This is a genomic window from Megasphaera sp. (assembly GCF_047831605.1).
Taxonomy (GTDB): Bacteria; Bacillota; Negativicutes; order Veillonellales; family Megasphaeraceae; genus Megasphaera; species Megasphaera intestinihominis.
On the sequence record NZ_CP181255.1, the window covers coordinates 630,690 to 1,092,062 of the forward strand.

A 461,373-nucleotide genomic window follows, 5' to 3' on the forward strand; every position below is an offset into this window, starting at 1 on the left:
ATTCTTCGCGGCTCACCGGTTCTTCGGGATGGAAATTCCCATCCTGATAGCCTGCCAGGATACCCTGGGCGGCGACGCTGTTCATGGCATCACCAGCCGTGCCCGACGGCACATCGTGGGCACCGGCCGCTTCCACCGGTGCCAGGGGGATATTGGCTGCCGAATTATAGAGCAGCTGGGCCAGGTCGCCGCGGGTCAGGACCCGGTTTGGCTCAAAGGTATCCCCTGTGATGAAGGTCAGGCACTGCGTATCATAGAGGTAATCGACAGCCGCGCGGTCGGTCAGGCTGCCCAGGTCTGTATAAGGGGCATCGGCCGAAACGGCACTGACGGACAAGATGGCCGCAGCTGCCAGGATGGCAGCGATTTTATTCCGTACCATGGAAATCCTCCTCTGCTGCGATTACTGAATGACGATGCGAAGGGCACTGCCCAGGGCTTTATTGAGGTTGTTCTGTGTTTCTTTGGAAATGGAGCTGACTGTGAGGACGACTTTTTCATTGAGGTAATCCGGTTCCGTCGAAACGGTAGCATTCGTCGCTTCCGTAGCCTTGTAAATTTTTTCGGCCTGGGCCATGAGGTTCTTATAGTCGTCATAGCTGTACGTCGATTTCTGGACATAGACCGATTCGGCCGGGATATCCTTGTCGGCAGCAATGGCATCGGCCAGTTTCTGTTTGTTCTTCGGGTCTTTGACGCCGATGTGGAGCTTGTCGCCCTGCCAGTACATGATGCCGTCAGATGCAAAGGCTTTGATTGAGCCGTAGACGTCTTTGATATCCTTGAAGGCCTTGGATTCCAGGCCGTCCTGGCTCTGCGTCGTTTCCTTGACGCCGGTCAGGATGCGGTAGAGAACGTTGACGGCTTCACCGCGGGTGACATACTGTTTCGGGTTGAACATGTTGTAGTTACCGCCCTTCATGTAACCGGCAGCGGCCAGGGCGTCGACGGCCTGACGGGCCCAGCTGGAAATCTTGGCTTCGTCGGCATAGGGAGCGGCCCCTTCGAGGGTGCTCATGCCCTTATAGGTCATGTAGTTGTAAGCGATGACAGCAAATTCTTCGCGGGTGATCTTCTGTTCCGGTTTGAACGTGCCGTTGCTGTAACCGCTCATGATCTGTTTGTCGACCAGCGAGGCGATGGCCCGTTCGGACCAGCGGCCTTTGACGTCGCTGAAGTTGGTCGTCTTGACTTTGGAATCTTCACCGATCATGTTGTTGATGATGGCAGCTGCGCCTTCACGGGTAATGTCTTCGTTCGGACGGAACTGGCCGTTCGTGCCGCTGATGTAGTGCTGGTTATAAAAATACTGGATAGCGTCTTTGCCCCAATAATTGCTGATATCCGTAATCCCCGTCGATGCGGCAAAAGCCGACGTGCCGAGGGCGGCTGTCAGGGCCGTAAGGACCATCAATTTTTTGTACTTGTTCATGATTCATTCGCTCCTATCTATGTCAGTGTCGTAAAGGATACATGGATTGCATACCTATGTTTCATATCTTATTTATTTTATCACACCCCGCCCTATTAGGGAAGGCATAGAGCCGTGATTTGCAGGCCTCAATAGGCGTCGAAGATGGCCTGTATTTTTTCCCGGTCCGTCGTGTGGGCCAGGGCCAGCTGCAAGAGGATCTTGGCCTTCTGCGGCGTCAGGGAATCGGCTGTGACCGTCCCGTCATAAGCCGGGACCTGGGTGACCATGCCGCCCAGGGCGCGGGCAGCCCGGACGACGACCAGCCCCTGTTCCATCAAGGGCTGCAAGGCCTGCCAGACCAGTTCGGGCATCTTGCCATGACCGAGACCCGTGATGACCAGTCCCGCTTTCCCCTGGGCCAGGCGGCGTACGTCGTCAGCGGTGAGGCCGACATAGGCATAGACGATGGCGACGGCTGGCAGTTCTTTAGGAGCGGCCAGGTCCGACGACCACGTATGCTTGCGCAGGGGCTGCTGGTACAGGCGGGGCCGGCCGTCCTGCATATAGCCCAGGCAGCCCATCTGGCGGCCTTTAAAAGTATCGGCATGGGTCGTATCGGTCTTTTCGACGAAGCGGGCGCTGTGGACGGTGCTGTTCATGACGATGACGACACCGTATTTTCCCAGGTCCGGCCAGGACGCGGCCTGGACCGCTTCCAGGAGGTTCAGCGGACCGTCGGCACTGATGGCCGTCGCCGGCCGCATGGAACCCGTAAGGACGACGGGCTTGATGGTGTGGACCGTGAGGTCGAGGAAATACGCCGTTTCCTCCATCGTATCCGTGCCGTGAGTGATGACGATACCGTCCACGTCTTCCCGGTCGGCTACTTCCTGGACCCGATTGGCCAGGGACAGCCATAAAGCTTCGGTCATATCCGAGCTGTCGATGTTGCAGAACTGTTCGCCCTGCACGTCGGCATAATCAGCCAGCTGGGGCACGGCTTCCAGCAGTTCATCTATCGACGTCTGACCGGCAGCATACCCCGTCAGGTCATCGGCCGACGCGGCCTTGCCGGCAATCGTCCCGCCACAGGCCAGTACATATATCTTCTTTTTTTCCATTCTCATAGCTCCCCTCTGCAATGATGATATGGTTCTACTTTACCACAAATGGGGGGTTAGTGGCTAGTAGGGGCCGTCCTGAAGTCTTTCCAGCCCATCGGGTGCCGACCAACGGAAGGCGCAAGATGGTTGCTGGAACGGACAGCAGAGGCTAGGCGGCCCGCCTTGTGACTAGTGGTTAGGGGCTAGGGGTTAGGGGCTAGCGGTTAGCGGTTAGGGGTTAGGGACTCGTGGCTCGTGGTTCGTGGCCCGCGGCTCGTGGTTCGTGGCCCGGCTCCCCTGCTAGGGGAGCTGTCAGCGCAGCTGACTGAGAGGTTGCTTTTTAACAAGAAGCCTGCGGGCCGCCAGCCACGGCTGTCCGTTCTGGCCCCCTTCCCCTCCCGCTGGTCGGTACCTGGCGGGCTAGCTGGGGAAACCACACCTATCCTGAAACGGGCTGCCCTTTGGGACGGCCCCTACGAAATCGCATGCAGGCGATGGAAATGAGCGCAGGCCGCAGTCCGCAGATGGCAGGCCGCAAAAGACACACGGCCGGCGGCCTTGTGCGTAGGGGACGCCCAAAGGGCGGGCGGCTGGCAGCTGACGGCAAGAAAAAGACCCGGCCAGGGGAGAGGGCGGGTCTTTTTCTGTCGATATATAGAATGCGTCAGTGTTCAATAGTGGAGTGAGCGCCTTCGTGGACCGAAGGTACTCTGGCTGTTTCACCAGCAGCGGCCGCAGGGGCTGCGTTCAGCGTGCCTTTCTGGGCTTTGGTGATGATGCTGTGCTTATAGCCATAGCCGAAGTAGATGACCAGGCCGATGGCCAGCCATACGATGAAGCGGATCTGCGTGACTGTCGGCAGCATGATGACCAGGATACCGCAGAAGAGGATCGACAGGATCGGTACCAGCGGTACGCAGGGGCAGCGGAACGGGCGAACGCGGTCCGGCGCTTTTTTGCGGAGGACGATGACCGATGCCGATACGATGATGAAGGCTGCCAGCGTGCCGATGTTGACCATTTCAGCGACGATGCCGATAGGTACGAGGCCGGCCAGGATGGACGACACGATGGCGACCAACAAGGAGCTGCGGACCGGCGTCTTGGTCGTCTTATTGATGTGACCGAAGAAGCGCGGCAGCAGGCCGTCGCGGGACATGACGAAGAGGATACGGCTCTGGCCGAGGCTCATGACCAGAAGGACCGACGTGAGGCCGCAGATAGCGCCGACGGAGACGGCAGCGGCACCCCAATGATAGCCGACGAGCTGCAGTGCATAGGCAACAGGAGCGGCCGTCGTCTTGAACTGTAAGTACGGGACCATGCCGGTCAGGATGGCCGATACGGCAATGTAGAGAATCGTGCAGATGATGAGCGATAAGATGATGCCCCGAGGCAAATCTTTCTGCGGGTTCTTGACTTCTTCAGCAGCCGTCGAGACGGCGTCGAAGCCGATGTAAGCAAAGAAGATGACCGAAGCGCCTGTGAAGACACCGGACCAGCCATAAGGCATGAACGGCGTCCAGTTGGCCGGTTCGACGTGGCTGATGCCGAGGGCGATGAACAGGCCGACGACAGCCAGCTTGATGACGACGATGATGTCATTGACCAGGGAGCTCTGGGTGATGCCCTTCATGTTGATCAAGGTGATGATCCAGATGATGGCCATAGCCGGCAGATTGATGAGGCCCCCTTCTTCCGGCGCCGTAATGAATTCTTTCGGCAGAGCCAATCCCAGATTGGTCAGGATATTGCCGAAATAGCCGGACCAGCCGATGGACACGGCGCTCAAGGCCAGGGTGTATTCCAAAATCAAATCCCAGCCGATGACCCAGGCCCAAAATTCGCCTAAGGCTACGTAGCCGTACGTATAGGCGCTGCCGGCTACGGGAATCATGGCGGCGAATTCAGAATAGCAAAGTGCAGCACAGCCGCAGGCCAGTGCGGCGATGATGAAGGAAATGACCAGGGCCGGGCCGGAGTAATTGGCGGCGGCAATGCCGGTCAGGACGAAGATCCCTGTGCCGACGATACAGCCGATGCCCAGCATGGTCAGGCCGAAAGTCCCCAGGACGCGGTTCATGCCGCCGTCCTGTTTCGTTTCCGACAGGAACTGGTTGATGCTTTTCGTTCGGAAAATATTCTTTGACATACCTATCCCTCCTGTTATACATCCCCTGATTATAAATGATAACAATAAAAATATAAAAACCGCAACGGTGGAAACGAATCATTTCTATCAGAAAGATTACTGATTCTTACGTTTCCGCGCCCTTGCGGTTTCTGTTTATATATACATTATACTCGTATTTTTAAATTTGTAAAGTGTATGTCGATAATTATTTTAATATTTTCCACAGAAAAAGGTTTTACCTCTTATTATTTTTAAGCAAACCTCAGTTTTTCTTTAATGGAGTTCTGCCTGGAGCCAGTTGACGGCATCGCCCATCATGTTGGTCGTGACGAAATGACCGAGATCATCGTAGACGATGGACTGGGTCTTGACGTCATCGCGCTGGGCCAGTTTTTCCAGATAGAGTTCCTGGGCAGCCCCGTCGACGACATCATCGGCACCGCCGCGGAGGGACAAGAGGGACCGGCCGCTGAGGCGGTCCATATGCGTATAGGGATCCATGGCGGCGAACTGCATCTGTATGAAACGGTAGGCCCGCGGCTTTTCGATGTGCAGGGCTGCCCGGAAGCGGCGGTCCGATTCATCCCACCAACCGGAGCCGTTCATGACGACAGCCGTCTTGAATTCCCTGAAAAGGCTCACAGCCCCTAAGGCCGTGAAGCCGCCCATGGAATGGCCCATGACGGCGATGGGCGTATCAGGCCAGTTTTCCTGTATATATTCCAGCATGACCGGTACTTCCGTCAGGTTCTGGAAGATGGTCTGCCAGAAATCGGGGTATACGACTTTCGATTCATAGTCCAGCGTGCCGCGGTGGCCATGGTTGACAGCGTCGGGAATGACGACGTCGTAGCCATAGGAAGCCAGGATGCGGCCGCGGACGGCCTGGAATTCTATCTGCGACGACCAGCCATGATAGAACAGAACGACGCCTTTCGCTTTTTCACCGGACGTAATGACCAGACCGGGGATACCCTTGATACCTACTTGTTTTTCTTGAATCATTTCCATAAATCCTCTCTATTTTTTAATTAATCGCCGGCGGTAAGCCAGCGGTTCCTGCCATATCTCCGACCAGACGAAGCCGGCGTAGAGCTCCCGCGCCTGCGGCGTCAGCTGGCTCCAGGCCGCGGGCCGGACGCGGTGCGGCACCGATACGGGAGCTATAGCCGGACGGGCCGGCACGGCAGCCGGCACGATGGGCGGCTGTGCCGGAGCTGTCGTTTCCTGTGCGGAAATCTCGTTCCCAGCCGCATCTTCCCCGGTTTCAGCCGGAGCCGGCGCCTTGGCCGGTGCGGGTTTACGCCGCGGCGGCACGGGAATCGGCCCTTTCCGCCTGGGATAGCGGCGGCGACGCCGCAGCAGGTCCGGCAGGATCGCCATGAGAGCGAAGGCCACGATGAGCCATAACATATCCATAAGGCTCACCTACTTTTCACTATGGCCTGCCGGACCGCGGTCGTCGTGGTGGCTGTCCTGCCCCGTCGGGACCGACTGGGTCTTGGGGACGCCGGCCTGGGCAACAGCGGCGCGCATGTCCGTGTCGGCCATGATATTCTTCATATTATAATAGTCCATGACGCCTAACTTGCCTTCGCGCAGGGCCTGGGCCAGAGCCAACGGGACTTCGGCCTGGGCTTCGACGACTTTGGCCTGCATTTCCTGGGTATAGGCCTGCATTTCCTGCTCTTTGGCCACAGCCATGGCCCGCCGTTCTTCGGCCTTGGCCTGGGCGATCTGCTTGTCCGCTTCGGCCTGGTCCGTCTGCAGGCGGGCGCCGATATTGCGGCCTACGTCGACGTCGGCAATATCGATGGACAAGATTTCAAAGGCCGTCCCGGCGTCGAGGCCCTTGCTGAGGACGGTCTTACTGATTTCATCAGGGTTTTCCAGGACCAGCGAATGGTCCCGTGCCGAGCCGACACTGGTGACGATGCCTTCGCCGACGCGGGCGATGACCGTCGCTTCACCGGCACCGCCGACGAGGCGGTCGATGTTGGCGCGGACCGTGACCCGGGCCCGGACTTTCAGTTCGATGCCGTTCTGGGCGACAGCCGAGATGAACGGCGTTTCGATGACCTTGGGATTGACACTCATCTGGACGGCTTCCAGGACGTCGCGGCCAGCCAGGTCGATGGCGCAGGCCCGTTCAAAGGTCAGGGACATCGTCGCCCGATGGGCGGCAATGAGGGCATCGACGACGCGGTCGACGTCGCCGCCGGCCAGGTAATGGGCTTCCAGCTGGTTGACGTTGACATCGAGGCCGGCCTTGTTGGCCTTGACCAGGGGCAGGATGATCTTCGACGGGATGACCCGGCGCAGGCGCATGCCGATGAGGTTGACGATGCCGACGGATACGCCGGCGGCCATGGCCGAAATCCACAAACCGATGGGCACGAAGTGCAGGAACAGGGATACGATGATGACAGCGGCCACGATGATGATGACAGGCACTGCCAAAAAGGATACGATAGACATAAGATACCTCCTTCTCAGTGTTTGGGATGGCGTTCCGGTTCCGGTTCGACGACGACGCGGCTGCCTTCGACTTTGACCACGCGGACGATGACGTCGCGGCCGATGAACGTGCCGTTGGCCGTGGCATCGACGCGCTCTTTGCCGATGCGGATCGTCCCGGACGGACGCAGAATGGTAATGGTCTTGCCCCGTTCATAGAGATATTTGCTGTAATCGGCCTGGGCCGTATATCCCTTTTCTTTCGTCGAACGGTTCTTGAGGGTCAATTTTTCAAAAAGCCGGCTCTTGGGCAAATGCTTGCCGACGATATAGAACAATATGATGGCCAGGACCGTCCCGCCGGCCAGGATGTAGACGGCCTCATACGTGGCTCCCAGCATGAAGAACAGGCTGCCGAACAAGAGGACGACGCCGGCCAGGCCAAAGATGCCGACGCCAGGCGACGCCAGTTCCAGGCCGATGCAGAGCAGACTAACCAGGAAGGCGGCGACGATTTTCAGGCCGTCGGCCAGGGACTCGTTGCCCGACAGGAGCAGCAGGCCGCCGAAGACGAAGGCCGTAGCAATACCGGCGCCGATGCCGGCCATCTTGATTTCTGCCAGCAAGGCGGCGATGATCAGGGCGACGAAGACCGTGCGGACATAGGGATTCTGCAAGATGCCGACGGCGTCATCACGCCAGTCCTTGTCGACATAGGTCAGGCGGGCATCGCCCAAGCTGTACAGGGCCAGGGCTTCGGACAACGTATCGGCCGAGCCGTCGGACACGTTGAGTTCCCTGGCCTGGCCGTCGGATAAGGCCAGTATCTTCCCCGGTTCGGCATAGTCGGGATAGCCCTGGGACTTGTCGACCATGGCTTCGGCGACGCCGGGATTATGGCCATTCTGGGCCGCCGTCGCGCTGAACTCGGCTTTCAGGGCGGCAATGTTCTTCTCCGTATTGGGAATCGGTTCGGCAGCGCCGATGCTGCTGCCCGACGCCATGATGATATGGCGGCACGACAGGGCGATGAGGGCCCCGGCCGACCAGGCCCGCGACGTGACATAGGCAATAGTCGGCACGTCGGATGCCATGAGCATGTCGCGGATCTTCAAGGCGCTGTCGACGCGGCCGCCCAGGGTATTGATGGTAATGACGACGGCCGTATCGCCTTCTTCGGCGGCCTGGCGCAGGCCGCGCTGGATAAAGGCGGCCTGGCTGCCGTCGATGTCACCGGAAATAGGCAGGACGCGGACGGAATCGGCCTGCACGACAGCAGCCGGTGCGGCAGCTGCCAGGGAAAAGAATAAGACAGCAGCTGTTATCATGCGTAATAGAAAGGTCATTCCCTCACCTGCTTTCATTCACTTTTGTTCGGCGCCTCGATACATTGAAAATAACCGGCACGCTGGAGTTTTTCCAACTCTTCCGGCGAAATGTTGCGGGCAGCCTGTTTTTCTAGTTCTTCAATCGGCTTGTCTTCAATCATATGAATCTTGTCGATGACGGCATCATAGACGGCAGGCGGCTTGTTCTCCTTGATCCAGTCCAGCATGTGGTCGAGCCACTTGCGGCACGTCCAGGAATCTTCGCCATGGTTGTGGCCGCGGAGTATCTGGATCTGGGCCTGTTCCGGAATCTTGGCCAGGAACCAGTTCCATCGTTCCCGGGCAATGAGATAATGATAAAGTTCATCGACATCGCGCAGATGCTGTTCCCGAAGTTCCAGCGTATAACGCGACCAAAATAAACTGAGTGTCATATTGACTACCTCCAAGCAACTCTATATAACTAGTTTATCTTAAGATATTCTACACAGAATTGTCAAACTCCTGCTGGCAAAAAGAAAATCTTTTGTATATGTAAAAAAAGGCGCTGTCCCATGAAGACAGCGCCTTTTTCTGTAGGGGCGCCACGTGGGGCGCCCGTTCACGAAATCGGTTTCACAAGTATCTTACATATATCCGGCGGGCTAAAAACTACAAATGCTGAGAAATCAACCTCTCAGACCGCCTTTGGCGGCCAGCTCTCCTATGAGGAGAGCCTTTCGTCAAATATCAAACTATTTTCACGAATCAAATGCGGCTTCCATAGCAGCGGCTTTTTCCCGGACGGCTTCGGCCGCTTCTTCGCCCATGTAGGCTTCGGCCAGGTTGGCGATGTCGTCTTCATGGACGCCCATGTCGGCAATGCGCAGGTCGAGGTGCAGGGCCTTGGCCAGATAGCAAAGGCGGGCTGCACAGTCATCAGATGTAAAGCCGCCCATCGTGCGGGCCAGTTTGCCATAGAGGAAGGGATCCTTCCCTGCTTTAGCATCGATGACGACAGGGACGATAGCTGCCAAGAGCACTTCGTCAGCCGGGAAGGAGGTCTTGGCGACGGCTTGCGCCAGTCCTTTGGCTACCTGACTGCCCGTTTCTGCAGCGACCATGCTGCCGATGACGCCGGCCAGGACGACTTTTTCCCAAGCTCCTTTATCGGCATGATCGGTGCAGACGCCGGCCAGCTTATCGTTCAAGATGTCGATGGCGTAGAGGGCCATGGCATCGGTCAGCGGCTGGGCATCGGCTGCCGTATAGGCACTGATACATTCACTGAGGGCGGCAAAGCCCGAGACGGCCCGTTCTTTCTGGCTCATGCCGGTCATACATTCCGGATCGACGATGACGACTTTGGCCAGCAGTGCCTGGTCTCGGCTGCCGTCGGGCAGGGATGCATCGAAGCAGGCACCGGTATGATAGTTCGTCGGCACGAAGGTCAGCGGCAGGATTGCCTGACCCAGGGTGCTGGCAGCGGCACGGGCAATCATCTTGGCCCCTTCCATGACGGTATTGCCGCCGATGGCGACGATGAAGTCACTGCCGTTCTTCTTGATTTCATCGACGGCTGAATCAGCCGTAATATCCAGGGATTTCCCCGTGACGTGGGCAAAACGGGCCACAGAGATACCGGCATCTTTCAAGCTCTTTTCGACTTCACGGACCAGGTCCCGTCCATTCGTCGCCGAATCGGTGACGACCAGGGCCTTGGTCCCATAGGACTTCAACAGTTCCCCGGCCAGGTGGCGCTTGCCGGCGCCAAAGACGACGGATACCGGCATGGAGAAGGAGAAACTGAGCGGCTGCGATACATAGGTGACAGGCGCATCCGATTCGACATTCTGAAGGGCTGCGGCCATAGCCTGACCGAAAGCCAGGTCGCCCGCTTCTTCGACGGCTTCATTATCCAGGGCCACGTCGATATGGGTAGCGAACTTGCTGCCGTATTTAGCCTTGCAATAGAGGCCGAAGAGGACGCCCAGGATCGACCAGCTGAGAACCATGCCCCATTCCTGCGGAACCAGGGTAGCACCGGAACCAGGGACGACGTACATGACGACCATGAAGCCCGACATGAGGATAGCCAGGGCACCGACGAGTTTATAATGACTGACCTTATAAGGACGAGCCATGTCCGGTGCTTTTTTACGAAGGATGACGAAGGAAATAGCGACCATGCAGTAGGCGACGCAGCAGCCGAAGTTGCCGGCATCGACGACCCAGACCAACATCTTTTTGCCGAAGAACGGCGCGATGATAGACAAGAGGCCGATGAGCAAGAGCGCATTGACAGGCGTCTTATATTTATCGTGCAATTTGGCAAAGACCCGCGGGATCATATACGATTCAGCCATGGAGTACATGGCGCGGCTGCCGCCGATGAGGAAGGAGTTCCAGCTGGTGATGATGCCGCAGAGGCCGCCGATGATGAGGACCTTGGCCATGATGGAGCTGCCAAAAGCGACGGCCATGGCATCAGCCGTGACCAGGCCGCCGACGCTTTTCATGGCGACGGAGATTTCTGCATTATTCATGACATAGCCGACGCCGAAGATGATGAGCGCATAGAAGAGGACGGCCAGTACGATGGACAAGATGAGGATGCGGCCGATTTTCTGCAAGGATACAGAAATTTCTTCCGCTGCCTGCGGGATGACGTCGAAGCCGATGAAATAGAACGGCGTCATGACGGCAACGGCCAGGGTCCCTTTGACCATATCCGTCGTCGTCGCCCCCATGAACAGCTGGCCTTCCAGGTTCGATACCGTACCGGTCAGGGCCGAAGCCGCGATGAGCAGGATACCGACGCCACCGATGATGACCGTCAGGATCGTCTGCAAAATAGCTGCCGTCTTGGTCCCGATGATATTGATGGCCGTAATGAAGACAGAAACCAGAATGGCTACGGCCAGCCAGGAAGCGTAAATATCGAAACCGGCAACGGTATACAGATAGCCTGCCAGGAAATCAGGATAAATATAAGCTACGATGGTCGGCAGGGCGCAGGCTTCGAAACAGACGACGCCGACATACCCTAAAACGATCATCCAGGTACAAACAAAAGAACCAAGCGGCCCCATGGCCTTATAACTGAAGACATGTTCACCGCCGCACTGCGGCATAGCCGACGTCAGTTCGGCATAGGTCAGGCCGACGAAGAAAATCATGACGCCGCCAATGGCAAACCCCAGCATAGCGCCCAAGACGCCGCCTTGCATGATCCAGTCGCCCGTCGATACGACCCAGCCCCAGCCTATCATAGCCCCGAAGGCGATGACCAGGACGTCCCAAGCACTCAGGACTTTATCAAAATCAGACTTTTTTGTCGCCATCTTTCATACCCCCTCAAGTCTCTTCAAAACGCATTTCGACGAAAGATTTGATGAACTTCGCCGTCTTTTCCCAGCCCAGGACGCTGCTGTCGACCAGCAGGTGCCGGTTGTGACGGTCACCGCGATAGGTCCCGGTAATGTATTTATACCGTCTATGGAGAGCATTGTCATAATCACGGATGACTTCTGCCGCGTGGCGTTCGGATAAGTTCATCTTTTCCATGATGGTCTTAATACGTACTTCTGTCGGTGCATAAATGAAGACGTTGACGACATTTTCCTGCCCCTTCAGGATATAGTCGCTGCACCGGCCGATGATGACGCACGATGTCTTTGCCATCTTGCGGATGACGTCGAACTGCGTGTAAATGACTTTGTTGGACAAATTCGCATAGCGCGTTCCCAACGATGTTTCGATGCCATACGGAACGAAATTCTTGTTATCTGCTTCTTCTACGAGATGTTTTTCTACGCCGATTTTTTCCACGACTTTATCTACGAGATCCCGGTCGTAGTATTCGATTCCCAGCGACTTAGCCAGCATCTTGCCGATTTCCGGGCCGCCGCTGCCAAATTCACATCCCACGGTAATGACGAAATGTTTCATTTCGTTCCCCCCTTTTTTTTAGAAAAGGTGCCTGCCAACCCCTCAATTCTGGCAGACACCTTTTCCTACCCCTCAGTAGTGATTACTTATTTTGCCAATTCTTCGACCGATTCCTTGATGATGGCAATGGCCTTGTCGACGTGTTCCTTCTGGAGGATCAGCGGCGGAACCAGGCGCAGGACGTGGTCGCCGATAGCCGTCGACAGCATGTGTTTGTCGAAGCATTTATGCTTCAAGTCGACGCTGTTGATCTTGTCGTCAAATTCAAGCCCCAAGAAGCAGCCCTGGCCGCGGGCTTCCTTCAGATGCGGCAGTTTTTCCCGGGCCTGTTCCAAGAAGTATGCCCCCATCTTCTTGGCATTGCCAGCCAGGTCTTTGTCCAACAGTTCGTTGACTTCGGCCAAGGCTGCGGCGCAGCAGACCGGATGGCCGCCGAAGGTACTGCCGTGGGAACCCATGGTGAAGGCTTTGGAAACGTCTTCGCGGGCGCAGATGGCTGCAATCGGCATGCCGCCGCCAAGGGCTTTTGCCATGGAAACGATATCCGGTTTGATGCCGTAGTTCATGTAGGACATGACAGCACCGGTGCGGCACCAGCCGCTCTGTACTTCGTCCAGGAGGAGGAGCAGGCCTTTTTCATCGCACAGTTTGCGCAGGCCTGTGAGGAATTCTTTCGTTGCCGGATGGACACCGCCTTCACCCTGTACCGGTTCGACCATGATGCCGATGGTGTTTTCCGTGATGGCGTCTTCAAAGGCTTTCAAATTGTTGAATTCAGCATATTTGAAGCCCGGTGTCATGGCGCCGAAACCGATCTGGCAGGCATTGTCCGGCTGGCCCGTAGCACTCATGGAACCAAAGGTACGGCCGTGGAAGGATTCTTTTGCCGTAATGATTTCGTATTTGTTGGGACCAAAGTGTTCGACGCCGTATTTACGGGCCATCTTGATCATGGCTTCGTTGGCTTCTGCACCGGAGTTCTGGAAGAAAATCTTGTCCATGCCGATGGTCGTGCAGATTTTTTCAGCCAGCAGGGCCTGCGGGACCGTGTACGGATAGTTGAAGGTCTGCATGATGTCCATGCACTGGTCGATGACGGCCAGGACGACTTTATCGTTACAGCTGCCGGCACTGTTGACGGCGATACCAGCGTAGAAATCGAGGTACGGCGTGCCATTTTCATCGTAGACGTACATGCCCTTGCCGCGTTCAGCGATCATGTCGAAGCGTTCGTACGTTTCGATCATGTACTTGTCTACTTTGGCTTTGATTTCTTCTTTGGTCAATCCTACATCGCGTAATCTCATTCGTAACTCCCCCTAAACTGATGATTTTATAAAGAAATGATAACTAACAAAGAATTCCCCAAACAAAAACAGAGGCAAGGAAAGCTGATGTTCCATCAGGCTCCCTTGCCTCTTGTCTCCGTTATTTTCTTTGTTGAATATAGTGTAATACTTTACACTTTCTTTGTCAATATGTTATTTGCTTTTATTTTTATAAATTTCATTTCTTATTGACTTTCAAATTTAAGTGGAATCGTTTTACTTGCGGAACAAGCCCATGGCCTTGGCGGCTTTTTCGTAAGTGACGCTGGCCTTTGCGTGTGCCTTGGCAGCGCCCTTGTCGAGGATGGCGTCCAGTTCGGGGTCGCCGACGAGCTGGCGGTAACGCTGCTGGATCGGTTCCAGCGTCGAAATGATGGCATCGGCCACGTCTTTCTTGAAGGCGCCGTAGCCCTTGCCAGCGTAGGCCGCTTCGACCTGTTCGTGGGTCTGGTCGGTCAGGGCCGAGAAGATTTCAATGAGGTTGGAAATGCCCGGCTTGTTTTCCTTATCGTAATGGACGGAGTTTTCACAGTCCGTCTGGGCCCGCTTGATTTTCTTTTCGATGGCTTTCGGTTCGTCCAGGAGGTAAATCGTCGCCGTCGTGTTGTCGTCGGATTTACTCATCTTCTTGGTCGGTTCCTGGAGGCTCATGACGCGCGTGCCGTCCTGGCCGAGATAGATATCGGGAATGGTGAAGACTTCGCCGTAGAGGCGGTTGAAGCGCTGGGCCAGGTTGCGGGTGATTTCCATGTGCTGCTTCTGGTCGTCGCCGACGGGGACGAAGTTGGTCTGGTACAAGAGGATGTCCGCAGCCATGAGGGGCGGATAGGTCAACAGGCCGGCCGGGATGGAATCGCCCCGTTTGGAAGCCTTGTCCTTATACTGGGTCATGCGTTCCAATTCGCCGACATAGGACAAGGTAATCATCATCCAGCCCAGGAGTGCGTGTTCCGGGACTTCCGACTGGACGAAGAGCGTCGATTTTTCCGGATCCAGACCGGAAGCCAGGTAGATGGCAGCCAGTTTCCGCGTACGTTCATGCAAAAGCTGCGGATCCTGAGGGACCGTGATGGCATGCTGGTTGACGACGCAGTAATAACATTCGTTGCCGTCCTGGATCTTCGAGAAATTGCGCAGTGCGCCTAAATAGTTGCCTAAAGTCAAATTGCCGCTCGGCTGAATGCCAGAAAAAATAATAGACATGATGGATTCCTCCCTAGTTCAATAAAAAAATCCTTCCATCCCTCACATTAGGGACGAAAGGAAAGTCATTTCCGCGGTACCACCCTGGTTGGCAAAACTGCCCGGCTCATATGCACACGTAGATGCATTCTTTCCTGGTAACGGTGAAAGTTCCGGCAGGACCTACTCGCGTTCAGCCTGCATCTCCCGGGCCCATTCCCGCTCATGGCCTCTTCGCCGGACTTCCACTGCCACCGGCTCGCTGTCAAGGGTATCATGACGGTACTTGCTCCCGTTCATGGACGTTCTCTATCACTTTTGATGCATCTATCTTATATCGAAGCGAAGGCCTTGTCAAGTTTTTCTTTTTTGCTTGACTTGGAGTTGACTCCATGTCTTATAATGACTTATATCAAAAAAAACAGGAGGAATTCTATGAAAGCCAAATATAAAAAAATCATCGCCTTTTCCCTGGCCGCTGCCGTCATCGCCGCCGTCAGTGCCTATACCTGGCTGCCGGGTACGAAGACCGTCGCCAGACAGGGCGTCAAGGCCACCAAAGCCGCGGCGGCCCACTACCTGTCGACGGATGCCGTCGATGCCTCGAACATCCGCCAGGTCATCACAGCCGACAGCACGACGTCGCGGACCTTCATGTGGCAGTCGGACTACGCCGAAGAGAATCCTGTCGTCGAATACCGCCAAGCCGGCGACGACGATTCCCTCATGCAGCTCCCCGCTTCCAGTGACGCCTTCAGCGACGATGGCGTGACGACGTACATCCACACGGCGGCCGTCAGCGATCTAAAACCGGGTACGGCCTATGAATACCGCGTCGGTGCCGGCGACAAACGCAGTGACTGGCAGTCCTTCCATACGGCCCAGGGCCATGACTTCAAGGCCCTCATCTTCCCGGATTCCCAGTCCAGCGACTACAGCGTCTGGGCCGCCACGGCCCAGCCTGCCTGGCAGCGCAACCAGGACGCCCAGTTCTTCATCAACATGGGCGACCTCGTCGATAACGGCCAGGACCATTACCAGTGGAACGCCTGGTTCGACGTCGTCGGCGACATGATCGCCCGCATCCCCGTCGTCCCCCTCCTGGGCAACCACGAAACGTATGACAAGGACTGGAAAGTCCGCATGCCCGAAGCCTACCTGCACCTCTTCGCCCTGCCTCGTATCGACAGGGAAAAATACCAGAACCAGTTCTACTCCTTCGACTACGGTGACGTCCACTTCGTCGTCCTCAACACGCAGTCCCAGGAACTGGCTGACTTCGAGCCCAGCCTCGACGAAGACGAAGTGGCCTGGTTCAAGGAAGACATGGCCAAGACGACGAAGAAATGGAAAATCGTCCTCATGCACAAGGACCCGCTCCAGTACGGCTTCGCCAACCGGCCCCAGCCCCGGGAAGAAGGCTTCTCGCCCGAAGGCCGGCTGTGGATGCCCCTCTTCGACCAGTACAGCGTCGATGCCGTCCTCTCGGCCCATCTCCACACCTACCGCGACCGGGGCCATATCAGGAACTTCCAGCGCGATGAATCGGGCCCGCTGTACCTCATCACCGGCGTCGCCGGCAACGTCCAGTATCCGGGATTGTGGAAACAGCACAGCCTCGACGAATACGTCGCACCCCAGCCGGAAACGGACAATTACATGACCCTGGAAGCGACGGACGACAGCCTGACCTTCCGCAGCTTCCTGCCCGACGGCCAACTCTTGGAGGAAAAAAGTATTTCCTCGCACAAATGAAAAAAAGTATGATATAATAGATGCAATCCGGAAGTTCCTTCAAAACGGTACGGATACGAATTGACAAGGAGGAATAAAAATAATGGCACAGATTACAAAAGACACGGGTATCATTGAAGCCGTTCAGAAATATCCGCAGATCATTGAAATCTTCCAGCAGTACGGCCTCGGCTGCATTGGCTGCATGGCTGCTCACTTTGAAACCATCGGCCAGGGCGCTGGTGCCCACGGCATCGACGTCGACGCACTCATTGCTGACCTCAATGACTGCATCGCTGCTAGCGGAAAATAAGGGTGGAAAAAAGCGTTGTCCTGACGGACAACGCTTTTTTAGTGGCTCGTGGTTAGTGGTTCGTGGCTCGTGGCTCCCCTCATAGGGGAGCTGGCCGCCGAAAGCGGCCTGAGAGGTTGTTTTTGACCAAGAAAAAGGACCCTCGCATGATGACGAATACCGTCATGCGAGGGTCCTTTTGCGGCCGGCGGACTGCATTATTCATTATAATCCGTGGCGGGCGCCCCACGTGGCGCCCCTACATGCGAACGGCGGCCTGCATTATTCGTCATAATCCGTGGCGCCCTACACGCGGACCGCGGACTGCGAACTGCGGCCTGCGGAACGCCCAAGGGGCGTTCCTACCCTTGATGGCTGACTTCGTGGCCGCCACCCAGGTGTTCCGGATAGCCGCGCTGAGCAAAGTCGGCAGCTGCCGTGAAGAGGATGTCTGTCGACGAGTTGAGGGCCGTTTCGGTCGAGTCCTGGAGGACGCCGATGATGAAGCCGACGCCGACAACCTGCATGGCAATATCATTGGAGATGCCGAAGAGGCTGCAGGCCATGGGGATCAGCAGCAGCGAGCCGCCGGCAACGCCGGAAGCCCCGCAGGCACCGATGGCCGAGAGAACGCTGAGCAGGAGGGCTGTCGGGAAGTCGACGGCAATCCCTAAGGTATGGACAGCGGCCAAGGTCATGATAGAAATGGTGATAGCTGCGCCGGACATGTTGATCGTTGCGCCGAGCGGAATCGTAACGGTATACGTATCGGGATTGACACCGATTTCTTTCGCCAAGGACAGGTTGACCGGGATGTTAGCGGCCGAGCTGCGCGTAAAGAAGGCCGTGACACCGGACGTCTTGATGCATTTCCAGACCAGCGGATAGGGATTGCGGTGAATCTTGGCATAGACGATGATCGGGTTGACGACGAAGGCGAAGAGCAGCATCGTCCCTAACAAGAGGCAGAGCAATTTAGCATAGCCGATGAGGGCACCGATACCATTGGACGAAACGGAGTCAGCGACGAGGCCCATGATGCCAAGCGGAGCCAGGCGGATGATCCACTGGACGCAAGTCGTAACGGCGTCGGCACAGTCATCGAGGACGGCTTTCGACGATTCGGAAACGCGGCGGACGGCGACGCCGAACAGGCAGGCCCAGCCGAGGATCCCGATGTAGTTGCCCGTCATCAGGGCATGAACCGGGTTATCGACGACGTTCTTGAGGAGCGTCGTCAAGACTTCGGCAATGCCTTCAGGCGCCTTATTGCTGGCAGCCGATACGTCGAGCTGCAGCGTCAGCGGGAAGACGAAACTGATCATGACGGCGAAGAAAGCCGCTAAAAAGGTACCGATAAGATACAGGATGACGACATCTTTGATGTTCGATTCGTGATCTTCCTGTTTGCGGCTCAAGGCAGCAGCGACCAGGACAAAGACCAGGACCGGCGCAATCCCTTTCAAGGCACCGACGAAAATGACGCCGAGCAAAGCCAATTCCTTCCCAGCTGCCGGGAAAGCCATGGCCACGGCGATACCGATGATCAAGCCGACGAGGATCTGCTTAATCAGGCTGATGCGGTTCAATGCATTCCATAAACTATGCATAAAGAAAACCTCCTACCCTAAAATATCAATGATTCCATGTTACAAATGTATAATACATGAATACACTTGTTTATTATAAAGCAAAATCCATAAATTTTCAATAAAAAAAAGAAATGTCTTGTAAAGCTTTTTGTTATCACGTAGGTTTTCTTTGCCTTTGATGTATGATGTTTGACGAAAGGCTCTCCTCATAGGAGAGCTGGCCGCCAAAGGCGGTCTGAGAGGTTGATTTCTCAGCATTTGTAGTTTTTAGTGGATAGCGCTAAATTTAAAACCATCCGCTAACTGCTAGCCGCTGACTGTTAAAAAAAGGGGCTGTCGCACGTGCGACAGTCCCTTTTTTCATATATCAAACTTTTATTCACTTAATACGGCAGCGCAGCGGGCGCAGAGGGTCGGATGGTTCGGATCCGAGCCGACAGTGTCGCTGTGGATCCAGCAGCGTTCGCATTTTTCAGCTGTCGACGGAGCGACGACGACTTTCATGTCGCCGTGGTCTTCACCGGCAACGGCTTCAGCCGGGGCTTCGCCTTTGACCAGTTTGGCTTCGCTGACGATGAGCAGCGTGGCCAGCTGATCCTGCCACTGGCTGAGGAAATCGTAGTCTTCGCCATCGGCATAGATGGTGACGGCTGCGTCCAGGGCATGGCCGATCTTGTGTTCCTTACGGGCGCCTTCGAGGACACGCGTCAAATCGCGGCGGTACGACAGGAACTGAGCCCAGCGGGCATCGAGGTCAGCGTCGAGGTATTCTTTGTGAGCCTTGGGCCAATCGGTGAGCAGGACACTTTCTTCCTTGCCTTCGACAGCGGGCATGTTCTGCCATACTTCTTCGGCCGTGAAGGACAGGACCGGTGCGACGATCTTGACCAGCGTATCGAGGATGATGTACATAGCCGACTGGGCGCTGCGGCGGATATGGGAATCAGCCTTTTCCGTGTACAGGCGGTCTTTGATGACATCCAGGTACATGGCGCTCAAATCGACGGTGCAGAAGTTGTGGATAGCGTGGTACATGACGTGGAACTGGTAGTTTTCATAAGCGTCGGTGACTTCTTCGAAGACCTGTTCCAGGCGCAGGAGAGCCCATTTATCGAGGTCCGTCATGTCCTGGTAGGCGATCATATCCTTCGCCGGATCGAAGTCGGCCAGGTTGCCCAGGAGGTAACGGAAGGTGTTGCGGATCTTGCGGTAGACGTCGGAGAGCTGTTTCAAGATCTTCGGCGACAAGCGGATATCACCCTGATAATCAGCCGACGATACCCACAGGCGCAGGACGTCAGCGCCGTATTTTTCGATGACTTCCTGGGGAGCGACGGTATTGCCGACGGATTTACTCATCTTGCGGCCTTCGCCGTCGACCGTGAAGCCGTGGGTCAGGACCGATTTGTACGGAGCATAGCCGTTGACGGCAACCGACGTGAGCAGGGAGCTGTTGAACCAGCCGCGATGCTGGTCCGAGCCTTCCAGGTACATTTCGCAGGGATAATCGAGGTCCGGGTCATTTTTCAGTACGCCCTGATGGGTGCAGCCGCTGTCGAACCAGACGTCCATGATATCCGATTCCTTGCGGAAGTGTGTACCGCCGCAGTGCGGGCATTTATAGCCTTCCGGCATGAGTTCCTTGACGTCGTGCATCCACCACGTATCGGACCCTTCTTTAGCAAACATCTTCTGCAGATGAGCGATGGTTTCGTCGTTGATGATGTGTTCCCCGCAGTCTTCGCAGTAGAAGATAGGAATAGGCACGCCCCAGACACGCTGACGGGAAATGCACCAGTCACCGCGGTCGTGGATCATGTTGTAAATGCGGTCGTGGCCCCAGGACGGAATCCATTTGACCGTATCGATTGCGTCGAGGGCTTTCTGGCGGAAACCGTCAACCGAAGCAAACCACTGTTCCGTAGCGCGGTAGATGATCGGTTCCTTGCAGCGCCAGCAGTGCGGATACTGATGGCGGAACGTGCTCTTGGCAAAGAGGGCGCCCAGTTCAGCCAGTTTCTTGATGACCGGTACGTTCGTATCGAAGACGAACTGGCCTTCAAAGCCGGGAACCTTGTCGGTGTAACGGCCCGTGCCGTCGACTGTGCCCAGCGGCTTGAGGCCCCAGGCAGCATATTTTTTGCAAACATCAAAGTCGTCCTGGCCATGGTCCGGAGCGGTATGGACGAGGCCGGTACCAGCTTCGAGCGTGACGTGGTCGCCGAGGATGATGGGAACCTTGCGGTCGTAGAAGGGATGCTTGAAGACCAAGCCTTCGAGCTGTTTGCCCGTCATGACGTCGGGCAGGACTTCGTAGTCGTCGACTTTGCCGGCTTTCATGGTCGGTTCGACCAGGTCTTTGGCCATGAGCAGGTATTCGTCGCCGATGCGTACCCAGACGTATTCAAAGTTTTCGTTGGCACTGATGGCGACGTTGCAGGGAATGGTCCACGGCGTCGTCGTCCAGATGAGGGCGAAGACTTTGTCCGGATCGGCACCTTTCGGCATATGGCAGCTGAGGTCGACGGACTTGAATTTGACGTAAATGGAGAAGGATTTATCATCCTTGTATTCGATTTCAGCTTCAGCCAGGGCCGTTTCGCAGTGCGGGCACCAGTAAACGGTCTTCAGGCCTTTGTAGATGTAGCCTTTCTTGGCCATTTCCCCGAAGACGCCGATCTGAGCGACTTCGACGGGCTTGCGCAGCGTCAGGTACGGATGGTCCCAGTCACCGAGGACGCCGAGGCGGATGAAGTCTTTCTTCTGTTCTTCCACGCGGGCCAGGGCGTAGTCACGGCATTTGGCACGCAAGTCGAGGGGGGCCATTTCGTGGCGGTTCAGGCCCGTATCTTTGATGACGGCGTGTTCGATAGGCAGGCCGTGCGTATCCCAACCGGGAACGTATTTCGTATAGCAGCCCTGCTGGGTCTTATATTTGAGGATAATGTCTTTTAATACTTTATTCAATGCATGGCCGATGTGGATCTTGCCATTGGCATACGGAGGACCGTCGTGAAGAATGAACTTGGGCGCACCGTCCCGTTTCTTCAAGCGTTTTTCATAAATCTTGTTGTCCTGCCAGAATTTCAAAAAGTCCGGTTCCCGTTTCGGCAAGTTGCCGCGCATGGGGAAATCGGTCTGAGGCAGATGTAAAGTCTTACCGTAATCCATTGTGTTTCCTCCTCTGAATCTGTGAAAAAAAATAACGTCTCCGTCCCAAAAAGGGACGAAGACGTAATCACCGTGGTACCACCCTATTGACTGCCGGAGCAGCCACTTTGACGCGCAATAACGACGCGACCCGGCAGCTGGTTCGCAGCTGCAGCTCCCAAGTGATCCGCCAGCATGCGGCCTTTTCCGGGCTCACACTATCCCCGGTTCGCTGAAAAGGCACAGGCGACACTGGCCGTCTTGTTCATCGCTTTTCATTTTTTATGACAATTACTTGTACATAGACGTATTGTAAAGGCTTCTCCCCCATTTGTCAAGAGGCTTACTTCCAATACTGGACCGTACTTTCATCAATACCGATGGAAGCCGCCTTGAAGACAGGGTTCCTGCCTTCCTTCTTCTGCTGCTGGTAGTCGCGCATGGCCTTGACGGCCGTGTTGCCCAGGATGAAGCAGGCCGGGATGTTGATGAAGCACATGACGGCCATGAGGATATCGGCAATATCCCAGACAGCGGCCATGGACATGCCGGCGCCGACGAAGACGACGAGGACGCAGACAATGCGGAAAGTATTGACGAAGCCGTGGGACGGCGCGCCCTTGTGGATGAAGCGGATGCAGTTATCGACATAGAACAGGTTGCCGATGAGCGTGGAAAAACCGAAGAGCAGCATGCAGATCGTAATCAGGAGCGGACCGAAGCCGCCGAAGACGGCCGTAGCTGCATTCTGGACGTAAGCCGCACCGGCTACTTCCTTAGTGATGGGCACGCCCGAGAAGAGGCCCATGAAAGCCGTGGCACTGCAGACCAGGAGGGTATCGATGAAGACCGACAGCATCTGGACCAGGCCCTGTTTGACCGGATGGCTGACATCGGCTGCGGCTGCTGCATTCGGTGCCGAACCGATACCGGCTTCGTTGGAATAGAGGCCGCGCTTGATACCGTAGACCATGCAGGAGCCGGACACGCCGCCGAGGATGGACTGGAAGTCGAAGGCATCGGCGAAGATCATGGCGAAGACCTGCGGCAGGCTGGTAATGTGGAAGACGATGACGATGAGCGCTGCCAGGATATAGATGCCGCCCATGAGCGGAACCAGGACCGATGTGACCTTGATGATGCGCTGGCCGCCACCGATGAGGCAGTAGGCGACGAGAGCCGCAAAAATGGCGCCGATGATCCACGGCGTCGTCGTCGGGTCGTAGAAGCTGTAGACCAGGAACGTCGACTGCATGTTGAACGAGCAGAGCAGGTTGAAGCCGCCGGCATAAGTCACGATCAGGGAAAAGGCGAAGAGGACGCCGAGCCAGCGCTTGTGCATGGCCGTTTCAATGTAGTAGGCCGGACCGCCGTAGCTGTGGCCCAGGGGATTGCGGCGCTTGTAAATCTGGGCCAGCGTACTTTCAATGAAGGCCGTAGCCCCGCCGATGATGGCCAGAAGCCACATCCAGAAGACGGCACCGGGACCGCCCAGGCAGATTGCCGTCGAGACGCCGATGATATTGCCCGTACCGACACGGGACGCCGTCGAAACCATGAGGGCCTGGAAAGACGATACTTTCCCGGCTTCTGTCGGTTTTTCCATGACGACGCGGATACTTTCCGGGAACAGGCGCAGCTGGACACAGCGCGTCTTCCAGGAAAAAATAAGGCCGGCTGCAATGAGGATGACCATTAAGATAGGATAATAAAGGACATCATCGAGGTAGTTCAGGACAGCCATAATCATAGAATCACATCCTTACCATAAAAATAAAAATATAAATAAAAATTAAAAAAAGTCCTATAAAAAGGATACGGTATGATGTGATAATCTGTCAATAGGCTATGGATGGTTTGTATCAGGCCGTTCCTATCTTCCCGGCCCTGTAGTATAATGAAACAGAAAGGCAGGGATTTACATGACAGCTATTGAACAAGTAATACAGAAGGCCATCGCCTTCGACCACGGCGATGCCCGGCGCATCCATCATTTCCTCAAGGTCTACGCCTATGCCGACACCATCGGCCGCCTGGAAGGACTGCCCGAAGACCAGCAGGACATCCTGCGCACAGCCGCCGTCCTCCACGACATCGGCATCCACGCAGCCGAAGAAAAATACGGCTCCTCGTCGGGCAAATACCAGGAAATCGAAGGCCCCGCCCCGGCCCGGGCCATCCTGGAAGAACTCGGTGCTGACGAAAAGCTCATCGACCGGGTCTGCTTCCTCATCGCCCACCATCACACCTACGACGGTGTCGACGGCCTGGACTACCAGATACTCCTGGAAGCCGATTTCCTGGTCAACGCCTACGAAGACCAGCTGAAACCGGAAGCCATTGCCACCTTCCGTGACAAGGTGTTCCGCACCCCGTCGGGCCTGCAGTTATTGAAAGACACATATAATGTATGAAAGGGGTAATTACGATGACAAATATTGAAAAATTCGTCGACATGGTAAAAAATTCCGATAACATCGTCTTCTTCGGCGGCGCCGGCGTATCGACGGAAAGCGGCATCCCCGATTTCCGCAGCACCGACGGCCTGTACAACCAGCACTATAAATACCCGCCCGAAACGATTCTCAGCCACTCCTTCTTCATGGACAACACGGAAGAATTCTACCGCTTCTACCGCGACAAGATGCTGGCCCTCGACGCCCAGCCCAACATGGCCCACATCAAGCTGGCCGAACTGGAAAAAGCCGGCAAATTGAAAGCCATCGTCACCCAGAACATCGACGGCCTGCACCAGAAAGCGGGCAGTAAGAATGTCCTGGAACTGCACGGCAGCGTCCACCGCAACTTCTGCATGCACTGCAACAAATTCTTCGACGCCGAATACATGAAGAATTCCACAGGCATCCCCAAGTGCGACGCCTGCGGCGGCACCATCAAGCCCGACGTCGTCCTCTATGAAGAAGGCCTGGACAACGACGTCATCGAACAGTCCCTGTACTACATCAGCCACGCCGACATGCTCATCATCGGCGGCACGAGCCTCGTCGTCTACCCCGCTGCCGGCCTGGTCCGTTACTACCGCGGCCATAAACTGGTCCTCATCAACAAGTCGAGCACCGACATGGACAGCGCCGCCGACCTGGTCCTCCACGACCCGATTGGCGAAGTCTTCAGTCACGTAAAATTATAAAGAAAAGGTAAACTTTCTTCTCATTTGACACACAGTCATAACACATCGTAGTATACTAGAGGCAATGTATAATTTTATGCACTTTTCTGCATACGCAAAAAGAATGAGAAGAAAGAAGGTCTTTTATTCGTGAAGAAACAAGTAGTCTGTACCCTGGCAGCCGCTTCTGACGAAGGCAATAATCCCTATGTCGATTTGGCCAAAGTGGACTACAACTTCGGCAGCAAGAACTGGGAACTCAGCGTCGGCCGCAATGACGTCTACCGCATCGGCCGCGACGCCTACGGCCTGCAGTACTTCGATGCCCTCGACGGCGCCGAACTGAGCTATCACAACGACAAGCTGGCCATCACCACAGGCTACGGCAAATTCAAGGACGGCAAGAAACCCGGCGTCGATACGGTGAAGCCGATTTCCGACGCCACCCATTCGGATCACTTCAGTACGGATGGCCTGAAGACGGGCTACGGTGAAATCGACGCCTTCTTCGGCGGCGGCAAGGCCGCCCGTTCCGAAGCCGGTTTCTACTACAACCGCCTTCATCAGTCCAACCACAGTTCGGGTGAAGACTATTTTGCCAAATATATCGCCGGCTACTTCGTCCGCGGCAACCCCTTCACGTGGCGCTTCTCCAGCGACATGGACAACCAGCGCAGCTGGGGCATCGGTGCCGACTACATCGTCGCCAAGAACCTGAAATTCAGCGTCATGCAGTCCTTCGCCAGCCAGGCCAAGACCGGCAGCCCGGACCCCCACGAAATGACCCGCATCCACTTCCAGATGCTGTTCTAGTAGGGGCTTGCACGTGGCAAGCCCGCCCCAGAATATGAGCGATTTTCCAACTCGGGGAGAGCGTTTCCAAATGCCCAGCGGGTCGCCCACGCGGCGACCCCTACCGCACAATCTACTATTCCCCTTTTTCCACTAGTTCTCGTTCATATATTATCCGGTCTTCCTCGGTAAAAACGTTGAAGACGACTTCTATCGGCTCATGTTGCCGCAGCCACTGCGATACGGTGGTTACGACAAGGTGGGCTGCTTCTTTTTTAGGAGATCCAGGAATACTTAGGCCCCGACGACGCTGATGCGCTGATTGATGTGATGGCCCTTTTCGATTTCATCGACCATGGTGATGGCGTAGTCAGCATAGGAAATATTACATGAAAAAAGGAGCTGTCGTACGAAGACAGCTCCTTTTTCTGTAGGGGCGGGCCGCCCACGGGCGTCCCCTACAAACTATAAACTCCGTTCTACAAACTACAAACTCCATACTACAAACTATAAAGTAAGAGGGGTCTTGCATGATGGCAAAAACCTTCGTGCGACAGCCCCCCACTTTCCTTAGAAATAGACCAGGGTGACGCCGGCACCACCGCCTTCTACGTCGTCGAGCTGGTATTTCTTGACGAACGGCTGGTCGTCGAGGAAGGCGTGGATCTGACGGCGCAGGGCACCGCTGCCCTTGCCGTGGATGATCTTGACCGGACTGAAGCCGGCAGCCAGGGCCTGGTCGAGGAAGCGTTCTACTTCCGGCAGGGCTTCGCTGAAGGTCTTGCCGATGATGTTCAATTCCGTGGCCACGCTGGACGTGCGGATAGGCCGGTACGACGAGGCGGCAGCGGCTTTCTTTTCGGCCTGTTGTTCTTTCTTCAATTCGTCCAGGTACGGCGCACTGACGTCTTTGAATTTGACCCGGACCGTCATGCCCCGGACGGAGACGGTCAGCTGTTTGCTGCCGATGTCTTCGACCGTGCCGACGCTGTCCAGGTTGTTGACGAAGACCTGCTGGCCGACTTTCAATTTCGACAGGTCGACAGGGTCGCGCTGGGGCTTTTCCGCTTCAGGCAGGGAAATCTGCTGGATAGCCCGGCGGGCCTTGTCGATGGCCTTGGCCTTTTCCCGGTCCGTCCCCTCCTTGGACTGGGCCTTCAGCTCGCGGATAATCTTTTCGGCTTCGACGCGGAGGTTGCGCTTGAGGTCGACGGCATCGCGGCGGCTGGCGTCGATGATATCCTGCCGCTTCGACGTGACCTTGTCCTTTTCTTTGCGCAAATCGTCTTCCAGTTTCCGCGCTTCGCGCAGGCGGTATTCCAGTTCCGCCTGTTCTTCGTCCATCTTTTTGGCCTGTGCATTGAGCTGGGTCAGGACTTTTTCCATATTCATGTCCTGAGCCTTGCTGCGCAGGTCTTTGGCTTTTTCCAGGATATCCTTGGGCATGCCCAGGCGTTCGCTGATGCTGAAGGCGTGGGAACTGCCGGCCGAGCCGATGCGCAGCTTGTACGTCGGCTTCAGCGTTTCCATATCGAACTCGACGTGGCCGTTTTCGATGCCCGGCGTATTATAGGCATAGTTCTTGAGGTCATTGTAATGGGTCGTGACCATGACATACGAGCCTTTCTGGTAAAAGGCATCGAGGATGGCAATGGCGATGGCACTGCCTTCGGCCGGGTCCGTACCGGAACCGAGTTCGTCTGCCAGGATGAGGTCTTCCGGCCCGCAGTGCTTGAGGATGTAGATGAGCTGCTTCATATGGCTGGAAAAGGTACTCAGGTTCTGGGAAATATCCTGTTCGTCGCCGATGTCGGAAAAGACGTCGCGGAAGACGGGCAGTTCCGACGATTCGCCGACTGGGATGAACAGGCCGGCCTGATGCATGAGGACCAAAAGGCCCAGGGTCTTCATGGAAACGGTCTTGCCACCCGTGTTGGAGCCCGTAATGAGCAGGATGCGGTAATCGCCGCCGATGACGATGGTATTGGGCACGACGTGCTTGGCGTCGATGAGGGGATGGCGGGCCTGGATGAGCCTGATTTCCCGCGTCTTGGAAATAGCCGGACGGCAGGCTTTCATCTTCAAGGCCAACTGGGCCTTGGCAAAGGCGAATTCCAGCTGACCGACACACTTCGTGCTGTCATACAAGTCATTGTACTGCTGCTGCACTTTGGCCGTCAGGCGGCGGAAAATGCGTTCGATTTCCTTCGTTTCGCCAATGCGGGCGGCCTGCAGGTCGTTGTTGGCATTGACGATGGCCAGCGGTTCGACATAGAGCGTCGAACCACTGGCCGACGTATCGTGGACGATGCCGGGAAAGGCATGGCGGTATTCCTGCTTGATGGGGATGACATAGCGGTTGTTGCGCACTGTGACCAGGGCATCCTGGAAATACTTCTGGTATTCCTTGTTCTGCAGGACATTATTGACATAGCGCTTGGTCTGCCGTTCCAGTTCGACGATACGGCTGCGCAGGCGCATCAATTCCGGCGACGCATTGTCGCGGATCTGGCGGTTGTTGTCAAAGACAGTGGCGAAAGAATGAGAAAGCTGGGAAAAATCGCCGATGACCTCTGCCTGTTCGGCCAGCTGGGGATACTCAGCCCCCCGTTCGGCGAAGAACGACCGGATTTCCCCATAATGCTGGAGGTTATTCCAGATATCGATACATTCATGGGAATCGAGGGTCACTTCGCGCTTGGCCTTTTCCAGGGACGGACGGATATCGACGATGCCGCCGAAGGGCGTACTCGTTTCCGTCTGCATGCAGCGGACGGCTTCTTCCGTATCGGTCAGGTTCTTTTCAATGACATCGCCATCGTTCACCGGTCTCAGGCGGCGGGCGATTTCTTTAGACAACCGGGACGGGGCCAGGCGGACCAGCATGTTCTGGACCTGGTAGAATCCCAAAATCCTCATACTTCTTTTATTCATAAATAGCATTACTCCTGTTGTTATAAGATTCCGTGGAAGAAATGACCGCGCGTCACGGTCTGGTCTTCCCTGCCTAAGAGCATCGTTTCCGTACCGTCACAGAGGCGGCGGTACCGGCTGACCTGCTGGCCGATCCACTGCGGCGTGCGGCCGCGGCCTTCGATGCGGATGGCGGCGATGCCGGCGCGGCACAGGTCTTTATAATACGGCGCCATATCCAAATCCCGGCTGTTGAGGATGTGGTTGCGGCAATACTGGTCGGTGACGACAGGGAACGTTTCGTCCCGGCGGTCCCGCAGGGCATAGGCACCGCGGTTGCAGACGCCCGGGCAGCCTTTCTTCTGGCCCTTGCCGGCAAAGGACGAAATGACGCAGGACTCAGTGACCATCATTTCGGCCCGGCCCTGGACGACGGCTTCGATGGGACAGCCGCTCTGGCGGACCATTTCTTTCAGCTGGCGCAGCGTCGCTTCGACAGACGCCGTAATGGCTGTACAGCCCCAGGATGCATAGGCCCGGGCCGCCTGGCTGTTGAAGATATTGAGGGACCAATCGGCCCGGACGGGCACGGTAATATTCAAGTCGGCTATCATGGCAAAGACCGCCATGGCACCGGCATAGATACCATCGACGCCGGCCATGATGGCCCGTTCCAGTTCGTTCTGGACGACCAGCCGGTTCTCTTCGCGGACAATACGCGGCGTACCGGCCCACAGCGCCGCGCCCTGTTCATGAGCGGCCTGGACGGCGGCCTGCCAGGCCTTAGTGCCGAAGGGATGATGATGGTACGATTCGCCGCCAAAGATGATGACGTCGGCACCCTGGTCCGCGGCGGCGACGACGCCGTCGACACTGTCACAGCGGACGACGAGCTGCATGGCTTCCTTGTCCCCAGGCTGCCTGTCCGGAGCCTGCCGCTGCCGGGCCTTTCCGGCTGCCGGCCGCGGGTAATCCGCCAGGATGGCCTCGGTCAAAGCCTGGACGGCCTGACGGCGCAGGCCGTTGAGGACGCTGGCCGGGATCATGCGCGTTTCATCCCAGACGGTCACACTGGCCAGGGCAAAGGGCGTATCGCCCAGGCGGCCGAGCTGGCCCTGGACGTAATCGGCCGTTGCCGGCCGCTGGCGGGCCGGTTCGGGCTGGAAATCGGCTACAGCCGAGGCAGTATGGCCATTTTCATCCCACAAGGTCAGGCGCAGGTTCCCCTGGTCTTCCGTGTCGACGTGGCCATAGATGGAAAGTTTCCGCGTCAATCCGCCGGCCATGTCATCAGCCGTCTGCCGCCCCGATGGATTGCGTTCGGTCAACGTGCGGCGGCTGACGGAATCTCCCAGGAAATCGGCCTGATAACTGCGGTTGAAAGCGCCTTCCAGAAGGGCTTCCGCTTCGCGATGGGCGGCCTTGCGCTGCTGCGGGCTCTGGTAATGGGCATCGATGACCCTGCGGTACGCCGAAACGACGGTCCGGACGTACGTATCGCCCTTCATGCGGCCTTCGATTTTAAAGGACGTGACGCCGGCATCGAGCAAGTCGTCGATATAATCGAGGGATTTCAAATCCTTCAGGCTGAGGACATAGGCCTCGTGTTTCATGACAGGTTGGCCATCGCAGAGCAGCGTATAAGGCTGACGGCAGGGCTGGGCACAGGCACCGCGGTTGCCGCTGCGGCCGCCGAGGAAACTGCTCATCAGGCACTGGCCGGAATAGGCCATGCACGACGCGCCGTGGATGAAGACTTCAATGGGAATGGACGACTGGGAGCAGATGAAGCGGATTTCCTGAGCCGACAATTCGCGGGACAAGACGGCCTGAGTGAAGCCATTGGCCTCAAGGAAACGGACACCGTCCAAGTCGGCCACGGTCATCTGCGTACTGCCGTGGAGCGGCAGATCCGGTGCGACTTTCCGGGCCAGAGCGGCTACGGCCAGGTCCTGGACGATGATTCCATCGACGCCGAATGAGTCGAGGAGCTGCAAATAGGCCGACAAAGCCTCTAATTCCGTGTCTGCCATAAGGATGTTGACCGTAACGTAGACTTTTACGCCAAATAAATGAGCCGTCCGGACAGCCTGTCCGATTTCAGCATCGTCGAGATTATGAGCAAATTTGCGGGCATTGAAGCCTTTCCCGCCAAAATAAACGGCATCGGCACCGGCGTCAATGGCCGTGAGTACGTTTTCTAAAGAGCCTGCCGGGGCTAATAATTCTGCCATGAAAATCCTCCTACTTTTAATAGTTTATAGCATAGAGTTTGTAGTTTGTAGAAATTGGGTTTTAAATTTTTGCCCTCACTACAAACTAAAAACTAAAAACTGCGAACTCAAAAAGCGCTATCGTCATACGGCAATTACGCTTTTACGATTTATGTATCCCAGCCAACTGCTGATAAATACGAGTGAGCAACTCTGCTGTGACTGTGTAGGGTGTCCGCTGGACGCCGCCGGTGGGCAGGGTCATGGTGACGAATTTTTCGATTTCTTCATCACTCAAGTCGACCGTATCGCCCATGAGGTCCTGCATGAGGGCCGTAAAGTCATCGAGTCCGGCCAGGCCCAGGATGGCCCAGACCTTTTCTGCCTTATCGGCCATCGTTTCTTCCATGAGCTTCATGTACGCCGGCAAGAGCAGGCCATTGGCCCGGCCATGGCTGAGCCCCTTATAATAGGTCAGCATATAACCCATGCTGTGGACCATGGTCGTCCCCGTCTGGGCAATGGTGATGCCTGCCAGGGTCGAGCCATAGAGCAGGTCTTCCCGGACGACAGGCGAAACGTCGCCTTTGAGGTCCGTCAAATGGACGCCGAGGAAACGCATGGCTTCTTCCGCCCAGACATCGCTCATGGGCGTCGATGCCGTGGACATATAGCCCTCGATAGCATGGGATAAGGCGTCAACAGCCGTATCAATGGTGACGGCTTCGGGCACACTGTCCGTAAAGGCCGGGTCGGCAAAGGCATAGACCGGGAAAATGAGCGGCGTATTGATGGACTGCTTGGTCCCGGCCTTGGGATTGGTCAGGACACTGACCTTGGTCACTTCACTGCCCGTCCCGGCCGTCGTCGGTACCGCCACGATGGGCAAGGGCTTGCGGTACGGCCCGGTAAACAACTGTTCATCATCCAGCTCATTGGTGCAGACCAGGGCGATGGCCTTGGCCGCATCCATGGGCGAACCGCCGCCGATACCGATGACGAAATCGACGCCCTTTTCCAAGGCCAACGCAGCGGCCTTGCGGATCGTCGCTACAGACGGATTATTTTCGACCTCATCAAAAAGGAACCAGGAAATCCCCAATTCATCCAGCTTTTCCACAACAGCAGCCTGGGACCCATTCACCTTGGCCGAATGACGCCCCGTGACCAGCAGCGCCTTGCGTCCCAGATCAGCCAGCACTTCGCCGGACTGAGCGATACAGCCCTTTCCAAAAAATACCTTCGTCGGCATATAATACGTAAACATGCAGATTCCCCCTTCACACAGCAAACAGCTTATTTCCTATCCATTTTAACATCTTTAGGCCGCTTGGGCTAGTGGCGGGACGGGTTCAAAAAGGGGCTGTCATATGAAGACAGCCTCTTTTATTTTATAGTTTTTAGTACGGAGTTTGTAGTTTGTAGAAAATGGTTTTAAATTTAAAAGCCTTCACTAACAACTACAAACTGCAAACTTGATACTCAAAAAGAGGCTGTCGCACATGCGACAGCCTCTTTTAATGGCATAGGTTTGACGAAAATATCTTGGAAAAATATTAACGTTTCGAGAACTGGGAAGCCTTACGAGCTTTCTTGAGGCCGTATTTACGGCGTTCTTTTTCACGCGGGTCGCGTGTGAGGAAACCAGCTTTTTTGAGAGCCTGACGGAAATCGCCGTCGACTTCCAAAAGGGCACGGCTGATGCCGTGACGGATTGCGCCGGCCTGGCCGGACGGGCCGCCACCCTTAACGTCAGCGATGACGTCGTACTGTTCAGTTACGCCTGTGAGTACGAGCGGCTGTTTAATAACCAATTCCAGTGTTTTACGACCGAAATATTCGTTCAATTCTTTTTTGTTGACTGTGATTTTACCCTGACCCGGAACCAGACGAACTCTAGCAACGGATGTCTTTCTACGGCCAGTGCCGTAGTACTGTGCTACTGCCATGAAATCTTCCTCCCGGTATTAATTAGCGAATGTTTAACTTCAAAACTTCAGGTTTCTGAGCCTGATGCGGATGTTCAGCACCTGCATAAACGTTCAGTTTACGATACATCTGTTCACCCAATTTATTTTTCGGGAGCATACCGCGAACTGCCATTTCAACAACGCGTTCCGGACGTGCTTCGAGCATGTGGCCGGCCTGAGTGAATTTAGCTCCACCGGGATAACCGGAATGATGGAAATAGGTTTTCTGGATTAATTTTTTACCTGTTAATTTAACCTTTGCTGCGTTTACTACGATTACATAATCGCCTGTATCAACATGCGGGGTAAAAGTAGGTTTATGTTTTCCCCGAAGAACTTTAGCTACTTCGGCAGCAAGACGGCCTAATGTCTGGCCTTCAGCATCAACAACAAACCATTTGCGTTCGATGTTGCCTGCATTGGCCATAAATGTAGTTTTCATGCTGTGTGATTCCTCCCTGAATTTAACTAACTGACCAAGCTTTTGGTGCTCTTTCTCCGGGGCTAAGTGGAGTCCAAGTGAAAAGCTTACCTATTCATTTTACAGATTTAGGCATACCTTGTCAAGCTTTTTTTCTGCTAGTTCATCAAGTGGGAATCCGACGGCCCCACCGGCCGCCTTGAGTAACCCTCGGCTCGTGGCAACGGCCGTGGCTCGTTATTCGTGGCTCGTGGCTCGTAAAAACCTACCATTATACTCGAAAAGGCTGTGATGAAATCTCGCAACGGGCCGCACAAGGCTCCCTTTATAGGGGAGCTGGCCGCCAAAGGCGGTCTGAGAGGTTAAAGGTCGGCCCCTACGCACAAGGCCGTGGCCGTGTATTTTTTTTGCAATCTGTGACCTCTTTCTCTCCCATCGCCTGTATGCGATACCGTAGGGGACGCCCAGAGCCTTTCTGGTCCGCCAGGTACCGACTATCGGGAGGTGCAGGGCGGCTGCCAGAACGGACAGCAGTGGCGGGCGTCCCGCCGTGAATCCTATGTATAGTCGGAATGTATGACGGACAGCGCATGGTCGTAATACAATCATACCTATGACAGCGGATTTCGTTGGCAGTCAATTTTTCTTTCAACAGATTCACCATTCTTTTCTTTATTATAATATGAAACAGAACGAGCAGATATATCCATACCTCCATGATACAACAGAAAAAGGACGGTTCTGGAAAACTTAATCCTTTTCTAATCATTTTTGAACCAAATCCAAAATATTTAAGGAACCATTAATGTAGATTGGAGCCTATCGGCCCGCCGGTTGCCGGTCGCCGTTCGCTTCGGGTGACCTTCAGCTCGTAAAGAAAAGCCCCAATCGGGGCTATCGTAGGGGACGCCCCGACCCAGGGCGTCCAGCCACTGCTGTCCGTTTTGGCACCCATCCTGCGCCTCCTCTAGTCGGCACCCGACGGGCCAAAAAGGCCGCCGCGAATCCTGTACACTATATACTATACTATAGTTTTATTTGTTGTCCCAGATTGAAAAGGAAGAAAAGCACTGACTAACACTACAAAAAGTACCAAAATGCCAGTCCGCAAAAGCTGTGAAGCCATATAAGTTGGCAAATACAGCGTGAAAATTTTGGTATTTTAGTCTCTAAGGCCAAAACCGTAAAAAATTCAGCAGACTTAGTTCAGGCCTTGTATCAACTTACTAGGCAACGTAAAGTTCCCCCTAATTATTTTACACCATTCTATTTTTAGGTATTCGCCAATATTCTTCCAAACCCACTCCACCTTTTCACTTTATTCCTCCATTTCATAAACAGCAAGAATTTCACTAAAAAGTTCTATGGGATCTATTTCATAAGCATAGGATAATGTAATAAGCATATTAATACTTGGTAAATTCTTTCCAAGTTCTAAATTAGTCAAATGTCGAATTGATATCCAGTCTTTTCCGCCAAATAATTCTTTACTTCTACTATATATAAATTTTTCTCTTGAGGAATAATTTTTCCCTAATAATTTTCTTTTTTCTAATAGTAATTGACCAATTTTTACTAATCTAAGATCATCTTGTTTTCTTTCTACCATTATTCATCTCCATAAATTAGGCACCATGGATCATTGTTTTATTTTTATATATAATATACAATAATGTTGCAATTAATTCAAGAATTTTAGCCATTAAATTGAAGGGAGTCCTAATTAATGAAAGAAATTATCAATTTTAGAGTAAATATGATTAGAACATTACCTTCTCCTTATCAAAAGAGAGGAGAAACTGGCCAATTTGAAACAATTTATTACTTGTTAGTAAATATGAAAGACCTTCCTAACAATATTCCATTGGATGTAAATCCAAGAAAACCTAAAATGACTACTCATGTTGCCAAAAATTTACTCAATGCGGTAGTCGAACCAGAAACAGACTTTTATATCAATAATCGAGGTATTGTTATTGCTGCAAAGTCACTTGTATTTAATAGTCAAAAATCAGAAGTCACTATTGATCTGGGAGACCAGGAACTTGATGACGATAAATATTCTTATGGCATTTTAGATGGAGGACATACATACACAGCAATCATGAAAAAAAGAAAAGCTATCCCCCCCGATATTGAAAAATATGTCAGATTAGAAGTTATTACTAATGTGCAAAATATTACAAGACTTTCTGATGCAAGAAATACATCTGTACAAGTCTCTGATATTGCATTATTCAATCTTGATGATAACTTTGTAGATGTAAAATCTGCAATTTCAAATGAACTTTATTCCAATAATATTGCCTATAAGGACAATGAAAATAAAGATATCAATGTTTCTGAATTATTACGATTAATGTACGCTTTTGATATTGAAAAATATCCAGATGATTCAACAGCCCCCGTTCAAAGTTATTCTGGCAAAGCACAGGTATTTAAACGTTATAAAGAAGCATTCGAAACCCCCTTCTATAAATCACTTACAAAACAGCTTCCAGTCTTGACAAACTTATACGACTTAATTGAATATGAGCTACCTTCATTTTATAAGGCATACAAAGAAAAAGCAGGCATTAAAAATTCAAGGTTTGGCAGTGTAAAAGGAGTAGAATCCCTGCAAAACGGCAAGACTATAAAAACATCTTTTTTGCACTATGATCAAACTTATAATATCTCAGCAGGATTCATCTATCCGATTTTTGGTGCTTTTCGCTGTCTTCTTCGATTCGATAAAGATAAAGGAACTGTAAATTGGATTTTTAACCCTATCCAAATGTGGAAAAATGTTGGAGAAAGCCTTGCTCAAAATACATTTGAAACTCAATCGAACCCTCAACTTGCAGGCAAAGACAAACAGCTATGGTTATCGAACTATAGAATAGTAGAAACTCAATCTTTAAGAATGTTATTACAAAAGAATAAGACTACACAAACACCTTAACAAAATATAAACACATCATAATTGGGCTAAACTATTCATTCAATCAATGTGCCATATATAATCAGCTTCTCTCACAAAGAATTTCTCAGACCGCCTTGGGTAGCCAGCTCCCTTTCATTGAGCTCCTAGTCTTCTATAGCTTATTTTCTAGAATCTAACCCAGCCATACAGCAAAAGAGCCCGCACATGATAAATGTAACGGGCTCTAAAAATTTATAAACCTCTCCGGCTCTTCGAGCCACCTCTCCTATGAGGAGAGGCATTTATAAGACGTCGACCAGGAGTTTTAGGATCAAATTGGCTTCGTGGCCGGCGCAGATGGCGACTCTGGGGGCCATGAGGCCGCGGCCGGGTTTGGCGTTCCTTGTCTGGTCGCCGCAGATGTAGAAGTGGCTGGTGATTTTTTTTGTTTCAATGGCGTTACTGTCGCCGTAGCCGGCCATACCCGAGGCGGAGACGATGTATTTATCGGGACATTGTTCCAGGATGGTGTGGACGAGCATGGTCTTGGCATCGGGATTGTCGAAGGCTTCGCAGATGACCTGGTCGTCTTTCAGGATGGTCGGCACGTTGTCTTCGGTGAGGCGGACGAAGTCCGTGCGGACGTCGATGAAGGGATTGATGTCGGCAATCTGCCGGGCCAGGGCGTCGGTCTTGCGCTGGCCCAGGTCGCGGACCATGTAGGACTGGCGGTTGAGGTTGCTGGCATCGACGGTATCGAAGTCGATGAGGTGCAGATGGCCGACACCGGTCCGGGCCAGGTAGACGGCGGCATTGGAACCCAGGCCGCCGAGGCCGCAGATGGCGACGCGGCCGGCGCTGACTTTCTGGTGGACTTTCGGCGTATGGCGGGAACACATCATGCCTTCCAGGGCTTCTTTCGGCGGCAGGCGGTCTTTGGGGATGAAATAGATTTCATCGCCCTCTTTCAGGGCTAAGTTCTCTGTCGTGGCAAAGCCGTTGACGATAGTGATTTCCTGACCGCTGCCATAGGCGGCTTTCAGGTCTTCCAGGTGGTCACAGGGACAATTCATTTTCTTTCCATTCAATACTAACTGCATGGTATACACCCCTCGTAACAAAATAAAAACGCACGACGTCTGACACCTTAGGTGGTGTCCCCGTCGTGCGTCTTGTTCTTATATCCTTAGTGTAGCCGTTTTCACAGCCCCTGTCAATCTTTCTTTTCGGCCTGGGCCCCTTCCTTCAAGCGTTTGAGCTGGCGCTGTTCTTCCGGTGGAAGGGATACGCCGCAGCAGCCGCCGCTGGAATTGCTGGCATAGCCTTTAAAGACTTCAGAGACGATATTCTTAACTTTTTTCACCGATTCAACAACCATGAGAAGCCCTCCTTTTTTGAAATTCAAGGCCGTCGAACAAAATCGCCAGCCTGGCAGACCGCAAAGCATTCCATTTATACGGTAACGGATAGCACCACACGTCTGTGGCGGGCGCCCCACGTGGTCGCCCCTACAGTTATTATAGCAGGAAAGGCTTCCATTGTAAATAATATCAACGGATAATTTTTATTAATTATTTGTCATCAGCGGCCGTCGGGCCATACCAGGGTGATCTGGCCGCTGGTTCTTGTCGCTTTGAGGTCGATGACGCGCTGGTTCGAGGAACCGCGGAAGTAGAGGCCCGGGTCTTTCAGGTCGTCGACGAAGGGGCCGTCGACGAGGACGTCACAGACGTCCAAGAGGGCTTTTTTCTGCGGGTCCTGGATGATTTCGTCATAGGTGAAGCCCGAGTAGACCCAGACCGATTTATCGGGCATGGCTTGTTTGACGTTTTGGACGATCTGCGTCAGGCCGTCGGTGTTTTCCATGGGTTCCCCGCCCAGGAGGGTCAGGCCGCTGTTGGTCGGGGCGCTGAGCCAGGACAGGAGCTGTTCCATTTCCTTGTCCGTCCATTCCTGTCCGGCCCTGGGGTCCTGGTATTCCGGGTTGAAACAGTTGAAGCAGTGGCGTGAGCAGCCGGTGACGAAAATCGTCGAGCGGATGCCCGGTCCATTGGCAATGTCATATTGCCGCATCTGTGCATAATGCAAGTCAAGTCACCTCTTAGATATGGAGGACGCGGTTCTTGATTTCCTGCGTCCGCCCTTCGTTCCAGAAATTTTCACCCAAATAGCCGCAGGTCCGGCGGATGACGGTCAATTTGTTGCGGTCTTTGTTGTGGCAGCGCGGGCATTCCCATTCGTTGTCGTCGTTGAGGATGATTTCGCCGTCAAAGCCGCATTCATGGCAGTAGTCCAGTTTGGTATTGAATTCGCCGTACGTGATGTGGTCGTAGATGTACTGGACCATGGTCAGGACGGCCGGGATATTATGAGTCATGTTGGGGATTTCGGCATAGCTGATGCAGCCGCCTGTCGATTTGTCTTCAAAGTCGGCTTCAAAGGAGAACTTGTCGAAGACGTTGATCGGTTCGCGGACGTCGACGTGATAGCTGTTGGTATAGTAGCCTTTGTCGGTGACGTCGGGGATGGAGCCGAAGCGGGCCTTGTCGATCTTGCAGAAGAGGTTGGTCAGGTTTTCTGCCGGCGTGCCGTAGAGGGCGAAGCCGATGTTCGTTTCCTTCCGCCACTTCTTAATGTGGGCGTTGAGGTCGTCCATGATGCGCATGGCGAATTTCCGGCCTTCCGGCGCCGTGTGCGAGCAGTGCTTGGTCAGTACCGTCGCTTCGTAGATGCCGATGTAGCCCAGGGACAAGGTCGCATAGCCGCCGTAGATGAATTTTTCAATGGTTTCACCGGGCTTCAGGCGGGCAATGGCGCCGTACTGCCAGTGGATAGGCGATACGTCGGACGTGATGCGCTTGAGGAGGTCGACGCGCAGGAGCAGGGCTTTTTTGCAGAGTTCCAGGCGCTTGTCGAGGATCTGGAAGAATTTTTCTTCGTCGCCGTCGGCGAGGATGCCGATCTGCGGCAGGTTGATGGAGACGACGCCCATGTTGAAGCGGCCGTCGAACTGGTAGTTGCCCTTTTCATCTTTCCAGGGGCTGAGGAAGGAGCGGCAGCCCATGGGGCTGAAGACGTTGCCTTCATAGGATTCGCGCATCTTCTTGGCCGAAATATAGTCGGGATACATGCGTTTCGCCGTACATTCAGCGGCCAGCTTGGTCAAATAGAAGTACGGGCTGCCTTCGCGGACGTTGTGTTCGTCCAGGACGTAAATGAGTTTCGGGAAGGCCGGCGTGACGTAGACGTTGGCTTCGTTCTTGATGCCCTGGATGCGCTGGCGCAGCAATTCTTCGTCGATGAGGGCCGCTTCCCTGGCGTATTCGTAGTCCGGCTGGAAATACATGAAGAGCGTGACGAACGGCGCCTGGCCGTTGGTCGTCATGAGTGTGTTGATCTGGTACTGGATGGTCTGGATGCCGTCCTTGATTTCCTTCTTCGTCCGCTTCCAGGCGATTTCTTCAGCCTTTTCCATATCCGGTTCGATGCCGTAGACTTCACGCTGTTCTTCGACGACGGCTTTCATGTACTTCTTGAAGGACTTGCGGACGTACGGTGCCAGGATGCGGTCGATGCCGTTGATGGACTGGCCGCCGTACTGGCCGCTGGCGACCTGGGCGATGATCTGCGTCGTCACCGTGCAGGCGACCTGGAAGGATTTCGGCGTATCGATTTTCTTGCCGTTGATGACCGTGCCGTTGGCCAGCATGTCTTCCAGGTTGATGAGACAGCAGTTGAACATGGGCTGAATGATGTAGTCCATGTCGTGGAAATGGATGGCGCCGCTGTCGTGGGCCTGGACGATGTCGGCCGGGATCAGTTTGCGGCGGGCAATGTCCTTGGACACTTCGCCGGCGATGAGGTCGCGCTGCGTCGATACGACGTGGCCGTTCTTATTGGAGTTTTCGTCGAGGACTTCCAGGTTGGTGTTGTTCAGCAGGCCAAAGACATCGTCGTCGGTCGTATTGGTCTGGCGCTTGAAGGCCTGGATGGTCTTGTAGTTTTCGTAAGCCCTGGCCGTGGCCGGATTGTTGTATTTCAACAAACGGTAGTAGACCTGGTCTTCGATGGCGTAAATGGTCAGGTCCTTCTGGATGGAAGCAGCATACGCTTCGATTTCACCGGCAATCTTGGCAGCCTGCCCTTCTTCGTAAATACCGCTGCTGCTGTTCATGGCCTTTTCAATCGCTACGGTGATCTTATCTCGATTGAAGGGCACTCGTTCTCCATTGCGCTTGATTACTTCTAACATATGTCTACCTCCACAGTATATAGTATACAAATTGTACATTTTCCCATACCTGCTACAAGATATATGGTACAGGGTCCGTTTTTCACATGCCCTATGATACTATATATAGTAGCGAATGTCAACGTGTACATACTCCATCATGTTGTGGACAAGTTAAGGTTAGTTTTTATCAAAATGGCTGGCAGGCCTTGAAAGGACAACACAAGAGCTGCGCTTCTATAGACGCAGCCTTTGTGTATAACTAGCAAAAATTTTCTTTTAATCCAGATTCAGGAGGTCGCGCACGACGGCACCGGCCAGGATCATGCCCGCCGTCGACGGGACAAAGGAAATGCTGCCCGGACTGGGGCGCACTTCATCGCTGTCCGAGAAGGGTTTATGCGGGACTTCCGTCGAATAGGCCACCTTGATGCGGCGGATACGGCGCTTCTTCAGTTCCCGGCGCATGATCTTGGCCAGGGGATCGACGCTGGTCTTTTCGATGTAATCGAGCTGGAAATATTCCGGATGGAGCTTATTCCCGGCCCCCATGGAGGACACGACGGGGATGCCGCTGTGATAGGCTTCGTCGATGATGGCGATCTTGGCGCTCATCGTATCGACGGCATCGACGACGTAATCGGCCCCGGAATTAGCGATGAAGCCCTGATGGCTTTCAGGCAGATAGAACGTCGCATGGGTCTCGACGTCGATGTCGGGATTGATGGACAAGAGGCGTTCCTTCATGACTTCAACTTTCGGCCGGCCAATGGTCTGGACCGTCGCCCCGAGCTGGCGGTTGACATTAGACGGGTCGAAGACGTCGGCATCGACCAGGATGAGATGGCCCACACCGGCCCGGCCCAGGGCTTCGACGACAGCCGAGCCGACGCCGCCGACGCCGAAGATGAGGACCTTTTTCGTATCTAATTCGTCCACCTTATCCTGGCCGATGAGGCGGGCTGTCCGCTGGGTATATTCTTTCTTCATGGCCTAGCGCTCCGGAATGATTTCCAGCCAGTAGCCGTCGGGGTCGACGATGAAATAAATGCCCATGGCCGGGTTCTGATAGACGACGCAGCCCATGTCTTTGTGCTTGGCCAGGGCCGCATCCATATCCTTGACAGCAAAGGCCGTGTGGAATTCGTTTTCGCCGAGGTTATACGGTTCCTTGCGGTCTTTGAGACAGGTCAGTTCCAGCTGGAAGTCGGACACGCCGTCGCCGAGATAGACGATGGTGAAATCCGGGTTCTCGATGCGGCTGACTTCGGTCAGGCCCAGGGCTTCTTTGTAGAAGTCCATGCTGCGCTGGAGATTCAAAACGTTGAAATTGGTGTGCTTAAAGGTGAATTGCATAGTACTACCCCCTTTTTATTTATTGGTTCTCTTCCTGCCAGCCCTTGGATACGTCGACCCATTCCCTGGCATGGGAATAGGTTTCCAGTTCGGGCAGTGTCAGTTCGATGGCACTGTTGGCGGTGCCGCAGGCCGGAAAGACGGTCTGGAAGCGCTTGAGTGATTCGTCCAGGAAGACGTCGACGCCTTCGTTAATGGCGAAGGGACAGACGCCGCCGACGGGATGGCCGATGAGCCGTTCCACGTCGGCAGCTTTGATCATGGTCGCCTTCTTGTGGAACCGTTCTTTGAACTTATGATTGTCCACGCGGGCATCACCGGCAAAAAGGACCAGGATCGGATGATCGCCGATGAGGAAAGACATGGACTTGGCAATGCGCCGGCCTTCCGTATGAAGGGCGGCCGCCGCTTCTTCGACAGTCGCACTGGACTGGTCGAGTTCCATGACCCGGTCTTCCATCCCCCACCGGGCAAAATAGTCGCGTACTTTTTGAATAGACACGTTGCTCCCCCTCTCAATTCGTTATAATCGTATTATATACTAATCACGGCGCTCAGGCAAACTCAAAGGACGACGTACTGCCCCGGTCGGTCTTGTGGACGGCCAGGCGGGCGTCGATGCGTTCCTTCAGTTCCGGTACGTGGGAGATGATGCCGACCAGGCGGCCGCCGCTGCGCAGGGACGCCAGGGTCTTCAGGGCATAATCCAGGGTTTCCCCGTCGAGGGTGCCGAAGCCTTCGTCGATGAACATCGTATCCAGGTGGATGCCGCCGGAATACGCCTGGACGACGTCGGCCAGGCCCAGGGCCAGGGAGAGGGACGCCAGGAAGGTTTCGCCGCCGGACAGGGTGTTGGCCGGCCGGGCATAGCCCGTGTAATTGTCGTAGACTTCGATGTCCAGGCCGATTTGTTTGACCCGCTTGTCGTCCCACGAACGGGAGCGCTGCAGGCTGTAGCGCTGGCGGCTCATGCCCTGCAGGCGGCCGTTGGCGGCGGCCAGGACTTCGTCGAGGAGGGCACCGAGGACGTAGCGTTCAAAATTGATGCCCGTCTGCTTACCGGCGATGAGTTCATAGACGGCACCGACGGTCTTATACTCTTCCGTCAGGTCCCGGCCTTCCTGCTGCAGGGCGGCCAGGGCGGCTTTGCTCTGCTGCCAGCGCTGATACTGCGCGGTCAGGCTTCCCTTTTCTTCGACTAAGGCCTGGCTGGCTTTTTCGGCTTCGTCCAAGGCCGTACGGGCTGCTGCCACGTCGGGCCGGGGCTGGCTGCCGATAGCCTTTTCTTCCTGGGCCAACTGGCCCTGTACTTGCTGGACCTGAGTGTCGTACTGGCGGACGGCCGCTTCCAGTTCCGGGATCTGGCCGACTGCAGCCTGCATGGCCCGGCAGGCCTTGACGCTCTCGAAACCGGCTGCCACGACGCGGTCCCGCAGGGCCTGGACACCCTGGCTGAAGCGGTCCCGCAGCACTTCGACCTGGTGCTGCCAGTTCTGCGCTTCCTGCTGCTGCTTGGCAGCCTGGCGTTCGCCGGCGACGACGGCGTCGCGGTACTGCTGCAAGTCCTTTTCGTAGGCTGTAATGGCCTTGCCCAAGGCATCCAGGCGCTGCTGCAGGGCCTTCAAGTCACGATAGGCTTCGGGCAGGTCCGCTTCCAGGCGGGCCTTCGTTTCGGCCGCCTTGGCCGCAAGGGTCCGCGCCTGTTCGGCTGCCGTCCGGGCCGCTTCTTCGTCCTTTTCCCAGCGGCTCAGCCGGGCCTGGCCGGCGGCGACGGCCTTTTTGAGGGCTTCACCGGCCTGTAACTGCTGCTGCAGGTCTTCCATGGCTTTCCGGGCCTGTTCGGCCTTGTCCTGCCAGTCGGCCAGGGTCCCGTCCTGGGGGTACTGGCGGCGCAGGGCGTCGTACTGCTCTTTCAAAGCCTGATGGCGGGTCTCATCGGCTTTGGCCGTCACTTCCCACTGCTGGCGCTTGGCTTCGCTGGCGTCGGCCCGTTTCTGGTGCTGTTCGACGTCGCGCCGTTCCGGCAGGGAATCCGGGCGCACGGCCGGCATGGGATGGGCCGCCGAGCCGCAGACCGGGCAGGGTTTCCCTTCTTCCAGTTCCGACGCCAGGACGGCGGCCTGGGCCTGGAGGAACAGGGCCCGGACACTTTCATAGGCCACGCGTTCGTCCCTTGCCTTGGCGGCGGCTTTTTCCAGGAAGTTCTGACTGTGCTGCCATTGTTTCCCGGCCTCTTTCAGCTGCTCTTCCAGGGAAGCGGCCTGGCCTTCGCGCTGAAGCCGGTCGCTCAGGGCCTGCCAGCGGGCTTTGGCCTGTTCCGCCGCTACGGCCTGTTCGGCCAGGCCGGCGACGGCTTCCCGGGCCTTGTCGAGGGCCTGTTTTTCTGCTTCCTTTTTCTGCCGCACCTGGTTCCAGCGCCGTTCGGCTTCGCCTGCCGCCTTGCGGCACCGTTCTTCTTCCAGGCAGCAGTCCCGGTAGGAGCCGGCTTTTTCCTGCAGGCCTGTCAGCTGGACCCGTTCTTCGCAGGCTGCCTTATAACCGCTCTCACGGGCCGAAAGGACCGCCAGCTGCCGCTGGGCTTCGGCCAGGTCCTTCTCAGCCTTCTCGGCCAGCTTACGGGCTTTTTCAGCCGCCTTAAGGGCCTCTTTACCCTCTTTTTCCAGGTCATCGAGATGACGGCACGGTTCGGCCAGGATTTCCGCCTGGCGCAGGATGGCGATGGTGTCCCGCTTTTCCTGGAACTGGCCGGCCTGGTCCTGGAGCTGCGCCGCTTCCCGGCGCTTCTGGTCCCGCAGGAGCCAGTGATTTTCCAAGGTCTGGGCGGCCTGGAAGGCGGCCTGACAGGTCTTGCGCCGGCCTTCGGCCTCGCGCCACTGTGCATCGACGGCGGCGCTTTTATCCTGCCAGGCCTTCTCTTTATCCGGCAGCTCTTCTTCGCTGGCGATGCCCAGGTCGGCCAGGCACTGTTCCCGCCGCTGGCGTACCTGCTCATACTGGCTGGCCAGGGCGTCGTAGCGGGCTTTGGCCAGTTCCTGGAGCCGCGCGTAGCGCTGGGTATGGAAGAGGGTCTGCATGATCTGCTGGCGTTCACTGGAACCGGCCAGGAGGAGCTTGCGGAAGTCGCCCTGCGGCAGGAGGACGACCTGGCGGAACTGGTCGGCCTGGAAGCCCAGCAGCCTTTCGACGGCCGCCGTCACGTTCTTGGCGGCTACGAGCTGTTCCTGGCCGCCGTCTTCGTCCGTTTCATATAAGGACGCGTGGGCCGCGGCTTTCTTCAGGCCTGTGCCGCGCTTCTTGGCGATTTCCTGTTCCGGGCTGCGGTCGATGCGGTAGTATTTCCGGCCGATGGCAAAGCGGAAGGACACGGCCGTCGCTTCCTGAGGCGGCGCGTATTCGCTGCGCATGTGGGCGCCAGTGCGGCTGTCGCCGCTGGTACTGCCGTAGAGGGCATAGCACATGGCATCGAGGATTGTCGTCTTGCCGGAACCCGTCGGCCCATAGATGAGGAAGAGTTTATGGTCGCCCAGTTCGCGGAAGTCGACGATTTCCTGACCGGCATAGGGGCCAAAGGCCGTCATTTCTAAGTAAATCGGAATCATAACAGGCTGCCTCCCTTTTCTAATTCATCCCACAAGGTGCGGACGCAGTCCTGCTCGGCTTCGGTCAGGGGCTGGTCGGGCCGCATGGCCTGGGCGAAGCTGGTGAACAGTTCCTGTTCCGTCACCTGCTGTACGTCGAAATCGCGCTGTCCTGCGGCCCGGGTATTGCGGTTGGGCATTTCCATCGCCATGGCATTGGGGTATTTGCGCCGCAGGCGGGCCATGCCGTCGAGGATGGGCTGGCTGTCGTCGAGGCGGGCCAGGATGAAGTCGTCCGGCCTGTCGTCATCGGCCGCCATGATGGCCTCGAAGGTTCCGCTGACGATGCGCACGTCGTGGCGCGGCACGAAATCCCGGAAGGCCAGGTCCACTTTCCCGTCGGGCCCGATGTCGGCGATGACGGCGCCTTTATGCTGGCGCGCTTCGCCGAACGAGTATTTGAGCAGGCTGCCGGCATAGCGGATGGTATCGCTCGTGACTTTCTGCGGCCCGTGGAGATGGCCCAGGGCCGTATAGCTGAACGGCGCAAAGAGGCCGCTCGTCACCTGGTCCGTCCCGCCGATGGACAAGGGCCGTTCCGAATCACTGGCTACGCCGCCGGCGACGAAGGCATGGGCGACGCAGACCGTGCGCACGCCGTCCGTGACCTGGCTGCCCTGCCAGCCGAGGAGGGCCTCCATGGCCTGCTGATGGCTACGGACCTCGTCCTGGCCGAGGCACTGGCGGACGACGGCCGGTTCGGCATAGGGAACGGTCAGGAAGGCGACCGAGCCGGCCTCATCTTCCAGGATGACCGGGCCCGTGAGGCGCTCCAGTTCACCGGCCATATAGAGGCCCTGCGGCGCCAGGAGGCGGCTGGCAAAGGACAGGCGGGCCGGGCTGTCGTGGTTGCCGCTGATGACCAGGAAGGGAACGTGCAGGTCCGCCGTGATCCGCGTGGCCACGTCGTCGAAGAGTTCCACCGCTTCGGCCGGCGGCAGGCTGCGGTCATAGACGTCGCCAGCCAGGACAACGGCGTCGATGCCCTCGTCCCGTATCATGGGCAGGAGCTGCTGCTCCAGGACGTAGGCCTGGTCTTCGGTCAGATAGTTCCCATAGAATAATTTTCCTAAATGCCAGTCGGCTGTATGTAAGATACGCATAGAATACCTCCTTACCAAGCTACTGCTGCAGCGACCGCAGCAGGGCGATTTCCCGGGCATAGCCTGCCATATCGTTGGGTGTTTCCAGATAAAAGGGCAGGTCCCGCAGGGCCGGATGATTGACGATGGCCCGGAAGGCTTCGAGGCCGATGTGGCCCTGGCCGATTTTTTCATGCCTGTCCTTGTGGCTGGCCAGCTCGTTCTTGCTATCGTTCACGTGGACGGCTTTCAACCGGTCCAGGCCGATGACCTTATCAAAAGTCGTCAATACGTCGTCCAGATGGTGGACGATATCGTAGCCGCCGTCAAAGACGTGGCACGTATCGAGGCAGACGCCGATTTTATCGTTCATGGCCGCTTTGTCGATGATGGCCGCCAGTTCTTCAAAGGTCCGGCCCACTTCCGTCCCCTTGCCGGCCATGGTTTCCAGGAGGACCGTCGTCTTCTGGCCGGGGAACATACAGGTGTTGAGCATGTCGGCAATGAGGGCGATACCCGTTTCAGCGCCCTGGCCGACGTGGCTGCCGGGATGGAAATTGTAGCGGCAGTTGTCGACGTATTCCAGGCGGCGCAGGTCGTCGGCCATGGCCTGGCGGGCGAAATCCCGCGTCTTGGCCGTCTTCGAGCAGCCGTTCAGGGTATACGGCGCATGGGCCAGGATGGGCGCGAAGTGATGGGCTGCCATGAGCTGGTTCAGGGCCTGTATATCGTCGACGTCCAGTTTGCGGACGCCGCTGCCGCGGGGATTGCGGGAGAAGAACTGGAACGTATCTGCCCCTATAGATAAAGCTTCGTCACCCATGTGCAAAAATCCTTGTGAAACCGATAAATGACATCCAATATGTAACATATTTTTTCTTCCTCCTGGCGACGGATAACAAAAAAAGGCTGCCGCACAAAGCCCGTCCGGCCTCATGCAGCAGCCCCCTGTCCCTAGACTCTATTCAAAATCAAAATCAAATCAAAATCAAAGACTTACGATTTTTCCCGGCAATCCGGGCAAATACCAACGAACGAAATACTGACGCCATTGACGACGAAGCCGCTCTGTTCGGCAGCGGCCTTACGCAGCCCCTCCTGGTCCATGTCGATATCGATGACGCGGTTGCACTTTTCACAACGGATATGGGCATGAGGCGTCGTATTATAATCATAACGATGGGCATCTTCGGCACATTGCAATACCTGGACTACGCCGATCTTGGCAAAGATTTCCATGGTCTTATAGACCGTGGCCAGACTCATGGACGGATAATTGGGCTGCAATATCTCATAAATCGCCTCGGCATTGGGATGCGTCGGATTGTGGTTAATGGCTTCGTACACAGCCAGGCGCTGCGGTGTGACTTTATAGCCGTTTTTTCGCAAAACTTCAGCAATTTCCATTTTTATCCCCCTTTCTTGGAAAACTGTGGTATAATAAGATATTCTAGCTTTATTCTAGCTTTGAATCATATAGAATACTGGAGAGTATCCTGTATTATATTGTAACGGTTATCAAGAAAAATTTCAATGCTTTATGGGAAATTTTTCTTACATAATAAGTAATATTAATTATTCAGTTAGGAAGGAAGGTAATCATGACAGAGGAAACGATGATCGCTGAAATCGCCAGGACCCTGGGTATACAGCCATCCCAAGTCCAATCTGCCCTTTCCCTCTTTGCACAGGGCAATACCATCCCTTTTATCGCCCGCTACCGGAAAGAAGCGACGGGGAGCCTCGATGAAGTCCAACTCCGCTGCATCCAGGAGCAATATGACTATGAACAGGCCCTGGCCAGCCGCAAGAAAACGGTCCGCCAGTCCATCATCGACCAGGGCTGCTGGAACAACGAACTGGCCGAGGAACTGGAAGCGGCCCGACAGCTCCAGGACGTAGAAGACCTATATTTGCCGTATAAGCCGAAAAAACGGACGAAAGCCTCCATGGCCCGCGAAGCCGGCCTGGAACCCCTGGCCGACCTGTTCCTGTCGCAAAAAGCCAACGGCCCGGCGCCGGAAAAAGCCGCTCAGGCCTACCTCACCGACGAGGTGCCTTCCGTCGAAGACGCCATCCAGGGCGCTGCCAATATCCTGGCCGAACGCTTTTCCGAACGGGCCGATTTCCGCCGCATCCTGCGCCGCGACCTGTGGCACCAGGCCCGCCTGACCTGCAGCCTGCAAGTCGAAGAGAGCGAAGCCGGCCCCATGCTGACCTACGCCGATTTCAGCGAACGCATCGCCCGCATCCCGAGCTACCGCATCCTGGCCATCAACCGCGGCGAAAACGAAAAGAAACTGAAAGTCACCTTGAAGGAGCCGGCAGACCGCCACATCGCCATGCTCTGCCAGCTGGTCATCACCAGGCCGTCGCCGTATGATCAGATCCTGCGCGACGCCGCCGCCGACAGTTACAAGCGCCTCATTTCGCCGCAGATGGAACGGGAAATCCGCAACGAACTGACGGCGCAGGCCGAAAAGCAGGCCATCGACGTCTTTGCCGAAAACCTGCGCCACCTCTTGTTGCAGCCGCCCTTTGCCGGCCAGATCATCCTGGGCCTGGACCCGGGCTTCCGGACGGGCTGCAAGGCCGCCGTCATCAGCGCGACGGGACAGGTCCTCGACTACGGCACGTACTACCTGACCCACTCGGAACAGCAGAAACACCAGAGCGCCGTCAGCCTGGCCAACATGATACGCCGCCACGGCGTCACCCTCATTTCCATCGGCAACGGGACGGCCTCGTATGAAACGGAACAATTCGTATCCCATCTCATCGAAGCCTATCACCTGAAATGCCGCTACGTCATCGCCAACGAAGCCGGCGCGTCCGTCTATTCCGCATCGGACCTGGCCCGGGAGGAACTGCCGGACCTGGACGTCACCATCCGCGGCGCCGTTTCCATCGCCCGCCGCATCCAGGACCCTCTGGCCGAATTGGTCAAGATCGACCCGCGGGCCATCGGCGTCGGCCAGTATCAGCACGATGTCAACCAGAAAGCCCTGTCGGCCGCCCTGGACCAGGTCGTCACGTCTGTCGTCAACTACGTCGGCGTCGACCTCAACACGGCATCGCCGGCCCTCTTGCAGCACATCGCCGGCCTGACGGCGGCGACGGCAGGCAATATCGTCGCCTACCGCAACGAGAACGGCCCCTTCCAGAACCGGCAGGACCTGCTCAACGTCCCCCGCCTGGGCCCGGCGACGTTCACCCAGTGCGCCGGTTTCCTGCGCATCAAGGACGGGACGGAGCCCCTGGACAACACGTCGGTCCATCCCGAATCATACGGCCTGGCCGAAAAGATAGCCGGCCACTACGGCCTGAGCCATGACGAGCTCAAGGACCCGGAAAAATTAGCCATCCTGCGCGATAAGATCCAGATGAACGCCGCTCCCAAACTGGCCACCTCTCTCGGCGCCGGTGAGCCGACGATCAAAGACATCCTGGAAGAACTGCGCAAGCCCGGCCGCGACGTCCGCAGCGACTTCCCGAAACCGCTGACGCGCCGCCACGTCCTGTCCCTGTCAGACCTGCAGATTGGCTCCGTCGTCCGCGGCACGGTCCAGAACGTCGTCGACTTCGGCGCCTTCGTCGACTTTGGCCTCAAGACGCCGGGACTGGTCCACCGCTCCCAGCTGAGCCGGCATCCCTTCCGCCATCCGACGGACGTCGTCCACGCCGGCGACATCGTCGAAGCCGAAATCATCAGCGTCGACGCCGCCCGCGGCCGCATCGGCCTGTCCATGAAAAAAGTGAAGAAATGAGTGTGAAAAAGGAGCTGTCGCATTGCGACAGCTCCTTTTTAGGGGTTAGCAGATGGCTTTAAATTTAAAGCTTTTCTGTAGGGGCGACCACGCGGGGCGCCCGCCCCGGGATATGGGTGATTCACCATTCAGCCGTAGGGGCCACGAACATTACAAACTATTCCATTCGTCGTTGAGTTTATCGTAGCGGTTCGATGCGGCCTGGCCCCGCTGGAAGCCTGGGCGGTAGTCCTGTCCGCGCTGGCTGGCGCTGACGCCGTCGTAGAGGCCGCGGACGCGGTCCTGTTCGGCCTGGAAGAGGGCATCGAGCTTATATTTCATGGCCGTATTGTCGATGGACGTATCGTTGTCCAGCTGGCTGCGGGTCTTGGAAATCTGGACGTAGAGCGTATTGGCCCGGCTGGTGAATTCGCGATTGCCCTTGAAGTCCGTGTGGTCATTCAAGTAGGCGTTGATGTCGCCGGCCAATTTGCCGATATCGTCGTTGAACAAGTCCTTGCTGCTGGCATAGGACGCCAGGATCTGCTTATCCGGATTGGCCTTGGCTTCAGGCTGCGGCTTTTCATCGGGCTTGGTCTGGACGCTGACGTATTTTTCCAGGTAGCTGACCAGGTCGTCGCCATCGACGGCAGCTGTGAAATCGGCACCGGGGACCTTGATGGTCCGCGCCGTCTTCTTGGCCTTCTGGACTTCGTCGCGCAGGTCATCCAATTTTTCGCTGATAGCGTCGTCTGACGGATTTTCAGCAATCGTCATGGCCGTGTCATACATGGCCATCTGGTCGCGCATGACTTCGCGGATAGCCTTGTCATCGGCGGCATACTGGTCGGGGATGGTCTTGGGCTGATAATTCTTGGCCATCTTTTCGACGTTCTTGCGGCTCTTGCCCAAATCCTTGACCAGGGAATCGACATCGTCGCCTTTGCTCTTCTGGCTCAGGCGCTTGGCCGTACTGGTGGCGGATTCATTTTCCGACGCCAGCTGCTGCGACAGGGAAACGGCATCCTTCACATAGTCCCCGCTGCTGCGGCTGCCATAGAAGTGAAAGGCCACGGCAGCGGCCAGAGCCAGGACGAGGACGACGATACCGGCGATGATGGCCTTCTGATAGCGCACGTAAAAAGGCTTTTCCTGAAAAGGCGGCGGCGTCGGCCGGCCCGTCATGACCGGTCGTTCCATCGGCTGCGGCGGCCGCTGCGGCTCTTCGTCCCGGACCGGTTCCCGGTGCTTATGGACAAAGGTTTCCGTTCCCGTCGCTTCGTCGATGACCGGTTCGTCATCATCCATTTTCGGCAGTTCGGCACCGCAGAATGGGCAGAATTTCCCATCGACGCTCACCCATTTGCCACATTCCGGACAAATGCGTTTCTTCGGCTCCCCTTCCGGCAGCTGTTCAGCGCCGCAGGCCTGACAAAAGCGGTCGTCATCCTGCAAGGGCGCCCCGCATTGTTGGCATTTCTTCATAAAATACACATCCTTTACTTAGCGTAAGTACATGCTTCTAGTATAAGCCATTTCCCTCAGTCTTGCAAAAAATCGGCCATGCGCCGGTAGGTGTCGCAGATTTCGTCGTAGCATATTTTTTCAAAGTTGAGGTACGAATGGACCATGTTGCCGTAATTATACGTTTCCGCCCGCACGCCCTTTTCAGCCAGGCGACGCACGTAATCGCGGCCTTCGTCGCGGAAGGGGCAGAACTGCGTCGTCAAGACCAGCGTCGCCGGCATATCTGCCGACAATTCGCCAAAGAGGGGTGAGGCATCCCGGCGGTCGTCACCGGGACGGAAACACTGGTTGAAATACCAGGTCATCTTGGCCGGCGTAAAGCCCGTCTGGGTATTGCAGTTCTCCTGGACCGACGGGAAGGAGTGGGTCATATCCAGGCAGGGATAGACCAGGATCTGATGAGTCAGCGGAAGGGATGCATCATGCTGCAGGGCCTGGCTCGTATAAGCTGCCATGCAGCCGCCGGCGCTGTCACCGCACAAGGTCAGGTCCGCCTGGTAGGGGATCTGCAAGGCATCGAGCGCAGGCAGGGCCTTCCGGGCTACGGCCAGGGCATCTTCATAGGCCGCAGGATAAGGATTTTCCGGAGCCAGGCGATATTCCGGAGAAATGACGATATGCTGCGTTGCCTGGGCAATGCGGCGGCAGACCGGGTCATAGACGGCGACCGTGTCGATGGCAAAACCGCCGCCATGATAGTAGATCAGGACCGGCAGGGGCCGGCTCGTATCGGGAATATAGATGCGGACCGGCACGTCGTAGACCTCACAGCCGTCCAATACCGTATCGACGACCGATGCCATCGGCACTTTCGGCAGCTCTTGTTCCCATGCCGTATGCAGCGACGCTTCGCGCATGGTAATCGGCGTCATGACAAAATCCTCACTCGTATGGGCAGCGATAAAAGCTGCCAGTTCCGTTTTAATTGCACTCATCGTAAACCCCTCTTTCCCTCTTCTTATATAGTTTTAAATTGTAACAAAAAATATCCCTTTTGGCACCGTAGGGGTCGCCACGCGGGCGACCTGCTGGATACTGGGCGGCACTCTCCCTAAACGGGAAAATCGCTCATATCCTGGAGCGGGCTTGCCACGTGCAAGCCCCTACTACAGAGGTGCTGCTTATATAGTTTTTAATTGTAGCACAAAACAGCACGCATGAATAGGATGGATACAAAAAAAGAGGCTGTCGCATTAAGACAGCCTCTTTTTTTGAGTTTTAAGTTTGTAGTTTTTAGTTTTCAGCAAATGGTAAAAAATTTAAAGCCACTTCTACAAACTACAAACTCCGTACTACAAACTATAAATAAAAAGGGGCTGCGCACGTGACCTAAGCCTCATGCGACAGTCCCTCTAAAAGTCCTGTGTGGCGGAGAGCGTGGGATTTGAACCCACGATAGAGCGTTCGCCCTATACATGATTTCCAATCATGCTCCTTCAGCCGCTCGGACAGCTCTCCGCGTCTTACATATCTTTCCTGACATCTTCGGGATAAATGCCGATATGTAAAGTATGGTCGGGGCGACAGGATTTGAACCTGCGACCTCTTAGTCCCGAACCAAGCGCGCTACCAAACTGCGCTACGCCCCGTTGACCTGACTTATACATAATACCATATCTACGAAAAAAGTCAAGGAAAAAAATTCAATCATCCCATCAGGCCAGCTTCTTTTCCCGGATGAAATCGATGAGCATGGCCGACGTATCGGCCATGAGGTCGCCGCACGATACGGGACCGCCGTTGGCCGGACTCTTGAGGACGCGGCAGCACGTCGCATGGAAGCGGTCGAGCCAGATTTTCTGGAATTCCCGTACAGGCTGATTGACTTCGGCCTTCGTCTTTTCCTCCGGCGTCGTGCGGCCGACGAGACAGCCCAGGACCAGACAGGCCCCGTTCAAAGCCCCGCAAAGACAGCCCGAACCGGCCACCCCGCCGCCGAGGACGGACACCATGCGCAGCGTTTCCGGCGGCAGCTTCAAATCCAGACAATCATTGCAGACCTTGACCACCGTTTCAGCACAATTATTCCCGGCCTGCTGGTACTGTGCCGCCAATTCTCTTACCTTTTCCATCATAAGACCTCCTTGAAAAACAGCATTTGTAGTACAGAGTTTGTAGTTTGCAGAAAAATGGCTTTAAATTTAAAATCATTCACTAAAAACTATAAGCTGCAAACTTAATGCTCAAAAAGGGGATGCCGCATATGCGACATCCCCTTTTTACATTCTGGCGGAGAGCGTGGGATTTGAACCCACGATAGAGCGTTCGCCCTATACATGATTTCCAATCATGCTCCTTCAGCCACTCGGACAGCTCTCCATGGCTTACACATTGTTTGATTATGCAGTTATTTGATGCCCTCGGGATCGACATCCAATGTGTAAAAATATGGTCGGGGCGACAGGATTTGAACCTGCGACCTCTTAGTCCCGAACCAAGCGCGCTACCAAACTGCGCTACGCCCCGTTACCTGACTTGTATATAATACCATACTGGAAGAAAAAGTCAAGCTTTTTTTCTCGTGTCAGGCGACAACTTCTTTATTTTTATGGATCCGCTTCCAAATGAATCCGCCGGCAATGGTAACGACCAGCAGGATGATTTTCAGTTCTGTCGGATTATTGGCCGCCAGGCTGACGTATTGGGCCAGATAATGGTCTGTCGCCATCATGCCGCCCGAAGCCCAGCCGAGGATGGCGCCGCCGATGTAGATGAGGATGGGAAAGCGGTTCATGACTTTGACGACGATGGTGCTGCCAAAGACGATGATCGGCACGGAAATGAGCATGCCGAACATGAGCAGGCCCCAATGGTTATTGGTGACGCCGACGATGCCCAGGACGTTATCGAGGCTCATGAGGGCGTCGGCCATGATGATGGTCCGCACAGCCGCCCAGAGCGAGTCCTTGGCTTCGACGTGGACGTCTTCTTCCTGGTCGTCGGCGCCGATGAGCTTGATGCCGATGAGGACCAGCATGATGGCTCCGACGGTCTTCAAGAAGGGAATCTGGAAGAGCCAGGACACGATAAAGGCCATGATGAAACGCATACAGATGGCCCCGGCCGTACCATATAAAATAGCCCGCTTCTGCAAATGCTTAGGCAGATTCTTGGCGGCCATGCCGATGACGATGGAATTATCGCCGCCTAAGGCCAAGTCGATAAGCACGACCTGCAAAATCATAGTGATATCAAAGACAAGCGTCGATTCTAACCCTTCCAAGGTAAGTCCCCCTTATACGTTAAGACAAATTTACATCTCCCCCATTATATGATAATTACGGTGGGATAGCAAGAAAAAGGCGCTGTCCCATGAAGACAGCGCCTTTTTCTGTAGGGGCGTCCACGTGGGACGCCCGCTCACACAAATCAAGTTTACAAGTATCCCGCATATCCCCGGCGGGCTCGCCACGTGCGAGCCCCTACAAACACCATATTACGAGCGACAAATGGTTCTTATTTCACGATGACCGATACGCCATCGGGGATGACGGTGATTTTCGGGTCGGTAATGCCTTTTTTCGCCAGGACGTCTTTGGCCATAGCCAGGGCGTCGTCGATGGAGGCAGCGTATTTCATGTGCATGTCTTCGACCATCTGCTGCGGGGCTTCAGTGACCATGATGATGGTGAATTTCAGGAGCATACGCATGAGGATCTGGGCTTCCCACTGGTCGAAGACCGTTTCGTTGCGGCCGCGGGCCAGGATTTCGTCCATGGCTTTCTGGATGGATTCGGCATTCTTCAGGTTGTTGTAGAAATCTTCGCCGCCATGACCGTCAGAGCAGGACGATACGTCGATGATGACGCCGCCTTCTTTGCAGGTCGCTTCGGCAGCGGTCATGCCTTTGACGGACTGGTAAATGTTCTGGTCCAGGGGATAGCCGCCGTTGGTGGTGATGACGATGTCAGCCGGGACGGGTTTGACGCCAGCCAGTTTCATTTCAAAGTCAGCGCCGGCATAGTGAGCTTTTTCGCGGTCGCCGGCAAAGGCAGCGATGACTTTCTTGTCCGCATCGATGACGACGTTGCAGATGAAGGCTAATTTAGCCGCTTTAGCCGCATAGAGCATATCTTCATGGATGGGATTGCCCTGGAGGATACCCGTGCGGGCGTTGGGGCTGTTGATGAATTCCGAGCAGTGGTTGGCCAGGACCGTGACCTTGCTGGCGATACCAGGCAGGACGGATTTACGGCCACCCGACATGCCGGCGAAGAAATGCGGTTCGATGAAGCCTTCGGAAATGAGCAAGTCCGCATTAGCGGCTACTTTGTTGATACGGCAGTCACCACCAGAGGGCAAAGTACCAACGCTGACCATGTCTTCGTCGTTGCGGCTGACATGGATGACGAATTTTTCATGTTCCGCAATTTCTTTGCCATACTTGGCAATTAATTCTTCCTTAGTCGTAGCCCGGTGCATGCCCGTAGCGATGAGGATGGTAATGTCGATATCCGGGTTCCCCTTGCGCAGTTCTGCCAGGAGCTGGGGCATGATGATGTGGCTCGGTACCGGGCGGGTATGGTCACTGGAAATAATGACGCAGTTCTTCTTCCCCTTTGCCAATTCGCTTAATTTCGGGCTGCCAATCGGGTTGGCCAGGGCATCGGCGACGAGTTCCGCTTCCGATTTCGGCGCCTTGTATTCATGGGCGTGGGAGACGAGGACGCCGGCGACCTGTTCTTCTGGCAGTTCGAATTTGATTTTTTCTTTGCCAAAGGGCAAGCTAAATGTATGCATAACTGCACATCCTTTCTTAGTTCATGGCTATATATATGTTTGTGAATAGCCTGTAGTTGCATAAACAATATGTTTTTGGATGTAAAAAAGAAGAAAGGGCAAAGCCTTGCGCCTTGCCCTTTTCCTTTAGTATGTAACTGTGAATTATTCTTCGACAGGGACTTCGTCGTTGATGCTGACAACTTTGCCCGGATTCATGATGTTCTTCGGATCCAGTGCTTTCTTGACAGCTTTCATCATCTTGAGTTCAACCGGGTCGGTGTATTTTTCAAGAAGTGCTTCACGTTTGTAGCCAATGCCGTGTTCACCGGAGAGACGGCCGCCGAGTTTGTAGACGAGAGCGTAGATTTCGCCCTGGATCTTCGGAAGCATTTCTTCCCATTCTTCCTGAGTACGGTCATCTTTCAAGATATCGATATGGACGTTGCCGTCGCCGCAGTGGCCAGCGCAGTGCATAGCGACATTGTATTTTTCGCCGAGGCGGGAAATCTTCTGTACAGCACCCGGGATTTCCGTCATCGGAACGACGATATCTTCCATGGAGAAGACTAAGCTGCGAGCGCGGTCAGCTTCGAGGTATGCTTTACGGGATTTCCAAATAACAGCCGGGTCAGCAACCAGGGAGTCGATAGCGTTGTTGTCTTCAGCGAGTTCAACGATTTTTTCGCACTGATCCATGAGGACGTCTTCGTTGTCGCCAGCGATCTGGATGATGATGTAGTTACCATTTTCAGATTTCGGCAGTTTTTCGTCGAGGAATACTTCGACCTGTTTGATGGAAGCGTTATCCATGAATTCTACGCAGACTGGAGTGATACCAGCGTTCATGACTTTCGGTGTCAAAGCGATAGCATCGTCGAGGTTGTCGAATACAACCAGGAGGTCCTGCTGATATTTCGGAAGAGCAACCAATTTGAGGTAAACTTTGGTGATGATACCGAGGGTACCTTCAGAACCGATGAAGAGGTGCATCAGCATGTAGCCTGTAGCGTTCTTACGGAATTTACCGCCGAGAGTTACGACTTCGCCAGTCGGAGTAACGACTTCCATGCCCATGACCTGGTCACGAGTTACGCCATATTTAACAGCGCGGTTGCCGCCAGCGTTGGTTGCAACGTTACCGCCGATGAAGCAGGAGTCCCCACTGCAGGGGTCGCCGCCGTAGAAGAGGCCTTCCTTCTGGACTGCATCCTGGAGGACAGACGTCGTAACGCCAGCTTCGGAAACACAAACCATGTTGTCTTTATCGATTTCGAGGATTTTGTTCATACGTTCAATGGAGATGATGACGCCGCCGAAAGTAGCAACAGCACCAGCTGCCAAGCCCGTACCAGCTGCACGAGGAACCATTACCGTATCGTTTTCATAGCAGAGCTTAACGACTTTGGAAACTTCTTCAGTAGTAGCCGGAAGAACAACGACCTGCGGTTCTTTCATGTAATGGGGGTCCGTTACTTCGTCATGGGAATACGGTTCGAGTTTATCTTTGTCCGTATAAACATACTTTTCGCCGACGATCTGTTTGAACTGTTCAATCAACTCCGGGGAAACTTTACCTTTTGCCATAATACATACCTCCAAATAGTTTAAATTATAAGCCTAACACTTATTTCTGCATCCAGTCATGAGGACCGGATTTAAGACCGAATATAACGGAAGTATAAACTAATGTATTTCTTTTACCTTCCGTTTATCTCTTACAGGTATTATTATACTCTACTTCCTCATGCATGTAAATTACATTTGCACATTTTACGCATATCATTTTTCGATTGATTCATCGTGTTCTATGACAACTTATCATAAGAACTGTCGATTTTTAAATAATCTAAAACAAAACGTAAAATTTTAAATAGTATTTATTTTTTCTTATTTTTTATATATACATCTTGGTAATACAGTATTATTCCCGTAAGGAAATGTTTCGCATATAGAACATTTCACATCCGATTATATCACATTGTTTATTATAGAAAAAGGTATGCTACATGGATATGTAGCATACCTTTTTATGCATCTCTGCTATATGGCGTTTTCTATTCGCTTAGTTGACTAAGAAGGGAACGACGCTCGGAGCGATGATGGTAATGATACCTGCGATGACCAGCATGAACAGGCAATAACCAACAGTACCGCGCATGACTTCGCCTTCCTTGCCTTCAGCAACAGCACCGACAGCGCCGACGCCAAGAGCGATACTCTGCGGCGAAAGCATCTTGCCGATACAACCACCGAGGGAGCTGGCACCTGCAAGCCACGGCTGGCTCATGCCCAGGCTGGATGCAACGGATGTCTGCAACGGCCCGAAGAGGACGTTGGCGTTCGTGCAGGACCCGGTAATGAATGCGCCAAGACCGCCGACGAACGGAGCAACGATAGGATATGCATTGCCTGTTGCAAATACGAGGGCATCAGCGATTTCCTTGGTCATGCCGGAGTAGGTCATAATCTTAGCGACGACGACGACGGCGATGATGGTCAGGTACGTGAAGCGCAGGCCGACGAAGTTATCTTTGAAGACCTGAGCGATCTTACCGATGGAAGCACCCTGATAGAGGCCGCCGAGGATAGTGGCGATGAAGATCATGACGCCAGGAACAGCGATCCATGTGAAGGTATAAGGTTTGGCACCCGGGCCGGCATAGATAGGAACAGTCGTTTTAATCGAAGCCAGCGGACCGTTGATGAACGGGAACAGTTTCGACGTACCGACGAGGAATACGAAGATAAGGATGAAGATCATAGCTGCTTTGACGCCTTCACCGAAGGAAACAGCTTTCTGATTTGTCGTGTCAATATCGAACTTGTATTCCGGATTGCTTGTCGTCTTGCAAGCGCGGGAATAGAGGACGATGACAGCCATGATGATGATGGATGAAACCATGACCGGCAGTTCAGCGCCGATAGTCATGGAAATGAACAGTTCCGGAATAGCCAGGGCCAGACCGGAGAGCAGGGTTACGATACCGACGCCTTTGATGGCTTTGATACCGCCGCCGATGCAGATGACGATCAGGAACGGAGCGATGAGGTCAGGAATAAAGGATACAATCGAGACTTTCGTAGCCAGGACGCCGGCATCCAAACCGGTGACAGCAGCCATGGTCGTCGTCGGGATACCGATGGACCCGAAGGACGGTGCTACGGCGTTGGAAATCAAGCAGGCGACGATGGTCTTGATCGGCGGATACCCGAGGGCAACCAGCATAGCAGCCGGGATAGCAACAGCAGTACCAAAACCTGCCATGCCTTCCATGAACGTCCCGAAACCCCAAGCGATGAGCAGGAATACGACACGTTTATCTTCACTGACAGTGGTCAGCATCTGTTTGATGACTTCCAGGCTGCCTGTGGCTACAGTCAATTTGTAAGCGAACAGGGCCATGATGATGACCAGCAAGATCGGCCAGCATGCCAGGGCTACGCCTTCGAGGGCTGCCGAAATGGCAATGGGAACTGACATATTATAACAGAATACAGCGACAACAAATGCGATGATAGCCGCGATTGGGCACGCTTTCCAACCGGCCATCTTCAAGAACCCCAATGCTACGATTAGGAATAGGATTGGGAGCAAGGCCAATATAACCATTACATACCACCCTTTCATAATAAAATACTTTTCACGCCTCTAACAGGCGGGGGCTTATTCATGAACGAACCACGAATAACGCCATTTCTCACTTAGATTGCATCCGGATACAAGCTCTATACTGTTATTATATACCTCAATGTCATATTTGTAAATTACATTTAGACATGAGCGTATACCTATTTTCGATATAGCGAACACCAATGTTTACTATTTTGCATATTACTACACTAAAATGTGGAGTTTATAAGCCGTAAATAATCATTTATCATTTTATAAATGATTTTATGTAATTTAACGTTTTATGTATAAATCGCATAACCGTGCAAAAAAAGAGGCTGTCACATTAGGACAGCCTCTTTTTGAGTATTAAGTTTGCAGTTTGTAGTTTTTAGTAAATGTTTTTTTAATTTAAAGCCCTCTTCTACAAACTCCATACTACAAACTATAAACTCTTATTCTTTTCTGCCGACGCGATGACGGCGTTCATGGTGGCAGCGCGGAAGCTGCTTTCTTCCAGGGTCCGGACGGCTTCGATAGTCGTGCCGCCTGGCGAGCAGACGTCATCTTTCAGGGCACCGGGATGGCGGCCTGTTTCCAGGACCATCTTGGCTGCTCCCAATACGGTCTGGGCCGCAAAGGTATAGGCCATCTGGCGGGGCATCCCTTCGCGGACAGCGCCGTCGGCCAGGGCTTCGATGAACATATAGACGTAAGCCGGACCGCTGCCGCTCAGGCCACAGACGGCGTCGATGAGCTTTTCATCGGTCACGACGGCTTTGCCAAAGCTGGAAAAGATGGCGACGACATCGGCCGTTTCGGCTTCAGTCACGTTGACATTGGGCGATACGGAGGCCATGCCTTCGCCGACCATGGCCGGCGTATTGGGCATGACCCGGACGATTTTCGTTTCCGGACCGGTGTAAAAGGCCAGCTTTTCCAAAGAGATGCCGGCGGCGATGGAAATGAGGACGCTATCGGCCGGAAGGGATTCCCGGACGGCTTCCAGTGCCAATTCCATGATGTTCGGCTTGACGGCCATGATCAGGCCCTGGGACTGGCGTGCCAGTTCTTCCGGCGTGTCGACGACGACAGCTCCCGTTTCTTTGGCCAGGGCTTCGGCCTTTTCCTTGTGGATATTATAAAGATAGATATGGTCTGCAGCAATGGCATGGGCAGCTACCAGGCCTTTGACGATGGCCCGGCCCATATTGCCCGTCCCGCAGACACCGATTGTCTGGAACATAGGAAGCCTCCCTTTCCGATACGGACTTACTGTTTAGCGCCGACGGCATCCAAGGTCGCTTTAATCTTGGCAGCCAGGCCGTGGATCTTCTTCTTGGAAACAGAGCAGACAGCCAGGCGGATACCTTTGCCCAAGGGAACGAGGAAGATATTTTCTTTTTCCAGTTCATCGCAGACTTTCTGGGACCCTTCCATAGGGATTGTGATGAAGAAGCCCGAAATGTAACGCAAATATTTCAAGCCACATTCATCGGCTTCTTTCATGAACAAGTCAGCCCGTTCCTGGATGAGGTGGAAATATTTAGCCCGTTCCGCATCGAGTTCAGCGACTTTGGCCGGGTCCTTGCAGATATTGGCCATGACCTTCATGGCAGCGCTGTTGGAGTTCGACCAGGTAGCGCGGCTGGTATACTGATTGATGGCGACGAATTCATCAGCAATATCCTTGTTCGGCGTGACGCAGATCATGGCGCCCATACGCTGGCCATACATGGTGAAGCCTTTACTGCAGGTGTAGGCGACGACGATGAGGACGTTGTCCGGCATGTTGCCGAATTTCTTGAAGAATTTGCGGCATTCATGTTTTTCGCCGCTGTAGTCGAGATAAGCGACGTCGGAGACGAAGATGATGTTCTTATCCTTGCCTTTGACGACATCTTTCAAGAAGGCCAGGACTTCGTCCCATTCCGAATCGGAGAGGCCGTAACCCGTCGGGTTGTTGGCCGGCGAATTCATGATGATAACCGTGTTGTACTGTTTGGCAACCATGTCGCTGACGTTGGCTTTGAAGCTTTCCATATTGAAATGGCCATCGGGCGTGAGCAGTTCAAATTCACGGAGTTTGCGGCCATTATCGTTGCACATGGAACCGTAAGCCCCCCAATGCCAGTCACTGGTCAGGACTTCATCGCCCCATTCGGAATAGTTGTGAATGACGTGATGGAGGACACCGGAACCGCCGGACGTAGCACAGGCGCGGATGTAGCCTTCCGGACGGGATTCACCGAAGCACTGGTCGATAGCAGCTTCCAAATAATCGGGATAGCCCTGGATCGGCGCATAGGCGACAATTTCTTTCGGCGTCAAGGCTTTATAGGCTTTCTGGACGACGTCGAGCATGATGAGATTCCCATCTTCATCGAGCATGGAACCGACTGTCCCATTAATAACTTTATCTGCCCCCAATTTTTCGGTCAAAGCTACGGCACGGTTGTTAGCACCAAAAATCTTATCTTCAGCACTCTTCCCTTTTGCCTGCGGTGCGGCAACACTTTTTACCATATGAATCAACTCCCCTTTCTTATGTACATATACATTTATACCACATTCAAAATCGAAAGACAATAAACATATTGCATATATCTGTCATGTATTCAAAATACAAAAGGAATAACGCCTCTTGGACAATCAAAGTTAATCCCATTTGCTATCTTAGCATAAAACGGTTGAAATTATATCATGACTCTCCTATAATAAAGAGTATATAACATATTTCGTGTTACTTTTATGCATTTTTATTCTATGAAAAGAGGTCTTCCCCATGAATCGTGTATTACGTTTTGTATTAGCCGCTGTGCTGGCCTGCTCGGCCCTCATGCTGACAGCCTGCCAGGGCAGAAACAGAAAAACTCTTTGCCAAACACGGTGTCGACGTCCAGGTCATTGAATTCAGCTCCGCTGCGGACCAGCAAAAAGCCATGGAAGCCGGTGAACTGGACGGCATGATGACCGACATGATCGTCACGGCCTTGCTGAAAAAAGCCGGTACAGACGTCCGCGTCGTCGCCATGGCTCTCGGTGCCGTCCCCCAGGAAGGCCGGTTCCTCGTCGTATCGTCGCCGAACAGCAGCATTACGACGCCGCAGCAGCCAGCCCGATGCCTATCGCGACATGGCTATGAAGAAGGCCAACATCCCGGCCGCCGTCGCCGGTTCGTACCGTACGCCGTCTTATACGGCCCACGCCCTGCCGACAGAAGAAGAAGTCAGCCGTATCATGAACTGGATGGTAGAAAAAGGCCTGTTGCCCAAGGCCTACAGCTATGACGAAATGGTCGCCCATGTCCAGTAATCAGCCTATGGCCGGACCGCTGCTGCGCTTAGACGACGTGGGCCTCGCCTATCACAGCCGCAGGGGCATCCAGGCCATGCTCCAGCACATCTCATTCAGCCTCGCCCAGGGAGAGCACCTGACCGTCTCCGGGCCGTCGGGCTGCGGGAAATCGACACTGCTGCGCCTCATCGCCGGCCTGCAGGCACCGACAGAAGGGCAGATTTATTTTGCAGGCCAAAAAATGACCGCTCCCAGGCCGGACCTGGCCATCGTCTTCCAGGACTATGGCCTTTTCCCGTGGAAGACGGTCGAAGAAAATATTCTCCTTCCAGGCAGGCTCCACGGTTCTCCCCTGGATAAGGACCAGCTGGCCTCCCTCTTGGACACGCTGGGCCTGACAGCCGTCCGCCATCACTATCCGGGGGAACTCTCAGGCGGCCAGAAACAGCGGACCGCCCTGGGCCGGGCCATGGCCATGCAGCCGAAGTTGCTGCTCCTGGATGAACCCTTCTCAGCCCTGGACCCGGACATGCGCCGTCAATGCCATGACCTCTTCCAACAATACATCGTAAAAAGTCAGACCGCGATGATTCTCGTCACCCACAGTCCGGAAGAAGCAGCGGCCCTGGGTGACAAGACCATCGTCTTCGCCAGGACAGGAGGTGTCATCGAAGATGTCCGGAAAAACAAGTGATCCCATCGATATGGCCCATCTCCTGCTGGCCTTTTTCATCATCGGCGCCTTATGGCAGGCGGCCAGCATGGTACTGAACAAGCCCTTGCTGCCGGCACCGTACCGCGTCTGCCAGACCTGGTATGCCCTGATGACGACAGGCGTCCTTTGGCCGCACATCGCATCCAGCCTGTACCGCATGGAAGTCCGCAACTATGAAGAAATGTACGCCGCCATCCTGACCCTGGCCGCCATCGGCATCATCGCCTACATGGCCCTCGATATAGCCGAACGAAAACTCTGCCCGTGGAAGAAGTAGCCGTCAGCTGTTAATGACTATCACCTGTATGCGATATCGTAGGGCTTGCACGTGGCAAGCCCGCTATGACCATGTGAGCATAACGTATGCTGATATATGTGCGTGTTTTCCTGCATCACCTGTCATGTATGATGGATATACCATTATTCCGAACGGGCGCCCCACGTGGGCGCCCCTACCAGCTTAGCAGTCAGTCGTTAGCAGCCGCAGTCCTACGAGCCATCATTCTGAATAGGCTGTGGTCAAATATCACAGCGGGTCGCTCAAGGCTCCCTTTATAGGGGAGCTGACCGCCAAAGGCGGTCTGAGAGGTTGAAGATCGGCCCCTACGATGCGGCCATAAGGCCGCAAAAACGAGCCACGAACCATTAACAACGAACAGCAAAAAAGCACTGGCGGTTGTCCCACCTCTCCTGCCGAATCCAGGGTATCTCTGTCTGACCGCATACTTTCACTCCATCAGGTCACGAGATTCGGCATAAGCGACTCACACGGTTTTGCGCGTCGCAGAGCTCCTTCAAAACCGGTTCCCTGCTTATCCCAGGGAACCCTGGTCGGATAGGAAGCCGCCTCGTCCCACATCGCTTGTCATGTATGATGGGTACCCCCATTATTCCGAACGGGCGCCCCACGTGGGCGCCCTTGCTAGCTGCTAACTGCTGACGGCTAACAACAAAAAAAGCACTAGCCTAAGCTAGTGCTTTTTTTCTTAATCAGCGGCTTCCTATCCTCCCAGGGGGCCTCCCCCCAAGTACTTTCGGCGTTTGCGGGCTTAACTGCTGTGTTCGGCATGGGAACAGGTGGATCCCCGCAGCTATCGCCACTGAATTATGTTATTCAGGCGTCGGACAAGTCCGACGTAAGCGATTCACACAGTTTTGCGTGTCGTCTCCGACTCCTTCAAAACTGGTTCTCTGCTTATCGTATCCTGACAACTGCATAAAAATGTTTCATACATCCAACGAACTATCAAGAATCTTTCCGCTCGTCTCCGAATCGTCGTTCTCTCTGTGTATCTGTTTCCAAATTCACAGCCTCCTGAGATTCGGAGTAAGCGATTCGCACATGTTTGTGCGTCGCCTTTCGGCTCCTTCAAACATGGCTCTCTGCTTAAGTCAAGTCCTCGGTCTATTAGTACCGGTCCGCTCCGTACATCGCTGTACTTCCACTCCCGGCCTATCAACCACATCGTCTTTGTGGGACCTTACTTGTTAAACAATGAGAAACCTCATCTCTAGGCTGGTTTCACGCTTAGATGCTTTCAGCGTTTATCCGTCCCCGACGTAGCTACCCAGCTGCACGGCTGGCGCCATGACTGGTACACCATTGGTCGGCCCACTCCGGTCCTCTCGTACTAGGAGCAGCCCCTTTCAAGTTTCTTACGCCCGCGATGGATAGGGACCGAACTGTCTCACGACGTTCTGAACCCAGCTCGCGTACCACTTTAATGGGCGAACAGCCCAACCCTTGGGACCTACTTCAGCCCCAGGATGTGATGAGCCGACATCGAGGTGCCAAACCTCCCCGTCGATATGGACTCTTGGGAGAGATAAGCCTGTTATCCCCAGGGTAGCTTTTATCCGTTGAGCGATGGCAATTCCACTCTCTACCACCGGATCACTAAGCCCGACTTTCGTCCCTGCTCGACCTGTCCGTCTCGCAGTCAAGCTCCCTTCTGCCTTTGCACTCTTCGCGCGGTTTCCGTCCGCGCTGAGGGAACCTTTGGGCGCCTCCGTTACTCTTTCGGAGGCGACCGCCCCAGTCAAACTGCCCGCCTGAGACTGTCCGCAAGCTCGTTACGCTTCTCGTTAGAATTCCAATAAAACAAGGTTGGTATCCCACCAGCGGCTCCGTGAATACTGGCGTACTCACTTCTCTGCCTCCCAACTATCCTGTACATCTCTTACCGGAATCCAATCTCAGGTTACAGTAAAGCTCCATGGGGTCTTTCTGTCCAGTCGCGGGTAACCTGCATCTTCACAGGTACTTCAATTTCACCGGGTCCCTCGTTGAGACAGTGCCCAAATCGTTACACCTTTCGTGCGGGTCGGAACTTACCCGACAAGGAATTTCGCTACCTTAGGACCGTTATAGTTACGGCCGCCGTTTACTGGGGCTTCAATTCACTGCTTCGCTTGCGCTAACACTTCCTCTTAACCTTCCAGCACCGGGCAGGTGTCAGCATCTATACATCAGCTTTCGCTTTAGCAGACGCCTGTGTTTGTGGTAAACAGTCGCTTGGGCCTCTCTTCTGCCACCCATCTCCGCTCCATGCGCTTCTGCACTTCACGTACGCTGGGTTATCCTTTTCCCGAAGTTACGGATATATTTTGCCGAGTTCCTTAACGAGGGTTTTCCCGCGCACCTTAGAATTCTCATCCTGCCTACCTGTGTCGGTTTCGGTACGGGTGCCTGAGTCCTCACTAGAAGCTTTTCTCGACAGTTTAGTGCCAGCCCCTTCGCTTCTGTCTCCAGAAGCTCCCCATCGCATCTCGGCCTTACGGGAAACGGATTTGCCTGTCTCCCGACCTACCTGCTTGGACGTGCTCTTCCATTCGCACGCGCGCCTTCCTTCCTGTGTCACTCCTTCGCTCAAACGGCCTCAGCCAGTACAGGAATTTCAACCTGTTGTCCATCTCCTACGCGTCTCCGCCTCGGATTAGGTCCCGACTTACCCTGGGACGACGATCGTTGCCCAGGAACCCTTAGGCTTTCGGTGGAAGGGATTCTCACCCTTCTTTTCGCTACTCATACCGGCATTCTCTCTTCCTGCCTGTCCACCTGTCCTTCCGGTCAGGCTTCTCCCATGCAGGAACGCTCCCCTACCCAATTAACTTATGTTAATTGCCAAAGCTTCGGTTCCGTACTTTAGCCCCGGACATCTTCGGCGCAGAGTCTCTCGACCAGTGAGCTATTACGCACTCTTTTAATGGTGGCTGCTTCTGAGCCAACATCCTGGTTGTTTTCGAAATTCCACATCCTTCGCCACTTAGTACGGCATTGGGGACCTTAGCTGTTGGTCTGGGCTGTTTCCCTCTTGACTATGGGCCTTATTACTCACAGTCTGACTCCCATGGATAAGTACAGCCATTCGCAGTTTGATTAGGTTCAGTAGCCGGATAGGCCCCTACCCCGTTCAGTGCTCTACCGCCTGTACTCTCGCCATGAGGCTAGCCCTAAAGCTATTTCGGGGAGAACCAGCTATCTCCACGTTCGATTGGCATTTCACCCCTACCCACATCTCATCCAAAAGCTTTTCAACGCTCACTGGTTCGGTCCTCCACACATTTTTACCTGTGCTTCAACCTGGACATGGGTAGATCACTGTGGTTTCGGGTCTACTCCAACTAACTATACGCCCTGTTCAGACTCGCTTTCGCTGCGGCTCCGCATTTCCTGCTTAACCTCGCTAGCTGAAGTAACTCGCCGGTTCATTCTTCAATAGGCACGCCGTCGCACCTAAAAAGTGCTTCGACTGCTTGTAGACATACGGTTTCAGGTTCTCTTTCATTCCCCTCCCGGGGTTCTTTTCACCTTTCCCTCACGGTACTATGCGCTATCGGTCCATATCAGTGTTTCGCCTTGGAGGGTGGTCCCCCCAGCTTCCCACAGGGTTTCTCGTGTCCCGTGGTACTCCGGATCCTGCTCCATGCACTCGCTTACGCCTACGAGGCTCTCACTCTCTCTGGCTGAGCTTCCCAGCTCATTCTGCTTCACTCATGCATTTGATAGCAGTCCACAACCCCGGATTGGTTTCCCATCCCGGTTTGGGCTCTGCCCCGTTCGCTCGCCGCTACTAGGGGTATCTCTGTTGATTCCTTTTCCTCCGGCTACTTAGATGTTTCAGTTCACCGGGTGCCCTTCCTCATAAGAGGATGACAGCACTACTGCTGCCGGGTTTCCCCATTCGGAGATCTGCGGGTCAAAGGTTACTTGCACCTCACCGCAGCTTATCGCAGCTTATCGCGTCCTTCTTCGGCTGATATGGCCAAGGCATCCGCCGTACGCCCTTACTTACTTGACTATTTTTTCATGTATCACGCCATCCACACGGAATGTCGTGATGAACAAGAATTCAAGGTTCGTTAAGATCTCTTTTTAAAAAGAGGTATTTTCTAACATTTTTATGCAGTTGTCAAGGTACGATTGAGAGGATGGCCTCTCAAAACTGAACAATGAATGAATTGCCTCCGTGCCGACTTCTTAGGTTTTCCCTAGAAAGGAGGTGATCCAGCCGCACCTTCCGATACGGCTACCTTGTTACGACTTCACCCCAATCATCGCCCCCACCTTCGACGGCTGGCTCCTTGCGGTTACCTCACCGGCTTCGGGTGTGAATGACTTTCGTGGTGTGACGGGCGGTGTGTACAAGGCCCGGGAACGTATTCACCGCAGTATGCTGACCTGCGATTACTAGCGATTCCTGCTTCATGCAGGCGGGTTGCAGCCTGCAATCCGAACTGGGACTCTGTTTTTGGGGTTTGCTCCGGATCGCTCCTTCGCTTCCCTCTATTAAGAGCCATTGTAGTACGTGTGTAGCCCAAGCCATAAGGGGCATGATGACTTGACGTCATCCCCGCCTTCCTCCGCATTGTCTGCGGCAGTCTCTCCTGAGTCCCCGACTTAACTCGCTGGTAACAGAAGATAGGGGTTGCGCTCGTTGCGGGACTTAACCCAACATCTCACGACACGAGCTGACGACAGCCGTGCACCACCTGTTTTCTTGTCCTCCGAAGAGGAACAGGGTATCTCTACCCTTAGCAATCAATGTCAAGGCTTGGTAAGGTTCTTCGCGTTGCGTCGAATTAAACCACATACTCCACCGCTTGTGCGGGCCCCCGTCAATTCCTTTGAGTTTCAGCCTTGCGGCCGTACTCCCCAGGCGGGATACTTATTGCGTTAACTCCGGCACAGAAGGGGTCGATACCTCCTACACCTAGTATCCATCGTTTACGGCCAGGACTACCGGGGTATCTAATCCCGTTTGCTCCCCTGGCTTTCGCGCCTCAGCGTCAGTTGTCGTCCAGAAAGCCGCTTTCGCCACTGGTGTTCCTCCTAATATCTACGCATTTCACCGCTACACTAGGAATTCCGCTTTCCTCTCCGATACTCTAGCATCGCAGTTTCGGTCCCCTCACGGGGTTAAGCCCCGCACTTTTAAGACCGACTTACGACGCCGCCTGCGCGCCCTTTACGCCCAATAATTCCGGACAACGCTTGCCACCTACGTATTACCGCGGCTGCTGGCACGTAGTTAGCCGTGGCTTTCTCTTACGGTACCGTCACTTACGACGGGTATTGGCCGTCGTACCATTCGTCCCGTATAACAGAACTTTACAACCCGAAGGCCGTCATCGTTCACGCGGCGTTGCTCCGTCAGACTTTCGTCCATTGCGGAAGATTCCCCACTGCTGCCTCCCGTAGGAGTCTGGGCCGTGTCTCAGTCCCAATGTGGCCGTTCATCCTCTCAGACCGGCTACTGATCGTCGCCTTGGTGGGCCGTTACCCCTCCAACTAGCTAATCAGACGCAAGCCCCTCCTCCAGCGAAAGCTCCGAAGAGCCTCCCTTTCTTCCTTCTGCCATGCGACAGAAAGAACGTATTCGGTATTAGCAGCCGTTTCCAGCTGTTGTCCCCATCTAGAGGGCAGGTTGCTTACGCGTTACTCACCCGTTTGCCACTCGAATCGATAAAAAGCAAGCTTCTCATCTCTTCTCGTTCGACTTGCATGTGTTAAGCACGCCGCCAGCGTTCGTCCTGAGCCAGGATCAAACTCTCCATGATATATGGAAGAGCGTTTGGCTCTTGTTTATTGATTGGTATTACTCATTGTTTGACGTTCTATAAATAGAACCTCGCACGTTGGCGTTCATTCAGTTCATTGTTCAGTTTTCAAAGGTCATCATTGCCATCGCTTCATCGCGACGACTTGTATATCTTACCAAACTCCGAGAAGTCTGTCAAGCCCTGATTTGAACTTTTTTCAACTCAATCAGTGCCGGTCCGCTAAGCGAACTCATACAGACACAACAAAACAAACCTATCGTTTCTTTCGTCCGTCTCAGTACAGCTGGTTTCTATATAATAGCATTTAGCTTGCAAAATGTCAACACTATTTTTCTAACAGGGAAAAATAACGGTGGATATGGCAGGCCAGGAAGACCGTGAACCGCTGTTCCCAGTCAGCCAGATCATAGGGAATGAGTTTCTCCGCCTTGTGGATGCGATAGGCTACGGTATTGCGATGGGTGTAGAGCTGGGCCGCTGTTCCCTTCAGGCTGCCATCGTGGCAGAGATAGGCTTCCAGCGTTTCGTACAAACTGGACCGGTGGCTTTCATCATAAGCCAGCAAGGCTCCCAGGGCCCGGTCGTGTAGGACGCGCAGCACCCGGTCATCGGGCTGAGAAAAGAAGAGGGCATAGGCGCCGAGGGCTCCGAAATAGCACCAGGACTGCTGATGGAGACGGGCCCATACCAAAGCCTGCTGCCCCTGGCGGCAGCTGTCTGGCAGGGTTTTCAAGTCAGGCGCCGTCAGGCCCTGGCCCGTCACCAGGCGGTCATGGCCTTTGAGCCAGGCGACGAGTGCTGCCGGCAGCGTTCCCTGCAGGAGCAGGACGATCGTGTCCTTATAAGGAAATATAAAGTATGGCTGGTCCAGCCCGTTGAGGAAGGATTTGCTGTCAGCCAAAAAATCGGCATCGCCATCGGCGCCGGCCAGGACCAGTGCCGTATACGGCCCCTCTTCCTGCCAGCCCGTCAGAGCCAGTTCAGTCAGGACCGACGACCCCTGGACGCCGAAGAGGAATTCCTTCCACGCCGTAATGGCCCGGTATTCTTCACGGTTGGTCAAAAAGAGGGCCGACAAAAAGGACTGGGTAATGTCGGCCAGGCGCACTTCCCAAGGCATAGTGAATATCGGGAAGGCCGCTTCCTCACAGCGTTCTTTCAAGGCTTCCGTAATATCCGACGGCAAGAGGTACTTTCCCGTATTGACGACCAGGCCGGCCGCATCGGCTGCCAGCAGGGCATCGACGAAGTTTTCCAGCCAATGCGGGTCGCCGGGGCTGGCCAGGCCCGTCGTGAAGATGAAGGCATGAGGCCGCAAAAAAGTGCCATAGTCGGCATCTTCCATGACCTGCACCCAGGCCACGTCGCGGCTCAGTCCCTGCCGTCCGGCCAGGAGGTCCAGTTTATATTTGTTTTCATCCTGCCTGTAAAGTTGAGCGATGGATAGAGACATGGGACTCCCTCCTTTGTGTCGTCAGCACAACATCATATTTTTAACTTTGGTTTCCCAGCTTCTTGTTGTTTTTAATAGTAAAACGTATAATAAGCGTATCATTTAAGATTATCCATGCAAAGTCTTTCATAGAGCACTCACCAAGGCTTTGTATCTTGCATTGATAAGGGGGAGACATTATGTTAAAAGATGAATTACCGAAAATTGTTACCCAGACCGTTCCCGGTCCGAAAGCCGCTGCCGTCCTGGCCCGCCGCCGTCAGGCCATCCCGGATGCCATCGGCACCATCTATCCGACAGTCATCCAGCGCGGCGAAGGCGCCATGTTTGAAGACATAGACGGCAACTATTTCCTCGACTGGGTCGGCGGCGTCGGCGTCCTGAACATCGGCTATTCCCAGCCGGAAGTCGTCAAAGCCGTCCAGGACCAGGCCGGGAAGTATTTCCACGCCATGGCCAACATCGTCACCCATGAAGGCTACGTCGCCCTGGCGGAAAAACTCAACGCCATCGCGCCGGTCAAGGGCGACAAGAAGCGCTCCTTCTTCATCAACAGCGGCGCTGAAGCCGATGAAAATGCCGTCAAAGTCGCCAAGGCCTATACGAAACGGCCGAACATCATCGTCTTCTCCGGCGCCTTCCACGGCCGCACGCTCATGACCATGGCCATGACGGCCAAGAAAGCCTACGCCCGCGGCATGGGCCCCTTCCCGGACGGCGTCTATCGGGCCGAATTCCCTTATCTCTACCGCAAACCGGCTGGCATGAGCGATGACGAAGCCCTGGAATTCTACCTGAATTCCCTGAAAGAAGTCTTCATGTACGCTTCGCCGGCGGAATACGTCGCCGCCATCGTCGTCGAACCGCTCCAGGGCGAAGGCGGCTTCATCCCGGCTCCTATCCCCTGGATCAAGGCCCTGCGCAAAGTCTGCGACGACAACGGCATCCTGCTCATCGCCGACGAAGTCCAGACCGGCTGGTGCCGCACAGGCCGCATGCTGGCGACGGAATACTGGAAAGAAGCCGGCTGCCCGCCGGATATCATCGCCACGGCTAAATCCATCGGCGGCGGCGTGCCCCTCGGTGCCGTCGTAGCCCGCGAAGAAATCATGGAATCCGTCCCGGCCGGCGTCATCGGCGGTACTTTTGGCGGCAACGCCCTGGCCTGCGCTTCGGCCCTGAAAGTCATCGAAATCATGGAACGGGACCATTTGGCCGACCGGGCTTTGGAAATCGGCCAGAAAGTCTGCGCCCGCTATGAACAGTGGAAACAGAAATACGACGTCATCGGCGACTACCGCGGCTTAGGCGCTATGCTCGGCCTGGAATTCGTCCACGACAAAGCCAGCAAGAAGCCCTATCCGGAACTGGTCACAGCCGTCATCAAAGAAGCGGCCCAACACGGCCTGATCATGGAAAACTGCGGCATTTACGACAACGTCATCCGCTTCCTCTGCCCGCTCGTCGTCACCGACGCCCAGCTCGATGCCGGCCTGGACATCCTGGAACAGGCCATCATTACCTGCACGAAATAATCAGTATTTCTCTCCCATGACATCGAGGGCGACCATGGCCATGGCCTTGGCGCCCGTCAATGCCTGCATCTTGCCCAGGTCGCTGCCAGCGGCTTGGGCAAATTCTTTCGTATGGGCATTGATGTCGTAGCCGATGCAGATTTCCGGCTGGCTGACCCGCGTAATTTGGCTGACATTGCCTACGTCCGTCGAGCCTTCGGCATAGTCGTCGTCGCGGACGCCGAATTCTTCGTAGAGCTGGTTGAAGGCGTCGGCAAAGTAAACGTCCATCCTGGGGTCATTGATCATATTCTTATAGAGCGGTTCATAATGGACCATTTCCACTTTCGCTCCGTGTGCGTCGGCGACGTCACGGGCGATTTTTTTTATGTCCGGCAGCATCTTGTCTTCCAGGTATTCCACTTTCAGGGCCCGGATAGTCGCCTTGAGGACAGCCCGGTCAGGCACGATGTTCGGCGCCGTACCGCCTTCGGTGATGATGGCGCCGATGATATGGCGTTCGGTCAAGGTCTTTTCATAGGCCTTCAGGCGGCCATAGAAATCGACGAGGGCATCGAGGGCATTGACGCCGTGGTAGGTCGCATCGGCGACGTGGGCCGCCTTGCCGAGGAAGGTGAACTGCATGGGGTGCGTCGCATAGGACGTGCCGCCGATATAGGTCTTATCCGTGCCGGGATGGACGATGACCGCCGCGTCCAGGCCGTCGAAGACGCCGTGTTCGCTCATATAGACTTTGCTGCCCACCGTTTCTTCGGCCGGACAGCCGTAGACGTGGACCGTCGCCTTGTCGCCGGCCGCTTTGGCAAAGGCCAGGGCCGCGCCGACGCTCATGGCGGCGATGAGGTTATGGCCGCAGCCGTGGCCGATTTCCGGCAGGGCATCGTATTCGGCCAAAAAGCCCATCTGAAAAGGACCGTGGCCGCAGACAGCGTGAAAGGCCGTCGGGAAAGCGTCGGCGACGGGATTGTCGATGGCAAAGCCGCGGTCCTGCAGGATTTTTTTCAGCGTCGCCGATGCGAAGACTTCGTTCATGCCCGTTTCCGGGTGGTCGTGAAGGCTTTCGGCAATGCCGTAGATGACCGGTTTCAGTTCATCTACATAGCGGCAGGCCTGGTCTTTCAAATCTTTATATTCCATGAGAATCTCTCCTATCCAAATTACAGCAGCGTAAAGCGTACGCCGTCCAGGCAGGCTTCGAGACCGGCCATCTGGCCCAGGGGCAGCCAGGCGTTGTCGGCACCGTGGCCGAAGGGCAGGCCCATGACGGCCGGTTTGCCCCACTTGCGGGCATAAGCCTGGAGGACTTCTTTCACCGTCCATTCATAACGGGCGCCTTCGTCAGGGCCGCAGTGGTGGAATTCGCCGAAGGCGATGGCCCGGACGCGGTCGATGAGGCCCGATTCCTCGAACTGGCAGAGCATGCGGTCCAGGGCATAGGCCTCTTCCCCGACTTCTTCCAGGCAGAGGATGGCGCCGTCTGGCGGATCGATGGCATAAGGCGTGCCCATGAGGACCGACAGGAGCATCATATTGCCCCCGGCCAGCGGGCCCGTGACGGCACCGGGGACGAGGGTTTCCGGCTGGCAGCCCGGCGGCAGCGGCAGTTCCCGCGCTTCATAGGGATGCTGCAGGCCGTAGGCGAACTGCTCTTTCGTATATTCCGAGGCATTGCGGCCCAGGGACATGACCATAGTCCCGTGGATGGGACAGAAGCCGCAGCGCTGGAGGAAGGCCGTATGCAGGGCCGTAATATCGCTGAAGCCGACGAACAATTTGGGATGGGCCGCAATGAGCTCATAGTCCAAGAGCGGCAGGATGCGCGTCGCCCCATAGCCGCCACGCAGGCAGACGATGGCCTTGACGGCGTCGTCGGCAAAGGCTTCGTTGATATCCCTTGCCCGCAGCCGGTCGGGGCCGGCCAGATAGCCATCAAAGGCAGATACGGATTTCCCGATTTTCACTTCATAGCCGAGGGACCGCAAGAAGGTGAGGCCCTTGATCACGTCGTCACCGGCCAGGGCTGACGACGGGGCGACGACGGCGATGGTGTCGCCAGCTTGCAACGGTTCTGCATAGGTATACTCCATAAGGCTACTTCCTTTCTGATTCATCGATATAGGCTTTCTTGAAATCGACCAGTCCCAGCGGCGACCAGTGGTAGCCCTTGATATAGGGCTGGGCCACGTAGGGCTGGGTCGTGTAGTACAAGGGGATGATGACGCAGTCGTCGAAGAGCATCTGTTCCGCTTCGTGGAGATAGGCCATGCGCTGTCTTTCGTCGTTGCTGGCCTTGGCTTTGGCAATCAATGCATTATACGCCGGATTGTGGTACTGGGCGTCATTTTCGTCATCGGCAAAGACGTCGAGGAAGGTCATGGGGTCGATGTAATCAGCGATCCACGACGCCCGGGCCAGCTGGTAGTCGCCTTGGGCGCGGGTGGCCATGAAGACTTTCGATTCCTGGTTGGTAATATTGACGTCGACGCCGAGGTTTTCTTTCCACATGGCCTGCAGGGCTTCGGCTACGGCCTTGTGCATTTCATTGGTATTGAAGAGGAGCGTCACTTCCGGCAGCGGGTGCTGGTCATCGTAACCGGCTTCCTTCAGGAGCTGGCGGGCTTTGGCCGGGTCTTCGGCGATGAGGTTCCCCCCTTCCTTACGGAAATCACGGCCTGTGGCCTTGTCCTTCAGTCCCGGCGGGACCCAGGCGTAGGCCGCTTCCTTTTCACCGCGGACGATGTACTTCATCAGTCCCTGGCGCTGGACGGCCAGGGCAAAGGCCTTGCGGACGCGGACGTCGTCAAAGGGCTTCTTCTGGACGTTGAAGACGTAGTAATAGGCGCCGAGATAAGGAGCAATCTCGTAGAGGCCCATCTGTTCCAGCCGTTCCTGGTCGGCCGGCGGCGGTTCGACGGTCATGTTGGCCTGATTGCTTTCGACCAGGGTCAGGCGCGTCGCCTGGGAATCGCTGATGGGGAAATCGAGGTGGTCCAGGATGACCGAACCGGCATCCCAGTAGCGGTCGTTCTTGACGACTTCGATTTCACTGGAATGGTTCCAGGAAACGATTTTATAGGGGCCGCTGCAGACCATGCCGTCCGCATCGGCAGCCCACGTATCGGGCTTGGCTTCGACGAGCTTCCTGGGGACGGGATAATAGCAGTGGAACGCCGTCAGGTTGAGGAAATACGGCGTCGGTTCCTTCAGGCGGACGACCAGGGTCCGGTCATCGACGGCTTTGACGCCGACGGCATCGGCCGAGGCCTTCTTATTGAAATAGTCTTCGGCCTTGTCGATACAAAAGAGCATATAGGCATTTTCCGAAGCTACGTCGGGATCGACGACGCGCTTCCAGGAATATTCGATGTCGCCTGCCGTAATCGGCGTGCCGTCGCTCCATTCGATGCCCGGCCGCAGGTGGAAGGTATACGTCTTGCCATCCGGTGAGATATCCCAGCTTTCGGCCAGGGCCGGCTGGGGTACATCGTCATCGTCGAGGCGGGTCAGGCCTTCAAATATCTGCAGTTCCACATTGCTTTCGACGAGGGCCGTCGTCATGGCCGGGTCCAGCCGCGACGGTTCCGCTTCCAGGACGTAGCTGACCGTATCGGGGTGCTGGATGCCGCAGCCGCTGAAGAGGACGGCCGTCAGCAGGCAGCTCAGGAGTAAGAGTAATTTCTTCATCGTCTGCCTCCTCTCGCATGATGGCAGGCGACGAAGCGGTCGTCTGCGACCTGCCGGAAATGAGGCACGTCGATGCGGCAGACTTCATCGGCGTAGGGACAGCGGGGATGGAAGACGCAGCCCTTGGGCAAGTCGAGGGGGCTCGGCACTTCGCCGCAGACGATGGTCCGGCGCCGGTAGTGCGGGTCCGGCCGGGGCACGGAGGCGATGAGCATCTGCGTATAGGGGTGGAGCGGGTCGTGGAAGACGGCGTCTCCCGGCCCCAATTCGACGAGGCGGCCTAAATACATGACGCCCATGCGGCGGCTCATGTGATGGACCATGGCCAGGTCATGGGCGATGAACAGATAGGACAGGCCCCGTTCCTGCTGCAGGCGCTGCATCATGTTGACAATCTGGACCTGGACGGACACGTCGAGGGCCGAAATAGGTTCATCGCAGAAGACACATTCCGGGTCGACGGCCAGGGCCCGGGCGATGCCGATGCGCTGGCGCTGGCCGCCGCTGAATTCATGGGGATAGCGCTGGGCCGCTTCAGGCCGCATGTCGACCTGTTCCAATAAGGACGCCACGCGCTGGCGCCGCTGGCTGTCGTCCTGACAGAGATGGTAGTTGCGCAAGGGCTCGCTGATGATGTCTTCGACGGTCATGCGCGGGTCCAGCGAGGCATAAGGGTCCTGGAAAATCATCTGGACGTGGCGGCGATAGTCGCGGCCTACAGCGCGGTCGGCAATGTCCCTGCCCTTATAGGTAATGGACCCGCCGGTCTTGGCATATAAGCCCAGCAGGGTCCGGGCAAAAGTCGATTTGCCGCAGCCCGATTCGCCGACGAGGCCGACCGTCTCGCCCTGGCCGATGGTCAGGGACAAGTCGTCGACGGCGGTCAGGGTCTTCTTGGGCCGTCCCAGCCAGTCCCGCTGGACGACGAATTGTTTACTGATATGTTTGGCTTCGATGAGGTTCATGGCAATGCCTCCTTGGCCGCGGCGGCCTGGGCCAGCCAGCACGTGTAATGATGTCCCGGTCCGGCTTCTTCCCGCGGCGGCGCCGCCGTCATGCAGGCCTTCATGGCCTGGGGGCAGCGCGGATAGAAACGGCAGCCCTCGGGCATGTGGAAGAGGTCCGGCGCCTGGCCGGGGATCCCGGTCAGGGCTTTATCCTTCTGGGCCGGGTCCGGCAGTGATGCCAGGAGGCCCTGGGTATAGGGATGGGCCGGGCGGTAGAAAATATCATCGGCCGTCCCCTCTTCGACGATGGCGCCGGCATACATGACGTAAATGCGGCGGCACATCTGGGCGATGACGCCGAGATTATGGGAAATGAGGACGACGGCCATGCCCAATTCCGCCTGGAGGCGCTTGAGGACATCCAGGACCTGGGCTTCTGTCGTCACGTCGAGGGCCGTCGTCGGTTCGTCGGCAAAGAGGAGCCGCGGCGAACAGGACAGGGCCATAGCGATGAGACAGCGCTGGCGCATGCCGCCCGATAATTCATGGGGATATTGATGGAGCCGCTTTTCCGGCGACGTCAGTCCGACGGCTCTGAGCAGTTCCAGGGCCTTGGCTTCACAGGCTTTACGGCCCAGGTGCTGGTGCAGGGCGATGCCCTCGCAGAGCTGGTTGCCGATGGTCAGGACGGGATTGAGCGACGTCATGGGGTCCTGGAAAATCATGGCCATGTCGCGGCCGCGCAGGCGGTTCATCTGCGTTTCCGACAAGGGGATGACATCGCGGCCGTCCCAGAGGATCTGGCCGCCAGTATATTCCGTCGCTTCGGCCGGCAGCAGCTTCATGGCCGCCTGGGACGTGACGGATTTACCGCAGCCCGATTCGCCGACGATGCCGACGGTCTCACCTGGATTGACGGTCAGCGACACGTCGTGGACGGCTTCCAGCAGTCCCCGGTAAGTATGGAAAGAAATGGTCAGATGGCGTACATCTAATAAGGCTTGCATCAGCGTCCCTCCTTCTGGTTCTGCGGGTCCAGGGCGTCGCGCAGGCCGTCGCCGAGGAACATGAAGCCCAGCATGGTGATGCACAGGGCCAGGGCCGGGAAGACGAGCTGGAACGGGAAGGAGCGCATACTATTGATACCTTCTGAAGCCAGGACACCCCAGCTGGCCATAGGCGCCGATACGCCGAGGCCGATGAAACTCAGGAAGGCTTCTGTAAAAATCGCGTCGGGAATGGACAAGGTCAGGGTGACGATAATCGGCCCGACGCAGTTGGGAATCATATGGCGGCAGAGGATATGCCACGTCGACGTCCCGCAGGAGCGGGCAGCCATGACGTATTCCTGCTGTTTCAGGCTGAGGATCTGGCCGCGGACGATGCGGGCCATGTTGAGCCAGTAGGCAATGCCCAGGGCCAGGTAGATGTTGAGCAGGCCCGGCTTGAAGACGACCATGAGCAAAATGACGTAGAGCAGCATGGGAATGGAATAGAGGATGTCGACGATATGCATCATGATCTGGTCCGTCCGGCCGCCGACGAGGCCGGCAATGCCGCCGTAGATGACGCCGATGAAGACGTTGATCAGGCTGGCGACGAGGCCGATGGACAGGGAAATGCGGGCGCCGTAGAGGACGCGGACGAAGAGGTCACGGCCCAGGGAATCCGTACCGAACCAGTGCGCAGCCGACGGCCAGGCATTGGCTGCCGTCAAATCCTGGTCGGCATAAGTATAGGGCGCCAGCCAGGGGCCGGCAATGGCCAGGAGGCTCATGACGACGACGATGGCCAGGCCCCATAAGGCCAGGCGGTTCTTCTTCATCTGCCGCCAGCCCCGGTCGCGCAGGGTCTGGGGCGGTACATAGGGTTCCGTCCGGTCAGCAGCCGTAAGCGGTGTAAAATCCATCATCAGCCCTCCTTCTTTCCATCCATGGTGATCCGCGGGTCCAAGAGCGGATAAATGACATCGATGAGTAAATTCATCATCATGATGAGGAAACTGTAAAAAATCGTAATGCCCAAGATGACCGTATAGTCGCGGTTATAAATGCTGGTGACGAAGTGGCGTCCCAGGCCGGGGATGGCAAAAATCGTCTCGACGATGAAGCTCCCCGTCATGAGGGCCGCCGCCAAAGGGCCGATATAACTGACGACAGGCAGCAGGGCGTTGCGAAGGGCATGGTGGCAGATGAGGGACCGCGTGCCGATGCCCCGCGACCGGGCCGTGCGGATATAGTCCTGCCCCAGGGCATCGAGCAGGCTCGACCGGGTCAGGCGCATGATGAAGGCCGTCGGCTGGGCCGCCAGGGCCAGGGCCGGCAGGACAACGTAAGCCGGCCCCTTCCACAGGGCCGCCGGCAGGATGGGCCAGGTAAAGGCGAAGAGCTGGATGAGGACCGCTGCCAGGATGAAACTGGGCACGGAGACGCCCAGGGTGGCGCCGACCATCATGGTGTAGTCGATCCAGGTATTCTTATACCAGGCCGCGGCCATGCCGGCCAGGACGCCGGCACCGATGGCCAAAAAGAGGCTGATGAGCCCCAGCTGGGCCGATACGGGAAAGGTTTCGGCAATGATATCGTTGACGGTCTTGCCGGGATACTTATAAGAAGGCCCCAAGTCGAGGACCGCTGCATGGCGGACGTAATCGACGTACTGGGACCATAAGGGTTCGTCGAGGTGATATCGGGCTTCGACGGTTGCCATGACGGCCGGCGGCAGTTTCTTTTCCTGCGTAAACGGGCCGCCTGGGATGGCATGCATGAGGCCAAAAGTAATGGTGATGATCGCCCATAAGACGACACAAGCGCCGGCCAGGCGCTTTGCAAGGTACATGGCCAATTCAGGTTCCTTCCTTTCCAACATAGATATTATTCATTATAAGGCTGTGTTCCCATCGTGACAAGTTGTAATCCCCGAAAAGGCGGCGTATAATAAGAAGTTAGTACGTTAACAATCCATACGAGAAAGGTGATCGCCGTGAACTGGAAATTCTGTCTGGCCATTCTGACCTGCAACGTCGTCTTCATGTCTTCAAGCTATACCATGCTCATCCCCTTCCTGCCCATGTACCTGACGCGGGAACTGGGCGTCGATGCGGCCTCGGTCAACATCTGGTCCGGTGTCGTCTTTTCGTCGACCTTCCTCATCAGCGCCATCATGGCGCCTATCTGGGGACGCATGGCCGACCGGCGGGGCAAGCGGCTCATGGCCATCCGCGCCAGCCTGCTCTTATCGATCAGCTATTTTCTCGGCGGCATCGTCACGTCGCCGCTGCAGCTGACGTTCATGCGCATGTTCCAGGGCTTCGCATCGGGCCTGTGGCCGATGGAACTGGCCATCATGACCATCTATGCACCGCCGAAGAAACTGGGCATCTGCCTGGGCATCATGCAGGGCGCCCTGACGGCAGGCGGCATCATCGGCCCCCTCTTCGGCGGCATCCTGGCCGAAGCCTTCGGCATGCGCATGTCCTTCTTCCTGGCAGCCGGCGCCCTGTTCCTCAACTTCGTCGTCCTGGTCTTCTTCATCAAAGAACCGCCGACGGATACAGCCGCAGCGGATACGGCCGCAGCCGGGGCAGAAGGCGAAAAGGTCAGCCTCTGGAAGATTCCCGTCATCCGCCTGATGCTGGTCAGTGCCGCCCTGGTCCAGGTCGTCATCCTCATCGTCCAGCCCATATTGACGACATACATCTCCCACCTGGCCGGCGAGCTGGACAACCTGGTCTTCATTTCCGGCCTCATCTTCTCCATGAGCGGCTTTTCCAGCGCCATTACGGCTCCGCTCTGGGGACGCTTCGGCCAGCATCACGGCTTCGTCAAGGCCCTGCGCCTGTCCCTGGTCCTGGCGGGGATTTTCTTCTTCGTCCAGGCCATCCCGGACACGCTGTACGCCTTTGCGGCCAGCCAGTTCGCCATCGGCCTCTTCTTCTCCGGCATCTATCCGTCGATCAACGCCATCCTGGCCGAAAAGACCAGTGCCAGCATCAAAGGGCGCGTCTTCGGCCTGATGTTCTCAGCCCAGCAGGTCGGGGCCATGGGCGGCCCCATCCTGGGCGGCGTCATCGCCACCTTCCTGGGCATGAAATACGTCTTCCTGGCAGCCGGCGCCCTGCTGCTGTTCATCAGTATCGCTGTCCAGCGCAAAGCCCGCCAGCTCCACGAAGCCTAGCCCCGCGTGCCGCGGTTATGGGTGTAATTGGGCAGGAGCTTCGGCGACAGGATGTCGTCATCGACGCGGGCTTCTGCCCGTTCTTCGTCGAAACGGCGGACGTGGTCCAGCGTCCCTTTCCCAGGATGGGCCGTCCGGCTGTAAGAAGCCGCTTCCGTCCCGGCAATGCGGCCGAAGACGATGATATCCAGGAGGCTGTTGCCCATGAGGCGGTTCGTCCCGTGGATACCGCCGACGTCTTCACCGGCGGCATAGAGGCCGGGTATCTTCGTTTTACTCTTGGCGCCGATACAGATGCCGCCATTCTGGTAATGCAGGGTCGGATAGACCAGGATGGGCTGCTTGCGGATATTGATGCCAAATTTTTCATACATGTGGATCATGGCCGGCAGGCGCTTTTCCATGGTCCCTTCGCCGTTGATGAGGTCGACCATGGGCGTGTCGAGCCAGACAGCCGGTCCGTGGAGGGCATAGACCCCTTTGTCCCGTTCCTGACATTCGCGGATGATGGCCGCTGCGACGACGTCACGCGTTTCCAGGGGATGGAGGAAGGCTTCGCCGTTCTTATTGACCAGCATGGCCCCGAGAGAGCGGACCTTTTCCGTCACCAGGGCGCCGTAGATCTGCGGCGGATAGGCAGCGCCCGTCGGATGGTACTGGATGGCGTCGGCATAGATGAGGGGCACGCCGGCGCGGTAGGCCATGACCAGGCCGTCGGCCGTCGAGCCGTAGTGATTGGACGTTGGGAAGCCCTGGTAGTGGAGGCGGCCGGCACCGCCTGTGGCGATGATGACGCTCTTGGCCCGGACGACGTGGTATTCCCGGGTATCGAAGTCATAGAGGACGGCACCGGCCGCCTTCCCTTCGCCATCGAGGAGGAGTTCCACAGCCGGTGAATATTCGACGACGTCGACGCCGGCATTGCGCACTTCGTCGCGGAGGACGCGCATGATTTCCGCCCCTGTATAGTCGCCGCAGGCGTGCATACGCTTGTGCGACGTGCCGCCGCCATGGGTCGTGACCATGGAGCCGTCGCTGTTCTTGTCGAAGAGGACGCCCAGCGAGCTGAGCCACTGGATGGCTTCCGGCCCGTGGAGGACGAGTTCGGCCAAGAGTTCCGGTTTGTTCTTATAATGGCCGCCGCCGATGGCGTCGAGATAGTGGGCCTCCGGCGAATCGCTTTCCTTGTCGGCTGCCTGGATGCCGCCTTCGGCCATGCCCGTATTGGCATCGCCTATACGCAGTTTCGTCGCCATGAGGACCTTGGCGCCGTGCCGTGCCGCTTCGATGGCAGCCGCCGCACCGGCGCCGCCACCGCCGATGACCAGGACATCCGTTTCGAACTGGATGTGATCCACATCGACGTCAGCCGTGTCCATGCGGCTCTTGCCCTGCAGCAGGGCAGCCAGTTCCTTCGGCACTTTATCGCCTTTATTGGGGCCGACGGTCAGGACGGTAAAGCCTTCTTCATGGTAATCCGGATGATACTGGCGCAGGAGTTCCCCCTTCTCTTCAGCCGTGAAGCGCGGCAGTTCTTCAGACAAACGGATATTCCGCGTAGCTTCGACCCGCGCCTGGGAAGCCCGCATTTCTTCTGTATAAATCATGATCGTCCCCCTATTTCTCAATATCCCGCGATTCATATAAGCGGCGTAATTCATCGTCACCGGCTGCCATCAGATGCTGGACGTCGGCCACGAACTGGCCTTCCCGGATGGCCCGGACGCGCTGGTCCAGGTGCCTGCTCTTCTTGGCGATGTACTTGCCCATGAGGCGCCGTGCCAGGAGGCCGACGGCACCGTGACTGATCTTGGCCGGGCAGCTGGCAGCGCAGATGTTGCAGCAGACACAGCGGAAGGATTCCTTGGCACAGCCGGCATAATCACCGCGCTGGGCCAGGGCGATGTACTTCATGACCTGGATGCCCTGGGGACAGTTCCGCGTACAGGCGTTGCAGTGGATGCAGTTGTAGATTTCCGGATAGAGCTGGCCGACGACGTTGCCGGCTACGGGCAGGTCGTCCATATCGTAAGTCTGTTTCTTGATGGGAAATGATTCCAGGCGGCCGACGCACATGCCGTCTTCGACCTTCGTCTGGCAGGCCAGGGCCGAATGAGTCTCCGTCTGGCCCTGCAGGCGGTAAACGACGGCACAGGCCCCGCAGAACCCGCTGCGGCAGCCGCAGCCGCGGACCAGGCGGAAACCGGAATATTCCATGGCCCGCATGATTGTCAGATCTTCAGGGACCGAAAACTTCTTGCCCAGTAAATAGACCGTTACCATTTTCATAATGATAAAAACTCCTTTGTGAATGAATGGCAAAAGAGGCTGTCGTACTAAGACAGCCTCTTTTTAGTTGACAGTTTGTAGTTTTTAGTTTGCAGTGAATGGCTAAAAATTTACCCCTCATCTACTACAAACTACAAACTTTATACTACATAGCGATTACGCCAGTACTTCCAACAGGCAGTCACCGCTGATGATGGCCTGGCCTTTGGTGGCGTAGATTTCACCGACTGTGCCGTCGATAGGCGACGTGATGGTCGTTTCCATCTTCATGGCTTCGGTAACGACTAAGGGTTCGCCTTTCTTGACTTTCTGGCCCTTGGTGACCAGGACTTTGACGACAGACCCGGACAGGGTTGCGCCGATGTCACCGGCTTTGTCGGGGTCAGCCTTGCGGCGGGTGACGGTCTTCATGTCGACGCTCTTATCCTGGACCTGGATTTCGCGTTCAGCACCGTTGAACATGAAGGTAATCGTGCGGACACCACTGTCATCGGGATCGCTGATGTTGATGAGGGTGATGATGAGGTCCTTCCCTTCTTCGATTTCAACGTGGACTTCTTCGTTCTTCTTCATGCCGAAGAAGAAGGTCGGCGTATCGAGGACGCTGACATCGCCGTATTTCTTGACCGTTTCGTTGAAGTCCTTGAAGACTTTCGGATACTGGCAGTACGCGTTGATGTCTTCGTCTTCGTGTTTATAACCGGCATCGGTCAATTTCTTGCGGATCGCTTCGAAATCGACAGGAGCCAGGCTCTTGCCCGGACGTTCCGTAAGGGGTTTCTTGCCTTTCAGGACGATCTTCTGGAGTTTTTCCGGGAAGCCCTGATAAGGAATACCGATGCGGCCTTCAAAGAATTCGACGACAGACTGCGGGAAGTCGAGGACGTCGCCTTTATCGTAGACATCCTGTTCCGTCAGGTTGTTCTGGACCATGAACAAGGTCATGTCGCCGACTACTTTCGACGACGGCGTAACTTTGATGATGTCGCCGAACATCATGCTGACCGTGTGGTACATCTTCTTGATTTCGTTCCAGCGGTCGCCGAGGCCGACGGCTTTGGCCTGCTGGCGCAGGTTGGAGAACTGGCCGCCCGGCATTTCATGCTGGTAGACTTCCGTGTTCGGATACGCATCGGCTTTGTCGACGCCCTTATAGTACGGACGGACAGTAGCCCAGTAACGGGACATTTCTTCCATGGCATCGACGTCGAGGTCGGGCTGGCGGTCCTTGCCGCTCAAAGCGTAGTACAAGGTGCTCATGCTCGGCTGGCTCGTGCCGCCGGCAAAGGCGGAATAAGCGACGTCGACGATGTCGACACCGGCGTCGATGGCGCGGTCATACGTGCAGATGGCGTTGCCCGAACCGTCGTGCGTATGGAGATGGATAGGCAGGTCGACGGCATCTTTCAGGGCCGATACCAGGCGGTAAGCGGCTTCCGGTTTCAAGAGGCCGGCCATATCCTTGATGGCGATGATATTGGCGCCGGCATTCTGCAATTCCTTGGCCATGTTGACATAGTATTTCAGATCGTATTTATCGCGGGCCGGGTCGAGGATATCGCCAGTGTAGCAGAGGGCGACTTCGGCGAGCTTGTTGTTTTCGCGGACGGCCTGGATCGTGCCATACATGTTGTCCAGGCTGTTGAGGCTGTCGAAGACGCGGAAGACGTCGATGCCGTTCTTGGCCGACAGGTCGATGAAGTTCTTGACGACGTTGTCGGGATAGCTCGTGTAGCCGACGGCATTGGCACCGCGGACGAGCATCTGCAAGAGGATGTTCGGCGCTTTCTTGCGCATCTGGCGCAGGCGGACCCACGGGTCTTCATAGAGGAAGCGGTAGGCTACGTCGAAAGTAGCGCCGCCCCAGCATTCATAGGAGAAGAGGTTCGGCAGTTTCTTGGAAGCTGCTTCCAGGACGCGGAGCATATCGATGGAACGGACGCGTGTCGCAAACAGGGACTGATGGGCGTCACGCATGGTCGTATCGGTAAAGAAAACTTTCTTCTGTTCTTTGATCCACTGGGAGAATTTTTCCGGTCCCATGGCATCGAATTTCTGCTTCGTCCCATCCGGATACGGGCCGGCAACAGGCGTCGGCAGTTCCAGGGCTTCAAATTCCGGTTTGTCCTGATGGCCGGCGTCGGCATAACCGTTGATGGTCGTATTGCCAATGTATTTGAGGAGCTTCGTGCCGCGGTCCTGGACGACGGGCAGGTTGAACAGTTCCGGATGGTCGTCGATGAAGTTGACGTTATACGTACCGGCGATGAATTCCGGACTCTTGAGGACGTTGATCAAGAAGCCGATGTTGGTCTTGACGCCGCGGATACGGAATTCCTTGAGGACGCGGAGCATCTTTTCAGCTGCTTCCTTATGGGTCCGGCCATAAGTCGTCGTCTTGACCAGCAGCGAATCGTAGTACGGCGTGATGATGGCGCCGGTGTAGGCATTGCCGCTGTCGAGGCGGACGCCAAAGCCGCCGCCGCTGCGGTATACCATGATCTTGCCCGAATCAGGCATGAAGTTGTTCATCGGGTCTTCCGTCGTGATACGGCACTGGATGGCGTCGCCCAGGCAGCGGACGTCGTCCTGGGACTTGATGCCGATTTCGTCGCTGTCGAGGGCGTAGCCTTCGGCGACTTTGATCTGGGTCTGGACGATGTCAATGCCCGTGATCATTTCCGTAACGGTATGTTCGACCTGTACGCGCGGGTTGACTTCGATGAAGTAGAATTCGCCGTCCGGCGTAACCAGGAATTCGACCGTCCCGGCGTTGACGTAATGGACGTTCTTCATCAATTTCAGGGCAGCGTTGCAGATTTTCTGACGCAGTTCGACAGGCAGGGCCGAAGCCGGAGCCGTTTCGACGACTTTCTGATGACGGCGCTGGATGGAGCAGTCCCGTTCAAAGAGGTGGATGACGTTGCCGTGTTCGTCGCCCATAATCTGGACTTCGACGTGTTTCGGATTGACGATGCATTTTTCCAAATAAATTTCATCGCTGCCAAAAGCCAGTTTGGCTTCCGATTTGGCGCGGTCATAAGCATCGCGAAGGTCTGCCATACGGTCGACCATGCGCATGCCGCGGCCGCCGCCGCCGTTGACGGCTTTGAGCATGATCGGGAAACCGACCTGCTTGGCGAATTTTTCGACTTCCGCATAGTTCATGACCGGGCCGTCGCTGCCAGGGATGTACTGGATACCGGCCTTTTTCGCCTGGATACGGGCGTTGATCTTATCGCCAAACATGATGAGGTGTTCGACTTTAGGCCCGATGAAGATAATGCCTTCTTCTTCACAGCGTTTGGCCAGGTCCGCATTTTCAGACAAGAAGCCGTAGCCCGGATGAATGGCATCGACGTCGTGTTCGTGAGCAATGCGGATAATATCTTCAATATCTAAATATGCATCTACCGGTTTTTTACCTTCACCGACGAGATACGATTCATCTGCACGGAAACGATGCAGGGACAACGAATCTTCTTTGGAATAAATAGCTACAGTACGGATTCCCAGTTCATTACAAGCCCGGAAAACACGAATGGCAATTTCTCCGCGGTTGGCAACTAAAACCGAACGAATTTTTTTCATGAAAATACCCTCCTGCTTAGAAATATTAAGTCAAGACCGGTAAACGCACAGATGTCCACTCCCATACATTCACCGCTTTCTTCATTATAACAAAATAGGAAAACATTACAAGGGACGGCACACTTTGTCTTTATAAAAATACTGTATACAAGTCATGTTTTTCCGCCCTTTTCGTCGTTTTCCCGGCTTCCCCTGTTTGTCACATTCACGACGATGATTGTCCCTTCATATAAGACAATCATCGGGACGGCAATGCACGTCTGAGTGAAGATATCCGTCGTCGGCGACACGACACCGGCGAAGACGAAAGCCAGGAGGACGAAGACGCGGCGCTTGGCCCTGAGCATGGCCGGCGTCACCAGGCCCAGGCGGGACAGGACCAGGAGGACCAGGGGCAGTTCAAAGCCCAGGGCGAAGGGCAGGAGGAAAGCGATAAAAAAGGATAAATATGCCGACAAAGAAAACATAGGCTGCAACGACACCGTGGCAAAGTCCATGAAGAACCGGACCGCCGCCGGCAGGACAAAGAAAAAGGCAAAGGCCGAACCGCCATAGAACAGGAGCAGTGCCGACGGGATGAACCACAAGGCCGTCGTCACTTCCCCGCCGCGCAGGGCAGGCCGCAGGAAGCGCCAGAACTCGAAGCAGTGGATGGGCAGGGTCCCGATGAAACCGGCAAAGGCGGCGATCTCTATATAAGAAAAAAAGACTTCTGCCGGATTGAGGAAATACAATTTCCCGGCAGGAGCCGAAATGACGGCGATAATATCTTCAGCATATATATAGGAAATAATACTGCCCACCAGCCAGGCCACGAGGCAGACGATGATGCGCCGCCGCAATTCCTCCAGATGGAAAGTAATAGGAGCTCGTTCTTCAGACATGGGATTTTCCTTTCAGGTGTATAAAAGGGCTTGTCGTATGACGACAAGCCCTTTTAAGTTGGTAGTAGTTAGTTGTTAGTGGTTAGCGGATGGCTTTAAATTTAAACCTTTCTCTGCAAACTACAAACTCTGTACTACAAACTAATCATACATAATGTACGCGCGACGGGTCGTAGCGGTCTTCGCGGGGTTTTTCTTCGGCCGTAGCCTGAGGATAGCCCATGGCGACGATGGCGAACGGGGTCAGGCCCTGGGGAACGCCGAGGGACCGGCGGACGAGGACTTCGCGGGCCTTATACGGGGCGACGCCGAGCCATACGGCACCGAGGTCGAGGTGTACTGCTTCGAGCAGGATGTTTTCGACAGCTGCGCTGAGGTCGAGGTTGATGAAAGCCGGAAAACGCATGTTTTCATCGCGGGAACAGACGACGATGGCCAAGGGAGCACCGGCAGCACAGCCGGCATAAGGACTGCAGTGGGACAGGTCCTGGATGACCCGTTTGTCGCGGACGACGTAGAATTCCCAGGGCTGCTGGTTCCCAGCCGAAGGAGCGGCCATAGCGGCGCGCAGTAACTGTTCTATCTTTTCATCTTCTACCATGGTCGGTAAAAATTTACGGATACTCCGTCTGGCAAAGATTTCGTTCATGTGAATCGACTCCCTCCTATAATCATATATCTATCTCATTATAACATATATAGATAGAAAGAAAAAGAAGTTGTATAGGCTTCCATCACGAATGATGAAAAAAAGGCTTGCCGCTATGCGACAAGCCTCTTTGCTTGGTGCCGAGGGAGGGACTTGAACCCTCACGGTGTTACCCGCCTGATTTTGAGTCAGGTGCGTCTGCCATTCCGCCACCCCGGCATATCTCTTGTGCCCGGCACATGGTGTTTCAGTGCTTGGCACAAGAAGAATTATACCATAACTAACGGAATCGTCAAGTATTTTTTTTGAAAATTTTTACGACTTAATGGCCAGCCGGTACTTTTTCTTCCGAATCTTTGGCTACGACCATTTCTTCTTCTTTCAAATGAGCGAAGTATTTCTTCGTTTCGGCTACAACGACGCCAGACAGGCCGATGAGGGCGATGAGGTTCGGGATAGCCATGAGGCCGTTGACGATATCAGCCAGGACCCAGATGACGTCGAGTTTGATGAAAGCGCCGCAGGCGACGAGGGCGATGAAGATGATGCGGTACGGCATGATACCTTTGACGCCGACGAGGTATTCGACGCAGCGTTCACCGTAGTAGTTCCAGCCGAGGATGGTCGTGAAGGCGAACAAGGTCAGGCCGACGCAGAGGATGATGCTGCCGTAGGTCGGGAAAGCCATGGTGAAAGCCGCATTGGTCAGGGCTGCGCCGTTGACATCGCCCATCCAGGCACCGCTGACGACCAGGACCAAACCGGTCAAAGTGCAGATGATGATGGTGTCGATGAAGGTACCGGTCATGGAAATGAGGCCCTGTTCAGCCGGCCATTTCGTTTTGGCAGCAGCAGCTACGATAGGTGCACTGCCCAGGCCCGATTCATTGGAGAAGACGCCGCGGGCAACGCCGTTGCGCATAGCAACCAATACCGTGGCACCGAGGAAGCCGCCAGCTGCAGCCGTCGGTGTGAAGGCGCTGACGATGATCTGTTCGACAGCAGCCGGGATCTGGTCGGCAAAGACGACGAGGAAAGCGACCGTAGAAACGACATAGATGACAGCCATGGCCGGGACGATTTTGGAAGCGACGCGGGCGATGGACTGGAGGCCGCCGATGGTGATGGCAGCGACGAGGATAGTCAATACGATGGCCGTGTATTCGACGGGGATGCTCGTCGTCAGGCGCGTGATTTCAACGATGGAATTGACCTGCGCGAAAGTCCCGATGCCGAAGAAGGCGACGAGGACGCCGAAGAAGGCGAACAAGAAAGCCAAGGGCTTATATTTCTTGCCCAGGCCGTTTTCGATGTAGTACATCGGGCCGCCGGCAATATCGCCGTTCTTGTCGACCGTGCGATATTTGACGGCCAGACAGCCTTCGGCGTATTTCGTGGCCATGCCGACGAAAGCGGCCATCCACATCCAGAAGATAGCGCCCGGGCCGCCGGCATGGACGGCCGTAGCGACACCGACGATGTTGCCTGTCCCGACCGTAGCGGCCAGGGCCGTGCACAGGGCCTTGAAGCTGTCTACGTCGCCTTCGCCCTGGTTCTTGGCCGTGAAGATGAGCTTCAGCGCTCTCGGCAGGCGGAAGACCTGGAGCAAATGGAGGCGGACAGTCAGCATCAGGCCGGTGCCGATGAGCAGCACCAGCAAGGGCGGACCCCAGACAAAACTATCAATGGCATTCAACGTTTCTAACATCTTTCATACTCCCCTTTTGTTATGGTAATTATAATGACATGAAAAAAGACCTATCATCATCACTCTGAAGATAGGTCCTAAGGGTCGCAGAAAAAGAAAGGTCGTTCTGCCAGCTCTGTCCTTTTGCCTGAGAGATTAGGAATCGCTTCCTTGCACCTTCGGCGCCCAAACGGGACTCTCCAGAGTTGTGTCCACACACGGTCCCACCCCTTTGCGGGGGCACCTGAGAGTTTGACTCCGTCGGTAGGCATTGCCTTCTCCCGTGTGTTTCGTTCACGCAATATGTATGATGTGATTGTTATTATAAACCGGCTTCTTAAAAAATGCAAGCCCTTTACGGAAATTTGTCCGTATTCAGCGAACTTTCTTTATAAATCTGTGTCAGAAAAGGCGTACGGCAGGAGCTGATCCATCGTGACGACGCACCATTCCCCTTTCAGGTTGGCCATGATGACCTTGGGGATATGGAATTCGGCCATGACCTGCCGGCAGGCGCCGCAGGGCGAACAGGGGCCGGGCGTATCGGCGACGATGGCAATAGCCGTAAAGTCCCGCTCCCCTTCGGATACGGCCTTGAAGATAGCCGTCCGTTCGGCACAGTTGCCCAGGGGATAACTGGAATTCTCGATATTGCAGCCGCCATAGACCTTCCCCGACGCGGCCAGGACGGCGGCGCCGACGGGAAAATGAGAATACGGGCTGTACGAATGAGCGCGGTAGGCTTTCGCTTTTTCTATGAGTTCTTCATCAGTCATAGTGACAGACATCCTTTTAAGTGGTCCATGACCCGGTCGGCCGTCTGCTGCCATTTGAGCGGCGTCAGGGCGATATGACCCTGGCGGATGCAGGCGACATCGCTGTCGTCGGGAGCCGTCGTCATGTCGATATCGCCGACGATACGATAGCAGACGCTGCCGTCGAGGTCGCGTTTCTCAGCGATGACATTGTGGTAAATCTGGACCGTCTGGGGCACGACGCGGACGTTGTCCAGGCTGACAGCCCCTTCTGGCGGCACGTTGATGTTGGCGATGCCCGGGAAGCGGCCTTTGACGACGAGCTTCTGGACCAGGTCCCAGACGAGGTGGGCCGTCTGAGCGCAGCGTTCATCGGTCATGCCCAGCATGGATACGGCAAAGGCCGGCAGGCCGTAATACGGCCCTTCCATGGCCGCCGACACGGTCCCGGAATAGAGGACGTCGCTGCCCAGGTTATAGCCGTCGTTGATGCCGGAAATGATGAGGTCCGGTTTATCTTCTTTGAGGAAATATTCCATAGCCATCTTGACGCAGTCCACAGGCGTACCAGATACGGCGATTTCCCGGATTCCCTGTACCGTCGATTCGTCGCGGCAGTAGAGGGCCTTGTTGATGGTCATGGAATGAGACGCCGCACTGCGCTGGCCATTGGGCGCAACGACAGTCAGGCGGCAGTCATGAGATGCCAGTTCCCGTTTTAGCGTCTGAAGACCCGGCGCTTTCAATCCGTCATCATTGGTCAACAAAATATGCATAGTCTATCTCCTTACTTCTTATTTTCTTTACGCAATAAGGCCGCGCTTTCATAAGACAGGGCCCGCGTGTGCAGGGTGTGGCTCCATTTCATCTTGTGCCGGTCTTTGAAACCGAGGAAGTTGACAGGGATCCAGCTGTACATGAAAATCGGATAAATAATGAGGTATGCCCATGATTTCGGCGGCACCTTGATCTGCAAGAGGACGATGACCGGAATGAGGTACTGGCCGACGCCGATGATGGTCCAAATCTGGACGGGCACGATGGCATTGAGGATATTCGTATAGAAGGGCAGGTACGAATTAATCGAAGCCAGGACGGCGTAAATGGTCGAAGCCATCATGAAAAATGGCTGGGACAAGGTGACGATGCCGTCGAGCATGCGGATGTTGCCGGTCTTGATACCCCGGGCGAAGAGCTTGGGAATGAAGCGTTCGCCGCAGTCACACTGGCCCTGGGCCCAACGCTTGCGCTGGCGGCAGGACTGCATGAAGCCGACGACCTTTTCGTCGTAAATGATGGCATCATGGGCCCAGCAGGTGCGGACGCCTTCGAGGAGGACTTTCATGGAAAATTCCATGTCTTCCGTCAGGCAGTCACAGCCCCAGCCGTACTTGCGGACGATTTCCGTGGCGATGCACATGCCCGTGCCGCCCAGGGCCGTAGACAAGCCGATGTTGTACTTGGCCAGGTGCCACATGTGGTTGATGAGCCAGAAGGCGATGGAAAAGGTGCCGGCAATCCACGAGTCCGTCGGATTCTTGGAATCCATATAGCCCTGGATGACCTTTTCCCCCTTGCAGAGGTGGTTGTTCATTTCCCGCAGGAATTCCGGATGGACCAGGTTGTCCGCATCGAAGACGACGAAGGCGTCATACTGCTTCTCCTGGGCCAGCATCTGCGAGAACATCCAGTCCAGGGCATAGCCCTTGCCGACCTGTTCCTTGTTGGTCCGCACCTTGACGATGGCCCCGTGCTCGCGGCAGATGTCGGCCGTATGGTCCGTGCAGTTGTCGGCGACGACGTAGATGTCGTACATATCCTTCGGATAGTGGAGCTGTTTCAGATTGTCGATGAGCTGCCAGACGACTTTTTCTTCATTATGCGCGCAAATAACGGCAGCGAAGGTATTCTTAGGCGCTACCGTAATGCGTTCCCGCCGCTTCATGAGGCCGAAGCAGGCGAGGATGAAATAATAGAGGGAATAAAAAACGATGATGACCTGTATGGGTATCATGATGATATCCAAGATGTGTTCCATATGCGACTCTCCCTAAAGACTTAGCGAGCAGCTGCGACGTTCATGGCCGTATTGACTAACCCGAAGACGATATACAGTAAGAAAGGCATGGTGATGATCAGATGGAAGTCGACGAAGACCAGGACCAGAACGCCGAAGATGAGGGAAATGGCCAGGGCCGATTTGTGGAGCACGTCCGGGCTGGCCCCTTTGAAATCGGGGTTATGGACCTTGCTGACCAGATGGTAGCCCAGGAGGACGACGAAGATGGCCAGCAGCCATGCCGGCAGGACGGCGCCGGAAATGACGTACGTCGCAATGAGGCAGCCGCCATTAGGAATCGGCATCCCCTGGAAATAGCCGTGGATGACGCCGGTGTTGAGGTTGAACCGGGCCAGGCGGATACCGCCGAGAGCGGCGTAGATGATGGCCGGGATGGCGCCGATCCAGCCCAGGGACTGGAGTGAATAAGAATAGATCAGGAAAGCCGAAGCGGCCCCAAAGGATACGACGTCGGATAAGGAGTCGAGTTCCTTGCCGAAATCACCGGCGACACCAAGGGCGCGGGCCGAGCGGCCGTCGCAGGCGTCGCAGACCATGGCCAGCAGGATGCAGACACCGGCCCAGGTATAGAGCCCGTGGAGGGTCATAATCATACTCAGGACCCCGAAGCTGAGGTTTCCTGACGTAAACAGACATGGTATTACATTTTTCATTAAACTATCCTCCCTATGACGGATTCACCAGCACGGACCTTCTGGCCCTTCTTGACGGTGATTTCCACATTGTCGCGGACATAGATTTCTGCACACGACCCGAATTTGATCATGCCGTAGAGCTGGCCGTGCTGCAGTTCATCGCCCAAGGTGACCCAGGAGACGATGCGCCGCGCCAGGATGCCGGCAATGATGGTGACCAGGATATCCGTATGGGCTGAATGGATGCCGATGGAATAGCGTTCATTTTCATAGCCGACGCCTTCTTTATAAGCCGGACGGAAGCGGCCGCACGTATACTGCTGGAAATCAATGGTCCCCGGCAGCGGTGCCCGGTTGACATGGGCATCGAAGATGGACAGGAAAATGATGATTTTCCGGCACTTCTGGTTGAGATAGGCATCTTCTTCCACTTCTTCGACGCCGACGACAGTCCCGTCAGCCGGCGACACCAGGAGATGGTCGTCTGTCGGCATGGTCCGGCTGGGGTTGCGGAAGAAATAGGTGAAATACGCAGCCAGCAGCAGCAGCGGAACCACGGCGTAGGCATTGATGAAATAGCCTGCTGCCACAGCCAGTAACAGAGGCACGATAATGAAGGGGTATCCGTCTTCTACGATATAAGGTTTGTTCAAGACATCACTTTTCAACTCATCACCTCATCACTTAGGCCGGCCGCCCAGCTTGACAGCCGCGACGAATTTCGGCAGCGCCAGCATGCGTTTGAACCGCGTCGGCTCCTTCAACAGGCGATAGAGCCATTCCAGGCGGTTGTCCTGCATCCATTTCGGAGCCCGGCCGGCTTTGCCAGCCAGGACGTCGAAGGTCCCGCCGACGCCCATACAGACGCAGGGGCCGAGTTCGTAGAGATGCTCAGATATCCATTTTTCCTGTTTCGGCACGCCGAGGGCGACCAAGAGGATGCGCGTCCCCTTGCTGCGGATATCTTCAATGATACCCTGTTCTTCGTCAGCCGAAAAGAATCCCGAATGAGTCCCGACGATGTTCAGGGACCCCAGTTGCTGCTGCACATTGGCCGCAGCCTGTTCGGCAATGCCCGGGGCACCGCCAAAGAGGTAGACAGCCGTTTGGCGTGCGGCTGCTTCTTGGAGCAGACTGCACGCCAAATCGACACCTGTCACGCGTTCTTTAAATTTCTTGCCCTGCTGTTCTGCAGCCCACAGGACGCCGGCCCCATCGGGAACTACCAGGTCGGCATGCTGGAGGATATGGGCCAGTTCGCGGTCCGTCTGGGCCCGCATGACCATTTCTGCATTGGCCGTCGCAATGGAAGCGGCCCGGCCTTCGTCGATGCACTTAAAGGCCAGGTTCCGGGCTTCTTCCATAGTGACGTTCCATATGGGGATGGACAAGATATCGATTGTACTAATCAACGTATCCCTCCGCCCTGCTTAGTTTACGCTGTAGTTCGGAGCTTCTTTCGTGATGTTGACATCGTGAGGATGGCTTTCACGAAGACCGGCTGCGGTGATCTGGATGAACTGCGTATTTTCAATCATTTCTTTAATGTTGTGGCAGCCACAGTAGCCCATGGATGCGCGGAGACCGCCGACCATCTGGTAAATCGTGTCAGCTGCCGGTCCTTTGTACGGTACACGGCCTTCGATGCCTTCGGGGACGAGCTTCTTGGCATCTTCCTGGAAGTAACGGTCCTTACTGCCACATTCCATAGCGGCCAGGGAACCCATGCCGCGGTATTCTTTGTAGCTGCGGCCCTGATAGATGACCGTTTCGCCCGGGCTTTCTTCCGTGCCGGCCAGGAGGTTGCCCATCATGACGACGTTGCCGCCGGCAGCGATGGCTTTGGCCATATCACCGGAATATTTGATGCCGCCGTCGGCGATGATGGGGATACCATAGCGCTGAGCGACTTTAGCACATTCATAGACGGCCGTGATCTGCGGTACGCCGATACCAGCGACGATACGGGTCGTGCAGATGGAGCCAGGGCCGATGCCGACTTTGACGGCGTCGACGCCGCATTCGATGAGGGCTTCCGTAGCGGCACCCGTAGCGACGTTGCCGGCGATGACCGGGAGATGCGGGTACATCTTCTTGATTTCTTTCAGCGTATTGAGGACGCCCAGGGAATGGCCGTGAGCCGTATCGATGACGACGACGTCGACTTTGGCAGCGACGAGAGCGTCGAGACGGTCGGTCATGTCATGGGTTACGCCGACAGCAGCAGCGACCAGGAGACGGCCGTTGCCATCTTTGGCAGAATTCGGGTATTTTGTAGCCTTTTCGATATCCTTGATGGTGATGAGGCCCTGGAGGTTGCCTTCTTTATCGACAAGGGGTAATTTTTCAATGCGGTGCTTGCGGAGAATTTCTTTGGCTTCTGCCAGGGACGTGCCGACAGGAGCAGTGATCAGGTTTTCTTTGGTCATGATGTCACCGATGCGGCGGCTCATGTCTTCTTCAAAGCGTATATCGCGGTTGGTGATGATGCCGACGAGTTTGCCGTCGACCGTGATAGGTACGCCGGAGATGCGGTATTTGCCCATTAATTCATTGGCATCGGCCAGGAGATTATCGGGATGAAGGAAAATCGGGTCGATGATGATGCCGTGTTCCGACCGCTTTACTTTGTCGACTTCCCGCGCCTGGGCGGCAATGGACATGTTCTTATGAATAACGCCGATGCCGCCTTCGCGGGCTACGGCAATAGCCATAGGAGCTTCTGTAACGGTATCCATACCAGAGCTCATAATAGGAATATTCAGTTTGATATCGCGCGTCAGGTTCGTCGAAACGTCGACTTCCTTCGGGAGTACGTCCGATTTTGCCGGAACCAGGAGAACGTCATCAAATGTCAAACCTCTCATACCAAATTTATCAGATCTCATATTTGCACCTCTGTTTTGAAAAATATAAGAAACTAAGGGGAAATACCCCTAAATAGCTTATCCCTTATTATAACTGAAATCAGCTCTTATGTACATATATTACAGCAAATTTCTATCAGTTATTTAAAAGGCCGGCAAAAGTATGGCCAAAGCGTCTCTTTAATGCCGCTTCTGCTTTCCCCAGGTCTTCGTGGCCCAGCCACCATTGCCGGGCCGCATCGCGGGCCGCCGCCAGGAGAGGTACGTCGTTTATAATATCGGCAGCTTTCAAATCGGGCAGGCCATGCTGCATATAGCCGAAGAGCTGTCCCGAACCGCGCAGGAGCAGGTCTTTTTCAGCCAGCGTGAAGCCGTCGTGTATCTGTTCCATCCATTTCAGGCGCTGCCGCGTCTCATCGCTGCCGCCTTTGGCCATGAGGATGCAATAGGCCTGCATATCGCCGCGGCCGACGCGGCCCCGCAGCTGGTGGAGCTGGGCCAGGCCGAAGCGTTCGGCGCCGTCGATGAACATGACCGTCGCATTGGGGACGTTGACGCCGACTTCGATGACGCTCGTCGCGACCAGGAGCTGGATATCCCCTTTCTGGAAGGCCTCCATGACGGCTTCTTTCTCTTTGCCGGCCATACGGCCGTGGACGAGGCCGCACGTGCGCTTTTTGAAGACGCGGGACCGCAGTTCTTCGTAGAGGTCCGTCGCCGCCTGCAAATCGACGCTTTCCGAGGCCTCGACGAGGGGACAGACGACGTAGCACTGCTGGCCCTGGGCCATGAGCTTGTCCATGAAGATATAGACCCGCCGGCGCAGGGCTTCGCCGACGGCATAGGTCTTGACCCATTTCCGCCCTGGCGGCAGCTCGCGGATGGACGACACGTCGAGGTCGCCGTAGAGGGACAAGGTCAGCGTCCGGGGAATGGGCGTGGCCGTCATGAACAGGGCATGTGGCTCCTTCCCCTTTTGTTCCAGCGCCGACCGCTGGCGGACGCCGAAGCGGTGCTGTTCGTCCGTGACGACCAGGCCCAGGCAGCGGAAGGCCACGTCATCCTGTATCAGGGCGTGAGTCCCGATGAGGATGTCGATGCGCCCCTGGGCCAGTTCTTCCAGGAGCTGCTGCCGTTCCTTAGCCGTCGTCCTGCCCGTCAGCAAGGCGATGCGGACGTCCAGGCCCTGAAAGAGGCGGCAGAATTCTTCATAGTGCTGGGCCGCCAGGATGCCCGTCGGCGCCATGAGGGCCCCTTGATAGCCGTTCTCTACGATCTTGGCCAGGGCCAGGGCGGCGACGACGGTCTTGCCGGAGCCGACATCGCCCTGGACCAGACGCTGCATGGGCACTTCGCTCTCCATATCGGCCTGGATATCGAGGAAGGCCTGGGTCTGGCCTTTCGTCAGGGTAAAGGGCAGGTGGTCATAGAAGGCCTTGAGCAGATGGCCGTTAGGGCCGCATTTGATGCCCTGGCGCTTGCCTTCATGGCGCCGGCGCAGGAGCAGGCCGAGCTGCATGTCGAAGAGCTCTTCAAAGGCCAGCTGGCGCCGGGCCTGTTCCCGTTTCTCCATAGAATCAGGGAAATGTATCTGCTCATAGGCTTCGAGCGTCGACATGGCGGCAAAAGGCGACTGACGGCAGCCGTCCCAGCCGGGCAGGATGTCCGGATGTTCCCTGGCCAGGTCCAGGGCCTGGCGCACGGCCTTGCGGATATCCTGCTGGCGCAGGCCGTCGGTCAGGCCGTAGACGGGGACGAAGCCATCGCCGCCAGCCCGCCCTTCTTCCGTATCGGGCGTATTCATCTGGCGGCGGCCGTAAGCCCATTCCATCTTGCCGAAAGCCGTCAGGGTCAGGCCGACATGGAACTGGCGTTTCTTGAAGGCCTGATTGAACCAGACCAGTTCGGCCGCCCCCGTGCCGTCGCTGACCATGACCTTCAAGATGGAGAGGCCCCGGCGGGGCCGCATTTCCTGGACAGAGGCCACGGTCCCGCAGACCAGGACGGCTTTCCCCGTCCCGCACGGCGCCTGGCCGATGGGCCAGATGTGGCTGCGGTCTTCATAATCGCGGGGCATATATTGTAATAAATCGGACACCGTCGTCAGATGGAGCCGGGCAAACAGGGCTTCTTTGCGCGGTCCGATGCCTTTTAAATCGCGAATGGAAAAATTCATACCAAAAACTCCTTGTCAAATATTCGTTTTTATTGTATCATATTTCGTAGGCTTTTTTAAAAAAATAAAACTTGCTTTGCCTAATAATCTGTGATAAGATTTATATGTTGTACTGTGATGGTGCAGGGAGGTGTAACCAATGGCAAACTTTTGCGAAATCTGTGGTAAAGGAACAATGAGCGGCATGAATGTCAGCCATTCCCACTTGAAAACGAAAAAAACCTGGAAACCGAATATCCAGCGTGTCCGCGCTGTCGTCGACGGCGAAGTAAAACGAGTTAATGTTTGCACTCGTTGCCTTCGTTCCGGTAAAGTCCAGCGTGATGTTTAAGGATGATAAAAAAGAGGCTGTCACATTAAGACAGCCTCTTTTTTAGTTTAAAGTTTGTAGTTTTTAGTTTGCAGTGAATGTTTAAAAATTTAAAGCTGTCATCTGCAAACTACAAACTCCGTACTACAAACTACAAAGAGAAAGGGACCTCGCATGATAGAATAAACCTTCATGCGACAGTCCCTTTTTTCGTGGTTCGTAGCTCGTAGGGGGCGCCACGTGGGCGACCCGTTGGGAATTTGTGTGATTTCCCCAACGAAATGAACGGGGAATCGCACATATCCTGGAGCGGGCTCGCCACGTGCGAGCCCCTACATGCATATGTATTTTGCCAGGCGGGCCGCCCGGTCTTCGATGCCGGCGTTCCGGAGGATGCTCTTGGGGTCGTTGGCCGTTTCGATGAGGGCGAAGTACGGCGGCAGGATGAAGTTCTTGTTGCAGTTCATGGCGTCCAGTATCTGTTCGGCCACGATGTCGCCGCCGCTGTAGCCGGAGACGACCAGGGCGTAAACTTCCTTATTGGCAAAGGCCGCCTCTTCCTTGCGGAACAGGGCCGTCAGCCTGTTGAAGAAGGCCGTGATGTTGGCGCTGACGGCGTCGTTGTAGTTCGGGCAGACCAGGACGATGACGTCGCCCTGGCGCACAGCGGGATAGACTTTTTCGACCATGACGCCGCCGTAGAAGCAGTCCCCTTTTTCGCCGAAGTGGAGGCACGTTTCGTAGCTGCAGCCCCGGCAGTCGACGACGCTGCCGTTGCGCAGGGAAATCTCCGTGACCTTCGCCTTCCCCTGCAGATGGCAGCGGACCATCTCCCAGAGGAGGAGCGTATTCGACGTGCGGCGGCTGCTGGCGTGGATGACGACGATATCTTTGACCTTCCCTGACCCGGACGGGCGAACGAAGGACAGCAGCTTGTTGACCAGGTGGCCGGCACTGACGGCATAGGCCTCTTCATTAGAGAGGCCCTGGATCTTGGCCTGGGTATTAAAATTATAGAGAGAGCCCGTAGCCTCGACGAGAGGCTTCCCGGGAAAGATACAGCCGGCCTGATTGGCAAAGAAAATCAGCTCCCGGCCTATTTTTTTTGTAAAAAATTCCCCCTGCCCGTCGACGAGGACGGCACCGCGGCAGCCGGCCAGGCAGTGACGGTGGCGGACCAGGCAGGATACGAGGTGGACATAGGACAGGCTGACGCCGGCCCTGGGCAGGGCGACGGCAAAGAGGACGGCTGTCCCCTCTTTTTCCGCCGGCGTGCGGACGCACCAGCGCAAAAAGGCCTTTTCCCGTTCGATGACGGTATACGTCCACCCGGCCAGGGCCCGGTCGAGGACGCGCCGGATTCGTTCCGTGTGGCCCGCTTCCTCCCAGCCGACCTTGACGACCAACAACATGGCAAGGCCCCCTTCCTATACGAGGCGGCTCAGTGCCGTATAAGCCCGTTTCCAGCGCGCATAGAGGGCCGGGCAGGCACAGACGTCTTCATAGGTCACGCAGCCGCCGGCGACGCGGTTCTTGACGCCGAAGAAAGCGCCTTTCGATGTATCGCCGAGGTAGACCGACCCGTAATGCCACTGGCCGCGCAGGGTCAGGATGATCGACAAGGCCGCCGACGACAGGGCCGGGGCGATGTAGGGCTTGTAGCCCAGGTCGCGGACGGCGACGTTGGCATGGACGACGAGGTCCGTCAGTTCCCTGGACAGCGCGTCGTCATAGCCGTCGAGGCGGTCGGCGATGACCAGGTCTACCCCGTGGGGTCCAAAGGCGCGGCCTTCTTGCAGATAATGGGCGAAGCGCGGATCCTTTTTCGCATAGTAGCAGGCCCGGGCATGCATGACGCCCAGGCCGTAGCCCTGGATCTGCGACGGATGGAGACCGGAAGCGGTCAAAAAGGCGCGGCACAAGGGGTCGACCGGATCCGATACGATGCAGACCTGGCCGCCGAAGCCGGCCTGGCGGGCCAGGGCCGCATAATGGGCGACGAGACTGCGGTTGGCTTCGAGCTGGGCCATGCGCACGTCGCCGCCGGCGCCGACAGGCGGTACGCCCTTGCTGGCACAGAAAATGAAGACATCGCAGTCGAAGACGTCTTTTTCCGGGACGATGGTCACGGCCGGCAGGACCGGGTCGTCACAGCCATCCAGTCCGGCAAAGGGGTAGCGTATCTGGTTCATCTCCATTTCCAGGCGGGACAGGTTCTCCTCGTTGATATCGCACATGCCGACAGAACCGATGACGTCCTGGCCGGCCAGGAGCAGGCCGATGAGCATGGTCGTGCCCACATCGCCCAAGGCGACGATATGGACGCGGGCCTTCCCGGCCAGCTGCGGTGCCCTGTCGAGGGGCATGGCAGAGGCTCCGATTTCTCCGGGCAGATCATGTATCCATTTATTCAAGTTCTCCATCTCCTTCCCCCCAGCGCAGGCGGATGAGCCGTTCGATATCGTTCTTGATGAAGCGCGTCGGGTCCATGTTCTCATCGAACTTGACGCCGACGTCGATATCGGGGATGCGCGGGTAGGTAATGACTTCGCCGAGCCGCTTCAGGGTCAGACGTTTTTCAAAGGTTTCCTGGTAGACGTCCTGCAATGTCTCCATGATAGATGCGGCATTTTGCAGACACGTCAGGGAGTATAAGTAGTCGGCGTCGCTGTTGCCCTTGCCGATGAAAGCCGGCTTGACATAGGGCAGGACCAGGTTGATCGACGGATTGCGGCCGTAGCCGCTGTAGTTATGGGCATTGTCCAGGCTGTCGCCGCCGATGAAGGGATAGCAGTCCCTTTCGTTGAGCCAGACTTCCAGGCTGGGCAGGAAATAAGCGCTCTCGGCGCGGATGTCCTTTTCTTCCATCATGTCCATGGCCTGACCGGTCATGACGCCGACCAGGACTTCCTTGATTTCGACGCCGTTCTGTTCCAGGTAGGGCGTCAGCATGCGCATGCGGTGGCCTTTGTGCAGGAGGTCGTCGATGAGGATGACCGGCCTGTCGAAGGACTTGATGGTCTTGACCTGATTGTCGACGGACGAATAGTGCTGACATTCGGCGATGGTAAAAGACTTGACCGTGCGGTCGAAATACTTGTCGATGTGCAGGCCCTTGGTCACCGTGTTGGGTACGAGGACATCGCTCAGGGCCTTGCCAAAGGGAACGGTCATGTACGGGCCGCGGCGCTTCTTCTTGTCTTCGACGATGGAAACGCCGTTGATTTCAGCGACTTTCTTGATGATCTTATTATAAAAGGCACTCATGTTGAAAGACAGGATGAGCTGGCCCGGATAAATGTGGTTCATGACCGACAACAGATTGTTGTGGGCCTCGTAGATGGCCCGGCGGACGCGGGGATTCTTGTTGAAGGGGTTCTTGATGGTCGTTTCGACGTCGCGGAAAATGACGATGGGCGATTTCATGTTGACTGCATAAATCGGTGTCTCTTCCGGCGGCGCAATGTTGACGAACCCCTGGCGGCGCAATGCGTCGATGACGGGCTGCTCGCAGCCGGCCGGATCGACGGGATGGTAGACGGCGTAGGCGTAGTCGCGGGCAATGAGCTCTGTCAGGATTTCCGTAATGATGATCTGGCTGACATTGGCAATGCCGGCCATGTCGTCGGCATAGAGAAAGCCGATGCAGGCAACGCCTCCGTCAGCGGCATCGCGGATGTGCGAGGCAATGGCCGAGTCGTGGAACTCGCGCAGCAAATCGCGGGAGCCCACGCGGTGGACGGCGGCGTAAGCGATCATCTTGCGCTCCTGGCTGGCGTCGTCGATGTACAGCGTCCAGACATAGTCCTTTTCGACGTAGCTGTCGACGGTCTCCGTATGGTAGCCTTTATCCCAGAGGGCGCTGCAGATGGGCCACAGGCTTTCGGCGCCGCGCGGCTTGAAAGAGCCGATGCCGATTTCCCGAGCTTCCAGGACGTGCTTGTACGCCGGTTCGCGCAGGTAAAGGTTGTTATCGTAAATGAAGTTCTGTGCCACGGCGTCGATGAGGTTGGAAATATCCCGGTTAAGGTCGATGTTCTCGCGTATCTTCGTCGAGCTGATGTCTTCGTAGAACTTGTCCAGCGTCAGGCGGATGACCTTGGCCTGGATGCCGTAGGTCTTTTCATGCTGGTCCGGTTCGGCATTTTCCCGCGTCTCCCTGGCGAAGGCGATATGGTTGACCGTATGGATCGAATCCGGCGTCGGTACGGCCCGGTAAGCCGACGCATTTTCGATGACGTCCGTGCCGACGGCGATGTACAGGTCCCGGCCGGCAAAGATGTCCTTGAGCTTCTTGATGTCCGCCGGATTGGCGATGTTGATGGGGATATCGTCCGGGAAGGGATACATGTTCTCTTCATCGGCGACGGATATGTTCATGATCTTGCGGCGCATGAGCCGCGGCTGGGTGTGCTTGGACCAGGAAAATTCATCGAGGGCCAGGTAAATGTCGAAGCCCAGGTCGCGTATCTTGCAGGCCACGGCCTTGTGGCCCAGGCTGAAGGGGTCGAAGGTCCCCGGATAGAAGCAGGGCTTGCGGCCTGTTTCAAAGGTAAAGGGCCCTCTGGCGAATTCGTGCTGGCTGATGTAGCGGTAAATATGGTTGAGCACGGCCGAATTACTGTAGAAATCCAGGTTTTCTTCGCTGTTCTCATCGAGGAGGACCAGGAGTTTCTTATAGCAGTGGCTGAAGAGGAAATCTTTCCGTTCGTCCGGCATGAGCGGGCTGTGGAAGATGAATTTCCCTAAATCGCGAAAGGCGTCGCGGCTCAGTTCCTTATTGTAATGGGCATAGGCCTTGATCATGATGTACAGCAGGCGGCGCTGGCGCTTTTCGTTGACCGCCGGGTCTTCTGAGAACTCTTTGGCAAATTCGTCGAATTGTTCCAAAATGATGCCCACTGTCTGGACCATGGACGCTGCCAAGGGGATGTTGACCGTCAGCAGCTGGCCTTCGATGGTCTTGACGAATTCGTCGAACTCCCGCGGCGGCAGCTTGAGGATCATCTTGCCCAAAAATTCCGGCACGTATTTAGAAATCTGCGGGTCGCCGATTTCCAGGCCGTTGAACAGTTCGACCGTCAGTTCGTTGCGCTGGGCATAAGTCATGTTCGAGGCAATCTTGAGCAGGCTGTTGCCGGCGGCGCGGCGGACGAAGATGGATTCGCTGACCTTGAGCAGATTGGTCAGATGGGTCCCGAGATGCATGACGCTGCCGGCATCGCTCTGGCCGTCGATGTAGCGCAGCATGAGTTCCAGGTTGGCCACTTTGACGACCCAATGGGTCCCCATCTTGAGGTCGACCAGGAAGAGGTTGCCTTCCCGTTCAAAGAAGGCGTCCCGCCCTTCAGGCAGGTTCATGACCTTGAGCAGGTCCTTATAGTACAAGTCATCCGTATAGTCGGCAAAGACGTGGCGGGCGCAGTTCAGGGCGGCCACGCGCAGGTTGAAGGATTCACTCTGCTTGGCCCTTTCTATGAAGGGGCCGGCGGCGGCCATAAAGGCTTCGTCCAGATAGTCCCGGTCCATGTCGGCCAGGACCTTCAAGAGGATGATATACTCTTCTTCACTGTAATTGCGCCGTTCATAATACGGCCCCATGACGGCCGTATAGCGGGGACGCTGGGACCGGGCACAGCGGTGCAGGACGGCCGATACAAAGGTGCTCAGGCAGTAGCCGATCCACAGCTTGTGCTGCTCGGTGAAGCGGATATCCGGGCAGATGATGCGGTCCAGGTAGGTCGTGAACAGGGACAGGTTGGTCACGGCCTTGGCCGGCAGGGAGACGCCTTCGGGCAGTTCCTTGGTATACGTATCGTTGAAATTGGCGATGATGCGTCCCATGAGGGCTGCCGCCTGCAGGCGGATGTCGCCTTCGCGGTGGGACAAGAGCTCGTAGAGGAACTTCAGGGTCATGAGCTTCTGATGCTCCGTCATGTACGTCGAATATTCCTCGAAGATGCCGATATACGTGCGGACATTCTTCCACTGCCGCTCGCTGCGGGCCGCTTCGATGAGGTTGCCAAAATCGCTTTCATCACGGAAGATGCTCATGAGGCGGATGTTGTGGTCGATGGCGGCATATTTGAGCTGGGCAATGACGTCATTGCCTTCGAGGAGGACTTTTTCCCGATGGATGGGCTGCGGCGGGTCGGCCGGTTCCCAGGCGAAGTCGGCAGGCAGTTCGGTGACGACGCCGTGTTCTTTCATGAAATCTTCAAAGTCCGCCAATTTAGCATAGACTTTCTGATAGCGCTGGCGCTTGGCGTCGTCGACATTATCCAGCTTCCCCAAGATGACGTCGAAGGCCTGGGCCAGGGAATAGAAATGGACGATTTCCCTTCCCTGGGCATCGCGGCTGCTCTTGACGCGGAAATCGGCATAAATGAGCAACAGCGATTCGACGGACAGGTTTTCCAGTTCCAGGTCCCAGACGGAATGGTTAGCCGCGATGTGGCCGATACCCGGCAGGCCCAGGCGGCGGCAGCACATGCCCGTATAATAATAATGTAAATAAGGGACCCGCTTCTCTTCATTCTTCTTGCAGCCGTACTTGCCGATATCATGGCAGGCAGCGGCGCCGGAAATGAGGGCGACGTCGACGGGGATGCCGTTCCGCGCCAGCTGGCGGGCTGCGTAAACGGCGACGTAGTGGACGCCGCCGACGTGGCCCAGCGTATTGAAAGGCGTAATGTCGACGCCGATGCGCATGAATTCATAAATATAATCGTCGGCAGCCAGTGTACGCAGGCGCAGGTATTCCTTGGTGTAGCCGTGGGCCATGATTTCCTGGACCGATACCAGGGGCATGTCCCGCTTGGGGTCGAAGGGCAGGACCTGGCGTTCATAGCGGTAGAGGCCGCGCAGGACCTGCATGAGGATCAGGCAGCCCCGCCGGTAGATGTCGCCATGACTGCCGCGCCCTGTCAGGGCCATGGACTCCGGGCCCTGGCAGGAACCGGGAAAGAGGCGGGCCAGGACGCGCTGATGGCAGCAGCGCAGCCAGCCGCCGGCCGGTTCGTCCCGGAGGCAGTCCAGATAGGGTTTGGCCGCCGCGACGACAGCAGGCGAAGAAAAGCGCCCTTCCCCGTCGCGGCAGTGCTGTAATTCATCGGCCAGGGACCGCAGGCGGCTGCGGCGTATCCAGGCCGTCATTTCATCTTTTTCCATTCCCAGCGTCGCCAAAAAATGCCGGCTCTCCAGGGCCGCCGACAGGGACGTGAAAATGGCTGTCGTCGAATCTTTCATAGTGCTCCTTCCGAAGTTTGATGTCGTAATGTCAAACCTCACGCAGTGACGCAAAAAGGGCCCTTGCATAATGGTAAGAACCATGATGCAACAAGCCCCCCTCGCCGCCATTGGCTGATTTTATTCTGGATACAGTTCTTTATTGCGTTTGACGATTTCCATGACCAGGTTCGCCGTTTCTTCGATAGCCTTGGACGACACATCGATGATGGGACAATGGAGGCGGCGCATGACACCGCGGGCATATTCCAGTTCTTCATTGATGCGTTCGATATTGGCGTAGCTGGCGTTGGCATCGAGCCCCATGCTGCGCAGCCGTTCCGAACGGATGAAATTCAGCTTGAACGGGTCGATGATGAGGCCGACGATCTTGCGGGCCGGGATCTGGAACAGTTCCGGCGGCAGGCTGACTTCCGGCACCAGCGGCAGGTTGGCCGCTTTGATGCGCTTATGGGCCAGGTACATGGAAAGGGGCGTCTTCGACGTGCGCGAGACGCCGACGATGACGATATCGGCCTTCAAGAAGCCCATGGGGTTCTTGCCGTCGTCGTATTTGACGGCGAATTCGATAGCTTCGACGCGTTTGAAATATTCTTCGTCGAGCTGATGGATCATGCCGGCCTTCAAAGTCGGTTCCGTATCCGTCAGGGTGCCGACGCCGGCCAGCATGGGGCCGATGATATCGACGACGGTGACGTTGGCCGACTTAGTCAGTTCCCACAGTTTCCGGCGCAGGGTCGGCGAAATGATGGTGTAGCAGATCATGGCATTGTGAGCTTCGGCCTTGCAGACCAGCTCCTCGATTTGCTGTTCCGACCGGATGTACGGTACGCGGATGATGTTGAATTCTTGCTTGTCGTACTGGCTGGCTGCTGCCCGGGCGACGCGTTCAGCCGTTTCACCAAGCGAGTCTGAGCAGGCATAAATAATCGGTTTTTCCACAGTTATCTCCTCCCTAACCCACATTCTACAAAGAGACGGGTTATGTTCGTTTTTGATATCCTGCCAAGGATCTTCAATTCCTTCTTGTCGTCTTCATCGGTACTTTCGACCTCGACGACAGGCAGGCAGTCGATTTCATATTCGATCAGGCGCTGAGCGGCGACGATAGCCTTTTCCTCAGGCTGGGCATAGATCACTTTGCTCACTGGCGTCATGACCATGCGCACCGGCAGGGCCCGCAGGTCATTGCTGCCCATAGCCGTTTTCAATAAATCCTTTCGCGATACGACGCCGGCCAGGATATTGTCCGTCCCGACAAAGACGGTCCCCGCATCTTCCGTAAACATGGCGATGATCGCATCGTAAGCACTCGTATGCTCACCGACGATCACAGGCTGCGACAGGCAGGAATCAATGGTGATATCCGTGATGGCCCGCGAGAGCAGGTCTTTTTCTTTATTGCCCGTAAAAAAGTAGCCTAATTTCGGCCGCGCATCGATGAGCCCTAACATGGTCAGGATGGCCAGGTCCGAGCGCAGGGCTGCCCGCGTCACGTGGAGCCGGTTGGCAATATGCTGGCCCGTAATCGGACTGTTTTCCTTTACAATCTGTAAAATCGTTTCCTGACGTTCCGATAACATAGCGTCTTTTCACCCCCTGCATAGCAAGCGTTCTCTTATTCACTTATTATCATAACATATATAAAAACATCCCGCGATATAAGATGTATAATATGCAAATAGTGTATAATACAAGGTCCTAGTATGAGAAAAAGGCGGCCCAAAAGTCTGTTTTTCTTTTGGGACCGCCTTTCTATTACTCATAAATCGGATATGCTATTACCACGTATAATCTTCTGTATCAGCACGGCCCTTGCCTGTCAGCGAATCGAGGAGGATACGCTGTTCGACTTGTGCCACGTGTTTCCGTGTCGATACGACGGCATCGGGGTTGACCGAGATGGAATCGATGCCGCTCTTGACCAGGAATTCAGCGAAGTCCGGATAGACGCTCGGTGCCTGGCCGCAGATGGAAACGGTCTTGCCGTCCTTATGGGCTACGGCAATGAGATGGCGGATAGCCCGTTTGACTGCCAGGTTGCGTTCATCGAAGAGCGGTGCTACCGTATCGTTGTCGCGGTCGCAGCCCATGATGAGCATGGTCAGGTCGTTGGAGCCGATGGAATAGCCATCGACGAACTGGTTGAACTGGTCGGCCAGGATGATATTGGACGGGATTTCAGCCATGAGCCAGACCTTGAAGTCCGGACCGCGGTGGAGGCCTTCCTGAGCCATGAGGTCGACGACTTTCTGCATTTCATCGACGCGGCGGCAGAAGGGGATCATGACGTTGAGGTTCTTGTAGCCGTATTCTTCGCGGACTTTGCGGACAGCTTTCAGTTCCAGTTTGAAGGCTTCGACGTATTTCGGATCATAGTAACGGGAAGCACCGCGCCAGCCGAGGAGGGCGCTGCTTTCCTGGGGTTCGTATTTGTCACCGCCTGTCAGGTTGCGGTATTCACTCGATTTGAAGTCGCTCAGGCGCAGCGTGACCGGACGCGGAGCCAGTGCCTGGCAGACTTTGCGGATACCTTCGGACAACTGATCGACGACGCGGTCAGCCCGGCCCGTTTCGATGAGGTATAACGGGTGTTCATGAATGAATGTCGTCCAGATGAATTCTTCGCGCATGAGGCCGATGCCGTCGCAAGGCAGTTTGCCGTATTTTTCAGCCAAATCCGGGTTGCCCAGGTTCATGTAAATCTTCGTGCCCGTAATCGGAGCGGCTTCGGCAGCGACGACGGTCGTTGCAGTCTGGCCGGCCGGGGCTTCAGCAGCTTCCGGTTTGACGATGTCGGCGACGATGCCTTCATAGACGATGCCGTTCGTCGCATCGACTGTGATTTCTGCGCCATCCTGGATGGTTGTCGTCGCTTCGACGCTGCGGCTCTTCGTGCCGACGATGCAGGGGATGCCCAATTCACGGCTGACGATGGAAGCGTGGCAGGTCATGCCGCCGGCATCGGTGACGATGGCCTTGGCCTTCTTCATGGCCGGTACCCAGTCCGGAGCGGTCATGGTCGTAACCAGGATTTCACCGTCTTTGAATTCAGCGATCTTCGACGGGTCGAGGATGACATGGGCTTTGCCAGCAGCGCTGCCCGGGCTGGCCGGCAGGCCTTTGACGACGACTTTGCGGTCCGTCGTGACAGCGGCCTTTTCGGCAGCGGCTTCTTTCTTTTCTTTATTCTTCTTGGACCATACCGTTTCCGGACGGGCCTGGAGGAGCCATACCTTATTGGTCCGTTCGTCGACGCCCCATTCCATATCCATGTAGCAGCCGTAATGCTTTTCAATAGCTTTGGCGTACGTAGCCAGTTCCTTTACCTGTTCGTCCGTAATGACCTGCTGTTTCTGCAGTTCCGGCGGAACGAGTTTTTCTTCGCAATCGCCGCCCGGTTTGCGGACCAGTTCGATCGGTTTGGTATTGATCATCTTGGAGAGGATGGTCAGGTCATCCTTGCGGACTTTGAAGTTATCCGGCGTAACCGTGCCCTGTACGACATATTCGCCGAGGCCCCAGGCCCCTTCGATGGTAATCGTCGAATCATCGCCCGTGACCAGGTCGACGGTGAACATGACGCCGGCAGCTTTGGAGAAGACCATCATCTGGATAGCGGCGCTCAAAGCGACGGAGAGATGATCGAAGCCCTGTTTCGTGCGGTAGTACGTAGCGCGGTCGGTAAAGGTCGATGCGTAACATTCCTTGACCTTCTGGATGACCATGTCAGCCCCCTGGACGTTGAGGTACGTATCCTGCTGACCGGCAAAGCTGGCGTCCGGCAAGTCTTCAGCGGTTGCACTGGAGCGGACGGCGACGAAAGGATTGGCTTCGCCGACTTTCTTACCCAATTCTTCGTAACTCTTGCGGATATCGGCTGCCAAGTCGGCCGGCATTTCTGCATCACAGATGGCCTTGCGGATCTTTGCCGTCACATCGCGGAGCTGGACAGCGTCTTCGACGTCGGTCAGGCCTTTCAGTAATTCCGGGATCTTGACGTCCATGCCCGTTTCATGCATGAAATGGCGATAGCCTTCGGCTGTCGTCGCGAACCCATAGGGAACGGGAACATCCGTCTGAGACGTCAATTCACCGAGGGAAGACGATTTACCGCCTACGAGAGCTACATCGGCTCTGCGCAGTTCATCGAACCACAATACAAATGCTTTTTCTCTGTCCTTTGCCATAATCCTTACCTCCTGCTATTATAACCAAACGTGTATGCTAAATTGTCTGCTTGTTACGTTTATAGTACGCTATTTCTCTGCGATTGTCAATGGCATTTTTAAAAAAGCTACATGATACTCTTTTAAAGAGTATACTACATATGAAATATTTTCGGATTCCGTGTAGCGTAAAACGATTTAATCGCCAAAAAGACTTTAAATTTTTTCAACCTGTCCCGCCTATATAGGATAATGATGTATGATGTGATATAATAAGAAATTAGTAATGTCTCATTACCTGCTCATCTTGAACGATTACGTCGTCACGTAGGAGGAAAAAATGTATACACCCAGACGCAGAGCAAAAAAAGCCAAAAAAGCCGGTCCCCTTCGCCGCATCCGCCTTTTCATCGCCTTATGCCTTGTCGTTTTCGCAGGCTTAGGGTTTGGCTATATTTTTGCTGCCTATCAAAGTTTGCCTGCTGTAGGCAATAACATGCGGCCTGCCGTTTCATCACAGGTCTTCGATTCCCACGGCCGGCTGATCACGACCCTTCATTCCGATCAGAACCGCTTGCCCATCGACATCAACAAAGTGCCGCAGAATCTGCAGAATGCCTTCATCGCTGCCGAAGACAACCGCTTCTATGAACACATCGGCATCGACCCTATCGGCATCTTCCGCGCCATCTTTGCCAACCTGACCAACCGCGGCATCGCCCAGGGCGGCAGTACCATCACCCAGCAGCTGGCCAAGAACGCCTTCCTGTCCCAGGAACAGACATTGAAGCGTAAGATACAGGAAGCCATGCTGGCCCTGGAAATCGAACACAAATACAGTAAAAAAGAAATCCTGGAAATGTACATGAACCAGATTTACTTCGGCCAGGGTGCCTATGGCATCCAGACAGCGGCCAAGACGTATTTCAACAAAGACGTCAACGAACTGACCCTGACGCAGTGCGCCATGCTGGCCGGCCTGCCTAAGAGCCCGAACTACTACTCGCCCTTCAACAACTTGAACGAAGCCAAGAAGCGCAAGAACGTCGTCCTCGACCAGATGGTCAAATACGGCTACATATCGGCTGCCGAAGCGGAAGACGCCAAGAACCAGGACCTGGGCCTCTCCAAGAGCCATCAGTCCAAAGAAGCCGACGAATATGCATCCTTCATCGACTACGTCTCCCAGCAGGTCGCCAAGAAATACGGCGACGATGCCCTCTATAAGGAAGGCCTCAAGATCTACACGACCATGGACGTCGACAAGCAGCACGCCGCCGTCCGGGCCATGCGCAACCTGCCCAACAACTACACTGACGAAAACGGCCTGACTCAGCCGCAGGCAGCCATCGTCTCCATCGACCCCAAGACGGGCCACATCCTGGCCATGGTCGGCGGCCGCGGACAGGATAGCTTCAACCGCGCCAGCATGGCTGTCCGCCAGCCTGGTTCGGCCTTCAAGCCTTTCGTCTACCTGACGGCGCTGCAGCACGACATGACGCCGGATACGACCATGGACGACCAGCCCGTCACCTACGGCAGCTGGAGCCCGAAGAACGCCGGCGGCTCCTACAGCGGTACCATGACCCTCAGCGATGCCCTGGCCCACTCGGTCAACACCATCGCCGTCCAGCTGGCTGACAAAGTCGGCACGAAGAACATCATCGCCAATGCCAAGAAGATGGGCATTACCACCCTCGACGCCAAAGACGACAACCTGGCCATGGCCCTGGGCGGCCTGACCAAAGGCGTCACGCCGCTGGAAATGGCCAGTGCTTATGGCACCTTTGCCAATAAGGGCGTCCACGTCAAACCGACGGCTATCGTCAAAATCCTCGACCGCGACGGTAACGTCCTGGAAGACGCATCGACGTTAGAAAAAGAAGAAACGAAGACCCGCGTCATGTCCGAACGGGAAGCCTATGAAATGACGACTATGCTCGAAGGCGTCATCGACCACGGCACAGGGACAGCCGCCGCCATCGGCCGTCCGGCCGCCGGCAAGACCGGTACGACAGACGACAACAAAGACGCCTGGTTCGTCGGCTACACGCCGGACATCGTCACAGCCGTATGGATTGGCGACGATACGGGTTCGCACAGCTTAGGCGAAATCTACGGCGGCACGATCCCGGCAGAAATCTGGAAGGATTACATGTCGTCGGCTACGTCCGATGAATCGGGTGGCGACTTCTCCGCCCCGTCAGGCATGGAACGCCGTAAAGAAACGACGTCGTCTTCATCTTCCAGTAACAGCGTCCGCAGCGACGACCGGGAAGAACCGAAGAAAAAATCGGCGACGACCGAAAAAACGACGACCAAAGAAAAATCCAAACAACAGACCCAGCAGCCGGCCAGACAACAAGCCGACCGCAATAATAAGGAATAGTGAAAAAGAGGCTGTCGCATGTGCGACAGCCTCTTTTTGAGTATTGAGTTTGCAGTATTCGTAGGGGCCGTCCCAAAGGGCGGCCCGCCTGAAATAATGATGCCCACATTATACATGACGGGTGATGTATAAAAACATCCCCTACAAGGTTAAACCTCTCCGACCCATTTGGGCCACCTCTCCTAGTAGGAGAGGCTTACGAAGCCTTCGTGCGACCTCCCCTCATCCGCCCATGACGGCGATGGTTTCGGGGACGATGAAGTCTGCTTCCGTGCAGGCCCGGATATCTTCTACGGTATAGCCCGGTGCCAGTTCCCGCAGGACCAGGCCCTGCGGTGTGACTTCAAAGTAGCCGCGTTCGGTTACGATATCGGTGACGCAATGGGCTCCCGTCAGGGGCAGCGTACATTTCTTCAGTATCTTGGAATGGCCGCTCTTTTCGCAATGGTCCGTGGCGACGATGATTTTCTTGACACCGGCACAGAGGTCCATGGCCCCGCCCATACCGGGAGCGAATTTCCCAGGAATGGTCCAGTTGGCGATATTCCCTTCCTGGTCGACTTGCAGCGTTCCCAGGACAGTCGCGTCGATATGACCGCCGCGGATGAAGGCAAAGGACGTTTCGTGGTCATAGACGCTGCCGCCGGTAATGACTGAGGCCGGCTGGCCGCCGGCGTCGATGACGTCGATGTCGACATGGTCCCAATCCGGCGACGGGCCGCTGCCGACCGTGCCTATTTCCGCTTCCAGCCAGAGGTCTACGCCTTCAGGCAGGTAGTTGACGCACATCAGGGGCAGGCCGATTCCTAAATTGACGAAATCCCCATTTTTGAAGAATTGGGCACACCGCCAGGCAATCAAAGCTCTTCCTTTCCGTTCGACCATGACCTCATCCCCTTTCCTGCCGTTCCCGCGCTTTAGCTTCGGCACGGGCCCTGGCCTTTTTCCACATCGGGCAGACATAGCGTTTTTCGCCCTGCCGTTCATAGACCATATCGACGACGGGCGCCGGAATGGCGATTTCTTCCGGCGAAAGCTGTCCGACAGGGACGATTTCTTCGACTTCGGCAGCGACGAAATCAGCAGCATAGGCAATGGTGCTGTTCGTCGCCCGTGAATTCATGCGGAAATAGAGATTGCCTGCCGTATCGGCTTTGGTCGCTTTGACCAGGGCCACGTCGGCATGGAGCGGCAATTCCAGGAGGTATTCTTTCCCGTCGATGACCAGCTTCTGTTTCCCTTCTTCGACACTCGTCCCGACGCCCGTCGGCGTGAGGACGCCGCCCAATCCGGCACCGCCGCAGCGCACCCGTTCGGCCCAGGTCCCTTGGGGAACGAATTCGACGGCCAGTTCACCTGCCAGCATCTGTTTCAGTGCTTCCGGGTTGAGGCCGATATGGGTCGTAATGATGGACGATACGCGATGGGCCACGATGAGTTTGCCTACGCCCTGGCCGGGATAGCCCGCCGATACGGCGATAGCTTTGATATCCTTGACGCCTTTTTCCAGCATGCCGTCGATGATCTCATCGGCTGCAAACTGGCCGTGCCAGTCGCCGAACATGATGGTCTGGCCATCGTGGATATGTTCCAGGATATCTTGGAGAGAAAATACTTTCGATAACACCGTACTCACTCCCTTCACAAAGCAGCCTTACTGGCCGGTAAAATGGGGACGCCGTTTTTCCATGAACGCGCAGACGCCTTCGGCGAAATCCTTGGTCCGGGCACATTCGCGCTGGCACGGGACTTCGATATTTTCCAGGTAGTGCTGGTATTCGGCAAAGGCGGCTGCATAGATCTGGCGCTTGATATTCTTGTAGGAAATGATCGGCCCTGACGCCAATTTCTTGGCAAACTTCATCGTTTCACCGTCGAGGTCCTCGTTGGGCACGATGCGGTAGACGATGCCCAGGTCCTTGGCTTCCTGAGCGCTCACCGGCCGGCCGGTCGCACAGATATCCATGGCCCGTTTCGGCCCCAGCTGTTTGACCAGCAAATACGAACCACCCGTATCGGGGACCAGGCCCAGGTTGACGAAGGCCATGATGAACTTGGCGTTTTCACTGCAAATGATAAAATCTGCCGTCAGTGCCAGGCTGGCACCGGCACCGGCTGCGGCACCGCTGACCGAGGCGATGACCATCTTGCTCATCTTCTTCAGGCCGTCCGTGACCTTGCCTACCTTGCCGATGAGGCCGTCCATATTGACGTCACCGCCGGCCTTGATGAGCTGGTAGAAGTAGCCGATGTCGCCACCAGCCGAAAAAGCACGGGGAGAACCTTTGAAGACGACGACTTTCACCGATTCATCGGCTTCAGCCGCCTGGACGACGTAGAGCAGTTCATCGGCCATTTCTTCATCGATGGCATTGAGATTCTTGGGATAATCGAGCTGAACGACAGCAATACCGTCCTCGACAGTATAGTGCAATTTTTTGAGCTTCATATGAATTCCTCCTCGCAACTATAACAAAACGGAAAGTTAATCTTTCCTTGTATTCATATTATAACATATATTTCGTAAATTGCAAGTTGAAATTGAACACACCTAATCAAGACACGCTGTCAATAGCATAGACTTCATCGAGAAATGCATCGAATAGCTCCGCCGGCGTATGGTAGCCCAAAACACGGCGTGGACGCTGATTCAGCACATCTGCTATGTGCAGGATATCCGCCTCAGAGAATCGCTCCATGGACATGCCCTTGGGGATAAAATCTCTTAACAAGCCATTGTGACGTTCGTTCTGAGGTCGTTCCCATGAGCTGTACGGATGCGTAAAATAAATCTTGGTGCCAAGGCTCTCGAACTTCGACAAGGTCTCAAACTCAGGACCATTGTCTGCCGTCATCGTCTTAAAAATCTGGCTGAAGCGTTCTATACCATAGAAATCCTGCAGCTGTGCAAGGGCTGCTTCAACGCCGGAACTGGTACGTCCTGGGATGCGGATAGCAATGTAGTTACGCGTGACCTTTTCCACAGCGGTAAAGATTACCGCCTCACGGCCTGCGCGCTGACCGACTACCGTATCCACTTCCCAGTGGCCAATCTCCGTACCGTCATTGACGATGGCAGGCCGTTCATCAATGCAGCGGCCTTTTATGCGCTTGTTCTGGCGCACCCATTTGCGGTGACGCTTGTGTCTTAAAGCACGCGGTACTTCGAAGAGTGTCAGCGGAAGCTTGTTAGCCCATAGCATGTTGTAGAGCGTCTTGGTACAGGGGATTTGCTCCGGCGCGAACAGCTGGTTCCGTTTGGCATAGCCAACACAGGCATCCAGTGACCAGCGTTTTTGGCGGACTTGTTCTACCATCCATTGGATGAACAGCTCGCAGTCGTCATGATCGATTTTACAAGGCTTCCTGGAATTCTTGCGATGCTCTGTGTAAGCTTTCTGACCACGCTTGGCTGTGTACTGTGGGGCACGACCACGATTGCCTTTTCGTTCCGGCGTTCCACGCCGAAGCTCGTATAAAACGGTCGTGTGGGCGCAACCTACCTCAGCAGCGATGGCGCGAAGGGAAAGCCCCTGACGATGCAGAGCCTGAATCATACCCCGTTCTTCCAAAGAAAGATGGCGGCCGGGTGTACGTACGTCCTCGATTATGTTAGAATGGTTGTGATCCATAGTGATTGCTCCTTTGTTGATGATTTCTCGCAGAACCATTTTAACATGAAGCGTCACTATGGATTTTTGTTTTTTGATTAACTGTTCAAGTTCATTTTACAACGGACCATAACATATATTTTAGTAAAAAACCTATACTTGAAAGGCATGAAAAAGGCGAAAGGCATGAAAAAGGCGCTGTCTCGCGACAGCGCCTTTTTAGTGGCTCGTGGCTCGTGGCTCGTGGGGCTCGTGGTTCGTGGTTCGTAGCTCGTAGGGGCGACCACGTGGGGCGCCCGCTTCAGATAAATGGGTCACGGGATTCCTGCATATCCCCGCACGTGCGAGCCCCTACGAGGTTAAACCTCTCCGGCCCATTCGGGCCACCTCTCCTAGCAGGAGAGGCTAAATCCTTTCCATCCGCTAGCCCCTAACCGCTAGCTGCTAACAACGTAAAAGAGGCTGTCGCATGAAGACAGCCTCTTTTTGAGTTTTAAGTTTATAGTTTTTAGTTTGCAGCAAATCCCCTTAAATTTAAAACCATCCACTAGCCACTAACCACTAGCTTTTTATTAATCGATGCAATACTGGCAGAAGATGCCGCGGAGGTCGAATCCGCGGTTTTCTTTTTCCTGATGGGCCGTTTCTTTCGGCTGGTCCATGGAAGCGACGAGTTCCTGACCGCGGCAGTAGATGCCTTCGCCGTTGGCGTTGCCGCTGATGGGCAGGGGCATCATGGTATTGATCATATCATCGAAAGTAAAGTGTTTATCCATCTGAAAAGCCTCCTCTTAAGACTTCAATCATTATTATCTTGCTTGAGCATAAGTTTACGCTTTTCAATGCCTTTTTGTCAATGCTAATTACGAATCATTTTTGCATTTCATCAATTCAATATTAGAATCTCTTTATGCTTTATTCAATACCTTATGGACCAAAGCACTGATGACCATGAGGATGACGACGACAGGGACCGTAATGCCCACTGGCGTATCGACGTTGAGCAGAAAGCGGTACAAGATGACGCCCAGGACCCAGAGGACCAGGTTGAGCCAGTTGACGCTGTCTGCCGTGTGGTCCTGCTTGAGGATGAAGAAATCCGACAAGAGGATGGCCGTCATCGGCGCAAAGACCGAACCGATGAGGTAGAGGAAGTCCTGGAACTGGTCCGGCGCGGCGAAGATGGCCAGGATGACGCCCAGGACGGTGGCGATGAGAGCCAGGACCTTATCCGAAACCTTGGGAACCAGGCTCTGGCAGCTGACGCCGGCTGAAAAGGCATCGAGGAAGGTCGTCGTCACTGTCGACAAGAGGACGACGAGGATCCCGGCCACGCCCATGCCGGCCTGGACCATGATGGCCGCAATATCGTCCTGCCCGGTGAACAGGGCGGCGCCCATGCCGATGAGGAACATCCACGAGCTGGCGATGAAATAGGCACTACAGCTGGCCGCCGTAGCCAGGCCCGGCTTTTCAGCCGTCCGCGTGTAGTCCGAAATGATCGGCAGCCACGACAGCGGCATGGCGACGGCCAGTTCGACAGCGCCGCCAAAGGTCAGGTCGCCAGCCGGTACCTGGGGCGTACCGCCTTTGAAGACGACCAGGCTGAGGACGATGGTCAAGATGAACAGCGCCGCCATGACGACGACGTTGACCTTGCTCAGGTTCTTCAGGCCCATGACGATCCACAAGGCAATGAAGGCGCCGATGATGAGGCTCCACCAGGACACGCCAATGGCGGCGATGGTATTGGCTGCCAAGGCGGCACTGGCGACCATGACGGCCGTCCAGCCGACGAGCTGGATGACATTCAGCCCGGCAAAGAGCTTGGCACCCTGAGTGCCGAAAGAAATGCGCACCGTTTCCATGGCGCTGCCGCCGGTCCGCCCGCCGATAAGGCCGGCCAGATACATGACTGTCCCGCCGATGAGGTGGCCCAGGATGATGGCCGCAAAGGCCTTGGCAAAGCCCAGCGGTGCCAGAAGCATGCCCGTCAGGATTTCAGCGATGGAAATGCCGGCGCCGAACCATAACAGGCCGTTAGAAAAGACAGATGTCTTACGTTCATTCACAATATGATACCAACCTTTCTGCATATAAATCATTAGCTCTATTAGTATAGCATATCTGCCGGGAAAACCCTATGCAGGACAGTCACTTTGTCACAATTTCAACTCACTTTACTAAGAAAAAGGGTATTTAGCTTTATTCCTTTTTAGGCTCATGCTATACTTAGCTAACAATATAATAACTATATAGTCTTTTTTTTAAATTTATACGTTTGGAGTGATACCATGAAAATTGGAGTGATACCATGAAAATTGACAAGCGCCTGAAAATCGTCATTGCCGCTGTCATCCTGGCTGCCTGTGCCTTTGGCGGCTATACATATTACCAGTCCCAACAAACGGCGAAGCAGGCCAAGGCCATCGAAACGGCCGACGTCGTCCGCAAAGACCTGCGCTCGACGGTTTCGGCGACGGGGACCATCAGCCCTGTCGATTCCGTAGAAGTCTCACCGAAAATCACGGCCCGCATCCGCCAGGTCCTGGTCAAAGAAAATGACCGGGTCACAGCCGGCCAGACCGTGGCTATCCTCGACGGCAAGGACTATGAAGCCAAGCGCGGCCAGGCTCAATATAAAGTCACGAATACCAAAGTCGAATACGACCGGGCCCAGCAGCTTTATGATCTCGGTGCCGGCACGAAACAGGCTTTGGATACAGCCAAGTTCAATTATGATACGGCCATCAGCACCTTGACAGAAGCCGAATCAGATGTCGCTGAAACGGTCATCACAGCACCTATGGACGGCGTCGTCGTCGGCGAACCGAAGGCGGTCGGCACCATGGCCGTCCAGGGCAACAGCAACCCGACAGTCATCATGCGCATTGCCGACACGTCGACCAAGCAGATTCTGGCCAAAGTCGATGAAACGGATATCGGCAAGATTCAAGTCGGTCAGGATGCTACCTTCACGGTCGACGCCTTTACGGACCGGACTTTCACGGCCCACGTCTCGAAAATCGCCAAGACCGATACGAGCAACACGTGGGACACGAATGGCACGAGTTCGACATCGAGCTCCTCTTCAAGCTCCTCGGCCAGCGTCATCTACTATTACGTCACCCTCGACGTCGATGACCCGGACGACGTCCTGAAACTAGGCATGACAGCCCGCGTCGACATTACGACATCGCAAAAAGACGATGCCCTCGTCGTCCCCATCGCCGCCTTGAAGACCAACGATTCCGGTTCCTATGTCATCCGCGTCGATGCCAACGGCCAGACCGAACAGGTCCCGGTCACGACGGGCATCTACAGCGATGAATACGTGGAAATCCTTTCAGGCCTGACCCAGGGCGACAAGGTTTCCATCACCTATACGGCCTCCAGCAAATCTTCGTCATCGAACAACAACCGGCGCCAGGGACCGCCGCCCATGTAAAGGAAGCATCGCCATGAAGCATGTCATCGAATTGAAAGATATCAAAAAGATATACCACATCGGCGGTGAAGATTTCGCCGCCCTGGCCGGCATTACCTTGAACATAGAAGAAGGCGAATTCGCCGCCCTCATGGGGCCGTCGGGCTCCGGGAAATCGACGCTCATGAACATCCTGGGCTGCCTGGACCGCCCCACGTCGGGCTCGTACAAGCTCGGCGGCAAGGAAGTCGCCCACCTCAGCGACGATGAACTGGCCGTCGTCCGCAACCAGCACATCGGCTTCGTCTTCCAGAACTTCAACCTCTTATCCCGCATTTCCGCCCTGGACAACGTCGCCCTGCCCTTGGTCTACGCCGGCGTCGGCCGCAAGGAACGGGCAGAACGGGCCATGGAAAAGCTGAAATCCGTCGGTCTGGAAACGTGGGCCCACCACAAGCCCAACGAACTGTCCGGCGGTCAGCGCCAGCGCGTCGCCATCGCCCGGGCTCTGGTCAACAACCCGCATATCATCATGGCCGACGAACCGACAGGCAACTTGGACACGAAATCGACGAAAGATATCATGCGCCTCTTCGAGGCACTCCACGAAGAGCACAAGACGATCATCCTGGTCACGCACGAACCGGAAATCGCCGCCTGTGCCAACCGCCAGCTCCTGCTCTCGGACGGCAGGATCACCAAAGACGCCGGAAAGGGGGTCGTCATGGATGTTATTTAGTGAAAGCGTACAGATTGCCGTCACGGCCCTGTTGTCCAACAAACTGCGCTCTATCCTGACCATGCTGGGCATCATCATCGGCGTCGGTGCCGTCATCGCCATGATTTCCATCGGCATGGGCGTCAAGCAGAACGTCACCAACTCCATCGCCAGCCTGGGCAGCAACATGCTCATCGTCATGCCCGGCTCGACCAATCAGGGCGGTGTCCGCTCGGCAGCCGGGTCGAACCAGAAATTAAAATACGACGACGCGACGGCCATCAAGAACAAGATAAAGAACATCGACTACGTATCGCCGACAGTCAACAGTTCCTATCAGATCGTCAACGGCAACCAGAACTGGAATACATCGGTCTACGGCGTCACGCCGGAATACCTGCACATCCGCTCCCTCGTCGTCCAGTCGGGCTCCTTCATCACACAGAGCGACCTCAACTCGCGCAACCGCGTCGCCGTCATCGGACCGACGGTCGCGTCCAACCTCTTCGACGAAGCCAACCCGGTCGGCAAGAACATCCGCATCAACAACCAGCCGTACAAGATCATCGGCGTCCTGGAAAGCAAGGGCCAGTCCTCCATGGGCCAGGACCAGGACGATATCGTCATCGTCCCCTTGACGACGGCCCAGGAACGCCTCATGGGCATTACCTACGTCCGCTCCATCAACATCCAGGTCTCCAGCGCCGATAAAATCGAACAGGTCCAGTCCGAAGTCGAAACGCTGCTGCGCCAGCGCCATCACATCATGAACGGCAAGGAAGACGACTTCAACGTCCGCAACCTGACGAGCCTCATGGAAACCATGACCAGCACGACGACCATGCTGACCCTCTTCCTGGGCAGTATCGCCGCCATTTCGCTCATCGTCGGCGGCATCGGCATCATGAACATCATGATGGTCTCCGTCACTGAACGGACGCGGGAAATCGGCATCCGTAAAGCCCTGGGCGCGACCTTCCAGAACATCATGATGCAGTTCCTCATCGAATCCGTCGTCATCGGCGTCATCGGCGGCCTCCTGGGCATCGCCTGCGGCGTCGGCATCGCCCTGGCTATCGCCAAGTCGGGCCTCTTCCAGACAGTCATCACGGCAGCACCGATCATCATCTCCTTCAGCTTCTCCGTCGGCATCGGCCTCTTCTTCGGCATCTACCCGGCCCGGAAAGCAGCCAAACTCGACCCCATCGAAGCCTTGCGGTATGAATAAAAAAAATGCGCTGTCGCATGAAGACAGCGCATTTTGAGTATTAAGTTTGCAGTTTTTAGTTTGCAGCAAATGGTAAAAAATTTAAACCCACTTCTACAAACTCCGTACTACAAACTATAAAGTAAAAGGTGCCTTGCACGATGGCAAAAATCTTCGTGCGACAGCCCCTTTTTAGTTGTTCGTGATTCGTGGTTCGCAGGGGATGTGCCCAAAGCTTTTTTGGCCCGTCAGGTGCCGACCCTCGGAAGGCACAGGACGGTTGACAGAACGGACAGCTGTAGCGGACGTCCCGGTTCTCCTGCCAGGAGAGCTGTCAGCGCAGCTGACTGAGAGGTTGCTTTTGAATCGTCGTACGGTTCATGGGATTCTTATAGGAGAGTCTGGAAATTCAACCTCTCCGGCCCGTTGGGCCACCTCCCCTATCATGGGAGGCTTGGCGCCCTGCAATCGGCGGGCCGCCCCTACGAACCCCTAGCCACGAGCCACGAACCACGAGCCACTAGCCACTAACCACGAACCCCTAATCTCTCAGCCAGCGGCGGATGTCGTCTTCGGCATCTTCGATGGTCGTACCCAGGAGGGCCAGGCTCTTGCCGAGTTTGGCATCCGGGCAGAGGGCGTGGATGTCTTCCAGGCTGTGGCCGACGCCGCTGCCTTCGTGGGTGCAGAAGGGATAAATCGTCTTGCCGGAAAAGTCATGGTTTTCCAGGAACGTCCACAAGGCCATGGGCATGGTGCCGCACCAGTTGGGGTAGCCCAAAAAGATGACGTCGTAGTCGTCGATGCTGGGGATATCCTTTTCCAGGGCCGGCCGGGCATTGTCGGCCTTTTCTTTCCTGGCGATCTTGACGACTTCCTGATAGTCATTGGGATAGACCGAAGCCGTGCGGATATGGAAGAGGTCGCCGCCCGTGAACAGGCGCAGCATCTGGGCTGCCCGTTCCGTATTGCCCACGGGCAGGTCGACGATCTTGCCGCTGACATAGTTCATGCCGGCGTGAGAAAAATATGCAATGAGGCATTTCTTACCTTGATAATCCATAAGTCAATCAAACCTCCCTGATATGTTTGACCTAAAAAGTCCCGATACAGTTTTCATTATACGGCAAAAATCGCCGCCATTCAATCACTATCATGAATGACGGCGATTTTATTTTATCATGCCTGCCAGCTGCCCTGTATCTTTCCAAGGCCCATATAATGTAGTAAAATAGAGTTTGTCAAAAGATTACTATGCTAAGTAATACAAGGAGGTCCCTTTATGGCTCATGTAAATGAAAACTACTTAAAACTCCCCGGCAACTATCTTTTTGCAACGATTGCAAAAAAAGTTGATGCTTATTCCAAAGCACATCCGGAAGCCAATATCATCCGCCTCGGCATCGGCGACGTCACCCGTCCCCTGGCCCCGGCTATCATCAACGCCATGCACAAAGCCGTCGACGAAATGGGCAAAGCTGAAACCTTCCGCGGCTACGGTCCGGAACAGGGCTATGATTTCCTTCGCCAGGCCATCATCGATGGCGACTACAAGACGCGCGGCATCGACCTCGAATTAGACGAAGTCTTCGTCGGTGACGGCGCCAAGACCGATGTCGCCTGCATCCAGGAAATCTTCGGCGACGACCTCAAATTCGCCGTAGCCGATCCGGTCTACCCGGTCTACCTCGACTCGAACGTCATGTTCGGCCACACAGGCGACTGGAATGCCGAAAAAGGCATCTACGACGGCGTCGTCTATCTCCCGTGCACCCCGGAAAACGGCTTCAAAGCCGAACCGCCGAAGGAAAAAGTCGACATCGTCTACCTCTGCAACCCGTCCAACCCGACTGGCACGGCCATGAGCAAAGAAGAATTGACCAACTGGGTCAAAGCTGCCAAAGAAAACAACTTCATCATCATCTATGATTCGGCTTATGAAACGTACATCACCGAACCGGACGTTCCCCACAGCATCTTTGAAATCGAAGGCGCTAAAGAAGTAGCCATCGAACTCCGCTCCTACTCCAAGTGCGCCGGCTTCACGGGTACGCGCTGCTCCTATGTCGTCGTCCCCCATGCCTGCGTCGCTTACAAGAAAGACGGCACGGCTGTCGAACTCAATCCCTTGTGGAACCGCCGTCAGTGCACCTTCTTCAACGGCACGCCGTACATCGTCCAGCGCGCAGCTGAAGCTTATTACAGCCCGGAAGGCCAGAAACAGTGCCTGGCTGACGTCGAATACTACATGGAAAACGCCCACATCATCCGCGACGGCCTGACCGAAGCCGGCTTCACCGTCTACGGCGCTACCAACTCGCCGTACGCCTGGGTACAGACGCCGAACGGCATGAAGAGCTGGGATTTCTTCGACCTGCTCCTGGAAAAAGCCCACGTCGTCACGACACCGGGTTCGGGCTTTGGCCCCCACGGCGAAGGCTACCTCCGCCTGACCGCTTTCGGCACCAAAGAAAACACCGTCGAAGCTGTCAAACGCATTGCTGATTTAAAATTATTCAAATAAAGGTGGTTTAACCATTGAGTACCAATCTGGAAGTAGGCATCGTCGGCCTGCCGAATGTCGGTAAGAGCACGCTGTTCAACGCGATTACCAAGGCCGGCGCAGAAGCGGCAAACTATCCCTTCTGCACGATTGAACCGAATGTCGGTGTCGTAGAAGTCCCGGATAAACGCATCCAGGTCCTGACCGACATGTACAAACCGAAAAAAACAATTCCCGCTGTCATGCGCTTCGTCGATATCGCCGGCCTCGTCGCCGGTGCCTCCAAGGGCGAAGGCCTGGGCAACAAGTTCCTCAGCCACATCCGTGAAACCGATGCCATCGCTGAAGTCGTCCGCTGCTTTGAAGACTCGAACATCACCCACGTCGACGGCTCCATCGACCCGATCCGCGACATCGAAACGATCAATACGGAACTGTGCCTGGCCGACCTGGAATCGGCCCAGAAACGGGCGGACCGCATCGCCAAAGTCGCTCAGTGTGGCGACAAGGACGCCAAAGTCGAATACGCCGTCCTGAAAAAAGTCCTGGCCTGCCTGGAAAACGGCGACCCGGCCCGCAAAGCCGGCCTGACAAAAGATGAACTGCCGCAGGTCAAAGAACTCAACCTCCTGACCTTGAAGCCGATCATCTACATCGCCAACGTCGCAGAAGACGAAGCAGGCAATCCCGATGCCAACCCCAACGTCAAACGCGTCGAAGAATACGCCGCCAAGGAAGGCGCTCAGGTCGTCGCCGTCTCGGCCAAGATTGAAGCCGAAATCGCCGAACTGCCGGACGACGAAGCCGAAGTCTTCCTGGAAGAACTGGGCCTGCCCGAATCGGGCCTGGACAAGCTGATCAAAGCCAGCTATTCCCTGTTGGGTCTGATCAACTTCTTCACGGCCGGATCTGACGAAGTCCGCGCCTGGACCATCGTCAACGGCACGAAAGCCCAGAAAGCAGCCGGTAAGATCCACACCGACATCGAACGCGGCTTCATCCGCGCCGAAATCGTTTCCTACGACGACCTCATCGCCTGCGGCAGCGAACAGGCTGCCAAAGAAAAAGGCCTTGTTCGTCTGGAAGGGAAAGATTACGTCATGCAAGACGGAGATGTCACATACTTCCGCTTTAATGTATAGGAAAAAAAGGCTTGTCGCATATGCGACAAGCCTTTTTAAGTGGTTAGTGGCTAGCAGTTAGGGGTTAGCGGATGGGTTTTAAATTTAAAAACCATCTGCTACAAACTATAAACTCCGTACTACAAACTAGTATCGTCCTCCCGATGTTTTGGGCGTGGTTCCCGTTCATCTGTCAATCCGGCAATGTAATCGAGTGAGGTGTGGTACAGCCTTGCCAGCTGGATCAACTTTTCTACGGGGATCTTCCGTTTCCCCAATTCATACATGCCGTATCCAACTTGTGAACACTTCAAGATTTTTGCCACGTCGGCCTGAGAAAGCCTTGCTTCCAACCGAAGCGTCTTTAAGCGGCTGTAGTATTTCATGTCATCACCTGTTTTCATAGATCTAGGACTATAATAAGTACATTAGTAAATTCCTTGATTCTATTATAGTAAATATATAAAAAGGCGGCAACGATTATTATGAATATAATCGTTGCCGTCTTTGCAATTTGACTTCCCCTCTATGAAATAATTAGCCGATTTCTACTAATTTTCCAGGATTCATGATGTTATTCGGGTCCAAAGCCTTCTTGATGGCTTTAATGACGTTAAGTTCCGCCTGCGGTGTGCAAAGGGCAAATTCTTCCAATTTCTTATAGCCAATGCCGTGTTCACCGGACATCTTGCCGCCCAGGGCATAGACGCGCGGGAAGAGGTCGCGATGGAAGGCCTTGATCTTCTGGAACCATTCTTCCGGCGACAAGCCTTTGGCATTCAGAGGCAGGACGTGGATGTTACCATCGCCGATGTGAGCAACCGTGACGCAGTAGAGGTCGTATTTTTCGCGCAGTTCCGGAATTTGTTTGGTGATTTCCGGAATCTTGTCCAAGGGGACGACGAAGTCTTCCGTCTGGAACATCTTGTCAACGTCGCGGGCGGCTTCGGCGAACTGCTTGCGCAGAGTCCAAATCCGTTTATCCGCTTCAAATTCGTCGATCGAGCCGTTGGCTTCCGCCAAGTCGCAGAGCTGTTCCATCTTGCGGTCCGAGTCGTCTTCGCTGAACGATTCGACCGTGACGATGACGTAATCACAGCCTTCGTCGACATGAGGCATTTTCATGTCCAGGAATTTGCAGGTCATGCGCAGGGCTTCATTGTCCATAAATTCGATGCTCGTCGGGTCGATGCCGGCTTTGAGGATCTTATTGGGCAGGGCAAAGGCTTCTTCATCGGTCTTGAAAACGCAGACCATATTGAAGGCATACGGCGGCATGGGACGGAGTTTGACCGTGACTTCCGTAATGATGCCCAGCGTGCCTTCGGAACCGGCAAAGAGCTGTTCCAGGCAGAGGCCGGTAGAACTCTTCTTGAGGCGGGCACCGGCGTCGAGGATGTCCCCTGTCGGCGTAACGACTTTCAGGCTGTAGATCTGATGGCGCGTCGTGCCGTATTTAACGGCTTTATTGCCGCCGGCATTGTTGGCGACGTTGCCGCCGATCATGCTGCTGTCGGCACTGGACGGGTCCCCGGCATAGAGGAGGCCGTGTTTGGCAGCTTCACGCTGCAAGTCCCCAGTGATGACGCCAGTCTGGCAGACGGCATACATATTGTCGGCATCGAATTTGAGGATCTGATTCATCCGTTCCAATTCGACGACCATGCCGTGATAAACAGGAATAGCACCACAGGCAACACCGGAACCAGCCGAGCGCGGCGTAATCGGAACGAGGTACTTATTGGCCAATTTGACGATAGCGGCCACTTCTTCCGTCGAGCCCGGGAAGACGACGACTTCCGGTTTATGGAAATAATGGGAGTTCCCTTCTTCGTCTGTCTGGTATCTTTCCAAATAATCTTCGTCCGTCTTGACGTATTTATCACCGACGACCTGACGTAATTCTGCTAATAATTCCGGCGTAACCGGGTTGAACTGTGTTGCCATATATAAACGCTTCCCTTCTATCGGAATCTTTCCGTATGCTTTAAAGATATAATAAGTTTATCCTCCGAATGGGAGTTGAGCATAGTATACCACGTAGCAGAAACTTGTAAAGCCCGTTTTCTTGATATTTTTAAAAATTTCATCAAGAAAACGGGCTTTTTAAAACTGCACATCGGGATGGTTACGTAAAGTTTTACGTTTTACGCTATTCTGGTCCTAAAGTTTATCCCAGTTTCGCCAGAAGACTCCTTTCTCTTAGGTAGGGCATCAATAACGATGAATTTCGCAGGTTCGATGCCTGCGAAATCCCCCCTATGTCTTTTCCGTCTTAGCCTTTTCACCTAGGCTAGGGTATAATGGTAGATAACAGAGGAGGTGAATCCCAAATGTACTTGACGCAATCGAATGTCATCCGCGGCTTGTCGAAACAAGAGTATACGATGCTCCGGGAAATGTGCCAATATAGCAATAATTTGTATAACGTAGCGGTCTATACGATTCGACAGCATTACTTCGATACCCAGCAATTCTTGCAGTACGAAGAAAATTACCCCATCTGCAAGAAAAATGAAAACTATGGCTTGTTGCAGGCCGGTGTTGCCCAGCAGATATTGAAGATGGCCGACCGTAGTTTTCGTTCTTTTTTCAGTCTTCTGCATAAAGTCAAATCCGGTGACTATCGGTCGAAAGATGTCCGTCTGCCACACTATCGTGAAAAAGGGGGACGGTTCCCTCTCGTCTTATCGACGAATGCCATCAACATTAAAAAGGGCTTCCTGACGGTACCGATGAGCCGGGAATATGCGAAAACCCATAACGGCCATCGGATTCGGATTCCTGTTCCCGACAGGCTGAAGGAGAAGAAAATCAAGGAAGTCCGCATCTGTCCCATGTATGGCGGACGGTATTTCAAGATTCAGTATTGCTACCTAGAAGACTCGGAACCGGTGAAAACCTCGTCAGACCGTGTCCTGGCTATCGACTTGGGCCTGGACAATCTGGCCGCCTGCGTTACCAATACGGGGACGTCGTTCCTCATGGACGGTCGTAAACTCAAATCTATCAACCAGTATTGGAACAAACGCAAAGCCAGACTCCAAAGCATTGCCGCCAAACAGGGCCAGAAGACGACGAATCAGCTCTGTCAGTTAGCGAAGAAACGCCATTTCCGGATGCAGGACATCCTTCGCAAGACAGCCCGCTATATCCTCGATTTTTGCATCAGTCATCAGATAGGGATCCTTGTCTGCGGCTATAATTGCGATTTCAAACGAGGACTAAAGCTGGGCAAAGTGATGAATCAGCATTTCACTCAAATCAGCCTGAGCTATCTGCGTAGTACCTTGAAACAGCTGTGTGAACGCTATGGGATAACCTATCTGGAACAGGAAGAATCGTATACTTCTCAGGCCAGCTGCCTGGATTTGGACGACATTCCCGTATACCAGCCGGATGCCCCCTATACAGGAACGTTCAGCGGGAAACGAATCCGGCGCGGCCTGTACCGTTTCGCCAACGGCAGGACGGCCAATGCCGACATCAACGGCGCCGCCAATATACTTCGTAAAAGTAAGCAGAACTTCGATTTTGAGGAACTGTGTAAGGGGCTTTTGGACAGCCCTTTGAGAATAAGGCTATCCTGATTTCAGGAGGAAACTTAAACAGCAACCTTCTCAAGAATCTCCCGCTTCTACAAGCGGGAGAGGTTCAAATTTATTTTTCATATCTGTCATGTGCGGACAGCGTCACGATTCCGACAGGGCTTCCCATTTTTCATAGGCTTCATCGAGCTGAGCCTGGGCCGCTTCATATTCTCGCGTCAATTCCATCATGGCGTCGGCATCGGTCTGATTCTGAGGCATGTTCATCTGCACTTCGTACATCTTGATGGTCGCTTCCAGTTCGGCAATCTTCATCTCGATTTTTTCCAGCTTGGCTGCCTGACCATACGCCGGAGCCTTAACCGGTGCCTTCACGGCCTGAGCGGCTGGTGGTTCCGCCTTCTTGGCTGCCGGAGCGGTTTCTTTTTCATGAGCCGGCGAGGAACCTTGCCCTTCGGCTGCCGCCTTTTCTGCCGCTTCCTGGGCTTCGCGGACCTTTTCCCGGTAATAACTGTAATTGCCGACGTATTCCGTGAGCTGCTTATTTTCCAGGACCAGCGTCCGCTGGGTGATTTTGTCGAGGAAATAGCGGTCATGGGATACGACCAGATAGGTCCCGCCGAATTCCAGCAAGGCCTGTTCCAGGACTTCCCGCGTCGGGATGTCGAGATGGTTCGTCGGTTCGTCGAGGATGAGGAAATTCGGCCCCTGCAGGAAGAGCTTCAACAGGGCCAGCCGGGCCTGTTCGCCACCGCTGAGGCTGTCGATGACCTTGAAGACATCGTCGCCGCGGAACATGAAGCGCCCCAGGACGGACCGGGCTTCTTCTTCGCCATAACTGAAATCGTTCATGATTTCATCGAGGACCGTCCAAGCTCCGTGCAGGTCCGTGTGTTCCTGGGCAAAATAGCCGATATGGACGCGGCTGCCCAAGGTGATATGACCGTCTGTCGGTTCCTTTTCGCCCATGATCATGCGGATGAGCGTCGTCTTCCCCGTCCCGTTAGGGCCGATGAGGGACGCTGCTTCGCCGCGGCGCAGGAGGAGCGACAGATGGTCGAACAACTGGCGGTCGGCAAAACCGCCGCTGACCTTGTCCAGGACCAGGACTTTCTGGCCGCACTCTTCGACAGGCTTGAAATTGAAATGCAGCGATTCATCTTCCGGCTGCCATTCGATGCGTTCCAGCCGGTCCAGCTGGGACTGACGGCCGCGGGCCTGCTTGGCCTTGATGCCGGCCTTGTACTTGCGGATATATTCTTCTGTTTCGTGGATGTGCTCCTGCTGCTTCTTATAGGCTTTTTCCAGGGCTTTCTGCTGCTGGGCATGCTGCTCGACGTAGCGCGAATAATTTCCCTTGTACTTAGTCACCTTGCCGTGGGACAGTTCGAGGATGCCCGTCGCCACGCGGTCGAGGAAATAGCGGTCATGGGATACGATGAGGATGCCGCCGCCATAAGACAAGAGATAGCTTTCCAGCCATTCCAGCATGTCCACGTCGAGATGGTTCGTCGGTTCGTCGAGGAACAAATAGTCCGGCCGGCGGACGAGAGCCTTGGCCAGGTTGATGCGCGTCTTCTGACCGCCGGAAAAGCTCTGGACCGGCCGATCCATATCGGCTTCTGAAAAGCCCAGGCCCTGGACGATTTTCCGCGACATCGACTCGTATTCATAGCCGCCGAGCCACTCGAACCGTTCCTGCATGCGGGCATAGCGGTTCATCAAGCCTTCATCGTCGGGATGGGCCTGCATGTCCTTTTCGACAGCCTTCAAATCCTTTTCCAGCTTCATGACATCCTGCCAGGCCTCGGTAATCGTCTGGCGCAACGTTACGTCGTCGGCGTAAGTGATATCCTGCTGCAAATAGCCGATAGATTCGCCTTCGGAAACGACAAACGCCCCGTTATCATACTCCTCTTCGCCCATGAGGCACTTGAGCAGCGTCGACTTCCCGGCCCCATTGGCCCCGATGAGGCCGATCCGTTCGCCCCGGCGGATTTCAAAACTGACATCATGGAATACCGTATGTACCCCAAAAGACTTACTCAATTTCTGTACTTTAATACTACCCATCTATATGATACCTGCCCTCCCTGGCATACTGACGACAAAACAAAAAAAGAGCCGCCCCGGATCCCCATCTTGGGCGGCTGCCTATTTTCACATATCTATTATACCGTCAATCCTCAAGCATCGTCAAGACGGCGATGATAATAAGACGCCGGTCGCAGGCGGCAGGCCGCAGGCCGCAAAAAAATACACGGCCTGCGGCCTTGTGCGTAGGGGCCGGCCAAAGGGCGGCCCGCTGTGATATTTCGCCACAGCCTAACCGAGTATGATGGCGGAGCTTTACGAACAACCATCTACGGCCTTTTCTCGGATTCAGATGCGGCTTTGCCGCGTCAAATTCATCCCATTTGTCATAAATTCCGGCTATGTACAGGATTCACACGGGACGCCTTAACAGGACGTCCCCTACGGTATCGCATAGAGGCGATGAAAATAATAAGCAGGCCGCAAAAAAATCCACGGCCTGCGGCCGTTTCGTAGGGGCTTCCACGTGGGAAGCCCGCTAGAGAGATTTCGCCACAGCCTAGCCGAGTATGATGGCGGGTCTTTACGAACAACGAGCTACGGTCTTTTCTCGGATTCAGATACGGCTTCGCCGCTATAAACTCAAACTGACAACGACGCTTCGGGAAACTCTCTGCGCGTAGCGGGCCGCCCGCCGCTGTCATCTATCCAGGAAATCGTCTCCTGCATCTGACGGGCCAGAATAGCTCTGGGCGGCCCCTACGGCATCGCATACAGACGATAAAAAACAAAAATAGCCGCCCAGGACTCCCCATCGTAAGCGACTATTTTTGTGGTTCTTATTCTGTTAGTACTAGTCACTCAAAGGTAGACGATAAGGTATGCCTATGATATACTACTTCGAGGTTCTGCCTAAAACGGTAGGCGGTTGGTCCCTTGCTTCCTAAGGAGGGATTTTGTGTGAACCCTCCAATCCATGGGAAAGGAGGGGATTTGTATGCTTCTGACTGTAGATACTTTTATTGGTATTCTCGGCCTCTGCTTAGGTGCTTTCGCGCTTGGGTATGCCATCGGATGCGCTTCAAATAGAACACAAAAATAGCCGCCCTCGATCCCACTCGTAAGCGGCTACTTTTGTAGTCATTATTTGGGGACCAACCGTCTATCGGCAGGACCTCTTTCACGTTTATTATACCGTTATCAGTTAATCTTCGTCAAGCTAATCGCTCCATAGAAGATAATTTAGCTGAATCGGACTCAGATGCGGCTTTGTCGCGTCAAATTCATTATTTGATTGCGACCGCGTATCATCTGTCATAAATTCCGGCTGCCTACAGGATTCACGCGGGACGCCTTAACAGGACGTCCCCTACGATATCGCATAGAAGCGATGAAAAATGAACGCAGGCCGCTGTTCGCAGGTGGCAGGCCGTAAAAAAATAACCACGCGGCTCATAAACCGCGTGCTTATCATGTTTTTTCAGAATAGAGATTTGTATTTTTCTTTCTGCCAAGTAGTGTAATCACTATATTTTCAAGTATAATGGACTTATCTAACCATAGTACGAAAAAAGGGGTGATACTATGAGATGTCTGGCTTGTAAATCCGATACGATGGTCGATGCTACGACAACTTACTTTGCACAGGTTTCCTCTGGCTATGTAATTATTGAGAACGTGCCTTGTAAGAAATGTACTCAATGCGGAGAAGAATTCTTTTCTGCTTCCGTTGTAGAATGTATCGAGCAAGTTCTTGATAAAAACAATTTATATAACCATTGGTTTTAAGACGTATAAAAACGGCACACAGTTCACCTCATTCACAGGTAGATTGATTATTTCAAACGATAATAACGAATACTTTTCCCCCGTCCTTCTCGTTTCAGTTCACCTGAAGCCACCAATTTTCTCAAAGCCCCTTCTATTGAACTGACACTAAGTGATGGACAAAGCTCCCAGATATCCTGCTTGGTAAAACGGCCAATTTTGTTCTGCGCAGCCAGTCGTACCGTGTCTAAGGCAGGTCGTTTTGTTTCCACCAAGGCAAAGCGATCTTCAAAATCCTTATATGCCGCCAAAATAGTCCCGATGAGATATTTGATAAACGGTACCGGATCCTCTTTGCCTTCATACCAGCCGTCTTGTGAAGCGGCCAAGGCTTCATAATACAAGTCCTTATTTTTAGCAATTTTCGCTTCCAGAGAAACGTACTTTCCTACATAGAAGCCATTTTGGTACAGAAGCAGTGTAGTCAGCAACCGGCTCATTCGTCCGTTTCCGTCATTAAATGGATGAATACAAAGAAAATCATGAATAAAAATAGGAACAGCCAACAACGGTTCCAATTCAAAATTTCCGATAACTCGATTATATGCTTCACACAGCCGATCCAGAGCCTCTGGTGTCTCATACGGGGCAAGTGGTGTAAAGAGTGTTTCCGTATGCCCATCAGGATAAGTGGCACTAATATAATTCTGCACCGTCTTCGTCTTGCCTGCTGCCGGATTATTCATATGGCTATAGAGAATTTTATGAAGTTGAAGAATATAACAGCACTTTACAACTTTTACGCTACCTCGGAAGTTGACGAAACCAGTTTACACAAGGCCTGCACTAAGTCCGTTGGATTTTTTGCGGTTTGGGCTTTAGAGACCAAAGTGCCTAAAAATATTTCACGCTGTATTTGCCAGCTTATATGGCTTCGCAGCTCTTGTGGACTGGCGTTTTGGTACTTCGCAAAATGCTTGTCCAGATACGGCAGCATTTTCAGGCTGCTGTGAACGAGGTTTACCAGGTTCACCCTATGTTCAATACCATTTTGGCGGCGAATCCGGTAGGCATTCAGCGACCAGAAGGCCTTCTGCTCATAGTAGTTGGTTTCGATGGCCCAACGCAGCTTGTACAGCTTCAAAGGATAATAGTCCATGCCTTCTGCCGGTGCGTCCCGTAGGATCTTTCGTTCCTGCCAGGCGCAGCTCATATGCAGGTCACTGGGATTCAGGGTGCTGAAGAAAAGCCGCCGGGAGCCAGATGTAGTGTAGCTGACATAAGCATGGATACGGCGATTCCCGCAGATATGGGTCAAAACAATCCGATGGCCGACCTGCATGCCATCCATATCCCAGGACAAGTTGAAATCATCCAGATGAAGCCGCTTTCCTCGTTTTTTCGGGCGTCCCGGCTTGCCGTTAGGCAATGGCGGTAGTTCATACATTGCCGAATCACTGCGGACATTACAGATGATGTCCAGTCCGGGATACTGCAAAGCCCGTTCTATCAGCGAGCTTTTAGCGTACCAACTGTCAAAGAGCAACAGTACCTGCCGGTCTTTCAGTAAGGGCATCACCTCCTCGATGAGGTCACCAGCTAATTCAAGTTTGGTCTGCTCTTTCGTCCACATCCGGTACCCTACGGGAACCGCCAGATAGCGGATAAGCGGAGCTTTTCCTTCATGCTGGTTCAGGACAGGGACACTCAGTGTCAAACTGACGAAGCAATGACCGTTTACGTAAGGCTTGCCTGTATGGCAGGCATGGTCATGCAACAGAGAAACAGCATCGAACTTCTTGCCGAATTTCGGTACCGTCGTATCATCGACACTGAGAAAGACCGGTTCATTCTGTAAGGCCGCCGGAATCAGGCTGCAAGCCAATTGTGCTGTTTGCAGGCGGAGAGAATGGCTCGTCACCGTTTCGTTCTGAAGCGCCCGGTAATAACTATTTAAGCAGCGATGCGTCACCTGGGACAAAAAATTCCGATGAAGAAAGCGAAGAGATGGGAAGGCCTGCAAGGCTACCTGAGCGATGACCAACCAGGTCAGTAGGAATCGCGTTGGCCGTGTCGCCGTAGAAAAATATGGAGAAAAGAAACGAAACAGACTACCAATAATCGAATTTTCGAGGTATAATGAATTCATCGCGTAACTCCTTTGAGATGATGTGTTTTAGCAGATTCATTATACTTCAAAGTGTGGTTACGCGATATTTATTTGTTCAAAAAGTTGTAAACTGCTGGAATATAATTCCGTGTAATCGGGATTGCATCAAAGTTTTCGTGGATGATTTCCAACACATCCCGATAACCCGCAATTTCTTGTTCGTCGCGGTTTCTAGGCGTCGTTTTTTCTTCAACAAGCTGCCGGATACGCGTATTCGTAGTAACAATGCCTTCAATAGCATTCGATGCTTCTGTACTCTGGATTTTAGCAATCTCAACCAGTTTTTCTAACTCTTCCGGCCGCTGTTTCAAATAGAGTTCCTGTTTCCCCATTTCCTTATAAATAGCTGCAATCAATCCCAACAACTCAGAATCCCATTTGTTATCTCGGATTTTTGAATAATTGAATGATCTCATTCCCTTACCTCCCATCTATTCCCTTAAATTCTATATAAAAATAAGGGAATGGTCAATGGATTAAGGGAATCCATTGTCATAAATCTGAAGGAAAACGCGCTCTGCTTATTGGTAAAGCTGCCTACTCCAAACTATTGACTTCCCTTGATGAATCGTCATATCTAATCGGACTCAGATGCGGCTTTGCCGCGTCAAATTCATTATTTGATTGCGACCGCGTATCATCTGTCATAAATTCCGGCTGTCTACAGGATTCACGCGGGACGCCTTAACAGGACGTCCCCTACGATATCGCATAGAAGCGATGAAAAATGAACGCAGGCCGCTGTTCGCAGGTAGCAGGCCGTAAAAAAATAACCACGCGGCTCATAAACCGCGTGGTTATCGTATTCTTTATGGTGGAGATAAGGAGGATCGAACTCCTGACCTCTTGCATGCCATCCATAGTATAGAAACTCCAATTAAAATCGAAAAACAAGAATGGGTTAGTTATGCCATTTAGAGCGAATGAGATGACATCATTTCATATAATTAGTACAGTAAGCACGGATAAAAGTAAGCGGAAAATAAATCAGTGTATAGAAAAAGCCCCAGACTTATGCTATCCTTTTTTCATAAGTCTAGGGCTTTGATTCTATTTATTCTTTGCACTTTTCCTGGGGCTTTGTTGCCCAAGGCAGGTATTGATCCAAGGTTTCGGTATCTTTGAAGTTTGCTGTATTCGGCAGCTTTTCAAAAAGGTATTTCAGATACCGTTCGGGGTCCAAGCCGTTGGCTTTGGCTGTTTCAATCAGGCTGTAGACGATGGCACTGGCTTTGGCTCCTTTGGGGCTGTTACTGAAAAGCCAGTTTTTCCGCCCAACGGTGAAAGGTCGGATGCTGTTTTCCGCGGTGTTGTTGGAAATGTCACAGTGTCCGTCTTTGAGGTAACAGGTCAGCCCGTCACGGTTCGACAGGAGATAATTCATGGCCGTTGTCAGCGGCGATTTGGGCAGCAGTTTGTCAACATTGTCTTCTGCCCACTCGAAGAGCGCCTTCAGGATAGGCTTTTCTTCCCCGAGGCGTCGTTCATACCGTTCTTTTGGCGAGAGTGCTTTATATTCTTTTTCTTTTTTAAATAGGTCACCAATCTGATCGATACTTTTTTGACCAAAGAGTCCCCGAACCCGTCAGTTTCCTTGGCATAAGCCGGGGCGGCATCGACGAATTTCCGTCGGGCATGGGCCCAGCAAAGACAATGGACAGCCGTTTCTACGCGGTTGTAGCCGACGTAGTCGTCCGTCAGCAGGTAGCCTGCAAAGCCTTCCAGGAAGGTTTCTGCACAATGGGCGCTGCGCGTCGGCGCATATTCAAACAAACGGATATGCCGCTGAGGGTTCAAAGCCGTACTGGTATAGACCCACATGTACGACTTGCTCTTATTCTTGCGGTCCTTTTCGTGATGTACCTGCACCGGGGTTTCATCAACATGGAGACAGCGTTCCTCTAATAACAACTCATGCATCCGGTCATAGATGGGCATCAGCCATTCATTGGATGCGATGATGATCCAATTGGCAAGATTGGCCCGGGAAAAGGCCAGGCCGATGTGTTTCCATTCGCTTTCCTGTCGGTACAGCGGCATGGCATAGCCGTATTTCTGCATCATGACATGGGCGACCACCGATGGCGAGGTGATGGAATGCGGGATGACCGGCTGGGGCATGGCTGCTTTCAGCATCGTAGGCTGTCCCTGCTTGCGGCATTCGCGGCATTCATAGCTTTTACGATAGAAATCTTTCACTTCCACGCGGGCTGCGATGTAGACGACTTCCGAACGAATGAATTCTTCGCCTACCGGCGAAAGTGTGCTGCCACATTCCGGGCAGACCGTCGTTTCCGGTTCGACGACAATTTTCTGATGAGGCAGTTTGGCCAGTAATTCTTCACGATGGCCGACCTTTTTCTTGCGTTTGTGCGGCTTGACCGAAATTTCCGGTTCCGGAGCGCTGGGTTTCGCTTCTGTTTCTGCTTCATTGAACAGGCTCATCTGTTCTTCCGGGTACACGACTTTCTTGGTTTCCGACTTGCGGCCAAACTGAGCCTTGCGCAGCCATTCGACCTGCTTGCGCAGCTGTTTGTTCTCTGCTTTCAGAGACGCTTTCTGCGCGGTCAGTTCATCGATTTTCCCCTGCATTTCCTGTTCACGGATATCTGTCATACGGCACCTCAATCTTACGGATTTGTGATAAATCTATTATACCATAAAACAGCCGAAAACCCTAGCGTTTATGCAGTGTTTCGGCTATTTTACAAAACCGTTTTCGGCGTAATCTTTTGCACGGCCCGAGGCTGTTCAACAGACAGCCCCTCCATGAGCCAGCGGTACTGCTGTGGTGTGAGTTCCCGGACTTCATCAGGTGTCCTTGGCCACTGCAGCCTTCCTTTTTCCAAGCGTTTGTAGAGGAGCAGGAAACCATCACCCTGCCAGAGCAGGGCCTTGAACCGGTCCCGGCGACGGCCGCAAAACAGGAAAAGAGAAAGCTGAAACGGATCCATCTGGAACTGCTGGGCGATGATGGCACTGAGCCCGTCAATGGACTTGCGCATGTCCGTATAGCCACAGGCGATGAAGACATGTTCTGCTGAAATATGCAAATCCATCAAGCATTCACCTTCTGCAGTAGCTGCAGCGTCTTTTGCAGCAGTCTTTCAGAAGTATGCTCCGTCACTTCCAGGGAAAACGCACCACACTGCACGATAAGGGAATCCTGAACGGGAATCGCCGCCGAAAGAGGGACTAGTGTGGGGACTTCTTCCTTTTTAGTTTCCGGCGCCTGTGCCGGTGCGAAACGAATACGGAGTTTATGTTGCCAGTAGTAATACTGCTTGATAGGGATATCCTGCTGCGCACAGAATTCCTTCACCGTTAAGCCACTCTGCTGGCGCTGCGCGATGATCTGCATCCAGTGTTTCATTCTTATTTCGTGTGTAATTTTTTGAGTATCCAAAAACATCCTCCTTACTGAATAGGATAAATTAGAGTTTTTAGACAAAATGGGAGAAACTCTAATTGGTCTAATTCATCCTGTTTGATGAGCCTATTGTCTCACAAACAGCCAGGAGATTAAATCCACCGATTTATTTTCCGCTTACCATAAATCTGGGGCTTTAAGTTTATTTACACTTTGCACTTCTCCTGGACCTTGACTGCCCAGGGCAAGTACTGAGCCAAGGTTTCGGCATTTTTGAAGTTTGCCGTATTTGGCAGCTGTTCAAAGAGGTATTTCAGATACCGTTCGGAATCCAGGTTGTTGGCTTTGGCTGTTTCGATCAGGCTGTAAACGATTGATGAACCTATTGTCTCACAAACAGCCAGGAGATGAAATCCGCCGATTTATTTTCCGCTTACGTTTAATCGACGCTGTCGGAAGATTCGAGAGCCTTGAGTGTCTTTCCGTGTTCATTCTTCCAACTTGTAAGTCCATTAGCGCTCTTACCGATAACAAACATTGCTGCATAAGATGGACTCGTGAACAGCATGTCCTCCTGAAGAATTCCCTCCTCATCAACGGATGCGTTCTTCCGGCGTTCTTTTATTACATTCGGAATCGTGTCATCATCGACAGTTGCTATATGGCTGTTCTTGAAAACCACAAATCCTTCTGAAGTCTGTGATCCGTTGGCTTCGACTTTACCGACGTTCTTTATTGTGCGCTCCAAATGAAGATTTGCGATTTCATCACTGACAGTGGCCGTCGTATTGTCTGATTTCTGGGCAGCTGGCTTTTTGACGGGCTCAAATACCTTGTACCCAAGCGTCCCCATGATTACTTTTGCATAGTCGATGAATTCCTCCATCTCACTTTCTTTCTCCTCGGTAGTATTCCCGTGGTTCGGATCATTGCCGTTTTTCACTTCATAACGGTTTGCTTCAATAGCGAGATTACAAAATCGATTTTCAAGGTAGCTTATCTCTGTCGGTCCTAATGAATTGTTGGAAGTAGTGAATACAACTGCCTCCGTCCAATAGTCCTTCTCTGGATTGCGCTTGTGCTCCATCAAACGATTCAGAATACCTTCACCATTTTTACGTGCGCCTGCCTGCCCGATGTAGACTACTTCCTTTTCAGTTTCATCAGATTTTCCGAAAAGGAAGTACACGCCGCTCTGCTTAAGGTCCTCACGATCCTTGCACTTATCCAGCTCAGTCCGAGGGATTTTGTATGCCACACCGGTCCAGTTAACAAGGGAGCACTTAATACGTCCACTGGCATCTCCGTCCATCAAATACAACTGTATATTCTTTCCATGCGCTGCCATATCAAACCCCTCACTTCATTACCTTGTCCATCAATGATTTATAGCTGTCTACTACGTCGTAGACAACATTGTCGCTGGAGATTGCCTTGAAGTGCTCTCGGGCGCAGTGGATCTTCGACTCCTCAATCAGCCGTAGCTGCATCGAAGACATGGAGCCTTTCGTCTCCGCAACGAAGTAGATGTGCTTGACGCTTCCTTCATAGAAGGCAATCGCCCAGTCAGGATTGTAGTGGCCGACCGGAGTGGAGATGTAGAATCCGTCCGGCAGCTTTACGTAGACCGCCACATCCGTGTTTGTATCAAGCTCTGTGGCGAAGTCGCGCTCGTTCGTCGAATCGTAGACAATGTGGTCGTACAGATGCTTCTTTGCCTTCATGGCGTTCGTGCCGAGCTTGCCCTTGATGGTAGGCTCGGTGAAGACGTCCGTGCCGTAGTGGTCGTCCATCACGCTGTAGGTGATGTGCTCGATGATTGCCGTAGCCTTCTCGTCATTAATCAGTTGCGATGCCTTGAGGATAAACTCCTCAGGATTGTATTTGAACTGGTCGAACGTAGCCTTATTAATTCCGGTGAGGATCTGAATGACAGCCTTCCGGGTAAGCCCGGTGGATTCAACGATTCTTCCAACAAGGTCATATGTAACGCTCTTGCTGGCGACTATGGCCTGCTTGGTGCCGATTGTAGAAGACGAATCCCGGACAAACGCCGCACCAGACCGCAGCTGCTCTTTGGACTGTATTTCAACCATCGAGCCGGATTCGACTTTGAAGTAGATCTGCGCCACGCGCAGTCTGCTGTCGAGTGCTGCGATAGATTTGCGGACAAGCTCGTCCGTATCGAAATCCACCACGTAGACGGACTTTGCGTTGATCCGCGACCAGAGTGCTTTGAACTCCTTGCTGTTAAGCTTCTCTTCGTCGACCTGCAGTTCCACGTTGTTGCTGCGGGCATTCTCAGGCGTCATTGCCTTCGGATCGTAGATAGAATCAATGATGTCCACAACGGCGGCTTCAAAACCATTGACCTCCTCGGCCATCTTGAGCTCGCCGTTTGCCTTGTCCTCGTAGTACTTGTCTGTGAGGACCCCTTTGCGGTCAACATAGCGGTTCACGGTCATTTCGTACATGATTGCCGATGCCGTATCGGAATCGATAACCATCTCGTTGCCGTGATCGCCCGTGACAACACGGTTCAAGAACAGGTCTCTGGTAACAGCACGAGGACGGTCTGCGATATCCTCGGCAATCTCAGACTGGAGTCCCTTGGCAAAGCTCTCGTAACTTTCAGACGCAATTACGGTCAGCACATTAACGTTCTGTACATCATTTCCAAGAACGCTTGCATCCTGACGCTCGCCATCCTGATTAACGGCAAGACGCATGCCGCGTCCTACTTCCTGACGTTTGCGAACCTCACTGCTTGACGATTTCAGTGTACAAATCTGAAAGACGTTCGGATTGTCCCATCCTTCTCGCAGCGCAGAATGAGAGAAAATGAATCGTACGGGCGAACGCTTCGGATCGCGGTCAAGCAACAATTCCTTGTTCTTCATGATTAAATCGTAGGCATCTATATCGTCTGAAGTTTTCTCTTTCTTCTTTACTTTTCCATTAATCATATGTCCTTTTTTATCAATTGAAAAATATCCTGCATGAGTCTTTTCTACAGGAATTGAATCCAGATACTTTATATATTCATCATCTTCAAACTCCCGTTGCATATTCTTGACCACATCCGCATATTCCTGCTCGAACATGTCGGCAAAGATACCGTTCTGAGGCTGTCCGTTCTTATCATAAATCCGGTAGTGATCTACTTCGTCAATGAAAAACAGCGAAAGGACCTTTATGCCCTTATTGAACAGCTCACGCTCGCGTTCGATATGCGAGAGGATAGTTTCCCTTATCTGAATGCGGCGTAACTGGTTCTCGTCGACCTTCCCAATCACATCTCCAGCATACAGTTTGATACCGTTGAGGAACTCGATAGAGTCGTCTCTGCCATCGATGTGCTTAACAACGAAGCCATTCCTATACTCTGACAGTTCTCCGGAATGATCAAAGAGGTTGTAACCTTCCGTCACTGTGGCACTCATTGGCTTGATTCCTTTGACCCGCTTGCAATCGAATTGAATCGTCGCAGTAGGTGCAGACTTTGACAAATTCAGCCCTTCCAGATAAACGAAACTTTCTGTGGCTGTTGTACCACTTTCTGTGATGCCCTTGACAGCGATCTTCTTGACGAGCTTCTTGTTGTAGGCATCCATCGCATCAAGACGATAAATCAGGTTGTAGTACTCCCTCGGTGTGGCAGAATAACGCAGTGTCAGAAGCGGATGGAATTCCTTCAAACGTTCCTTCGTCTGCTTGCCTTCGACAGACTGTGGTTCGTCGATAATCAGAACCGGATTCGTCTTGGCGATGATATCAATCGGTCGGCGGGAACGGAACTCGTCGAGCTTCATGTAAATGCGTCGCGCATCCTTTCCGCGGGCGTTAAACGCCTGCGAGTTGATAATCATCACATTGATGGAGCTGTCCGAGGCAAAACGATCTATCTCAGTAAGCTGAGAGGAGTTGTAGATGAAAAAGCGTATCTTCTTCCCGTATTCCTCGGCAAAGTGGTCCTGCGTCACCTGAAACGACTTGTAAACGCCCTCGCGGATGGCGATAGACGGCACGACCACGATGAACTTCGTCCAACCGTAGGCCTTATTCAGCTCGTACATGGTCTTGATGTAGGTATAGGTTTTTCCGACGCCGGTCTCCATCTCGATGGTCAGGTTGTATTTGCCTTCGAGCTTCTGGGAAGGCTCGATCTGCCCATCACGCTGGATCTTCCGGATATGCTCAAGTATCTGTCCGTCGGACAGTTCTGGCACGATCTTTGCGTTCGACCAGCCCGTGAAGTCATCGTCCTCGTTTATGCCGGGCTGATAGATTCCGGTTCCTCTGTCCATCATGTAGGTGGGCGTGAGGTATGGCTGCCCGGCAAAAACATCCACGACGGCTTTGGCGGCGTCAGCCTGAAACTTCTGATGCTTGAATTGCAGCTTCATCCTGCCACCTCCTTAAATGACCTTGACTCTTGTATCCGGCGCAAGTAGCTTGAAAATCTCGCCGACATTGATCTTCTCCGGGCTGCTGACAAAACTGGAGTCACGGAACACGGCGCGCAGCGGCTGACGTTTGGCAATGGTCTTGATAACCGACTCCGGCACGTTCTCATCAAAGCATGCAATCAGATCCCCATCGTTATAGGTATGCACCATGCAGCCGTCAATTGTTTCCGAAGTATAAGGAAATGACAGAGGAAGTCCCCAATCAAGCAGGCATCCAAATAAAAGATCAAGATCGGTTCGGTCAGGCTTCACGTTAGATTCAAGCATTGAAACAAGATCTTGCGTATAATCCCCTGCCGCATAGTAAACATCTTTCATATTTGTATCGTCGAGCTTTAAAACACGGAAACCGTCATCAAAGTTGGCGTCGGGATTATCCTCGTGGATTTTCTTTGCCGCGCGACGGATACGTTCTTTGCCAATCTCACAGATGTTTTGGTATCCGGCTTTGTAGGCTTCACTCTTTTCATCCGTTTCTTCCGGCAGCTGAACCATGATAAATTTACGGTTGCCGCCGTCCTCGGCGTTGAGCTGCATCACGGCGTGAGCGGTGGTGGCGGAGCCGGAGAAGAAGTCGAGGATAATGTCATCTTCAGATGTGGCTACTTGTAACATCTTTCTAATTAATCCAGTAGGCTTCGGTGTATCAAAGGCATTATCGCCAAAAAGGCTTAATATGTCTTTTTTTCCTTCCTTATTTGTAGCTACACTATCCCAATAATTAGATATTGGTTGTCCTTTGCTCTCGGAAAGATACATAACACGTTGAGGTACACCGCTATTATCCTTTCCAAAATACACTTTATGCTCATCGACTAATTTCTTATAACTTGATTCCGGGTAGGCCCATAGTCTTGTATGCTGAACGCCAGAAGGAGTTGTAATTGTATATGTATAACCTCCGCCACTCAGACCTTTAGACACTGTTAAAGGAACCGGTCTCCATTTACCACAAGGAAATTCATCAGTTGGATCTTTATATGATTTATCAACATATTCTCCTGAAAGAGGCTCTAATGCTAACTTTGCTTTTTCCAATCCGTAACACAGTACATACTCACCTTGTATTGCGACATTCTTTGAATCGTTTGATATTTCTTTCTTTCTTTTCCATGCAATTTGAGCTATAAAGCAGCTTTCTCCAAACACCTCATCACATATCTTCTTTAAATTCTCCTGTTCATTGTCATCAATGGAGATAAAGATAACCCCATCCTCACTCAGCAGGTTTCTCGCCAGCATCAGCCGTGAATAAATCATCGAGCACCAGTCGGAGTGGAAGCGCCCGTTGGAATCCGTGTTCTTGAACAGGCGGTTGCCTTCCTCGTCCACCTCGCCCGACTCATCGGTATATTCTTCGCCTGACATTTTGAAGTCGTCGTTGTAGATGAAGTCGTTGCCCGTGTTGTAGGGCGGGTCGATGTATATCATTTTGACCTTGCCAAGATAGCTTTCCTGCAGGAGCTTGAGCACTTCGAGGTTGTCACCTTCGATATAGAGGTTCTCCGTCGTGTCCCAGTTGACGCTTTCTTCCTTGCACGGACGTAGGGTTTTGCGGATAGGACGGTTCGCCTCCACAATGGACGCCTTCTTCCCTACCCAGGTAAATTCATAAGCCTCATCGCCGTCTATGACAGAATCAGAGAGCATCTGCTTGAGCATCTCAAAATTGATTGCTTTCTTCAGATGTCCGTCCTCGTCCCGTGCCTCGGTAACGCAGTTTGGGAACAGCGCGGCTATCTTAGCGACGTTGTCCTGCTGGATGTCCTCTGATTCCATTCTCATCTTATCCATTGTTCGTTCCCTCCTGTTTGTTACGATTCTTATATGCAGTACGTATTCTGTTGAATTCCTCTTCGTTGTTTTCTAATTCCTTGAGCTTTTCATGTAAAAACTCAAGTGCAAAATTGGAGAACTTATGAGTCTTGCCGTTTTTTGAAACGGTTATCTCCAAATGGTATTTCTTCGATTCTTTCATCTTGAAATACCAGATAAGTGCATAGAGATCATAGGTTGAAATTCCAAGCTTCTCAGCCATTTGTTTTTGAATGTACGGATGTGTATCATCGGGATTTCCTTCAGGCACTGGAACTTCTTCGGCAAGATCAATATTGCCAGTAACCTTTAATACCGGGATACCATCTGTCTCATTAAAGCTTCCTTCCTTTATATACTTTGCCTTCTTTAACACCTGCGTTACCAATTTCCGATTGCAAACCACATCGACTCCATATGGAGTTGAAAAATGGCCGTTGCTATAATTGACTATGCCGAGATTTGCTGTGCCGCTTTTACGTATTACTTCCAGCACCTTCAATAAATTCTCGCGCTCACGAGTTATACGCTCAGAAATGATTTTCTCCATTTCAGCAGGCTTTATTTTTCCATTTCTTGCCCGATATCTATAAAATACGTCTCCAGCGGTTATGCTTTCTCCACTATGGTCTTTGAGCGCAATAACTGGCTTAATATCAGATTCATAAGCGTATATCCAGCCAACTTTTTTACGCTCTGTTACAGACACGCCATTCTCGTCGACCTTTTCAACATCAATATCAAATGTACCTGTTTCCCAGTCTATGGCGGGAGCAAAATATGAATTAATGGTTTCTGTTAACTTTTCCTGTTTTAGATTTTCCAAGTTGTTATTCTTCAACCCCAGTATGCTTCTCGGAGAATCCTCGATACCGAAAATAATGTATCCACCTGTATTATTGGCAAAGGCAGCCATGGTTTTTGCATATGCAGCTGCGCTCCCCATGTTGAACGACTTCTTGAATTCCACAGTATTGCTTTCACGACTCCTGAGCTTTCCATTTGACGTCCTGCGAGAAAGGATTTTCATTACTTCTTGTTCATGTTCATCCATTCAAATCCTCCTGTTCCTTTCTAAGCTTCTTCAGCTCCGCATTCATTTCCATCTGCCGGTTCAGCTGCTTTTCCTTCCGGATCTTCGCCTGCAGCTTGTTTATCTGCTTCTGCAAAGCATCTCTGCGGTCGTCTCTTGCAACTGATTCCTTCAGTGATTCCTGCGGCCTAGCGGCCTGCAGAACGTCTCCCGCAATCTGCCGTACGAAGTTCTCGTAGACCGTGTCGATGTTCAGCCCATCAAGATGCACCGGCAGTTTCTCTTCCGGCATCCATTCAGTCTGATAATATCTGTCAACCTTGAACGCAGCTTTGCCACTGCCTGATGCTTCCTTGTAACCCATCACAGCTTTGTACTTTCCGTCGTACTCCAGTACAAAGAGAATATGATACGGGATCTCCCGGTCAATCTGCTTCAGCACATTCTCGTCGAGTGTTTCCTGATTGAGCCGGATATGGAATACTTCTATCTCAGTGACATTCTTTCCTTCTGCCAGATTGACAGTTGACGGCGCAATTTTATTCGCCCAGTAAATAATTCGTATCTGGTCGACAAAGCTCCGCTTGAGTGTCGGGCTGACGGTCAGGTTATCATAAAACTTCTGTTTCGGAATTCGCTTGTTAAACTCCGTAGATTTTGGCAATCCCAGCATAGGCTCCTCCTTTACATTACCACGAGGAAGGTCACCAGCTCGAAGTCGTCGATACCTTTCACTTCCGAAAGCAGGGCGGATGTGCCGCCGCTCTTGAAGAGGCTGTCGATGTCGCTTTCCTCCTTGGTATCTATGATTGAATTGATGGCATCGGACAGCAGCGCTGACATTTCACTCATGTTCCTGCCATCATCGGTTTCTTTATTAAAACGGTCGTAGACCTCCACAATCGGTTCAGCTTTTCCACGACACAGAAGCCTCATATCATCAAGCAGCTTCTTCGGATTCAGATAGTCGCAGACGACTTCACCTTCCAGACTGATATAGACCATGTAGAACGGGTGAATGCGATTCAGGCTGTCAATGTTCACACCGTTGTTACGATTCTTCAGTACGAAAAGCACTCCTTCTGGCAGGTCTTCCGTCTTCTTCACCACGGAATGCAGACCGAATGGCATGTGATCGAGATCCGGATGCGTTTTAATGTATTCGAGAAGATCAAGTCTGAATTCATTAAGACCGAGATCCATGATGGATATCCCGCCTGACATGTCTTCCAGATCCACCACTTCGGTCTGCAGCTTCTTAAGCTGCTCGCGGCGATATTCCAGGTCTCCTTTTTCTTCCGGGCTGATAGGATTGTCGTCACCAGTAGACGTCAGAACGGATATTTTCATCCTTGTTTCAACACGGGCTTTCAGATTAATGTACTCGTCAAGCGTCAGATCCGGCCAGAAGTTCACGAGCTGGATCTGCTTGTTCCTGCTGCCGATGCGGTCGATACGTCCGAACCGCTGGATAATACGCACGGGATTCCAGTGAATGTCGTAGTTGACGCAGTAGTCGCAGTCCTGCAGGTTCTGGCCTTCGGAGATGCAGTCGGTTGCGATTAAGATATCGATGTCCTTCTTGTTTCCCGGCATAAGGACGTCTCGGTCCTTAGAAACTGGCGAGAAGCATGTGAGGATGTTGTTGAACGTCGCCTTGAAGTTCTTCAGCGTGGTTCTGCCGTCGACCGTGCCACTAATCATGCCGGTATTCAGGCTGTACTTGTCCATGACGTACCGGCTGACATTATCGTACAGGTACTCTGCCGTGTCGGAGAATGCTGTGAAGATCAGCACCTTCTTGTTGCCGGGGTTAATCGGGTTCTCGATCTTCTGTGAGATGAGCTTGTAGAGCTCCTTCAGCTTCGTGTCATGCTTCGGTGTAATATCTGCAATCATGAGAATCAAAAGTTCGAGCGTATCCGCATCTTTTTGTAGCACGTCCTTCCAGCTCTTGTAATCCATATCGGCAAGGTCAATTTTTACTTTACGTCCGACAGTGAAGTAGTCGGTGTTCTGGTCCTCCATGTCGAAGTCGTCGGAATCAGCTTCATACATGTCGATGTTGGCTTCTCCATATTTCTCGTACTGAGTGATTCCGTCGATTGTCTCCATAATGAGTTCGCGGATGCGTTCCAGTGTAAGCCGGAAGGATGAGACCGAGCTTTCCAGCCGCTTGAGAAGATTGACGCTCATCAGCCTGCGGATACCTTCTTCACGTCCAGACTGCGTCAGATTGTTTCCCTTGTGGTGTGTCAGATCAATATATTTCTGCATCTTGCTCGGGAAGATATAGGCAGAAGGCGTGTAAATCTCCAGCTGAAGCTGAGAGAGCTGTTCGTATATCTCGTTGTAGTTAATGGCGCTCGGAAGATCCGTCAGGCTCGGCCTAAGTGAGATTGGCTTGCGCCGTTCCGGGAACTTGCCGATTTTCTCCGTGTTGTAATATTTCTCGATATGCTTTCGTGACCGTGCAATGGTTACAGAGTCGAGCATTTCAAAGAAATCAAAATCCAGTCGGCGCAGCAGGTTATCCGTTGTCCGTTCCTCAGCTGGGAGCTTACTCCAAACATTGAATGCAGTCTGGGCCTGACGGAATATCTCGTCAATCGACTTTGACGTATTCAACTTCTCATCAATCAGCTCCGGCGTTCCTTCATATGCGAGAGCAAGTTGATTCTTAAGATCGTTAAACCGGTTATTGACAGGAGTTGCTGACAGCATGAGTACTTTCGTCTTCACTCCAGCGCGCACAACTTTATTCAGAAGTTTTAGATAGCGGTTTTCCTTCTGGTCCTCGCCGGAAAGTTCTCCGCCGTTTCGGAAGTTATGTGACTCGTCAATAACTACAAGATCATAGTTTCCCCAGTTGAGCCGGTCGAGATCAAGCCCGTTTGATGTACCATGATCGCGCGAAAGATCGGTATGGAAAAGAACATCGTAGCGGAGTCTGTCTGCAGCGATGGGATTGTTGACGTAGTTATCTTTATATGTATTCCAGTTTTCTGCCAGCTTCTTCGGACAAAGTACAAGGACAGATTTATTTCTGTTTTCATAGTATTTAATGACAGCGAGAGCCGTGAAGGTTTTACCAAGACCGACACTGTCGGCCAGAATGCAGCCGTTGTACTTTTCGAGTTTGTTGATAATGGCAAGCGCTGCATCTTTCTGGAAGTCGTAGAGCATATCCCAGATTTTGCTGTTCTTAAAACCTGTCGCTTCGTTAGGCAGTACGTCCTCAGATACATCCTCCAGAAACTCACTGAATACGTTGTAGAGCGTGATAAAATAAATCAATTCAGGAGAATTCTCGTTATAAGCAGTCGTAATGTTTTCCAGAACAACATCAGTGACGTCCTGCAGCTTTTCTTTATCGTTCCAAAGAGAATCGAAGACCTGCAAGTACTGCGCCGCGAATGGAGTCTCGAGGCTGTTCACCATATTGTAGCTATTGTTGCCGCGTTCGCATCCAATATCTACCGTCGTGAATCCGTTCAAAGGCATGTAGGCTGTTTTTTCAGTTCCGGAGTCGGTAACCATGAATCCCGCCATGTTCTCGCCGGTTGTATTTGATTTAAATGTGGCCTTTCTCCTGATCCAGTCGGCGCACTCTTTTGCGATTGCCTTCTGCGTCATTTCATTACGCAGCTTAATTTCAAATTCCGTGCCGTAAAGGCTCTGCTCACGAGTGAGCCGAGGAATGTAAAACTCGCGCTTTTGCTTTTTCGCTTTCTCTGTTACAAAGGTCGGCGATGTGAAGATGAAGCGGAACTCATCAATGTTTTCGAGTTGCTTCTTCAATTCCCTATAGGCATACATAGAAAAGCAAGCCGCTGCCACGGAAACCTTGCTATTCCGCTTTATCGTTTTTTCCATGTCGTCTCGAACGATGTTCGTGACATTATCAAATACCTTCATTAAGCTTGCTCGCCCTCCATCGGACAGACTTCCTCATCATGAAAAGTAGATGCTTCCGTTGAAGCATCAAGTTTTATCTTTGTAATCAGCGAAGTCATCTTATCCTGCATGTACGGTTTCTCCTCCCTTTACTATGTTCTATCATTCGGTGATTTTTCCTTTGGGGAGTGTAAAATAGTTTGTGTAAATCGGTATTGCATGAATCTACTTTATGCCCCATACTGGGGTAAACAAAGATAAGGACGGTAACAGAATGGCAAAGTGTAAAACTCCACCAACTACCCCAGGCGAGCAGATTGCTCAGCAAATCCTCAACAACTACGACATCAAGAGCGCGGAAGACGTACAGGACGTCCTGAAGCAGATTTTTGGCCCCATTTTTGAGTCCATGCTCAAAGGTGAGATGGAAAATCATCTCGGCCATAAGAAGCATGAGCGCTCCGAAGACGGTGACAATGTCCGGAACGGCTATTCATCCAAGACGCTCAAGACCTCTCTGGGCGAGGTTCCTATCCGCGTCCCTAGGGATCGCCAGAGTACGTTTGAACCGCAGATCATCAAGAAGCACCAGCGCGACGTTTCGTCCATCGAGGGCAAGGTACTGGCGATGTATGCCCGTGGCATGAGCCAACGCGACATCGCTGCAACCATCGAAGACATCTACGGCTTCCAGATGTCACATGAACAGATCTCCACCATCACAGGCTGCGTCATGGAAGAGGTCGAGGCATGGCGGAATCGTCCGCTCCAGTCGTTCTATCCATTTGCTTTCGTCGACTGCATCTACGTATCGCTGCGCACGGAGTATGGCGTCCAGCAGGTGGCCGTCTATGTCATGCTTGCCTATGACGTCAACGGCTGCAAGGATGTCCTTGGCCTCTGGATCAACGAGACGGAGAGCAAGCATGCCTGGATGCAGATCTTCGACGAGCTGCGGGCTCGCGGCGTTAAGGATCTTGGCATCCTGTCCATGGATGGCGTGAGCGGATTGGAGGAAGGCGCCAAGGCTGTATTCCCGCATGCCACGGTTCAGCGCTGCATCGTACACCTCATCCGCAATTCCATCCGCTACATCCCACGCAAGCAGTGGAGTGCATTCACGAAGCAGCTGAAGCTCATCTATGGTGCCATCAACGTCAAGCAGGCCCGTCAGGAATTCGAGAAGTTCAAGACCGACTGGCAGGCTTATCCAGGCGCGGTCAGCGTATGGGAAAACAATTTCTCACACGTCGAGCAGCTCTATAACTATGGCAGTGCCGTGCGCAAGATCATGTACACGACCAATGCCATCGAGAGCGTCAACTCTAGCTTCCGCAAGGTGACCAAGAAAGGCGCTTTCCCCAACGAGGATGCAGTCTTCAAGATTTTCTACCTACGCATCCAAGAGCTCTATAAAAAATGGAAGGGTCGTCACGTCGCAAACTGGGCGATGGTCCGGAACCAGCTGCTCATGGACGACAGGATGTCTCAGCTTATGCAGCAATACGATGTTGCTTATTGAATCGATTTACACAAAACTCTTGACACACCCATTTTTTGGGGTAAAGAAGTAAAAAATTTTTTTATTGCCTGTTGTGATACATGTATTTTTTGTAATCGAATGGATCTTGAAGATGCATACTCTCTTAGTATTTCAAAATCCGCTTCCGTCAGGCCTGGAAGCAGAGGTGCATTTTCCAGTGACAGATAGTAGTATAAATCACTCTCTACATAGATATAATACTGCTTTAAGACGTTTGTGATATGTTCAGGCAATCTTGTAAAATCGATATAGCCACAAAAGTCTGCAAGTAGGTCGACATACTGCTCACTTGGAGTAAGTGATTTTAGTTTCACTGGGTTAACAGTCACATCTGGCTCATGGGAAATAAGCTTGAAAAACGGATACGTACAGTCCGGGTGTTTCTGGGCCAATTTCGTTAGTTTGCGGAGCGCTTTTTCACAAGCCGGACAAGTACCGGAACAGGGCGTTTTCTGAGGGCAATCCGGTTCGCTCCAGGGAATGTGGTTAGCGGCGGCAAATCGAGCCCGTAATGCTCGTAATGTACGGCAGATATCCTTACCATCGGAACGTACTGGCTGTTTCTGGATACTCTTTTTTGTGTAAATTGTTTCTTCGAAACTCGTTGGGTCAAATACATCTATAATGCCCATTGTTGCATATGTTTCAGTACTTGCTTCGTAGTATTTCTTTTTATAGACAGAGACCATGTGGGGATCTACCGGTACAGCAATCCCTTCGCTATAGCATCGGCTTAGGGCAGCAAATGCCAGACATTGTCCGGCATCAGCAGCCTTCATATACCAACGAAAAGCGGCTTGCTCATCTTGTTCAACGGACAGCCCCCGTTCGAGACAAACTCCCCAAACGAAGGAATAGTAAACATCATCACTTAATGCCTTCTGCTTTATAAACTGAATGACAGGAAGAGTGGCATCCATGCCGGCAGTGTAGCGTTTCAGAAATTCCCGTGCAAACGGCTGTACCTCTTGCCGATACGACCGTTTAAAAGCTTTCTTAAACCAGTATATGCTGCCAGGGCAGTTCCGGATTCCCTTCTCAATCCAGCCCGCCTGGGCCAGATATAATCCGAGGATAAGTGGATCTGCATCATCATAATCGTAATAAGATGAATTCCATGACTCAAGTTTCCAATAGTAGTGATAGTGTTTTATTTGATTCACCAGATAATGACAATGCTGATTTCCTGCTTGAGCGGCTCTCTTAAAATAGAAACAGGCTCTTTTTAAATCCGGAATACACCCTAAGCCTAAAAAATAGGCATACCCTTTTTGAATCCAGTTTTGTATAGCACTATTTTGAATATTGGAAAAGTTTTTTAACTCATATGGATGGGCATCTTTCATTCTGTCGTCCCCTCCCTCTTTTCTGGTGGCTTCCGATAGGAAAAAACTTCAATATGCTTTACATAGGGTTGGAGCCTGCGGACGCTTTTCTGGATATCGCGATTTGTATTATATCCCGGGATACGGGGAACCCGGACCCATATAGAATCCTGCCCATAGGGAGCATGTTGTACAAGATACATCAGATTGTTCCACATAAGGTCCATCTGCCCATGGGTATACCGGTAATAAACATCAGGATTCAAATCTTTGATGTCGATGATCCACAATGAAATATAAGACAGCAATTCCTGTACGTTCTTTATGGATGCCTGCAATGATGTCTCGATACGGAGAGGGATATCTGGCAGTGTTTTTTGGCTATACAAAGCACATTCTTTGACGAAATACTCTTGGCCCAGAGGCTCACCACCGCCGAAGACGATGCCCCCACCTGTCATACGCATATACAGCTCATCCCGTCTGACAAAATCAATCAGTTCACGAGCACTATAATCAGGCCACTGACTACGATCAGTATGGCAAATAGGATTCGGACAATACTGACAATTTAAGGGACAGCCGGAAAACCCAATGAGGGTGGATATACCAGGGCCATCTGTTGCCATCCTGAACCGTGAAATGGAGAAAATACCTGACATCTGTCTACCTCCTGTCATTCATTGTCAATCTGCTAGGCGGACCTTCTTCCTTGGGAACGAAGGAGACGCTATATTCTTATGTTAATCCGGGTTACTCTAACTATGAGTATTATAGCATGAACGATTTTGTATAGCAAAAATGGAGTATCTAGGACGGTGCCAACATATTATGGGAATTTCTTGAATAAGAAAAAGGTCTTTGAAACTTGACAATAATCCATAGTCCATGCTATAATGTTTTCCGTACCAGACACATGGGGGTATAGCTCAGCTGGGAGAGCGCTTGCATGGCATGCAAGAGGTCAGGAGTTCGATCCTCCTTATCTCCACCATAAAAAATACGATAACCACGCGGTTCATGAGCCGCGTGGTTATTTTTTATTACATGAAAAACTGAAGAAGGTTAGCACTAGGGTTAGCAATAAAAAAAACGACAGTAACCAGCAACAGGAACTGTCGTTTTTTTTATTCGTGCTTTAAGGAAAAGGGACCACGCATAGTAGCAAAAGTGCTATGCGATGGTCCCTTTGCATCTGACTATGTTACCGGAGTGGGATTCTGGTAAACGAATCAGGCAACCTTATCAGTTTGGGTACGGTAATAGGTATTTTCGGCAAAGTCTTTGACCGATTCTACGTTAAATAATTCATTGTCTCCCAAAGGCGTCTTGGCCATGGATTCAGCTACGTAGTCGACATGGGTCCCTGCGACCCAGACACCGGCTGGCAGGAGTTCTACGGCGCTGCGCAGGTTCTTGGAGATGTCGTCGGAGAAGAGGTCGCGGTGCATGATGGCAAAGAGGGCGACTTTTCCGGCTTTGAGCCGCGGCAGGACGGCTTGGGAGACGTTATCTAATTTCAGGTTCAGGAACCAGACGCCGGCAAAGACGATATCGTAATCGTCAAAGTTTTCTGGGGCCTGTTCCATGGGCAGGAAATCTGTATTGGCAGGCAAGACCGAACGGATAGCTTCGGCTAATTTTTTAACTCTCCCTGTCTGGGAGGAATACAGTACTAAGGCTTTCATAGTTTCCACGCTCCTTTCCTATGGATGGACATCACTTTCTATGTCTGTACTATACCATGGAAAAAGACGGGAGGCTGTTGTATTTACAACACCTCATAGAATATGTTTTCCATATGGGAAGATAACGATATATATATTTTCCTAATCGTACAATTCATGATATACTGACCTTTGTTTCTACGAAAGGAGTCTTATTATGGAATGGATTACGACGACGGATATTCACATCCTCTTTGGGCTGCACCGCCTGGCCGGGCCGCACATGGATGCTTTCATCACTTACTTCACGACGGTGATCAATACGCTTTGGCTCTGGGCCATCCTAGCGGCCGCCGGTCTTTGGAAACGGCGGAGCCGCTGGGTCACGCTTACCATCATCGTCGCCGTCATCCTGGCCATCCTCGTCGGCGATGTGGCCATCAAGCACTTCGTCATGCGTATCCGGCCGTATCTGGTCATCCCCGGTGCGCCGACGCTGGATACGCTGAAGTACCCGATCAGCTACTCTTTTCCGTCAGGCCATTCGTTCTTCTTCTTTGCCGGGGCCACGGTCTTATTCCGGTCCTGCCGGCGCCTGGGCATAGCGGCCTACGGCCTGGCCTGTGTCGTCGCCTTTTCCCGTATGTACCTGTTCATGCATTTCCCCAGCGACGTCCTGACCGGTGCCGTCCTGGGGATTATCATCGGAAATATTGCCTGGCAGATATGCGGGTATGCCAAAAAGAGGCTGTCGCATTAAGACAGCCTCTTTTTGAGCTTTAAGTTTTCAGTTTGTAGTTTTTAGTGAAGGCTTTTAAATTTAAAACCATCTTCTACAAACTACAAACCCGGTACTACAAACTATAAGACAAAAGGGACCACGCATGATGGCAGAGAAACCTTCGTGCGTGGTCTTTTTTCAATTAAGCTTTTGCTTTTTTCGGCACTAAATCACCGATCCGGTCCAGGATATAATGGGGCTGGTAAGAGAACTGCTGGATATTTTCCCGATTAGAGACACCGCTCATGACCAAGACTGTTTCCATACCTGATTCTACCCCACCGATGATGTCCGTATCCATCCGGTCGCCAATCATGACGGCTTCTTCGGAATGGACGCCCAGCTTTTTCAAGCCAGTGCGCATCATTAATGGATTCGGCTTGCCGATGAAGTAAGCTTTCTTCCCCGTAGCCAGTTCAATCGGTGCAATCAAGGCCCGGCAGGCCGGGATAACGCCCCGGTCACTAGGACTGGTCATATCGCCATTGGTGCCAATAAGCTTGGCCCCTTTGTTGATCAGCTCGGTTGCCTTGATGATCATTTCATAATTATAGCCTGTCGTTTCGCCGACGACTACGTATTCCGGATTGACATCATTGAAAGGAATACCAACTTCATACAGAGCATTGATCAGGCCATGGGCTCCGATGATGTAAGCCGAACAGCCTGGAGCCTGGGTTTTCAGGAAATGAGCCGTCGCCAGGGCGCTCGTATAAAAATGACTTTCCTCGACATCCAGTCCCATAGACTGAAGCTTTTTGCGAAGTTCCAGCGGGGTCCGTTCACTAGAATTGGTAAGGAACAGAAACTGCTTCTTTTCTTTCTGGAGCCAGTTCACAAAATCCTTTACCCCCGGAATCAAGGTGCTGCCTTGGTAGAAACACCGTCCATATCACTGATAAAACCTTTTTTAGAACGTATAATGTTCAAATCCCTCATGAATTGGTTCCCCCTTCATTGATGAGTGTTATTTATTCGCCACGAAGCCGGCAATGACCATGCGCTGAACTTCGTTGGTGCCTTCGTAAATCTGCATGATCTTGGCATCGCGGACGAGTTTTTCTACCGGATATTCCCGGCTGTAACCGAAACCGCCAAGGATCTGAACAGCTTCCAATGCGACCTGGACGGCCATGTCACCGGCAAAGCATTTGGCAATGGCAGCTTCGCGGGTATAGTTCCGTTTCGGTACGGCATAGTAGGTGTTGAGGAAGTTGATGATTGCCGCACGGGCGACTTCGGTCTTCATGTCCATGTCAGCCAGTTTAAAGGCGATGACTTCGTGCTTGATAATCGGTTTGCCGAAGGTGACGCGTTGTTTGGCGTATTTGACCGATTCGTCAATAGCCCGCTGGGCAATGCCGACGGCCAGGGATGCGACCATAGGCCGGGCCAGGTCCAGGGTCTGCATGGCATAGATGAAGCCCTTCCCTTCCTGACCGATGAGGTGGTCAGCCGGGATATGGACGTCCTGGAAAATGACTTCCGTCGTGTTGGACAGGCGGATGCCCATCTTATCTTCTTCCTTGCCGACAGAAACGCCTGGGCGGTCCCGTTCGACGATGAAAGCCGAAATGCCTTTGACGCCCTTTGTCTTGTCGGTAATGGCAAAGACCGTGTAGACCGAAGCGACGCCGCCATTGGTGATGAAGCATTTCGTGCCGTTCAATACGTATTCATCGCCCTGTTTGACAGCGACTGTCGTCCCGGCTGCCGCATCGGAGCCGGCATTGGCTTCGGTCAGGCAGAAAGCGCAGAAACCGCTGCCCTTTTCACCGGTCAGGTATTCGGCATAGAGCTTCTTCTGGGCATCCGTGCCGTGCTGGAGTACCGGTTTCAGGCCCAGGCCGGAAGCGGCAATAGCCGTAGCGACACCGGCGTCGACTTTTGCCAGTTCTTCATAGACAGCGGCAACGGTATAATAATCCTGGCCCAGGCCGCCGTATTCTTCCGGGATTTCCAGGCCGCAGAAGCCCATGTCGACGGCTTCCTGATAGATGTCCAGTAACTTCTGGCCCGGTTCCTTAGCCTGATCCAATTCATGAACAAAAGGAGCGACTTTCTTTTCAGCAAAATCTTTAGCCAAATTGACCAGGTCCTGCTGGTCTTTCTTTAAAATGTAACCCATGATGAAAACCTCCTCTGACAGAAAATAAGCGGATGACAAACGGATATATACTATACTATTTATCATCATTCTATCAGAAATGGCCGAAAAAGCAACCGTGAGAAGTGGTTAGTGGTTAGTGGTTAGTGGTTAGCATTTCGTAGTGGCCGTCCCAAAGGGCGGCCCGCTTCAGGATATGTGTGATTTTTCCCAACTAGTCTGTCAGAAGAATCATCCAAATTCCGGAACGGGCTCCCCACGTGCGAGCCCCTACAATGACAAAAAAGGGGCTGTCGCACGAAGATTATGTCATCATGCGCAGTCCCTTTTACTCTACAGTTTGTAGCACAGAGTTTGTCGTTTGCAGAAAAAGCCCTTAAATTTAAAGCCATCCGCTAACAACTAACTGCTAGCTACTAACAACAAAAAGGGTTTGTCGCATAACGACAAACCCTTTTTTTGTCTTGGTCGGAACGGCGAGATTTGAACTCGCGACCTCTTCCACCCCAAGGAAGCGCGCTACCAAGCTGCGCCACGTCCCGTCGACTTTTCTATTTTAACTGATTCGACAGGACTTGTCAATAGTCTATTTGTTATCTCTTTTACGGAAAAACGGCAGGGCTACTTCTGGGAACAGGGTATAGCTCAAAACGTCTTCCGGGCTGGCATCGGGGAATCCTTCGTCAGCCAGGGCTTTCTTCGATTTTTCCAGTTCCGGTTCCAAGTCGTCGGCCGGGCGGTGGGTGATGACCGGTTCGTCGCCGATGCACATTTTGCGGAACTTTTCATCGATCTTGCCGGGGACGCGGCCGTATTTCCCGCGGACGATGTCGCGGACTTCGTTGGTGACGATCTTATAGCGGCCATAGAGGACGTTGAGGGCTGCTGCCGAGCCGGTGATCTGGCTGGTCGGCGTAACCAGCGGCGGATAGCCGAGGTCGCGGCGGACGTTGGGCATTTCGGCCAGGACTTCGTCGAAGCGGTCTTCGGCGCCCTGGGCTTTTAGCTGGTTATAGAGGTTGGTCAGCATGCCGCCAGGAATCTGATATTTGCGGACAGCCGGATTGATCTGGCTGGGCATGGTCAATTTGAATTCGTCTTCCAGTTCTTTGCGGACATGCTTGAAGTGGTCGACGATGGGCCACAGGCGGTCGACGTCGATGTCCGTATCATAGATGCTGTGCTGCAGAGCCATGACCATCGATTCCGTCGCCGGCTGGCTGGTGATTTCGCCGAATGGCGACAAGGCCGTGTCGATGATGTCGACACCGGCTTCGACGGCCTTCATATAGGTCATTTCACCGAGGCCGCACGTACAGTGCGTGTGCAGTTCAATAGGCACGGACAAGTGCTTCTTGAGCATGCGGATCAGGTTGTATGCGTCATACGGCGACAGCAGGCCGGACATATCCTTGATGCAGATGGAGTCGACGCCCATGTCCTGCAGTTCCTTGGCGACCTTGGTGAACGATTCCATCGTATGGATAGGGCTGATGGTATAGACCAGGGCGCCCTGGACGTGGACGGACTTCGTGTCTTTCGCCGCCTTGATGGACGATTCCAGGTTGCGCGGGTCGTTGAGGGCGTCGAAGACGCGGATGATGTCGATACCGTTATCGACGGCGCGGTTGACGAATTCGTAGACGACGTCGTCGGCATAATGGCGGTAGCCTAAGATATTCTGGCCGCGGAACAACATCTGCAAGGGCGTCTTCTTGACGTGCTTCTTGATGGTCCGCAGGCGTTCCCACGGGTCTTCGTCGAGGAAGCGCATACACGTATCAAAGGTAGCGCCACCCCAACATTCCAGGGCATTATAGCCGACTTCATCCATCGCTTCCAGGACCGGCAGCATCTGGCGCAGGCGCATACGCGTGGCCGCAATGGACTGGTGGCCGTCGCGAAGGACCGTTTCTGTGATTTTTACTCTTGCCATTCTATTTCCTCCAATGTTGTATTTATCTTCAAAGGTTGGATGCGAAAATCATACGTACTATTTTATTATATCATAGTAGGCCCGGTTTTGCTATTCACATCGAGGTCATACACAGTCCGGCCCTGGCAGACACGGATATGACCAAGGGGTACCTCATCCTGATGCCAGGTCAGGTGCTGAGGCAGGCTCCAGCAGGCCGTCTTGACGGTAACGTTGCGATAGCCCCGGACGCGGGACGTATCGCGCCGGTTATAGCCGATGGTGATAGCCGGTTCATCGGGCAGGCTGCGGAGGAAGGACAGGAGCTGCCGACCATAGCGGCGAGTATCGACTAATTCGCCCATAGCCGGCGTGTAGGCCCCGGCCAGGACCTGCGTGTTGTCATCCAGGTTTTCCGTGGCTTGCAGGCCCGTCCGGATGCAATTTATGCCCTGTTCCAGGAAGTGCTGCTTCATGTAGGCCGCCCGGACGACGCCTTCATGGATGGTCAAGGGCTGGTAGCGGCCGGCCCGCCAGCTGGCAGCCAGGTCCGTCCCGGCGAGGACGGCAACGGGATAGATACGGGCCAGGTCCGGCTGGAGCCGGCAGATAGCCGCTGTCGTCCGGACCAGGCTCGGCCAGTCTTCGCCGGGCAGGCCAGGCATGAGCTGATGGCCGACGGTGAAGCCGTACTGCCGTAAGAGGGCTGTCGCCGCCACGACATCCCCTGCCGTATGGCCCCGCCGGGCCTGCTCGAGAACGGTATCGTCCATGGACTGGACGCCCAGTTCGACGCAGGTCATGCCGTACTGCTGCAGGCGCTGCAATATCTCCGGCGTAATGCAGTCCGGCCGGGTCGAACAGCGGATGGCGTCAATCGTACCGGCCTCCAAGGCTTCGTAAGCCGGCTGCAGAAGGCCTTCCTGTACCTCCCCGGGCATGGCCGTGAAACTGCCGCCGTAGAAAGCTGCTTCCCAGTAGCGCGGCGTCCGGGCCGACGCCGTATAGGACGCAATGAGACGGCGCACCTCATCGGGCGACGGCAAGCCCTGGTGTCCCGTAATCTGCCACTGATTGCAGAAGACACAGCGGTGGGGACAGCCGATATGGGGAATGAAAATAGGGATGATAGACGTTTGCATGATGCCTCCTGTGAAAAAAAGAGGCTGTCTCATCGACAGCCTCTTTTTTAGTGGTTCGTTGTTCGTGGTTCGTAATACTAGCCACTAGCCACTAATCACTAGCCACTCAAAACTCTTCGCCTTTCAAATCCATGAGCGCTGTATGGGCTGCATGTTGTTCGGCGTCTTTTTTTGTTTTTCCCGATCCTTCGCCCAGGACTTTGCCGTTGACTTTGACTTCTATGTAGAAGGTCTTGTCGTGGTCCGGTCCTTCGCTGCGGCACAGTTCGTATTCGATGTGCTGCGGGCCCTTTTGCTGGACGTATTCCTGGAAGAGGGTCTTATAGTCTTTTTCATAATGGCCGCTCTTGACCAAGTCCAAGTAGCCCTTGAGCTGGTGAAGGATGAATTTACGGGCTTCTTCATAGGAACTGTCAATATAAATCGCACCGACGACGGCTTCAAAGGCGTCGGCCATGATGCTCGGCCGCGTGCGTCCTCCCGTAGCCAGTTCCCCCTTGCCCAGGAGGATATAGTCCCCCATGTGGAACTTGGCACAGACCGAAGCCAGCGGCGTTTCGCTGACGACACTGGCCCGGGCCTTGGACAGTTCCCCTTCGGGCATGTTGGGATAATGAAGGAATAGATATTCACCTACGACCAGGTCCAGGATGGCATCGCCCAAAAATTCCAGGCGTTCGTTGTAATAGCCGTGGCTGGCCTTGTTTTCATTGGCATAGGATGAATGGGTCAGGGCCTGATCCAAAATGAGGAGATTGTGGAATTCCTTGAGGCCCAAGACCTGTATGAATTGTTCTAACTGTTGTTTTCGTTCGGTATCCATCAGGTCAGTCTTCTTTATTATTCAGCGTACTTCTTGAAGAGCAGGGTTGCATTATGGCCGCCGAAACCGAAGGAGTTGGAAATGGCGACGTTGACGTCAGCTTCTACGGCTTTATTGGGTACATAATTGAGGCCCAGTTCTTTCAATTCATCTTCCGGTTCGACGAGGTTGATCGTCGGATGGACCTTGCCCGTTTCGATGGTCATGGCGCAGGCAATGGCTTCGACAGCGCCGGCAGCGCCGAGGAGATGGCCGGTCATGGATTTCGTCGAGCTGATGAGCATGTCTTTGGCATGGTCGCCGAAGACGCGGGCAATGGCCTTCGATTCGTTGAGGTCGTTGAGGTGCGTCGACGTACCGTGAGCATTGACGTAATCGACGTCTTCCGGCTGGAGGCCGGCATCTTTGACGGCCAGAGCCATGCATTTGGACTGCTGGATGCCTTCCGGAGCCGGAGCCGTGATGTGATAAGCGTCGGCATTGCTGCCATAACCGCCGATTTCACAGTAAATGTGAGCGCCGCGTTTCTTAGCGTGTTCCAGTTCTTCCAGGAAGACGACGCCGGCGCCTTCGCCCATGACGAAACCATCGCGGTCTTTATCGAAGGGGCGCGATGCATGAGCCGGGTCATCGTTGCGCGTGCTCAAAGCTTTCATAGCGGCAAAGCCAGCTACGGCACCGGGAGATACAGCGGCTTCGGTACCACCGGCAACAGCGGCGTCGAGTTCGCCGCGCTGGATCATGCGGTAAGCAGCGCCGATGGAGTTCGTGCCTGTGGCACAAGCCGTGACAACGCTGGCACAATGGCCCTGGAGGCCGAAGAAGATGGATACCTGGCCCGATGCCATGTTGGCAATCATCTTCGGTACGACGAAGGGGTTGACGCGAGACGGACCTTTCGCGAACAAGCCTTTGTACAAGTTGTGGAGCGTTTCCATACCGCCAATGCCCGTACCGATGATGGTGCCGATGCGGTCGCGGTCTTCTTCATCCAGATTGATTTTGGAATCGTCAAGAGCCAGTTTGGCAGCAGCTACGGAGAACTGCGTGGACGGGTCCATATGGCGGACTTCTTTACGGTCGATGCCGTAGTCAGCGGGGTTAAAATCTTTGACTTCGCCGGCAATGCGGGCAGCATATTCGGTTGCGTCAAAGTGGGTAATGGGGCCAATGCCGTTTTCGCCGTTGAGCAGGGCATTCCAGAAAGCATCTTTACCGATGCCAACAGGAGAAATGACACCTAACCCTGTAATTACTACGCGTTTTTCCAAAGTTTTCACCTCATTATAAAAAGTAACGTACTATCAGTCGGGAATGGCTTCCATTTCCCGTTTGATGTTGGCAAATATATCCTTGACCGGCAGAATGTCGTGGATTTCCATCATGCGCCTGCCGGAAAATACCAGACCTGTTTCGACATCGCCCTGCTGAGCCCGCGTCAATGCCCGGATGATGCAGTATTTATGACTGCACTTCTTGAGACACTGGTCACATGTTTCCGGCTTCGGTGCCGTCCCCAGGAGGATCCGTTCGGAGAAAGGCGTGCGGATAGCCTGGCCGGGAAGGCCGACAGGACTGTGTATGAGGATGAAGTCTTCCGGTTTATTGGCCCGGAGATAGACTTTCTTCAATTCTTCAGAACCATTCGATTCAACGCTGGCAGCAAAGCGGCTGCCCATCTGGACGCCATTGGCGCCGAGGCGGAGCATTTCCGCAATGTCTTCACCATGCAGTACCCCGCCGGCACCGATAACAGGGATGTCGACGGCAGCGCGGACTTCCGGCACGATGAGGCGGCTCGAACGGTTGGTCCCCAAATGCCCGCCTGCTTCAGCTCCTTCGACGACGACGGCCGAAGCACCCAGGGATTGGGATATTTTAGCTAGTTTGGCAGAAGACACAATAGGGACAATAGGCGTGCCCGATGCTTTGCCCCAGGCGAACATGTCCCGGGAAAAGCCTGCGCCTGCCACAACCAGATCGATTCCTTCTTCAATAGCAGTGGTCACGATGCCCTTGAATTCACGGGCTGCAACCATTACGTTTATACCTATGATTCCATGAGGAGACAATTTTCTGGCTAACTTAATTTCATGTCGCAATTCGTCAAAAGGCATGCCAGATGCCGCAATAAGGCCGATACCGCCTTCATTGGCCACGGCTGCAGCCAGCCGGGCTGTGGACAAACGGATGGCCATGCCGCCCTGAATGATTGGCACCTTTGCTACGAGCTTACCTATTCTTAATTCTGGCAGCTTCACTCTGTTTTCCTCCATTCAAGATACCGGGAGGGGAAGACATGCAACATGCCTCCCCCTTCGGGCTCTTATTGCGTACTTACGCTTTCTTTTCCTTTTCAATGTAATCAACTGTATCTTTGACAGTTTTGATTTTTTCAGCCACATCATCAGGGATTTCGATATTGAATTCTTCTTCGAAAGCCATGATAAGTTCAACAATGTCCAAGGAATCAGCGCCTAAATCATCGATGTAAGCAGCGTCCATTTTGACTTCTTTTTCGTCAACGCCTAACTGTTCAACAACAATGCTCTTAACTTTTTCAAAAGTATCCTGTTCGCTCATGTCCATTCACCCCCTTTCAGTGGAGTATGCTTTTTGTATTACATTACCATGCCGCCGTCTACGTTGAGGGTCTGGCCGGTAATATAGCTGGCATCGTCCGATGCCAGGAACAAGACGGCCTTGGCCACTTCTTCCGGCTGGGCGACGCGGCCCATGGGAATGGTCTTGACCATGGCATCGACGGCGTCTTCACCGAGGACAGCCGTCATATCCGTGGCGATGCATCCCGGTGCTACGGCATTGCAGCGGATATTGCGCGAAGCCAGTTCTTTGGCTACGGACTTGGTGAAGCCAATGAGGCCGGCTTTGGCAGCGGCGTAATTGGCCTGGCCGGCATTGCCCGTTTCGCCAACGACAGACGTAATGTTGATGATCGAACCACTGCGCTGTTTCATCATCAGCCGCGATACGGCCTTGGTGCAGTGGAACGCCCCATTGAGGTTGGTATTGAGGACGGCCTGCCAGTCTTCTTCTTTCATGATCATGAGCAGTCCGTCGCGGGTGATGCCCGCATTATTGACTAAGATATCGACGCGGCCCAGTTCTTTCTTGACGGCCTTCACCATGTCGGCTACGGCTTTTTCATCAGAGACATCGCACTGGATGACCATAGCCTGAGCGCCTTTTTCTTCGATGGCCTGCTTCGTTTCTTCAGCAGCTTTCGTATTGCCAGCATAAATGATGGCGACGCTGGCACCGGCTTCAGCCAGGGCGATGGCTACGGCGCGGCCGATGCCGCGGGAGCCGCCGGTGACGATAGCAGTTTTCCCTGTTAAGTGCATTTTATCGAACCTCCTGGAAAAATTCAAGCGTTTTCTGTAAGGAAGGAATATCTTCTACATTTTCGCTGTGGATTTTGCGGTCGATTTTACGGTTAAAACCGCAAAGGGTCTTGCCCGGGCCGACTTCGACGAAGGTTTCGGCACCGAAAGCCTGCATGGTCTTGGTGCAGTCGATCCAGAGGACCGGGCTGGCAGCCTGTTTGACCAGGTTGGCTTTGATATCAGCAGCACTCGTTTCGATCTGGCCGTTGACGTTGGCTACGACGGGGATCTTGGCATCGGAAATGGTGATGTCATCGAGCACTTCGGCCAACCGTTTGGCAGCCGGTTCCATGAGCGTGCTGTGGAAAGGAGCACTGACGTGAAGGAGGATAGCCCGTTTGGCACCGGCTTCCTTCATGGCAGCGGCAGCTTCTTCGACGGCTTTGGTACTGCCGGCGATGACGATCTGGCCGGGGCAGTTGAAGTTGACGGCCTGGACCGTGCCGCCCTGGGCCGAAATCTGAGCACAGATGTCTTTGATCTTATCTTCAGCCAGGCCGAGGATAGCGGCCATGCCGCCTTCACCGAGGGGTACAGCTTCCTGCATGAACTGGCCGCGGAGGCGGACCGTGCGGACGGCGTCAGCAAAGGTCAGGGCGCCGGCAGCGACGAGGGCCGAATATTCGCCGAGACTGTGGCCGGCAGCGATGTCCGGTGTCAGTCCTTCCTGGGCGAGGACGCGGCAGCAGGCCGTGCTGGCCGTCAGGATAGCCGGCTGTGTATTATAGGTCTTCATGAGTTCTTCATCGGGACCTTCAAAGCAGAGCTTGGTCAGGGAGAAACCCAAAGCGTCGTCGGCTTCTTCAAAAAGCTGTTTGACAACGGGATATGCGTCGTATAAATCCTTGACCATCCCAACTTTCTGGGCACCCTGGCCGGGAAAAACAAATGCCTTTTTCATCATCAGTCACACCTCTCGTAAAAAAATCAATACCATTTCATAACTAAGCTGGCCCAGGTCAGGCCGGCGCCGAAGCCATCCAGGCAGACGATATCACCGCGGTGGATCATCCCTGCTTTGATGGCTTCATCTAAAGCCAGGGGAATGGAAGCCCCCGACGTGTTGGCGTATTTCTCGATGTTGACGAATACTTTTTCCATCGGAACGTGGAGCCGTTTGGCGGCGGACTGGATGATGCGGATATTAGCCTGATGCGGTACGAGGACATCGATGTCTTCCTTCGTCAGGCCCGACCGCTTGAGGGCTAATTCTGCGGCATGGGGCATGGCTTTGACGGCGAATTTATAGACTTCCTTGCCGTCCATCTTGGCATAGGCCATGCCGTTTTCGCGCAGGGCATCGGTCGGCGGCATTTCGACACCGCTGGCCGGAATCGTCAGGAAATCACCGCCCGTTCCGTCAGCTCCCATAGCCCCGCCGAGGATGCCGTAGCCTTCCGGTACGGGGCCGATGACAGCGGCACCGGCGCCATCGCCGAAGAGTACACACGACGAGCGGTCCTTCCAGTTGACGACGCGGGTCAGGATTTCCGCACCAATGACCAGAACATATTTATACATCTTATTTTCGATGAATTGGGAAGCAATGATCGAACCGTAGGCAAAGCCCGAGCAGGCCGCTTCCAAATCAAAGGCAGCGGCATTGACCGCATGGAGGTTGGCCTGTACTTTGCAGGCCGTCGACGGCAAGGCCCGGTCCGGCGTCAAGGTGCAGACGATGATCAAATTCAGGTCTTCCGCTTTGATGCCGGCGTTCTTCAAGGCTTCTTCGGCGGCTTTGGTAGCCAGGTCCGACGTCGTGACGCCTTCTGGCGCAACGTGGCGGGCGCCGATGCCTGTACGGCTGCGGATCCATTCATCGGATGTATCCATCATTTTTTCTAAATCTTTATTCGTCCATACCTGATCAGGTACACAGTGACCTGTACCAAGAATCCCAGCGGGATTAGCTTTCACTATCATACTGTTCTACCTCTTCTTCCTCTATACTTTTACGAATATGGCCGACGACGTCCTGTTCGGCGATTTCACCGGCAACGCGGACGGCGTTCTTGATGGCCTTGGCTTTCGAACTGCCATGACAGATAATAAAGCTGCCATCGACACCGAGCAGCGGCGCACCGCCGTATTCGGTGAAATCCAGTCGTTTCTTCAGCGATTTCAAGGCCGGGTAGACCGCTAAGGCCCCCAGTTTAGTGATGAAGCCGCTCTGTTTGATCGTATCTCTGACGAGGCGGATGATGAACATGGCCATGCCTTCGCCAAATTTCAAGATGACATTGCCGACGAAGCCATCACAGACGACGACATCGACCGTGCCTTTCGGTATATCTCTCCCTTCTACGTTACCATAGAAAGAGATAGTTTTCAAATTTTCCAGCATCGGATACGTCTTCTGGCAGAGCTCATTGCCCTTCGACGCTTCCTCGCCGATGTTCAGCAGGCCGACCGTCGGTTTTTCGACGCCCAGGATGTATTTTGCATAGTGGTATCCCATGATGGCCCCTTCGACGAGGTGTTTCGGCTTGCTGTTGGCATTAGCCCCGGAATCGAGGAGCACCGTGATCCCCTTCTTCGACGGGATAGGCGTCGCAATGCAGGGCCGTTCGATGCCTTTGATGCGTCCCAGCCCAAAGAGAGCCGCCGTCACAGCGGCGCCAGTGCTGCCAGCGGCGACGACAGCATCACAGAGGCCGTCTTTGACCAGCCGCGTCGCTACGACGATGGATGCGTCTTTCTTGCGGCGGATGGCCTGAGCCGGATGTTCGCCCATTTCGATGACTTCGCTGGCGTGTACGATGGACAGGCGGTCGCTTTCTTTGGCGCCATATTTGCTCAGTACGCCGCGTATTTTCTTTTCGTCACCTACCAGGACGACATCAAAATCATATGCTTTGACGGCCTCTACGGCACCGAGGACGATTTCTTCGGGTGCGTAATCACCGCCCATAGCATCTACAGCTATTTTCATTCTATTACCGCTCCATTATTCCAAAGATTCTATGATAAATTTTGCCCGGAATACTTCTTTCCGCATCTTCCGGATCGTGACCCATACGTAGTATTTCTGGTCGCGCTGGCGCATGACTTCGGCCTTGGCGATCAGTTTATCGCCTACAGTGACGGGCTGTTTATATTTAATATTGGCTACGGCTGTAATGCAGACAGGAAGATTCAATACCGTCCGCGCCAGGGAACTGGCCTGGGCATATAGGCACTGGGAACGCACGATGTGTGCTTCGTCGACCATATCGTCTGTTGCCGTCATGATTGAAATGGCATTCTTGCCGATGATACAGTCTACGAGCTCCCCGACGACAGGGGCGTTACGCAGTTTCGGCTGCGCCGCTTCTGCCTTCTGGCGGATGCGGATACGCATTTCGGGGATTCCCAAGGCCATGCGGTCCAAGCGGATAGTAGCCACGCTGACGGAAAATTCTTCAGCCAATTCTTCGTCGTTTATAAAAGGATTTTCTTCAATCCGCTTCTTTAATAAAGCATGTCGCTTATCTCTCGCTATACGAACCATTTCATTCACCCTTGAAATTATTACCAAGTACTAACAGCACATACAACTAGAGATTATATAATGTTTTGGCAAATTTGGCAAGGAAAACAAAAAAGTATGCTTTCATTCCATTCATCTCATTGAATTGCCGAAAGCATACTTAATCACTCCTTAGTATTTATCGAAATCCATTTCGTTCAATACATCACGCAGTTTTTCCAGTTCTTCCTTGGTCATGGTAATACCTTTGGTCATGGCCTGATAATCCGGATCCCACGAGCGGAGGTCGAATTTCGGTGCCCGATTATTCCAGCTGATGTACGTCAGTTCTTTGCGCCAGCCGTCTTTATTTTCCGACAAAGTGCCGCAAATGTCTTCGATATTGAAATTTAACTGTGCCATTGTATACCTCCCAATAGGTGTTCTATCACCTGTGTTGTCATTTTTTCAGGTTAACGCTATAACCCAATTATTTTATATAATAGCAAATATGAGCTGTATGTCAATACAGCAGATTCGCCAATTATGTCAAGCTTTTTTTGACTTTTTATCCATGCATTTTATGCCGCTTGAAGAGGCCGCCATGTGCTTCACTGATATCGAAGACCGATACGAAAGCGTTGGGGTCGACGCCGGTGATGGCATCGCGTATCTTGGTGATCTCCAGGCGCGACACGACGCAGTAGAGGATCATCGTCTTTTCCCGCTTGTAAGCGCCTTCGCCGTTGATGAGGGTCACGGCGCGGCCCATATCCCTGGTCAGGCAGTCGGCCACTTCGTCGTGCTTGCCCGTAACGATGAGCATCCCCTTCATTTCATCGAGGCCGTTGGTGACGACGTCGATCATCTTATAGGCGATGAAGTATGCCACCAGGGAATACATGGCGCTGTCCCAGGAAAAGACAAAGCCCGAACTGCCCAGGATGAAGAGGTTGAAGAACATGATCGTCTCGCCGACGGAAAAAGGCGTGCGCCTGTCGGCGATGATGGCCAGGACTTCCGTCCCGTCCAGGGAACCGCCCCAGCGGATGATGAGGCCCACGCCGAGGCCGATGATGATGCCGCCGTAAATGGTCGACAAGAAAGGATCCGACGTGACCCGTTCGTAATGGATGAACGTGCTCCACCCGGACAGGCAGAGGATGGAAAAGAGCGAAGATATGGTGAAAAAGGCACCTATCTTCTTATAGCCAAAGATAAAGAAAGGAATGTTCAGGATGATGATGAACACACTGAAACTGATGCCTGTCAGCTGCGCTGCCATGAGGGCAATGCCGACGACGCCGCCGTCGATGACGTGGTTCGGGACCAGGAAGACGTCCAGGCCGATGGTGTAGATGAGAGCGCCAAAGGCCAGGCCCAGGGCACGCAAGATGTATTTCATATTTTTTCTCCTCGTTGTTTCGCTAAATAACGGCGGCCGATGATCCAGGCGACGAAGTCATCGACCGGTTCTGGCGGATATTGGAAGGACAGTGGCACGAAACGGCGCCAGCCCTTGCGCGGGGTATATTTAAAATAGAGCTTGCGCCCTTCGACAGTGGTGAATTTTTCATCTGTCAGGGAAAAAGTGATATCCCCGTGGTTCCTGGCGATCCACTGCTCGACCAGGGGCTGCAGCTTTTTATGATTGGTCCCATCGCCCATGACGATATGGGAAAAAGGATAGTTTTCATAAATGTGACTCAAATAGTCGCCCAGTTCCGGCGTCGGCACGATGGCCTTCGTGACCAGACTGCCGTCATCGGCGACGACAGCAGTCCCCGTCTTTTCCGAACCAGGATCAATAGCAAAGATCAAAATATCTCCCCCTTATTCATCGGCTTCTACGCGGATATCGATCTGCAACGGGCCGGCCGTGTAGGTATCGGTTTCAGTCACGGCTTTGAGGACGATATCGGAGCCGCCGTGATTCTTTATCTTGCTGATGGTTTCAAACATTTCCGTGGCCGTCAGGGCCCCGACATTCCCCGTCAGCGGGTCCGGCAGGAGGCCTTTCGCCTGGGCCTGCTGGTTGACGTTATGGAGGAAGCGCATGACCTGTAATTCGGCATTGTTCGACAATTCCTGAGCCGTCAGCCGTTCTTCATAGACGACGTCGCCGCGGTGATAGATGAGGTTGTTGTCATACATTTCCACGTGGACCAGGGCCGGTTCGCCGAGCATGATGTTGCCAGCGGCGATGATACGGACCAGTTTCTGCGACTTCCCGGCTTTCTGCAGGGCGTCGACAGTAGCGTTGAATTCGTCTGGCGCAATATAGAGGAGGACCGTATTTTCATCGCGGACGCCGAGATGACGGCAGATCATGGTATTGGTCTGGCTCATGGCCCGGCTCAGTTCTTCCCGCGTCTGGGCCTGGCTCAGGCCGCCGTTGAGGATGTTACTGGACAGGACTTCGCCGACGCGGAAGACGACCGTCCCTTCGCGGATATTGGTCATCGTTTCATTGAGCAGCTTGATGTGCTTGTCGAGGACGTCGATGGTGCCCATCATCTTCTGCTTCGTTTCTTCCAGCATAGCTACGTCTTGACGGGCCTTTTCACTATCGGCCAGGGCCGAGTCGCGCTGCTTCTTGGCTTCGTCCATGGCAACCTGGATGACCGTCAGTTGGCGGGCCTTGTCGTCGCGGGCGGCCTGGGCCTGCTGCAGGTCCAGCTGAGTCGTCCGGATTTCTTCATTCTTGCCGTCCAGCTGTTCCTGCTGTTTCTTCAGGAGTTCTTTATTGGAGGCGATGAGCTCGTTCTTATCGTCCAGTTCCTTGCCCAGGTCCTTGGCCTGCTGCAGCAGTTCATCCCGCTGGGCTTCGAGCTGGGCCTTCTGCATCTGCAGCTGGTGCATACCGAACAAGGCGATGCGGACATTTTCCGACAAGATAGACATGACGCCTAAAGTGATGACGGCAATGCTGATCCCCGTCAGGATGGTAACCAGGATGGACGTATACTTCGGCCGCAAACCGAATAATTTAATTTTCCGTTTCCCTACACGGGAGCCGATCTTATCGCCGAGATAGGCAATGATCCCGCCCATAACAGACAAGACGATCAGCATGACCCATCCATATTCCATAAGACACCACCTTTGCTCATTCCTTTATATCATTATATTATAGCCCATAACTACCGTGTACTGCAAGGGCCGTCCTGCCCTAGTCGTTAGCAGCTGGCTGTTAGCCCCCAGCCTCTTAAAAGGGGCTGTCGCACGAGGGTTTCTACCATTATGCGAGGCCCCTTTCGCTTTATAGTTTGTAGCACAGAGTTTGTAGTTTGCAGTAGATGGCTTTAAATTTAGAACCATTCGCTAAAAACTACAAACTGCAAACTTAATACTCAAAAGGCGCTGCCTTCATGCGACAGCGCCTTTTCCCTCATTTCGATTTTTTGTAGACTAAGATGACGCCGGCGACGCCACAGATGATGTCCGGCAGGAAGGCGGCGAGGTAGGCCGGTATCTTGCCGCCATTGCCCAGGGCGTTGCCCAGGGTCATGATGGAATAGTAAATAAAGATAACGACGACACTGATGCCAAAGCCGATGGACGAACTGCCGCGCTGTTTCTGCATCCCCAGGGGCGCGCCGACGATGGCGCAGACCAGGCTGGCCAGAGGCAGGGCGAAGCGGTTGTACATTTCGACTTTCATCTTATTGGTATTGACCGAGTTCTGGTCCAGGAGCTTGATCTGTTCCCGCAATTCGCGAATCGTCAATTCATCCGGTTTCTTCTGGGACGCATTGATCTTATTCGGCTTCTGCGTGATCGGCAGGGCCTGGTTCTGGAACTTCAAGGACCGCGTCGTCTGTTCATTGGCCGATACGTCGTAGATCATGCCTTCGTGCATGATCCATTTCTGGCCGTTCCAGTCGGCCCGGTCAGCCTGTTCGACGCGCATGAGCGTATCATTTTCAAATTCCTGGACGGTAATATCCTTGAGCTGCTTCGTATTAGCGTCATATTGACGGGCATACATGAGGCTGGAGATATCCGATCCCTTGGTATTCTTGATGATGATATGGTCCTGCGTCGTCGGCGCGACGTTGTGCTTGATTTCTTCATTGATGATCGTATTGTAGGCATTATTGGCCTTAGGCACGACGTATTCATTGAAGGCCGTCGCCCCGATGGAAATGAAGAAAGCCGCCACGAAGATCGGCATGGCCAGGCGGATGAAGTTCTGTCCGCCAGCCCGCATGACGATCATTTCACTGGAGCTGGACAAGCGGCCAAAGGCCATGAGCGATCCCAAGAGGACGGACATGGGAAAGGTGACGACGATGATCGACGGCATAGCCAGGACGAAGACGCGGAAGGCGGCCCAGGCCGAAGCCCCGTACTGGTTGATCAAGTTGGCAATACGGTAGAGCGTACCCGTCCCGACGAAGACCGCTGTAAAGGCACAGACGCCAAACAAAAAGGGGCCAATAAATTCTTTTAATATATACTTATCTAATATTCGCATTCCATACTCCCTGTTACATCCTGAATTCTTCGCCTAAGTAGAATTTCTTGGCTATCGGGTCATTGGCAATCATTTCCGGGCTGCCTTCGAGGAGGATCTTCCCTTCACTCAAAATATAGGCCTTATCGACGATGCTCAGCGTTTCCCGGACGTTGTGGTCGGTAATGAGGACGCCCATGCCGCGCCGTTTCAAATGGCTGATGATGCCCTGGATATCGTTGACGGCCAGGGGGTCGATGCCGGCAAAAGGTTCATCGAGGAGGATGAATGCCGGGTCCATGACCAGGCAGCGGGCAATCTCGACGCGGCGCCGTTCGCCGCCGGAAAGCTGGATACCCAGGCGGTCGCGGAGCTGGGTGATGGAAAATTCTTCCATCAAGGCCTCTGCCTTTTCACGCTGTTCCTTCTTGCTGAGTTTCGTCGTCTCCAGCATGGCCAGGAGGTTATCTTCGACGGTGAGCTTGCGGAAAATCGACGCTTCCTGGGGCAGATAGCCGATGCCATAGGCGGCCCGCTTATGGATTGGGAGGCGGGTGATGTCCTTGCCGTCGATGGTGATTTTCCCCGCCGTCGGCCGTTCGATGCCGACGATCATGTAGAACGTCGTCGTCTTGCCGGCACCGTTCGGCCCCAGGAGGCCGACAATCTGCCCTTGGTCGACGCGGATGCTGACGCCGTTGACGGCATTCCGTTCTTTATACGCTTTTACGAGATCTTCAGTCTGAATAAACATAGGTACCCCTTACTCTTACGGATTACTGCCCGGTACGATGACGATGGTCGATCGGCTGCGGGTCTGGACGGAATTATCGGCCAGGCGGATATCGACGTTGTCGCCGTTGAGGGAATTGCCGTTCTGCGTGGCATTGACATTCCCCGTCAAGTGGATGACGCCGTCATTCTGCCCCGGCGTCTGGGTGTAGACGGCCTGATTGGCATAGGCGATGAGGTTTTCCGCCGGCGATTCGATATGGACGTTGCCCGTACCGATGGCCTTTATCTGCTTGAACCAGGCGTCGATGTGATCGGCCCACATCTGCGAACCCTGGGCTTCAAGATAGCCGTTGCCCGTGACGATGCCGTAATCCTGGTCGAGATAGTATTCGACTTTGTCGCCATTGACCTTCTTGTCGCCGTAGACGCCGCGGACGCTGCCTGTAGCGACGACGTAATTCTTGTTGGTCGAATGGACCTTATCGGCGTTGAGCTGCATGTCCGGCTGCTGGACCGATACGTTGCCTTCCATGTCTGCTTCGGCGGTCTTCAAGTTATAGACGGCCTTGTTGCCGGTCATCGTAGCCTGGTCGCGGACGATGACGACGTTGCCCGTCGCCGTAGCGACCTGGGTCTTACCGTTATATTCCAGCGTGTCTGCCGTGACGGATACGGCCGGGTTGCCGTCATTATCCGCTGCCAGGGCGCCGGCAGCCGGCAGGATCATGGTCCCCAGGAGGGCGGCAGCTGCCAGTTTCTTTCCAAGTAAATCCATCATAGTTATTCTCCCTTTGTCACCTGCGCATGGCCGGTCAGCGTCACCTTGGTCAGGCTGCTGTCCGTTTCAAAAGCATCGGCTTTGAGCGACGTCTTGTCATGGCGGTCCATGACGACCTTGCCGCCTTTGATCATACGCGTATCCATATTATAATACACACTGCCGTCGGTCTGCAACGTATCGCCCTTATCGGTTTCTGCTTTGACAGGCGGCTTGATTTCGATGGTCCGCTTCTGGCGGTCGACGATGCCCTTGTCCGACGTAATGGTCATCTGCGTTCCATCTTCGGCGACGACCAGGGCCTTGGGGTTGGTGAAATACATGATCTGCGTGTCCGGGTCGATCTGGATCTTATCGGCTGTCAAGCGCCAGACGAGCTGGCCGTCTTTCTTTTCTTCCAGCTCCGTCCCTTCGAATTCGACGAGCTTATCCGGGCTGACCATGGGGTCTTCCGTCTTCTGGGGATGCATGAAACTATAGAGCATGACGGCAAAGCCGATGACGGCGATGACGGCAATGATGGAGATTTTATTCTTTTTCAGCTTTTCGGCTATCATCGGTATGCGCCTCCGGTTTCTGCTGCAGTGCTATGATTTCTTCCGGTTCTGTACTCCAGCGATGCTGGAACCACAGCCATTCTGTCGGGTGTTCCTTGATGAAATTCTCCGTGACGACGGCCATCTTGCGGGTCATGCGGGCAATGTCTTCGTCCTTGTTGCCTGTGTCTTCGAAATGCATGATTTCACCGATCATCAAATGGGTATGATGATTTTCGTCGTGGACCGGGAAAATCGGCACGATAGGTGAATGGAACTTCTGGGCGAACATAGCCGGTCCTTTCGGCGTCGAGCTCATCTTGCCCAAAAAAGGCTGAGGCACGCCGTGGAAGCCGCCGTCCTGGTCGGCCAGGAAACCCAGGAGTTTCTTGCGCTTCAAGGCACGGGCAGCGATGATCATTTCATTGCCGCCGCGGGCGAAGACTTCCAGTCCCATGCTCTCACGGTTTTCGTTGAGCAGGCGCGTTACGGCGTCGTTGGCCTGGTTCTTGACGATCGTCGTCGCCGGATAGCCGTAGATGGCCAGGGCGCCGAGCCATTCCCAGTTGCCCATGTGGGCTGTGAGGACGATGACGCCTTTGCCTTCCTTCATGGCTTCGTCCAGGCGTTCCGGATGGTCCAATGTCACATAGTCCCGGATATTCTCCGGATTGAGATTGGGCGTATAGAGGATTTCCATGAGCGACTGGCCGAGATTGCGGAAGACGTCGGTCATGATGCGTTCCGCTTCTTCACGGCTGCACTCCATGCCGCGCTGTATCTGGAAAATACCGCGTTCGCGCTGCTTCTTCATCAGTTTTCCTACGAAAGGGCCTAGTTTGCGACCCAAGGAAATGATAACCGGATAGGGCAGATGACAGAGAATCTTGCCGAATCCGCGTGCAGCATGATACTGCCATTCCTTACTCACAATACAGACTCTCCTTTCTTATTGGCGCAACGTAAAGGTCGCGTCGCCAAAGTACTGGCGCAGGACCTTATCCCAGACATGCTGGCTCTTCAAGATATATTCGGCGAATTCCCGCAAGGCCCCGTGGCCGCCGGGATAGGCCGATACGAAAGCGGCCGACCGACGGGCTTCTTCGCAGGCATCGAGGGGCGCTGCGCCGAAACCGGCATTGGCAATGAGTTCGACGTCGTTCAGGTCGTCACCCATGTAGGCCACTTCGTCGAGGGACAGGCCGATTTCACTGCACAACTGCTGCATGGCCAAAAGCTTGCGCGAGCAGTCCTGGAGGACGTAGTCGATATGCAGATCCTTCGCCCGCTGCTCGACCATGGGTGAGCGGCGGCCTGTGACCAGGGCCGTCTGGATGCCGGCGGCCCGGATCAGGGAAATGCCCATGCCGTCGCGGGCAGAAAAGCCTTTCATGGCATCGCCCGACGGGCTGTAGTAAATGATGCCGTCCGTCATGACGCCGTCGACGTCGAGGGCCAGCATCTTGATATGTGTCAAAAAGCTCATCAGACCACTCCCTGCCGCAGCAAATCGGTAATATGGATCATGCCGACGACTTTGTCATCCTTGTCGACGACAGGCAGGACCGTAATCGGACGGGGCTGGTTCTTTTCCATGATGTGCAGGGCTTCCGTAGCCAGCTTATGGTTGGCAATGACCCGCGGGTTCTTGGTCATCATGGCGTCGACAGGCCACTGGAGGAAGTTGGACCCTGTTTCCAGGCCGCGGCGGACGTCGCCGTCGGTGACCAGGCCGACGAGTTTGCCGTCTTCATTGACAACGGATACGGCACCCAGGCCCTTTTCGGTCATGAGGAACAGGGCATCCTGGACGATGCTGTCTTCGCTGACGACCGGGTTGTCCTGGCCTTTATGCATGACATCGTCGACAGTGAGCAGGAGTTTCTTGCCCAGGGCTCCGCCGGGATGGAAGATGCCGAACTGTTTCTTGGTGAAATGGTGCTGCGTCAAGAGGACGACAGCCAGGGCATCGCCTAAGGCCAGAGCCGCCGTCGTACTCGTCGTCGGCGCCAGGCCCAGGGGGCAGGCTTCTTTTTCGACCGATGCGTCGAGGATGATATCGGCATGTTTGGCCAAGGTCGAATTGTGATTGCCGACGACGGTGATGAGTTTGGCACCGATGCGCTTGAGCGACGGCAGGATATTGAGTATTTCCACCGTTTCCCCACTGTTCGAGAAGGCCAGGACGACGTCGTCTGCCGTGACCATGCCCAAATCGCCGTGGATGGCTTCTGCCGGATGGAGGAAAATGGACGGCGTCCCCGTACTGGACAAGGTTGCCGATACTTTGCGGGCAATGTGGCCGGATTTCCCCATGCCCGTGACGATGACCCGGCCTTTCGATTTCATAATCATGTTGACAGCATTGACGAAGTTCTGGTTGAGCGTAGGGATCAACTTTTCAATGCCTTGTGCTTCCTGATGGAGCACGTCTTTTGCTTCTTCTAAAATATCCATCATGGTCTCGTCTCCTTACCTGTCCGTGCTTACGCTTTTCTGTGCGATTTCGTTGATAGCCATCATATCGCGGAGGACATCTTCGACCTGCGATAAGTAGAGCATATTCGGCCCGTCGCTGAGGGCTTCTGCCGGGTTATCGTGTACTTCCATGAAGACGCCGTCGATACCGGCACCGGCAGCGGCTCGTGCCAGGTTGCCGACGAACTGGCGCTGGCCTGCCGATTTCGTACCGGCACCGCCCGGCAGCTGGACGCTGTGGGTGGCATCAAAGACGACGGGATAGCCGAAGCTGCGCATAATCGGGAAGGAACGCATGTCGACGACGAGGTTGTGATAGCCCAGACTGATGCCCCGTTCGGTGAGCATGATATTTTCATTGCCAGCGTGTTCGATCTTGGCGACGACATTCTTCATGTCTTCCGGGGCCAGGAACTGACCCTTCTTGACGTTGACACATTTCCCCGTAGCCGCAGCAGCTTCTAGCAAATCGGTCTGACGGCAGAGGAAGGCCGGAATCTGGATGACGTCCAGGACTTCAGCAGCCGCTTCGGCCTGGCAGGTTTCGTGGATATCGCTGACGACGGGAACCTGGAGTTCCTTCTTGATGTCAGCCAGGATGCGCAGGCCTTCTTTCAGGCCCGGTCCACGGTAGGACGTGTAAGACGAGCGGTTCGCCTTATCGAAAGAGGCTTTGAAGATATACGTCAGGCCCAGTTTTTCACAGATAGCCTTCATGGTCTTGCCAATAGCCAGGGTCCGTTCGGGATCCTCGATGACACACGGGCCGGCCATGACGAAAAGTTTGCCATCGCCGCCGACAGTCTGGCTGCCAACCTGAATTCGTTTCACTTTTTCCATAGTCTATTCCCCTTTATGAGCAGATTCGGCAAAATAACGGCGGATGTGTTCCAGGTCATCCGGCGTATCGATGCCGATGAATTGGTGATGAGTCTTTATCACTTTTATCTTATAACCATTTTCGAGAACCCGCAACTGTTCCAGGGACTCGACTTTTTCTGCCGGCGTTTGTTCCATGGCCGCGTACTGCAGGAGAAAATCGCGGCGATAGGCGTAGATACCGATATGCTTATACGGCTGGATGCCCCCTTCTTCAAAGGAATGGCGCGGATACGGGATGAGGGAACGCGAGAAATACATGGCTTCATCCTTTTGGTTGAGGACGACTTTGACGGCGCTCGGGTCATCGTATTCGTCTTCCTGCAAAGGCGCAGCGACCGTCGCCATGGTCAGGTCCGGTTCTGCTTCAAAGGCCCGGCACAAGTCGTCGATGACGTCCGGTGCGATGAGCGGTTCGTCGCCCTGGACGTTGACGATGACGTCAGCATCGGGAAAATGGCCGACGGCTTCAGCCAAACGGTCCGTGCCATTGGCGTGGTCTTCGCGGGTCATGACGGCATGGCCGCCGAAGGTGACGACCGTATCATAGACTTTCGGGTTATCTACGGCGACGACGACAGCCGTCAGTTTCGAGGCCTTGGCAGCCTGTTCATAGACACGCTGTACCATCGGTTTGCCGGCAATATCGCACAGCGGCTTGCCCGGCAGGCGCGTCGATGCATAGCGCGATGGGATGATGCATACAAAGTTCATAGTTTATCCTCCAATACTGCTTGCAAAATCGTATCTATCTGGTCCTGCCCTGCTGTGAATTCAATAGTAATGCTCAAGACGTACAGCGGCAGGTCGTATTCCTTGATCAGCGGCGCCGGCAGTTTGACGGCGTCCTTTTCCGTCGTCACCAAAAGGCAGCCCGTTTCGGCGGCCCTGGCGGCCATGTGGCGGATATCGTCGCGGCTGTAATGGTGATGGTCTTCATAGCGGAGAGAGCCGGCGACGGTGAAGCCCGCATCGGCCAGGGTCCGTTCAAAGGAAGCCGGGTTTCCTAGGGCCGATATGGCCAGGACGGACTGGCCGTCAGGCTGTAAGGCCCCGGAGCCATGGCCCTTTCCGTCATGCCAGGCGGCAAAGGCCAGGCACGAAGACGGCTTGTGGATGGCCATGGCCACCGGCGCGGCCGGGTTGTACTGGCGCAGCTTGGCGGCGATGGCTTCGGCCCGGTCCTGCGTAATCTGGTCGCCCTTAGTGATGATGAAGGCATCGGCCCGGCCGAGCTGCTCCATGGGCTCCCGCAGGATGCCCCGCGGCAGGACATGGCCGTTGCCGAAGGGATTGGTCCCGTCGACGAGGACGATGTCCAGGTCACGGTACAGCTGCCAGTGCTGAAAGCCGTCGTCGAGGATGAGGACCTGTGTACCGAAGCGTTCGACGGCCAGGCGGCCGCCGAGGGCCCGCTTGCGGCCGACCAGGACGGGGATGCCAGGCAGGCTGCGGGCCATGAGGCAGGCTTCATCGCCGCCTTCTTCGGCCGATAGCAGGACGCGCTGTCCATCGGACATGACGGCAGCGCCGCCATCTTCGCGCTGAGAGCGGTAGCCCCGGTTGAGCAGGGCCACGCGCCAGCCCTGGGATTGCAGGCGCCGGGCCAGCATGCACGCCATCGGCGTCTTGCCCGTCCCGCCGACAGTGATGTTGCCCAGGCTGATGACGACGGCCGGCGCGTGTTCCTGCCGTTCCGGATGGTCGGCGATGGCGTGATACTTGACCAGGACGCCCTTGCGGTAGAGCCAGGCGGCACCGCGCAGCAGGGCCAGGGCCGGCCAGTCCCAGCAGTGATGGGCGCCGCTTCCGGTCAAATAATGGAAATAGGCGGCAGCCCAGTTTCGCAAAGCCATGGGCTCACCTCCCGCCGTGGACGTCGTCCAGCATCTTCTGCAGCTGTTCCAGGTTCTTGCGCGTAGCCCCCTGGTTTTCCTGGACGACTTCGATGCAGCTGCGCTTCATGGCTTCGGCCCGGTCGGGATGGATGAGGATATCCAGGCAGGTGTCGATGAATTCCTTTTCATTCTTGACCATGACGCAGGCGCCGCGGCTGCTGAGGAGATCGAAGATTTCGACGAAGTTGAACATATTGGGACCGACGACGATGGGCTTGCCATGAGCTGCCGGTTCCAGGATATTATGGCCGCCGATATGGGCCAGGCTGCCGCCGACGAAGATGAGGTCGCCCAGGCTGTAGACGCGCCCCAGTTCGCCGATGGTATCGAGGATGACGCCGTCGTATTCGGACCGGATCGGTTTCCCGGCCTTCATATCGCTACGCTTGACCATAGTGACGCCGTGCTTGATGCCTTCGTCGATGATGAGATCGGCCTGATAGATATAGCGCGGGGCGATGATCAATTTGGCTTCCGGGAAATGGTCCCGTATCTTGACGAAGGCCTTGTAGACCGAGCCGTTCTCCCCTTTGTGGGTACTGCCGGCGATCATGATGGGATACGTCCCTTCGGCAAAGCCCAGTTCGTGGAGGAAGCGCTTCTTTTCGGCTTCCGTGACGATGCCATAGGTCTGGTCGTACTTGGTGTTGCCCGTGACGATGACCTTGTTGGGATCGGCGCCGATGTCGATGATATACTGGGCGTCGATGCGGCTCTGCATGCAGAACATGCGTATCGTCGACAAGACGCGGCGCGTAAAGAAGGTAATCATGCGGTAACGGACAGCACTGCGCTGGCTGATGCGGCCGTTCATCATCATGACCGGAATATGCTTATCTGCGGCGATGCGCAGGAAATTCGGCCAGATTTCCGTTTCTACCAGGACGATGGCCTGGGGATTGACGATGGTCAGGATGCGGTTGGTCAGATACGGCAGGTCCAGCGGGAAATAGAGGATCCCGTCGGCGCCCTTGATGATCTGATGGGCCATGTGGAAGCCCGTCGCCGTGACGACAGAGACGATGATGACTTCGTCGGGATGGGTCTTGCGCATTTCCCGGACAATCGGGCTGGCCGCGACGATTTCCCCGACCGACGCGGCATGGACCCAGATGGCATGGCGATTGGATATTTTATCTTTTAATTCTTCCGGCAAGAAGCCGATGCTCTGTTTGATGCGCTGATAAAATCCTTCTTCCCTGATGAGCCGGTAAATGAGCATGGGAATGAGCGTAGCCCAATAGATGAGGAGCAGGATATTATACAGCCAGTACATGGGGTGCGATTTTAGATTCTTCATCACAATCAACCTTCTGACGCTGTTTCTTCCGTAGTATCGTTGAACTGTACGGCATAGAGATGGGCATAGAGGCCGTCTTTTGCCAGTAGTTCATCATGGGTCCCCTCTTCGACGATGCGGCCGTGGTCGATGACGACGATGTTGTCGGCATTGCGGACCGTGCTCAGGCGGTGGGCGATGACGACGGCCGTGCGGCCTTCCATGAGGCGGTCCAGGGCAGCCTGGACGATCTTTTCGCTTTCCGTATCGAGAGCCGACGTCGCTTCATCGAGGATGAGGATGCGCGGGTTCTTGAGGATGGCCCGGGCAATGGCGATGCGCTGGCGCTGGCCGCCGGACAGGGAGCTGCCGCGGTCGCCGACGAGGGCTTCGTAGCCGCCGGGCAGTTCCCGGATGAAGTCATGGGCATTGGCGGCTTTGGCAGCGGCGACGACTTCTTCGTCCGTCGCATCGAGGTGGCCGTAGAGGATGTTCTCCCGGACCGTAGCGTTGAAAAGCATCGTTTCCTGCGGGACCAGGCCGATCTGCTGGCGCAGGGACGAGAAGGTGACGTCGCGGACGTCAATGCCATCGATGGTCAGACTGCCGCCCGTGACATCGTAGAAACGGGGCAGCAAGTTGGCGACCGTCGATTTGCCGGCACCGCTGGGGCCGACGAGGGCGACGACTTCGCCAGGGGCGACTTTCAAATTGAAATCGGTAAGGGCCGGGTGGTCTTTGTCATAGGCAAAGGAGACATGGTTGAATTCGACTTCCCCTTTGACCGGCGGCAAGACGATGGCGTCCGGCTTTTCCTTGACATCCGGTTCGGTGTCGATGGTTTCAAAGACGCGGTCGGCAGCGGCCAGGGATTTCTGGATATCGCCGTAGATTTCACTGATTCGGCGGACCGGGTTGGCCAGGTTGATGGCGTAGATGAGGAAGGCGATGAGGGCGCCGGCCGTCATTTCGCCGTCGATGACGCTCATGCCGCCGTACCAGATGATGCCCGTGACAGCGATGGCTGCGAAGAACTGGATGAACGGCGTCAGCAGGGCCGTCAGTTTGGTCGTCGTCATGAGAGCCCAGAAGTTGCGGTCGTTCTGGACCATGAAGCGGCGGATTTCAAAGTCCTCCCGGTTGAAGGAGCGGATGATGCGGATCCCCGAAATAGCCTCTTCCAAAAGCGACGTAATGTCAGCCATCTTGCCCTGGACGTCATGGCCGGCCCGGCGCAGGCGGGAGCCGAAGAAGTTGATCGTAAAGACGACGAGGGGGACGATGACCAAGGTCAACAGGGTCAGCTTCCAGTAGAGGAAGAGCATGGACCCCAGGGAGCCGACGAGGATGACCGCTTCCTGGACGAAGGAAATGAGGTTGCCTGCAATGGCCGTCTGCAAAGCCGTGACGTCATTGGTCAGGTTGCTCATGATATTGCCCGTCTTGTGCTTGTCGAAGTACGACAGGGACAGGGTCTGCAAGTGACGATACAGGGTTTCGCGGATATCGTTGACGATTTTCTGGCCAACGAAACTCATGAGGTATTTCTGGCCGAAATAGAAGAACCCGCGGAGCAGGAAGAGGACCAGGATACCGATGACGATGAGGTTCAGCGTGTAGATATCCTTATTGGCCAGGACCTTATCGATGACGTCCTTGATGAGCCACGGGACGACGACGTCGCTCGCCCCGGACAGGGCCATACAGATGACGGCGACGACGAGGCGCATCTTGTACGGCTTGATGAACATTAATAATCTCTTATAACTTTGCCAACTATTGTATTGCTTCATGGGCACCTCTTTCTCTTGCAAAATCTAAGATAGCCTGGGCCGTCCGCTGGACAGCGCCGGGTTCCCCCATCGTGCGGCGGACGGCCGCCAGGGATTTGTGCAATGCTTCACGGTGCACTTTATCGGTGATCATAGGCACCATGGCGGCAGCGATGTTTTCCGGCGTCACCTCATCCTGCCACAATTCAGGGATGACCCGATGGCCCATGATGATGTTCGGCAGGCCGATGCTGTCGATATGGACCAGGACTTTCGATAACCAGTAAGTCAGGCGGTTGACGCGGTACACCAGGAGCGTCGGCAGGCCCATGAGGGCCGTTTCCAGCGTCGCCGTCCCCGAAGCCGCGATGGCTGCCGTACTGAGATTCATCATATCGTATACTTTTTCTTCACCGACCGTGACGGCGACGCCTGAAGCCCGGATGATCTCATCGAGGAGGCCTTCGTCGATAGTCGACGCCTTGGGCAGGATGAACTGGACGTCCCCTGCCTCTTTGCGGATGAGCTTGGCCGCTTCCAGCATACACGGCAGGAGGCCGCGTACTTCCTGGACCCGGCTGCCCGGCATGAGGAGGACCGTCTTCTTCCGTTCGTCCAGTCCGAAATGAGCACAGGCCTCGCGGCGGCTCATGGTCGCATGGACCGTATCGACCAGGGGATGGCCGGCATAGATGACATTCGTCCCCATGTCTTCATACATCTTGGCTTCAAAGGGAAAGAGGGAAATGGCCAGATCCGTATACTTGGCAATGGTCTTGCCGCGGCTCTTGTGCCAGGCCCAGATGGTCGGCAGGATATAATAGACGACGGGGATGCCCGCCGCTTTGGCCACCTTGATGAGGCGCATGTTGAAGCCCGGATAGTCGATGCAGACCAGGACATCGGGCTTTTCTTTACGCATCGTATCGACGAGGAAGTCGCGGAGGCGGAAGAAAAAGGGAATCTTGCGGATGATTTCCCCGACGCCGATGACGCCTAAGTTCTTGATGTCATAGACGATGTCGACGCCGGCCGCTGCCATTTCCTTGCCGCCCATACCGAGCAGTTCGATCTGCGGATCCAGTTCGCGCAGGGACCGGGCCAAATTGGCCCCGTGCAGGTCGCCCGACGCCTCACCGGCAGAAAACATGATTTTCATAGGCTCTCCTAAAAATTCTTATCGACAGCACAGATACAGATATCGTGGCGGTTGGCCAGGTCCAGGACTTCGTCCTGTTCGACGAAGAGCGTCCGGCCGGCTTCCATGGCCAGGACATTGCAATGGCTTTCAATCATGGACAAGATGGTCTGCTTGCCCACGGCAGGCACGTCGAAACGCGGGTCCTGGTTGGGCTTGGCCACTTTGACGACGACGGATTTTTCCCGTCCCAGGGCGCCGCCGCGGCGGATGCAAGCGTCGGTCCCTTCGATGGCTTCGACAGCCATGACGGCCTTGTGCTTGACGACGACAGTCTGGCCGATGTCCATGCCGCCCATGGCCTTGGCCGTGACGAAACCGAAGCGGATATCGTCTTCTTCCGACGCCGTCGGTTTACGGCGCGACAAGACACCGCAAGACGGCATGAGGGGTTTCAGGTACAGTGTCTGGTCGACGACTTCCAGGCCATCTTTGGCCAGTTCTTCGACGATGGCCAGCATGATCGTATCGTCCTTGCGGTTGCGCAGTTTCGCCAGCAGCTTGATAGCCCGCCAGTCAGGGAACTTCAAGCCTTTGAAGAGGATTTCCTTAGTGACCTTGCCAATCATGGTCACTTTGGCGACGCCATTCTTCTTGAGGGTCTTGATGACCTTATCCAGTTTGGCGACGTTGATTTCATAATAAGCATCTGCTTCGGCAGCCAGTTCCGGTTCGACATCACTGACGACGGCGATGACGACGACTTCGTGACCCAGCTGTTTGGCAGCGCGCATAAATTCTACAGGCAGTTTGCCGACACCGGCAAGCAATCCTACTTTTTCCATAGCAATCATCCTTATTCATAAAGAGAAATATTCATCTTTATATTATAACAAAAAAACAGGCCCCCTGTCAGCAAAAAAAGGGGCCATCGCAGACGCGAACCCCTTTTTAGCCAATAGCGGCTGCCTAATCTTTCGTCCCTCTGCAGATACCGCGGTCGGCATTGCGGAGGAAGCGGAGGAAATGTTCTACTTCTTCATAGCTGTCCAGTTCCTGTTCCATTTCGGCAATGGCCTGGCGCAGGTTCAGGCCGGAACGGTACAGGATGCGGAAAGCCTTCTTCAGTTCCCGGCGTACTTCTTCCGGAATCCCGGCCCGTGAAAGGCCGACACTGTTCAGCCCGATGCAGCGGGCCGGCTGACCGTCGGCGATGACGAAGGGCGGAATATCCTGGACGACTTTTGCCAGGCCGCCGATCATGCTGTTGCGGCCGATCTTAACGAACTGATGGACGCCGGCGATGCCGCCGATGACGACGCGGTCTTCGACGGTGACGTGGCCGGCCAGGCCGGCGCAGTTGCTCATGATGACGTGATTGCCGACGACGCAGTTATGAGCTACATGAGTGCAGGCCTGGAAGAGGCAGTCGTTGCCGATGCGCGTTTCTTCGCCTTCACCGGTGGCCGTACTGACGGTGACGAATTCCCGGAACACCGAGCGGTCGCCGATGATCAGGTAGCTCTTTTCACCGTGATATTTCAAATCCTGTGGTTCCGAACCGATGGAACAGCTCGGGAAAAACCTGCAGTCCTTACCGATCGTGGTCCAGCCGTCGATGGTAACGTGGGCCATGATTTCCGTACCATCGCCAATGGTAACGTGGGGCCCGATAACGGCATACGGCCCGATTTTGACACCGGCACCGATTTTTGCCTGCGGGTCTATAATAGCCGTCGGATGTATCATGCTCTGAGGCATGTTATTCGTTTCCTCGGTCATTAAAGTCACTCCTCGCTTCCCTGCCTGAGCGGCAGGCGCTTATTTTCAACCTAAATCACATATTATATACACTCGCAGAATACCAGTCCGGTTTTGCCGGGCAAAATCAGGCCTTTTCCCGCTATATTCCTCTGTATACTCGCAAATACGCCCATTTAGGCCGTTATTTAACATGCAGTAAAGATTTTTAAATTTTTCTTAACTTATTTTTTCGTGTTCTGACCCGGCATGAGGGCAAAGAGGTATTCCCCTTCGGCACAGAGTGTGTCGCCGACGTGACACTGGGCCTTGACCTTGCCCATGCGGCCTTTGATCTTTTCGATGTCAGCCCGCATGACCAGCTGGTCGCCAGGGATGACGGGATGGCGGAAGCGCAGTTTGTCGATGCCTGTAAAGAACGGGATGAGGCCGCGGTTTTCTTCCGGATAGAGCAGGGCTACGCCGCCGACCTGGGCCATGGCTTCGGCGATGAGGACGCCGGGCATGACCGGTTTTCCCGGGAAATGGCCCTGGAAAAATTGTTCATCGAAGGTCGCATTCTTGATGCCGATGGCATATTTCATCGGTTCAAGTTCGATGATGCGGTCTACGAGCAGCATGGGATAGCGATGCGGCAAAATTTCCATAATATCAGTTACTTCCAAAGTCATGAGAATTCCTCCTTAAATCACTGCATTTCTTCAAATATTTTATGGGTCAGCAGGTTGTTCAGTTTATGGCTCGATTTGACGGCGATGATGTGCCCTCGGACAGGACGGCCGAGCAGGGACAGGTCGCCGATGATATCGAGGACCTTATGACGGACCAGTTCGTCGTCACAGCGGGGAACGGACAGGCACGACGTCTTATCGTAGACGACGACGTTTTCGATGGTACCCCCTTTGCCGAGGCCTAATTTCTTGAGCATTTCCAATTCTTCCGTAAAGGCGATGGTGCGGGCAAAGGAAATGTCGCGGACATACGATTCCTTGGTAATCGTCGTGTCCAGGAACTGCACGCCCAGCATGGGGTGCGGGTTGATCGAAGTGAAGGTGATGCGGAAGCCATCATAGGGCACGATGGCGATGAATTTATCGTCCTCCTGGACGAGATGCTGTTTTTGGACGGCCAGCAGGCGGCGCGGTGCGTCCAGGTCACGGATTCCCGCTTCTTCGATGAGCTTGACAAAAGTCAGGCTGCTTCCGTCGGCGACGGGCGGTTCGACCGAATCCATTTCGACGAAGCAGTTATCCACTTCCATGCCGCTCAAGGCGGACAGCAGATGTTCTACTGTGAAGACCTTGGCTTCCCCGTTTTCCAACGTCGTCGCCCGCATTGTATTGGTTACATTCGTGAGATGGGCTTGTACAGACGGTCTGCCGGGCAAATCCGTCCGGATAAAGACGATGCCTGTATCAGCCGGAGCCGGGCGCAATACCATATGAACTTCATTCGCAGCATGCAGGCCGATGCCGTTATATGAAACGTCATGAGCCAGCGTCGTTTGTGCTACTATTGACATAGGCAGGCCCCTCCTTTCCTGTTACGAGTAAGATAATTTTTTTCATACTTTTTTATTATACCTTATTTATAGGGTGTATGACAAGGGTGTTGTTCGTGGTTTCGGCCTGCGGCCTAGTGGTCCGTGGTTCGCGGCCCACCTAATTCCTTGCAAACGAAAAAGAGCCGCCCCAGGGGACAGCTCCTTTTCGTTCAATCGCTTTTTACTTCAATAGTTCATAGACAGAGGCGACGACGTCGTTCCAGGTTTCAATCTGGGCCTGTTCCCCATCCATGGCGGCTTTGCCGGCTTTACACTGGCGGGCCACGGACTGAGGCGACGTGCCGTTATACGTGTTACGCTGCTTGACGCAGGTTTCGATATCCAAGTAGTGATGGATGTCTTCTGCGAAGAGCGGGCTCATGGCCTGCAATTCCTGCAGCGATAACTGCTGTAATACCTTGCCCTGTTCGATGCAGTAGTGGACGGCCTTGCCGACGACGGCATGGGCTTCCCGGAAAGGAAGGCCTTTCTTGGCCAGGTAGTCGGCCATATCCGTCGCATTGGAAAAGTCGCTTTCCAGCACTTCCCGCATATGTTTGCCATTGACGGTCATCTTGTCGATCATGGCCGCATAGATGGTCAGGGCGAATTTCAAATTATCGATGGCATCGAAGACACCTTCTTTATCTTCCTGCATGTCCTTGTCGTAGGCCATGGGGATGCCCTTCATCATGGTCAGGACGCCCATGAGGTGGCCGTAGAACCGGCCCGTCTTGCCGCGGACGAGTTCGCAGATGTCGGGATTCTTCTTCTGGGGCATGATGGACGAGCCCGTGCAGTGGGAATCGTCGAGTTCGATGAACTTGAATTCCGAACTGGACCAGAGGATGAATTCTTCCGACAAGCGGCTGAGGTGCATCATCAGGACGGCTGCGAATTCCAGGAAGGCGATGATGTAGTCCCGGTCGCTGACGGCATCGAGACTGTTGTCGTAAATCTTGCCGAAATGCAGGGTCTTGGCGACGAAAGGCTGGTCGAGGGGATACGTCGTGCCAGCCAGGGCACCGGCACCGAGGGGCATGATATCGGCCATGTCCCAGGCGTATTTCAAGTGGATGAAGTCACGGGACAGCATGGAGAAATAGGCCATGAGGTGGTGGCTGAAGAGGATCGGCTGGGCCCGCTGGAGGTGGGTATAGCCCGGCATGATGACGTCGCTGTACTTTTCTGCAGCCTTGACCAGCGATTCCTGGAGCTTGACCAGGAGCTTGGCGACGGCGGCGATTTCGCGGCGGACATACATGTGCGTATCCAAGGCGACCTGATCGTTGCGGCTGCGGCCGGTATGCAGGCGCTTGCCGGCTTCGCCGATGGCATCGGTCAGTCGTTTTTCGATGTTCATGTGGATGTCTTCCAGCTCGACGGAGAAATCGAAGTTCCCGTCTTCGATCTGCTGGAAAATAGCCTTCAAGCCCTTGACGATGGCGTCTTTGTCTTCCTGGGAGATGATGCCCTGTTTGGCCAGCATCGTCGCATGGGCAATGCTGCCGCAGATATCTTCAGCATACATGCGGCAATCGAACTGGATGGACGCATTGAATTCTTCTACACTTTTATCCGTGGCCTTGGTAAAACGGCCGCCCCATAACTTCATACGAATCGCTCCTTATTTACCCTGTTTTTCTACGTGCTGTTTCATGAGGGCCCGCATCTTGAGCGGCAGGCCGAAGAGGTTGATGAAGCCTTCGGCATCGGTCTGGTCATATACGTCGTCTTCGCCGAAGGTGACGAATTCTTCGTTGTACAAGGAGTACGGCGATGTAGAACCAGCGCTGATGATGTTGCCCTTATAGAGTTTCAATGTAACCTGGCCGGTAACGGTCTTCTGCGTTTCATCGACGAAAGCCGACAGGGCTTCGCGGAGCGGCGAGAACCATTTGCCGTCATAGACGAGTTCGGCAAATTTGTTGGCCACATTTTCTTTATAGTGATACGTGTCGCGGTCGAGGCAGAGGTATTCCAATTCTCTGTGAGCATACATGATGATGGCACCGCCCGGGTTTTCATAGATGCCACGGCTCTTCATGCCGACCAGCCGGTTTTCGACGATATCGACGATGCCGACGCCGTTGCGGGCACCGATTTCATTGAGGGCCGTAATGAGTTCGACAGCACCCAGTTTCTGACCGTTGACGGCAACAGGGACGCCCTGTTCAAAGTCGATCTTGACGTATTCCGGAGCATCCGGAGCCTGTTCCGGCGTCTTGGTGACCATGTAGACCATGTCTTTCGGGGCATTGGCCGGGTTTTCCAGGTCGTCCCCTTCATGGCTCAGGTGCCAGATGTTCCAGTCCATGCTGTAGGGATAGGGATTTTCTTCGGACTGATAGTCGATGGGGACGTTGTGGGCTTCAGCGTATTTCAGTTCGTCTTCACGGGATTTGAGGTCCCACATCCGCCAGGGAGCGATGAGGGTCATTTCCGGAGCCAGGGCTTTGACGGTCAATTCAAAGCGGACCTGGTCGTTGCCCTTGCCTGTAGCGCCGTGAGCGATGGCATCGGCGCCTTCTTTCTTGGCGACTTCGACGAGTTTCTTGGAAATAAGGGGCCGAGCGAAGGACGTGCCCAAGAGGTATTTGCCTTCATAGACAGCACCGGCTTTGACCGTCGGCCAAACGTACTGTTCCATGAATTCTTTTTTGATGTCCATGACATAGACTTTGGAAGCGCCCGAAGCATAGGCTTTCTTTTCAATGGCTTCAAAGTCGTCCGGCTGGCCGACGTCGGCGCAGGCAGCGATGACTTCGGCGCCAGGATAGTTTTCCTTCAGCCAGGGAATGATGACCGACGTATCGAGGCCGCCGGAATAAGCCAGGACAATTTTTTTAATATCTTTTTTCGTGTTACTCATGATGATTTCCTCCTCTATCTGATGAACCAAAGCGATTGATTTGTGTTTGTTTCTGTCTACGTTTGACAGTATACACCCAGTTGAAATATTATGCAAGTATTTTGCATAAAAAATTTGCAAACTTTTTTTTACAGGCCTGTCAATTCCCTCGCCCTGCAAAGTATAGTATAATAAAAGTGTTTAGTAGGAGGAATTCAATGAAACTAAAATACATCGCCATCTTTGCCCTGGCCTTTGCCATCTGTGCCGGCTGGAACCTGCTCTTCGACGCGCCGAAAACGGCCAAGCCTGCCGTCGAGACGGCGGCCAAGCTCCAAGAAGAAAAGGAACCGCAGGGAAGCTGGCCGGCACCGCTGCGGCCGCTGGAAATCCGGATCTATCCGTACCTGCACTTCCACGAAGCTATGGACAACAAGATCAAGAAAATCCCCGTCTACGTAGCCATCAACGCCATTTCCAAGCCCATGCAGCATGCCGTCGTCGCCACGGAAGACCGCCGCTTCTACGACCACGGTGCCATCGACCCGATCGGCATCATCCGGGCCGTCCTGGTCAACATCGAATCCGGTGAGACCGTCGAAGGCGGCAGCACCATCAGCCAGCAGGTCGTCAAGAATGTCTTCCTTTCCCAGGACCGGACCATGGCCCGCAAGGCCCAGGAATTCGTCATGGCCTTCTTGCTGGAACATTACTACAGCAAAGATGAAATCCTGGAAATCTATTTGAATACAGCCTATTTCGGCGCCAACGCCACGGGCATCGACGACGCGGCCCGGACGTATTTCACGACGACGCCGGAAAAACTGGACCTGGCCCAGGCATCCATGCTGGCCGGCCTGGTACAGGCGCCGACCTACTATAATCCCCTGAAAAATTACGACGCTGCCAAAGCCCGGCAGAAAACAGTCCTGACCTTGATGGCAGAACAAGGCTATATCAGCCCGGAACAAGGCGCAGAAGCTTATAAAAAAGAGATTCTCGAACGAAAGTAGCTGCTATCAGGCGGGACGCCCTCGTAACGAGCATCCGCCGTCTGTAGTAGGGGCCGTCCCAAAGGGCGGCCCGCTGTGAGATTCAGATACAGGCCATTTAGGATGATGGCAAGCTTTTTTACCGCGAGTCATTCGTCATGGTAAGGGAATGCACATAATTCAAGGCGGGACGCCCTATGGGCGTCCCCTACAGCAAAAAAAAGGCGCTGTCTTCATGCGACAGCGCCTTTTCTGCAGCTTACTGGCCTTTGAGGCGGCTCAGTGTATCCTGGGCAAAGGCCTTGGCCCGGTCCAGGTGCAGGTCTTCCCCCGCTTCCGGCCGATGCATGTACTTGTCCTTGTCCGTCCAGGCGACGTACGTCCCTATGACGCCGCTGCCAGGCTTGAGGAGCTCTACGGCACTGCGCAGGTGCTTGGAGGCCTGATCCGAATAGGGATCGTCGTAGAGCGTGGCAAAGACGGCGACGTGGTCGTTGCCGATTTTCTTCAACGCTTCCTGCCCTTTAGGGTCCGCCTGGTTCTCGTCGATCCAAAAACCGGCAAAGACGCAGTCATACGATGAAAAGTCATCGGGCATGTCGTCGACACTGACGCAGGGCGTCCCCTGCGGAAGGCCTGCGGCGATGGCATGTGCAATTTGTTCAATACGTCCGGTCTGAGAAGAATACACAACAATGGCGTTCATCATAACACCTCCTTTTTATATTTTGATACTAATTATCGTTTTATGTACTACTAGTATAACATAAAAAGGCTGCCATTGTCCAATAGTTAATTTATAATTTTAAGCTGTTTCTTTATAGTTTAAAGTAATACGTTTAAGTAAACCTCTCAGACCGCCTTCGGCGGCCAGCTCCCCTATCAGGGGAGCCTTTCGTCCTGTCGCATGATAACGTAAACGGGCGCCCCACGTGGGCGCCCCTACAACTTAAACTTATTTAGTTTTCTTCGATGACTTTCCCCGGGTTGAGGATCCATTTCGGGTCGACGGCGCGTTTGATGGTCTTCATGAGGTCCAATTCGGCCGGATCCGTATATTCTTCCATGTATTTCAGGCGCTTCAAGCCGATGCCGTGTTCACCGGACAGGCGGCCGCCCAAGCCGTAGACGTATTTATACGCTTTGGCCCGGAATTCCTTCAGCTGTTTTTCCCAGTCTTCGTCGCTCATATCGCATTTGAGGATCTGGAAATGGAGGTTGCCGTCACCGGCGTGGGCCAGGCAGAAGACGCGGAAATCGTAGTTCTTGCTTTCCTTGACCAGGGTCTGGATGCAGTCGGCGATTTTCGTGACCGGAACGACCAAGTCTTCCGACGTGGCGACTTTCGAGAAGACGCGCGTGCTTTCCAGGCAGTTGCGGCGGACTTTCCAGACGCGGTCGTCGGCTTCGACGATGTCCGTAGCCCCACATTCTTCACAGACAGCGGCCAATTTTTCCATTTTATCGTCCAATTCGTCTTCATTGAAGGTTTCGATGGAAATGATATCATAACAGCCATCTTCGTAGTGAGGCAGTTTCAAGTCGCTGTAATCGCTGGCGCTGCGGACGAAGTTGTTATCCATGAATTCGACAGATGTCGGGTTGAGGCCGGCTTTAATCAGTTTCGGTACCAGAGCCGTCGCCTTGGCCAGGTCCGTGAAGACGGCCAGGACGTCGAGTTTATACGGCGGCAAGGGAACGAGCTTCAACGTTGCCTTGGTGATGATGCCCAAGGTTCCTTCGGAACCGATGATAAGCTGGTCCAGGCAGAAGCCGGTCGAGCATTTCTTTAAAGTAGCGCCGAGGTTGACGATCTTGCCCGTCGGCAGGACGGCTTCGATGGAGTAGACCTGGTGGCGCGTCGTGCCATAGCGGACGGCTTTGTTGCCGCCGGCGTTGGTAGCCAAGTTGCCGCCGATGAGGCAGCTGTCGGAGCTGCACGGGTCACCGGCGTAGAGCAGGCCCTTTTCGCGGGCTGCATTCTGGATGTCGATAGTGCGGACACCGGCTTCGACGGTCATATACATGCCATCTTCGTTCAATTCGATGATGTGGTTCATCCGTTCCATGAGCAGGACGATGCCTTTATAAGCCGGAACGGCGCCGCAGCTGACGCTGGTGCCGGCACTGCGCGGCGTGACCGGGACGTCGAAGCGGTTGGCGATCTTCATGATTTCCGAAACTTCCTGGGTATTAGCCGGCAGGACGACGACTTCCGGCGTCTTCCAGAAGGACGGTGCCAGGCTTTCATCGGATTTATAGATGTCCAGGACATCGGCATCGGTCTTTACATAATTATCACCGACGACGGCTTTCAAAGCGTCGATGACTTCAGCTGTAACCGGATTATATTCTTTCATTGTAAGAACCCCTTTACTTTTTAATGAAAAATGGAACCATCATTTCACTTATTGCAACTATTTCTCGTGAATTATGAATATTATAGTACACAAGGTGCCATTTGTCTTGGAAATTGTAAAAAAAAGATATACAGTTTAGTCATTTTAACCTGATTCTGCAAGAAGTCTCCCGCCTCTTTAGGCGGTGAGATGAATTGCAGGTTTTTCTGAGGGCTCGATGCCATCAGAAAAACAATAGCTTCACAAGTTGATTTGCAGTATAATCAGTAGTAAGAGTGAAAGTATATAGAAAGTCAAGGCAGGTGATGATAGTGAATAAGGCATACCGATACAGAATCTATCCGACAACGGCACAGAAAATGATGTTTGCCAAGACCTTTGGGTGTGTCCGATTCATCTACAACAAGATGCTGAGTGACCGCATTGACTATTATAAGGAAACCGGCCAAAAGCTGAATAACACGCCTGCGCAGTACAAAGAAGACTTCCCTTGGCTAAAGGAAGTCGATAGTTTAGCCCTTGCCAATGCCCAAATGAACCTGAATAAGGCATACAGCCACTTTTGGAATGACAGCCAGCATTTCGGCAAGCCGCGCTTCAAGTCAAAGAAAAATTGTCGTGCTTCGTATTCTACGAACAACCAGAAAGGCTCTGTCCGAATCGAGGGCCATAAGGTGAAACTGCCGAAAGTCGGCTGGGTGAAACTATGCCAGCATCGTCCCTTGCCGGAGAACAGTATCATAAAGACCGTTACCATCAGCCAGACGCCATCAGGAAAGTACTATATCAGTATGCTGGTGGAGTATGAAAACCAAATACTCCCTGTCATACCGAAGACCTTCCTGGGCCTGGATTTTGCGATGCACGGTTTGTATGTGGCTTCCGATGAGGCGGATGCTAAGTATCCCAGTTTCCTGCGAACGGCAGAGAAAAGATTGGCTAAGGCACAGCGAAAGCTATCCAACAAGCAAAAAGGAAGTCACAACAGAGAAAAACAAAGGCTGCGCGTAGCTATTCTCCATGAGAAAGTGGCCAATCAACGCCGGGATTTCCTGCACAAGAAGGCCCGCTACCTTGCAGACCGCTATGATGCCATTGGCATTGAGGATATCAGCGTCAAAGCGATGGCAAAGCGGAAAAAGGGTGGTAAGTTCAGCTTTGGCAAATCCGTAGCGGACAATGGCTGGAATCTGTTCACGAACATGCTGGAATATAAGTTGGCTTGGCAAGGCAAACAGCTTATCAAGATAGACAAGTGGTATCCGAGCAGCCAGCTGTGTCACGTATGTGGCTACCGAACTAGTGAAACTAAAGATTTGGCTGTACGGGAATGGAATTGTCCCAAATGTGGCAGTCATCATGACAGGGATAAAAACGCAGCCATAAATATCCGAGAAGAAGCCAGGCGAATATCAGCCTGACGTAATCCATAAAATACCGTGGGTCGCACGGGAATCTACGCCTGTGGAGAGAGTGTAAGACGCCGCAACTCTTTGGAGTCAGTGGCGCTGTTCTCGTTGAAGCAGGAAGCTCCCGCCTCTATAGGCGGGAGTACGTTCACTACATGCACAAACGTAATAAATATGGTAAACGTATAACCGTAGAGCATAAAAGGCACTGTCACATGAAGACAGTACCTTTTTCCGTAGGGGTCGCCTAAAAGGCGACCCGCTGTGAATCGTGGGTATGAGCATTTGGGTATATGCTACGAACCACGAACACGATCGTCCCACAAACGTGCCGAACAGGACAAGCCCCTACTGCCGAACGGGGAAAGTGGCGGCGGCGTGGCCCATGACAGTGACTTTGTAGTCTTCCGGCAGATCGGCCTGCGCTTTTTCCCAGGCTTCTTCCAGGGTTGCTGCCGGGATGAGGCCGCTGTGACGGATGATGTCGAAGTTTTCCGGCCGCGTGACGACGTATACCGCCTTCATGGAGCGGAAAATGCAGTGCGACTTGAAGGCGACGAAGGCGGGAATGGAAAAGTCTGCCCGCAAGTCCCTTTCAAAGGCTTCCATGTCGCTGCGGAAGAACCAGTCCGTAAAGATGGCCGGTTCTTTGATATCCGGGCAGTCCAGGGTCAGGATCATCGTGCCGCCCGGCTTGGTGGCGAAGACGGCGTTCATGGGCGCCTTCATGCTCTGGTAGAGGTTCATGTCCTTGGGATAGCCGCCGGCCGATGCGATGGTAATATCCGCCAGTTCCTGGATGGGAACGCTGGCGATGTGCAGCAAGTCGTCACAGCCTTTTTTCCAGGCATCGTACCAATGGCCGCCGACGACTTCATAGAGATCGCCGTCTGCAGAAAAGACGGTGTTGACCAGAAAACAGGGATTGAGCAGGGCTGCGGCCTGTTTCATATCGTCGTGGAGGGGATTGTCTTCCAACAGACTCGTTTCGCATCGGGGATTGCAGCCGCCGCCAAAGGTATCGGTCAAGGCCATGGCGTGGTTGCGCATGATCGTTTCATAGCTGGCAACGCCGGGCAGGACGGCTTTGCGGCCGCCGCCAAAACCGGCCATGGGATGGAAGGATACGGCGCCGGTCAAGATGACTTTATCGGCCTGGACGACGTGCGAGTCGAGATAGACGTCATTGCCATGCGTCGTCGTCCCGATTTGGGTCAGCTGCGACGCATCGCGGCAGTCATGGCTGACGACTTTGACGCGCTTGACCATGTCTTCGCCGCAGACGATGACGTCTTCTTCCGGCCTATGGGCCCGGTGCGTCCCCTGGGCCGTGACGACGGTAATCTGTTCGTCCCGGACGCCGGCCTGGTTCAATTCATCGACGATGACCGGCAGCATCTGTGCCGTATGGACCAGACGGGTAATGTCACTGACGATGATAGCTACCGTATCGCCGGCCTGGACGACGTCTTTGAGCGGTGCGCTGCCGATAGGGTGGCGCAGAGCCTGTCGGATGGCTTCCTGTTCATCGGCTACGGCATCGACGGGATTGCCGTGCAGGTCATACAATACGTGTGCTTCATCGAGCGAAACGGTCTGTGTACCCTTCCCAAAGGGAAGAGAAAAAGTCTTCATCATAAAAAATACCCCTCTTTAATATAAATATAGTTTTAGAACAAGTTCCAGCGTCCCATGTACAAGGCGACCAGGGAGCGGATAAACAGACAGACGAACAAGATGTAGGTCAGGATATACAAAAAGTTTTCAAAGTCATCCATATGTTCCGACTTCTCGTGGACATGGCGGAAATGGTTCAAGAGAAAATGTCCCATCCGATGGTCGCTTCCTTTCCTTATTCTCCGCCGTGCGGAAATAATTCATGAACGCGCCGGGCCGACTCTTCGTCTTTGCTGATGCCCTTGAGCAGGGTCCGTTCGGAATTTTCCATGTGCTTCTTGGCGACTTTGCGGGCCATGGCACTGTTGTGATCGGCAATGTTTTCCACCATCTGCCGATGTTCTTCCCACGTCGCTGCCAGGCGGCCGGGATAGTGCATGGAAATGGAGCGGAAGCGCAGCATCTGTTCGCGCAGATTATTGAGTATATCGACGAGGCGCTGGTTCCGGCTGGCATGATAGAGGACGTCATGGAAACGGACGTCGGCATCGACGATCTTATCGAATTCGTCGTTGTCGATATATTCGTTGATTTCGACGAGGATCCGTTCCAGGTATTCCAGTTCGTCCGGCGTGATCCGTTCAGCTGCCAGGCCGGCTGCCAGTTCTTCCAGGGCGCTGCGGATCTCGAAGACCTGGGCGATATCCTTCAAGGAAATATCGGCGACATACGTCCCGCGCCGGGGAACCATGACGACGAAGCCTTCCAGTTCCAATTTGCGGATGGCTTCGCGGATCGGCGTCCGGCTGACGCCGAGTTCATCGGCCAGCTGGATTTCCATGAGCCGTTCCCCCGGTTTGAGTACGCCGTCCTTGATGGCCTGGCGCAGGGTTTCGCTGACGACTTCGCGCAGCGGCTTATAAGCATCTAATTTAATCGGTTCTAATGCATGTTGTCTTTTCGTGGTTTTCATCGTTCTATCTCTCACCTTCCACTCATTTCACTATGGCCGTCATGTATACGTCGACATCATGCCACGACGCCGTCTGGCTGCGGACGGTCTCTTCCTGTCCAGGCGGGACCAGGGCGAACACCGTCGGCCCACTGCCGGCCATGAGCGGCTGCAGGCCTAACGCGGTCAGGCGCTGCTGACAATCGGCGACTTGCGGCACATTGGGAATGATCAGTTCCTCAAAGGTATTCCCCATGGCCGCCGTCAATCCCTGGAAATCGCCGGCCCGGACGGCCTGCTCGACGGCATCGACAGCGACGGGCGCCGTCTGGATCCGGCTGTCGAACAGGGCATAGGCCTGTTTGGTCTGTACGGGCACGCGGGGATGGACGATGACCACGGACCACGCCGGCAGGGGCGGCAGGCGTTTCATTTCCTCGCCGATACCGGTGCCGCGCATGGTGCCGCCACAGATGCAGAAAGGCACGTCGGCACCGAGACCGGCACCGAGACGGCAGAGTTCTGTTTCTGGCAGCTCCAGCCCCCAGAGGCGGTTGAGGCCGCGCAGGACAGCGGCGCAATCGGTACTGCCGCCGGCCAGTCCGGCGGCGATGGGGATATGCTTTTCGATATGGATGGTCACTTGTTGATTGTCCTTTTTATACGGACAAAGTGCCTTCCAAGCCTTATAGGCCAGATTCGTTTCGTCGCAGGCCAGCGACGGCTGCGAACAAGTGAGCTCGAACGCATCGGCTTCGCTCACGGTCACGGTATCGCAAAGGCCTATCGATTGAAAGATAGTATCAATATTGTGATAACCATCGGCACGACGGCCAGTTATGGCCAGGGCCAGATTAATTTTCCCATATCCTTTTTCTACTATATTCATCATACTTTCACTCCGTGCATAAAATGTGCATTGTCTTATTGATTAAAATTTTCCCTATGTTATAATGAGACGACAGCAGAGAACAGCGCCCTTTGCGCATCCTCTGTGAATGCACACTTTCATCATTATACTATAATGATTATACCGTTTTTTCCTTTACTTTACAATTCTTCATTCAACACGGAGGAAAAAAAATTATGAAAACCCTGACTTCACCTACCCTTTGGGAATTAGCCGTCCCCTACCTGGCGTCCTTTGTCGGCAGTCTGGTCGTCGCCATCGGCATGAATGCCTTCTTCATCCCCTTCCACTTATTGAGCAGCGGCCTCAGCGGGGTAGCTATCATGTTCTACTTCCTGACCGGCCTCCCCGTCGGCATTGGCATCTTCATCCTCAACATCCCGATCATGATCGCCTGCTACAAATTCATGGGCCGCAGCTATACAGTCCTAAGCATCGTCGGTACAATCATGCTCTCGGTCCTGGTCGATGTCACGTCCTTCCTGTCGACGTGGAACATCATGCACGACGCCATGCTGTCATCCATTACCGGCGGTATCTTGTCGGGCATCGGCTTCGGCATCATCTACAAATACAATGGCAACAGCGGCGGCCTGGACGTCATCGGTGCCATCGTCAAGAAATATTATTCCCTGGAAATGGGTACGGTCACGATGATTCTCAATCTGGTCATCCTCCTGGCCGCAGCCTGGCTCTTCTCCCTGGAACGAGCCGTCCTGACCTTCGTCGCCATCTACATCGCCGCCTTCATTACCAACAAAGTCGTCATCGGCCTGAAACAGCGTAAAAGCGTCATCATCATTTCCAACCGGGCCACGCCGATCGCCCAGGTCCTCATGCGCTACGTCGGCCACGGCGCCACCTATCTCCACGGCCAGGGCGCCTATACCATGCAGGATAAACGGGTCATCTACGCCGTCATAAAACTGACCGAAGTGGCCAAAGTCAAAGAAATCGTCAACAAACTCGACCCCCAGGCTTTCATGATCATCAGCGACGCCTCGGAAGTCGTAGGCCGCGGCTTCACGACATCACCCGTCAAATACCACCAGTATCCCGGCGATGCCCTCTCCATGCCGCATACGAAAAAGAACATGCCGCCAGAATATTAGGGAACTAGTGATTCGTACCAACCTCTCAGACCGCCTTTGGCGGCCAGCTCCCCTATGATGGGAGCCAAAAAGGGGCCGCCGCATGATAGCATAAACCATCATGCAGCGGCCCCACATATCACATATCACGAACCTGGCACTGTACGAAATTCCCACATATACGAAAGCGGGCGCCCTACGTGGGCGCCCCTACAAATTACTAAATACGGATTTCGTTGGTATCGCGGTAGATGAGCCATTCGGCGATATTGTTGGCGTGGTCGGCCATGCGTTCGATGTATTTTATGACCAGGACCAGGTCGATGTAATCCTTGGAGTTTTCCGGATGAGCCGCCATTTCGGCAGCCAAGGTTTCCATGAGGTTATTGAAAGCCTGGTCGACGATATCGTCTTTATCACGCATGAGGCTGGTCTGAGACGAAGTGCCCCGTTCCTTGTAGAAATCGATAACATCGCTGACCATGGAGGCCATGACGCCGTACATTTCCTTAATGCCCTGCGGCAAGGGCACGTTGTGATGGGTCTGTTCCAAATGGATGACGTAGTGGCTGATGTCGGCGCAGTGATCGGCAATCCGTTCTAAGTCGGAGAGGATTTTCAACGTCGCCATCAAGCTCCGATAGTCAGCCGCTACGGGACCCTGCATCATACTGATGGTCAAGTCTTTCTTCATACAGTTCTTGACCAAATCATCGATGACATCGTCGCCATCGTAAATGCGCTGAGCCAATTCGATGTCCTTGTCTTCCAGCGCTTTCCAGGCATTTTCGACGGCCTGTTCGACCTTCATGCCCAGGTTAATCATATCGTGTTTCAATTCTGCTACGGATTTTTCGTAAACTTCCAGCATAAGTCCCTTTCCTCCTCTTAACCGAAACGGCCGGTAATGTATTCTTCCGTCTTAGGATTAGACGGATTGGTAAACATGTCCAGGGTATTATTGTATTCAATGAGTTCGCCTAAGAGGAAAAATGCCGTCTTGTCGGAAATGCGGCGAGCCTGCTGCATGCTGTGCGTGACGATGACAATGGTATATTTTTCCTTCAGTTCCAAGGCCAGGTCTTCAATTTTCTGCGTCGAAATCGGGTCCAATGCCGATGTCGGTTCGTCCATGAGGATGACTGACGGATCCGCTGCCAAGGTACGGGCAATGCAGAGACGCTGCTGCTGTCCGCCGGAAAGACCGAGAGCGCTCTTATTGAGGCGGTCCTTCATTTCATCCCAGCAGGCAGCCTGGCGCAGGCTCTTTTCGACGATAGCATCGAGCTGCTTCTTATCCTTGATACCCTGGATACGCGGACCATAAGCGATATTTTCATAGATGCTCTTCGGGAACGGCGTCGGCTGCTGGAAGACCATGCCGACACGGTAACGCAGGGCCAGGGGGTCGACTTCCTTGAAGATATCCTTGCCTTCAAAGCGGATATCGCCAGTGACCCGGCAGCCTTCGACCCAGTCGTTCATGCGGTTCAGCGTCTTGAGGAACGTCGACTTGCCACAGCCCGACGGGCCGATGAGGGCTGTGATTGCATTTTTCCTGATTTTCATGTTAATGTCTTTCAAGGCCTGGAACTCATTATAGAAGAGGTCCATGTGGCTGACATCAAAGGTATATTCCGCCGTACCCGTAGCAGCCTGTGCGCCTTCCTGTACGGCTTCTGCAGCCCGTTTCTTTTCAATCGTCGCTGCGGCAAAGCCGGTCAGCGTCGTAGTCATTTCTGCCATTATTTATTTCCTCCCATTTTCTTGTCAATTCGATAGCTGAAGTAGCGTGCAGCCAGACTGAAGACGAGGACCATGATCATCAGGATGGCCGACGACGCAGCAGCCTGCTGGGCAGCGTCTGCATGAAGGGCTTCCGTACGCAGGGCCCAGATGTGAAGGGCCAGTGTTTCGCCGGGACGGAAGGGATTGAGCGGACACGACGTGGCCGTAATATCCCAGTTCGTCCAGTCGATGTCTGTCGACATACCGGCCGTGAACATCAGGGCAGCGGCTTCACCGAAGCCACGGCCGGCGGCCAGGATGAGGCCGGTCATGATGCGCGGGAAGCAGGCCGGCAAGAGGACGTGCCAGATAGTCTGCCAATGAGAGGCACCCAGGCCCAGGCTGCCGTTGCGGTAGCTCGGCGGCAAGTTGCGCAGGGCGTCTTCGGTAACGGACGTGACCAAAGGCAGGGTCAGGATGGATACGGCCAGGGCGCCGGCCATGAGGTTCCACTGAGAACCGGTCATGACGATGAAGACCAGGTAGCCGAACAAGCCGACGACGATAGACGGCAGGGAGGCCAGGGTTTCGACGGCCATGCGGACCCAATGAGTGATGCGCCCTTTCTTGGCGTATTCGGCCAGGAAGATACCGGCCGGGATCCCCGTAATGGTACTGGCGACGAGGGCCAGAACGACGAGGTAAATCGTATTGAAGAACATGTTCCCCAGACCGGTCGGGCTGAAGGACAGGAGCTGCGGGGTCATGCCGCTGACGCCGCTGACGACGACGTAGAGGACAAAGGCGATGAGCAGGATGACGGCAAAGGCGGCACCGCCGGTAAAGATGGCCGTCATCATTTTATCTTTCTGTTTTTTCGTTTCAATACTTGTCATATTAACTCCGTCCTCCTTTTAATTCGGAAGCGGCATTGATCTGGTGGATTACAAAGATGAACAGAAACGACAGCAGGAACAGGACCAGAGCCATCGTCCACAAAGCAGCGTTGTATTCGCCGCCTTCCATGGCGCCGCCCATATCGGCCGAAATAGCCGTCGTCAGCGTGCAGGCCGGCAGGAACAGGGACGTCGGGAAGACTTTCATCTGGCCGATGACCATGGCGACAGCCAGGGCTTCGCCCAAAGCGCGGGCCAGGCCCAGGATGATGCCGGTGAAGATACCGCTCTTGGCGGCCGGAAGTACGACGTGGGCAATCGTTTCCCAGCGCGTCGCGCCGAGGCCATAAGAAGCTTCACGCCACGACTTGGGCACGGCGGCCATGGCATCGGCGGCCATGGTCGTAATGGTCGGGAAAATCATGATAGCCAGGACAATGCCGGCAGCTAAAACGGAAAAGCCAAAAGGCATGGGGAAAATATGACGCAGTGCCGGAATGAGGACGGTCATGCCGACGAAGCCATAGACAACCGACGGGATACCCGTGAACAATTCGATAGCCGGCTGAATGAGGCGGCGCCGCTGGGGCGTCGCGATTTCCGTCATGTAAATGGACGATGCCAGACTGAAAGGCAGGGAAATGATCAGCGACAAGAGACAGGTGACCAGCGAGCCAGCCAGGAACATAGCTGCGCCGACCTGACCGCTACCTTCTGCCGTATCGCTAGGCTTCCACTGACCGGAAAAAAGGAATTCCGTCACGCTGTGGCCAAATGTGAAAAATGTATCTGTACCTTTAATGAAGAGAAAAGCGCCAATGAGAAGCGGCACCAGTGCCATACCGATGCCGCAAATAGTGATGAACGTTTTGGCTGCTTTCTCGTTGCGGTGAGCCCGTTGGACTACCGTTTCGATTGTATTCATACCCGCTCCTCCAGTAAATTAGTGAACTTCTTTGGTCTGCATCTTCGAGCTTACGCCATAGCCGAGTTCTTCGATGCGTTTGCCGTAATCAGCGCCTGTGATGTATTCGATGAAGGCCTTGACGGCAGCTTTCGGTTCTTTGCTGGTGTAGATGTGTTCATAACCCCATACACTGTATGTACTGTTATAGGTGTTTTCCAGTGTCGGAGCTACGCCATCGATAGAAACGGAATCGACCGTGTCGTTATTGAGCAGATACGGCAGAGCGACATAGCCGATAGCACCCGGATTCTGAGCGACGCTCTGGATGAGGATACCGGAGTTATCCGTTTCCAGGGATTTGTTGTCCGCTTCTTCAGCACCGTTGATAGCGTACTGTTTGAACAGGGCACGCGTACCGGACGTCTTCGGGCGGGTAACCAGGACGATAGGCATATCTTTACCGCCGACATCTTTCCAGTTGGTGACTTTGGCCATAAATACGTCCTGCAACTGCTGACGGGTCAAGTTCTTGACGCCGACGTCTTTATTGATGATCGTAGCGACTGTCATGACACAGACTTTGTGGTCTTCCAGCTTTTCAGCTTTAGCTTTGTCCAGTTTCGTTTCAGCCGGTACGTCGGAGTTACCCATATCGACAGAACCATCGGAAACCTGTTTCAGACCCGTGCCAGAACCGCCGGCATTAAGAGTGATCGTAACGTCCTTATTGTTGGCCTTGAATTTTTCGGCAGCATCTTTGACCAACGGCAGCAAAGCCGAAGAACCAGAACCGGTAATGCTTCCGGAAACGGCAGCGCCTTTCCCGGAATCAGCTTTCTGCTGACTTCCGCAACCGGCAGCCCCAATGGCCATGGTAGCAGCTAAGGCGACAAGAACTAACTTTTTCCACTTCATAAAAAATCCTCTCCTTTAAATAAACGAATCTGAGATGTTCCTGATTCTGAATACAGTTTTATCCTACCAAGGAGATGTAAGGACTTTATGTATGTATTGTAAAATATTGTAAAAAAAGAGACCGTCCTAAGACAGTCTCTTTTTAGAGTTTTTAGTTTGCAGTTTGTAGTGAATGGTTTTAAATTTAAAGCATCTTCTGCAAACTACAAACTCAGTTCTACAAACTATAAAGCAAAAGGAACCTTGCATGATGGTAGATACCTCCATACACTCCCCTATATCGGCAGGGTGACGGTGATGGTCGTGCCTTCGTTTTCTTTGCTGTTCAAGGCAATGGTACCGTGATGCTGTTCGACGATGTGCTTGACGATGGCCAGACCCAGGCCCGTCCCCTTGATCTTGCGGGAACGGCTGGAATCGGCCCGGTAAAAGCGTTCAAAGACGCGCTGCTGTTTATCTTCCGGGATGCCGATGCCCGTGTCGCGGATGACGAAGAAGGCCTTGTGGCCGTCGTGGCGGACATCGATGTAGACATGGCCGCCAGGCCGGTTGTACTTGACGGCATTATCGAGGAGGTTCATGATCATTTCCCGGAACAGGCCGCGGTCCGCCCATACTTCCGTATCGTCCATGGTACAGTGGACAGTGACTTTCTTTTCCATCAGGACCGGTTCCATGAATTCTACGATATCCTGAATCAAACCGCTGAGGCGCAGCCGTTCGGGATGGATTTGGCGCTTGCCGTCTTCGATGCGGGCCAGGTGCATGATTTCTTCAATCATCTGCAAGAGGCGCAGGGCTTCCTTGCGGATAAGTGTGCCGAAATGGATGACATCGTCTTTATTCTTGAAAATGCCCGTCGACAATACTTCGGCAAAGCCGCTGATCGACGTGAGGGGCGTCTTCAGTTCGTGCGATACGTTGGACGTGAATTCCCGGCGCAGCTGTTCCCGGTGCTCCTGTTCGGTCACGTCGTCGATGATGAAGAGCATGCCATAGAAATCATCATCTTTATAGACAGGCTGGATGGTCAGCAGGTACAGTCGGTCGGCCCGGGTCAGTTTCACGTCACAGGCACTGTCGATGTGCTGCAGCGTATCCCAGGATACATCGGGCAGGAGTTCCTTCAGATTGCGCTGCAAGACGTCCTGGGTCTGGCCGGCGCCGAGGAAATGGGCGGCCCGCAGGTTGAGACCGGCAATGCCGCAGGCCTGGTCCGTCAGGATGACGCCTTCCTGGAGATTTTCCATGATGAGGCGCATGATATTGCGTTGCTGTTCGAGGCTGCGCATATTGTCGGTAATGGTCTGGCTCTGCAAAAAAATCTTATCGACCAAAGGCTGCAATTCATGGTCGACCCGCGGCGGCTGCACCATCTTCACGTCGGTGTCGTTGATCTGGCGGATGAACCGGGCCGTCTGCCGGAGCGGGCTGAGGAGGCTCGTCGTCAGCAAGCGCGACACCTTGATGCAGGCCAGGGCCGACAAGCCCAGGAGCAGCAGCGCCCAGGGCAGGAGGCTGAGGAAATGGGCGTAAAAAGCATCCCGTTCCAGACTGACCCGCAGGATTGTCCCGTCGGGCAGTTTCTTAGCATAATAATAGAGGGCCTTGGATACGGTCTGGGAATCGCGGACGGCCGTCCCCTTGCCGTTCTCGATGGCCTCTTGGACTTCCGGCCGGGCCAGGTGATTTTCCATGACCCCTTTGTCATAGTCCGATTCAAAGAGGACATCGCCATCGGTATTGATCCAGGTAATGCGCAGGCCATCCGTCTCGTGGACGCCGAGTTTCTTCAAATACACGGACGTATCCTTCCCTTCCTCGATCGTCGTCTCGACGACGTCCATGGCCATGACCAGTTCCTGCTGTATCTGGTGCTGCGTGGAGTTCCAGAAGAACCACGTCGAAATGAGCAGGGTCACGGCCATACAGGCCAGCCCCATGGTCAGCAGGCTGAGGTAGACTTTCCGCTTCATACGTTCCCTCCGATGACATAGCCCACGCCGCGCACAGTATGGATAATCTTGCCGCCGTCGCCCAGTTTCTGGCGCAGGCTCTTGATGTGCATATCGATGGTCCGGCTTTCGCCTTCATACGTGAAGCCCCAAACGGCTTCCATGATCTGTTCCCGCTTGAGGACGATATCCGTATTGACCAGGAGGTAGCGCAGGAGTTCAAATTCCTTGACCGTCAAGTGGCAGGGCTTGCCGTCGACGGTTACGATATGTTTTTCCTGGTCCAGGGAAACGGTGCCATACGTATAGAGGTTCGTTTCCGTACTCTGCCGGCCCGAACGGCGCAGGACGGCGCGGATGCGGGAAATGAGCTCGACGATGCCGAAGGGCTTGCAGACGTAGTCATCGGCGCCACCATCGAGGCCCCTGACGATATCGTATTCGCTGGTCTTGGCCGTCAGCATGATGACGGGCAGTGTCTTGTACTGCTGAGTCTTGCGCAGTTTGTCAAGGATATCATTGCCGCTTTCACCGGGCAGCATGATATCCAAGAGGAACAAAGCCGGTGTCCGCTTCTCCAAAGCCGGCCAGAATTCCTTGCTGTCAGCAAAGGTTTCCACCTCGAAGTCCTGGCTGCGCAGGGCATAACCGACGAGTTCACGAATATTTTCATCATCTTCTACACAGTAAATCAAAGGCATAAAGCGACAGTCCTTTCATGTAAAATCTAGTTTTCTCACTTTATTCCATTATAGCGCAAAAATGCAAATACGCCCTGTAAAAAGAGGGTAAAAAAAGGGCCTGTCGCACGTAATCGTGCACAGGCTCTTTTTATGTATGCAAAAACATCATAGCTTTATGGTCGTTCTTCGTGGACGGTTTGCTCGGACTCAGAAGCGGCTTTGCCGCAATAGACTCTGGAAATCAGGCGCAGGAGCGCCAAAAGGCTCCCCTGTGAAGGGGAGCTGGCCGCCAACGGCGGTCTGAGGGATTCTTCTGAAGAGGTTGGCATCGGCCACCTGGCCCCTAGCTGGTTCGCGTGCTCCACTCCTCTTGCCGAGAGTGCCATTTGCTGGCGTGCTGAAACTCGCTGCGCTCAAACAAAGCAGCACGCCGGACGCAAATAGCACGCACGGCATCCGGCACGGCCTACCCGGACCGCGCCGGACCGAGGTCGTTCCCGCAATGTCACCCGCCAGGGGCCAGGCAGCCGTATCCATTAGGGCTGAACAAAAAAATCTGAAAAAAACAAATCCCGGACTGTAAAAAGCCCGGGATTGCGCGTAAAATAGAGTTATGACGACACTAAATACGCATGTCAATTATACAATATGGGAAGCGCCTTATCAACTATCACTTCCCTTGAATATTTCATTTCAGATTCCGGATGACGATCCCGTGCGGTTAGTGAAGCTGCTCATAGAAAGGATGGATTTATCACCGCTGTACCAGACGTATTCTCGTATCGAGAAAAATCAGGCTTCACCACGCCAGTTACTGGCCATCGTTATTTATGCCAGCATGAACCAGATTTTCAGTTCCCGTCGTATTGAATCGGCTTGCCGGAGAGATTTGAATTTTCAATATCTGCTGGAAGGGAAACCCGTTCCCGATCATGCGACTATCGCCCGTTTCCGTTCTCATCATATGGCGGCATGCAGCCGGACCTTGTTTGCCGACATGGATGCCGTCTTGGCTCAGGCCGGGGCCTTATCGCTGAAGAATTTGTTCATCGATGGGACAAAAATCGAATCTGTTGCCAATAAATACACTTTTGTCTGGAAGAAGAGTGTCACGAAACGGCAGGCCAAAGTATTAGCAAAAATTCCGGGCTTTATTCTTAAGACCCAGGAACTCTTTGGCATCCAAGTGCTCCATACACACGCTGTCCATCGGTACCATTTACGGCGGCTGTTGGGGAAATTAAAACGGCTTCAACGAGAAGGACACATCGTTTTCGTCCATGGCAAAGGCCATCGTAAGACGCCATTGCAAAAGGCCATTGAAAAAGCCAAGGATTTCCTGCATAAGACAAAAGAGTACGCCGTCCAGCTTCATTACTGCGGGGACCGGAACAGCTATGCCAAGACCGATATCGATGCCACCTTCATGCATCTGAAAGAAGACGCCATGAAAAACGGCCAGGTCAAGCCTGCATATAATGTACAATATAGCGTGGACGCTGGATTCGTTACCTGGGTCACTGTCGGACCGCAGACTTCAGATTGTACCACCCTGCTGCCTTTCCTCGAAGATTTTCGCAAGCATTTCCCTTTCCAGTATACCCGTATCATTGCAGATTCCGGCTATGAAAGCGAAGAAAATTACACGAAGCTCGCCGAACAGGGGTATGATGCTTACATCAAACCGTCCGACCATGAGCAGCGGAAAAAACGCCGTTTCAAAAAAGATATTGGCAAATTCCAGAATATGGACTATGATGCGAAAAATGATGTCTTTTATTGCCACAATCACCGTAAGCTGACCTGTGTTGGGAAAAAGACCGAAACAACCAGCACGGGATTTAAAATACGCAAAAGCCATTATGTCTGTGAGGATTGTTCGGACTGTCCCTATAAGAAAGGATGCATTCATGGCAATCGCAGCAAGAAGCCGTTGGAAAAAAGGACGAAGCAATTAGAACTTTCTAAAAGGTTCCAAGCCCAACGGGCCGAAATGGAAGCTCACATCAGTTCTCCTACAGGGAAGATGCTTCGAATGAACCGTTCCATCCAGTCTGAAGGCGCTTTTTCCGACATCAAGGCGAATCTGTCGTTCCGGCGTTTTTTGAGCCATGGAACGGAGAACGCCCTGGCAACCAGCATCATACTGGCAATGGCCCACAATGTCTTGACCTTACATCACAAGCTGCAATCCGGCAATTTCGGGACATACCTTTATTCCTTAAAAAAAGTGAAAAAGAGTGCTTGAATAACCATATACATAGCAAAGGCACACGTTTTTTGCCGACTGGATGGCCGGTCTGTTTCGTGTACCTTTTTTACGTTTAGCTAAAAAAAGAGAATAGAACGATGAAATAGAATAAAAAAAGAGAGCTGTCGCACAAAGCCGAAATGGCTTAATGCGACAGCCCCTTTTTTACATTGTAGGGGCTCGCACGTGGCGAGCCCGCTCTGGGGATATGTACGATTCCCAATCAGATTGCTAGAAGAATCCTCCAAATCCTAACAGGTCGCCCACGTGGCGACCCCTACAAACGCGGAAGAGAAAGGGACTGCGCATGATAGCAAAAAGTTTTCCTGTCCTCTCCCCTTTTAGAAATCGAAGTCCTTGGCCTTTATTTTGACCTGCCATTCTTTATCGACTTGTTTATACGTGATGGTAGCAATGAACGAGTGGAGGTCGCGGACCCAGGTGTAATTGCGGTCCGAAATATGGTCATCGTCGAGGTCCTGAGCCCAAGTGAAGATGACCGTATCCCGCGGCGTCAGGACGTAGCCGATGGACATGCCATGCTGGCGCGGGTCATCGAGGGTATCGAAGCGGTACGGCGTATAGCCGCTGACATTGTGTTTCTTATACCAGAAGCTGGTCCACAGGCGGTCGTTGATGCCCTGGTTGAGGATGACGCCCGAATAGGGATCGCGGCGCTGGGCATCATTGGTAGAATATAAATCCTTACGATAGCCGGCGAAGAAGCGGACATTGGCCCGCTGCCACAAGGGAATGGGCGTATGAGTGATTTCCGTACGGAAGCCCTTATGCGTCCCCGTCTTGACGCCGTCTTCAGCCCAGCGGCCCCAGTTGGCACTGGAATCGATATAGATACCCGTATCGCCGAGATGGATGCGCGGTGCAAAGTATTCCAGTTCCGGCCACTTCGTAGCCCAGATATTATTGTCGTTATCGGTACTTTCTTCTTTGCTGTAGCCAAAACGGAAAGTGCCGATTTTAGTATTCTTCTGGAGCTGGGCCGCCGGCTTGAAGCCATTCTTGCTATTCAGGGCATAGCTGGCATGGAAGCTCAGGTCGCCGGACTGGTTGAGGGGCACATCGGCATAGCCCCGGACACCGATGCCGTCATCGCTGTTGTAGGTCGGCCGCGGCAGCAGCGTGAATAAAGAAGATTTCGTATGTTCACTGTCCAGGCGGCCTTCATAATGGCCATATGTGAACAGGCGGATGTGCTTGAACCAGAGGGCCGTATTTTCTGCCGTGAACTTTTCGCCCGGATAGATGCGGATGTCATCACCGGTAATATAATAGTCCGGCGTCTTGGCGACGGCGTGAGGCGTCGTAATCAGGCCATGCTTGATATAGCCGATATTATCGTACATTTCGGCATCGGTCCCGCGGACGTATGTCGTCGGGCCGACGAAGCCTTCGACCTTATCCATGGTCATGCTGCCGTTCTGGCTGTTATAGGTCACGTCCTGGCCCGTCAGGGCATTGGTTTCGTTGACGTAGACTACGGGTCCTTTCGTATGGTAGACGCCGCTCTTCATGTTGCCTTCGACATAGTTGGCATGGATTTCATCCATGCCCTGCTTGATGTCGACATTGCCCCGGCTCTTGACATAGCCGTCGGAGTTGCGGGCGACGAATGTATTAGCCGTCATGTGGACAGGCTGCTGCGGCAGGACGACGTCCTGCGAAGCAGAAGCCTGGTCCAAATCGACGGGCAGGATTTTCTTTTCTGTCACGGGAACGGCCATGACCTTATCTGTATGAAGTTTCGCTGTATCAGCTGCACTGGCCGAAAAGGTCAGAGGCAGCAGGGCTGCGATCATCGCCGCTGTCCACGTTTTATTCATTCGCGTCACCTGCTGTATTGGATTGAATGGTTACGACGGCCTGCTGGTCGTCATTGTGTTTGCTGTTGTACAGGTCGACAGGCGTAACCGTACCATCTTTCAGTCCGGCCTGCAAATCGCCGTTGCTGCTCTGAGGCGCCGTATCGGTGTCGGTGTACGTACCGGCATCGCCAGCCCCGCTGTTGTCGACATCACTATTGGTGACAGGCGCAAAGGTCGGCACCTGTACGCCACTGGCAGCCATATTGGCCGTCTTCATGTCATCCATGACGCCATTTTCCTTGAAACCGACGACTTCGGCATTTTCCTTGGTTTCGGCGTACATCGTCGTCCCTGCCGGGATATCGACTTCATTGCCATGAACGAAAAGGCCGCCGACCAGGCCGACTGGTCCGAGGATGATGGCCCCGGCAGCAGACGCGCCGACAGCACCGGCCATGCGCTTATATTCTTCTTTCGTCTTATCGCCGACCGTCAGGGCTACGGGCGAACCGTCGGCAGCGCGGACGTTGTCATAGGTGATTTCGATTTTGCCGTCCTTGCCAAAGCGGCCGGACTTCCGGGCCTTGGTGACGGTCCCCGTCGCTTCCATGCCGCGGGGAATGGCGATGACGTCGCCGACGCAGATATCATCAGCCACGGCAAAGCGGACGACGTCGCCTTCCTGAATGGTCTTCGAGTTGAGGGCGTCGATATTGGTCATCGTCACCAGCGTATTGGCCGGAATGGTCACGGTCTGGGAGACGTACTTCTTATTGCCCAGGAGCGTGCGGCGCAGGGCCAGGACACGGCCTTCCAGGGAGCCGCTCATGGTCTTGCCGTCGATGCTCTGTTCCAGCGATTCGATGCGGACCAGCAGGGGTTCATCGGTAATCTGGCCGGAATACTGCCACTGCATGAGGTTGACTGCCGTCAACAGGGACAAATCGGAACCGGAATTCCCATATACATCTTTATATAGGGCATTAGTTTTATCCTGCAGACTGCCGGATACCGTCGACTGACCGTTGAGCAGCTTGTCCAGCGCCGCGATGCGGTCGTTCAGGGAACCGGTCTGGGTCGTCCCGTAGACCGTCGTTTCGACTTTATCCGCTTTTTCCAGGACCGTATAATCGGCCGCACCGGCAGCCATGGTCCCACACAAGGCCATGACAGCCAGGATGCATGCTACTTTTTTCTTCCACATAGGCGTAACCTCCAAAATTCAGTCTCTTTCTATGCTAATCGTATCGTCTTGGCTTTTTCTGAATACTACCTCCATTATATAAGACTCATGTATAAATTGCAATAAAATGGTGCCGCCTCGCCCCTCCAAGGCCTTATTTTTTAATCAATAATTATTTTCAATTAAAAGTTTTACAAAATTACTCTTGATTTTCCCCCATCAGTCTGTTACAATGTAGCCATAACAAATAAAAGTTATTTGTTAGTATTCAGTTAATATCCATTTTATTCAAAATGTATTATAATATCAGGAGGAATGAATGATGAAAAAATTTGTATGCGGTATCTGCGGTTTTGTTTATGAAGGTACGGAAGCTCCGGAAAAGTGTCCTCAGTGCGGCGCTCCGAAAGAAAAATTCACGGAACTCGTCGCTGGTGTCAAAGAATACGCTGACGAACATCGCGTAGGCATCGCTAAAGGCGTCGACGAACGCATCCTCGAAGGCCTCCACCTCAACTTCACAGGCGAATGCTCCGAAGTCGGCATGTACCTCGCTATGAGCCGTGTCGCTGACCGCCAGGGCTATCCGGAAGTCGCTGAAGCCTACAAACGCATCGCTTTCGAAGAAGCTGAACACGCTGCTAAATTCGCTGAACTCCTCGGCGAAGTCGTTACGGACGACACCAAGACCAACCTCGAAATGCGTGCTGCTGCTGAACAGGGCGCTTGCGCAGGCAAGAAAGAAATCGCAACCCTCGCTAAACAGCTCAACCTCGACGCTATCCATGACACTGTTCATGAAATGGCAAAAGACGAAGCTCGTCATGGCCGTGTATTCGATGGCCTCCTGGCTCGTTACTTCGCAAAATAATCCGTTTGGGAATGCAAAAGGGCCTGTCGCACGTAATCGTGCACAGGCTCTTTTTATGTATGCAAAAACATCATAGCTTTATGGTCGTTCTTCGTGGACGGTTTGCTCGGACTCAGAAGCGGCTTTGCCGCAATAGACTCTGGAAATCAGGCGCAGGAGCGCCAAAAGGCTCCCCTGTGAAGGGGAGCTGGCCGCCAACGGCGGTCTGAGGGATTCTTCTGAAGAGGTTGGCATCGGCCACCTGGCCCCTAGCTGGTTCGCGTGCTCCACTCCTCTTGCCGAGAGTGCCATTTGCTGGCGTGCTGAAACTCGCTGCGCTCAAACAAAGCAGCACGCCGGACGCAAATAGCACGCACGGCATCCGGCACGGCCTACCCGGACCGCGCCGGACCGAGGTCGTTCCCGCAATGTCACCCGCCAGGGGCCAGGCAGCCGTATCCATTAGGGCTGAACAAAAAAATCTGAAAAAAACAAATCCCGGACTGTAAAAAGCCCGGGATTGCGCGTAAAATAGAGTTATGACGACACTAAATACGCATGTCAATTATACAATATGGGAAGCGCCTTATCAACTATCACTTCCCTTGAATATTTCATTTCAGATTCCGGATGACGATCCCGTGCGGTTAGTGAAGCTGCTCATAGAAAGGATGGATTTATCACCGCTGTACCAGACGTATTCTCGTATCGAGAAAAATCAGGCTTCACCACGCCAGTTACTGGCCATCGTTATTTATGCCAGCATGAACCAGATTTTCAGTTCCCGTCGTATTGAATCGGCTTGCCGGAGAGATTTGAATTTTCAATATCTGCTGGAAGGGAAACCCGTTCCCGATCATGCGACTATCGCCCGTTTCCGTTCTCATCATATGGCGGCATGCAGCCGGACCTTGTTTGCCGACATGGATGCCGTCTTGGCTCAGGCCGGGGCCTTATCGCTGAAGAATTTGTTCATCGATGGGACAAAAATCGAATCTGTTGCCAATAAATACACTTTTGTCTGGAAGAAGAGTGTCACGAAACGGCAGGCCAAAGTATTAGCAAAAATTCCGGGCTTTATTCTTAAGACCCAGGAACTCTTTGGCATCCAAGTGCTCCATACACACGCTGTCCATCGGTACCATTTACGGCGGCTGTTGGGGAAATTAAAACGGCTTCAACGAGAAGGACACATCGTTTTCGTCCATGGCAAAGGCCATCGTAAGACGCCATTGCAAAAGGCCATTGAAAAAGCCAAGGATTTCCTGCATAAGACAAAAGAGTACGCCGTCCAGCTTCATTACTGCGGGGACCGGAACAGCTATGCCAAGACCGATATCGATGCCACCTTCATGCATCTGAAAGAAGACGCCATGAAAAACGGCCAGGTCAAGCCTGCATATAATGTACAATATAGCGTGGACGCTGGATTCGTTACCTGGGTCACTGTCGGACCGCAGACTTCAGATTGTACCACCCTGCTGCCTTTCCTCGAAGATTTTCGCAAGCATTTCCCTTTCCAGTATACCCGTATCATTGCAGATTCCGGCTATGAAAGCGAAGAAAATTACACGAAGCTCGCCGAACAGGGGTATGATGCTTACATCAAACCGTCCGACCATGAGCAGCGGAAAAAACGCCGTTTCAAAAAAGATATTGGCAAATTCCAGAATATGGACTATGATGCGAAAAATGATGTCTTTTATTGCCACAATCACCGTAAGCTGACCTGTGTTGGGAAAAAGACCGAAACAACCAGCACGGGATTTAAAATACGCAAAAGCCATTATGTCTGTGAGGATTGTTCGGACTGTCCCTATAAGAAAGGATGCATTCATGGCAATCGCAGCAAGAAGCCGTTGGAAAAAAGGACGAAGCAATTAGAACTTTCTAAAAGGTTCCAAGCCCAACGGGCCGAAATGGAAGCTCACATCAGTTCTCCTACAGGGAAGATGCTTCGAATGAACCGTTCCATCCAGTCTGAAGGCGCTTTTTCCGACATCAAGGCGAATCTGTCGTTCCGGCGTTTTTTGAGCCATGGAACGGAGAACGCCCTGGCAACCAGCATCATACTGGCAATGGCCCACAATGTCTTGACCTTACATCACAAGCTGCAATCCGGCAATTTCGGGACATACCTTTATTCCTTAAAAAAAGTGAAAAAGAGTGCTTGAATAACCATATACATAGCAAAGGCACACGTTTTTTGCCGACTGGATGGCCGGTCTGTTTCGTGTACCTTTTTTACGTTTAGCTAAAAAAAGAGAATAGAACGATGAAATAGAATAAAAAAAGAGAGCTGTCGCACAAAGCCGAAATGGCTTAATGCGACAGCCCCTTTTTTAGTGGTTAGTGGTTAGTAGCTAGTGGTTAGGGGATGGCAGAAGCCGCTACGCGACAGCGCTTTTCAACCAGCGACGTCACAGATGACGCGGATGACGGCTTTATCGGCCTTGGACAAGTAACGTCCCCGTTTATAGGCCAGGACGATATCCCAGTCGTCCAGATAGGCCCGCAGGGAAAAATACTTCGGTTCCACAGCTGGGATATTGGCCAGAGCCAGGCCACCCGGTACGATAGCCGCGCCGACGCCGATGCCGGCCAGGGTCTGGGCCGTGGCCATGTCCGTCGTTTCCAGGGCCACTGTCGGCGATATATCCAGGGCTTCGACAAGGGCAAAAAAGGAATGGCGCAGTTCCTGGCCTTCTTTCATGACCAGGAAGGGATGGCCGTCGAGGCTGTGATAATCAAAGACAGGATAGCGGGAGTGGAGGCCCTCGTCATGCAGCGGTTCCCGCCCCAGGCCCCAGTCCGGCGAGACAGCCAAGAGCAATTCTTCCCGGAAAAGTTCGATATAATCCAAGTCCCTATGCCCTGTAGGCTTAACGACGATAGAAAAATCCGTCTTTCCCTGGATGGCGAAATCTTCCAATTCCCGCGTCGTCCCTTCTTCCAGGCAGATATCGATGTGCGGATAGCGTTCGTTGATGATGGGAATAGCCCGCGCCAGGATGGTCGAACTGCGATAATTGGAACTGCCGATGCGCACGGTGCCGCCAACGGTCTGCCCCAAATCCTGGATACGCTGTTCCCGGACCTTGCACAAGTCCTGGATCTGCCCTTCGATGTCCAGATAGATACGCCCGGCTTCGGTCAAGGTCACAGGCTGATGGGAACGGTCAAAGAGTTCCGCACCGACATGGCGCTCGATGCGGCGGATGAACTGGCTCAACGACGGCTGGGTGATGTATAATTTTTCGGCTGCCGCTATGAAACTCCCTGTCTCAGCAATTTTACGGATATATTCATATTCACGTCTTTCCAACTCCATAAAAGCTCCTTTATGTAACAAAAAATATTCGTATACCTAATTATAACACAAGAGCTATAGTTCGTATACGGCAAAACCACTTTGACGCCAGCCTCCTTCAAGGCTATCCTAAAGGTACCCTTGAAGGAGGTATTTTTATGAAATCATATCAGCATATCCTCGTCCCTATCGACGGATCCGATCATTCTAAACAAGCCTTGCAGCACGCCATCGACATCGCCAGGATCACTGGCGGTGCCATTACCCTGCTGAGCGTCGCCAATATGGCCGATATCATCAACCAGTTCGGGCAAATGGAAAATACGAGTGAACTGACTATGGATGAAATGACGGCTTCGGCCCAGGCCAACAGCACAGGACTGTTAAAAAAATTTGCCGCCATGATACCCGCTTCCCTGTCAGTCCAGTCTATTTTTGAACTCAGCGCCCCGGAAGCGGCCATCCTGGCAGAACAGAAATCCCAATCGGCAGACCTCATCTGCATGGGCCGCGGCGGCGGCCAGGCCCTCAAGAATTTTCTTCTCGGCAGCGTCAGCACTTACGTCATCACCCACGCACCCTGCCCGGTCCTCTTGGCCCGCGATGAAAAGAAAGGCCCATACCGGCATATCCTGGTGCCCGTAGACGGGTCTGAATCGTCTTTACAGGCCCTGAAACAAGCCGAAGTCCTGGCCAAAGGAGATGGCGCTTCCCTGACCGTCCTCTACGTCGCCAGCGTCAGCGACAGCCTGCGCGATACGGCCATCCCCAATACGCTGGAACCGCATAAATTACAGGAATTAGCCGCTCACATGCGGACCAAGGGTCATAACGTCTTCCTGCGCTGCCAGGAAGAATTGTCATCTCAAGTCCCCTTGCAATGCCTGTATAAAATCGGCTCGCCCGGTCCGATCATCTTACAGACCGCAGCCGATACGGAAACGGACCTCATCGTCATGGGCAGCCGCGGCCTGAGCCGTATCCAAAGCGTCCTCCTGGGCAGCGTCGGCCGCTATGTATCCTCCCATTCAGGCCTTCCCGTCCTCATCATCCGCTAATCATTACTTCATTAAACTCCTCAGGAGATGATTCCCTTGAATAAACTCATGTATAAAGCCCAAAAAGAATCGGTCGCCCTCCTGGTCAACCGCATCATGGCCGAAAAAAATCCAGAAACCCGTAAGAAGACTTTGAAACGACTGACCACGATTATGGAAACCTTCTTCGGTGACTTATTTGAAGAAGAATCTTTTGCCAATGCCCGCAAGCTCATTGACGAAGGCGGCAAGTGGTTCCAATTCCTCAACCGAGCCCTGGATACACTCAACCCCAACGTAGTCCGTACAGCCGTCATGGACCTGGGCTTTGAATCGGGCTTCTACGGTCTGCGTACGCGGGACGAAGCCAAAGCCAAATATCACTGCAATATTCCCTGGGCCATCCTCTTCGACCCGACCAGCGCCTGCAACCTGCACTGCATCGGCTGCTGGGCTGCCGAATATGGTCACACCCTGAACCTGTCCTACGATGTCATGGATAAAATCGTAAGCCAAGGCAAAGAAGTAGGCTGCCATTTCTACCTCCTCACTGGCGGCGAACCGCTGGTCCGCAAAGCGGACATCCTGAAACTTTGTCGGAAACATCCGGACTGCGAATTCCACGCCTTTACCAATGGGACCCTCATCGACGATGCATTCTGCCAGGAAGTCGTCAAGGTCGGCAACCTCAACTTCTCCCTCAGCGTCGAAGGCTTCCGCGAAGTCAACGACAGCCGCCGCGGTGAAGGCGTCTTCGACAAGGTCATGCACGCCATGGACCTACTGCGCCAGTACGGTATCGTCTTCGGTACTTCCATCTGCTATACCCGTAAGAACATCCAGACCGTCACATCCGATACCTTCCTCGACCTCCTCATCAGCAAGGGAGCCTGGTTTACCTGGTACTTCCACTATATGCCCGTCGGCAACGATGCCTCTGTCGATTTACTGCCCACACCGGAACAGCGTGCTTATATGGTACGGCGTATCCGTGAAATCCGCAGCGTAAAGGGCGGCAAACCCATTTTTGCTATCGACTTCCAGAACGATGGCCAGTTCATTGATGGCTGTGTCGCTGGCGGCCGCAACTACTGCCATATCAATCCTAACGGCGACGTCGAACCGTGCGTCTTTATCCACTACTCTAGTGCCAACATCAACGACCAGGACCTCATCACCTGTCTCCAGCAGCCCTTATTTAAGGAATACGCAAAAGGGCAGCCGTTCAACCACAATCATCTCCGCCCCTGCCCGATGTTGGAAAATCCCCAATCCCTCGTCGATATGGTCAAACGGACGGGAGCCAAATCGACGGACATGCAGTCACCAGAATCGGTTGAACACCTCTGTGCTAAATGCAAAGCCTATGCCAAGCACTGGCAGCCGACAGCCGATAAGTTATGGACTGATATCGTCCAGGACGATAAAAAATCGTCAGAACAGGAAATCTCGTAAAAAAGTAAAAAATTAAACCTATCCGCTAACAACTAACAACCTGAAAGGAGCTGTCGCGATGCGACAGCTCCTTTTTTTTACTTCACCCTATGATATCGGTTTTTTTTTATGTGACGCTTGCGCCACCAGATGATGCCATAAATGAAAGAAACGACGGCTACCAATATGAGCAGGCGGCCCCAGTGTTCCTGGATGCGCAGGAGGTCATGGCCCAGCCAAACTTCGACCAGGACGGCCGGCATCTTGCCGAAGAAGTTGGCAATGAAGTGGTCGCGGTAAGAAATATGGCTCAAGGCACTGAACGCCGTGACGACGACATTCGGTGCATACGGGATGGCCCGGCCCATCATGACTGTCTTGATACAGCTGTAAGAATCGAGTTTTTCCAGCATCTTGCTCTTGGAAATGACCTTCTGGGCCTGCTTGCGGAGCAGCGTCCGAGTCAGTCGGAAGCTGATTTCAATGCCGATGACTTCGCCGATCCAGGAAATGATGATGCCCGGAATGAGGCCGAAGATGATGCCGTTGACGGTCAGGAAGGGAATGGACGGCAGGCCGATGGCATTGACAAAGGCAATCATGAACACGCTGATGCCGATGGCATAGAAGCCAAAAGAGGCAATGTAATCGGCTAACCCATCCAGATCACCACTGACGGTCAGATGCCACATGATCGAATAAAAATCAGGTGCCATGAGCTGAATCGATAAAAACATCAAGACGACTAAGATGCCCCCGCCGATATGAAGGAGCCAGCCTAAATATTTATCATTCATAGAAATGCGGTCCTCACGTAATAATGAATTTTTTCGTACCCTTTATTATACCATATCTTCCGGGTCCCTGTCTGCTATGAGCTTCACTTTTTCCGCCTGTCCCAGGCGCTGGCTCAGGATGAGGAAGTCATCGAGTTTCTGCCGGGCCAGGCCGCTGTCGATGAGGCGGGCTGCCTTGCGGACGCCGGCATAGAGGTTGAGGACACTGCCGCCGACGTAGAGACCGGCGCCGGCATTGAGGAGGACGGCTGTCCGGGCCCCGCCCTTGCGGCCGTCGAGGACGGCGCGGGTAATGGCAGCATTGTGCTTGGGCAGGCCGCCGCGCAGTTCGTCCCGCGAAGCCCTGGGCAGGTTGAAATCTTCCGGCCTGATTTCATACGTCGAAAACGATTCTGGCGTAAATTCGCAAATCGTCGTCGCTGCCGATGCCGAGATTTCATCGCTGCCGTCCTGACCATAGACGACCATGCCGTGGCGGACGCCGAGGGCAGCCAGGACATGGGCCATGGGTTCGACCAGGTGCGGCGCATTGACGCCGAGGATCTCATAGACTGCATGAGCCGGATTGGTCAAGGGCCGCAGGACATCGAAGACCGTATAGATACCCAACTGTTCGCGGACGGCATCGATACGTTTCATCATATAATAGTAGTAACGCGTATAGAAATAACAGAGGCCGATCTGCCCCAGCATATCCAGGCAGCTTTCGGGGCTGAGGAAGATATTGGCCCCTAAGGCTTCCAGAACGTCGGCAGAACCACTGCGCGACGTCTTGGCCCGGTTGCCGTGCTTGGCGACGCGGACGCCACCGGCGGCGATGACGAAAGACGCCGTCGTCGAGATGTTGAAGGTCTTGGTCCGGCCGCCGCCAGTCCCGACGATGTCGAAGACGTCCATCGTACAGGGAACATGCATACTGTATTTCCGCATGGTCCGGGCAAAGGCCGTGATTTCCCGCTCTGAAGCGCCTTTCGTCGTCAAGGCTGCCAAAAAAGCAGCCAACTGGACGTCTGAAATCGTCCCTTCCATGATCTGCTCCATGACGATAGCGCTTTCCCGTTCGCTAAGGTCTTTTCCTTTAGTAATGGTTTTCAGTAAGCTGGTCAGCATGTTCCTCACCTCCGCCTGAAAAAAACGGAACTATACTATTCTCTTTTATTATAGCATATTATGCCCATCAGCGCTGTAAAAAGGCTCATTCTCCTTCTAATTCGGCAATGCGCCCTTTCAGCTCTCCTTCATCATAAAAGACGGTCTCCAGGCACAGGCCCTGGGCCGGTGCCGTCGCCCCGAGCTGAGTCCGGTCGCCGCTGGCGAGGATTTCCCGGAAGCGCTCCGGTGTCAGGCGGTGCAGGCCCAGGTCGACGAGGCCGCCGGCAATGTTCCGCACCATATGGTAGAGGAAGCCGTCGCCGACGACGTCGATGTCGAGGACATGGCCCCGCTCATGGAGGGTAATGGAATACATCGTCTTCACAGGATTCATGGGCGTCGTATTCTGGCCTTCAAAAGCAGAAAAATCATGCGTCCCCAAGAGGATGGCCGCCCCTTCCCGCATGGCCTGCCGGTCCAGGGGCTTGCGGATGAACCAGGCATAGCGCAGGAGAAAGGGGTCATGCATGCGGTTGTTGTCGATGGAATAGCGGTAATGCTTGCCCACATTATCGTGGCGGACGCTGAAGCGGTCGGGCATTTCCCGGGCCGACAGGACGGCAATTTCCGGCGGCAGATAGCCTTTCATGGCATAGGGAATCTTTTCCGTCGGAATCGATCCCTGACCATAGAAATTGACGACCTGGCCGCGGGCGTGGACACCGGCATCCGTGCGGGCGGCGCCATAAATCGTAATGGGCGTCTGGAAAATAGCCGACAAGCCCTGTTCGATGCAGCCCTGGATCGACTCGGCGTTGGTCTGGCGCTGGAAGCCGTGGAAATCCGTACCGTCATAGGCGACGACGAGGCAGATATTCTTCTTCATCATAACCACCGCATAGCGGCCAGGACGGCCGTGACGATCAGGACAGCCGCCATGGCGATGCCGTCCCGATAGGTATAGGACAATTCATTCATCCGCGTCCGCCCTTCACCGCCGCGGTAGCAGCGGGCTTCCATGGCCGTCGCCAGGTCATCGGCCCGGCGGAAGGCGCTGACGAAGAGCGGTACCAGCAGGGGGATCATGTTCTTGCCGCGCTGCAAGAGGCTGCCGCTGGTAAAATTGGCACCCCGCGCCGTCTGGGCCTTCATGATGCGGTCCGTTTCTTCCAAAAGGGTCGGGATGAAGCGCAGGGCAATGGTCATCATCATGGCCAGTTCGTGAGCCGGCACACCGATGCGCTTAAAGGGATTGAGCAGGTGTTCGATGCCGTCGGTCAGGACGATAGGCGACGTCGTATACGTCAACAGCGACGAAAAGACGATGAGGAAGACCAGGCGGGCCGTCATGAGGGCCCCTTGATACAGGCCTTCTTTGGTGATGTGGAAAATGCCGTACTGCCAGAGGACATCGCCTGGCGTCGTGAAGATATGGACGCCCATGGTGAAAATGATGATGACCCACAAGGGCTTCAGCGACTTGACGATGAACTTCGCCGGCAGGCGGGAAATGGCGAAATTCAAGGCCACGAAGGCCGTGACGATGGCATAGGATGCCAGGGAATGGGCAAAAAAGATGGCGACGATGAAGATCATCGTAGCGACGATTTTGATGCGCGGATCGAGTTTATGCAAAAAAGACGTGCCAGGAAAATACTGGCCCAAAGTAATATCAGTGAGCATGGCCCTTGCCTCCTTTCAGGCAGTCAAAAATAGCCTGTGCCCCTTCTTCGACCGTCCGTACCCGGTCGTCGACGGCAAAGCCCCGGCCCTGGAGATATTGGAGGACACCCGTTACAGGCGGCACGGACACGCCGGCATCGTGCAGGGCCTGCTGCTGAGTCGCAAAGATGTCCAGCGGTTCGCCGTCGAGGACGATATGGCCGTGGGACAAGACCAGGAGGCGGCTGGCCAGGCGGGAAATATCGTCCATATTGTGCGATACCAAGATGACGGTAATGCCCTTTTCCTGGTGCCAGCGCTGGATTTCCGAAAAGATTTCCCGCCGGCCGATAGGATCCAGGCCGGCTGACGGTTCGTCCAGGATGAGATACGACGGATGGATGGCGATGACGCCGGCAATGGCGACGCGGCGCATCTGGCCGCCACTCAGGCGGAACGGCGAACGGTCGGCATAGGTCTTATAATCGAGGCCGACGAAGTCCATGGCTTCTTTGACCCGTTCCGTGATTTCTTCTTCGCTCAGACCGAAATTGCGCGGCCCGAAGGCGATGTCTTTGGCAATAGTTTCTTCAAAGAGCTGATACTCCGGATACTGGAAGACCATACCGACTTTATGGCGCACGGCCATGGCTTCTTTCGTCTTCTTGCCGATATCCGTCCCGTCGACGGTCACCGTTCCGGAAGTCGGCTTGATGAGGCCGTTGAGGATCTGGACCAGCGTCGACTTGCCCGATCCGGTATGACCGATGATGCCGACGAATTCCCCTTCATGGATTTCGACATCTGTATCGTAGAGGGCCGTCTTTTCAAAAGGCGTCCCGATGCCGTAGGTATAGGTCACGTTGCTTAACTTAATTGACATAATGCATCTCCTAATTCTTCCTCGGTAATGATGGAGTCCGGCAGGTCGAGGCCTTTCTGGCGCAGCCGTTCGGCCAGTTCCGCCGCTACCGGTACGTCGAGGCCCATGGCCTTCAGCTCTTTGACGTGCGTAAAGACGTCACGCGGCGCCCCGTCCATCTTCAGTTCGGCCTGGTCGACGACGACGACCCGGTCGGCCTGGACGGCTTCTTCCATGAAATGGGTGATGATGATGATGGTAATGCCTTCGTCATGGAGCTGGTGGAGCGTATCCATGACTTCCTTGCGGCCGACAGGGTCGAGCATGGCCGTCGGTTCGTCGAGGACGATGCAGTCGCACTGCATGGCCAGGATACCGGCAATGGCGACGCGCTGTTTCTGGCCGCCGCTCAGGAGGTGCGGTCCGTGCTTGGCATAAATGGTCATGTTGACGCGGCGCAGGGCCTCGCTGACGCGGGTCTTGATCTCGTCCGACGGGACGCCGAGGTTTTCCGGGCCAAAGGCCACGTCTTCTTCGACGACGGCGGCGACGATCTGGTTATCCGGATTCTGGAAGACCATGCCGACGTGCTGGCGTATCTTCCAGATATTGTCGGGGTCATCGGTCCGCATGCCGCAGACTTCACACGTGCCGGACGTCGGCGTCAGGAGGACGTTGAAATGCTTGGCCAGCGTCGACTTGCCCGAACCGTTGGTCCCGATGATGGCGACGAACTCGCCCTTGCCGATTTCCAGGGAAATATCCTTCAAAGCATAGACCACCTTGCCGTCTTCGTCTTCATAGGTATGGCTGAGATGATCCGTTTTTATCATAGGTTCTGTCATACTGCACTCCTTAGTTATTAGTGATTAAAAAATCCGACTTCCGATCTGATAGACGACGAAGGTCAGGACCCAGGCAACGGCAATCTGGAAACAGACGGAGAAAGCCGTCCACTTCCAGCTGTGCGATTCGGCGTGGATCGTGGCTATCGTGGCGGCACAGGGAATATAGAGCAGCGAGAAGAGCATCATGCAGTAGGCATTGAGCTGAGTAAAGCCGCCTTGGCTCATCATAGAGGCCAAAGCCGCCAGGGCTGCCGGAGAATTGATGTTGACGCCATCGAAGAGGACGGCGAAACTGGATACGACGACTTCCTTGGCCGAAATGCCAGCGATGAGGGCCAGACAGATCTGCCAGTACCCCAGGCCGATGGGCGCAAAGAAAGGCACGATGGCCTTGCCGATGATGGCCCCGAAACTGTCGGCCATATCGCCATAGCCGGCAGGGCCGAAGTTGAGGATGAACCACATGAGGATGGAAGCAGCAAAGATGACTGTACCGGCACGGCTCAGGTAATCCTTGATTTTTTCCCAGACATAGACGTAGACCGTATGGGCACTGGGCCGCTTATATTCCGGCAGCTCGATGAGCAGGTCGTTTTCCTTTTTCTCATGACTGAAGAGATTCATCGCCTTCAGGGCTGCCAGGGCGACGACGATGCCGATGAGGTACATGGAATAGGCGACAATCATGGCATTGTGCGGGAAGAACATGCCCGAAAAGAGGATGTAAATGGGCAGGCGGGCACTGCAGGACATGAAAGGCGTAACCAGCATCGTCCGATAGCGGTCGCGTTTATCCTCCAGAGCACGCGACGCCATGATGGCCGGCACACTGCAGCCAAAGCCGAGGATCATGGGGATGAAGGCCCGGCCCGACAAACCCAAACGGTTCATGATATCGTTCATGACATAGGCCACGCGGGACATGTAACCGCTGTCTTCCAGGATGGCCAGGGCAAAGAAGAGGATACAGATGTTGGGCAAAAAGGTCAGGATGCCGCCGACTCCGGCGATGATGCCGTCACAGACCAGGGAAATGAGCATATCGTCAGCCCCCAGCGAAGTCAGGCCGCCTTCAGCTAGGGCCGATAAAGTATCAATGGAGCCCTGGAAGGAATCCTGGACCATATCGCCGATGAAGAAGGTCAGAAAAAAGACGATGGCCATGATGGCCAGGAAGATGGGGATGCCCAGCCATTTATCGGTCAAGTAGCGGTCGACGGAATCCGTTGCCGCTGCTTTCGACGCCTGGTTGACGACGACTTCATGGATGATTTCTTCGATGAAGGCATATTTTTCGGTGATGATATCCGTTTCATAACTGCGGTCCAGGACGTGATGGACGTCGTCGACGGGATACTTGGCCGTAATTTCCGGGTCCCTTTCGAGGAGCTTCAGCGCATGCCAGCGGTGATTGTACAAATCGGGATATTTGTCATGCAGGAGCTGGCGCACGGCGTCGATGCGGTCTTCCATGGCGTCGCTGTAGACCATGGCGAATTCACTGTGATGATTATGCTGATGATGGGTATGGTCTGAATGGTTGTGGATGAGCCGATCCGGATGGACGTGGTCCTTGTGGTGCACGGCCGCATGGAGCAGGACGCTCAGGCCACGGCGCTTCAGGGCCGATACGGGGATGACCGGCACGCCGAGCATTTCCGGCAGGCGGTGCAAGTCGATTTCCATACCCCGTTTTTCGACGATGTCCATCATATTCAAGGCGACGACGACGGGTTTCCCCAGTTCCAGGAGCTGCAAGGTCAGGTAGAGATTGCGTTCCAGCGCCGACGCGTCGATGACATCGACGATGACGTCGACATCGTCACTGAGGATGAAATTCCGCGAAACCTGTTCTTCCATGGTGTACGACGTCAAGCTGTACGTCCCGGGCAGGTCGACGAGATGAATGTGATAGCCGTGGGCATTGATGGCGCCTTCAACTTTTTCGACGGTAACGCCGGGCCAGTTGGCGACCTTGAGGTTGGCCCCCGTATAGGCGTTGAACAGCGTCGTCTTGCCGCAGTTCGGATTGCCGATGAAAGCGACGGTCATTTCCTTTTTTTCAGCCTTGACCGGTGCCTTCTGGACCTGCGGCTGGCCAGCCTTTATTTTTACTTCGCTAGTCATGGTCTTTCCCCCTTATGCCGATATGCGACGAAATGCCCTTGCCCAAGGCCAGGCGGGTGCTGCGCATCTTGATGATGACCGTCCCTTCGTTCTTATTATTGAGCACGGAGATTTCCGTCCCTTCAATCATGCCCAGGGCCTGGAGGCGCTTTTCCGTCTGGTCCGGCAAATCCAATGTTTCGATGATATAGTCGTGTCCGATTTTTCCTTCTGCTAAGGTCATGTTGCCGCCCCCTATCGTGCCCGTTCCGGACCGTAAGCGTTATCGCCGGACGTCCCCTTGACCGTGAACAAGCCTAAATATGACACAGCCATGATCGACTGGGCTGCCGTCGCCGCCGTATCCTGTCCCAGGACGGGCAGGACATAGCTGGCCAGGTAACAAATGAAGGGAACGGCAAACATGAGGCCGGGCTTATTGATGTCGTGACAGCGCCGGACGCCCAGGGAAATCTGGGACCAAATAGCCGGAATGGACAGCAGGACGAAGATGATACCGAAGATGATGGCATATTCCATATGATTGATTAAAATAGATTCGACGATCTTGCTGTAGAGGATGATGGAAAACATGAACTGGGCGAACATCAAGATCAGCGTCCGGAAAATAAAAGGCCGGCGCTGGATGCGGCCGGTAAAGCGGAAATACTTGGCCTTCAGATCGGCAAAGTCGCGGAAACTGACCAGGCTGTTTTCACTGCCCGGACCGACAGGCATGGCAAAGCCGCGATGGATACGTGCCGATTGGCGGGACCGCTTCTTCAATTTAATTTTTTGATTGCGTTGAGACACAACGATTACCTCCTATAAAATACTCTTAGTATTATCCTACTATATTCATGGCCTCGATTCAATTCATTTCCGGCAAAATATGCTATAATAGAAAAAATTACTTCAAGGAGGTCCTTATGGAATCTACTGTCTTTACGAATCTGCGCGGCTCTGAAGGAGCCCTGACCTTTAATTTTTTCTGTGAATCCCTGATCACGTCGCTCCACACCTTGACGCACGTCATGGAAGACGCCGGCCTTGCCGTTCCGGACAACGTCGGCGACATTGCCGATGCCTTGGGAGAAATGGGCAGCCACCTCATGGAAGACTACCAGCGCGGCGAGCTCGACTTAGGCCGCTTCAAAGATGAAATCCTCGACTTCTACGACCTCAACTTCGCCGTCAACGACGCCCTGGCCTTGGCCATCATGAGCCATGACGACCTGCAGTATTACTACTACGTCTATATGCAGGGCCTGTACATCTTCTTCCCCAACATGATGGAAGCCTTCAACGCCGACATCGACGACGCCAAGATCATCCCCTTCCTGGACGAACTGGCCAACGAATTCCGCCAGCTCGCCGGCAGCGGATCGTGATGGCGTCTGTGGCCTAGTGGCTCGTGGTTGCGGCCCGTTGTGGGAATCCCGCCATCGGCATCCGTAGGGGCGACCACGTGGGGCGCCCGCCATGGGGATCCCGCCAACCTGATTCAAAAAAAGGGGCTGTCGCACGTACGACAGCCCCTTTTTAGGGTTAGCAGCTAGTGGCTAGTGGTTAGGGGATGGCTTTAAATTTAAAGGTTTTCTCTGACAACTACAAGCTCCGTACTACAAACCATACTCGCATGATGGCAGGCCAACGCCCTACAGGATGAAGAAGTAGACGAAGGAAATGACGGCTACGACGAAACGGTAGTAGGCAAAGGATGCCAGCGTCGACTTGTTCATGAATTTCAGGAACCAGAGGACCGAGATGTAGGCGACGATGAATGCCGTAATGAAGCCGATGACGATCATGACCAGGTCGTTGCCGCTGAGGTCGCTCAGGCTCTTCAAGAGGTCATAGAAACAGGCGACGATCATGACCGGTACGGCGATGATGAAGGAAAAGTCAGCTGCTGCTTTCCGGCTGAGGCCCAGGAAAAGGCCGCCGGCAATGGTCGAACCGGAACGGGAAAAGCCGGGCCATAAGGCCAGGATCTGGAACATGCCCGTCAGGAAGGCCTGGGCAATAGTCATCTTTTCGACGTCGTTACAGACCGTCTTGGTATGGGACTTTTCAGCGACGAGCATGAAGATACCACCGATGATGAGGCCGATGATGACCGTCCCTGCCGAAAAGAGATAGGTCTTGATGGCGTGGTGGGCCAGATAGCCGATGCCCATGACCGGCACGATGCCGGCTGCGACGTGGGCCAGGGTCAGTCCCGTATCGGTGCGGAACCAGTTTTCCCGGCGGAAGAGGTCCCAGCAGCGGTACTGATGGAGCATGCGGATGAACTTCTCTTTATAGATGACGATGACCGACAAGATAGCGCCGAGCTGGATGAAGACTTCAAAGACGCTGGCCCGGGGACCGGTAAAGCCGAGCATATCGCCGACGAGAATCATATGGCCTGTCGATGAAACTGGCAAATATTCCGTGACCCCTTCGACGATACCCAGGATGACGGCAATAATATAATCACTCATGTTTTTAACTCCTTTTCGCTGAATACCTGATGAAATGTTTACAACAATACTAGAAAGTATACCACAATGGCAGGTAAAAAAAAAGTGCTGCCGCGCAAAGAGCTTTTCTTTGCGGGACAGCACTCATTCTAACAAGTATCTATGAAAAAACGATTGCGAAAAAATAACGAATCTTTAAATTACGCCTATTTTTATTCGTCGAGGCAAATGACGTGATTCGGGTTATCGATGACGAATTTAGCATATTTCGGATCGCCATTGTGTTCAAAATACAAAGTATTGCCTTCCAGGCTGCCGCGCCAGCTGACGATAATCGGGCATTCGCGGCTCAACTTCTTCAGCATCGCTACGGGGTCGAGGTTCAGGATCGGTGCGAACAGGAATTCAACATTATCAATCATGACAACACGGGCATTGAGACGATGAATGGCTGCCGACACCAGGGCAATGGCCTTATCCGGGCGGTCAGCGCGGGGGATTTCCAGGAATTCGTCATCAAAGAGTTCCCGGGCTTCACAGATTTTCCAGCCATCCTGGAATGTCAGTTCACGAATCAAGCTGCTCTTGCCGGAACCGGGTCCGCCAATGAGAATCAACAATTTTTCATCGTCCTGGGCAATGTACTTCCACCGTTTTAAAACATCTGCATCTGTAACCATGAAAATCACCTTCGTTTTCTTATATTATTTATTTTATTATACCTAACTTTCATCATATAAGTAAAGCATTTTTGCTATTTTATTTTGACATATGAAAAAACAATATGTATCATCATTTCAATCCATACCGTTCCATCGGGTCCTGGATGTTCTTGATCGGCGTCGACGTCAGGATGATGTCATCGACATAGGGCTCGTTGTGACGCACGACGATGACCAGGGACACGCCTTTCTGATAGGGACTGTCATAGTAATAGGCGTCGACGGATTTTTCTTTGTCCGGCCCCCATTCGACGCGGTCCGGCCGGCCATATAAGGCCAGGATCGTCGAGACATGATAACCCAGGGTCGCCCCGCGGCCAGTATAGGCATTATTCGTCAAGAGGAAGACTTTCTGCACGATATTGCGCCGGTCCACTTCGACGCCGTAATCGCCATAGAGCCAGAAGTTGCTGTTATTGCGCTTGACCAGGTTGGTCCACATGTTGTACTTGTTCGGCTCGAAAGGCTGGTTGAGGCCAAAACCCATGAGGGTAAAGTCCCGTTCGCCCAGTTTCATGCGGTCCGCCGGTTCGTCCCCCGTAATGTACGGCGGCCGCACGGGCATGAGGGCCACGCGTTCGATGCGGCGGTTGCCGATGGCAAAGACGTACATGACATCTTTCCGCGGACTTTCATAAGTGAAGTAATAGACATTGGCATCGGCATCGCGCAGGACCGAATCGGGCAGGCCATATTGGCGCAGCAGCACTTCGGCCGGATATTTCAGGCGTACGTCCCGGCCGATTAGGATGTTCGTCCCAGCCGACAGGAACATCGATTCCGCACCGGGCAGGACGGCTTTGCGCGTATCGGCACTGTGGCGCAGGCTGTCAGCCGTCTTGTTGCGGAAAGTAAAGCGCATCTTCAAGTCCTTGTCGTTGTACTGCATGGTCGTATAGTGGGTGCTGCGGGAAAACTTCGCCGGCGGCCCAAAAATGCGCTTGACCTTGGCCGGTCTGTCGCCGTGATGGATGCTGCCGATGTAAAAATCACTGGCCTGCAGGGGCGGAATGGTCAGCGTATCCAGCGAATCGAGGAGGACGCAGTCATCATCCGTCGGTACATGGGCCGTTTCTTTTTTGCTGTCTTTATTCTCTTTGCCGTCTTTATCGGATTTATCCGCTTTGCCGTCTTTATCGGATTTATCCGCTTTGCCGGTTTTGTCATCGGACTGGGGCGCGACGGCCTTGATGGCCTTATCGGCGTCCTTCTGGGCAGACGGAACGGTCCCGGCTTTCCCGCCGGCATCCACTGCGGCTGCAGTGGCAGTCCCGGTCAGGGCCTTTTCCGGCTTTTCAGCTGGTGCCGCCCCCGTTGCCGGCCCCCAGGCCAGGCAGGCAGCGAAGACCAGCGCAGCCATGGCTGTACATTTCATAGCGTTCCTCCTTCGTAGGATTGAGAAAACGGAGCTGTCCAATGAAGACAGCTCCGTTTTACGTTGGTCGCAGGCCGTTCATCGTTTGTCGCAAGGGAGCAAAAATAACAAGCCATCGCGATGAACGATGAACGACGAACGAAAAACTTTTAAGTCAAAGGAATCATGCATGATGGCAGAAACCTTCATGGAACCGTCCTTATCTTATTTATGCTGTTCCGGGCGGCTCAACGGGAAGAGGAGAACGTCGCGGATAGACGGGCTGTTGGTCAGGAACATGACCAGTCGGTCAATGCCGATGCCCAGGCCGCCTGTCGGAGGCAGGCCATATTCCAGTGCGCGGCAGTAGTCTTCGTCCATCTGATGCGCTTCGTCATCGCCGCGTTCCCGTTCCTTCATCTGTTCGATGAAGCGGTTGCGCTGGTCGATGGGATCATTCAATTCCGAGAAGCCATTGGCCAGTTCGCGGCCATAGATGAAGGCTTCAAAACGATAGGTCAAGAGCGGATTGTCCCGGTCCTGTTTGGTGAGCGGCGAGATTTCCAGGGGATGACCGGTGATGATCGTCGGCTGGATGAGGTTTTCTTCGACGAATTTTTCAAAGAAAGCGTTGATGATCTTGCCGACGCCATCGTACTGGCCGTATTCAACGTCGTGTTCGTCAGCCATCTTGCGGGCCGTTTCGACATCGGTAATGCCTTCAAAGTCAGCACCGCTGAATTTCTTGACGGCTTCGATCATGGTCATGCGGTCCCACGGCGGCGTGAGGTCGATTTCCTTGTCGATATAGGTCAATTTCATCGTGCCATAGAGCATTTCTGCCAGTTTGGAGACCATGTCTTCCGTAATGTTGATGACGTCTTCCAAGTCGCCATAAGCCTGGTACAATTCGACCGTCGTGAATTCCGGGTTATGCCGTGTATCGATGCCTTCGTTGCGGAAGCAGCGGTTCATTTCATAGACCCGTTCCAAGCCGCCGACGAGGAGGCGTTTGAGGTGGAGTTCCGGTGCGATACGCAGGTAGATGTCCATATCGAGGGCGTTGTGATGGGTCTTGAACGGACGGGCTGCAGCGCCGCCGGCGATGGTATGGAGCATCGGCGTTTCGACTTCCAGGAAGTGGCGGTCATCGAGGTATTTGCGGATGCCCTTGATGATCTTCGACCGTTTGATGAATGTGTCTTTGACTTCCGGATTGACGATGAGGTCGAGGTAGCGCTGGCGATACCGCGTTTCCTTATCGGTCAGACCATGGAATTTTTCCGGCAGCGGACGGAGCGATTTGGACAAGAGGGTCCATTTTTCGACGCGGATCGTCGTTTCGCCCGTATGGGTGACGAAGACTGTCCCTTCGACGCCGACGATATCACCGATATCGAGGAGCTTGAATAAATTGTACGATTCTTCACCGAGTACGTCTTTGCGGAAATAGAGCTGGATTTCGCCGCTCAAGTCGCGGAGGACGCAGAATGCAGTCTTGCCGTGGCGGCGGATGGCCATGAGGCGGCCGGCGACGCTGACGACGGTTTCATTCTTTTCCAGTTCAACGGCGTCATCTTTGACTTCCTGTGCATGATGATCCCAGTTGTATTTCTGACCGAAGGGATAGACGCCGGCGTCGATGAATTCCTGCATCTTTTCGCGGCGGACCTTCATTTGGTCATTCAATTTTTCTTCTTCAATAATGGGCGTTTCTTTTTCTTTCGTGTCCGACATGATATTCCTCCTAGGATTTATTCTGCATCAGGCGGCAAGATGCGGTATTTGATTTCACCTGCCGGTGCTTTGACGGTAACGATAGCCGGATTGGCAGCATCGATGACCTGGCCGAGGATGGCTTTCCCTACAGGAGATTCATTGGAAATGCGGCCGTTGAACGGATCGGCTTCTGCCGTACCGACGACGGTGTAATCGAAGCGGTCCCCCGTTTCGGCATCTTCCAGGATGACTTTGGAACCGAGGCGGACTTTATCCGAGCCATCATCGGTTTCCTTGATGATCTTAGCCGTGCGGATCTTGGCTTCCAATTCGGCAATACGGCCTTCGATGATGCCCTGTTCATTCTTGGCGGCATCGTATTCGGCGTTTTCGCTCAAGTCACCGAGGGCGATAGCTTCTTTGATGCGCTGAGAAATTTCAATGCGGCGGACCGATTTCAGTTCATTCAATTCATCTTTTAATTTCTGTAACCCTTCCTGGGTAATCAGCGTTTCGTTGGTCATGATATTCCTGCTCCTCCTGCGATATAATCACGTTTCAATATCATATCTTTAATTTATACCGTACTCTTAATTATATGCACATCCGTCCCTTGTGTCAATAAAACAGCTATGTCCCTGCCCGGCGCGCCTTGTCCATCATGTCGCGGACGATGGCTCGGAATTCGTCAGCCGAACCGGCCCGGTTGATGCGTTCGCGCAGGGCCGCCGAGCCATAGAGGCCGTGGGTATACCACGAGGCGTGGGAGCGCATCTCCCGGACGCCGATGTATTCACCTTTATAGGCCAGCAGGGCTTCAAAATGGGACAGCATCTGTTCATAACGTTCCATGGCCGTCGGCGGCGGCAGGACTTCGCCCGTCGCCAAATAATGGCGTATCTGCGGGAAAATCCAGGGATTGCCCTGAGCGCCGCGGCCGACCATGACGGCACCGCAGCCGGTCTGTTCCATCAGGGCTGCCGCCGACGGGCCGTCGACGACGTCGCCGTTGCCGATGACCGGGATGGATACGGCATCGACGACGGCTTTGATTTTCTGCCAGTCCGCCTTGCCGCTATAGAACTGTTCCCGCGTCCGTCCGTGGACGGTGACGGCAGCGGCACCAGCCGCTTCAGCCCGTTTGGCCAGTTCCGGCGCCGTAAAAGAGGCGTCATCCCAGCCGGTGCGCATCTTGACCGTGACCGGGATGGACACGGCGCCGACGACGGCACGGATGACTTTCTCTGCCAGGGGCAGGTTCTTCATCAAGGCCGAGCCGTCGCCGTTCTTGACGACTTTCTTGACGGGACAGCCCATATTGATATCGACGATATCGGCACCGGCTTCTTCGACGACGGCCGCTGCCTGGGCCATGACGTCCGGGTCCGAGCCGAAAATCTGCATGGACAGGGGGTGTTCCCCGTCTTCGATGTGCAGCAGTTCTTCTGTATGCTGGTTGCGGTAGCGGATACCCTGGGAACTGACCATTTCCGCGCAGACCAGGGCCGCCCCATAGCGGTGGGCGATGACCCGGTACGGCGCATCACAGACGCCGGCCATAGGGGCCAGGATGACCGGGGCATCGAGCTCGACCTTGCCGATGGCAAAGGGCTTAACGGTTGCGGTCATAAATGATTCTCAACCCTTCCAGGGTCAGCATGGGTTCGACGACGTTGATGGCATCCGTAGCCGGAGCGACGAGGACGGCCAGGCCGCCGGTGGCGACGACTTTAGCCTTACAGCCCAGTTCCTTGCGCATACGGGCGACGATGCCGTCGACTTGGCCGACGAAGCCATAGAAGACGCCGGCCTGCATACTTTCGACGGTATTGCGGCAGATGACCTTATCCGTGCGGACGACTTCGATACGCGGCAGTTTCGCCGTGCGCTGGACCAGGGCGTCCGTAGAGATGCCGATGCCCGGGCAGATGGCGCCACCGAGGTACGTCCCTTTCTTGTCGACAGCACAGAAGGTCGTCGCCGTGCCGAAGTCGATGATGATGACCGGGCCGCCGAATTTTTCATACGCTGCGACGGCGTTGACGATGCGGTCGGCACCGACTTCACGGGGATTGTCGTATTTGATGTCCATGCCCGTCTTGACACCCGGTCCGATGACCAGCGGCGTCAGGCCGAAATAGCGCTGGCACATGCGTTCCAGCGTGGGCATGACCGGCGGTACGACCGACGAAATGATGATGGCATCGATTTCATCGGAGTTGACGCCGTTCAAATAAAAGAGGTTGCGAATGAGGACGCCGTATTCATCGGTCGTCCGGAGGCGGTTCGTCGATACGCGCCAGTGGTCCATGAGCTCTTTTCCCTTGAAAATGCCCAGGACAATATTTGTATTCCCTACATCAATGACTAATAGCATAACTTTATCTCCTGCCTACTTTAAGTTGATAATACGCCTATTATAATAACAGAGTTTGCCTGTCTTGAATAGTCTTTACGGCTAAATTAAGCCGGACGGACATGAATATCCCCTGCCATGACGACTTCCACGCCTTCTGGCGTCGCGACGAGGAGATTGCCGTTCTCATCGATATCGACGGCTTTGCCGGAAAAGGTCTTGTCGATGGATGTGACCGTTACGTCCTGGCCCAACATGCAGGACAGGGCCCGCCATTCGGCCAGGACTGGGGCGAAACCGTCACGGCAGACGGTCTGGTACAGCCCTTCGATTTCCTTCAGCAGCGTTTCCAGCAGGGCCAGCCGGCTGACGCGGACGCCTTCGCGGGCAAAACTGGTGACGATGGACTGCAAATCCTTAGGCAGATCCTCAGCGGTGATACCCGTATTGACCCCGATACCCATGATGATGTAATTGACCTTTTCCGCCGAACCGTTTAGTTCGGTCAGGATGCCCACCATCTTGCGGCCCTTGACCAGGATGTCATTAGGCCACTTGATGCCGCAGTCCGTCAGGCCGTGATGGCGGATGGCCCGGGCCACGGCGACGGCAGCCAGGAGGGTCATCTTGGAGACTTCCATGGGCGGGATGTTAGGCCGCAGGATCAGGGAGAACCAGACGCCCTTGGCAAAAGGCGACAAGAATGAGCGGTTGATGCGTCCCCGGCCGCCGGTCTGTTCTTCGGCGACGACGATGGTCCCTTCCGGTGCGCCTTCATCGGCCAGCTTCTTGGCGACGTTGTTCGTCGAATCGACGCGTTCCCGGTAGACGATATGACGTCCCACGACTTTCGTCGAAAGCCCTTCTTCGATAGCCTGTTCCGACAGCAGTTCCGGCGCTTCGCGCAGACAATACCCTTTCTTGGTATACGACTCGATGACATAGCCCCGCTGTTTGAGGACGCGGATATGCTTCCATACGGCCGTCCGGGAAATCCCGAGCTGCTCAGAAATCTGCTGGCCCGATACGAATTCGTCCTTGTGCTGTATCAAAAAATCGAGAATGTCTTGTCTCATAGCAATCACCTCTGCCGCTGCCCCTGGCAGCATCCATTCAAAAAAAAGCGCTACTCCCTAGCGCATAACTCACCTATTCTATGTAGAAATTGTAACATAAACGATAACCCTGTCAAGGGGAGGTTAGGGTTAGTGGCTCGTGGAGAGCACCGCCAAATCCCAGGCGGGTCGCCCACGCGGCGACCCCTACTACAAACTGCAAACTTAATACTCAAAAAGGCGCTGTCTTCATGCGACAGCGCCTTTTTTCACTCTCTATTTTTCTTCGTCAGCCTTTTTTTCTTCTTCGTCCTTATCGGTCAGGCCTGTGGTCAGGCCGCCTTTGGGGACAGGGTTTCCCCAGGGGCTGATCTGTACTTCTGTCTGTTCGGCTTTGGGAGCTGCCGGTGCAGGTGCTTCTTCCTTGGCTGTCGGAGCGGCTTCGGAAACGGCTGCTGTGTCCGGTGTTTCGGCTTCTGCCGTTTCTGCCGGTGTTTCAGCAGTTTCTTTTTTAACGCCCTGCGGCCCTTCCAAGGTGCCGTATTTGACCAGGTTATCGACTTGCTGATGGTTGATCGTTTCGACTTCCATCAGGGCATTGGCCATATTTTTCAGCGTATCCAGGTGTTCCCGCAGCATGTGGAGCACGTCGGCATAGGCTTCCGATACGGTGTCGTGCATTTCCTTGTCGATGAGTTCGGCTACGCTTTCGCTGTAGTTGCGTTCGTGACCCAGGCTCTTGCCGAGGAAGACCTGGTCCTGCTGTTCGCCAAAGACCATGGGGCCCAGTTTCGGGCTCATGCCCAGGCGGGTGATCATCTGGTGGGCGATACGGGTGACGCTCTGAAGGTCACCGGAAGCGCCGCTGCTGATTTCGTTGAAAACGATTTCTTCAGCAGCCCGGCCACCGAGGGCGACGCGGATCTGGGCCAGGTAGTACGACTTCGTTTCATACGACCGGTCTTCTTCCGGCAGCATCATGGTATAGCCGCCAGCCCGGCCGCGGGGGATGATGGTGACCTTGTGGACCGGGTCGGCATCAGGCAGGAGATAGGCGATGAGGGCGTGGCCCGATTCGTGGACTGCCGTCAGGCGCTTTTCCTTATCGCTGATGACATGGCTGCGGCGTTCCGGACCGAAGCAGACTTTTTCGCTGGCTTCTTCCAGTTCAGCCATGTTGATGACTTTCTTATTAGCCCGGGCAGCCAGGAGGGCTGCTTCATTGAGCAGGTTGCCCAAGTCGGCACCGGTGAAGCCCGGCGTCTTCTTGGCGATGACGTCGAGGTCGACATCCTTGCCGAGGGGCTTGCCTTTGGCGTGGACGTCGAGGATAGCCCGGCGGCCGCGCAGGTCCGGCCGGTCGACGGTGATCTGCCGGTCGAAACGGCCCGGACGGAGAAGCGCCGGGTCGAGGATATCCGGACGGTTGGTCGCAGCGATGGTGATGATGCCTTCGTTGGAACCGAAGCCATCCATTTCGACCAGGAGCTGGTTCAATGTCTGTTCCCGTTCGTCATGACCGCCGCCAAGGCCAGCACCGCGCTGGCGGCCGACGGCATCGATTTCGTCGATGAAGACGATGCAGGGCGCGTTCTTCTTGGCCTGTGTGAACAAATCACGGACACGGGAGGCACCGACGCCGACGAACATTTCGACGAAGTCGGAACCGCTGATGCTGAAGAAGGGGACACCGGCTTCGCCGGCTACGGCACGAGCCAGGAGGGTCTTGCCGGTCCCCGGAGGGCCGAAGAGGAGCACCCCTTTGGGTATCTTGGCGCCAATGGCATTATACTTGCTGGGGTTGCGCAGGAATTCGACGATTTCCGCCAATTCCTCCTTCGCTTCGTCTTCACCAGCAACGTCTTTAAAGGTAACCTTGATCTTACCTTCCCCGTGCATCTTGGCATGGCTCTTGCCAAAGTTCATGACCCGGCCGCCGCCGCCTTGGGTCTGCTGCATGATGAAGAACCAGATGGCAATGAGGACCAGGATTGGCAGGACTGCTGTCAGCATGTTCATCCACCACGAAGGCTGTTCGGGCGGTTTGGCGATGATGTTGACATCAGCATCGCGCAGTGCCGGCAAGAGTGCCGAATCGGTCGGGGCATAAGAAGTAAAAGAGGTTCCGTCTTTCAGCTGTCCGACGATAGCGTGGTCGGCTGTGATCTGGACGGCATCGACTTTTTTCTGCTGCACCTGACTCATGAAATTCGTGTAAGAAATTTCCGATTTATCTGTCTTACTGCTGGTAAAGGCATCTATGATCGATACGGCGACGATGATGATGAGTAAGTATAAACTTACATTCCGCACAAATTTACTCAAAATATGGCTCCTTTCACTTAGTTTATGATAATGCTTTTTTATTCCAACCAATACAGTCTTATATTACCACACTTCTTCTAAAGTAACAACTACTTGGAATATACTTCTTCTTTCAAAATGCCAATGTACGGCAGGTTGCGGTAGCGGCTGTCGTAGTCGAGGCCATAGCCGACGACGAAGGCATCGGGGATTTCAAAGCCGTTGTAATCGACAGGGACTTCGACCTGGCGGCGGGCCGGCTTGCTGAGGAGGGTTGCCAATTTGACCGAGCGGGCACCCCGTTCCTGGAGCATGGGGACGAGATGGCTCAAGGTGACGCCCGTGTCGATGATGTCTTCGACGATGAGGACATCTTTATCCTTGACGTCGTTATCTAGGTCCTTGCGGATCTTGAGGACACCTGACGACGTCGTCGACGAACCGTAGCTGGAGCAGCTCATGAAATCGAAGTAGACCGGGCCGTCGATGCAGCGGGCCAGGTCGGTGAAAAAGGTGACGGCCCCTTTGAGGATGCCGCACATGAGGATGGTCTTGCCGGCATAATCTTTAGTAATCTGCGCACCCAGTTCGCGGACGCGGGCAGCAATCTGTTCTTCTGTAAATAAAATTTCTTTGATATCCTGATGCATCTTGTTTTCCTCCGTGAAAAAGTGAATTACCCCTGCCGTCCCCTGCGGGGAACGGCAGGACCCAGGCAGAGGGCTGTCCGGGTCGTATAAGCACAGGCCCGGCCGCACTGGAACTGTTTTCCAGCTCCTTTGGCGGCCAGGTCCCGTATCGTTTCAACATAATGAAAAGGCAGGTCCTGACGAGAGCCCGTCGCCTCCTGCCACAAGCGGCGGATGAGGCGCCGCTGCATAGCCAGCGGCTGGGCCAGCAAGCGCTTCTTGTCTAAAGCCGGTACGTCTTCGGGAAGGACGAGCTGCCCATAGAGTGTTTCGGCAGCGTCGTCCAGAAAGGCTTCGTCGGCCCTGACGATATCGGCCAGGCGGTTCAGGTCCGCCGTAATGGCCGGGTTATAAGCCTGCAGCTGCGGCAGCAGGTCCAGGCGTATCCGGTTGCGGCTGTAGCGCCGGCTGTCATTGGTTTCGTCGTGACAGACCGGAAGGTCCCGGGCCGCGGCATAGGCTGCCAGCTCCGCCTTGGTCACCATAAGCAGCGGCCGGATGATGTCGCCCCGCCTGGGCGCCATGCCGCAGAGGCCGTCGAGGCCGCTGCCGCGCAGGAGATGGAGCAATACCGTTTCGGCCTGATCATCGGCGTGATGGGCCACGGCAATGCGTTCGGCCCCGCAGGCCCGGGCCGTTTCCCGCAGGATGCGGTAGCGTTCGCGCCGGCCTACGGCTTCTTCCGACGCCTTTTCCCGCCGGGCCAGGGCCGGCACGTCGACGTACTGCCAGGCAAAACCGCAATGGCGGCGCACGGCTTCGCGCCGTACCAGGCTGACTTCTTCATCGGCCGCCCGGCGGATGCCGTGGTGGACGTAGCAGGCCGTCAAGGTCAGCCTATATAACGGGGCCAGGCGGCTCAGTATATCCAGCAGAGCCAGCGAATCGGGCCCGCCGGAGCAGGCGACGACCAGGGCCCTCCCCGGCTGCCACAGGCCGTGCTGCCTGCCGTAAGCGTCTACGCGGTCGACAAGGTTCACGACTGGCGGTCCCGGGAGTTCCAGGCCGCATCATGGAAGGAATGGCGGAAAAAGACGCCTTCCATGAGATCCCGTTCGCTGACGGTGATGGCCGGGATGTGATAGCGCTGGAGAAAGGACTTGGCAATGAGCAGGCCGGCGACGATGATGTCGCTGCGCTTGGGCTGCAGGCCCGGTACGTGGCGCCGTTCTTCCGGCGTCATGGCCCGGAGGCGTTCGATATGGCCGCACAGGGCATCATAGGAAACGCGATGGCCTTCGACTTTCTCTGCATCGTAGACGGCCAGCTGCAAGTCCATGGCCGCCAGCGTCGTCAGCGTCCCGCCGACGCCGATGAGCAGGTCCGGCTGGACCTGCATGGGCAGCCATTCCTGATAGCAGCGGTTTTCCAGATGGGCGACGGCCTGATGGCTCATGACTTCGCCCCGCGTAAAGCGCACAGCCCCCATGGGGTAGCTGTGGGACCAGCACAGGTCACCGCCGCGGCCGACGGCGACTTCACTGCTGCCGCCGCCGATGTCGATGACGGCTGCCGTCACATCGGGGCTGAGCGAGGCCGTAGCTCCAGTGAAGCTGAGCGACGCTTCTTCCAGGCCCGAAATGGCCCGGCAGTGCCAGCCGAAACGGGCCCGCACTTCTGCCAGGAAGGCCTGGCCGTCGATAGCTTCGCGGACGGCACTGGTGGCGACGGCACAGACCGGTACGCCTGTCAGCTGTTCTTGCCAGCCTTCCATGGCCGCAAAGGACGCTTCCATCCCTGCCGGTGACAAATGGTGTGTTTCATCGATATCTTTCCCCAGCCGCGTCGTCGCCAGTTCTTTCGGCGAAAAGATCCACGTGCCCGGGACTTCCTGCCAGCCCGTCATGAGTCGCAGGGAGTTGGAGCCGATGTCGATGACTGCATACTTCTGATACTCCATATCTGCTCCTTCCTGTAAACGTAAAAAGGCGCTGTCTTTGTGCAACAGCGCCCTTCTTTTTTTACCTTCCGCTATTCAATACGCACTCAATCAGCATGGCGCGCACCGCGGCCGCCGCGTTTCGATTCCGTATTGCGCTTCAAATCCATCAGGCGTTCATCGCTTTCCTTCAGGAATTTGCTGAGCCGGTCTTCAAAAGACAGCGAGCCCGACGAACGGCGCGAATCAAAGCCGTTATGCTGGCGGAATTCATGTTTCTGCCGAAAATCGCGTTTCGGACGGAATTCTTTCTTTTCCGGCGCCGGCTGGGTCTGTTTGATAGACAGGGCGATTTTTCCCTTATCGTCTACAGACAACACTTTGACGTTGACCTTGTCTCGAACTTTCAAAAAATCATTTACATCTTTGACATACTCATTAGCGACTTCAGAAATATGTACAAGACCTACCTTCTTATCCGGAAGCTCTACGAATGCGCCAAATTTTGTGATTCCTGTAACGGTACCTTCCATCACACTGCCTACTTCGATTGTCATGCTGTTTTGATTTCCTCCTTGTAATATCAGCATTACTGCTAAACGTATAAAGCCATTATACTCATAAATGCCAAAAAATTCAATCATCAAAATACAAAATATAGGGAATCACGGCTTATAGGGAATTTCATCGGGCTTGGCCAGGCCGAACTGTTCGCGCGCTTCCCGGGCGATTTCATCGGGATCATTCAGCTTGTCACGCCGTTCGCGAAGGCGAAGATTTTCGTCCCGCAAGGTCTGTTCCTGCTGCAGGGTCCGGTTCATGTCGTCATGGATTTCCCACAGCCTGTAGAGGCGGACGCCGATGAGATAGAAGCCGGCGACGATGATGGCCACGAGAATAAGATTATACCAGCTCATCTGCCGGAGCCGGATGAGCAGCCCTGTACGGCGCTTCCGGGGGACCTTGCGGCGCTTCTTTCGGCGCCGAGGCTGGCGATACTGCTTGGTTTCCACCCAATCACCCTTTCTAAGAACAAGAGACTGAAAAAGTCTTACCCTATAGTATACCGTGCTTTGCTGGCAAGATAAAGTTTTTTTGTAAAATTCCTTTTAAAATGGGCGGCAGTTATATATAATAGAGGCACGACATTTTGTATCTTATCCGAGGGGGAACACGTATGCACTATGAAAAAATAACGACAGAAATCCTGGAAAAATTAAAGGCCATCGTCGGCCCGAAAGACGTCGTCACCGACGCCGACGCCATGCAGCCTTATTCCCATGACGAAGTGACCGACCCGGCTTACCATCACATGCCCGAAGCCGTCGTCTTTGCCGAAACAGCCCAGCAGGTCAGCGCCATCATCAAGCTGGCCAATGCCTGCCACTTCCCTGTCGTCCCCCGCGGGGCCGGCACGGGTCTGGCCTGCGGCGCCGTCCCGGAATACGGCGGCATCGTCTTGTCGCTGGAAAAGATGAACAAGATACTGGAAATCAATGAAGACGGCCTCTATGCCGTCGTCGAACCGGGTGTACGCACGTCGGACCTGCAGGAAGCGGCCGAAAAGAAAGGTCTCTTCTACGCCGGCGATCCGTGCAGCGGCGACTCGTGCTTCATCGGCGGCAACATCGCCACCAACGCCGGCGGCAACCGGGCCGTCAAATACGGGACGACGCGCCACCAGGTCTACAGCGTGGAAGTCGTCAACCCGACAGGGCGCATCGTCAACCTCGGCGCGCGCCTGCAGAAACAGTCGACAGGCTATTCCCTGGACCAGCTGGTCATCGGCTCCGAAGGGACCCTGGGCATCATCACCAAGGCGACGCTGAAGCTCCTGCCCAAGCCGAAGTACGCCCTCGACCTGCTGGCCATCTTCGACGACCGCCGCCAGGCCATGGGCGTCGTCACCAAAATCATCAAGGCCGGCATCACGCCGACGTGCGTCGAATTCATGGACAACATCACCATCAAGTCCGTCGAAAAATACCTCAATGAAAATCTCCAGGGCAGCGACAACGGCAACTACGTCATCGTCGAAGTCGAAGGGACCAGCGAAGACGACCTGGACGACAAGGCCGTCATCCTCGACGAAGTCTGCACGGAAAACGGCGCGTCGTCAGTCCTCGTCGCTGACCACAATAAGATCTGGCAGGCCCGCAAGGCCTTTGCCGAAGCCGTCCGCGCCGAAAGCCTCATCGTCTGCAAAGAAGACGTCGTCGTCCCTGTCGACCAGGAAGCGGCCCTCCTCGACGAAATCCTGCGCCTGGCCAAGAAATACAACCTGGTCACACGTATCGCCAGCCACGCCGGCGACGGCAACATTCACTTGAACATCCTCAAGAATGAAGATGCCACCTACGAAGACTGGGACCAGCGGGTCAAGGCCAACCAGCAGGAACTGTACAAATTCATTTATGCCCACGGCGGCCGCCTGTCCGGCGAACACGGCATCGGCTACAAGCGCAAGCATTTGATGGAAGAATTCACCGATCCCGGCGAACTGGAAATGATGAAGGCCATCAAGAAAGCCCTCGACCCGAACGACATCCTCAACCCGGGGAAAATCTTCGACGTCGACTAACTTGCAAAAATGAAAGTTACCGTGTATAATACATAACAGAACTGAATAAAACGTATATCTTCAGGGCAGGGTGAAATTCCCGATCGGCGGTATAGTCCGCGAACGCTACGGCGTAGGAGCCATTGGCTCGTGATTTGGTGCGATTCCAAAACCGACAGTATAGTCTGGATGGAAGAAGATGTGGCGTGCTGTTTCTGCAGCGTGCCTTTCCTTGCATGTCAAAGCCCTGTGCCTCATCGCCAGGGCTTTTTGAGTACCACCAACTATGGACAATACAGACTTTAAGGAGGTCTTTATTTTGACTACAGAAAAACGTAAATTCAACACTATCGAAGAAGCATTGGAAGAATTACAGGCCGGCCACGTCATCATCGTCACCGATGACCCGGACCGCGAAAACGAAGGCGACTTCATCTGCGCCGCCCAGTACTGCACGACAGAAAACATGAACTTCATGGCCAGCCACGGCAAGGGCCTGATCTGCATGCCCATGAGCATCGAATATGCCCATAAGCTCGGCCTGCCCCAGATGGTCAGCGAAAATACAGATAACCACGAAACGGCCTTCACTGTTTCCATCGACCACGTCGACACGACGACGGGCATCTCGGCTGTCGAACGCGCCCTGACGGCCCGCAAATGCGCTGAAGAATCGGCCCGTCCCGAAGACTTCCGCCGTCCTGGCCACAACTTCCCCCTCGTCGCCAAACGCGGCGGCGTCCTGACCCGCAACGGCCACACGGAAGCCACGGTCGACCTCATGCGCCTGGCCGGACTCAAACAGGTCGGCCTGTGCTGCGAAATCATGGCAGACGACGGCACGATGATGCGCACGCCGGACCTCTGGAAAATCGCCGACGAATACGGCCTGAAATTCATCACCATCCACGATCTCCAGAACTACTGCCGCCGCCATGACAAACACGTCATCCGCGAAGCCGTCGCCAAGATGCCGACGAAATACGGCGATTTCAAGATCTACGGCTACATCAACGACCTGACGGGCGAACATCACGTCGCTCTGGTCAAAGGCGAAATCGGCGACGGCAAGAACCTCTTGTGCCGCGTCCATTCTGAATGCCTTACAGGCGACGTCTTCGGCTCCCGCCGCTGTGACTGCGGTGAACAGCTGGCCGCTGCCCTGACACAGATCAACGCCGAAGGCCGGGGCATTCTCCTCTACATGCGCCAGGAAGGCCGTGGCATCGGCCTCATCAATAAACTCAAAGCCTATGTCCTCCAGGAACAGGGCTACGATACAGTCGAAGCCAACGAAAAACTCGGTTTCGCTCCGGACCTTCGCGAATACTGGATCGGTGCCCAGATTCTCCAGGACATGGGCGCTAAAGAAATCCGCCTGCTCACGAACAACCCGGAAAAAGTCTACGGCCTCGAAGGCTTCGGCGTCGAAATCGTAGAACGCGTCCCCATCGAAATGAAACCCCAGAAATTCGACGAATTCTACTTGGAAACGAAAAAGAATAAAATGGGCCACATCCTCCCCCATCTGCATTAAAAGCGAGTAAAAAAGGCGCTGTCGCATGAAGACAGCGCCTTTTTTAGCAGTGGCTCGTGGCTCGTGGTTTGTAAGAGCCGTCCTGAAAGCCTTTCTGGCCCACCAGGTACCGATAGGGTAGCTGCCAGAATGGACAGCTTAGCTGGCGGCCCGCCGATTTCCTTAATGTTCCTGCCGCAAGGTGAATTTGTCCTTGTGGTAATCGATGAGGCCTTCTTTTTTCATCTTGCTCAGTTCGGCCGATAAGGCGCTGCGGTCGACGGAGAGGAAGTCGGCCATCTGCTGGCGGTTGAAAGGCAGGACGAAGGTGGCCTTCCCTTTTTTCCGGGCCATGTCGGACAGGTAGAGCATGATTTTCTGGCGCGTCGAGCGCTGGGTCAGGTAGCGTATCTTTTCCGTAAGGAGGCGGTTCTTTTCGGCCATCAGAGCCAGGAGATTGCCTGTAAAACGAGCCTGGTCCGGCGTCAGGACCTGACCGGCATGGAGGATGTTGCCGACATAGACCTGCATGATGACCGCATCCGAGGCGGCGACGACGTCGACCGTCGCCGGCGCGTCAGGCAGACAGGCAAAGGCTTCGCCGAAAAAGAAGCCTGCCGGGATCTGGGACAGGATATTGCGGTTCCCCCAGTAATCTTCCTGGATGATGTGGACCGCCCCTTCCAGGACCAGTCCGATATAGGGGACGGCATCGCCGGAATAAAAGAGGAATTCCCCTTTCTCATATTTTTTCTTGCGTACCTTCAAGCGCTGCAAGAGCGGCAGGACATCGGCTTCGGCGACGCCGTGGAAGAGCGGCGACGTTTCAATGAGGGAAAGATATTGTTCCATGGAAAGACCTCCAAAAAAAAGATGATAGTTGGAAAAACAACAGCTTATTTTTGCTCCATCGACTATACTTAGACCATAAAGGTCCCAAACCAGTTTGATGCATATACCACGATGGAGGAAATTATGATACGTAAAATTATACAGATTGATTCGAAAAAATGCAATGGCTGCGGCGCCTGCGCCACGGCCTGTCACGAAGGGGCTATCGCCATGGTCGACGGCAAGGCCCGTCTCATGCGCGATGACTACTGCGACGGCCTGGGCGACTGCCTGCCCCATTGCCCGACGGATGCCATCACCTTTGTCGAACGCGAAGCCGCTGCCTATGATGAAGAAGCCGTGAAACAGCACATGGCCGCCCAGGGACGGACCTACACCGGCCGCTGTCCGGGCAGCCAGGCCCGCAGCCTCGGCGAAACGCAGAAAAGGGCTGACGACGTTCCTGCCGGGCCGTCCATCTCCCGCCTGAGCCAGTGGCCGGTCCAGCTCAAGCTCGTACCACCCCATACGCCTTATTTCAACGGTGCCAGCCTGCTCATCGCGGCCGACTGTACGGCTTATGCCTACGCCCGCTTCCACGAAGATTTCATCAAGGGCCGCATCACCCTCATCGGCTGCCCTAAACTCGACGACATCGACTATGCCGAAAAATTGACAGAAATCCTCCGTCAGAACGACATCCACGACGTCACCCTGGTCCGCATGGAAGTCCCGTGCTGCGGCGGTCTGGAAATGGCTGCCAAAAGAGCCCTCGCACAGAGCGGCAAAGATATCCCCTTCGAGGTACGCATCATCAGCCTCGACGGGAAGATAATAAAAGGATAGTAAAAAGGCTTGCCGCGTAGCGGCAAGCCTTTTTATCGTAGGGGCCGTCCCAAAGGGCGGCCCGTTCTGGTTAGTTGTTAGCGGTTCGTCAATGTCTGCGTGACGCCCTTGGGGCATCCCCTACGAACTACGAGGCACGACGCTCTTTACACATTCCATTCTTCCTTCAGTGTCGACAGGCACATGAAGGTCTGGGACGAGGCGACCGTCGGGATTTCGTTCAATACCTGCATGAGGAAGTGTTCCAGGTCATCCGGTGTCTTGACCAGCACTTTGAGCAAGTAGTCAAAGGCGCCGACGACGTGGTGACATTCCAGGACTTCCGGGTACTGGACGATTTTCGAGCGGAATTCTTCGACATCGCCAGAGCGTTCGAGATTGACCATGATGAAAGCCGTCACGTTGTAACCGGTCTTGCGGCGGCTGATTTTGGCACCGTAGCCTTCGATGATGCCGTTGTGTTCCATCTTGCGGATGCGTTCGGCAACAGCCGGAATGGACAGGCCGACGACCTTGCTGATTTCCGTAGCCGAAGCTTTGCCATTGTGTTTGAGTATCGTTAAAATTTTGTCATCGATATGATCCATATGTAGATACTACCCTCCATAATTTCTAAAATTTACATATCTATTATCTTACAAACGAATGAAAAAGTAAATAGACTTAAAGATATTAATTTTTTTTCTGCTATACTTTTTACTTCTATGGAGGCTGGTTTATTCCGAATCGGAAAGATGGAAATCACTATTCAAATCAGAGAAATTATCGGCAAAGCCCTGGGTCATGTAGACGGCATTGTCACTGCCTGTGATTTCACAGTTGACGCCTTCCATGCTGCTTGCCAGTTCCATCCCCTTCTGCGGTCCCAGGACGAAGACGATAGTCGTCATCATGTCGCTGAGCATGCCTGCATGAGGTACGGAACCGTCGATGACGACAGAGTCGCTCATGACGCCGGACCGGGCGGGATAGCCCGTGCGGGGGTCGAAGATATGGTGGTAGCGGACGCCATCCTGGATGAAATAGCGTTCATAGTCGCCTGATGTGGACAGGGCCTGGTTCTCGATGGATACGATGCCCAGGAAGCTCTTGTCGTCGTCAGAGCGGGGATGTTTGATACCAATGCGCCAGGGCTTGCCCTTGGTCGTCTTGCCGACGGCATACATCGAGCTGGCGCCGAGGTTGATGAGGCCGCTTTCGATGTGGTGTTTTTCATAAATCTTGCGGATTTCATCGACAGCATAGCCTTTGGCCACGCCGCCCAGGTCGATGGCCATGCCCGGTTTAGCCAGCATGACGCTGTGGTCTTCCGGCCGCAGGAGGATGTCCTTATAGTTGACCTTCATCAGGGCCTGGGAAATCTCATCGGCTGACGGCACGTGCTGGTCGTCGTTGCCGATGCGCCATAAATTGGTCATGACGCCAACGGTAATGTCCCATTCGCCCTGGCTCTTGGCCGAATAATCCTTGGCGTATTCAATCATTTCATAAATGGCCGGGTCGACCTGGACGTATGCTTTGCCGGCAGCGGCATTGATACGGCTTACGTCGCTGTCTTCATTCTGTCCTGCCAGTTTGTCCAGCTGATTCAGGCGTTCAAAGCCTTCATCGACTGCTTCTTTGGCTTCTTTCCCGGACGCCCGCAGGGAGACCGTCGTATCCATGGCGACACCGCTCCTATCAAAAGAAGACTCCGGATGCAGACTGCATCCGGAGCAACTAAGGATGATGAGGAACGCCATGGTGAGAAGAACCCATACATACCGTTTCTTATCCATGTATTAACCTACGTTTTCTTCTTTCTTGAAAGAGCCTTTGATCATTTCGTTGATGGCACCAGTCGGGCACTTGGTCAGGCAGGTAGCATTGTCACAGGTATGGCAGATGTCCTGGTTGACGACGGCCAGATGGTCGATGATCTTGATAGCCCCTTCTTCCTGATGCGAGCAGTTACGCATGCAGGAACCGCAGCCGAGGCACAGGGCCTTGCAGTTCTTCATAGCCGGAGCGCCGAAATCTTTGGAGCTGCAGCTGATGCTGACTTTGGCACTGATCGGCAGGAGTTCGATGACGTGGTTCGGGCAGACAGAAGCGCATTTACCGCAGCCTGTGCAGAGCGTCTTGTTGACGACAGGCAGGCCATTTTCGTCCATGCTCATAGCACCGAACGGGCAGGCACGCGTGCAGTTGCCGAAGCCGAGACAGCCGAATTTACAGAATTTCGGGCCCTGCTGGACGATCTTAGCAGCCGCGCAGTCATGAACACCTTTGTATTCATAAGCGAGTTTGGCAATGCCATTGCCGCCGCGGCATTTGATGTGAGCGTATTTCGGTTCCGTAGCTTCAGCGACTTTGCCTGTCAACTTAGCGACGACAGCAGCGACTTCAGCTTTACCAGGAACACAGAGGTTAGGCGGAACGTTCGGGTCGAGGACGACGGCTTCCGCATATTTTGCACAGCCGGCGAAACCGCAGGCACCGCACTGGCCCTGAGGAAGTGCTTCTTTTACTTCGCCGATGAGCGGATTTTCTTCCATGGCAAATTTCTTATCAGCACTTGCAAGGATAAAGCCGAAGACGATACCGATGCAAACCATGACGCCGACAGCATACATAGCTATCGTTGTATAATCGTACATAATCTAATTCACTCCTTTGCCTTAAATCATACCGGAGAAGCCGAGGAAGGCCAGGGACATCATACCGGCGACGATGAAAGCGATTGGTGTGCCTTTCAGAGCGTGGGGAACAGCGGCATAGTCCAATTTTTCACGGCAGCTTGCCATGAGGATCAGAGCTACGGCGAAGCCGAGGCCTGCGCCAACAGCGAAGACGATGTTTTCCAAGAAGTTATAACCACTGGTGACACTGATGACCGGGACGGACAGGACGATACAGTTCGTAGCGATCAGCATGAGGTAAATGCCCCACATGTTATACAAGGTCGGCGATTCTTTCTTGATGACGATTTCCAGTAACTGTACGAAACTTGCGATCAAGATAACGAAGGAAATCGTGCGCAGGAATTCCAAATGAAGCGGTACCAGGACTAAGTTGTACAGGCACCATGCCAGGATAGTACTCATAGTGATGACGGCAGTGACGGCGAAGCCCATGCCGACAGAGGCGTTCAGGTTCTTGGAAACGCCGAAGAAGATACACAAACCGAGGAACTTGGTCAATACGAAGTTGTTAATCAAGACAGCCCCGATGAACAGCGTAAAGTATTCCATTATCCTTCACTCCCTTTCAGTTGTCTCTGTCTTTCAACATGTTCATTCCAGATCTTGAAACCAGCCATGATGAAACCGATGAGCATGAAGGCTCCAGGCGGCAAGGCCATGATCAGAGCCGGCTGATAGGACGGACCGAAGACAGGGATACCAAAGAAGGTACCGTTGCCGAGGATTTCACGGACGAAGGAAATGAGGAACATAGCAATGGTGAAGCCAATGCCCATGCCCATGCCGTCGAGGAAGGAAACGACGACGCCGTTTTTCGATGCAACCGATTCAGCACGAGCCAGGATGATAGCAAATACGACGACCAGGTCGAGGTATACGCCCAGGGCTTTGTACAGATCCGGAGCAAAAGCCTGTAAGAACAGCTGTACGCACGTTACGATAGTAGCGATACAGGTGATGTAAACAGGGATACGGACTTTTTTGTTGATCAGCTTGTGAATGATGGAAACGACCGTATTGTTAGCCGTGATGACGAACCATACTGTGCAGCCCATGGTCAGGCCATTGACGATGCTTGTCGTAACGGCAAGGCCCGGGCACAGGCTCAAGGCCAGGACGAAGTACGGGTTTTCTTCAATAATGCCTCTAGTAAATACTTTCCAAAGATTCATTATTATTTACCCCCTAACTCTGCTGCTTTCTGAACAGCCTGTTTAACGCCCAAAGTGAAAGCACGGGAAGAAATGGTAGCACCGGTCATAGCCTGGATTTTATCCTTTTCGCTAGCACTCTTGGTGACTTCCAAGTTTTCCAGTTTTTTGCCTTTGAACTGATCTTTAAACGGAGATTTAGCACCTCTGTCGCCGAGGCCCGGAGTTTCGTTGGCTTCGAGGACCGTGTAGTCCATAACCGTGCCATCCATGGAAACAGCCGTCAGCATCTTGATAGCGCCGCCGTAACCTTTCGGAGCCGTCGGAATGATATAAGCCACTTTCTTGCCGCCCTGTTCAGCGACGAAGGTATCTTTTTCGCCAGGGACGGGATCGAATTTTTCAGCCTGCGGAACGAGGGATTTCATGGAATCCTGTTTCATCTGTTCAGCTTTTTCATAGGCAATCTTGCCGGTAGCAGCATAGACGACGCCGATGATACAGCCGGAAACCAGGCAGGTCAGGATAAGGTTCATCGCAACCTTGAAGATTCCGCTTTCGTTTTTGTCTGCCATTTTATTTAGCCCCCTTTTTTACTGCGCCAAAGACGGTCGGTTTGACCAGACGGTCGATGAGCGGAGTCAAGGTATTCATGAGCAAGATGGAGTAGCAAACCCCTTCCGGATAACCGCCGAGAGTACGGATGAGGACCGTAATCAGGCCGCAGCCCAATGCGAAGATCATCTGGCCTTTCAGGGTAATCGGAGCCGTGACCATATCGGTTGCCATGAAGAAGGCGCCGATGATGAGGCCGCCAGCCATCATTTCAAAGATTGCAACGTTGACGCCATAGAAAGCACCCATGAGGACGCCGACGGTAGCGATCATGATGACCGGAACCTGCCAGTTGATGTAGCCTTTGTGGATCAGCCACAGACCACCGAGGATGAGGAGGACTGTCGACGTTTCACCGAGGGAACCGTTGCGGAACCCGAAGAATAAGCTCTGATAAATGCTGCCCCAATCGTTGGTACCGAAGAGATTGAAGAGAGCATCTACGCCGCCGTGTTTGAAGACGTTCAGCGGTGTAGCCCCAGCGACACCGTCGATGACGGTCCCATTGAGCTGGGTCCAGGTCGTCATGGCGATCGGCCAGGAAACCATCAAACCAGCACGGCCGACGTGAGCCGGGTTGAAGATGTTGTAGCCAAGGCCGCCCATGGCCTGTTTACAAACGACGATTGCCAGGAAGGAACCGATGATGCTCATCCACCAGGGAAGGCTCGGCGGGCAGCACATAGCCAGGAGAAGGCCCGTGATGACGGCAGAACCATCTTTGATGGTGACGCGTTTGTGCATCAGTTTTTCCCATAAGAATTCAAATACAACTGCCGAGACAATTGCGACGATGATATTGACGAGAGCATTGACACCGAAATAGTAGACGCCGAACGCAGCAGCCGGTACAAGGGCGGCGACGACATTCCACATGATCTTAGGAATGGTTTCGTTACAGCGAACATGCGGTGAAGATGCTACGGTAAGTTTAAATTCCTGCATGTCTTTAGCATCCTTTCCATTTGTTTGTCCTTTAGCTTCTGGACTCATGATATCCCTTCTTCCAATTAGTTCTTGGCTTTCTGTGCTTCAGCTTTAGCCTGCGCTGTGCGCTGGATAGCTTTGCACTGGCCTTTCGCATTGCGGATATACTGGACAATGTTACGTTTTGCCGGGCAGGTATAGACACAGCTGCCACATTCAACACAGTTCATGACGCCGTATTCCATGCATTTATCCCATGCCTGGCAGGACGAGAAGATGCTGAGCTGGCTCGGAATGAGGCCCATGGGACATGCTTCTACGCAACGGCCGCAGCGGATGCACGGAGATTCTTCGCCGACCTGGCATTTTTCCGGAGAGAGAGCCAGAATACCGGAAGCCCCTTTGGTGATCGGCACATCGAGCTGATACTGGGCCAGACCCATCATCGGGCCGCCGGCGATCAGGCGATCCGGCTGTTTGGAGAAGCCGCCGCAGTAGTCGATGGCTTCCTGGAAAGTCGTACCGATACGGAGACGGAGGTTCTTCGGTTCTTTGATGCAGTCACCGGTAACGGTCGTAAGGCGTTCGATGAAGGGGATGCCCTGGCAGACAGCATCGGTGATGGCAATGACCGTACCGACGTTGCTGACGACGCAGCCGACGTTCATAGGAAGTCCGCCCGGTTCGACCTGACGACCTGTGCAGGCTTCGATCATCATCTTTTCAGCACCCTGGGGGTACTTCGTCTTACAAGCGAGAACCGTAACTTCAGGAATATCTTTGAAAGCTTCGGTCAGGTTCTGGATGGCTTCCGGTTTGTTGTCTTCAATGCCGATGAAAGCCTTCTTGACGCCGAGGACTTTCATGCAGATCTGGACGCCCGTGACGAGTTTGTCCGTCGTTTCCTTTTCGACCATGGCACGATAGTCACAAGTCAGATACGGTTCACATTCGGCACCGTTGACGATGAACGTATCGACCGGTTTGTTCGGAGCCAATTTGACATGAGCCGGGAAAGTAGCACCGCCGCAGCCGACGACGCCGGCTTTCTTGATGAGTTCCAGGATTTCCTTGCTGTCGAGCTGTTTCCAGTCGTGAGCCTGGGGAATCCCTTCTGCCCATTCATCTTTGCCATCTGCTTCGATGACGACAGCCATGCATTTGACCATCATGTTGTGCGGCATAGGCGCAACTTTGATGACTTTGCCGGACGTAGATGCATGGATGTCGGCATGCAAGAATGCGTCACTCGTCCCGATAAGCTGGCCTTTCTTGACCAGGTCACCGACTTTGACGGTCGGCGTACAAGGCGCACCAAAGTGCTGGCTCATGGGAATGACGACTTGAGCCGGTACTGCCGGGGTTTCTATGGCTTTGTCTTTTGCATAGATCTTGCCATCGTCAGGATGGACCCCACCTCTTTTAAAGGTATTCAACATCAAAAATCACCTCATTATTATATAATGAAAAATAATAAAAACATGAATCATGCTTTCAATCGCTTACATTATATCATTATGTAGCATATTATTCAATGTGAAAATCAGAGCAAAGTTACACATTTAACTTATTTTTATGACCTGCCGGGCGCAGGAAAAAGAAGTCAAAAATTGTCCGGATACAAAGAGATAACGTAGTTTACATTTCCGTATACGTCACCTGTTTTGTATAGTATAAAGGCCGTTCTTACCCTATTTTATAAGGATGCATAATAACAAAAAATAGTTTATTTTTCATGTCGCCGTAACTAACTTTTATCGTATTTTGACGGCTCTAGAACAATTTGCCATACGTTCAATAAATCACATATATATGCATCCTATATGCGTCTGCCGCATAGACGCGAAAAAGGCGCTGTCTTATGACAGCGCCTTTGGGAGTATTAAGTTTGCAGTTTGTAGTTTTTAGTGAAGGTTTTTAAATTTAAAGCCATCTTCTACAAACTCCGTACTACAAACTATAAATTAAAAGGGGCCTGGCATGATGGCAGAACCCTTCATGCGGCGGCCCCCACTAATTATTCCCCTTTTAATTCTAAAGCCGTTTTGATCAGGCCTTTGAATAACGGATGGGCTTTGGTCGGGCGGGATTTGAATTCCGGATGGAACTGGCAGCCTACAAACCAGGGGTGATCCTTGAGTTCGACGATTTCTACCAGGCGGTCGTCCGGCGATGTGCCCGAGAGGACGAGGCCGGCGTTGACCATTTCCGTGCGGTATTTATTGTTGAATTCCCAGCGATGGCGATGGCGTTCGTAAATGAGGTTGGTGCCATAGACTTCATGGGCCTTCGTACCTTCGGTCAGCTTGCAGGGATAGAGACCGAGGCGCATGGTGCCGCCTTTATCGGAGATGTCGACCTGGTCGGGCATGAGGTCGATGACCGGGAATTTGGCATCTTCATGGAATTCCGACGACGTAGCGCCTTCGAGGCCGACGACGTGGCGGGCGAATTCCATGACAGCGCACTGCATACCCAGGCAGAGGCCGAGGTAAGGCACGTTGTTTTCACGGGCATACTGGACGGCACGGATCTTGCCTTCGACGCCGCGGTTGCCGAAGCCGCCGGGAACGACAATGCCGTCGATGCCTTTGAAGACTTCTTCCATCGAGAGGTTCGGGTCTTCCAGGGTTTCCGAATCGATCCAGTGGATATTGACTTTCGTCTTATAGGCGATGCCAGCATGGTTCAGAGCTTCAGCGACGCTGAGGTAGGCGTCGTGGAGGGCGACGTATTTACCGACCAAGGCGATTTCCAGGGTCTTTTCCGTATTGTAAATGGCATGGACCATTTTCTTCCAGTCTTCCATATCGCAGGGACGATTGGGCAGGTCGAGTTTTTCCAGGACGATGCGGTCCATCCCTTCTTCCGACAAGAGGAGGGGTACTTCATAGATGCTGTTCAAGGTCTTGTTTTCGATGACGGCATCTTTGTCGATGTCGCAGAACAGGGCCAGCTTTTCTTTCATTTCATCCGACAAGGGGCGTTCCGTCCGGCAGACGATGATGTCCGGCTGGATGCCGATGCTGCGCAGTTCCTTGACGCTGTGCTGGGTCGGTTTGGTCTTCAGTTCGCCAGCAGCGCCGATATACGGTACGAGTGTGACGTGGATGTACAAGACATCATTGCGGCCGACTTCCTTCTTGATCTGGCGGATAGCTTCCAGGAACGGCAGGCTTTCGATGTCGCCGACAGTACCGCCGATTTCGGTGATGACGATGTCCGCATTGTCATCGTCGCCGACGCGGTAGACGCGGTTCTTGATTTCATTGGTGATGTGCGGGATGACCTGGACAGTATGGCCCAAATAGTCACCGCGCCGTTCTTTCTGCAGGACCGACCAGTAGATCTTGCCGGTCGTGACGTTGGAGTTCTTGCCGAGGTTAATGTCGATGAAGCGTTCATAGTGACCGAGGTCGAGGTCCGTTTCCGTGCCATCGTCGGTGACGAAGACTTCGCCGTGCTGGTACGGGCTCATCGTGCCCGGGTCGATATTGATATAGGGGTCAAACTTCTGGATCGTGACCTTGTAGCCGCGGTTCTTCAGCAAACGGCCCAGCGATGCTGCTGTAATGCCTTTCCCTAACGAAGAAACGACGCCGCCTGTGACAAAGATGTATTTAGCCATATTTCCTCCCTGTTGAGCTTCTGCTCATCGAATCAAAAATCAATCAATAACTTTTATTTTATTATATTACATTTTTTCAGGAGCAGAAACCCCTAAAATAGCCAAACTGTTGGCGATAGTGATGCGGACTGCCGTGACCAGGGCCAGACGGGCTCTTTCCAGATTCTTGTCTTCCTGGATGATGCGGCAGTGGTTGTAGAACGTATGGAACATACCGGCCAGTTCGTGGACGAAGTGGGCAATGCGGTGCGGTGCCCGTTCGCGGGCGGCACGCTGGACTTCTTCCGGGAAGACGGCCATCTTCTTGATGAGTTCCAGTTCGTATTCGTTGGTCAGCGTATCCCATTTGACGTCGGACCAGTCCGTGCTGAGGTCGGCGCCGGCTTCCTTGGCCTGACGGTAAATGCTGTAGATACGGGCATGAGCGTACTGGATATAATAGACCGGGTTTTCGTTGCTGTGCGATTTTGCCAGGTCCAGGTCAAAATCGAGCTGCGTATCCAGGGAACGCATGATGAAGAAGTAACGGGCTGCATCGGTACCAACTTCTTCGATGAGTTCGTTCAGCGTAATGGCCTGGCCCGTGCGCTTGCTCATCTTGACCGGTTTGCCGTCGCGGAAGAGGCTGACCATCTGCAAGAGGAGCACTTCCAGCTGATTGACGTCATAGCCGAGGGCCGCCATGGCCGCTTTGACACGGGCTACATAGCCGTGGTGGTCGGCGCCCCAGATATTGATCATCTTCTTGAAGCCCCGGTCGTATTTATTCTTATGATAAGCGATATCGGCAGCCAGATAAGTCGGCACGCCGTTGTCGCGGATGACGACGCGGTCTTTGTCGTCGCCGTAATCCGTCGATTTCAGCCACAGGGCGCCGTCCTTTTCATAAATCTTACCCCGTTCTTCCAGGACCTTGCAGGCTGCCTGGATGGCATCGGGATGGAGGGTCCGTTCGCTGAACCAGTTGTCATAATGGACGTTGAAATGGGCCAGGTCGCGTTTGAGGGCCTTGAGCTTTTCGGCATAGGCCCGGTCCTTGAAGAGTTCCAGCCGTTCTTCTTCAGGCATGTCCAGGTATTTGTCACCGTCCTGGTCGATGATGGCCTGGGCCGTTTCGATGATGTCGTGGCCGTGATAGCCGTTTTCCGGGATTTCTGCCGGCTTGCCCAACAGTTCCAGGTAGCGGGCATTGACGGAAGCGGCCAGGTTGTTCATCTGGTTGCCGGCGTCGTTGATGTAGTATTCGGCCTGGACGTTATAGCCCGCAGCCCGCAGGAGATTGACCAGGGCACTGCCATAAGCGGCGCCGCGGCCGTGACCGACGTGGAGCGGCCCTGTCGGGTTGGCACTGACGTATTCGACCTGGATCGTGTCTTCTTTGCGCAGCGGTGCATGGCCATAGGCATCGCCGGCAGCCAGGATCTGTTTGAGCGTATCGTAAATGACGTCATTCTTCAAGAAGAAGTTGATGAAGCCGGCACCGGCGATTTCCGCATGGTCGAGCCAGGGATAATCCATGCCGTCGACGATGGCCTGGGCAATGAGTCTCGGTGCTTTATGGGCGACGCGGGCCGACTGCATGGCAATGTTGCTGGCGAAGTCGCCGAATTCCTTCTGCGGCGGTACTTCCAGTGCGACGTCGGGATAGTCGCCGGCTGGAAGAGTGCCGGCTGCAATAGCCTTGTTCAGGGCTTCCGTAATGCCCTGCTTCAATAAATCCTTCATTTCCATTACGCTTGATCCTCCTGCACGGTTATGGTTAATTGTGTATAATTGGCACTGACGCCTTCGATATGGACGTCGTAGCCCAACTGAATCGTACCGACTCCATCGAGCAAGTCGGCGCGGCATTCATAGGTCTTCATCTGCACGTCGAACGTGCCGACCGGTGTGTCATACTGGGAGCGCGTCACTTTTCCCTTGCGGAATTCCTGACGCTGGCGGAGCTTCCCAAGGCGCAACAATAAGACGGACCCTCCGGGTAACACCTTGATGACCGTCGTAACGCCCTTCATTTCCGTCAGCTCGCTTTCTTCGTAGACGATGTACTGCGTCCCGTCCTTGACGTAAAACTTGCCTTCGGAAACGAGCTCCATTTTCAGCTCTTCTCCCTCTTTGTTACGTTGGATACTTTTTACACTTACTAAGACAGGTTTCAATGTATTCCACCTTTCCTATCACAAATCCAATGTTACTATTATATAACAAGTGCTGGGAAAAAGAAATACTTTTTTTCACTTCATTTCAATCAGAAAAGACCAATACTTCTTGGGCATATAACTGCGGCGCAGGGCCTCGTTGCGGCACGATGGCCTGGCCCAGGTCGAAGATATCTGCCCGGACAGCCGGCTGGGCCTGGTCTTTTCTGAGCAGCGCTTCGTCCCGGTCGATGACGGCCGACAAATAGCCGAAAAAAGTTCCATCATAACTGTAAATCATCGCTACCGCTCCTAAAACAGACTCATCGGTTCATAAGCCGTCTGGGCTGACGGCCGGGCCAGGAGCAGCTGGCGGATGCGGACCGGGTCCGTCGTCGCTCCATAATATTTTCCCTTGCAGGTAATGAAATACTGGGCCCTCTTGAGGACGATGCCCAGGCGGCGCAGTGTGTCATACGACAAGAAAGCCTGGCTCCGGGCCGCACAGATGCGCCGGGCCGAGGTGACGCCGATGCCGGGGACGCGCAGCAAAGCGTGGTACGACGCCCGGTTGACTTCGACCGGGAAAAACTCCGGATGGCGCAGGGCCCAGCAGGCCTTGGGGTCCAGGTCGAGGTCGAAATCAGGCGCCTCGTCAGTCAATATCTCATCGGCTTTGAACTGGTAGAAGCGCAGCAGCCAGTCAGCCTGGTAGAGGCGGTGCTCCCGCAGGAGCGGCGGCTTGGCGATGGCCGGCAGGTTGGGCCGGTCACGGCCGGGACATAAGCCGAATAATAGACGCGCTTCAATTCCACCTTATCGTATAAGGCCTGGCTCAGGCGCAGGATCGTCCGGTCGCTGTCCGGCGTCGCACCGACGATGAGCTGCGTCGTCTGGCCGGCCGGGACGAAGGAAGGCGCCTTCTTATGATGTTTCTTCTCTTCCCGCCGCTCCAGGATGCCCTGGCGAATGTGCCCCATGGGACCGAGGATGTTTTCCTTCGTCTTCTGCGGCGCCAGCAGGCGCAGACTCGGCGCCGACGGCAGTTCGATGTTGACGCTCAGGCGGTCGACGTAGCGGCCCAGTTCACGGATGAGCTGGGCACTCGTCCCGGGGATGCCCTTCATGTGGATGTAGCCGTTGAATTTCTTTTCGTCCCGCAGGATGCGGGCCGTCCGGATGAGGAGCTCCGTCGTATAGTCCGGCGAACGATAGACGCCGGAACTGAGGAACAGGCCTTCGATGTAATTGCGCCGGTAAAAGGCGATGGTCACGTCGGCGATCTCTTCCGGCGTCAGGATGGCCCGTTCCGCTTCCCGGCTGGCCGCGTTGACACAGTAGGCACAGTCGTAGATACAGCGGTTGGTCATGAGGATCTTGAGGAGCGACACACAGCGGCCGTCAGCCGACCAGGTATGGCAGATGCCGCAGACAGCCCCATTGCCGATGCCCCCGGCCTGGTTGGCCCGCCGGCTGCCGCTGGACGAACAGGACACGTCGTACTTGGCCGCGTCGCTGAGAATATGCAGTTTCTGTTGAATCCGGTCCCAATCCATGATAAAGCCCCCCTCTTTTCCTTTATCATAGCATAAGGCCGGCCCTATTGCAAACGTATGTTTTGATTGGCCGGTCGCCAGTCGCAGGTCGCAGGGCACATCTGTCTTTCGTAGGGGCTCGCACGTGGCGAGCCCGTCCGGAATATGAAAATTTTCTCGCCACTAGGCAAAAGCGGGCGCCCCACATGGGCGCCCCTACATTTGCGGTCTGCGGACTGCGAACGGCGGGCGCCCCTACAGCGGAAAAAGGACTTGCCCATAGGGCAAGTCCTTTTCCTTACATATGTAATCCTTCGCGTAATTTTTCAAAGATTTTCTGTTCGTCTTCGGTCAGGTCGCGGCCCAGGTCGATGTGGAGTTCTTCCCCATTGCTGCGGGCCTTGTCCTGTTCGTGCTTATCGCCGCTCTTGGCGCTGTCGTCACGGATGATCACGCTTACACCACCTTAGATCAAAGTTTCCGGATCGGGATAGTCTTTAATGCTTTCAGCCAGTTTATCGGCCAGTTCGTCGAGTTCACATTCCTGGTCGTCGCGGAGAGACGATTTCATATCCATCGTCGGTTCCAGGAGTTCGCAGCATTTGAACTGATTTTCGACGTAGTCGACCATGGTCTTATAGGCAGCCGATGCCCAGCTGTGGCAGGCGATGACGCCGATCGTGCGTTTCTGGAACATGAGGGTCTTCAAGTCGTGGAGGAAGTTTTCCATGGGCAGGAAGAGGTTCAGGTTGTACGTCGGAGCTGCCAGGACGAGGTGGCTGTATTCCCAGGCTTTAGCCGTGATGTACGACGAATGGATCTTGGCGACGTCGTAGAGGCGGATATCCTGGATGCCGCGCTGGCTCAATTTATGGGCCAGGACGCAGGCAGCCCGTTCGGTGTTGCCATAGATGGACGAGAAAGCGATGACGACGCCTTTCTTTTCCGGTACGTATTTAGCCCAGTGGAGGTATTTGTCGATGATATACTTAATCGTAGCCGGCGTGCGGAATACGAAGCCGTGGAGCGGGCAGATGAAGTCGATAGGAAGGCCCGATGCCTTCTTGAGGACGTTGACGACCTGCGGGCCGTATTTGCCGACGATGTTGACATAGTAACGGCGGGCCGAATCGAGGTAGTTTTCTTCAAAGTCGACCTGGTCTGCATAGACGTTGCCGACCGTACCGAACTGGCCAAAGGCATCGGCACTGAAGAGGACGTGATCCGTCAAGTCATAGGACATGATGACTTCCGGCCAATGGACCATCGGCGCTTTGACGAACTGCAGGGTATGTTTACCCAGAGCCAGCTGGTCCCCTTCCTTGACGGCGACATAGCGGTCCGTCATGGGATGACGGAAGAACTGTTCAAAGAGCTTGAAGGTCTGCGGCTGGCCGATAATCTTGGCGTCCGGATATTTTTCCAGGAGAGCCAAAGCCGAGCTGGCATGGTCCGGTTCCATATGCTGGAGGACGAAGTAGTCCAGTTTACGGCCTTTGAGCAGGTATTCGACGTCTTCCAGGAATTCGTCACGGCACGATTTATCCATGGCATCGACGACACAAGTCTTTTCGTCATCGATGAAATAGGAATTGTACGTAACGCCTTCGGGAATCGGGAAAATCCGTTCAAACAATTCCGTACGGAAATCGTTGCAGCCCATCCAATAAATACCATTTTTAATTTCTTCTACACAATGCATACTGATATGACCTCCTTAAAAAGTACAAGCAGCATTCATGCTGTAATGTCAATTCTCATACCCATATCATACCATCTTTTGGACAAACAGGAAATACTAACAAGAAAAAAAGTTAATTAAAAATCTTTATTGTTTATTTGTTTTACCCGTATCGCGATTGTTATCGGACGACTGGCGGCTCTTCGACGAATCGGAACTCTTGGTCGCATTCGTCGACTTATCGTCAGACCGGCTGCGGGTCGTGCTCTGGGACTCGGAAGCCGATTCACTGCGCCGCGTTTCCTGAGAGGAGCTGCGGCTCGGTGCCGATGCGCCGATGGAATCCGCTTCGGCTACGACATTGTCGATGAGCTGTTCCAGGACATCGCGGTCGGCCTGGGACAGATTGGTGCTTTCACTGAGCATGTCCTTGGCCTGCTGGGCCAGACTCTGGGCCTGGGAACGAGCCGAGCTGCGGCTGATGGAGCCGTTGCGGTACTGGACCTTCAAATTGCGCAGTTCATTGGAAATGTCATTGGCCTTGCTGCGGATGCGGGCCGCTGCCATTTCGCCGCTGCGCTGCTTACGGGCATCGGCATCTTGCAGGCGCTTGTCTTCTTCCCGGTTTTCCAGCAGTTCTTCCTGCTGCTGTTCGGCCACTTTATCCAGCGACGCTGCCGTCACATGGGTCCCGACGTAATATTCATAGCCCATGTAGCCCAGGATGATGATAGGGATACAGAGGAGCATCATTTCCAGTTTGCGCATATGCGCTGCCCGTTTCCAGCTGATGACGTTCTTGCGGCGGTGTTCCATGATGAGGACGATGATCAGGACCAGGACAACCAGGAACAGGGCGATATAGATGAACAATTTATGCCAGACCGTGGCCTGGAGCTTGATTTCCGTCGGATTGGAATTGGACAGGTTCCACAAATAGGTACTGCCCTGGTCATCGGCTTTATCGCTGTTGCTGACGACGCGGGTCCCCGACGGGAAGGAGACGATGTATTCCAGGTCGACGCCATTTTCCGGCATCGGCGCGCCTAAGCGCAGGGTCTGGATACTATTTTCATCAAAATTATAATCAATGTAATAAGTCGAACAGATGAGGCCATCGTGGGTCTTGTGGACAATGTGGTCGACAGAGCTCTTGCTGGCTCCATCCTTGGTAATCGTTTTCATAGCCCGGAAGCCTTCGCCATTATCATTGTTATAATCCATAATGGTATAATTGCGCTTCTGGAATTCATCGGCATCGGCTTTCAAATCTTTCTGCCCCTTAGCCGAATCGGAGACTTTCAGGACATCCTGTGTTTCGCTGCCATCGTCGTGGATGATGGTCTGCGCCCGGAACCCCGATAAGAGGAAGAACGCTGCCAACAGCATGACTGTCATAGCAATCTTGGCAATTCTCGCGTACGCTTTCATAAAATTCTCGCTTTCTTTCTGTGCCATCATTCTTCTTTCGGCGGTACCATGCCGGTATCGACGAGGTGAGGCCGGTCAAATAAGGTCTGGGCCTCTTTTTCCTGGCGGGCCTTGGCCATGGCGGCGCCATTGCTGATATTTTCCAACGGGATTCCATTGACGAAGATGCCTTCGATGACGCCTTCGCCCCGCTTCATGCGGATGCTGGCGATGACGCTGTCATCGGGCTGGAGGTTGTAGATGCCATCGGTCAGCTCCGGTGCCATGCGATAGCGGTCAAAGCCAACCTGGAACTGGACAAAGCCATCCTGATAGGACACGACAGTGGCCTGCATATAGTCGCCGCCGACGAAAGGCTTCGACGCCGAAGCCCCCTGGATTTCCATGAGGCCCGACGTATCCCGTGAAATATAGACGTAAATCTGCTGTCCCTTTTCAGGCGGCGTATCGTCCTTCCACTGCGTCGTGTCTTCGGGAAAAACGACGCGGACGTAGTCCGTCCCAAAGGCGGATACTTCCAGCCGCGGGACGCAGCGCCACTGATAGGGGATGCCATCGACGGCGATGTTATGCCAGCGCCAGCCCATATAGGCGACGACGGCGAACTGGACGAGAACGACGAAGACGAAAAAGATCCAGCGATAACGGCCATCCAGTGAAAAGGAAAAGTGGAATCCCTGCAAAGGCAATGGAAATTTCATTTCATATCGCCTCCTTGGTGAGACCACGGCGAGTGGGTAAAGTATTTTTTCCGTTTCGGTGCCGACTTCATCGAGCTCCACGGCGATTCCGTAACCCGCGGCTTTTCTTCCGCTTCCGGTTCCTGAGGAACAGCCATTTGCTGGGGCACGGCTTCCGTCTTTTCATGGACTGTCGGTGTGACCGGCGACGCCGGCGTTTCCGGCGTTTCTTTCTTTACGTCATCAGCGGGTGCCGTGAAAGTAAATGCCGGCGGTGCTTCTTCCGGCTCGGCCGGGACGGGCGGCGCTTTGGGCAAATCGTCGGACGTCTTTTCCCCTGCCGGTTCGGCAGGCAGTCCCAATTCAGCCGGCGACGGGATGCGTACCTCTTTCATCCACTCGGCCAGGGTGTCGACATCGCTGGCGGCATCCTGAGCCTGCCAGGACGGTGTCTCTTTAGGCGGAAGTTCGTCCTGTTTTTCTTCGCCTTCACGGCGGACGCGCGTCGACGAATGGCGCAGACCTGCCCGCCGGGCAGCGCGCAAGGCGGCAGCCGCCTTATCCTTGCGGGTCCGCTTGAACTGGAAGATGATCAGGGCCAGGACGACGATGGCCAGGAGCGGTGCCAGCGGGGAGAACTGCGTCCCGAAAATAAAGGCCAGCACCAGGCTGATGAAGATGACGACGCCAAATTTCATATGGAGGCTGTGTCCCGGCTTGAAGCCCTGAGACGTTTCAAAGAAACCTAATACGACCATGTACAGCGACGAAAGGACCAGGGGAATCGACGAATAGAGCCCGGCCCGGACGAGGATCGTTTCAAAAGCCAGGATAAATGGGACCGCCAGGTACAGGACCGGTCCCCACAAGCGATTCTTTACGGTCTGGGCCATGAGGGCGATCATGACGGCAAAGAGGACGAGCGTCACCAAGGCCGTGACCCAGTGAAAGGCATGGACCCGGGCAATGCCATACCAAGCCGCAGGCAGGCAGGAAATGAGCAGCGAGCCGGCAGCGGCAAAGCGGCCGAACCAGCGGAAGGGTACGCCCCAGGACTGATGGATGTCGATGGAATAACCGACGAGCATGATGGTGACGGCCAAACTCCCCAGCATGAGGAAAGGGATATAGTCCGTCGACCTGGCTGCCAGGCCAAAAGCAGCAAAGATGGTAATCGTCATGACCCAGGAAAAAATAGACAGGCGCCGTTCATCACGCATGGTGATGAGGGTATCATAAAAGGGCACGGCCAACAGGAGGAAAATCCACAACAGCGCCGTCCCGCCCAGCGTATTCAGTGGCCCGCCGGCAGCCGTCCAGTACAAGAGAGCCAGGTCATAGACGACGAGGGCCGCAATGGACCGCAGCAGATAGACGACGGGCAGGCAGAGGATGGCGCAGACGGCGACGTAGGCCGTCACATCCCAGCCGATATAGAAAGACTGCTCGGCCATTGCCAGGACGGCAAAGACGCCCAGGCAATGGACTAGGGCCACGCCTTCGGCGACGAGGCTCCCCTGCCGTTCCTGGAACATGGCGGCGCCGACACCGATCTGAGTAAGCAGGAGCAGGCCACAGGCCAGGCCCATGCGGACCGTAAGTGATACATAGTACCAGAACTGGGAAAGGCCCCAAATCAGGGCGATACCGGCAGCGGCCAGGCCGATGACGGCCAGCAGGGCATATAAAGGCAGGGTCGTCAAAAGAGGGTTCCTTTGTTCGTCCCTGCCGTAAGATTTTCGTATTTTTTGCTGGGATTCTTCACTGATCCAGCCCTTAGAAACCCAGTCAGCGACCTTGCGGTCGAGCCATTCGTTGGTATTTCGTTTCATACTTGCCTCCCAGGCACCTATCCCGGAACGAGGCAGTCCGGGACCCTATACTCATGAATAGGTTTTGTGTAATCAGGCAAAAAAAGGCATACCTGTGTACTCAGTATACCACAAAAAGAACGATTCCCCTATGGCGTAACGTAAAATTTTCAGAAAAAAGGCGCTATCCTATGAAGACAGCGCCTTTTTTCTGTAGGGTCGCCACGTGGGGCGCCCGCTTCGGGACATGTAAAATTTTCCAATCAGTTTGCTAGATGAATCATCCAAATTCCTAACGGGTCGCCCACGTGGCGACCCCTACAAACTTCATACTACTTTTTAGTGGTTAGTGGTTAGCGGCTAGTGGTTAGGGGTCAGTAACGCAGGTCGTCTCTCCGCGAACCACGAGCCACGAACTACGAACCACTAATTACTTATTTAACGATCAATACAGGGCAGACAGAATGGGTGACGACGTAGCTGCTGACAGAACCCATGAACAAGCCTTTCAACGGCCCGAGGCCGCGGCTGCCCATGACGATGAGGTCAGCATTGTACTTCTTGGCTACCGACAAGACGGCCGGTCCCGGAGAACCGACTTCAAAGACACTCTTGACTTCGATGTTCTGGGGAATGGATTTGGCGAATTCGTCGAGGATACCTTTCCCTTCTTCTTCCATGTCCAGTGCGACCTGTTCCGTTACATAGCCGCTGGCATTGGGGATCTGGTCGAAGTTAGAAATGACCGATACGATATTGGCGACATAGACCAGTGTAATCGTAGCCCCTAACGACGAAGCGATGACGACGGCATGTTCCAGCGCACGTTTCGAGTTAACCGAACCGTCCGTCGGTACGATGATGTTATTATATTTTTTCATATGAATCCCTCCTTATTAAGGCCTGTACTTATCCTTGATATATATATTCGCCATGACTTTTATGGATTCCTTCTTTGTCATCCAAAATTTTTTCAGAAAATGTCCGCTTTTTATTTTTAGAAATCTATCCGGCCTATACTTAAATGACCATGCGAAATCTGAAAAATGAGTATAAACTTTCATGTCTCTATGCTATAATACTGAATATGATTGTAAAATTTTTAAGTTTCTCTGCAATCAGATAATAAGAAAGGTGGTTTTTATGACACATGAACTCGTAAGTGCGACCTTGCCCGTATGGAGTATCATCCCATTCGCCGGGATGCTCTTATCCATCGCCATCGTCCCCCTCGTCCGTCCGGAATGGTGGGAAAAACACATGCTCGGCGCTGCGTTCGCCTGGTCTCTTTTATTCCTCATCCCCTTCGCCGCTGCCTATGGCGTCGGTGAGTCGTGGTTCCGCCTGCTCGAATCGGTGCTCCTCGACTACATCCCCTTCATCGTCCTCCTCTTCGGCCTGTTCGTCGTCGCCGGCGGTATCGCCGTCTGCGGGACCTTAGCCGGGACGACGAAAATCAACTGTCTCCTGCTCTTCATCGGCACCTTCCTGGCCAGCTGGATCGGTACGACCGGCGCAGCAATGCTGCTCATCCGTCCTATCATCCGGGCCAATGCCTGGCGCAAGAACAAAGTACACCTCATGGTGTTCTTCATCTTCCTCGTCGCCAACATGGGCGGCTGTCTGACACCGCTCGGCGACCCGCCGCTGTTCATGGGCTTCCAGCGCGGCGTCCCCTTTACCTGGACCTTCCATCTCCTGCCCATCCTGATTTTCAACCTGGTCCTCATGTTCGCCTTATTCGCCGTCATCGACAAGCATTTTTATAATAAGGAAATAAAAGAAGGCCGTACGCCGCTCGACTTGATCGATGAAAACGACAAGCAGCCCCTCCGCCTGGAAGGGGCCCACAACCTCATCTTCATCGCCATGATCATCGTCGGCGTCCTGGCCAACGGCCTCCTGCCGGATATGTTCCCGGCTTTCGCCAACGGCGCTGGCCTGCACATTTACGACGAAATCGTCTTCCCCTATGCTACACTGGCAGAAATCGTCATCATCCTCGTCGCAGCCTTCCTCTCCATCAAGACGACGAAGACGTCGACGCGGGAACTCAACGAATTCACGTATGCCCCTATCCTGGAAGTCGCTAAGCTGTTCATCGGCATTTTCATCACCATGATCCCGGCCCTGATCCTGCTCAAGGCCCATGGCGCTGAACTGGGTCTGACCCATCCGTGGCAGATGTTCTGGGCAGCCGGTGCCCTGTCGTCCTTCCTGGACAACACGCCGACGTACCTGGTCTTCCTCCAGACAGCCGGTGCCCTCGGTGCTACCCAGGGTATTACGACGTCCGTCGGGACGGTCTCCCAGATCATGTTGGAAGCCATCTCGGCCGGTGCCGTCTTCATGGGCGCCAATACCTATATCGGCAATGCACCGAACTTCATGGTTAAATCCATTGCAGAAGAAAACAAAATCAAAATGCCGAGCTTCTTCGGCTACATGGGCTGGTCCGTCGCCATCCTCATCCCGTTGTTCATCATCGACACCGTCGTTTTCTTCCTGTAAGTTGTGGCTAGTGGCTCGTGGTTAGTGGCTCGTGGCTCGTGGTTAGTGGCTAGCGGTCCCATGGACCGCATTTGTAGGGGCCGTCCCAGCGGGCGGCCCGCCTCTTCTTTGTTGGAACTCCAAAAAAGGGCTGTCGCATTAAGCAAAAAAAGCATAATGCGACAGCCTCTTTTTTTTGAGTTTGAAGTTGAAAGTTTGATTAAAGAGATTAGGGCCTCGCATGATGGCAGAACCCCTCCTGTAACAGCGCCTGCTAACCACGAACCACGAACTACGAGCAACAAAAAAGCTGTCGCAAACGCGACAGCTTTTTAACTGGTGATCCATCCGAGATTCGAACTCGGGACACCCTGATTAAAAGTCAGGTGCTCTACCAGCTGAGCTAATGAATCATGGCTGGCAGGGGTAGCTGGATTCGAACCAGCGCATAGCGGAGTCAAAGTCCGGTGCCTTACCACTTGGCTATACCCCTATGGGGCGAGTATAGGGATTCGAACCCTAGCGTAACGGAGCCACAATCCGCCGTGTTAACCACTTCACCATACCCGCCATATTAGATTATCTGCGTCGGCCGCGCCGCATTAGCGCCGTCAACGTAGATAATCTTACCACGAGTCGCTCACAAAGTCAAGCACTTTTTCAAACTTTTTTTATTTTTCTCTTAATGACTTAATCTCGACAGATTGTTCATCGGGAAGTACATACCAATAGCGACCATACTGATATTGGACAGAAGCTTGGCGAAAATTGCCTTGTATGATCTTCATATCGTTTTCACTCATTCCATAAAGGGCAGCCACTTCACTCAGGGGTTGCTGTTTAAAAGCTTTACGGCGATCTTTTCCATGGAATCGATACCAATTATAAAACTGCCATCCCCCCATGACGATGAAAATAATCAGGCTGACGACGAACAAAAATGATAGCATCTCCAGAGTTTGTTGCAGTTTCCGGCCCAAAAGCTGGCTAACGATTTCTTTATACAGAACAACCCACAAAAGCAGAGTCAAAGCAATGGAAACGAGCCACTCCAAGGATACAGCCCATCGTTTACGTCGGCTATTGATATTGATAATCCATGAATGCTTAGAACCGTGATTCTTTTTATTCATTTCCGCAGCCCCCTGTCCGGGCTAACCCATGTAGCCGGTTCGTCCATATTACGGAATAAGCCTGCTGGCGTCGCCGCCACCGTCGCAAAGGAATTAAACATCCAATAGAATACGGGATACCAGGAAACCCATATGGCAATTTTCCACAAGTCCTCATCATACCGAGAATCAATCCATAGGCTGACAAAAAGCTGGCAGAGACAAATGACAGCTACGACGGCGCCATTCCATCCCCAAAAGGGGTTTCCCAAAGCCGCGGTGGCGAAAAAATGGTGGGTGAGAGACGATGTCATTAAGCAGGACCAGACTGTCCGGGTAAGCCAGAGAAACAAGCATAAGAAAAAGGCATATGCCCAACAGGCACCGAGAATATAATCAACATAAATAGGCCAAATCCGCCGTTGTCGCCAATCTGTCCAAACATGATAATGACGACGTATTACTTCAATACCACCTTGAGCCCAACGTTTTCTCTGTTTCCACAACCCACGGATGCTTTCAGGGACTAGCATCCAGCAAATCATATTCGGTTCATAACGTATATCCCAGAAATGAGTTTCCAGCTTCCAGGTCATTTCAATATCATCTGTGATCGCTACAGTATCCCATAAACCGACATGAACGATAGCACTCCGGCGCCAAGCTGCAACAACGCCGGATACAGTCATGACTTTACCCATGAGGCGCTGGGCCCGCTTGATGAGGCCTATGACGCTGGAATACTCCGCTGTCTGTATCTTGGCTAAAAGTGTACTGCGATTACGCACTCTAGGATTACCCGTAACGGCACCGACGCGGGGAAAGGTAATGAAATGCCAGACAGCCCATTCAATAGCCCTATCGTCAAGCATGGAATCGGCGTCGAGGGTAACGATAATTTCGCCATGACTCATGGCCAATGCTAAGTTAAGACCGTGGGCTTTGCCCATATTCTTGCGTAAATGAAGCAGGCGCAGGTGCGGATACTCTTGCAATAGTTCTTGGAGAACAGTCTCCGTACCGTCCGTACTGGCATCATTGATGACGATGACTTCCAGATTATCATAGCGATTGGAAAAAATGGAATGGACCGCATCAGCAATCGTTTCTTCTTCGTTATGGGCTGGAATAAGGACGGATACTAAAGGGTGTCGTTTCAAAACCGGCGGTTCTTTGGATACATGGCGTTCCCGCCGGACATAGAAACAAATACCACCAAAAAGCCATACCAGGCTCATAATGACAGGATAGTAAAAGACATAACTTACCAGCCATGTTTCCAACACAACAGCCAACGGAACGCACCTCCTCTATTTCCCCCAAGTGTGGAAAGTCTGGGGATATACACCGACATTGCGAATACCTGATTTTTTCAATGTCTTTAGTTCGTCTTGGAACGTGTCTTTATCAAGCCATTTTTCTTTTTCCCAATCATAGGATTGAATCTTGACGATGGTCTTATCGGTACCGCCCGCTTTTTTTACGGCCTGGGCTACATCCTGTAAATACAACTGAACATCGGCTTGATGGTCCATCTGAGGATAAGCCATAACAACAGTATAATCATAGCGTTTCAGGCAATCTCGATAGTCTTGGGCAAACCATTCCCGTGACTTCGGGTTCAGTACCGGCGCAGAGTAGACATCGCGCATGGTAATGGCATTGGGGCGGGTTTGACGAAAGGCCTTCAGTGCTTTATCTGCCGCTTCATTGAGGCGTTCCGTTTTCAAATCAACCCATTTTTCACCTTGCTGCCCCTTCTGGGCTGTAAAAGTCTGGCCAAAGGCTTTTTGATAGGCTTGTTGTCCGACAGGTGAGGCATCTTCAAAGTCATTGAGGTAAAGGTCATCTTGTAAAAGTACCCCTTGCGCCGTCGTATAACGTCCTAAATCACCATACAAAGTCTGGACTTTTTGCAGTCCTTGTTCATCAAAAGGACTGAGGCGGCGATACCAACCAGTTTTTCCCTGCAACCCCTGGACCATATTTGAATCATCAGCAGCTAAAAACGGTGTATATGCTAATCCGGGCATCCAGGCAATGACAGTGATATTCTGCTGCTGTATCGCCGTTGCCACTGTATTGAAGATGTCAGCGACCACAGGTAATTCATGATTATAAAAATAAACGGCATCGACATTGCCATCCCCATCGGGATCGGCAAAAGCCTGCAAGGCGACAACATTGACCTTGCTGGCCTGAAGCTGCGACAAGGTATTAGTAATATTACGGCGAAATATCAACGGGTTGGCATCATAAAGATTGTCGATATCGATTTGAGCCATCCGCAATGGCTTGCTGTTCCAAGTATCATGGTCTTTCGTAAGTAACTTCTTTAAAATGCGGACATTTGTATCGCTGCTCATAATCATGCGTCGGGCATAGACTTGATGCGCTTTGTCTGCCGGATTGACACCGCCATCAAGAAGAAACGTCGCCGTCATTCCATGGCGGGCAGCCGCATCAATCGCTGGACCAGAATAAATACCATAAGGCCATACCATGACTTTCGACGGATGGCCTAGATACTGACGGAATTCGGCCTGGGTCTGAGCCATATCATTGTCCAAACGGCGGATGTATTCTTCGTCTGTTTCATAACGGCCGTTGAGATATAAGCGGGCTCCGGCAATGCCATTGCGGTCTCCCTGAGGATCCAAGACCTGTTGTTTATGCAGGGCATGACTATGAGAAACAACGGTGACTAAGCCGCTCTTTTCCATTTCTTTCAGTTCATCCCACGTTGCGACAGCACGTACATCTGTCGGCAGTCCTTCTCCATCGGTCCAGCTAGTGACGATAGCCAGCATGGCCGGTACATCATATTTTTTCAAGAGCGGATAGACCTTAGTATAAAAAGACCGATACCCGTCGTCAAAAGTAATCATTACACTTTTATCGGGAAGTTTCAGTTTCCCGTCCGTATACGCCAAGTACTCATTTAACGTTACAAAATGATAGCCTTCTTTTTTTAAGTATTTCAAATGCGCTTCCAACCGTCCTGATGAAACAGCAAAAGCATCATTCGGACGATCGACTTCATGATAACAGAAGATGGCTACCTTAGCCATGACAGCTGGTACCGCGAATAGCAACAGACATCCCAGTATCAGGAGCGTACGCAATATTCTTTTCACGATGTTCACCATCCTATTTCATATCCGGCTTCAAAGAGATAGCCATGATTTCGTCGGTTCCAAGCCGCATCCGGATCTTGATGGAAATACCAATTATACTGGACAGCAGCCCGCAAGCTCTGATTATGTGGCAAATGCTGAATAATTTCCAAGCGGCTCGACGGAGAAATCCCCTGCCGTTCATCATTATCGTGTCCGACATTGACCATATTCGTCCAGCGCCAGATACGGTCTTTTCCTTTGTCATACCATGAACGGCTCCAGCCGATTCCGTAGTTTACGCTGCGATAGGGCGAATCATACGTATCCGATTGGTCATCATAGTGGCTGCGGCTGAACGTAAAGGGAATCGTATCCCAATAATTATGATGACCACCGAGTGCATAAGACCCGTCCAGACCAGCCTGCCAGTAATGATTGCCATCAGTCAAGCGGGACCAGTCGTATTCCAATCCCAGCCGCCAGCGGGCTGCCGGGATGAAGTCCCAGCGCAGGCTATGGAAATCTTCCATGATGCGGTCATCAACAGCTCCGGCTGCATCATGCGGCCGCCGTCCCATAGCATAGGTCCAGCTGGAAATATCATTGACATCATACGATGTCGACAGGGTGTACCCATCTTTCCAGTCGCTGCCGAAATCATCGTACAGCGCCTTGACTTGCCCATGCGGATGTTCCCAGTAGGCCCCGCCATACCGGTGGGTATACGACGAATGCAGGGCGCCATCTTGCAGGCGGTTCCATCCCATACCTGCCAAGGCATAGAAATTACGACCTGCATAGCCGCTGTAATCGAAGCCCAGATTAGATTCATGATTACGTTTATTATCTATATGGCTCCCATAGTAGAGGGAGAGATAATTGTTCGCACGCACTTCATTCTTAGCACTAACATCAAGGACATCCGGAGCATCATTGTCTTGCTGGAGAAGATTGATGATTTTCTTTTCTGCTGTGGCAAAACGGCCTTTCTGCAATTCATTTTGTGCCAGTGCGGCCTGAGCGGAAATACGGATATCCGAATCAGCACTTTGGATCAGAGGCTGAAGGACCCGATGAGCTTCAAAATAATAATCTCGTCCATCAAGGGCACTGTCACGGAAAAAGTTGCTCAAACTGTTGTCTAAATCCCGATCAACACGAACCAGTGCCTGTCCATACTGGAGAGCCCAATTCTGCCGTTCAGTCGGCGTATGTCCAAGTAAAGAATAGACTTGACGGGCAGCGTGAAGCTGACCACTGCGCAAAAAAGCAGCCCCATCACCAGCGATGAGGCCAGCCACTGCCGGGCGTACCTTCAAGGCCTGGGCATATTGTGCCACCCCTTCGCTTTCACGCCCCATCATGACCAAGGCGTAAGCGTCGCCCAGCAGGACATAGGACATCGGCTCCGACGGATTATGCCGTAAAACGTAGTCGTATATTTTATGGGCCTGACGGTATTTCCCACTGCGTAAATAAATATCCCCCATGGTTTGCTGACCATACGCCGGCAGCTGCTGCCAATCCGGATAATTTTCAAAAGCCTTAACAGCCTCTTTCATCTTGTTATCCAAACGCAAGGCCATGAGATAATCGCTGAACATATGGGGCAAGGCTTGTTTCTGTTTCACATAAGGTTGCAAGATACGAACAGCCCGGCCAGCTTCACCTTGCTGGATGTACAAAGCGGCCCGCTTAGCATCAACGTCGCGGCTGTACTCCGTGAGCCACGATGGCGCTTCGGTCTTGGCCTGGCTAAAATAACGTTCTCCTTCAACATAATCTTTACGGGCCATAGCATCGAGAGCCCGCTGGTAATCGAGTTCATATGCTTTACCACTGTCCGCACCATTGCGATCAGCTAAGATGGCATAAACCACGTCGGCCCTGGATGCCATGCCTTGATGAGCATAAGCTTGGGCCAATGGTTTCAAGGCATAGTCCGGCAACGAAGTAAAGCCTTGGGGATAATGTTTTTCAGCCAATACAATCATGTCTTTTTCTTTCCCAGCCCAAGACAGAATGGTCAAATAATCTGCCCAAAAGCCGGGGTCTTCATAACCAGCCTCTGCCAGCTTTTGGCATAAAGACAGGGCTTGCTCATATTTATTGCTCCGGGCCAGGGCAACAGCCTGATTACGCATCGAAGCGGCTTGTGTCATATCAGCCGCAAAGCTCATCTGCCCCAACAAGGATGTACTAAACCAGGCCACACTAGCCATCAGAATAGCAATGATTGGGAATCTCATGGAATCACTCCTAAACAAAGAAGGACTGCCCAGGTATGACAACCCTCAATTTCTTAGCGGTCTTTTTCACCGTACAATAAATCTTTGACGAAATTCGGCAGGACGAAGGCGCTCTGCTGGATGCCTTCGTTATAGTACCGCGTCGGGAAGGTCCGTTTGCGGTTCGGCTGCCACGTAAGGGGGTCGTATTTCTTCGAGCCCATGGTGAAGCAGTGCATGCCTGACGGATAGAGGGGGATGAAGGCCGTGTACAGGCGGGTGATGGGGAAGATGTCCGACACGCAGTCGAAGATATCCTTGACCAGCTTGCGGTGCATGAACGGCGATTCGGTCTGCTGTACGAAGAGGCCGTCGTCTTTGAGGGCCCTGAAGGTATCCTTGTAGAAATCATACGAGAACAGGCCTTCGCCGGGACCAACAGGGTCCGAGCAGTCGACGATGATGACGTCGTAGTAATTTTCTGCTTCCCGCATGAACGCGATGCCGTCGCCGACTTTGACAGTCAGTTTCGGGTCGCCTTCGATCATGGCCTTGGCGATTTCCGGGAAATACTGCTTGGATAATTCGATGACCTTGCCGTCGATGTCGACCATGGTGACCGATTCGACTTCCGGATGGCGGACGGCTTCCCGGGCAGCGCCGCCATCGCCGCCGCCGATGATGAGGACTTTCTTGGGATTGGGATGGAGGAACATGGGGATGTGGACGATGCTTTCATGGTACATGAATTCATCTTTGATGGACGTCTGGAAAACGCCGTCCAGGACGAGCATACGGCCGAATTCCTTAGAATCGGCGACGATGATATCCTGGAACTGTGAATGGCCGCGGTAGAGGATATCCGACACTTCCGTCGTCAAATCCAGGTAGGGGGACTGATGTTCCGTTACGAATTTTCTCATGACAAGGCTCCTTTATCATATAAAGTATAGTTTTCATTAAGACATTGACACTTTTATTCTACCATATTTACCACCATTTGTCGTAACTCATTTTGGGTCGTAAAAAAATCCTCTGCCCCACCCCTTACAGAATAAGAGGAATATGGTACAATATAAAGTAGACTCTTTATATATAGTCTTTATCATATAGAAATTTATAAGAAAGAATCGGTTGGTAAACCGATAGGGTGACAAAACATGAAAAATCTCTTACATATCGGCATTGACATCGGCTCGACGACGGTAAAAATCGCCGTCCTCAATCATGCCAAACAGTGCCTCCACGCATGCTATGTCCGCCACTATACGGATATACGCCAAAAAGTCTGGGATTTACTGCAAAACGCCTATGAAATCTTTGGCGACCGTCAAATCACCATGGCCATCACCGGCTCTGGCGGCATCGCCCTGGCAGACTACCTGCACATCCCCTTTTTGCAGGAAGTCATCGCCGGTACCAAAGCCGTCCGCACGTATTATCCCCAGTCGGACGTCATCATCGAACTCGGCGGTGAAGATGCGAAGATCACCTATCTGACCGGCGGCAACGAACACCGCATGAACGGCAACTGCGCCGGCGGGACCGGGGCCTTCATCGACCAGATGGCGACCCTCCTCGACACCGATGCCGGCGGCCTCAATGAAATGGCCAAGAAAGCCGACACAATTTACCCCATCGCCGCCCGCTGCGGCGTCTTCGCCAAGACCGATATCCAGGCTCTGCTCAACGAAGGGGCCAGCAAGGAAAACGTCGCGGCGTCGGTCTTCCAGTCCATCGTCTTCCAGACCATCACCGGCCTGGCCTGCGGCCGCCCCATCAAGGGGACAGTCTGCTTCCTCGGCGGCCCGCTGACCTACTTGTCCCAGCTTCGGGAACAGTTCGCCAAGACGCTCCACTTGACGCCGGAACAGGTCATCGCCCCGGAAAACGCCCAGGTCTACGTGGCCATCGGCGCCGCCCTGGGCAGTATAGACACGAAACCCGTGTCCTTCATGAACCTCATGGGCCAGCTGAAGAGCGTCGACGAATCGACGCTGGCCAAATCGGACCGCGTCGAACCGCTGTTCAACAATCAGGCTGAGCTCGACGAATTCCGGGCCCGCCACAGCCAGCATACCGTCCCCCAGGCGGACATCACCACCTACAGCGGCCCGTGCTACCTGGGCATCGACGCCGGCTCGACGACGATTAAAGCCGTCGTCCTCAGCGAAGACATGAAGATCCTCTATTCGCACTATCAGAACAACGAAGGCAGCCCCTTGGCGGCAGCCAAGAAAATCGTCGCTGAAATCTACCGCCGCCTGCCGGAAAAGGCCTTCATCGCCAAGGCCGGCATCACGGGCTACGGCGAATCGCTGCTCAAAGAAGCGCTGCACCTCGACCTGGGCGAAGTCGAAACCATTGCCCACTATCAGGCAGCGTCCCACTTCTGCCCGGACGTCGACTTCCTCCTCGATATCGGCGGCCAGGACATGAAATGCAGCCGCATCAAAGATGGTCATATCGAAGATATCCTGCTCAACGAAGCCTGCTCGTCGGGCTGTGGTTCCTTTCTGGATACCTTTGCCAAATCCCTGAAAATGTCCATCCAGGACTTCTCCCAGGCCGCCCTGCTGGCCAAGAGCCCCATTGACCTGGGCTCGCGCTGCACGGTCTTCATGAACTCCAAAGTCAAGCAGGCCCAGAAAGAAGGGGCCACGCTGGCCGACATTTCCGCCGGCCTTTCCTATTCGGTCATCAAGAATGCCCTTTATAAAGTCATCAAAGTCAAAGATCCGGCCAAATTAGGAAAGCACATCGTCGTCCAGGGCGGTACTTTCTACAACGACGCCGTCCTGCGGGCATTTGAAAAACTCCTGGGCCGCCACGTCATCCGCCCGGCCATTTCCGGCCTCATGGGGGCCTTCGGCATGGGCCTCATCTGCCGCACGGCCTACCACGAAGACCATGCCAAATCGACCATCGTCAGCCCGAAAGCCCTGGAAGAATTGCAGGTCACGACGTCCATCCGCCACTGCGGCTTGTGCACCAACAGCTGCCTGCTGACGGTCAATACCTTCAACGACGGCCGTTCCTTCATCACCGGCAACCGCTGCGAACGAGGTGCCGCCGGCTCGACAGCAGCCCGCAAGAAGCCCCTGCCCAACATGTACAAGGTCAAATATAACCTGCTCTTCGGCTACAAGCCCGTAGAAAATGCGCCGCGCGGCACCGTCGGTATCCCGCGGGTCCTCAATATGTACGAAGACTATCCCTTCTGGTTCACGTTCTTCACCAAACTCGGCTACACCGTCGTCCTCTCGGACCCGTCGTCGAAGGCCCTGTTTGAAAAGGCCATGGACACGGTCCCGTCGGACTCGGCCTGCTACCCGGCCAAACTGGTCCACGGCCACATTGAGAACCTACTGGAAAAGGGCGTCGACCGCATCTTCTATCCGTGCATCCAGAACGGCCCCAGCGAAGGCAGCAAAGACAATACCTTCAACTGCCCCATGGTCATGAGCTATCCCGAAGTCATCCGCAACAACATGGGCGAACGCCTGGCCGAAACCAATACGCCCTACCTCTGCCCCTTCCTGCCCCTCCATGACAAGAAACGCATCGGCAAACGCCTGGCCGAAGAATTGAAGGCCTGGAACCTGCCGGCTCACGAAGTCAAAGCCGCTGCCGCTGCCGCCTGGGATGAAGAAGAAGCATATAAACAGAAGATATACGACATTACCAAAAAAATCCTGGATAACCTGGAAAAGACGGGCCAGCGGGCCATCGTCCTCTGCGGCCGTCCGTACCACATCGACCCGGAAATCAACCACGGCATCCCGGAACTCATCAACATCCTAGGCCTGGCCGTCCTCACCGAAGACGGCGTCGCTCCCCTGGGCCAGTTCCCGGGCCACCTGCGCGTCGTCGACCAGTGGTCCTACCATTCGCGTATCTACCGGGCTGCCCAGTACATCACACAGCATCCGAACCTGGAACTGGTCGAACTCAATTCCTTTGGCTGCGGCCTTGACGCCATCGTCGCCGACCAGGTCCAGGACATCCTGGCCCACGGCCACAAGATCCATACACTGCTCAAGATCGACGAAGGCTCCAACCTGGGTGCCATCCGCATCCGCCTGCGCTCACTGCTCTTTGTCATGAATCACCGTCCCAAAGAAGATCACGTCGTCGAACCGTATTCTTACGAAAAGACGATTTTCACCAAGGAAGACGCCAAGCAGAACGTCATCCTGGCTCCGTCGATGACACCGATTCATTTCCCCTTGTTCAGCGCCGCCTTTGAACACGAAGGCTACCGCGTCGAACTCCTGCCCCACCAGGGCCAGAAGGCCATCGACACGGGCCTGGCCTATATCCACAACGACGCCTGCTATCCGGCCATCATGAGCCTGGGCCAGATCATTACGGCCCTCAAATCGGGCAAATACGACCTGGACCACACGACAGTCATGATTTCCCAGACCGGCGGCTGCTGCCGGGCGACGAACTACATTGGCATGATCCGCAAGGCCCTGAACGACGCCAACATGTCCCAGGTCGCCATCTTGTCGCTGAACCTCAAGGGCATGAACAAGCAGCCCGGCTTCCAGCCCGGCATCGGCTTCTGGCATCGCCTGGTCATGGGCATGATCTACGGCGACGCCCTGCAGCAGGTCCTCTACCGCACGCGGCCTTATGAAAAGGTCAAGGGGACAGCCGAAGCCCTCTTCCACAAGTGGCAGAAGAAATGCGCCGAACAGCTGAAGAAGGCCGATTTCAAATCGTTCAAGAGAAATATCCGCGACCTCATCGACGAATTCGACCACATCGACATGAGTGAAACCATGAAGCCGCGCATCGGCCTGGTCGGTGAAATCTACGTCAAGTTCCACCCCATCGCCAATAACCACATCGTCCGCATGATTGAAGAAGAAGGCGGCGAAATCATCGTCTCCGGCCTGGCAGACTTCTTCCTCTACGGCCAGCTGGACAACCAGTTCCGCCATAAATACCTGTCGGGCAGCTGGAAGGATTCCTTCCTCAGCAAGACTGCCGTCCGCCTGTTGGAATGGTACCGCAAGCCTTACGAACAGGCCGTCGCCAAGAGCCGCCATTTCGACCCGATCACATCCATTTACGACATCGCTGACGAAGCGAAGAAATACTTGTCCCTGGGCCATGAAGCCGGTGAAGGCTGGTTCCTCACGGGGGATATGATCGACCTCATCCACCGCGGCGCCAAGAACATCGTCTGCCTCCAGCCCTGGGCCTGCCTGCCGAACCACGTTACGGGCAAAGGGATGATCAAGACCTTGAAAGCCGCCTTCCCGGAAACGAATATCGTCGCTATCGACTATGATCCCAGTGCCAGCTCGGTCAATCAGACAAACCGCCTGAAACTGATGCTGACGACGACTTTTGAGGGCATCCGCGAACTGGTACAGGAAGACACCAAGCCGGTCATGCCCTTCATGAGCGGTGTCCGCATCAACAGCTCACTGGAAAAATAGTTCCAATAAAAGGGGGTATGTATCATGAAAAACATCTTAGTTCCTATTGACGGTTCCCAGCCGTCGCGCAACGCCTTGCAACATGCCATCGACATTGCCAACGCATATAGTGCCGAATTGACCATCGTCAATATCACCAATGCCGATGCCGTCCTGGACAGCTTCGATGTCTTTGAAGACATGACCGATGAAAAAGTCAAGGACCTGACCAAACTGGCCAAGGATAAGAGCGGCTACGTCCTGGAAAAAGCCATGGACGCCGTTCCGGAAAACCTGACGGTCCACACGGTCCAGCTGGTCAGTACGCCGGAAATCGGCATCCTCAGCGAAGCCGACAAATGCGACGCCGACCTCATCGTCATGGGCCGCCGGGGCAGCCATTCCCTGTCGGAACAGCTCCTGGGCAGTGCCAGCACCTACGTCCTGGCCCATGCCAAATGCCCGGTCCTCCTGGCACACAACGAAAAAGAAGGGCCATACCAGCGCATCCTCGTCCCGGCTGACGGCTCGGAAGAATCACTGAAAGCCGTCCGCTACGCCGTAGAATTCGCCAAAGCCGACGGCGCATCGGTCACGGTCTTCCACGTCGCCAACATGCGCGACCTCATCGCCGAAGAAACGGCACTGGACCAGAAAAAACGCGGCCTCGAAGACTTGACCGACCGCCTGCGCCAGAGCGCCGACCGCGTCTTCGCCCTGTGCAAGGCCGCCATTGCCGACCATAAAGGCGGCGTCGACATCCACTTCGTCGCCAACATCGGCCGTCCGGGCCCGACAATCCTCAAAAAAGCCGAAAAAGACGGCTCGGACCTGCTCATCATGGGCAGCCGCGGCCGCAGCGGCCTGGCCTCGATTCTCCTGGGCAGCGTCAGCCGCTACATCACGACCCATTCGGGCCTGCCCGTCATGATTGTGAAGTGAGGAGTTCGTGGCTCGTGGCTTCGGCCTTCGGCCTAGTAGTGGTTCGTGGTTCGTGGTTCGCAGGCCGCAGGTCGCAACGGTCTTATGGACCGTATCCGTAGGGGCCATCCTGCTAAGGCGGGGATAATGCACTCCGACTACACCCGAATACATAAAAAGGGGCTATCGCATTAAGCAAAAACACTTAATACGATAGCCCTTTTTCATTGAAATTTCTGAGAAAAAGCAACCTCACAGTCAGCGTTGCTGACAGCTCCCCTATAAAGGGAGCCAGGGCAGGCCGTACCGGACGGCTCCCGCATTGCGGAGTGCGGAGTGCGACCTGCGGGCCGCCCTTTGGGCGGCCCCTACAGTTGCATAGCCTTGTAGAGTTTTTCGGCGGTCATGGGCAGGTCGCGCAGCCAGATGCCCGTAGCGTTATAGATGGCGTGGGCAATGGCCGGTGCCGGCGAGTCGATGACCAGTTCGCCGATGGACTTGGCGCCGAAAGGCCCGTTCGGTTCATAGCTCGGTTCAAATTCGACGTTGATCTGGCCCAGGTCCATGCGCGTCGGCATACGGTACTGCATGAAGGAGTTATTCTGCAGGCGGCCCGACGGCGTATACTGGATATTTTCGGTCAGGGCCATGCCGATGGCCTGGACGATGCCCCCTTCGGTCTGGACTTTGGCCAGGGCCGGATTGATGACCGTACCGCAGTCGACGACGGCATCATACTGCACCAGGGAGATGTGCCCCGTTTCCGGGTCGACGTCGACCGTTGCCGCACCGGCCATATACGGCGGCGGACTGGTCGGCGAATAACACGATTCTGTCGCTTCCAGGGCGATGTCATTCATGAACATGGCGTCATTGCCCAAGTCCTTGAGGGTGATTTTCTTGCCAGTAGACAAGTCAGTAATGGCTTTGCCGTCGAATTCCAAATCGTCAACGTTAGCTGCGCCGAGCTTGACAGCTGCCCGTTCTTTCATGCGCTGTATCAGGCTCTGGCAGGTCTTGACGACGGCATTGCCCGTGAGGTATGTCGTCGACGACGCATAGGATCCGCTGTCGTACGGCGATGTATCCGTATCGACGCCATAAGTAACGACATTGTCGACAGGGCACATGAGACATTCCGCGGCAATCTGGGCCAGGATGGTATCGCAGCCCGTCCCCATATCGGTAGCTCCGATATTGAGTGAATAGAAGCCGTCGTCATTGACCTTGATGGTGACCGAAGCGACGTCGACATTGGAAATGCTCGACCCCTGCATGGCCGTTGCAATGCCGATGGCCCGGATATGGCCGTTGGACAGGACCTGGCGCGGGCAGTCATCCTTCCAGCCTGACATCTGGACGACCCGTTCCAGGCATTTATCCAGCGTACAGCTCAAGGCCGTTTCATTGAAATAGGCCGGCAGGACCTGCCCCTGGCGGACCATGTTCTTCAGGCGCAGGGCGACAGGGCTCATGTGCAGAGCCGCAGCCAGTTCGTTGACGGCCGTTTCCAGGGCGAACAGCCCCTGAGTCGCACCGTAACCGCGATAAGCGCCGGCCGCAATGGTATTGGTATAGACGCAGGTATAGCTGAAGCGGAAGGCTTCGGCTGCATTGTATAAAGGAATCGACTTATGGCCTGACAAGGTGACCGTCGTCGGCGTGTGTTCGCCATAAGCGCCGGCATTCCACAGGGAATCGAGGAAAATGCCGCGGATATGGCCGTCTTTGCTGGCGCCGAGGACGACGCGGATCTGCGATTCATGACGCGGCGTCGATACGGTCATCGATTCTTCCCGGCTGTAGACCATGTACGCCGGCTTGCCCGTCAGCCAGGCGATATAAGCCGGATAGACTTCCATGACGACAGTCTGCTTGGAGCCGAAACCGCCACCGATACGCGGCTTGATGACGCGGATCTTCGATTTCGGGATTTCCAGGGCGTTGGCGACGACGCGGCGGACATGGAACGGGACCTGCGTCGAGCTGACGATGGTCAGGCGGCCAAAGGCGTCCTTATAGGCATAGGCCCGGAACGTTTCCATAGCGCCCTGCTGATTCTGACGCGTATGATAGGTCCTGTCGATGACGACGTCCGACGAAGCCAGGACGGCATCGACGTCGCCGTGTTCGTCACAGGCCTGGGCTACGAGATTGCGCTTGTTGTCGCCGCCGACATCGACGAGGGGCTTCCAGTTGTCTTCGGGATGGACGACGATATCGTTGTCCAGAGCTTTGGTGAAATCGAGGAGCGGTTCCTGGACTTCGTATTCAACGCGGAGGACGCGGAGGGCCTTGTCGACGGCGTCTTCATTCGTACCGGCGACGAGAGCGACGGGATCGCCGACGAAGCGGATCTGCTTATCCAGGATGAGGCGGTCATACGGGCTCAGTTCCGGATAGGTCTGACCGGCAATGGTGAAACGCGACTGAGGCACGTCTTCAGCCGTGACGATGCAGACGATGCCCGGCACCTTTTCGGCAGCGCTCTTATTCACCTTCTTGACGATGGCTCTGGCATGGGGACTGCGCAGGGCCTTGACGATGAGACAGTCCTTGGGCCGCAGATCATCCGTATAGACCGGCTGGCCCGTGACCAGGGCCTGAGAATCCTTCTTGGCGACAACGTGATTGATAGCTTTGTATTCCATTATGCCCGGACCTCCTTCCCCTTGGCTTTGAAATAGGCCTTGATAGCCCGCATATGGCTCATGTAGCCCGTGCAGCGGCAGAGATTGCCTGACAGGAATTCCTTGATTTCCTCTTCTGTCGGCGCATCCAGCTTGCGGACCATGGCCAAGACGTTCATGACGAAACCGGGGTTGCAGAAGCCGCACTGGTCGGCGCCTTCGCGGCCCATATAGAAAGCGAATTCTTTGGCTTCATCCTGCAAACCTTCGAGGGTCGTCACATGGCGGCCGTCGATGCGGACAGCCAGCAGGGCACACGACAACATAGGCACATCGTCGATCCAGACCGTACAGAGGCCGCAGTTCGTCGTTTCACAGCCGCATTTGACGCTGTAACAGCCCTGGCTGCGGAGAAAATCATAGAGCATCAGGCCCGGCGCGACGTCAGCCGTCGCCTTCTGGCCATTCAGCCAATACGTAATGGTCATCACTGGTCACCTCCCAGAACGTTTGCCAATAAGCGCCGACAGAGGACGACAGCCATATCCTGGCGGTAATCGGCGGAACCGCGCATATTGCTTTCATAAGTCATGGAATGGGCAATTTGTTTGGCAGCCCCTTCCAAGCCCTGGCGGCGCACATCAGCTGCCGGCAGACGGACGACTTCTGCCCGGGCCGGGCGGGCGCCGATGGCACAGCGCACGTTTTCTGCGTCAGCCGATACGGCCACGGCGATGACAGGGAAGTCCGTTTCATTGAGGCGCAGCGAATCATACGCCGTCTGGCAGGCCTTTTTCGGGATGATGATGTGAGTCACGATGTCTTTCCCCGGCCCGGTCTGACCGAAATCGGCCAGGCTGACGATGCCGCCCTTGTACAATTCGACCTGGGCATCCAGGACCAGGAACAGCGTCCAAATGTCGGAAAAGCCGAAGCGCCCGCTGATACTGCCACCAACGGTCGCCATATTGCGGAACTGGGTCCCGACGATATGGCGGACCGCTTCCTTCATGGCGCCCTGAGTGAAAGCAGCCAGCCCGTCGTGGCCTTCTAGCTGCCCTAACGTGACCATAGCACCCAGGCGGAAAGAGTCCTCCCCTTCTTCGATCTGGTCCAGCCCCAGCGCCGACAAGTCGATAGCCTGGGCAATGCGCCGCTGCGGCGACAAGCGGAGCCAGCAGCAGCCGCCGAGGACGACAGCGGACCGTTTCTGGTTAAGCTCCCACGCTTCTTCCAGAGAGGCCGCTTTCGTATATTGCGCAATATTCATAAAAAACACTCCTTTGCAGGGCAAAAAATAAATTTTATGCATAGTCCATCAAGTTTATTATACCAGCAAAAAAGGGCGGGCCGCAAGAGACTGTATGAGGCATAAAAAAAGGATTTGTCGCACGTGCGACAAATCCTTTTCTTGTAGGGGCTACCACGTAGGGCAGCCTCTCTGGAATATGTACGATTTCCCAATCAGCTTGCTAGGAAAGCCATCCAAATCCCTAACGGGTCGCCCACGGGCGACCCCTACAAACTCCGTACTATAACTATAAAGAGAAAGGCCCTTGCATTATGGCTGTATTTTGAAAAGTCTTTCTGTATTTGCTTTGGCATGAGCTGTCAATTCTTCGACAGATACGCCCATATACCCGGCCAGGGTCTGTGCCACATAGGTGATGTTGTTGGGCACATTGGTCCGGGGCAGGTGGAAGCCCCGCGGCGTCAGATACGGTGCATCCGTTTCGATGAGGACCCGGTCCAAAGGCAGGATGGATACAGCATCGCGTAAGGGAGCCGCCCGCCGTTCATCGCAGATCCAACCGGTAATACCGATATAAAAGCCTAAATCGAGCATCTTTTCCAGCGTCTTCTTGTCGCCTGTATAACAGTGGACGACCGATTGCGGGCAAAGCCCTTCATGCCCCTTGAAACAAGCCAGGAAGTCATCAGCTGCGTCCCGTTCATGGAGGAACATGGGCTTACCTAATTCTTCCGCCATGGCAATGAGGGCTTTGAAAAAGTGGAGCTGGTTCTCTTTCTTAGAATACATGCGGTCGTAATCGAGCCCCGTTTCACCGACAGCGACGACTTTCGGATTCGTCGTGATGATGCGCCGGATTTCCTCCAAATCCTCCTCCGTCGCTTCATCGGCCACGTGAGGATGGATACCGGCCGTGCCAAAAGCCGTGTGATGGCGGACAAACTGATTGACCAGACGGTTCTCCCCGGCCTCCGACCCAGTCAGGATACAGCAGATACCGTCCGCCGCCGCATCGGCAATGATTTTTTCCGGTTTAAGAAAAGACCGGGTAAATAAATTGAGCCCAATATCATAATATTTTATATCCATGTCAGACACCTCGTGAAAATAAGATTCCACGAATATTGTACCAAAAAAACAGGTTCCTGCGTAGCTTAAAAAAAGCTTGTCACACAACGACAAGCCCTTTAAGGTTGTTAGCGGCTAGCGGATGTTTTTTAATTTAAAGGTTTTCTGCCTTTTTCCCATCCTTCTTGCTTGCCTTTCATCAGGCCATCTTCGTATATTCCTTCTCCTAAGTTACACATGACTGCCAAATCCCCCTCTCCTTCTTGTGTCAAATCAATTCCAAAATCATTATGCAGGGTCGTAATCTTTTCACTGGCGTCCTTTGATGATACCCATTTTGCCTCATTGTACCAAATTTTGTTTTTTTGTACAATCCACATTCATGGCAAAAAAAGAGCACCCAGGAAATTTTCCTAGGTGCTCTCTGTCCAGTAATCTGGCGGAGTGAGAGAGATTCGAACTCTCGCAGGCCTTACGACCTCTAACGATTTAGCAAACCGTCCTCTTCAGCCTCTTGAGTATCACTCCATGCGTCAACTGACTATGTCAGTATACTACGATGGAGCGATATTGTCAAGTTATTTTTTCAATATATCTTCTACGGCCTTGGTTTTATTGTTCATCATATTCGTATAGCCCGGTCGGATATCGGCTTTCAAGACGACTTCAGCCCGCAGACCCTGGTCCGTCAGGTATTGCGTCGCTTTTTTGACGACTGCCATGACATCGTCCCATTCGCCTTCGATTTCGGTGAACATGGAATTGGTCCGATTCGGTAAGCCTGATTCCCGGATAATACGCACGATTTCAGCGACATACGGAGCGAATTCATCGCCAGTCCCGCACGGGGCAATAGCTACAGCAATTAAGGTATTCATGATATTATGCCTCCTCTACAGTCAATGGGTTCTGGGCAATCGCATCGGGCGTTGCCACATAGAGTTCGTCGATGAAATCCGTCTGGAAAGAACCTGTCCCTTTGGCATGAGCTGCGGCCCGTGTACCGGCCAGGTTATAGACGGCAGAGCCGGTAATGGCGGCGATGAACGGATCTGCTACGGCTGCATAGACAGCCATGACACCGCCAAGGGAACAGCCTGTCCCGGTAATGCAGGGCATCATTTCCGAACCGCCCTGGGAAAAGACGAGCTGCCGGCCATCGGTAATCAAATCTTCTTCTCCCGAAATGGCTACGGCTCCGCCAGTCCAGCGGGCTACAGCGACGGCAGCCGGAGCGGCAGAACGAACAGAATCGGTAGAATCGACACCGCGAACGTCCGAAGTATCAGAACCGCCTTCTAAGCCCCATAATCCGGCTAAAGCAATGATTTCAGATGCGTTGCCCCGGATAATAGACGGTTTATAGGCCTTGAAGGTCGTCAAAAGTTCCGTCCGCATTTGTCCCATGCCAATGGCCACGGGATCCAGGACCCAGGGTTTGCCTTCTTCATGGAGTACGACTGCTGTTTTTGGCAGTGTTTCCGCATAAATCGGGAATAACGTCCCTACGTTGATATACATAGATGCACCGGCCTTGGCCATACTGACGCCTTCGTCCGGTAAATAGACCATAGCGGCCGAACCGCCGACAGCCAGCTGGGCATTGGCAACGAAATTAATGGTCACCGTATTCGTAATAGACGGCGTCAGCGGATTCGATGCCTTAGCCAGTTTCGCGGCTTCCCTAACGGCATCGCGGATTTCAGATTCAGTCATATTATTACCACCTTTGTCATTTTGCTGTTTCTATTATAGACGTTCTGCTGGTGAAAGACTAGAGGGGATTTAGTAGCATATCCACAATCCGAGACAGTTAGCGGTCAGCAGTTAATTGTCCGCAGCCTTGCGGACTACACCGTAGGGGCTTGCACGTGGCAAGCCCGCTATGACTATGTGAGCATAACGTATACTAATATATGTGCGTGTTTTCCTGCATCACCTGTCATGTATGATGGATATGCCATTATTCCGAACGGGCGCCCCATGTGGGCGCCCCTACCAGCTTAGCAGTCAGCCGTTAGCAGCCGCAGTCCTACGAGCCATCATTCTGAATAGGCTGTGGTCAAATATCACAGCGGGTCGCTCAAGGCTCCCTTTATAGGGGAGCTGACCGCCAAAGGCGGTCTGAGAGGTTAAAGATCGGCCCCTACGATGCGGCCATAAGGCCGCAAAAACGAGCCACGAACCATTAACAACGAACAGCAAAAAAGCACTGGCGGTTGTCCCACCTCTCCTGCCGAATCCAGGGTATCTCTGTCTGACCGCATACTTTCACTCCATCAGGTCACGAGATTCGGCATAAGCGACTCACACGGTTTTGCGCGTCGCAGAGCTCCTTCAAAACCGGTTCCCTGCTTATCCCAGGGAACCCTGGTCGGATAGGAAGCCGCCTCGTCCCACATCGCTTGTCATGTATGATGGGTACCCCCATTATTCCGAACGGGCGCCCCACGTGGGCGCCCTTGCTAGCTGCTAACTGCTGACGGCTAACAACAAAAAAAGCACTAGCCTAAGCTAGTGCTTTTTTCTTAATCAGCGGCTTCCTATCCTCCCAGGGGGCCTCCCCCCAAGTACTTTCGGCGTTTGCGGGCTTAACTGCTGTGTTCGGCATGGGAACAGGTGGATCCCCGCAGCTATCGCCACTGAATTATGTTATTCAGGCGTCGGACAAGTCCGACATAAGCGATTCACACAGTTTTGCGCGTCGTCTCTGACTCCTTCAAAACTGGTTCTCTGCTTATCGTATCCTGACAACTGCATAAAAATGTTTCATACATCCAACGAACTATCAAGAATCTTTCCGCTCGTCTCCGAATCGTCCTTCTCTCTGTGTATCTGTTTCCAAATTCACAGCCTCCTGAGATTCGGAGTAAGCGATTCGCACATGTTTGTGCGTCGCCTTTCGGCTCCTTCAAACATGGCTCTCTGCTTAAGTCAAGTCCTCGGTCTATTAGTACCGGTCCGCTCCGTACATCGCTGTACTTCCACTCCCGGCCTATCAACCACATCGTCTTTGTGGGACCTTACTTGTTAAAACAATGAGAAACCTCATCTCTAGGCTGGTTTCACGCTTAGATGCTTTCAGCGTTTATCCGTCCCCGACGTAGCTACCCAGCTGCACGGCTGGCGCCATGACTGGTACACCATTGGTCGGTCCACTCCGGTCCTCTCGTACTAGGAGCAGCCCCTTTCAAGTTTCTTACGCCCGCGATGGATAGGGACCGAACTGTCTCACGACGTTCTGAACCCAGCTCGCGTACCACTTTAATGGGCGAACAGCCCAACCCTTGGGACCTACTTCAGCCCCAGGATGTGATGAGCCGACATCGAGGTGCCAAACCTCCCCGTCGATATGGACTCTTGGGAGAGATAAGCCTGTTATCCCCAGGGTAGCTTTTATCCGTTGAGCGATGGCAATTCCACTCTCTACCACCGGATCACTAAGCCCGACTTTCGTCCCTGCTCGACCTGTCCGTCTCGCAGTCAAGCTCCCTTCTGCCTTTGCACTCTTCGCGCGGTTTCCGTCCGCGCTGAGGGAACCTTTGGGCGCCTCCGTTACTCTTTCGGAGGCGACCGCCCCAGTCAAACTGCCCGCCTGAGACTGTCCGCAAGCTCGTTACGCTTCTCGTTAGAATTCCAATAAAACAAGGTTGGTATCCCACCAGCGGCTCCGTGAATACTGGCGTACTCACTTCTCAGCCTCCCAACTATCCTGTACATCTCTTACCGGAATCCAATCTCAGGTTACAGTAAAGCTCCATGGGGTCTTTCTGTCCAGTCGCGGGTAACCTGCATCTTCACAGGTACTTCAATTTCACCGGGTCCCTCGTTGAGACAGTGCCCAAATCGTTACACCTTTCGTGCGGGTCGGAACTTACCCGACAAGGAATTTCGCTACCTTAGGACCGTTATAGTTACGGCCGCCGTTTACTGGGGCTTCAATTCACTGCTTCGCTTGCGCTAACACTTCCTCTTAACCTTCCAGCACCGGGCAGGTGTCAGCATCTATACATCAGCTTTCGCTTTAGCAGACGCCTGTGTTTGTGGTAAACAGTCGCTTGGGCCTCTCTTCTGCCACCCATCTCCGCTCCATGCGCTTCTGCACTTCACGTACGCTGGGTTATCCTTTTCCCGAAGTTACGGATATATTTTGCCGAGTTCCTTAACGAGGGTTTTCCCGCGCACCTTAGAATTCTCATCCTGCCTACCTGTGTCGGTTTCGGTACGGGTGCCTGAGTCCTCACTAGAAGCTTTTCTCGACAGTTTAGTGCCAGCCCCTTCGCTTCTGTCTCCAGAAGCTCCCCATCGCATCTCGGCCTTACGGGAAACGGATTTGCCTGTCTCCCGACCTACCTGCTTGGACGTGCTCTTCCAATCGCACGCGCGCCTTCCTTCCTGTGTCACTCCTTCGCTCAAACGGCCTCAGCCAGTACAGGAATTTCAACCTGTTGTCCATCTCCTACGCGTCTCCGCCTCGGATTAGGTCCCGACTTACCCTGGGACGACGATCGTTGCCCAGGAACCCTTAGGCTTTCGGTGGAAGGGATTCTCACCCTTCTTTTCGCTACTCATACCGGCATTCTCTCTTCCTGCCTGTCCACCTGTCCTTCCGGTCAGGCTTCTCCCATGCAGGAACGCTCCCCTACCCAATTAACTTATGTTAATTGCCAAAGCTTCGGTTCCGTACTTTAGCCCCGGACATCTTCGGCGCAGAGTCTCTCGACCAGTGAGCTATTACGCACTCTTTTAATGGTGGCTGCTTCTGAGCCAACATCCTGGTTGTTTTCGAAATTCCACATCCTTCGCCACTTAGTACGGCATTGGGGACCTTAGCTGTTGGTCTGGGCTGTTTCCCTCTTGACTATGGGCCTTATTACTCACAGTCTGACTCCCATGGATAAGTACAGCCATTCGCAGTTTGATTAGGTTCAGTAGCCGGATAGGCCCCTACCCCGTTCAGTGCTCTACCGCCTGTACTCTCGCCATGAGGCTAGCCCTAAAGCTATTTCGGGGAGAACCAGCTATCTCCACGTTCGATTGGCATTTCACCCCTACCCACATCTCATCCAAAAGCTTTTCAACGCTCACTGGTTCGGTCCTCCACACATTTTTACCTGTGCTTCAACCTGGACATGGGTAGATCACTGTGGTTTCGGGTCTACTCCAACTAACTATACGCCCTGTTCAGACTCGCTTTCGCTGCGGCTCCGCATTTTCTGCTTAACCTCGCTAGCTGAAGTAACTCGCCGGTTCATTCTTCAATAGGCACGCCGTCGCACCTAAAAAGTGCTTCGACTGCTTGTAGACATACGGTTTCAGGTTCTCTTTCATTCCCCTCCCGGGGTTCTTTTCACCTTTCCCTCACGGTACTATGCGCTATCGGTCCATATCAGTATTTCGCCTTGGAGGGTGGTCCCCCAGCTTCCCACAGGGTTTCTCGTGTCCCGTGGTACTCCGGATCCTGCTCCATGCACTTGCTTACGCCTACGAGGCTCTCACTCTCTCTGGCTGAGCTTCCCAGCTCATTCTGCTTCACTCATGCATTTGATAGCAGTCCACAACCCCGGATTGGTTTCCCATTCCGGTTTGGGCTCTGCCCCGTTCGCTCGCCGCTACTAGGGGTATCTCTGTTGATTCCTTTTCCTCCGGCTACTTAGATGTTTCAGTTCACCGGGTGCCCTTCCTCATAGAGGATGACAGCACTACTGCTGCCGGGTTTCCCCATTCGGAGATCTGCGGGTCAAAGGTTACTTGCACCTCACCGCAGCTTATCGCAGCTTATCGCGTCCTTCTTCGGCTGATATGGCCAAGGCATCCGCCGTACGCCCTTACTTACTTGACTATTTTTTCATGTATCACGCCATCCACACGGGATGTCGTGATGAACAAGAATTCAAGGTTCGTTAAGATCTCTTTTTAAAAAGAGGTATTTTCTAACATTTTTATGCAGTTGTCAAGGTACGATTGAGAGGATGACCTCTCAAAACTGAACAATGAATGAATTGGCCTCCGTGCCGACTTCTTAGGTTTTCCCTAGAAAGGAGGTGATCCAGCCGCACCTTCCGATACGGCTACCTTGTTACGACTTCACCCCAATCATCGCCCCCACCTTCGACGGCTGGCTCCTTGCGGTTACCTCACCGGCTTCGGGTGTGAATGACTTTCGTGGTGTGACGGGCGGTGTGTACAAGGCCCGGGAACGTATTCACCGCAGTATGCTGACCTGCGATTACTAGCGATTCCTGCTTCATGCAGGCGGGTTGCAGCCTGCAATCCGAACTGGGACTCTGTTTTTGGGGTTTGCTCCGGATCGCTCCTTCGCTTCCCTCTATTAAGAGCCATTGTAGTACGTGTGTAGCCCAAGCCATAAGGGGCATGATGACTTGACGTCATCCCCGCCTTCCTCCGCATTGTCTGCGGCAGTCTCTCCTGAGTCCCCGGCCGAACCGCTGGTAACAGAAGATGGGGGTTGCGCTCGTTGCGGGACTTAACCCAACATCTCACGACACGAGCTGACGACAGCCGTGCACCACCTGTTTTCTTGTCCTCCGAAGAGGAACAGGGTATCTCTACCCTTAGCAATCAATGTCAAGGCTTGGTAAGGTTCTTCGCGTTGCGTCGAATTAAACCACATACTCCACCGCTTGTGCGGGCCCCCGTCAATTCCTTTGAGTTTCAGCCTTGCGGCCGTACTCCCCAGGCGGGATACTTATTGCGTTAACTCCGGCACAGAAGGGGTCGATACCTCCTACACCTAGTATCCATCGTTTACGGCCAGGACTACCGGGGTATCTAATCCCGTTTGCTCCCCTGGCTTTCGCGCCTCAGCGTCAGTTGTCGTCCAGAAAGCCGCTTTCGCCACTGGTGTTCCTCCTAATATCTACGCATTTCACCGCTACACTAGGAATTCCGCTTTCCTCTCCGATACTCTAGCATCGCAGTTTCGGTCCCCTCACGGGGTTAAGCCCCGCACTTTTAAGACCGACTTACGACGCCGCCTGCGCGCCCTTTACGCCCAATAATTCCGGACAACGCTTGCCACCTACGTATTACCGCGGCTGCTGGCACGTAGTTAGCCGTGGCTTTCTCTTACGGTACCGTCACTTACGACGGGTATTGGCCGTCGTACCATTCGTCCCGTATAACAGAACTTTACAACCCGAAGGCCGTCATCGTTCACGCGGCGTTGCTCCGTCAGACTTTCGTCCATTGCGGAAGATTCCCCACTGCTGCCTCCCGTAGGAGTCTGGGCCGTGTCTCAGTCCCAATGTGGCCGTTCATCCTCTCAGACCGGCTACTGATCGTCGCCTTGGTGGGCCGTTACCCCTCCAACTAGCTAATCAGACGCAAGCCCCTCCTCCAGCGAAAGCTCCGAAGAGCCTCCCTTTCTTCCTTCTGCCATGCGACAGAAAGAACGTATTCGGTATTAGCAGCCGTTTCCAGCTGTTGTCCCCATCTAGAGGGCAGGTTGCTTACGCGTTACTCACCCGTTTGCCACTCGAATCAATAAGAAGCAAGCTTCTCATCTCTTCTCGTTCGACTTGCATGTGTTAAGCACGCCGCCAGCGTTCGTCCTGAGCCAGGATCAAACTCTCCATGATATATGGAAGAGCGTTTGGCTCTTGTTTATTGATTGGTATTACTCATTGTTTGACGTTCTATATAATAGAACCTCGCACGTTGGCGTTCATTCAGTTCATTGTTCAGTTTTCAAAGGTCATCGTTGCCATCGCTTCATCGCGACGACTTGTTTATTTTAACAAACTCAGAAGAGCTTGTCAAGGATTAATTTGAACTTTTTTTTAAATTCAAACTTCCTGCTGCGTCAGGGCCTTGCCCCGACAGCTCATTCAGTATACTACTGTGTAAAGGAATTGTCAAGGATTTTTTTCAAATCCTTGACGCAGGCCGCCGGTCACCGGTCGCAAACCCATGCCACATATTCCGTTCAAGTATCTTCCCCATTATTCGCTGCGGGCCGCCCAAGGCTCCCTTCATAGGGGAGCTGGCCGCCAAAGGCGGTCTGAGAGGTTAAAGAGCCCCTATGCACTTTATGCTATATTTTTCGCGCTATATTTTATGCTATATTTTTCGCGCTATATATAGTATAATTATGTCGAGTAGTTGTATTTTATATTTCCTTATTAGGCAATGAACAGGAGTTGTTACACATGAACAAGAAATGTTTAGCTTTGGCAGCCGCTGCCATGGCGGCTGTGACACTGGTCGCCGGCTGTGGTTCTTCGGCAGACAAAAAGGACGGCGCTTCGGGAGATCAGAAGACCCTCGTCGTCGGTATGGAACCGACGTTCCCGCCGTTCGAATTTACGGAAAACGACAAATACATCGGTTTCGACATTGATTTGGCCAATGCCATCGGCGAAAAAATGGGCACGAAAGTTGAAGTCAAGAGCCTCGGTTTTGACGCCCTCATCCCGGCCCTGCGCAGCGGTCAGATCGACATGATTGCTTCCGGCATGGACGCTACGCCGGAACGGCAGAAACAGGTTTCCTTTACGGAACCGTATTTCCAGGATGGTTATTCCGTCGTCGTCCGCAAGGATAACACCAACATCAACGGCTTCGATGACCTCAAAGGCCGCACGGTCGGTTCCCAGGTCGGCACGAAGGGCGTAGACCTGGCTACGGAAGCCGGCGCTACGGTCAAGCAGTATGACGCCAACAGCCAGGGCTGGATGGAACTGCAGAGCGGCACGTGTGATGCCGTCGTCATCAACACGTCGGTCGCCCTCTACTACATGAAAGAAGGCGGCGATAAAGACCTGAAGATCGTCGGCGACGCCAAGAAAGCTGATGCCGGTATCGCTATGGCTGTTTCCAAGGACAAACCGGAACTCCTGGAAAAGGTCAACAAAGCCCTGGCCGACCTCAAAGCCGACGGGACTTATGCCAAACTGTACAAGAAATGGTTCGGCGTCGATCCGAAGGCATAATCGATGTATAAAGCCTACGTATTCGATTTCGACTACACCCTGGCCAATTCGGAAAAGGGTATCGTCATGTGCTTCCAGCTCCTCTTCGAGGCCGAAGGCTATGACGGTATCCCTGAAGAAGCTATCCGCCGCACGATTGGCATGACCATGTACGACGCCATGGCCCTCCTGACCGGGGAAACGGACCCGGACCGGGTCAACGCCCTGATTTGGGAATACAAGGTCCGCTTCTCCGACAAGTACATGACGGCCAACACCCATCTCTATCCGCAGACCCTGCCGACGCTCCATGCTTTGAAAGACGCCGGCGCCCTGTGCTGCATCGCATCGACCAAGACCCGGTCGCGTATTGGCGAAACCCTGCGGAAATACCAGATGGAAAGCCTCATCGACCTCGTCGTCGGCGTGGAAGACGTCGCCAAGGCCAAACCGGCACCGGACGGAATCAACGCCGTCTGCCGCCACTTCGGCCTGGATAAAAAGGACGTCCTCTACATCGGTGACAATACCATCGACGCCAGAGCCGCCAAAAATGCCGGCGTCGCCTTTGCCGCCGTGACGACGGGAACGACGACGAGCCAGGAATTCGCCCGCCTGCCCCATGTGGCAATCATGAAGGATCTCAGCGAAATCCTTACTATTCCCTAATTGGAGGAACTCATTATGATGAAGAAAAAAGTTACGACCCTCGTCGCTGCCTCGCTGGCAGCCCTGACCCTTCTCGCCGGCTGCGGCTCCAACGGCACAGCCGATAAAAAAGATGGCGCAGCCAAAGGCGACAAGACCCTCATCGTCGGCACGGAACCGACGTTCCCGCCTTTTGAATTCACGGAAAATGAAAAGGACGTCGGCTTCGACATCGACCTGGCCCAGGCCGTCTGCGATAAGCTGGGCTACAAGATGGAAGTCAAGAACCTCGGCTTCGACGCCCTCATCCCGGCCCTGAAGAGCGGCCAGATCGACCTCATCGCCGCCGGCATGGATGCGACAGATGAACGGAAAAAACAGATCGACTTCACGGACGTCTATTACCAGGGTGGCTACACCATCGTCGTCCCGACGGGCAATACGGACATCACCGGTTATGACTCCATCGCCGGCAAGACCGTCGGCGCCCAGGTCGGTTCCAAGGCAGCCGATTACGCCAGAGAACACGGGGCCAACGTCAAGGAATTCGACACCAACACCCAGGGCTGGATGGAACTGGAAGCCGGTACGTGTGATGCCGTTTCCATCGATAAAGCCGTCGCCCAGTATTACCTCCAGCAGGGCGGCAAAGATAAGCTCAAGATCGTCGGCGAACCCATTACGTCCCGCGGCGTAGCCATGGGCATCAGCAAAGATAAACCGGAACTGAGCAAACAAGTCAATGAAGCTTTGAAGGAAATCAAGGCAGACGGAACGTACGCTAAAATCTATAAGAAATGGTTCGGCGAAGAACCGAAGCAGTAAAAAAAAGGCTTGTCGCACATGCGACAAGCCTTTTTAAGTGGTTAGTGGTTAGTGGCTAGTGGTTAGCGGATGGTTTTAAATTTAAACCATCTTCTACAAACTCCGCACTACAAACTATAAAGCCAAAGAACCTCTCCGGCCCGTTGGGCCACCTCCCCTATGAGGGGAGGCTTTGAGAACCACTATTTTTTATCCTTCTTCTGGAGTTTGGCCAGGCGGTCTTTTAAGGACATGAACTCGCCCTGGTTGTCGGACTGGAGTTCCGTTTCGGGCTGGATGGTCTGGTCTTTATAGGCGGCTTTGCGTTTGGCTGCTTCGGCAGCGGCTGCGGCCTGACGTTCTTTTGCAGTCCGTTCGCTCTGGACGGCTTCGCGGATGGGCTGGAGTTTATTGTCCGGGACGACGAGGAAGCGGACCGGCAGGTTGGCGGCTCCCGGCGGCATGATGTGGATGGTCATGTCCGTCCCGGCCGGGAAGGTATCGACGTATTCCATGGCATACGGGTCATTGAGGCCCATGGAGTGGCGATGGCGCGGCAGTTCGACGATTTTCTTGTCTTCGCCCCGCTGGGGATCGCTGTAGATGAGTTCCGTCACGCCGGCATATTCGCCGCCCTGGGGATTGAAATACAAGTGGATGTTCCCGGTCCCCGTCGTGCGCAGGTGGATGGTGTAGTCGACGCCGTAGTTGCCCGTATCTTCCGAGGCCCGGTTGTCCATGACGTCACGGCCCTGGAGGAAACGGTCCCAGACGCCGTCAGCCAGGAGGATATAGCCGATGCCGCTGTCCGTCGAATAGGGAATGAGCGTGCTCAGGTAACGGTCCTTGCCGTGGAAAGTGCCGCGCAGCTGGACGGAGTCACTGGCCAGGTACTGCTGCTTGCGGATGAAGGCAATCGGGTCTTCCTGGGGCGGCAGGATCATGGACGACAGGATCATCGGTTCCGGCAGGCTGACGTTGACGATGCCCGAAAAGAGCTGGTCCGGCCGGACGACAGTTTCATTGAGGCGCTGACCGACGATGGCATAGTCATGGGCCGGGACGGTGATCTTATTAACCGTCATGTTGCCTTCATAATACATGGTCGACAGTTCCTTGCCGACCTGGTAGTAGTCCGTACTGGGCCGCGTATACTGATAACCTCGGAGGACCGCTTCCAGCGGATACGGGTGCGGATTGTAGAGCATGGCTACGATTTTCCGGTTATACTGGTGCTGGTTGACATGATAGAAATAGAGGCGCACGTCGCCGCTGACCGTATCCCCATAGAGGATCCCGTCACCATCGGCGTATTCCGGGCTATCAGAGAGGAGCAGCGTCCCCGTATCGACAGGAGCTGTCATGGAAATAGGAAGCATACGCTGGGCGACGACGCGGTCCATGACGTCCGGGTCGTCGACAGCGGGCAGATCCGCTGCCAGGGCGCCGGCCAGGGGCAGACAGGCCGTCAGCAGGCCGGCTATATAGGTACATAGTTTCTTAAATTTCATCTTCTCGTTGACCTTCTATCTGTTTCGCTATATCAGCGATTTTTTTAAAACGGTGGGACAAGCCCGATTTCGTCAATCCCGACTGGGCCGCCAGTTCACTCATGGAAGCTTCAGGATTGGCCATGCGCAATTCCGCCGCTTCCCGCAGCTTCGGCGACATGCGCTGGTACAGGCCCGATTCCTGGATGCAGGTAATGGCCCGGCGCTGGCGCACGGCGGCGTCTACGGTCTTCTGGAGATTGGCCGTTTCACAGTTGACGACGCGGTTGACATTGTTGCGCATCCCCTTGACGACGCGGACGCTCTCAAACTTGAGATACGCCTGGGCTGCGCCGATGTATTGCAGGAATTGGGACACGCCATTGCCTTCTTTGATGTAAACCAAATAATCGCCCTTGCGGTCCGTCGTCTTGGCCGGCAGGCGGAAACGGCGCATGATTTTCAACAATTTTTCGGCAAAGGCCGCATTGCCCGTCACCAGTTCCAGGTGATAATCGCCCTTGGGCTGATTGACGGACCCGCCGCCCATGAAGGCTCCCCGCAGGAAAGCCCGCTGGCAGTCGGTCTTCTTGAGGTCGATGGCCGAAAATTCCGTATCTGTCGGAAACAGGGACAAATCCTTCAGGATGGCCGTGCTTTCCGGCGACGGCGATACGCGCAGGATATAGTAATTCTTCTTGCGCAGGCGCAGGCCCTGGCGGACCCGGACTTCGGGCCGGACCGGGAACGATTCCATCCACATCTTCAGGGCCTTGCGGGCGACGGCATTATTGGACGTGCTGAATTCGATGCCGATAGTCCCGCGCGAGCCGAGTATGAGGGAGCCGCCCATGCAGAGCAGCGCTGCCAGTTCGGCAAAACGGCAGGCGGCATTTTCGGGCTTGCAGTGGGCGATTTCATTCTTCACTTCTTCTGCAAATGACAAAGGGCGCCGCCTCCTAACGATGGTTGAATGTGTAACGCTTCAAATAGTAATGCAAGAGCTCCGGCGACAAATCGGTCCGCAAGGCGTTGATCAGATCAAAGAGGACGTTGGCCAGCTTCTTCGTATCGTGAGTGGCACTGTTTTCCTTGTTGATCAAATTCGACAGGATGAGCGTCGCCCCGGTCTGGCTGACTTCCTTCTTGTCGATCATGACCGGATGGGACCCGTGGGCGACATAGCGCTGGAGGACGGCCGGATCGACATCGCCGTTGTTGGCGATGACGAAGTCGATGACCTTGCCGCCGGCCTGGCGGTTGATGGCCCGGATGTGGTCGGATACGGTGTAATCATCCGTTTCCCCGGGCTGGGTCATGACGTTGCAGATATAGATCTTCGGCGCCTTGCTGGTGCGGACGGCCTGGACGATATCGGGTACGCAGAGATTGGGCATGATGCTCGTATAGAGGCTGCCCGGTCCGAGGACGATGGCGTCGGCTTCCCTGATGGCGTCGACGGCCGACTGGATGGCCCTGGGGTGTTCCGGCGTCGTAAAGACGCGCTTGATCTTGCCGTGGGCATGGGGAATCTGCGATTCCCCTTCGACGATGCGGCCGTCGGTCATTTCGGCATTGAGGCGAAGCTTTTCCGCCGACGATGGGATGACCTTGCCGCGGACGCGCAGGACCTTGCTGGTCGCGTCCATGGCTTCCTCGACGTCGCCCAGGACTTCGATGAGGGCGGCGATGAACAAGTTGCCGAAGCTGTGGCCCGTCAGGTTGCCGGACCCGCCGAAGCGGTGGGCGAAGAGCTTTTCCATGAGCCCTTCCTTATCGGCCAGGGCGACCAGGCAGTTGCGCAGGTCCCCTGGGGCGATGATATCCAGGTCCTGGCGGATGCGGCCTGTCGAACCGCCATCGTCGGCGACGGTGACGACAGCCGTCAGGTTATATGTCTTGGCCTTGAGGCCGCGCAGCATGACCGACAGGCCCGTGCCGCCGCCGATGACGACGACCTTCGGCCCTTTGGACAGCTGGAGGTTGGAAAAGATCAGGTCGCTGAGGTTATCCGATTCGCCGGGCATGACGACGCCGATCATGGTACGGATCAGGCGCCGCGTCGCCCAGGCCATGACGACCAACCCCAGGAGGATGACCAGGATGCCCATACTGGCCAGGATGGTATAGTTATAATGGCCCGTCACTTCATAGAGCAGGCGGAAAGCCCATTCTTCCAGCGACCCCAGCCATTGGTAGTTAAAGGTCAGGATAATGCCGAAGCTGGAGCACATCATGCCCAGGCCGAAGAGAAAGAGCCATCGCTTGATGTGCAAGCCCGGATGCAGCCATTTCATAAAACGCATGACAGCACCTCCTACGCTTCGCCTTCGTACCCCGGCGCATCTTCTTCGACGTCGTTCTTCTGGATATCCCGGTGTTCGATGGATACGTCGACACCGTTATCCCTGAGATGTTTATACATGGCTTCGGCCATACAGACACTGCGGTGCATCCCGCCCGTACAGCCGACGGCGATGACCAGCTGGCTCTTGCCTTCCCGTTCATAGTTGGGCAGGAGGAAGTCGATCATATCGAACCACTTTTCCTTATACGTCTGGGTAATGGGGAAGCTTTCGACATAGTCGCGCACACAGGGTACACGGCCCGATTTATGTCGGTATTCTTCAATATAATAAGGATTGGGCAGGAAGCGCACATCTTCGACGATGTCCGCATCGATGGGCATGCCGTGCTTGAAGCCGAAGGACACGACGGTAACGGTCATGCTCTTCTTGCTGTCCGTAATGGCATAGCGCTTGACCAGGATCTCCTTGAGCTGCTTCGGCTTGAGATTCGACGTGTCGATGATGAAATCCGCTTTCTGGCGCAGCGAGGCCAGGCGCTTGCGTTCTTCGGCGATGCCCTGGCTGATGCGGCCATGCGGGGCCAGGGGATGGACGCGGCGCGTTTCCTTATAGCGCCGTACCAGGGCCTGATCCGAAGCCTCGATGAAGACGATTTCGTAGGAAATGCCTTCGGCCTTGAGGTCTTTCAGGCACTGGCTCATGGCGTCAAAGAATTCACCGCCCCGGATATCGGCGATGAGGGCCACGTGGCGGACCCGTTCGCCGCCTTTGATGCACAATTCCGCGAACTTGGGAATCAGGACCGGCGGGATATTGTCGATGCAGAAATAGCCGATGTCTTCCAATACCTGGACAGCATGGCTCTTACCGGCACCGGACATGCCGGTGACAATGATCAAATGAAAATGGTCCATAAGAACCTCCTATATAGACAATGTTACAATACAAATTTCTCAACCGCCGCGGCGACGCCGTCGTCATTGTTGGACGCCGTGACGTAAGACGCGACGGCCTTCACTTCGTCAGCGGCATTGGCCATGGCCACGGGGAAACCGGCGGCTTTGAGCATATCCAAATCGTTCTGGGAATCGCCGAGGGCCATGATCTCATCGGCCGTGATGCCGTAGAGCTCGCCCAGGCGGCGGATACCCTTGCCCTTGTCGACGCCGCTGGGCATGATTTCCAGGAACGTCGGCATGGAAAAGAGGATGTTGAACTGACCGGGGAAACGCTCCTCGATGAGGGCCTTGCGGGCCACCAGGTCGTCGTGCTCGCCCCGGCTGAGAAGCTTGTTGCAGTCGCCCTGGACGCGGTAGAATTCGTCGCCGCAGATACAGGCCTTGCTGTGCGTGATTTCTTCATAGCCGCGGATCCACTTATCATCCTTGGCCGTGCGCAGGACGTCGTCGATATAAGTCTGCATCTGCCAGCCCTTTTCCCGGGCCAGGTCGACCAGTTCCTGTGCCGTCTGCTGCGGAATGGCCTGCTGGAAGAGGATTTTCTTCGATTCCAGCGTCTCGATGAGACCGCCGGCAAAGAGCAGCAGCGGACTGTCGCCGAGGTCCAGGCGGTCGCCGTAAGGCCGGGCCGTCTGGTACATGCGTCCCGTGGCGATGGCGACGACGACGCCCTTATCGCGGGCTGCCTGCAAGGTGCGGACCGTCCGGTCCGACACGCTGCCGTCGCTGCGCAGGAGCGTCCCATCGAGGTCGATGGTGATCATCTTTACCGGCTTCATCAGGCCTTGTCCCCCTTCCAGTCGAAGACGACGCCCTGACTGGACGGTTCGGCTTCCTTCGGCGCGTCGCTGACGTACTGCAGGTCGTCGGCATAGCTCTGGGCCAGTTTATCGATTTCCCGCTGCTGGTCTGCCGTGGCTTTGCTGCGGTTCTTCATGGCAGCGGCGATCATTTCCGTCACTTCATAGCGCGTCAGGTTGTACGACGGCGCAAAGCGCGTCATCGGCACCCCCGTCAGGCCGGCCTTGGACAGGTCGTAGACGGCCTTGTATTCCCAGGTATTGCGGTCTACGGCGTCAAACTGGTTCGGCGCATAGGGATTATAGGCCAGGGCCGCGCTGAGCCCCAGGCAGCACCAGGCTGCCAGCAAAAGAAAGAATCGTTTCATCGTTGTCCCCCTCTATAAACAAATATACTCCCTGCCGGGTCTAACGTGCGTCATACCTGAAAGAGAGCATATCCATAAAATACGTATTATTGGGCTTTTTTAGCGTCCTTTTTGGCATCACTGTCATCGTGGCTGCCATGATCGGGTACGGCTTTCTGCGCGGCTTCGGTCGAAACGGCGACAGCCGGGGCTGCCGGTTTGACGGCGACCGATTTATCCGCAGCGACAGGTGCCGCACCTTCGCCATCGAGGGCCATGTCGTCGAGCAGCTTGAGCTGGCTGGTCAGGATGGCACGGCACTTGGCGCGGTATGCCCCGGTCTGGGCCTTGAGCTTTTCCCATTCCTGCCGGGACTGCTGCAGATTCATCATCGTTTCGTCGAGCATCTGCTTCTTCTTGCTTTCCGCTTCCTGCAGGATGAGGTCGGCTTCCTTGCGGGCCGAGAACTTGACGTTTTCCGCCGTCTGCTGGGCCAGCATGAGCGTACTGTTCATGGTAGCTTCCATCTTTTCATACTGCGTCAGCTTGTCCTGCAGGCTGTCGCAGCGTTCCTTCAATTCGCAGTATTCCCGGTATACCTTTTCGTAGTCGCCGGCGATGTTGTTCATGAAAGCATCGACGTCTTCTTCGCTGTACCCGCGGAAGCCGCGTTTAAATTCTTTGTTGTGAATATCCATTGGTGTAAGCATGGTATTTCCTCCGTGTGAAAGGGAATTACATATACCGCTTCAGCAAGACGCCGATACGGCCCTTCCTGGACGTACCCGTGATCTCGGCCAGTTCCATCCGGCCCTTGCCGCGCAGCGAAATGACATCGCCCTGACTGACGTCCTGGCTCGGTCCCTTGGCAGGCTGCCAGTTGACCTGGACCCGGTCGCCCTTGATGGCTTCGGCCGCCTTGGTACGGGAAATGCCAAAGCCCGAAGATGCAATGGCATCGAGGCGGAGCGATGCGACGGTCGTCTTGATTTCCTTGACTTTTTCCTGGCGAGGCGCAATGTCCGACAGGGGCATCTCTTCGATGGCAATGGATACCATGGCAATTTTAGTGAAATTCTGCTGTAAATACGGGACGAGTTTCGTATCGGCCAAGAGGACGGCGCCGGCATCCTGCATGATGATGTCGCCGAAGCGTTCGCGGCCGACGCCGAGGCTCATGAGCGAGCCCAGGACGTCGCGGTGCCCCAGGAGCCGGTAGCGGTCATCCCAGGACAGGCGGCAGGCGGTGATGCCGAAATCGACAGGCCCGTCGTAATCGGCGCTGACGAAAGCCAGCTTGACCCGTTCTGCCCCTTCATAGCCGCCAAAGGTCCGGAGGACCAGGGACGGCACATGGGCCTGGATGGTCTCGCCGATCTGGACGGCACCGGGAGATACGAACTCGCTGACCGCATAAGGACGGCCCTTGGCCGTGCTGTCAGCCAGATCGATAAGGCGGGCAGCGAGCTCGCCATTATCGGTCCCCTGATAATAACGGATAATCCGATCTCTGTTCTTCAAGATAATCCCTCAATTACTAGTGCTGCGGCGTGCTGCTGCCGTTGTTGTTATTGTTGTTGCTGTTCCAGGCCAGGGGCGGCGTATTGAAATCGCCGTAGTCGTCACGCTTGCCGTGGTCGACGGTGACATTGCTCGGTACGCAAAGGAAGATTTCCTTGCCGACCTTCTGGATGTTGCCGTCCAGGGCATACGTAGCGCCGCTGACGAAATCGACGACGCGTTTGGCAATGTCGTCCGGCGTCGATTCAAAGTTGATGACGACGGGTTTGCGGTCGCGGATATAATCGGCGATGCTCTGGGAATCGTCAAAGGTTTCCGGTTCGACGATGACCATGCGCAGCGGTTTTTCCTGGGGTGCTGCATAATTGACGCCGGAACGGCGCGGGGCTACAGCCGGCGTGCGGCGCGGTGCGCGTTCTTCTTCCATTTCTTCTTCATCCTCGTATTCGTCCGTTTCAAATTCGTCGTCTTCGTTGACGCCGCCTACAGTACCTACTAATTTATCCCAAACTTTCTTTACTCCCATGGTGAATACTCCTCCTTAGTAATTACGGGGCCCAAAGATTGCCGTACCTACGCGGACGACATTGGCGCCTTCTTCGATTGCTATTTCAAAATCATGGGTCATGCCCATGGACAGGTAACGGATTTGACCTTCCGGAAACTTCGGCTTCATGTCTTCATACAAAGCGTGGGCAATGCGGAATACAGGCCGTACATCCTCTACGTTGTCGTAATTCGGGGCGATGCACATGAGGCCCAGGACGCGGACGTGTTCCATGGTCTTGGCCATTTCGCACATAGCCGGGAAGTCTTCCACTTCCATGCCGAATTTGCTTTCTTCGCGGGCCACATTGACCTGCAGGAGAATATCCTGTACTTTGCCGATCTTGCCGGCTTCCTTATCCACAGCTTTGAGCAGGTGTTCGGAATCGATCGAGTGGATGAGGTCGAAGTGTTCGACGGCATGTTTGGCCTTATTGGTCTGCAAATGACCGATTAAGTGCCAGGTCAAATGGTTATCCGGGAACGCTTCCAGCTTCTGAAGTGCTTCCTGGACCCGATTTTCACCGACGTCGGTGACACCGCATTTAGCGGCTTCTTCCATCATTTCTACGGGATGATTCTTCGTGACTGCGACAAGCGTAATTTTGTCAGTCCTGCCGACGCGGGCAGCTGCATCGGCAATTCTCTTATTTACTGCCTCAAGATTTTCCTTAATCAAGCCTATCCCTCCGTAGTGCATGTGATTATATATATTCATATATTTATAAAACATTACACTTCTTTTATTATATATAGTTAAGGCTATAAAAGCTAGTCATATTTAAAAATTTGTCCCATCTGCTTTTCAAAGGACAGCAAAGGCCCCCATGCGGCCCGTATGACCGCCGTCGCGGCGATAGGAAAAGAACTTCCCTTCCTCGGCAAAGGCACAGCTCGTCGTGACTTCGATGTGGTCCGGCCGAAGGCCCGCTTCCTCCAGGAGCAGCCGGTTGGCCTGCCACAAGTCAACGGACCAGACGCCATCTTTTTCGCCGGCGCAGTTCCCATAAGCCGTCCCCAGGCGGCGGAAGGCCATGGCCGTAGACTCGCTGACCTCGTAATGGGCCCGGGAAATGGAAGGCCCCACATAGGCCAGGAGGTCTTTCGGGTCCGACCCGTAGGCCAGGCGCATGGCAAAGACCGTCTTGGCCGCCAGGCGCTGGACCGTACCGCGCCAGCCGTCGTGGATGACGGCGACGGCCCGCTTCACCGGATCGTAGACGATGACCGGCACGCAGTCGGCGATGCAGAGCATGAGCGGCACGCCGGGAAGGTTGGTCATGATGGCGTCCGTATGGGCCAGGGCATCGGCATAACTGCCGGCACCGCAGCCGATCTCTGCCGGTCCCACGGCGACGACGTGGTCTTCGTGGGTCTGCTGAGCCGTCGTCAGCTTCTGCATGGGATAGCCCAGGAGGGCACAGAGGCGGCGCCGGTTCTCCAGGACGGCCTTGGGCTGGTCGCCGACGTGGAGCCCCAGGTTCAGCGACGTGAACGGTGCCTCGCTGACGCCGCCGCTCTTGCCGGTCACGCCATGGCGCAGGCCGGCATCTGCCAGGAGGGTGCTCTCTTCCCAACAGATTCCATTACCATGTTCTACCCACTTAGTCATGATATCCTCCACAAATGTGACAGCGTCGGCAGCCGTCGAAACAGGGGATGGTGAATTCCCCGTCTTCGGCTTTTTTCAGCTCGTCCGTCAGGTACGTCGGCACCAGTCCCGTGTCGATCGTATCCCAGGGCATGACGGCGTCTGTCGGCCGCTGGTCATATAAAAATCCTTTAATATCGAAATGAAGCTCCTTGGCCGCCCGTTTCCAGCCCTTGACGCCGCCGTATTCATGGGCCTTGACCAGGAGGTCGCCGACGCGGCGGTCGCCCCGGGACAGGACGCCCTGGATATAGGCCGAGCGCAGGGGCTCGATGAGCAGCTCGATCTGCTTGTCCTTCAAGGCCTTCTTGAGGAAATTCAGCCGTTTCTCGACGACCTTCTTTTCCGTCATGGCCATCCACTGGAAAGGCGTGAAGGGCTTGGGGATGAAGGGGTTGATGCTCAGGGTGATGCGGCTCAGGTTGCCGATGGCCGCCATGTGCTGCTGGACGCGGCGGGTCATATCGACGATGCCCTGGATATCATCATCGGTTTCCATAGGCAGGCCGACCATGATGTACATGCGCACGTGGCGGATACCGGCTGCCGTCGCCAGGTCGATGGAATGGAGCAGGTGCTCTTCCGTGATGCCCTTGTTGATGATGTCCCGCATGTGCTTGCTGCCCGCTTCCGGCGCCAGGGTAATCGTCTTCTGGCCGCTTTCGGCCAGGCCCTTGACGATGGCCGGCGTAATCGAGTCGGCCCGCAGGGACGCACAGGAAAAGGCCAGCCCCTGGTCGCGGATGAACGTGACCAGTTCGTCGATATAGGGATAATCGGAAATGGCCGCGCCCATGAGGCCGATTTTCTTGCCCAGGGCCTTGCCGCGCAGGACGGCGGACTTGACGTATTCCAGCGGACGGACGCGGGGACGGCGGTAACAGTAGCCGGCCATGCAGAAGCGGCAGTGACGGCCGCAGCCCCGGGCAATCTCGATGAGGTACATGGCGCCGAACTCCGTATTCGGCGTGGCGATGACCGTTTCCGCCGGCTGGGTCAGCTCGTGCCATTGGCGATCGACCTTGGCCGGGATGCCCTCTTCCGGGACAATGCGCACGACGTGGCCGTCGTCATCGTATTCGTGGCGGTACAGGGACGGCACATAGACGCCGGGGACATGGATAGCCAGATAGCGAAGCAGGTCGTGACGGGACAGGCCCTGGGCCTTACCTTCTCCATAGGCGTCGAGGAAGGTATGGATGAATCGCTCCCCTTCGCCGACCAGGACGACGTCGACAAAAGGCGACAGCGGTTCGGCGTTGAAAAAGGCGACAGGCCCGCCCATGACGACGAGCGTATCGTCATCATCGCGGTCAGCGGCCAGGACGGGGATGCGCCCCATTTCCAGGATCGTCGGCACGTTAAAATAATCCATTTCAAAACTGACCGACAGACCGAGAATCTCGAAATCCGACAGAGGCCGGCGGTTCTCCAGGGAAATGAGCGGTTCCCCTGTCTTCTCGAAGACCTTCATGAGGTCCTTGTCCGGCAGGAAAGCCCGTTCGCAGAGCCAGTCCTCGCGGCCGTTCACTTCGCGGTAGATGATCTGCATCCCCAGATTGCTCATGGCCACGTCATACGTATTGGGATAACAGATAGCCATGGCATGACGCGTGCCGAAAGGATACTGTACAGCCCCCGTTTCCTGGGCCATCAGATCATCCAGCGCTTTCTCTACTTGCCAGCTCATGCATCCCCCTCCTTTCATTCATCGTTCGTTAGGTATCCTATATTGTATCACAGAATGTCCCGATGGGCCAGCCGTGTCTTGCATCGCCGCTCCCATCGTGTTATGGTATTAATTGATGTTCGCAGGCCGCAGGCCGCAGGTCGCAAAGCCTCCCCTTATAGGGGGAGGTGGCCCAACGGGCCGGAGAGGTTGAATTACCACATACTACTTCAAAAGCAACCTCTCAGTCAGCTGCACTGACAGCTCTCCTATGAGGCGAGCCTTTTGAAAGAACCCCTCAGGCCGCCGCGGTCCCACGGACCGCTTCCGTAGGGGCCGTCCCAAAGGGCGGCCCGCTTATTTCATAAAAAAGGAGTCCTATTCATGGAAAAAGTCCTCTTCGTCGCCCTCGGCGGCGGCATCGGCGCAGCCCTGCGCTATTTACTCACAGAACTGGCCAACCTCCACGGCGGCGTATTCTTCCCATACGGCACCATCCTGGCCAACCTCATCGGGTCCTTCTGCATCGGCATCCTCTTCGTCTTCTTCTCCGAAAGCAGCGACCTGTCGCCCATCGTCAAACTCTTCTTCGTCACAGGCATCCTGGGCGGCTTCACGACCTTTTCGACGTACAACATGGAACTCCTCACCTTCGTCCGTACTGGCGCCGTCTTCCCAGCCCTGGCCTACTTCTCGTTCAACGTCATCGGCGGCTTCGTCTGCTGCTGGCTTGGCTTCGCCACCGGCAACGCCTTGTGGGGATGAGAGAAGGGCCGCCAGAGCGGCCCGCAGGTCGCAGGTCGCAAGCCTACCCTCATAGGGGAGGTGGCCCAACGGGCCGGAGAGGTTGAATTTCCACGCGGTGATTTAAAAACAACCCCTCAGGGGAGCAAAAAAAGAGGCTGTTGCATTAAGACAGCCTCTTTTTAAGTTTGTAGTTTTTAGTTTAATCGCCGTATCGGCCGACCGGTTGCGTTTGCGCTAAGATGGCTGGATATGCGCGCTGGGGCAAGGCGGAGGAAGGAGGCGTAGCCATAGCTACGTCGACTGACGACAACGCAGTCCCAGCGTGCAGAGCCGGTCAGATTTGCGCAATAAGCAGACGGCCGGCCGATACTCCTAATGCTGTGCCGGTGCGCCGACAGGTTTCGTTTCTTCTACGAGTCCGTCCGTTGCGATGGCTTTCTGGGATACGAAGCTGATGCCGCAGAAGGTGACGGCGCAGACAATCCATTCGGCATAAATGACGTGCGGCAGTACGCGGACAGCCGGTACGAACATCCAGGCGACGAGGACGATGATGGAAGCCAGGATGGTGTAGAACGCAGCCTGACGGGAGCAGTATTTCGGCGCATACATGGTCATGAGGACGATGACTGCGAAAGCCGTCATGAGCGACAAGCCGGCCATGAGGGTCGAAATGATGCCGCTGATGGTCAGGGCGAAGCCCAAGGTCAGCAGGCCCAGGAGCAGGACGGAAATACGGGTTACGGTCATGTATTTCTTATCGGACATATTGGGGTCGATGAACTGTTTATGAATATCATGGGAATACAGCGTCGCAGCCGACAGCAGGAGATTGCAAGCCGTGCTGACATCAGCAGCCCACAGCGAAGCCAGTGTCACGCCGGCAATCCAGGGATTGAGGGACATGATGAGCTTCGGCAGTGCCGTCGTCGGCGAAATAGCCGGATACATTTCGGCAGCGATGACACCGAGGAGAGCGGCGATGAAACCGACAGGCAGCATGACCAGACCACCGATGATGAAACCTTTGCGGGCCGTCTGGACATCCTTGGCACCGAGAGAAATCTGAATGATAGCCTGGAGCGATACATTGACCGTAATGAGGACGACGATCCAAGTGATGATGGTCATGGGACCGACACCGCTGATGAGGTCCATGGACGTAATGGACGGAGCCTGGATAGCGACGACGTCGATGCCGCCGGCCATGCCCAGGATGAGGAAAGCAGCAACCGTAATGCCGATGTACTGCAAGGTAACATTGAGGACGTTAGACTGGCTGGCCGACCACATACCACCGATAAGAGTAATGCCGATGAAGACGACGGCACTGGTGAGCATCCCTGTGACCGGCGTGAAGATATTCGGCATCAAGGCAGCCAGGATAGCGCCGCCTGCGACGTACTGCAGGCTCATGATGACCAGCTGTACCAGGACCTGACAGCCGATACCGGCGATCATGCTGCGGCGGTCATAATACCGTTCCAGCAGTTCCGGTACGGTCGTAATATTGAGCTGGCGATACTTCTTGGCGACCGTCAGGCCCATGACGATGGCGCCGATGCCCCAGGCCGCCGTATACCAGCCGGCCGACAGCCCGACTTTATAAGCCTGTTCGGCAACGCCGATGGTCGAAGCCCCGCCGACAGCCAGGCCGACGATGGATACCATGATGAGGGGCGTCGTCAATTTGCGGCCAGCCAACACATACGCTTCTGCCGATGCGGCAGCCTTATGCTTGACGTACCAGCTGATACCGAAGAGAACGCCGATGTACACTAAAATAATGAAGACTTGAATCCCTGTAGTTCCCATAGTAAAAACTCCTCTCTAAAATAATTTCCCGAAAAAAAGCCGCCCCTCACAAAAGGGACGACTCAGTCGCGGTACCACCCAATTTATCGATATATGGATAAAAAAAAGAGTGGTACGCCAGGGACGGAAGATTCCGCGGTACCACCCTAATTATCTCGAATCGATCAACTCATGGCCGTATAACGGCAGCCGCCCCGGTACAGCCTACTCACGTTCAGCCGTACAGTTCAGGAATGAACTTCATGCCCTTTCCCCTGTCCCCTCACACCGGCCGGAGACTCTCTGAAAAGCTCAAAGACACTACTTTTTTCCATCACAACTGTTATCAGGAAATCTGTTGTTGACCATGATTATACAGGAAAATAAAATAAAGTCAAGAAAAATCTGACGAAAAAATCGAAAGAAAATCACGTAAAACGTACTACGAATTAGGTAAAACGTGAGACCTGAGAATCAACACAATCTCTGTGTTTTTATGCGACTTATAGTGATAGCGAAATAATTTCCCCAACACTGGCAATGACGCCAGAATCGGCACCTTGCGGAAATGCTCGACCTCTTCCCGGCGAATCAGACCACCGATGACCAAAGGCTCGCCATCGCGCAGACGCACGACCGTCCGGGCCTGGCGCGTCGCAATGCGGTAGGCCTTCATTTCCGGCACAAACACAGGCGTACTCACTTCTGCCACCAACTGGGCCGTCACCGAATCATCGGGATGGATCTGCGGAGTATAGGTCAATTTTATGCCCGCCTCTTCGTATGTTGTGCTCACAGCCGTTTCCTTGCCGGACAGATGCTCTGTCTGGACGGGGACTTTATCGCCGATGAGGATATGCGCTTCCCGGCCATTAGTAGCGACCATGTGCGGCGAAGCCAAAATATGGGCCCGTCCCTTTTCTTCGAGGGCGTGGATCGTCCCGGCCAGGGAAAAGACGCCGTGGTCCGCCCCGCCTTCTACAGTCGACCAGTTCCACTCGACACCGGTCTGCTTCAGCAAGCTGTCATCGACGGAGGCAACCTCTACGGAAACATCGACTTGCCGTGCCGGCACATCGAGACGCTTCACCAGGGACTGGACAGCCGCCTGGACTTGATGCGTTCCGCCGACAACGAGGGTATTCGTATCGCCATGGCAGCGCACATCGGCTTCCGGTACCGCTGCCTGGACGGCCTCCTTCAAAACGGCCGGGTCGGCATGGCGTAGCGACCATGTATGAAAAGTCTTGACCCCTTTTCCCGATTTCGCCCCGCTCATCGTACGGATAGGGCCGGATTGTTCGTAATACAAGCCCTGGCTGTCAGCAATGGCCTGCAAGGCTTCTTCCAAGGTGACGTCGTGGAGGTTCATCGTCAACGAGCCCTGCACGCTGTCATCGACGACAAGATTGATATTTCCTGACCGGGCCAGCCCTTCCAGTACCGTCCGTGTCGGCACATCCCGGACCTGGACATCGACAGCCCCGGCCGTCCAGGGACAAAGACAACAGATACCGGCAGTCAGCCATTTCTTCCACTCCTTCATGATGTTCCCTGCCTTTCTTTACAAAGGGATTTCAAAAACTCGTCCGTCCCGCTGCAGGCCTGCGGCCTGACGGTTGACATAGGCGATGTACCAGCCGTTCCACCATTCCCCGGCAGCACAAGTCGCCGTCTGTCCCTGCCACTTCAAAATGACCAGGTGAATATCTCCTTCATGGACGGCACCACAGACGACGGGCAGCGTCCCTTCTTTTTTCTCTTTTTCCGGTTGTTCCTTGACTTCTTCAGGCGCAGCCGCCGGAACGGTCAGCGGTACCGCTTCAGGCGCAGCAGTCTTCTTCGGCAGACTGCCGGCAAACAAATCCGGTAAGGGCTTATAGCGCAAGGCCGGTCGGACATCATAGACGAGGTTTCCTTTACCGTTTCCCCGTTCCGCTTCGTCAGAAGCAGAAAAAACGGGATGCGACCCAGCTTCATGCTGAGCGGCATCCCGTTTCATGTGTTCTTGTCCTTGCGACGGCTCGTCCCACCACGTCCAGATGGCGCCAAGGCAGACAAGTATCCCTATATAGGGAAGCCATGTCTTGCGATGTTGAACGATACCGTTCCTTACCTTTTGCAGAGCGGACAAGACCTTATTTCTTATCTCCATAGCCCTGCGGATGATGCTGATGCCAGTTCCAGGCATCGGCAATGATTTGTTCTACCTTACTGTGTGTCGGCTGCCAGCCTGTGACGCGGCGGATCTTTTCGGATCCGGCGATGAGGATGGCCGGGTCACCGGCGCGGCGCGGTGCTTCTTCGACTTTGAAGTCTTTGCCCGTGACTTTCTTGGCGGCTTCGATCATTTCACGGACGCTGAAGCCATTCTGAGAGCCTAAGTTGAAGTATTGCGATTCTCCCCCTTCGGCGAGGTACTTGAGGACCCTTACGTGGGCGTCTGCGAGGTCTGTGACGTGGATGTAGTCACGGATGCAGGTGCCGTCGGGTGTGGGATAGTCGGTGCCGAAAATCTTGATGCTGTCCCGCTGGCCCAGGGCCGTCTGCAGGATCAAGGGGATGAGGTGTGTTTCCGGTGTGTGGTCTTCACCAATGGTGCCGCTTCCATCGGCCCCGGCGGCATTGAAGTAGCGCAGGGCCACGTAGCGCAGGCCATAGGCCCGGCTGAACTGGGCCAGCATGGTTTCGATCATGAGCTTGGTCTGGCCGTAGACATTGGTCGGATGGTAGGGCATGTCTTCGGTGATCGGCGTCTGTTCCGGTTCGCCGTAAACGGCGGCCGTCGACGAGAAGACGAAGTATTTGACGCCGGCCCGGCGTACAGCTTCCAGGAGGCAGTACGAGCCGACGACGTTGTTGTCGTAATAAATTGTCGGGTTTTCCATGGATTCGCCGACCTGGCTATGGGCGGCGAAGTGCATGACGGCGTCGATGTTCATGTCTTCCATGATGTGCCGTACCCGGTCGATGTCATGGATGTCGACGACGTAAAAAGGGATTTCTTCCGGGACGGCTGCCCGATGGCCGCGCGAAAGATTATCAATGACGACGACGTTGTGGCCCTGAGCCAATAAGGCTTTGACCGTATGGCTGCCGATGTAGCCGGCGCCGCCGGTAACGAGAATATTCATTGAGAGTCTGCCTTTCGTTATTTATTGAGCGGGCTCCCCACGCGGGAGCCCCTACGATGCGGATTATAAATTATTTTTCCTGCAATTTTTTCAGACGGCCGCCGAGGAATTTCTTGTAGACTTCGACGCCGGGCTGGTTGAAGGCGTCGACGTTGGCGTATTCTCCTTCGTAAGCGATGGACAGGCAGAGCATGAACATCAATTCGCCCAGGTGATACGGGGTCAGGGCCGGCAGGATGTAGTTGGCGCTGGGACGGCCGTCACCGGCGAGGGCTTCGGCGTTGGAGCTGCGGGCTGCTTCCAGGATCTGGCTCAAAGGCAGGCCGCTGAAGGCAGCGAGTTTCGGGTATTCGTCATAGAGATGGGGAACGGTGACGTCGTCGGGCCAGTTTTCGATGGAGACGAACTGGACGACTTTGTCCTGCGGGCCTTCCTGGTGTTCCTGAGTCTGGGCGTGCATATCCGTCGTACCGACGGCGACAATCGGCGTGCGGCCGTAATTGACGACGTTCCCCTGTTTGTCCAGTCGTTTGCCCAGGGATTCAGCCAGGAGCTGGATATACCATTCGGACAGGGATTTCAAGTTGTCCGCATAGGGCATGAGGACTTCCAGGTCGCGGCCGTGGTTCTTGCCGGCCAGGAATTTGAGGACGCTGTTGAGCAGGGCCGGGTTCTGCCAGATATCCGGATTCTGGCAGGCGTGGTCCATGTCGCGGGCGCCGTCGAGGAACTGGCGGATATCGAAGCCCGTGAGGGCACCGACGATGAGGCCGACTTCGGAGAAGACGCTGAAACGGCCGCCGACGCCATCGGGAACGTAGAAGATGGGCCAGCCCGATTTCTTGGCCAGGCCGTGGAGCAATGTTTCTTTTTCGCCGCCGTCGTGGGGGTCCGTAACGGCTACCGTTTCCAGGGCGATGCCGGCATCGTTCATGGCCTGTTTGAGGACCATGTAGTTGGACATGGGTTCAATGGTCGAGCCCGATTTGGAAATGACGACGGCCATGACCGTGTAGTTCGGTTTGGTGTGGCTGTCGGCCTTGAGGAAATTGATGAGGCCCGTCATCTTATGGGAGTCGACGTTGTTGCCGGCAAAGAAGGCTTTCGGGAAGCCCTTGCGTTCTTCCGTGCTCTTGAGGTTCCAGAATTCGCCGCACTGGACGTCGAAGAGGACCTTGCCGCCGAGATAGGAACCGCCGATGCCGAGGAATACGACGGTGTCTACGCGGTTGCGCGTCGTCCGTGCCAGTTCTTCCAGGGCAAAGATGCGTTCCGGACTGTTGATGTTGCCTTCTTCGATGTACGGCAGCTGCGGGAAGAGGACTTCTTCCGGTTCTCCGTCTTTCGAGAGATGGCCCGGCATGATGCCGGTCTTGCGCATATTCATAACGGCTTCGTGAGCCTTGGTGTAAACGGGTTCAAAAGCCTTGACTTCTTCTTCAGTGACGGCCTTGGGACCATAAAGGTTGGTTACGTCAAAAGTAAAACCAGAACGTAATTTTAATTGAGTCATGTAAGTTCCCTACCTTTCGATAGAATAATGTCTGATTCACGTATAAGGTCATTATAACATAAAAGACCGCCTGCGGGCTAGACGCAGGCGGTCTCGTGGTTCGTGGTCCGTGATTCGTTTGGCGAGGAATCAGGCAAACGACCCACGGGCCGCAGGCCCTAAAAATGCAGCATTGATTTGAGGAAGTTCTGGGTCCGTTCGTTCTGCGGGTGTTCGAAGACGTCTTCCGGTTTGCCTTGTTCCTGGATGATGCCGTCGGCCATGAAGATGACCCGGTCGGCGACTTCTTTGGCGAAGGCCATTTCGTGGGTGACGATGATCATGGTCATGTGTTCGTCGGCGAGCTGTTTGATGGTCCGCAGGACTTCGCCGGTCAGTTCCGGGTCCAGGGCGCTCGTCGGTTCGTCGAAGAGCATGATGTCCGGGTCCATGGCCAGGGCGCGGGCGATGGCCACACGCTGCTGTTGGCCGCCGGAGAGGCGCGACGGATAGGCATCGCGTTTATCCCAGAGGCCGACTTTTTTCAGGAGTTCTTCGGCTTTGGGCATGATTTCTTCGGTCTTCATCTTCTTGACGATGCGCGGCGCTTCCAGGATGTTATCCAAAACGGTCATGTGCGGGAAGAGGTTGAAGTGCTGGAAGCACATGCCCATGCGGCGGCAGATGGTCCGGACGTCGGCTGCCGGGGCGTAGACGGCACGGCTGCTCCCTTCGGGCGTGCTGACCATGGTCTGGCCGTCGACGACGATGGAGCCGCTGTTGATCGTTTCCAGCTGACAGAGACAGCGCAGGAAGGTACTCTTGCCGCTGCCAGACGGGCCGATAATGGAAATGACTTCCCCCGTTTCAACGTGGAGGGTGACGTCTTTCAAGACTTCGAGACTGCCGAAGCTCTTGCGGATATGGTCCATTTCAATAAAACTCATGATAATCCTCCTTATTCATCGTAAACGGCATAGCGTTTTTCCAGATAACCAAAGACCTTGGTCAGGATAAAGGTAAAGAACAGGTAGAAGACGGCAGCGACCAGGAAGGCCGTCGTGTCGAAGTCGCGCTGTACGATGGAGCGCGTAATGCGCAGGATGTCGTTCATGGCCAGGATGTAGACCAGGGACGTATCCTTGAGGAGGTTGATCGTTTCGTTCGAGACCGGCGGCAGGACGCGCTTGATGACCTGGGGCAGGATGATGCGGCGCATGGTCTGGACGTAAGTCATGCCCAGGACTTTCGCACCTTCATACTGGCCGCGGTCGATGGACTGGATGCCGCCGCGGAAGATTTCGGCAAAGTAGGCGGCATAGTTGAGGACGAAGGCGATGATGGCCGCCGGGAAGGCCGGCAGTTTCAGGCCGTCGATGATGAAGGGCAGGCCGTAGTAGATGAAGAGGATCTGCAGCATGAGCGGCGTGCCGCGCATGACGTAGATATAGGCGTACATGGCCTTACGCAGGATGGCGATCTTGGAAATACGGCCGATAGCCATGAGGATGCCCAAGGGCAGGCTCAGGACGATGGTGATGATGAAAATTTTCAGGGTAATCTGCAGGCCTACGGCAACGGCAGGCACGATGTGAAATAAATAATCCATGTTGGCTCCTTTTTTGGAATTGACACATATATAGAAGTGGGACATCCCCCAAATCCTGTGACGGGCTCGCCACGTGCGAGCCCCTACGGTGGGCGGATTGACACATATACAGCATAGGATACGTATATACGCAAGGCGGGCCGCCCTTTTGGGCGGCCCCTACGAATCGTCGTTACATCCCGCTTCGCTTACTGTACTTTAATGGTAATATCTTCGTTAAACCACTTCTGGGACAACTTAGTCATTGTACCATCTTCACTCATTTGTTTCAAGACGTCGTTGAGTTTATCCTGCAAGAGCGTATCTTCCTTGCGCATGCCGACGCCGAATTTTTCGTCGCCCATCTTGTCGTCGATGACTTTGAACTTGCCCGGTTTCTTGGCCATGTAGTAACGGCCGACGACGCTGTCGACGAGGATGCCGTCAGTACGGCCGATTTCCAGGTCCATGAAGGCGTTGACGAAGTCGCCGTATTTCTTGACTTCTGCCAGGGAATCCTTGAATTCGGCGTTCTTTTCCAGGGCGTCGATGGAGCTGCTCCCTTCCTGGGTGCCGATGACCTTCCCTGCCAGGCCGGCCCGGTCATTGATGGGCGAATCGGCGCGGACGACAAGGAGCTGGGCGTTGTTCATATAGGGCTTGGAGAAGGCGATCTGCTGGGACCGTTCATCGGTGATGGTCAGGCCGTTCCAGAGCATGTCGACCTGTTTGCTCTTGAGGGCTGCTTCCTTGCTGTCCCAGTCGATGGGCTTGAATTCGACGGGGATGCCCAGGCGCTTGGACGCTTCCTGTGCCAGGTCGATGTCGAAGCCGACGAGCTGACCGCTGTCATCGCGGAAGCCCATGGGCGGGAAGTTGTCATCCAGGCCGATGACGATCTTATCGGGCAGTTTCTGTTCTGCCTGTTTATTTGCATTACCGCCGCAGCCGGCGACCATGGTAACGGCTGCTACGGCCAGTGTACCCGCAGCCAGTGCTTTTTTCCAATTCATGTGAATTCCTCCTTACATCGTGACGTCGATGCCAAACCATTTTTCAGAAATCTTCTTCGACGTGCCGTCGTTGTGCATGTCTTCCAGGACCTTGTCGAGCTGGGCCTTCAGTGCCGTATCGTCCTTGCGCATGCCGACACCGCTGGGGATGTCGGGATAGCCGACGTCGATGATGCGGAACGGCGCGTTGTTCTTCTTGATGAAGTACGCCGCTGTCGTCTGGGCGACGACGACGGCATCGATGCGGCCGACTTCCAGGTCCATGAAGGACGTGACGTTGTCCGAATACTGTTTCAGTTCCTTAAAGGAATCGCGCAGTTCCGGTTCGGCTTCGATGGCTTCCAGGCCGGTGCTGCCCTGCTGGGTGCCGACGATTTTGCCGGCCAGGTCGGCCTTGCCCTGGATGGGCGAGTCGTTCTTGACCAACAGGATCTGCGGGCCGTTTTCATAGGGCCGGGAGAAGAGGATGTTCTGTTCCCGTTCCGGCGTGATGGACAGGCCGTTCCAGATGGCATCGATTTTTTTGCTCTTCAGTTCCGTTTCCTTGCTGTCCCAATCGATGGGCTTGAATTCGACTTCCATGCCCAGGCGCTTGGAGGCTTCCTTGGCCATGTCGATGTCAAAGCCGACGAGCTCGCCGCTTTCATCATGGAACCCAAAAGGCGGGAAGTTGTCATCGAGGCCGATGACAATCTTATCCCTCTTGGCAGCCGTCCCCTTGTCGGCCTGTTTGTCCCCGCCGCAGCCGGCGACGAAAGTTGCTGTCAGAATTGCCGCCATACCGGCAGCTGCGTATTTTTTCCATTCCATGATTATCGCTCTCCCCTTGAGATCATCTAGGCGTACCGTTGTGTACATGCCCTATTTTACTTTATTTCGTTAAAAAGATAAAGGCTTTTGGGTATAAAAAATCGGCATGTCTCCATGCCGATTCATGCATATCGCACATAGGACAGGTCCTGTCAATGGGCGCTTTCGTCATCGTCCGTTTCATGGGCCTGCTTGATGCGGTCGATGATGCGCTGTTTGTTGCGCTTGGACAGGAACTGCAGGTGCACGGGCAGGACGGCCAGGCCGCCTTCTTCGGCTTCGCCCAGCTGGATTTCCTGCCAGTTGTCGCTGATGACGAAGATGTCCTTATACGGGAGGAAGATGAGGCTCCGCTCCTCATGGAACTGGTCGTCGTAGAATTCATGGAGCGACCGGAACTGGCGGCGGACGATGAGGCCCTTCCGGGTGACGTAGCACATGACGTCGTCCTGGCGATGGATGCGCCACAGGCAAAAGGCCAGGACGGCCCAGTTGTCGAGGTGTTCAACCAGGTGCGCTTCCCCCGTCATGAGCCAGAAGAAGTAGATGGCCACCATGAGGAAGAGGACCTTCATGAAGCCGGAAAACCATTTCGAGTTCTCATAGGCCGCCTCGACGGGACCACAGCGGAAATGCTTTTCCAGGTCTGCCTGTTTCATTTTCTCAGTTTTTTGCTCGTCTTCGGTGCCGTCTTGATGACGACGTTGCGGCCGTCCTTGACGACTTCCAGGGAGATGTCGCCGACGCCGTCCTTGAAGTAAGCCATCTTGATATCGAGGAGGATAGAGCCGACTTTTTCCTGGAGGTCGTCCGTGAAGAACTGGCGGCGGAAGTCCGAGGCGGTCTGCTTCTTAGCCGTCTTTTTGGCCTGCGGCCGGCGGACGCTCACTTCGTCGTCTTCCCAGCCCGTCGTTTCAAAGGTCGATTCTTCTTCGACGCCCTGGAACATGTCTTCGATAGAGCGATTCTTGGGAATCTTATGTTTTGCCATGACAATCACCTACTTCTTTTCCATTTTATCGGATTTTTCCGATGCTTCGTGCATACTGTTAAGGGTAATCTTATTGAAGTCTTCCGGCGTCTTGTACGTCGCTATCTTCTTGAAGCCGACCCGCAGGCGGCCGCGGTAGGCGGCTACGACCTTGTCGTCGTGGTTCATTTCGGCGATGTAGATTTCCTGTCCATCGATACCGATGAGACGGAAATTGCCGCTCGGCGAGATTTCACGCCAGCTGCTGGTCGCCCCGTCGAACATGTAGACGACGCCGGTCCGCAGGTTGTCGTAGAAGAACGTATCCGAATCGTAGAATACGGCGATGCGGCCGATGTTTTCTGCCTGGACGTGGATGCGGCGCGTGTCGTAGTTGGCGTCGGTCCGGTAGATGCGGTATTTATTGTCGCCGACCTGGAGCTTCATGTAGACGACATTGGTCGCCGTCGAATAGGCGACATCGGTGATCTTACTGTCGACCGGGGCATCTTCGATAGGCGTATCGAGTTCGCGGTCCGGATAAATCGGGTTGTACTGGGCGATGTAGACGCCGTACTTGCCGGTCTTCCTGTCGCGGCCATAGGTGGCGAAGATAGCCAGGTTGCGGTCGGGCAGCCATTCAAAGAAGGAGACCTTGCGGCCGTGGAGATTGATGCGCTGGGGATCGTTCTTCTTGCCGGCTTCGTAAATGGTGACCCTGTCGTCGACGATGGTCGCCATGAAGCGCTTGTCATAGGAATAGAAGCTGCGGCCGTTCGGTTCTGTCCCTTCGCCCATGGCTTCCTGCTGGTTCGTGCCGCCGATCTGGAAATCCGACGTCGGCGCGAACAAGACCTGGTCCAGGTAGAGATAAATAGCAGCCTGGACGGCGATGCCGGCCAGAAAGACTGCAATGAACTTTCGTAATTTCATAGCCTGCCTCCTACTTGACGACGAACGCCGTCGGAATCATGCGTTCACCTAAGAGGTCCGCCGGTTTGTTGATGACTTTGCCATTATAATACAGCGTCGAGCTAGACCCGCCATCCAGGTTGGCCGCAATGACGGCGCCTTCTTCATACATGATGTTCTGGATGTCGCGCAGTGTCGCCCCGACGGAATAGCCAGGCTGGCGGCCGTCGATGACCAGGAAGAGGACCGTGCCGTCTTTGCGCTGGCCGATGGCCGTGCGGGGACCGACGCCCCAGCCGCCGTCGCCGTGGGTGATCATCTTTTCACCGTTGACGATGAGGGCCGGCCCGAAGGAAATGCCTTCGACGACGTCCTTTTCTTTCAGTTCGGCCTTGGAGTAGTTGCCGACGATGAGGTTGCCGTCCTTGGTGAAGCCGACGAATTCATTTTCTTCCTCATCGGACGCATCCTGGCCGAGGAGATATTTGCCATCGTGGAGGATGAAACCGTAAGGCTGGCGGCCCGTACCGGTCCCGTTGGCATCATAGAAGCCGCCGGCATTGATGGCCGCTACGGCGCCGACGCGTTCGGCAATACCGCTGGTCGTGTCGCCTTTTTCATCCATATTTTCAGCCGTCGCGACCTGTACGCGGTGCGGGTCCGGGATTTCCAGGAGGAATCCCTTGAAACGGCTGGAATCAATATTCTTCAGGGTAAGTGTCGAGTCCGTCCGGGCTTTGAACTTGAACAGTTCCTGCTTCGGCGTCGAGCTGATGCCGCCCAGGATTTCGTCGATTTCTTCCTGCGAAAAAAGCCAGGTGATGTACTGGGGATGACGGCTCTTCAGGATAGCCCCGATGACGGTGCGCTTCAGGTTGTCGAAGGGGCCGAAGAGGACGACAAACGGCGATGTCAAGGCAAAGAAAATGGCGACAAAGACAAAAAACTTACCGATTTCTTTTACGTGTTTCCTCATAAGTAACCTCGAAAATAATAAAGTTAGCGTTCTTCATACTGCGGTGTCGTGACGCGCTGCTTGAAGTTTTCTATATCGACGGCATTGCCGATCCAGATGCGCTTGACCGCATAGGGGTTGTCCCCGTATTTGGCCCAGCCCGGATCCATGGTAAAGGCCAGTTTGATACCGGCTGCCTTCAACGCGTCGCCGGCGCTTTTCGTATAGCCGCCATAGGGATAGCAGAAATATTCGTTGGTAATGTCCAGCTGTTCCTTGAGTTCAGCCTGGCTCTTCTTGATTTCATCCGCAAAGGTGCGCCCTGTCATTTCCGTCGCCCGTTCATGGTGATAACTGTGGGAGGCAATGGTCAGGCCGGCAGCCTGCATTTCCTTGACCTGCTGCCAGTTCAGGCGCGTTCCCTGGTCCGTGTCATACGTCGGCACGAAGACCGTCCCGGCAAAGCCGTATTCCTTCAAAACAGGCATGACGATGCTGTACGTATCGGGATAGCCGTCGTCAAAAGTGAGGACGACCGGCCGGACTGGTACGGGCTTGTTATGCACCATATAGTCATAGAGCTGGTCCAGGGTAATGGGATGGAAGTCATTATCCTTCAGGAACTTCATCTGTTCCCGGAAGTGCGATTCCAAGAGGACCGCATCGTTATCGGGGACATCGCCTATCATGTGATACATCAGGACCGGGATACCCTGCTTGGGCACGGCCATTTCCACCTGCGCCTGCGGTGCCTTGTCGGCCTTGGCCGTATCGCCGCTCTGCGTCGGCGTGCAGCCGACCAGCAGGAAGCAGCACAGGATGGCCAGGCAGGCCAGTTTCCATATACGCAAATTGTACAGCCCCTCTCGTTAAGATTCTTCGTTGTCCCGCAAGGTCACAACGGGCAGCTCATCGTAATGGCCAGCCAGGAACAGGCGGATGTACCGTTCGGCATCATCGCGGACGGCCTTGTCGGCTTCGACGGAATGGAAGCAGACGCTGGGCGTGAGCAGGAATTCCGGCCGGGCGATCATCTTGAGCAGCATCGGGCTCGGATGTTCCATGGACAATACGTCGAGGGCGGCACTGCGGATATGGCCGTCGTCGACAGCATGATAAAGAGCCGCTTCGTCCGCCAGGCCGCCGCGGCAGCAGTTGACGAACATGGAGCCTTCCTTCATTTCCTCGAACTGTTCGTCCTGGAATATGTAGCGTGTCGTTTCGTTGAGCGGCATGTGAAGTGATACGACGTCGCTGGTCTGGAGAAGTTTGTCGAAGTCGACGGGACGGACGCTGCGTTCCATCATGACCTTTTCGCTGACAAACGGATCATAAGCCTGGATCTTGCATCCAAAAGCCTGGAGACGGGCGGCGACGGCACGACCGACATGGCCAAACCCGACGAGGCCGATGAGATTGCTGCTGACACGGTGGATAGGCCAGGGAACGGACCCGTATTCCCAACGGCTGTTGGTGCGGATATCGCTCTGGTACTCCGGCAGCTGGCGGATGAGGGCCAGGATCATGGCACACGTATGGTCGGCAATATCGTCGACACAGTACGACGTATTGTTGATGACCATGACGCCCTTTTCCTGGGCAGCCGCCAAGTCGACATTATCCGACCGCGTCGATAAGACGACGATCAATTTCAGATCGTCCAATTCTTCCAGAAGGGATGCCGTAATCGGTTCGGACTTACAGATGATGACATCTGCATCTTCGAGCCTGTCGGCCAATTCTTCTTCATCTCCGGGAGGACAATATTCAACGCGCGCTACATCGCGCAGTCTCTCTCCAAAATCATCTTCATCCTGACGTCCTGTCAAAACACTTATGTGATACATTATCACTGCCCCTTTTCTATAAACAAAAGATTTAGACATAAAGATACACTTAATTATATACCATATAAAAGTCAATTAGCAAGTCCCTGTGCCGTCCTTGACGGAGTTGTGAAAACTCTGCTATAATAGTTTCGTTATGGAAAGGTGTCCGAGTGGTTTAAGGAGCTAGTCTTGAAAACTAGTGATGCGGCAACGCACCGTGGGTTCGAATCCCACCCTTTCCGCCAATTTCCAAAAAGCCCTGTCGCGTAGGTGACAGGGCTTTTTGAGTGGTTAGCAGCTTAGTGGCTAGGAATTAGCAAAGGCCCCCAATCGGGGCCTTTTTATGATTTACAATCTGTAGGGGCTTGCACGTGGCAAGCCCGATTCAGGATATGTGCGATTATCCAATTAGTTTTTTAGAGAACCGTTCAAATGTCCGGCAGGGCGCACTCTGGGCGCCCTCTACTATTTCTTATGGAAAAAGTGTGGCGAATCGCCCCATTGTCCCAGGCCGATGGTGTCGCCTACGGAGGCTACGCGGGCGCTGAGGCAGTTCTTGCACTGGTCCGGTACTTCGTCGACACAGGGTTTGTTGTCGTATAAGAGGTACTGTGGGCGATATTTGGGGACCGTGACGATGGGCATGAGGACGTTGGCCCCGGCTTTGAGGCCCAGTTCCCGTCCCAGGGGATGGAGGGCCTGGAGGGCCGTCGTAGCGGCGATGTTGACGTCGGGCAGGAAGAGGCGCGTGACGGCAATCATCTTGAGGCCCAGTTCCAGGCGCCGTTTCTTTTCTTCGGCACTGTCCATACCGGCAGCCATGACGTCTTTGCCGACCGGTGTATTGTGATGGACGACGTAGGGACCCATGCCGATCATGTCGATGTCCATGTCCCGGTAAAAGAGGATGTCATCGGCCAAATCGCCCAGGGTCTGGCCGGGCAGGCCGATCATGTCCCCTGTCCCGACCTGGTAGCCGATGCGGCGCAGGCTGTCCAGGCAGTCCTTGCGGACCTGCCAGCGGTGATGGCCGTCCTGGGGATGGAGCGTCGCGTAGAGGTCGGGGTTGCTCGTTTCGATGCGCAGGAGATAGCGGTGGGCGCCGGCGTCGAACCAGCGGCGGTACGTTTCTTCCGTCTGTTCACCGACGCAGAGGGTCAGGCCCAGTTCGCCGTGGCTCAAGGCCTTGATGTCGCGGACTAGGCCTTCGACGTAGTCGATGAACTCTTCATCCTGCCGTTCGCCGGACTGGAGGGTCAGGGAGCCGTAGCGGTTCTCCCAGGCCCAGCGGGCCATGGCCAGGATGTCTTCGCGCGGCGTATCGAAGCGTTCTACTTCGTCATTGCTCTTGCGAATGCCGCAGTATTTGCAGTCTTTGATACAGTAATTGGAAAATTCGACGAGGCCCCGGTAATAGACGACGCGTCCCACACCGGCGGCCTTGACGGCATAAGCCGCATCATAAAGCGCCTGGAGTTCATCAGGATCGGTAATCGAGAGCAGCGCGATCAAATCGTCGCGGGTTTTCGGTTGTGGAATAGTCATAGACGGAACTCCTTTCAGATGGCCTGCTATTCGTTGGCCCAATGAATCTTTTCAAAGAAAAGGAAGATGAGGCTCATGACCATGGCGACGACCGTAGCCAGACCCATGCCCTTGAGCTGGACCGGACCGAGGACGATAGTCGCCCCGCTGAGGCCGGAAATCATGGTGACTGCCGTGAGGATGAGGTTCTTCGAGCGCGTATAATCGACTTTCTTTTCGACGAGCATGCGCAGGCCCGAAGCGGCGATGAAGCCGAACAGGAGAATGCAGACACCGCCCATGACCGGCGTCGGGATGGCGTGGATGAGGGCTGCGATCTTGCCGACGAAGGAAAAGAGGATGGCAAAGACAGCAGCGCCGCCGATGACCCACGTACTGTATACGCCGGTAATGGCCATGACGCCCATGTTTTCACCATACGTCGTATTCGGCGTCGAACCGACCAGGCCGGACAGGACGTTGGACAAGCCGTCGGCAAAGAGCGACCGGTGCAGGCCCGGGTCCTTGATGAGGTCGCGGCCGACGATATCGCTGGTGACGAAGAGATGGCCCAGGTGTTCGGCCAGGACGACGAACAGGGCCGGCATGATCATCATGATAGCGCTGAGATTGAATTCCGGCTTATAGAAGGTCGGAAAAGCGAACCAGGGCATTTCCTGGACATGGGTCCAATCGACGACGCCCATGAAGAACGACAGGATATAGCCGGCAATGACGCCGATGAGGATGGGGATGATGCCGATGAAGCCCCGGCCGAGGACGGTGGCCAGGATGGTGACGACCAGGGTGAACGTCGAAATGATCATGGCCGTTTCATTGGACATGCCCTGGACTTCGCCCATATAACCGGACATATTCATGGCCAGCGGCGCCAGTTCCAGGCCGATGATGGCTACGATGGAGCCCATGGCAGCCGGCGGGAAGAGGACGTCGATCCACTTGGTGCCGACCTTGTCGACAATGGCCGCCAGGATCATGAAGGACAGGCCGAAGACGATGAAGCCCCCCTGGGCGTCGCCATAGGACATGCCCGGTGTCGCGCAGACAGCCAGGACCGGCGAAATGAAGGCGAAACTCGAACCGAGGTAGGCCGGCAGGCGCCATTTACAAATGGTCAGATAAATGAGCGTACCGACGCCGTTCATGAACAGGGCCGTCGCCGGGTCGACGTGGAGCAGGAACGGGACCAGGACCGTCGAGCCGAACATGGCAAAGAGATGCTGTAAACTCAGGGGAATCGTCGGCAAGATAGGCAGCCGTTCTTCCACATGTATAATTCTTCGTTGTTCCATAAAATCAAAATCCTCCTAAATTCAATGCCCCATAAAGGGCGGACGCAAAGCCTGCCGGGCCTGCTGGGCACTCAAGTCCTGCGCCTTGGCCGCGGCCATGTAATTATCATAGCTGACGCGCAGCAGGAGCGACGCAGAAATCAGGTTCAAAATAAGGGATGACCCGCCGTAACTGATGAAGGGCAGCGGGACACCGACGACGGGAAACAGGTCCGTAACCATAGCCATGTTGACCAGGCCCTGGCCGCCGAGAGAAAAGGTAATTCCCATGGCCAGGAACATGCCAAACCGGTCCTGACAGGAGCCTGCCGCCTGGACGCCAAAATAAATCAGGGCGAAAAACAGGAATAAGACCAGGACACCGCCCAAAAAGCCCCATTCCTGGCAAAGGATAGCATAAGCGAAGTCCGTATGGGCTTCGGGCAGGTAACTGAACTTGCTGATGCCCGTCCCCATGCCCTGGCCCCAGACGCCGCCGGAACCGATGGCGATGAGGCTCTGGGTTATCTGATAGCCGATGGTCTTCTTGTAGTCCTCAGGGTATATCCAGGCCCGGATGCGGTCTTTCTGGTAATCATGACCAAAGAAATAAAAAGCCAGGACGCCGATAACGATTGCCGCAAGGGTCCACAGGCCGATTTTCTTATACGACCAGTGCCGGTCATAGAGTGGGATGCCGCTGCAAAAGAGCATGAACGCCGACGGCACAAAGAGCACGATAGCCGTGCCGGCATCAGGCTGAATCAAGATAATAGCAGAGAGGAAGAGAGCCGGCAAGAGGCAGAGCAGACCATAGCTCTTGAAGAGCTTCTTCTTTGCCAATAACGACGGCGCCAAGTGCTCGATGCGCCATTTTTTAGTGAATCGTTCGACGACAGTCTGCTGGTCACCGTGACATTCCCAAAAGAAAGTCAGCGCCGCAGCCGTGCAAATGATGGCTGCCAGCTTAGCAAATTCCGACGGCTGGAAAGACACGGCCCCATAGCCCAGCCAGCGCTGAGCACCGTTGACGGTGATGCCGATGGCCTTGACGGCAAAGAGCAGCACGGCGCTGATCAGGACCAGCGTACCGCACCAGCGGCGCAGCCACGGATAGCCCAGGTGCCAGACGCCGGCAGACGCCAGCAGGCCCATCACCAGGAAGCCCAATTGTTTCAAGAGATAACCATAGACCGTACTGCCGCCATCGAGGACAAAGGTCGAGCTGAGGATATTTTCCATGCCGATGACGACAAGGCACGAAAAGATACCCACCAGCCAGAGGACGTTAGTCCTCCGGCGCCGGGTCCGGACGGTCAGTCTGGGTTTTAACATGAGCAATCACTTCCTTGGGACGCGTAGCGACACAATGGAAAATGGGCTGTCCCTTGGCGCTGAACTTCGCTTCATATTCCGTCATGGCTTCATTCAAAATCGGGCTGTTATGCAGATCATAAGTCACTTCCGACAAGGGCCAGCCACATTCGCGGAACTCGTCGAGGGTGAAATCGAAGAGACCGGCATTATCGGACTTGAAGTAAATCTGGCCATTTTCCCGCAGGAGCCGTGCGTAGCGGTCGAGGAAACCGCGGTACGTCAGGCGCCGTTTGGCATGGCGCTTCTTGGGCCAGGGATCGCAGAAGTTGATGAAGAAGCGGTCCACTTCCCCTGGGGCAAAAATATCTTCCAGGCGTGCTACGTCAAAGCGCAGAAGCTGGACATTGTCCACTTCGGCAGCGGCGCACTTCTTGCCGGCATAATAGAGGACGCCGACCTGGATCTCGATGCCGATGAAATTGACATCCTTGTGGATCTGGGCCATCTGGGAAATGAAATTCCCCTTCCCCGTCCCCAATTCGACCCACAGCGGCGCATCGGGATTCTTAAAGAGGGAACGCCATTTTCCCTTATAGCTTTCGCAGCTTTCCAGATGGAGAAAATCACTATAATCCTTGATAGCCTCGTCAATCCACGGTTTTCTTCGTAAACGCATTATACCTCCTATGTAAAAAACGATTCATCGTACAAGAACCCTTCAGACCTGCTGTACAAGCCGAAGGGTTCCATGACTAACTTTTTCAGACTTATTTAATTATAAAAAATGTCGGCGCCGGTGTCAATCTTTTAATGGCAGCCAGCCATCAATGGCCGTAATGCCCAGGCCCGGTGCGTCGGGGACGACGAGGTGGTCTTTGTCATAGGTGATGCCGCCCCGGACGGGGTCGGCGGCCATGAGGTCGGCGGCGTCGAGGTCGTTCTTGGTGATGACGGCCTTGCCGGCAGACAGGGCCGCGGCGGCGGTGATGCCGACTTTGCTTTCCAGCATACAGCCCATCATGCAGGCGACGCCGGCGGCGTCGGCCATGGCGGCGATCTGGGCAGCCGGGGCCAGGCCGCCGGCCTTCATGAGTTTGATGTTGATGAGGTCACAGGCCCGCATGGCCAGGAGGCGGAAGACGTCGCGCGGGCTGAAGGCCGATTCGTCGGCCATGATGTCCGTCGCGACGTGGTCCGTGACCTGTTTCAGGCCGTCGAAGTCAGCGGCTGCCACGGGCTGTTCGACCAGTTCGATAGCGAGGCCGGCGTCTTCCATGCGGCCGATGAGGCGGATGGCTTCTTTCGGCTTCCAGCCCTGGTTGGCGTCGAGGCGGATAGTGACGTCCGGCCCGACGGCCTTGCGGATGGCGGCGACGCGCTGGAAGTCCATGGCCGGGTCGATGCCGACTTTCAGTTTCAAGTGGCTGTAGCCGCGAGAAACGGCCTGGACGGCGTCGGAAGCCATCGTGTCCGGCGCGTTGACGCTGATGGTGAGGTCCGAGGCGATGCGCGTCTTGCGGCCGCCGAAGAAGCGGTACAAGGGCAGGCCGTAACGCTGGCCGAAGAGGTCGTGGACGGCCATGTCCAGGGCGGCCTTGGCCGACGTGTTGTGGACCATAGATTGATGGATCGTGTCGAGGATATCTTCGCGGTCGTCGATATCCCGGCCGATGAGTTTCGGCCCGATGGTATATTTAATGGCAGCGGCGACCGATTGGTGACTGTCACCGGTGATGACGACCGTCGCCGGTGCGTTGCCGTAGCCCGTGTGGCCGTCGTCGGTATGGACCTTGACGACCAGGTCTTCGGCGACGTCGACGCGGCGCAGGGCCGTGATGAACGGCGTCTTCAAGGGAATGGCGATCTTCCCGATTTCAATAGCTGTAATCTTCATGATAATTCCTACGGTAAAATATCTAAAATCTCTTCGACTGAATCGACGATGTAGCGGACGTGCTCCTTCTGGAACATGGGCTTGGCCGCCGGCCCGTCGATGCCGGTCAGGGTCCCGATCATGGTGGCTCCCATGGCCCGGGCGCACCAGACGTCGGCCAGGGAGTCGCCAACGACGTAGTAGGTTCCCTTCTTGAAGTCGTCGGGATGGCTGACGTAGTCGAGGTAATGCTTCTTATTCTTGCCGAAAGCCCCGAGGTAATAGGCGAAGGGGTTGGGCTTGTCCAGGGACATGTGCAGCATGGCTTCGGCTTCTTCGACGTCGCTGTAGGTCGCAACGTAGTGTTCGTCGAATTCGTCGAGCCAGCCATAGGTCCGGAAGGGAATCTCCATTTCCATTTTCGACCGGCCCGTGGCGATGGCAATCTGATAGCCCCGTTTCTTCAATTCCCGGAACATGTTGCGGATGCCGTCAACAGTCCCCAGTGGTTCTTCCCGCGTCAAAAAGCCCGGTTTCCCCGGTGCATAAGGCTTTTTCCCATACGTCTGTTCATAGAGTTCGTCGCCGAAATACCAGTCCTGGAAGGCCTCGAATTCCAGCTGCCACAAGGGCGAATCGAGGGGCGTCCACTGCTTGGAGCCCGGTCCCAGGGACGACTGGACGGCATTGGCCAGATAGGTAAAGACTTCGTCCTTGCCGGCCCGTTCGGGGATGACATTGCTCAGGCGGCGATAGACGTCGTCGGCCGTCGGTACGGGATAGCCCCGCAGGAGAGAGCCCAGGTACTGGATATCGTCGATTTTCTTCAGGCTCCCTTCCAGACCGCCGTGGTCGGCGACATACTTTTCCAGCATGAGCCACAAGGTGACGACGATGTGGGCGTGGACCATGTCCCAGTTGCTGTTGACGCCGTGTTTCTTGAGCCACAATAAGATATCGTCGTTCCTCCAGAAGCGGGCCCGCAGGGCGGCGATGGTATCATCGTCAAGGTCGGCCGTGATCCGTTCCGGTTTGAGGTGCATGTAGCGCGGGCTGTAATACCATTCCCAGACTACCAGGGCCGATACGTCGAAATAGCGTTTTTCACTGAGCAAGACGCCATCGACGTCAAAAATCACCTTCTTCATCGCGCCTTCCTCCTCTTGCTTAAAATGTCTTGTCCAAATGGCCGACAGTCTTCTTATTGCCCTTGACATGGGACCGTTCTTCCAGGACCTTCATGACATCGTTGACGGTGACGCCCGTGTCCTCCCAGAGGACGGACAGGTGATACAAGAGGTCGGCCGATTCCTTGCAGACTTCCAGGCGCAGGTTGTCGGCGGCTTCCGACGTATCCTTGACGACGGGGTCGGCGTTCTTGGCGGCGATGATGACTTCCGACGATTCTTCGCCGATTTTCTTGCAGATCTTGTCGATGCCCGTCTGCAGGAGGTAAGCCGTGTAGGATTTTTCTGTCGGATGGATGCGTTTTTCCTTGATTTCTTCGCGCAGGTCCGACAGCATGGACAAGTTGCCCGTATAGGTCTTTTCCCATTCCGTCATGGACCGGAAGAAACACGATTTGTGGCCTGTATGGCAGGCGGCGCCGACCTGGTCGACGGTCAGGAGGATCGTGTCGGCATCGCAGTCGACGGCGATGGAGCGGATGTGCTGGAAATGTCCCGACGTTTCGCCTTTATGCCACAATTCCTGGCGGCTGCGGCTGTAATACCAGGCATCGCCACTTTCGACGGTGCGCTTCAGGGCTTCGGCGTTCATATAGGCCACCATGAGGACCTTGCCGCTGCATCCTTCCTGGACGACGGCCGGCACGAGGCCCTTTTCATCAAATTTAATGTCTTTCATCGATACACTTTCCATTTATTTTTCTGCCCCTCTCATGGGAATTCCCTGTCCCTGTAAATAGGTCTTCAAATCGGGGATGTCGATCTGGCCGAAGTGGAAGACCGAAGCGGCCAGGGCGGCATCGACGCCGACGTCGAAGACATCCTTGAAATCCTGCATCGTGCCGGCACCGCCGGAAGCGATGATGGGCACAGGCAGTTCCGTCGCCAGGCGGCGGTTCAGTTCCAGGTCGAAGCCGGCCTTTTCGCCGTCCGCGTCCATGGAATTCATGCAGATTTCGCCGGCACCGAGGGCGACGCCCTGTTTGGCCCAGGCGATGGCGTCGATGCCCGTATTCTTGCGGCCCCCTTCGACGTAGACCTGCCAGCTGCCGTGGTTATCGCGCTTGGCATCGATGGACAGGACGACGCACTGGCTGCCGAAGCGCTGGGCCGCTTCGCGTATCAGTTCGGGACGGCGGACGGCAGCCGAATTGACCGATACCTTATCGGCACCGGCCCGCAGGACCTGGTGGAAGTCGTCGATGCTGCTGATGCCGCCGCCGATGGTAAAGGGAATGGTAATGGCTTCGGCTACGGCGCGGACGACGTCGATGAAGATATGGCGCTTTTCATGGGTCGCCGTGATGTCGTAGAAGACGAGTTCATCGGCGAGCTGGTCGGAATAGAATTTCCCCAATTTGACGGGATCGTCGACGTCCTGGATATGTTTAAACTGCTTGCCTTTGACGACGCGGCCATCGCGGACGTCCAGGCACGGTACAATACGTTTTGCCAACATCTTACATTCCCCCTAATGCGCGGATTTCGGCCATCGTGATTTTCCCCTCGTAGAGCGCCTTGCCGGTGATGGCACCGTAGACGCCCATGGCCTGTAATTTCTTCAGATCAGCGATGCTGCTCATGCCACCGGACGCGATGAGGCGGATGAAGGGCAGCTGCTGGAGCTGGCTGAGCATTTCAAAGTTCGGCCCTGTCAGCATGCCGTCGCGGCTGATGTCCGTATAGACCAGGGTATTGATGCCGATGTCGAGCATGGACTGGGCAAAGGGCAGGACCTTCTTGTCACTGCCGTCGACCCAGCCGCGGGTAGCGACGACATCGCCCTTGGCGTCGATGGATACGGCCAGGGACGAGCCGTATTTCTTGGCCATAGCCGTAATGAATTCCGGGTCTTCGACGGCTTTGGACCCGATGATGACGCGGTTGACGCCGGCTTCCAGATACGTTTCGATAGCTTCTTCGCTGCGGATGCCGCCGCCGACTTCGACGGGGATATCGACGGCTTCACAGATGTCGCCGATGATCGAGGCATTGGTCAGTTTGCCCGAAAAGGCGCCGTCCAGGTCGACGACGTGGAGGAACATGGCCCCTTCGTCGCACCATTTGACGGCAGCGTCGACGGGGTTCTCAAAATAGGTCGTACTGTCGTCCTTGACGCCCTGGCGCAGGCGGACAGCATGGCCGTTCTGGATATCGATAGCGGGAAATACGATCATAGTCTCACCCTTTCTTCATGACGTAATCGACGACGTTCCGGAGGAGCTGTTCGCCGACGCGGCCGCTCTTTTCCGGATGGAACTGGAAGCCCAGGACATTGTCTTTGCCGCAGATAGCCGGGACGGGCTGGCCGTAATCGGCCGTAGCGATGACGTCGGGCGTATCCACTGGCGATTTATGGTAGGAATGGACGAAATAGACGTAAGGATGAGCCGGCAGTCCTTTCTGGAGCCAGTGTTCCTGGCGGAATTCCAACTCATTCCAGCCCATGTGGGGCACTTTCAGTTTCGTGTGGAAGGGCACGATGTCGCCGGGCAGGAAACCCAGGCAGTCGTAGGTGCCGCCTTCGTAGCTCTTTTCAAAGAGGGCCTGCATGCCCAGGCAGACGCCCATGAAGAACTTGCCGCTCTGGACCTGTTCCTGCAGGAGCGGGATGAGGTCGAATTTCTGTAAGTTCCCCATGGCATCGCGGATGGCACCGACGCCGGGCAGTTCGACCAAATCAGCGTCGCGGATGACAGCCGGGTCGCGGGTAATGGCCGCTTCGATGCCCAGGCGTTTCCAGGCATTGTATACGTTGGCCAGGTTGCCAACTTCATAATCGATAATCGCAATCTTCATCATAACACCCCTTTTGTCGACAAGACACTCGTTTCGTCGCCTTCGATGCGGACGGCTTCCTTCAAGGCATGGCCCAGCCCTTTGAACACCGATTCGACGATGTGGTGGGCATTTTCGCCATAGAGATTGGTGACGTGCAGGTTCATGCGGCCGTGGACGGCCAGGGCATAGAGGAATTCTTTGAGCATTTCCGTTTCAAAGGTCCCGATGCGTTCGACGGCGAGTTTCACGTCGTAGACCAGGTAGGGCCGGCCGCTGAGGTCGATGACGACCCGCGTCAGGGCTTCGTCCATGGGGCAGTAGAACATGCCGTAGCGGTTGATGCCCTTCTTGTCGCCCAGGGCCCGGGTCAAGGCGTCGCCAAAGACGATGGCCAGGTCTTCGATGGTGTGATGCGTGTCGACGTCGAGGTCGCCGTGGACGTGGAGAGTAATGTCCATGCCGCTGTGGCAGGCCAGGAGGTTCATCATGTGGTCGAAGAAACCGATGCCCGTCGTGCCACCGAAGGTACCGGAGCCGTCGATGTTGAGGGAGACGGCGATCTGCGTCTCTGCCGTTTCCCGTTCGACCTGGGCACTACGCATATTTCTTCGCCTCCTCGGTCATGACGGCGACGACGCGGCGGACGACGTCGTCCGTGGTGATGGTGATGCGCAGGCAGTTCTTGAGGTCTGCCGCCTTATAGGAGCGGACGCAGATGTCGGCGTCGTGCAGGGCCTTGACCATGGCCGGGCCGTCGGGGACGCGGACCAGGACGAAGTTGGTCGCACTGGGATAGACCGTAAGATTCGGCACGTCCTTTAAGGCGTCCATGAAATGCTGGCGCGCTGCCAGGGTCGGCGGGATGTTGTGGGCCAGGATGTCATCGGCATAGTCCATGGCGGCCAGGGCAGCGTTCTGCGAGAGGATGTTCATGTTATAGACGAGCTTGGTCAATCCCAGGGCGTCGATGACTTCCTTCTGAGCCACACCATAGCCGACGCGGCAGCCGGCCAGGCCGAAGGCCTTGGACAAGGTGCGGATGACGATGAGGTTGTCGTACTGGGCAAGTTTGGTAATGATGCTCGGCGCGCCGGCAAATTCCAAGTACGCTTCATCGACGACGACGATATTGTCGGCAGCCTGGACCAGGCTTTCGACGTAATCCAGGGGCAGCAGTTCCCCTGTCGGGTTGTTCGGGTTGCAGAGGACCGTCACTTTCGGCTGGAGTTCTTCCACTTTGGCCAGGAGGCCGTCGCGATTGCGGCGGTAGCCGTCGAGATCGGACACGGTGACGACCTTGGCACCGAGGACTTCGGCGTCGATGCCGTAGATGTCGAAGGTCGGCGTATGGGTCAGGAGCGTATCGCCGGGATTGAGGAAGGTATTCATGATGAGGCTGATGATTTCATCGCCGCCATTGCCGACGAGGACTTCCTGAGGCTGGCAGCCGACGTATTTCGCCAGGGCTGCCCGCAGTTCTTCGGCAAAGGGGTCCGGATAGTGGTACGACGGCGTCTTGGCCATGCGTTCCAGGAAATCGGCTTTGACCTTGGGGAAATCAAAGAGGTTGTACGGACTTTCATTGGCATTGATGACCGTATGCTCCCGGATTTCCGGGACGACATAGGGTTCAAAAGAGCGGATGGTATTGCGAAGCCAGTTATTATTCATCGATTCTCCTCCTTACAGCCAGGCCGTGAGCCTGCAATCCTTCTACATTGGCGAAGCGCATGACCTTGTCGGCGACAGCTGTGAAAGCGTCCTTATCGTATTCCAGGAGGCTGCTGCGCTTGACGAAATCATAGACGCCGAGGGGCGACGAGAAAGCCGCCGTCCCCATAGTCGGCAGGGTATGGTTGGGGCCGGCGAAGTAGTCGCCCAGGGGTTCCGTCGTATAGGGCCCCATGAAGATAGCACCGGCATTGACGATTTTCTTGGCCCACGTTTCGGCGTCGCTGAAGGCGATTTCCAGGTGTTCCGGCGCGATGAGGTTCATAATATCTACGGCCTGGTCCTTATCCTTGACGATGAAGAACTTGGCGTGTTTTTCAATGGATTCGGCAGCGATGTCCTTGCGCGGCAGTTCTTCCAGCTGACGCCGGACTTCAGCTTCGACTTCGCGGGCAAAGGCGGCGCTGGGCGTGACCAGGAAGACGGCGGCCCGGCGGTCGTGTTCGGCCTGGGCCAGGAGGTCAGCAGCGACCCAGACCGGATTGGCGTCGTGGTCGGCCAGGACGCCGACTTCACTGGGGCCGGCGATCATGTCGATGCCGACAGTGCCGAAGACCAGGCGCTTGGCCATGGCGACGTAAGCGTTGCCCGGGCCGACGATCTTGAAGACCGGCGGGATGCTTTCCGTACCGTAAGCGGCAGCGGCAATGCCCTGGGCACCGCCGACTTTATAGATTTCCGTAGCGCCGGCGACATGGGCCGCAGCCAGGATGTAGGGATTGACCGACCCGTCTTTGGCAGGCGGCGTAAAGACGGCGATGGACGGGACGCCGGCGACGTGGGCCGGGATGGTGTCCATAAGGACCGTCGACGGATAGGCCGCCGTGCCGCCGGGGACGTAGACACCGACGCGCTGGATAGGCGTGAACTTGGCCCCCAGGCGGACGCCGGGACGGAAGGTGTCGATCCAGGTCTGTTCGACCTGGCGTTCATGATAGGCCCGGATGTTGGCGGCCGCTTCTTCCAGAATGGCCATGAAATCGGGACCGACGATGTCGACGGCATCGTCGATTTCTTCCGGCGAAACGAGGAAACTGTCGAGGTCGACGCCATCGAAGCGTTTCGTATATTCCCGGACAGCGGCGTCACCGCGCTGTTCGATGTCGGCCAGGATAGCTTCGACAGCCTTGCGGATGTCTTCACTTTCTGCCTGGTCCCGTTTAGTAATGCGGCGAATGTCGCGTAAGGTCAACCCTTCACTGGGTGCATCTATCCATTCCACTCTAACTCCCCCTTAGTTATGCCTTCATGCTGTGTTCACGGATGACATCCATGAGCTGCTGGATTTCGTTATATTTCATCTTAAAGGAAACGGGATTGCAAATCATGCGGGCACTGAAATCCATGAAGTATTTCAGGACTTCCAGGCCGTTGGCCTTCAAAGTATTGCCCGTTTCGACAATATCGACGATGACATCGGACAAGCCGACGATCGGTGCCAGTTCAACGGACCCGTTGAGCTTGATGATGTCGACGCTGTGATGATTGGCCTCGAAATAGCTGCGGGCAATGCGCGGATATTTCGTGCCGATAGTGATGCGCTTGGTCATGTCGACCTTCTTGCCGGCGATACCGGCGACGGCCATGCGGCAGCGGCCGATGCCCAGGTCCATGACTTCGTAGACGTCGGCGCCCGGCGCTTCTTCGATGAGGACGTCCTTGCCGACGATACCGACGTCAGCGGCGCCGCGTTCGACGTAGACAGCGACGTCAGGCGACTTGACCAGGGTCACTTTGAGCTGGCCCTTGGCGTCTTCAAAGATGAGCTTGCGGCTCTCTTCGGAATACGTCGGGAAATCATAGCCGCTTTCGGCTAAATACTTCATGACCACTTTATGAATACGGCCCTTGGCCAGTGCAATATGAATCGCCATGTTACAACCTCCCCATGAGTGCTTCCAATTCTTCGGCCGTCATGGCCTTGCCGTCCTTATAGTACGAGCCGTTGCGGTAAATAGCGTGGATACTGTAATCGCCGCTGTCGATGAAGGACGAATCGGGATAGGCGGCGACGCGGAAGCCGCGGCTGCGCCAGTTCATGAGGTCCCGGACCAGGGTCTGGTCGCCGGCTGTATAGGATACGGCCATCTGGAACGACGGTTCCGTATCTTCCAACAGGCCGGCATCGTTCATGTATTCATACAATAAATTGATGTTCATGCCGAAGCCGCAGGCCGGGCGGTCGACGCCGAACCGCGACGACAGCTGGTCATAGCGGCCGCCGTCGATGATGTCGTACAGAGCGCCGTCGACGTAGACCTTGAAGACCGTATCCACATAGTAGCCCAGGCGGCTGGCAAAGCCGAAGTCGAGCTGGACCTTATCGGCATAGCCGGCATAAAGGATGTAGTCATAGACCCGTTCCAGCCGCGACAGGGCGTTGAGCATGCCGCTGTTGATAGAGTAATCTCGGGCCTTGCTCAGGGTCTGGGCATAGGGCCCGAAGAGGACCGGCAGGGCTTCCAGGGCCTTGCGGGCATCGGCCGATACCGGCAGGGCGGCGATATAGGACTTGCAGGCCACGAGGTTGCGGTCGGCCATATAGCCTTTGAGCGTTTCTTTCTCTTCTTCCGAAATGGGAAGGCCATCGAACAATGCCTGCGTATAGGCTGCCGTACCGATGTCGATGCGGATGTTTTCGACGCCGACGGCCTTGAGGATCTCAGCCGCCGTGACGATGACTTCGCCGTCACATTCGGGGCTGGAGTCGCCCAGGATTTCAATGCCCCCCTGCAGGAAATCCTTGCCATACGTCGACCGGCCGTAGTATTCGCGGAAGACTGTACTGACATAACCGAACTTGAGCAGCTGGTTCGAGCGCGGGAATTCGCGGGCTGCCGTTTCGACGAGAGGCAGCGTCACATCCGGCCGCAGGACCAGGACACGGCCATCGGTATCGATGGTCTTGACCATCTGCTGGCGGAGCTGTGGAAAGAAGTGCTGGTATACATCGTAATCTTCAAAACTCGGCGTTTCAATAATCTTACAGCCGTGGTTCATAATGACAGAAATGATTTTCCCCTGGATCCGGTCATAATTGCGCATTTCATCATGGTGGAGCATCTTCACTCCATCCAAGGTATTGTTGTTCATCCTATGACCTCCCTTTCTTTAGTTCTTTATTCTAGTAAAGTGTTAAAATATCGGCTGTTGAATATTGTACCACAAAGTCCTAAAAATAAAAATACCTTTTTCTAACTTTTTACGCTTTTTCACTTTCATCACCAGCGCATTTTAATCGTTTCTTTACAGACTTTTCAAATTTTGGCCTGGGAATCATGACCCGGTGGCTGCACCCGGTGCAGCGGATGACGAAATCGACGCCGATGCGCAGCACTTCCCATTCATTGCAGCCGCAGGGATGGGCCTTCTTCATCTGAACGACATCACCTACATAGTAACGGACAAAATCAGCCATCAAAATTCCTCCTTCAAAAGACAAATAGAATTATATATCATTATATAGCCCCAGGCCCCCCTTCGCAAGGGAATGGGCCGCCGTGATTGACCTGCTATAGTGCCTGTGTTAAGATAACAGGTAATGAATTGAAGAGGAGGAATTGCTTTGAAATCATCGATGAGCCGGCAGAGCCTGCGCCGGTCCTATCTCAGCTGTTACATCATCGGCACGATCTGCACGGTCTGCGCCATCGCGCTCCTGGCCTGGGTGGCCATCTGCATCGCCCTGGAAAAAGAGCCCCTGGCATCGGTCGCCTTTTTGCCGGACATGCCGGTATTTGCCATCTTCATCGTCATCATCGCCATCGCCGCCATCAGCGTCGCTGCCTGGCAGTACGGGGCGACGTTTCACCAGCGCTATGAAGCACTCACGGGAAAGGAAGGGCCTGACAGAGTAAAGCATGAGAAAGAATGAATTTATGGACCTCTTGCGCTACTATTTTCGCAAGAGCGACAAAAATGATTTAAAAGGCATCATCGAAGACTGCGAAGAACAGTTCCGCATCGGTGCCAAAGAAGGCAGGTCGGAAGAAGAAATCTGCTGTAAACTGGGACATCCCAAGAACATTTACCGCTATTATATCGGCGAACCCATCGTCCCCGAAGACAACCCGCGTATGCCCGGCGACGAATACGGCGCCTACGGCGATTTCGGGCCGGGCGTGGAAGACCGCGTCTTCTATGACCAAGACCGGGACGACGAATACTACTGTCAGCAGCAGCTGGCCCAGCAGCAGCGCCGTTACGACCGGGAACAGGTCATGCGCCAGCGCTACGCCGCCGAAGCCGCCAAGACGGGCAAGGACTTCAACTGGAACGACGGCGACAGCCAGATGGGCAAAGCGGCCAAAGCCGTCGCCAGCCCCTTCATGGACGTCCTGGGGACCCTCTTCGGTATCCTCAGCGGTTTCCTTTACCTGGCCCTGGCCATCGTCATCCTGGCAGCCATCGGCATTTCCTTCATCCCGGCCTATGCCTATACGGACCTCCTGCCCTTGCCGACGCTCTCCCTGGTGACGCGGGTCCTCGTCGTCCTGACGGTCCTCTTCGCCGCCATGACGGCCAGCTCGGCCAGCCAGGCCTGCCACGCCGCAGCCCGCGGGAAGGGGGCGCAGTAAATGAAGCGCGTCCTCATCTTCCTCATCCTGACACTGGCCTGCGCCTTCGGCAGCTACACATCCTTCATGAGCAACGATTACGGCCCGTTGAAGCATTGGATGGCCTATTATAAAGAGTATAAAGAAATCCAGGGTGCCTTGGATAAGGGAAATGCCAGCAAGGCCGAACTCCTGGCTAAACTGAAGGCCATGTACCCGGAAAAAGCGGACCAGATTGAAGCCCAGTTCAAGGCGAAATACGGCAGCCTCAAGGACTCGGCCGAAGATGCCGGCGACACGGTCAAATCGAAGTGGGATTCCTATACCCGCGACGACAGCACCAGCCACAGCCGCTCCCAATCCCAGAGCCGCAGCAGCCAGTCGTCGTCTTCCCGGAGCAGCCAGAGCCAGAACAGCCGCAGCAGCAGTCAGAACAGCAGCCATGCTGGCGACCGGGACCATACGGCAGACGGCCACGACAACAACCGGGCCCGTTAAAAGTTTTCTACTAACGAATAATAATTATCCGTTGACATCAGAGTTAAAAAGTGCTACAATGAAATCAACCCAAAGAGGTGCTAAAAAATAATTTCAAATATGACTTTTTTGTCAAGGAGGAAATGAATTATGGAATTAAAAGGTTCGAAAACAGAAAAAAACTTACAGGCTGCCTTTGCAGGTGAATCCAAGGCCCGCAACAAGTACACCTATTATGCCAGCGTAGCTAAAAAAGCAGGCTACGAACAGATCAAAGCTTTCTTTGAAGAAACAGCTAACAACGAAAAAGAACACGCTAAGATCTGGTTCAAACTCCTCAACGGCGGCGAACTGCCCAACGACATCAACGCATTGAAAGACGCTGCTGCCGGCGAACATTACGAATGGACGGAAATGTACCCGACCTTCGCTAAAGAAGCCCGTGAAGAAGGCTTCGACAAAATCGCCTTCTTATTTGAAAAAGTCGCTGAAATCGAAAAACACCACGAAGAACGCTACCTCGCTCTCCTGGCTAACGTCGAAAAACAGGAAGTCTTCAAGAAATCCGACAAGAAGACCTGGATCTGCCGCAACTGTGGCTTCATCGTAGAAGCTGTCGAAGCTCCGAAAGTCTGCCCGGTCTGTGCACATCCCCAGTCCTTCTTCGAACTCCGCAACGTTAATTACTAATAGTGAAAAAAGGAGCTGTCGCATTGCGACAGCTCCTTTTTTAGTGGTTCGTGGTTCGTGGCTCGTGGTTCGTGGCTCGTGGTTAGTAGCTCTGGCTGGCAGCTCTGGCTGGTGGCTAGCTTCGTAGGGGCTTGCACGTGGCAAGCCCGCCCCAGAACATGAGCGATTTTCCGGCCAGAGAGGTTGTCACCAAATATCCAGCGGGTCGCCCACGCGGCGACCCCTACAGTAAAAAATAGGCTGTCGCATTTGCGACAGCCTATTTTTTTTATTCTTCTACGCGGAAGCGATAACCGTTTCCCCAAACGGTTTCGATTGCCGTGAATTCCGGTTCGACTTCGTTGAGCTTGTCCCGCAGGCGGTTGACGTGGACCGTCACCGTCGCCAGTTCGCCCAGGGCATCGAGATGCCATATCATCTCGAAGAGGTACTTCTTGGAGAAGACCTGGTTGGGATGACGGGCCAGGAACAAGAGCAGATTGAATTCTTTCCCAGTCAGATTGATTTCTGTTTTTCCCCGGAAAATCTGGTGGCGCTTGATGAAAATGCGCAAGTCGCCGACTTGGATATCCGGTTTGTTGTCATCGGCATCCTGGAAACGTCCCCCTAACAGTCTCTGATGGATTTCCAGATGGGCCTTCAGGCGGGCCATCATTTCCGATGGATTGAAAGGCTTGACGATATAATCGTCAGCACCGAGTCCCAATCCCTTGATCTTATCGTCGTCGCTCCCCCGAGCGGTGATGAAAAGGATGGGGACGTTGCTGATGTCCCGCAGTTTGCGGCACAACAGGAAGCCATCCGTGTCAGGCAGGCCGATGTCCAACAGGACTGCTTCGATGGCTCCGCCATCAAAGATCTTCAGGCCTTCCTTTCCCGTCATGGCTACGGATACTTCAAAGCCGTTGGCCTCAAGAAAGTCCCGTTCGATGGCAGCGATCATACTGTCATCTTCAATAATCAAAACGTGCGCCATAACTATACCCCCTCGTCGCGCTCCCGGTCAGGCTATTTCCCCGTCTGCAATCTCCGGAAGCCGTAATCTAAAATGGTCGGTGCATCGGTCCAGCGGTTGTCGTCGTTGTACAGGACCAAGACCAGCGTATGGCCGTCGCGCGTTGCCGAAGCAACGAGACATTCGCCAGCAGCATTGGTAAAGCCTGTCTTGACGCCGTTCGCGCCGGGATAGCCGCTGGTCAGGAAATGGTTCGTCGTCGTGACGTGCTTCGGTTCCCGACCATCCATGTATTTTACATCATAGGATTTGAGTCCTACAATATAACGAAATTCAGGGAAGTTCTTCATCCCGTACGCAGCCATCTTGGCCATGTCGATGGCCGTCGTGTGGTGATGGGCTGCCGTCAAGCCGTTGGGATTGACGAAATTCGTATGGGTAGCTCCCATTTTGACCGCTTCCTGGTTCATCTTTTCCGCATAGCCGGCGACAGAACCCCCTAAAGTCTGGGCGACGGCGACAGCGGCATCGTTCCCGGAAACGACCATCATGCCCCGCAGGGCTTCACGGATAGAAATGGGATCGCCCGGTGCAATCCCCAGGCAGGAAGGTTCCGTATTGGCAGCTTCCCAGGAAATCTGCAAGGGCTGGTCCAGCTTATCCTTATATTGGTCCAGGGCCGTAATGAGGGTGACGATTTTCGTCGTGCTCGCCGGGTGGACCCACTTGGTCGGATAGACCTGATATAATACCTTACCTGTATCGACGTCGATCATGCAGGCCGATTCAGCAATCGTCGGCGGCATATCGGCCTGAGCCGTCACCGTCATGGAGCCAATCATAAAACCGACAGCAATGACCGTCGTCAGCATAATACGCTTTAAAATAGAAAACATCCAATGTCTCCTTCCTATCTAACAAAATTATGAATTGCCAGGGAATACAAATCCTACAATAACCCATTATTTTTATTATATTTTTAATTAAAACATCTGTCAATAAAAAGAGGCCGTCGTCATGCGACAGCCTCTTTAGTGGCTAGTGGCTTGTAGGGGCCGTCCTGAAAGCCTTTTTGGCCCGTCAGGTGCCGACCAGCGGAAGGCACAGGACGGATGCCAAAACGGACAGCAGTGGCTGGCGGCCCGCCGCAAACCATTATTTTTCCGGCTTCACTTCGGCCCGGAAGATTTCGTCGCCAATGGTCTTGACCCAGAAACCGATGAGGTTGCCATAGGTTTCGCGGTTCTTGTCTTCTTCGGCGGCCTTGATGATGTACGTCGTGAACTGGCGGGCCCAGGAATAGCCGAAACGGTCGAACTGGGCCTTGCGGTTGGCATCGGCGATCTGTTCGATGATGGGCAGGAAGATATCCTTGGTCACTTCTTTCAAATGTTCTGTAATGGGATAGACATAGGCCATGCCCTTGGCATCTTCCTGCATGAAGACCAGGGCCAGCTTGTCCGGATCGTGGCTATCGTCGGCATAGTCGATGTGATAGGCTTCCAGGGGCAGGCGTTCCTTGTCTTCCTGGCTCAGGAGCTGATAAGCGCCGTATTTGATAATTTCATAGAGGCGGTCATCATAAGAGCCTTCCAGTTCGATGATCTTTTCCCGCCATTCGCCCCAGGTCAGGGCAGCCCGGCAGGTATAGGTCGTGAAGGACGGCGAACCCAGGGCATCCTGGACTTCCTTCGACGTGACCCGTTCTTTCGGATCCGGGATGTGCCAGACCAGGAGCTTCTTGTCCCGGTCGATGTAGAGGCACTTGCTTTCCATGTGGATCTTGGCGTGGCAATGAGGGCACGTGTAGAAAAATAGATTTTCGTCGAAATGAACGCGTTCGCTCAATTTCGCATCAGCCGTGTCGATGACATCCCACGTATGGAAGACGCCGTATTCATGACAGGCCGGGCACTGGACGGTGACGTCCAGGTCATGGGTTCCGTTTCTTTTTGCCATGGGTTACACTCCTTCCGCACTGCTGGCCGGATACAAGGCCATGATCTGCGATGCAGCCTGTTCGATGTCTACGAGGCTGCGTTTCCTCAACTTCAAGAAAGGATGGACGATGGCTTCGATTTTCTTGACCTCTTCCGACAAGGCAATCGGGTCCGGTGCATCATCGCGGCTCTGCAGCAGGGCCAGGGCAGCGCCGGCTTCTTCCATCATGGCCGCCTGTTCATTGCCGGCAGCGTCTCCGAGATGGCGGAGCCAGAAGAAGACAGCCGCTTTCGTATAGGCTTCCTGTTCTTCCGGGCTCGTGCAGACCATGTCGATGCGGTCGAAGCCGGTTCCGTCGGTCAGGAGCAAGGGGACGACGGCAGCGGCAGCGCGCTGCAGGGGGTAGCGTTTTTCTTCCGTACTCAGCGAAGCAAAAGCGACGTGCTTCAAATGCTTTTCATCGGCCAGATGGATGGCCTTCTTATAGGCCGACAACAATTCCCCTTCTTCACCGCGCTTGCCGCCTACCCAGTACGGCCCGACAGCGTGGATGATGAAAGGCGCCTTCAATTTATAACCCTTGGTCATGACAGCACTGCCGACGTGGCACATGCCGATCGTACGGCACGAGGCGGAAAAAGACAAGCCGCCTTTCTGATGAATCTTACTGCTGACGCTATTCGTTGGCAAGAGGGTCGAGCTGGCAGAATATACGATCCCGTCGGCCTTCCACTCCGATAAATCACCTAATACTACACGAAACTGCATCGTGGTCACACCCTTTCCAAATGGATACTCTGGTCTTATTATACCATTACTTGACAAAGGTATTAATAGCTTTCTTGAGATTTTCTACGGCATCTGCGTCGTGTTCACGGATGGCATCGATGATGCAGTGGTCGATATGGTCCTTGAGGATGACCCGGCTCACACCGGCGACGGCCGAATGGACGGCGGCCAGCTGGACCAGGACGTCGCTGCAGTCGCGGCCGTCTTCGATCATGCGCTTGATGGCTTCGACGTGGCCCGTAATGCGCGACAGGCGGTTGAGGACACGCTTCGTTTCCGTATGGTGATGGCCGTGATGGAGGGGATGGGACGCCACGCCGGCCGGCTGTTCCTCGTCGTCGTAGACGAAATCGGCTTCGTCAGCCTCCTTGACGACTTTGATGAGATAGAACCGGTCCGTATCCATGGCGATGACGACGGAAAACCCGGCGCTGATCAATTTCTCTTCCAGGACATCGACCGGCGGCAGCACAGGCTGGCCGCCGTGGATGGCGTTGACGGCCTTGCGGGGCATATCGTGCATGATGAGCAGCGTCCCACCCGGCACCATGGCCTTATAGAGGCGGCGGATGACGTCGCGGCTGTGACTGGCGATATGGGGATAAAAATTAAGGCAGCAGACGACATCATAATGTTTTTCCGGGAAATGGTATTTCAGGACATCGCCTGTCGTAAAAGTGACATTGGCCAGGTGAGAAAATTTCTCTTTGGCCACATCGATCATCTGCTGGGAATAATCGAAGCCCTCGACGGTCCCATCATCACCGGCAGCCGCCGACAAATACGGCAGGAGCACGCCTGTCCCGCAGCCGGCATCGAGTATGACCGAACCGGGCCGTATCCCTGCCAGCTCCATGAAAGACGACAAGATTTTGGCGTCGGCCTTGCGGTCGCGGTCCCAGTTCCTGGCATAATTTTCAAAAAATATATGTTCCTTATCCATAGGGATTCCCCTTTTTGATTTTATAGTAAGCAGTAGCTCGTGGTTCGTGGCTCGTGGTTCGTGGCTCGTGACTCGTGGCCCCTACGAAACACGAACTGCTAAAAAAGGGACTGTCGCACAAAAGCTGTTGCTATCATGCGTGGTCCCTATCTCTTTATAGTTTGTAGTTCGGAGTTTGTAGTTTGCAGAGAAAAGCTTTAAATTTAAATCCATCCGCTAACCACTAACAACTAGCCACTAATCACTTAAAAGGGCTTGTCGTCATACGACAAGCCCTTTTTACATGGTGCGGTTGGGGGGACTTGAACCCCCATGAACTTTCGTTCACTACCCCCTCAAAGTAGCGCGTCTGCCATTCCGCCACAACCGCATATAAAATTGTTAAAAAAAGAATATGGCGACCCCGATCAGATTTGAACTGACGATCTTCGCCGTGACAGGGCGACATGTTAAACCGCTACACCACGGGGCCGTTTCTATTCAGCGCTCCTCTTGTGAGAAGCTATGGTGCGGTTGGGGGGACTTGAACCCCCATGAACTTTCGTTCACTACCCCCTCAAAGTAGCGCGTCTGCCATTCCGCCACAACCGCATGATAGGTAATTGATGTTGGTGCTCAGGGACGGAATTGAACCGCCGACACGGGGATTTTCAGTCCCCTGCTCTACCGACTGAGCTACCTGAGCAAAAAAAGTGGCGACCCCGATCAGATTTGAACTGACGATCTTCGCCGTGACAGGGCGACATGTTAAACCGCTACACCACGGGGCCGTTTCACCATTGTATCAGCACGGAGTGCCTCAACGAAAACTATTCTACCATGACACGGCATTTTTGGCAAGTCTTTTTTTATCTTTTTTTCCAATAATTCCGAAAATCCCTCTATGTTATCGGCTACATTTGATGTATAATATAGCCGGTATGCTTTGTTTACACCGTTTTTACAAAGAGATTAAGAGAGGATAGAACAAACAACATGGTTCATGCAACGAAGGCAATCAGCAAATGTCGGCATCGGCTCCTGCCGCTGCTTATCATCTTCGCCGTAGTCTACGGCTTCTGCTTTGAATGGCAGTTTCTCGTCTCCCTGGGCATGGGTCCCGACAATATCGAAGACATGACGTTCGGCCTGCTGCCCGGCGTCGGTGCTGTCGTCCTGTCCCTGGCCCTGTACTGGAAGCACTTGTCACCAGGCGCCATCATCCCGCCGGCCCTCATCGGCCTGGGCTGGATCATTACGGGCCCTTACTTGAGTTACATTTCCCTGATCAATACGAATACGATTTACTTGAACAATATATATGATATATATGTAGGACTATACTTTTTTGCTATCTTTTTCTGCCTGAACATGATTGTCCGGCAGTATCTCCCCCACAAAATCGGGGCCGTCTTCATGACCCTCGTCCAGTTCGCAGCGTTCTTCATCATTTTGCTGCAGTGGGTCTACTATTTCCTCTACAATTCGTCGATCACCACGTCCGGCGCCCTGCTCATCTTCCAGACGGGACCGGCAGAAACGCTGGAATACTTCCACTCCCTGGGTCTGTTCAAGGTAGCCGCCATCGCCGTCGCCCTGGCCCTGATCCTGGGAGCCCTGTTCCTCTTGAACTATCGCCAGAACATCCTGCCCCGGACACACGTCTACCGCAAGATCATCCCCCTGGCTTCGCTGCTGCTCATCATCGCCCCGTCTGTCGGCGCCTTGAGCGAAGAAATCTTCCCGGAAGCCTTCCCGATCCGGACCTTCATCGACACGCACGACTACATGCAGCGCTCGGCTTTATATGCCGAAAACCACGACGAAAAATACAATGCCCTCCAGGCCGTCCAGCTCCATCCGGCCGACTATCCCAACACGGTCATCGTCGTCATCGGCGAATCGGAAACGCGGACGCTGATGAATGCCTACAATCCGGACCACGTGCCCAATACACCGTGGCTGACGGCGATGAAATCGAATCCGGACTTCACGCTGTTCACCAACGCCTACAGCTGCGTCTGGTACACGGTCCCCGTCCTGGAACACGCCCTGACGGAATCGAATTTCTACAACGATAAGCCTTTCAACGAATCCATTTCCATCATCGACATGGCCAAGAAGGCCGGCTATAAGACCTACTGGTTCAGCAACCAGGGCTCCGTCGGCGTCGCCGATACACCGATTACGCTGGTTGCCAACACGGCCGACGTCTCCGAATGGGTCGACCGGGACCTGAAAGAATCGACCCTGGACGGCGCCCTCCTGCAGTTCCTCAAACGCGTCGATCCCAAGGAAAAGAACTTCGTCGTCCTCCACATCATGGGCAGCCACATCGAATACCGCAACCGCTACCCCAAGGAATTTCAGAAATTCAATGACGGCAAGATCAACCAGGAAGCCGATTTCGACAATACCGTCCTCTATACGGACTGGGTCCTGTCGCAGATTTACGACTACGCCCGGGATAACCTCAACCTCGACGCCATGATCTACTTCTCCGATCACGGCAGCGATCCCGACGTCGCCCGCCAGCCTGACAGTGCCAGCTTCAAAGTCCTGCGCATCCCCATGTTCTGCTACTTGTCTGAAGGCTACCAGAAGCGCAATCCCGACGTCGTCAAAGCCATCAAGGCCAATAAGGACAAGTATTTCACCAACGACCTGGAATACGAATTCATCTGCGGCGTCCTCAACATGGAATCGCCGAACTACGACCCGACCATGTCCATCGCCTCGTCCAAATGGAGCATGGAACGGAAAGACCTGAAGACCCGCTTCGGCAAGACCAGCCTCATGGAAGACACGGAATACTAGTAGGGGCCGGCCTGTTAAGGCGGCCCGCAGTTCGCAGGCCGCAAAGGGCGTCCCGCTTGCGGGAATCCCCTGAACCGCTTTCACAGGCCGCTGTCGTACGAAGGTTTCTGCCATCATGCATGATTCCTTTCTCTTTAATGTTTGATGTATGATGTTTGAAGCGATAGCTTTAAATTTAAAGCCATCTGCTAACAACTAACTGCTAGCCGCTAACCACTTTAAAGGGCTTGTCGTCGTGCGACAAGCCCCTTAGTCAAACCTCCCTCATAATGGTATAATAGACATATACCATTATGAGGGAGGTTTTTTTATGGAACATGCTTGTGTCGCAGCGGGGTTATTTCCCCATCCGCCGATTATGCTGCCGGAAATCGGCGGCGATGAACTGCGAAAGATAGACGCCACGGTCCGGGCCGTACAGGCGGCTGCCCGCTTGATCATCAGCCAGAAACCGGAAACATTGGTCATCATGTCGCCTCATAACTACGTCTTCCCCGACGGGGCAACGCTCGTGGAAACGCCCCGCCTCTACGGCAACCTCGACGCTTTCGGCTATCCGGAGCTGGCCATGGATGTCCGCACCGATATGGACCTGGCCGAAGAAATCTTTGAAACAGCCACGCCCAAGACCGACGTATACCGACTCGATGCCGCCTGGAGCGACCGCTTCGGCCATCCCCTCTACGTCGACCAGGGCACTTTCGTCCCCTTATATTACCTTCGCCAGGCCGGCTTCACGGGCCAGGTCGTCCTCATGGCGCCGCGCTTCGACGACTATGACAGCATGAGCCTCTTAGGCGATCTCGTCGTCCAGGCCGCTGCCCGACTGGGCCGGCGCATCGCCATCATCGCATCGGGCGACTTGTCGCACCGTCTCCTGCCCGGTTCGCCGAACGGCTACACGCCGAAAGGGGCCATCTTCGACAAGACCGTCATGGAGGCCCTGCAAAAACAGGACCCGGCCATCTTAAAGACTATGAGCCGCAGCCTCATCGACGAAGCCGGCATGTGCGGCCTGCCGTCGGTGTATTTCCTCTTCGGCGCCCTGCGCCATTTCCGCCCGGTCATGCCGATTTATTCCTATGAAGGGCCCTTCGGCGTCGGCTATGGCGTCGCCCTGTACCTGCCGGAAGGCCAGGAAAAACGGGCTGAAAAACCGGCTGTCGCCGACATCCGCGTCCGCCTGGCCCGGGAAAGCATCTCGTACTACCTGACGCACCATGCCTTCATGAACGTACCCAAATACCTGCCTGAAGACCTGCAGGACAAGGCCGGCGCCTTCGTGTCCCTCCACAAGGGAAGCCGCCTGCGCGGCTGCATCGGCACCTTCCTGCCCATGCAGATGAATATTGCCAGTGAAATCATCCACAACGCCGTATCGGCTGCGACGCGGGACCCGCGCTTCTACCCGGTCAGCCTGGACGAACTGAAAGACATCGATATTTCCGTCGACGTCCTGGGCCAGCCCGAAGCCGTAGCTTCACCAGCCGACCTGGATTCCAAGAAGTACGGCGTCATCGTCATGAGCCATGCCCAGACGGGCCTCTTACTGCCCGACCTGGAAGGCGTCGACACGGTCCAGCAGCAAATCGCCATTGCCAAGGAAAAAGCCGGCATCCCGCCTCAGGTCCAGCCTGACCTCTACCGCTTCACAGTCACGCGCTATAAGTAGGTGAGACCATGGAAGCCGCTTATTATGAAATCGACCCGTCCGGCCAGGCGCGCTGCCGTCTCTGTCCCCATCACTGCCACATCGCCCAGGGCCATCGCGGCCGCTGCCAGACCCGCTATTACGATGGCAGGAACCTCCAGGCCCTGAACTACGGCCAATGCACGGCCATCGCCCTGGACCCTATCGAAAAGAAGCCCCTCTATCGCTTCCATCCCGGTTCTGCCATCTTGTCCCTGGGTTCGTGGGGCTGCAATTTCACCTGCCCCTTCTGTCAGAACTGGCAGATTTCCCAGCAGGAAGCGCCCTTTCGGGAACTGACACCGGAGCAGGCCCTGGCCCTGGCCCGGCATTATAGGGCCGACGGCAGCATCGGTCTGGCCTACACCTACAACGAACCGACCTTGAGCTATGAATTCATCATCCAGACGGCCCGCCTCGTCCACAAAGCCGGCCTGGTAAACGTCATGGTCAGCAATGGCTATATCGAAAAAGAACCACTCCAGACCCTGCTTCCCTATATCGACGCCTGGAACATCGACCTCAAGGGATTTTCCCAGGCCTTCTACCAGTCCCTCTGCGGCGCATCTCTCCAGCCTGTGCTGGACACGATCGAAGCGGCCGCTGCCGTAAGCCATGTCGAAGTGACGACGCTGGTCATTCCCGGCGAAAACGATGACCCGGCCCAGATGGACGCCGAAGCCCGCTGGCTGGCCGCCCTCTCGCCGGACATCCCGCTGCACCTGACCCGCTATTTCCCGCAGTACCACTGGTCCGCACCGATGACGCCGTTACAGACGATGGAACAGCTGCAATCAATAGCCCGCCAGCATCTCCATTGTGTCCATTTGGGCAATGTATAGGCTGGTCGCCATACGTTAAACGATTATTGTCAACTTTAAACTTGTATACTGGCCATGGCATGATATAATAAGGTACAATTTGTTTTTTTATTTTTAAAAAGAAGTGGTGGTACAAAATGGCATTAAAAGAATTTACGTTCAATATTGGTGAAAATACACAATCCGTCATGCTCCCGGAAGAACACATCGTCGGCGTCATGGAAGGCAAACACGTCCCTGCCGTCGACGTCAAACAGGCGACGATCGACTGCATGCGTCATCCTATCGGCAGCGCCCCGTTGCAGGAAAAAGTCCAGAAAGGCGATAAGGTCTGCCTCGTCGTCGCCGACGTCACCCGCACGTGGAACCATTCCAATCAATTCCTTATCTATATCATCGACGAACTGAACCTGGCCGGCATCCCCGATGACGACATCTGCATTGTCTTCGCTCAGGGTTCGCACCGCGCCCAGACGCCGGAAGAAGACGTCCGCGTCTGCGGTGAAGAAGTCATCCGCCGCATCAAAACCTATCAGCATGACTGCATGGACCCGACCCTCGTCGACTGCGGCACGACCAAGCTCGGCACGCCGTTGAAACTCAACAAACACGTTGTCGACGCCGACAAAGTCATCATCGTCGATGGCATTACGACCCATCTCTTTGCCGGTTACGGCGGCGGCCGCAAACTCATCCTGCCCGGCGTTTCCGGTTTCGAAACGATCCAGCGCAACCACTGCCACGCTCTGGCTGACGAATTTGGTCACGGCATCAACCCCAAGACGCGGGCCCTCAAGATTGACGACAACCCGCTCAACGACGACATGGTCGAAGCCTGCAGCAAGATCAATCCGTGCTTCCTCGTCCACTCCGTCATCAACGGCGACGGCGAAATCTGCCGCATGGTCGGCGGTGACTGGTACGACGCATGGCGGGCTGGCACCGAAGCCGTCCTCGACATCCAGCGCGTCCCGATGAAAGAAAAAGCAGACGTCGTCATCGCCTGTGCCGGCGGCTATCCCAGCGACGTCAGCCTCTACCAGGGCTGCAAATGCTATGACCCGGCTGAAATGGCTGTCAAAGACGGCGGCGTCATCATCGCCATCATGGAAGCCCGGGACATCAAAGAACCGGCTATCTACATGGACAGCTTCAAATACGATACGATGGAAGAAATGGAAACGGCCCTGCGGGCACACTTCACCATCCCCTTCTTCGTCGCCTTCAACCTCTTCTGCCTGACCCATAAAGACACGGTCATCCTGGTCACGCTGCCGCGCAACTTCGACGACATCCGCCGCACTGGCCAGATTCCGGTCGCCACCGTCCAGGAAGCTTGGGACCTGGCACAGCAAAAACTGAAAGAACAGGGCAAAGATAAAGATTACACCATCAACATCATGCCCCATGCCACCAAAGTCATGCCGATTTTGCAGGAAAAATAACGAAGTTATTTTTCCCGTAGGGGACGCCCAGAGGGCGTCCCGCTTGATTCCACAATCCCGTAGGGGTCGCCCAAAGGGCGTCCCGCCTGATTCCATAATCCCGCAGGGGGCTGTCGCACGAAGGCTTTTACCATCATGAAAGGCCCCTTTCTCCTGAAAGTTTGTAGTACAGAGTTTGTAGAAGAGGGCTTTAAATTTAAAAGCCTTCACTAAAAACTACAAACTTAATACTCAAAAAGGCGCTGTCTTTATGCGACAGCGCCTTTTTTGATGTCCTATCCCAAGTCTCTCCTCATAGGAGAGCTGTCAGCGCAGCTGACTGCGAGATTGCTTTTTGAATCACCGTGCAGGTTACGGGATTTTCACAAGCGGGTTCGAAAATGCAACCTCTCCGGCCTTTCAGGCCACCTCCCCTATCAGGGGAGGCCTGCGGACTGCGACCTGCGACCTGCGGACTGCGACCTGCGGACCGCGCCCCCCCATTATTCCCAAAGGCTATACGCATCTATTATTTAACGCGCAAATAACATAATATATTTTCGTATACCTCATGACAAGCGTAAAATCCTATGCTATAATATAGCCAAGAGATGCGAAAGGAATCGCAAGTAAGTTGCTTCCTTTGTAAGCGCATTAGAAAGGGGTGAGTCCAGTGGAAATAGAGAAAGTAGAACATGCCGCCGGCGGTAAGGGGTACATCTTGAAGAGAAAACTTCTGAGCGCCACCGAGCTGAAAGACAAGGTAGGTATGTTCGCCGAAATCACATTGAAACCTGGATGTTCCTTAGGCTATCACGTTCACAGTGACAACGCAGAAGCATATTACATCCTTTCCGGAGAGGGAGAATATGACGACAACGGAGAAATCCGGACCGTTAAACCAGGAGACGTTACTTACACATCAGATGGTAAGGGTCACAGCTTGGAAAACAAAAGTCAGAACGATTTAGTTTTCATTGCGTTGATCATTAACAACTAAATAATGTCCATAGGATCAGCAAGCGTTCGTCGATGAACATTACGAATTAACTTATCTTGATTGAAGTGCTTCGAACTTTTCGAATGGGTGTGATGTTTTTCAAATAGGTTAGTCTAGTAAATCCAAGCGCAACGAACGATTATTGTTTCAACATTTTTGTACGAGGTTAAAGTAACCAGAACCAAAAACGAGATGAATATGAATCCTATAACGTAGAGGACCGGTAGACATATGTCGCGTGTGTATCGGTCCTTTTACGTGTTTTTTTTACCTGACTTGTCCCTTCTCCATTGACAGAAACCGTCCCCTCTTCTATAATATACTAAAACGGTATTCTATAGAATACCGTTTAGATTTATCAAAGGGGGAGACAATTATGTCCAACGAATCTCAAGACCGGGTCCAAGAACAAGCCCGGGAAGCCATCCGCGGCAGCCAGGGCCAGCATCGCGGCCGTCAATTCGCCTTGTGGATGGGCGCCTTGATCATCGGCGCCATCTTAGGCTGGCTCGGCATTCCGGCACTGAACCAATTATTTGATTTCATTGCAACAGTTTTCACGCGCTTATTCCAGTTCATTGCCGTACCGACTATCGCCTTAGCCGTCATTACTACTTTATCGGCGCTGGGAGCCAAAAAAGAAACGGGCCGCATCTTCGCCCATGCCGTCACGTACACACTCTTGACGACCATCTGTGCCGCCGCCATCGGCCTGGCACTCTACCTCTGGATTGCCCCGGGCAACCTGCCGGTAGACCTCATCAATTCCGGCGTTTCCAATATCCCGCAGAAATTGGAAAAAGTCACCTATTACGACCACTTCCTGTCGGTCATCCCGAATAACATGCTCCAGCCGTTCTTGTCGGGCAACGTCCTCTCGGTCATGCTCATCGCGGCTGCTGTCGGCCTGGCCCTGGCCTTCATGCCTAAGACAGAAAACCGCGCCGTCCTCCTGAAAGGCCTCCTGGGCTTACAGGAAGTCCTGTTCACCCTCATCCGTGCCCTGCTCTGGATTTTGCCTGTCGGCATCCTGGCTTTCTCGGCACAGCTGTCGGCACAGATTGAAGCCGGTGTCATCGTCGGTGCTTTAGGGAAATATACCCTGGTCATCCTCGGCGGCAACCTCATCCAGTTCTTCATCGTCCTGCCGATTTTCCTCGTCCTGCGCGGCCTCAATCCGGTCCATGTCTTCCGTAAAATGGCACCGGCCATCGCCGTCGCCCTCTTCACCAAGAGCTCTGCCGGCACCCTGCCGGTCACCCTGGCTTCGGCAGAAGAACGCCTCAACGTCCATCCGCAGGTCTCCCGCTTCGTCCTGCCGATCTGCACGACCATCAACATGAACGGCTGCGCCGCTTTCATCCTGGTCACGTCCCTCTTCCTCATGCAGAACGGCGGCTTTGACCTCTCGCTCGGCACGATGATTGCCTGGCTCTTCGTCGCTGTCCTCGCGGCTGTCGGCAACGCCGGCGTCCCCATGGGCTGCTACTTCCTGACCTTGTCCCTCATGTCCGGCATCGGTGCGCCTATCGGCATCATGGGCATCATCCTGCCGATCTACACCATCATCGACATGATCGAAACGGCTGAAAACGTCTGGTCCGACTCGGCCGTCTGCGCCATGACCGACCACGACCTGGCACACGAACTCGACGCCCAGCCGGCACCGGCAGGACACTAATCGGCCTGGCGGCCGACGCAGTCCGCAGTCCGCAGTTCGCAGTCTGCGGATGTGCCTGCGGCCATCCCGTAGGGGCGACCGCGTGGGGCGCCCGCTGCGAATCCTGTGCACCGCCTATTCTGTCATTAGTGCGAGTTTTTGATAACTAAATAGCAATTACGAAAAGGGATTGTATATAATGGCAAAAGCCATCATATACAATCCCTTTTTTGTGTTGCAAACGATGTATCTTTACTATTTCGCATTGCGAACAGTTTGTCTATGCTAAATTTTGTATTTCGTTGACTTTCTATTTTTTCCATGCTATTATGTACTCACAATAGTTCTGCAAACGAAATATTAGTTAAACTATTGGTATTAATTCATGTTAAGTATTTTATTTTTTCATAAAAGGAGTGACTTTATCATGGATTTTAATTTTACTCAGCAGCAGCAGGACATCATCAATCAGGTTCGTGATTTTACGGAAAAGCGCTTGGCCCCAGGCGTCATCGAACGCGACGAAGCATCAGAATTCCCTTTAGACGCCTTTAAGGAATTCGGCCAAATGGGCATGTACGGCCTCTGCTATCCGAAAGAATTCGGTGGCACAGGTATCGGCTATCTGCCATACATTCTTGCAGTTGAAGAAGTTTCCAAAGTCGACGCTTCTTTCGGTATTGCTTTTTCAGTCAATACCTCCCTCTACGGCGGCAGCGTAATGTATTCTACAGCAACTGATGAACAGAAAAAACGCTTCCTTGCTCCAGTTGCTTCCGGGAAGGCCATTGGCTCCTTCGGCCTCACTGAACATTCCGCAGGTTCTGATGCGGCTGGCCAAAAAACGATTGCTACGCAGGACGGCGACGATTACATCTTGAACGGCACAAAGATTTTCAACACCAACGGTCCACTCGCAGATTACACCGTCATTTATGCTCTCACTGATCCTTCAATTGGCACGAAGAGTATGTGCGCTTTCGTCGTCGAAAAAGGCATGGAAGGCTTCCATGTCGGTAAGATTGAAAATAAAATGGGCATCCGCTCGGCCAAGGTTTCGGAAATGGTCCTCTCCAATGTCCGCGTCAACAAAGATAGGATGATTGCTAAGCCTGGCGAAGGTTTCAAACTGGCAATGAAGACCCTCGACGGCGGCCGTATCGGCGTCGGCGCTCAGGCGCTCGGCATTGCCGAAGGCGCTTTTAAGATTGCTGTCGACTACATGAAACAGCGTGAACAATTCGGTAAACCGATTTGTAAACAACAGTACCTTGCCTTCAAGATGGCTGAACTCTACGCAGATATCGAAAAAGCCCGCCTCGTCCTCTACAAAGCAGCTTGCCTGAAAGAAGAAGGCAAACCCTTCACCACAGCAGCTGCAGTTGCCAAGTTAACCTGCACAGATGTGGCCATGAAAGCCACTACGGAATGCGTCCAGATGCTCGGCGGCAATGGCTACATGAAAGAATATCATGTTGAACGCATGATGCGTGACGCCAAAATCACACAAATTTACGAAGGCACCAACGAAATCCAGAAACTCGTCATCTCCGGCGGCCTCTTCCGTAAATAAGCCTTGATAAACAACGCTCCAAACCTGAAGCCATATATAATACAAGGGACTGTCGCCTTATGCGACAGTCCCTTTTTTCAGTATAAAAAACAGGCTCGCTTACGCATCGCCTTTGAAAGAACCCCTCAGTCAGCTTCGCTGACAGCTCCCCTTCGCAGGGGAGCCTTTTTATGCCTCCCCTGCGAAGGGGAGGTGGCCCAAAGGGCCGGAGGGGTTCTTCACACAGCGATGCGCCAGCGAGCCCGTTTCATTTTACGATGCTGCGTCAGCAGCGAGTCCCGAATTGCGGACTGCGGACTGCGGACTGCGGACCGCGTCTATTTCGACAAACGATGAACGACCAACGACGAACGTCCTTTAACCGCTGATCGTCGCTTCTTTCATGGCTTTGACGTAGTCGTAGATGTGCGGTGCTGCGTCGCCGCCGTATTTGGCGATGATCTTGACGATGGCACTGCCTACGATGACACCGTCGGCGACGCGGCCGATGTTCTTGGCCTGTTCCGTCGTGTTGATGCCGAAGCCGACGGCACAGGGTACGTCTGTGACTTCTTTAGCCGTATCGATGATTTCCTTGAGGTCCGTCTTGATTTCCGTCCGCGTCCCCGTGACGCCCAGGGAGGAAACGATGTACAGGAAGCCTTCGCCGACTTTAGCGATTTTCTGGATACGATCTTTCGACGTCGGCGCAATCATCGAGACGATGTCGATGCCGTGCGCTTTAGCGGACGCTGCGCATTCGTCCCGTTCTTCAAAGGGCATATCCGGGATGATGATGCCGTCCATGCCGACTTCTTCGCAGCGGGCAAAGAATTTTTCTACGCCGTAGTGGAAGACCGGGTTGAGATAGGTCAAAAAGACCAGGGGAATCTGCGACGTCTGGCGGACGCGCTTGACGAGTTCAAAGACATCGTCGATTTTCGTGCCGGCCTTCAACGAGCGCAGGTCTGCTTCCTGGATGACGATGCCTTCGGCGATGGGGTCGGAAAAAGGAATGCCGATTTCGACGAGGTCTGCGCCGGCTTTTTCCATGGTCAGAATATATTCATACGTCTTGTCCAGCGACGGATCGCCGGCGGTCAAAAAGCCGATGAAGGCTTTGCCGTTCTTGAATGCGTTGCCGATCTTACTCATGTAAGTCCCTCCCTCTGTATCTTGCAATGGCGGCTACGTCCTTGTCGCCGCGGCCGGACAGGCAGACGATGATGCTGTCGTCCTTACTCATTTTCGGTGCGATCTGCATGGCTTCATAGACGGCATGGGCGCTTTCGATGGCGCAGATGATGCCTTCCGTGCGGGCCAGGTATTCAAAAGCGGCGACGGCTTCGTCGTCCTTGACGGGGACGTACTGAGCACGGCCGGTCTGATGGAGATAAGCGTGTTCCGGCCCGATGCCCGGATAGTCGAGGCCAGCCGAAATGGAATAGACTTCGTCAATCTGACCGTCTTCATTCTGGCAGAAAATGGACTTCATGCCGTGGAAAATGCCGACTTCCCCTTTGGCCATAGTAGCGGCATGCATCTTGGTGTCGATGCCCTTGCCAGCAGCTTCGCAGCCGATGAGCTTGACGTCTTTATCGCCGATGAAGTGGTAGAACATCCCCATGGCATTGCTGCCGCCGCCGACACAGGCCAGGACAGCCGAGGGCAGTTTCCCTTCCCGTTCGAGGATCTGCTGACGCGCTTCCTTGCTGATGACGGACTGGAAGTCGCGGACCATCATCGGGAAGGGATGAGGACCCATGGTCGAGCCGATGACGTAGTGCGTATCGTCGACGCGGCTGACCCATTCGCGCATGGCTTCGTTGACGGCGTCCTTGAGGACCCGCGAGCCCGACGTGACGGCGTGGACCTTGGCGCCCAGGAGTTCCATACGGTAGACGTTCAGGGCCTGGCGGATCGTATCTTCTTCGCCCATGAAGACTTCACATTCCAGGCCGAGGAAAGCCGCAGCCGTGGCGGTCGCGACGCCGTGCTGGCCGGCACCGGTTTCGGCGATGACCCGCGTCTTGCCCATTTTCTTGGCCAACAGGCACTGGCCCAGGGCGTTGTTGATCTTGTGGGCGCCCGTATGGTTCAGGTCTTCGCGCTTCAAGTAAATCTTGGCGCCGCCCAGATCTTTCGTCATCCGTTCTGCATAGTAGAGCAGGGACGGACGGTTGGCGTAATTGTCGAGCAAGTCTTTCAATTCAGCCTGGAAATCGGGATCACTCTTATAATGGCTGTACGCTTTTTCCAAGCGCTGGATTTCATTCATCAATGTTTCCGGTATGTATTGACCGCCGAAGGGGCCAAATCTTCCTGTACTCATGTAGTTACCTCCTGTAAGCACGTACTTGTGCCATGAATCGTTTCATTTTTTCTTTGTCTTTCACGCCGTCTGTCTCAATGCCGCTGCTCACATCCAGGGCAAAGGGTTGGAGCGCTGCCGCCTGGGCGGCATTGTCGGGATTGAGGCCGCCGGCCAGAAAGTACGGTCTGTCTATATGGGCCAGCAGGGCCCAGTCGAAACAGTCCCCGGTCCCGCCGGCGCCGTGGTCGAGCAGGATGTAGTCGGCCCGGCTGCACCGGGCCTGCCGGACATCGGCTTCGCTGGCGATGGAAAAGGCTTTGATGACCCGTACCTTCAAGGTCTGCTGGACAGCTTCGATCATCGCGTCGTCTTCGCATCCGTGGAGCTGGACGATCTGGATGGTCCCGGCCGTCACCAGCTGCCCTATGTGTTTCAGACTGTCATCGACGAAGACGCCGACGGCCGGGATAGACGGGTCCAGGGCCTTGCGCAGGGCTGCGGCCTGGTCGTCGCTGACGCGGCGCTTCTTGCCGGCAAAGACGAAACCGGCATAATCAGGATGCAGTTCATTGGTCCAGGTGATGTCGCAGGGACGCTTGAGGCCGCAGAACTTGACCTTAACCACGGCTGCCTCCGGCCAGCTCGTCGAGCATGGCCTTCTTATCGGGGCTGCGCATGAAGGTCTCGCCGATGAGGACGGCGTCGACGCCGTGTTCGCGCAGGACCTGCGTGTGGGCTGCCGTCTTGATGCCGCTTTCGGCGACGAAGAGGATGTCCTTCGGTACCAGCGGCCGCAGGCGGCAGCTCGTATCGAGGGATACCGTGAAGTCCTTGAGGTTGCGGTTATTGACACCGATGATGCGGGCACCGATGGCGATGGCCCGGCGCACTTCGTCTTCATCGTGGGCTTCGACCAGGGCCGACAGGCCCAGAGAATCGGCCAGCTGGAAGAAGGTCCGCAGCCGGTCGTCGTCGAGGACGGCGCAGATGAGGAGCACAGCCGACGCGCCCAAGGCCCGGGCTTCGTAAATCTGGTATTCGTCGATGATGAAATCCTTGCGCAGGACCGGCGTATCGACGGCAGCGGCGATTTCCTGCAAATACTGCGGGCTGCCCAGGAAGTAATCCCGTTCAGTCAGGACGGAAATGGCTGCGGCGCCGGCCTGTTCATATTCTTTGGCAATGGCGACGTAAGGGAAATCGGGAGCGATGAGGCCCTTCGACGGCGAGGCCTTCTTGACTTCACAGATGAAGGATAAGCCCGGCTTCTTCAGGTTCCTTTCAAAGGGGAATCCTTCTTTCTTCGGAGCTGCCAGGGCCCGCTGCTTCATGACTTCCGGCGGGACCTGCTGTTTATCCGTGACCAGCCGCTTGGCAACGGCTGCCGTAAGATCATCTAATATCATAGGGCACCTTCTCACTCGTCGCTGACGGCAATGCATTTTTCCAGGGCTGCCGTCGCCTTGCCGCTGTCGATGAGGCTGGCTGCGAGCTGGATGCCGTCGGCGATGGAATCGGCTTTGCCGGCGACAAAGAAGGCTGCACCGCTGTTCATGAGGACGGCATTGCGTTTCGTCCCCTGGATTTTCCCGGACAGGACATCACGGGTAATCTGGGCGTTGACTTCCGGCGTCCCGCCGACGAGGTCTTCTTTCGTCCCCGGCGTGAGGCCGAAGTCTTCCGGTTTGATGACCGATGTCCGGTAATAACCGTCGCGGAGTTCACAGATCGTCGTCGGGCCGTTCGGCGAGATTTCGTCGAGTTTTTCCTGACCGTAAGCAACGAGGCCCCGTTTGACGCCGAGGGAGGCCAGGACCTTGGCCAGCGGTTCGACGAGATAGCCGTCATAGACGCCGAGGAGGAACATTTCCGGCTTGGCCGGGTTGGTCAGAGGGCCGAGGATGTTGAAGACCGTCCGGAAGCCCAGTTCCTTGCGGATAGGGCCGACGTATTTCATAGCAGCGTGGTATTTCTGGGCAAAGAGGAAGCAGAAATTCGTTTCTTCGAGCATCTTCAAGGCCAGCTGCGGGTCCTGCTGGATGTTGATGCCCAGCGCTTCCAGGCAGTCCGCCGTACCGCACAGGGACGAAGCGGCCCGGTTGCCGTGTTTGGCGACCTTGACGCCGCCTGCGGCCAGGACCATGGCCGACGTCGTGGAAATATTGAAAGAATGGGCGCCGTCACCGCCGGTGCCGACGATTTCCAGGACTTCCATGCCCGGATGGGGAACGGGCGTCGCCAGGGAGCGCATGGCTTCGGCACAGCCGGAAATTTCATCGATCGTTTCGGCTTTGGTGCTCTTCGTCGAAAGGGCAGCCAGGAAAGCGGCGTTCTGAGTCGGCGTCGTTTCGCCTTTCATGATTTCCATCATGACCTGATGGGCTTCGTCGTAAGTCAAATCGCCTTTATTGACAATCTTGATAATCGCTTCTTTAATCATCGTAAGTACCTCCATTCAAAGAGTCATCTATATTACTTTATAATGTAAGGAAATTTTCTACCATCATCGGCCCCTGGGGCGTCAAAATCGATTCGGGATGGAACTGCAGGCCGTAGACGGGATACTGCTTGTGACCGACGGCCATGATTTCGCCGTCTTCCGTATGGGCCAGGACTTCCAATTCTTCGGGCAGCGTATCCGGGTCGAGGGCCAGGGAATGATAACGGCCGACGTCGACCTGTTCCGGCAGCCCTTTAAACAACGGGCTGTCCGTTTTCAGCGTCGCTACGGACTGTTTGCCGTGCATGAGCTGCTTGGCATAGGTAATGGTTCCGCCGTAGACTTCGCAGATGGCCTGATGGCCTAAGCAGACGCCCAGGATGGGGACCTTGCCGGCGAAGTAGCTGATGGCTTCTTCGCAGACACCGGCATCGGCGGGACGGCCCGGACCGGGTGAAATGATGAGGTGATCCGGATGCATGGCTTCAATATCCTGGACGGTCTTTTCATCGTTGCGGATGACCGTGATATCCGGGTCGAACTGACCGAGGAGCTGGTAGAGATTATAAGAAAAACTGTCGTAATTATCAATGAGAACTATCATTTGTCGATTCCTCCATTAGCCTGCTGTAATGCAATGACGACGGCTTTGGCCTTGTTCAGACATTCCTGATGTTCCTGTTCGGGGATGCTGTCGGCGACGATGCCCGCACCGGAGCAGGCATAGACGTGATTGCCTTTCTTGTAAGCCAGGCGGATGCCGATGCAGCAGTCCATATTGCCGGTAAAGTCGATGTAGCCGATGGCGCTGCCGTAGACGCCGCGTTTGTGGCCTTCTAGTTCGTCGATGATTTCACAGGCCCGGATCTTCGGCGCCCCCGACAGGGTGCCCGCCGGCAGGACCGAAGCAATGGCATCGACAGCCGTCTTGTCCTTGCGTATCGTACTGTGGACAGTCGAGCCGATGTGCATGATGTGGGAGAAGCGCAGGACGTCGAGATAGCGTTCGACGTGGACGCTGCCGAATTCGCTGATGCGGCCCAGGTCATTGCGGCCCAGGTCGACGAGCATGTTGTGTTCGGCCAGTTCCTTGGTATTGTGCAGGAGTTCGTCTTCCAAGGCCTGGTCTTCTTCCGGCGTCTTGCCCCGCGGCCGCGAGCCGGCCAGAGGGAAGGTGAAGAGGTCGCCATTTTCCAGGCGGGTCAGCGTTTCCGGCGAAGAACCGGCCAGTTCGATATCGTCACCAGAGAAGAAGAACATGTACGGCGACGGATTGATGGTCCGCAGGACGCGGTACGTATCGAGGAGGCTCCCTTCGGCTTCGGCGCTCAGGCGGTTGGCCAGGACGACCTGGAAAATATCGCCTTCACGGATGTAGTTCTTGCCCTTTTCGACCATCTGGCAATATTCTTCTTCATTGAACAAGGGTTTGAAATCGCTCTTGAGCTGCAGCGGTACGTCCGGTGCCTTCTTGCCTTCGCAGATGAGGCTTTCCATGCGCTTCATTTCCAGGAGGGCCCGGTTGTAATTTTCTTCAACCGAGTCGAGGCGGACATTGACGATGAGGTAAATCTGCTGTTTCAGGTTATCGAAGACGATGACCTTGTCGAACAACATGAGGTCGAAATCGTTGAAGCCATCATCATCGACGGCATTGAGCTTCAGCGACGGTTCGGCGTATTTGATGAAATCATAGGCAAAGTAGCCGACCAGGCCGCCCGTAAAGGGAGGCAGGTCCGAAAGGCGCGGCGCCTTATTATCTGCCAGGATCTGGGAAATGAGCTGTTCCGGATGGTCCGTATGGATCTGGACTTCGGCGCCGGTCTTGATGTGGACCGTGCTGTCCTTGCAGTACAGGCCCATCTGCGGGTCATAGCCGATGAAAGTGTAGCGGCCCCAGCGCTGGGAGTCTTCCATGCTTTCCAGCAAATAGCAATGAGAGCTGATGTTCTTGACGATGCGCAATACTTCGATGGGCGTGCGGACGTCGGCATATATGCTGCGGCAGATGGGCACGACCTTATATTCACCTTGATATGCTTTTACCTGTTCCAGACTGAGCGTTTCCATATGAGCCTCCTAAAAAAAGAATCCGTCCATGACAATGTTACTTGTCAAGGACGGATTAAGTTCCGCGGTGCCACCTTGTTTCAGGGATCGAGCCCTACTCTCGACGGAATACCAACATATTCCCGGCAACTGACGTATGCCAACACGTCGCAGAATACTCAGCCTTACGGCCTTTGACTGCGCCCTCAGCGGTCCATTTAACGAGCTGCGTCGGCCGGCTCTCAGCACCCCGGCTCTCTGTACGTGCACGTCATCGTTTTTACTTCCGCCTCAATGGTTTCATGGACGATGTTCGGTTGATGGTTGTATGATACACCGCATTATGTAACCTGTCAAGGCCATTTTTGTCCACTATTTAAAGACAATCGTTTTACTAATAAAAAAAGCTTGTCGCGTACACGACAAGCTTTTTAGTGGCTAGTGGTCAGGGATTAGTGGCTCACATGGCGTTACGAACCATGAGCCACCAACTGCTAATCCCTAGCGGCTAACTGCTAGGAAACTACATCATCGCGATGACCGGCGAGATGATGAGCAGGATACCGGCGAAGACGATGAGGACTAAGGAAATGCCTTTATACTTGTGCAGGGCATTGACCTTATAGACCAGGTAGGCCGGGATGAGGCAGGCGATGATACCGAAGATCGGGCCGAGCAGGGTCAAAAGCTTGAGGACCGGTGCATTGAGGACGATGGCGCCCCAGGCGACGGCGACGGCGAAGATGAGGATGCCGTGACGGACGACGGTCTTGCTGATTTTTTCTTCCGGAATGAAGCGGCGCAGGATGTTCATAGCAATCCCCTGGCAGGCTTCACGGAAGCCGAGGAAGACGCTGAAGAAAGCCGTCATGACAGCGAAGATGTTGAGGATAAGGCTGAAGATCTTGACGGCGCTGCCATCAAACCCTCTGGCAACGATGGCCAGGGCCGAAATGTTCTGGGAGTAAGCGAGGACGGCCTGGTCATGACCGAGGGCCAGGTTGAAGGACATAGCGTACGAGAAAATCGTGATGAACAAGACGGAGAAAGCGATTTTCATAGCCCGCATGGCTTTATAACGGGCGACGTGGATGGACTTGTTGTGAGAGCGGTAGGAAATGACCATCGGGCTGATGCTGGGGATGAAGAGGATCGATGTCAGCGTGACCGGCAGCATGGCGATGGTATTCTTGACGAGGTAGCCCAGGTCCGGGAAGACGCCGATGTTGGCCAGGTTCCAATGCTGGATCATGATGCCGCCCAAGCAGATGACGACTAACAATTTCGTCAGGACCATGAGCGTCGATACGCGGAACAGGAGCTGTTCACCCCGGGAGGCGATGAGGACCATGACGCAGATGATGGCCAATCCGTAGAAGGGGCTATCCGACAGGAGCGTGTCCGTTACGCCGAAGGAAAACAGGAAGGACGCGCTGTCGTTGGTCAGGGCTGTCGAATACATGAAGACGCAGATGAGGATGCTCAGGAAGTAGAGGATCCCCAGGAGGAAGCCCCAGTTCTTACCGAGGTAACCGCTGATGACGCTGGGATAATCTTCGCACCGCGGCGAATCTGCCAGGGTATTGATGAATAAGCACTGTAAGAGATAGATAGCCGGATAGGCGATGATAGCTGAGAATAAATAAACCCATACGCCGACCAGGCCTACCTGAACGGGCAAAAAGACGATACCGGCGCCGATGGCCATGCCGATACTCATAATAATCCAGCCCCAGTCCGTACTGTCGAACTTGACGGCTTCTTTCCATTGTGCATCTGTCATGCCCGCCTGCCGGGCCAATGCTGCTGTTGGGTTCATATGAATTACCTCCTATGATGGATACATTTGAAAATAAAGTGTCTCTCTTAACATTACATGTTTGTCGATGTCATCGGCTCCCCTTTCTCAATTTCTGTTCATATACATTTTATCTATATCAGTTATGGTCTATTTTCCAAAAACCGTAAAATTTAATGTATATGTCGGCGTTTCACCTTTTACTAAAACGTTCTATTTCTTACTTAAAGTATAACATGGAAGGTATATGCTGTAAAATATTCATTGCGCAATTTACTTTTATAGGAAATTCCTATATCAACGACTTATTTCCTTTAAATTTTCTTCATCATTTGCTAGGTTTTTCATATATTGAGAATGACTTGTTCTCACGATTCCAGCATTTCTATGAAGAAATGTCCTTTCCAAAAAGTCAAATTTCGATATATTTTCTTTATAATTTGTAAGTCATGGCTAGACATCTCTTTTTAGCTTTTCGTTTTTATTTATTCTTTATTTTCATTTTAAATATTCCTTTATTGTATCAAAAACTCATAACTTTCCTCTATTTTTTTATTTTGATACAATAAAAGTACGATATGCGATTCTATAGGTACGGTTGATATTCGAGGTGTTTAATTATGACTTTACAGCAACTTAGTTATATCTTAGAGTTATCTAAGCACAATTCAATTTCGGCTGCCGCACAGGCTGTGAACATCTCCCAGCCCAGCCTGAGCACGGCCATACGGGACCTGGAAAAAGAGTTCTCCCTGACCCTGGTCGAGCGCAACCGCCATGGCATCATGTTCACACCGGCAGGGCTGGAATTCCTGCACTATGCCGGTCACATCCTCTCCCATGCAGCGGCCATGCACGACCATTTCCAGGCAGAAAAAAGACAGGACCTGCCCCAGATCCTGTCCATCTCTTCCCAGCACTATCCCTTTGCCGATGAAGCCTTCATCCATGCCCTGCAACACGTCCAGCCGGGCAAGTCCTGCGTATTCACCCTGCGCGAAGGGCGGACGTCGCAGGTCATCCACGACGTCGTCACCCGCGAGAGCCATCTGGGCATCCTCTTCTTGTCCCATATGAACGAGCGCTTCCTGCAGGACTTATTCCACAAAAACAAGCTGGAATTCACGTCTCTTTGCGCCTTTACGCCCTGTCTTTACGTCCGCAGCGGCCATCCCCTGGCAGCGTGTCAGCACGTCGTTCCCAGTCAATTTGCGGAATATCCCTGTGTCCGCTTTGAACAGGGCCATGACAAGTCCCAGTTCTCGGAAGAACTGCTCCTGCCCAATCCGGCCAGCCGCCAGTGCATCTACGTCACCGACCGTTCCACCCTGTTCAGCGTCATACGGTCTACCGATGCCTACACCATCGGCACGGGCCATGTAGCCCCGTCGATCATCGGCCGCCATATCCAGGCCATTCCCATCGAAAATCCCCTGGATACGATGACCGTAGGCTGGATCAAGATTGCCGGAGAACCCCTGCCCGAAGAAGCCCGCCACTACATCACCATCCTGGCCGGCCTCTTAGAAGGACGGGAGCATGGCTAGTGGCTCGTAGTTCGTGGCTTGTAGTGGCTGTCTCACGAAGGGGCTCATAATCCGTAGGGGCTCGCACGTGGCGAGCCCGTCCCAGGATACATGTGATTTTCTGACCAGTCTGCTAGGAGAAGCTTCCAGATTCCTAACGGGTCGCCCACGCGGCGACCCCTACAGTGCAAAAAAACCGCCCCATTAAGCGTGTTCTTGCTTAATGGGGCGGCTCCTTTTTTCACTTACAACGAACTTATTTATTTGTCATCATAGGCTTTTGTCATGCGGACATAGCCTTCGTAGCGGTCCTTAGCATCTTCTTCGGTCTTTTCAAAGAGTGCTTCTGCCGTATCCGGGAAGGTGCGCTGCAAGGACGAGAAACGTGTTTCACCCATGAGGAAGTCGCGGAAGTTGGCTGTTGGCGGTTTTGAATCGAGGATGAAGGGGTTCTTGCCCTGTTTCTTCAATTCCGGATTATAGCGCCACAGATGCCAGTAGCCGGCTTCGACTGCCCGTTTTTCTTCGAGCTGGCTCTGACCCTGGCCGACTTTCAGGCCGTGGTTGATGCACGGTGCATAACCGATGATCAGGGACGGGCCGTTGTAGGCTTCGGCTTCTTTAAGAGCCTTCATGAACTGGTTCTTATCGGCGCCCATAGCGACCTGAGCGACGTAGATGTAGCCGTACTGTGCTTCCATCATGCCCAAGTCCTTCTTGCGCGTCTTCTTACCGGAAGCTGCGAACTGGGCAACAGCTGCCGTCGGCGTAGCTTTGGAAGCCTGGCCGCCTGTATTGGAGTAAACTTCCGTATCGAAGACCAGGACGTTGACGTCTTCGCCCTGAGCCAAGACGTGGTCCAAGCCACCATAACCGATATCGTAAGCCCAGCCGTCGCCGCCGAAGATCCACTGGCTGCGTTTGACCAGGAACTGTTTCATATCATAGACCTGTTCCAGTGCCGGTTTGCCGTCTTTTTCAGCTTCCAGGAGGGCAATGACCTTATCCGAACGTTCGCGGGTGCCTTCGCTTTCAGCCTTGTGTTCTTTCCATTCCGTAAAGGCTGCCTGCAGTTCCGGGCTGGCGACGTCCATAGCGGCATCGATGTACTGTTCCAGCAGTTTCCGTTCCGTCTTTTCAGCCAGCATCATACCGAAACCGTATTCTGCGTTGTCTTCAAAGAGGGATGTCGACCAAGCCGGGCCGTGACCCTGAGCGTTCTTGGTATAGCCACAGTCCGGTGCACTGCCACCCCAGACGCTGGAGCAGCCGTGAGCGTTGGCAATCATCATGCGGTCGCCGAAGAGCTGGGTGACGACTTTACAATACGGCGTTTCAGCACAGCCTGCGCAGGCGCCGGTGAATTCGAGGAGCGGCTGTTCGAACTGGCTGCCGATGACGGTATTCTTATCCATCGGGTTGGCTTTGACCGGCAGGCCGATGACGTAATCCCAAAGAGCCGCTTTATATTCTTCGCCGTCGAAAGGTTTCATGGTCAATGCCTGTTTCGGGCAGACATGGGTACAGCTGCCGCAGCCCAGGCAATCCATGACGGATACGACGATATTGTACTTGTAGCCCGGAGCCACTTTGATTTCCTTGTCCTGGTAGCCTTTCGGAGCCTTAGCGGCTTCATCAGGCGTCATCAGGAACGGACGGATAGCAGCATGGGGGCAGACGAAGGAACACTGGTTACAGCCGATACATTTTTCAGCATCCCAGCTCGGTACGAACATGGCGACGCCGCGTTTTTCTTCGGCGCAGGTCCCCGTCGGCCAACGGCCGTCTTCGATGCCATCATAAGCGCTGACCGGCAGGTCGTCGCCTTCAAGGGCATTGACAGGAATGGAGAATTCGCGGAAGAATTTCGTATGTTTCGACATGTCGACCGGTTCATCGACAGCATCAGCCCAGGCGGCCGGTACATCGACCTTGACGATAGCAGACAGGCCCTGGTCGATAGCTTCATTGTTCATGTCGACGATATTCTGGCCTTTCTTGCCATACGATGCGACGACGGATTCTTTCAGTTTCGCAATAGCCAGGTCCAAGGGGATGACATCTGCCAGTTTGAAGAAGGCCGATTGCATGATCATGTTGATGCGGCCGCCGAGACCGATTTTCTGAGCAATGCCGACGGCGTCGATGATATAGAACTGGACGTCGTTGCGGGCAATGGCACGTTTTAATTTAGCCGGCAGTTTTTCGTCCAGTTCTTCCGGTTTCCAGACCGTGTTGAGCAGGAACGTACCGCCCTTTTTGATGCCCCGCAGGAGGTCGAAGCCATGGACATAGGACTGGCGGTGGCAGGCGATGAAGTCGGCATTATTGATGAGATACGGCATCTTGATCGGCGTATCGCCAAAGCGCAGATGCGATACGGTGACGCCGCCGGATTTCTTGGAGTCATAAGCAAAATAAGCCTGAGCATACATATCGGTGTTATCGCCGATGATCTTGATGGCACTCTTATTGGCGCCGACTGTACCGTCGGAACCGAAGCCCCAGAATTTGCAGGCTTTCAGGCCTTTGCCACCTGTCGTGATGCCTTTGACGCGCGGCAGAGATTTATAGGTAACATCGTCGACGATGCTCAAAGTGAAGTCGTTCTTCGGTTCGAAGGCCTTGAGGTTTTCAAAGGCAGCGACGACGTCGCCCGGCAAGAATTCTTTCGATGCGATACCATAGCGGCCGTGGTAGACTTTCGGCGCATTGTCTGCTACGGCAAAGGTAGCAGCTACGCTGTGATAGAGCGGTTCGCCGTTGGCGCCGGTTTCCTTGGTGCGGTCCAGGACAGCGATCTTCTTGACCGTATTCGGCAGAGCGGCCAGGAAATGCTTTTCCGACCAGGGCCGGAACATGTGGACGTTGATACAGCCGACCTTTTCGCCTTTATCGACGAGCATCTTGACCGTTTCTTCAATGGTCTGGGCGCCGGAACCCATGGCAACGAGGACGAATTCAGCATCAGGAGCGCCGGTATAGTTGAACAGGTGGTATTCACGGCCCGTGATTTCACTGATTTTCTGCATGTAACCTTCAGCGACATCGGGAACGCGGTCGTAGAATTTATTGAGGGCTTCGCGGTGCTGCATAAACGTTTCAGCCGGTTCGCAGAAAGAAATGGCTTCCGGATTATCCGGATTCATGCCGCGTTTGCGGAAGGCCCGGACGGCATCCATATCGAGGAGAGGCCGGAGTTTTTCATACGGCAGGACTTCGATTTTCTGGATTTCGTGGGACGTGCGGAAGCCATCGAAGAAGTTGATGATCGGGATGCGGCAGGAAATAGCCGTGGCATGGACGACAGCTGCCAGGTCCATGATTTCCTGGACACTCGATTCGCACATCATGCTGATGCCCGTGCCGCGCATAGCCATAGCATCGTCATGGCCGGCAAAAATCGTATAGCCGTTGGTGGCAACTGTACGGGATGCGACGTGGAAGACACCGGGCAGGAGTTCGCTGGAAATCTTGAACATGTTGCTGAGCATGATCATCATGCCCTGGGAAGATGTAAAGGTCGTCGTCAATGCGCCGGTATTCAAAGCGCCGTGCATAGCACCGGCAGCCCCTTTTTCAGACTGCATTTCCTGAACCTGGACGGTCGTGCCAAACAAGTTCTTACGGTCATGAGCAGCCCATTCATCGACGTGTTCAGCCATCGGCGACGACGGCGTTATCGGGAAGATGGAAGCCAGTTCCGTAAAGGCGTAGGCAATATAAGCCGCAGCTTCGTTGCCATCCATTGTCTTGAAGATTTTCTTTGCCATAGTACTTTTCCCCTTTCTGTAAAACCTGGTAACTGAAAGAATCCGTGTACACTTAGGAGTCATCTTTAACATTGCGCAGATAAAATCATCTTTTTTCACTATATGACTAAGGTATTTTTTAGATGACTATTTGTTATCTTCATTGTACTATTTCGAAAAAATTTATGCAAGGCCTTTCTAGTAAAACGTTCATCTTATGCCGATTTTGTCTAAACGCGTATATATTCATGAAAAAGAGTCATAAAAAAACAGGCTGTCACACAAAGACAGCCTGTTTTTTAGTCCTTAGTTTGTAGTTTTCAGTTTTTAGTGAATGGACAGCTAAAAATTTAACCTGATTCTGCAAGAAGTCTCCCGCCTCTTTAGGCGGTGAGATGAATTGCAGGTTTTTCTGAGGACTCGATGCCATCAGAAAAACAATGGCTTCACAAGTTGATTTGCAGTATAATCAGTAGTAAGAATGAAAGGATTTGGAAAGTCAAGGCAGGTGATGATAGTGAATAAGGCATGCCGTTACAGGCTCTACCCGACAACAGAACAGAAAATGATGTTTGCCAAGACCTTCGGCTGTGTCCGATTCATCTACAACAAGATGCTGAGTGACCGCATTGACTATTATAAGGAAACCGGCCAAAAGCTGAATAACACGCCTGCGCAGTACAAGGAAGAATTCCCTTGGTTAAAGGAAGTAGATAGTTTAGCCCTTGCCAATGCCCAAATGAACCTGAATAAGGCCTACAGCCACTTTTGGAATGACAGCAAGCATTTCGGCAAGCCGCGCTTCAAGTCAAAGAAAAATTGTCGTGCTTCGTATTCTACGAACAACCAGAAAGGCTCTGTCCGAATCGAGGGCCATAAGGTGAAACTGCCGAAAGTCGGCTGGGTGAAACTATGCCAGCATCGTCCCTTGCCGGAGAACAGTATCATAAAGACCGTAACCATCAGCAAGACGCCATCCGGAAAGTACTATATCAGTATGCTAGTGGAGTATGAAAACCAAATACTCCCTGTCATACCGAAGACCTTCCTGGGCCTGGATTTTGCGATGCACGGCTTGTATGTGGCTTCCGATGAGGATGAGGCTAAGTATCCCGATTTCCTGCGAAAGGCAGAGAAGAGATTGGCTAAGGCACAGCGGAAGCTATCCAAAAAGCAGAAAGGAAGTCACAATAGAGAAAAACAAAGGCTTCGCGTAGCTATTCTCCATGAGAGAGTGTCCAATCAACGGCGGGACTTCCTGCATAAGAAGGCTCGCTACCTTGCAGACCGCTATGATGCCATTGGCATTGAGGATATTAGCGTCAAAGCGATGGCCAAGCGGAAAAAGGGTGGCAAGTTCAGTTTTGGCAAATCCGTAACTGACAATGGCTGGAATATGTTCACGAACATGCTGGAGTATAAACTGGCTTGGCAAGGCAAACAGCTTATCAAGATAGACAAGTGGTATCCCAGCAGCCAGCTGTGCCATGTTTGCGGATATCAGAACCACGAAACCAAGGACTTATCTGTAAGGGAATGGGATTGCCCTAAATGTGGCAGTCACCATAACCGCGATAAGAACGCGGCCATCAATATCCGAGAAGAAGCCAGGCGGATATCTGCCTGACGTAATCCATAAAATACCGTGGGGCGCACGGGAATCTACGCCTGTGGAGAGAGTGTAAGCCGCCGCAACTCTTTGGAGTCAGTAGCGCTGTTCTCGTTGAAGCAGGAAGCTCCCGCCTCTATAGGCGGGAGTACGTTCACAGCTTATACTGTACCCATAAGGTTGGACAGTCCCCTTTTTAAGTGGTTAGCGGCTAGTGGTTCGTGATTAGCAGATGGTTTTATAGTTTGTAATACGGATGCCACGTGAGCGGCCCGTTAGGGATTGGGATAATTCTTCCAGCAAACGGGGCAGTAAATCATACATATCCCGAAGCGGGCGCCCCACGTGGCACCCCTACAAAAAAGGGACTGCCGCATGTGCGACAGTCCCTTTTCTTATTAGGAGAGGAGTAGTTTTTCGAGGATTGGGTCTAATTCTTCCGGTGTCGTGCTGGGTTCAAAGCGCTGGACCTGGCTGCCGTCCCGGTTGATGAGAAATTTGGTGAAATTCCATTTGATGCCGTTGCCCTGGGCATTGTCCGGATAGTATTCGGAAACGACCTTCTGGATGAGCTGGCCGCTTTCTTTATCGGTTTCGTAGCCTTTAAAAGGCGCGGCTCCCGTGAGGTATTGATAAAGCGGAGCTGCCTGATCACCGCGAACGTCGATTTTCGCAAAGAGCGGGAAGGTGACGCCATGGTTGAGGCGGCAGAACTGTTCGATGTGCTGGTTATCTTCCGGGTCCTGTTCCAGGAACTGGTTGCACGGGAAACCGAGGATGACCAGGCCTTTATCCTTATATTTCTGATATAAGGCTTCCAGGCCGTCGTACTGTGGTGTAAAGCCGCATTTGCTGGCCGTATTGACGATGAGCAGGACTTTATCTTTATATTGGCTCAGGGATACATCGTGACCCTGGATATCTTTGACAGTGAAATCGTATACGTTCATGACGTGACCTCTTTATGGTTTATAATTTTTGGATAACGCAGCCGCCAAATTCCGGCGAGCAGGTGGCCCCGTCGAGGGACGGCGCTTCTTTGACAGCGAACGACTCCTTCCACAGGCCGTGGAGGTTGCAGTATGCATAGACTTCGCCGGCATCGCCTGTTTCAAATTCAGCCTTCGGTTCTTCACCTGGTTTGAGGTAACGGATGTCGACGCCGTTGTCATCGACAAGGGCAATCCATTCGATGTAATGCTTTTCTTCCATCGGGTGTGTCACTGAGCCGACGTGGACTTCCAGATGACCATCGATTTTCTGGATAGCCGGTACGTGTTTTTCTTTAGCTGCATCGACAGTGTCGGCGACGAGATGAGTCAATTCCTGGCCGGCATAGATGAGTTTTTCCGGTACTTGCGTGCCTACAGATACTAAAACGCTGCCATCTTTATCGTTACGGTAAAATTCTACGTGTTTCATATGGGTTCCTCCTTCAGGGCTTGGCCCCTTAATAATTATTTTTCTTTATGTGCTCATTATAGACTAAATCGGTACGCTTATCAATAATGGAGAATAATTATTCTTTATTATTTTTTCTTGATATCCAGCTCAATGCTGTGCGGGTCTTTCTTTAGGGCCTTCATCCGTTCCCGCGTCGTCCGGCTGGCACCGCCCCATTTGAGGACCAGTCCACCGTTTACACTCCACGTCGACGTCATATTGGAGCCGGACCGCCTTGTCAATTCGCCCCAGACGGAATTCCCCTTCCCCAAAGACAGGGACGTCCCAAAAGTCATGTCATACCAGGTGTAATGGCTGGAACCGACATCGGCCGTCTGGGGTGCCTGGCCATCGCCATGGAGACTGCCCGTCGTAGTCCCATTCATTTCCCGCTGAACGCCAAAGCGGCCATAGAGCAGGCCGGCATGGCCGTTGACGCTATACGATTTGCCGGCCATAATGCCCAGGCGTCCGGTGACATAGGGTTTATTCCCGGACCGATAGGTCACGTCGTCTCCGCTGACCGTGTAAGGGAAGACATAACTCAGGGACAGGCCGGCCTGGGGTTCCCAAAAGAATTGCTTGGGCAAGAGACGCGTTTCATAATAGCGTATACCAGCAGCGATCAGCCAGTTCCGGTAGTTGACCAAATCGCTATTCCCATCGGCATCGCTATAAGAGACAGTATGCTGCAACTGGGACAGGCGGATGACGGCATCACCGTGACGGTCGTGCTTATCGCTCCATTCCATGGCAAAACCGCCGCCATATTCCTTGATAGAGTCAGACCCGCCACCATAGGGCTGGCTTCCTGCCTGACCATTAGTATATACATTCGACGTGCTCATCGTATAAAAAGCGCCCTGATGCAGGGTCCCGCCCCAACGGGCCATGGCATGCGGCGAATCATAACCGATGAGGGTCGCACTGTAGTCCTGGCTGAAAGACAGGCTGCCGTAATCGGGAAAGGTATAGCTGCGATAATCGGTCTTGACCCACCAGCCCGTATCTTCTGACGGTTCGGCCAAGTCTTTATAAGAAGCGAAACGATTATCATCGCTGCGCCGCCAGAAAAGGTCCGACGCCATTTCATAAAAAGAAGCCGTCCCAGCCTGTGTCGCTGCCAAAGACCGGCCGGCAGACGACCAGTCCGCCGTTCCTGCAGCAGCTGCTCCGGCCGGACAGACCAGGAGCGAAAAAGCGATTATCCAATTACGCAAACCAGGCAGACTGAATTTCATAAAAACCTCCTTCGAGGACTTATGTTTCCGTCCTTACTAAATCATAATGGCGGCAGCCCTGTTCTTCACGGCAGCACAGGACACCGTGGTCGACGAGATATTCGATGTGGGCCAGCGTTTCCCCCAGGGCGAACCATTTCTGCGTCGGCGGAAAGTCCTTCCACTGCTTGCCGCGCATGGACCAGGTCATATGCGGGGCGATGTCGTAGGCCGTGCTGTGCGGATAGAGCCCTGCCAGATGGCAGATTTCCGCCAGGCGTCGGTCGTGATGGGCCACGATTTCGTCGATGCGGCCGGCAATGGACGTATCGCCTTCACGGTGTCCCGGCAGGGCCAGTCGGACGGGGAGGTCCCGCACTTTCTGTAAACTTTCGAGATAGCATTGCAGGGCCTGTTTCATATGATACCAGACCTGGATGTTCGGCGTAATGTCGAAGAGGATGTGGTCACTGGTAAAGAAGACCTGCTCTTTCGCCAGGTACAGACAGCACAGGCCCGGCGTATGGCCCGGCGTGTGAATGACCTGTAAATCGCAGCCGGCCAGGTGGAGGCAGTCGCCGTCATGGACAGGGTTCACCGGGAAATGCGGGTCTGGCGAAAAGGTCCGGGCCTGGTTGGAGAACTGCGTCTTGATTTCGGCCGGCGGCATGCCTTCGCGCATGAAGTTATCTTCAGCCGCTTTCCACGTCGAACCGTCTTCCGAATCGACGAGGTACTGGTAATCGACGGGGTGCATGTAAACAGGACAGCCGGCAGCGGCAAAAAGGCCGACGAGACCGCTGTGATCGGCGTGGAGATGGGTGATGAACAGGGCTGTATCGGCTTGTAAACGAATACCCAATTCCTGTAAACCCTGGCACAAAGCGCGTTTACATTCGGGCCGGTTGAAACCCGTGTCGATGACTAGATTGCCAGACACTCCTTTGATGACATAGGCGTTGAGATACTGCAGGGGATTGTCAGGCAAATTGACGCGGATACGGTATATATCGGGATGAGAATGAACTTGTTGGATCATGGGACCTCCTTTTAAAGGAATCAGGCGGGCCGCCCTCTGGGACGGCCCTACGAATAAAGGCCTTTAAATTTAAAACCATTCACTAAAAACTACAGACTGCAAACTTACTACTCAAAAAGAGGCTGTCAGATGACAGCCTCTTTTCTCATTTCTTCTTTTTAGGATTATAGCGGTTCATGCCTTTGTCGACGCCCAGGCTCAGGCAGCCTTCGATAGCTGTCGCTGCGTCTTCAATGCCCTGCTGGTAGGCTTCACGGAGTTCTTCCGGGAAAGGAGTCAGGACGTGGTCGACGACGTCATGGTGCGGCAAGGGCCGGCCGATGCCGACGCGGAAACGGGTGAAATCGGTACAGCCGTTGGCAAACAGGCTCTTGATGCCGTTATGTCCGCCATCGCTGCCGCTCTTGCGGATGCGCAGACGGCCGACGGCCAAGTCCATATCGTCATAGGCGACGTAGACATCGGGCTGATCGATTTTATACCACCGCATGAGCGGGCCGACGGCGCGGCCGCTTTCATTCATGTACGTCTGCGGCTTGACCAGGATGATCTTTTCGCCGTTCACCGTGGTCTGGGCCACAAGGGCGTCCATCTTATCCTGCCACAAGGTCACGTTCCAGCGCTTGGCTAATTCATCGACGACACGGAAACCCGTGTTGTGTTTCGATTCTTCATATTGGCGGCCCGGATTGCCCAGGCCTACGATCATATGCACGACAGGTCCCTTATTTATCGAAGAGACGGCTTACGGAAACGTCGTGGAAGATGCGCATGATAGCTTCGCCGAGGAGCGGTGCGACCGAAAGGACTTTGATCTTATCGATCTGTTTTTCCTGCGGCAAAGGAATGGTATTGGTGATGATCAGTTCGGAAATGACTGATTTCTGGATGCGTTCGACAGCCGGGTCGGTGAGGACAGCGTGAGCGCAGGCAGCGAAGACACGGGAAGCACCCATTTCTTTCAGGGCTTTCGCGCCACCGCACAAGGAACCAGCCGTATCAACGATATCGTCGACGAGGATGCAGGTCTTGCCTTTGATGTCGCCGATGATGTTCATGACTTCAGCAACGCCCGGACGGGGACGGCGTTTTTCGATGATGGCGATAGGTGCATTGACGCGGTCAGCCAGATCGCGGGCACGCGTTACGCCACCGAGGTCAGGAGATACGACGACGATGTCGCCCATATCCGTTTCTTCTTTTTTCTGATTGATGTATTTGGCAATGATGGAAGCCGAGCCGAGGTGATCGACAGGGATGTCGAAGAAGCCCTGGATCTGGCCGGCATGCAAGTCCATGGTAACGACGCGGGTAATGCCGGCTGTCGTCATCAAATCAGCAACCAGTTTGGATGTAATCGGTTCACGGCCGCGGGTCTTGCGGTCCTGACGTGCATAACCATAATACGGAACAACGGCGGTAATGTGTTTAGCCGAAGCGCGTTTGAGGGCATCTGCCATGATGAGCAGTTCCATCAGGGTGTCATTGGCCGGCTGACAAGTCGGCTGGATGACGAATACGTCCTTACCGCGGACACTTTCGTCGATCATGACCTGGATTTCACCATTGTTGAATTTGCCAACAAAGGCTTTGCCCAGTTCCAAACCGAGGTAATCGGCAATTTCCCTGGCCAATTCCGGATTGGCATTCCCCGTAAAAATCTTCAGCTTTTTCCCGTCTTCGTAACTCATAGTGAGCCTCCCTGTGTAAGTAGTGATTAATTGTTATTTTTTATATGTATCTTCCTTGACCCAGCCTTCAATGTTGCGCTGCCGTGCCCGGGCAACGGATAAGGCTTTGGCCGGAATATCCTTGGTAATCGTCGAACCGGCGCCGACATAGGCATAGTCGCCGACTTTGACCGGTGCGACCAGGTTGCTGTTGCAGCCTACGAAGGCATGGTCGCCAATGGTCGTGCGGTGTTTGATCTTGCCGTCGTAATTGACAGTGATCGTCCCGCAGCCGATATTGACACCACTGCCGACATCGCTGTCGCCGATGTAGCTGAGGTGCGGCAGTTTCGTGCCATCGCCGACGGTGGAGTTCTTGACTTCCATATAGTTGCCGACTTTGACCTGATTGCCGATGACCGTATTGGGCCGGAAATGGACGAATGGGCCGATTTCACAGCCGTTCTTGATTTCGCAGTCATGAGCATACATGAACTGGACATGGTCGTCATCGCCCATCTTGACGTTAGTCATGCGGACGTACGGGCCGACCTGGCAGCCTTCGCCGATAACCGTATCGCCTTCGAGGATCGTCCCCGGATAAAGGACGGTGTCGCGGCCGACGGTGACCGTCGTATCTACATAGGTGTTATTCGGATCGATGATGGAAACGCCATCGGTCATGAGTTCATCCAGTTTACGCTGGCGCAGGACCCGTTCGGCTTCGGCCATCTGCTGACGCGAGTTTACACCGAGTGTTTCCGCATAGGACGGCGCAGCAAAGGCACTGACGACTTTGCCTGCCGATACGAGCATGCCGATGATATCGGTCAGATAGTATTCACCTTGCGCGTTGTCATTGGTGACGTTGTGAAGCATATCCCACAAGAGAGACATATCAAAGCAGTAAATGCCGGCGTTTACTTCGTCGACTGCCAGTTCTTCCGGCGTGCCGTCTTTCTGTTCGACGATTTTGACGACCTGCCCTTTTTCATCGCGGATGACGCGGCCGTAACCGGTCGGATCCGGCATATGTGCCGTCAGGACCGTCGCAGCTGCGCCGCTCTGTTCATGACAGTGGATAAGGGCTGTAAACGTTTCCTTCGTGACCAGCGGCGTATCGCCACAGGTGACAAGGAGGGTGCCAGCTTCACCCTGGAGCAGCGGTTCGGCCTGCAGGACAGCATGGCCTGTGCCGAGCTGTTCTTTCTGCATGACAGTTTCGGCCTGATCACCGAGGTAATCCCGGACCGTTTCACCGCCAAACCCGACGACGACGACCTGGCGCTGCGTCCCGGCTGCTTTGACAGCCCGCAGTACCTGTTCGACCATCGGGACGCCGCCGACTTTGTGCAAAACCTTGGGGAACTTCGACTTCATACGCGTCCCCTTGCCGGCAGCGAGGATAAGTGCAATAGTATTTTTCATCCAGTTATAGCCTCCCTGAATTCCATAACTATATAATGTCCATTTAAGGATAACACAAAACGGGGCGAAAAAAAAGAGGCTGTCACATAAAGACGCCTCTTTTATCCAATAGCTCGTATTAACCTAATACATAGACAACGACATCACGACGGCCGAAGTCCAGGGCTTCGCTGGTCGAATCCATGGCCAGGTCGATGCGGTCACCGACGATAGCTCCGCCCGTATCGGCAGCTACGGCATAGCCATAGCCTTCAATGTAGAGCTGCGAGCCGAGGGGAATGACATCGGGGTCGACGGCAACCATGCCGCGCTGGAGATACTGTCCCGTTGCCGTGTAGCCATCACCGCCGCCATCTTCAGCGGTGTAAGCCGTAGCTTCCATGACAAGACGACGCTGATAGCCTTCCGTCGAAGACGATTCTTCAGGGATCGGACGGCCACTGGCTTCCGACAGGGCTTCCATGGTCTGGGAGCCGACGACGCCGTCTGCCGTGAGGCCGTGGTCAGCCTGGAACTGTTCGACAGCAGCTTCTGTCGAGGGACCAAAATCACCATCAGCACTACCGGACAGATAGCCCGTATCCTGAAGCATATATTGAACGCTCTGTACGACAGAGCCACTCATACCCATTTGAACGCTAGCACAAGCCAGGGATGTAAACGCGAACATGCAGATTGTTGTCATTAATATCAGTATACGATTTCTCAAAAAACCACCTCTTTGAACGAACACAATATCAAGTACGTCCTGAATTATAGCAAACTTCCCACCATAAGTCAAAAAAATTGATAATTATAATTCATTTCCGATGATTTTATACTCTATTCTGCACGTTATCCAATCAGTATATGGCCGTTAATACTCAACTTTGAGTTGTGTTTTTTAGTACCTGGTGCTAGTTTTTTATAATTATTATGCATTTTTACCTATTTCAAGACTTTGTCTTCTCCACAATATTTCTTATGGATTCGGCCCCTTCGACAGAATCCGTAAGGACATAAAGGTAGTCCCCTGCGCGCAGACACGTATCGTCATCGGGGATGATGTCACCACTGCCACGCTTGACATCGACGATGACCGTATGAGCCGGCCAGGCGATGCGGCCGATATATTTCCCATCGGCCTGACTGCCGCTGGATACGGTCAATTCCAAGAGATTCCGCCGTTCTTCCGACGATAAGACAGGCTTATTCTTGGCCAAGTTCCGTTGCAGCAAGGCTTCGTAAATCGGTTCTCCCTGACAGAGCTGGGCTACGACCAAAGCGACCAGTGACGCCGTACAGAGGACGAGCAGGTGTTCATAAGAGCTGGTCATTTCCATGATGAGAATCGTTCCCGTAACCGGTGATTGTACCGAGGCCGCAAAAAAAGCAGCCATGGAGATGACGACGATGTTAGATAAGTAATACGAAGAGATGAGGCCCAGCTGCACGAAGACGATGCCCGTAATGCCGCCCGTCAAAGCCCCCAGGACCAGCATGGGCAGGAAGAAGCCGCCAGGAACGCCGCAGCCATAGCTGACCAGGGTAAAGAGGAACTTCCCGATGAGCAGGCCGGCAAAGAGTTTCAGCGACAAGGGCAGCGTATAAAGACTGTTGACCAGGTCGTTGCCGCCGCCAAGGACTTCGGGGAAGACATAGCCCAGTACGCCGGCCATGCATAAGGCAAAGGCAATGCGCATATATTGATTGCGAAAAACGGGTAAGTCATAAAAATAATGAATATTCAGCAAGCCTTTATTGAAAATAACGCCCGCAAAACCGATAATAATTCCTAAAATAACTACAATCCACATGTACCGGAGAGGAAAGGGCGGCAGCATGCCGAAATGGAAGACCGGCGCCCGGCCAAAGACGTAACGGCTGACCATGGTAGCCAATAGGGCCGCTGCCATGGACGGTGCCAGGACGACACCGGAAAAATTGCGGTGCAGTTCCTCCAGGGCAAACATGACGCCTGCCAGCGGCGCATTGAAAGCCGCCGCCAGGCCGGCGCTGGCACCGGCCGTGATGAGATAGCGTTCTTCCATCCGCGTCCGGCCGAAATCCCGGCTCAAGCCCTGGGCGGTGACGGCACCGATCTGGATGGACGGTCCTTCGCGGCCCAGGGACAGGCCCAGGCCGATGCCGACGATGCCGCCGACGAGCTTGACCCAGAGGATGCGCAGCCAGCGCATGCGGATGGCCCCCAAGATGACGCCTTTTACCTGGGGGATGCCGCTGCCGCCGGCATTGGGTTCATAAATCCCCAGGCGCCATAAGAGCAGGGCCGCCGCCAATAAGACGCCGAACCAGGACAGGTTCAGGAGTACGCCGCCGCTGGCCAGGACGTTGGCATAGATCCATTGGCGCCAGACCGTCCCCATTTCCAGGCCCCAGCGAAAAAAGCTGATAACCGTTCCTGATAATATCCCGACGACGATGCCTTCAAAAAAAAGGCGCAGGCGGAACCGAGGCCAATGGTCGAGGGCCCGCAGAGCCGCTTCTAACTGTGTATCGACATGCATATCTTTCACAATCCTTTCTATTCATATGTCCAAATTATATCATAGTCCCGTAACTTTCGCAGGTTCCTGATGGTATCCCCTATTATAGTATTATAGAGAAGGCGAAATATAAGTTTTCGTAAATTTTTCGCAAGCATTTCCTAAAAATCGTTGCTATTTAAAGAATGACTCATTATGATAGAAACAACACATCGATAGGAGTCCTGTCCATGAATCAGCCATCTTTCCATTTCCCAAAAAGCCCGCGGGCCAAGGCCATCGCCTTTGGCCTCATCTTTCTCCTGACTTGTATAGCCATTTATCTCTATAGCCATTCCAGTGCCGTCCCAAAAGTAAAAGGCACGGCCCAGAACGTATCGGTCACGGCGTATACCGTGACCCGCCAGGATATGAAGCGCAAGATTTCCCTGTCCGGCCAGACCGTTCCCGTCGCCCAGGTCGACATTTCCACGAAATACGCCGGTAAAATCGCCGATGTCGCCGTCAACCTCGGCGATGTCGTCGCGCCGGGCCAGGTCCTGCTCATCCAGGATACGGTCGACACGAACCTGACCCTCAATCAGGATAAAGCAGCCCTGGAACAGGCCGTCGCCGATTCCAAGGCTGCGGAATCGCAATTCGGCTCAGACCTGCAAAAAGCAGAAGTCGAATACGACACGGCCAAGATGAATTACAACCGCTATGCCGTCCTGAAAAACGAAGGCGCCATTTCCCAGCAGGAACTGGATACAGCCTATCAGGCCCTGATCGTCGCCAAATCGGCCCTGGACAACCTGGAGTCGCAGAATGTCGGCGACGTCCCGGCCAGTGTGGCCAGTAAATATGCCGCCCAGGCCAAAGCCGGCTATACCGTCGACAGCCTGACCCAGCAGCTCGACGACATGACCCTGCGGGCCCCGCGGGCCGGCGTCGTCACCTACCGCAACGCCGAAGTCGGCGCCATGGCCGCGGCCAACACGAAAGTCATGACCATTACCGATACGAGCGGCGTATACATCGACTGTTCCCTGTCCGAAGCCGACGTCGCCGCCATCCAGCAGGGGATGCCCGTCAGCGTATCCATCGAGTCCCTAGCCCAGGACTACGACGGCTATATTACCTACGTCAGCCCGGCCATGGACGATACGACCAAGACCTACGTCGTCCGCATCACCCTGGCCCAGCCGGACGCGAAGCTGCGCGGCGGCATGTTCGCCCAGTCGTCCATCGACGTCCTGCAGAAACCGGATACCCTGTTCATCCCCAAAGACGCCTTGACGGAACAGGATGGGAAGGCTCAGGTCTGCGTCATCAGGCCTGACGATACGATTGAACTCCGCACGGTCACGACGGGCCTGCGCAACGACGATTATATCGAAATCACGGACGGCCTCGATGACGGTGACGTCATCGCCACAACCAACTTGGCCCGCCTCAAAGACGGTACGACCGTATCCATCGAAGAAAGGCAGTGACCGTCATGAATTTGACTAAGTTTTCTATCGACCGCCCTATCGGCATCACTATGGTCATCGCCTTCTTCGTCGTCCTCGGCCTGTTCAGTTTCTACCGCATCGGCGTTGAACTGCTGCCGGCCTTGAACACACCGTACGTCACCGTGTCCATTTCCTACCCCGGTGCCAATGCCGATTCCGTCGAACAGCAGGTCGTCAAGCCTGCCGAAGACGCTCTGTCTTCTGTGTCTAATTTAAAACATATGACGTCGACGGCATCGTACGGCCAGGCCCGGATTACGCTGGAGCTTGATTTTTCGGCCAATGCCGATGCGGCAGCCATTGACGCTACGAAAAAAATCAATGCCATCCGCGGCAGCCTGCCTGACGATATCGACGAGCCAGTCGTCATCAAGCGCGACGTCAACGCGACGCCGATCATGTACGTCGCCGTCCAATCTTCCCACTCCCTGGACGATATCTACAGCAAGACAGAAAATGATTTCCAAGATGTCCTCCAGCAGGCCGATGGCGTCTCGGAAATCGAGCTCAACGGCGGCCGTGATAAGGAAATCGCCGTCGAAATCGACAAGGACAAGCTCATCCACTACGATATGACCCTGGCAGAAGTCGTCAAAGCCTTGAAAGCGGAAAACGTCCTCATGCCGTCGGGGACGATTTATTCGTCAGGCACGACGACGGACGTCCGCGTCAAAGCCCAGTACGCCGATGAAAGCGAACTGTCCCAAATCCAGGTCACCAATGCCAAGGGTGCCAAGATTCCCATTACGGCGGTCGCCTCCATCAAGCGCCAGGACCAGCGAGTCACGCGTTATGCCCGTGTCAACGGCGACGATGCTGTCGTCATGGCCATTTACAAGAACAGCGACGCCAACGTCGTCAACACGGTCGACAATGTGACCAAAAAGCTGGACGAACTGCGCCAGGACAATCCGGACTATACCTTTACCATTACCAATGAATCGGCTTCGTATATCCGCAATTCCCTGCACAATACCCTGCAGACCCTCATCGAAGGCCTGTGCACGACAGGGCTGGTCCTGTTCTTCTTCCTCCGGGGCTGGCGATCGACGCTGGCCGTCATGATTGCCATTCCGACATCCCTGATTTCTACTTTTTTTGCCATGTACCTGGCCGGCTTCACCTTTAACATGATGTCCCTCATGGGCATGGCCCTGTGCATCGGCATCCTCGTCGACGACTCGATTGTCGTATTGGAAAACATCCACCGCCACCTCATGCAGGGCGAAGCACCAAAATCAGCAGCCCTTCACGGCCGGTCGGAAATTGGCATGGCTGCTGTCGCCATCACCCTCTGCGATGTCGTCGTTTTCCTGCCTATTGCCTTCATGACGGGCATGGTCGGCCAGTATTTCAAACAGTTCGGCCTGACCATCGTCTTTGCCACACTCTTTTCCCTCTTCGTTTCCTTTACGCTGACGCCGATGCTGGCATCGCGCCTGTTCCGCCTGGGCCTGAAAATCCCGGACAAACCGATTTGGCATAAAATGGACGCCATCGAAGAAAGCGCCCGCAACCACTATACGTCTATCCTGACCTGGAGCCTGGATCACGCCAAAAAGCTGGTCATCCCCGTCCTGGTCCTGTTCATCGCCGCAGCGGCCCTGATCCCGACGGGCCTGGTCGGTTCGGAATTCATGCCCCAGACTGACGAAAGCAGTTTCCGCATCACCGTCGAACTGCCGACCAATGCCAATCTGACGCGGACAGATAAAGTAGCGCGCCAGCTCGAAGATTACTTGAAGACGGTCCCGGAAGTCACGTACTATACGTCGATGATCGGCGGCAAGAGCCTGAACCAGGCCAATATCCAGGTAACGCTGAAAGACCGGCGCGACCGGTCGCGGACGATATGGCAAGTCACCAACGACGTGCGCCGCTTTGCTGCGGACCACATCTATGACGGCGACGTCCGGGTCAAAGAAGCCCAGGCTTCCGTATCCGGGACGACAGGCGGCTTCGGCGGCGGTTCAGGCAACCTTCGCCTGGAACTGCGCGGCAAGGACAGCGAGGCCCTGCTGGCCCAGTCACGGGCTATCGAACAGATGATGAAGACCGACATCGCCGGCCTGCGCGACATCAGCAGCTCCTACCAGGACGGCATGCCCGAATACCAGCTCGTCGTCGACCGTAATAAGCTGAAACAATACGGCACGTCCCTGAGCGATCTGAACGACACCTTTTCCAATGCCATCAGCGGCCAGAAAGCCGGCGTCCTGGCCAATGACGCCAAAAACGACAACAACGACACGGATATCTACGTCCGCCTCAAAGGGGCCGACGCCTTCCGCCTGTCCGACTTGGAAACGATTCCCCTCAACGCCAACGGCCACATCATTTACATCGCCGACGTAGCCAAGGTCCAGGCCGGGACAGGACCGGTGACGATCCGCCGGACCGACAAGGAACGGAGCATCACCCTCGGCGGCTCGCCTCAGGGACGGCCGCTGAACGAGGTCATCCAGGACGTGGCGAATCACCTGAACGCCATGGACCTGCACGGCGTGACTTTCCGCTTCACCGGCCAGGCCGACCAGATGACGACGACCTTCACGGACTTGGGCGAAGCCCTGCTCCTGTCGCTCATCCTGATATTCATGATCCTGGCCATCCTCTATGAATCGGTCAAGACGCCATTCATCCGCATGTTCTCGCTGCCCCTGGGCCTCATCGGCTCCCTGTTCCTGCTCTTCTTGACCAATAATACGCTGAACCTCTATTCCCTTATCGGCATCCTGGTCATGGATGGCCTGGTCGCCAAGAATGGGACGCTCCTCCTGGACTATACGCTGACCCTCATGCACGAACAGGGCCTGGACCCGCGCAGCGCCGTCATCCAGGCCGGCCGCGTCCGGCTGCGTCCTATCTTCATGACCACCCTGACCATGGTCGTCGGCATGCTGCCTACGGCCCTGTCCATGACGGCCGGGGCGGAAACGCGGGCCAGTATGGCCGTCGTCGTCATCGGCGGCCTGCTGACATCGACAGTCTTCACACTGGTCATTATCCCGATTCTTTTCGTCTTCATGGAAAAGCACAGCCTGTTCCGACGAAAGAGTGCCTAAAAAAAGTCCTGCCCTGATGGCAGGATTTTTTGTTTTATTATAGAATAATATATACATATATAGAAAATGCATCGGGCTCAATGAAGGAGGACTGACCTATGAACGATAGATACACACCGACATTTAATATTCACGAAGCCGTGCGCAAGACTTTACCTTATATGATGGAAATGCGCGAATATTTCCATGCCCATCCGGAATTGAGTGAAAAAGAATTCGATACGTGCAAGACGATATTCCAGGAACTGTCCCTCATGGGCATCGAAGACGTTAAAATCATCGCCGGCACAGGCGTCACCGGCCTGATCCACGGCGCCCTGCCCGGTCCAGTCATCCTCTTGCGGGCCGATATCGACGCCCTGCCGCTGACGGAAAAATTCGACTGCCCTTATTCGTCCCTCGTCGACGGCGTCATGCACGCCTGCGGCCATGACGGCCATGCAGCCAATCTCCTGGGCGTCGCCAAAATCCTCAACAAGCACAAAGACTGCCTGCGCGGCACGATCCGCCTGGCCTTCCAGCCGGCAGAAGAAGGCAACGGCGGCGCCGCCCGCATGATCGACGCCGGCATCCTCAACAACCCCCGCGTCGACTATGCCCTGGGCCTGCACGTCGCCGGCAGCCTGCCCAAGGGGTACGTCGGCATCGGCCGCGGTGAGATTTCGGCGTCCTGTGACGACTTCACCATCACCCTCCACGGCCGCGGCGGCCACGGCTCCCAGCCGTTCCTGTGCATCAGCCCCATCCAGATGGGCATCGACATCATCCAGTCCATCCAGAGCTTCGTCTACAACTGCCATGCCGACGGCGACGGCGTCGTCCTCACCTTCGGCCAGTTCCAGGCCGGCCACAACCCGAACGTCATCCCGGAAACGGCCGAACTGAAAGGGACCCTGCGGACATATAACGAAGAAAAGCGGAAACGCATCCTCGACGCCATTCAGGCCATCCTGAAAAATGTCACTACCACTTACGGCGGCACCTTCGACCTGGACGTCGTCCCCTTCTCGCCAGTCTGCGTCAATGACGACGGCGTCACCGACCGGGTCGTCCACATCCTCCAGGCCCACTGTTCCCACCGCGTCGACCTGGTCCCCTTGAAGCGCGGCTCCGGCTCGGAAGACTTCGCTTATTTCAGCGCCGCCGTGCCCAGCTCGTTCTACTACGTCGGCGTCTACAGCGACGCACCGGTCATCGGCCATTCACCGGAATTCCATTGGGACAGCAACGCCTTGAAGTACATGTGCGAAACGATGCTCACCATCGTCTATTACTTTGAAAGTTATGCCTGAGCTTCCCAGTTGTCTAATTCCATATTGAGCGTATAATGAGGGGTATCCATCTTGAAAAAGGAGTGATACCCCTCATGGTATTCTGGTTCATCATCGAACACACGATGCTTCCCATTTTCTTTCTCGTCGTCCTCGGTTATTTCCTCGATAAGAAATTCCACCTCGACGTAAAGACCTTATCGAAGCTCATGTTTTTCCTGGTCATCCCCAGTTTCATCTTTACCAATATCTATACGACGCAATTCCCGGCGACGAGCATCAACATCATCGCGGCCATCGCCATCTTCATGGTCATCTGCTTCGTCATCGCCAACATCGTCGGCCGTATCCGCCACTACGATGCAGCCATGCTGGAATCGTGCCGCAATGCCTTCATGTTCAACAACACGGGAAATCTCGGCGTCGCCCTGATCATCCTCGTCTTTTCCCACGACCCCTTCGTCGTCAACGGCCAGACGCCGTATCTGGCCGAAGCTATGGTTGTACAGATCATCATCTTCATGATCCAGAGCATCTCCCTCAACACGCTCGGCCTCTATCAGGCCGGCCGGGGCCGCCTGACGGCCAGGGATACGCTATCTGTTATGTTCCACATGCCCCTGCTCTATGTCCTGGCTGCGGCCCTCATCGCCCGCTACGTCGGCTGGGACGCCAAGGACTTCTTCCTGTCCTATCATGGATATGGCCAGCAAGGCTCTCCTGCCCCTGGCCATGGTCAGCATCGGTGCCCAGTTGTCGCAGACGAAGATCCAATGGCTCGACAAGGACGTCTGGATTGTCAGCATCCTCAAGATGACGGTCCTGCCCCTCATCGGCCTGGCCATGATCTACCTGGCCAATGCCTTCCGGCCCGGCACGTTCACAGCCGTCAGTGCCACGGTCTTCCTCATCTACTGTGCCATCCCGACGGCCGTCAATACGGCCCTGTTTGCCATCGAGTTCGACAACAACCCCGATTACACCACGCAGGTCGTCATGAACACGACGGCCCTGAGCGCCGTATCCCTGACTTTCTATATTTTCCTGGGGCACATTCTTTTCGTCTGAATGATATACTTTTTATCTGTTCGTTACTAAAATCGATATATCCTAACTTTTATTAAAAGAATTTCAAAAAAAGTTATTGACATGACGCGTTTTTACTTATATAATAATTTCATCAACAGAATAGCAGCGGCAAAGGAGCCTGGAAAGAGAGAGCATAAACTATCTTTCCAGGCTTTTCGTATATTCTGGCGATAATAAAATATGACAGTAGACAATGATGTCTTTTCCCCGATGGTTCCATCAGGAAAGGCATCTTTTTTATTTGTCAGGAGGTTGGGAATTATGAAAAAATTATGGTCACGTTTAGGAGTGCTGCTCCCGTGTCTGCTCATGGCAGCGCCGGCAGCCTTCGCTTCCGATCCGGGGACGATCGATACAGGCGATACGGCCTGGGTCCTCATCAGCGCAGCCCTGGTATTCATCATGACACCGGGCCTTGGCTTCTTCTACGGCGGCATGGTCCGCAACAAGAACGTCTTGACGACGATCATGCAGAGCTTCTTCATCGTCGCCATGATTTCCGTAGAATGGATCCTCATCGGCTATGCCATGACTTTCGGTACGGATATTAATGGTTTCATCGGTTCTCTTGATAAAGTCGGTCTTACCGGCGTCGGCATGGCTGTCCTGGAAAACGGGACGATTCCGGAAATGGCTTTCGTCGCCTTCCAGTGCATGTTCGCCGTCATCACACCGGCCCTGATTACCGGCGCTTTCGCCGAACGCATGAAGTTCCACGCTTTCGTCGTCTTCATCCTGCTCTGGGCTATCTTCATCTACAACCCCATGGCACACTGGGTCTGGGGCGGCGGCTTCCTGGCTAAACTCGGTGCCCTCGACTTCGCCGGCGGCCTGGTCATCCACATCCTCTCCGGTGTTTCGGGCCTGACCCTCTGCGTCCTCCTGGGCAAACGCTATGGCTATGGGAAAATCCCCATGGTTCCGCATAACCTGCCTATGACCGTCCTCGGCGCAGCCCTCCTCTGGTTCGGCTGGTTCGGTTTCAACGCCGGCAGTGCTCTCGGCGCCAACGCACTGGCTGCCAGCGCGTTCATCGCTTCTCAGGCCGCTGCCGCTGCCGCTACGGTCACCTGGGTCGCTGTCGAATGGATTGTCCAGGGTAAACCGACCATCCTCGGTGCCGCTTCGGGCTGCATCGCCGGCCTGGTTGCCATCACCCCGGCAGCCGGCTTCGTCGCTCCCCTGCCGGCCTTGATTATCGGCGCTGTCGGCGGTGTCATCTGCTACTTCGCCGTCGCCGTCGTCAAAGCCAAACTCGGTTACGACGATTCCCTCGACGCCTTCGGTATCCACGGTATCGGCGGTACATGGGGCTCCATCGCCACCGGCCTCTGGGCTACGACGGAAGTCAACCCGGCCGGGGCTGACGGCCTCTTCTACGGCAGCTCGGATCTGCTCGTCGCTCAGATTATTTCCACTGTCGTCGCTTACGCCCTGGCCATTGTCGGCACGTTCATCATCTTCAAGATCATCAGCCTCTTCATGACGGTCCGCACCGATAAGAATGAAGAAATCACAGGCCTGGACATTGGCGAACACGGCGAACGGGGTTATAATTATGCTATCATGTCCGGCAGCCCCTTCGGCGAAACGCCGGCGACGCCGCTCGGCAATGCATCCTTGGACAATGCCGCCGTCAACAACGCAGGCATTAACGGTCGTAACTTATAGAGGTGATACGAATGGAAGAACATCCGATTACAAAAGTAGAAATCATCACTCGTCCGAGTAAATTGGAAGAGCTCAAAGAAGCCCTGAACAACATCGGTGTCATGGGCATGACTGTCAGCCAGGTCTTCGGCTGCGGCCTCCAGAAAGGCTACGTCGAAGTCTACCGCGGCCAGCGGTACAACATCAACCTCCTGCCAGGCATTAAAGTCGAAACGGTCGTCTGTGAAGTGCCGGTCGACAAAGTCGTCGAAGTCGCCCAGAAAGTCTGCAAGACAGGCAAACCGGGCGACGGCAAGATCTTCATCTACCGCCTGAACGATGCCGTCCGCATCCGGACAGGCGAACGAGGACCTATCGCCATCATGGACGAAAAGTGAGTGTACAAACGGGGCTGCCGCATCGCGACAGCCCCTTTCAAGTTGTTAGTGGCTAGTTGTTAGTTGTTAGCGGATGGGTTTAAATTTAAAGGTCTTTTCTACAAACTATAAAGCACAAGGTGTTTCGCATGATGATATAAATCTTCGTATGACGGCCCCGCTTTTTGTTATTAGGGGCTAACAACTTATCATTTTTGCGCTATAATAGCGTCATGAAAGAAAAATCCACTGCAACTACTCACAAGAGGAGGAATTCAACGTATGGTCAAAATCGGCAATGTTGCCCTCGACAATGGCATGCCTAAAATCTGTGTCCCCCTTGTCGGTCATTCTACGAACGAACTCGTCCAGGAATGCCGCTATCTCCAGGATAAAATCTACGACGTCGTCGAACTGCGCATCGACTTCTTGAAAGACGTCACGTCCCTCGACGCTGTCGGCGAAGCTTTGGCCGCTGTCCGCCAGGAATTGCCAAACGGCGCTATCCTGTTCACGTTCCGTACTAAAGAAGAAGGCGGCGAAACGGAAGTTCCTGAAAGCTACTATTTCGACCTCATCGGCTACGCTATTAAAAGCGGTAAAGTCGATGCCGTCGACGTCGAATACTTCCGCGACCGCGCCAGCATCGAAAAAGCACTGGTCGTCGCGAAAGAACACGGCGTAACGGTCATCATGAGCAACCACGACTTCGACAAGACGCCGTCTTTCGATGAAATCACTGGCCGCCTCATGGGCATGAAGAAACTCGGCGCCGATGTGGCCAAACTGGCCTGCATGTCGAACTCGGCTAAAGACGTCCTGACCCTCTTGTCGGCAACAGAAGCCGTCAAATCCCAGTATCCCGATGAACCGATCATCACCATGTCCATGGGCAAACTCGGCGCCATCAGCCGCATCAGCGGGGAAATCTTCGGCTCTGCCCTGACCTTCGGTTCGGCTAAAAAAGCCTCTGCACCGGGCCAGCTGGACGTCACGACATTGCAACAAATCCTGTGGGCCCTTCACTGAGGCCTTCATATATTTCTGATAAGTGCTTCAAGGGCATAGAGTACTTCTTCCATGCTTTTATCATTGACAATGCAATAATCAGCCGCTTCACGGTAAAGTGTGATGCGTTCTTCGTAGAGCCGGTAGACTTTCTGCCGGCCCTCTTTTAATAAGGGGCGGACAGCTACATCTACATCGGAGACGATATCATCTGGTGAACGGTCGATGAAAAATACTTTGCCCGTCTTTTTTAAAATAGCCATATTTTCCGGACGTTTGATGACGCCGCCGCCACAGGCAATGATAACGCCCTGCTTGGCAGCCAGCGTACGACTGGCTCGGACTTCGGCATCGCGGAAGCAGTCTTCACTGACGGTAAAGAGTTCCGGGATGGTCTTGCCTTCTTGTTCGACGATGACGTCGTCGGCGTCGTAGAAATCACGTCCTAAGCGTTTCGCCAAAGCTTTCCCTAAAGTACTCTTACCGCATCCAGGCATGCCGATGAGGACAATATTGACCTTATCATTCATAATAAGATTCCATCTCCTTGGCAATTTGTTCAATCACAGACGAATCGATAGTCCGGCCCATCCAGATTTCTTCCGAACCGATGGCCTGAGCGACGAGCATGTACATGCCGTTCAGGGTCTTGGCGCCGTGGCGACGGGCGGCCTGCAAAATCTGCGTGTCTTTCGGGTTATAGACGATATCGACGACAGCCGGAAAGGCGGCGATGATACGTTCCGATGCAGGGCAGCCGTTGACGTCAGGGAACATGCCGACTGGCGTGCAGTTGACCAGGACGTCGCCGCCCTGAGAATATTCAAAGTCCTGATAATCGATGGTATCGGCACCGACGGTCTTCGTGAAGGCGTCGAATTCTGTCTTCGAGTGAGGATGGCGGGATACGACGGTAATCGACTTGGCTCCGCTGTCGGACAAATACTGGATGATGGCCCGGGCACCGCCGCCGGAACCGAGGACGACGCAGTCCTTCTTTTGGATGCCGATACCGGCATGTTCCAGGGAGCGACCGAAGCCGCTGTAGTCTGTATTATAGCCAAAAATCCCGTTATCTGTAAAATGGAGCGTGTTGACAGCTCCGATGATGCGGGCTTCGCGGGAAATATCCGTCAAGTACGGCATGACGTCGAGTTTGTAGGGAATGGTGACATTGGCTCCCGTATACCCTTCGTCGCGCAGGCGCTGAAGTTCATTTGGGATATCGCTGCGGTCCATTTCCAGGACGCCGTACTGATGCTGCCCTTCGACCTGTAAAATCCTGAATAATTTTTCGTGGATAGCCGGGGAAGCCGTATGACCTAACTTAGCCCCGATGACGCCTAATTTCATCTACATTTCCTCCTTGGTCGGATACGTAATTCCCTAAGATTTTAAAATAATTGCAGTGTTCTGCCAAATTGCGCAGGACCCGGGATGTCGCCGGATTGCGCAGGTTGCCCATGACGTCGATGTGGAAAAAGTATTCAAAGGGCCGGCCCTTGAGGGGCCGCGATTCCAGATGAGTCATGTTCATGCCGTTATAGAAGAAGTAGCCCAGGACGTGATACAAGGCGCCTGGCCGGTGCTGTGTCGTCAGGACCAGGGTAATCTTGTCGGCCTCTGGCGACTGTTCCATATCGGCGGCGATGATGAAGAACCGCGTATAATTCATGGTATTGTCATTAATATGTTCCACCAGGACATCGAGGCCGTACATATCAGCTGCCGTCTTGTTGGCAATGGCAGCGATATGGGGGTCCTCCATTTTTTGAACCTGTTCGGCACTCTGAGAGGTACTGAAATAGGGGTGGAGCTGCCATTCGCCGTGGTGCTTGAGGTAACTGCGGCACTGGTTCAGGCCCTGCGGATGCGAATAGACTTCGCGGATGTCTTCGAGTTTCGTCCCCGGCAGGGTCAAGAGGCAATGCTCTACTTTGACGTATTTTTCGCCGACGACGCAGCAGTCGTAACGGTGGATGAGGTCGTATACGTCGGTGATGCCGCCAGTCGACGAATTCTCGATGGGCAGGACGCCGTAGCGGGCCTGCCGGGTAGCAACGGCCTGAACGACGTCTTCAAAGTGAGAGCCATAAGCAGGCAAAATATTCTTGCCGGCAAAATAGGACTTCATGGCTTCATACGTATAAGAACCGGGCTGGCCGAAACAGGCGATGTTCAAGGGCATATCTTCAGACGCATCCATTACCAGCACCGCCCTTTCTCCGACAGGCAGACGTCGAGGATAGCCCAGGCAGCGGCCGCTTCGACGACGGGAATGGCGCGCTGGACGATGCAGGGATCGTGGCGGCCCTTAATGACGAGGTCGCAGTTTTCCTGCGTGTCCGTGTCGATGGTTTCCTGTTTCTGGCTGATTGACGCCGTCGGCTTGACGGCCAGGCGGAAGACGACAGGCATGCCGTTGGTGATGCCGCCGTTGATGCCGCCGTTGTGGTTGGTCCGGGTCTTGACGACATCGCCATCGTAATAAAAGGCGTCGTTGGCCTGGGAGCCGCGGAGGTCAGCCAGGGCGAAGCCGTCGCCGAATTCGATGCCCTTGACGGCCGGTACGGAGAACATCATGTGACTGAGCTGGCTTTCGACAGAGTCGAAGAACGGGTCGCCGATGCCGGCAGGAAGGCCTGTCACCATACATTCGATGACGCCGCCGACGGAATCGAGGTCGTTCTTGGCCTCCAGGATTTTTTCTTCCATCGGGCCGGCCTGGGCCTTATCGAGGACGGGCAGTGTTTCTTTTTTCAGCGCCTGCAGGGTTTCTGCTGTTTCCCCGGCAGCATCAAAGGGCTTGTCGGCGATGCCGGCCAGGCGCAGGATATGGGAGCCTACAGTGATGCCGTGGCGGGCCAGGATCTGGGAAGCCACGGCCCCGGCAAAGACCAGGGGCGCCGTCAGACGGCCTGAGAAGTGGCCGCCGCCGCGGTAATCGTTGAAACCGCCATAGCGTATCTTGCCGGAATAATCGGCATGGCCAGGCCGCATGATGTGGCGCAGCTGGTCGTAATCCCGCGAGTGCTGGTCACTGTTGCGGATGATAGCGCACAGCGGCGTCCCCGTCGTATGGCCGTTGAAAAAGCCGCTTTGTACTTCAAAGGCATCTTTTTCCGAGCGGGCCGTAGACATTTTATTCTTCCCCGGCGCGCGGCGGGCCATTTCAGCCCGGACGGCGTCCCAGTCGATGGCCTCGCCCGACGGCAGGCCGTCGAGGACGGCGCCGATAGAAAGGCCGTGAGATTCACCGAAAATCGTAAGGCCGATCGTCTTTCCAAAGGTATTCATTTTACTCCCCCTCCTTTTGGATGATGCCGCCTAAGGCCTGGAAATCCTGCCAGAATTCCGGATACGATTTGCGGACACACTCAGCGCCTTCGATGCGCAGCGGCTGGCTGCAGCGCTGGGATGCGACGGCCAGGGCCATGGCGATGCGATGGTCGTTCCAGCCGTTGACCGTACCACCGGTAAAGCCGCCGACACCGTGGATGATGAGGCCTTCGTCTTCTTCTTCGATATCGCCGCCGATTTTGTTGAGCTCTGTGGCCATGGCGTGCAGACGGTCACATTCTTTCAAGCGGACCCGGCCGGCATGGATGATGCGGGTAATGCCCTTGGCACAGGACGCCAGGACGGTCAGGACCGGGACCAGGTCCGGGCAGTCTTCGACGTCGATGACTCGTCCAGTCAGTTCTGACGGGCAGGCCGTCAATTCCGTCTTGCCTTCGACCTGGCCGCCCATGTCGCGGATGAGAGAGACGATGACTTCGTCGCCCTGAGACGATTTCGACCGCAGACCCGTGCAGCAGATAGCCCGGCCCAGGCTGCCGGCAGAGAGCCAGAAAGCGGCCTGGGAATAATCGCCTTCGACGACGTAGGTCCCTGGCCGATAGTGCTGGTTGCCAGGAATCCGGTAGGAGCCGTCCCATTCTTTATCGATGACGATGCCGTGCTGGCGCAGGCAGTCGAGGGTCATGTCGACATAGCTGGCCGATTCCAGCGGCGTCGTACTGCGCAGGACCGAGTCGCCGTCGAGAAGGGGCAAGGTCATGAGCAGGCCCGTGAAGAATTGAGAGCTGACGTCGCCGGCCAGGGAATACGTCCCGGGCTGCAAGGTCCCCGATACGGTCAGGGGCAGGGCGCCTTCCGTCGTTTCATAAGTGATGCCCTTTTCATCAAAGAGTTCATAATACGGCGTCAACGGCCGTTTGGCCAGGCGGCCTTTGCCGGAAAAAGTAACCTTATTGCCGCTGAGGATGGCGACGGGAATGAGGAAGCGCAAGGTCGATCCCGATTCATTGGCATCGACGGCCAGCGGCTGGCCCTGAGGCTTCAAGCCGCCTTGGACGCGATAGGCAGCCCGTCCGGGATGAGGCGATACGACAGGTGTAATGGCGGCACCTAAGGCCCGCAGGATATCACACGTCGCTTCGATGTCCTGGGATAAGGAAATGTTGTCGACCAGGCTTTCCCCTTCGGCCAGGGCCGCGCAGATGAGGTCGCGGTGGCCGATACTTTTAGAAGAAGGCGCTTCTACCGTCCCTTGTAAGGTATGTGGTGTAATGATGACATTCATTGGGCGTCCTTCTTTCGGATGTATTTCGGCAGGTCTTCCGCAGCCAGCGGCAGCAGGCGGGCCTTGCCGATTTCTTCGATAATGACCAGGGTAATATGGTTGCCGCGCATCTTCTTATCATTGCTGATGTAAGGGATGAGTTCTTCAGCCGATGCATCGACATCGATCGGCAGGCCATACTGTTCGAGGACCTTGCGCAGCCGCGCCGTCGTCCCGGCTTTCGTCAGCCCCATGGCTTCGGTGACACCGGTCAGCATGGACATGCCGGCAGCGACGCCTTCACCGTGGGTGTAGTGGCCAAAACCATAACAGCCTTCGATAGCATGGCCGATAGTATGACCAAAGTTCAACATCATACGTTCGCCCATATCAAAGACATCGTGTTCAACGATATCGGCCTTGCTCTGGCAACAGCGTTCGATGATTTCTTCCCAATGCTCGAAAATAGACTGGTCATCGAGCTTTTCCAGGAGTTCAAAGAGGGCCAGGTCGCGGATGCAGCCGTATTTGATGACTTCCCCCATACCGTCGTGGATGAAGCGCTTGGGCAGCGTCGATAGCAGTGCCGGATCGATGAGGACGCCTTTGGGCTGGTAAAAATTGCCGGCCTGATTCTTGCCGCTGGGCAGGTCGATGGCAACTTTTCCTCCAACGCTGCTGTCGACTTGGGAAATAATCGTCGTCGGAATCTGGATAAAGGGAACGCCGCGCAGGAAGGTCGCTGCCGCGAAGCCGCCGAGGTCGCCGGTAACGCCGCCACCGAAAGTCAGGATACAATCGCTGCGGGTAATGCCAGCATCAGAGAGCTGCTGATAGAGGTCTAGGAGGGTCGCTGCGCATTTGTGTTCTTCCCCGGCCGGAAAGACCAGGCGGTGAACGCGGAAGCCAGCCTTTGTTAGAACCGTTTCCAATCGCTGACCGTAGAGGGCATCGACTTTCGAATCACTAATGACAGCCAGGTCCTGCGATTTCGTCAGGTTGCGGATATAATCGCCAGCCCGGTCGAGAAGGCCATTTTCAATATGGATATCATAAGAGTCTTTTCCTAAATCAACGTGAATGTGTTTCATGAACCAATTCCCTTCTCCGCATAGCGGCTTGCTGTAAAAAACGGGTCATCTCTTGGGCATCTTCTTCGGCCAGCATGGTCGAGAAAGATTGCAGGGCTGCGCTGAAGCGGTTGATTTCATACAAGAGGTTGTCTTTATTGGATAAGAACAGCTTGGTCCACAGCGGCGCATTGATGTCGGCAACCCGCGTCCCATCGCGGAAACTGCCGGCTACAAAATACTTGGTCAGCGTATTCATGGATTCACTGTTGACCAGAGCCGTCGCCAGGACGTGGGGCAGGCTGCTGGTATAAGCGATGAAGCGGTCGTGGTCTTCCGGCGTCACGCGGACGACGTGGGAACAGCCCAGGGCCATGGCCATATCCTTCACAGCCCGGATATGGTCTTCGTCGTTGCCCGCCATGGGGACGAGGATATAATTGGCACCGTTGAAGATATCGGCACTGGCCATGGCATACCCCCGGCCTTCACGGCCTGCCATGGGGTGACCGGGCACGAAATCAACGCCTTCCGGGAGAAGAGCGGCAATAGCCGTCGCCGTATCCCCTTTGATACCGGCTACGTCCGTCAAGACCGCCCCCGGTGCAAAGAAGGCTTTATTCTCTGCCAGGAACCGTATCATCACATCGGCGGCCGTACAAAAGATGACCAGATCCGCCTGCTTCAATGCCTTACTGCCAGCCGTATAGATTTCATCGACCATGCCTTCCTGCTTAGCCTGGTGGAGGGCTTTTTCATCGGGATCGATGGCGATGATATGTCCGACGCCGATGCGCCGCAGGCCGCGGGCATAGGAACCGCCGATGAGGCCCAGGCCGACGATGGCCACAGTCTGTTTCGTATTAAAACCACTAGCTTCCTTATCCATGATTGTCTCCCCCTGTATCCCTTATATTTCCCGGCCGACGACGGGTGCCAGTTTGCGGAGCGAATCCATGAGGTCGGCGAACATGGCCGGCGTAATCGACTGAGCGCCATCGCACCAAGCCCTGTCCGGGTCGTTGTGGACTTCGATCATCAGGCCGTCAGCACCGGCAGCGACGGCGGCTTTGGCCAGGTCGGCTACCATCCAGCGCTTGCCCGTCGCATGGCTCGGGTCGACGACGATGGGCAGGTGGCTCTGGCGTTTGACGGCCAGGACAGCACTCAAGTCGAGGGTGTTGCGGGTGTACGTTTCAAACGTCCGGATCCCCCGTTCGCAGAGGATGACGTTGTGGTTGCCTTCGGCCATGATGTATTCAGCCGACATGAGCCATTCTTCGATGGTCGCGCTCAGGCCCCGCTTGAGCAGGACCGGCTTGCGCGTCTTACCGACGGCTTTGAGGAGGTCGAAGTTCTGCATGTTCCGGGCCCCGATCTGGATGATGTCGACGCCATCTTCGAGGAAGACCGGCAGTTTGTCGGCCGACATGATTTCCGTAATGACCGGCAGTTTCGCCTTGCGGCCGGCGTCGCGGAGCATGTCGAGGCCCTTGTTGCCTAAACCCTGGAAGGAGTACGGCGAAGTACGCGGCTTGAAAGCACCGCCGCGAAGGATGTTGGCACCGGCCTTGGCGACGTCGTAGGCGACGCCTTCGATCTGGTCCGGCGTTTCAATGGAGCAGGGACCGGCGATGACGGCCAGTTTCTTGCCGCCAATGGTCACGCCGCTGTTACCGACGGGAATGACCGAATCCTGGGGATGGAACGCCCGGCTGGCCCGTTTGTACGGGACTTCGACGCGCATGACCTTGTCGACACATTCATAGCTCTGTATCTGTTCGACATCGACGACTTCCGTATTGCCGACGAGGCCCATGACAGTCTGGCGGGCGCCTTTACTGATATCGACCTGCAGGCCCTTGGCCTTGATGGCATCGACTAATTTTTTCGCTTCTTCTTTCGGTGTGTTTGCTTTCAATACAATGATCATAACTTTTTCCTCCATTCCAGCAACAAAAAAAGCAGGCTCACATGAGCCTGCTTCTAAGATTCTCGTTTATCGCCTTTTCCTCGCGTCTTGCTTAGGCAGCCATAGCCGGCTGGCACGGAAAAGGTGGAAGTCTTCTCATGCTTACATCGGTTTTATTGAATTCGTCGTAGCAAAAATAACCAGCGCTAAAATACAGGTAGCCCCAGCTAAAATAAGTAAAGACGTATTCAATTACCTGATGTAAGAATGACGTGTTCATAGGAATCTCCTTGTGCAACATTTAAAAATTCGTTGTCGTCATTGTATACCCCGGGGAAATAATTGTCAAGGTAAAAAAGCAGGGATTCTCTGTATAGATATGAGAATCCCCGTGGACAATCGTTTTACTGACGGATATATTGTATACTATTTTCGCATATCATCTATGTCTTTTACCAAGAAGGCGGAATGGCTGTCGTGACGACGCGGAACGTATAGCCCTGCCCTTTCAGGAGATGGATGATGTCCGGCAGGGCGTCGACGGTCGCACCGTGGCCATAGGCATCGTGCATGAGGATGACCAGATGGCGATGGAGATAGGGCCGCAATTGCAGCTGCTGCTTTATGTTTTCCACTTCTTTATCGGCTGTCTTGCCCATCCCGTCAGCATCGCCGGTCAAGGCATTCCAGCCGACTTCGATATAGCCGATGTTGTTGATAGCCGTCCAGAAGTCCTTGGTGAAGTGCCCTTCCGTACCGCCAGGGGCGCGAGAAATGATGGGCCGGACGCCGAGAATCTTATAAATTTCTTCTTCTGTCTGCAAGAGCTCGTCCGTATAAGCCTTGGGCGAAACGTATATTTTCTTATAATCATGCGTATACGAATGGACGCCGATGGCATTGCCAGACTGGTAGATTTTCTTGACCACATCAGGGTAGCGGATGACATTCTGGCCGGTCAGGAAGAAGGTAGCATGGATGTTTTCCTTTTTCAGGATATCCAGGATGCGCGACGTATTCTTATCGTTCGGGCCGTCGTCAAAGGTCAGATAGACGACGTTGTCACCATAATAATAATCCCGCGTCTTGCCGTATGTCGTGGGCAGGCCCTTTTCCTGACGCTGCCGGGTCGTATATTTATCGTACACCGGTTTATCATTATCGACAGGAGGCAGGGAGAAATCATCGCCGATCAGAGCTACGTCAGGCTTGCTGGAAAGGACCTGCGGCACCGGGATATGCCGGGCTTCGGCCGCTGCCATGACGCGGTCGCGGTCGAAATTCAGGAAAAGCCCTAGCGAAGCCAGGAAGAAAAGTAAGATACATCCCAAAAACAGTCTGCCTTTTTGTTTCATTTTTGCTTACATCCGTTTCTTTTTGACATTACCATAGTGAATATACTGGCGTATCGTACACGTTTCCCGATAGCCATCGGCCAGGACGCTGGCCGTCAGGTCGAAGTCTTCCAAATCGTCGAGGAGGGCTTCGGTCATGCGGTGCTGGACGGCATTATAGCCCGTGCAGAAGAGGATCCGCGGGCAGCGCACGCCGCGGAACAGTCCCCGCGGATGCTTGATGAGCTTGGCCAGCATGGCCGGCGTAATGACAGCGCCGCAAGGACGGCCCATGATGGCCGCTGCCGTTTCGACGCCTTCGATTTTTTCGGCGCTGATGACGTTGCCCAGCATCTGTAAATTGAGGACACCGATGACGGTATCGCAGGAAGCCGGCAGGGGTACATCGTCTGCCAGCGGGGCCTTGAGCCACTTATTGCCGGCTGCATCGCCTTCGATGAGGATGTACCAGGCCGGGTGGCGCATCTTGATGTCATCGATGACCTTGGGGTCGAGGCCGATATAGCGGTCCTGGTCGTCGAGGCCGGCGAACCACGCCGGGACGTGGCCGGCGGCAATGCGTTCAGCGCAGAAGGCTTCGCCCTTTTCCATATCTTCCGTGCAGATGACGTCAAAGGGTTCGACATTATCGACACGCGTGCTGTCCATGGGAACGATGCTGCTGACCATGATCGGCAGATGACCGCCGTGGCCGTAAGTCCCCAGCCGTTCCAATACGGTCGTCTTACCACCGGCACCGACAATAGCCGTAATGCCGGGTTTCAACATACGTCGCCAACGATTATCTTCAAACATGAACGTACCCCCTTCTGGAATTCACTTCTTCACAACATAACGATTATAGCCTTTCCAGGCCGATTTGATGAGGCCGCGGACCATATCGATGGTCAGGGCCCGCCGTTCTTCTTCGGAGCAGGTGCCGAAATTGCCGAAATCGAGTTCTTCACTGGCCAGATGGGCCACATTTTCTTTGACGGCCATGCCCTTTTCCGTCAGTTCTTCACTGGCCGAGCGGGCAATGGCAGCCAGGCCGGGACGGCCGCCGACGACGATGCACCACGAATCTTCCCGCATGGCGACGGCACCGACCAGATACGGTTCATCTGCCGGCAGCTTGCGATAGGCTTTATAGGCCGTATAGACAGCTTCTTTGGCAATGGAAATGCCCGTTACCAGTTCACCCATGGGCGGGCAGTGCAAATAGTCATCCAGGCTCATGCAGCCTTTATCCTGCAGCTGTACATCGACGTGGAGGGACAGGAGGATCGGCAGGAGGACGGAAAAAGGCGCTTTCCCCGAAATGACGCCGCCCAGCGTGCCGTAGCGCTGGACGTTTTTATCGGCTACGTCACTGATGGCCTTGCTGATGGCTCCGCCGGCAAACTCCTGGATGACCGGGGAAATCTTGATCTGCCAAAGCGGTGTCATGGCGCCGATGACGATGTCGTCTTCCCGTTCTTCGATATACTGCATCCCGGCTTTCGACAAATCGACAGCCAGGTCATAATGGTCTTTTTTATATTTCAAGCCCTGCGTTCCCGCCAGGAAAACAGCCGACGCAGCCTGCCGATAAGCAGCGTAGGCTGCGGCCGGATTATCCGGGACCAGGGTCGTCGTACTGGTAATCACGATACTGAAAATCTCCTTTCTGCCTAGTTAAGGGATGTCGTCGAAGAACCAGTCTTCCAGGGCCACGTTCGGCCGGTCCTTGTTGAGCAGGAAAGACCCGCCACATTCATCGACGACAGCATCGACAAGGGCGTCGACGCCGATGTCGCTGCACAAATCCATTTCTTCTTTATATAAAAGGATGGGCATGAGAAGTTCCACCGTCGTACCATCGGCCATGGAAACGCCGCCCAGCTGACCTTCAAACTGGACGATGACCAGGCCGGACAGAGCCGTATCCCTGGCAAAAGGCTCATGGCTTTCCGAGTTGGGCAGGAGAAAGCCATAGGACATCCACACATCATGGACGTGCGGGAACCGCCCCAGCTCCATGAGCAGCCAGATGGGCCAGGCTTCTTCGTCGTTTAGGGAAATATCCCAGTCCTTGCGGAAGGGCCAATCAGCCGGCAGGATGAGGCAGAGTTCGCCGTAGCCTTCTTTCCCGGTCACAAATTCGCCAGCCGGGTAATGCATGGGCGCGGCACTCATGCCGATGGTATGAAGGAGATAGAAGGGTTCTTCTACCGTAGGATATAAGAGATCTACGTCCACTGCCAGCGGCGTCCCGTCCGGGTCCTGGAAGACACTCCACTGCCGATGAGGAAAGAGGCTGTGGAAATAAGCCTGGACGGCGCGGCCATATTCCTCGTGAGGCCGCTGTATCTTCAAGGTGTCCATCAAGGAAAAAAAGCGAGGCCATCGATAGGACGTAATCGGTAAGGTACTCATCGAATCCCCCCTTTTCGTTATATTCAGCTTCATTATAACATAAATGAGCCCGCTCTGGGCAACCAAAAAGGGGCGCCGCGAACGCGAAGCCCCTCTCCACTATCATGACGATAGACTTTTTAGCCCTCAGGGTTCGTGCCGGAGGGATTCACTGAATCTCATCGCCTGTTCAATTGACGGGATATATCATATCAATAAATAGGGAAATTGTCAAATCACAGCGCCTTCGGCGCGCCTTGTAAAAGGCAGGACGGTATAGTAGAATAAAGGAGAATGGAACGCACTATATTAACCGCAAAGGGATGACTACATTGAAGGTACGCTGGGTAGAATTAAACCGTTTTGAAGCTGAACTGATCCTCGAATTCGCCTGCCAGCCCAAGGATGCTCCCGTTTCTGCCAGCCTGTGCCGTATGATATACCGCCGTCTCGAAGGCCAGCCGGCACTGGCACAGAACCAGCCGGGACTCCAGGACGGGGAGGCGTAAAAGGCAGCCTCACTCTTCCATCGCTTTTTCTAATCGAGCGGCGATGGCCTTCCCCGTTTCGGTCCGGGCCAGGCCGCCATCGGAGGTTTCTTTCAGGGCGACTGGCATGAGGCGGCCGATTTCCGCCATGGCCGCAATGACTTCATCTGGCGGGATGACGCTCTTGATGCCGGCCAGGGCCATTTCAGCAGCCGCCAGGGCTTCAACGGCAAAGACGGCATTGCGCTTGACACAGGGCACTTCGACCAGGCCCGCTACGGGATCGCAGGCCAGGCCCAGCGTGTTTTTCATGCACAGGGCAAAGGCCTGGAGGATCGTATCGTTATCGCCGCCGGCCATTTCGGCTACGGCCGCTGCCGCCATAGCCGCAGCCGTCCCACATTCGGCCTGGCAGCCGCCGACGGCACCGGCGACAGAGGCATTGCGGGAAACGACGGCGCCGATACCCGCTGCCGTGAACAAAGCATCGACCAGTACGGGACGGGGCGTCTGCATTTCTTCGGCAGCGGCCATCATGACGGCCGGCACGATGCCGCAGGAACCGGCTGTCGGGCAGGCGACGATTTTGAACATCTTGGCATTGGCTTCACTGACGGCCAGGGCATAGACAGCCGCCTTATGCGCCAAGGGGCCCAGTAAATTCGGCGCCTTTTCAGCCAGTTTATGGGCATCGCCGCCGACGAGGCCGCTGACCGATTTTCCCGGGTCCTTCATGCCGGCATCGATGGATTCCTGGAACACATCGAGACGGCTGGCCATGATGGCCCGTACTTTTTCTTCCAGTTCTTCTGACGACTCTACTTCATGACGCACGACGATGTCTGACAGAGTCGTCTTTTCTTTTTCTGCCAGGGCCAATAAGTCATGAAGGGTCTTATATTCATATTTATACATCTTATTCCTCCTAGAGCGGCAGCAGCGTGACGACGCTTTCAATGGCTGTAATATTCTGTATCATGTGGACGATTTCATTGGGAACAGGGCTGTCCGTGCAGACGATCATGACGGCTGTTTCGTTCTTGGCACTGCGGAAGACGCGCATATTCGATACATTGATATGACCGATGGCCAGGACCGTCGTCGCCTGGGCGATGATGCCCGGCTGGTCCCTGTGGACCGTAATCAGTGTATGTTCTTCCCCATTCAGGGCCACTTCTGCCCCGTTGATTTCGCGGATTTCGATTTTACCGCCACCCAGGGAGACGCCGAGGACTTCCATCTTCCGGCCAGACGCGCCGGTCATGGCGATGCGTACCGTGTTGGGATGGTCCACTTCTTCATCGGACCGGTGGAATTCAATAGCCAGGCCCTGGTCTGCGGCAATGGCAAAGGACGTGCGCAGGCGGACATCGTCGGCAGAAAAGCCGAGCAGGCCGGCGACGAGGGCCCGGTCCGTACCGTGACCCTTATAGGTCTTGGCAAAAGAACCATAGACAGTGATGACCGCCTTTTTCGGTTCATCTTTCAGGATTTCCCGGGCCATGAGGCCAATCCGGGCGGCACCCGCCGTGTGGGAACTGGACGGCCCGATCATGACAGGGCCGACCACATCAAAAACTCCCATGAGAAAACCTCCTTACAGTTTTTATAGTCTGATTTCTTGTTGTAGATGTAAGCTATAAATGTACGTTTCTTCGACGGGCCGGTGCGTAATCTGTTCGACAGCCCGCTTGTATAATGCCAGCTGGACGGCATAGCGTCTGCGGAAGGCGTCTGCCGTTTCCAGCCGGTCCGACTTATAATCGACGAGGATCCAGGCATCATCTTCGCGGAAAAGGCAGTCGATGACCCCTTGGATCAAAATCTGTTCGCCCGTTTCTGTCTCAGGCAGAGGATCGCCGCCAGCTAACAGGACAGTGAAGGGATATTCGCGATGCAGTTCCGGCGATTCGGCCATGCGCCGGCCTATATCGGACTGACAGAAAGCTGCCAGGACCGGCACATAGACCAGCTTGGCCTCTTCCCGGCTCAACAGGCCCTGGCGGACAAAGGCGTCGATTTCACGACGCAAAGTCGCCGTCGTCTGATCGGCAGCCGGCGTGATATACTGCAAGGCCTTGTGCAGGGCCGTCCCGCGCTGAGCTCCGCTGACAGCCGCTTCTTCTCCGGCCAGCCAGGGCGGCAGGGCGGCAAAGGCATCGTCCTCACCGGGCGCCGGCGGGATGACGGCCGCAGCCGGGACAGACAGGGCGGCTTCGTCTTGCAGTTCATCGCTGTGCAGTTCCTGATATCGCCGCTTGACTTCGGATACGGAAAACTTGGCCGCTGTCCGGACAGCCTGGGGATAGGCATACTGCCAGGATAACTGTTCGTCCAGCCAGGACGGGACAGGCGTGCCGGTCAAGTCGCCGCACCGCAGGGCTTCCAGCCGCGGTTCCCCATCATAGGCGCCTTCTTCAACAGTCCCTGCCGGGACGGCCTTGGCGATGCGCACCTGCCAGACCGCATCCTGCCAGGCCGCACCGGGACGGGCATAATCAGCATCGGCCTTGGCCCCGAAGGGGGCCAGGGCAGCCGGCATGACCCAGTCGAAATACGATTTGGCCTGAGCCGGATTGAGGCGGCTCGTCCAGCGCTGCCAGTCACGGTCGATGTGGCTGCTGTGGCCCGTCAGGATAAGCTGGTCCCTGGCGCGGGTCATGGCGACATAGAGGATGCGCTCTTCTTCGGCCGTCCCTTCCCAGCGCAGCTGGGCGGCGATACCGCTCCAGATGAGCGTCGGATAGGACATGCGCCATTCCGGGTCATACTGCTTGAGACCGATGCCCAGGCGATTGTGAAAGAGTATCTGGTCCTGCGTGTCGCGGCGGTTGAAGGCCTTGCCCATATCGGCGACGAAGACGACGGGGAATTCCAGGCCCTTGCTCTTATGGATACTCATGATGCGCACGACGTCTTCCTTTTCACTGACGACTTTAGCCGGCGCCAGGTCCAGGCCGTCTTCTTTCATCTTATCCATGAGCTGCAGGTAGCGGAAGAGGCCGCGGAAGCCGGCTTCTTCGTACTGCCGGGCCCGGTCGTACAGGGCTTTCAGATTGGCCTGGCGCACGTCGCCGCCAGGCATGGCCCCGACGAAGTCGACATAAGCCGTATCATCATACAGGCGCTGCAAGAGTTCTGCCACGCCGTGGCGGCGGCTGTACGTGCGCCACGAATCAAAGGCGGCCATGAACTGCTGCAGGTCCTCTTTTTCATCTACGCCGTCGGGCAGCGAAGCAACAAAGGCCGGCAGGTTCTGCCACAGCGTCCCGTCACCGGCCAGGCGGACACCGGCCAGGGCCGTCTCATCCAGGCCGACCAAAGGCGACCGCAGGACAGCCGCCATGGCCAGGTCCTGTTCGGGATTATCGATACAGCGCAGGAGGGCCAGCATGACCTGGACTTCGACGGCGGCAAAATAACCGCCACTCTGTTCGGCATATGACGGGATGCCTCCTTCCTGCAGGGCCTGGATGAGGACGTCGGCCTTGCCGGCCATGGAGCGCAGGAGGACGACGATATGGCGATAAGACAAGGGCTCCAGCGTGCCGTCTTTGCGGGCTGCCATGCGGCCGCTGGCCAGGAGCTCGCCGATGCGGCCGGCAATGAAGCGGCATTCCTTTTCAAAGGCCGTGCTGCCGTCGTCGTCTTCCTCGTCACTCGGCGTCGGCACGATGTCGACTTCGACAGGCCCGCCGATCCAGCGTTCATCGTCCGGAGCCTGCCGGCCGGCGTAGAGTTTTTCCCGTTCACCATAATCCATGCCGGCCGCTTCTGCCGTCATGGCCCGCGAGAAGACAGCGTTCACGGCGTCGAGGACGACCGGAACGCTGCGGAAATTCCGCCCCAGGTCGATGCAGCGCTGCACGGCTTTTTCATCGCGGCTGAAAGACTGGTATTTCTCCAGGAACAGCGTCGGGTCGGCCAGGCGGAAACGATAGATGCTCTGCTTGATGTCGCCGACCATGAAACGGTTGTCCTCACCGGAAACGAGGCGGGTAATGAGTTCCTGGACGCCGTTCGTATCCTGGTATTCGTCGATGAAGACCTCTTCATACTGGCTGCGCAGCTCTTCGGCTGCCGCCGACGGCACGGGATGTTCCGGCGAGGCATCGGGGGCGAGGAGGATCTGCAGGCAGAAATGTTCCAAGTCGCTGAAATCGATCCAGCCCTTTTCCTTCTTCGCCGCCCCATAAGCTTTGGCAAAATCCAGGGTCAGCGTCACCAGGCCATCCATGACGGGTTTCATGGCCCGCATGCCGTCGAGCCATTCTTCCGGCGTCGCCGAGAAATAGACGGACTGCAAGGTCTTGATCACGTCTTTCTTGACATCGTCGCGCACTTTCTTGCACCGTTCCCAGACGGCTTTATCGTCATCCGATAATTTCCGCAGTGACTTCAGGCGCGGGAAGTCGATGGCCCGGACAAAGCGGCTCAAATCATTCCAGGACCGGGCCTGGGCGGCCTGCCGGAGAGCTGCCTGTTCAGCCACGAAGGTATCGCAGGCCGGCGCAAAGGCTTCGCGCTGGCGCAGGTGATAGAGCACGCCGTCATAGAGGTGGGCATCTTCTTCAAGGATACGGCGGACGGCATCCTTGATGGGGCCGGCCCAGACCATATCGTCGATGACGGCGTCCGGCGCCACGTCATAAGCTCGGGCCGCCTCTTTCAGCCAATGTTCCGGCCAGGCCAGGCTGCGGGCATAGGTATACATGCGGCTTACTGTATCCATGAGGATGTCATCGCCGCGGTCGCTGCCAAACATATCGGCCAGCGGATAGAGGATGGACGCTTTCTCATCGTCTTCATAGTAAGACAAGAAGACGTCTTCCAGGACCTGGCGGCGCAAGAGGTTCAATTCTTCTTCACCGGCAATGGAAAAAGCCGGATCCAGGTCGATGGTATAGAAATACTTACGGATGACATGCTGACAAAAAGCATGGAGCGTCGAAATCTGGGCCGATGGCAATAAGGCCAGCTGGCGTTCGACGCGGGGATCCTTCGTTTCCGACAAGGCCTTCATCAGGGCCGTCCCGATGCGGTCGCGCATTTCGGCCGCGGCGGCCTTGGTAAAGGTGACGACCAGTAATTCCGTAATATCAATGGGATATTCCTTGTCCAGGAGGCGGCGGATGATGCGTTCCACCAGGACAGCCGTCTTCCCGGAACCGGCCGCCGCCGACAGGAGCAGCGTCTGCCCCCGGCTGTCGATGGCTGCCTGCTGCTCATTCGTCCAGGCCATGTTCGTCATCTCCTTCATCAAACATCTTTTGAATCATCTCGTCTGTATCTTCCCGTCCCGCCGCGTCATACGTATTGCCGGCAACGGCGACATCGAACCGGCAGACCGGCCGGTAAGGGCAATAGCTGCACGGCGCCTGCTGGCCCATGAGGATGGGATGGATGGAAATATCACCGTCGCCGATATGGCCGGCAATATCGCGTATCTGCCGGGCCGCCCAGTCGAGCAGGTGGCTCCAGCCTGCTTCATTATAGAGCGTGTGGGACGAATCGCTCAGGGTCCCGTCTTTTTTCAGCCGCAAGTTGAGGAAATCGGAAAAGCCCTGCATCGACGTATCCAGCTGCTGCATGACCTGGCCGTCGTCGAGGTAGAAACCGGTCAGCTTCCCTTTGGCATCGTAGAGTTTCTTCTTGTCTTCCTCACTGACGCGGTATTCCAGGGATACCTTATCATTGCGGACGTAACAGTATAGGGCGGCAGCCGGAATGGCATCGCCGCCAATATTCAGCAAAGCCACGAACATATACGTCAAAAGCTGCAGTTCCAGGCCCGTGAAAATCTGGCTGATGTCGAGCTGTTTCCGGCCGGACTTATAGTCGATGATGACGACGTATTTATGGTCCCCCTGGCGCAAAGTATCGATGCGGTCGATCTGGCCGGTGACGACGACTTGCAGGCCATTCTTCAAGGTAAAGCGCAGGGCTTCCCAGGGACTGCCCGGACGGCCGAAGGATTTTTCCAGCCCTTCCATATGGAAATCGGAAACGGCACTGAAAGCGCTGAGGCGTCGTACCGTCCGGGTCAGGGTCTGGATGAGCCGTTCCTTTATCTGGGCGAAATAGGCGTTGGACATGAGGATATCGTGCTGGACCTGCGGCGCCAGTTCATCCGTCGCCTGGCGGCAGATGGCCGGGACGTCTGCGTCGGGAATGTCATGCCACTGTTTCTGTTCCCGCAGCAGCCGTTCCCCGATGATGCGCAGGGCGCCGTGGACCAGCATGCCCAGGTCCGGTGCAGCGAACTGATAGCGCGGCCGTTCTTCCAGGCCAAGGCCATAGCGGGAAAAATAAGCAAAGGGACAGCTGCGGTACTGCTCGAACTTAGTGACCGACCCGCGCAGCGTCCCGTCCGGCGCAAAGAGGCGGCGCACCAACGATTCCGGCAGGGTGACAGGCAGGTTCGTATGGAACAGGCCCTGGACGGCGCGCACGGCCTGATGGCGCCAGCCATGCTGCCAGGCCCAGTCATAGAGGGCCCACCATATATCCCCGACAGCTTCGCCATTGGCAGCCGGCCGCAAGTGACCGGGAAGGTAATCGAGAGCCGCCGGCAGGGCCAGCAGGTAATCCCTTTCCCGGCCGGGCTGTACCTTGGCCTCTTGGCGGATGATGTCAGCTACATAGCCTTTATCCCGGAGCTGATGGATCCACGACGCTTTTTCCATGGCACTGCCGTCATCGTCAGCGACGACGTAGGATATGATGAACCGTTCCGCAGCCCGGGTCGCCCCTAAATAGAACAAGAAGCGTTCCTGGAAAGAGCGGAAGCGGCTCCCCGGTCCGAGGACGATGCCCAGATCAGCCAGGCGGTGCCGTTCTTTATCGCTGAACAGCCCTTCTTCCTGGCTATGCTGAGGGAAGACGCCGTCATTGACACCGCAGAGAAAGACGACCTTGGCCTGCATCGTATAGCCTCGTTCGACAGCCGTCAAAGTGACGTGATCCAGCGTCGGCGGGATAAGGCTGAACTTCAAATTGGCCAGGCCATCTTCGACGATTTGGGAAAATTCATCGAGGTCCGTTTCATCGTCACCGCAAAGACTGACGATTTCATTGAGGAACGTCCCGATACGCTTCCAGACCTGCTCGTGCTCCTTGCCTTCTTCGGCAAGGCCCGACTGCTCATCTTCTTCCTGCCACTGGCGCAGTACTGACGGGATGTCCAGCCGGCACAGCCAGTGATACAGCAAGGTACACCAGTCGCGCAGGCTATGTTCTTCCTGGGCTTCTTCCCAGCAGGGGAACAAAATGTCCCGCACGCGCTGGCGTATGGCATTCATGCGCTGGAGGTGCGCTTCTTCCCGTTCGTCGATGACCTGGGGCTGTTCCTGCCGGCGGCCGTAAGTCCACTCAGCATCCCTCAGCCAGTGACGCCCCTGGATGCCGTAAGCGAGGCAATAGTTTTCCAAATCGTCGACGTCATGGCGGCTGACGGGAAAGAGGTCCGTCTTGAGCAGGCGGAAGAGCGACTCATGAGACCAGCGGCTGCGGAAGACGCCGAACAGGGCGGAAATGGCCTCGGCGGCGGGATGGCTGGTCATAGGCCGGCGATAGTCGCTGAAGCAGGGAATCCCATAGCGCCGGAAAATGCGTTCGACCCGGTCGTGGTACAAGTCACTCGTCCGGGCCAGGACCAGGAAGTCGCGATAACGATAGCCCTGACGGCAGAGCGCTGCGATTTTCCGGGCAACGCTGTCGATTTCTCCATCCCTGTCGGGACATTCCCAGATTTCCAGGGCCGATACGGGCCGGTCCATGCTGGCCGGGACGGTCTGGAAAAAAGCATCGCGAAAGGCCGTCAGCGGGCCGGCCGGCCGCTTTTCGACGACAGCCGTTTCCATATGGGGAAAGAGTGTCTTTATATCGCGATAGACTTCGTAAGCCCGGTGGAACAAGGCCGTTTCCCGCAGCTGCTGTGCCAGATGCGCTTCATCGATGGTCAGGGTAATCGTCACCTTCGAGGCTGCGCGCTCTATCTGCCGCAGGATTTCCATCTGCTGCGGTGTGAACCACTGGAAGCCATCGACCCAGACATGGGCGCCCTGGAGGAAGGAATAATGCCCGATTTCCCGGGCCAGCAGAGTCATCGTATCATCTGCCGAGCCGAAGTGGTCTGCCAGAAAGGCCTGATACGCTTCATAGAGCCGGGAAATATCTTCCAGCTTGTGCGACAGGGTCGGGCTGGGGACGGCTTCAGCCGCCTGGCGCAGGGCTTCCGGCGTAACGCAGAAAGACCGGCATTCCCATAAGAAGCGGCCTGCCGTATCGGCAAAATTCGGCTGCCTGGCCGCCGTCTGCAAGACGGAAAATTCTTTCTCCCCTTTGTGCAGCAGGCGCTGCAAAATGATTTTGCGGGCTAACTCCGACAGCGACGCGTGTTCCAGGCCCCGTTCCTGGAAGACTTTATAAGCCAGCCGGGAAAAGCCGACGACCTGCGTCCCTAAAAAGCCCTGTCCATCGGAACTTTCGGCGAGATGCCGTTCGGCACCATATGTCGCCTGGTCCGGGACAAGGAGCAGGGTCTTGCCACCGGCAGCCGCGCAGGCCTGTATCTCCCGATAACACTGCGTCGATTTGCCGCTTCCCGCCTTGCCCAATAATACTGTAACGGCCATGAACGTACCTCCTTACATAAAAAATCGATTATCTCTATTATACCCGATTTCCACTGGAAAAGAACAGTAAAAAAGAGGCTGTCGCATGAAGACAGCCTCTTTTTGAGTTTTAAGTTTGTAGTTTTTAGCGAATGGTTTTAAATTTAAAGCCATCTTCTACAAACTACAAACTCCGCACTACAAACTAAAATTAAAAGAACCACGCATGCCGGCCAACGCCTTCACGCGGCAAAAAATCAATGGAAAATGGCGCAGGCCGTCTTGAGGAAGGGCAGGCGTTTGCTCAGGCCCGTCCGCGACCGCTGGATCCATTTGAGGTCATACGGTTCAAAGACGACATTGCGGTAGGCTTCGATGTCCAAGGGCGTCCCGTCCCAATCGGAATGGATGGCCCCGGTCTGCTTGATGAGAATATCATAGAGGATATCGTATTCCTTATCGTCCCGTTCATCCCGTTCGATGACCGTACTGTACGGCAGGGTCTTATGATAGGTCAGTTCCATGCCTTTGTAATCGAAATGGAAACCGCAGCGCATACGGCAGCCGTCGAGGCCCGTATAATCGGCGATTTTCTTCAGGTCATGAAGGATATGGTCATGGCCTTCTTCATATAAATTATCCGGCGTCGTTTCCGTATAGTCGAAACGAAACTGGATTGATGCCCCATCAATCTTGCGGAACCGTTCCAGATACGGTTTGAGCTGGTCTGCCGGATATTTCTTGTACAATACGCAGTTGATGCGGAACGGAACAGCCAGGCGGCTCAGGAGGCCATCATTCGATTCCTGTACATAGTGCTGCATATGGCGCGATACGTTGATGCAGGTGATCTTATGACGGTTGCGTTCCGTAAAAGCGACGATGTCGTCTTCTGACTGATTCTCAAAGACGGGCAGCGTCGTATTGATATATACCTTGTGTGTCACAGGAATACAGTCCAGCATGCGCTGCAGCGATTCCATATTGGCAAAAGGTTCACCGCCAGTGAATACGAAATCACAGAACGGCGTCAAGCTGTCCATCAGGCGGATGCTCTGGCAGATGGCTTCTTCAGAAAAACCCGTCATATCTTCATATTCCGCCTTGTTGATGCAGAACGGGCAATGGTTGTGACAATTATAGGGCACGAAAACCGTGACGGTAGCGCCGCCGTTCCGTGTCTTATACGGGTGGACCACACGCGGTACAGTCGTTGCGGCCATGCTGATTGTTGTTTTCATTCTTTTTTCGCCTCGAATCGTGGATAAGATCCCAAGCTGTTCCCACACTGCAGTAAGATGGAAAGGAAAGTATTTTTTCACCTCACAGCAGACAATCTTGTGACCCGAATGTAGTATCCACGCTTATTGTACCATAAAAGTCCATTTCTGCAAATGCATGTTGCGTATTCCCATTTTGCATAATTTTTATACCAAACAATTCATCATAAACATTATTTTATTTTTCTAAAGAAATCCTTACATTTCCTTTGAATCTAAAGCCCGGCTAATGTCGGCCGCCGTCTTTTTGACAGCTTCGATGGCCAGGTCCCGTCCTTCCGCCGTTAGCCGGTCTGCCGGCCCGGATACACTGATAGCCGCCGTAATGATTCCATGATGGAAAATCGGCGCGGCAATGCATGCCATGCCGAGTTCGACTTCTTCCCGTTCCACGGCATAACCCCGGCAGCGGATCTTCTCCAGTTCCTGGAGCAGGTCGGTCCAGTCGGTCACGGTATATTCCGTAAACTTCTGCAGCGTGCAGCCCGTATAAGTGTGTAGGTATTCCGGTGAAAAAGCCAAGAGGCACTTGCCCGAGGCCGAGCAATACGCCGGACGGACGGCACCGATAGGCGGTGCCGTATCAATCGTCCTGGGCGACTTGATCTTCTCTAAAATGATGTGCTGCGGATAGGAAGCCCCATTATAGGCAAAGGTCGTAATATGGACCCCTTCATTGCACTGCAGGGACAGGGCCTTGGCATACGGATAGGCGACTTTAGGGAAGGCATCCTTTTCCCGGAAGAGCATCCCCAGGGCATAGACCTGGAGCCCCAGCCAGTATTTCCCTGTTTCACTGTCTTTCTGGACAAAGCCGCGGCGCTCCAGCGTATCCATAGTGCGGCTGACAGTACTCTTATGAAGGTCCATCAGCTTGCTGATACGGGTCACACTGAGGGGCCTTTCTTCCTTTAAAAAAAGCTGTAAAACGGCCAGGGCCCGGTCAATCGATTCAATCATCCTCGTTCCCCCGATCCGGCATCGTCACGACGCCAAGAAATTAATATACTTTATTATATGGAATACAGGCATAATGTCAAGAGGGAAACGCCAGGCCCCAGCCGGAGAGTGCTAGTGGCTGACCGCTTCGCTTTCTTCCTGGGACGTCTGATGATGGTCGTACAGGCACTGCGACAGCTTGCGGATCAAATCGTCACATTCCAAATTGCCGCGCCAGCTCTTGGGGATAGCCTGGACCCCATCCTGGGTACCCATGATATTGCCGCAGATGGCGCCGCACGTATCGCTATCGCCATCCTGGTTGCAGGCCATGAGAACTGCGTCTTTCAGATGGCCCGTCTTGAGGACGCAGTATACGGCCAGGGCCAGGGCTTCATCGGCTTTCTTGCCCAGGCCCAGCTTCTTCATGGAGCGCACTGGATTGCAGTCGGTGACGGCTTCGTCGACAGCCCGCAGGATAGTCTTCATGAGCGGTGTCCCTTCCGGATCAGCCTGGAGGATGCGCAGGGCCCCTCCCAGGGCAGCGCTGATATCCTTACCAGCTGCCAGGGAGGCAATCATGGCACTCAGCGTGGCCGTCGATAAATAGGCTTCCGGACTACCGTAGGTCAGGCTGGCAGCCTGGCAGCCGACGGCAAAGGCTTTTTCCGGGTCGCCGGCATAAAACAGGCCGATAGGCGCAGCCCGCATGACCGTACTGCTGCCACAACTGTGGTTCAGCGGTTCCTGACGGGTCAATTTTTTCCCCGACGCCAGCGACGTCAGGCAGGTCTTGCCCGGAGAGCGGCGGGCAAAGAGGGCCTCTTCCCCCATGATGTCGTAGTCGAAATCGACTTCATGAGGCTGGCGCTTCATCCATTTTTCCTGTTCCGGATGGATGATGCGTTCGGTCTGCGTATAATACCAGCGCATATACGCCCGGTACAGGCCATCTGAAGGTTCCAATCCGTCGTGGTCGGCCCAGAGCATGCCGTCAGCTGTGAACAACGCCAGCTGCGTATTGTCTGAGATAAGGCTCTTATTGCCATTTTTAGCCGATTTTAAAACAGTGCGCAATCCATAAGGGCCGTATTTCTTATGAATCGTCTTCAAATCGTCGAATTCAATGACAAACCCCAAAGCGTCGCCTACGGCGCCGCCAAACATGCAACCCATAAACCGATCTAGTCCATCCATGTAGCATCCTCCTATCCTCGTCTGTCGTCCGAGTCTTTTTTTCTCAAAAAACTTTACAATTTCGTTCAAGTAGTATATAATAAAAAGCTTATACATTCATTATACAGGTTATGATAGGAATTTGCAAATAAAAAAAGGGCTTGTCGCACGAAGATTTTTGCCATCATGCAAAGCCCCTTTTACTTTATAGTTTGTAGTACGGAGTTTGTAGTACGGAGTTTGTAGTTTGTAGAAGCTGACTTTAATTTTTTTACCATTTGCTGCAAACTAAAAACTACAAACTTAAAGCTCAAAAAGAGGCTGTCTTAATGCGACAGCCTCTTTTAAGTTGTTAGTGGTTAGCAGTTAGCCACGAGCCACCAACATTTTAACTCATTTCCCCGCTGCGAGGAGGTCGGTTCTGCCTTCTACGCGGTCGAGGGCTTTCTTTACGATGGCGGCCAGGCCCTGCATCTTGATTTCCGGGATGGAGCAGACGCCGAGGCGGACGCCCTGGGCCAGGGGACCGGCAAAGACCAGGTCGGCTTCCAAGGCCTGACAGACGGCAGCCGATTGCTGCGTCGGAATGGAGATGAAGAAGCCGCCTTTATAGGGCACATACGGCAGGCCGCAGCGGTCGGCTTCATAGGTGAAGATGTCGGCACGGCGGCGCAGGCTCTTGGCAAAACTCATGCGTTCCAATTCGAGCTGGGCCATGAGGTCGCGGTCGCTGCGGATCTTGGTCAGGAGCGTCATGGCCGCGCGGTTGATGTTCGACCAGGCCGTGCGGGCCGAATATTTGCCCAGATTGGCGAACTCTTCGATAACGGCTTTGCTCGACGACAAGCCGACGAGAGCGCCGGCGCGCTGGCCATACATAGTATAGCCTTTGGACATGCTGAAGGCGAACATGGTAAAGATGTGTTCCGGAAGGCCGGCGAATTGTCTCATGAACGAGCGGACGCGGTCCTTTTCCCCGGCATAGGCGATATAGGCGATATCGACGAGGATACTGATGCGCTTGCCATTCTTTTCATGGAGGCGGCAGACTTCGAGGACATCGGCCCATTCGGCATCGGACAGGGCAAAGCCCGTCGGGTTGTTGGCCGGCGTGTTGAGGATGAGGAGCAGCGAATCCTGACGGCGCAGGATGTTGGAAACAGCAGCCGAGAACGCCGCCGTATTGAAATGGCCCTGGTCGTCCATCATCGAGAAGGTGTGCAGGTCGCGGCCGATTTCCTGGCACAGGCAGTCATAAATGTTCCAGCGCCAGTCCGTCGTCAGTACGGCATCGCCGACTTCTGAATAGTTGGCAATGGCGATATGGATGGCACCGGTACCACCGGACGTAGCCACAGCATCGACATAGCCATCGGGACGACAGCCTTCAAAGGTTTCGTCGATGACGGCCTGGCGATAGCCTTCCAGGCCCAGCGGCGGTGCATAGGTAATGAAATCGCTCATAGGCAGAGAGCGGTATAATTGTTCTACCACAGGCAGGCAAGCCAGTTTTTCATCGTCGCCGGCATAACAGCCGACGGTCGCATTGACGACCTTATCCGCCCCGTACTGCGCTGCCGCTTCCCGGGCTGCCGCTCCAGCGGCGAATACCACGTCACGTAATGTCTTACCTTCTCTGCTTGCTGCTGCCATAATCGTCATCGTAAAAAACCCCTCTCTGCATAATAGTTCGTGTTTAGTGGACACTTGTTCTCTCCAAATGTCCTGACGTCCTACATTATAGCACTGTGAAAAGAGTTTTTATATAGCGAAAAGCCTAAAATACTGTATACACAGCATGAATATTGTATACAATATTCATTTGTGGTCTTCGCTGTCGTGTCTGGCACCGGCATCGACGTGGAACGTCGCCTGTTTGATGCCCTTCATGGCCAGGAGCTGGCTGACGATTTCCGTTTCATCCATGTAATGAGCCGCCGTCAGTTCCAGGTCGATGTCGGCCAAGGGTGCATCGTCATCATTATGGGAATGGAAGGTCTTGATATGCATGTGGTGGTCATGGATAAAAGTCGAAAGTTTCCGGGCCTGGCCGATGTTGTTCTTCATGACCAGGTGCATGGCATAGCGCTTGCGGAAGTGCCCTTCCAGGCGGGCATCGAGGCGGACGAAGACGGTCAGGACCAGGAAAATCAGCGCCGTCGCCACACAGGCTATGACGAGATAGCCGGCACCGACGACGAGGCCGATGGCCGATACGGCCCATAAGCCGGCAGCCGTCGTCAGGCCGCGGACGCTGCGGTCTTTCTGGTTGGCCAGGATCGTACCGGCCCCGATGAAGCCGACGCCGGATACGACCTGAGCTGCAATCCGTTCCGGGTCGGAGTTATTATAGCCAAAGGTGAAGTAATAATCCATGGCAATATTGATAGATATGATCATGCACAGGCAGGAGCCGACACAGACCAGGGTATGTGTCCTGAGGCCTGCCGACTTGCTCTGGGCCTGTCGTTCATAACCGATGAGTCCGCCCAGGATGAGGGCCATAATCAGGCGGATGATGCTGTCTTCCGTAGAAATCATAGAGGCTCAACTTCTTTCAAAATAATTTTTACATCCGTTAAGAAAACGTTATAATGGTATTATAATATATAGATGCAGCAGAGAACAAGCAAAATGTTCTCCCCGCATCGGAGAAAGAAGGTCATGATCATGAACCGCTTCATTTGCTTTGATAATCTGCGCAGTGCCGCCGTCGTATTGACGCTGGCCGCTTTATTGCTACAATCCTGGACAGCCTTTTACGAAGAGAGTGCCGTCGTCGCCATTTCCATCGTCTTCTTCATCAGTGCCTACTTCGGAGCTTCGGCCCTGCGCATCCGCACGATATCGTTCTTCTTGAAAGATAAATGGAAACGTCTGGGCTGGCCGGGCCTCGTCTTAGTCCTCTTCGGCATCGAAGAACAGCTGGTCACATCAGCCCTGCCGGTCACGTCGTGGGTCCCGCTCTGGCTCTTCCTGCTCTTTGCCGGCTTGTCCCTGATCAAGCATGTCAACCATAAGGTCTTGCAGCACCGCATCGCCTCGAAGCCATCAGTTCCTTTCCTGCTGGGCTTCCTCGTCTTGCTGGCAGCCGCCCTCTTCCTCTGTCAGGCCTTCCTGCCTCAGTCCCTGGCCATCCCTTACATCGCCCGGATCCGCCCGGACTGGCTGGTCCTGTCCCTCTTTGCCTTTGCCCTAGGGGTCTACACCTTCCGCCATCGCTGGTTCACGCCGTCTGGCTATCAGCCTAAAAGCAGCAGCCTCTTCGGCTTCGCCATCATGGTCGGCGTCTATGCCGCCTGGATGCCCGGCAAGGGAGCCTCTATCCTGACAGCGCTGACGCCGGCTTTACTGCTCGTCGCCGCCGTCCTTGGCCTGACGGCCTGGTTCCATCAGCAGTTCGATAAGCACTCGGCCTGGTCCCACACGCTGCACCGCATTTCCTACGGCCTGTTCTTCGTCAGCGAACCGATCATCCTCCATTCGATGTGGTTCTTACAGCCCCTGGCCGTCGCCGTATGGCTCAAGGTCGTCATTACGGCCCTGGTCCTGGCCATCTACGGCTATCTGCTCTGCCGTTACGCCCTGTTCCACATCCCATGCTTTAAAAGCAAGGGATAATAGCTGGCGGACACTAGCCCCGGCAGGCCATCTGTGCTATGATAGATAGCAAGTTTGTTTCTTTACATTATCGATAAGGAGTGTGCCTACTTGGATACATTATTACAACTCATGGAATCGTACGGCTACATCGCGATGTTCGTGGCAATGGCATTGGAAAACGCCAATATCCCCATCCCCAGTGAAGTCGTACTCGGATTTGCAGGCTTCCTCATTTCCCAGCAAATCTTTTCATTCTGGACGACCTTTGCCGTAGCCTGCGTCGCCGGCCTCGTCGGCTCGGTCATCAGTTACTGGCTCGGCTCTTATGGCGGCCGGCCGCTCTTGTTAAAGTATGGCAAATACATCTTCTTCAACGAACGTAAATTCCGCATGGCCGAAGACTTGTTCAACAAGTACGGCGGCATTGCCGTCATCATCTGCCGCTGCCTGCCCGGCGTCCGCACGTTTATTTCCTTCCCGGCCGGCGTCGCCCGCTATCCTTTCTGGAAATTCGCCATCTTCACCGTCATCGGCACCATCCCCTGGACGCTGCTCCTCGTATGGGCCGGCTCCCTCCTGGGCAGTCACTGGCGGGACCTCATACAGTACAACCACATCTTCCTCATGGCCGTCATCGCCGTCTGTGTCGTCGCCACCGTCGTATTCGTATGGCATAGACGCCGCCGGAGAAATGCATCATGAAACAATGGTTCTTAACACATCGTTACGGCCTGACCGTCGCCTTAGTGGCAGCAATGATCTTGCTGCCATTTTTAGGTGCTGCCCCGCTCATGGACCCGGACGAACCGGTCTACGGCGAAACGGCGCGGGAAATGCTCCTGGCTGGGGATTGGCTGTCACCGCGCATCTTCGGCCAGTACTGGTACGATAAACCACCGCTCTTCTACTGGCTGGAAATGCTGTCGTACAGCTTTTTCGGCGTCTCTGACATCGCATCCCGCCTGCCCAGCGTCATCATGGCCATGGCAACGACGATGTACGTCTACGTCCAGGGGAAGGAATTATTCAATAAACCCATCGCCTTCCTGTCGGCCCTGTTCCTGGTGACCAGTGCCGGCTTCATGTATATCGGCAAGGCTGCCGTCACGGACATGACCCTCATGTTCACCCTGACCGTGACCATGGTTTCCTTTTACCGTAAAAACTATTATATAGCCTATATCTTCTGCGGCCTGTCGCTCCTGGCTAAAGGCCCTGTCGGCTACGCGTTCCCGGCGCTCATCATGCTCATTTATCTGGCCTGGACGCGGCAGTGGCCGCTCTTGAAGCATATGAAGATTCCCCAGGGCATCCTGCTGGCCTTCCTGGTCGGTCTCCCCTGGTATATCCTCATGTACCGGGTCCACGGCGAAGTCTTCCTGGACACCTTCATCGGCTATCACAACATCACCCGCTTCGCGGCGCCGGAACATCCGGGACAGAACAGTCTCTTCTTCTTCATCCCCATCCTCTTCGCCGCCATGATGCCCTGGACGGCGGCCCTGTTCCCGACAATCCGGCGGCTGTTCCACAAGCGGGACCCCTTCCGCGACATACTCCGGTTCTGCTTCGTCTGGGCGGCCTTTATCTTCGTCTTCTTCTCCCTCTCCAAGACCCAGCTGGTCACGTATATCGCCCCGATGTTCCCGCCGACGGCATATCTGTTGGGCTGGTACTGGTACCGCTGCTATATCGAGAGGAAATTTTCGCGGCCCTTGCTGGTATCCTTCTATATCCTGGGCCTGCTGCTGCTCGCCAGCAATGCCATCCCGCTCCACGAAAACGCCGCCTTTTTCCGACCGGCCATCGCCTGGGGTTCGGGCCTGCTGGCAGCGGCATTATTCCTCCCGGCCTGGTGTCTGTGGCGCCGCCGCTACCGGTCGGCTTTCGTGGCAGGCATCGTGATGATGATCTGTTTCTCCTGGGCGGCTTTCGGCTTCATCATCCCCCAGTTCAAAGGCCACGTCACATCTTACGAGACAGCCCAAATCCTGCCGGATGTCTATGACGGCCATTCCCCACTCTATATCGAAAAATTCCTGCGCCCGGGCATCGCCTATTACAGCGGCATGTACGGAACGGAATGGGGCCCCGTCAAGGACCCGGACCTGGAAGAATTGCTCGCAGAGAAGGATAAGATTTTCCTGGTCATGTCGAAATCGACCTTCCATAAGCTGGCCAAATCCCAGCAATTGATTGACCGCTTCGGTATCGCCGCCGAAACGCCGACACAAGTCATCCTCATCAACCATCCTTAGGAGGTGTCCCCATGAAACAGCGCACATTCCTGACCATCATCTTCGTGGCAGCATTCCTTTTCCTGGCCGTCGGCATATCTCAGCTGGCCGTCACGGACCCGGTCGAATCGAATTACGCCCTGACGGCACTGGAAATGGTCCGCAGCGGCAACTGGCTGTCCCCGCAGATTTACGGCACGTACTGGTATGATAAGCCCATTTTCCTGTACTGGCTCCTGAGCCTGTCTTACAGCCTCCTGGGGACGACGGATCTGGCAGCCCGCCTGCCAGCTGTCCTCTTCGGCACCGCTTCCTGCACCCTGGCTGCCTGGTTCGCCCTGCGCCAGACGGGCCGCCGCACGACAGCCATCCTCTTCGCCGCCATGACCGTGACATCCCTGATTTTCTGGTTCGTCAGCCGCTCCGTCATCACTGACCAGCCCTTGTATTTCTTCAGTGGCGCTACCTTGTTTTTCGCCTATATCGGCCTGACAGAAGGGAAGAAAGGCTATATGACAGGGGCTTACGTCATGGCTGCCGGTGCCGTCCTGACCAAGGGCCCGGTCGGCCTGGTCCTGCCCGGCCTGTTCCTGCTTCTCTTTACCGCCATCCAGCGCCGGCCCGATTACCTTAAAAGGCTGTTCCCGCCGGCAGGCATCGTGCTCTTCCTGCTCCTCTGCCTGATCTGGTATGGCCCCATGTACAGCCGCCATGGCATGGATTTCATCGATGGCCTGCTGGGCTTCAACAACGTCGTCCGGGCGACCGTATCGGAACATCCCGAATACGACGTCTGGTATTACTACCTCGTCCTCGTCCCAATCAGTCTCCTGCCCTGGACCGGCCCCTGCCTCTACGCCCTGTGGCGGCGGCGCAGTCATCACGATGAGTACGTATTCATGGCCATCTGGGCCCTCGGGACAATCCTGTTCTACAGCCTCATGGCAACGAAATACCCAACCTATGCCTATATCGCCAACTGGCCTCTCTTATACCTGGGCGCCCGCACGATGCAGGCCTGGCTCGACGAGGACGCCCGCTATGCCTGGCTGGCAGCCCTCATCCCGGCCTCCGTCTACAGCCTGCTCTTCGCCGTATTGGTGGCCTTTGCGGATAAAGCGCCTTTCCCCGTCCAAGGCCTGTTGCTGCTGACGGTATTCCTGGCCATCATGGCTATCCTGACCTGGCTGGCGTGGTGGCAGAAAGCCTATCTGGCCCTGCCCTTCTTCCTGATTACGACGACAGTCATCACCTACCTGATCGTGACCTTCCAGGTCCTGGTCCCCTTTTATCAATACCGGTCCGCCCAATCCCTGACCGTCCTGAACGATGCGGCCCCGGTCTATTTCTTTGAAGAGTACCGCACGTCCTATCCTTATTATACGGGACAGACGGCATACTGGACGGCACCGGCCGACTACGACGAAAATGCCCGGCTCCGGCGCGATGCCGTATGGGCTAAGAAACACGTCTACCCGACAGCTTCCGAAGACCAGGTGTTATCCAGCCTGAATCAGCACCAGAACCTGACCCTCGTCGTCCCGGAAGGGAAATATAAAGATTATAAAGCCTCGGAATTTTTCAGCCTGACCCGGAAAGTAGGCCGGATCGGCCCGTATTATATCTTCAAGCCCAGCCCTTAGGATAGGAGGATTTTCCATGGAAGAACTCATCGACAAACTCTGTGCCTACCATCATCCCGGCGTATTCAATCCCTGGTCCGAATATGACGTCTCCTGCGACATCAGTCCGGACGCGCCAGCCATCCGCTGCCAGCAGCTGCGGGAATATTTGGCGCCCCGCCTGACCCGGGCCCGCATCGTCCTCATCGCCGAAGCCGCCGGATACCAGGGCTGCCGCTTCACAGGCATCCCCATTACCTGCGAACGCATGCTCCTGGACGAACACAAACAGATACATGCTGACGTCATCCTGGGCCACCGCGGCCAGCGCACGAGCCGGCCCGACAGCGCCTTCATGACCAGCCGTCCTCAGCGGGAAAAAGGCATGAACGAGCCGACAGATACCTACGTCTGGGGAGCCATCGTCGACAACGGCCTGGACCCGCGCGACGTCTTATTATGGAATATCTTCCCCTTCCATCCCCACAAGACCTCGCCCTTCTCCAACCGCACGCCGACGGACAGTGAGCTGGCCGACGGCCTCGTGTACGCCAAAGCCCTGCTGAGCTACTGCCGGCCGGATATACGCCTGGCCGCCATCGGCAGGAAGTCAGCAGAAACCTTGCAGAATGCCGGCTTCCCGGCCATCGCCATGCGCCACCCGGCCAACGGCGGAGCCGGTCTTTTTCGGGAACAGTTCACACGTTTTTCTCGATAATTCCTTTAAAAAATCGGTAAAATTCGATTTTTACATTAAAATTGTCGGCGTTTCAGCAAAAACATTCAGAAAAATCATTGCATCGACTTCACAAATTGTTTATAATCATAGGTACACCACAGTATATACGAGCCTTCTCTCTCATACAGTGACGGCTCGTTTTTGTATACCCAAAGGGGGATTACGTATGAATAAAGAAATGCGCGATCTGCCGCGCCCGCAAGGCCTGTATGATCCGTCTTATGAACACGATGCCTGCGGCATCGGTATCGTTGCCAATATAAAGGGGAAAAAATCATACGGCATCATCGACGATGCCCTGACGATCCTGGAAAACCTCCGTCACCGCGGTGCCGAAGGGGCTGACGCCAACAGTGGCGACGGCGCCGGCATCCTGGTCCAGATTCCACACCAGTTCTTCAAGCGCGAATGTGAAGTCCTGGGCTTTTCCCTTCCTGACGAAGGTGAATACGGCGTCGGCATGATTTTTGCCCATCGTTATGAAACATTCCGTCATAAACAGATGGAAGCCTTTGAAGACATCGTCCGCTCCGAAGGCCTGTCCATCCTCGGCTGGCGCGATGTCCCTGTCGATGAAAGCCTGATCGGCAACATTGCCAAACAGACGTGTCCTCATTTCCTGCAGGTCTTCATCCGCAAGGACCCGACCATGAAGACCCAGATGGACTTTGAACGGAAATTATACATCATCCGCAAGCTGGCAGAAAAAGCCATCGTCCCGGAAAGCCAGAAAAACGGCACGGACTTCTACATCGCCAGCCTGTCATCGAAGACCATCGTCTATAAAGGCATGCTGACGTCCATGCAGCTGCGCCACTTCTTCCTCGACCTGTCGGACCTGGATTTCGTCACGTCCATGGCCCTCATCCATTCCCGTTTCAGTACCAATACCTTCCCCAGCTGGGCCCGGGCCCATCCGAACCGTTACATCGTCCACAACGGGGAAATCAACACCATCCAGGGCAACATCAACTGGCTCAACGCCCGTGAAGGCAAATCGAAATCGGACTTCTTCCCGGACATGGAAAAAGTCTTCCCCGTCGTCGACGATACGGGCAGCGACTCGTCCATGTTCGACAACTGCCTGGAATACCTGTACATGACAGGCCATTCCCTGCCCCATGCCATGATGATGATGATTCCGGAACCGTGGGAACGGGATCCGCTCATGAGCGACGAAAAGCGCGATTTCTACCGCTATCACAACTTCATGCTCGAACCGTGGGACGGCCCGGCTGCCATCGGCTTCTGCGACGGCACGGTCATCGGCGGCATGCTCGACCGCAACGGCCTGCGTCCGGCCCGTTACTATGTCACCCGCGACGACCGGGTCATCGTAAGTTCTGAAGTCGGCGTCGTCAACATCCCGCCGGAAGACGTCCTCTACAAGGGCCGCCTGGAACCGGGCAAGATGCTCCTCGTCGATACGCAGAAACAGCGCATCATCGACGACGACGAAATCAAGCACGAAATCGCGACGGAACACCCTTACGACGAATGGTATAAAGAACACATCGTCAACCTCGACGACCTCATGACGGGTCAGAACATCGCCAACAGCGATGCCATCATCCCTTATGACCTGAAGGAACAGGAAAAAGTCTTCGGCTATACCCAGGAAGATATGGACAAGGTCATCCTGCCCATGGCCCGCGATGCCCAGCACGCCATCGACTCCATGGGCGTCGACGTCCCCCTGGCCGTCCTCAACGACAAACCTCAGCTCCTCTACGATTACTTCAAGGAAAATTTCGCCCAAGTCACCAACCCGGCTATCGACGGTGTCCGCGAAAAGACGGTCATGTCGTCAGCTGTCATGGCCGGCAACGTCGCCAACATCATGGAACCGAACGAAGCGTCGACGGCAGCCTTGTACCTCAAAGGCCCGATTCTGACCAACGAACAGATGTCGGTCATCAAGTCCCTCATGACGCCGAAACTGCGGGCGGCTACGCTGTCCATGCTCTATCCCGTCAACAGCGGCTCTGAAGGCATGGAAACGGCCATCGAATCGCTCTGCATCGATGCCTTGAAGGCCATCAAGAACGGCGCCAACATCCTCGTCCTGTCCGACCGCGGAGTCAACTCGCGCATGGCCGCCATTCCGGCCCTCCTGGCCTCGGCAGCCCTGCACCATTATCTCATCGACAAGGGCGTCCGCTCCGACGTCGGCCTCATCCTGGAATCGGGCGAACCGCGCGAAGTCCATCATTTCTGTACCCTCATCGGCTACGGCATTACGGCCATCAACCCGTACATCGCCCTGGAATCCATCAAGGAACTCATTGCCAACAAGAAGCTCCAGAAAATCGATTACGAAACGGCCAAACAGAACTACATCGACGCCGCCGTCAAAGGCATCCTGGCCGTCATGTCCAAGATGGGCATTTCGACAGTCCACAGCTACCACGGCGCACAGATTTTTGAAGCCGTCGGCATCAAACAGGACCTGATCGACAAATATTTCTGCAACACGCCGTCCCGCATCGAAGGCCTGGGCATCGCTGAAATCGCCAAGGAAAACGTCCTGCGCCACCAAGAAGCGTACAGCACGGGAGATAAACTGGAACGGGGCGACTTCTACCAGTACCACAAGGGCGGCCAGCCGCACATCATCGACCCGGAAACGGTCCAGCTCCTGCAGAAAGCCGTCCAGACCGGCGACTACGCAACGTATAAAAAATACGCCGACCATGTCAACCGTCAGACCATTTTCCGCCTGCGCGACCTCCTGGACTTTGAATATCCTGCCGGCAGCAGCATCCCTATCGAAGAAGTCGAACCTGTCGATTCCATCGTCAAGCGCTTCCGCACGGGTGCCATGAGTTACGGCGCCCTCAGCAAGGAAGCCCATGAATGTGTCGCTACGGCCATGAACCGCCTGGGCGGCATGAGCAATACCGGCGAAGGCGGCGAAGACTCGGCCCGTTTCGATACGGAAACGAACGACCGCATCAAACAGGTCGCATCGGCCCGTTTCGGCGTCACCAGCGACTACCTCATCCACGCCGATGAATTGCAGATCAAGTGCTCCCAAGGGGCTAAACCGGGCGAAGGCGGCCATCTGCCGGGCAATAAAGTCTATCCGGATATCGCCAAGACCCGTCATGCTACGACAGGCGTCGCCCTCATCTCGCCTCCGCCGCATCACGATATTTACTCCATCGAAGACCTGGCCGAACTCATCTTTGACCTCAAGAATGCCAACCGCAAGGCTACGATTGGCGTCAAACTGACGTCCGGAGCCGGCATCGGCACGATTGCCGCCGGTGTCGTCAAAGCCAAGGCCGACGATATCGTTGTCAGCGGTTACGACGGCGGGACCGGCGCTTCGCCGCGGACGAGCCTGCGCCATGCCGGCCTGCCCTGGGAAATTGGCCTGTCCGAAGTCCAGCAGACGCTGCTCCTCAACCGCCTGCGCGACCGCGTCACCCTGGAAGTCGACGGCAAACTGCTCACAGGCCGCGACGTCGCCATTGCCGCCCTCTTCGGCGCTGAAGTCTTCGGCTTCGGTACGGCACCGCTCCTGGCCATCGGCTGCCATATGCTGCGCGTCTGCCACCTCAACACCTGCCCGTACGGCGTCTGCACGCAGGATGAAAAACTGCGCAAACGCTTCAAGGGCAAACCGGAATATATCATCAACTTCATGCGCTTCGTCGCACAGGACCTGCGGGAAATCATGGCCCGCCTGGGCTTCCATACCATCGACGAAATGGTCGGCCGCTATGACTGCCTGAAACAGCGCGATCACTTCGGCAACTGGAAAGCCAAGACGGTCAACTTGAAGAACCTCCTGTACCGTCCGTACACGGATGCGTCGGTCGGCCAGCATTTCACGACGCCCCAGAACCACAAGATCAATACGACCTTGGATATGTCCAAACTGATCCGCATGTGCCGGCCGGCCCTGGAAGAACAGAAACATATCCGGGCCCGCCTGCGCATCAAGAATACCGACCGCGTCACCGGGACCATCCTGGGCAGTGAAATCACCAAGCGCTACGGCGAAAAAGGCCTGGCCGAAGACACGATCATCTTGTCCTTCGTCGGCTCTGCCGGCCAGAGCTTCGGCGCCTTCATCCCTTGTGGCCTGACGCTGACCCTGGAAGGCGATGCCAACGACTACCTGGGCAAAGGCCTGTCGGGCGGCAAGATCATCGTATCGCCGCCGCGGGAATCGGTATTCCCTGCCGAAGATAACATCATCATCGGCAACGTCGCCTTCTACGGTGCCACCAGCGGCGAAGCCTACATCAACGGCACAGCCGGTGAACGCTTCTGCGTCCGCAACAGCGGCATCAGTGCCGTCGTCGAAGGCGTCGGCAACCACGGCTGCGAATACATGACCGGCGGCCGGGTCCTCATCCTCGGCCAGACAGGGCGCAACTTTGCAGCCGGCATGTCCGGCGGCATCGCCTACGTCTACGACTTGGACCCGAATAAATGCAACACCGACCTGGTCAAACTGGAACCGCTCACCGACGACGACGAAAAAGCGGCTGTCAAAGCCATGCTGGAAAAACACGTCCACTACACGGACAGCAATCTGGGCCACATCCTCTTGGAAAACTGGGACGACACCGTCACTCACCTGACCAAAGTCATTCCTGAAGCCTATGAAGAAATGGTCGCCCTCATCGCCCAGGCAGAAGCCGAAGGCCATACCGACCAAGAAGCACACATGATTGCTTTTGAAAAGAAACACGGAAAGAAATAAAAAAAAGGGCTTGTCGCACGCGCGATAAGCCTTTTTTTCGTAGGGGCCGTCCCAAAGGGCGGCCCGTTGTGGTTCGTGATAAAGTGAAGGAGCACCCAAAGGCTCCCCTTCATAGGGGAGCTGGCCGCCAACGGCGGTCTGAGAGGTTCTTCTGAAAAGGTTGGCATCGGCCGCCTGACCCCTGGTGGGTTCGCGTGCTCCACTCCTCTTGCCGAGAGTGCCATTTGCTGGCGTGCTGAAACTCGCTATGCTCAAACAAAGCAGCACGCCGGACGCAAATAGCACGCACGGCATCCTGCACGGTCAATAATGACCGTGCGGACCGAGGTCGTTCCCGCAATGTCACCCACCAGGGGCCAGGCAGCCGATTGCTTCATCATTCCGAAAACTGAACTATATACTATAAAATATAATGAATACTAATAAGACAGAATACAAATCATTGTTTTTATTATGTAACTAAGTTGAGATAATTGAATATTTTATCTATAATTAAAATAAAGGAGTTGACTGCCATGAACATAAACAAAAATGCACTTATCGCTGTTATATTAATAGCTGGCCCAGCTTTTCTCATATGGCCAAATAGCACAGGTGGGGCTGCTATTTGGACTATTAACGGATTCTTAGCTTTAATTCCATCTATCAAAGCAGCCCGCAAAGGCCGTGATTTTATCCCCTGGCTAGTATATAGTATGGTATTTTGGCTAATCGCTTTAATCCACAGCTGTATCATCAGCGATAACGACAAAGCAAAACAGGAAAAAGGATGGCACAAGTGTCCATATTGTGGTGAATACAGTCGCCCAGAAGCTATTGTCTGCCATTGTTGTGGTAAGACGTTGATTCCCTAATTCGTTAATGGCTTTATTATACTTATCGATAAAGAAAAGAGGTAAGATTTTATGAAAAAATTCCATAATTTAAAGTACTCATTAATGGCATTTCTTATATTTTCCATTATCGTACCTATGGTATTATCTCAAGCGCAGGTAAGTAAAGGTGCTGATTTTTATATTTTATACTGGCTATTTTCAGTAATGGCTCTACTTCCAGCTAATATTGCCTACAGGAAAGGCCGCGATTTTGCGATATGGTATATTTACGGACTATGTTTTTGGTTGATAGCTTTTATTCATTGTCTAATTATTAAAGATAACGATATCGCTAAGGAAATAAAGGGATGGCGTAAATGCCCTTATTGCGGTGAATATAGTAAACCAGAAGCTATTGTCTGCCATTGTTGTGGTAAACCATTAAATTGATTGCGAGGTGTAATTATGGATACTCCGTTACGTAAAACATTGAAGGGCGTATGGGTATGTGTTGTATTATGCTTGATTGGAGCATTTTTAGGTGAAGACGCTTTAACTATAACAATAGTATCAGGTCCTTTAGCCTTAATACCTGCTAATATCGCTTATCGAAAGGGCCGTAATTTTTGGAAATGGTTCGCTTATGGGTTCTTCTTGTGGATTATTGCAATAATTCATAGTATAGTTATCAAGGACAATGACGCCATAAAAATTGCAAATGGATGGCATAAATGCCCATATTGCGGTGAATACAGTCGTCCAGAAGCTATTGTTTGCCACTGTTGTGGCCGTGACTTATTCTGATTCATATTATTTATCCTTATTTTCCTTAACATCATCCATTTCAAATTAAGCTAACATTGGTTTGACGGCTAAAGGGAAGGAGGATGTAACCACTATGTGCAACTTAGGTGAAGGACTCTATGAAAGAGCCATGGAAAAAGGCATGGAAAGAGGCGTTGAACAAGAAAAGCGAAATTCTGAGCGGAAAGACCGGGAAGCAGCGCTCGAAATGATTAAAGACGGGTTGTCCTTTGAGCAAATTGCCCGGTACATGAAACTTTCTATCAAAGCAGTTGCTGAAATTGCCCAAAAAAATAAATTGATATGATGTATCTCAAAGGGCTTGTCGCATGATGACAAGCCCCTTTTTCGACAGCGGGCGCCCTACGTGGCGCTCCTACAGGGAATACCGCTTGAAAGCGGTATTCCCTTGCACCCCTTCCTCACCTCGTGTATACTTAGGATAATATGATTGCCCCAGGCAGAGGAGGTCTTAGTATGACAAAAACGCAGCATGGTATTGTGGCTTGTGTCATCGGTGCGACGACGTGGGGGTTCAATGGCGTTGTCAGTCAGTTCCTGCTCTCTCATTATCCTGTCGAGCCGTCCTGGCTGGCGTCGATACGCATGTGCCTGGCCGGGTTGTTCCTGACGCTCATGGTACTGCCGACGAAGCGGGCCGAGATACGCCAGATGCTGCATGACCCGGTCAGTCTGCGCCACTTGGTCCTGTTTGCCCTATTCGGCCTCATCTTGAGCCAGTTCTCGTATTTATCGGCCATAAAGAACTCGAACGCCGGCACGGAGACGGTCCTGCAGACCCTGAGTGTCGTCCTCATGTCGCTCTATTTAGCCGTCCGCTTCCATAAACGGCCGACAGGGCGGGAAATCCTGTCGGTCTTCCTGGCCTTTGGCGGCGTCTACCTGGCTGCGACCAACGGCAACCCGTCGACGATGGTCATTTCTCCGTTAGGCCTGACCTGGGGCCTCATCGGCGCCATCGCCTGTGTCACCTATCCTGTCCCAGGGGCTGGCAGCTCATTGGGGAGCGGCCGTTGCCAACGGCCTGGGCATGATCATCGGCGGCGTTTTTCTCAGTCTGACCCTGCAGGTCTGGACGATCTGGCCCGCATTGGACCTGACGGGCTGGCTGGCTGTTGCCTTTATCGTCATCATCGGCACGGCCCTGTCTTTTACGGCTTTTGTCACGGGTATCAGTGAAATCGGGCCGATGAAGGCGACTCTCCTGGGCACGCTGGAACCGGTCGTCGCTTCAGTGACTTCGGCCATCGCCTTGGGTACGACGTTCCATACGGTTGAACTCATCGGCTATGCCTGTATCATCGCTACGGTCTTCATTATCATCTTGCAGAAGAAACCAGCTATTTCGTAATACGTACTTTTCGTGTATAATAAGAGATGAATGAATAATGTTTTTTTCATCTTTTGAGAAAGGTGTGTTACTATGATTATTGATGATGCCGGCGGCCTCGTCTTCCGCCCGCCCAGTGAAGCCCGCAGCTTCATCCTGCGCGTTACTATCGGCTGTTCCCACAATACCTGCCGTTTCTGCGATATGTACAAAGCGTCTAAATTCCGCATCCGTCCCATGGAAGAAATAGAAGGGATCATCGAGCGCGGCGCCTATGCCATGCCCTTCATCCGCCGGATTTTCCTGGCTGATGGCGATGCCCTGGTCCTGCCGACGGACAAACTCGTAGCTATCATGCAGAAATGCTACGAAAAATTCCCCAATCTGAACCGTATCGGTGCCTATGCGACTCCGGCTGACCTGGTCCGCAAGACGCCGGAAGAATTGAAGCGCCTCCGCGAAGCGGGCCTGGCCATCGTCTACATGGGCATTGAAAGCGGAGACGACGAAGTCTTGAAACTCGTCGATAAAGGGACGACGGCAGCCCTGACCATCGAAGCCGGGAAAAAAGCCCTGGCAGCAGGCATGAAGCTGTCGACGATGATTCTCCTCGGCCTGGGCGGCCAGGAACGGACCAAGGAACATGCCCTGCATACGGCCCAGGTCGTATCGGCCATCAACCCGACTATGCTCAGCGCCTTGTCGCTCATTATTCCCCGCGAAGTACCGCTCTACCAGGATGTCGTCAATGGAACGTTTACCCCCCTGACAGCGCGAGGCTTCCTCCAGGAACTGGACATGATCCTGCGCCATACGGAAATGACCAAGCCCTGCATCTTCCGCAGTAACCACGTTTCCAATCTCCTGCCTGTCGGCGGCACCCTGCCGATGGATAAGGAAAAAATGCTGGCCACTTTGGAACGCTACATCCCGCAAGTCGACGACACGCTGCCGCTCTTAAACGATAACGGCAATTTCTGATTTTTTGCTGGAGGTGTTGCCTCGTGAAAAAACTCTGTCTTTTGCTCTTCTTCTGCATCCTGTCGATTACAACGGTCTTTGCCGACGGCCCGCGCTTCAATAACATGCGCACTGTCGTCATTGCCGATACGACACAGGACAGCTACGCCGCCCGTTTCATGAAAAACCGGCTGAAACAGCCGTTCCGCATCCCCTACTGGGACCGCATCGAAACGGATACAGCTCTGTCGCCGTCTGACGTCAACATCGACACGATGCGCGCCCTTTCGGCCCAGTATAAAGCCGACGTCGTCCTGGTCCCCGTCGTCCAGACCTGGTACTGGCGGCAGCACATGGCCGGGCTCTGGCGCTATGATGATGACGAAATCATCACGGAATGTCTCTATCACCTGATGGTATACGCCTACGATAAGCGGACCGATACCTTCAAGAGCTACAGCGACAAAGGCCGTGAAATCGAATCGGCATCTATCCTGAACGACCCCAAGGAAATCCTGACGGAATCTATGGACCGCATTATGAAAAAGCTGCCCTATAAGCGCATCCCGACGGATATCGAAGACGTCGCAACGGGTGGAACATCCTTGCAGACCAAAACGACCGAAGGCGGGGCTAAGATACTGACCAACACCTTCCCGCAGGCCATTTGAATTTAGTGGCTCGTGGCTCGTAAAAAAAGGGGCTGTCGCATGTGCGACAGCCCCTTTTTTGAGTTTTAAGTTTGTAGTTTTTAGTTTGCAGAAAATGGTAAAAAATTTAAAACCTGCTTCTACAAACTACAAACTCCAGGCTACAAACTATAAAGTAAAAGGTACCTTGCATGATGGCAAAAACCTTCGTGCGACAATCCCTCACGAACTTTTATCCCAAAGGTTTCCTATTTCATGCAGGCTGGTTTCTGCTTTTTGGTTATCGAAGGGTTCGCAGTGGACGCGGTTGCGTCCGGCTTCTTTGGCTTGATAGAGGAAACGGTCGGCTAAGGCGAACATCTTCCGCAGGTCGACGGCACCCTGGCAGAGGCCCCACGTATAGCCGCCGCTCATCGTCGGCTGGCGGGTCAAATCGTCAAAGGGCAAGTCCTTCAAGTGCCGCTGGAACCGCTCTACATCGTCCTGGAACGAAGGTTGATTCCGAAATGACAAAATCAGGAATTCATCGCCTCCATAGCGGTAGACACAATCATCCGGGAAGATATGGCACAAAAGCCGGCTGATGCCGGACAGGATATCATCGCCGAGTACATGGCCATAGGTATCATTGAAAAATTTAAACCGGTCGATGTCGCAAATCATGACACAAATCGTCTGTCCTAAATACTGTTCAAAATCTTCCCGCAGGGCTTCGCGGTTCAGCAGCCCGGTCAGCTCATCGGTCCGGCTCCGCTGGTAAAACTCTCTTCATTACTGGACCGGAGGTGCATGCGTATCTGGGCAAAAGCCAGGGCCAGATGGCGCCGCGAAAAGATGATGACCAGACAAACCAGATAAAAGAGGACGATATCGTATTGGTCCTGCCAGGCAATCTGATGACCTGTCATGGCGATGACGGCAAGGTCGTGACCAGATTGACGGCGACGATGGGAAACAAAACCTTGAGGTTATCGTAAATGGGCAGCAAATAGACCAGGATGAGCATGAGCAGGTATTCAAAGAAGAAACTGCTCCCGTCCTGGGTGCTGAAAAAAGTCAGGCACGCCAGGGATGAATTGATGAACAAAAAGATATAGACCAGATTTTCTAATATCTTTTCATTGCGGACCGCTCCGTGCAGACATCGGTAGAAACCGGCAAAAAAGAGGACATTGACGCTAAAAATGATTCCATAGACTGCCGTTGCATTGATAGCCGGCAAGACGGCTCCGGCTGCATTGGGCGCATACGTACCGATGACCCCGGTCAGGGCGATGATGCACAGGAGGCAGGAAATGAAACTGCAGGCATAGAGATTATCCCGTATTTTCCGTTTCCTGAATTCCGGATCCGCCAAAATAGCCTGGATATCACCAAATGGCCCATGAAATATTTTAGGTCCGTTGTAAAATGAACTTGAACAGTTAATCAAAAAACAAAAATCCATAGTGACGCTTCATGTTAAAATGGTTCTGCGAGAAATCATCAACAAAGGAGCAATCACTATGGATCACAACCATTCTAACATAATCGAGGACGTACGTACACCCGGCCGCCATCTTTCTTTGGAAGAACGGGGTATGATTCAGGCTCTGCATCGTCAGGGGCTTTCCCTTCGCGCCATCGCTGCTGAGGTAGGTTGCGCCCACACGACCGTTTTATACGAGCTTCGGCGTGGAACGCCGGAACGAAAAGGCAATCGTGGTCGTGCCCCACAGTACACAGCCAAGCGTGGTCAGAAAGCTTACACAGAGCATCGCAAGAATTCCAGGAAGCCTTGTAAAATCGATCATGACGACTGCGAGCTGTTCATCCAATGGATGGTAGAACAAGTCCGCCAAAAACGCTGGTCACTGGATGCCTGTGTTGGCTATGCCAAACGGAACCAGCTGTTCGCGCCGGAGCAAATCCCCTGTACCAAGACGCTCTACAACATGCTATGGGCTAACAAGCTTCCGCTGACACTCTTCGAAGTACCGCGTGCTTTAAGACACAAGCGTCACCGCAAATGGGTGCGCCAGAACAAGCGCATAAAAGGCCGCTGCATTGATGAACGGCCTGCCATCGTCAATGACGGTACGGAGATTGGCCACTGGGAAGTGGATACGGTAGTCGGTCAGCGCGCAGGCCGTGAGGCGGTAATCTTTACCGCTGTGGAAAAGGTCACGCGTAACTACATTGCTATCCGCATCCCAGGACGTACCAGTTCCGGCGTTGAAGCAGCCCTTGCACAGCTGCAGGATTTCTATGGTATAGAACGCTTCAGCCAGATTTTTAAGACGATGACGGCAGACAATGGTCCTGAGTTTGAGACCTTGTCGAAGTTCGAGAGCCTTGGCACCAAGATTTATTTTACGCATCCGTACAGCTCATGGGAACGACCTCAGAACGAACGTCACAATGGCTTGTTAAGAGATTTTATCCCCAAGGGCATGTCCATGGAGCGATTCTCTGAGGCGGATATCCTGCACATAGCAGATGTGCTGAATCAGCGTCCACGCCGTGTTTTGGGCTACCATACGCCGGCGGAGCTATTCGATGCATTTCTCGATGAAGTCTATGCTATTGACAGCGTGTCTTGATTAGGTGTGTTCAATTTCAACTTGCAATTTACGATGAAATATTTTATGTACATGTTTTCGTAAATATATAACAAATCTCATGAAAAAGCCCCCATTTGTCTATACTTATAGTATCAAAACAAATGAGGGCTTGCAAGTTTTACTCGATGACCTCAATGACTGCCCGGTACGGCTTCCATGAGCGTTTCGGCCTGAGCCTTCGCTTTTTCTTTGGCTTCATGAGCATCCATGTGGCGGGCAAAGATGCCGGCCAGGATAGAACCCGTTACCTGATGGATAGCCGCTCCGACGGCTGCCGGAATGGCGACGGCCGGGGCAAAGAAGACCGATACCAGCGAAATGGCCAGGGCGTCGTTCTGCATGCCGACTTCCAACGTGACCGAGTGCTGCTGTTTCTTGCCCAAGCCCAGCTTGCCTGTAACGAAATAGCCGATGAGGAAACCACCGAGATTGTGCAGGAGGACCATGAGAATGATAAAGATGCCCATGTCCAGGATTTTAGCCCCATTGATGGCAATAACGCCGCCGACGATGACCAGGACACCAAAAGCGGATACGAGGACCAGTACCTTCGACAGGGAGGTAATATGCTTTTCCCCCATCAGGCGGTGCGTCAACAAGCCGAGGACCAGGGGAACCAGGATGACTTTCATGACCGTCATGGCCATAGCCATAAAGGAAACTTCGACCCACTGGCCGGCCAGGCCCCAGACGATGAAAGGCATCATAATGGGCGCCAACAACGTCGAACAAGTCGTAATGGAAACGGACAAGGGGACATCCGCCTTGGCCAGGAACCCCATGACGTTCGACGCCGTCCCACTGGGACAAGAACCGAGAAGGATCATGCCGACGGCGATTTCCGGCGGCATTTCAAAAGCCAGGACCAGGGCATACGCCAGCAGCGGCATAATCGTATAATGAGCCGTACAGCCGATGAGGACTTCCTTCGGCCGCTGGACGATCAATTTGAAATCCCGGGCATGGAGCGTCATACCCATACCGAACATGATGACGCCTAACAAGAGGACCGTATGAGGAACCGCCCAGAGAAAGGCATTGGGCATGAAATACGCCCAGATGACGACGAGAAAGACGATATACGTCAAATTTTTCCCAACAAAACCGCTCAACTTTCCAATGAAATCCATCATAGTCACGCACATCCTTTCTAAAATAAGACCTGACAAATACAAATACGCAAACGGTTTTGATGGAGCAAAAAAAAACTTTGCCTCTAAAAAGAGACAAAGTATTCACTCTGCGGTACCACTCTCATTGTCGTAATGACCACTTTTCCAGCATCTCCGGGACAGCCCATGTAATGCCTGGCAAGGTAACGGTTGCCTGCCGGCTGCGTCTACTAGCGAAATACGTTCGGGCAGCAGCTCCTGGACGACTTCACGCCGGGATTCCATCCTGCCTCTCAGCCGCCAGCAGGTCTCTGTCATGGTTTCCCAAACATTACTATTTCCATTCAACACTGTTCTGTATTTGTTGAGGTCTATTATACCGTGTCACTCCCGTGAAGTCAATAAGCTTTTAAGTTAGTTGTACGTTTTACCGTCAAAAATTTACATATGTCATGGTCATCTTTTCTATATTTTATAGTTGAAATTTGAATTTGAATTATATATAATAGAAAGAGAAAATTCTGCTAATCTGCATACCGTCCTAAGAAAGAAGGAATATCCATGCTCTCCGCTTCCCTGCAAGCCCATAAGAAACAGCTCTTCATTTTCATCATCCTCCTGGCCGCTGCCGCCGGGGCCTGGTGCTACTGGCAGCAGCCTAAAGCAGCGCCGCTTACGCTCCATGGCAATGTCGATGTCCGTCAGGTTTCGCTCACATTCAATGCCAGTGAACGCATCGCCTCGATGAATGTCGAAGAAGGCGACCGTGTCCACCAAGGGCAGGTCCTGGCGACGCTCAATACGACGCCCCTGAAATTGACGATTGCCCGCTGCCAGGCGCAAATCGCCCAGCAGGAAGCCGTCGTCGCTAAGATGAACAACGGCTCGCGGCCCGAAGAAATTGCCGAAGCTGCGGCTTCTGTTCAATCGGCTCAGGCCGAAGCGGATAATGCCGCCGCCGATTATCAGCGCATGAGTACGCTCTATGCCGGCGACGCCATCAGCAAGCAGACCTTGGATGCAGCGGAAGCCAAGGCCAAATCGACAGCGGCTACCCTGGCCCATGCTCAGTCGGCCCACGACCTGGCCAGCAACGGCTATCGCCAGGAAGACATCGACGCCGCACAGGCACAGCTCCAGTCTCTGCAGAACGAGCTGCAGACCGCCCAGTATAACCTGAGCCAGGCCACTCTCGTCGCCCCGCAGGACGGCGTCATCCGCTCGCGCCTCGTCGAACCGGGCGACATGGCCTCACCGTCGACACCGGTCTATACGCTCAGCCTGGATACGACCAAGTGGATCCGGGCCTACATTTCGGAAGATAAACTGGGAAAAATCCACGAAGGCCAGTCGGCAACGGTCACTATCGACAGCGTCGACACGCCCTTGACGGGCCAGGTCGGTTACATTTCCGACACGGCAGAGTTTACGCCGAAATCCGTGGAAACCGATGACCTCAGGACATCCCTCGTCTATGAAGTCCGGATTTACGTCACCGACCCCGACAACGTCCTGCGCCTGGGCATGCCGGCGACAGTCACCTTCTGAGGCAGAAAGGAAGGATTCCCATGACGAACTGTCAGCCTGCATCGACCTCCCCAGCCCTCGAGGCCCAGGGGATCGTAAAACAATTCATCCGCCCTGGTCAGTCCAGTCCGGTCACGGCTTTATCAGGGGTTTCACTGACCGTCCGCACCGGGAGTCTGACGGCTATCATCGGCCCTGACGGGGCTGGCAAGACGACTTTCATGCGCCTCGTCTGCGGCCTGTTGAAAAGCGATGCCGGCAGCCTGTCGGTCCTGGGTATGGACGTGGCCAGCCATCCTCAGGCCGTCCAGGACCATATCGGTTATATGCCCCAGAAGTTCGGTCTCTATGAAGACCTGTCGGTCCAGGAAAACCTGGACCTCTACGCCAACCTCCACGCGGTCCCTCAAGCCGTGCGCCAGGAGCGCTTCCAGAAACTGCTCGACCTGACCGGTCTGAGCCCGTTCACGAAGCGCATGGCCGGCAAGCTCTCTGGCGGTATGAAGCAGAAATTGGGGCTGGCCTGCACCCTCGTTTCCATGCCGCCGCTGCTGCTCCTCGACGAGCCGACAGTCGGCGTCGACCCCCTATCGCGGCGGGAACTGTGGCAAATCCTCGACACCCTGTCGGCGTCGGGGTCCCTGACCGTCCTGGTCGCAACGGCCTACCTGGAAGAAGCCGAACACTGCCACGACGTATACATCCTGCATAAAGGGCATATCCTGGCCCAGGGCGCACCGGACACGCTCTGCCACTATGCCCAGGGCCGCTGTTATGTCGTCAGGCCGCCGGAAAATGTCCCACCGCGGCTCATACAGGCTGCCCTCATCGACGAAACGGAAGCCGTAGCCGATGCCGTTCCCGAAGGCGGGGCCGTCCGTTTCAGTCTGACGCCCCAGGCCAGCCTGGAGGACCTCGCCCTGCCCGGCCTGACAGTAACGGCCGTCCCGGCCAGACTGGAAGATAGTTTCATGGGCCTCCTGCGCCAGCAGGAACCGTCCCTTCCCTCCCACTACAGCCGCCCCGATATGACTGCTGCCAAAAGAGTAGAAACAGGACGGAAAATCATCGAAGTCCGGGACATTGTCCGCCGCTTCGGCGATTTCATCGCCGTCAATCATACGTCGTTCAGCGTCTACGAAGGGGAAATCTTCGGCCTCCTCGGCCCGAACGGAGCCGGGAAATCGACGACGTTCCGCATGCTCTGCGGCCTGCTTCCCGTATCGTCCGGCCAGATTTCCGTAGCCGGCGTCAACCTGCGAACCGCCCGAGCCCAGGCCAGGGCCCATATCGGCTACGTAGCGCAAAAATTCTCCCTCTACACGACGCTGTCCGTCGAAGAGAACCTCCGCTTCTTCGGCAGTGCCTACGGCCTGCGCGGCCGCCGGCTGGACCAGCGCATCGAAGCGGTCATCGAAGAATTCGATTTGTCCGGCTTCCGCCATATGCCGGCCGGCAGCCTTCCTGGCGGCTACAAACAACGCCTGTCCATGGCAGCGGCCCTGCTCCACGAACCACCTATCCTCTTTCTCGACGAACCGACAAGCGGCATCGACCCGCTGGCCCGCCGTCTCTTCTGGCGGCAGATCACGGACCTGTCGGCCAAGGGAACGACGATCATCGTCACGACACATTTCATGGAAGAAGCCGAATACTGCGACCGCATCATGATACAGGACCGGGGGCAGCTCATCGCCATCGGCACGCCGTCGGCCATCCGGAAACAGGGCGGTAATAGTCCGACTATGAATGACGCCTTCATCCATATCGTCGAGTCCGGCCGCCATCATCAGGAGGTATCGTCATGAACCTGCATCGTTTTCTCGCCTTATGTCATAAAGAATTCTGTCAGATGCTGCGCGACCCCAGCAGCTTCCTCATCGGCATCGTCATCCCTCTCATGCTCATCATCCTCATGGGATCCGGCCTATCCCTCGATGTCAAGGACCTGCCCGTCGCCGTCGCCCTGGAAGACAGCTCGCCGACGGCCCGCAGCACCCTTCACTTCCTCGACGGCTCGCCATATTTCTCACCGCACTACGTATCTTCCATAAGTGAGGCCGCCGCCCTGATGGATGCCCGCCAGGCCGATGCCATCATCGTCATCCCGCCGGATTTCACGGACCGCCTGGAACAAGGCCATGCGACGGTGCAGGTCCTCTTGTATGGCATCGATGCGACGACGGCCAATGCGGCCAATACCTATATTTCCAGCGGCTTCCAGGCCTGGCAGGCCGCTTGGGCCAAAAGCCACGGCGCAGCGTCCCGGACGGGTACGATTACACTGGTGTCGCGGCAATGGTTCAACGACGCCAATACGAGTTCATGGATGTTCATCCCCGGACTCATCGTCATCGTCATGACCCTGGTCGGCGTCTTCCTGACCTCCCTGGTCATGGCCCGGGAATGGGAACGGGGCACACTGGAATCCCTCTTCGTCACACCCGTCCGGCCGCTGGAAATCATTGCCGCCAAAATGATACCCTATTTCTGCATCGCCCTGGTCGGCCTTGTTCTCTGCCTCGTCGCCGCTTATTACGGCTACGGCGTGCCCATGCACGGGTCTCTGGCCTTGATTCTTCTATCATCTATTGAATACATCTTCGTCGCCATCGGCATGGGCCTCACCATTTCGTCGCTGACCAAGAACCAGTTCCTGGCCTGCCAGATGGCCCTGGTCGTCAGCCTGCTCCCGACGATCATGCTCAGTGGTTTCCTCTTTGACCTGCGTAGCGTACCGACAGCCATTGCCGTCATCGGCCACGTCCTGCCAGCGACGTATTATATGGAATTGATGAAATCCTTGTTCCTGGCCGGCACGACGGGGCCCCTGGTCATCAAGGACTGTGCCATCCTCGGCGCTTATGCCGTATTCTTCGTTTTCCTGTCCCTGCGCGTCACCAAAAAGGGGGTTGCCTGATGGACACATTCCGACTGACTTTTTATAAAATCTACCAGCTCATCGTCAAAGAACTGCTGACGACCTTGAAAGACCCGAAGAGCCGTGTCATCCTGGTCATCCCCGTCCTCGTCCAAGGACTCCTATTTGGGTATACGGCGACGTATAACCTCGACAATGTACCGTATGCCCTCGTCGATGAAGACCACAGCCGGGAATCGGCCGATTTCATCGCCCATCTCGATGGGACCGGCATCTTCCAGCGCGTCCAGACCTTGTCGTCGACACAGCAGATCGCCCAGGCCATCGACAGCGGCGAGGCCATGATCGTCATTACCATCCCATCGGACTTTGCCCGCCGACTGAACAGCGGCCAGGAAGCGCCGATCCAGACGGTCACCGACGGACGCAATCCCATGACAGCCGGCCTGGCGGCCAGTTATGCTGCCTCTATCGTCTCAGCCATGAATGTCCAGCGAAGCGGCCATCAGCCACTCATCGAAATCCGTTCGCGCATCTGGTATAACCCCAATAACATTACACGCCGCATGTTCCTGCCATCGCTCATCCCCATGCTGGCCTTGACACAGGTCCTCATCCTGGCCGGCCTCTCCGTCGCCAGGGAACGGGAAAATGGCACCTTCGACCAGCTTCTGGTCACGCCGCTGACGCCGCCAGAAATCCTCATCGGCAAAGCCGTGCCGCCTATCCTCATCGGCCTCGTCCAGGCGACGCTCATGTTGTGCATCGCCGTGTTTTGGTTTAAAATACAATTAGTCGGTTCCCTGGCCGCTCTCTACCTTACGATTTTCATTTTCCTCGTAAGTTGTGTCGGCCTGGGCCTGTCGATTTCAGCCGTAGCCAAGAACATGCAGCAAGTCATGGTATACTGTTTCTTATTCCTCATGCCCATGATACTCCTGTCAGGACTGGCGACACCAGTCCGCAACATGCCGCAGGTCCTGCAGTACGTGACCTATATCAATCCCATGCGCTTTGCCATCGAAGCCATACGCCGCATCTACCTGGAAGGCGCCGGTATCCCTGTAATTGCCTATACTTATCTGCCCATGCTGGCCGTTGCCGCCGTCACCCTGCCCCTGGCTGCCTGGCTGTTTCGCCATAAATTATCATAGAAAGAGGGATTGCTATGCCTCATAAAGCGCCTGTGACGTCGAGCCGCGAAGACGGCCGGGAAACAAAAGCACGCATCATCGAAGCTGCAGGCCCGCTCTTTGCCCAACACGGCTACGACGGTACGACAAGTAAGGAAATCTGCCAAAAAGCTGGTGTCAATATGGCGGCTGTCAACTATCACTTCGGCAGCCGCGACGGCCTGTACGTCGCCGTCCTCGAAGAAGTCCAGGATTACCTGGTCAATGTGGACGTACTCAAAAAACTGGCGCAGCAAGAAGGCTCGCCGCGCCAGAAATTAGAACGTTTTGTCGATTATTTTATAGAAGATGCCTTTCGCCGCAACGACTGGCACGTCCGCGTCTGGATCCAGGAACTCCTGCACCCGTCGCCGTACATTCAGAATATCATTTCCCAAAAGGGCCTGCCCAAATTCTACGTATCCTCAGGCGTCCTGCAGCAGGCCTTGGGCTATGACACGGCGGATATCGGATTTTACAGTGCCTACCTCAGCCTCATCGCGCCGTTCACCCTGGCCTTCCTGGCCCAGAACAGCCCGGTCATCAAGGCTCTGCCCGTCCACTATCCAAAGGAAGAATTCATCCAGCACTTAAAGAAAAACTTCTTCAAGACTCTCGATGCCTTGACGGTTCCCAAAACGTAGTGCCTGGCTGATTTACGGGAGTACAGACCGGACCCGATTCTGGAGCTCCGGCACGACGTCGGCCTCGAACCAGGGATTCTTGGCCTGCCAGCGGAAGTTGAGCGGACTGGGATGAACGATGGGGAAATAGTCCGGCAAGTAAGCCTGATAATTCCGCACAGTCTCCGTCAGGTTGCGTTCCGTCCGGCCTTTCAAATAATAGTCGATGGCGTACTTGCCGACGAGGATGGTCAGTGCCAGGTCCGGCATGAGTTGCAGAATTTCACGATGATATTCCTGGGCGATGAACCGTCTCGGCGGTTTGTCGCCCGTTTTGGCTTTGCCCGGATAGTAGAAATCCATAGGCATAATGGAAATGGCCGGCGAATAGAAAGTCTGGCTGTCAATGCCCATCCAGGCCATCAGCTTTTCACCGGACTTGTCATGGAAAGGAATCCCCGATTCTTCGACCTTCTTGCCCGGAGCCTGACCGATGATCAAGATTCTCGCTTTCTCGTGGATCTGAAAAATAGGACCGATGCCGCGGGCCGTATACGACGCGTTCCGTTCGTCCGTTTTTAATTGATCAATGATCTCCTGCAAATGCATAAAAACGCCTCCTAAATGGTAAAGAGCCTGCCATGATACACGAATAAGCTGTGGTCGAACATCACCACGGGCCTCCCTGGCCGGGACGGCCCCTACGTAGGCGGCAGATAGCCGCGTTATTTTTCATCGCCTGTATGCGATGCCGTAGGGGACGCCTGTCTAAGGCGTCCCGCCGTGAATCCTGTAAATGATTGGAATATATGACAAGTGGCACATTGTCGTAATACCATCATCAGACGATTAAATGATAATAAATAATAGGTATGAATAGGGCTGGCAGGAAGTCGGCTACTTTCAGCTTCGTCAACTGGAACATGTTGAGGGCAATACCCAGGATCATGACACTGCCGACGGCATTCAATTCCCGGATGACATCGGGCGTCATGAGGGGCATGATGAAGGTCGCCAACAGATAGAAAAAGCCCTGATAGATGAAGAGGACGATGCCGACGGGAACGACGCCCAAGCCGTAAAGGGTCCCAAAAATGAAAGAAGACGTAAAGTCCAGGGCGCTCTTGAAATAGAGAAGGTCATGACTCCCCAGGGCCGCCTGGATAGGGCCGAGGATGGCCATGGCGCCGATGACCTGCATGATGGATAAGGTGACGAAGCCCCGGACGAACCGCGAATCATCGCCGTGGCCCATGCGTTTCTTGAGGAATTCGCCGAAGCGGTTCATGCCATCTTCGATGCCGATAGCCGTCCCGACGAGGGTACCGATAATCATGCTAGCCAATACGAGGAGCAGATTCTGGCTCTGGACGGCTCCTTGTATGCCCATGATGGCGACGCACAGAGAAATGACACCAAAAATGGCCTTGGTAAAGCGCTCCGGTATGCCGCGCTTCAAAAGAAATCCCAGCAATGCCCCTAATGACGACGTCACGGCATTGACGATGACAGCGAACATGTACTTTCCCCCTGACAAGTGAATTTGTATCCATTATAGCAGAAAAAAGGCGCTGTCGCACGAAGACAGCGCCTTTTTTTAGCAGTTAGCAGCTAGCCGTTAGCAGTTAGTGGATGGCTTTGAATTTAAAGGCTTTCTATGTAAACTACAAACTCCATACTATAAACTATAAAGAGAATGGGAGCGCACATGATGGCAGAAGCCTTCGTGCGATAGTCTCTTTTAGCAGTTAGTGGATGGAATCGAATTTAATGGGCTGCTGTGGGCGATACGCTGGCAGCGGCTTTCTGGTCGGTTTCGTAGTTGGAGTCGAAGCGTTTGTTCAGGTAGTTGACGTAGAGATAGGCCAAGACGGCACCGGAGATGTTGTGCCATGCACTGAAGACGGCACCGGGGACGCCGGCCATGGGCAGGGATGCAAAGTGTGCTTTGGCCAGGCCCGTTGCTAAGCCGGAATTCTGCATGCCGACTTCGATGGACAAGGCGACCATTTTCTTCCAGCTCATGCCGCAGAGATGGCCGATAAAGAATCCCAGGGCATAGCCCAGGCAGTTGTGCAGGATGACGACCAGCAGGATGATGCCCGAACTGTTGAGGATAGCATCGCGGCTGGCTCCGATGATGCCGGCGATGAGGAAGGAAATAGCCAGGGCCGAAACAGCCGGCAGGTAATCCGCAGCCGTATCAGCCAGCTTCGGCAGGAAGCTCTTGACGATGAGGCCCAGAGCGATGGGGACGATGACGATCTGCAGGATCGATAAGAACATGCCGACCGGGTCAAAGGAGATGCGCTGACCGATGATGAGATACGTCAAAAGCGGCGTCATGATCGGCGAAATTAACGTCGATACACTGGTCATCGTGACCGACAGGGGTACGTCGCCTTTGCTCATGAAGGTGATGACATTAGACGATGTACCGCCCGGGCAGGTCCCGACGAGGACGACGCCAACCGTCAGGGCCGGGTCGAGCTGGAAAATCGTCGAAAGGACGTAGGCCAGGAAAGGCATGACGAAATACTGGGCGCAGGCGCCAAAAAAGACATCTTTCGGCCGCTTGAGGACCAGGGCGAAATCGTGGACGCTCATGGTCATGCCCATGCCGAACATGATGACGCCGAGGAGGACGGAGAGAACGGAAATGCCGCCCACCTTGCCGAGGACCCAAGAAAAGCTCGTCGGCAGGGTCATGCCGATGATGAGGAAGATGACGGCGATGACGCCGAAATATTTACCGATAAGGGCACAGACTTTTTTCATGATGAATACCTCTTTTTAAAACAATATGTTTATAAGTCCAAAAAAAAGGAACCTCCTGCCCCGATGGGGATTCTCCGCCATTCCGAAGAGGCCCGGCCAGGGCAAGAGGCTCGTTGAAAGACTAATTATTTCATGACAGCGCCGGTATTGGCAGACGTGACGAGTTTCGCATAGCGGGACAAGTAACCGGTCTTGACCTTCGGTTCCGGCTGCTTCCATTCAGCTTTGCGTTTTGCCAATTCTTCATCGCTGACTTCCAGTTCCAATTTACGGTTGGGAATGTCGATGGAAATAGTGTCTCCGTCGTGGACCAGGGCCAGGGGGCCGCCTTCCATAGCTTCCGGCGAGATGTGGCCGATGCAGGCGCCGCGGCTGGCACCGCTGAAGCGGCCGTCAGTCAGGAGGGCGACTTTCAGGCCCATGCCGGTGATGACAGCTGTCGGGTTGAGCATTTCACGCATGCCCGGACCGCCTTTCGGGCCTTCGTAGCGGATGACGACGACGTGGCCTTCTTTGATTTCACCGCCGATGATAGCGGCAATAGCAGCTTCTTCCGAGTCATAGCATTTGGCCGTACCTTTATAGACCAGGAGGTCCGGTTCGACGGCACTTTCCTTGATGACCGAGCCGAGAGGCGCCAGGTTGCCTTTGAGGACGGCAATGCCGCCTTTATGCATATAGGCGTTTTCTACGGAATGGATGACGTCGTGGTTGAGGATCTTCGCATCTTTGATGCGGTCGCCGACCGTGCCGGTAATGGTCTTGGCGTCGGTGTGGATGAGGCCCAATTTGGAGACCTCTTTCATGACAGCGCAGATGCCGCCGGCTTCATCGAGGTCCTGCATATGATACGTGCCGCCAGGGCTCATCTTGCAGATATAGGCTGCTTTACGGCTGATTTCGTCGAATTCATCGAGCGAGAGGTCGACGCCGGCTTCGTGGGCGATGGCCGGTAAATGGAGGGCCGTGTTGGTCGAACCACCGATAGCCATGTCGACGGCAATGGCGTTTTCAAAGGCTTCCAGGGTCATGATGTCGCGCGGCTTGATATCTTTGCGGACCAAATCCATGACGACCTGGCCGGCTTTCTTAGCCAACATGCGGCGCAGGCCCGTATAGGCAGCGGGAATGGTGCCGTTGCCGGGAAGGCCCATGCCGAGGACTTCGGTCATGCAGTTCATGGTGTTGGCTGTGAACAAGCCGGAACAGGAACCGCAGCCCGGGCAGGCCTGGAATTCCATCTGGTGCATTTCTTCCGGTGTCATCTGGCCCGATTCGACTTTGCCAGCGGCTTCAAACATGGTGCTGACGCTGATGTTCTTGCCGTTGTGACGGCCGGCGAGCATGGGGCCGCCGCTGACGACGACTGTCGGGATGTTGAGGCGGCCGGCAGCCATGAGCATAGCCGGGACGATTTTATCGCAGTTCGGGATGAGTACCAGGCCATCAAAGGCATGAGCTGTCGCTACGGCTTCAATGGAGTCACAGATCAGTTCACGGCTGGACAAGGAAAAGCTCATGCCGCGATGACCCATGGCGATACCGTCGCAGACGCCGATGGACGGGAATTCAATCGGTGTACCGCCGGCAGCGGCAACGCCGAGCTTGACTGCTTCGGCAATATCGCGCAAATGGATATGGCCGGGAATGATTTCATTGAAGGCATTACAGATACCGATCAACGGTTTCTGCAAATCTTCATCGCTATAGCCCATAGCATGGAATAACGTACGATGGGCGGTTCGGGTAACGCCCTTTTTAACAACATCACTGCGCATGGTATTCATCCTTTCTCTACATATCCTTGACGGCCATTTCGCCGCGGGACAGGGAAATCTGCCCGGTCCGGGCGATTTCAATAATATCATAATCTTTCAGCATTTCCAAAAGAGCCTCGATATGGTCTTCCCGGCCTGTCAGGCGCAGGACCAGGGAACGGCGCTGGACGTCGACGATCTTGGCGTTGAAGAGCTGGGCGATATTGGTCAGTTCTTCGCGGGTCTGCGGCGTCGGGCTCTGGACTTTGATCATCGCCAGTTCATAGCTGATGAACGGCGCATCGTCGAGGTTGACGACTTTGATGACGTCGATGAGCTTGGCCAGCTGGTTGACGGCCTGGTCGAGTTCCCAGCGGTTTTCAACGGAAACGACGATGTTGATACGCGTTACGTCAGCTTCTTCCGTATAACCGGCATTGATACATTCAATATTAATGGCTCTGCGGCTGATCAGGCCGGCGACGTGCGTCAGGACGCCCGGTTTATTGTCGCAGAGAATAGCGAGATGTTGTCTCATCATTTCCCTTCACCTCCCAATACCATCTGGTCCAGGCGCTTGCCGCCGGGAACCATGGGATAGACATTTTCATCAGCCGGGATGAAGACGTCGAGCAGTGCCGGCCCTTCCGTCTTGAACAGGGCTTCTACGGCTTTAGCCAGGTCTTCCGGCTTATGGACGGCCGTCCCGGGAACCCCCATGGACGCGGATACGGCTGTCAAATCGGGGTTATCCCCAATCAGCGATTCAGCGCAGTGGCCGTTGTAGAACAAGCGCTGCCACTGGTTGACCATGCCCAGGACGTTGTTGTGGAGGACGATGGTCTTGACATCGACGCCATATTTATGAAGAGTGGCGAATTCCTGGCAGTTCATCATGATACTGCCGTCGCCAGTGAATAAGACGACTTTCGACTTGGGACAGCCCAGCTTGGCACCGAGGGCAGCCGGCAGGCCATAGCCCATAGTACCCAGACCGCCAGAGGTAACGAAGCGGCGGGGCTTATTCAAATCGAAGAACTGAGCTGCCCACATCTGGTGCTGGCCGACGTCGGTAACGACGATGGTGTCGTCGTCGGTCCACTTCTGGACCTCTTCAAAGAGCTTCTGCGGCGAAACGGCATCGGGAAGGTCCCGCGTGGCAAAGGGATGAGCGGCCTTCATATCGAGGACGAAAGTCCGCCATTCACCATAGCGGTCCGCCAGATGCGTTTCATGAGCTGCCAGCTTTTCGTCGAGGAGCGGCAGGGACCAGCGGAGGTCGCCGTTGACGCTGATGTCGGCGTGGACGATTTTATTGATTTCTACTTTATCGATATCGAAGTGGACGATCTGCGCGTTCGGCGCGAAATTTTCGACGTCGCCAGTGACGCGGTCATCGAATCGGGCGCCGATGGCGACCAGGAGGTCGCATTTCGTAACGGCCATATTGGCAGCGTACGAGCCATGCATGCCGACCATGCCCAGGTGGGCGTCATACGTATCGGGGACGCAGCCCTTGCCCATGAGGGTCGTGACGACAGGGACATGCATCTGCTGGACGATGTGCTTCAAGCGGTCCGACATGTTGGAAAGGACGACGCCGCCACCGGTGAGGATGACCGGGCGCTTTGCCTTTTCAATGGCTTCGACGGCGTGGTCGACATCGGCTTCATTGCCGACGTGATGGCCCTGGTAGCCGCGCAGATGGACTTCTTCGGGATATTCAAATTCAAAAGGTGTATCGAATACATCCTTGGCAATATCGACAAGGACCGGCCCGGGCCGGCCTGTGGTTGCGATGTAAAAGGCTTCTTTCAAGACCCGGGGCAATTCCTTGACGTTCTTCACTAAATAGTTGTGTTTCGTAATCGGCGTGGTAATACCGGAGATATCAGCTTCCTGGAAGGAATCGCGCCCGATAAGGGGCGTTGCTACCTGGCCGCTGATGACGACGAGGGGAATGGAATCCATGTTGGCCGTGGCAATGCCTGTAACCATGTTGCAGACGCCAGGACCGGACGTAGCAAAGCAGACACCGGGCTTGCCCGTAGCGCGGGCATAGCCGTCAGCGGCGTGGACAGCTCCCTGTTCGTGGCCTGTCAGGACATGGGGAAATTTGGCTTTATATAATTCATCATATAATGTCAGGACAGCCCCGCCGGGATAGCCGAAGACGACTTGTACCTGTTCACGTTTCAAGCATTCGATCACTGCTTGTGCTCCGGTCATTTTCATCTCATTCACCTCATCATAAAACATGACTCATACTTACAAAGAAGCTATTCTTCAATCAACCTGCTTCTTGGGTTTGATGTCTGAAGTTTGATGTTAAAAGTTATTTCCAACTTCAAACTCCAAACATCCAACTTCAAACTATGTCTTAGTCGTTCTGGTCGTTGTTGTGGAGCCACGGCATCATGGCACGGAGTTTTTCACCGACCTGTTCGAGCGGATGTTCCGCATGCTGACGGCGCATAGCCAGGAAGTGAGCGCGGCCGCCGGCTTTGTTTTCGAGGAGCCAATCTTTGGCGAAGGCACCGGACTGGATGTCGTTGAGGACTTCTTTCATGGCTTTCTTCGATTCCTGGGTTACGACACGCGGGCCAGCCGTGTAATCGCCGTATTCAGCGGTATCACTGATGGATTTACGCATCTTAGCCATGCCGCCTTCGTACATGAGGTCGACGATCAACTTCATTTCATGGAAGGTTTCAAAGTAAGCGATTTCCGGCTGATAACCAGCTTCGCAAAGGGTTTCAAAACCGTTGGTGATGAGCTGGCAGATGCCGCCGCAGAGGACTGCCTGTTCACCAAAGAGGTCTGTTTCTGTTTCTTCCTGGAAAGTCGTCTGGATGACGCCGGCACGCGTGCCGCCGATGCCGCGGGCATAAGCCAAAGCGAGGTCGAAGCATTTGCCGGAAGCATCCTGTTCGACAGCGAATACGTCGGGGACGCCGCCGCCTTCTACGAATGTACGACGGACGAGATGGCCCGGGCCTTTCGGAGCGACCATGAATACGTCGACATCAGCCGGCGGGACGATCTGTTTGAAGTGAACGTTGAAGCCGTGTGCAAAGGCGAGGGCACTGCCGGATTTCAAGTTCGGAGCGATTTCCGTTGCATATACGTCAGCCTGTTTTTCGTCCGGAATGAGGACCATCGTGACGTCAGCATCTTTGACAGCTTCAGCAACGGTCTTGACTTCGAGGCCGGCTGCTTTAGCTTTTTCAACCGATTTGCTGCCTTCATACAAGCCGACGACGACGTCGACGCCGCTGTCCTTGAGGTTCAATGCATGAGCATGACCCTGGCTGCCATAACCGATGACGGCAACTTTTTTGCCTTTCATAACGTCCCAATTTACGTCCTGATCATAAAATACTTTTGCCATAATAACATCTCTCCTTGTGAGTATAAAATAATTTATTCTCGTTGGGATTTAGAGATTCGTCGAAAGAGGCCAACAAAAAAACTCCGCCCCTCACTGAGGGACGGAGTACTATTCCGCGATACCACCCTGATTCCCGGCGCATTACTGCAGCCAGGCTCTCTACAACGTACCAACATACGCGTTTCCTATAACGTGGAAAAATCGTCAGTGCTTAATCTTGCTTCAGCACTTCTCTTCGGGGATGATTTTCAATCGCCATTCATTACCGGCTCGCACCAGCCGCCGGTTCTCTGGGAATGTCCGGACGAACTACTCTTTCCCGTCATCAGATTTCACTATATGCTTTTGCGAGCCTTTATCGTTGTGGCCCGTTTGAAAAGCTTGAACACATTCTACAAAATGCCGTGCTGTTTGTCAATGCTTTTTTGGAATTTTTCCGAAAAAAGTTTGGTTAAACGTTTACTTGCCTAAGATTCTTAAGCCTTGCGATTGCCCAGATACCATTTCACAAACTGCTGAGCAATGCGGCCATTGCGGCCGGAATGTTCCATTTCCCAGCGGACGCCTTCGACACGAAGCTCTTCCGGGTCCAGGGTAATGCCGGCTTTTTTCAGCTCATGGGCGATGATCTGCAAGTATTCATCCTGCGTCGGCGCCGAGTAATGGAGGATGAGGCCGAAGCGGTCCGACAGGGAAATCGACTCGTTCGTGCTGTCATCGCGGTAGACTTCGTCCAGTTCGTCGTTGCGGTCGTGCCACGTTTCCTTCAAGAGGTGGCGACGGTTCGATGTTGCATAAATAAGCACGTTTTTCGGCTGTGGCGTGACGCCGCCGTCGATGGCCGACTTGAGGTATTTATACTCTTTTTCATTTTCATCGAAGGACAAATCATCCAAGAAGAGGATGAACTTCTTGCTGCCGATGTCGCCGAGTTTTTCCATGAGCTGCTGCAGATTGTGGAGCTGGCCGCGCTGGACCTGGATGAGGCGCAGGCCCTGTTCATGGTAGCGGCAGACCAGGGCTTTGACGGCCGTCGACTTGCCCGTCCCGCGGGAACCCGTCAAGAGGACGTTATTGGCCGCCCGGTCCGCCAGAAAGGCCGTCGTATTGGCCAGGAGCTTTTCTTTCTGAGCCGCATAGCCGATGAGGTCATCCCAGGCAAGATGGGGGAAATTCTCGATGCCTACGAGGTCCCCGTCTTCACCGATGCGGAAGGCCATGAACTGTGCCAGTTTGCCCCGGCCGTATACTGCATAATGATGCAGTAAGACTTTCGTCGCTTCTTCTGGCGTCGACGCTGCCATGAGGGCCGTTTCCAGGGTCTGGACATAGCCGTAAACTTTGGGGACAGCCGGTTCGTAGTTGTCGAGGAAATCGACGCCGAGGAAGTCGGAAGCGGCCTTTTGCAGATACGGCCAGAGCAGAGTCATATCCAAGAGCAGGGCCTTGGTCATGCCCGTGCCGGCCTTGCCCGACCGTTCAATGGCTTCGGCAGCGACCGTATCGCCTTCCCCCAAGAGATAGAGGAAATACTGGCGCAGGATATTGCCGCTGAGGCCCAGCTGTTCCGCCCGTTCCAAGAGGACCGCTGCCGCTTCATGCTTGCCAAAGGGATTATCCCCCTGTTCCTGGACGGCCAGCAGGGCCTTGATGACGGGATCCTGTAAAAAATTGCGGCATACGACGAGGCCGCGCAGACTTTTATTTTCCATGTAGAAACCTCCCTATCAGCTTATATACATTTGAGCCATTATACCGCCGCCAGGCCACGGCAGTCAAGGAAGTTCCGTCATATTTATACAGTAAAAGGTTTTACCTGACTAATTTATCTAACGCAGAGCATCGGCCATCTGGCACATGCGGACGATGGGTTTGACGTCATGGACGCGGACAATCGCGCAGCCGGCCAGGACGCCAGCGACACAGGTCGTCCCGGTCCCTTCCATCCGTTCCGTAACCGGCAGGTCGAGGATCTTGCCGATAAAGCCCTTGCGGCTCGTCCCCAGGAGCATGGGATACGGCAGGCCTGTCAGATCCCGCAAGTGCTTCATGACGTAGACATTCTGGTCAAAGGTCTTGCCAAAGCCGATGCCCGGGTCGGTGATGATCTGGTCCTGGCTCATGCCGGCCTGGTCTGCAATGATGGCCGAGCGGATGAAGAAGCGCTTCATATCCTCGATGATGTCGCCGTATTCTGTACCGTCCTGGTTATGCATGACGACGACAGGAACGCCGTATTTTGCGGCTACAGCGGCCATCTGTCCCGGTTCCGGCGCATACTGGAGGCCCCAGATATCATTCATGATATGGGCACCCGTACGCATGGCATAGTCTGCCGTTTCAGCCTTATACGTATCGACAGAAATGGGGACCGGGCAGGCTTTGACAAGGCGCGGCAAAATCGTTTCCAGCCGGGAAATCTCTTCGGCTGCCGAAATCGGCGTAAAACCCGGCCGTGACGATTCGGCGCCGATGTCGATGATATCCGCCCCTTCGGCTACCATTTCTTCCATGTGCTTCAAGGCTACATCGGCATTATTCCATTTCCCGCCATCAGAAAAAGAGTCAGGCGTATAATTGAGGACGCCCATGACCAGCGTCCGTTCCCCGACAGTCAGGGATTTTCCATCTTTCCAATGATAATGACGAACTTCCACAATAATTCCTCCCAACAAAAAAAGAGATAACGAAGGCGCCCAAAAGGACGCACAGTCGTTATCTCTAAAAAATCAAGTCCGTAACCTGTACGTTACCCGTTCATTATAGCAAAAGAAGCGTATCCTCACAAGTAAACGAAAAATCCAACTACTATACTAGTTAGAATTCCTATTTTCCATAATTCATACTATTATAATAGTATGAATTATGGAAAACTGTAAAATATACTGGTATAATAGTATAAATAGTTTTTCAGAAAGGATGGGATACCATGATTCAGCGCGAATATTACATGAAACAAATCAGACCGTTCATTAACACGGATCTCATAAAGGTATTGACAGGAATACGCCGCAGCGGAAAATCAGTCATGCTGCAATTAATCCAGGAAGAACTATTATCTCAACAAGTCCGTCCTGATCAAATGATAAGCCTAAATTTTGAAGATTTGGCCAATCTCCCCTTGTGCCAACCCATGGCACTCTATCAATGGATTGCAGACAAAGCAGCTGCCATAAAAGGAAAAATATACATTTTTTTAGATGAAATACAAGAAGTGACGAATTGGGAACGGGTCATCAACTCCCTGCGTGTCGCTTTCGATGTCGATATTTATCTTACCGGTTCAAATGCTAAGCTGCTTTCTGGGGAACTTTCCACCTATTTAGCCGGCCGCTATGTTCAATTCGTCATTTATCCTTTTTCTTATCAAGAATTTATATTAGCAAATCAATTAGACGATACCCCGCAAGCCTTCCAAAAATACCTACTCTTCGGCGGGATGCCTTTCTTAATGAATCTCCATTTCCAAGAAGGCCCATCTCGTCAGTATTTGCAGGATATGTACAATTCCGTAATTTTAAAGGATATTGTCCAACGGAATAATCTGCGCGACGTCGATTTATTAGAGCGCATCATCGGATATGCCCTCAGCAGTATCGGCCACGTTTTCAGTGCTTCTAACATTACAAAATACTTGAAAAGTGAACATCGAAAAGTTTCCAACGATACCGTATTGAATTACCTGAATGCTTGTACAACAGCTTATTTATTCTATAAAATCCCCCGCCAAGATTTATTAGGGAAGAAACTGCTTTCTATCAATGAAAAGTACTATGTCGTTGACCATGGCCTGCGAGAAGCCGTATATGGCCACAATGCCCGCGATATCGACCAAATATTAGAAAACATTGTCTGCTTGGAATTATTGCGCCGCGGCTATACGGTAACGATTGGCAAAGCAGGAAATTTTGAAGTCGATTTCATTGCCGAAAAAGGAAATCGAAAATGTTATGTCCAGGTCACATATTTACTCGCTTCACCAGAAACTATCGAACGCGAATTCCGTGTATATAAAGACATAAAAGACAATTATCCCAAATACGTCGTTTCTATGGACGAACTCGACTTTAGCCAGGATGGAATCCAGCACTATAATATTCGTAAATTTTTGCGACTCCCTCGTGATTATTAAATATGTGAAAAATGGCAGTTTGTTGACGTAAAGTAACTTCATGATATACTAAAGATGGTTTTATCTTTATGGTTTCTATGCAAAGGGGGATTCATCATAATGAAAAAAACGCCTGTTATCTTCACCGGTCATGGCAGTCCGATGCTGGCTATCGATGAAAACGACTTGACGCGCGAAATGCAGCGCGTCGGCGCAGACGTTCTAACCAGTGAGGACAGACCGAAAGCCATCCTGGCCATCTCGGCCCATTGGTATGTCCCAGGCACGTATATCCAGAGTGCCGACAAGCCGCGTCAAATCTACGACATGTACGGCTTCCCAGAAGAGCTCTATCAGCTCCAATACCCAGCCAAGGGCTGTTCGGAACTGACCCAGGACGTCTGCCAGCTTTTGGGCAATGACGTTTCTATCGACGATTCATGGGGTATCGATCACGGAACATGGAGTGTTATGGTCCACATGTTCCCCAACGCGCCCATCCCAGTCGTCCAACTTTCTGTAAACAGCACGTTTACACCGGACCAATGCTTTGAACTCGGCCAGAAACTCGCCCCGCTCCGAGAAAAAGGCTACCTCATCTGGGCCAGTGGCAACATCGTCCACAACCTGCGCCGCGTCGAATGGAACAAGCGCGGCGGCTCCGAAGCAGCCAAACACTTCAACCAGGATATCGTCGATAATGTCATCGCCGGCAACATCGACAACATCATCCACTACGAAAACCACGAACACGCAGCCTACGCCGTGCCGACACCGGAACACTACCTGCCCCTGCTCTATTGCCTGGGCGCCGCCGGAACGGATAAAGCTACACCATTCAATAATACCTGCACCTTAGGATCCATGGCTATGACCGGATTCGTCTGGGCGTGAAAAAAGGGCTTGTCATCATACGACAAGCCCTTTTTGAGTTGTTAGTGGCTAGTGGTTCGGGGTTAGCGGATAGTTTTAAATTTAAAGGTTTTCTCTGCAAACTACAAACTCTGTGCTACAAACTATAAAGTAAACGGGGCCTCGCATGATGACAAAATTCTTCGTGCGACAGCCCCTTTTATAAATTCAACGCGGCCCCATAAACCGATTGCCGTTAAGGTGAATCATGTGATCTGGTTCATCGGCAATCCAAACTTCGGTTTCCCAAGCTAAGTCCGCCACAAAACGTTTGTAGACGGTTACATCAGGAAAAGCGGTAACATAGATTTTCCCGCTCGTGACCTGCTGAGTCATAGCTTCCAATTCTTGTAAGCGTTTAGGACTCATAGGACCCACGGAGGTCACGGCTTCAACAAAGTAAATCCAGTCGACGTCCTTGCAATACAGGATGACATCGGGCAACTTATCATGTTCTGTCAGAGCAATTCCTAATTGTTTCAGTAACGTCTGGTTTTCCACTAAGTTTTTATTAGTCGTATCACCAACATACAAGCAAATAGCCCCTGGTGCAAAGCGCGGTGCAAATTCTTCCAAGATAGCTTTTTGTAAGGCATTATGCTTACCTGGTGAAAAAGTATAGGCCGTCTCATTAATCATGACTGGCATTTTCTGAACGTTTTTTTTCGATGCGTAAATGGAAATCAGTGATTCATGAACATCAGTAAATTCTTTTAAAGATTTCTTCCATAAATCGGTATGAAAGTTCTGTAAAAGATGGACGGCTTCCTGCGTCAGTCGATAGCGATAGTTGGGACTATTCGTCGCTTTTCCGTTATCTTCAATCAAAGCGGCATTCCGAAAATGGTGCATAGCCTGCTTACGAAAAGTTTCCCGGCTATTTTCTGCATAATCAACTTCATAATTCAGATTAACGAACTGAATTATATCGTGAATACGAATCCACTCATTGCTAGCCTGACACCAGTCATCATCAGGCCGTATATGAGCCAAAGCCAGCAAACTCAACGCACAAATAGGCGTTTGCTGGCGTTCGGGCATCCCAATAGCTCTAAGAATGGCTTGAGCTTCGCTGATTTTTCCCATGTAAAAATCCCTCCAAGATCTGATTGCACGTTTTTTCTGTTATATCGGATTGCTTCAACAATGCTCGCCCTAGTTCTTCAATAATCGAAATAGCTGGAACAGGCATATGATTGATTTCTGTAGCATTGACCTGCGTAGAACCATTGAGTACCCGGTAATATACATCATAAAGGGTAGAATTGAATAAAACATATAGCCCATATACTACATCTTTAGACAATGTATGGTCCGCATTATCAATGAAATTGATTTTATTCTGCGTGCTTATGGTCTGATATTGCGGAAATTGTTCTGCCAAATAAATACCACATTGTAATCGGCGCTTTTCCTCCTTTGCCGTAAACCGCCTGATAAACAAATAATTAGTATTAGGCTGTACCAAACTTTTCCGGGATGGTACTAAATATTCCCCTTCTTTACCAATCGGAAAGCAAATATGACCGTTTTGTATATGCTGGGCAAAAAAGAGCGGTACGGCCCCATCGACTTCAGTATTCCGCAAAGACTCCCTCTCCCTAAAATCAACAGTCAATCCCGTTTTCATTTTCATACCGAAATCTGGCAGGGTATAGGGAAATGTGTTTAACAAGCAGATAGCGTCCACTTCCCGATGATTAGTCATCAAAAAGACATACTGGTCCGCTCCGGAAACTACAGCCGAATAAGGCAATGAAATCTGCTGTAAATGACGGAAATCACAATTAGATTCAGAAGAAGTGACCAATATATCCGAAGGAACCTGACGCTGTTTCCGTATCTTGACAATCATCGTTTCTTGCAATACCTGTTCGGTATCAAAGACCTTATCCCGACTGGTAAACAAGTGAATCTGTTCAATCACGCCATGACTGAATAAATATTGGCGAAAGCGCTTGAAATACATGCCACTTGTCCAAGATCGAGGAATGATGTAAACCATTTCTCCGCTGTCACAGACATTAAATAACGACATAGCCGCAAAGAGAAAATATAAATTAGGGGCGCCGTAACAGATTGCCGGCATAGCTTTAGCTTCAGGCGCATCTTTTCCGATTTTCATATACGGCGGATTGCCAATACAGAGGTCGCAAGTGACGCCTGATTCTGGGAACAATCCTCCATTGAAAGCATTTTCCTGACTTGTAATATAATTCAAAGTGCGGAGCTCATAGTCAGCTTTTTTCAAACAATGAGCGGTAACATAACGAAGATTATCCTCTAAAACAGGAATGATTTTTTCGTCTGTTTCATAACATATAAGGTGTACTCGTTCCACTGATGGGATTGCCGAAATACGCTCCAATAAAGCAGCCGTAAGGATACCCGTGCCAGCTCCGGGATCTAATATGGTAATCTCAGGCTGTGCAGGGATAGTAAACAGCCCGGCCATGAACCGGGCTGTTTCTATGCTGGTAAAGAATTGACCACTTTTTTTGCGAATCTGTTTAGGCATGGATTCCATGTAGGCCGCCGTTTGTCGAACTACATACTCTAACATAAGCCTTCCTTTCCCCGTATCGTCCCTTTTTCGATTTCAAAGAGATGGATTGTATCTGTTTCTCCAGACAGTTGTTTTTGGACTTCTTCGGCCAGGTGCAACGTGGCATCGGAGCAGGTGAACAGGAATATCTGTTCTTTTTTGCCCAGGGATGCCAGGAACTGGATGGCTTCTTTCTGGCGCTGTTCGTCGAAGCGGACGAGGATGTCGTCGAGGATAAGCGGCATCGGTTCGATTTGTTTGGAGAAGGCCATGGCCAGGCTGATGCGGATGGCCAGGTAAATCTGGTCGCCCAGGCCACTGCTCCACTGTTTTTCCGGGACGCGGCGCTGGCTGCCATCGACGGCAAAGAGCTGTTTTCCGTCCAGGCTGGCCTGCAGGGTATAGCGGCCCTGGGTCATGAGATTGAGGTATTCGCCGGCCTGGCGGATGACGATAGGCTGGCGGACCCGTTCGTAGTATTCCTGGGCCTGTTCCAGCATGTACTGGGTGTACATATTGGTCAGCCAATCGTCGACAGCCCGGTCCAGTTCAGCCTTGCGGTTCTGTTTGGCCTGCAGGAGCTTACCGTATTCGTCGCTCTTGGCCATCTGGCTCAGGCGTTCGATGATACTGCCTCGTTTTTCTGCGACTTCAGCCAGTTTCTTTTCGGCATCGGCGATTTTTTTCTGGTAGTAGTCGCGTTCATCTGTCCAGGTCTTCAAGGTATGGATTTTCAATTCATGGCGCAGTTCGGCCAGGTTCTTCGGCGTCTTGGCGATGAGGCGGATATGGGCTTCCGTCTGGTCATAGACTTCTTTGTACTGGTGGAACTGGCGGAAGCGCAGGACTTTGCTGCGGAATTCGCCTTCCGTCTGGGCGCCGGTTGCCTTGAGCAGTTCCTGCTGTTCTTGGACGCGCTGCTGCCGTTCTTCTCCCAGGCTGGCAATCTGACTTTCCCGTTCTTTCTGCTGACGGTCCTGTTCTTTGGCCACTTCAGCCTGGACGCGGATGTCCTGCCACTGCTTATAGACGTCTTCGACGGTATCCGGGGAAACGGCCTTCTTGACGCCGACTTCCCGGAAAATCTGTTCTGCCGTATCGCTCCAGCGGGAAATGGCGCCTTTCAATTCCAACTTGCGCCGCTTCCAATCGGCAGCGGCCGTCGTGACTTCATGCCACGTATCCCAAGCTTCTTTGGCTTTGGCCACATCGGCCGTATCCAGTTTGCTGAAACTATTTTTATCGCGCCAGCCGTCCCAGGCCGTTTCACAGGCCAGGAGCTGTTTTTTGCAGGTATTGCCATCGGACTGCCATTTTTCATAAATGGCGTCGTACATGACTTTCTGTTCTTTCTGCCAGGCATTCTTCGTTTCCCGCGTCTGCCAATCCAGGTACTGTTTGCGGACGGCATCCAGTTCCTGGAGCCAGCGTTCATTCGATTCATCCGTGCTGAGGGTAATTTCCGCTTCCTTGGCCAGGTCGCCGATTTTCCCGTTGACGCTGGCCAGCCGGCCTTCGATTTCCGCGATTTTACGGGGAATCCGGTCGGCACCGGTACTCTGGCGGACTAAAGAAATGACGGCGATGACGACGCAGGCTGCCGCTCCGCCGAGGCCTACAGTCGAATCGAAGTGACCCATGTAGACGGCAGCGACGCACAGGGCGGCCAAGACCAGGAAGGCGACGCCGACGAAGGTAAAGGCCTTCGACGAACTGGCCGGTTCCGTTTTCAGCCATTCCAGCTGTTCCTGTATCTTCTGGCGTTCCATGACGACATTCTGGATCGTCGCTACGGCCGTCCCGATGACTTCCCATTCGTCTTTAGTCTTTTCAGCCGCTCCGTCTTCCCCGTCTTGGGACGAGACGTTCTTCGGCTTATCGGCCTTCCATTTTTCTAGATCCTGCCGGCTGTGGTCGAGGGCGGCGGCTGCCGAAATCCCCTGGGTCCAGTTGACGGCGGTCGGAATATCCTTACCATCGGTCCAGGTTTTGAGCAAATCGGCTTGTTTCGTGCCTTCAAACTCCCAGTCCATTTCCTTATCTTCATGGTCCGAGAGTTCGGCCAGGCCTTGTTTCCATTCGCCGACGTGATGATACATCTCATCGAGCTGGGGGCCGCAGGCCAGCCAGCGGTTCCACGATTCCTGGAAAGCCGGGCCTTTGCGGCTCGTCGCCTTGAGTTTGCGGACCTGGTCGTCGATGGCTTTGATATTTTGTTCCAGTTCGGCCCACTTTTGAGCGCCATCAGCGGGGAACTGGGAAACGTCTGCCAGGGCCTGCATGTGCTGCAAGGCATCCTGGCCGCGCTTATAGACATCCCAGGCGGCAATGGGCATGGAAATCCGTTCAATCTGCTGCTTCGATTCTTCGATGTCCAGGCGGATGCGGTTTTCGATTTCGTGGGTCGTCTGTTCCGCTTCCTGCAGGCTGGCGAATTCATCTTCATCGTAAGCCATGCCGTTGATGCGGCGGTCGAAGTCCTTCTGCTCGTTGAGCAGGGCATTGATGGGTTTCTTGCCCTGCGGCGAAGCGACCAGGAGGTCACCCATATGCTTGGTCACTTCGCTGCGGGCCAGGCCCATGCCGATGCCGCCTTCGATGCTGAAGAAATGGCTGCGCACGGCTTCATTGGACAGGATTTTGAACCCTTGCAGGTCTTCCAGGCCCATGGCAAAAATCGTATCATACGTCTGACGGTCCAGGCCGTGCCACCACAGATTCGCTGGCTCTTCCTGTACTTTTTCCTGGCCGTCTGACAGGAAATATTCTTTTTCATTGCGGACGATGCGGTATTCCTTTCCGTCTTCCCGACGGATGCCCATGCTGCCGAAATAGCCCTTCCAGTCTCCGCGCAGATAGCCGAAGAACATGGAGCGGACATATTTCATGAGCGTCGTCTTGCCGCTTTCGTTGCGGCCATGCATGACGATCAGGCCGTGTTCCGGCGGATTCCAGCTCACATTATGGTAAATCCCGAAATCATCCAAATGCATCTCTGTAATCTTCATACTGCTTAACCTCTTCTATGTTCCAGCAATTTCTGTACGCCCAGCCACTTGGCTTTCTCGAACGTTTCCAGCAGGCGCTGGTCCGTCAGGGCCCTTCCATAGGCCCCGAGGCGTTCAAATTCCGGGCGGCTCATGAGAATATCCCGCAGCGCCTTGGCCCTTTCTTCAGGAGCCAGCTTTTCCAGCTTGTCGAAGACATTCAAGTAGTCGCCGACGGAGTCGGGCAGTTTACTTCGTTCGTCCATATTCATCTTGGGACGGGCCAGGTTGCGCAGGCGTTCGACCATGACAAAAGCGTATTTCCCCTGTTCTTCTTCGCGCCAGCTGTCCAGCCAGTACTGCGTCGCTTCGGGATTGTTGAGGACGTGGTACATGCTGCCGGAGCCGGTGAAATTGACTGTCAGGAAGGTCGGCTTGCCGATATTGCGGCGCACTTTTTCCTTGGCAAAGCGGACGGACTCGCGCAATTCCGACACCGATTCGATGCCGTCGATAGCAAGGTCAATGCTTTCCCAGCGGACGATGCTCGTATCGATAAATTCCAGGTCCGTCGTCCCATAAGGGCCGACTTCAACGTAATAGCAGCCCCGCGGCCCCGTTTCGGTACAATCCAGGCCCTGCGGGTTGCCGGCATAGACGATATATGGCTTTTCACAAAGGATTTCATGCTTATGGATGTGTCCCAAGGCCCAGTAATCCATGCCGCACTCCTTTAAATCTTCCAAGGTACATGGCGCATACGTCGATTCCCGGCTGCCGACCTGAGTATGGAGCATACCGATAGAAAAACGGTCACCAGCGGCACGGTTGAATTTCCAGGCCAGATTGTCCCGCTGTTCGCTCTTGGCATAACTCTGCCCGTAAATGGCCGCTACTTCTTCGCCATCTACGACCAGGGGGACCCGTTCGACAGCATCGGTCGGAAACACGTGGACATTCGGCGGAAAGGGAATCTTCGCCTTCCACGCTTCGAGCGGGTCGTGATTCCCCAGGACGGCAAAGACCTGGATGTTATTCTGTGCTAATTTATGTAAAAGGCGCACGTAATCGAGCTGTGCCGTCAAGTTGTGATCGGCACTGGTGTAGACATCGCCGGTGATGAGGACAGCGTGGACCCGTTTATCAATGGCCATCTGGACGATTTTCTGGAACGCCCGGACCGGCGCTTTCCCGACGATGCGCTGCCACCGTTCATCAATAGCGGAGAGGTTATGGAAAGGGCTCCCTAAGTGGAGATCCCCGCATTGAATAAAACGCAAACTTTTCGCCATTAGTATCCTTCTTTCTCTGACCACGCTCCATGCAACGCCGCTACGGCATCGCGGAGCCTGCAGGTGGGAATTTTTGAAAATGACAGGAGAAATTCTTTATCCGTTTCCTGCGACGGTGTTTCATAAAAAGACTGCATGGACAAGACACGGCAGCCCTGCCGTTCCGCCCGGCGGCGCAGTTCTTCTTCCGATAAGCGGCTGTGCAGGCGGATATGGCAGTATACGCCGGAAACCAGCCGCCCTACGACGATATCCTGACCAAAGGCTTCGACTAAGAGCCGTCCTAAGAGCTCCCCTTTTTCCTGGTATTCCTTGCGCAGGCGCCGTACCTGACGGGCCAGTTCGCCGCTCTCGATATATTCCGCCAGTACGCACTGCTCCGGAACCGACGCGCCCTGGCGGAACAGGCTGCGCCGCTGTTCGTAAAGGGGCATGAGCTGAGGCGGCAGTACCATATAGCTGAGGCGGATGAAAAAGGGCAATACTTTGGACAAGGCCCCCATGTAGACGACGCGGCCGTGGCGGTCCAGGCCCTGCAAAGCCGGGACGGGGCGGCCATAATAGCGCAACTCGCTGTCGTAATCGTCTTCGATGATCAGTCCATCCGTCTTTTCAGCCCAATGCAGCAGACGATGGCGGATGCCGGCGGGCATGACCGTCCCCGTCGGGAACTGATGGGACGGACTGACGTAGACCAGGCGGACGCCGCTGGCTTCCAGGGCATCGACGTGGAGCAGTCCGCCGCTGATGGGAATGGGCACGATGGAATAGCCGCTGTTGCGGAAAATCTCCCGGCCCAG

394 protein-coding genes, 17 tRNA genes, 6 rRNA genes, 3 pseudogenes, 2 riboswitches and 3 other annotated features (2 of these 425 running past the window's edge) are annotated in these 461,373 nt (G+C 54.4%); of the genes and pseudogenes, 89 read left to right on the forward strand and 331 right to left on the reverse strand.

The window, feature by feature from the left end; genetic code table 11:
• The 13 genes from ACFWUB_RS03130 to trpS all read right to left on the reverse strand — a co-directional run.
• Window positions 1-382, reverse strand: partial view of an S-layer homology domain-containing protein gene (locus ACFWUB_RS03130; protein ID WP_370856760.1) — the beginning only. It extends 821 nt beyond the left edge of the window; the window shows 382 of its 1,203 coding nt (coding positions 1-382); its start codon is at window positions 380-382; its stop codon lies off the left edge, out of view.
• Window positions 383-403: 21 nt separating this feature from the next.
• Window positions 404-1,432, reverse strand: coding sequence for an S-layer homology domain-containing protein (locus ACFWUB_RS03135; RefSeq protein ID WP_020311011.1), 1,029 nt, complete (start codon window positions 1,430-1,432; stop codon window positions 404-406).
• 128 nt (window positions 1,433-1,560) lie between these two features.
• Window positions 1,561-2,535, reverse strand: coding sequence for an asparaginase (locus tag ACFWUB_RS03140; protein ID WP_020311010.1), 975 nt, complete (start codon window positions 2,533-2,535; stop codon window positions 1,561-1,563).
• 646 nt (window positions 2,536-3,181) lie between these two features.
• Window positions 3,182-4,669, reverse strand: coding sequence for an amino acid permease (locus ACFWUB_RS03145; protein ID WP_416184212.1), 1,488 nt, complete (start codon window positions 4,667-4,669; stop codon window positions 3,182-3,184).
• Window positions 4,670-4,924: 255 nt separating this feature from the next.
• Window positions 4,925-5,662, reverse strand: a complete 738-nt coding sequence (locus tag ACFWUB_RS03150; RefSeq protein WP_292107988.1) for an alpha/beta fold hydrolase — start codon at window positions 5,660-5,662, stop codon at window positions 4,925-4,927.
• Window positions 5,663-5,671: 9 nt separating this feature from the next.
• Window positions 5,672-6,070: a hypothetical protein gene (locus ACFWUB_RS03155; protein ID WP_292107986.1), complete on the reverse strand. Its 399-nt coding sequence runs from the start codon at window positions 6,068-6,070 to the stop codon at window positions 5,672-5,674.
• Window positions 6,071-6,079: 9 nt separating this feature from the next.
• The gene (gene floA, locus ACFWUB_RS03160; protein WP_292107984.1) at window positions 6,080-7,129 is read right to left on the reverse strand and encodes a flotillin-like protein FloA; all 1,050 of its coding nucleotides are present in this window, start codon (window positions 7,127-7,129) and stop codon (window positions 6,080-6,082) included.
• A gap of 14 nt (window positions 7,130-7,143) precedes the next feature.
• Window positions 7,144-8,454 carry an NfeD family protein gene (locus ACFWUB_RS03165; protein ID WP_020723987.1) on the reverse strand — a complete coding sequence of 437 codons (1,311 nt, stop codon included), beginning with the start codon at window positions 8,452-8,454 and terminating at the stop codon, window positions 7,144-7,146.
• 14 nt (window positions 8,455-8,468) lie between these two features.
• Complete coding sequence (locus ACFWUB_RS03170; protein ID WP_020311004.1) at window positions 8,469-8,870, reverse strand: hypothetical protein; 402 nt, start codon at window positions 8,868-8,870, stop codon at window positions 8,469-8,471.
• 306 nt (window positions 8,871-9,176) lie between these two features.
• Complete coding sequence (locus tag ACFWUB_RS03175; protein ID WP_416184213.1) at window positions 9,177-11,759, reverse strand: iron-containing alcohol dehydrogenase; 2,583 nt, start codon at window positions 11,757-11,759, stop codon at window positions 9,177-9,179.
• Window positions 11,760-11,772: 13 nt separating this feature from the next.
• On the reverse strand, window positions 11,773-12,366 hold the full coding sequence (locus ACFWUB_RS03180) for an AAA family ATPase (RefSeq protein ID WP_014016161.1): 594 nt from the start codon (window positions 12,364-12,366) through the stop codon (window positions 11,773-11,775).
• An 86-nt stretch (window positions 12,367-12,452) separates the two neighbouring features.
• Window positions 12,453-13,673: an aspartate aminotransferase family protein gene (locus ACFWUB_RS03185; protein ID WP_014016160.1), complete on the reverse strand. Its 1,221-nt coding sequence runs from the start codon at window positions 13,671-13,673 to the stop codon at window positions 12,453-12,455.
• 237 nt (window positions 13,674-13,910) lie between these two features.
• On the reverse strand, window positions 13,911-14,897 hold the full coding sequence (gene trpS, locus ACFWUB_RS03190) for a tryptophan--tRNA ligase (protein ID WP_416184214.1): 987 nt from the start codon (window positions 14,895-14,897) through the stop codon (window positions 13,911-13,913).
• Window positions 14,898-15,311: 414 nt separating this feature from the next.
• Here trpS and ACFWUB_RS03195 point away from each other — a divergent pair, with 414 nt between their 5' ends.
• Together ACFWUB_RS03195 and ACFWUB_RS03200 are read left to right on the forward strand one after the other, a co-directional pair.
• On the forward strand, window positions 15,312-16,631 hold the full coding sequence (locus tag ACFWUB_RS03195; RefSeq protein WP_302681039.1) for a purple acid phosphatase family protein: 1,320 nt from the start codon (window positions 15,312-15,314) through the stop codon (window positions 16,629-16,631).
• A gap of 82 nt (window positions 16,632-16,713) precedes the next feature.
• Complete coding sequence (locus ACFWUB_RS03200; RefSeq protein WP_292105457.1) at window positions 16,714-16,923, forward strand: DUF1858 domain-containing protein; 210 nt, start codon at window positions 16,714-16,716, stop codon at window positions 16,921-16,923.
• A 341-nt stretch (window positions 16,924-17,264) separates the two neighbouring features.
• Here the strand turns inward: ACFWUB_RS03200 and sstT are convergent, their stop codons facing one another.
• From sstT to ACFWUB_RS03215, 3 genes are all read right to left on the reverse strand, one after another.
• Window positions 17,265-18,512, reverse strand: a complete 1,248-nt coding sequence (gene sstT, locus ACFWUB_RS03205; protein ID WP_416184215.1) for a serine/threonine transporter SstT — start codon at window positions 18,510-18,512, stop codon at window positions 17,265-17,267.
• Between the two features lie 357 nt (window positions 18,513-18,869).
• Window positions 18,870-21,665 (reverse strand): isoleucine--tRNA ligase, encoded by a 2,796-nt coding sequence (gene ileS / locus ACFWUB_RS03210; RefSeq protein ID WP_020310995.1) that lies wholly within the window; start codon window positions 21,663-21,665, stop codon window positions 18,870-18,872.
• A gap of 322 nt (window positions 21,666-21,987) precedes the next feature.
• The gene (locus tag ACFWUB_RS03215) at window positions 21,988-23,394 is read right to left on the reverse strand and encodes an alanine/glycine:cation symporter family protein (protein ID WP_020310994.1); all 1,407 of its coding nucleotides are present in this window, start codon (window positions 23,392-23,394) and stop codon (window positions 21,988-21,990) included.
• A gap of 172 nt (window positions 23,395-23,566) precedes the next feature.
• Here ACFWUB_RS03215 and ACFWUB_RS03220 point away from each other — a divergent pair, with 172 nt between their 5' ends.
• The 3 genes from ACFWUB_RS03220 (at window position 23,567) to ACFWUB_RS03230 (ending at window position 25,587) form a co-directional block, all read left to right on the forward strand.
• Complete coding sequence (locus tag ACFWUB_RS03220; protein ID WP_020310993.1) at window positions 23,567-24,058, forward strand: HD domain-containing protein; 492 nt, start codon at window positions 23,567-23,569, stop codon at window positions 24,056-24,058.
• A gap of 14 nt (window positions 24,059-24,072) precedes the next feature.
• Window positions 24,073-24,795, forward strand: a complete 723-nt coding sequence (locus ACFWUB_RS03225; protein ID WP_020310992.1) for an NAD-dependent protein deacylase — start codon at window positions 24,073-24,075, stop codon at window positions 24,793-24,795.
• A 129-nt stretch (window positions 24,796-24,924) separates the two neighbouring features.
• Complete coding sequence (locus ACFWUB_RS03230) at window positions 24,925-25,587, forward strand: hypothetical protein (RefSeq protein ID WP_416184216.1); 663 nt, start codon at window positions 24,925-24,927, stop codon at window positions 25,585-25,587.
• A gap of 549 nt (window positions 25,588-26,136) precedes the next feature.
• On the opposite strand, the gene ACFWUB_RS03235 is transcribed toward ACFWUB_RS03230, so the two are convergent.
• From ACFWUB_RS03235 to ACFWUB_RS03260, 6 genes are all read right to left on the reverse strand, one after another.
• Window positions 26,137-28,500 carry an endonuclease MutS2 gene (locus ACFWUB_RS03235; protein WP_292108135.1) on the reverse strand — a complete coding sequence of 788 codons (2,364 nt, stop codon included), beginning with the start codon at window positions 28,498-28,500 and terminating at the stop codon, window positions 26,137-26,139.
• Between the two features lie 20 nt (window positions 28,501-28,520).
• Window positions 28,521-30,713, reverse strand: a complete 2,193-nt coding sequence (locus ACFWUB_RS03240; RefSeq protein ID WP_416184217.1) for a DUF3656 domain-containing U32 family peptidase — start codon at window positions 30,711-30,713, stop codon at window positions 28,521-28,523.
• Between the two features lie 142 nt (window positions 30,714-30,855).
• Window positions 30,856-31,959: an iron-containing alcohol dehydrogenase family protein gene (locus ACFWUB_RS03245; RefSeq protein ID WP_416184218.1), complete on the reverse strand. Its 1,104-nt coding sequence runs from the start codon at window positions 31,957-31,959 to the stop codon at window positions 30,856-30,858.
• A 289-nt stretch (window positions 31,960-32,248) separates the two neighbouring features.
• Window positions 32,249-32,641, reverse strand: a complete 393-nt coding sequence (rpsI, locus tag ACFWUB_RS03250) for a 30S ribosomal protein S9 (RefSeq protein WP_020311347.1) — start codon at window positions 32,639-32,641, stop codon at window positions 32,249-32,251.
• A 22-nt stretch (window positions 32,642-32,663) separates the two neighbouring features.
• On the reverse strand, window positions 32,664-33,104 hold the full coding sequence (rplM, locus tag ACFWUB_RS03255) for a 50S ribosomal protein L13 (RefSeq protein WP_020311348.1): 441 nt from the start codon (window positions 33,102-33,104) through the stop codon (window positions 32,664-32,666).
• A 1,297-nt stretch (window positions 33,105-34,401) separates the two neighbouring features.
• Window positions 34,402-34,692, reverse strand: a complete 291-nt coding sequence (locus ACFWUB_RS03260; RefSeq protein ID WP_299721576.1) for a hypothetical protein — start codon at window positions 34,690-34,692, stop codon at window positions 34,402-34,404.
• A 117-nt stretch (window positions 34,693-34,809) separates the two neighbouring features.
• Between ACFWUB_RS03260 and ACFWUB_RS03265 the strand changes: the two genes are divergently transcribed.
• A complete protein-coding gene (locus ACFWUB_RS03265; RefSeq protein WP_299721575.1) occupies window positions 34,810-36,027 on the forward strand; it encodes an AIPR family protein in 1,218 nt (405 codons plus the stop codon).
• A gap of 263 nt (window positions 36,028-36,290) precedes the next feature.
• Here ACFWUB_RS03265 and thiF read toward each other — a convergent pair whose 3' ends face one another.
• The 11 genes from thiF to ACFWUB_RS03320 all read right to left on the reverse strand — a co-directional run bounded on the left by thiF (window position 36,291) and on the right by ACFWUB_RS03320 (window position 47,702).
• The gene (gene thiF / locus ACFWUB_RS03270) at window positions 36,291-37,088 is read right to left on the reverse strand and encodes a sulfur carrier protein ThiS adenylyltransferase ThiF (RefSeq protein ID WP_020311327.1); all 798 of its coding nucleotides are present in this window, start codon (window positions 37,086-37,088) and stop codon (window positions 36,291-36,293) included.
• Window positions 37,089-37,201: 113 nt separating this feature from the next.
• Window positions 37,202-37,366 (reverse strand): hypothetical protein, encoded by a 165-nt coding sequence (locus ACFWUB_RS03275; RefSeq protein WP_020311326.1) that lies wholly within the window; start codon window positions 37,364-37,366, stop codon window positions 37,202-37,204.
• A 203-nt stretch (window positions 37,367-37,569) separates the two neighbouring features.
• Window positions 37,570-38,076 (reverse strand): anaerobic ribonucleoside-triphosphate reductase activating protein, encoded by a 507-nt coding sequence (gene nrdG / locus ACFWUB_RS03280; RefSeq protein WP_020311325.1) that lies wholly within the window; start codon window positions 38,074-38,076, stop codon window positions 37,570-37,572.
• Between the two features lie 13 nt (window positions 38,077-38,089).
• Window positions 38,090-40,240, reverse strand: a complete 2,151-nt coding sequence (nrdD, locus tag ACFWUB_RS03285; RefSeq protein WP_416184219.1) for an anaerobic ribonucleoside-triphosphate reductase — start codon at window positions 40,238-40,240, stop codon at window positions 38,090-38,092.
• Window positions 40,241-40,498: 258 nt separating this feature from the next.
• Complete coding sequence (locus ACFWUB_RS03290; protein WP_416184220.1) at window positions 40,499-41,209, reverse strand: ThiF family adenylyltransferase; 711 nt, start codon at window positions 41,207-41,209, stop codon at window positions 40,499-40,501.
• A gap of 3 nt (window positions 41,210-41,212) precedes the next feature.
• The gene (locus tag ACFWUB_RS03295; RefSeq protein ID WP_020311321.1) at window positions 41,213-41,575 is read right to left on the reverse strand and encodes a VOC family protein; all 363 of its coding nucleotides are present in this window, start codon (window positions 41,573-41,575) and stop codon (window positions 41,213-41,215) included.
• 19 nt (window positions 41,576-41,594) lie between these two features.
• Window positions 41,595-42,077, reverse strand: coding sequence for a YbaK/EbsC family protein (locus ACFWUB_RS03300; RefSeq protein ID WP_416184221.1), 483 nt, complete (start codon window positions 42,075-42,077; stop codon window positions 41,595-41,597).
• Between the two features lie 52 nt (window positions 42,078-42,129).
• Window positions 42,130-45,174 (reverse strand): AAA family ATPase, encoded by a 3,045-nt coding sequence (locus ACFWUB_RS03305; protein ID WP_416184222.1) that lies wholly within the window; start codon window positions 45,172-45,174, stop codon window positions 42,130-42,132.
• Window positions 45,171-46,316: an exonuclease SbcCD subunit D gene (locus ACFWUB_RS03310; RefSeq protein ID WP_301877375.1), complete on the reverse strand. Its 1,146-nt coding sequence runs from the start codon at window positions 46,314-46,316 to the stop codon at window positions 45,171-45,173. The genes ACFWUB_RS03305 and ACFWUB_RS03310 overlap by 4 nt, the downstream gene beginning before the upstream one ends.
• A 19-nt stretch (window positions 46,317-46,335) precedes the next feature.
• Window positions 46,336-47,166, reverse strand: a complete 831-nt coding sequence (locus ACFWUB_RS03315) for a deoxyribonuclease IV (protein WP_292108323.1) — start codon at window positions 47,164-47,166, stop codon at window positions 46,336-46,338.
• A gap of 125 nt (window positions 47,167-47,291) precedes the next feature.
• On the reverse strand, window positions 47,292-47,702 hold the full coding sequence (locus ACFWUB_RS03320; protein ID WP_416184223.1) for a Fur family transcriptional regulator: 411 nt from the start codon (window positions 47,700-47,702) through the stop codon (window positions 47,292-47,294).
• 194 nt (window positions 47,703-47,896) lie between these two features.
• Between ACFWUB_RS03320 and ACFWUB_RS03325 the strand changes: the two genes are divergently transcribed.
• Window positions 47,897-50,062 (forward strand): Tex family protein, encoded by a 2,166-nt coding sequence (locus ACFWUB_RS03325; protein WP_416184224.1) that lies wholly within the window; start codon window positions 47,897-47,899, stop codon window positions 50,060-50,062.
• Between the two features lie 150 nt (window positions 50,063-50,212).
• On the opposite strand, the gene ACFWUB_RS03330 is transcribed toward ACFWUB_RS03325, so the two are convergent.
• Together ACFWUB_RS03330 and ACFWUB_RS03335 are read right to left on the reverse strand one after the other, a co-directional pair.
• Complete coding sequence (locus tag ACFWUB_RS03330) at window positions 50,213-51,526, reverse strand: zinc ribbon domain-containing protein (RefSeq protein WP_020311248.1); 1,314 nt, start codon at window positions 51,524-51,526, stop codon at window positions 50,213-50,215.
• A gap of 56 nt (window positions 51,527-51,582) precedes the next feature.
• A complete protein-coding gene (locus ACFWUB_RS03335; RefSeq protein WP_020311249.1) occupies window positions 51,583-52,503 on the reverse strand; it encodes an alpha/beta hydrolase in 921 nt (306 codons plus the stop codon).
• 231 nt (window positions 52,504-52,734) lie between these two features.
• Between ACFWUB_RS03335 and ACFWUB_RS03340 the strand changes: the two genes are divergently transcribed.
• Complete coding sequence (locus tag ACFWUB_RS03340) at window positions 52,735-52,896, forward strand: hypothetical protein (RefSeq protein WP_416184225.1); 162 nt, start codon at window positions 52,735-52,737, stop codon at window positions 52,894-52,896.
• A 38-nt stretch (window positions 52,897-52,934) separates the two neighbouring features.
• On the opposite strand, the gene ACFWUB_RS03345 is transcribed toward ACFWUB_RS03340, so the two are convergent.
• The 12 genes from ACFWUB_RS03345 to ACFWUB_RS03400 all read right to left on the reverse strand — a co-directional run bounded on the left by ACFWUB_RS03345 (window position 52,935) and on the right by ACFWUB_RS03400 (window position 62,997).
• Window positions 52,935-53,026, reverse strand: a tRNA-Ser gene (locus ACFWUB_RS03345).
• A gap of 54 nt (window positions 53,027-53,080) precedes the next feature.
• Window positions 53,081-53,157: transfer RNA gene (locus tag ACFWUB_RS03350), tRNA-Pro, on the reverse strand.
• 66 nt (window positions 53,158-53,223) lie between these two features.
• Window positions 53,224-53,643, reverse strand: a complete 420-nt coding sequence (locus ACFWUB_RS03355) for a C-GCAxxG-C-C family protein (RefSeq protein WP_239639900.1) — start codon at window positions 53,641-53,643, stop codon at window positions 53,224-53,226.
• A 152-nt stretch (window positions 53,644-53,795) separates the two neighbouring features.
• A tRNA-Ser gene (locus ACFWUB_RS03360) sits at window positions 53,796-53,887 on the reverse strand.
• 70 nt (window positions 53,888-53,957) lie between these two features.
• Window positions 53,958-54,034 (reverse strand) — tRNA-Pro (locus tag ACFWUB_RS03365).
• Between the two features lie 58 nt (window positions 54,035-54,092).
• Window positions 54,093-54,791 carry a TerC family protein gene (locus ACFWUB_RS03370; RefSeq protein WP_416184226.1) on the reverse strand — a complete coding sequence of 233 codons (699 nt, stop codon included), beginning with the start codon at window positions 54,789-54,791 and terminating at the stop codon, window positions 54,093-54,095.
• A 233-nt stretch (window positions 54,792-55,024) separates the two neighbouring features.
• Window positions 55,025-56,308 carry a nickel-dependent lactate racemase gene (gene larA / locus ACFWUB_RS03375; protein ID WP_020311252.1) on the reverse strand — a complete coding sequence of 428 codons (1,284 nt, stop codon included), beginning with the start codon at window positions 56,306-56,308 and terminating at the stop codon, window positions 55,025-55,027.
• A 144-nt stretch (window positions 56,309-56,452) separates the two neighbouring features.
• On the reverse strand, window positions 56,453-57,874 hold the full coding sequence (locus ACFWUB_RS03380; protein WP_292299228.1) for an FAD-binding oxidoreductase: 1,422 nt from the start codon (window positions 57,872-57,874) through the stop codon (window positions 56,453-56,455).
• A 478-nt stretch (window positions 57,875-58,352) separates the two neighbouring features.
• Window positions 58,353-59,900 (reverse strand): L-lactate permease, encoded by a 1,548-nt coding sequence (locus tag ACFWUB_RS03385; protein WP_416184227.1) that lies wholly within the window; start codon window positions 59,898-59,900, stop codon window positions 58,353-58,355.
• A 445-nt stretch (window positions 59,901-60,345) separates the two neighbouring features.
• Complete coding sequence (gene proC, locus ACFWUB_RS03390; protein WP_302681275.1) at window positions 60,346-61,146, reverse strand: pyrroline-5-carboxylate reductase; 801 nt, start codon at window positions 61,144-61,146, stop codon at window positions 60,346-60,348.
• A gap of 26 nt (window positions 61,147-61,172) precedes the next feature.
• On the reverse strand, window positions 61,173-62,426 hold the full coding sequence (locus ACFWUB_RS03395) for a pyridoxal phosphate-dependent aminotransferase (protein WP_020311256.1): 1,254 nt from the start codon (window positions 62,424-62,426) through the stop codon (window positions 61,173-61,175).
• Window positions 62,427-62,709: 283 nt separating this feature from the next.
• Complete coding sequence (locus ACFWUB_RS03400; protein ID WP_416184228.1) at window positions 62,710-62,997, reverse strand: hypothetical protein; 288 nt, start codon at window positions 62,995-62,997, stop codon at window positions 62,710-62,712.
• Window positions 62,998-63,035: 38 nt separating this feature from the next.
• Between ACFWUB_RS03400 and ACFWUB_RS03405 the strand changes: the two genes are divergently transcribed.
• From ACFWUB_RS03405 to ACFWUB_RS03415, 3 genes are read left to right on the forward strand one after another with little or no spacing between them, the layout of a single operon-like run.
• The gene (locus tag ACFWUB_RS03405; protein ID WP_416184229.1) at window positions 63,036-63,215 is read left to right on the forward strand and encodes a hypothetical protein; all 180 of its coding nucleotides are present in this window, start codon (window positions 63,036-63,038) and stop codon (window positions 63,213-63,215) included.
• A complete protein-coding gene (locus tag ACFWUB_RS03410; protein ID WP_416184230.1) occupies window positions 63,187-63,891 on the forward strand; it encodes an ABC transporter ATP-binding protein in 705 nt (234 codons plus the stop codon). The genes ACFWUB_RS03405 and ACFWUB_RS03410 overlap by 29 nt, the downstream gene beginning before the upstream one ends.
• The gene (locus ACFWUB_RS03415) at window positions 63,872-64,189 is read left to right on the forward strand and encodes a hypothetical protein (RefSeq protein ID WP_416184231.1); all 318 of its coding nucleotides are present in this window, start codon (window positions 63,872-63,874) and stop codon (window positions 64,187-64,189) included. The genes ACFWUB_RS03410 and ACFWUB_RS03415 overlap by 20 nt, the downstream gene beginning before the upstream one ends.
• A gap of 711 nt (window positions 64,190-64,900) precedes the next feature.
• Here the strand turns inward: ACFWUB_RS03415 and rrf (ACFWUB_RS03420) are convergent.
• The 4 genes from rrf (ACFWUB_RS03420) to ACFWUB_RS03435 form a co-directional block, all read right to left on the reverse strand.
• Window positions 64,901-65,017: ribosomal RNA gene (rrf, locus tag ACFWUB_RS03420) — 5S ribosomal RNA — on the reverse strand.
• Between the two features lie 283 nt (window positions 65,018-65,300).
• Window positions 65,301-68,213: ribosomal RNA gene (locus tag ACFWUB_RS03425) — 23S ribosomal RNA — on the reverse strand.
• 194 nt (window positions 68,214-68,407) lie between these two features.
• A 16S ribosomal RNA gene (locus ACFWUB_RS03430) occupies window positions 68,408-69,972 on the reverse strand.
• The 16S, 23S and 5S rRNA genes sit together here, the layout of an rRNA operon.
• A 328-nt stretch (window positions 69,973-70,300) precedes the next feature.
• Window positions 70,301-71,428 (reverse strand): PucR family transcriptional regulator, encoded by a 1,128-nt coding sequence (locus tag ACFWUB_RS03435; RefSeq protein ID WP_292105861.1) that lies wholly within the window; start codon window positions 71,426-71,428, stop codon window positions 70,301-70,303.
• Window positions 71,429-71,607: 179 nt separating this feature from the next.
• On the opposite strand from ACFWUB_RS03435, the gene ACFWUB_RS03440 reads away from it, so the two are divergent.
• A complete protein-coding gene (locus ACFWUB_RS03440) occupies window positions 71,608-72,963 on the forward strand; it encodes an aspartate aminotransferase family protein (RefSeq protein ID WP_020310696.1) in 1,356 nt (451 codons plus the stop codon).
• On the opposite strand, the gene ACFWUB_RS03445 is transcribed toward ACFWUB_RS03440, so the two are convergent.
• Genes ACFWUB_RS03445 through ACFWUB_RS03475 form a run of 7 tightly spaced genes read right to left on the reverse strand, consistent with a single transcriptional unit; the run spans window position 72,964 to window position 80,438 of the window.
• A complete protein-coding gene (locus ACFWUB_RS03445) occupies window positions 72,964-74,100 on the reverse strand; it encodes an amidohydrolase (RefSeq protein WP_292261122.1) in 1,137 nt (378 codons plus the stop codon).
• 20 nt (window positions 74,101-74,120) lie between these two features.
• Complete coding sequence (locus ACFWUB_RS03450) at window positions 74,121-75,050, reverse strand: S66 peptidase family protein (protein ID WP_416184232.1); 930 nt, start codon at window positions 75,048-75,050, stop codon at window positions 74,121-74,123.
• Window positions 75,051-75,054: 4 nt separating this feature from the next.
• Window positions 75,055-76,647, reverse strand: coding sequence for a peptide ABC transporter substrate-binding protein (locus ACFWUB_RS03455; RefSeq protein WP_416184233.1), 1,593 nt, complete (start codon window positions 76,645-76,647; stop codon window positions 75,055-75,057).
• Entirely contained in the window at window positions 76,644-77,612 is a 969-nt protein-coding gene (locus ACFWUB_RS03460; protein ID WP_020310692.1) for an ABC transporter ATP-binding protein, read from the reverse strand. Before ACFWUB_RS03460 ends, ACFWUB_RS03455 begins: the two co-directional genes overlap by 4 nt.
• On the reverse strand, window positions 77,609-78,601 hold the full coding sequence (locus tag ACFWUB_RS03465; RefSeq protein ID WP_020310691.1) for an ABC transporter ATP-binding protein: 993 nt from the start codon (window positions 78,599-78,601) through the stop codon (window positions 77,609-77,611). Before ACFWUB_RS03465 ends, ACFWUB_RS03460 begins: the two co-directional genes overlap by 4 nt.
• A complete protein-coding gene (locus ACFWUB_RS03470) occupies window positions 78,601-79,503 on the reverse strand; it encodes an ABC transporter permease (protein WP_036200954.1) in 903 nt (300 codons plus the stop codon). Before ACFWUB_RS03470 ends, ACFWUB_RS03465 begins: the two co-directional genes overlap by 1 nt.
• Before the next feature lie 2 nt (window positions 79,504-79,505).
• A complete protein-coding gene (locus ACFWUB_RS03475; RefSeq protein ID WP_020310689.1) occupies window positions 79,506-80,438 on the reverse strand; it encodes an ABC transporter permease in 933 nt (310 codons plus the stop codon).
• Window positions 80,439-80,576: 138 nt separating this feature from the next.
• Here ACFWUB_RS03475 and ACFWUB_RS03480 point away from each other — a divergent pair, with 138 nt between their 5' ends.
• A complete protein-coding gene (locus ACFWUB_RS03480; RefSeq protein ID WP_416184234.1) occupies window positions 80,577-81,770 on the forward strand; it encodes an MFS transporter in 1,194 nt (397 codons plus the stop codon).
• Here ACFWUB_RS03480 and ACFWUB_RS03485 read toward each other — a convergent pair.
• From ACFWUB_RS03485 to recG, 15 genes are all read right to left on the reverse strand, one after another.
• Window positions 81,767-83,377 carry an FAD-dependent oxidoreductase gene (locus ACFWUB_RS03485; protein ID WP_416184235.1) on the reverse strand — a complete coding sequence of 537 codons (1,611 nt, stop codon included), beginning with the start codon at window positions 83,375-83,377 and terminating at the stop codon, window positions 81,767-81,769. The genes ACFWUB_RS03480 and ACFWUB_RS03485 overlap by 4 nt on opposite strands.
• 10 nt (window positions 83,378-83,387) lie before the next feature.
• On the reverse strand, window positions 83,388-84,059 hold the full coding sequence (locus ACFWUB_RS03490; protein ID WP_416184236.1) for a 2Fe-2S iron-sulfur cluster-binding protein: 672 nt from the start codon (window positions 84,057-84,059) through the stop codon (window positions 83,388-83,390).
• Window positions 84,060-84,215: 156 nt separating this feature from the next.
• Complete coding sequence (locus ACFWUB_RS03495; RefSeq protein WP_416184237.1) at window positions 84,216-87,650, reverse strand: pyruvate carboxylase; 3,435 nt, start codon at window positions 87,648-87,650, stop codon at window positions 84,216-84,218.
• A 152-nt stretch (window positions 87,651-87,802) separates the two neighbouring features.
• Complete coding sequence (gene tatC / locus ACFWUB_RS03500; RefSeq protein WP_416184238.1) at window positions 87,803-88,534, reverse strand: twin-arginine translocase subunit TatC; 732 nt, start codon at window positions 88,532-88,534, stop codon at window positions 87,803-87,805.
• A gap of 145 nt (window positions 88,535-88,679) precedes the next feature.
• Entirely contained in the window at window positions 88,680-89,183 is a 504-nt protein-coding gene (locus ACFWUB_RS03505; protein ID WP_302681002.1) for a nitroreductase family protein, read from the reverse strand.
• A gap of 135 nt (window positions 89,184-89,318) precedes the next feature.
• Window positions 89,319-89,402: transfer RNA gene (locus ACFWUB_RS03510), tRNA-Leu, on the reverse strand.
• A 103-nt stretch (window positions 89,403-89,505) separates the two neighbouring features.
• Window positions 89,506-90,891 (reverse strand): alanine/glycine:cation symporter family protein, encoded by a 1,386-nt coding sequence (locus tag ACFWUB_RS03515; RefSeq protein ID WP_020310682.1) that lies wholly within the window; start codon window positions 90,889-90,891, stop codon window positions 89,506-89,508.
• Window positions 90,892-90,996: 105 nt separating this feature from the next.
• A riboswitch (glycine riboswitch) is annotated at window positions 90,997-91,084 on the reverse strand.
• A 175-nt stretch (window positions 91,085-91,259) separates the two neighbouring features.
• The gene (locus tag ACFWUB_RS03520; RefSeq protein ID WP_020310681.1) at window positions 91,260-91,646 is read right to left on the reverse strand and encodes a cytidine deaminase; all 387 of its coding nucleotides are present in this window, start codon (window positions 91,644-91,646) and stop codon (window positions 91,260-91,262) included.
• Window positions 91,643-92,401, reverse strand: coding sequence for a 5'/3'-nucleotidase SurE (gene surE, locus ACFWUB_RS03525; RefSeq protein ID WP_020310680.1), 759 nt, complete (start codon window positions 92,399-92,401; stop codon window positions 91,643-91,645). Before surE ends, ACFWUB_RS03520 begins: the two co-directional genes overlap by 4 nt.
• Window positions 92,402-92,412: 11 nt before the next feature.
• On the reverse strand, window positions 92,413-93,663 hold the full coding sequence (locus tag ACFWUB_RS03530; protein WP_020310679.1) for a glycosyltransferase family 2 protein: 1,251 nt from the start codon (window positions 93,661-93,663) through the stop codon (window positions 92,413-92,415).
• Between the two features lie 20 nt (window positions 93,664-93,683).
• A complete protein-coding gene (locus ACFWUB_RS03535; protein WP_020310678.1) occupies window positions 93,684-94,358 on the reverse strand; it encodes a CDP-alcohol phosphatidyltransferase family protein in 675 nt (224 codons plus the stop codon).
• Window positions 94,358-95,008 carry a phosphatidylserine decarboxylase gene (locus ACFWUB_RS03540; RefSeq protein ID WP_292105825.1) on the reverse strand — a complete coding sequence of 217 codons (651 nt, stop codon included), beginning with the start codon at window positions 95,006-95,008 and terminating at the stop codon, window positions 94,358-94,360. Before ACFWUB_RS03540 ends, ACFWUB_RS03535 begins: the two co-directional genes overlap by 1 nt.
• Before the next feature lie 12 nt (window positions 95,009-95,020).
• Window positions 95,021-95,752: a WecB/TagA/CpsF family glycosyltransferase gene (locus ACFWUB_RS03545; RefSeq protein WP_036200951.1), complete on the reverse strand. Its 732-nt coding sequence runs from the start codon at window positions 95,750-95,752 to the stop codon at window positions 95,021-95,023.
• Between the two features lie 18 nt (window positions 95,753-95,770).
• On the reverse strand, window positions 95,771-97,228 hold the full coding sequence (guaB, locus tag ACFWUB_RS03550; protein WP_296820842.1) for an IMP dehydrogenase: 1,458 nt from the start codon (window positions 97,226-97,228) through the stop codon (window positions 95,771-95,773).
• Between the two features lie 115 nt (window positions 97,229-97,343).
• Entirely contained in the window at window positions 97,344-99,383 is a 2,040-nt protein-coding gene (recG, locus tag ACFWUB_RS03555) for an ATP-dependent DNA helicase RecG (RefSeq protein WP_416184239.1), read from the reverse strand.
• 139 nt (window positions 99,384-99,522) lie between these two features.
• On the opposite strand from recG, the gene rpmB reads away from it, so the two are divergent.
• Complete coding sequence (gene rpmB, locus ACFWUB_RS03560; RefSeq protein WP_014014995.1) at window positions 99,523-99,714, forward strand: 50S ribosomal protein L28; 192 nt, start codon at window positions 99,523-99,525, stop codon at window positions 99,712-99,714.
• A gap of 311 nt (window positions 99,715-100,025) precedes the next feature.
• Here the strand turns inward: rpmB and ACFWUB_RS03565 are convergent, their stop codons facing one another.
• The 6 genes from ACFWUB_RS03565 to ppsA all read right to left on the reverse strand — a co-directional run bounded on the left by ACFWUB_RS03565 (window position 100,026) and on the right by ppsA (window position 111,131).
• Window positions 100,026-101,105 (reverse strand): flavodoxin family protein, encoded by a 1,080-nt coding sequence (locus tag ACFWUB_RS03565; RefSeq protein WP_302681006.1) that lies wholly within the window; start codon window positions 101,103-101,105, stop codon window positions 100,026-100,028.
• Window positions 101,106-101,120: 15 nt separating this feature from the next.
• On the reverse strand, window positions 101,121-102,116 hold the full coding sequence (locus ACFWUB_RS03570; RefSeq protein WP_416184240.1) for a lactate dehydrogenase: 996 nt from the start codon (window positions 102,114-102,116) through the stop codon (window positions 101,121-101,123).
• A complete protein-coding gene (locus ACFWUB_RS03575; protein WP_416184241.1) occupies window positions 102,100-106,941 on the reverse strand; it encodes a phosphohydrolase in 4,842 nt (1,613 codons plus the stop codon). The genes ACFWUB_RS03570 and ACFWUB_RS03575 overlap by 17 nt, the downstream gene beginning before the upstream one ends.
• 120 nt (window positions 106,942-107,061) lie before the next feature.
• Entirely contained in the window at window positions 107,062-107,883 is an 822-nt protein-coding gene (locus ACFWUB_RS03580; protein WP_020310668.1) for a pyruvate, water dikinase regulatory protein, read from the reverse strand.
• Between the two features lie 2 nt (window positions 107,884-107,885).
• A complete protein-coding gene (locus ACFWUB_RS03585) occupies window positions 107,886-108,524 on the reverse strand; it encodes a helix-turn-helix transcriptional regulator (RefSeq protein WP_020310667.1) in 639 nt (212 codons plus the stop codon).
• 198 nt (window positions 108,525-108,722) lie between these two features.
• The gene (ppsA, locus tag ACFWUB_RS03590) at window positions 108,723-111,131 is read right to left on the reverse strand and encodes a phosphoenolpyruvate synthase (RefSeq protein WP_020310666.1); all 2,409 of its coding nucleotides are present in this window, start codon (window positions 111,129-111,131) and stop codon (window positions 108,723-108,725) included.
• A 319-nt stretch (window positions 111,132-111,450) separates the two neighbouring features.
• Between ppsA and ACFWUB_RS03595 the strand changes: the two genes are divergently transcribed.
• A complete protein-coding gene (locus tag ACFWUB_RS03595; RefSeq protein WP_292299243.1) occupies window positions 111,451-113,499 on the forward strand; it encodes a transglycosylase domain-containing protein in 2,049 nt (682 codons plus the stop codon).
• A gap of 222 nt (window positions 113,500-113,721) precedes the next feature.
• Here the strand turns inward: ACFWUB_RS03595 and ACFWUB_RS03600 are convergent, their stop codons facing one another.
• The 6 genes from ACFWUB_RS03600 to cytX form a co-directional block, all read right to left on the reverse strand.
• On the reverse strand, window positions 113,722-114,384 hold the full coding sequence (locus tag ACFWUB_RS03600) for a 3-oxoacid CoA-transferase subunit B (protein WP_020310664.1): 663 nt from the start codon (window positions 114,382-114,384) through the stop codon (window positions 113,722-113,724).
• 4 nt (window positions 114,385-114,388) lie between these two features.
• Window positions 114,389-115,126, reverse strand: a complete 738-nt coding sequence (locus ACFWUB_RS03605) for a CoA transferase subunit A (protein ID WP_020310663.1) — start codon at window positions 115,124-115,126, stop codon at window positions 114,389-114,391.
• A gap of 27 nt (window positions 115,127-115,153) precedes the next feature.
• Complete coding sequence (locus tag ACFWUB_RS03610; RefSeq protein WP_020310662.1) at window positions 115,154-115,948, reverse strand: enoyl-CoA hydratase/isomerase family protein; 795 nt, start codon at window positions 115,946-115,948, stop codon at window positions 115,154-115,156.
• A 106-nt stretch (window positions 115,949-116,054) separates the two neighbouring features.
• Window positions 116,055-117,170, reverse strand: a complete 1,116-nt coding sequence (locus tag ACFWUB_RS03615) for an IS30 family transposase (protein WP_416184242.1) — start codon at window positions 117,168-117,170, stop codon at window positions 116,055-116,057.
• A gap of 512 nt (window positions 117,171-117,682) precedes the next feature.
• Entirely contained in the window at window positions 117,683-117,886 is a 204-nt protein-coding gene (locus ACFWUB_RS03620; protein WP_226885859.1) for a hypothetical protein, read from the reverse strand.
• Window positions 117,887-118,018: 132 nt separating this feature from the next.
• Entirely contained in the window at window positions 118,019-119,215 is a 1,197-nt protein-coding gene (cytX, locus tag ACFWUB_RS03625; protein ID WP_020310660.1) for a putative hydroxymethylpyrimidine transporter CytX, read from the reverse strand.
• A 209-nt stretch (window positions 119,216-119,424) separates the two neighbouring features.
• On the opposite strand from cytX, the gene ACFWUB_RS03630 reads away from it, so the two are divergent.
• From ACFWUB_RS03630 to ACFWUB_RS03640, 3 genes are read left to right on the forward strand one after another with little or no spacing between them, the layout of a single operon-like run.
• Window positions 119,425-120,558 carry an efflux RND transporter periplasmic adaptor subunit gene (locus ACFWUB_RS03630; RefSeq protein ID WP_416184243.1) on the forward strand — a complete coding sequence of 378 codons (1,134 nt, stop codon included), beginning with the start codon at window positions 119,425-119,427 and terminating at the stop codon, window positions 120,556-120,558.
• 13 nt (window positions 120,559-120,571) lie between these two features.
• Window positions 120,572-121,276 carry an ABC transporter ATP-binding protein gene (locus ACFWUB_RS03635; protein ID WP_292108167.1) on the forward strand — a complete coding sequence of 235 codons (705 nt, stop codon included), beginning with the start codon at window positions 120,572-120,574 and terminating at the stop codon, window positions 121,274-121,276.
• The gene (locus ACFWUB_RS03640; protein WP_020723928.1) at window positions 121,266-122,483 is read left to right on the forward strand and encodes an ABC transporter permease; all 1,218 of its coding nucleotides are present in this window, start codon (window positions 121,266-121,268) and stop codon (window positions 122,481-122,483) included. Before ACFWUB_RS03635 ends, ACFWUB_RS03640 begins: the two co-directional genes overlap by 11 nt.
• Window positions 122,484-123,003: 520 nt before the next feature.
• Here ACFWUB_RS03640 and ACFWUB_RS03645 read toward each other — a convergent pair.
• A complete protein-coding gene (locus ACFWUB_RS03645; protein ID WP_020310656.1) occupies window positions 123,004-123,525 on the reverse strand; it encodes a flavodoxin in 522 nt (173 codons plus the stop codon).
• Window positions 123,526-123,744: 219 nt separating this feature from the next.
• Between ACFWUB_RS03645 and ACFWUB_RS03650 the strand changes: the two genes are divergently transcribed.
• Entirely contained in the window at window positions 123,745-124,986 is a 1,242-nt protein-coding gene (locus tag ACFWUB_RS03650; RefSeq protein WP_020310655.1) for an LL-diaminopimelate aminotransferase, read from the forward strand.
• A gap of 14 nt (window positions 124,987-125,000) precedes the next feature.
• Entirely contained in the window at window positions 125,001-126,107 is a 1,107-nt protein-coding gene (gene ychF, locus ACFWUB_RS03655; RefSeq protein ID WP_020310654.1) for a redox-regulated ATPase YchF, read from the forward strand.
• Window positions 126,108-126,226: 119 nt separating this feature from the next.
• On the opposite strand, the gene ACFWUB_RS03660 is transcribed toward ychF, so the two are convergent.
• Both ACFWUB_RS03660 and ACFWUB_RS03665 read right to left on the reverse strand, forming a co-directional pair.
• Entirely contained in the window at window positions 126,227-126,490 is a 264-nt protein-coding gene (locus ACFWUB_RS03660; RefSeq protein ID WP_232501472.1) for a helix-turn-helix domain-containing protein, read from the reverse strand.
• Between the two features lie 133 nt (window positions 126,491-126,623).
• A complete protein-coding gene (locus tag ACFWUB_RS03665) occupies window positions 126,624-128,033 on the reverse strand; it encodes an FAD-binding oxidoreductase (RefSeq protein WP_020311891.1) in 1,410 nt (469 codons plus the stop codon).
• A gap of 386 nt (window positions 128,034-128,419) precedes the next feature.
• Here ACFWUB_RS03665 and ACFWUB_RS03670 point away from each other — a divergent pair, with 386 nt between their 5' ends.
• The gene (locus ACFWUB_RS03670; protein WP_416184244.1) at window positions 128,420-129,676 is read left to right on the forward strand and encodes an RNA-guided endonuclease InsQ/TnpB family protein; all 1,257 of its coding nucleotides are present in this window, start codon (window positions 128,420-128,422) and stop codon (window positions 129,674-129,676) included.
• A gap of 102 nt (window positions 129,677-129,778) precedes the next feature.
• Here ACFWUB_RS03670 and ACFWUB_RS03675 read toward each other — a convergent pair whose 3' ends face one another.
• Window positions 129,779-131,707: an ABC-F family ATP-binding cassette domain-containing protein gene (locus ACFWUB_RS03675; protein WP_292108150.1), complete on the reverse strand. Its 1,929-nt coding sequence runs from the start codon at window positions 131,705-131,707 to the stop codon at window positions 129,779-129,781.
• A gap of 1,545 nt (window positions 131,708-133,252) precedes the next feature.
• Between ACFWUB_RS03675 and ACFWUB_RS03680 the strand changes: the two genes are divergently transcribed.
• Entirely contained in the window at window positions 133,253-133,456 is a 204-nt protein-coding gene (locus tag ACFWUB_RS03680) for a type II toxin-antitoxin system MqsA family antitoxin (RefSeq protein WP_416184245.1), read from the forward strand.
• A 47-nt stretch (window positions 133,457-133,503) separates the two neighbouring features.
• On the opposite strand, the gene ACFWUB_RS03685 is transcribed toward ACFWUB_RS03680, so the two are convergent.
• From ACFWUB_RS03685 to ACFWUB_RS03745, 13 genes and pseudogenes are all read right to left on the reverse strand, one after another.
• Window positions 133,504-134,181: a Fic family protein gene (locus ACFWUB_RS03685; RefSeq protein ID WP_416184246.1), complete on the reverse strand. Its 678-nt coding sequence runs from the start codon at window positions 134,179-134,181 to the stop codon at window positions 133,504-133,506.
• A 53-nt stretch (window positions 134,182-134,234) separates the two neighbouring features.
• Complete coding sequence (locus ACFWUB_RS03690) at window positions 134,235-135,584, reverse strand: transposase (RefSeq protein ID WP_416184190.1); 1,350 nt, start codon at window positions 135,582-135,584, stop codon at window positions 134,235-134,237.
• A gap of 68 nt (window positions 135,585-135,652) precedes the next feature.
• Window positions 135,653-136,021, reverse strand: coding sequence for a hypothetical protein (locus tag ACFWUB_RS03695; RefSeq protein ID WP_416184247.1), 369 nt, complete (start codon window positions 136,019-136,021; stop codon window positions 135,653-135,655).
• A 638-nt stretch (window positions 136,022-136,659) separates the two neighbouring features.
• Window positions 136,660-138,197 (reverse strand): annotated as a pseudogene (gene tnpC, locus ACFWUB_RS03700) (IS66 family transposase).
• 113 nt (window positions 138,198-138,310) lie between these two features.
• Complete coding sequence (gene tnpB, locus ACFWUB_RS03705) at window positions 138,311-138,664, reverse strand: IS66 family insertion sequence element accessory protein TnpB (RefSeq protein WP_020311937.1); 354 nt, start codon at window positions 138,662-138,664, stop codon at window positions 138,311-138,313.
• Entirely contained in the window at window positions 138,664-139,011 is a 348-nt protein-coding gene (tnpA, locus tag ACFWUB_RS03710; protein WP_292282491.1) for an IS66 family insertion sequence element accessory protein TnpA, read from the reverse strand. Before tnpA ends, tnpB begins: the two co-directional genes overlap by 1 nt.
• Before the next feature lie 170 nt (window positions 139,012-139,181).
• The gene (locus tag ACFWUB_RS03715; RefSeq protein WP_416184382.1) at window positions 139,182-139,397 is read right to left on the reverse strand and encodes a transposase domain-containing protein; all 216 of its coding nucleotides are present in this window, start codon (window positions 139,395-139,397) and stop codon (window positions 139,182-139,184) included.
• 17 nt (window positions 139,398-139,414) lie between these two features.
• On the reverse strand, window positions 139,415-140,323 hold the full coding sequence (locus ACFWUB_RS03720; RefSeq protein ID WP_416184248.1) for a GIY-YIG nuclease family protein: 909 nt from the start codon (window positions 140,321-140,323) through the stop codon (window positions 139,415-139,417).
• A gap of 10 nt (window positions 140,324-140,333) precedes the next feature.
• Entirely contained in the window at window positions 140,334-143,381 is a 3,048-nt protein-coding gene (locus ACFWUB_RS03725; protein ID WP_416184249.1) for a type III restriction-modification system endonuclease, read from the reverse strand.
• Window positions 143,382-143,393: 12 nt separating this feature from the next.
• Window positions 143,394-145,238 carry a site-specific DNA-methyltransferase gene (locus tag ACFWUB_RS03730; RefSeq protein WP_416184250.1) on the reverse strand — a complete coding sequence of 615 codons (1,845 nt, stop codon included), beginning with the start codon at window positions 145,236-145,238 and terminating at the stop codon, window positions 143,394-143,396.
• Window positions 145,231-146,313 (reverse strand): ATP-binding protein, encoded by a 1,083-nt coding sequence (locus ACFWUB_RS03735; RefSeq protein ID WP_416184251.1) that lies wholly within the window; start codon window positions 146,311-146,313, stop codon window positions 145,231-145,233. The genes ACFWUB_RS03730 and ACFWUB_RS03735 overlap by 8 nt, the downstream gene beginning before the upstream one ends.
• Window positions 146,306-146,965 carry a DUF4391 domain-containing protein gene (locus tag ACFWUB_RS03740; protein ID WP_416184252.1) on the reverse strand — a complete coding sequence of 220 codons (660 nt, stop codon included), beginning with the start codon at window positions 146,963-146,965 and terminating at the stop codon, window positions 146,306-146,308. Before ACFWUB_RS03740 ends, ACFWUB_RS03735 begins: the two co-directional genes overlap by 8 nt.
• A gap of 11 nt (window positions 146,966-146,976) precedes the next feature.
• On the reverse strand, window positions 146,977-150,093 hold the full coding sequence (locus tag ACFWUB_RS03745; RefSeq protein WP_416184253.1) for a helicase-related protein: 3,117 nt from the start codon (window positions 150,091-150,093) through the stop codon (window positions 146,977-146,979).
• A gap of 370 nt (window positions 150,094-150,463) precedes the next feature.
• Between ACFWUB_RS03745 and ACFWUB_RS03750 the strand changes: the two genes are divergently transcribed.
• On the forward strand, window positions 150,464-151,711 hold the full coding sequence (locus ACFWUB_RS03750; protein WP_020311933.1) for an IS256 family transposase: 1,248 nt from the start codon (window positions 150,464-150,466) through the stop codon (window positions 151,709-151,711).
• Here ACFWUB_RS03750 and ACFWUB_RS03755 read toward each other — a convergent pair.
• Window positions 151,705-153,078: a tetratricopeptide repeat protein gene (locus tag ACFWUB_RS03755; RefSeq protein WP_416184254.1), complete on the reverse strand. Its 1,374-nt coding sequence runs from the start codon at window positions 153,076-153,078 to the stop codon at window positions 151,705-151,707. The two genes, ACFWUB_RS03750 and ACFWUB_RS03755, sit on opposite strands and share 7 nt — an antisense overlap.
• Window positions 153,075-153,719 (reverse strand): radical SAM protein, encoded by a 645-nt coding sequence (locus ACFWUB_RS03760; RefSeq protein WP_416184255.1) that lies wholly within the window; start codon window positions 153,717-153,719, stop codon window positions 153,075-153,077. The genes ACFWUB_RS03755 and ACFWUB_RS03760 overlap by 4 nt, the downstream gene beginning before the upstream one ends.
• Window positions 153,720-153,975: 256 nt before the next feature.
• Here ACFWUB_RS03760 and ACFWUB_RS03765 point away from each other — a divergent pair.
• Window positions 153,976-154,051: transfer RNA gene (locus ACFWUB_RS03765), tRNA-Ala, on the forward strand.
• Window positions 154,052-154,289: 238 nt separating this feature from the next.
• On the opposite strand, the gene ACFWUB_RS03770 is transcribed toward ACFWUB_RS03765, so the two are convergent.
• Window positions 154,290-154,745, reverse strand: a complete 456-nt coding sequence (locus tag ACFWUB_RS03770) for a flavodoxin family protein (RefSeq protein ID WP_416184256.1) — start codon at window positions 154,743-154,745, stop codon at window positions 154,290-154,292.
• 196 nt (window positions 154,746-154,941) lie between these two features.
• On the opposite strand from ACFWUB_RS03770, the gene ACFWUB_RS03775 reads away from it, so the two are divergent.
• Window positions 154,942-155,484 (forward strand): phosphatase PAP2 family protein, encoded by a 543-nt coding sequence (locus ACFWUB_RS03775; RefSeq protein WP_296820968.1) that lies wholly within the window; start codon window positions 154,942-154,944, stop codon window positions 155,482-155,484.
• Between the two features lie 163 nt (window positions 155,485-155,647).
• Here ACFWUB_RS03775 and ACFWUB_RS03780 read toward each other — a convergent pair whose 3' ends face one another.
• The 37 genes from ACFWUB_RS03780 to ACFWUB_RS03960 all read right to left on the reverse strand — a co-directional run bounded on the left by ACFWUB_RS03780 (window position 155,648) and on the right by ACFWUB_RS03960 (window position 190,475).
• The gene (locus tag ACFWUB_RS03780) at window positions 155,648-156,343 is read right to left on the reverse strand and encodes an HAD-IIA family hydrolase (RefSeq protein WP_416184257.1); all 696 of its coding nucleotides are present in this window, start codon (window positions 156,341-156,343) and stop codon (window positions 155,648-155,650) included.
• 129 nt (window positions 156,344-156,472) lie between these two features.
• Window positions 156,473-157,633, reverse strand: a complete 1,161-nt coding sequence (locus tag ACFWUB_RS03785) for an acyl-CoA dehydrogenase family protein (protein ID WP_020310746.1) — start codon at window positions 157,631-157,633, stop codon at window positions 156,473-156,475.
• Window positions 157,634-158,077: 444 nt separating this feature from the next.
• A tRNA-Pro gene (locus tag ACFWUB_RS03790) sits at window positions 158,078-158,154 on the reverse strand.
• Between the two features lie 44 nt (window positions 158,155-158,198).
• On the reverse strand, window positions 158,199-159,548 hold the full coding sequence (locus ACFWUB_RS03795; protein ID WP_296820966.1) for a pyruvate carboxylase subunit B: 1,350 nt from the start codon (window positions 159,546-159,548) through the stop codon (window positions 158,199-158,201).
• A gap of 65 nt (window positions 159,549-159,613) precedes the next feature.
• The gene (locus ACFWUB_RS03800; protein ID WP_302681238.1) at window positions 159,614-160,669 is read right to left on the reverse strand and encodes an elongator complex protein 3; all 1,056 of its coding nucleotides are present in this window, start codon (window positions 160,667-160,669) and stop codon (window positions 159,614-159,616) included.
• Between the two features lie 106 nt (window positions 160,670-160,775).
• Window positions 160,776-161,492 carry a ribonuclease III gene (gene rnc, locus ACFWUB_RS03805; RefSeq protein ID WP_292281283.1) on the reverse strand — a complete coding sequence of 239 codons (717 nt, stop codon included), beginning with the start codon at window positions 161,490-161,492 and terminating at the stop codon, window positions 160,776-160,778.
• Between the two features lie 17 nt (window positions 161,493-161,509).
• Window positions 161,510-162,763: a beta-ketoacyl-ACP synthase II gene (fabF, locus tag ACFWUB_RS03810; protein ID WP_292281285.1), complete on the reverse strand. Its 1,254-nt coding sequence runs from the start codon at window positions 162,761-162,763 to the stop codon at window positions 161,510-161,512.
• A gap of 33 nt (window positions 162,764-162,796) precedes the next feature.
• Window positions 162,797-163,753, reverse strand: a complete 957-nt coding sequence (locus ACFWUB_RS03815) for an NAD(P)H-dependent flavin oxidoreductase (protein WP_296820969.1) — start codon at window positions 163,751-163,753, stop codon at window positions 162,797-162,799.
• Window positions 163,754-163,829: 76 nt separating this feature from the next.
• Complete coding sequence (locus ACFWUB_RS03820; protein WP_014015039.1) at window positions 163,830-164,075, reverse strand: acyl carrier protein; 246 nt, start codon at window positions 164,073-164,075, stop codon at window positions 163,830-163,832.
• A 38-nt stretch (window positions 164,076-164,113) separates the two neighbouring features.
• Window positions 164,114-164,857 (reverse strand): 3-oxoacyl-[acyl-carrier-protein] reductase, encoded by a 744-nt coding sequence (fabG, locus tag ACFWUB_RS03825; RefSeq protein ID WP_020310752.1) that lies wholly within the window; start codon window positions 164,855-164,857, stop codon window positions 164,114-164,116.
• 1 nt (window position 164,858) lies between these two features.
• Window positions 164,859-165,800 carry an ACP S-malonyltransferase gene (gene fabD / locus ACFWUB_RS03830; RefSeq protein ID WP_292260698.1) on the reverse strand — a complete coding sequence of 314 codons (942 nt, stop codon included), beginning with the start codon at window positions 165,798-165,800 and terminating at the stop codon, window positions 164,859-164,861.
• A gap of 26 nt (window positions 165,801-165,826) precedes the next feature.
• A complete protein-coding gene (locus ACFWUB_RS03835; RefSeq protein WP_036200863.1) occupies window positions 165,827-166,822 on the reverse strand; it encodes a beta-ketoacyl-ACP synthase III in 996 nt (331 codons plus the stop codon).
• Entirely contained in the window at window positions 166,806-167,831 is a 1,026-nt protein-coding gene (plsX, locus tag ACFWUB_RS03840; RefSeq protein WP_020310755.1) for a phosphate acyltransferase PlsX, read from the reverse strand. Before plsX ends, ACFWUB_RS03835 begins: the two co-directional genes overlap by 17 nt.
• Window positions 167,832-167,846: 15 nt before the next feature.
• Window positions 167,847-168,389 carry a transcription factor FapR gene (fapR, locus tag ACFWUB_RS03845; protein ID WP_036200866.1) on the reverse strand — a complete coding sequence of 181 codons (543 nt, stop codon included), beginning with the start codon at window positions 168,387-168,389 and terminating at the stop codon, window positions 167,847-167,849.
• 150 nt (window positions 168,390-168,539) lie between these two features.
• Window positions 168,540-168,770 carry a YdbC family protein gene (locus ACFWUB_RS03850; RefSeq protein WP_014015045.1) on the reverse strand — a complete coding sequence of 77 codons (231 nt, stop codon included), beginning with the start codon at window positions 168,768-168,770 and terminating at the stop codon, window positions 168,540-168,542.
• A 145-nt stretch (window positions 168,771-168,915) separates the two neighbouring features.
• The gene (locus ACFWUB_RS03855) at window positions 168,916-169,752 is read right to left on the reverse strand and encodes a YitT family protein (RefSeq protein ID WP_416184258.1); all 837 of its coding nucleotides are present in this window, start codon (window positions 169,750-169,752) and stop codon (window positions 168,916-168,918) included.
• The gene (locus ACFWUB_RS03860) at window positions 169,749-170,168 is read right to left on the reverse strand and encodes a hypothetical protein (protein ID WP_292108251.1); all 420 of its coding nucleotides are present in this window, start codon (window positions 170,166-170,168) and stop codon (window positions 169,749-169,751) included. The genes ACFWUB_RS03855 and ACFWUB_RS03860 overlap by 4 nt, the downstream gene beginning before the upstream one ends.
• A gap of 12 nt (window positions 170,169-170,180) precedes the next feature.
• Complete coding sequence (locus ACFWUB_RS03865; RefSeq protein ID WP_416184259.1) at window positions 170,181-171,440, reverse strand: DUF3084 domain-containing protein; 1,260 nt, start codon at window positions 171,438-171,440, stop codon at window positions 170,181-170,183.
• Between the two features lie 298 nt (window positions 171,441-171,738).
• On the reverse strand, window positions 171,739-172,827 hold the full coding sequence (locus tag ACFWUB_RS03870; RefSeq protein WP_416184260.1) for an LptF/LptG family permease: 1,089 nt from the start codon (window positions 172,825-172,827) through the stop codon (window positions 171,739-171,741).
• Window positions 172,828-172,840: 13 nt separating this feature from the next.
• The gene (gene lptB / locus ACFWUB_RS03875; RefSeq protein ID WP_416184261.1) at window positions 172,841-173,560 is read right to left on the reverse strand and encodes an LPS export ABC transporter ATP-binding protein; all 720 of its coding nucleotides are present in this window, start codon (window positions 173,558-173,560) and stop codon (window positions 172,841-172,843) included.
• Window positions 173,561-173,575: 15 nt separating this feature from the next.
• On the reverse strand, window positions 173,576-174,319 hold the full coding sequence (locus ACFWUB_RS03880) for an LptA/OstA family protein (RefSeq protein WP_416184262.1): 744 nt from the start codon (window positions 174,317-174,319) through the stop codon (window positions 173,576-173,578).
• Window positions 174,320-174,321: 2 nt separating this feature from the next.
• The gene (lptC, locus tag ACFWUB_RS03885) at window positions 174,322-174,876 is read right to left on the reverse strand and encodes an LPS export ABC transporter periplasmic protein LptC (RefSeq protein WP_020310763.1); all 555 of its coding nucleotides are present in this window, start codon (window positions 174,874-174,876) and stop codon (window positions 174,322-174,324) included.
• The gene (locus ACFWUB_RS03890; protein WP_292260497.1) at window positions 174,848-175,786 is read right to left on the reverse strand and encodes a lysophospholipid acyltransferase family protein; all 939 of its coding nucleotides are present in this window, start codon (window positions 175,784-175,786) and stop codon (window positions 174,848-174,850) included. Before ACFWUB_RS03890 ends, lptC begins: the two co-directional genes overlap by 29 nt.
• Before the next feature lie 18 nt (window positions 175,787-175,804).
• A complete protein-coding gene (locus ACFWUB_RS03895) occupies window positions 175,805-176,341 on the reverse strand; it encodes a KdsC family phosphatase (RefSeq protein WP_020310765.1) in 537 nt (178 codons plus the stop codon).
• Window positions 176,341-177,312, reverse strand: a complete 972-nt coding sequence (locus tag ACFWUB_RS03900) for a KpsF/GutQ family sugar-phosphate isomerase (protein WP_036200877.1) — start codon at window positions 177,310-177,312, stop codon at window positions 176,341-176,343. The genes ACFWUB_RS03895 and ACFWUB_RS03900 overlap by 1 nt, the downstream gene beginning before the upstream one ends.
• Before the next feature lie 15 nt (window positions 177,313-177,327).
• Window positions 177,328-178,173: a 3-deoxy-8-phosphooctulonate synthase gene (gene kdsA, locus ACFWUB_RS03905; protein ID WP_020310767.1), complete on the reverse strand. Its 846-nt coding sequence runs from the start codon at window positions 178,171-178,173 to the stop codon at window positions 177,328-177,330.
• A 3-nt stretch (window positions 178,174-178,176) separates the two neighbouring features.
• Complete coding sequence (kdsB, locus tag ACFWUB_RS03910) at window positions 178,177-178,926, reverse strand: 3-deoxy-manno-octulosonate cytidylyltransferase (RefSeq protein WP_292108247.1); 750 nt, start codon at window positions 178,924-178,926, stop codon at window positions 178,177-178,179.
• A complete protein-coding gene (lpxK, locus tag ACFWUB_RS03915; protein ID WP_020310768.1) occupies window positions 178,923-180,068 on the reverse strand; it encodes a tetraacyldisaccharide 4'-kinase in 1,146 nt (381 codons plus the stop codon). The genes kdsB and lpxK overlap by 4 nt, the downstream gene beginning before the upstream one ends.
• Before the next feature lie 4 nt (window positions 180,069-180,072).
• On the reverse strand, window positions 180,073-181,410 hold the full coding sequence (locus ACFWUB_RS03920; RefSeq protein WP_292108255.1) for a 3-deoxy-D-manno-octulosonic acid transferase: 1,338 nt from the start codon (window positions 181,408-181,410) through the stop codon (window positions 180,073-180,075).
• Window positions 181,411-181,415: 5 nt separating this feature from the next.
• Window positions 181,416-183,182 carry a lipid A export permease/ATP-binding protein MsbA gene (msbA, locus tag ACFWUB_RS03925; protein WP_302681227.1) on the reverse strand — a complete coding sequence of 589 codons (1,767 nt, stop codon included), beginning with the start codon at window positions 183,180-183,182 and terminating at the stop codon, window positions 181,416-181,418.
• On the reverse strand, window positions 183,166-184,320 hold the full coding sequence (gene lpxB, locus ACFWUB_RS03930) for a lipid-A-disaccharide synthase (protein WP_020310771.1): 1,155 nt from the start codon (window positions 184,318-184,320) through the stop codon (window positions 183,166-183,168). The genes msbA and lpxB overlap by 17 nt, the downstream gene beginning before the upstream one ends.
• Window positions 184,321-184,328: 8 nt before the next feature.
• On the reverse strand, window positions 184,329-185,144 hold the full coding sequence (locus ACFWUB_RS03935) for an LpxI family protein (protein ID WP_020310772.1): 816 nt from the start codon (window positions 185,142-185,144) through the stop codon (window positions 184,329-184,331).
• Between the two features lie 124 nt (window positions 185,145-185,268).
• The gene (gene lpxA / locus ACFWUB_RS03940) at window positions 185,269-186,081 is read right to left on the reverse strand and encodes an acyl-ACP--UDP-N-acetylglucosamine O-acyltransferase (RefSeq protein ID WP_022498081.1); all 813 of its coding nucleotides are present in this window, start codon (window positions 186,079-186,081) and stop codon (window positions 185,269-185,271) included.
• Between the two features lie 203 nt (window positions 186,082-186,284).
• Complete coding sequence (gene fabZ / locus ACFWUB_RS03945; protein WP_020310774.1) at window positions 186,285-186,731, reverse strand: 3-hydroxyacyl-ACP dehydratase FabZ; 447 nt, start codon at window positions 186,729-186,731, stop codon at window positions 186,285-186,287.
• A gap of 17 nt (window positions 186,732-186,748) precedes the next feature.
• Window positions 186,749-187,582, reverse strand: coding sequence for a UDP-3-O-acyl-N-acetylglucosamine deacetylase (gene lpxC / locus ACFWUB_RS03950; RefSeq protein ID WP_292260508.1), 834 nt, complete (start codon window positions 187,580-187,582; stop codon window positions 186,749-186,751).
• A gap of 202 nt (window positions 187,583-187,784) precedes the next feature.
• Entirely contained in the window at window positions 187,785-189,218 is a 1,434-nt protein-coding gene (gene argH, locus ACFWUB_RS03955) for an argininosuccinate lyase (protein WP_020310776.1), read from the reverse strand.
• A 12-nt stretch (window positions 189,219-189,230) separates the two neighbouring features.
• Window positions 189,231-190,475: an argininosuccinate synthase gene (locus ACFWUB_RS03960; RefSeq protein ID WP_020310777.1), complete on the reverse strand. Its 1,245-nt coding sequence runs from the start codon at window positions 190,473-190,475 to the stop codon at window positions 189,231-189,233.
• A 197-nt stretch (window positions 190,476-190,672) separates the two neighbouring features.
• On the opposite strand from ACFWUB_RS03960, the gene ACFWUB_RS03965 reads away from it, so the two are divergent.
• A complete protein-coding gene (locus ACFWUB_RS03965; RefSeq protein WP_020310778.1) occupies window positions 190,673-191,467 on the forward strand; it encodes a transglycosylase domain-containing protein in 795 nt (264 codons plus the stop codon).
• 238 nt (window positions 191,468-191,705) lie between these two features.
• Here the strand turns inward: ACFWUB_RS03965 and ACFWUB_RS03970 are convergent, their stop codons facing one another.
• Window positions 191,706-192,155, reverse strand: coding sequence for a flavodoxin family protein (locus ACFWUB_RS03970; protein WP_292300176.1), 450 nt, complete (start codon window positions 192,153-192,155; stop codon window positions 191,706-191,708).
• A 250-nt stretch (window positions 192,156-192,405) separates the two neighbouring features.
• Window positions 192,406-193,806, reverse strand: a complete 1,401-nt coding sequence (locus ACFWUB_RS03975) for an FAD-binding oxidoreductase (protein WP_416184263.1) — start codon at window positions 193,804-193,806, stop codon at window positions 192,406-192,408.
• A gap of 359 nt (window positions 193,807-194,165) precedes the next feature.
• On the opposite strand from ACFWUB_RS03975, the gene ACFWUB_RS03980 reads away from it, so the two are divergent.
• Window positions 194,166-195,227, forward strand: a complete 1,062-nt coding sequence (locus tag ACFWUB_RS03980) for an RNA-guided endonuclease TnpB family protein (RefSeq protein WP_416184264.1) — start codon at window positions 194,166-194,168, stop codon at window positions 195,225-195,227.
• Window positions 195,228-195,563: 336 nt separating this feature from the next.
• Here ACFWUB_RS03980 and larA (ACFWUB_RS03985) read toward each other — a convergent pair whose 3' ends face one another.
• From larA (ACFWUB_RS03985) to ispE, 4 genes are read right to left on the reverse strand one after another with little or no spacing between them, the layout of a single operon-like run.
• Complete coding sequence (gene larA / locus ACFWUB_RS03985; RefSeq protein ID WP_416184265.1) at window positions 195,564-196,853, reverse strand: nickel-dependent lactate racemase; 1,290 nt, start codon at window positions 196,851-196,853, stop codon at window positions 195,564-195,566.
• A gap of 32 nt (window positions 196,854-196,885) precedes the next feature.
• Window positions 196,886-197,047, reverse strand: a complete 162-nt coding sequence (locus ACFWUB_RS03990) for a hypothetical protein (protein WP_014015072.1) — start codon at window positions 197,045-197,047, stop codon at window positions 196,886-196,888.
• 20 nt (window positions 197,048-197,067) lie between these two features.
• The gene (locus tag ACFWUB_RS03995; protein ID WP_020723879.1) at window positions 197,068-197,805 is read right to left on the reverse strand and encodes a GntR family transcriptional regulator; all 738 of its coding nucleotides are present in this window, start codon (window positions 197,803-197,805) and stop codon (window positions 197,068-197,070) included.
• Window positions 197,806-197,827: 22 nt separating this feature from the next.
• Entirely contained in the window at window positions 197,828-198,676 is an 849-nt protein-coding gene (ispE, locus tag ACFWUB_RS04000) for a 4-(cytidine 5'-diphospho)-2-C-methyl-D-erythritol kinase (RefSeq protein ID WP_292281297.1), read from the reverse strand.
• Between the two features lie 194 nt (window positions 198,677-198,870).
• Between ispE and ACFWUB_RS04005 the strand changes: the two genes are divergently transcribed.
• Window positions 198,871-199,806 (forward strand): YitT family protein, encoded by a 936-nt coding sequence (locus ACFWUB_RS04005; protein WP_020311756.1) that lies wholly within the window; start codon window positions 198,871-198,873, stop codon window positions 199,804-199,806.
• 199 nt (window positions 199,807-200,005) lie between these two features.
• On the opposite strand, the gene phoU is transcribed toward ACFWUB_RS04005, so the two are convergent.
• From phoU to ACFWUB_RS04040, 7 genes are all read right to left on the reverse strand, one after another.
• Window positions 200,006-200,656 (reverse strand): phosphate signaling complex protein PhoU, encoded by a 651-nt coding sequence (gene phoU, locus ACFWUB_RS04010; RefSeq protein ID WP_292299287.1) that lies wholly within the window; start codon window positions 200,654-200,656, stop codon window positions 200,006-200,008.
• Window positions 200,657-200,673: 17 nt separating this feature from the next.
• Window positions 200,674-201,399 carry a phosphate ABC transporter ATP-binding protein PstB gene (pstB, locus tag ACFWUB_RS04015; protein ID WP_416184383.1) on the reverse strand — a complete coding sequence of 242 codons (726 nt, stop codon included), beginning with the start codon at window positions 201,397-201,399 and terminating at the stop codon, window positions 200,674-200,676.
• 131 nt (window positions 201,400-201,530) lie between these two features.
• A complete protein-coding gene (gene pstA, locus ACFWUB_RS04020; protein WP_292108242.1) occupies window positions 201,531-202,409 on the reverse strand; it encodes a phosphate ABC transporter permease PstA in 879 nt (292 codons plus the stop codon).
• A gap of 1 nt (window position 202,410) precedes the next feature.
• Complete coding sequence (gene pstC / locus ACFWUB_RS04025; protein ID WP_416184266.1) at window positions 202,411-203,334, reverse strand: phosphate ABC transporter permease subunit PstC; 924 nt, start codon at window positions 203,332-203,334, stop codon at window positions 202,411-202,413.
• A gap of 18 nt (window positions 203,335-203,352) precedes the next feature.
• On the reverse strand, window positions 203,353-204,231 hold the full coding sequence (locus ACFWUB_RS04030) for a phosphate ABC transporter substrate-binding protein (protein WP_416184267.1): 879 nt from the start codon (window positions 204,229-204,231) through the stop codon (window positions 203,353-203,355).
• Between the two features lie 275 nt (window positions 204,232-204,506).
• Window positions 204,507-206,207 carry an ATP-binding protein gene (locus tag ACFWUB_RS04035; RefSeq protein ID WP_292299289.1) on the reverse strand — a complete coding sequence of 567 codons (1,701 nt, stop codon included), beginning with the start codon at window positions 206,205-206,207 and terminating at the stop codon, window positions 204,507-204,509.
• Window positions 206,204-206,887, reverse strand: a complete 684-nt coding sequence (locus ACFWUB_RS04040) for a response regulator transcription factor (RefSeq protein ID WP_020311750.1) — start codon at window positions 206,885-206,887, stop codon at window positions 206,204-206,206. The genes ACFWUB_RS04035 and ACFWUB_RS04040 overlap by 4 nt, the downstream gene beginning before the upstream one ends.
• A gap of 595 nt (window positions 206,888-207,482) precedes the next feature.
• On the opposite strand from ACFWUB_RS04040, the gene ACFWUB_RS04045 reads away from it, so the two are divergent.
• Window positions 207,483-209,117, forward strand: coding sequence for an IS1182 family transposase (locus tag ACFWUB_RS04045; protein WP_292282715.1), 1,635 nt, complete (start codon window positions 207,483-207,485; stop codon window positions 209,115-209,117).
• Between the two features lie 344 nt (window positions 209,118-209,461).
• On the opposite strand, the gene ACFWUB_RS04050 is transcribed toward ACFWUB_RS04045, so the two are convergent.
• Window positions 209,462-210,961, reverse strand: coding sequence for a hypothetical protein (locus tag ACFWUB_RS04050; RefSeq protein WP_370856837.1), 1,500 nt, complete (start codon window positions 210,959-210,961; stop codon window positions 209,462-209,464).
• Window positions 210,954-212,147, reverse strand: coding sequence for a hypothetical protein (locus ACFWUB_RS04055; RefSeq protein WP_416184268.1), 1,194 nt, complete (start codon window positions 212,145-212,147; stop codon window positions 210,954-210,956). The genes ACFWUB_RS04050 and ACFWUB_RS04055 overlap by 8 nt, the downstream gene beginning before the upstream one ends.
• Before the next feature lie 301 nt (window positions 212,148-212,448).
• Here ACFWUB_RS04055 and ACFWUB_RS04060 point away from each other — a divergent pair, with 301 nt between their 5' ends.
• Complete coding sequence (locus ACFWUB_RS04060) at window positions 212,449-212,997, forward strand: NADH peroxidase (protein WP_020311478.1); 549 nt, start codon at window positions 212,449-212,451, stop codon at window positions 212,995-212,997.
• 518 nt (window positions 212,998-213,515) lie between these two features.
• On the forward strand, window positions 213,516-215,150 hold the full coding sequence (locus ACFWUB_RS04065) for an IS1182 family transposase (RefSeq protein WP_292282715.1): 1,635 nt from the start codon (window positions 213,516-213,518) through the stop codon (window positions 215,148-215,150).
• Between the two features lie 233 nt (window positions 215,151-215,383).
• Here ACFWUB_RS04065 and ACFWUB_RS04070 read toward each other — a convergent pair whose 3' ends face one another.
• Complete coding sequence (locus ACFWUB_RS04070) at window positions 215,384-216,307, reverse strand: LysR family transcriptional regulator (protein WP_036243998.1); 924 nt, start codon at window positions 216,305-216,307, stop codon at window positions 215,384-215,386.
• Between the two features lie 137 nt (window positions 216,308-216,444).
• On the opposite strand from ACFWUB_RS04070, the gene ACFWUB_RS04075 reads away from it, so the two are divergent.
• Both ACFWUB_RS04075 and ACFWUB_RS04080 read left to right on the forward strand, forming a co-directional pair.
• Window positions 216,445-217,344 (forward strand): universal stress protein, encoded by a 900-nt coding sequence (locus ACFWUB_RS04075; protein WP_416184269.1) that lies wholly within the window; start codon window positions 216,445-216,447, stop codon window positions 217,342-217,344.
• Between the two features lie 27 nt (window positions 217,345-217,371).
• Window positions 217,372-218,778: a radical SAM protein gene (locus tag ACFWUB_RS04080; RefSeq protein ID WP_416184270.1), complete on the forward strand. Its 1,407-nt coding sequence runs from the start codon at window positions 217,372-217,374 to the stop codon at window positions 218,776-218,778.
• 77 nt (window positions 218,779-218,855) lie between these two features.
• On the opposite strand, the gene ACFWUB_RS04085 is transcribed toward ACFWUB_RS04080, so the two are convergent.
• The 9 genes from ACFWUB_RS04085 to ACFWUB_RS04125 form a co-directional block, all read right to left on the reverse strand.
• Complete coding sequence (locus ACFWUB_RS04085; RefSeq protein ID WP_020723883.1) at window positions 218,856-219,554, reverse strand: TVP38/TMEM64 family protein; 699 nt, start codon at window positions 219,552-219,554, stop codon at window positions 218,856-218,858.
• Window positions 219,555-219,599: 45 nt separating this feature from the next.
• The gene (gene trpD, locus ACFWUB_RS04090; protein WP_020311484.1) at window positions 219,600-220,664 is read right to left on the reverse strand and encodes an anthranilate phosphoribosyltransferase; all 1,065 of its coding nucleotides are present in this window, start codon (window positions 220,662-220,664) and stop codon (window positions 219,600-219,602) included.
• An 85-nt stretch (window positions 220,665-220,749) separates the two neighbouring features.
• Window positions 220,750-221,532, reverse strand: coding sequence for a tRNA pseudouridine(38-40) synthase TruA (gene truA / locus ACFWUB_RS04095; RefSeq protein ID WP_292260927.1), 783 nt, complete (start codon window positions 221,530-221,532; stop codon window positions 220,750-220,752).
• A complete protein-coding gene (locus ACFWUB_RS04100; RefSeq protein ID WP_020311486.1) occupies window positions 221,532-222,329 on the reverse strand; it encodes an energy-coupling factor transporter transmembrane component T family protein in 798 nt (265 codons plus the stop codon). The genes truA and ACFWUB_RS04100 overlap by 1 nt, the downstream gene beginning before the upstream one ends.
• Window positions 222,319-223,191 carry an energy-coupling factor transporter ATPase gene (locus ACFWUB_RS04105; protein WP_292260915.1) on the reverse strand — a complete coding sequence of 291 codons (873 nt, stop codon included), beginning with the start codon at window positions 223,189-223,191 and terminating at the stop codon, window positions 222,319-222,321. The genes ACFWUB_RS04100 and ACFWUB_RS04105 overlap by 11 nt, the downstream gene beginning before the upstream one ends.
• Window positions 223,176-224,015 carry an energy-coupling factor transporter ATPase gene (locus ACFWUB_RS04110; RefSeq protein ID WP_416184271.1) on the reverse strand — a complete coding sequence of 280 codons (840 nt, stop codon included), beginning with the start codon at window positions 224,013-224,015 and terminating at the stop codon, window positions 223,176-223,178. The genes ACFWUB_RS04105 and ACFWUB_RS04110 overlap by 16 nt, the downstream gene beginning before the upstream one ends.
• 24 nt (window positions 224,016-224,039) lie before the next feature.
• On the reverse strand, window positions 224,040-226,145 hold the full coding sequence (gene feoB, locus ACFWUB_RS04115; protein WP_292260921.1) for a ferrous iron transport protein B: 2,106 nt from the start codon (window positions 226,143-226,145) through the stop codon (window positions 224,040-224,042).
• A complete protein-coding gene (locus ACFWUB_RS04120; protein ID WP_020311489.1) occupies window positions 226,138-226,368 on the reverse strand; it encodes a FeoA family protein in 231 nt (76 codons plus the stop codon). The genes feoB and ACFWUB_RS04120 overlap by 8 nt, the downstream gene beginning before the upstream one ends.
• 11 nt (window positions 226,369-226,379) lie before the next feature.
• The gene (locus tag ACFWUB_RS04125) at window positions 226,380-226,937 is read right to left on the reverse strand and encodes a DUF805 domain-containing protein (RefSeq protein WP_020311490.1); all 558 of its coding nucleotides are present in this window, start codon (window positions 226,935-226,937) and stop codon (window positions 226,380-226,382) included.
• A gap of 116 nt (window positions 226,938-227,053) precedes the next feature.
• On the opposite strand from ACFWUB_RS04125, the gene ACFWUB_RS04130 reads away from it, so the two are divergent.
• Entirely contained in the window at window positions 227,054-227,515 is a 462-nt protein-coding gene (locus ACFWUB_RS04130) for a hypothetical protein (protein WP_292107698.1), read from the forward strand.
• 267 nt (window positions 227,516-227,782) lie between these two features.
• On the opposite strand, the gene ACFWUB_RS04135 is transcribed toward ACFWUB_RS04130, so the two are convergent.
• The 14 genes from ACFWUB_RS04135 to ACFWUB_RS04200 form a co-directional block, all read right to left on the reverse strand.
• Window positions 227,783-228,610, reverse strand: a complete 828-nt coding sequence (locus tag ACFWUB_RS04135; protein ID WP_020311492.1) for an undecaprenyl-diphosphate phosphatase — start codon at window positions 228,608-228,610, stop codon at window positions 227,783-227,785.
• A 191-nt stretch (window positions 228,611-228,801) separates the two neighbouring features.
• Window positions 228,802-229,269 carry a BREX-3 system P-loop-containing protein BrxF gene (gene brxF / locus ACFWUB_RS04140; RefSeq protein WP_020311493.1) on the reverse strand — a complete coding sequence of 156 codons (468 nt, stop codon included), beginning with the start codon at window positions 229,267-229,269 and terminating at the stop codon, window positions 228,802-228,804.
• Between the two features lie 112 nt (window positions 229,270-229,381).
• Window positions 229,382-230,686: a hypothetical protein gene (locus ACFWUB_RS04145; RefSeq protein ID WP_416184272.1), complete on the reverse strand. Its 1,305-nt coding sequence runs from the start codon at window positions 230,684-230,686 to the stop codon at window positions 229,382-229,384.
• Between the two features lie 204 nt (window positions 230,687-230,890).
• Window positions 230,891-232,402: a lysine--tRNA ligase gene (lysS, locus tag ACFWUB_RS04150; protein ID WP_020311495.1), complete on the reverse strand. Its 1,512-nt coding sequence runs from the start codon at window positions 232,400-232,402 to the stop codon at window positions 230,891-230,893.
• Window positions 232,403-232,419: 17 nt separating this feature from the next.
• Window positions 232,420-232,908, reverse strand: coding sequence for a transcription elongation factor GreA (greA, locus tag ACFWUB_RS04155; protein ID WP_020311496.1), 489 nt, complete (start codon window positions 232,906-232,908; stop codon window positions 232,420-232,422).
• Between the two features lie 106 nt (window positions 232,909-233,014).
• Window positions 233,015-234,013, reverse strand: a complete 999-nt coding sequence (gene dusB, locus ACFWUB_RS04160; protein WP_020311497.1) for a tRNA dihydrouridine synthase DusB — start codon at window positions 234,011-234,013, stop codon at window positions 233,015-233,017.
• Window positions 233,997-234,761: a type III pantothenate kinase gene (locus ACFWUB_RS04165; RefSeq protein WP_416184273.1), complete on the reverse strand. Its 765-nt coding sequence runs from the start codon at window positions 234,759-234,761 to the stop codon at window positions 233,997-233,999. Before ACFWUB_RS04165 ends, dusB begins: the two co-directional genes overlap by 17 nt.
• An 86-nt stretch (window positions 234,762-234,847) precedes the next feature.
• Entirely contained in the window at window positions 234,848-235,816 is a 969-nt protein-coding gene (locus ACFWUB_RS04170; protein ID WP_020311499.1) for a biotin--[acetyl-CoA-carboxylase] ligase, read from the reverse strand.
• A gap of 255 nt (window positions 235,817-236,071) precedes the next feature.
• Entirely contained in the window at window positions 236,072-238,120 is a 2,049-nt protein-coding gene (gene ftsH / locus ACFWUB_RS04175; protein ID WP_292299300.1) for an ATP-dependent zinc metalloprotease FtsH, read from the reverse strand.
• An 89-nt stretch (window positions 238,121-238,209) separates the two neighbouring features.
• Entirely contained in the window at window positions 238,210-238,749 is a 540-nt protein-coding gene (hpt, locus tag ACFWUB_RS04180; protein WP_020311501.1) for a hypoxanthine phosphoribosyltransferase, read from the reverse strand.
• 26 nt (window positions 238,750-238,775) lie between these two features.
• Window positions 238,776-239,768, reverse strand: coding sequence for a tRNA lysidine(34) synthetase TilS (gene tilS / locus ACFWUB_RS04185; RefSeq protein ID WP_020311502.1), 993 nt, complete (start codon window positions 239,766-239,768; stop codon window positions 238,776-238,778).
• Window positions 239,765-240,688 (reverse strand): Ppx/GppA family phosphatase, encoded by a 924-nt coding sequence (locus tag ACFWUB_RS04190; RefSeq protein ID WP_292281318.1) that lies wholly within the window; start codon window positions 240,686-240,688, stop codon window positions 239,765-239,767. The genes tilS and ACFWUB_RS04190 overlap by 4 nt, the downstream gene beginning before the upstream one ends.
• An 86-nt stretch (window positions 240,689-240,774) precedes the next feature.
• A complete protein-coding gene (locus ACFWUB_RS04195) occupies window positions 240,775-241,224 on the reverse strand; it encodes a S1 domain-containing RNA-binding protein (RefSeq protein WP_014015111.1) in 450 nt (149 codons plus the stop codon).
• Window positions 241,225-241,332: 108 nt separating this feature from the next.
• Window positions 241,333-241,680, reverse strand: a complete 348-nt coding sequence (locus ACFWUB_RS04200; RefSeq protein ID WP_020311504.1) for an FtsB family cell division protein — start codon at window positions 241,678-241,680, stop codon at window positions 241,333-241,335.
• 164 nt (window positions 241,681-241,844) lie between these two features.
• Here ACFWUB_RS04200 and ACFWUB_RS04205 point away from each other — a divergent pair, with 164 nt between their 5' ends.
• Together ACFWUB_RS04205 and ACFWUB_RS04210 are read left to right on the forward strand one after the other, a co-directional pair.
• A complete protein-coding gene (locus tag ACFWUB_RS04205; protein ID WP_292261768.1) occupies window positions 241,845-243,248 on the forward strand; it encodes an FAD-binding oxidoreductase in 1,404 nt (467 codons plus the stop codon).
• A gap of 52 nt (window positions 243,249-243,300) precedes the next feature.
• A riboswitch (FMN riboswitch) is annotated at window positions 243,301-243,432 on the forward strand.
• An 81-nt stretch (window positions 243,433-243,513) separates the two neighbouring features.
• Window positions 243,514-244,764, forward strand: coding sequence for a bifunctional 3,4-dihydroxy-2-butanone-4-phosphate synthase/GTP cyclohydrolase II (locus tag ACFWUB_RS04210; RefSeq protein ID WP_349173349.1), 1,251 nt, complete (start codon window positions 243,514-243,516; stop codon window positions 244,762-244,764).
• 162 nt (window positions 244,765-244,926) lie between these two features.
• Here the strand turns inward: ACFWUB_RS04210 and ACFWUB_RS04215 are convergent, their stop codons facing one another.
• Entirely contained in the window at window positions 244,927-245,595 is a 669-nt protein-coding gene (locus ACFWUB_RS04215) for a Crp/Fnr family transcriptional regulator (protein WP_020311506.1), read from the reverse strand.
• A gap of 123 nt (window positions 245,596-245,718) precedes the next feature.
• Between ACFWUB_RS04215 and ACFWUB_RS04220 the strand changes: the two genes are divergently transcribed.
• Complete coding sequence (locus tag ACFWUB_RS04220) at window positions 245,719-246,420, forward strand: ATP-binding protein (protein ID WP_020724049.1); 702 nt, start codon at window positions 245,719-245,721, stop codon at window positions 246,418-246,420.
• Between the two features lie 146 nt (window positions 246,421-246,566).
• On the opposite strand, the gene ACFWUB_RS04225 is transcribed toward ACFWUB_RS04220, so the two are convergent.
• The 20 genes from ACFWUB_RS04225 to ACFWUB_RS04320 all read right to left on the reverse strand — a co-directional run bounded on the left by ACFWUB_RS04225 (window position 246,567) and on the right by ACFWUB_RS04320 (window position 265,582).
• Entirely contained in the window at window positions 246,567-247,007 is a 441-nt protein-coding gene (locus ACFWUB_RS04225) for an Lrp/AsnC family transcriptional regulator (protein ID WP_014015117.1), read from the reverse strand.
• A 129-nt stretch (window positions 247,008-247,136) separates the two neighbouring features.
• On the reverse strand, window positions 247,137-248,084 hold the full coding sequence (locus ACFWUB_RS04230) for an FAD:protein FMN transferase (RefSeq protein ID WP_020311508.1): 948 nt from the start codon (window positions 248,082-248,084) through the stop codon (window positions 247,137-247,139).
• A 117-nt stretch (window positions 248,085-248,201) separates the two neighbouring features.
• Window positions 248,202-249,059: an RnfABCDGE type electron transport complex subunit B gene (gene rnfB / locus ACFWUB_RS04235; protein WP_292299305.1), complete on the reverse strand. Its 858-nt coding sequence runs from the start codon at window positions 249,057-249,059 to the stop codon at window positions 248,202-248,204.
• A gap of 21 nt (window positions 249,060-249,080) precedes the next feature.
• Window positions 249,081-249,653, reverse strand: coding sequence for an electron transport complex protein RnfA (locus ACFWUB_RS04240; RefSeq protein WP_020311510.1), 573 nt, complete (start codon window positions 249,651-249,653; stop codon window positions 249,081-249,083).
• Complete coding sequence (gene rsxE / locus ACFWUB_RS04245) at window positions 249,653-250,276, reverse strand: electron transport complex subunit RsxE (RefSeq protein ID WP_020311511.1); 624 nt, start codon at window positions 250,274-250,276, stop codon at window positions 249,653-249,655. Before rsxE ends, ACFWUB_RS04240 begins: the two co-directional genes overlap by 1 nt.
• Window positions 250,277-250,278: 2 nt before the next feature.
• Complete coding sequence (locus tag ACFWUB_RS04250; protein ID WP_292299306.1) at window positions 250,279-250,830, reverse strand: RnfABCDGE type electron transport complex subunit G; 552 nt, start codon at window positions 250,828-250,830, stop codon at window positions 250,279-250,281.
• A gap of 1 nt (window position 250,831) precedes the next feature.
• Window positions 250,832-251,863 (reverse strand): RnfABCDGE type electron transport complex subunit D, encoded by a 1,032-nt coding sequence (locus ACFWUB_RS04255; RefSeq protein ID WP_416184274.1) that lies wholly within the window; start codon window positions 251,861-251,863, stop codon window positions 250,832-250,834.
• Window positions 251,864-251,880: 17 nt separating this feature from the next.
• Window positions 251,881-253,236 carry an electron transport complex subunit RsxC gene (gene rsxC, locus ACFWUB_RS04260; RefSeq protein ID WP_416184384.1) on the reverse strand — a complete coding sequence of 452 codons (1,356 nt, stop codon included), beginning with the start codon at window positions 253,234-253,236 and terminating at the stop codon, window positions 251,881-251,883.
• Window positions 253,237-253,814: 578 nt separating this feature from the next.
• A complete protein-coding gene (locus tag ACFWUB_RS04265) occupies window positions 253,815-255,425 on the reverse strand; it encodes a CTP synthase (protein ID WP_020311515.1) in 1,611 nt (536 codons plus the stop codon).
• Window positions 255,426-255,491: 66 nt separating this feature from the next.
• On the reverse strand, window positions 255,492-257,156 hold the full coding sequence (gene argS, locus ACFWUB_RS04270; protein ID WP_416184275.1) for an arginine--tRNA ligase: 1,665 nt from the start codon (window positions 257,154-257,156) through the stop codon (window positions 255,492-255,494).
• The gene (locus ACFWUB_RS04275; RefSeq protein ID WP_020310790.1) at window positions 257,156-257,521 is read right to left on the reverse strand and encodes a DUF1934 domain-containing protein; all 366 of its coding nucleotides are present in this window, start codon (window positions 257,519-257,521) and stop codon (window positions 257,156-257,158) included. The genes argS and ACFWUB_RS04275 overlap by 1 nt, the downstream gene beginning before the upstream one ends.
• Window positions 257,522-257,669: 148 nt before the next feature.
• Window positions 257,670-257,864 carry a hypothetical protein gene (locus ACFWUB_RS04280; RefSeq protein ID WP_020310789.1) on the reverse strand — a complete coding sequence of 65 codons (195 nt, stop codon included), beginning with the start codon at window positions 257,862-257,864 and terminating at the stop codon, window positions 257,670-257,672.
• Window positions 257,865-257,875: 11 nt separating this feature from the next.
• A complete protein-coding gene (locus tag ACFWUB_RS04285) occupies window positions 257,876-258,226 on the reverse strand; it encodes a helix-hairpin-helix domain-containing protein (protein WP_239639642.1) in 351 nt (116 codons plus the stop codon).
• A complete protein-coding gene (locus ACFWUB_RS04290) occupies window positions 258,223-259,119 on the reverse strand; it encodes a putative DNA modification/repair radical SAM protein (protein ID WP_239639641.1) in 897 nt (298 codons plus the stop codon). The genes ACFWUB_RS04285 and ACFWUB_RS04290 overlap by 4 nt, the downstream gene beginning before the upstream one ends.
• A 277-nt stretch (window positions 259,120-259,396) precedes the next feature.
• Window positions 259,397-259,552, reverse strand: a complete 156-nt coding sequence (locus tag ACFWUB_RS04295; protein WP_014015129.1) for a hypothetical protein — start codon at window positions 259,550-259,552, stop codon at window positions 259,397-259,399.
• 12 nt (window positions 259,553-259,564) lie between these two features.
• The gene (locus ACFWUB_RS04300; protein ID WP_416184276.1) at window positions 259,565-260,800 is read right to left on the reverse strand and encodes an FprA family A-type flavoprotein; all 1,236 of its coding nucleotides are present in this window, start codon (window positions 260,798-260,800) and stop codon (window positions 259,565-259,567) included.
• A 126-nt stretch (window positions 260,801-260,926) separates the two neighbouring features.
• On the reverse strand, window positions 260,927-262,210 hold the full coding sequence (locus ACFWUB_RS04305; RefSeq protein WP_239639704.1) for a hypothetical protein: 1,284 nt from the start codon (window positions 262,208-262,210) through the stop codon (window positions 260,927-260,929).
• 26 nt (window positions 262,211-262,236) lie between these two features.
• Window positions 262,237-262,911 carry a hypothetical protein gene (locus ACFWUB_RS04310; RefSeq protein WP_020311526.1) on the reverse strand — a complete coding sequence of 225 codons (675 nt, stop codon included), beginning with the start codon at window positions 262,909-262,911 and terminating at the stop codon, window positions 262,237-262,239.
• Window positions 262,908-264,722 carry a DUF2157 domain-containing protein gene (locus ACFWUB_RS04315; protein ID WP_416184277.1) on the reverse strand — a complete coding sequence of 605 codons (1,815 nt, stop codon included), beginning with the start codon at window positions 264,720-264,722 and terminating at the stop codon, window positions 262,908-262,910. Before ACFWUB_RS04315 ends, ACFWUB_RS04310 begins: the two co-directional genes overlap by 4 nt.
• 413 nt (window positions 264,723-265,135) lie before the next feature.
• Window positions 265,136-265,582 (reverse strand): universal stress protein, encoded by a 447-nt coding sequence (locus ACFWUB_RS04320; protein WP_014015134.1) that lies wholly within the window; start codon window positions 265,580-265,582, stop codon window positions 265,136-265,138.
• A gap of 262 nt (window positions 265,583-265,844) precedes the next feature.
• Between ACFWUB_RS04320 and ACFWUB_RS04325 the strand changes: the two genes are divergently transcribed.
• The gene (locus tag ACFWUB_RS04325; protein WP_416184278.1) at window positions 265,845-267,212 is read left to right on the forward strand and encodes a sodium:proton antiporter; all 1,368 of its coding nucleotides are present in this window, start codon (window positions 265,845-265,847) and stop codon (window positions 267,210-267,212) included.
• Window positions 267,213-267,528: 316 nt separating this feature from the next.
• Here the strand turns inward: ACFWUB_RS04325 and ACFWUB_RS04330 are convergent.
• From ACFWUB_RS04330 to speE, 8 genes are all read right to left on the reverse strand, one after another.
• A tRNA-Lys gene (locus ACFWUB_RS04330) sits at window positions 267,529-267,604 on the reverse strand.
• Window positions 267,605-267,609: 5 nt separating this feature from the next.
• A tRNA-Gln gene (locus ACFWUB_RS04335) sits at window positions 267,610-267,684 on the reverse strand.
• A gap of 1 nt (window position 267,685) precedes the next feature.
• Window positions 267,686-267,761 (reverse strand) — tRNA-His (locus ACFWUB_RS04340).
• Window positions 267,762-267,862: 101 nt separating this feature from the next.
• Window positions 267,863-268,324, reverse strand: coding sequence for a PgaD family protein (locus tag ACFWUB_RS04345; RefSeq protein ID WP_416184279.1), 462 nt, complete (start codon window positions 268,322-268,324; stop codon window positions 267,863-267,865).
• Window positions 268,321-269,589, reverse strand: a complete 1,269-nt coding sequence (pgaC, locus tag ACFWUB_RS04350; RefSeq protein ID WP_416184385.1) for a poly-beta-1,6-N-acetyl-D-glucosamine synthase — start codon at window positions 269,587-269,589, stop codon at window positions 268,321-268,323. The genes ACFWUB_RS04345 and pgaC overlap by 4 nt, the downstream gene beginning before the upstream one ends.
• A gap of 24 nt (window positions 269,590-269,613) precedes the next feature.
• Window positions 269,614-271,374, reverse strand: coding sequence for a poly-beta-1,6-N-acetyl-D-glucosamine N-deacetylase PgaB (gene pgaB, locus ACFWUB_RS04355; RefSeq protein ID WP_416184280.1), 1,761 nt, complete (start codon window positions 271,372-271,374; stop codon window positions 269,614-269,616).
• 71 nt (window positions 271,375-271,445) lie between these two features.
• Window positions 271,446-273,671, reverse strand: coding sequence for a hypothetical protein (locus ACFWUB_RS04360; RefSeq protein WP_416184281.1), 2,226 nt, complete (start codon window positions 273,669-273,671; stop codon window positions 271,446-271,448).
• A 53-nt stretch (window positions 273,672-273,724) separates the two neighbouring features.
• The gene (speE, locus tag ACFWUB_RS04365) at window positions 273,725-274,573 is read right to left on the reverse strand and encodes a polyamine aminopropyltransferase (protein ID WP_416184282.1); all 849 of its coding nucleotides are present in this window, start codon (window positions 274,571-274,573) and stop codon (window positions 273,725-273,727) included.
• 237 nt (window positions 274,574-274,810) lie between these two features.
• On the opposite strand from speE, the gene ACFWUB_RS04370 reads away from it, so the two are divergent.
• Both ACFWUB_RS04370 and ACFWUB_RS04375 read left to right on the forward strand, forming a co-directional pair.
• Window positions 274,811-279,106, forward strand: a complete 4,296-nt coding sequence (locus ACFWUB_RS04370) for an acyl-CoA dehydratase activase-related protein (protein WP_416184283.1) — start codon at window positions 274,811-274,813, stop codon at window positions 279,104-279,106.
• A gap of 24 nt (window positions 279,107-279,130) precedes the next feature.
• Complete coding sequence (locus ACFWUB_RS04375) at window positions 279,131-280,027, forward strand: universal stress protein (protein ID WP_416184284.1); 897 nt, start codon at window positions 279,131-279,133, stop codon at window positions 280,025-280,027.
• A gap of 347 nt (window positions 280,028-280,374) precedes the next feature.
• On the opposite strand, the gene ACFWUB_RS04380 is transcribed toward ACFWUB_RS04375, so the two are convergent.
• The 11 genes from ACFWUB_RS04380 to ACFWUB_RS04430 form a co-directional block, all read right to left on the reverse strand.
• A complete protein-coding gene (locus tag ACFWUB_RS04380; RefSeq protein WP_416184285.1) occupies window positions 280,375-282,657 on the reverse strand; it encodes a xanthine dehydrogenase family protein molybdopterin-binding subunit in 2,283 nt (760 codons plus the stop codon).
• Window positions 282,657-283,124: a (2Fe-2S)-binding protein gene (locus ACFWUB_RS04385; RefSeq protein ID WP_416184286.1), complete on the reverse strand. Its 468-nt coding sequence runs from the start codon at window positions 283,122-283,124 to the stop codon at window positions 282,657-282,659. Before ACFWUB_RS04385 ends, ACFWUB_RS04380 begins: the two co-directional genes overlap by 1 nt.
• A complete protein-coding gene (locus tag ACFWUB_RS04390) occupies window positions 283,124-283,906 on the reverse strand; it encodes an FAD binding domain-containing protein (protein ID WP_416184287.1) in 783 nt (260 codons plus the stop codon). The genes ACFWUB_RS04385 and ACFWUB_RS04390 overlap by 1 nt, the downstream gene beginning before the upstream one ends.
• A gap of 291 nt (window positions 283,907-284,197) precedes the next feature.
• Window positions 284,198-284,977, reverse strand: a complete 780-nt coding sequence (locus ACFWUB_RS04395) for a TatD family hydrolase (RefSeq protein WP_416184288.1) — start codon at window positions 284,975-284,977, stop codon at window positions 284,198-284,200.
• 128 nt (window positions 284,978-285,105) lie between these two features.
• Complete coding sequence (locus ACFWUB_RS04400; protein ID WP_416184289.1) at window positions 285,106-285,336, reverse strand: hypothetical protein; 231 nt, start codon at window positions 285,334-285,336, stop codon at window positions 285,106-285,108.
• Between the two features lie 57 nt (window positions 285,337-285,393).
• Window positions 285,394-285,484: transfer RNA gene (locus tag ACFWUB_RS04405), tRNA-Ser, on the reverse strand.
• 50 nt (window positions 285,485-285,534) lie between these two features.
• Window positions 285,535-285,834 carry an MTH1187 family thiamine-binding protein gene (locus ACFWUB_RS04410; protein WP_014015147.1) on the reverse strand — a complete coding sequence of 100 codons (300 nt, stop codon included), beginning with the start codon at window positions 285,832-285,834 and terminating at the stop codon, window positions 285,535-285,537.
• A 4-nt stretch (window positions 285,835-285,838) separates the two neighbouring features.
• Entirely contained in the window at window positions 285,839-286,672 is an 834-nt protein-coding gene (gene thiM, locus ACFWUB_RS04415; RefSeq protein WP_292106964.1) for a hydroxyethylthiazole kinase, read from the reverse strand.
• A gap of 814 nt (window positions 286,673-287,486) precedes the next feature.
• Window positions 287,487-287,603: ribosomal RNA gene (rrf, locus tag ACFWUB_RS04420) — 5S ribosomal RNA — on the reverse strand.
• A 283-nt stretch (window positions 287,604-287,886) separates the two neighbouring features.
• Window positions 287,887-290,798 (reverse strand): 23S ribosomal RNA (locus ACFWUB_RS04425).
• A 195-nt stretch (window positions 290,799-290,993) separates the two neighbouring features.
• Window positions 290,994-292,557, reverse strand: a 16S ribosomal RNA gene (locus ACFWUB_RS04430).
• Window positions 292,558-293,127: 570 nt separating this feature from the next.
• Between ACFWUB_RS04430 and ACFWUB_RS04435 the strand changes: the two genes are divergently transcribed.
• The 3 genes from ACFWUB_RS04435 to ACFWUB_RS04445 are packed head-to-tail and all read left to right on the forward strand — an operon-like array spanning window position 293,128 to window position 295,362.
• Window positions 293,128-293,910, forward strand: a complete 783-nt coding sequence (locus tag ACFWUB_RS04435) for a basic amino acid ABC transporter substrate-binding protein (RefSeq protein WP_020309993.1) — start codon at window positions 293,128-293,130, stop codon at window positions 293,908-293,910.
• A gap of 3 nt (window positions 293,911-293,913) precedes the next feature.
• Window positions 293,914-294,558, forward strand: a complete 645-nt coding sequence (locus tag ACFWUB_RS04440) for an HAD family hydrolase (protein ID WP_020309992.1) — start codon at window positions 293,914-293,916, stop codon at window positions 294,556-294,558.
• Window positions 294,559-294,576: 18 nt separating this feature from the next.
• On the forward strand, window positions 294,577-295,362 hold the full coding sequence (locus tag ACFWUB_RS04445; protein ID WP_416184386.1) for a basic amino acid ABC transporter substrate-binding protein: 786 nt from the start codon (window positions 294,577-294,579) through the stop codon (window positions 295,360-295,362).
• 182 nt (window positions 295,363-295,544) lie between these two features.
• On the opposite strand, the gene ACFWUB_RS04450 is transcribed toward ACFWUB_RS04445, so the two are convergent.
• The 12 genes from ACFWUB_RS04450 to ACFWUB_RS04505 all read right to left on the reverse strand — a co-directional run bounded on the left by ACFWUB_RS04450 (window position 295,545) and on the right by ACFWUB_RS04505 (window position 306,654).
• Window positions 295,545-296,852: a hypothetical protein gene (locus ACFWUB_RS04450; RefSeq protein WP_020309990.1), complete on the reverse strand. Its 1,308-nt coding sequence runs from the start codon at window positions 296,850-296,852 to the stop codon at window positions 295,545-295,547.
• The gene (gene whiA, locus ACFWUB_RS04455) at window positions 296,842-297,777 is read right to left on the reverse strand and encodes a DNA-binding protein WhiA (protein WP_292105613.1); all 936 of its coding nucleotides are present in this window, start codon (window positions 297,775-297,777) and stop codon (window positions 296,842-296,844) included. Before whiA ends, ACFWUB_RS04450 begins: the two co-directional genes overlap by 11 nt.
• 13 nt (window positions 297,778-297,790) lie before the next feature.
• Entirely contained in the window at window positions 297,791-299,137 is a 1,347-nt protein-coding gene (locus tag ACFWUB_RS04460; RefSeq protein ID WP_020309988.1) for a gluconeogenesis factor YvcK family protein, read from the reverse strand.
• Between the two features lie 11 nt (window positions 299,138-299,148).
• Window positions 299,149-300,054, reverse strand: coding sequence for an RNase adapter RapZ (gene rapZ / locus ACFWUB_RS04465; protein ID WP_020309987.1), 906 nt, complete (start codon window positions 300,052-300,054; stop codon window positions 299,149-299,151).
• Window positions 300,055-300,077: 23 nt separating this feature from the next.
• Complete coding sequence (locus ACFWUB_RS04470; RefSeq protein ID WP_292105609.1) at window positions 300,078-300,878, reverse strand: Cof-type HAD-IIB family hydrolase; 801 nt, start codon at window positions 300,876-300,878, stop codon at window positions 300,078-300,080.
• Window positions 300,878-301,267 (reverse strand): hypothetical protein, encoded by a 390-nt coding sequence (locus ACFWUB_RS04475; RefSeq protein ID WP_020309985.1) that lies wholly within the window; start codon window positions 301,265-301,267, stop codon window positions 300,878-300,880. The genes ACFWUB_RS04470 and ACFWUB_RS04475 overlap by 1 nt, the downstream gene beginning before the upstream one ends.
• A gap of 86 nt (window positions 301,268-301,353) precedes the next feature.
• A complete protein-coding gene (locus tag ACFWUB_RS04480; RefSeq protein ID WP_416184290.1) occupies window positions 301,354-301,956 on the reverse strand; it encodes a DivIVA domain-containing protein in 603 nt (200 codons plus the stop codon).
• 25 nt (window positions 301,957-301,981) lie between these two features.
• Window positions 301,982-302,767: an RNA-binding protein gene (locus ACFWUB_RS04485; protein WP_416184291.1), complete on the reverse strand. Its 786-nt coding sequence runs from the start codon at window positions 302,765-302,767 to the stop codon at window positions 301,982-301,984.
• A gap of 16 nt (window positions 302,768-302,783) precedes the next feature.
• Entirely contained in the window at window positions 302,784-303,293 is a 510-nt protein-coding gene (locus tag ACFWUB_RS04490; RefSeq protein ID WP_020309982.1) for a cell division protein SepF, read from the reverse strand.
• 15 nt (window positions 303,294-303,308) lie between these two features.
• On the reverse strand, window positions 303,309-303,992 hold the full coding sequence (locus tag ACFWUB_RS04495) for a YggS family pyridoxal phosphate-dependent enzyme (protein ID WP_292105600.1): 684 nt from the start codon (window positions 303,990-303,992) through the stop codon (window positions 303,309-303,311).
• A 126-nt stretch (window positions 303,993-304,118) separates the two neighbouring features.
• Entirely contained in the window at window positions 304,119-304,925 is an 807-nt protein-coding gene (gene pgeF / locus ACFWUB_RS04500; RefSeq protein WP_292105598.1) for a peptidoglycan editing factor PgeF, read from the reverse strand.
• Complete coding sequence (locus ACFWUB_RS04505) at window positions 304,918-306,654, reverse strand: radical SAM protein (RefSeq protein WP_416184292.1); 1,737 nt, start codon at window positions 306,652-306,654, stop codon at window positions 304,918-304,920. Before ACFWUB_RS04505 ends, pgeF begins: the two co-directional genes overlap by 8 nt.
• Before the next feature lie 363 nt (window positions 306,655-307,017).
• Here ACFWUB_RS04505 and crcB point away from each other — a divergent pair, with 363 nt between their 5' ends.
• Window positions 307,018-307,398 carry a fluoride efflux transporter CrcB gene (gene crcB, locus ACFWUB_RS04510; RefSeq protein ID WP_020724113.1) on the forward strand — a complete coding sequence of 127 codons (381 nt, stop codon included), beginning with the start codon at window positions 307,018-307,020 and terminating at the stop codon, window positions 307,396-307,398.
• 354 nt (window positions 307,399-307,752) lie between these two features.
• Here crcB and ACFWUB_RS04515 read toward each other — a convergent pair whose 3' ends face one another.
• From ACFWUB_RS04515 to ACFWUB_RS04585, 15 genes are all read right to left on the reverse strand, one after another.
• Window positions 307,753-309,195, reverse strand: a complete 1,443-nt coding sequence (locus tag ACFWUB_RS04515; RefSeq protein WP_301876983.1) for a sodium:solute symporter family protein — start codon at window positions 309,193-309,195, stop codon at window positions 307,753-307,755.
• A gap of 50 nt (window positions 309,196-309,245) precedes the next feature.
• Window positions 309,246-309,521: a binding site (T-box leader), on the reverse strand.
• A gap of 95 nt (window positions 309,522-309,616) precedes the next feature.
• Window positions 309,617-310,720: a type II secretion system protein GspD gene (locus tag ACFWUB_RS04520; RefSeq protein ID WP_292299346.1), complete on the reverse strand. Its 1,104-nt coding sequence runs from the start codon at window positions 310,718-310,720 to the stop codon at window positions 309,617-309,619.
• Window positions 310,721-310,738: 18 nt separating this feature from the next.
• The gene (locus tag ACFWUB_RS04525) at window positions 310,739-311,176 is read right to left on the reverse strand and encodes a hypothetical protein (RefSeq protein ID WP_020309975.1); all 438 of its coding nucleotides are present in this window, start codon (window positions 311,174-311,176) and stop codon (window positions 310,739-310,741) included.
• 136 nt (window positions 311,177-311,312) lie between these two features.
• Entirely contained in the window at window positions 311,313-312,308 is a 996-nt protein-coding gene (gene galE / locus ACFWUB_RS04530) for a UDP-glucose 4-epimerase GalE (RefSeq protein ID WP_292261895.1), read from the reverse strand.
• A gap of 70 nt (window positions 312,309-312,378) precedes the next feature.
• The gene (locus tag ACFWUB_RS04535) at window positions 312,379-313,821 is read right to left on the reverse strand and encodes a glucose-6-phosphate isomerase (protein WP_416184293.1); all 1,443 of its coding nucleotides are present in this window, start codon (window positions 313,819-313,821) and stop codon (window positions 312,379-312,381) included.
• A 158-nt stretch (window positions 313,822-313,979) separates the two neighbouring features.
• Window positions 313,980-314,747: an amino acid ABC transporter ATP-binding protein gene (locus tag ACFWUB_RS04540; RefSeq protein ID WP_020309972.1), complete on the reverse strand. Its 768-nt coding sequence runs from the start codon at window positions 314,745-314,747 to the stop codon at window positions 313,980-313,982.
• An 11-nt stretch (window positions 314,748-314,758) separates the two neighbouring features.
• Window positions 314,759-315,409 carry an amino acid ABC transporter permease gene (locus ACFWUB_RS04545; protein WP_289123120.1) on the reverse strand — a complete coding sequence of 217 codons (651 nt, stop codon included), beginning with the start codon at window positions 315,407-315,409 and terminating at the stop codon, window positions 314,759-314,761.
• Between the two features lie 188 nt (window positions 315,410-315,597).
• Window positions 315,598-316,401, reverse strand: coding sequence for an amino acid ABC transporter substrate-binding protein (locus ACFWUB_RS04550; protein ID WP_020309969.1), 804 nt, complete (start codon window positions 316,399-316,401; stop codon window positions 315,598-315,600).
• Between the two features lie 12 nt (window positions 316,402-316,413).
• The gene (locus ACFWUB_RS04555; RefSeq protein ID WP_020309968.1) at window positions 316,414-317,211 is read right to left on the reverse strand and encodes an amino acid ABC transporter substrate-binding protein; all 798 of its coding nucleotides are present in this window, start codon (window positions 317,209-317,211) and stop codon (window positions 316,414-316,416) included.
• Window positions 317,212-317,363: 152 nt separating this feature from the next.
• Window positions 317,364-317,870, reverse strand: coding sequence for a hypothetical protein (locus ACFWUB_RS04560; protein ID WP_020309967.1), 507 nt, complete (start codon window positions 317,868-317,870; stop codon window positions 317,364-317,366).
• Window positions 317,867-318,202 (reverse strand): hypothetical protein, encoded by a 336-nt coding sequence (locus ACFWUB_RS04565; RefSeq protein ID WP_192813534.1) that lies wholly within the window; start codon window positions 318,200-318,202, stop codon window positions 317,867-317,869. Before ACFWUB_RS04565 ends, ACFWUB_RS04560 begins: the two co-directional genes overlap by 4 nt.
• Window positions 318,203-318,211: 9 nt before the next feature.
• Window positions 318,212-319,114, reverse strand: a complete 903-nt coding sequence (locus ACFWUB_RS04570) for a hypothetical protein (protein WP_020309965.1) — start codon at window positions 319,112-319,114, stop codon at window positions 318,212-318,214.
• 10 nt (window positions 319,115-319,124) lie between these two features.
• Complete coding sequence (locus ACFWUB_RS04575; RefSeq protein WP_020309964.1) at window positions 319,125-320,069, reverse strand: phosphodiester glycosidase family protein; 945 nt, start codon at window positions 320,067-320,069, stop codon at window positions 319,125-319,127.
• Between the two features lie 23 nt (window positions 320,070-320,092).
• A complete protein-coding gene (locus ACFWUB_RS04580; RefSeq protein ID WP_020309963.1) occupies window positions 320,093-320,899 on the reverse strand; it encodes a polysaccharide deacetylase family protein in 807 nt (268 codons plus the stop codon).
• An 18-nt stretch (window positions 320,900-320,917) separates the two neighbouring features.
• Window positions 320,918-321,895 (reverse strand): C-terminal binding protein, encoded by a 978-nt coding sequence (locus ACFWUB_RS04585; RefSeq protein WP_416184294.1) that lies wholly within the window; start codon window positions 321,893-321,895, stop codon window positions 320,918-320,920.
• A 138-nt stretch (window positions 321,896-322,033) separates the two neighbouring features.
• On the opposite strand from ACFWUB_RS04585, the gene ACFWUB_RS04590 reads away from it, so the two are divergent.
• Window positions 322,034-322,122: transfer RNA gene (locus tag ACFWUB_RS04590), tRNA-Ser, on the forward strand.
• A 220-nt stretch (window positions 322,123-322,342) separates the two neighbouring features.
• Here ACFWUB_RS04590 and hydE read toward each other — a convergent pair.
• From hydE to ACFWUB_RS04670, 16 genes are all read right to left on the reverse strand, one after another.
• Window positions 322,343-323,422, reverse strand: coding sequence for a [FeFe] hydrogenase H-cluster radical SAM maturase HydE (hydE, locus tag ACFWUB_RS04595; RefSeq protein WP_020309961.1), 1,080 nt, complete (start codon window positions 323,420-323,422; stop codon window positions 322,343-322,345).
• 26 nt (window positions 323,423-323,448) lie between these two features.
• Window positions 323,449-324,714 carry a uracil permease gene (gene uraA / locus ACFWUB_RS04600; protein ID WP_292108061.1) on the reverse strand — a complete coding sequence of 422 codons (1,266 nt, stop codon included), beginning with the start codon at window positions 324,712-324,714 and terminating at the stop codon, window positions 323,449-323,451.
• 21 nt (window positions 324,715-324,735) lie between these two features.
• Complete coding sequence (locus tag ACFWUB_RS04605; protein ID WP_020724114.1) at window positions 324,736-326,028, reverse strand: FtsW/RodA/SpoVE family cell cycle protein; 1,293 nt, start codon at window positions 326,026-326,028, stop codon at window positions 324,736-324,738.
• The gene (trmB, locus tag ACFWUB_RS04610) at window positions 325,982-326,686 is read right to left on the reverse strand and encodes a tRNA (guanosine(46)-N7)-methyltransferase TrmB (protein ID WP_292260760.1); all 705 of its coding nucleotides are present in this window, start codon (window positions 326,684-326,686) and stop codon (window positions 325,982-325,984) included. The genes ACFWUB_RS04605 and trmB overlap by 47 nt, the downstream gene beginning before the upstream one ends.
• A gap of 123 nt (window positions 326,687-326,809) precedes the next feature.
• Window positions 326,810-327,904 carry a mandelate racemase/muconate lactonizing enzyme family protein gene (locus ACFWUB_RS04615; RefSeq protein WP_020309957.1) on the reverse strand — a complete coding sequence of 365 codons (1,095 nt, stop codon included), beginning with the start codon at window positions 327,902-327,904 and terminating at the stop codon, window positions 326,810-326,812.
• A gap of 8 nt (window positions 327,905-327,912) precedes the next feature.
• Complete coding sequence (locus ACFWUB_RS04620; RefSeq protein ID WP_416184295.1) at window positions 327,913-329,031, reverse strand: HAD family hydrolase; 1,119 nt, start codon at window positions 329,029-329,031, stop codon at window positions 327,913-327,915.
• A 19-nt stretch (window positions 329,032-329,050) separates the two neighbouring features.
• Entirely contained in the window at window positions 329,051-329,764 is a 714-nt protein-coding gene (gene hisIE, locus ACFWUB_RS04625) for a bifunctional phosphoribosyl-AMP cyclohydrolase/phosphoribosyl-ATP diphosphatase HisIE (RefSeq protein WP_020309954.1), read from the reverse strand.
• Window positions 329,765-330,529: an imidazole glycerol phosphate synthase subunit HisF gene (hisF, locus tag ACFWUB_RS04630; protein ID WP_020309953.1), complete on the reverse strand. Its 765-nt coding sequence runs from the start codon at window positions 330,527-330,529 to the stop codon at window positions 329,765-329,767.
• A gap of 1 nt (window position 330,530) precedes the next feature.
• Window positions 330,531-331,247: a 1-(5-phosphoribosyl)-5-[(5-phosphoribosylamino)methylideneamino]imidazole-4-carboxamide isomerase gene (hisA, locus tag ACFWUB_RS04635; RefSeq protein ID WP_020309952.1), complete on the reverse strand. Its 717-nt coding sequence runs from the start codon at window positions 331,245-331,247 to the stop codon at window positions 330,531-330,533.
• A 4-nt stretch (window positions 331,248-331,251) separates the two neighbouring features.
• Complete coding sequence (gene hisH, locus ACFWUB_RS04640; protein ID WP_239639561.1) at window positions 331,252-331,872, reverse strand: imidazole glycerol phosphate synthase subunit HisH; 621 nt, start codon at window positions 331,870-331,872, stop codon at window positions 331,252-331,254.
• Window positions 331,869-332,453: an imidazoleglycerol-phosphate dehydratase HisB gene (gene hisB / locus ACFWUB_RS04645; RefSeq protein ID WP_020309950.1), complete on the reverse strand. Its 585-nt coding sequence runs from the start codon at window positions 332,451-332,453 to the stop codon at window positions 331,869-331,871. Before hisB ends, hisH begins: the two co-directional genes overlap by 4 nt.
• Complete coding sequence (hisC, locus tag ACFWUB_RS04650) at window positions 332,446-333,522, reverse strand: histidinol-phosphate transaminase (protein WP_302754563.1); 1,077 nt, start codon at window positions 333,520-333,522, stop codon at window positions 332,446-332,448. Before hisC ends, hisB begins: the two co-directional genes overlap by 8 nt.
• Window positions 333,515-334,804, reverse strand: coding sequence for a histidinol dehydrogenase (gene hisD, locus ACFWUB_RS04655; RefSeq protein ID WP_020309948.1), 1,290 nt, complete (start codon window positions 334,802-334,804; stop codon window positions 333,515-333,517). The genes hisC and hisD overlap by 8 nt, the downstream gene beginning before the upstream one ends.
• Window positions 334,805-334,820: 16 nt before the next feature.
• The gene (gene hisG / locus ACFWUB_RS04660) at window positions 334,821-335,456 is read right to left on the reverse strand and encodes an ATP phosphoribosyltransferase (protein WP_020309947.1); all 636 of its coding nucleotides are present in this window, start codon (window positions 335,454-335,456) and stop codon (window positions 334,821-334,823) included.
• A gap of 1 nt (window position 335,457) precedes the next feature.
• On the reverse strand, window positions 335,458-336,675 hold the full coding sequence (locus tag ACFWUB_RS04665; protein ID WP_416184296.1) for an ATP phosphoribosyltransferase regulatory subunit: 1,218 nt from the start codon (window positions 336,673-336,675) through the stop codon (window positions 335,458-335,460).
• A gap of 109 nt (window positions 336,676-336,784) precedes the next feature.
• Entirely contained in the window at window positions 336,785-337,000 is a 216-nt protein-coding gene (locus ACFWUB_RS04670) for a DUF951 domain-containing protein (RefSeq protein ID WP_416184297.1), read from the reverse strand.
• A gap of 147 nt (window positions 337,001-337,147) precedes the next feature.
• On the opposite strand from ACFWUB_RS04670, the gene ACFWUB_RS04675 reads away from it, so the two are divergent.
• The 4 genes from ACFWUB_RS04675 to rbr all read left to right on the forward strand — a co-directional run bounded on the left by ACFWUB_RS04675 (window position 337,148) and on the right by rbr (window position 339,305).
• Complete coding sequence (locus ACFWUB_RS04675) at window positions 337,148-337,456, forward strand: hypothetical protein (protein WP_239639560.1); 309 nt, start codon at window positions 337,148-337,150, stop codon at window positions 337,454-337,456.
• The gene (locus ACFWUB_RS04680; protein WP_292301352.1) at window positions 337,443-338,159 is read left to right on the forward strand and encodes a DUF1700 domain-containing protein; all 717 of its coding nucleotides are present in this window, start codon (window positions 337,443-337,445) and stop codon (window positions 338,157-338,159) included. Before ACFWUB_RS04675 ends, ACFWUB_RS04680 begins: the two co-directional genes overlap by 14 nt.
• Complete coding sequence (locus ACFWUB_RS04685) at window positions 338,160-338,636, forward strand: hypothetical protein (RefSeq protein ID WP_020309942.1); 477 nt, start codon at window positions 338,160-338,162, stop codon at window positions 338,634-338,636.
• A gap of 129 nt (window positions 338,637-338,765) precedes the next feature.
• The gene (rbr, locus tag ACFWUB_RS04690; RefSeq protein ID WP_416184298.1) at window positions 338,766-339,305 is read left to right on the forward strand and encodes a rubrerythrin; all 540 of its coding nucleotides are present in this window, start codon (window positions 338,766-338,768) and stop codon (window positions 339,303-339,305) included.
• A 268-nt stretch (window positions 339,306-339,573) separates the two neighbouring features.
• On the opposite strand, the gene ACFWUB_RS04695 is transcribed toward rbr, so the two are convergent.
• The 10 genes from ACFWUB_RS04695 to ACFWUB_RS04740 all read right to left on the reverse strand — a co-directional run bounded on the left by ACFWUB_RS04695 (window position 339,574) and on the right by ACFWUB_RS04740 (window position 344,703).
• Window positions 339,574-340,281 carry a response regulator transcription factor gene (locus ACFWUB_RS04695; protein WP_416184299.1) on the reverse strand — a complete coding sequence of 236 codons (708 nt, stop codon included), beginning with the start codon at window positions 340,279-340,281 and terminating at the stop codon, window positions 339,574-339,576.
• Window positions 340,282-340,313: 32 nt separating this feature from the next.
• Window positions 340,314-341,156: a D-alanyl-D-alanine carboxypeptidase family protein gene (locus ACFWUB_RS04700; RefSeq protein WP_020309939.1), complete on the reverse strand. Its 843-nt coding sequence runs from the start codon at window positions 341,154-341,156 to the stop codon at window positions 340,314-340,316.
• Window positions 341,157-341,415: 259 nt separating this feature from the next.
• On the reverse strand, window positions 341,416-342,219 hold the full coding sequence (locus ACFWUB_RS04705) for a CpXC domain-containing protein (RefSeq protein ID WP_020309938.1): 804 nt from the start codon (window positions 342,217-342,219) through the stop codon (window positions 341,416-341,418).
• A 3-nt stretch (window positions 342,220-342,222) separates the two neighbouring features.
• Window positions 342,223-342,891, reverse strand: a complete 669-nt coding sequence (locus ACFWUB_RS04710; protein WP_416184300.1) for a macro domain-containing protein — start codon at window positions 342,889-342,891, stop codon at window positions 342,223-342,225.
• Window positions 342,892-343,015: 124 nt separating this feature from the next.
• Entirely contained in the window at window positions 343,016-343,933 is a 918-nt protein-coding gene (locus ACFWUB_RS04715; RefSeq protein WP_292107109.1) for a metal-sensing transcriptional repressor, read from the reverse strand.
• Between the two features lie 284 nt (window positions 343,934-344,217).
• A tRNA-Leu gene (locus tag ACFWUB_RS04720) sits at window positions 344,218-344,303 on the reverse strand.
• Between the two features lie 25 nt (window positions 344,304-344,328).
• Window positions 344,329-344,405: transfer RNA gene (locus tag ACFWUB_RS04725), tRNA-Asp, on the reverse strand.
• 33 nt (window positions 344,406-344,438) lie between these two features.
• Window positions 344,439-344,524: transfer RNA gene (locus ACFWUB_RS04730), tRNA-Leu, on the reverse strand.
• Between the two features lie 18 nt (window positions 344,525-344,542).
• Window positions 344,543-344,618: transfer RNA gene (locus ACFWUB_RS04735), tRNA-Phe, on the reverse strand.
• A gap of 8 nt (window positions 344,619-344,626) precedes the next feature.
• Window positions 344,627-344,703: transfer RNA gene (locus ACFWUB_RS04740), tRNA-Asp, on the reverse strand.
• 205 nt (window positions 344,704-344,908) lie between these two features.
• Here ACFWUB_RS04740 and ACFWUB_RS04745 point away from each other — a divergent pair.
• The 7 genes from ACFWUB_RS04745 to ACFWUB_RS04775 all read left to right on the forward strand — a co-directional run bounded on the left by ACFWUB_RS04745 (window position 344,909) and on the right by ACFWUB_RS04775 (window position 354,897).
• A complete protein-coding gene (locus ACFWUB_RS04745) occupies window positions 344,909-346,729 on the forward strand; it encodes a phosphoethanolamine transferase (protein WP_416184301.1) in 1,821 nt (606 codons plus the stop codon).
• Between the two features lie 310 nt (window positions 346,730-347,039).
• A complete protein-coding gene (amrA, locus tag ACFWUB_RS04750) occupies window positions 347,040-348,401 on the forward strand; it encodes an AmmeMemoRadiSam system protein A (protein ID WP_020309934.1) in 1,362 nt (453 codons plus the stop codon).
• Window positions 348,402-348,409: 8 nt separating this feature from the next.
• The gene (gene amrS, locus ACFWUB_RS04755; protein WP_416184302.1) at window positions 348,410-349,261 is read left to right on the forward strand and encodes an AmmeMemoRadiSam system radical SAM enzyme; all 852 of its coding nucleotides are present in this window, start codon (window positions 348,410-348,412) and stop codon (window positions 349,259-349,261) included.
• A gap of 116 nt (window positions 349,262-349,377) precedes the next feature.
• A complete protein-coding gene (larA, locus tag ACFWUB_RS04760; protein ID WP_014015216.1) occupies window positions 349,378-350,685 on the forward strand; it encodes a nickel-dependent lactate racemase in 1,308 nt (435 codons plus the stop codon).
• Window positions 350,686-351,337: 652 nt separating this feature from the next.
• A complete protein-coding gene (locus ACFWUB_RS04765; RefSeq protein WP_020309930.1) occupies window positions 351,338-351,664 on the forward strand; it encodes a cupin domain-containing protein in 327 nt (108 codons plus the stop codon).
• Between the two features lie 376 nt (window positions 351,665-352,040).
• The gene (locus ACFWUB_RS04770; RefSeq protein WP_416184303.1) at window positions 352,041-353,345 is read left to right on the forward strand and encodes a dicarboxylate/amino acid:cation symporter; all 1,305 of its coding nucleotides are present in this window, start codon (window positions 352,041-352,043) and stop codon (window positions 353,343-353,345) included.
• A 406-nt stretch (window positions 353,346-353,751) separates the two neighbouring features.
• Window positions 353,752-354,897, forward strand: coding sequence for an acyl-CoA dehydrogenase family protein (locus ACFWUB_RS04775; protein ID WP_416184304.1), 1,146 nt, complete (start codon window positions 353,752-353,754; stop codon window positions 354,895-354,897).
• 357 nt (window positions 354,898-355,254) lie between these two features.
• On the opposite strand, the gene trpA is transcribed toward ACFWUB_RS04775, so the two are convergent.
• From trpA to ACFWUB_RS04815, 8 genes are all read right to left on the reverse strand, one after another.
• Window positions 355,255-356,031, reverse strand: coding sequence for a tryptophan synthase subunit alpha (trpA, locus tag ACFWUB_RS04780; RefSeq protein WP_416184305.1), 777 nt, complete (start codon window positions 356,029-356,031; stop codon window positions 355,255-355,257).
• Window positions 356,024-357,208: a tryptophan synthase subunit beta gene (gene trpB, locus ACFWUB_RS04785; protein WP_416184306.1), complete on the reverse strand. Its 1,185-nt coding sequence runs from the start codon at window positions 357,206-357,208 to the stop codon at window positions 356,024-356,026. Before trpB ends, trpA begins: the two co-directional genes overlap by 8 nt.
• A gap of 4 nt (window positions 357,209-357,212) precedes the next feature.
• Window positions 357,213-357,815 carry a phosphoribosylanthranilate isomerase gene (locus tag ACFWUB_RS04790; protein WP_416184307.1) on the reverse strand — a complete coding sequence of 201 codons (603 nt, stop codon included), beginning with the start codon at window positions 357,813-357,815 and terminating at the stop codon, window positions 357,213-357,215.
• Entirely contained in the window at window positions 357,808-358,596 is a 789-nt protein-coding gene (gene trpC / locus ACFWUB_RS04795; RefSeq protein ID WP_416184308.1) for an indole-3-glycerol phosphate synthase TrpC, read from the reverse strand. The genes ACFWUB_RS04790 and trpC overlap by 8 nt, the downstream gene beginning before the upstream one ends.
• 11 nt (window positions 358,597-358,607) lie before the next feature.
• Entirely contained in the window at window positions 358,608-359,630 is a 1,023-nt protein-coding gene (gene trpD / locus ACFWUB_RS04800) for an anthranilate phosphoribosyltransferase (RefSeq protein WP_292281383.1), read from the reverse strand.
• 37 nt (window positions 359,631-359,667) lie between these two features.
• Window positions 359,668-360,234, reverse strand: a complete 567-nt coding sequence (locus ACFWUB_RS04805) for an anthranilate synthase component II (RefSeq protein ID WP_020311616.1) — start codon at window positions 360,232-360,234, stop codon at window positions 359,668-359,670.
• Window positions 360,231-361,700, reverse strand: coding sequence for an anthranilate synthase component I (locus tag ACFWUB_RS04810; protein ID WP_020311615.1), 1,470 nt, complete (start codon window positions 361,698-361,700; stop codon window positions 360,231-360,233). Before ACFWUB_RS04810 ends, ACFWUB_RS04805 begins: the two co-directional genes overlap by 4 nt.
• A gap of 502 nt (window positions 361,701-362,202) precedes the next feature.
• Window positions 362,203-363,498: a hypothetical protein gene (locus ACFWUB_RS04815; RefSeq protein ID WP_416184309.1), complete on the reverse strand. Its 1,296-nt coding sequence runs from the start codon at window positions 363,496-363,498 to the stop codon at window positions 362,203-362,205.
• 599 nt (window positions 363,499-364,097) lie between these two features.
• Here ACFWUB_RS04815 and ACFWUB_RS04820 point away from each other — a divergent pair.
• Window positions 364,098-365,024, forward strand: coding sequence for a LysR family transcriptional regulator (locus ACFWUB_RS04820; protein ID WP_292108331.1), 927 nt, complete (start codon window positions 364,098-364,100; stop codon window positions 365,022-365,024).
• A 239-nt stretch (window positions 365,025-365,263) separates the two neighbouring features.
• On the opposite strand, the gene nifJ is transcribed toward ACFWUB_RS04820, so the two are convergent.
• Window positions 365,264-368,776, reverse strand: coding sequence for a pyruvate:ferredoxin (flavodoxin) oxidoreductase (nifJ, locus tag ACFWUB_RS04825; RefSeq protein ID WP_416184310.1), 3,513 nt, complete (start codon window positions 368,774-368,776; stop codon window positions 365,264-365,266).
• Between the two features lie 544 nt (window positions 368,777-369,320).
• Between nifJ and ACFWUB_RS04830 the strand changes: the two genes are divergently transcribed.
• Window positions 369,321-370,382: an RNA-guided endonuclease TnpB family protein gene (locus ACFWUB_RS04830; protein ID WP_416183804.1), complete on the forward strand. Its 1,062-nt coding sequence runs from the start codon at window positions 369,321-369,323 to the stop codon at window positions 370,380-370,382.
• Window positions 370,383-370,762: 380 nt separating this feature from the next.
• On the opposite strand, the gene ACFWUB_RS04835 is transcribed toward ACFWUB_RS04830, so the two are convergent.
• From ACFWUB_RS04835 to ACFWUB_RS04875, 9 genes are all read right to left on the reverse strand, one after another.
• Window positions 370,763-371,314, reverse strand: coding sequence for a glutathione peroxidase (locus ACFWUB_RS04835; RefSeq protein WP_020309726.1), 552 nt, complete (start codon window positions 371,312-371,314; stop codon window positions 370,763-370,765).
• Between the two features lie 19 nt (window positions 371,315-371,333).
• The gene (locus ACFWUB_RS04840; protein ID WP_416184311.1) at window positions 371,334-371,786 is read right to left on the reverse strand and encodes a desulfoferrodoxin family protein; all 453 of its coding nucleotides are present in this window, start codon (window positions 371,784-371,786) and stop codon (window positions 371,334-371,336) included.
• Between the two features lie 107 nt (window positions 371,787-371,893).
• The gene (locus tag ACFWUB_RS04845; RefSeq protein ID WP_416184312.1) at window positions 371,894-373,048 is read right to left on the reverse strand and encodes an autotransporter domain-containing protein; all 1,155 of its coding nucleotides are present in this window, start codon (window positions 373,046-373,048) and stop codon (window positions 371,894-371,896) included.
• Window positions 373,049-373,067: 19 nt separating this feature from the next.
• The gene (locus ACFWUB_RS04850) at window positions 373,068-374,066 is read right to left on the reverse strand and encodes an MBL fold metallo-hydrolase (protein WP_370856882.1); all 999 of its coding nucleotides are present in this window, start codon (window positions 374,064-374,066) and stop codon (window positions 373,068-373,070) included.
• A 145-nt stretch (window positions 374,067-374,211) separates the two neighbouring features.
• Window positions 374,212-374,775 carry an aminoacyl-tRNA hydrolase gene (pth, locus tag ACFWUB_RS04855; protein ID WP_036202476.1) on the reverse strand — a complete coding sequence of 188 codons (564 nt, stop codon included), beginning with the start codon at window positions 374,773-374,775 and terminating at the stop codon, window positions 374,212-374,214.
• 16 nt (window positions 374,776-374,791) lie between these two features.
• A complete protein-coding gene (locus tag ACFWUB_RS04860; protein WP_292281967.1) occupies window positions 374,792-375,757 on the reverse strand; it encodes a ribose-phosphate diphosphokinase in 966 nt (321 codons plus the stop codon).
• 33 nt (window positions 375,758-375,790) lie between these two features.
• Complete coding sequence (gene glmU, locus ACFWUB_RS04865; RefSeq protein WP_416184313.1) at window positions 375,791-377,164, reverse strand: bifunctional UDP-N-acetylglucosamine diphosphorylase/glucosamine-1-phosphate N-acetyltransferase GlmU; 1,374 nt, start codon at window positions 377,162-377,164, stop codon at window positions 375,791-375,793.
• A 118-nt stretch (window positions 377,165-377,282) separates the two neighbouring features.
• Window positions 377,283-377,756: a 3D domain-containing protein gene (locus ACFWUB_RS04870; RefSeq protein ID WP_020309721.1), complete on the reverse strand. Its 474-nt coding sequence runs from the start codon at window positions 377,754-377,756 to the stop codon at window positions 377,283-377,285.
• 340 nt (window positions 377,757-378,096) lie between these two features.
• Window positions 378,097-379,671: a ClC family H(+)/Cl(-) exchange transporter gene (locus ACFWUB_RS04875; RefSeq protein ID WP_416184387.1), complete on the reverse strand. Its 1,575-nt coding sequence runs from the start codon at window positions 379,669-379,671 to the stop codon at window positions 378,097-378,099.
• A gap of 209 nt (window positions 379,672-379,880) precedes the next feature.
• Between ACFWUB_RS04875 and ACFWUB_RS04880 the strand changes: the two genes are divergently transcribed.
• The 8 genes and pseudogenes from ACFWUB_RS04880 to aroD all read left to right on the forward strand — a co-directional run bounded on the left by ACFWUB_RS04880 (window position 379,881) and on the right by aroD (window position 389,627).
• Window positions 379,881-381,125: an efflux RND transporter periplasmic adaptor subunit gene (locus ACFWUB_RS04880; protein ID WP_020309719.1), complete on the forward strand. Its 1,245-nt coding sequence runs from the start codon at window positions 379,881-379,883 to the stop codon at window positions 381,123-381,125.
• A 5-nt stretch (window positions 381,126-381,130) separates the two neighbouring features.
• Window positions 381,131-384,211 carry an efflux RND transporter permease subunit gene (locus ACFWUB_RS04885; RefSeq protein WP_292299373.1) on the forward strand — a complete coding sequence of 1,027 codons (3,081 nt, stop codon included), beginning with the start codon at window positions 381,131-381,133 and terminating at the stop codon, window positions 384,209-384,211.
• Between the two features lie 98 nt (window positions 384,212-384,309).
• Window positions 384,310-385,503 carry a M20 metallopeptidase family protein gene (locus ACFWUB_RS04890; RefSeq protein ID WP_416184314.1) on the forward strand — a complete coding sequence of 398 codons (1,194 nt, stop codon included), beginning with the start codon at window positions 384,310-384,312 and terminating at the stop codon, window positions 385,501-385,503.
• A 104-nt stretch (window positions 385,504-385,607) separates the two neighbouring features.
• Window positions 385,608-385,955, forward strand: a pseudogene (locus ACFWUB_RS04895) (AEC family transporter); the annotation flags it as partial.
• A 223-nt stretch (window positions 385,956-386,178) separates the two neighbouring features.
• A complete protein-coding gene (locus ACFWUB_RS04900; protein WP_416184315.1) occupies window positions 386,179-386,550 on the forward strand; it encodes an AEC family transporter in 372 nt (123 codons plus the stop codon).
• A 282-nt stretch (window positions 386,551-386,832) separates the two neighbouring features.
• Window positions 386,833-388,242 carry an ammonium transporter gene (locus tag ACFWUB_RS04905; RefSeq protein WP_020309715.1) on the forward strand — a complete coding sequence of 470 codons (1,410 nt, stop codon included), beginning with the start codon at window positions 386,833-386,835 and terminating at the stop codon, window positions 388,240-388,242.
• Between the two features lie 11 nt (window positions 388,243-388,253).
• A complete protein-coding gene (locus tag ACFWUB_RS04910) occupies window positions 388,254-388,619 on the forward strand; it encodes a P-II family nitrogen regulator (RefSeq protein ID WP_020309714.1) in 366 nt (121 codons plus the stop codon).
• Between the two features lie 261 nt (window positions 388,620-388,880).
• On the forward strand, window positions 388,881-389,627 hold the full coding sequence (gene aroD, locus ACFWUB_RS04915; RefSeq protein WP_416184316.1) for a type I 3-dehydroquinate dehydratase: 747 nt from the start codon (window positions 388,881-388,883) through the stop codon (window positions 389,625-389,627).
• 5 nt (window positions 389,628-389,632) lie between these two features.
• Here aroD and ACFWUB_RS04920 read toward each other — a convergent pair whose 3' ends face one another.
• From ACFWUB_RS04920 to ACFWUB_RS04975, 12 genes are all read right to left on the reverse strand, one after another.
• A complete protein-coding gene (locus tag ACFWUB_RS04920; protein WP_292108103.1) occupies window positions 389,633-390,136 on the reverse strand; it encodes a shikimate kinase in 504 nt (167 codons plus the stop codon).
• Window positions 390,129-390,959: a shikimate dehydrogenase family protein gene (locus ACFWUB_RS04925; protein WP_292299376.1), complete on the reverse strand. Its 831-nt coding sequence runs from the start codon at window positions 390,957-390,959 to the stop codon at window positions 390,129-390,131. Before ACFWUB_RS04925 ends, ACFWUB_RS04920 begins: the two co-directional genes overlap by 8 nt.
• Window positions 390,934-391,812, reverse strand: coding sequence for a prephenate dehydratase (gene pheA / locus ACFWUB_RS04930; protein WP_292281976.1), 879 nt, complete (start codon window positions 391,810-391,812; stop codon window positions 390,934-390,936). Before pheA ends, ACFWUB_RS04925 begins: the two co-directional genes overlap by 26 nt.
• Window positions 391,812-392,903, reverse strand: coding sequence for a chorismate synthase (gene aroC, locus ACFWUB_RS04935; RefSeq protein ID WP_416184317.1), 1,092 nt, complete (start codon window positions 392,901-392,903; stop codon window positions 391,812-391,814). Before aroC ends, pheA begins: the two co-directional genes overlap by 1 nt.
• 1 nt (window position 392,904) lies before the next feature.
• Window positions 392,905-394,191: a 3-phosphoshikimate 1-carboxyvinyltransferase gene (aroA, locus tag ACFWUB_RS04940; RefSeq protein ID WP_416184318.1), complete on the reverse strand. Its 1,287-nt coding sequence runs from the start codon at window positions 394,189-394,191 to the stop codon at window positions 392,905-392,907.
• Complete coding sequence (aroB, locus tag ACFWUB_RS04945) at window positions 394,188-395,261, reverse strand: 3-dehydroquinate synthase (RefSeq protein WP_416184319.1); 1,074 nt, start codon at window positions 395,259-395,261, stop codon at window positions 394,188-394,190. The genes aroA and aroB overlap by 4 nt, the downstream gene beginning before the upstream one ends.
• Window positions 395,242-396,129 carry a prephenate dehydrogenase gene (locus ACFWUB_RS04950; protein WP_292108109.1) on the reverse strand — a complete coding sequence of 296 codons (888 nt, stop codon included), beginning with the start codon at window positions 396,127-396,129 and terminating at the stop codon, window positions 395,242-395,244. The genes aroB and ACFWUB_RS04950 overlap by 20 nt, the downstream gene beginning before the upstream one ends.
• Before the next feature lie 21 nt (window positions 396,130-396,150).
• Entirely contained in the window at window positions 396,151-397,173 is a 1,023-nt protein-coding gene (gene aroF / locus ACFWUB_RS04955; protein WP_020309704.1) for a 3-deoxy-7-phosphoheptulonate synthase, read from the reverse strand.
• A 431-nt stretch (window positions 397,174-397,604) separates the two neighbouring features.
• Entirely contained in the window at window positions 397,605-398,483 is an 879-nt protein-coding gene (locus ACFWUB_RS04960; protein ID WP_416184320.1) for a polysaccharide deacetylase family protein, read from the reverse strand.
• A gap of 30 nt (window positions 398,484-398,513) precedes the next feature.
• Entirely contained in the window at window positions 398,514-399,302 is a 789-nt protein-coding gene (gene yqeC, locus ACFWUB_RS04965) for a selenium cofactor biosynthesis protein YqeC (protein ID WP_020309702.1), read from the reverse strand.
• A gap of 21 nt (window positions 399,303-399,323) precedes the next feature.
• Window positions 399,324-400,136, reverse strand: coding sequence for an FAD binding domain-containing protein (locus tag ACFWUB_RS04970; protein ID WP_020309701.1), 813 nt, complete (start codon window positions 400,134-400,136; stop codon window positions 399,324-399,326).
• Window positions 400,137-400,163: 27 nt separating this feature from the next.
• On the reverse strand, window positions 400,164-400,904 hold the full coding sequence (locus tag ACFWUB_RS04975) for a suppressor of fused domain protein (protein WP_416184321.1): 741 nt from the start codon (window positions 400,902-400,904) through the stop codon (window positions 400,164-400,166).
• A 302-nt stretch (window positions 400,905-401,206) separates the two neighbouring features.
• Between ACFWUB_RS04975 and ACFWUB_RS04980 the strand changes: the two genes are divergently transcribed.
• Window positions 401,207-401,392 (forward strand): hypothetical protein, encoded by a 186-nt coding sequence (locus tag ACFWUB_RS04980; protein ID WP_036200724.1) that lies wholly within the window; start codon window positions 401,207-401,209, stop codon window positions 401,390-401,392.
• Window positions 401,393-401,401: 9 nt separating this feature from the next.
• On the opposite strand, the gene sdaAA is transcribed toward ACFWUB_RS04980, so the two are convergent.
• The 9 genes from sdaAA to ACFWUB_RS05025 all read right to left on the reverse strand — a co-directional run bounded on the left by sdaAA (window position 401,402) and on the right by ACFWUB_RS05025 (window position 415,922).
• Window positions 401,402-402,286 (reverse strand): L-serine ammonia-lyase, iron-sulfur-dependent, subunit alpha, encoded by an 885-nt coding sequence (sdaAA, locus tag ACFWUB_RS04985; protein ID WP_020309699.1) that lies wholly within the window; start codon window positions 402,284-402,286, stop codon window positions 401,402-401,404.
• Between the two features lie 10 nt (window positions 402,287-402,296).
• Window positions 402,297-402,956: an L-serine ammonia-lyase, iron-sulfur-dependent subunit beta gene (sdaAB, locus tag ACFWUB_RS04990; protein WP_020309698.1), complete on the reverse strand. Its 660-nt coding sequence runs from the start codon at window positions 402,954-402,956 to the stop codon at window positions 402,297-402,299.
• Between the two features lie 21 nt (window positions 402,957-402,977).
• The gene (gene addA, locus ACFWUB_RS04995; RefSeq protein ID WP_416184322.1) at window positions 402,978-406,613 is read right to left on the reverse strand and encodes a helicase-exonuclease AddAB subunit AddA; all 3,636 of its coding nucleotides are present in this window, start codon (window positions 406,611-406,613) and stop codon (window positions 402,978-402,980) included.
• On the reverse strand, window positions 406,597-410,007 hold the full coding sequence (locus tag ACFWUB_RS05000; RefSeq protein WP_416184323.1) for a PD-(D/E)XK nuclease family protein: 3,411 nt from the start codon (window positions 410,005-410,007) through the stop codon (window positions 406,597-406,599). Before ACFWUB_RS05000 ends, addA begins: the two co-directional genes overlap by 17 nt.
• Window positions 410,008-410,243: 236 nt before the next feature.
• A complete protein-coding gene (locus ACFWUB_RS05005) occupies window positions 410,244-411,227 on the reverse strand; it encodes a 4Fe-4S cluster-binding domain-containing protein (RefSeq protein WP_192813528.1) in 984 nt (327 codons plus the stop codon).
• Between the two features lie 237 nt (window positions 411,228-411,464).
• The gene (locus ACFWUB_RS05010) at window positions 411,465-412,226 is read right to left on the reverse strand and encodes an IclR family transcriptional regulator (RefSeq protein ID WP_416184324.1); all 762 of its coding nucleotides are present in this window, start codon (window positions 412,224-412,226) and stop codon (window positions 411,465-411,467) included.
• 111 nt (window positions 412,227-412,337) lie between these two features.
• Window positions 412,338-413,402: an ADP-ribosylglycohydrolase family protein gene (locus ACFWUB_RS05015; RefSeq protein WP_292299396.1), complete on the reverse strand. Its 1,065-nt coding sequence runs from the start codon at window positions 413,400-413,402 to the stop codon at window positions 412,338-412,340.
• Between the two features lie 372 nt (window positions 413,403-413,774).
• Window positions 413,775-415,043, reverse strand: a complete 1,269-nt coding sequence (locus tag ACFWUB_RS05020; protein ID WP_020723776.1) for a pyridoxal phosphate-dependent aminotransferase — start codon at window positions 415,041-415,043, stop codon at window positions 413,775-413,777.
• 156 nt (window positions 415,044-415,199) lie between these two features.
• Window positions 415,200-415,922: an MgtC/SapB family protein gene (locus tag ACFWUB_RS05025; protein ID WP_020309691.1), complete on the reverse strand. Its 723-nt coding sequence runs from the start codon at window positions 415,920-415,922 to the stop codon at window positions 415,200-415,202.
• A gap of 129 nt (window positions 415,923-416,051) precedes the next feature.
• Between ACFWUB_RS05025 and ACFWUB_RS05030 the strand changes: the two genes are divergently transcribed.
• The 14 genes and pseudogenes from ACFWUB_RS05030 (at window position 416,052) to ACFWUB_RS05095 (ending at window position 430,903) form a co-directional block, all read left to right on the forward strand.
• The gene (locus ACFWUB_RS05030; protein WP_020309690.1) at window positions 416,052-417,002 is read left to right on the forward strand and encodes a hypothetical protein; all 951 of its coding nucleotides are present in this window, start codon (window positions 416,052-416,054) and stop codon (window positions 417,000-417,002) included.
• Between the two features lie 90 nt (window positions 417,003-417,092).
• Window positions 417,093-417,686 carry a DedA family protein gene (locus ACFWUB_RS05035; RefSeq protein ID WP_292106054.1) on the forward strand — a complete coding sequence of 198 codons (594 nt, stop codon included), beginning with the start codon at window positions 417,093-417,095 and terminating at the stop codon, window positions 417,684-417,686.
• A complete protein-coding gene (locus ACFWUB_RS05040) occupies window positions 417,683-419,242 on the forward strand; it encodes an ArnT family glycosyltransferase (RefSeq protein ID WP_292106052.1) in 1,560 nt (519 codons plus the stop codon). Before ACFWUB_RS05035 ends, ACFWUB_RS05040 begins: the two co-directional genes overlap by 4 nt.
• A gap of 11 nt (window positions 419,243-419,253) precedes the next feature.
• Window positions 419,254-420,864: an ArnT family glycosyltransferase gene (locus ACFWUB_RS05045; protein WP_416184325.1), complete on the forward strand. Its 1,611-nt coding sequence runs from the start codon at window positions 419,254-419,256 to the stop codon at window positions 420,862-420,864.
• A gap of 16 nt (window positions 420,865-420,880) precedes the next feature.
• Window positions 420,881-421,561, forward strand: a complete 681-nt coding sequence (locus ACFWUB_RS05050) for a uracil-DNA glycosylase (protein WP_292106047.1) — start codon at window positions 420,881-420,883, stop codon at window positions 421,559-421,561.
• A gap of 187 nt (window positions 421,562-421,748) precedes the next feature.
• Window positions 421,749-426,302, forward strand: coding sequence for a glutamate synthase large subunit (gene gltB, locus ACFWUB_RS05055; protein ID WP_416184326.1), 4,554 nt, complete (start codon window positions 421,749-421,751; stop codon window positions 426,300-426,302).
• Window positions 426,303-426,817: 515 nt separating this feature from the next.
• Window positions 426,818-427,156 carry a hypothetical protein gene (locus ACFWUB_RS05060; RefSeq protein ID WP_337544408.1) on the forward strand — a complete coding sequence of 113 codons (339 nt, stop codon included), beginning with the start codon at window positions 426,818-426,820 and terminating at the stop codon, window positions 427,154-427,156.
• 51 nt (window positions 427,157-427,207) lie between these two features.
• On the forward strand, window positions 427,208-427,567 hold the full coding sequence (locus tag ACFWUB_RS05065) for a hypothetical protein (protein ID WP_337544410.1): 360 nt from the start codon (window positions 427,208-427,210) through the stop codon (window positions 427,565-427,567).
• Window positions 427,568-427,582: 15 nt separating this feature from the next.
• Window positions 427,583-427,921, forward strand: a complete 339-nt coding sequence (locus ACFWUB_RS05070) for a hypothetical protein (RefSeq protein WP_337544412.1) — start codon at window positions 427,583-427,585, stop codon at window positions 427,919-427,921.
• A 94-nt stretch (window positions 427,922-428,015) separates the two neighbouring features.
• Complete coding sequence (locus tag ACFWUB_RS05075; RefSeq protein ID WP_416184327.1) at window positions 428,016-428,228, forward strand: hypothetical protein; 213 nt, start codon at window positions 428,016-428,018, stop codon at window positions 428,226-428,228.
• A gap of 170 nt (window positions 428,229-428,398) precedes the next feature.
• Window positions 428,399-428,770: pseudogene (locus ACFWUB_RS05080) on the forward strand (EamA family transporter); the annotation flags it as partial.
• A 136-nt stretch (window positions 428,771-428,906) separates the two neighbouring features.
• Window positions 428,907-429,293 carry a DMT family transporter gene (locus ACFWUB_RS05085; protein WP_292299403.1) on the forward strand — a complete coding sequence of 129 codons (387 nt, stop codon included), beginning with the start codon at window positions 428,907-428,909 and terminating at the stop codon, window positions 429,291-429,293.
• 72 nt (window positions 429,294-429,365) lie between these two features.
• The gene (locus ACFWUB_RS05090) at window positions 429,366-430,253 is read left to right on the forward strand and encodes a radical SAM protein (protein ID WP_292108057.1); all 888 of its coding nucleotides are present in this window, start codon (window positions 429,366-429,368) and stop codon (window positions 430,251-430,253) included.
• Window positions 430,254-430,276: 23 nt separating this feature from the next.
• Window positions 430,277-430,903 (forward strand): hypothetical protein, encoded by a 627-nt coding sequence (locus ACFWUB_RS05095; protein ID WP_416184328.1) that lies wholly within the window; start codon window positions 430,277-430,279, stop codon window positions 430,901-430,903.
• A gap of 201 nt (window positions 430,904-431,104) precedes the next feature.
• Here the strand turns inward: ACFWUB_RS05095 and ACFWUB_RS05100 are convergent, their stop codons facing one another.
• Genes ACFWUB_RS05100 through ACFWUB_RS05110 form a run of 3 tightly spaced genes read right to left on the reverse strand, consistent with a single transcriptional unit; the run spans window position 431,105 to window position 432,239 of the window.
• The gene (locus ACFWUB_RS05100) at window positions 431,105-431,617 is read right to left on the reverse strand and encodes a GGDEF domain-containing protein (RefSeq protein ID WP_416184388.1); all 513 of its coding nucleotides are present in this window, start codon (window positions 431,615-431,617) and stop codon (window positions 431,105-431,107) included.
• Window positions 431,614-431,790, reverse strand: coding sequence for a hypothetical protein (locus ACFWUB_RS05105; protein WP_416184329.1), 177 nt, complete (start codon window positions 431,788-431,790; stop codon window positions 431,614-431,616). Before ACFWUB_RS05105 ends, ACFWUB_RS05100 begins: the two co-directional genes overlap by 4 nt.
• Window positions 431,787-432,239 (reverse strand): hypothetical protein, encoded by a 453-nt coding sequence (locus ACFWUB_RS05110; protein ID WP_416184330.1) that lies wholly within the window; start codon window positions 432,237-432,239, stop codon window positions 431,787-431,789. Before ACFWUB_RS05110 ends, ACFWUB_RS05105 begins: the two co-directional genes overlap by 4 nt.
• A gap of 109 nt (window positions 432,240-432,348) precedes the next feature.
• Here ACFWUB_RS05110 and ACFWUB_RS05115 point away from each other — a divergent pair, with 109 nt between their 5' ends.
• Complete coding sequence (locus ACFWUB_RS05115) at window positions 432,349-433,464, forward strand: IS30 family transposase (protein ID WP_416184242.1); 1,116 nt, start codon at window positions 432,349-432,351, stop codon at window positions 433,462-433,464.
• A 152-nt stretch (window positions 433,465-433,616) separates the two neighbouring features.
• Here the strand turns inward: ACFWUB_RS05115 and ACFWUB_RS05120 are convergent, their stop codons facing one another.
• Window positions 433,617-434,618, reverse strand: a complete 1,002-nt coding sequence (locus tag ACFWUB_RS05120; protein WP_292299411.1) for a bile acid:sodium symporter family protein — start codon at window positions 434,616-434,618, stop codon at window positions 433,617-433,619.
• A gap of 86 nt (window positions 434,619-434,704) precedes the next feature.
• Window positions 434,705-434,954: a binding site (T-box leader), on the reverse strand.
• A 204-nt stretch (window positions 434,955-435,158) separates the two neighbouring features.
• Between ACFWUB_RS05120 and ACFWUB_RS05125 the strand changes: the two genes are divergently transcribed.
• From ACFWUB_RS05125 to ACFWUB_RS05145, 5 genes are read left to right on the forward strand one after another with little or no spacing between them, the layout of a single operon-like run.
• Window positions 435,159-436,145 (forward strand): HlyD family efflux transporter periplasmic adaptor subunit, encoded by a 987-nt coding sequence (locus tag ACFWUB_RS05125; RefSeq protein WP_020310601.1) that lies wholly within the window; start codon window positions 435,159-435,161, stop codon window positions 436,143-436,145.
• A 20-nt stretch (window positions 436,146-436,165) separates the two neighbouring features.
• Window positions 436,166-437,932 carry an ATP-binding cassette domain-containing protein gene (locus ACFWUB_RS05130; protein ID WP_302754593.1) on the forward strand — a complete coding sequence of 589 codons (1,767 nt, stop codon included), beginning with the start codon at window positions 436,166-436,168 and terminating at the stop codon, window positions 437,930-437,932.
• Window positions 437,929-439,044 (forward strand): ABC transporter permease, encoded by a 1,116-nt coding sequence (locus ACFWUB_RS05135; RefSeq protein WP_020310603.1) that lies wholly within the window; start codon window positions 437,929-437,931, stop codon window positions 439,042-439,044. The genes ACFWUB_RS05130 and ACFWUB_RS05135 overlap by 4 nt, the downstream gene beginning before the upstream one ends.
• Window positions 439,044-440,159, forward strand: a complete 1,116-nt coding sequence (locus ACFWUB_RS05140) for an ABC transporter permease (protein WP_298589955.1) — start codon at window positions 439,044-439,046, stop codon at window positions 440,157-440,159. Before ACFWUB_RS05135 ends, ACFWUB_RS05140 begins: the two co-directional genes overlap by 1 nt.
• Before the next feature lie 14 nt (window positions 440,160-440,173).
• A complete protein-coding gene (locus tag ACFWUB_RS05145; RefSeq protein ID WP_020310604.1) occupies window positions 440,174-440,821 on the forward strand; it encodes a TetR/AcrR family transcriptional regulator in 648 nt (215 codons plus the stop codon).
• A gap of 12 nt (window positions 440,822-440,833) precedes the next feature.
• Here ACFWUB_RS05145 and ACFWUB_RS05150 read toward each other — a convergent pair whose 3' ends face one another.
• The 9 genes from ACFWUB_RS05150 to folP all read right to left on the reverse strand — a co-directional run bounded on the left by ACFWUB_RS05150 (window position 440,834) and on the right by folP (window position 451,383).
• Window positions 440,834-441,409 (reverse strand): uracil-DNA glycosylase family protein, encoded by a 576-nt coding sequence (locus tag ACFWUB_RS05150; RefSeq protein ID WP_020310605.1) that lies wholly within the window; start codon window positions 441,407-441,409, stop codon window positions 440,834-440,836.
• 232 nt (window positions 441,410-441,641) lie between these two features.
• Window positions 441,642-442,319, reverse strand: coding sequence for a DUF554 domain-containing protein (locus ACFWUB_RS05155; RefSeq protein WP_020723685.1), 678 nt, complete (start codon window positions 442,317-442,319; stop codon window positions 441,642-441,644).
• 248 nt (window positions 442,320-442,567) lie between these two features.
• The gene (locus ACFWUB_RS05160; protein WP_020310608.1) at window positions 442,568-443,578 is read right to left on the reverse strand and encodes a bile acid:sodium symporter family protein; all 1,011 of its coding nucleotides are present in this window, start codon (window positions 443,576-443,578) and stop codon (window positions 442,568-442,570) included.
• Between the two features lie 125 nt (window positions 443,579-443,703).
• On the reverse strand, window positions 443,704-445,356 hold the full coding sequence (gene ilvD / locus ACFWUB_RS05165; RefSeq protein WP_020310609.1) for a dihydroxy-acid dehydratase: 1,653 nt from the start codon (window positions 445,354-445,356) through the stop codon (window positions 443,704-443,706).
• 16 nt (window positions 445,357-445,372) lie between these two features.
• Window positions 445,373-445,876 (reverse strand): acetolactate synthase small subunit, encoded by a 504-nt coding sequence (gene ilvN, locus ACFWUB_RS05170; RefSeq protein ID WP_020310610.1) that lies wholly within the window; start codon window positions 445,874-445,876, stop codon window positions 445,373-445,375.
• On the reverse strand, window positions 445,873-447,570 hold the full coding sequence (gene ilvB / locus ACFWUB_RS05175) for a biosynthetic-type acetolactate synthase large subunit (RefSeq protein ID WP_020310611.1): 1,698 nt from the start codon (window positions 447,568-447,570) through the stop codon (window positions 445,873-445,875). The genes ilvN and ilvB overlap by 4 nt, the downstream gene beginning before the upstream one ends.
• A gap of 145 nt (window positions 447,571-447,715) precedes the next feature.
• Complete coding sequence (ilvC, locus tag ACFWUB_RS05180) at window positions 447,716-448,726, reverse strand: ketol-acid reductoisomerase (RefSeq protein WP_020310612.1); 1,011 nt, start codon at window positions 448,724-448,726, stop codon at window positions 447,716-447,718.
• Window positions 448,727-448,819: 93 nt separating this feature from the next.
• Window positions 448,820-449,061: a binding site (T-box leader), on the reverse strand.
• Between the two features lie 141 nt (window positions 449,062-449,202).
• Window positions 449,203-450,438 (reverse strand): ATP-binding protein, encoded by a 1,236-nt coding sequence (locus tag ACFWUB_RS05185; protein WP_302511804.1) that lies wholly within the window; start codon window positions 450,436-450,438, stop codon window positions 449,203-449,205.
• 117 nt (window positions 450,439-450,555) lie between these two features.
• A complete protein-coding gene (gene folP, locus ACFWUB_RS05190; RefSeq protein ID WP_020310614.1) occupies window positions 450,556-451,383 on the reverse strand; it encodes a dihydropteroate synthase in 828 nt (275 codons plus the stop codon).
• A gap of 272 nt (window positions 451,384-451,655) precedes the next feature.
• On the opposite strand from folP, the gene ACFWUB_RS05195 reads away from it, so the two are divergent.
• Together ACFWUB_RS05195 and ygiD are read left to right on the forward strand one after the other, a co-directional pair.
• The gene (locus tag ACFWUB_RS05195; RefSeq protein ID WP_302680815.1) at window positions 451,656-452,858 is read left to right on the forward strand and encodes an ATP-binding protein; all 1,203 of its coding nucleotides are present in this window, start codon (window positions 451,656-451,658) and stop codon (window positions 452,856-452,858) included.
• Window positions 452,859-452,957: 99 nt separating this feature from the next.
• The gene (gene ygiD / locus ACFWUB_RS05200) at window positions 452,958-453,731 is read left to right on the forward strand and encodes a 4,5-DOPA dioxygenase extradiol (protein ID WP_020310616.1); all 774 of its coding nucleotides are present in this window, start codon (window positions 452,958-452,960) and stop codon (window positions 453,729-453,731) included.
• A 186-nt stretch (window positions 453,732-453,917) separates the two neighbouring features.
• Here ygiD and ACFWUB_RS05205 read toward each other — a convergent pair whose 3' ends face one another.
• The 5 genes in view from ACFWUB_RS05205 to ACFWUB_RS05225 are tightly spaced (at most 5 nt apart) and all read right to left on the reverse strand, a layout consistent with a single transcriptional unit that may run on beyond the window.
• On the reverse strand, window positions 453,918-454,835 hold the full coding sequence (locus ACFWUB_RS05205) for a BsuBI/PstI family type II restriction endonuclease (protein WP_416184331.1): 918 nt from the start codon (window positions 454,833-454,835) through the stop codon (window positions 453,918-453,920).
• On the reverse strand, window positions 454,801-456,312 hold the full coding sequence (locus tag ACFWUB_RS05210; RefSeq protein WP_416184332.1) for an Eco57I restriction-modification methylase domain-containing protein: 1,512 nt from the start codon (window positions 456,310-456,312) through the stop codon (window positions 454,801-454,803). The genes ACFWUB_RS05205 and ACFWUB_RS05210 overlap by 35 nt, the downstream gene beginning before the upstream one ends.
• On the reverse strand, window positions 456,306-459,302 hold the full coding sequence (locus ACFWUB_RS05215) for an AAA family ATPase (protein ID WP_416184333.1): 2,997 nt from the start codon (window positions 459,300-459,302) through the stop codon (window positions 456,306-456,308). The genes ACFWUB_RS05210 and ACFWUB_RS05215 overlap by 7 nt, the downstream gene beginning before the upstream one ends.
• Window positions 459,303-459,307: 5 nt before the next feature.
• A complete protein-coding gene (locus ACFWUB_RS05220) occupies window positions 459,308-460,573 on the reverse strand; it encodes a metallophosphoesterase family protein (protein WP_416184334.1) in 1,266 nt (421 codons plus the stop codon).
• Window positions 460,573-461,373, reverse strand: the 3' portion of a protein-coding gene (locus ACFWUB_RS05225) for a PLP-dependent aminotransferase family protein (RefSeq protein ID WP_416184335.1). It continues 600 nt past the right edge of the window; the window shows 801 of its 1,401 coding nt (coding positions 601-1,401); its start codon lies beyond the right edge, outside the window — the gene reads right to left on this strand; the stop codon is at window positions 460,573-460,575. The genes ACFWUB_RS05220 and ACFWUB_RS05225 overlap by 1 nt, the downstream gene beginning before the upstream one ends.

Coding starts and splice junctions, on each gene's coding strand:
- ACFWUB_RS04445 (WP_416184386.1), top strand. CDS start 294,577: ATGAAGAAAAAAGTTACGACCCTCGTCGCTGCCTCGCTGGCAGCCCTG.
- aroF (WP_020309704.1), bottom strand. CDS start 397,173: ATGATCATTGTATTGAAAGCAAACACACCGAAAGAAGAAGCGAAAAAA.
- ACFWUB_RS03520 (WP_020310681.1), bottom strand. CDS start 91,646: ATGACTGATGAAGAACTCATAGAAAAAGCGAAAGCCTACCGCGCTCAT.
- ACFWUB_RS03670 (WP_416184244.1), top strand. CDS start 128,420: ATGTACTTGACGCAATCGAATGTCATCCGCGGCTTGTCGAAACAAGAG.
- ACFWUB_RS03200 (WP_292105457.1), top strand. CDS start 16,714: ATGGCACAGATTACAAAAGACACGGGTATCATTGAAGCCGTTCAGAAA.
- ACFWUB_RS03415 (WP_416184231.1), top strand. CDS start 63,872: ATGTCCGGAAAAACAAGTGATCCCATCGATATGGCCCATCTCCTGCTG.
- ACFWUB_RS05030 (WP_020309690.1), top strand. CDS start 416,052: ATGAACCGCTTCATTTGCTTTGATAATCTGCGCAGTGCCGCCGTCGTA.
- ACFWUB_RS03720 (WP_416184248.1), bottom strand. CDS start 140,323: ATGGCAGCGCATGGAAAGAATATACAGTTGTATTTGATGGACGGAGAT.
- yqeC (WP_020309702.1), bottom strand. CDS start 399,302: ATGTTTGAAGATAATCGTTGGCGACGTATGTTGAAACCCGGCATTACG.
- tatC (WP_416184238.1), bottom strand. CDS start 88,534: ATGTCTGAAGAACGAGCTCCTATTACTTTCCATCTGGAGGAATTGCGG.
- lpxB (WP_020310771.1), bottom strand. CDS start 184,320: ATGAAAATCATGTTTTCTGCCGGTGAGGCGTCGGGCGACCTGCACGGG.
- ACFWUB_RS03795 (WP_296820966.1), bottom strand. CDS start 159,548: ATGGCAAGAGTAAAAATCACAGAAACGGTCCTTCGCGACGGCCACCAG.
- ACFWUB_RS05020 (WP_020723776.1), bottom strand. CDS start 415,043: ATGACGATTATGGCAGCAGCAAGCAGAGAAGGTAAGACATTACGTGAC.
- ACFWUB_RS03325 (WP_416184224.1), top strand. CDS start 47,897: ATGACAGAGGAAACGATGATCGCTGAAATCGCCAGGACCCTGGGTATA.
- lysS (WP_020311495.1), bottom strand. CDS start 232,402: ATGTCGGACACGAAAGAAAAAGAAACGCCCATTATTGAAGAAGAAAAA.
- ACFWUB_RS03615 (WP_416184242.1), bottom strand. CDS start 117,170: ATGGTTCTGCGAGAAATCATCAACAAAGGAGCAATCACTATGGATCAC.
- ACFWUB_RS03835 (WP_036200863.1), bottom strand. CDS start 166,822: ATGATAGTGAAAGCTAATCCCGCTGGGATTCTTGGTACAGGTCACTGT.
- ppsA (WP_020310666.1), bottom strand. CDS start 111,131: ATGGCAAAGGACAGAGAAAAAGCATTTGTATTGTGGTTCGATGAACTG.
- ileS (WP_020310995.1), bottom strand. CDS start 21,665: ATGGATTACGGTAAGACTTTACATCTGCCTCAGACCGATTTCCCCATG.
- ACFWUB_RS04440 (WP_020309992.1), top strand. CDS start 293,914: ATGTATAAAGCCTACGTATTCGATTTCGACTACACCCTGGCCAATTCG.
- ACFWUB_RS04055 (WP_416184268.1), bottom strand. CDS start 212,147: ATGTGGAAGAAAAAAGTAGCATGCATCCTGGCTGTCATGGCCTTGTGT.
- ACFWUB_RS05010 (WP_416184324.1), bottom strand. CDS start 412,226: ATGATTGAATCGATTGACCGGGCCCTGGCCGTTTTACAGCTTTTTTTA.
- ACFWUB_RS04310 (WP_020311526.1), bottom strand. CDS start 262,911: ATGAAATTTCCATTGCCTTTGCAGGGATTCCACTTTTCCTTTTCACTG.
- ACFWUB_RS04890 (WP_416184314.1), top strand. CDS start 384,310: ATGAACGATAGATACACACCGACATTTAATATTCACGAAGCCGTGCGC.
- ACFWUB_RS03740 (WP_416184252.1), bottom strand. CDS start 146,965: ATGCTGGGATTGCCAAAATCTACGGAGTTTAACAAGCGAATTCCGAAA.
- ACFWUB_RS04810 (WP_020311615.1), bottom strand. CDS start 361,700: ATGGAAACGCTCAGTCTGGAACAGGTAAAAGCATATCAAGGTGAATAT.
- trpA (WP_416184305.1), bottom strand. CDS start 356,031: ATGAGTAAGATCGGCAACGCATTCAAGAACGGCAAAGCCTTCATCGGC.
- lptB (WP_416184261.1), bottom strand. CDS start 173,560: ATGTTTATTCAGACTGAAGATCTCGTAAAAGCGTATAAAGAACGGAAT.
- ACFWUB_RS05135 (WP_020310603.1), top strand. CDS start 437,929: ATGAACCTGCATCGTTTTCTCGCCTTATGTCATAAAGAATTCTGTCAG.
- ACFWUB_RS04380 (WP_416184285.1), bottom strand. CDS start 282,657: ATGGAATACAAAGCTATCAATCACGTTGTCGCCAAGAAGGATTCTCAG.
- ACFWUB_RS04845 (WP_416184312.1), bottom strand. CDS start 373,048: ATGAAATTCAGTCTGCCTGGTTTGCGTAATTGGATAATCGCTTTTTCG.
- ACFWUB_RS03315 (WP_292108323.1), bottom strand. CDS start 47,166: ATGTTACATATTGGATGTCATTTATCGGTTTCACAAGGATTTTTGCAC.
- argS (WP_416184275.1), bottom strand. CDS start 257,156: ATGGAAATGAAGGATTTATTGAAGCAGGGCATTACGGAAGCCCTGAAC.
- ACFWUB_RS05090 (WP_292108057.1), top strand. CDS start 429,366: ATGATTATTGATGATGCCGGCGGCCTCGTCTTCCGCCCGCCCAGTGAA.
- ACFWUB_RS03245 (WP_416184218.1), bottom strand. CDS start 31,959: ATGTTTACGTATTATATGCCGACGAAGGTATTTTTTGGAAAGGGCTGT.
- ACFWUB_RS03450 (WP_416184232.1), bottom strand. CDS start 75,050: ATGGAGTATACCTATGCAGAACCGTTGCAAGCTGGCGACACCATCGCC.
- dusB (WP_020311497.1), bottom strand. CDS start 234,013: ATGACCGCAACCGTTAAGCCCTTTGCCATCGGCAAGGTCGAGCTCGAT.
- ACFWUB_RS05150 (WP_020310605.1), bottom strand. CDS start 441,409: ATGCATTTGCAGGAGATCATTGATCAATTAAAAACGGACGAACGGAAC.
- ACFWUB_RS04670 (WP_416184297.1), bottom strand. CDS start 337,000: ATGGCTGATTTTGTCCGTTACTATGTAGGTGATGTCGTTCAGATGAAG.
- ACFWUB_RS03935 (WP_020310772.1), bottom strand. CDS start 185,144: ATGGAAAAAGTAGGATTGCTTGCCGGTGTCGGCAAACTGCCTGTAGAA.
- larA (WP_020311252.1), bottom strand. CDS start 56,308: ATGCATACATTTAGCTTGCCCTTTGGCAAAGAAAAAATCAAATTCGAA.
- ACFWUB_RS04860 (WP_292281967.1), bottom strand. CDS start 375,757: ATGAGTTACGAAGACGGGAAAAAGCTGAAGATTTTTACGGGGAATGCC.
- ACFWUB_RS04475 (WP_020309985.1), bottom strand. CDS start 301,267: ATGAAACGATTCTTTCTTTTGCTGGCAGCCTGGTGCTGCCTGGGGCTC.
- ACFWUB_RS03340 (WP_416184225.1), top strand. CDS start 52,735: ATGGATACAAAAAAAGAGGCTGTCGCATTAAGACAGCCTCTTTTTTTG.
- rsxC (WP_416184384.1), bottom strand. CDS start 253,236: ATGTTGAATACCTTTAAAAGAGGTGGGGTCCATCCTGACGATGGCAAG.
- ACFWUB_RS03530 (WP_020310679.1), bottom strand. CDS start 93,663: ATGGAACACATCTTGGATATCATCATGATACCCATACAGGTCATCATC.
- ACFWUB_RS04290 (WP_239639641.1), bottom strand. CDS start 259,119: ATGGATTGGGACCGGATTCAACAGAAACTGCATATTCTCAGCGACGCG.
- ACFWUB_RS03965 (WP_020310778.1), top strand. CDS start 190,673: ATGAAACTAAAATACATCGCCATCTTTGCCCTGGCCTTTGCCATCTGT.
- ACFWUB_RS05130 (WP_302754593.1), top strand. CDS start 436,166: ATGACGAACTGTCAGCCTGCATCGACCTCCCCAGCCCTCGAGGCCCAG.
- ACFWUB_RS03535 (WP_020310678.1), bottom strand. CDS start 94,358: ATGAAAAATGTAATACCATGTCTGTTTACGTCAGGAAACCTCAGCTTC.
- trpB (WP_416184306.1), bottom strand. CDS start 357,208: ATGAGTACAGGAAGATTTGGCCCCTTCGGCGGTCAATACATACCGGAA.
- ACFWUB_RS04545 (WP_289123120.1), bottom strand. CDS start 315,409: ATGGATTATTTATTTCACATCGTGCCTGCCGTTGCCGTAGGCCTGCAG.
- sdaAB (WP_020309698.1), bottom strand. CDS start 402,956: ATGGGAGTTTTTGATGTGGTCGGCCCTGTCATGATCGGGCCGTCCAGT.
- rplM (WP_020311348.1), bottom strand. CDS start 33,104: ATGAAAACTACATTTATGGCCAATGCAGGCAACATCGAACGCAAATGG.
- lpxA (WP_022498081.1), bottom strand. CDS start 186,081: ATGACCGAGGAAACGAATAACATGCCTCAGAGCATGATACATCCGACG.
- ACFWUB_RS03405 (WP_416184229.1), top strand. CDS start 63,036: ATGGCTATGAAGAAGGCCAACATCCCGGCCGCCGTCGCCGGTTCGTAC.
- ACFWUB_RS04980 (WP_036200724.1), top strand. CDS start 401,207: ATGACTACATTGAAGGTACGCTGGGTAGAATTAAACCGTTTTGAAGCT.
- ACFWUB_RS03495 (WP_416184237.1), bottom strand. CDS start 87,650: ATGAAAAAAATTCGTTCGGTTTTAGTTGCCAACCGCGGAGAAATTGCC.
- ACFWUB_RS03395 (WP_020311256.1), bottom strand. CDS start 62,426: ATGGTAAAAAGTGTTGCCGCACCGCAGGCAAAAGGGAAGAGTGCTGAA.
- ACFWUB_RS05185 (WP_302511804.1), bottom strand. CDS start 450,438: ATGGAAAATAAAAGTCTGCGCGGCCTCGTCGTATGCCGCAATTTTTTA.
- ACFWUB_RS04605 (WP_020724114.1), bottom strand. CDS start 326,028: ATGTTAAAACCCAGACTGACCGTCCGGACCCGGCGCCGGAGGACTAAC.
- ACFWUB_RS03310 (WP_301877375.1), bottom strand. CDS start 46,316: ATGCGTATCTTACATACAGCCGACTGGCATTTAGGAAAATTATTCTAT.
- ACFWUB_RS03505 (WP_302681002.1), bottom strand. CDS start 89,183: ATGAACGAAATCTTTGCCAGACGGAGTATCCGTAAATTTTTACCGACC.
- ACFWUB_RS03650 (WP_020310655.1), top strand. CDS start 123,745: ATGGCTCATGTAAATGAAAACTACTTAAAACTCCCCGGCAACTATCTT.
- ACFWUB_RS04575 (WP_020309964.1), bottom strand. CDS start 320,069: ATGAGGAAACACGTAAAAGAAATCGGTAAGTTTTTTGTCTTTGTCGCC.
- ACFWUB_RS04460 (WP_020309988.1), bottom strand. CDS start 299,137: ATGCGTTTTATGAAATGGCTGCATCCGGGCTTGCACATCAAGCGATGG.
- ACFWUB_RS03750 (WP_020311933.1), top strand. CDS start 150,464: ATGGCAAAGTGTAAAACTCCACCAACTACCCCAGGCGAGCAGATTGCT.
- ACFWUB_RS04120 (WP_020311489.1), bottom strand. CDS start 226,368: ATGACCTTAGCAGAAGGAAAAATCGGACACGACTATATCATCGAAACA.
- ACFWUB_RS03180 (WP_014016161.1), bottom strand. CDS start 12,366: ATGAAACATTTCGTCATTACCGTGGGATGTGAATTTGGCAGCGGCGGC.
- ACFWUB_RS04680 (WP_292301352.1), top strand. CDS start 337,443: ATGAGAAAGAATGAATTTATGGACCTCTTGCGCTACTATTTTCGCAAG.
- ACFWUB_RS04775 (WP_416184304.1), top strand. CDS start 353,752: ATGGATTTTAATTTTACTCAGCAGCAGCAGGACATCATCAATCAGGTT.
- ispE (WP_292281297.1), bottom strand. CDS start 198,676: ATGATGAATATAGTAGAAAAAGGATATGGGAAAATTAATCTGGCCCTG.
- ACFWUB_RS03635 (WP_292108167.1), top strand. CDS start 120,572: ATGAAGCATGTCATCGAATTGAAAGATATCAAAAAGATATACCACATC.
- ACFWUB_RS03455 (WP_416184233.1), bottom strand. CDS start 76,647: ATGAAGAAATTACTCTTACTCCTGAGCTGCCTGCTGACGGCCGTCCTC.
- cytX (WP_020310660.1), bottom strand. CDS start 119,215: ATGATTTATATGCAGAAAGGTTGGTATCATATTGTGAATGAACGTAAG.
- ACFWUB_RS04875 (WP_416184387.1), bottom strand. CDS start 379,671: ATGCATGTCGATACACAGTTAGAAGCGGCTCTGCGGGCCCTCGACCAT.
- ACFWUB_RS05025 (WP_020309691.1), bottom strand. CDS start 415,922: ATGATTTCTACGGAAGACAGCATCATCCGCCTGATTATGGCCCTCATC.
- ACFWUB_RS04885 (WP_292299373.1), top strand. CDS start 381,131: ATGAATTTGACTAAGTTTTCTATCGACCGCCCTATCGGCATCACTATG.
- ACFWUB_RS04030 (WP_416184267.1), bottom strand. CDS start 204,231: ATGAAGTGGAAAAAGTTAGTTCTTGTCGCCTTAGCTGCTACCATGGCC.
- ACFWUB_RS04210 (WP_349173349.1), top strand. CDS start 243,514: ATGGACAATACAGACTTTAAGGAGGTCTTTATTTTGACTACAGAAAAA.
- fapR (WP_036200866.1), bottom strand. CDS start 168,389: ATGGTTCGTATAGCGAGAGATAAGCGACATGCTTTATTAAAGAAGCGG.
- ACFWUB_RS04170 (WP_020311499.1), bottom strand. CDS start 235,816: ATGAGACAAGACATTCTCGATTTTTTGATACAGCACAAGGACGAATTC.
- ACFWUB_RS03895 (WP_020310765.1), bottom strand. CDS start 176,341: ATGAGCTTTTTGACACATATCAAGATGCTGGCCCTCGACGTCGACGGC.
- fabZ (WP_020310774.1), bottom strand. CDS start 186,731: ATGACTTTGGAAGTAACTGATATTATGGAAATTTTGCCGCATCGCTAT.
- ACFWUB_RS04910 (WP_020309714.1), top strand. CDS start 388,254: ATGGAAGAACATCCGATTACAAAAGTAGAAATCATCACTCGTCCGAGT.
- ACFWUB_RS05125 (WP_020310601.1), top strand. CDS start 435,159: ATGCTCTCCGCTTCCCTGCAAGCCCATAAGAAACAGCTCTTCATTTTC.
- ACFWUB_RS04820 (WP_292108331.1), top strand. CDS start 364,098: ATGACTTTACAGCAACTTAGTTATATCTTAGAGTTATCTAAGCACAAT.
- ACFWUB_RS04300 (WP_416184276.1), bottom strand. CDS start 260,800: ATGCATTGTGTAGAAGAAATTAAAAATGGTATTTATTGGATGGGCTGC.
- brxF (WP_020311493.1), bottom strand. CDS start 229,269: ATGGTTACAGATGCAGATGTTTTAAAACGGTGGAAGTACATTGCCCAG.
- ACFWUB_RS04900 (WP_416184315.1), top strand. CDS start 386,179: ATGGATATGGCCAGCAAGGCTCTCCTGCCCCTGGCCATGGTCAGCATC.
- ACFWUB_RS04770 (WP_416184303.1), top strand. CDS start 352,041: ATGTCCAACGAATCTCAAGACCGGGTCCAAGAACAAGCCCGGGAAGCC.
- ACFWUB_RS04435 (WP_020309993.1), top strand. CDS start 293,128: ATGAACAAGAAATGTTTAGCTTTGGCAGCCGCTGCCATGGCGGCTGTG.
- pgeF (WP_292105598.1), bottom strand. CDS start 304,925: ATGACTAAGTGGGTAGAACATGGTAATGGAATCTGTTGGGAAGAGAGC.
- argH (WP_020310776.1), bottom strand. CDS start 189,218: ATGAAGTTATGGGGCGGCCGTTTTACCAAGGCCACGGATAAAAGTGTA.
- lptC (WP_020310763.1), bottom strand. CDS start 174,876: ATGATAGCCGAAAAGCTGAAAAAGAATAAAATCTCCATCATTGCCGTC.
- ACFWUB_RS03645 (WP_020310656.1), bottom strand. CDS start 123,525: ATGGATTATCAAGGTAAGAAATGCCTCATTGCATATTTTTCTCACGCC.
- ACFWUB_RS03435 (WP_292105861.1), bottom strand. CDS start 71,428: ATGTCTCTATCCATCGCTCAACTTTACAGGCAGGATGAAAACAAATAT.
- ACFWUB_RS03150 (WP_292107988.1), bottom strand. CDS start 5,662: ATGGAAATGATTCAAGAAAAACAAGTAGGTATCAAGGGTATCCCCGGT.
- ACFWUB_RS04385 (WP_416184286.1), bottom strand. CDS start 283,124: ATGACCATTACGTATTGGCTGAATGGCCAGAAGGCGACGGCTGACGTC.
- ACFWUB_RS03135 (WP_020311011.1), bottom strand. CDS start 1,432: ATGAACAAGTACAAAAAATTGATGGTCCTTACGGCCCTGACAGCCGCC.
- ACFWUB_RS03870 (WP_416184260.1), bottom strand. CDS start 172,827: ATGCGAATATTAGATAAGTATATATTAAAAGAATTTATTGGCCCCTTT.
- rapZ (WP_020309987.1), bottom strand. CDS start 300,054: ATGGACCATTTTCATTTGATCATTGTCACCGGCATGTCCGGTGCCGGT.
- ACFWUB_RS04560 (WP_020309967.1), bottom strand. CDS start 317,870: ATGAAACAGGCAGACCTGGAAAAGCATTTCCGCTGTGGTCCCGTCGAG.
- trpC (WP_416184308.1), bottom strand. CDS start 358,596: ATGATATTAGATGATCTTACGGCAGCCGTTGCCAAGCGGCTGGTCACG.
- pheA (WP_292281976.1), bottom strand. CDS start 391,812: ATGGATGCGTCTGAAGATATGCCCTTGAACATCGCCTGTTTCGGCCAG.
- ACFWUB_RS03320 (WP_416184223.1), bottom strand. CDS start 47,702: ATGGAAATTGCTGAAGTTTTGCGAAAAAACGGCTATAAAGTCACACCG.
- ACFWUB_RS04715 (WP_292107109.1), bottom strand. CDS start 343,933: ATGGATAAGGAACATATATTTTTTGAAAATTATGCCAGGAACTGGGAC.
- ACFWUB_RS03960 (WP_020310777.1), bottom strand. CDS start 190,475: ATGAGTAACACGAAAAAAGATATTAAAAAAATTGTCCTGGCTTATTCC.
- ACFWUB_RS05160 (WP_020310608.1), bottom strand. CDS start 443,578: ATGAAAAAAGTCTGTGCCCTTATCGGTAAATATTTCGGCGTCATCGCC.
- ACFWUB_RS04215 (WP_020311506.1), bottom strand. CDS start 245,595: ATGGAACAATATCTTTCCCTCATTGAAACGTCGCCGCTCTTCCACGGC.
- ACFWUB_RS04695 (WP_416184299.1), bottom strand. CDS start 340,281: ATGGCGCACGTTTTGATTATTGAAGATGACAGTATGATCGCTGCCATC.
- ACFWUB_RS05005 (WP_192813528.1), bottom strand. CDS start 411,227: ATGAAAACAACAATCAGCATGGCCGCAACGACTGTACCGCGTGTGGTC.
- feoB (WP_292260921.1), bottom strand. CDS start 226,145: ATGACTAGCGAAGTAAAAATAAAGGCTGGCCAGCCGCAGGTCCAGAAG.
- ACFWUB_RS03235 (WP_292108135.1), bottom strand. CDS start 28,500: ATGAATAAAAGAAGTATGAGGATTTTGGGATTCTACCAGGTCCAGAAC.
- ACFWUB_RS05105 (WP_416184329.1), bottom strand. CDS start 431,790: ATGACAGGTCATCAGATTGCCTGGCAGGACCAATACGATATCGTCCTC.
- ACFWUB_RS05040 (WP_292106052.1), top strand. CDS start 417,683: ATGAAACAATGGTTCTTAACACATCGTTACGGCCTGACCGTCGCCTTA.
- ACFWUB_RS03630 (WP_416184243.1), top strand. CDS start 119,425: ATGAAAATTGACAAGCGCCTGAAAATCGTCATTGCCGCTGTCATCCTG.
- hisIE (WP_020309954.1), bottom strand. CDS start 329,764: ATGGAAAGTGTATCGATGAAAGACATTAAATTTGATGAAAAGGGCCTC.
- hisA (WP_020309952.1), bottom strand. CDS start 331,247: ATGATCGTATTTCCCGCTATCGATATCCAGAACGGCCATGCTGTCCGC.
- aroC (WP_416184317.1), bottom strand. CDS start 392,903: ATGAATACCTTTGGAAAGACGATCGGCCTTACGATTTTCGGTGAATCT.
- thiM (WP_292106964.1), bottom strand. CDS start 286,672: ATGACTGAATCTGAAATCCGCGATGCCGTTAGGGAAGCCGCGAAACTG.
- ACFWUB_RS04065 (WP_292282715.1), top strand. CDS start 213,516: ATGACGACACTAAATACGCATGTCAATTATACAATATGGGAAGCGCCT.
- addA (WP_416184322.1), bottom strand. CDS start 406,613: ATGGCCTGGACGAATGAGCAGCAGGCAGCCATCGACAGCCGGGGGCAG.
- ilvB (WP_020310611.1), bottom strand. CDS start 447,570: ATGAAAATGACCGGAGCACAAGCAGTGATCGAATGCTTGAAACGTGAA.
- ACFWUB_RS04615 (WP_020309957.1), bottom strand. CDS start 327,904: ATGAAGATTACAGCTATTGAAATCGGGAAGATCGCCATTCCCTTGAAG.
- ACFWUB_RS04325 (WP_416184278.1), top strand. CDS start 265,845: ATGACACATGAACTCGTAAGTGCGACCTTGCCCGTATGGAGTATCATC.
- ACFWUB_RS04105 (WP_292260915.1), bottom strand. CDS start 223,191: ATGTCAATTAAGTTAAGCAACGTGACCTATACCTACGGCATCGGGACG.
- pstB (WP_416184383.1), bottom strand. CDS start 201,399: ATGGACCTCTTCTATAATGAGTTCCAGGCCTTGAAAGACATTAACATG.
- ACFWUB_RS03220 (WP_020310993.1), top strand. CDS start 23,567: ATGACAGCTATTGAACAAGTAATACAGAAGGCCATCGCCTTCGACCAC.
- ACFWUB_RS03445 (WP_292261122.1), bottom strand. CDS start 74,100: ATGGAATATAAAGATTTGAAAGACCAGGCCTGCCGCTATGTAGATGAA.
- trpD (WP_292281383.1), bottom strand. CDS start 359,630: ATGATTAAAGAAGCGATTATCAAGATTGTCAATAAAGGCGATTTGACT.
- ACFWUB_RS04240 (WP_020311510.1), bottom strand. CDS start 249,653: ATGGAATACTTTACGCTGTTCATCGGGGCTGTCTTGATTAACAACTTC.
- ACFWUB_RS04375 (WP_416184284.1), top strand. CDS start 279,131: ATGAAAAACATCTTAGTTCCTATTGACGGTTCCCAGCCGTCGCGCAAC.
- ACFWUB_RS04850 (WP_370856882.1), bottom strand. CDS start 374,066: ATGATCCAACAAGTTCATTCTCATCCCGATATATACCGTATCCGCGTC.
- lpxC (WP_292260508.1), bottom strand. CDS start 187,582: ATGTCAATAGTAGCACAAACGACGCTGGCTCATGACGTTTCATATAAC.
- ACFWUB_RS04395 (WP_416184288.1), bottom strand. CDS start 284,977: ATGGATATAAAATATTATGATATTGGGCTCAATTTATTTACCCGGTCT.
- ACFWUB_RS03660 (WP_232501472.1), bottom strand. CDS start 126,490: ATGAAAACAGGTGATGACATGAAATACTACAGCCGCTTAAAGACGCTT.
- ACFWUB_RS05075 (WP_416184327.1), top strand. CDS start 428,016: ATGTGCAACTTAGGTGAAGGACTCTATGAAAGAGCCATGGAAAAAGGC.
- ACFWUB_RS03305 (WP_416184222.1), bottom strand. CDS start 45,174: ATGATTCCGATTTACTTAGAAATGACGGCCTTTGGCCCCTATGCCGGT.
- ACFWUB_RS04540 (WP_020309972.1), bottom strand. CDS start 314,747: ATGAGTTTTATTGAAATGGACCATATCCGCAAGAGCTTCGGCAGTCTC.
- ACFWUB_RS03620 (WP_226885859.1), bottom strand. CDS start 117,886: ATGGATAAACACTTTACTTTCGATGATATGATCAATACCATGATGCCC.
- crcB (WP_020724113.1), top strand. CDS start 307,018: ATGGAAAAAGTCCTCTTCGTCGCCCTCGGCGGCGGCATCGGCGCAGCC.
- ACFWUB_RS04470 (WP_292105609.1), bottom strand. CDS start 300,878: ATGAAGCCGGTAAAGATGATCACCATCGACCTCGATGGGACGCTCCTG.
- trpD (WP_020311484.1), bottom strand. CDS start 220,664: ATGCTGACCAGCTTACTGAAAACCATTACTAAAGGAAAAGACCTTAGC.
- ACFWUB_RS03275 (WP_020311326.1), bottom strand. CDS start 37,366: ATGGTTGTTGAATCGGTGAAAAAAGTTAAGAATATCGTCTCTGAAGTC.
- ACFWUB_RS03725 (WP_416184249.1), bottom strand. CDS start 143,381: ATGAAGCTGCAATTCAAGCATCAGAAGTTTCAGGCTGACGCCGCCAAA.
- ACFWUB_RS04085 (WP_020723883.1), bottom strand. CDS start 219,554: ATGAATGATAAATATTTAGGCTGGCTCCTTCATATCGGCGGGGGCATC.
- ilvC (WP_020310612.1), bottom strand. CDS start 448,726: ATGGCAAAAGTATTTTATGATCAGGACGTAAATTGGGACGTTATGAAA.
- fabG (WP_020310752.1), bottom strand. CDS start 164,857: ATGCACTTAACAGGGAAAACTGCTATCGTCACCGGCGGCTCCCGCGGC.
- ACFWUB_RS04450 (WP_020309990.1), bottom strand. CDS start 296,852: ATGAAATTTAAGAAACTATGTACCTATATAGCCGGCCTGCTGACGGCC.
- ACFWUB_RS04345 (WP_416184279.1), bottom strand. CDS start 268,324: ATGAATAAAAAGAATCACGGTTCTAAGCATTCATGGATTATCAATATC.
- hisG (WP_020309947.1), bottom strand. CDS start 335,456: ATGGCGATTCATATTGCACTGGCCAAGGGCCGTATTCATAAAGTGGTC.
- ACFWUB_RS04400 (WP_416184289.1), bottom strand. CDS start 285,336: ATGTGGATTGTACAAAAAAACAAAATTTGGTACAATGAGGCAAAATGG.
- ACFWUB_RS03785 (WP_020310746.1), bottom strand. CDS start 157,633: ATGGGTTACATTTTAAAGAAAGACCAGCAGGACCTGGTCAATTTGGCT.
- ACFWUB_RS03330 (WP_020311248.1), bottom strand. CDS start 51,526: ATGAAGAAATGCCAACAATGCGGGGCGCCCTTGCAGGATGACGACCGC.
- ACFWUB_RS03400 (WP_416184228.1), bottom strand. CDS start 62,997: ATGCTGCTGTTCGGCGACGATACGACGAGGAACCGGCCTTCCTGGGGG.
- ACFWUB_RS03675 (WP_292108150.1), bottom strand. CDS start 131,707: ATGGGTAGTATTAAAGTACAGAAATTGAGTAAGTCTTTTGGGGTACAT.
- ACFWUB_RS04145 (WP_416184272.1), bottom strand. CDS start 230,686: ATGAAATGTACAGCCATGGCTGCGCTGGTCTTCGCTGCCTGCCTGGCC.
- ACFWUB_RS04135 (WP_020311492.1), bottom strand. CDS start 228,610: ATGAGTGATTATATTATTGCCGTCATCCTGGGTATCGTCGAAGGGGTC.
- ACFWUB_RS03995 (WP_020723879.1), bottom strand. CDS start 197,805: ATGAAAACCACGAAAAGACAACATGCATTAGAACCGATTAAATTAGAT.
- ACFWUB_RS05215 (WP_416184333.1), bottom strand. CDS start 459,302: ATGAAGATTACAGAGATGCATTTGGATGATTTCGGGATTTACCATAAT.
- rpmB (WP_014014995.1), top strand. CDS start 99,523: ATGGCAAACTTTTGCGAAATCTGTGGTAAAGGAACAATGAGCGGCATG.
- ACFWUB_RS04505 (WP_416184292.1), bottom strand. CDS start 306,654: ATGAGCTGGCAAGTAGAGAAAGCGCTGGATGATCTGATGGCCCAGGAA.
- ACFWUB_RS05070 (WP_337544412.1), top strand. CDS start 427,583: ATGGATACTCCGTTACGTAAAACATTGAAGGGCGTATGGGTATGTGTT.
- ACFWUB_RS04255 (WP_416184274.1), bottom strand. CDS start 251,863: ATGAGTCCAGAAGCTAAAGGACAAACAAATGGAAAGGATGCTAAAGAC.
- ACFWUB_RS03140 (WP_020311010.1), bottom strand. CDS start 2,535: ATGGAAAAAAAGAAGATATATGTACTGGCCTGTGGCGGGACGATTGCC.
- pstC (WP_416184266.1), bottom strand. CDS start 203,334: ATGAATACAATCGAAACGGTAGTCCAACGGGCTCACCGCAACGAGAAA.
- ACFWUB_RS05115 (WP_416184242.1), top strand. CDS start 432,349: ATGGTTCTGCGAGAAATCATCAACAAAGGAGCAATCACTATGGATCAC.
- larA (WP_014015216.1), top strand. CDS start 349,378: ATGGCATTAAAAGAATTTACGTTCAATATTGGTGAAAATACACAATCC.
- ACFWUB_RS05210 (WP_416184332.1), bottom strand. CDS start 456,312: ATGTTAGAGTATGTAGTTCGACAAACGGCGGCCTACATGGAATCCATG.
- ACFWUB_RS03820 (WP_014015039.1), bottom strand. CDS start 164,075: ATGAGCGAACAGGATACTTTTGAAAAAGTTAAGAGCATTGTTGTTGAA.
- ACFWUB_RS05220 (WP_416184334.1), bottom strand. CDS start 460,573: ATGGCGAAAAGTTTGCGTTTTATTCAATGCGGGGATCTCCACTTAGGG.
- ACFWUB_RS04315 (WP_416184277.1), bottom strand. CDS start 264,722: ATGAAACGAAATACCAACGAATGGCTCGACCGCAAGGTCGCTGACTGG.
- ACFWUB_RS03240 (WP_416184217.1), bottom strand. CDS start 30,713: ATGGCAGAATTATTAGCCCCGGCAGGCTCTTTAGAAAACGTACTCACG.
- ACFWUB_RS04060 (WP_020311478.1), top strand. CDS start 212,449: ATGAAAAAATTTGTATGCGGTATCTGCGGTTTTGTTTATGAAGGTACG.
- ACFWUB_RS04870 (WP_020309721.1), bottom strand. CDS start 377,756: ATGCTTCAGGATACGGGCTATCTGTCCGGTAGTGCTGATGGTGATTTT.
- ACFWUB_RS03730 (WP_416184250.1), bottom strand. CDS start 145,238: ATGGATAAGATGAGAATGGAATCAGAGGACATCCAGCAGGACAACGTC.
- ACFWUB_RS05140 (WP_298589955.1), top strand. CDS start 439,044: ATGGACACATTCCGACTGACTTTTTATAAAATCTACCAGCTCATCGTC.
- ACFWUB_RS03380 (WP_292299228.1), bottom strand. CDS start 57,874: ATGGCAAAAGGTAAAGTTTCCCCGGAGTTGATTGAACAGTTCAAACAG.
- ACFWUB_RS03335 (WP_020311249.1), bottom strand. CDS start 52,503: ATGAGTGCAATTAAAACGGAACTGGCAGCTTTTATCGCTGCCCATACG.
- greA (WP_020311496.1), bottom strand. CDS start 232,908: ATGACCAACGAAACGCTGATTACCCAGGAAGGGTTACAGAAATTAAAA.
- ilvN (WP_020310610.1), bottom strand. CDS start 445,876: ATGATGAGACAACATCTCGCTATTCTCTGCGACAATAAACCGGGCGTC.
- ACFWUB_RS04225 (WP_014015117.1), bottom strand. CDS start 247,007: ATGGATCATATCGATGACAAAATTTTAACGATACTCAAACACAATGGC.
- ACFWUB_RS04280 (WP_020310789.1), bottom strand. CDS start 257,864: ATGATTTACAGTTATGATGGAACTTTTTTCGGCTATTTGTCGGCCGTC.
- ACFWUB_RS04230 (WP_020311508.1), bottom strand. CDS start 248,084: ATGGATACGACGGTCTCCCTGCGGGCGTCCGGGAAAGAAGCCAAAGAA.
- ACFWUB_RS04745 (WP_416184301.1), top strand. CDS start 344,909: ATGGTTCATGCAACGAAGGCAATCAGCAAATGTCGGCATCGGCTCCTG.
- ACFWUB_RS04925 (WP_292299376.1), bottom strand. CDS start 390,959: ATGAAATTAGGCGTCATCGGGGCTAAGTTAGGTCATACGGCTTCCCCG.
- hisC (WP_302754563.1), bottom strand. CDS start 333,522: ATGAATAATAACTGGCTTCGCAATACCATCCGCTCTTTTGAACCCTAT.
- proC (WP_302681275.1), bottom strand. CDS start 61,146: ATGTTCCAGACAATCGGTGTCTGCGGGACGGGCAATATGGGCCGGGCC.
- ACFWUB_RS03295 (WP_020311321.1), bottom strand. CDS start 41,575: ATGCAATTCACCTTTAAGCACACCAATTTCAACGTTTTGAATCTCCAG.
- trmB (WP_292260760.1), bottom strand. CDS start 326,686: ATGCGTTTACGAAGAAAACCGTGGATTGACGAGGCTATCAAGGATTAT.
- ACFWUB_RS03800 (WP_302681238.1), bottom strand. CDS start 160,669: ATGCAAACGTCTATCATCCCTATTTTCATTCCCCATATCGGCTGTCCC.
- ACFWUB_RS04975 (WP_416184321.1), bottom strand. CDS start 400,904: ATGAGTACCTTACCGATTACGTCCTATCGATGGCCTCGCTTTTTTTCC.
- ACFWUB_RS03145 (WP_416184212.1), bottom strand. CDS start 4,669: ATGTCAAAGAATATTTTCCGAACGAAAAGCATCAACCAGTTCCTGTCG.
- ACFWUB_RS03865 (WP_416184259.1), bottom strand. CDS start 171,440: ATGGAATATGGATGGGTCATGCTGATCGTCTTGTCTGTTATGGGCGGG.
- ACFWUB_RS04835 (WP_020309726.1), bottom strand. CDS start 371,314: ATGAACGTATACGATTTCACTGTCAAAGATATCCAGGGTCACGATGTA.
- surE (WP_020310680.1), bottom strand. CDS start 92,401: ATGCATATTTTGTTGACCAATGATGACGGATTGAAAGCGCCGGGTCTT.
- ACFWUB_RS03855 (WP_416184258.1), bottom strand. CDS start 169,752: ATGAAATACATCTTGCGTGCCCTGGGCCTGGCCTTTGGCGCTCTCATC.
- sstT (WP_416184215.1), bottom strand. CDS start 18,512: ATGCATAGTTTATGGAATGCATTGAACCGCATCAGCCTGATTAAGCAG.
- ACFWUB_RS04550 (WP_020309969.1), bottom strand. CDS start 316,401: ATGAATTGGAAAAAAGCACTGGCTGCGGGTACACTGGCCGTAGCAGCC.
- ACFWUB_RS03485 (WP_416184235.1), bottom strand. CDS start 83,377: ATGATTTATACAGAAGAAATGCGGGCTTCCCAGGCGCGGGTCGAAGCT.
- ACFWUB_RS03735 (WP_416184251.1), bottom strand. CDS start 146,313: ATGGATGAACATGAACAAGAAGTAATGAAAATCCTTTCTCGCAGGACG.
- ACFWUB_RS04130 (WP_292107698.1), top strand. CDS start 227,054: ATGGAATCTACTGTCTTTACGAATCTGCGCGGCTCTGAAGGAGCCCTG.
- ACFWUB_RS03880 (WP_416184262.1), bottom strand. CDS start 174,319: ATGATGGATTTACTTGGAAAGAAACTGGCAGCTGCCGCCCTCCTGGGG.
- ACFWUB_RS04665 (WP_416184296.1), bottom strand. CDS start 336,675: ATGAACAACAATACCTTGGATGGAGTGAAGATGCTCCACCATGATGAA.
- phoU (WP_292299287.1), bottom strand. CDS start 200,656: ATGCTGGAAGTTTACGAAAAATCCGTAGCAGAATTGAAACACGATATG.
- rsxE (WP_020311511.1), bottom strand. CDS start 250,276: ATGAATCTTTGGAAAGTATTTACTAGAGGCATTATTGAAGAAAACCCG.
- ACFWUB_RS05065 (WP_337544410.1), top strand. CDS start 427,208: ATGAAAAAATTCCATAATTTAAAGTACTCATTAATGGCATTTCTTATA.
- uraA (WP_292108061.1), bottom strand. CDS start 324,714: ATGGAACAACGAAGAATTATACATGTGGAAGAACGGCTGCCTATCTTG.
- ACFWUB_RS03195 (WP_302681039.1), top strand. CDS start 15,312: ATGAAAGCCAAATATAAAAAAATCATCGCCTTTTCCCTGGCCGCTGCC.
- ACFWUB_RS03640 (WP_020723928.1), top strand. CDS start 121,266: ATGTTATTTAGTGAAAGCGTACAGATTGCCGTCACGGCCCTGTTGTCC.
- ACFWUB_RS03610 (WP_020310662.1), bottom strand. CDS start 115,948: ATGAAGCTCAAAAAATTGCACTATACTGTCGAGGACGGTATTGCTGTC.
- ACFWUB_RS03695 (WP_416184247.1), bottom strand. CDS start 136,021: ATGAGATCATTCAATTATTCAAAAATCCGAGATAACAAATGGGATTCT.
- ACFWUB_RS03515 (WP_020310682.1), bottom strand. CDS start 90,891: ATGTTAGAAACGTTGAATGCCATTGATAGTTTTGTCTGGGGTCCGCCC.
- ACFWUB_RS03775 (WP_296820968.1), top strand. CDS start 154,942: ATGGAATGGATTACGACGACGGATATTCACATCCTCTTTGGGCTGCAC.
- ACFWUB_RS03290 (WP_416184220.1), bottom strand. CDS start 41,209: ATGAAGAAAGAATATACCCAGCGGACAGCCCGCCTCATCGGCCAGGAT.
- speE (WP_416184282.1), bottom strand. CDS start 274,573: ATGAGAAAATTCGTAACGGAACATCAGTCCCCCTACCTGGATTTGACG.
- ACFWUB_RS05145 (WP_020310604.1), top strand. CDS start 440,174: ATGCCTCATAAAGCGCCTGTGACGTCGAGCCGCGAAGACGGCCGGGAA.
- ACFWUB_RS04360 (WP_416184281.1), bottom strand. CDS start 273,671: ATGAGATTCCCAATCATTGCTATTCTGATGGCTAGTGTGGCCTGGTTT.
- ACFWUB_RS04305 (WP_239639704.1), bottom strand. CDS start 262,210: ATGAAAGCGTACGCGAGAATTGCCAAGATTGCTATGACAGTCATGCTG.
- ACFWUB_RS04805 (WP_020311616.1), bottom strand. CDS start 360,234: ATGATAGTTCTCATTGATAATTACGACAGTTTTTCTTATAATCTCTAC.
- ACFWUB_RS03460 (WP_020310692.1), bottom strand. CDS start 77,612: ATGAACCTCATCGAAGCCAAACATATCAGTAAACAATTCGTCGTCCAG.
- ACFWUB_RS05050 (WP_292106047.1), top strand. CDS start 420,881: ATGGAAGAACTCATCGACAAACTCTGTGCCTACCATCATCCCGGCGTA.
- ACFWUB_RS04275 (WP_020310790.1), bottom strand. CDS start 257,521: ATGGAGCTCGTTTCCGAAGGCAAGTTTTACGTCAAGGACGGGACGCAG.
- gltB (WP_416184326.1), top strand. CDS start 421,749: ATGAATAAAGAAATGCGCGATCTGCCGCGCCCGCAAGGCCTGTATGAT.
- ACFWUB_RS03680 (WP_416184245.1), top strand. CDS start 133,253: ATGAGATGTCTGGCTTGTAAATCCGATACGATGGTCGATGCTACGACA.
- floA (WP_292107984.1), bottom strand. CDS start 7,129: ATGTCTATCGTATCCTTTTTGGCAGTGCCTGTCATCATCATCGTGGCC.
- ACFWUB_RS05060 (WP_337544408.1), top strand. CDS start 426,818: ATGAACATAAACAAAAATGCACTTATCGCTGTTATATTAATAGCTGGC.
- plsX (WP_020310755.1), bottom strand. CDS start 167,831: ATGAAAATAGCTGTAGATGCTATGGGCGGTGATTACGCACCCGAAGAA.
- ACFWUB_RS03215 (WP_020310994.1), bottom strand. CDS start 23,394: ATGATTATGGCTGTCCTGAACTACCTCGATGATGTCCTTTATTATCCT.
- msbA (WP_302681227.1), bottom strand. CDS start 183,182: ATGAAGCAATACAATAGTTGGCAAAGTTATAAGAGATTATTAATGTTC.
- ACFWUB_RS04205 (WP_292261768.1), top strand. CDS start 241,845: ATGCACTATGAAAAAATAACGACAGAAATCCTGGAAAAATTAAAGGCC.
- nifJ (WP_416184310.1), bottom strand. CDS start 368,776: ATGGCAAAGAAAATCTTCAAGACAATGGATGGCAACGAAGCTGCGGCT.
- ACFWUB_RS04620 (WP_416184295.1), bottom strand. CDS start 329,031: ATGAAGAAGGTGATTTTTGACGTCGATGGCGTCTTGCTCAGTGAAAAA.
- ACFWUB_RS04535 (WP_416184293.1), bottom strand. CDS start 313,821: ATGACTCAATTAAAATTACGTTCTGGTTTTACTTTTGACGTAACCAAC.
- rnc (WP_292281283.1), bottom strand. CDS start 161,492: ATGGATACCGAACGAAAACAACAGTTAGAACAATTCATACAGGTCTTG.
- ACFWUB_RS04570 (WP_020309965.1), bottom strand. CDS start 319,114: ATGAAATTACGAAAGTTCATTGCAGTCTTTCTGGCCGGCATCGCCGTC.
- ACFWUB_RS03755 (WP_416184254.1), bottom strand. CDS start 153,078: ATGAAAGATGCCCATCCATATGAGTTAAAAAACTTTTCCAATATTCAA.
- kdsB (WP_292108247.1), bottom strand. CDS start 178,926: ATGAACTTTGTATGCATCATCCCATCGCGCTATGCATCGACGCGCCTG.
- ACFWUB_RS04815 (WP_416184309.1), bottom strand. CDS start 363,498: ATGAACCCAACAGCAGCATTGGCCCGGCAGGCGGGCATGACAGATGCA.
- ACFWUB_RS04370 (WP_416184283.1), top strand. CDS start 274,811: ATGAAAAATCTCTTACATATCGGCATTGACATCGGCTCGACGACGGTA.
- pstA (WP_292108242.1), bottom strand. CDS start 202,409: ATGACAAGTATTGAAACGAAAAAACAGAAAGATAAAATGATGACGGCC.
- ACFWUB_RS03185 (WP_014016160.1), bottom strand. CDS start 13,673: ATGAGATTACGCGATGTAGGATTGACCAAAGAAGAAATCAAAGCCAAA.
- rpsI (WP_020311347.1), bottom strand. CDS start 32,641: ATGGCAGTAGCACAGTACTACGGCACTGGCCGTAGAAAGACATCCGTT.
- ACFWUB_RS03225 (WP_020310992.1), top strand. CDS start 24,073: ATGACAAATATTGAAAAATTCGTCGACATGGTAAAAAATTCCGATAAC.
- ACFWUB_RS04265 (WP_020311515.1), bottom strand. CDS start 255,425: ATGGCTAAATACATCTTTGTCACAGGCGGCGTCGTTTCTTCGTTAGGG.
- ACFWUB_RS03900 (WP_036200877.1), bottom strand. CDS start 177,312: ATGGATATTTTAGAAGAAGCAAAAGACGTGCTCCATCAGGAAGCACAA.
- ACFWUB_RS05045 (WP_416184325.1), top strand. CDS start 419,254: ATGAAACAGCGCACATTCCTGACCATCATCTTCGTGGCAGCATTCCTT.
- ACFWUB_RS03265 (WP_299721575.1), top strand. CDS start 34,810: ATGAAAGAAATTATCAATTTTAGAGTAAATATGATTAGAACATTACCT.
- ACFWUB_RS04035 (WP_292299289.1), bottom strand. CDS start 206,207: ATGAAGCGGAAAGTCTACCTCAGCCTGCTGACCATGGGGCTGGCCTGT.
- ACFWUB_RS04480 (WP_416184290.1), bottom strand. CDS start 301,956: ATGCTTACACCAATGGATATTCACAACAAAGAATTTAAACGCGGCTTC.
- ACFWUB_RS04840 (WP_416184311.1), bottom strand. CDS start 371,786: ATGAAACACGTAGAATTTTACCGTAACGATAAAGATGGCAGCGTTTTA.
- ACFWUB_RS03665 (WP_020311891.1), bottom strand. CDS start 128,033: ATGGCAACACAGTTCAACCCGGTTACGCCGGAATTATTAGCAGAATTA.
- fabD (WP_292260698.1), bottom strand. CDS start 165,800: ATGAAAAAGGCATTTGTTTTTCCCGGCCAGGGTGCCCAGAAAGTTGGG.
- ACFWUB_RS04005 (WP_020311756.1), top strand. CDS start 198,871: ATGAAAACCCTGACTTCACCTACCCTTTGGGAATTAGCCGTCCCCTAC.
- ACFWUB_RS04700 (WP_020309939.1), bottom strand. CDS start 341,156: ATGTTTTCTATTTTAAAGCGTATTATGCTGACGACGGTCATTGCTGTC.
- ACFWUB_RS03570 (WP_416184240.1), bottom strand. CDS start 102,116: ATGGAGAACTTGAATAAATGGATACATGATCTGCCCGGAGAAATCGGA.
- ACFWUB_RS04110 (WP_416184271.1), bottom strand. CDS start 224,015: ATGACAGAACCTATGATAAAAACGGATCATCTCAGCCATACCTATGAA.
- ACFWUB_RS05195 (WP_302680815.1), top strand. CDS start 451,656: ATGATTCAGCGCGAATATTACATGAAACAAATCAGACCGTTCATTAAC.
- ACFWUB_RS04585 (WP_416184294.1), bottom strand. CDS start 321,895: ATGTATCACATAAGTGTTTTGACAGGACGTCAGGATGAAGATGATTTT.
- thiF (WP_020311327.1), bottom strand. CDS start 37,088: ATGCAGTTAGTATTGAATGGAAAGAAAATGAATTGTCCCTGTGACCAC.
- ACFWUB_RS05120 (WP_292299411.1), bottom strand. CDS start 434,618: ATGATGGATTTCATTGGAAAGTTGAGCGGTTTTGTTGGGAAAAATTTG.
- ACFWUB_RS04195 (WP_014015111.1), bottom strand. CDS start 241,224: ATGACAATCGAAGTAGGCAGTGTGATGGAAGGTACCGTTACAGGAATC.
- ACFWUB_RS04880 (WP_020309719.1), top strand. CDS start 379,881: ATGAATCAGCCATCTTTCCATTTCCCAAAAAGCCCGCGGGCCAAGGCC.
- hydE (WP_020309961.1), bottom strand. CDS start 323,422: ATGACTATTCCACAACCGAAAACCCGCGACGATTTGATCGCGCTGCTC.
- ACFWUB_RS05205 (WP_416184331.1), bottom strand. CDS start 454,835: ATGGGAAAAATCAGCGAAGCTCAAGCCATTCTTAGAGCTATTGGGATG.
- ACFWUB_RS03685 (WP_416184246.1), bottom strand. CDS start 134,181: ATGAATAATCCGGCAGCAGGCAAGACGAAGACGGTGCAGAATTATATT.
- lpxK (WP_020310768.1), bottom strand. CDS start 180,068: ATGGCTTTGCGAAACTGGGCTGCCGCCTATTTCCATTATTTGACCGGA.
- ACFWUB_RS03260 (WP_299721576.1), bottom strand. CDS start 34,692: ATGGTAGAAAGAAAACAAGATGATCTTAGATTAGTAAAAATTGGTCAA.
- glmU (WP_416184313.1), bottom strand. CDS start 377,164: ATGAAAAATACTATTGCACTTATCCTCGCTGCCGGCAAGGGGACGCGT.
- ACFWUB_RS04515 (WP_301876983.1), bottom strand. CDS start 309,195: ATGGGAACTACAGGGATTCAAGTCTTCATTATTTTAGTGTACATCGGC.
- ACFWUB_RS03850 (WP_014015045.1), bottom strand. CDS start 168,770: ATGGCACAGTTAAATTTCAATATCGAAGACATTTGCGGCACTTTGTCG.
- ACFWUB_RS03770 (WP_416184256.1), bottom strand. CDS start 154,745: ATGAAAGCCTTAGTACTGTATTCCTCCCAGACAGGGAGAGTTAAAAAA.
- sdaAA (WP_020309699.1), bottom strand. CDS start 402,286: ATGTATAAATATGAATATAAGACCCTTCATGACTTATTGGCCCTGGCA.
- ACFWUB_RS03975 (WP_416184263.1), bottom strand. CDS start 193,806: ATGAAAGAATATAATCCGGTTACAGCTGAAGTCATCGACGCTTTGAAA.
- ACFWUB_RS05015 (WP_292299396.1), bottom strand. CDS start 413,402: ATGGATGGACTAGATCGGTTTATGGGTTGCATGTTTGGCGGCGCCGTA.
- ACFWUB_RS03175 (WP_416184213.1), bottom strand. CDS start 11,759: ATGGCGACAAAAAAGTCTGATTTTGATAAAGTCCTGAGTGCTTGGGAC.
- ACFWUB_RS03385 (WP_416184227.1), bottom strand. CDS start 59,900: ATGGTTATATTGGCCTTGCTCCCAATCCTATTCCTAATCGTAGCATTG.
- aroA (WP_416184318.1), bottom strand. CDS start 394,191: ATGAATGTCATCATTACACCACATACCTTACAAGGGACGGTAGAAGCG.
- ACFWUB_RS04830 (WP_416183804.1), top strand. CDS start 369,321: ATGATGTTTGCCAAGACCTTCGGCTGTGTCCGATTCATCTACAACAAG.
- ACFWUB_RS03470 (WP_036200954.1), bottom strand. CDS start 79,503: ATGGATTTTACACCGCTTACGGCTGCTGACCGGACGGAACCCTATGTA.
- ACFWUB_RS04950 (WP_292108109.1), bottom strand. CDS start 396,129: ATGGATAAGGAAGCTAGTGGTTTTAATACGAAACAGACTGTGGCCATC.
- amrA (WP_020309934.1), top strand. CDS start 347,040: ATGGAACATGCTTGTGTCGCAGCGGGGTTATTTCCCCATCCGCCGATT.
- guaB (WP_296820842.1), bottom strand. CDS start 97,228: ATGAGATCTGATAAATTTGGTATGAGAGGTTTGACATTTGATGACGTT.
- truA (WP_292260927.1), bottom strand. CDS start 221,532: ATGAAGAAGAATATCTGCCTCGTCGTCGCCTATGACGGTACGGATTTC.
- rbr (WP_416184298.1), top strand. CDS start 338,766: ATGGAATTAAAAGGTTCGAAAACAGAAAAAAACTTACAGGCTGCCTTT.
- ACFWUB_RS04045 (WP_292282715.1), top strand. CDS start 207,483: ATGACGACACTAAATACGCATGTCAATTATACAATATGGGAAGCGCCT.
- ACFWUB_RS04075 (WP_416184269.1), top strand. CDS start 216,445: ATGAAATCATATCAGCATATCCTCGTCCCTATCGACGGATCCGATCAT.
- ACFWUB_RS04250 (WP_292299306.1), bottom strand. CDS start 250,830: ATGGCAGACAAAAACGAAAGCGGAATCTTCAAGGTTGCGATGAACCTT.
- amrS (WP_416184302.1), top strand. CDS start 348,410: ATGGAAGCCGCTTATTATGAAATCGACCCGTCCGGCCAGGCGCGCTGC.
- ACFWUB_RS03980 (WP_416184264.1), top strand. CDS start 194,166: ATGATGTTTGCCAAGACCTTTGGGTGTGTCCGATTCATCTACAACAAG.
- ACFWUB_RS03165 (WP_020723987.1), bottom strand. CDS start 8,454: ATGACCTTTCTATTACGCATGATAACAGCTGCTGTCTTATTCTTTTCC.
- ACFWUB_RS03970 (WP_292300176.1), bottom strand. CDS start 192,155: ATGATGAACGCCATTGTTGTGTATTCTTCTCAGACCGGACGTATTGAA.
- ACFWUB_RS03600 (WP_020310664.1), bottom strand. CDS start 114,384: ATGGTCGAACGGAAAGGAAGAGCTTTGATTGCCTGGCGGTGTGCCCAA.
- hpt (WP_020311501.1), bottom strand. CDS start 238,749: ATGCATCAGGATATCAAAGAAATTTTATTTACAGAAGAACAGATTGCT.
- ACFWUB_RS04050 (WP_370856837.1), bottom strand. CDS start 210,961: ATGAATAAAACGTGGACAGCGGCGATGATCGCAGCCCTGCTGCCTCTG.
- ACFWUB_RS03595 (WP_292299243.1), top strand. CDS start 111,451: ATGTATACACCCAGACGCAGAGCAAAAAAAGCCAAAAAAGCCGGTCCC.
- ACFWUB_RS04705 (WP_020309938.1), bottom strand. CDS start 342,219: ATGGCAAAAAGAAACGGAACCCATGACCTGGACGTCACCGTCCAGTGC.
- trpS (WP_416184214.1), bottom strand. CDS start 14,897: ATGTCTATTATTTTTTCTGGCATTCAGCCGAGCGGCAATTTGACTTTA.
- ACFWUB_RS04080 (WP_416184270.1), top strand. CDS start 217,372: ATGATTCCCTTGAATAAACTCATGTATAAAGCCCAAAAAGAATCGGTC.
- tnpB (WP_020311937.1), bottom strand. CDS start 138,664: ATGGATTTGCATATTTCAGCAGAACATGTCTTCATCGCCTGTGGCTAT.
- ACFWUB_RS03690 (WP_416184190.1), bottom strand. CDS start 135,584: ATGAATTCATTATACCTCGAAAATTCGATTATTGGTAGTCTGTTTCGT.
- ACFWUB_RS03355 (WP_239639900.1), bottom strand. CDS start 53,643: ATGATGGAAAAGGTAAGAGAATTGGCGGCACAGTACCAGCAGGCCGGG.
- ACFWUB_RS03920 (WP_292108255.1), bottom strand. CDS start 181,410: ATGAAGAATCTAAAATCGCACCCCATGTACTGGCTGTATAATATCCTG.
- ACFWUB_RS04555 (WP_020309968.1), bottom strand. CDS start 317,211: ATGGAATGGAAAAAATACGCAGCTGCCGGTATGGCGGCAATTCTGACA.
- galE (WP_292261895.1), bottom strand. CDS start 312,308: ATGAATATTCTCGTTACCGGCGGCGCCGGCTACATCGGCAGCCATACG.
- recG (WP_416184239.1), bottom strand. CDS start 99,383: ATGAATTTTTCCATTCGCGATTTAAAAGGCATCGGACCGCGCAAAGAA.
- ACFWUB_RS04520 (WP_292299346.1), bottom strand. CDS start 310,720: ATGAAGGAGTGGAAGAAATGGCTGACTGCCGGTATCTGTTGTCTTTGT.
- ACFWUB_RS04100 (WP_020311486.1), bottom strand. CDS start 222,329: ATGCTCACTGATATTACTTTGGGCCAGTATTTTCCTGGCACGTCTTTT.
- ACFWUB_RS04070 (WP_036243998.1), bottom strand. CDS start 216,307: ATGGAGTTGGAAAGACGTGAATATGAATATATCCGTAAAATTGCTGAG.
- hisF (WP_020309953.1), bottom strand. CDS start 330,529: ATGTTGGCAAAACGTATTGTACCGTGCCTGGACGTCCGCGATGGCCGC.
- ACFWUB_RS04220 (WP_020724049.1), top strand. CDS start 245,719: ATGATACGTAAAATTATACAGATTGATTCGAAAAAATGCAATGGCTGC.
- hisB (WP_020309950.1), bottom strand. CDS start 332,453: ATGCGTAGTGCCCAGGTCGAACGGGAAACGGCAGAGACGCAGATCGCC.
- ACFWUB_RS04685 (WP_020309942.1), top strand. CDS start 338,160: ATGAAGCGCGTCCTCATCTTCCTCATCCTGACACTGGCCTGCGCCTTC.
- ACFWUB_RS03440 (WP_020310696.1), top strand. CDS start 71,608: ATGTTAAAAGATGAATTACCGAAAATTGTTACCCAGACCGTTCCCGGT.
- ygiD (WP_020310616.1), top strand. CDS start 452,958: ATGAAAAAAACGCCTGTTATCTTCACCGGTCATGGCAGTCCGATGCTG.
- ACFWUB_RS03155 (WP_292107986.1), bottom strand. CDS start 6,070: ATGGATATGTTATGGCTCATCGTGGCCTTCGCTCTCATGGCGATCCTG.
- ACFWUB_RS03585 (WP_020310667.1), bottom strand. CDS start 108,524: ATGTTATCGGAACGTCAGGAAACGATTTTACAGATTGTAAAGGAAAAC.
- rnfB (WP_292299305.1), bottom strand. CDS start 249,059: ATGTACGATTATACAACGATAGCTATGTATGCTGTCGGCGTCATGGTT.
- ACFWUB_RS03465 (WP_020310691.1), bottom strand. CDS start 78,601: ATGCAAGCCTTATTAGATGTACGCCATCTGACCATTTCTTTCCATACT.
- ACFWUB_RS03565 (WP_302681006.1), bottom strand. CDS start 101,105: ATGTTGTTGGTCGTCAAGGTCGGCTGGGAGGAAGCGGGCCACACGGAA.
- kdsA (WP_020310767.1), bottom strand. CDS start 178,173: ATGGAAAAAGTGAAACGAATTCAGGTTGGCAGCCAGACTGTCGGCGGC.
- pth (WP_036202476.1), bottom strand. CDS start 374,775: ATGATCGTAGGCCTGGGCAATCCGGGCCGCCAATATGAAGAATCGAAA.
- pgaB (WP_416184280.1), bottom strand. CDS start 271,374: ATGGCTAAGGTAGCCATCTTCTGTTATCATGAAGTCGATCGTCCGAAT.
- aroB (WP_416184319.1), bottom strand. CDS start 395,261: ATGAAACACATTCACGTTGATTTAGGAAAAGACTCTTATGATATCCAT.
- ACFWUB_RS04905 (WP_020309715.1), top strand. CDS start 386,833: ATGAAAAAATTATGGTCACGTTTAGGAGTGCTGCTCCCGTGTCTGCTC.
- ACFWUB_RS04920 (WP_292108103.1), bottom strand. CDS start 390,136: ATGAATGATAAGGTCAATATTGTCCTCATCGGCATGCCTGGATGCGGT.
- ACFWUB_RS04190 (WP_292281318.1), bottom strand. CDS start 240,688: ATGGAGTATCAGAAGTATGCAGTCATCGACATCGGCTCCAACTCCCTG.
- ACFWUB_RS03490 (WP_416184236.1), bottom strand. CDS start 84,059: ATGAAAATGGTAACGGTCTATTTACTGGGCAAGAAGTTTTCGGTCCCT.
- ACFWUB_RS03575 (WP_416184241.1), bottom strand. CDS start 106,941: ATGAAAGATTCGACGACAGCCATTTTCACGTCCCTGTCGGCGGCCCTG.
- ACFWUB_RS04410 (WP_014015147.1), bottom strand. CDS start 285,834: ATGAATACCTTAATTGCTGTAGCTATTGCCCCGTGCGGGACTGGCGAT.
- ilvD (WP_020310609.1), bottom strand. CDS start 445,356: ATGCGCAGTGATGTTGTTAAAAAGGGCGTTACCCGAACCGCCCATCGT.
- nrdD (WP_416184219.1), bottom strand. CDS start 40,240: ATGTTAGAAGTAATCAAGCGCAATGGAGAACGAGTGCCCTTCAATCGA.
- ACFWUB_RS04490 (WP_020309982.1), bottom strand. CDS start 303,293: ATGGGAGTAAAGAAAGTTTGGGATAAATTAGTAGGTACTGTAGGCGGC.
- larA (WP_416184265.1), bottom strand. CDS start 196,853: ATGATGAAGACTTTTTCTCTTCCCTTTGGGAAGGGTACACAGACCGTT.
- ACFWUB_RS03170 (WP_020311004.1), bottom strand. CDS start 8,870: ATGACACTCAGTTTATTTTGGTCGCGTTATACGCTGGAACTTCGGGAA.
- aroD (WP_416184316.1), top strand. CDS start 388,881: ATGGTCAAAATCGGCAATGTTGCCCTCGACAATGGCATGCCTAAAATC.
- ACFWUB_RS04320 (WP_014015134.1), bottom strand. CDS start 265,582: ATGAAAAAATATAATAACATCATCGTACCGACGGACGGTTCGGTTAAC.
- ACFWUB_RS03410 (WP_416184230.1), top strand. CDS start 63,187: ATGACGAAATGGTCGCCCATGTCCAGTAATCAGCCTATGGCCGGACCG.
- ACFWUB_RS05155 (WP_020723685.1), bottom strand. CDS start 442,319: ATGTTCGCTGTCATCGTCAATGCCGTGACGTCGTCATTAGGGGCATTG.
- ACFWUB_RS04390 (WP_416184287.1), bottom strand. CDS start 283,906: ATGAATATTGCGCAATATACGAAAGCGGCCTCTCTGGAAGAAGCGTGG.
- ACFWUB_RS05000 (WP_416184323.1), bottom strand. CDS start 410,007: ATGGCCGTTACAGTATTATTGGGCAAGGCGGGAAGCGGCAAATCGACG.
- ACFWUB_RS03760 (WP_416184255.1), bottom strand. CDS start 153,719: ATGTCAGGTATTTTCTCCATTTCACGGTTCAGGATGGCAACAGATGGC.
- ACFWUB_RS04525 (WP_020309975.1), bottom strand. CDS start 311,176: ATGAAACGGGATGCCGCTCAGCATGAAGCTGGGTCGCATCCCGTTTTT.
- ACFWUB_RS04165 (WP_416184273.1), bottom strand. CDS start 234,761: ATGCTATTAGTCATTGATGTAGGGAATACAAATATTGTCCTGGGCATT.
- ACFWUB_RS03990 (WP_014015072.1), bottom strand. CDS start 197,047: ATGGGACATTTTCTCTTGAACCATTTCCGCCATGTCCACGAGAAGTCG.
- ACFWUB_RS04565 (WP_192813534.1), bottom strand. CDS start 318,202: ATGGCAAAACATAAGATTCCCAAGAATCGCTCTATCGAAGACATGTTC.
- hisH (WP_239639561.1), bottom strand. CDS start 331,872: ATGATGAAGATTGCGATTATCGATTATGAAGTTGGCAACCTGGCCAAC.
- ACFWUB_RS04040 (WP_020311750.1), bottom strand. CDS start 206,887: ATGCCTTTGATTTACTGTGTAGAAGATGATGAAAATATTCGTGAACTC.